This window comes from Staphylococcus sp. HL28, from assembly GCF_021117155.1.
GTDB classification, from domain to species: domain Bacteria; phylum Bacillota; class Bacilli; order Staphylococcales; family Staphylococcaceae; genus Staphylococcus; species Staphylococcus warneri.
The window spans coordinates 346,029-807,401 of sequence record NZ_CP088218.1 but is presented as its reverse complement, the minus strand read 5'-3'; the positions used below and the strand labels follow the sequence as shown (position 1 = coordinate 807,401).

Genomic DNA, 461,373 nt, shown 5'->3' with positions numbered 1-461,373 from the left:
CAACTAACTTAGAGCCTACGCCACCATTAGCGCCTATAATCAAAATACTCATATAAAAACGTCCTCCTTAAAAACTTATATCATTATTTTTACCTTTTTTATCATAATTTAAACACCCGCATCTCTGTTGACTAAAAATACGTACTAGATTATATTAATATATGAATACATATTCATATATTAAGAGGTGTTCGTATGACTGAAAAGAATATAGACATGTCTAATCAACAAACTTTAGAACGAGTGACAGATATTTTCAAAGCTTTAAGTGATATTAATCGCATTAGAATCATGGAATTATTAGCGTCAGGTGAAGCAAGTGTTGGTCACATTTCTCATTCATTATCGTTAACCCAGTCTAATGTCTCTCATCAACTAAAACTTTTAAAATCTGTAAATCTTGTGAAATCAAAACGTCAGGGTCAAAGTATGATTTATTCTTTAGATGACCAACATGTATCTACTTTGTTAAAACAAGCAATTCATCATGCGAGCCACCCCATAGAAGGTGAAAAATAATATGTCAACACATCATCATCATGATCATGCACATTCACACGCACACGGGCATGTACATACAAACAACAAAAAAATCTTATTAATCTCATTTATTATTATAGGCTTATTCATGTTAGTAGAAATTATTGGCGGTTTTTTAGCCAATAGTCTGGCCCTACTTTCTGACGGCTTCCATATGTTCAGTGATGCCCTATCACTACTAGTAGCGCTCATTGCATTTATCTATGCTGAAAAACATGCAACAGTATCAAAGACCTATGGTTATAAACGATTTGAAGTCTTAGCTGCACTTTTTAACGGTGTTACACTATTTGTTATTAGTATTTTAATCGTTATTGAAGCTGTTAAACGCTTTTTCACGCCAGCAGAAGTTCAATCAAAAGAAATGTTTGTCATCAGTACCTTAGGTTTAATTGTCAATGTTGTCATTGCACTTTTAATGTTCAAAGGTGGCGATACTTCACATAATTTAAATATGCGCGGTGCATTCTTACATGTAATTGGTGACTTATTGGGTTCTATAGGTGCAATTATCGCTGCAATTTTAATTTGGACATTGGGTTGGACGATTGCTGATCCAATAGCAAGTATTTTAGTTTCTGTTATTATCTTAAAAAGTGCTTATGGTATTGCTAAATCATCTTTAAATATATTAATGGAAGGCACACCAACAGATGTTGATATAGATGCCGTAATTCAAACTTTAACGAAAAACTTTGAAATCCAAAGCGTACATGATTATCATGTTTGGACGATATCTAATGATATGAATGCATTAAGTTGTCATGCCGTCGTACCAGAGACTTTAACTGTCAAAGAGTGTGAACAATTACTTAAACGTATCGAACATGATTTATTACACTTAAATATTCAACACATGACAATTCAATTAGAAACAGTAAATCATGATCATGACGAAACAACACTTTGTACTGGCGTTCATCATCATTAATATAAAAAGTTGCCCCATCATTATTTTGATGGGGCAACTTTTTAATTACATGAATTTTTCAAATATAAGTTCTTTTGCAGGTACCTGTTTAGCTTCAAATCCTTCTAAAAATTCTTCATTATCGTATGCTAATTTAACTCTTTCTAATGAAATGTCTGTGTCAGTAATTGTTACTATACCATATACAGCATGTGATCCGTTGTTTAATCCGACAGCACCCGGATTGAAATACATTTTATTTTTGTCATCAAACATATGCAAACGATGGTTATGACCAAATATGATTAAATCAGCATCTTTGTCAGCAAATAATTGTGTCATTTCATTTTCATCATCTTTAACAATTGGACTAAATGGTTGTTCATCTATTGAAGACAACAATTTTTCATTCTCTATTTCATAATGTATAAATAATACTTTTTTACCACAAATAGTTTTTTCAATATAACGTGGTAATTGATTGAGTTCTTCATAATATTCTTCATCTAAATGGCCAGCAATCCATTGATGGTGTTCATAAAACTTATCTTTTAAATCATCTGGATAAGGAGTGCCATTAACAACAGACATAATAGCTTCATCATGATTCCCTGCAATCATTTCCATATCGTCTCGATCAAATATATGATCTAATACTTTATTTGTCTCGTGACCAATTCCAATGTTGTCACCAAGATTATAAATTTTATCAATATCGTCTCTATTATCAATATCATCCAATACAGTTTCTAATGCATCAAAGTTACCATGCACGTCAGTAATAATTGCAAATTTCATGATGATATCTCCTTTCATTATCAATTCATTAGAATATTTTAACACTTAATACCCTATTATGTTAGATATTAATTTGAAAAAGTCCAAATTTTTGATATTGTATTTATATTAACGAAAAGGAGTGCTTAAAATTTGTTTAAATATTACAACTTAGCATTTAAGAATGCTAAACCTCAGAATCTTAAAGCAATACTATTTACATTAGTAAGCTTTATCGTCATCTTTTTAATCGGTAGAGTGGCAATGGCTATGATTGGTCAACAAATCATGCAATTGCAAATGATGATGCAATTCGGTCAACCAGTCGGACCATTACTTACACCGATTATTGGACTTGCATTAGTCGTTATTTTATTGTTTATCTTTTTAGGTTATCAATTAATTGCAGGTGCGATTAATGTTATTTCAAAAGCAATTAGAAAAGAAAAAGTTAAATTCTCAGATTTATTTATCTCATTTAAAAAAGGTAATTATGGTAAAAGTGTATTACTAGCATTAATCACTGTAGCATTATTTATCATAATGGGATTCATTTTATTTTTAGTAAATAAATTGCTTGGCCTTGTAATATCACCATTAGTAAATGCTATTCAAGGACCTATTAGTGGCATGGATAATCCAATGCCTGCTTACCTAGCATTCCAAATTGGTGTAACTTTAATTGTTGGATTCATTACTTCAATCTTTTATTGGTTTTTCTTTGTGTTAATCATTAATTACACAGCAGCATACACAGAAAACCCAACACAAGGACCAATTAAACTTTTCAAAGAAGGATTTAAAGCAATTAAAAATGGCCATAAAACATGGTTAAAATTCTTCATTGGCATTTTATTAATTAATTTATTAATTACTATCATCACACGTGTATTAGTGACTCTTGTACAAATGGCAACTGGTAGTATGTCACAAACAGTTGCACAAGTGTTATTAGTTATTTTACAAATTATTGTTATTTTAGTAACACTATTTATTTACTATGCTTTATTAATGGGAATCGTTCAATATTTCGTACTAAGAGGCGAAAAAGTAACTACTGATTCTAAAAAAGGTAAAAAAGACAAAAAAAATAAAGCTATAAATAATAAAGATGCTAAAGCAAAATCAACACAATCTAGTCAATTACAAGATAAAACTAGAGACAATGTTAATGATCATACAAGTAATTTAAAAGATTCAACACAATCTGATGCTCAAGATTCTAAAAAAGACTTAAACGATAAAGCTACTCAACATAAAGAAGATTTATCAAATACAGCAACATCAAAAAAAGATGATTTAGAAAAAACAGCAAAAGATACAATTGATAAAAACAATCCTAATAACAAATAATCTATAATAATAAAAGACGGCGTTCATTGGTTTTAAACCTTTGAACGTCGTCTTTTGTATTTATCGAATTGCTATCCTAATTTAATCTAATAAATGTTTTTTCAAATATTTAGCTGCACCGTCTTCTTCATTTGTAAATTCTGTCACATCATTCGTCAATGCTTTAATCTCAGTTCGTGCATTTTTCATTGCCACTGTATAATGTCCAAATTCAAACATAGCTCTATCATTATCACTATCACCCATAACAAGTGTTTCTTCTTGTTTAATGTTAAAGTATTCAATCATTTCCTTAATACCAGTGCCTTTATCAGTGTTATAAGCCATTGTTTCAGCATTATAACGTGAAGAGTTAGAAACACTAATATTAAGAGACACTTTATTTTGCTTTAATTCATCTCTGAAATTAGTTATTTTATCTAAGTTTGTATCAAATAAATATATTTTTGAATAGTCTTTATCTGGTAAAGTATCTACCCATTGAATTTTATCTTTGAGTGCTTCTTGTCTTGAGGCCCATTCACTTTGACCTACATTATTAGGTGGTGTATCGCCACCGCTAATCATATTTCTCATCCATTGCTCATCTTCTTTTAATACAAGTCGTTGTTCACCAAATGGAAATACTTCATAGTATATGTTTTGTTGTTGTGCTAATGACACTATACGATTAACAGATTTAAGAGACATACTATGCTTAAATATATTTTCATCATATACTTCCCCTGTTGTACCATTTGAGCTAATAATACCGTCTACTGAAAAACCTTCAGGAACGAGTTGGTGAATTTCAGAATATGAACGTCCTGTTGCTAAAAACACTTTATAATCATTCTTTCTTAAAGCATTAATGACATCTCTTGTATATTCTGATGCTCTGTTATCTTCATGTAAAATCGTACCATCCATATCTAAAAATATCGCTTTAATGTTGTCCATATTTTCCTCCATAACGTTATGATATATTACTTAAAATTTTGTCATTAATTGAATAAAAGTGCAATAAAAATAACCTCTTCTCAGTTAATATTAACTAAAAAGAGGCTATCAAGAATGCTTATAAATATTTTAATTTATTTAAATGATTATTCCACTGTTACTGATTTAGCTAAATTACGTGGTTTATCAACATCAAGGTCTCTGTGTAAAGCAGCATAATAAGAAATCAATTGTAATGCTACTACAGAAACTAATGGTGTTAATAATTCATGTACATGAGGAATCACGTAAGTGTCATCTTCTTTATCTAAACCTTCCATAGAAATAATACATGTGCTTGCACCACGTGCTGCAACTTCTTTAACATTACCACGGATTGATAAGTTCACATTATCTTGTGTTGCTAAAGCTATTACTGGTGTACGATCTTCAATCAATGCAATTGTGCCGTGTTTTAATTCCCCACCAGCAAATCCTTCTGCTTGAATATATGAAATTTCTTTAAGTTTTAATGCACCTTCTTGGCTGACATTATAATCAATTGTACGACCAATAAAGAATGCGTTTCTAGTAGTTTCAAGGAAATCAGTAGCAATTTCTTCCATTACTGGTGCATCGTCTACGATTGTTTCGATTGCAGTAGTCACTTTCGCTAATTCTCTTAATAAATCAATATCCGCTTCACGACCATGCGTTTTTGCGACGATTTGAGCTAAGTTAGATAATACTGCAATTTGTGCTGTATAAGCTTTTGTAGAAGCTACAGCAATTTCTGGACCAGCATGTAATAATAATGTATGGTCTGCTTCACGAGATAATGTAGAACCAGGTACATTCGTAATCGTTAATGCTTTATGACCTAATTTCTTAGTTTCAACTAATACTGCACGGCTGTCTGCAGTTTCACCAGATTGTGAAATATAAATGAATAATGGTTTTTCAGATAATAATGGCATGTTGTATACAAACTCAGATGCCACATGTACTTCTGTTGGAACACCAGACCATTTTTCTAAGAATTCTTTACCTACTAAACCTGCATGATAACTAGTACCTGCAGCAATAATATAGATGCGATCAGCTTGTGAAACGTCATTGATAATATCTTCATCAATTTTCAAGTTACCTTCATCATCTTGGTATTCTTGAATAATACGACGCATTACTGCTGGTTGCTCATGAATTTCTTTTAACATGTAGTGATCATAAACACCTTTTTCTGCATCAGAAGCATCAATTTCAGCAGTGTACGTTTCACGTTCTTGTACTTGACCATTAGCATCTTTAATAATCACTTCATCACGTTTCACAATAACGATTTCATGGTCGTGAATTTCTTTATATTCATTTGTTACTTGTAACATTGCTAGAGCATCAGAAGCAATAACGTTAAAGCCATCGCCAACACCAATTAATAGTGGTGATTTGTTTTTAGCAACAAACATTGTATCTTTATCTTCTTCATCTAATAAACCTAACGCATAAGAGCCATGTAATAATGATACTACTTTTGTAAATGCATCTTCTGTTTCGAAACCTTGTTTAGAGAAATATTCAACTAATTGAACAATAACTTCTGTATCTGTCTCAGAAACAAACGTAACATCGCTTAAGTATTCACTTCTTAATTCTTCATAGTTTTCAATTACACCATTATGTACTAGTGTAAAACGTCCAGTTGTAGATTGATGTGGATGTGAGTTTTCGTAATTTGGAATACCGTGAGTTGCCCAACGAGTGTGACCGATTCCAACAGTACCATCAATATCGCTACTATCAGCTACTTTTCGTAATTCTGCGATACGTCCTTTTTCTTTAAATACTTTAGTTCCTGATTCATTTGCAACAGCTACACCTGCTGAATCATAACCTCTATATTCTAATTTTTCTAATCCTTTTAATAATAATTCTTTGGCATTATCGTAGCCAATATATCCTACTATTCCGCACATATTTATATTTCCTCCAATTATTGAAATAACGTTAGTAACAATGATTTATTACCCATAATTTAGTTTAGTAATCTTCTATCATTATTATTTCGGTACTACAAGTGAACAAAAAAGAATCTGACCCCACTTGAAAATAAGCGTGATATTTTATCACACTTAAAATTCTAACGTCTTTCATTTTATATAATATTTATTGGCGATCTTATTAACTTTGTCCAATAGGTTGCCCTACTGTTTTACTTAATAAGCTAACGAATGAGCCACATCCGGGATAGCATCCGCCGATCTTTTCGATCACTATCCTCCTCGTCTACAAGATGTGTATATAAGCTATAAGAATTTCAACATTCAAATTAAATCCTTAATTATTGCATTATAACAACAACTTGCACAGGCGCTTTGTAATATTTATCTTCTATCCTCCTTCCCATTAAAACCTATTGTACAATGACAAAATAGTCAATTGCAAATATTTTCACAAGCTTTTTGTAAAAAACTCCTAGCGTAAATTGCATATGAAATTAATTGTTAACAAACTGTATATTTACATTCTCTTTACCTATATATAATAGAATTATTGTTGTCACGTTTTATATGACAAATTCGAATTTTGTTCTTATTGTAGTAATGACTTTCTTAGATATACAATATATATAGTCAAAATACTAATTTAAAAGAGGTGTAGAAATGGCACAAACACAAGAGAAAAAAGGTTTCGGCCGTAAAGTTCAAGCATTCGGTTCGTTCCTTAGTAGTATGATTATGCCAAATATTGGTGCATTCATCGCTTGGGGATTTATCGCTGCAATTTTTATCGACAATGGTTGGTTACCAAATAAAGATTTAGCTCAATTAGCTGATCCAATGATTAAATTCCTAATTCCATTATTAATTGCATTTAGTGGTGGTCGTTTAATCCATGGATTACGTGGTGGTATTATCGCTGCAACTGCAACTATGGGGGTTATCGTTGCATTACCAGATACACCAATGCTATTAGGCGCAATGATTATGGGACCATTAGTTGGTTGGTTAATGAAGAAAACAGATGAAATCGTTCAACCAAGAACACCACAAGGTTTCGAGATGTTATTCAATAATTTCTCAGCAGGTATCTTAGGTTTCATCATGACTATTCTAAGTTTTGAAATTTTAGCTCCAATTATGAAATTCATCATGCACATTTTATCTGTTGCAGTTGAAGCTTTAGTACACGCTCACTTATTACCAATCGTAAGTATTATTGTTGAGCCAGCTAAAATCGTATTCTTAAATAACGCTATTAACCATGGTGTATTTACACCACTTGGTGCAGACCAAGCTGCTACAGCAGGTCAATCTATTTTATACGCAATCGAATCAAACCCTGGACCAGGTTTTGGTGTGTTACTTGCATACATGATCTTTGGTAAAGGTACTGCAAAAGCAACATCTTATGGTGCAGGAATCATCCACTTCTTAGGTGGTATTCATGAAATTTACTTCCCATATGTATTAATGAGACCTATGTTATTCATCTCAGTTATTTTGGGTGGTATGACAGGTGTTGCAACATACCAAGCTACTGGGTTCGGATTCAAAAGTCCTGCATCTCCAGGATCATTCATAGTATATTGTATTAACGCACCTAGAGGAGAATTCCTTCACATGTTATTAGGTGTTGTATTAGCAACATTAGTATCATTCGCAGTTTCAGCAATTATTCTTAAGTTCACAAAAGAACCAAAACAAGATTTAGAAGCAGCTACTGCTCAAATGGAAGCTACTAAAGGTAAAAAATCAAGTGTATCTTCAAAATTAAGCAGTAAAGAAAATAATCAACAAGCTAGTACAACTGGTGCTACTGCAGGTGCTACATCAACAGAAGAATCTAATAATAGCGAAGACGACGCTGATCAATTATTAGATAACTATAATACTGAAGATGTAGATGCTCATGATTACAGTAACGTTAACCATGTTATCTTTGCTTGTGATGCGGGTATGGGTTCTAGTGCAATGGGTGCTAGTATGTTACGTAATAAATTTAAAAAAGCCGGTATTTCTGATGTAAATGTTACAAATACAGCTATTAACCAATTACCTAACGATGCCCAATTAGTTATCACTCAAAAAACATTAACTGATCGTGCCATCAAACAAGTACCAAATGCAATTCATATTTCAGTTGATAATTTCTTAAATTCACCTAGATATGAAGAGTTATTAAATAACCTTAAAAAAGAAGAACAATAATTTTAAATAAATATTAAATGGAGGATACCGCCATGTTATTGAGTACACGTGAAAAAGAGATTATAGAACTATTAATCAAGTATCACGGTCAATATGTCACTATTTACGACATTGCTCAACAACTGGCAGTGTCCTCTCGTACTATTCATAGAGAATTAAAACATGTGGAATCTTATATTGCTACATTCTCTATAGAATTAGAACGTGTAAACAAAAAAGGAATACGTTTAAAGGGACTTAATCAAGATATTCAAGCATTGAAACTTGAAATGACCCAACAGCAAACGCTCGATTTATCCGTTGAAGAGCAAAAAGTTATTATTCTATATGCTCTTATTCAGTCTAAACATGCTGTTAAACAATATAGCCTTGCTCAAGAAATTGGCGTATCTATTCAGTCATTAACAAAACTGTTAGATGACTTAGAACAAGACTTAGCGTTATATCAATTATCATTGACACGTAAACGTGGCGAAGGTGTTATTTTAAACGGCACTGAATCTAAAAAAAGAGAGTTCTTAAGTCAATTAATGGTGAATAACTTAAATAGTACAAGTGTGTATTCAGTTATCGAAAACCACTTTGTTTACCAATCATTACATCAATCTCAGCAATCACTTGTGGATTTAGATCGAATATTTAAAGTTGAGAGAATTTTAATGGATTATTTAGGACAACTTCCCTATTCATTGACAGAATCTAGCTATTTAACATTAACTGTTCATATCGTTTTAAGTATTACTAGAATGCAAAACAATGAATATGTATCACTTAATGATGATATTTACGAATCTGTAAAAGATACATTTGAACATGAAATTGCTAGTGAAATCGCAAAACATCTAGAACATCTATATGATGTTCAATTTAATCAAGCTGAAATCACATTTATTACCATTCATTTGCGCGGTTCAAAACGTAAAGATACTAAAGATACTTTATTTGAAGATAAGAAAAGTGAACAAAAAATTAAATCTTTTGTACAAACAGTAGAAGAGATTTCAGGACAATACTTTGATGATAAAGATACATTAATCAATGGTTTATCATTGCATATTAATCCGGCTATCAATCGCTTAGAATCAAATATTGAAACTTATAATCCGTTAACCGATATGATCAAGTACAAATATCCAAGACTATTTGATAATGTGAGTAAGGCGTTACGTCTGGTTTGGCCAGATTTGATATTTCCAGAAAGTGAAGTCGCCTTTATCGTGCTTCATTTTGGTGGATCTATCAAAAATCAAGGACATCAATTTTTAAATATTCTAGTTGTTTGTAGTAGCGGTATTGGGACAAGTCGTCTATTAGCTACACGACTCGAACAAGTGTTTAGTGAAATTGAACGAATTACCCAAGCATCTGTAAGTGATTTAAATGTATTAGATTTATCTAGTTATGATGGCATTATATCTACAGTTAATTTAGATATCGATAGACCATTTTTAACAGTGAATCCCCTACTTCCTGATTCAGATATCGGTTATGTGGCATCATTTTTAAATACCAAAGAAACACAACATTTGATAACACATAAGGAAACAGAGACTTTATCAACATCTACAGAAGATATTTTAGAAACTATGCGTGCAGGTTTAAAATTAGTTGATTCAGTGAAAATAGAATATAAATCAGTTGAAAATTGGAAACAACATTTAGCTGATTACTTAATGAGTCAACATATCATTGAAGATGGCCAGTCATTCGCTGAACAATTACAACAACGGTTAGAGGAAAATCCCAGTTGGATATTACATCCTTACCCTATTGCGATTCCACATATGAAAGATGCTATGTTTAAACAACCTTGTATTCTCATCACTATCTTGGACGAACCAATAGAGTTGAATAATGTTCAAAATGACAATCATTCAATAAAATATATGTTAAGTATGTTTATTCCAGAAAATGCAATTATGACAAAACTAGTTAGTACAATATCAGAAACACTTAGCGATCATTTGGAAAACTTAGATAATTTTATGCAAAATCCACAGGAATTTAAAACCATACTAGAAAAACAATTTTTAAAACAAATAAAACAACAATTAATTTAGGAGTGTATTAATCAATGAGTGAATTATTCAGTAACGAAAATATTTTTATCAATGTATCAGTAGGTAGTCAAAACGAAGCAATCGAAAAAGCAGGACAAGCATTAGTAGATAGTGGTGCTGTTACAGAAAACTACATCCAAGCAATGAAAGATCGTGAAGATGTTGTATCTACATTTATGGGCAATGGTTTAGCTATCCCACACGGTACTGAAGAAGCCAAAAGTAACGTTATCCAATCAGGTTTAAGCTTATTACAAATTCCTGAAGGTGTAGATTGGAACGGCGAGGAAGTTAAAGTCGTTGTTGGTATCGCTGGTAAAGACGGAGAACATTTAGACCTATTATCTAAAATCGCGATTACTTTCAGTGAAGAAGAAAATGTAGAACGTATTATCAATGCTAAATCTGCTGACGAAATTAAACAAGTCTTTGAGGAGGCTGATGCATAATGAAAGCAGTACATTTTGGTGCCGGTAATATCGGTCGTGGATTTATTGGTTATATCTTAGCAGATAATAATATTAAAGTTACATTTGCAGATGTAAATGAAGAAATTATTAATGCTTTACAAAAAGAGCATGAATACGATGTTATTTTAGCAGATGAGTCTAAAACAACGACTCGTGTTAACAACGTTGATGCAATTAACTCAGCTAAACCGTCTGATGAATTAAAACAAGCGATTTTAGAAGCTGATTTAATTACAACTGCTGTTGGTGTTAATATTTTACCAATTATTGCTAAATCATTTGCACCATACTTAAAAGAAAAAGAGAATCATGTTAATATCGTTGCTTGTGAAAATGCAATTATGGCAACAGACACACTTAAAAAAGCTATCTTAGATATAACTGGCCCTCTTGGCGATCATATTCACTTTGCAAACTCTGCAGTTGATAGAATCGTACCATTACAAAAAAATGAAAATATTTTAGATGTTATGGTAGAACCTTTCTTCGAATGGGTAGTAGAAAAAGACGCTTGGTATGGACAGGAATTAGATCATATTAAATACGTTGATGATTTAACACCTTATATTGAAAGAAAATTATTAACAGTAAATACTGGCCATGCATTTTTAGCATATGCTGGTTACAATGATAATAAAGCAACAGTATTAGATGCCGTTCAAGATAGTACGATTGAAGCAGGTTTAAGACGTGTATTAGCTGAAACAAGCGACTATATTACACGCGAATTTGATTTCACTAAAACTGAACAATCACAATACGTAGAAAAAATTATCGAACGTTTCAATAACCCTCATCTTTCTGATGAAGTTACTCGTGTAGGTCGCGGAACACTACGTAAAATTGGACCTAAAGATCGTATTATTAAACCATTAAATTATTTATATGAACATAATTTAGAAAGAGATGGCTTAGTTAAAGCAGCTGCCCTACTTCTAAAATATGATGACAAAGCTGATCAAGAAACAGTAGAGAAAAATAATTATATTCAAGAACATGGTGTTAAAGCCTTCTTACAAACATATGCTAAAGTTGAAGGTCCATTAGCTGAAGAAATTGAAAAAGAATATAATGAACTAGTAGCAAAATAAGGTATTATAAAGAACCAGAAACTAAAGTTTCTGGTTCTTTTGTAATATAAAAGCAAATACCACTTTTACATGTGACATTTGCTTTTATCATTTATTTATCTAAACCCATTTTGTCTTCGACTACATCTGCAATTTGTTGTGCAAATCTTTGTGCATCTTCATCAGTTGATGCTTCTACCATCACACGTACTAATGGTTCTGTACCTGAAGGACGTACTAAAATTCTACCTTCACCATTCATTTCAACTTCAACTTTAGTCATTACTTCTTTAACATCAATATTTTCTTCAACACGATATTTATCAGTTACTCTCACATTGATTAATGATTGAGGATAAGTCTTCATTTGTGAAGCTAATTCACTTAGTGATTTACCTGACATTTTAACGATAGCTGCTAATTGCACACCTGTTAATAATCCATCACCCGTAGTATTATAATCCATTAAAACAATGTGACCTGATTGTTCACCACCAAGATTATAATTACCACGTCTCATTTCTTCAACCACATAACGGTCACCGACTTTTGTTTTATTAGATTGGATGCCCTCATTCTCTAATGCTTTATAAAAACCTAAATTACTCATTACTGTTGAAACAATCATATTATTATTTAACTCTTGGTTTTTATGCATTTCTTGTCCAATGATAAACATAATTTGGTCGCCATCAACAATTTGTCCTTTTTCATCTACTGCAATAATTCTATCGCCGTCACCATCAAATGCTAATCCAAAATCTGCACCAGTTTCAAGCACTTTTTCAGCAAGTGCTTGAGGATGTGTAGAACCACATTTTTCATTGATATTATAGCCATCAGGACTACATCCAACTGTTTCAGTATCCGCTTCTAAATCACCGAATAGGAATGGCGCTAAAGATGATGTAGAACCATTTGCACCATCTAATACTATTTTCATACCTTCTAAATTCACGTCTACTGTTGATTTTAAATAACTTAAATATTTTTGCGCACCTTCAAAATAATCTGAGTAATGAACGATATCAGTACCAACGGGTCTTGGAAGACTTGGATCATCTTGATCTAATAATGCTTCTATTTCTTCTTCTTGATCGTCAGATAGTTTAAATCCATCTGAACCAAAGAATTTAATACCGTTATCAGCAACTGGGTTATGTGATGCTGAAATCATCACACCTAATCCTGCGTCCATTTCTCTAGTTAAGTATGCTACACCTGGAGTAGAAATAATACCTAAGCGCATAACTTCTGCACCAATAGAAATTAACCCTGCAATTAATGCTGATTCTAACATTTCCCCAGAGACTCTCGTATCTCTTCCTACAAGTACTCTAGGATTTTTTTCACCTTTATTATGCGCTAATACGTAACCACCATATCTACCTAATTTAAATGCTAGTTCTGGCGTTAACTCTTCGTTTGCGACACCTCTGACACCGTCTGTACCAAAATATTTTCCCATGCTTTACTCTCCTTTTATTTCTTTCAATTATTTAACCGTAATATAAGCCTTTGTTTCTTCAGGTTTAACCTTACTTACATTTTTAGGCAAATCAAATGTCACTGTCTTTTCAGTTGATTCTGAAATATGATCTAAATCAACTTCAGCTGTAATACTATCTATACCCTGTAAGTCTTCTCTACTACCATAAATCTCTACTTCATCATCATCTAATTTAATATTATCAACTTTTTTATTATCATCTAAATTTCCAGTAGTCTTAGTATTCACTTTTACCTTTTTACTAAAAGGCTTAACAGATACTTTCAAATCGACTTGTCCTGGGTTAATTGATACGTTTAATTTATTTAAATCTTTATCATAAGCATTAACTTCTGCAACATCTTTAGTATCTTTGCTAATCTTACTAGCATTTTTATATGTTGCTTTTAAGTAAGCAATTTGATTCAATTGCTCTTCTCCACCTGTTACTTTAACTGTTTCTGGTGAAATTTGTTGTTTATCTATTTTATATTCATTTGAAATATCGCTTTGACTTACATCCGGTTGTACATGCATCGTCTTTGTAGTTTTCTTTTCTAATGTAATATTAGCTGCTTTAGGTTTTACATTGTAATTAATACCATTACTTATTCCTTTAACTTGGAATTTTTCATGATACTTACCAGCTTTTTCTCCAGACAAATCAACAACTACTTTCAAGTCATCTGGACTTTCAATTTTTAATAATTTAGATTGTGGACCTGAAATGTTTACATCTACAGTATCTGGAACATGTGTTGCGTGTAAATCTTTATGATTATAAACCACTTCCACTGGAACGTCTTGAATTGTCTTTGTTGATTTCTGTGAAATATCATCTGAATTAAATATGTTACCAAAAACATTATTCACAGATAAGAAGAAGAAAATCGCTAAAATTAATGCAACGAATCTTAACCCCCACTTGCTCTCTAACATATTAATTCACACCTTTCTTTTGAAAGTGTGTGCCAAACCAATGCTCAGCTAGTAATTCTTCAAACACTTCATTTGAAATATCTCTTCTTAATTTACCATCAAATGTAACTGAAACATCACCTGTCTCTTCTGAAACAATGACTGTAAAGGCATCTGATACTTCAGAAATACCTACTGCTGCTCTGTGTCTAGTACCTAGACTTTTAGAAATTTTAACACTATCTGATAAAGGTAAATAACTAGCGGCTGCTGCTATCTTAGTCCCTTGAATAATCATAGCTCCATCATGTAAAGGTGTATTAGGTATAAATACATTTGTTAATAGCTCTTGAGAAATTTTAGAATCCATAGGAATACCAGTTTCTATATAATCTTGCAAGCCTGTTTCTTTCTCAAACACTATTAACGCACCTATACGACGTTTAGCCATATACTGAACCGCTTTAGATACAGATTGGATTAACTTCTCTTCATCTTTAGTATAGGCATTTGTATAACGTTTCAAGAAACTTCCTCTACCTAATTGTTCTAACGCTCTTCGAATTTCAGGTTGGAAAATAACTATTAAAGCAAGTACACCCCACTGAATTACGATATCGAACAATTTAGAAGTCGCAGTCAAATTTAGCATTTTACTGATTTGTTGACCGATTACTATAACAACAATACCTTTTAATAATTGTATTGCTTTAGTTCCTTTAAAAACTGTAATAAGTAGGTAAAGGACATACCATACAATCAATAAATCGAGGACACTAGTTATGACTTTCAATGTACTAAAATTTTGAAAAAAATTGGAAAAATCCATAACATCTCCTCCGATAACATTTTCCATATCATTCATTATATCAATCATTAGAACACGTGTCATATGAACGGTAAGAAAAATGAAAAAAACTTGCATGTCAAAACACATGCAAGTTGCAATAATTATTTTATAATAATGTTTCTCCGAAGAACGTTCCAAGTAATGAAACTGCTTGTTCAGCGGTACTATTATGTAAATCAATTAATGGATTTACTTCAACTAAATCCATAGATGTAATCATATTACTTTCATGAAGTAATTCTAAAGCAAAATGGCTTTCCCTATAGCTCAATCCACCTAATACTCTTGTACCTGTTCCCGGTGTTTCAGTTGGATCTAAGGCATCTACATCTAGGGATAAATGTAATCCATCAACATTTCTTGATTTCAAATAACTTAATGAATCATTAATAACTGTTTCAATACCAAGTTTATCTATATCTGCCATTGTATAAGTTTTAATATTTTGTGCTTTGATATACTCACGTTCACCTTTATCTAAATCTCTCATACCTATTAAAACAATATTTTCAGGTTTAAGTTTTGGTTGAATGTCATTTAAATTAACAAGATCACTTGGACCTTCACCTAACAATATTCTTAATGGCATGCCGTGAATATTACCTGAAGGTGACTCTTCTGGTATATTCAAGTCACCATGAGCATCATACCAAATCACACCAAGATTTTCATAGTGTTTACAAATACCAGATATTGACCCCACTGCTATAGAATGATCACCGCCTAAAACCAATGGGAATCTATCATTTATTATCGTCTGATCTACTTTTTGACTTAGCGTCTTTGAGACATTAATAATTTCATCATAATTTCTCAAGCCTTGTTGCTCAGAATTAAACTTTTTCAAATCTATAGCTGGTACGTCTATATTTCCTTTATCTTGAACGTTAATACCTATATTTTCGAGTCTATCTTGTAATCCTGCATATCTTATAGCATCTGGACCTAAATTCACTCCTAATTTTCTTTGTCCAAATGTCGAAGGCACCCCAATAATATCTATATTTTTCATTTATATATCCACCTCTTTTTATCGTGTTATTTATAGAATAATGTATTCGCTTACATAAAACAATACAAAAAAACATCTTCCCGAAGAAAGATGTTAAGAGTGAGCCATAGAGGATTCGAACCTCTGACCCTCTGATTAAAAGTCAGATGCTCTACCAACTGAGCTAATGGCTCTTATGGCTGGGCTAGCTGGATTCGAACCAGCGCGTGACGGAGTCAAAGTCCGTTGCCTTACCGCTTGGCTATAGCCCATTAAGATGGTGGAGGGGGGCAGATTCGAACTGCCGAACCCGAAGGAGCGGATTTACAGTCCGCCGCGTTTAGCCACTTCGCTACCCCTCCAGCATATTAAATTAAAATCAATGGTGGAGAATGACGGGTTCGAACCGCCGACCCTCTGCTTGTAAGGCAGATGCTCTCCCAGCTGAGCTAATTCTCCATTAAATGACTCCTACGGGACTCGAACCCGTGTTACCGCCGTGAAAGGGCGGTGTCTTAACCGCTTGACCAAGGAGCCATGGCTCCACAGGTAGGACTCGAACCTACGACCGATCGGTTAACAGCCGATAGCTCTACCACTGAGCTACTGTGGAATAATTATATATTTGCCTGGCAACGTCCTACTCTAGCGGAACGTTAGTCCGACTACCATCGGCGCTAAGGAGCTTAACTTCTGTGTTCGGCATGGGAACAGGTGTGACCTCCTTGCCATTGTCACCAGACAAATGGAATGTATTATACATTCAAAACTAGATAGTAAGTAAAATGATTTTGCGTCGCAAAACATAAATTTTGATTAAGTCTTCGATCGATTAGTATTCGTCAGCTCCACGTGTCACCACGCTTCCACCTCGAACCTATTAACCTCATCATCTTTGAGGGATCTTATAACCGAAGTTGGGAAATCTCATCTTGAGGGGGGCTTCATGCTTAGATGCTTTCAGCACTTATCCCGTCCATACATAGCTACCCAGCTATGCCGTTGGCACGACAACTGGTACACCAGAGGTATGTCCATCCCGGTCCTCTCGTACTAAGGACAGCTCCTCTCAAATTTCCTACGCCCACGACGGATAGGGACCGAACTGTCTCACGACGTTCTGAACCCAGCTCGCGTACCGCTTTAATGGGCGAACAGCCCAACCCTTGGGACCGACTACAGCCCCAGGATGCGATGAGCCGACATCGAGGTGCCAAACCTCCCCGTCGATGTGAACTCTTGGGGGAGATAAGCCTGTTATCCCCGGGGTAGCTTTTATCCGTTGAGCGATGGCCCTTCCATGCGGAACCACCGGATCACTAAGTCCGTCTTTCGACCCTGCTCGACTTGTAAGTCTCGCAGTCAAGCTCCCTTATGCCTTTACACTCTATGAATGATTTCCAACCATTCTGAGGGAACCTTTGAGCGCCTCCGTTACCTTTTAGGAGGCGACCGCCCCAGTCAAACTGCCCACCTGACACTGTCTCCCACCACGATAAGTGGTGCGGGTTAGAAAGCCAACACAGCTAGGGTAGTATCCCACCAATGCCTCCACGTAAGCTAGCGCTCACGTTTCAAAGGCTCCTACCTATCCTGTACAAGCTGTGCCGAATTTCAATATCAGGCTACAGTAAAGCTCCACGGGGTCTTTCCGTCCTGTCGCGGGTAACCTGCATCTTCACAGGTACTATGATTTCACCGAGTCTCTCGTTGAGACAGTGCCCAAATCGTTACGCCTTTCGTGCGGGTCGGAACTTACCCGACAAGGAATTTCGCTACCTTAGGACCGTTATAGTTACGGCCGCCGTTTACTGGGGCTTCGATTCGTAGCTTCGCAGAAGCTAACTACTCCTCTTAACCTTCCAGCACCGGGCAGGCGTCAGCCCCTATACATCACCTTACGGTTTAGCAGAGACCTGTGTTTTTGATAAACAGTCGCTTGGGCCTATTCACTGCGGCTCTTCTGGGCGTTAACCCTAAAGAGCACCCCTTCTCCCGAAGTTACGGGGTCATTTTGCCGAGTTCCTTAACGAGAGTTCGCTCGCTCACCTTAGAATTCTCATCTTGACTACCTGTGTCGGTTTGCGGTACGGGCACCTGTTATCTATCTAGAGGCTTTTCTTGGCAGTGTGAAATCAACGACTCGAGGAAACAATTTCCTCTCCCCATCACAGCTTGACCTTATGAGTGCCGGATTTGCCTAACACTCAGTCTTACTGCTTGGACGTGCAATCCAATAGCACGCTTCGCCTATCCTACTGCGTCCCCCCATCGATTAAAACGATACTAGGTGGTACAGGAATATCAACCTGTTATCCATCGCCTACGCCTGTCGGCCTCAGCTTAGGACCCGACTAACCCAGAGCGGACGAGCCTTCCTCTGGAAACCTTAGTCAATCGGTGGACGGGATTCTCACCCGTCTTTCGCTACTCACACCGGCATTCTCACTTCTAAGCGCTCCACATGTCCTTGCGATCATGCTTCGACGCCCTTAGAACGCTCTCCTACCATTGTCCTACGGACAATCCACAGCTTCGGTAATATGTTTAGCCCCGGTACATTTTCGGCGCAGTGTCACTCGACTAGTGAGCTATTACGCACTCTTTAAATGATGGCTGCTTCTAAGCCAACATCCTAGTTGTCTGGGCAACGCCACATCCTTTTCCACTTAACATATATTTTGGGACCTTAGCTGGTGGTCTGGGCTGTTTCCCTTTCGAACACGGACCTTATCACCCATGTTCTGACTCCCAAGTTAAATTGATTGGCATTCGGAGTTTGTCTGAATTCGGTAACCCGAGAAGGGCCCCTCGTCCAAACAGTGCTCTACCTCCAATAATCATCACTTGAGGCTAGCCCTAAAGCTATTTCGGAGAGAACCAGCTATCTCCAAGTTCGATTGGAATTTCTCCGCTACCCTCAGTTCATCCGCTCACTTTTCAACGTAAGTCGGTTCGGTCCTCCATTCAGTGTTACCTGAACTTCAACCTGACCAAGGGTAGATCACCTGGTTTCGGGTCTACGACCAAATACTAAACGCCCTATTCAGACTCGCTTTCGCTACGGCTCCACATTAGCTGCTTAACCTTGCATCAAATCGTAACTCGCCGGTTCATTCTACAAAAGGCACGCCATCACCCATTAACGGGCTCTGACTACTTGTAAGCACACGGTTTCAAGTTCTCTTTCACTCCCCTTCCGGGGTACTTTTCACCTTTCCCTCACGGTACTGGTTCACTATCGGTCACTAGAGAGTATTTAGCCTTAGGAGATGGTCCTCCCAGATTCCGACGGAATTTCACGTGCTCCGTCGTACTCAGGATCCACTCAAGAGAGTATATATTTTCGACTACAGGATTATTACCTTCTTTGATTCAACTTTCCAGATGATTCGTCTAATATATACTTTTGTAACTCCGTATAGAGTGTCCTACAACCCCAACAAGCAAGCTTGTTGGTTTGGGCTCTTCCCGTTTCGCTCGCCGCTACTCAGGGAATCGATTTTTCTTTCTCTTCCTCCGGGTACTAAGATGTTTCAGTTCTCCGGGTCTGCCTTCTGATATGCTATGTATTCACATATCGATAACATGACATAACTCATGCTGGGTTTCCCCATTCGGAAATCTCTGGATCAACGCTTACTTACAGCTCCCCAAAGCATATCGTCGTTAGTAACGTCCTTCATCGGCTTCTAGTGCCAAGGCATCCACCGTGCGCCCTTAATAACTTAATCTATGTTTCCATCCTACAGGAAACGCGTTATTAATCTTGTGAGTGTTCTTTCGAACACTAGCGATTATTTCTTATGAATTCAAGCTTTAAAACTCTAATTCACTCGGTTTTGCTTGGTAAAATCTATTTTACTTACTTATCTAGTTTTCAATGTACAAGTTCTATTTCCAGTCAAGCGTTTGCATACTGCTTTGTTATCATTACTTTAAATACTCATTTACTCTAGTAAACTCCGCTTTAAAGTAACTCAACGCATTGTCTGCGAATCGCTTTCTTTGAAAAAGAAGATATGTTGAATGTTATATAAACATTCAAAACTGAATACAATATGTCAATGTTATTCCTTCATCTTCTACGAAGATGTTCCGAATATATCCTTAGAAAGGAGGTGATCCAGCCGCACCTTCCGATACGGCTACCTTGTTACGACTTCACCCCAATCATTTGTCCCACCTTCGACGGCTAGCTCCATAAATGGTTACTCCACCGGCTTCGGGTGTTACAAACTCTCGTGGTGTGACGGGCGGTGTGTACAAGACCCGGGAACGTATTCACCGTAGCATGCTGATCTACGATTACTAGCGATTCCAGCTTCATGTAGTCGAGTTGCAGACTACAATCCGAACTGAGAACAACTTTATGGGATTTGCTTGACCTCGCGGTTTAGCTGCCCTTTGTATTGTCCATTGTAGCACGTGTGTAGCCCAAATCATAAGGGGCATGATGATTTGACGTCATCCCCACCTTCCTCCGGTTTGTCACCGGCAGTCAACTTAGAGTGCCCAACTTAATGATGGCAACTAAGCTTAAGGGTTGCGCTCGTTGCGGGACTTAACCCAACATCTCACGACACGAGCTGACGACAACCATGCACCACCTGTCACTTTGTCCCCCGAAGGGGAAGACTCTATCTCTAGAGCGGTCAAAGGATGTCAAGATTTGGTAAGGTTCTTCGCGTTGCTTCGAATTAAACCACATGCTCCACCGCTTGTGCGGGTCCCCGTCAATTCCTTTGAGTTTCAACCTTGCGGTCGTACTCCCCAGGCGGAGTGCTTAATGCGTTAGCTGCAGCACTAAGGGGCGGAAACCCCCTAACACTTAGCACTCATCGTTTACGGCGTGGACTACCAGGGTATCTAATCCTGTTTGATCCCCACGCTTTCGCACATCAGCGTCAGTTACAGACCAGAAAGTCGCCTTCGCCACTGGTGTTCCTCCATATCTCTGCGCATTTCACCGCTACACATGGAATTCCACTTTCCTCTTCTGCACTCAAGTTTTCCAGTTTCCAATGACCCTCCACGGTTGAGCCGTGGGCTTTCACATCAGACTTAAAAAACCGCCTACGCGCGCTTTACGCCCAATAATTCCGGATAACGCTTGCCACCTACGTATTACCGCGGCTGCTGGCACGTAGTTAGCCGTGGCTTTCTGATCAGGTACCGTCAAGATGTGCACAGTTACTTACACATTTGTTCTTCCCTGATAACAGAGTTTTACGATCCGAAGACCTTCATCACTCACGCGGCGTTGCTCCGTCAGGCTTTCGCCCATTGCGGAAGATTCCCTACTGCTGCCTCCCGTAGGAGTCTGGACCGTGTCTCAGTTCCAGTGTGGCCGATCACCCTCTCAGGTCGGCTACGTATCGTTGCCTTGGTAAGCCGTTACCTTACCAACTAGCTAATACGGCGCGGATCCATCTATAAGTGACAGCAAAGCCGCCTTTCACTATTGAACCATGCGGTTCAATATGTTATCCGGTATTAGCTCCGGTTTCCCGAAGTTATCCCAGTCTTATAGGTAGGTTATCCACGTGTTACTCACCCGTCCGCCGCTAACGTCAAAGGAGCAAGCTCCTTATCTGTTCGCTCGACTTGCATGTATTAGGCACGCCGCCAGCGTTCATCCTGAGCCAGGATCAAACTCTCCATAAAAAATTATGATGTTTGATTAGCTCATAAAACTAAATTAATTGTTGTAACTTTCGTTACATTATTGGAATTAACGTTGACATATTGTCATTCAGTTTTCAATGTTCATTTGATACAATCTTCATCATTATATAACTTCTTTAACTCGAAGTCAATATTTAATTAAGATTACTTTGATAATTTTAATAGATTTATTTCCTCTTTGCAATAGTAAGTTTTACACTTTCTTAACAAAGAATTATTAAACTTAACGTGTCGTTTTTGATGACTTTTATATAATATCAATTTTATCTTTTGAAGTCAATAATGAAATTAAACTTTTTTAAATTGATATTTTCGAGTTGAATAACTCACAAGAAATTATTCTAACAGGATTTTTCTAAAATGCAATAGAAAAAGCGTATAAAATTAAAGTTAATTTTATACGCCAAATAACTTTTTGTTACTTTTGTGTAGTTGCGATTACTTTTTGAGCAATTGTCTGATAGATTTTACCTAATCTATCTTCAAGTTGATAGATGGACGGAGAAAAGTCTGTAGGGTTCCATGTTGGTTGTTCTAATGGCAATTCGCCGAATAATTGAGTTTCTAACTCATCTGCTAATTTTGTTCCGCCACCTTTACCAAACACATACTCCTTATTACCTGTCTCTTTACTTTCGAAATAACTCATGTTTTCAATTACACCTAAAATTGAGTGATCTGTATGTTTAGCCATAGCACCTGCTCTCGCAGCGACAAATGCTGCAGTTGGATGAGGTGTAGTGACAATAATTTCTTTACTAGAAGGAAGCATTGAATGCACATCTAGTGCAACATCACCTGTACCTGGAGGTAAATCTAATAATAAGTAATCTAAATCCCCCCATTTTACTTCAGTAAAAAAGTTAGTGAGCATTTTACCTAACATTGGTCCTCTCCAAATGACTGGTGCATTTTCTTCAACAAAGAATGCCATAGAAATCACTTTAACACCATATCTTTCAACTGGAATAACTTCTTTTCCTTCTATGCCAGGTTTTTCATCTATACCCATCATATCGGGTACACTAAATCCGTAAATGTCAGCATCTACTAGTCCTACTTTTTTCCCTTCTCTAGCTAAAGCAACTGCTAGATTAACTGCAACAGTTGATTTACCAACGCCACCTTTACCTGATGCAATTGCAATAAATTCAACAGGATTATTTTTTGATAATAATCCCTCTATTGTTTTAGGCTTTTCAGTGCCTTTACCTCTATATTGTTCAACTGTACCTTCAGGTAATTCTTCAAATCTGATGCCTACTGTTTTTGCACCATTTTCTTTAAGCGTTTTAACTACAGTCATTTGTAAGTCTAGTTGAGGTTGCCCACCTAATTGTGCCATAGCAATTTTAACGCTTACATGTTCAATTTCTTCTTTAATAGAAACATCAACTATTCCATCAGTTTCTTTTAAAGGAACATCAATAATTGGATCTTTTATTTCTCCAACTAATTCTTTGACTTGATTTACCGTTAACAAAGTAAATCCCCCTTATTTATATTGTCTCAACTAAATAACCAAAGTGTGCTATTACCTAGTCTATCTTTTTTAGTATAAGACTTTTTATGTAATAAAAAAAGAAGTTAGCTTTAAATAAATAGCTAACTTCTAAGAATTAATTATATTTATACTTCTCTAATATTTTTATTCTTATTTCTAGGTTCTTTTATGAATAATGCGAAACTAAATGCAACAACTACAAATAATGTAACTAATGCAAATGACACATCTACACCTGCAGCAACGGTTTGTCGTTGTATCATTTCTTTACTTCCTGATGTAGCTATTGTAGATCCTAACCATTTTGATCCCATACTCATAAATGTAACCATTAAAGCTGTTCCTAATGATCCAGCCATAACTCGTCCAAAGTTCATAATGGCTGTACCATGGGAAATGTTTTTATTTTCTAACGCATTAATACCAGCTGTATTAATTGGCATCATTAATAAAGAAACTGCAAACATTCTTATCGCATATATAATAATTAAATACATATAAGATGTATCTGCTTTTAAGAAACATAATAAAAATGTGCATATTGTTAAGATAGTAAACCCGGAAATAATAAGTGGTCTTGGACCGTATTTATCATAAAAACTACCAGTAAACACAGACATTAATCCGTTAATTATTGCGCCAGGCATGATAACTAAACCTGATAATAATGCAGAAAGAGCTAAAGCGTTTTGTACATATAATGGAATTAATAACGCTGGTCCAACCATAGACATCATTACTATCATTGAAGTTATCGTACTAAAACAAAAAGTTCTCGTCTTAAATACTTTTAAATTAAGTAATGGATTAGATATTGTTAATTGTCTTCTGACAAATATTAATATAATTATCAGACTTACAATTAATGTACCTATGATAATTGGATTACCGAAGCCTAAACTACCCGCGCTACTGAATGCATATAACATCATGCCGAATCCAATTGTTGAATATAATATAGACCGTTTGTCAAGCTTAGTTTGCTTAGTTTCATTATAGCTTGAAATAAAAATAAAACCAAAGATGAGTGCAATTAATGCGATACCAACAATGATTATGAATGGCACCCTCCAACTAACATGGTCAATAATTAAACCTGTGAATGTAGGACCAATCGCTGGTGCAAATTGAATCACTAAACCAGCCAATCCCATTGCAAATCCACGTCTTTCCCTAGAAAATAGAGTAAACAATGTAAATTGCATAAGAGGCATTAATACACCAGCACCCATAGCTTGAATCACTCTCGCACTCATTAACACACCAAAATTAGGTGCTATGGCAGCTACAATCGACCCAATTAAAAAGGTCCCCATTGCAGATAAATATAAAGGTCTCGTTTTAACACGGTCCATTAAATAAGCAGTTAGCGGAATCATAACACCATTAACTAACATAAATCCCGTTATCAACCACTGTGATGTACTTTCATCTATTTTTAACTCTCTCATAATATGAGGTAAAGCTGTATTCAATAATGTTTGATTTAAAATAGCTACAAAAGCACTAATTAGCATTACAGAAACAATTAAATTCCTTCGTCTTTTACTAATTTCTATATTGCTCATGAACATAATCTCCTTTATTTGATAATAGTACTTTATTCAAACAAATTATGAAAAATGATTCAAATTTAGTGCTCATTACTTTCTGTTATTTAAATTTGTGCTATCTGGATAGAAAATTTCTTTACAAATATATAAGAATCCTACAATTACCATAATCACCCAAAACTTAATATCTATATATGTGTAGTGGACATGTATTATGAAATAAAACAATATTGTCGTAACAGAATAACTTATTAAATGATAAGTTATTCCTTGGAAATATGGGTTTTGTGGCAAACGTTTTCTAAAGTAATCCATAAGATGTTCAACTGCGAATAAAGTGAAATATCCTAAAACAATATAACTTCCATAATAGAAAATATTGTCGTAAAAGCTTTTATTATAGCCAAAATAACCTAATTTAAAATATATTAAAATTCTACTTAAACCATATAATCCAAACCCTAAAAACATCAAAAAAATCGTTCCTGAAATAATAAAAATAGTAAGAACAATAAGTGTAGATATTAAATTATACATCTTATTTCTAAAAAACTTCATTACACTTATCCTCCTTCTATTTTAAATACATAAAGTATTTTACCATTAATCGATGACCTTATAAAATTATAAAAACGCCCACAATAAAAGTAGGCGTTCAAAACGATTTGTAAAGTTTTATTAGTCATTCACTGGTTTGTTTTTATAAATGAAACTCCACATTACAACTAATACAATTACAATAACAATTGCTAAGCCTAATACATTATGCAAATTGCTACCGAACCAACCTGCTTTCATAGCATACATATAACCCATCACAGTTGATCCAATTGAAGACCCTAAGTTTTTAGTCAACGCATAAAATGACATCATTTTTTTCATTTGATGTGGAGATGTTTCCTCTTGAACAATAACACTATCTTTTGTATATACAAATCCAAAACTTAATCCAGCAAGAATAACGCTAAACGCTATAAGTAAAGGAGTTTTCATACCGAAAATAATAATGACACTTCCAATGATTAGGAAAGTAAACGCCCCAATATACAATGCTTTTCTAGAAAATTTTGCTTCTAATTTAGCTAGGTTAAAGTTTAAGATTATCCATGCTACAGATAATGGAAAAATAACAAAACCACTTTGAAGAGGTGATAAACCTAATTGTTCTTGTAGATATACAGGAATATATAAATTAAAGCCCATTAAACAAATGGCAATTAGTAAATCTGTAATAAATACTAATGCAATGGATTTGTTAAATTCTACTACTGGTAAAAAAGGATGATCAGTTGTTTTTTCAACTTTATATAAAATATACCCTACTAATAATGCAAGTAATAGTGATAAAACATTCAATAGAAGTTGTTCCTGATTAAGCAAACTAAACATTAATAAACCAATAAATACATAAAATAAACTTAAACCTCTTACATCAAAGTTTGTTTTAGAAACGACTTCTTCCTCTGGAAAATGGAATGTAAAAATTACTAATATGATCGCAATAATGGCAATTGGAATATTAATGAAGAATAGCCAATGCCAAGTTGCAATTTCAAGAATACCTCCACCTAAAAGTGGACCTATAATACTTGATACACCCCAAACACTTCCTACAATGCCCATAATTTTATATCTTAATGGGATTTCAAAGGCAAGTTTAGGAACAATTTGTGATAACGACATCATTACACCAGCGCCAAATCCTTGAATGACTCTAGATATAATAAGCATTGTAAATGTTTCACTTGTACCTGACATAAAACTACCAATTGCAAATAAAACCAACCCTGTGATAGCGATATATATAATTTTAAATCGCGACATCAGTTCCCCAACTATCGGGTTTGCTATAACTAAAGCAATAAAATATGCTGTAAATACTAAAGAAATAAAGCTTCCTGCATTTAAATCTTGACGAATGGTCGGCATTGCTAGTGAAATAATTGACGCTTCAATCGCAGCCATAAACATTATCAAAATTAACGCTAATACCGTTATCATCGATTTTAATCTCATTTAGTTGTCCTCCAACTTAATTTTTATTACAACTCAAACTATATTATAGATTTTTATTTAATAAAACAATCATTAATTAGTATGACTTTTTTCATTTAGACATGTTTTATCTCATCTTCCTAAATGTAAATAAATGCTTTATTTAAATGATAGCTAATTATTTTATAAAAAAGGTAACTAGAGATATGATTGTAAAATCCCTAGCTACCTTTAGTTTTTCACTTACGACATAAAAAATAGTATGCCTATTAAATGGAAAAATGAAGCTATTAAAATAAATATATGCCAAATCATATGAAAATATGGTCGGTTTTTTTGTGCATAAAACCAAGCACCAATTGTATATGATAGACCACCTAGTACAATAAATAGTATAAATAACCATGATGTTCTTAAGATTATAATAGGTGCAAATATAACACCTACCCACCCCATAACTAAATATACTATTAAACTTAGTTTATGGTTGACATGAGTGGCGATTGACTTATACAAAATTCCCCACACAGTTGTCCCCCACAAGAGAATAAACACAGTCCAACCTAACCAACCACCAACTACATTTAATAGAATTGGTGTATATGTACCTGATATTGCAACATATATCATACTATGATCTATAATTCGCAATACATATTTTTGTACTGTATGATTCGCCATTGCATGATAGACGGTTGATGATATGAACATTAAAAATATACTTATGACAAATATTGAAATACTTGTCGATAATAACGTGCCACCCTTATTAAAACTATGCACTGCAGCGTATGGTAATATAATCATTGTACACAATGATGCAAAACCATGCGTGACAGTGTTACCAATTTCTTCTCCAAATGACAAGGGCATGATATCTTTAAAAGAACTATGATTTGATTCAATATGTTGTTCTGTGTTTGACATACTCTGGACCACCTTAGTTTAAATCATTCCCATTCGTTTCAAATCCGCTGTTGCTGTTTCTACACTGTCTTTTCCTTCTTTATTTTTTAATGGTGAAAACTCTTCTTCTCTCGGCACTTGTAGCGTAATAAAGCTAGTACCATAACGGAAAATATCAAAATAGAATAACTCGAATTTAAGTGATGGTCGTTCAACTACTCCAAAATCTTCATCTAGTTGTTTTAAATTTTTAATTGCTAAGTGATAAGGTAATTCTCTATCAACCGCACTCATAATAAATCCTAATTTAAATGTATGGATACCAATGTTTGCATTATCAAATTGATTTGCAACATTAGGATCAAGTTCGGAATACTCAAGAACTGTATCTTTGCTATCTTTATTTACAAGTCTACCGACACTTTCACCTTTCTTAGGTTGTATTGTCTTAGACGTAATATCTTTATTGTTTAAAACTGTAAATCCTGCAAACATAGGATCTAAAACTTTAACTAATACATTATCAATATTATTTAAAAATATATATTTAACATTATCTTGTTTCATTTTATCAAGATAGCCAGCTTTTTTAAGTGATTTAAAGATACCACCATTACCGTTTGGTGTCTCCATAATATGACCCGCTTCATTTAATACAAGTTGCCCTTCTTCACTTAATGCAACGATATTATCTTGTTTAAAGAAATGTATTTTATCTATATCATAATTAAAATATTGTTGTTGTTCAAAATAAGCTAAAGTAGCTTCATGATTGGTATCACTAGTCATGATATACCAATCCATGGTATGTCCTGTTTCTTTCTTTAATGCCATCAATTGGCGCGCTTGTAATTCAAACAAACTCACGCCTTCTATTTCAAATGATCCTTTTGGACCTGAATATCCTAGTCTAGTCCCTTGACCACCAGCCATTAATACTACTGCAAATTGGCCATTTCTGATTGCTTCAATACCTTGATTTCTATATTCATCTTTCAATTGTTCGTCAAGTTCAGACTTTACAGTATATTTAACTTCCGAAACATCTGATGTATCATCAATTGTTTGTCTATTAACATATAAGTTTTTATACATTTCTTGAATTTCTTCTAAATCTAATGATTCAAGTTTATCTTCAAGCGCTTGCTTTTCATTACTACTCATCAATTTTTCATATTCGTATAAATGCTGTTGATTAAATTTCTCTAATTTATTTTTCTCTAACATCAATTTGTCTCCTTATGTAAATTATTATTTCACTCGATTGTAAGTTCAAATTTATGTATATTGTTTTTAATATTGCGTAAATATGTATCCCCAATGATGTATGATATCATTTACTTCACTTTGAAAAAACACATAAATAGCTCCAACTGTTAAAGCAGTTGCAAGTGATAAATCTACAAGTCCACCTGTTTTAAAATTCAATGGCGTTTTAATTGTTATTGGCAATGGATACAATAATTTAACCCCTTTAGGTGTTACCATATCTAGTATAACATGTGAAATCAATCCTATGATAATTGCTACTTCATAATATATGGGTGTATCTATGATATGAAGTAAAAATCCGATGATTCCTATAAATAGCAATGAATGGGTAAATGTCCGATGACCAAATAAAAGTCGAATTAAAAAACTAAGTATTTTAAATTTCCTACCTATTTTACTTTGGGTATGACAAATATCAGGTAATAAACTAGAAATAACCGACAATACAATAACTGTCACTGATGAAAATAAATCTGTATGAAAATATTGAGTTGTTAGAGCGCCAACTAATAAACCACATGATGCATGTGTCTTTCCAGTCATAATTACCTCTCCTTTAATAGCAATATTTTATCATATTCTTCTTGTTTATACGAACATGTTTTCGGTCTCCAAAAATTTAACATTAAATATTAATTAGTATGACTTAATTTTAATAAGTATCACATTATATCTTGAAAACGGTTACAAAATGATTTATGATATACTTACAAAATTAATTAAAGGATGTGTATTGAATCATGGCAATGACAGTAAAAAAAGATAATAATGAGGTTAGAATTCAATGGAGAGTAGCAGATATTAAAATTCCAACAAATGAAATTAAAAATATCTCTCAAGACCAAGATATTCACGCAGTACCTAACGTTGAAGGTAGAGAAGTTTCTAGAATCGGTTCTACATTCGGTAAAACAAATCGCGTTATTATCGATACAGATGACCATGAATACATTATTTATACTCAAAATGATCAAAAAGTATACAACGAATTAACGAAATAATCTTTTTTAAATAGAGTTTCCATAAACTTAGAGACAATGATATTGCTAATAAGTGCAATACTCATTGTCTCTTTTTATTTTTAATAGTACTAATGAAGGACTATAATTTAATTAGATAACAAATGACGAATAATTTAAATATATATAAGGAGTGATTTTAATGTTTGTTGTTACAAATCGCATTACTGTTAAACAAGGTTTCGCAGAAAAAATGGCACCAAGATTCACACAAGGTGGAAAGATTGAATCGTTAAAAGGATTTAATAAAATCGAAGTTTGGCAAGTCAATAACGAAGACGATGACACCGAGGATATGTACGTTAATACATGGTGGGAAACTGAAGATGATTTCAATAACTGGGTAAAAAGCGATGCATTTAAAGAGGCACATCAACGACCTAAAGATTCAAAAAGTGATGAGTCATCTCCAGTTATTAAAAACCAAATCGTAAAAGCAAATGTACTATCTGTGTTAAATCCATAACATTATTAATTTAGTTAGAATAGAAAAAAGCCAAGATGAGTATTTGTTAAAGTAACAAATATGGCATCTTGGCTTTTATATTATAAAAATAGATGTGCGATTAAAGTAATAATAGGCAATGTAATTATTGTTCTGATTAAGAAAATAACGAATAGTTTACCAATATTAACTGGTATTTTTGAACCTAAAATGACGCCGCCTACTTCTGATAAATATATTAATTGGGTAATACTCAATGCACCAATAACAAATCGAGTTAATTCACTATGTGCACTTTCAATTAATATAGATGGTAAAAACATATCTGCAAAGCCAATTAAAATAGTTTGAGATGCATGGGCAGCTTCAGGTATTTGCAATAATTGTAAAAACGGAACGAATGGTTTACCAATTAATTCAAAGATTGGCGTATAGTTTGCAATAATAGTAGCAATCGTACCAATACTCATCACTACAGGTAATATAACAAACCACATATCTACGACTGTTTTTAATCCAGCTTTAAAAAAGTCTTTTACACCTGGCGCTTTAATTCCTACTTCTGTAGCCATATCAAATCCATGACCAATTGCTGTTTTACCTTCAGGCAGTTGCTCTGTTCTTGCATCACTCGATACTTCTTTCGCATATTCATCTGGTATCTTATTCAATGGCCATATTCTTGGCATGATAATCGCCGCGATTAAACATGAAATAATAACACTTAAATAGAATAAGAAAAATTGATCTTGCATTTTAACAGTATCTGCAATAATAATTGCAAAGGTAATAGATACCACACTAAAAGTAGTTGATATCACCGTTGCTTCCCTTCTTGAATAAAAACCTTCTTCATATTGACGACTAGTTATTAATACACCAACAGTACCATCTCCTATAAAAGATGCTAGATTATCTACTGTTGAGCGGCCAGGCAATGTAAACAATGGTCGCATGACAGGTCTAAATAAAGGACCTAACAACTCTAACAAACCGTATTCCATAAGTAATGGTAAAAATAAAGCCGCAAATAAAAATACTGCTACTAAAGTTGGTAATAAACTAGAAAACACAAGACCGCCAGTATCTTCTGAATATATCATTTTAGGTCCAACTTTAAGTAATGTCATCCATGCAAAGATAACTGCTAAAACTCTTAATATTATCCAACTTACATTCACATTAAATGCATTATATAATAATCCCTTTGGATCTAATTTATCTTTTAAAATCGTAGAACAAATAAGTGTTAAAATAGCTGATAAAGTTATAATCGTCACAATAATAAAAGGCATTGCTCCACCAACAATATCTTTTAGCCAATTAGCTAAAAATGCAACTGGTAGCGTCGTTTGCTTTTTACCATCTTGTTCTACTGGTATAGGAATTAAAAATAAAATAATGCCGATAAGTGACATCGTTATAAATTTAATTCGACCTTTAATGATTTCTTGCTTAGAATATCTATTCATCTTTCGTCATCCATTTCTTTCTATTTAAAAATACAATTATATATACTCAAATTGCATTTATATTTATTACAAAATGCTATTTCATATATATACATTTTTATGAATAATTAAGTATTTAATACTATACGCGATTTACATTCAAAGTGCAATGGCTAAAAGTTAAATAACTTTATAAATATATAGCTACTCATTTAAATATTTTGTGACATGGAAAATGCACCAAGAAACACAATATCATGTATCTTGATGCATACAATGTCTATTAGTCGTATAACTAATTATTACATCTTTCTTAATAAGAATAAGAAGTAAGGTGCACCGATAATGGCAATAATAACACCTACTGGAATATCTAACGGCGGATGAATACCTCTCGCTAAACCATCACCAAATGTTAATAATATCGCTCCGATTAAACCTGACATCATTGCGACATGCATTGTTTTATGGCCAACTATTTGTCTTGCGATATGTGGTGATATCAATCCTAAGAAGCTAATTCCACCTACAACTGAAATAGAAGCACCAGCTAACATTACTGATAAAATGAGTAATACCATTTTTAATCTTTTAACTCTAGCACCTAATGCGACAGCAACGTTATCTCCCAATCCTAGAATATCTAATTGATGGCTCAACATTAAAATTATCGGAATAGTAATAATGAACCAAGGTAATATAGATAAGAAGTTTGAAATATTATGACCGTATAAACTACCAGTTAACCAAACAAGTGCATTATTAGCGTCCATTGGATTGCGAATTAATAAGAACTGCACAATCGCTGTACATATTGCCCCAATTGCTAAACCAATTAAAGCTAAATTAGAACCTTTAACATCAAATTTAGAAATTAAAAAAGATAATATTAAACTTATCATTAACGCCCCAAAAAACGAACCGATAGGTAATATCGCTAATGGTGCTGTTGGAAATAGCATGATGATAATAACAGCGGCTAAACTGGCACCTTTAGAGATACCTATCACATCTGGAGAGGCAAGTGGATTTCGAACAACACCTTGGATAATTGCCCCAGATATCGCTAAACTACTACCGATAATCAGTCCTAATAATGTTCTAGGGATTCTATATTCATTTAAAATAAAATTATCATGTGTGAAGATGCCTTTAATCGCCTCGATAGGATTTACGATTACTGAGCCAATACATAAGCTAAAAATAGCACTAATGACTAATAACAATGTAACAATACTATATCTAATCATATGCTTCTTTCTTGTCATACGCGTTTCACCCCTTTAACTGTGATAAATAAGAAGTAAAATGCACCTACGAAAGAAGTCACGATACCAACTGGAGATTCAAAAGGATGTGTGACAAGTCGTGATAAAACATCAGAAAATAATAGTAAATCGGCACCGATAATAATAGTGAGCGGAATCATTAAGATATAATTATTTTTGATATAACGTTTTACAATATGAGGTACGATTAGGCCTACAAATCCTATTGGACCTGCGATTGAAACTGATAAACCCGCTAAAATAATGACTAATAATCCTAAGAGCATTCGAACAACTTGAATTTTTTGACCTAATCCTTTAGCAATATCGTCGCCTAGTTCCATTATTGTTAATTGCCGTCCCATAAGCATTGTAACTATCATAGCCACAACTAACCATGGTGTAATAGCAATCACTTCTGGCCATTTAACGCCTGACAGTGAACCTACTAACCAAAACATTACTGATGAATTGGAATCTTCATTTAACAATATTACTCCTTGAGTCATACTACTGAAGAATAGATGAACAGCCATACCTGCTAAAGCTAATTTAACTGGTGTCATTGCCTTAGTGGAACCTGAAAGTGTATAGACTGTTAATCCACCGATAAACGCACCAATCATCGCTAAAATCATGGAATAGTTTTCGAAAGATGGTATCAGAACCGTTATTAATACAATAACAAAAGAAGCACCAGCATTCACACCAAATATTTGTGGTGAAGCTAATGGATTCCTTGTAATAGATTGCATTAATAAACCTGCAAGTGCCAGTGCACCACCGATTAATAAACCTGCTAACATACGTGGCATTCTAGAATTATGTATCAAGAATGTCTGCTTCGTATCAGTGTGACCTGTAATATAATGAATGATATCTTTAAATTCAATATGAGAAGAACCAATCGCTAAATTTAAATAAATACAAATAAAAAGAAAGCACACACTCACAATATATGTGAGTGTAGTGCGTTTTCTTTTTGCTTGTAATATAGCGGATTGACTACTTTGTTCCTTCATAGTCATAGTTTTCCACCTTACTTATCGTCTTTATTGTGATCCTTTTTAGAAATCTCAACTAATTCTTTCGCCATTTCTTCAGAAGAAATTAATCCACGAGCTCTAGCCCATAAATCACGATCTACAACGTCTACACGATCATTTTTAACAGCGTCAAGTTTTTTCCAGACTGGATCTTTTTGCATTTTTTTGAATGTTGGTTCATCCGGACTCGCTTTATCAGTCATAATAAACATACGACCCGGATTAACATCAGACAATGTTTCAGAGTTCATTTCTAAATAAGGACCTTTTAAGTATTTACTTAAACCTTTTGTAACATCTGGTGATAATGCTTCTTTAAATCCTAATTGTGTTAAGAATTGTCCAACATATGATTCACTAGGATGTCCTAAGAAGCTTGATTTTGCTGCTACAGCTGGTAATACTTTTTCATCTTTATCAAACTTAATCTCTTTTTTGTATTCAGCAATTTTCTTATCATGTTCTTTTAGACGCTTTTTACCTTCGTCTTCTTTACCTAATGCCTTAGAAATTGTTTTGAAGGCATCAATATTATCATCATAGTTACCATCGAAACTTTTTAGTTCGATCGTTGGTGCAATTTTGTTTAAATCTTTATAAATACCTTTATGTCTGTTGCTATCAGCAATAATTAAATCTGGTTTTAACTTACTAATCTCTTCTAAATTTGGTTGCTTACGAGCACCTACTGAAGTATAATTTCCGATTTTATCTCTTAATGGTTTAATAATACGTTCTTTTTTATTATCATCTGCAACCCCTACAGGTTTAACATCTAGCGCTGCTAATGCATCTACAAATGAATATTCAAGAACGACCACACGTTTAGGGTGTTTAGGAACTTTTGTTGTTCCTTCAGCATGTTTAATTTCAACCCCATCTTTAGACGCTGATTTATTTTTAGAGTCGTCTGACCCATTATTACTTACGCTTCCACATGCAGTGACTAAAACTAAAGCTAACATTAAGCCGAGTATGCTCAAAAATTTGATACCTTTCATTTTTCCACTCCTTAACTATGTATATGCTTACATATATAGTTTATTGATAACTATTCTCATTGTCAATATGATTTTTATAAATTTTATAATTAATTTGAGTCCTTCGAATACATTTATCATATATAATACGGAATGACTTTATGATAATATTGAATTTTAATTTTCTAAGTAATTAAAAAGGAGCACCTTACATTACTCTCAATATTACATGAGATCACTGTTGTAGGTGCTCCGTTGTTTATATATTAGATTTCATATGATGAATTGAACAAAATGGTTGATTAAAAGAATGAATCATCGTTTCAACTTTTGTGTCAGTTACATATACTTTTTCTAGATTTTTATTATACATCGAACGAGATAAAGCTTCATAACTCAATTGAAATTGTATTTTATTACCGATTTGATAATGATCTTGATTGTTTAAATCGATCATTAAATGATCACTTGACGCACCAATAATTTGGATATCATTGGCTATCGGGCTTATATTAGTTGTATCTGTATCAATGTATCCTATATCAACAATCGCTTGCAAATATGACTGTTTCGTATGACTATTCATACGCGGTTTAATTTCTAATATTTCCGCTTCCAATACTATCGCATCTTGATACAAATGTGAAACTGGCTTATCTGTAGTTGTATCGACGCCTCTAAATAATGTTTCACCAATTCGTAATTCATTTATTTTGCCTAAGTCATTATACATCGTTAACGGTAGCATACTTGAGTTTCCGCCAGATACAATTTTCATTCGATAACCCATTTCTCGCTCGATGGCACTAACAAATTTATTAATCATAAAGACATCATCTTCGATTGGCGAACCTGATTTAAAGCACATAAAATTAAATGACACACCAACAAGTTGAATATGGGATAAATTCAATATGGTTTCAATATATTTAACAACATCGTATGTTAGAACACCTTCTCTACCGTCTTTCCAATCAACCATTAATATCACTTGATGTTTTATATTTAAATATTGCGCTATACGATTCAGTTCAATAATTGTATTTAATTCGGTTTGAATACTGATTTGTGTATCTTTAATCATATTATCTAACTGTGATAATTGTGTTGATCGTAATATCGTGAATGAACAATCAAAATCAGTTAATTGTCTTATATTCTCTAATCGTGAATCTGCAAAATGTGTGATACCTAATTCAATTAATTTTTGAACAATTTGTCGGTCTCCTGCGATAGATTTAATAACAGGTGTAAATTGTATGTGTTTAGCATCTAAAATAGTTTGAAGTACTTTGGCATTGTATTGTATTTTGGATAAATTTATATTTATATTTGCCATGTACTTACACCTCTTTTTTTATTGGATTTTCCAATTCTGTATTTAAATATTTCTTCACTTTATTTTCCATTCGCATACTTAATAATGCTTTAACTGAAATAGTTGGTCCAAATAAGACACGATGTAAAGCTTGCGCATGATTTTTATTGGCATCAATCGCCGCTTCAATTTCTTGTTGCACTATTTTAAATAATGTCTCTTCATTCACCATGTCATATTGATTAAAATGATGAATCAACTCTGCCAGTTGATTTTGGACAACGGCATGTTGGAACTTTCCTATTACTGCTTCAATTGAATCTGCAATTAAACTTTCATTCGTAATTTCAACATCTGGTAGCTTCTGTTTTAATGTTTGTAAATCAATACGGGAACCACCTAAATCTCGGACTAAAAAGTTTATTTGATAATTGGGACCAAGATTTACGATGGTATTTTGCATATGTGCTTCTAAAGCAATACCGTAATCTTGAATATACGCTATTAATGGTCTTACTAATGTGCTTGTATATTGTCGAATAAATTGTTCTATCGATTCTGTAGTGAGCTCGTTATTTATCCATTTAATATAACTATCAACTATGACATCATCATCAACCGGATTGCGATTCACTAGACTCGCGCTAACTATAGTTGATCCTTCTTGAGTTAACACTGGCTTTTCTCTAACAATACACGCTAATTGACGTGCTAAATCCGCGTCTACATCGACATACTCACCAAATGGCTCAGCAGCCACTTTTAATTCAGGATAAATATTCAACATTTCTTGCAGTGCATAACTTAATTTAGGACCATCAACCGTTGTCACAGTAGATACTGTTCGCACAGCACTTGTCGCTTGCACATTTACTGGTAATTTAATATGAAATGGATGATGCAATAACTCCATTGTCCTAAATGACAATGTGGCTTTAGATTCAACTGTAAACGGTGTTGGAATTAATATTTTGTCACTAATCCATGTTTTAAAACGTTCACCAATCACATGGTCATATTGCCATGGATGGACAAAAATTGCTCGATAATTATTAATTTCTAAATCGAGCGGTTTTAGAAATGATTGTAATTTATCCTTTAGTTCTGGAATAATTTGATTAACGATATACTGTTCATCATTTTCCATTGATGTCGTCATCATATGTGAAGCTGAAACTAGCATAATATGTAATGGGATAATCTTTTCAAATTCTGGTGCATAGCAACGTATTTCCTCTAATGTTAATGGCAATTTGGTCTTAGTTAAAGGATGTGTTGGATGTCCTTCTAAAACTAAACTTTCAGAGTAACTTAAATCATTTGTAATACCATTATCTTTGATATGTTGCAACCATGTAAAAAAATTAATCGTGTCTGGTAGCATTGAAAATGTCATACTTTGATGAATTAATGATGCTCTATTATTAAATTGTTTATATGATTCTACAAAGCTATCCCTACTATGGATAAGCTCATGATATAAACGCTCAGATATTTCAATATCAAAAGCATCATTCAATATGTTAAGTAAACTTTCTAAACTTGTAATTTGAACGCGTTCATCACCACATTGATAGGTGAATGGTCCATCAAAAACATATCTTTCTAACATACTTTTTCTTAAAACATATGCAGTTAGAACTCGTCCATGATATTGTATTTCTATTTTATCTGTTAATTGATTTATTTTTGCGTCCTCAGGACATATTCGTTCTTTTACAATTGCATTTAACATTCTATGTTGAATGTTTTTATCCGCAAGTAACCACTCATTGCGTGTCATTGTGAAATTCCTCCAATTTTATGAACTCGTTGCATTAAGTAAAATATGATCGAAATGGCTACTGTACTTATTCCCATAATTAAAAATGTATTTAATACGCCAAATTTGTCGGCAAAGAAACTCATAATTAAACTTCCTAAAGGTATCATGCCTCGGTCCATCATTACAATACTTAATACCTTACCCCTTTCATAATCTTTAACACTATTTTGGAAATAAACGCGATTTGTTGTTCTCGCCCATTGGCTAAATAATCCAATTAAAGTAATACAGATAAACATGATTACTAAATTATGAACAATGATACCTAATAAGGCGATGCCAAAAAGTAATGAACTAAGATAATACATTTTAACAGCATCGATATGATCTAGAATTTTAGGTAATATCACTGTAGCGATAATGCCACCAATAGCACAACAAGTCATTGCAATACCAAATATTTCAGATTGTCCGGGAAAAACATGATTAGTCAAAACCGGTAATATTGTTGTATATGAAAAACCAGTTGCCATAATTAAAAGTGAAGTAAAGAAAATTTTACTACCTTCTAAATTACGTTTGAAATAATCCAGCACTACTTTTAATGACATTTCTTTTTGATGATCACCCATATCAGTTGCTTGAATGTGTATTGGTAAACATAAAGCTACCGCTATAAGATAACAAATAGCCTGAGCTAAAAATGTCGTTGGTGCATGATAAACTGCTAAAATAACACCTGCAATGGCTGGACCAATAGAACGACAAATATTAATAATAAATGAGTGAAATGACACTGCTTGTGTTGTTGTGATTTTATCAGATAAATCTGGTAAGACTGCTTGCCTAACTGGTGTTTCAACAGCACTTAGCATTCCTCGTAATGTCGCATATATTAATACAATATATACCGGAATTTGATTAAATGAGTACGTCATCACACACAGTATTGCCGTAACTAAAAATGATGAAGATATTGTAATACGCAGTAAATTTCCTTTATCATATTTATCAGCTATAGAACCTGCCCATACACTTAGTATCAAAATGGGTACGAGCCGGCAAAAATTAACTAAACCTAAATAAACTGCGTTATGATATGTAGTAAGTACAAACCAGTTTAACCCGATTTGCCCAATCCAATTCCCTAAAAACAGTAGAAATGAACTGGAAAAGAAAAATTTAGCCATAAATTTCACCTGTCTTTTTAATTGATAATAATAATCATTATCATTAATATGGATTATACAAATCTTATTAATTTTTGTAAAATATTTTTTTAGAGGTGAATTATGAATTCAATTAAAAACACAAAAGAACATAATTTTAAATTGACCAAAGATGAGCAAAATGCTTATCAATTTTTAAGTCAATCTCATCCAGAATGGTCGCAATACTTTATTCAAAATATAGATATTGGTCGCGATAAGGTGACACAAAGATTAGTCACATCAATACATAGAGAAAATCTGGTACACGGCAAAGATCATAGTAGAATATTAAAAAGTAAAGATATCGAAGCTTTGTCCATTCATCGACCTGAAGTTTTAGAAATAGAATTTAAAGCATCACATAAAAAGTTATATGCACCCATAAGTGGTCAACACGCATTTAATCGTGTAGATGTTGAAGGTCCTTTTTATTATCAATCTATAAATGATTCATCATTTTATCGAGTAGAACATCCGAATGACATATTAGATTGGGTATTAAATGAAGCACCGGAGTTAGATAACGAAGCTAGCGATCAATTTAAAGATGATTTAACAAATAGCGCAGCAAATATGATATTTGCTATTAGTTATCAAGCCTATAGCATGAAAGATGAGTCGCAACCTTTGTTTGATATTATTAAAAATCATAATGATAGCTATTTACGTTCAGAACAAGCTGTTATCGAAGGTCATCCTCTACATCCAGGTGCAAAATTAAGAAAAGGTATGGATTCAAGTGAAACATTTAAATATTCTCCTGAATTTGCACAACCCATTGATTTGAAAATTATTTTGATACACCATCAATTTAGTAAAGTACAATCATTAGATAAATCTTATAATGATACGATTAATCAACTTTTCCCTAATATGCATCAACAACTTCTGGATGAAATAAAACAATATGATGATATCAATATAGACGATTATCATGTCATGATAGTACATCCTTGGCAGTATGATGAAGTGCTCGATCGAGATTATAGTAAAGAACTAGATCAACATATGATCATTAAGACTCAATGTACATTACCATATTATGCTGGATTATCATTTAGAACATTAATGCCAAAAGCACCTAATGAAGACCCTCATATTAAGTTATCAACTAATGTGCATATTACTGGAGAGATTAGAACATTATCAGAGCAAACCACACATAATGGCCCATTAGTGACCCACATTTTAAATCAAATATTAGTTAATGATGCGACATTCAAACCATATGCATCATCGGTCATTGATGAAATTGCTGGTATCCATTTTTATAATGAAAACGACCTAGACCCTATACAAACTGAGCGTAGTGAACAATTAGGTACCTTATTTAGAACCAATATTAACACTCACCTCAAGGAAAATGGTTTAACATCAATGATTCCATCAAGTCTAGTTGCTCAATATCCATATCACTCTGAGCCACCAGTCGTTTCATTAATTAAGTTATACCAACGTCACAATGAATTCATTTCATACGATGAGGCTGCTTTAGCGTGGATGAAAGATTATAGTCATGCCCTATTAGGTTTAGTTGTACCGTTATTAACGAAGTACGGAATTGCACTTGAAGCGCATTTGCAAAATGCAATAGTACATTTTAATGAAGATGGTTCATTAAATCATTTATATGTGAGAGATTTTGAAGGATTGAGAATCGATCAAGCAAGATTAAATGACATGGGTTATGCTACAGACCAATTTCACGAGAAATCACGCATTTTGACAGAATCTAAAGTCTCTGTTTTCAATAAAGCTTTTTATTCAACAGTTCAAAATCATTTAGGCGAATTAATCTTAAACATTGTACAATCAGCTGATCAAGATAATTTAGAAGATTTAATTTGGGACGATATAGCGAACATCATACACCAAATTATAGATACAATGACCGACGTTTCTGATGAGAGAATCTCTGAAATTCAAAATGTAATGTTTGCTAAAACAATTGATTATAAATGCGTGACTACCATGCGCTTAGAAGATGAAGCACATGAATACACATATATTAAAGTAAATAATCCCTTACATTCTTAATACAAAATAGTATGATAAAAAAATCCGTGAGATACATATTTAAGTATCTCACGGATTCTTTATTATAAAACTAATTAACTAGATGGACAGATTATTGTAAACCTTGTCTTTCGTTATTGTTGTTGTTTTGGTTGTTATCTTTTTCATGTTTTTGTTGCCATTCTTTTTTAGTCATAACATCGTCAACTTGCATGTTAACTTCTACAACTTCTAAACCAGTGATATATTTCACTTGTTCTTTAACTAAGTCAGTTACTTTACGGAAGATTTTTGGTGCAGATTCACCATATTCTAAAATAACTTTTAAGTCGATAGCAGCTTGTTTTTCACCAACTTCAACAGAAACACCTGTTGTTACATTGTTACCACTTGAGAAAGCGTTAGTAAAGCTATCAGTGAAGCCGCCTTTCATATCTAAGATACCTTTAACTTCGCGAGCTGCAATACCAGCAATTTTTTCAACTACTTCATCAGAGAAAGTTAATTTGTTTTCAAATTGAGGTTGTTGGTTTTCTTGCTGTTGTTTTTCTTGTTCTTGTCTTTCTTTTTCGTTAACACCTGTTTGGTTATCATACGCTTGTTTTGCTTTATTGTTATCTACTGCCATTTTGCATTCTCCTTTTTAAATAAAATTATTATTATTTAATCTTTTTAAAACTTTAAATGAACATCTTAGAAATTAAAGTTAAATTAACTCCATCTATTTAGAAAATTCAAAAAGTCTTGTGTACGGTCTTTAATATACCCAATTCCTATTCCTATTAAACATAAAACAATAATTAAAATTGTTTTCCAGAAACCTAAAGTTAGGAATAATATAGCTATAAGTAAAAATGCTAAAAATCCGATAATTCTCCATTTGAAAGTTTTCAATATGTTAATAAGTTGTTGCGTAGAGTCTTGTCCATTTTGGTTATTATTATTAGCCATGATATCCCTCCCTTACAACACTCTTGGACCAGAGGTTTTCTGATCTTTGACGTTTACTTCTAATTTTCTTACTGGCATTTCAGTGAAGTGCTCAACATTTTGTTTGATATCTGCACGAATACTTTCTGTTAAAGATGTTGCTTGAACATTGTTTGGAACAAAGTAATCTGCCTTAATATCAATAAATGATTTTTTCTTCTTGTTGTACATTTTTGTAACAACATTAGGTTGTCTAACTTGATCATATTTAGCGATCGTATCATAAACTGTTTTCTCAACAGCTTTTCTTGATACATAGACATGACCATCGTCAAATTCTTTGTACAATCCAGGTTTTCTATACGTAGGTTTAAATATGCTTAGTACTAATATTAAACCAATTAATATTAGCAATCCTGCTAGACCAATCAATAGTGGCTGGAACCAATTGAATTGTAAGAAGTAGTCTTGGTATTGAGAAATACGGCTATCTTTAATATACATAAACAATAGGAAACCAACGATGACTACGATAAGTAGGCCAAGGATAAAGTTTTTAAGTCTTTTCACCTCGTATGACACCTCCTCAATTAGTATTATATTTTCTAGTATCACACAAAATGAGTACCCTATTATAAATAAATCAAAACCAATAATTTAAAATTTAATTATCAGTTTTTATATTTAATTAAGTACTACTTATATGGTTTATTCCCATTTAATTGTAATCGGAAACATTTATTTCAAAAAATCTAAAAACTTTTTTTATCTTTCGAACTTTTATATTCTAATATATCTAAAGCTCTTCCTTTCACTTATATATTTTTACTTGTTCTAGATTTTTATCCATCTAGTGATTTAAAAAACGGCCATATCATGTAGAAAAATTAAAAACCTGAGACGTGATGTCCCAGGTTTTGATAATATATTGTTATTTTGTAAATTAATCATTCTAGATCATACAACGTTTACTAAATAGTAGCATTGGTCTAATTAAATTAATGATTGCTCTATCTATAACTTATTTTTCCAAAGTTATTTTCTCACTAATAATTAAATGTTAATTACTAATTTACCTATCATGGTATGACTTTCCAATGTTTGGTGTGCCTTGTATAGATTGTCTACTGTCAATCCTTCAATCACTTTCGTAGTAGTTGGTTGATAGACACCTTGTTCTATTTTCATTGCAATATCTTTTAAGTAATCATGATGCTTATTCATATCGTTAGTTCGGTGAACAGGTCTTGCAAACATAAACTCATGAGAAAATGAAATACTTTTAGACTTAAGTAGATTTAAATCTTGTTTTTCATTAAAGGCTACTATTGTCGCAATATGTCCTCTTGGTTTAATTAAATCAATCATCGCTTCGTAATACATATCAGAATTGAAAGTACAAAATATATAATCCACTTCTTCAATACCTTGTTGCGTTAATTGTTGTTTTAAATCTTTTTTATGATTGATTACGATGTCTGCCCCCATGTCGTAACACCATTTCTCTGTTTCATCTCTGGATGCAGTAGTAATCACTTGTAAACCATAGTGACGTGCAATTTGTGTTGCAATACTACCTACACCACCAGCACCATTAATAATTAATATCGTTTTACCATTATTATCCATTGGATCATTTGAAATATTGAAACAATCAAACAGTGTTTCAGATGCTGTAAGTCCAGTTAACGGTAAACTCGCAGCTTGTTCATCTGTAATATTTTCAGGTGCATGTGCGACTAACTGTTCATCAATCAATTGATATTCAGCATTAGAACCGTGTTGACTGGGAGAACCTGAATAAAACACTCTATCTCCTACTTCAAACATAGACACGTTATTTCCAACTGCTTCAACTGTACCAACTGCATCAAATCCTAAAATTCTTGGCGCATGTGATACAGTCAATTGCCTTTGTTTAGTATCTACGGGATTTACACTAATACTCTTTACTTTCACTAAAATCTCTGTTCTATTTGGCTGCGGCAGGTCTATGTCATATGTTTTAAATTGATTTCCTTCATCTAAATTAAATGGTTGATCAAAACCTATTGCTTTCATGCTGCAATCACCTCAATTGATTTTAATTAAAACTGTCTGCCTCATCATCTAACATATACATTTTATTCAGGATCTGCTACTTTAATCACTTGCTTACCAAAATTGTCACCTGTAAAAAGATTTCTAAATGCTTCAGGTACTTTATCAAACCCATTCGCCACAGTTGTTTGCGTTTTTATTTTGTCTTCATGAACCCATTGCGCTAATACTTCACTCGCATTTTTAAAATCATTTGCAAATTCGGCTACCAAGAAACCTCTCATCATGGCTTGCTTTTTAACTAATGTGCCTTGTATTCTTGGACCAATGTCATCTTCCGGGTGGTTATATGAAGAAATAGCACCACACACTGGCACACGTGCAAAGCGATTAAGATGTTTAAATACTTCATCTGCAATAGTTCCACCAACATTTTCATAATATACATCCACACCATCTGGTAATGCTTGTGCTAAGTTCTCAGCAAAATACTTATCTTTGTAATCAATACCCGCATCAAATCCTAATGTATCCGTTAAATAATTTACTTTATCAGGACCACCAGCGATGCCTACCACACGACAACCTTTGATCTTAGCGATTTGACCTACCACTGAACCTACTGCGCCTGAAGCTGCTGAAACCACAACCGTTTCACCTTCTTGTGGGCGTCCAATATCTAATAAACCATGATAAGCTGTTTGACCTGGCATACCTAGTACGCTTAAATACAATTCAAGTGGTACTTCTGTAGAGGGTACTATATTAACTTTGTCACTAGTTACTGTATTATATTTTTTCCAAGGCAACATACCTGTAACGATATCGCCTTCTTGGAACCCATCCGCTTCTGAAGCAGTTACTTGAGCAACGATATGACTTACAATTGGTTTCCCTACTTCAAATGGTTGAACATAGGAATCTCCTTGTGACATTCTGCCTCTCATATAAGGATCAACTGAAATATATAATGTTTTTAATTGTATTTCACCATTTTGTGGATTTGTGATGTCTATTTCCTCGTATTTAAATGTATCATCCTGTGGCATGCCATCAGGATATTTATTAAAAATTATTTGTTCATTATTCATCGAATCATCCTTTTTTCAAAATATAGTTATTACCATAATACCTCAGTTCAAGATGTCGCAATCATTTTGTTCTAACTGTATAATATGAGTCAATAAATGAGATTAAGTTGGAGATGTATTAATCATGAAACTAAGTATTTTAGATTATGTCCCTATTTTCGAAAATAGAAATGCTACTGATGCACTGAATCATAGTGTCGAATTAGCACAACTGGCAGAAAAGCTAGGATATGAAAGATATTGGGTAGCAGAACATCACCAAGTTTTATCAGTAGCATCAAGTGCTCCAGAGATGATTATGATGACTCTGTTAGAACAAACGACTCATATACGTATTGGCAGTGGAGGTATCATGATTCCACACTATAGTCCTTATAAAGTAGCAGAACAGTTTAAAATTATGGAAGCACGACATCCTCAACGTGTTGATTTAGCTTTAGGTCGTTCTAAAAGCTATCCAAATGTTTTTGCAGCATTGAACGAAAATAAAACTCAACCACTACAATTCGAAACTCAATTAAACGATTTACAAAAATATTTTACTGAAGATGTTACTCAAGCACATCGATTTCAAACTTTAATTGCAACGCCACAAATCAATAATTATCCTGATATGTTTATCCTTGGAATGAGTGAACGAAGTGCGAAACTAGCAGGTAGAAAAGGCTTGCCATTTGTAATAGCACAGATGAGTCAAGCTTCACATCACCTTCAAGCGGCTATTAAAACATATAAATCTACTATATATCAGCACTATGGAGACCGAGTAAAACCATATGTCATATTAGCAACGTTTGTTGTTACTGCAGAACACCTAAACCAAACCAATCAATTACTAAATGCGTTTCATTTGTGGTTAATTAGGATTTTTTATGCTAATCAGCCTAAATCTTACCCTTCAATTGATACAGCTCTAAATCGTCAATGGACTGATAGAGAACTTAAGAAGAAGTCATCCAACGCAAACCGTGTGATTAGCGGTTCACCATATCAAGTAGCTACCCAGCTAAAGCAACTGAAGAAAGATTATCATGTTGACGAAATAATGATCTTGCCGCATGTATATGGAGAAGCTAATCGAAAAAGGCTATTAGAACTAGTAATGGAATATAGTAAATCATGAGAAATTATAAAAATAAAGGTACAATATCCAATTGAATACATTATCGAACCTTTCTACCTATAAATAGAAAGGTTCGATTTGTACGTATGGAAATTGTACCTTTTTCTTATTTAGACCAGAGGAATTCTATTATTTCGTTGGCTACTTTTCTATTTTCATGTAATTGACTATGCTGTGCTGACTTTCCACTATATTTAGATTCTTTATAACTACTCACCGAATCTCCTATTAAATATTTTAAAGATTGAGATGAAGCATTTGATACTCGTCCATCAGAATGTGTTCCATCTTTTAAGTCACCAAAAATATTTAATACTTTAATATCTTTGTTTTTATAATTTTCCTTAAGGGATAATAATGCTTTGTAATTATCAGTCATTTTACTTGGCTTACCATTTTGGTCAACCGTAATTTCATTTACTTTTTCGTTTAAATTTAAAACACCGTTGAAGGTCCCAGCAATGTTAACCTCTTTATTTAATTGAGGTAAATCTTTATCTGTACCATACATTTTCATAAAGTATGCAAATGATAAGTTACCCATTGAGTGACCTACAAAATTATATTTATCAATCTTATATTTGGATTTAAGATTTGCTAACACATTTTTGATATTTTTAGCGTTTTGTTCAGTGTCACCATTTTTATTATCTTCCATCTCTACTTTGATTATAGGATTTGAAGCATTGTCTTTAAGATTCCCCTTAAAATTGACATTTCCATCCTTTGATACCCTTGCTGTGATGACATTATTGGTTACACCTTGTTTGACAGCTTGATTTACCATATATTTTTCTGAGTTTTCACTACCACCATAACCATGTACGAATATTGTACCAATATGTGATTGTTTAAAACGTTCTTTATCTACTTTAGTTGCATGATGTTGACGTACGAATATCACTGATGCGACTATAATCAGTGCAATGATTAAAACACTAATCATTAGTAGCCATTTTGACTTCATAAAGTTACCTCTTTTTTCATATATTTCATTCAGTATATAGTATTTTTTCAAATTACGCACATAAAAAACAAGGTGCATCGTAATGATACACCTTGTAAAAATACTCTATTTAATTTCTCTTGTTTCAGCTAATTGTTTGTACCAATAAGCACTTTTCTTTGGATAACGTTCTTGTGTATCAAAATCTACATAGAATAATCCATATCGTTTTTCATAACCATTTGACCATGAGAACACATCCATTAATGACCATAAGAAATAACCTTTAACATTAGCACCATCAGCTATTGCATCAGAGATAACATTTAAATGTTGTTTAATATAATCAATACGTGCATCATCATGAACTGTTTTTTCAGATTCTATAAATTCATCTTTATAACCTAAACCATTTTCAGTGATATAGATTTTATGATAATTAGGATAGTCTTTGACAACACGCATAATTTGGTCATATAAACCTTGTGGGTAAATCATCCAATCCCAATCTGTTCTTGGTACATCGACATCAAACTCTCTTTGTCCGACACCTTTTAATTGATATTTTGATCCACCTTTATCACCAGTTGAGTTATGCGTAATTAGACATTCTCCATCGTAAGCTTTCATCCAATCACTCATATAGTAGTTAATACCTAGGAAGTCATTTAAATCTTTAGCTGCATCTAAAATTTGGTAATCTTCATCTGTGATATCTAACTTGCCACCATTCACAGAAAGTATATGTTGAACACCTTCCATTGTTTCTCGTGAATATTTACCTAAATATGTTGCATCTAAAATAAATTTATTATGAATGATATCTTCTAATTCTGCTGCTTTAACATCTTCTGGATTATTAGGATCTAAAGGATATTTAGTTGGTAATGCATGTACAACGCCAATTTCGCCGTTATATCCTCCATCTTTAAATAACTTCACTGCTTTGGCATGTGCCACCATCATGTTGTGATGAGATTGAAATACTTTTCCGAAGTCATATGTTATACCTGGAGGGAACTTACCAACTAAGTATTGACCATCTCCAATAGGACCAATTTCATTAAATGTTGTCCAGTATTTTACTTCAGGGAACTCTTTAAAGCAGAATTCTGCATAATCTACAAAATAGTCAATCGTTTTACGATTTAAAAAGTCACCATCTTTGTGAAGTACTTCAGGTGTATCGAAATGATGTAATGTAACAAATGGTTCTACATGACGCTTATGGCATTCGGCAAATAGTTTATGGTAATATTCAACACCTTTTGGATTTACTTCTCCATATCCATTAGGGAAAATTCTAGACCATGCGATAGATATACGAATACCATTTACACCAAATTTTTCACTTAATTCTAAATCCACTGGATAGCGATGATAAAAATCGCTTGCAGGTTCTGCAGTATACCAGTAATTTTCTTCTAGATAAGTATCCCATGCGACACGTCCTTTACCATCCGTTTGAGTTGCTCCTTCAGCTTGATATGCGGCAGTCGCTCCACCAAAAATAAAATCTTCAGGTAATTTTTTAGTCATTATGAAAAACGCTCCTATCTAATCTTCAAATTGTTTTTGTACAAATGCTAGTGCTGCTTGTCCATCACGCGTTAAATTAATATACTCAACACCTTGAGTTTTAACTAACTTGATACCTAATTTGTCAGTGTCTTGTTTGATATCTTCATAGTTTGAAGCCACTTGAGGGGCTAAAATAATTAACTGATAATCTTTCATAATATCCATATGTGCACCGTAGCCACCAGCTGCAGCTTTGACAGGAACATTAAATTCTTCAGCTGCTTTATTTAAAGCATTAGCTAATAATCCACTTGTTCCTCCACCTGCACATAGGACTAATACATTTGTTTGTTCTTTTATATTGTTTGTTAAGTCTGCTTTAGTTTCAGTACCTTTATTTGAATGTGATGCTAAAATAGCGTCTGCCTTTTTAGTATCGAAATTAGCTGCGACTTTATCTTGTAACTCGCTATTACTTTCCTTAATGCCGGCTTCTTCTTCTAGAATTTCATTATCATAAACTTTTAAGAATGGATAATAGATAATGATATCAACAACGATTAATACTACTGCAAGAACAAATGATAACAATGCAAATTGCGTACCCATGACGATACCTAATGGTGCTGGCGTAGTCCATGGTAAGTTAACTGAGAAGCTATTCATTCCTAATACATCAACGAAGAATTTAAAGATCCATACGTTAACAATTGGTGTTAATACAAAAGGTATAAAGAATACTGGGTTTAAAACTAATGGGGCACCAAATAAGATAGGTTCATTTACACCAAAGAATGTTGGTACAACGGATGCTCTACCAATGGCTCTGTTACGTTTGGATTTAGCTACCCACATAAACATAAATGGAACAACTAAAGTAGCACCAGTACCACCCATTGTTACGATGAACATTTGTGTACCAGAAGTAATAACATTATTTGCATGTTCACCAGCTTGAATTAATTTAAAGTTAGCTTCAATATTCGCATATGTAATGGCCGCAATTGCAGGTTCTACGATAGAAGGACCATGGATACCTACAAACCAGAATAATGCAAAGGCACCAAAAATAATTGTGATTCCAATCCAACCATTAGCTGCTGTAAATAATGGTTCAAATACTTTAAGTACTGCTTCAGCAACATTCGTTTTAATAGTCGCTCTAATTGTTAAATCGATACCATATAAAATTAAAATAACTGCTGAAAATGGAAAAATATCTTTGAATACTTGTGAAATATTCGGTGGTACTTCTTTAGGCATTTTGATAGTAATATCACGTTTAATAAAGAAGTTATAAACAATGACAGTGATAAATGCTGAAATAAAGGCAGTTAATAACCCTTTAGTTCCTAAAAACGCATTTAAAAATCCGCCTTCTTTAGCAGGATCAGCTGCTAAGAATAAGAAACCACAGATTGACGCAAGCATTGTTGAAATAAAGTTGATTTGGTTAGTACTTTCAAGCTTACGGTTATATGAATCTGTAAGTGATTTAGCTGTTGTACCAGCTACGAGTAATGCTACAAGTCCCATTGTATAGTTATATGGTTTCATCAAGATGCCTTCCATCTCTTTATCCCATTTGAAACCAAATACGTTCGGTACAAAAGCGATTAGTAAAAATAAACTTGAGAATAATATGACAGGCATTGCTGAAATAAATCCATCACGAATAGCTCTTAAATAAATGTTTCTTGATAACTTTTCAAAAAATGGTTTTCCCTTCTCAATTTGAGCAATTAACTTTTTCATCAAGGTCTTCACCCTCTTTTATATAATTCTATTAAATGTGACATGACATCTTTTAATAAAATAGTAGTCATTAAATGGTCTTGACCATGCATCATTGTCACACTATATGCGATATCTTCTCCTTGAGCTTCTTTAGCTAAAAGACTAGTTTGAGCTTTGTGCGCATCTGCTATAAGACCTTTACCTTCTTCAATTAAAGCTTCAGCTTTGTCAAAATCTTTATTTTGTGCAGCTGTTAATGCTTCTAAAAATTTAGAACGTGCATCCCCTGCAAATGCTACAATTTCAAATCCAATTAATTGTACTTCTTCTCTATTCATGAGCGTTATACTCCCCTCAAATCAATATCATTTATTTCCAAGATGTTGCTGTTTTAGTAAGTACTTTGTTAAGATCGTCGATATTCTTAAATCCAGTCGTTCTTAACCACTCACGTGCTGCCGCTTCACCTTGCTCAATATATACTTGAACAGCCCCTGCCCAAGTAGCACGTCCACAAAGTACTCCATTAAATTTAGCACCTGCTTCATGCGCAAATTTTAATGTTTCTTGGAATAACTCTGCAGATACACCAGCACTTAAATAAATATATGGTAAATTTGTTGCAGCCTCTTGATCTCTGAAATGTTGTGCCGCTTCTTCTTTGGTATAAACAACCTCTCCATCTGCAAATCCTTCAACATACTTCATATTTACAGGTACTTCTACTTTTAATACATCAACGTTGAATCGAGGTTCTGAGAATAATTTCATAGCTTCGTTCACTTTTCTAGGTTTCACTTTTGCAAATTCAACACTGCCGTTATCCGCAATATTGTCATCATATGATAAAACTTCTAGGAAGAATGGAATATCTTCTGCTACACATTCTGAACCGATTCTTTCAATATAAGCTTGTTTTTGAATATTGATTTGTTCTTCATCATCAACGTCATAATATAATAAGAATTTAACTGCATCTGCACCTTGTTCTTTTAAGCGTTTTGCTGACCATTCAACTAAACAATCTGGTAAACGGCCTTTAGCATTTACGTCGTAACCAGTTTTTTCGTAAGCTAATAATAGACCACAGTTTTTATTTCTTGCTTCTGTTGCTGGTAAGCCATACTCTGGGTCAAGTAAGATAGATGAAGCGTATTGAGTTAATTCTTCTGCTACTAAAACTTTTAATTGTTCAATTTGTTCAACTGTTGGCTCACCAGTTTGATATTTAGCCATCATACGTTTTAAAGCACCACGTTGATCAAAAGCAAGTGCTGAAATAACACCTTGCTCATTACTTAATTGTGAAATTGCTGCCGTTTTATTTTGAGTTTTTACCATTATTTACACCTCTAATAATTCAATTTGATGATACAAATCATCATAATTATTTAAATTGACATATCCAGTACGTGATTCTTGAGCATTTAGCATACCTAATGTATTCGCCTTTTTAAGTAGTTGTTCATCACTCTCATGATTTAATAATGCAGCAGCGATGCCAGCCACTGTAGAGTCACCCGAACCAACTGGATTTAATACTTCAATAGATGGAATATTAACTTTGTAATATTGATTATGATGCTTAGCAAACATACCTTTAGCACCTAAAGACACGATAACCCATTCGATACCATTGAAAATTGGATTATTTAGTGCTTTCTTAAGTCCTTCAATACTCTCATCAACTGGTTGGTTTAAAAGTTGATATAGTTCATCTATGTTAGGTTTAATAACTGTTGGTTTAAAAGGCGAGTGTATAGATGTCATCAATGTGTCTCCAGAACTATCAAGTACGACTGGTAATTGATGTTCATGACATTTCTCAATAATCTTTGAATAAAAATCCTGATTTAATCCCTTTGGTAAGCTACCTGATATCGCTACGACGTCCATTTTTTTAATTAATGTATCAACATGATTTAAAAAATTAGAACCTTCTTCTTCACTTATTGTTGGACCTTGTTCTAAAATTTCTGTTTGCATTCCTTGATGTAGTACAGCAATACAATTTCTCGTTGTGTCATTAATTTTGAAAAATGAATGTTTTATTTGTGAATCGTCTAATTGATTTTCAATAAAATCACCTAATGGTCCACCTATTAAACCACTAGCAGTAACAGGTTCGCTTAATTGATTTAATACACGTGTCACATTAAGACCTTTACCGCCTGCTGTCTTATCGATATTTGAAACTCGATTAACTGTATCTAGATGAAACGCTTCAATTGCATATGAAATATCTACAGATGGATTTAATGTTAGTGTTAATATCATATGCGTCGTCCTTTAATCGTGATACTCGCCTTTGTCCCATTTTTCTAAAAATTCATCGAAGAAATGGGGATCTGCTTGATCTGCATTATGCGTTTCTAAATGTTTAATTTTTGCAATTAACTTTTCACTTTTTTCAGTTGGTTTATATTTAGCATCGATAAATGCTTCGATAATATCGCACATTAATAGTTCACCAATGATTTTCCCACCGAAACCAATAACATTTGCATTGAGTTCTTCTTTAGCGTATAGTGCTGATGTCATATCACGTACGAGTGCTGCTCTTACTCCAGGAACTTTGTTTACTGCATTATTTATTCCTACACCTGTTCCGCAAATACAAATACCTAAATCTGCATTCCCACTAGTGACTTGTTCTCCTACTTTTTTACCGAAGATTGGATAATGTGTTCGTGTAAAATCATAAGTACCAACGTCAATGACTTCATGACCTTTTGATTTTAAGAATTGTGAAACTTCCATTTTTGTATCAGTTACTATATGATCGCAACCTAAAGCTATCTTCATTTTTTATCCTCCTTTAATTAGCACATTTTATTAAGCATATCTACACGTATTTGATGACGTCCGCCATCATAGTGACCATTTACGAATCCCTTAACTACATTTTTAGCTAAAGTATCCCCAACAATTTCTGAACCCATAGTGATCATTTTTGAATTATTATGACCTCTTGTCATATAAGCAGATCTTTCATCTGATACTTCTGCTGCAATCATGCCTTTAATCTTTGTAGCAGTCATAAAGCTTCCTACACCAAAAGCATCGATAGCAATTCCTAAATTGTCATCGTTCTTTTGTACTTCCTTCGCTATGGCAAGTGTAGAATCAACAAAATCTAATTCTTTACCTTCTGTTACGTCTAAAATATCGAAATTGTTTTCGACTAGGTATGTTTTAATTAAATCTTTTAAACGTTTACCATCAACATCTGATCCAATAATGATTGTCATAAAAAATCTCCTTTTTGATTTATTAATTAAAAGCGGCTTTCAAAAATTAGAGAAAAGGCTTTCAAATCTTCATGTTTAAATTATAAACGTAATCAAACATTAATTCAACATAATGTGCCGTTATTTTGTTTGAATTCATAGTTTATTCAAACATTTATAATTAAATTGTGTGAATATCACACATTTCTGTTTGAAAATTCACTTGAAACTGTTGGATTGATGAACAAAATAAAAAACCTTGAATCGATTGATTCAAGGTTTTGTTAATTTTAATTTTATTCAACAACTTCAATATATGATTTAATTTGGTCTAACTTTTCAGAATCAGTTACGTCCATCACTACTGCTGTCAAATCATCTAAATGACAAAAAGATGTAAAGTCTTCTTTTCCAACTTTGGAATGGTCGATTAGCAAATACTTCTCTATCGAATGTTCTAAGGCTAGTTGTTGCGTATATGCCTCATCCATTGAAGATGTCATGACAGCTCCATTATTAACACCATTACTACTAAAAAACATTTTACTAAAATGTAGCTTTTCAAGTATGGTGTTAGCCATTTCACCTATAAACGCTTCGGTCAAATGTCGCATTTCTCCTCCTAATAAGTATACACGAAAATTAGTTGTTTGCTTCTCTAATAATATTTTGTATACAGGCAAGCAATTCGTAATGATGGTTAGGGAATGATGATTAATTTCTTCTGCTAAAATTTCTACAGTTGTTCCAGGACCTAAAAATAAAGTATCTCCATCTTCTATTAATGAAATAGCTTTTTTAGCAATATATCTTTTTTCTTCCATCTGACGTGTGTGCTTTTCTTTATGTGACATCTCTTTATATTGAAAAGTAGAATTACTACGTGCACCACCATGTATTTTCGTCAAAATGCCTTGATTTTCAAGTTCTACTAAATCTCTTCTTACAGTCATATCTGAAACATTTAATCCGTCTACTATTTCATTGGTTCTTACAGTTCCTTTTTTATTTACTAATTTTGCAATTGCATCTAATCGGTCGTGCTTATTCACTTTATTTTGCCTCCTTAATTAGGCTCTATAATGTATCATTGGTTGTAATATAATGATAATTAAACATACATATTACTCACAGTGTCTCTACTAATGTTTACTATGCTAGTTTTATGTAAATTCCATCTTATATTGACCCTTTATTAAATTACAGGCGTCTTCAATATCGATTGGTTTATTATTATAATATCATTGTAAAGTGTTTTTGTGATTGAGATAAAGTTAAAGTATATATAAATTTTTATAAAAATGAGGTGTCTTTTTGAATAATAAAATTGAATCTTTAAAAAATATACTAGATCATTCTAGTAACATTGTATTTTTTACAGGTGCTGGCGTTTCGGTAGCAAGTGGTGTACCTGACTTTCGTTCTATGGGAGGGTTATTCGATGAAATATCTAAAGAAGGTTATTCACCAGAATACTTACTAAGTCGTGATTATTTGCAAGATGATCCAAAAGGCTTTATCAATTTTTGTCATAAAAGACTAATGTATATAGATAAATCTCCAAATATAGTTCATCGATGGATTGCTCAATTAGAAAATGACGAAAAGTCTTTAGGTGTCATCACACAAAATATCGATGGCTTCCATTCGGACGCAGGTAGTAAACATGTAGATGAGTTACATGGGTCACTAAACACTTTTTATTGTAATCAATGTCATCATCTATATTCTAAAAAGGACGTTATTGAAAGACAATTAAAGCAATGTGATATTTGTGGCGCTACAATTCGTCCTGACATCGTATTATACGGGGAAATGTTGGATCAAAATGTTATAATGCGTGCATTACAGAAAATTCAAAATGCAGACACATTAGTCGTACTAGGATCTTCTTTAGTCGTACAACCTGCTGCTGGTCTCATATCCAATTTCAAAGGTGACAATTTAATTATTATCAATAAAGATGATACACCTTATGATTCTCATGCTTCTTTGGTCATTAATGATGACATGGTAAATGTCGTTTCAGAATTAAATAAATAACACAAAAAAGCACTTCTCGAACTTTCGAGAAGTGCTTGTTCACTATGACAATTATGATAAATGATAGTTGATTGATTGAGAAATATACTCTGTAATATATGGATTCTCGTATTTTTTAAAATAATTGTTAAATCTTTCATCGCTTTGATATGTATCTGCTATTAAACAAAGCAATTGATTATCCATAAGTCCAATTTGATTCATAAAATCTTTCCACTCATACACAACATCATATGCATCCTCAATATCTAATTTATTTAAAGATAGCTTATTAAATTTTTGGAAAATCTCTTCAAACTTTTTCATTTTTTCTTCTTTAAATAGATTTTCATCGTTTGATTTGATGAATTCTTTATAAATATTTGTATGTCCATATTTTATTTTTGCTTCTTCCTGATATTGCTTAAAAGCTATATTATTCAATTCATCAATTTCTGTAATTGGAATATCTTTAATATACTGTTCAACTGCACTCTTTGTATTTTCTAAACTTTCTATTTTTCTATTTAAAATTTCTTTCTGCTTTTTCAATACCATTTTCAATTCGCTATCACTTTTATTGATAACTTTACTTATATCTTTAATACTCATATCCATGCTTTTTAATAATATTATTTTTTGTAACTTTACTAAATCTTTTTGAGAATATATTCTATGATTACTTTCATTCTTTTTAACTTTCAATAATGCAATTTCATCATAATAATGTAGTGTTCTTTTGGTTACCCTTGTTATTTTCATGATTTCTTTTAAACTATATTGGTATTCCAAAACGCTTCCACCTCTTTTAAAATTTCATCAGCTGGTTTGATTGTTGCTTTTTCAATACTACATTTTGTTTTTTCTAAATAATATTTTACTAAGTAATACCCACATGTATAACCAGCAGCGTATGGTATCCCCATTGGCTCGCCACCATATGATTTTGAAATTTCATCACCGTATAAATAAGGAGTTGATTCAAAAATATTATTAATAGACAAATTATTCTTTAAAAGATTTTTAATTAATTTCTGATTCTTATCCCACTCTATTGATGACACCCATGGACCTATATAGTCTTTACCATACATTGCTTCTACAAAATTTTCAGCTAAACCTTCCGCTACAATTAATTCTGCTAATGATCCACCATCCCAATCAACATATTGATATCTAATATTATGATTTATTTCATGAGCAATTGCACTTTTAACTCTACTTAAAGTATAACTATTAGGTACTAGTGATAGAATAATATATCCTGGTATTCCCCCATCCCCAACATAATTTTGATTTAGAAACATAGTAGGCTTTTTTTCATCGCCTAATAAAGCTGTAAATTTATATTCTTTTAATTCGGATTGAACATCAGACATTTCAAATTGATTAATTGCACTCTTAATTGAATGTTCACAATCATTCCAAAATTGGTTATCCATTTCTTTTATCTTATCTATATCATTTAATTTAATCTCACTAGGAATAATATGTGATTGGCCTAAATATGAAATTATATCAAAATTATTATGATCTTTCTTATCAATAGGTATTTGTTGTATTTGAAACTTCAATTCAAACTCTCTAAGTAAATTTTCTTTAAAGTATTTGTTTCTTTTTTCTTTTTCCATGTTAATAAGTTGTCTATATACTTCATCTGATCTAATTATTTTTATATTGTACATACAATTATTACCTCCCTATAAGTACAATAAGGGATAACGTTACGTTACTTTCAAGACATATTTATAATTAAAATCATCTCTATAAATAACACAAAAAAGCACTCCTCGAACTTTCGAGAAGTGCTTTTTGCTCTATTAATCGTAAACCAATTTGTTTGCGAACAAGTTCGCAACAACCTTGGCAATATTAACGTTTTGAGAATTGAGGTGAACGACGAGCTTTTTTAAGACCTGGTTTTTTACGTTCTTTCATACGTGGGTCACGTGTTAATAATCCAGCGCGTTTTAAAGAACCTCTGTATTCAGGATCTGCTTCTAATAATGCACGAGCGATTCCGTGACGGATAGCTTGTGCTTGTCCTGTGAATCCACCACCGTGAACGTTAACTAAAACGTCATAGTTACCTTTAGTTTCAGTAACATCGAATGGTTGGTTTAAGTCTAAGATTAATGATTCAAATGGTAAGTAGTCACGTACGTCACGGTTATTAACTTTGATGTTACCTTCACCTGGTACTAAACGTACACGTGCTACTGAGTTTTTACGACGGCCTGTGCCTTTATATTCAACTTGTGCCAATGTAATTTCCTCCTTCTAATTAACCACGTAACTCGTAGTTTTCTGGTTGTTGTGCAGCGTGTGGATGTTCAGCGCCACCATATACAAATAATTTTTTACCTTGTTTTTCGCCTAAACGACTACTTGGTAGCATACCTTTAATTGAAGTTTCAAGTAAACGTTCTGGGTTAGTTCTTCTTAATTCACCAGCAGAGATTGATTTTAAACCACCTGGGTGATTTGAGTGACGGTAATACATTTTGTCTTGTTCTTTATTACCAGTGAATTGGATTTTTGAAGCGTTGATAATGATTACATAATCACCTGTATCAACGTGTGGTGTATAAGTTACTTTATTTTTACCGCGTAAGATAGATACTACTTCTGATGATAAACGACCTAATGTTTGGCCTTCAGCATCGATAACATACCATTTGCGCTCAATGTTTGATTCATTTGCCATAAATGTTTGACGCATAATAATTGTCCTCCTAAAAATAAATGCTTCGTTTTAGACTCTAGACAAACTTGATTAACCATAGTTACTTCCGTAATGTCTATATTCTATTTGGTTTGATTTAAAAATTGTTACGATTTAAAGCGTAGATTTCATTTATTTTGTTAACTGTTGTTCTATTTTGCTTATATATCTTGTAACACAATAAGATTCCGGGGCTTATCGTGGGGTGGATATAAAACAATACCGTTAATAATCTTATAATTTCATAGGCCTTTTGTCAATGCAATTCAATCATTTTGTAATGATTTTTTATAATGTATTTTAATTTTGTCTCCAAAGTCTTTAATTAATGCTTTATCTGATAAATAAACTTTTTCTAAATATAGCCCTTCAGATGGCGCAGTAAAAGGTATTTTATTTCTATTTTTCTCCTTTAGTAATTGTGGGATTTCTTCTGGAGATCTTTTACCTTTTCCTACTTCTATTAAAAATGCGACTAGTACACGAACCATATTATATAAAAAACCTGATCCAGTAACTATATAATCGAAGCCTTCGTCTGTTTTTACGATTTCACTTTGGTATAAGGTTCTCACCTTACTCTCTACTTCTGTTTTTTGTGAACAGAATCCAGTAAAGTCGTGAGTACCTATAAATAGTTTTGCAGCTTCATTCATCTGATTTAAGTCTAATGAATCTGCTATATAGGTTTTCATTCCACTTTGAAATGGATCTCGGTGCTTAGCTTGATAAACTTTATATCGATATCTTTTGCCGACACAATCATATCTACAATGAAAATCTTCATTGACGTGTTGAACAGATTTCACATATATATCATCTGGTAAAGCACTATTCATTGCATATTGCCATTTACTATTTTCAATTTGCAATTCTGTATCAAAATGAAAATATTGTTGGTACGCATGTACACCTCTATCAGTACGACTAGAAGGGTGTATACGTATATGGCGTTTGTGCATTCTTTTTAGTATTTTTTCAAATTGCTGTTGCACGGTTCTACCTTGTTGTTGAATTTGAAATCCTAAAAATTGGTTACCTTGATATTCTATTTCTACTAAAATACGCAATCATTTACACTCCCATAAATTTAATTAACAATAATACACCTAATATAGGAATTAATAGTAACAATATCAATGTATCTCTCAGACGCCACTGAAGTAGTCTGTAGCTCGTTCTTTCTGCATGTGCATCATATCCCCTTACTTCCATAGCAATCGCTAATTCCTCTGCTCTTTGAAAGGCTGAAATAAACAATGGAATCATCAATGGAATAAATGCTTTAATTCTTGTCACAACACTTCCAGAACTTATTTCAGAGCCTCTAGATTTTTGCGCTAAAATAATTTTATCCAGTTCATCCATCAGCGTTGGAATAAATCTTAATGCAATAGACATCATCATACTTAATTGATGAACTGGTAGTTTCAACCATTTCAATGGTGTTAATAATTTTTCAAACGCATCTGTCAAATCAATAGGACTCGTTGAAAGCGTCATTACAGTCGCTATCATAACAATGAATATTAAACGTAAGGAAATATAAACGCCTTCTAAAATACCATTACTTTCAATAGTGATAAAGTGCCAATGTAAAAGAACTGTACCACCTTTTGTAAAAAATAAGTGCATTAAAAATGTAAATATTAAAAAGACAAATATTGGTGTTAGTCCTTTAATTAAAAACATAAAATTAATTTTAGCCATTCTCACAATTAATAAAATCAATATAAACAACCATGCATATGTACCAAAGGAATGGCATAAAAATATAAAAATAATAAAAATAAATACAAATATCAGTTTTGATCTTGGATCTAAATGATGAATAAATGAATTGCTAGGAAGGTAGCGTCCAATTATTAATTTATTTTTCATTTTGCCACTCCTTGTACAACTCTACAAACTCTTCTTCTGTTAAAGCAGTGGTTGGTAATTTTGTATTATATTTCGTTTCAAAGTCATGTTGTAAACAAACAACATCAGGCATAGTGATATGCCATTGTTTAAGTGTTTCAGGGCGACTGAAAAGCGTTCTAGGATTTTCAATAGCCTTTACCTCACCTTTTTGCATAACAATGATTTCTTCAGCATATTTAGCAACATCATTCATATCATGAGTCACTAGTATAATTGTCTTCTGCTGCTCAGTTTGTAATTTTTTAAGTAAAGTCATAACTTGAAGTCTACTTTTAGGGTCTAGACCTGCAGTTGGTTCATCGACAACAATAATATCAGGATCCATGGCTAAAATAGAAACTAATGCTAATTTTCTCATTTGACCACCCGACATTTGAAACGGTGATAAAGACATGACATTTCTTGAAAAACCAAGCTCTAATAACATATCAAAAGCTGTGTCTTTCACCTTTTGTACATTCATATTGAAATTTTTCGGTCCAAATTCAATTTCTTTTTCTACAGTATCTTCAAAAAGTTGTGATTCTGGAAATTGGAAAACCATACCTACTTGTTTACGTATAGGTCTTAAAAATTTATCTTTCGTTTTTCTGTCTATACGCTTTTCATTAAATTCTATTGACCCATTTGTTGGCTTTAAAAGTGCATTGATATGTTGAATCAATGTTGATTTACCACTACCAGTTTGTCCAACAATCGCGTAATAATGTCCTTGTTCAAAAGTAAGTGAAATGTTGTTTATGGCTTTAAACTCATATGGTGTTTTAGGTTGATATATATAGCTCACATTATTCATATTTAGACTCATAATTGATCAACCAACCCTTCATATGTAACAAATGATGTACTTTCAAACAATAGTTGATTCATTTTCATAGCAAAAGGTAATTCGAGCCCTATTTTCATTAATTGATCAACATCATTATAGATTTCATTGGGTCTACCTTGTTTATAAATTCTTCCATGATTCATAACAATAATATTATCTGCACTCATTGTTTCAGATAAATCATGTGTAATAGAAATAATTGTAATTTGTTGTTCTTTTTGAACTTCTTTTACTAATTGTAATAAAGATGTTTTAGCTACAGGATCTAGCATTGATGTAGCTTCATCTAAGATAATGACAGATGGATTTAATGCTAAAACACTAGCAATAGCTACTCTTTGTTTTTGACCACCCGATAAAGAATGTGGTTCATATTCTGCTAAATCTAACATATCTACTTGTTTTAATGCTCTTGTTACTTTTTCCTGCATTTCGTGATAAGGTACTGAATGATTTTCCAGACCAAAGGCAACATCATACTTTACAATTGCACCTACAAATTGGTTATCTGGATTCTGAAAAACAATACCAATTTGCTTTCTTATTTGGGCTATATTGTCTTTATCAATTTTATGATTATTAAATAAAATTTGTCCTTCATCTGATTCTTCAATGCCTACCATTAGTTTAGTAACAGTAGACTTACCTGAACCGTTGTGACCAACTATACTCGTCCATTGGCCTCGAGGAATACGAAATGACACGTCATTTAAAGTGAAGGCAGAATCACTCTGGTATTTAAAAGATACATTTTTAAATTCTATAATATTTTCTTCTTCCTTCACTTTTATTCCCCCTTATTTTTAGTTACCTTAAACATTTTACATTATTTAATAACATATGTATACGTGTTCATTATGATTAAAAGCATTTTGTATTTCAATCTATGAAGTATAAAAAAAGCTGAAGATATAATTATCTCAGCTTAAAATAAAAAAGCGCGCACCCCATCAGTTTTGTTGAGTTCACGCTTTAATTTAATATTTAGTTTGATGGGGTACTCTGAGCTAGACAATGTCTGTATGTGGCAGACATTATCGTTGCACTCATTTGCTTTATATATAAGTAGTTAGTGTATTTATAATTAAATTATACTAATTCGATAATTACTGATTCAGCACCGTCACCACGACGAGGGCCTTCTTTAAGAATACGAGTATAACCACCTTGGCGGTCTGTATAACGTTCAGCGATTTCACCGAATAATTTTTGAAGAGCAGTTTGAGTTGTTTCATCTTCGTTTAAGATTTCAACATTTTGTAATGTTTTAGCTGCATTACGACGAGAAGCTAAATCTCCTTTTTTACCTAAAGTGATTAATTTCTCAACAACACTGCGAACTTCTTTTGCACGAGCTTCTGTAGTTTCAATACGCTCACTTACGATAAGTGAAGTAGCTAAGTTACGTAACATAGCTTTACGTTGATCAGAAGTACGACCTAATTTTCTGTAACCCATGAGTTAACCTCCTTTATCAATCTTCTTTTCTTAATCCTAATCCTAAATCTTCTAATTTATATTTTACTTCTTCAAGAGATTTACGACCTAAATTACGCACTTTCATCATGTCAGCTTCAGATTTATCAGCTAACTCTTGTACAGAATTGATTCCTGCGCGTTTCAAGCAGTTATAAGAACGTACAGATAAGTCTAATTCTTCAATAGACATTTCTAATACTTTTTCTTTTTGATCTTCCTCTTTTTCGATCATAATTTCAGCATTTTGCGCTTCATCAGTTAGACCTACAAAGATATTCAAGTGTTCAGTCATTATTTTTGCTGCTAATGATACTGATTCTTGAGGAGTGATTGAACCATTAGTCCAAACATCTAAAGTTAATTTATCAAAATCACTACTTTGACCTACACGCGTGTTTTCTACTGTATAGTTAACACGTTCTACAGGTGAATATAGTGAATCTACTGGAATTACACCAATTGGTAAATCACTAGTATTATTTGTTTCAGCTAATGCGTAACCTCTACCCTTATTAGCAACAAGACGAACTTTTAAATGTCCACCTTTAGAAACAGTAGCAATTTTAAGTTCAGGATTTAAAATCTCTACATCACTGTCGTGAGTAATATCACTTGCAGTAACTTCACCTTCATCCTTAACATCGATTTCTAAAGTTTTATCTTCTTCAGAATAGATTTTTAATGCTAGCTTTTTGATGTTCATAATAATAGTAGATACATCTTCAACAACATTATCTACTGCTGAGAATTCGTGTAACACGCCTTCAATTTCGATGTACTTAACTGCTGATCCTGGTAATGAAGATAGTAGGATACGACGTAAGGAGTTTCCTAGTGTAGTACCGTAGCCACGTTCAAGTGGTTCAACAACGAACTTACCGAATTTAGCATCTTCACTAATTTCAATTGTCTCAATTCTAGGTTTTTCGATTTCTATCATTTACAAATATCCTCCTTAAATACGTCGACTTGATTTATACTGTTTGCTCAGTGACCTGTAACAACACAACCATAAATTAGACGCGACGACGTTTTGGTGGACGACAACCATTATGTGGTACTGGAGTAACGTCTCTGATTGCTGTTACTTCAAGTCCTGCTGATTGTAATGCACGGATAGCTGATTCACGGCCTGGTCCAGGTCCTTTAACTGTTACTTCTACAGTTTTTAAACCATGTTCCATAGCTGTTTTAGAAGCTGTTTCAGACGCCATTTGCGCTGCGAATGGTGTTGATTTTTTAGATCCTTTGAATCCTAATGCACCAGCTGATGACCAAGATAATGCATTACCGAATTCGTCAGTAATCGTTACAATTGTATTATTGAATGTTGAACGGATGTGTGCAACACCACTTTCAATATTCTTTTTCACTTTACGTTTACGAGATACTTGTTTACGTGCCATTTATTATTTGCCTCCTTTACCGATTATTTTTTCTTGTTCGCTACAGTTTTAACTGGGCCTTTACGCGTACGAGCGTTGTTTTTAGTTTTTTGACCGCGAACTGGTAAGCCACGACGGTGACGAATACCACGGTATGATGAAATTTCCATTAAACGTTTAATGTTTAAGTTTTGCTCACGACGTAAGTCACCTTCTACTTTGTAGCTATCAACTACTTCACGGATGCGACCTAATTCATCGTCAGTTAAATCTTTTACGCGAGTGTCTGCTGATACGTTAGCTTCTTCAACGATTTTTTTCGCAGTAGAAGTACCGATACCATATACATAAGTTAAAGAAATAACAACGCGTTTTTCACGTGGAATATCCACTCCTGCAATACGTGCCATATACATTTACACCTCTCTTTTATTAACCTTGTCTTTGTTTGTGTTTTGGATTTTCACAAATTACCATTACTTTACCTTTACGTTTAATGACTTTACATTTTTCGCAAATTGGTTTTACTGATGGTCTTACTTTCATTTTAATACCTCCCTATATTATGGAGTGACGATTATTTATAACGATAAGTAATTCTACCGCGTGATAAATCATACGGAGACATCTCAACAGTTACTTTGTCGCCAGGTAGAATTCGAATGTAGTTCATTCTAATTTTTCCACTTACATGTGCTAAAATTTCATGACCATTTTCTAATTCTACTTTAAACATTGCGTTTGGTAAAGTATCTAATACAGTACCTTCTAATTCAATAACATCTTGTTTAGCCATTGATTAACTTCCCCCTTTTTGCAATAGTAAGGTTATCGTCAATAGACAACTTCAACGATACGAATCTATTAGTGACTAGCTTTAATAAGTTTAACAAAAATTATGGGAATTAATTATCGTTATTTGTCACTCATATTAAATTGTATATTACAGTGTTAGTAAACATTCACATCAACATAGATCGTAAAAGTTGATCTATTGTAATTGGTCTAAGATATCAATGACATCAGTAGTAACCTCTTCAATATCTTTTGAACCATCAATATTTTTTAATACACCTTTATTATCATAGTATTCTAATATAGGTTTTGATTGTTTAACATTGACTTTCAAACGATTTGAAACAGTTTCCGGATTATCATCTTCACGTTGATATAATTTACCGCCATCAAGATCACAAATACCTTCAACTTTTGGAGGATTAAATACAAGATGATAAGTTGTACCACAATTCTCACAGATACGACGACCTGTAAGACGATTCATTAGTTCTTCCTCTGGAACTTCGATATTGATGACAGCATCAATATTTCTATCAAGTTCAGCCATAATTGAATTTAAAGCTTCTGCTTGATCGATTGTTCTAGGGAATCCATCTAATAAAAAACCTTTTTTTGCATCGTCTTCAGAAATTCTTTCTTTAACGATACCCACAGTAACTTCATCAGGGACTAATTCTCCACGATCCATGTACGATTTAGCTTCTTTACCTAAATCAGTTTCATCTTTAATCGCTTTTCTGAACATGTCACCAGTAGATATGTGTGGTATTGGGAATTTCTTAACAATTTCACTCGCTTGAGTTCCTTTACCTGCACCAGGTAAGCCCATTAAAATGATATTCATAAGTGCCCTCCTACAAATTATCTACCACCAAAGCCTTTATACTCTTTTTGATTTACTTGTGCTTCTAATGATTTCATAGTCTCAATAGCAACACCAATTACGATTAGTAAGCTTGTACCACCAATTTGAATTGATCTTGGTAATCCCATAAACTTAGTCGCTAAAATCGGTAAAATTGCAATGACAGCTAAGAAAATAGAGCCAACAAATGTTAAACGATAAAGCACTTTAGTAATATATTTTTTTGTTTGTTCACCAGGTCGAATTCCTGGGACATAACTACCTTGTTTTTTAAGGTTGTCAGCCATTTTTTCTGGATTAACTTGGACAAATGCATAAAAGTATGCAAATGCAATGATTAATACAATATAGATAACCATTCCTATGTTGCTTGATGGATTTGCTGTATCAGCTATTTGTTGTGCCCATTCAGCTTTAGGGAAAAATAGCGTCAACGTTCTTGGTAATAAGAAAAATGCCATCGCAAAGATAACAGGAATAACACCAGCTGAGTTAACTTTTAAAGGTAGATAAGTTGCTTGTGAACCTAATCGTTGAGCTGTTTGTTTCTTTGCATATTGGATAGGAATTTTACGTTTCGCTTCAAGTACAAATATTGCACCTACTGTTAACAGTACTAATGCAACAATGAGTGCTACTATTTTCAACCAAGCTAAAGACGTATCTTCTTGACCTACAAATGCTTGTTGGCCTGCTTGAATGATACTTGATGGTAACGTTGATAAAATACCTGCAAAGATGATAAGTGAAATACCATTACCAACACCAAACTGAGTGATTTGGTCACCAAGCCATATCAAGAATGCAGTTCCTGCTGTTAAAGTTAGTGCAATCAATAAATAACTATATACAGAATGACTCACAATTAAGCGACCACCATATAAGTTATTAAATTGGAACGACATACCTATTGACTGAATGAATGCTAATATAATAGCGAAATAACGTGTTACATTGTTGATTTTCCTTCTACCCACATCACCTTGTTTAGCCCATTCAGAGAACTTAGGAACAATATCCATCTGTAATAATTGCATTACGATAGATGCGGTAATGTATGGCATGATTCCCATAGCAAATATTGAAAAGTTCTTCAAGGCTCCACCACCGAAAGTATTAAGTAAATCAGTGACACCTTGAGAACCTTTTGCTGCTTGATCAAAAGCATTAGGATTTACTCCAGGAGCTGGAATATAAGTCCCAATTTTAAAGATCACTAACATTGCTAGAGTGAAGAAAATCTTGTTTCGAACCTCTTTAGTTTTAAAGAAGCTCACAAGCGTTTGAAACATTAGATCACCTCGTGTGCTCCACCTTTAGCATCAATAGCTTCTGCTGCTGAAGTTGAGAACTTATGAGCTTTCACTGTTAATTTTTTATCTAGTGAGCCGTTACCTAGTACTTTGATACCAGATTTTTCGTTCTTAACAACACCAGATTCTACTAATAAAGCTGGAGTTACTTCAGTACCATCTTCGAATTGATTAAGTTGGTCTAAGTTAACAATAGCATATTCTTTACGATTTATGTTAGTGAAACCACGTTTTGGTAAACGACGGAATAATGGTAATTGTCCACCTTCAAATCCAGGTCTTACTTTACCACCTGAACGTGCTTTTTGACCTTTATGTCCACGGCCACTTGTTTTACCATTACCAGTTGCTGCACCACGACCTACACGGTTACGTTCTTTACGTGAACCTTCTGCTGGTTTTAACTCATGTAATTTCATGTCGGCACCTCCTTAATTATTTTTCTTCTACTGTTAATAAATGTTTAACTTTGTTGATTTGCCCACGAATAGCAGGGTTATCTTCAACAACTACTGAGCTATTAGTCTTTTTAAGACCTAAAGCTTCAACAGTTTTACGTTGTGTTTCAGGACGACCAATAACACTACGAGTGAGGGTAATTTGTAATTTAGCCATAACTTATTTTCCCTCCTTAATTATATAATTCTTCAACTGTTTTGCCGCGTAATTTCGCAACATCTTCAGCGTTTTTAAGGTTTTGTAAACCATTTAAAGTTGCACGAACCATGTTAATTGGTGTGTTTGAACCTAATGATTTACTTAAGATATCAGTGATACCTGCTAATTCTAATACCGCACGAACTGGTCCACCAGCGATAACACCAGTACCAGGAGCTGCAGGTTTCATGAATACACTACCTGAACCATAACGGCCAGTAATTGTATGAGGTGTAGTACCTTCAACACGTGGAACTACAACTAAATCTTTTTTAGCTGCTTCTACAGCTTTTTTGATTGCTTCAGGTACCTCTTGTGCTTTACCAGTACCGAAACCTACACGACCATTTTTGTCTCCAACTACTACTAATGCAGTGAAACGGAAACGACGTCCACCTTTAACAACTTTAGCAACACGATTGATTGTAACAACGCGTTCTTCAAATTCTTTCGTTTCTTCTTCTCTACGAGCCATGTATTTGTCCCTCCTTTAAATTAAAATTCTAAACCGTTTTCTCTAGCAGCTTCAGCTAATGCTTTAACGCGTCCGTGGTATAAGTAACCTCCACGATCGAATACGATTTCTTTAATTCCTTTATCACTTGCTTTTTTAGCAATTGTTTCGCCAACTTTTGTTGATAAATCAACTTTTGTAGCTGATTCGTTAGCAATATCTTTATCTTTAGATGAAGCTTGAGCTAATGTTTCGCCTTTAACATCATCAATAATTTGTGCGTAAATGTGTTTGTTTGAACGATATACATTTAAACGTGGCTTTTCAGCTGTACCTGATAATTTAGTACGAACACGTGAATGTCTTTTCAAACGCACTTTATTTTTATCAATTTTACTGATCATTTCAATACTCCTTTCTGTAGAGTGTTATCTATTATTTGCCAGTTTTACCTTCTTTACGGCGAACGTATTCACCTTGGTAACGAATACCTTTACCTTTATAAGGTTCTGGAGGTCTTACTGAACGGATGTTAGAAGCGATTGCCCCAACTTGCTCTTTAGATACACCAGAAACTTTAACAGTTGTGTTTTTCTCTACAGCGAAAGTAATTCCATCTTCGGCTTTAATTTCAACTGGATGAGAGTAACCAACGTTAAGTACTAAATCATTACCTTGCATTTGAGCACGGTAACCTACACCAACAAGTTCAAGTGTTATTTCGAAACCTTGAGAAACACCTTGTACCATATTATTTAATAAAGCACGAGTTGTACCATGATCTGTTCTGTCATCTTTAGAATCAGAAGGTCTTACAACTTCAATTGTGTTTTCTTCTTGTTTGAATGTCATTCTTTCGTTTAATGTTTTTGATAATTCACCTTTTGGACCTTTAACAGTTACATTGTTTTTGTCAAAAGTTACTGTTACGTCACTAGGGATGTCAATAATTTTCTTACCAACACGACTCATGTTATGGCACCTCCTTATTATTTATTACCAAACGTATGCGATAATTTCTCCACCAACATTACGTTTTCTTGCTTCTTTATCAGTGATAACACCTTCAGAAGTTGATACTAATGCAATACCTAAACCATTAAGTACTTTTGGTACTTCGTTAGCTTTAGCATAAACACGTAAACCTGGTTTTGAAATACGTTTTAATCCTGTGATAACACGTTCATTATTTTGACCATATTTTAAGAATAAACGAATAACACCTTGTTTATCGTCTTCTACGTATTCAACGTTTTTAATGAAACCTTCATTTTTTAAGATTTCAGCAATTTCTTTTTTGATATTAGACGCAGGTAATTCTAATTTATCGTGACGAACCATGTTTGCGTTTCTTACACGAGTTAGCATATCTGCGATTGGATCTGTCATTGTCATTGATTGTTGCCTCCTTTCAGACTCTTGTTTATTACCAGCTAGCTTTGCGTACGCCAGGAATTTGGCCTTTGTAAGCTAATTCACGGAAACAAATACGGCATAATTTAAATTTACGATATACAGAATGTGGACGACCACAGCGTTCACAACGAGTGTATTCACGAACTGCGAATTTTTGTTTTTTTTGTTGCTTAGCAACCATTGAAGTTTTAGCCACTTAATTAGCCTCCTTTTAGAGATTATTTACGAAATGGCATACCGAAGTTTGATAACAATTCACGAGCTTCCTCGTCAGTGTTAGCAGTAGTTACGATAACAATATCCATTCCTCTTACTTTGCTTACTTTATCATAATCGATTTCAGGGAAAATTAATTGTTCTTTAACACCTAATGTGTAGTTACCGCGACCATCGAATGCTTTTTTAGAAACACCTTGGAAGTCACGTACACGTGGTAGTGATACTGAAATTAGTTTGTCTAAGAATTCATACATTCTTTCTCCGCGAAGAGTAACTTTCGCACCGATTGGCATACCTTCACGTAAACGGAATGTTGCAACTGATTTTTTAGCTTTAGTTACTAATGGTTTTTGACCAGTGATTAATTCTAACTCTTCAACAGCGTTATCTAACACTTTAGAGTTTTGAACAGCGTCACCTACACCCATGTTCACTACGATTTTGTCAATTTTAGGTACTTCCATTACTGAACTATAGTTAAATTTCTTTACTAAGTTCTCAGTAACTTCAGAATTGAATTTTTCTTTTAAACGGTTCAAAGTGGATCCTCCTTTCAACTAGTAATTAATTATTAGATTTAATTTCTTCGCCAGATTTTTTTGCAATACGAACTTTTTTACCATCAACAAATTTGTAACCTACACGAGTTGGTTCGTTTGTTTTAGGGTCTAATAATTGTACGTTAGAAACATGGATAGCTGCCTCTGTTTCTAAAATTCCACCTTCAGGGTTTAATTGAGTTGGTTTTTGGTGTTTTTTAATAACGTTAACACCTTCCACAACGACACGGTCATGTTTAGGTTCAGTAGCAACTACTTTACCTTCTTTACCTTTGTCTTTACCTGCGATAACTTTTACGTTGTCACCTTTTTTGATATGCATGTGGGCACCTCCTTATATATTTTGGTTAATTGATTTTATAGTACTTCTGGTGCTAATGATACGATTTTCATGAAGTTACCTTCACGTAATTCACGAGCAACAGGACCAAAGATACGAGTACCACGTGGGCCTTTGTCATCACGAATGATAACACATGCATTTTCGTCAAATTTGATATATGAACCATCGTTACGGCGTACACCTGATTTTGTACGTACTACAACAGCTTTGACAACATCGCCTTTTTTAACAACGCCACCTGGTGTTGCATTTTTAACAGTACATACGATAACATCGCCGATGTTCGCTGTTTTGCGACCAGATCCACCTAATACTTTGATTGTAAGAACTTCACGAGCACCAGAGTTGTCTGCTACTTTTAAACGTGTCTCTTGTTGGATCATTAGTTAAACCTCCCTTATCTCTAATCTTGAATTAAATAATTACTGACTCTTCAACAATTTCTACTAAACGAAAACGTTTTGTTGCTGATAAAGGACGAGTTTCTTGAATTTTAACAATGTCTCCTAATTTAGCTGAATTGTTTTCATCATGAGTTTTGTATTTTTTTGAGTATTTTACTCGTTTGCCGTATAATTTGTGTGTTTTGTAAGTTTCAACAAGTACTGTAATTGTCTTGTCCATTTTGTCAGAAACAACTCTACCTACATAAACTTTACGATCATTTCTTTCGCTCACTTTTGTAACCTCCTCTTTCACTTAATTATTGATTAGCCTTACTTTGTTCAATTTCTCTTTCACGAGCAACAGTTTTTAGACGTGCAATCGTTTTTCTTACTGTGCGAATACGTGCAGTTTCTTCTAATTGACCTGTAGCTAACTGAAAGCGTAGGTTAAAAAGCTCTTCTTTTGAAGATTTGATTTGTTCTTCGATTTCTGAAGTGGTTAAGTCTCTAATTTCCTTAGCTTTCATTTGTTTCACCACCCAATTCTTCACGTTTTACAAACTTAGTTTTTACTGGAAGTTTGTGACTTGCTAAACGTAGTGCTTCGCGTGCAACTTCTTCTTGTACACCAGCGACTTCGAATAAAATTCTACCAGGTTTAACGACTGCGATCCAGCCTTCAACCGCACCTTTACCGGCACCCATACGTACTTCTAAAGGTTTTTTAGTATATGGTGTATGAGGGAAGATTTTGATCCAAACTTTCCCACCACGTTTCATATAACGAGTCATTGCAATACGAGCTGATTCGATTTGACGAGAAGTGATCCAAGACGTTGTAGTTGCTTGTAAACCATACTCACCAAATGTTACATAGTTACCGCCTTTTGAACGACCAGTTGTTTTAGGACGATGTTGACGACGATATTTAACACGTTTTGGTAGTAACATGATTATTTTCCTCCTTCACTAGTGTTCTTAGTAGTAGGAAGAACTTCTCCACGATAGATCCATACTTTAACGCCTAATTTACCATAAGTAGTATCTGCTTCAGCGTGTGCATAATCGATGTCAGCACGTAATGTATGAAGTGGAACAGTTCCTTCAGAATATTGTTCAGCACGAGCAATATCAGCTCCGCCTAAACGACCTGATACTTGAGTTTTAATACCTTTAGCACCAAGTTTCATAGCTCTTGTAATAGCTTGTTTTTGTACACGACGGAATGAAGCACGGTTTTCTAATTGACGTGCGATATTTTCAGCAACTAATCTTGCATCGATATCAATTTTCTTAATTTCAATTACGTTGATGTGTACTTTTTTATCAGTTAAAGCGTTTAATTTGTTACGAAGTTTATCAATTTCAGAACCGCCTTTACCAATTACCATACCAGGTTTACCAGTATGAATTGCGATATTAATACGGTTTGCTGCACGTTCGATATCTACGTGAGAAACTGATGCTTCTTTTAATTCATTATCAATAAATTTACGGATTTTTAAATCTTCGTGTAATAGTGAAGCGAAATCTTTTTCAGCATACCATTTTGCTTCCCAATCACGGATGATTCCAACACGAAGTCCGATTGGATTAATTTTTTGACCCACAGTATTCCCTCCTTAGAAAGTTATTAAGCTTCTTTAGCTTCTTCTTTACCGTCACTTACGACGATTGTAATGTGGCTTGTACGTTTGTTAATCGCACTTGCACGTCCTTGCGCACGTGGGCGGAAACGTTTTAAAGTTGGTCCTTCGTTAGCGTAAGCTTCTTTAACTACTAATTCATCTGTGTTCATGTCGTAGTTATGTTCAGCGTTAGCTAAAGCGGACATTAATACTTTTTCGATAACTGGAGATGAAGCTTTGTTAGTTAATTTTAAAATTGCAATAGCTTCTCCAGCATTTTTACCTCTAATTAAGTCAAGAACTAATCTTACTTTACGAGGTGCGATTCTTATTGTTCTAGCAACCGCTTTTGCTTCCATTAGGATTTCCTCCTCTACTTATTAAAAATTATCTTCTTGTTTTTTTATCGTCAACAGCATGACCTTTAAATGTACGAGTTGGTGCGAATTCACCTAATTTGTGACCTACCATATCTTCTGTTACATATACAGGTACATGTTTACGTCCATCGTATACTGCGAAAGTATGACCAATGAAATTTGGGAAAACTGTAGAACGACGAGACCATGTTTTAATTACTTGTTTCTTTTCACTTCCGTCTTGTGCTTCAACTTTTTTCATTAAGTGATCATCGACGAAAGGTCCTTTTTTAATACTACGAGCCATTTGGGCGCCTCCCTTCTTATTCTGTGCGTGCAGCTGTTACGCCGCACACCCAAATAAGTTAATTTTATTATTTTTTCTTACGTCCACGAACGATAAGTTTGTCTGATGATTTTTTACCACGACGAGTTTTCTTACCAAGCGTAGGTTTACCCCAAGGTGACATTGGAGATGGTCTACCGATAGGTGCACGACCTTCACCACCACCGTGTGGGTGATCGTTAGGGTTCATTACAGAACCACGAACTGTAGGGCGGATACCTTTCCATCTTGAACGTCCAGCTTTACCAACGTTTACTAGTTCGTGTTGGATATTACCAACTTGACCAATAGTAGCACGGCAAGTTGAAAGAATCATACGAACTTCACCAGAGCGTAATCTGATTAATACATATTTACCTTCTTTACCTAATACTTGTGAGCTAGCACCAGCTGAACGAGCGATTTGTCCACCTTTTCCAGGTTTTAACTCGATATTATGAATTACTGTACCAACAGGAATGTTTTGTAATGGTAAAGCATTACCTACTTTGATATCTGCTTCAGCACCACTTTCAACTGTTTGACCTACTTGTAATCCTTTAGGTGCGATAATATAACGTTTTTCACCATCAGCATATACTAACAATGCAATGTTAGCTGAACGGTTTGGATCATATTGGATAGAATCAACTTTAGCGTTGATGCCGTCTTTGTTACGTTTGAAATCGATAACACGGTATTGACGTTTATGTCCTCCACCATGATGGCGAACAGTCAATTTACCTTGGTTGTTACGTCCCGCTCTTTTCGGTAGCGGTTGTAATAATGACTTTTCTGGTGTAGTTTTCGTAATTTCAGCGAAATCTAATGAAGTCATATTACGACGACCATTAGTTATTGGCTTATACTTTTTAAGAGCCATTGTCGTTTACCTCCTTATTGGTAATGTTTTTTAGTTGAATAAGTCGATTGAACCTTCTTTAAGTTTTACAATCGCTTTTCTTCTTTTATTTGTGTAGCCTTGGTAACGGCCCATACGTTTTTTCTTAGGTTTATAGTTGATGATGTTTACATTATCAACTTTTACGTCGAAGATTTCTTCAACAGCAATTTTAACTTGTGTTTTGTTAGCACGAGTATCAACATCGAATGTATATTTATCTTCTGCCATTGCTTCTGAAGATTTCTCAGTGATTACGGGGCGCTTAAGAATATCTCTAGCTTCCATTATCCGAGCACCTCCTCAACTTTTTTAGCAGCAGCTTCAGTGATTACTACACTGTCAGCGCTTGTGATATCTAATACATTTAAACCTTGAGCAGTTGTTACTTGAACACCTGGGATGTTACGTGCTGATAATTCAACATTTACATCTTCGTTTTCAACAACTACTAAGACTTTTTTAGGTTGTTCTAATGTAGTTAAAACATTTTTGAATTCTTTTGTTTTTGGTGCATCGAAACCGAATGCATCTACAACAGTGAATCCATTTCCTTTAACTTTGAATGATAATGCAGAACGTAATGCTAAACGACGCATTTTCTTAGGCATTTTGTAACCATAACTTCTTGGAGTTGGTCCGAATACAACGCCACCGCCACGCCATTGTGGTGCACGGATTGTACCTTGACGAGCACGACCTGTTCCTTTTTGTCTCCATGGTTTACGTCCACCGCCACGTACTGCTGAACGGTTTTTAACAGAATGCGTACCTTGACGTAATGAAGCACGTTGTAAATTAATAGCTTCAAATAGAACGCTATTATTCGGTTCGATTGCAAATACTGCATCGCTTAATTCAACTGAACCACTTTTTGATCCGTCTACTTTTAAAACATCATAATTAGCCATTATGCATTTTCCTCCTTTCGCTTATTAATTATTTATTACCTTTTTTAATTGATTTAATTGAAGTTGAAATTTCTACTAAACCTTTTTTAGGTCCAGGTACATTACCTTTTACTAAGATCACACTGTTTTCAGTGTCAACTTGTACTACTTCTAGGTTTTGTACAGTAACTGTGTTTCCACCCATACGGCCTGGCATTTTTTGACCTTTAAATACTCTTGAAGCATCTGAAGCCATACCTACAGAACCTGGTGCTCTGTGGAAATGAGAACCGTGTGCCATTGGTCCACGAGCTTGTCCGTGACGTTTAATAGCACCTTGGAAACCTTTACCTTTTGAAACGCCTGTAACATCAATGATGTCACCAGTTTCGAATGTATCAACTGAGACTTCTTGACCTACTTCGTATTCATCAACGTTAACGTTTCTGAATTCACGAATGAAGCGCTTAGGTGCTGTGTCCGCTTTTTTAGCATGACCTTCAGCTGGTTTATTAGCATATTTATTAGTTTTAGAACCTTTTTTGTATGCTTTTTTGTCTTCAAATCCTACTTGGATTGCGTTGTAACCGTCAACTTCTTCAGTTTTCTTTTGTAATACAACGTTTTGTCCTGCTTCTACTACTGTAACTGGGATTAATTCACCGTTTTCTCCAAACACTTGTGTCATCCCGATTTTTCTTCCTAAGATTCCTTTGGTCATCGAAAGTCCACCTCCTAAATTTTTCTATTATAATTTAATTTCGATGTCTACACCAGATGGTAAGTTTAAGCCCATAAGAGCATCAACTGTTTTTGGTGTTGGGTTAACAATATCGATTAAACGTTTATGAGTACGTTGTTCGAATTGCTCACGTGAATCTTTGTACTTATGCACGGCACGGATGATTGTATAAACTGACTTTTCAGTTGGTAACGGAATTGGTCCAGAAACATCTGCACCAGAACGTTTAGCAGTTTCAACAATTTTCTCTGCTGATTGATCAATCACGCGGTGATCATAAGCTTTTAATCTGATTCTGATTTTTTGTTTTGCCATAATTTTCCCTCCTTATTCGTCTACATTTAAGTGATAGACTTCTCCACGAAAACTATCTCACACAGCGCCATGGCAAAGCGGCCGGGTGTGTCAGTAACCTTTCGCTTCATCGCGTTTCTTAAAGTCCAACATTAGATATGTTACATGAAAAACACTGATTAATCAATGGTTTTCACTAACTTTTTTCTGTTTTGTCTAACACATACTTTGTTATTGTACTTTAAATGTATTGCTTATTCAACCGTTTTAGGGAATTTTTTTACTTTATTTCTATTTTCATTTTGTCTGATATAATCTTTTTAATACTAACTTTAGTTTCTTTTTATTATAATAGAAGAGAACGGGGGTGAATTGAATGAAAAACGGTATTAAACTAACCCTAGCAATTATTGGTGTATTCTTAATCATTTGTGAATTCTTTTATGGCATTCCATTTTTAGGTGGTAGCGTTATCGTAAGCTTTGGATGGCAGCCATTATTATTTAATGCATTTTTATATCTAATTCTTACTATAATACTATTAGTAGATAACCAAAATACCATTAAACCTATGGTGATTATTCCAATTCTTGGTATTATTGGTTCGTTTGTCGCATTTATTCCTTTTGTAGGTATGATTATTCATTGGGCATTGTTTGTATTGATGATTTTCTTTGTCTTTATTGTACTAGCTGCACCAACTTACATTCCGAATAAAAACGCAAGAGTCATCTATACACAATATAAAGATGGTCATAAATCTAAATAGCCATCATATTACTTCATTCTAAAAAAGGACGTTCACACAAATATGAGTGTGAACGTCCTTTTTTATTTAGCCATGTACGAATACGAAGTATAAAATGAATAATACCATTAATACATACATAATCGGATGTACTTCTTTATGTCTTTTACTAATTAACATGGTAATTGGATAGAAAATAAATCCACATGCAATACCAGTAGCTATTGAATATGATAAAGGCATCATGATAATTGTAATAAATGCAGGAACTGCAACTTCGAATCGTTTCCAATTTATTTCAGCAAAATTCGCTGCCATTAACACACCCACTACTACAAGTGCTGGTGTTGTAACAGCGCTTGTAACTACAGCGATTAATGGACTAAAGAATAATGCTAATAAGAAACAGAATCCAGTTACAATACTAGCAAAACCTGTTCTTGCACCTACTGCTACACCTGAAGTTGATTCAATGTAAGATGTAGTTGTTGTAGTACCGAAAATAGCACCTACAATTGTTGCTAGTGAGTCTGAGAATAAAGCTCTACCTGCTCTCGGTAATTTATTATCTTTCATGATACCGGCTTGAGTTGCTACTGCAACCAAAGTACCTGCTGTATCAAAGAAATCTATAAATAAGAAAGTTAAAATGACAATTAAGAATTGTATCGTAAATAATTGTCCTGGATCTTTAAATGCTTCAAATGCAGCACCAAATGTTGGTTTAATACTAGGAATTTGACCAACAACGCCAGTAGGTGTATGAATTTGACCCGTTATCATACCTACTATAGCAGTAATGATCATACCAATAAATATTGAACCTGGTACTTTCTTCGCGTATAACACAACTGTAATTACAATACCGAATATTGCTAATAATACTGGGGCTTTTGTTAAATGACCAAGTGTAACTAATGTTGAGTCATTTTTAACAATGATACCTGAGCTTTGTAATCCAACAAATGTGATAAACAATCCTATCCCAGCTGAGACGGCCATTTTCATCTGATACGGTATCGCATTAATGATAATCTCTCGAAGTCCAGTGACGGTCAAAATCGCGAAGAATATACCAGAGAATAAAACGCCTGTTAAACCGACTTTCCAAGGAATGCCCATTGTTAAAACAACTGTAAATGCGAAGAATGCATTTAATCCCATTCCTGGTGCTAATGCTATAGGATACTTTGCAATAAGGCCCATAAATAATGAACCTACAAATGCTGCTAAAGCAGTAGCTACAAAAATGGCTCCTTGATCCATCTTCATATCTTCAGATACACCTTTAACTCCTGCTAAACTTAATACTTGTGGATTTACTGCTAAAATATACGCCATTGATAAGAAAGTAGTGATACCACCTAAGATTTCTCTTTTAAAGTTTGTACCATATTCATCGAACTTGAAGTATTTTTTCACGGCTAATGCTCCTCTTTTTTGAAATACTTTAATATTTTAATACCAATTTTCTAAAAAGACAATACTAAATACGAACTTTCATAATTTTTGACACGTTTTTGTTCGAATTTTTTACAATTTTAGATTTTTCAAAGCATCTTTAAACGGATTGTTATCAAGTTCTTCTTGTTGATTCATGTATTTCTTCATTTCTTTTTTGGATACTTTACCACTCGATTTTTCTTTCATACGTTTATCCATTTGTGCTTGGCTTTCTGAGTGTCCACATACACATCTATATGTTGCATCTTTTCCCCTACCAAATAAAGTCATTTTCTTTTTACAGTTTGGACAACGCGCGTTTGTCTTTCTTTGAATATTTTTCTTCGTTTTACATGTTGGGTCTTGGCATACTAACATTTGACCATTTTTGGTTTTGACTTTAATCATAAATTTACCACATGTAGGACATTCAGTAGTGGTTAAATTATCGTGTTTGTATTTCTGTTCACTATTCTTAATAATGTTTACAATTTCAGTCGTAAATGCCTTCATCTCTTTTATAAATTGCTGCTTATTATATTTTCCTTTTTCAATGCGTAGTAATTTTTCTTCCCATTCTGCCGTTAATAATGGTGATGTTAATTTTGATGGTGCAAGCTCTAAAATTTGTTTACCTTTTGATGTTACTTTAATTTTGCCATCTCTTGATTCAATTGCATTCATATTGAACAGTTTTTCAATAATATCAGCTCGTGTGGCAACAGTCCCAATCCCCCCCGCTTCTTTAAGTGTATGTACGTGTTTTTTATCATCCAAATGTATATAATTCTGAGGACTTTCCATAGCTTTTAATAATGTTCCTTCATTAAAGTAATCTGGCGGTGTTGTTTGATGTGACTTTATATCGGTGTGTTGTATATTAACTGTTTGATTATTTTTAAAAAGATTCTGAGTAACAATTTCTGTTTTTTGTTGTTTCAATGCTTTAAACCCTAATTGAGTTGTGACATTTTCGTTTAATACAAATTTGAACTGACCTACTACTAAATGCACTTTAATATGTTGATATTCATATGGTGGCATTAAACTTTCAAGAAATCTTTCTACTATTAACATATAGATTTTCATTTCTCTATTACTTAATTGAGATAAGTCAGGTCTTATTTCGGTTGGAATGATTGCATGGTGATCAGAAACTTTTTGGTTATTAAATATATTCATTTTAGTAGAATACGATTGAGACATTAATGCTCTTATATTTTCTTTATATTCTGTGGCCAGTAATGCTTGTAATCTTTCTTTTATAGTTGACACCATATCGGTTGTTAAATAATTAGAATCCGTACGCGGATATGTAACTAATTTATGTCTTTCATATAAATTCTGTAAGGTATTTAACGTTTCTTTGGGTCCCATCTTATAGCGATGATAAGCATCTTGTTGTAAATCCGTTAAGTTATATAAAGATCTAGGGTAAGTCTTTTTATGTTTTGATACTACATTTTCTATTTGACCCTTTTTATTTTTTATATCATCTACTATTGATTTAAGTTCTTGTTGGTCAGTGACTCGACGTTGCCCAGAATCAAAATTAAACTCAAACCCATCTACTTTAATTGATAATGTATAGTATGTTTGCGGTTTAAATTCATTAATTTCATTTTGACGAGATTGAACTAATTGAATGGTGGGCGTTTGAACTCGACCTAAAGATAATTGTGCATCATATTTTGTTGTCAAAGCTCTTGTTGCATTGATACCAACCACCCAATCTGCCTCACTTCTTGCTAGGGCTGCTTCGTACAAGTGTTGATATTGACGGCCATCTTTTAAATGATTAAAGCCATCTTTAATCGCTTTCTTAGTTACTGAACTTATCCATAATCGCTTAATAGGTTTTTTGTTTCCAACTTTATCTAAAATAAGTCTTGCAACGAGCTCCCCTTCTCTACCAGCATCTGTGGCAATAATTATTTCATTAACATTGTCTTTTTGCATTAATGACTTTACTGTTTTAAATTGTTTGCTTGTTTTACCAATCACTACTGTTTTCATTTGTTTCGGAATAATTGGTAAGTCTTCAAGTTTCCATTCCTGAAAAGACTTGTCATATTGTTCAGGTGTAGCATTCGTAACCAAATGACCTAGTGCCCAAGTTACAATATATTGATTATTTTCAAAATAACCATTTCTTTTCTGATTTATATTAAGTGCACTTGCAATATCTCGTGCAACTGAAGGTTTTTCTGCTAAAATTAATGATTGCATTTGTGATAATTCCCTTTCTTATTTAACTATAATATATAGATTTAAGCTTATTTAATGTCTATAATGATTATGTTTAATGGATTACATTAATTGTAACATGTACATGTATCAATTAACTTTCATTTATTAGTATTTACCCATATAATTATATTAATTACTATGTTACGGAGGTAGGATTATGGACATTATTCAGTTGAATGACCCTAAAGAAATAAAATCTTTCATTGAAAATTCTGATTACCAAGTAACTTCCTATTTATATAAAATACCTCAACAATTTTCTGAATTTGATCAGTTATTAGAAGAAGCAATTAATCATCCTGGCGCTTTTGCCATCATTGAAGATAACCAAATCAAGTCACTGATTTTTGCAATTCCATATGAAACTCATAAATTCAAAGTTATTGGCCCATTTATAGAAGCAAATTTTAACTTGTCCCCGCTATTATTCCAACAATTATTTGATACTATGATAGCTGGACAACCTGATCATGCGGTATATAATTTTTCATTCGAAGAAGGCGTACAAACATATAAACCTTTCGTTAAACAAATTCAAGCGAGTTATAATTTCACGGACTACTATTTAGAAGCTCATCAGGATATAGGCGATCTTGGAAGTGAACAAAATATTATTGAATACCAAAAAGGATTTTACCGTGCATTTTCACGTATGCATCAAAAAACATTTAAACACGATGCTATGGATGCAAATGACATTATTAATAGTATTGATGAAACACATCGATTATTCCTATTCGTTAGTGAAGGTTTATTAAAAGGTTATTTATATCTAGACGTTAATAAGCAACAAGCTAGTGCTGAAATAAAGTATTTCAGTTCACATATTGACTATCGCATGAAAGGTATTGCCTTTGATTTATTAGAATATGCGTTAAATTACGCATTTACTCATTTTGATTTACGTAAAGTTTATTTCAAAATACGTAATAAAAACAGTAAACTTGTTGAACGATTTAACGAATTAGGTTTTAAAACGAACTATGAATACAAAAAATATAAATTAGAACCACAACATATACATGAAACAGTTAATAATACCGACAATTAAAAATATCTGTTATACATCACCCTATTCTTGGGTGATGTATTTTTTAGCGTATCAAACCAAAATTCGAGCGATGTTTTTTACTATTCTATCAATTTGTTTTAGAATTAACTCCAAGTGTTATTAAGGGGAGCACTTAATTCGTATTTTAGGAGAGTGAGAAACATATGCAGTTTCTTGATATTTTAATCGCATTGTTACCAGCACTATTTTGGGGTAGTGTTGTTATTATCAATGTTTTCGTTGGTGGTGGCCCCTATAACCAAATTAGAGGTACCACTTTAGGTGCACTCATTGTAGGTATTTGTTTACTTTTAACTGGTAATGCTGCTTTTGACGATTTAACAGTCATTATAGTTGGATTATTCTCTGGGGCTCTTTGGGCATTTGGTCAAGGGAACCAATTAAAATCTGTTAATTTAATTGGTGTATCTAAAACAATGCCTATCTCAACTGGAATGCAGTTGGTCGGCACCACTCTATTTAGTGTTATTTTCCTTGGTGAATGGAGTACTATGGTACAAGTTATATTCGGTTTATTATCCATGGTGCTATTAGTCGCAGGTATTGCACTAACATCATTAAAAGCTAAAAACGAAGGGAAATCTGATGATCCAGAGTTCAAAAAAGCAATGGGTATTCTTTTAATTTCAACAGTTGGTTACGTTGGTTATGTTGTATTAGGAGATATCTTTAATGTTAGTGGTACTAAGGCGCTATTCTTCCAATCAGTCGGAATGGCAATTGGTGGATTCATTTTATCAATGAATCATAAAACATCAATCAAGTCTACTGCCTTAAACCTTATTCCTGGTGTAGTATGGGCAATCGGTAACTTATTTATGTTCTATTCACAACCTAAAGTAGGCGTTGCAACTAGTTTTTCATTATCTCAATTATTAGTTATCGTATCTACACTTGGCGGTATCTTTATCTTAGGAGAGAAAAAAGACAGTCGTCAGATGACAGGGATATGGTCGGGTATTATCCTTATTATCATTGCTGCTATTATTTTAGGTAATCTAAAATAATTCATTTATAGGAGGCTCTTAATTGTTTAAAGACTTAGAAAATAAAGTAACCATTATTACAGGAGCCGGTAGTGGTATTGGAAAATCATTTGCAGAAAACTTTGGTAAAGCTAAATCCAAAGTTGTACTTAACTATCGCTCTGATAAACATGATGATTCTTTACAAGAATCAGTAGATATAATCAAACAAGCTGGTGGAGATGCTTTACTTGTTCAAGGTGATGTTTCAAAAGAAGAAGATGTGATCAACTTAATCAAACAAACCGTTAATCATTTTGGAACGTTAGATATTATGATTAATAATGCTGGTTTTGAAAAACCAACACCAACTCATGAAATGACGCTTGAAGAATGGCAAAAAGTTATAGATATTAACTTAACTGGCGCTTTTATCGGGTCAAGAGAAGCGATAAAACAATTCAGAGATGAAGATAAACAAGGTGTTATCATTAATACTTCAAGTGTTCACGACACAATTCCATGGCCTAATTACGTCCATTACGCTTCTAGTAAAGGTGGATTAAAATTAATGATGGAAACAATGTCGATGGAATATGCTCAGTTTGGTATCAGAATTAACAATATATCTCCTGGGGCTATTGTTACTGAACATACCAAAGAAAAATTTTCTGATCCAAAAACACGTGCAGAAACATTAGAAATGATTCCTGCAAAAGAAATTGGTGATGCTCAAGACATTGCTAATGTAGCTTTATTCTTAGCATCAGATTTAGCTCATTATGTTCACGGTACTACCATTTATGTTGATGGTGGTATGACAAATTATCCTGCTTTTATGGGTGGTAAAGGCTAAATCGAAAAATAAACCATGCAATATACATGTACAATATATGTTATTTAATAACACTATGTTCACATGTATTGCATGGTTTTTATTTTTAACTCTGTGATTAAATGGCTATCAAACAAAAAATGCTTGATACATATATAATATAATAATACTAATGACAATCGTTAAATTAGTAACCATCCCTATTAAAGGTAACGTTTTGTATTTAAATTGGATTGAATAAGGTATAATCGCTACACCTACAGGTAATAACCATGTGATTAATAATGTCGTTTTAATCATTTGATCAGATACCGGTAAGAAATAATGTACGAGTAATCCTGCACCTAAGCCAATTCCGTAATGTAGACATAGGTATTTGATTGCAATAGGTAAATACGCCCGATCAATTGTAAAGCTCAGCATAACACCTAATAAAATCATAGACATTGGCATATTGGCTTTACCTAAAATTGAAAAGAAATCTATGGCTACTTTTGGTAAATGTATGTTAGCCATATTTAAAGTAAACATAACAATATATGTAACTAGCGGCACCGATTGAATTAGTTTTAGTCCTAAAAATTTAAAGTTAAACTGGTCGCTTCCCTCACTATAGTAACTTCCAACAAAGTAAGTTAGACCGAACATAATTACTGCTCCACCAATATCAACCATTCCAAAATAAACCATACCCGTTCCCGGCCATATAGCATCTACAAGTGGATAAGCAAATAATCCAATATTCATAGAACCAATCATCATACCTACTGAACCACGCATTTGATTATTATATTTTCGAAAACACCAAATAACGGTAATTTTAGCTAATACTCCGTAAATAATCATCATAACAGGCAATATCGAAAACGATGGATTTAAATCAGCATGATTCAAATTAACAATCACTAAAGAAGGTAGGGTTACATTTAAAACTAAAGTAGAAAGTACTTGACTATCCGTTGCTTTCAAATAATTAATTCGCTTTAAAAAGTACCCTAAAGCGATTAAAAGAATAATCATTACAAATTGTTCCGTCATACCAACCCTTCTTTCACGTATCTCAACTCTTACAATTGATAACTTTAACACATTTGCTATAAATTTTAGAACCACTTTGTTTCATGATATAATTTAAATACTCTGTAAAATAATAAATAAAGGAGTTGTCTTTGAATGAATTTAGAATCTAAATTAGCGGAACTAAAATATGATTACACACGTCTACAAGGTGACTTGGAAAAACGCGAGTCATTAAATCAAAATATCGATCCACTAGTTAATCAATTAGAAGAAATCGAAAAAGAGATAGCTAAGGTGAGAAAACAAATAAATGAACATTAGTGGTTGTGGTGTCACAATATCATTACATTTTTATTATAGACATCCTAGTCATAATCAATAGAACGTGCTAATATAAATTCGAAATAGAAAGGATGTCAATTCATGAAATTATACTTAATCTTATTGCCTTTACTATACTTAATTGTAAGTTACATAAGTATATTCAAAATGAATTCTATATTTACTAGAATCTTAAGAATAATCATGGCGGTTTTATTATTATTTGTAGTTGCTATTACGACAATGCAATTCCCAAATGAAAATTGGTGGGTATTCATAGTCTTGTTACTATTAGTTGGTAACGTTGAAGTAACAGCATTTAAATCGCTTAAAAATGATGTTAAAGGTGTAAACATATTAAACATCTTATCCATTGGATTATTCGTTATTTATATTATTCTTACTTTAATTTTATATTAATAGTTAAGCCTCTTATTCATTAATTGGATAAGAGGCTTTTTAAATACTATTTTCTATTTAGTTTTCGATAAATTTTATCTTTAAGTGTAAATAATATTTCATAAATTACTGGGACAACGATAAGTGTTAAAATCGTTGAAGAAATAAGTCCTCCAATAACTGTTGCAGCCATACCTTTGGAAATTAATATAGAACTGTCTTCCCCAAAGAGTAACGGTACTAATGCACCTATTGTTGCAATTGCTGTCATTAAAATAGGTCGTATTCTTGTTCCACCTGCTTCTATTAATGCCAATTTCATATCCATTCCAGATTTTTCGTTATTTATTACTCTATCTATCAATACAATTGCGTTGGTCACTACAATACCAATTAACATCAACATACCAATCAAACTTGGTACTGAAATGGTTTCGCCTGTAATTACAAGTGAAAGCACAACGCCAATAACCGTAAATGGTAACGAGAATAGAATGGTAAATGGTGCTAAACCACCTTTAAACGTAATTACCAAGATAAGATAAACAATAATGATTGCTGCTAACATCGCTATCGCAAGTTGAGACATAGCAGAATTAATATCATCTGTTGCTCCACCAACGTTCACTTTTACGCCATGAGGTTTATCCATCTTATTGACTTTTAACATCACTTTTTGAGAAGTACCACCGACATCACTATTTGTTATCTTACCAGAAACTGTTGTTGAATAGTCACCATCTTCTTGTGTTAGTTTACTTGGTGTTGAAGATTTTTCCAGTTTAGCAATCTCACTTAATTTAATTGTTCCACCTGTTGGTTTCTTCAATTTGATATTTTCTAATTTATTTTGAGACCAATCTGTCTGTTTGTTTTGTTTTACTTTCACATCAATTTTCTTACCATTCTCTTTTACTGTCGTAACTGTTTTTTCAGGTAAGTTTTCATTTAAATTCATAGCTAACTGACTAGCAGATATACCATTATCAGCTGCTTTATTTTGGTCGACTTTGACTTCATATTGTTGATATGTTTCTGACAAGTCAGATTTGACATTATTGATGCCTTTAACATCTTTCATAGTACTTTCTATTTTATGAACTGTACCTTTAATCTCGTCTGTTGAAGGCCCTTGAACTGTCACTTCAATTGAATCATTTCCCGCTCCGGTACCTAAATCTTGGTTTTTCCATTGTCCTGGATGTTTAAATGAATCAACATGCTTAAGGACCTTATCTGGTTCTTCTTCAAAGTTAGGTGTGTCTTTATCATAATCTACCATCAAGGCCATACTATTTGTGCTTCCTGTAGGATCCGAAGGTGTTGGTCCACCTACTGAGTATTGTACTGTTTTTACTTTATTTTTTGTTTTAAGGTATTTTTGAACTTGTTCGCCATGTTCAAGTACTGATTTTTCAGTTTCTCCAGGTTTTGGTGTATAAGTTAACGCCATGAATTTATTATCACCTGATGAAATGTAACTTGTACCTAATTTAGCTGCGCCTAGTCCAATACTTCCTATTAGTAGCACAATACTAATGATAATAACTATCCATTTATGACTGAGAGACCAATTGAGCACCTTTTTATAACCACTGCTAATAGCACCTTGTGCTTGTTTCTTTGGTTTAGTTTGAATTCCTTTTCTAAACAATGTTGAACCTAATGCCGGAACAACAGTGATAGATACTAATAATGAAGCTAATAAACTGAATGTGATGGCTAATGCAAATGGTCTGAACATCTCACCGACTGATCCTGATACGAATGCTAGTGGTAAGAATACGATGATAGTCACAAGTGTAGAAGATAGAATAGGTTTAAACACTTCCGTTGTAGCACTGACAATAAGTGAATCCCCTTTGAGTTGTTCACTTTTATCGGATAAACGTCTATATATATTTTCTACAACAACAATGGAATCATCAATCACTCGTCCAATTGCTACTGTTAGCGCACCCAATGTAAGTATATTTAATGAAACATTAGATAATTTAAGTGCAACTAATGCTATTAAGATTGACATTGGTATTGAAACAATTGAAATAGCCGTAGTTCTTATATTTCTTAAGAATAAAAGTATAACAACAATGGCTACAATGGTACCTAAAGCGGCTTTTTCAATCATCGTATATAATGAATCTTCAATAGGTTTTGCTGTATCCATCGTTTTAATAGCTTTCATTTCACTATTATTTTTTTCAAATTCATCTACTTTTTTCTGTACATCTTTGGCAACTTGAACAGTGTTAGCATCTTGCGCTTTAGTAATTTGTAAGTTAACTGCATCCTTGCCGTTTGTTTTAGAGATAGATGTACGTTCATCACCAACTGATATATCCGCTACATCTTTTAATTTAAATGACGGCATAGAGCTAGATGAACCTTGTTTTGAACTACTCGCTGATGATGATGGCTCTGATGGCATTAGACTTTCACTATCTTGGCTATCAGCACTATCGCTTTCGCTACTTTGTCCTTGACCAGCAATCGTCGCTGGTATCTTTATATTCTTAAATGCATCAACAGAAGTAAATTGTCCATCTACAACAATCGATTTGTCAGTATCTCCAAATTGGAATAAACCTAATGGTGTCTCCCTAGTTGCAGTCTTCAGATAGTTTTCAACATCGTCTGCCGTAACACCTTTACTATCTAACTCTTTTTGTTTAAATTTCAATGTCACTTCACGATTGGTTTGCCCGTTTAATTGTGCATTTTGAACACCATCAATTGTTTGTAATTTAGGAATAAGCTGTTGATTTAACTTTTTCGTCACCGATTTTAAATCATTATCTTTATCAGTTAAAGAATATGCGATAATAGGAAAGGCATCCATCGAATTACGTGTTAATTCAGGATCACTGACACCATCTTTAAATTTGATTTTGTCTATTTCCTTCTTCAATTGTTCCTCTGCTTTATCCATATCAGTGTCATTATTATATTCAACAGTCACTATAGAAGCATTTTGGATAGATTCTGTTTTGACACTTTTAACATAAGCCATAGATCTCACTTGGCTATCAATTTTACTACTAATTTCATCTTGTGTCGTTTGCGGTGTTGCACCTGGCATTGTTGTTTGGACAGAAATCATAGGATTTTCAACATCTGGTAATAATTCAAGCTTTAATTTTGCACTAGAATATACGCCTCCTAAAATAACAAGTAATACCATAAGGAAGATTGCGAATTTATTACCAAGAGAAAATTGCAATAGTTTTTTTATCATTTATCAAGTGTCCCCTTTTATTAATTTCTAGTCTTAGTTCGATACTCATATATTGCAATGTTCATCCAAAAAAATCTGAACGTTCTTTTATAAACAGAATCGTTCAGATAAAATGGTAAATTTATTTACGTTTTAATTTTCGTGAAAGTTTAATTTTAGCTTTCGTTAATTTAGGTTTCACTTGTTCGATAAGTTGATACAATGGTTGATTTAAAACATAGTCAAATTCACCAATTTTTTCACTTAAATAAGTGCCCCATACTTTTTTGAACGTCCATAATCCATAATGATCAGACTCTTTGTCAGGATTATTATCAGTTCCGCCAAAGTCATAAGTTGTTGCACCATGATCACGTGCATATTTCATCATTGTATATTGCATATGATGGTTTGGTAGGAAATCACGGAAATCATTAGATGATGCACCATATAAGTAATATGATTTATTTCCTGCAAACATTAATAATGCACCTGACAGATAAATGCCGTCTGGATGTTCTTTTTCAAGTTCTAACAAATCATTTTTTAAATCCTGAGACTTTTTAATTTTGTTATTTGCATCATTAATCTTATTTAATGTTTTTTTGTCTTGCTTTTTATTTTGAAGCTTTTCAATTTCATTTTCTAAATCTGTTATTTCTGAGTTTACCGTTTCAAGGACCGGTTTAGGTTCTAACTTAACTAAGAATAGTTCTGCATCACCATCATCATGTAAGGCATCATATATGTTTTCAAAATAACTAATGTCACGCGTTAAGAAACCGTCACGCTCACCAGTAATTTGCATTAAATGCGCAAATGTTTTTAAGCCATCTCTGCCAGCTCTTTCAACCTTTGTACCACGTTTAAGGGCAAGTCTTACTTTAGAACGATTTCGTCTTTCAAAACTTTGAATAATATCTTCATCTGATTTATCTATTGGTGTTATCATAGTCATTCTAGGTTGAATATAATCTTTAGATAATCCTTCTTTGAATCCTTTGTGTCTAAAGCCTAGGCTACGTAAATTTTTCAATGCTTCTGTACCATGTTCTACTTCAACATCTGGATCTATTTTAATAGCATATGCTTTTTCGTCTTTAGCTACTTTTTTTGCTTCTTCTAATAATTGTGATAACGCATCTTTGTTATCATAATCTGTTACAAATCCTCTTGATACATAACATAATGTAAATGGTAGTTTAGGGATCTTTTTAAATAGTAATTGTCCTACACCTTTGATTTCACCATTTTCACCAACCGCAATTCTTCTTGAATACCATCCAGTCAATTTCTTAGTTTCTGCCCATTTCGTAAGTTGCAGTAAATCGCCATTTGGATGAGATTTTACAAATGCGTCATGTTCTTGATTAGTGATATTCATCTTTTCCATGGTTTATAATATCTCCTTTATATTAACAATACCTATAATTATACAACGTCTGAATATAAGTGTCGACAAAACACATTAACGATTAAACTTTAATATTTAACTTTATTTCCATCGATACTAAATGAGTATCTCTATCAAGTTTAATTTGTTTTTAAAGTTATATTAATCTTGATATAATATACTATCTAATTCTAAAGGAAAGTAGTGTGTTTAATGCGGCCAACACTCATTGTATTGTTCATTGTTTTTAATCTTATTGCTATTTTCAATTCTGTACTAAGTGGATTTACTATTGATTATTTTAGTTTAAAAGTCATCATTGCAGCATTCACTTTAGTATTATCTATATTATTTTTACTAATTAGAACTACTTATTTAAGTAGTTACCTAAGTATTTTATCGATTATCGTTGCTTGTCTTCATATCGCTATTATTATTCAAAGTGCATATAATTATCTATATTAATGAATCGGTTCGAATCGATATTTTGCACCTCTAATATAGAGTGAGTATGGTGCCGTAGCTTCAGTATCTTTAAGAACTACGGTATGATAACCAGCTTGTTTACCATCTTCAATACGAAAATATATCTGATCTTCTTTCAAAATCAAATCCGTATATTTTTCAGTTTCATCAACTATTTCCATATCAAACCAATTTTGCCAGTTTTTCACTGTCTGAGCTCTCTTACTACTTGAAACCATAATCATATCAATAGAGAATTGAGTTTGATACAACGACTTAAGTTGTTCATGTCGATTAGCATCTCCCTGATCCCATTGTATAAAGAATGGTGGTTTGACCATATAACTTGGGTCCGCAATATAGAGAAGACGCCACGTTATTTTTTCACCTTTCTTAGTTTCTCTTTCCATATTTACAGGACCAATGACATCTATGTTTCTATCTTCTAATGTCTGTTTAATCGCATCAATATTACTTGTTCTTAAACAAATTGTTTTGAATCCTTGTTTAAAGTTATCTTGAGCTATCTTCGTCGCAAATGACACTCTTCCCTCTTCAGTTTTAGCTAATTTTTGTAATTTCTCTTGGTCTTCTACATCTAAAAATTCTATGTAATTTTCATTTATGTAGGACAATTTATTAAATGTTCCAAATTTATGATGTTTACCTCCGGAATTGAGTTTAACAACCTCGCCTGGAAACTTAAATTGCTCTAATTGATCAATGTAATGAATGATATGATCAAATTTCAAATCCATGTTATGAGCTCCTTTTTTACATTTCTTAATCCTTATTTTAACAAATGTATCAATAATTTACTTCTAAAACCTAGTAAAAAAGTATTGCAAAATATAGCTTTTAGTCCTATAATAATGCTTGCGTTTAAAAAGGTTAGCTAAGCTAACTAATTTATAAATATTTTGGGGTGTACTCATGATTAGTAATGATTTTTTTAATAGTTTTATAAGTATTTATCGACCTTATATTAAATTAACACAACCAATATTGGACCGATATGATATTCATACTGGTCAATGGCTTGTATTAAAAGACATAGCTCAATTCCAACCGACGACATTAGTTAATATTTCTTATCGACGTTCTATAGAGAAACCAACAACACGAAAGTTCATCAAAGTATTGTTAGAAAAAGAATTGATCACATTTACAACGGGTAATGACAAGCGTCAAAAATGGTTGAGTTTAACAAATGAAGGCATGCAATTATTTAACGTAATTAATAAAGAGGTTAATGAGATACAAAGTGAAATTATTAAGAAATCAGGTATTAATGAGCAACAATTATCAAAAATTATCGAGTCAATGTCCATCATTTATGAAACGATACTAAAGGAGAGTCAAGAATGAATGAATCGTCAGCAACTAAAGCACCTATTTTTACCAAGCGCTTCAATCTAAATTTCATCATAAACTTTTTCGTATACTTATGTATGTATTTGTTGATTGTTGTCATTGCTGGATATAGTAAATCTGAATATCATGCATCAGATAGTCTAGCCGGCCTCGTCGTTGGCTTATTTATTGTGGGATCATTAATTGGTCGTTTTGGAACAGGTAAATACGTAAATTTATTTGGTCCTAAAAAGATATTAATATTTGGTTTAAGTTGTTTGATAGTAACTCAGGCACTTTATTTTATTCCAAGTAATATTTATTTCTTAATGTTTGTACGTTTAATTAATGGTATTGCTACAGCGATTGCCACTACAGCTACGGGAACTATAGCAGCTTATGTAACGCCACAAACTCGTAAAAGTGAAGGTATCAGTTTATTTTCATTAAGTTTAGTATTAGGTACTGCCGTAGGACCTTTCTTTGGCATTCTGCTGCTTAATGCCTTTTCAATCACTGTTCTATTCACTTTATGTATTGCATTAGGGATTATTGGTTTACTATTATCTTTATTCATTAAAATAGATTTTGAAACTGTTAAACCCAGTCATAATGCTTCAGAACCTAAAGGATTCAGTATCCATAACTTTATCGCCAAAGAGGCAGTACCAGTAGCTTTTGTGATGATGTTAGTTGGTGTAACTTATGCAGCTATTTTAACTTATTTACAAGTGTTTGCGGAACAACGTGACTTAGTTAATGCCGCAAGTTATTTCTTTATTTTCTATGCTATTGCTTCATTAGTCACTCGACCTATAGCAGGCCGTCTCATGGATAATAAAAATGAAAATGTTGTCGTTTACCCAGCATTCATTGCACAAATATTATGTTTTATTTGTTTAGTGTTCAGTTATAACAGTGGCTTATTATTACTCGCTGGTATTTTACTAGGTATAGGGTATGGAAATCTTTCTTCATCTATGCAAGCTATTTCTATAAAAGTTTCACCATCATCTAAATATGGCTTAGCCACATCAACTTATTTTATTGGTCTGGACATCGGCGTAGGCTTCGGTCCTTCATTCTTAGGATTATTTACGCATATGGTTTCATATAGTCAGATTTATGGTGGAATGGCTATATTAGGCCTATTGACTACCGCCGTATACTTCTTAGTACATGGTAAAAAAGTTAGACATACGTATTCTTATGAATAATGATAAAATCTTACAAACTTTACTAAATTAAAAAAGCTAGAGAAACCTCTTTAATAAGGTTTCTCTAGCTTTTCTTTTTCAATATATTGTTAGTTTGCAATACTAATCGCTTCTATTTCGCTAATCATTTTATCTATTAATTTCTTTTGTGACGCATTGAAGAAATAATACACTTGTCGTTCGTCTGTTTCAGAACGTAGTTTTGAAATAAGTTCTTTTTTATAGATTTTACGAATAATGACATCAATTTTACTAGTATCCCAAAGCATTTCAAAATGTAATGTATCTCTTAATTCTTTCCCACTTATTTTCTCTCCTTCAAAGACTTTGTATAATACAACAAACTCTTCAATTGAAATACGATAAGTTGATTTCAACCAATGCTTAAGTTGACTTAGCTCTCTTTCAGATGCAATAAAACCTTGTACTTTATTTGTCATAATAAAATGCCTCCTATGTTGATTCTTAGATGTGATGTTTGTATTGTACAATTAAATTGCTTAACTTTATTATATAACATTGTTAGCATTTTATCTATTACAAATATTAAATTTAAGTCTAAAATTGGTAAGGAATTACATCATTTTAAAGTACGCTTTTAATATTGAAACGTAAATAAATGTAAAAGCACAGATATCATAAAACATTTTAAATCCATTAAACGAATAATTGTTTCTAAAATATGAGTCTTCTTTTATTCATAATTAGTTTTATAGTTTAATGCTATCCGCCTATATAATTCATGTTTATTTTATTACGTTTTCTATTTTGAACGGTTTGTTCTGTTCGCTCATCAGAGTAACGATCATCTCTAATATGCCACAACGCTTTAAACTGCTCTAATAACATTGCATCTGTTGCACCTGATCGCATTAATGCTTTGACATCAAAACCCTCAACTTCTGCAAATAAACAGCCATAAAATTTTCCATCTGAAGATAAACGCGCCCTAGTGCAAGTTGAACAAAATGACTGAGAAACACTTGTAATCAATCCAAATTTCACTTGATTATCTTTATGTCTAAAGTACTTTGCAACCTCGCCAAAATATTTAGGTTCTACTGGTTCTATATCAAAATGTTCTTCTACCATACTTAGCATTTCATCTTTAGTAACTACTTTACTGAAATCCCAACCATTGTCGTTCCCCACATCCATAAATTCTATAAATCTGATCTCAATACCTTTATGTTTAAAGTACTCTATCATCGGAATGATTTGGTCGTCATTGACGCCTTTTTGAATGACTACATTTACCTTAATTTCAAAACCTATAGATATAGCATAATCAATCTGTTCTAGTATTGTAGAAGCTTTAATATTTCGATTATTAATAGCTTGAAAGACTTCATCATCTATCGCGTCTAAGCTAATATTAATTCTTCTTAAACCTGCATTATACAAATTTTGACCATGTTTTTTTAATAGCAAGCCATTTGTAGTCAATCCAATATCTTCTATACCTTCAATTTGATTCAGTTGCTCAATGAGTTGGTAAAGATTTCTACGTAGAAGTGGCTCACCACCAGTAATCCTTATTTTTTTGACACCCAATTGCGCGTAAAGCTTAGATATTCTTACCATCTCTTCGAATGTTAATAATTCTTCTTTGGGTAAAAAGACAAAATCATCACCAAATATTTCTTTTGGCATGCAATAATCACATCTAAAATTACATCTATCAGTGACAGATAACCTTAAATCTCTTATTGGTCGACCTAATTTATCTTTAATTTGCTCTACCATCATGGACCCTCCTTATTAACTTAACTGTTGTTTTAAAGTGTCCAAGTCTTGTTGTGAATTGATATTATAATACCAATATGACGGTGCTTTGATGTCTTCAACTTTAATCCAATCTATATTCATTTGGTTATATAATTGTTTAAAACTATAATCATCGGACTCTAGAATATCTTCAATAACGGGTTTCGTCTTAGGACTATAAAAACCTATGGTTGGAATATAACGCCCTGATGCTTTTACCGTTGCGATATCTATTTGATCATCTATTAAGTGTGACACCATAAACTGATAGAGTTGATTAATAGCTCTTTCACTGATCATAGGCGTATCAACTGACACTACGAAAAATAATTCTTCTTCCGGATACTGTTGCATAGCTGTTAATATACCTGCTAACGGGCCTTTCCCTTTATGCTCCTCTGTATCTACAACCACATTCTGATGGTCAAATTGATTTTTTAGTTGATTGTTTGTACTAATCACAATGTCATTAAACATATTTGTTGATTCTAATACTTTGATAATACGCTGATAAAACATTTGTCCTTCAACTTCGGCAAATGCTTTAGGACGTCCAAAACGTCTGGATTCTCCTCCAGCGAGTATAATTGCTTTCATTTATCTTATCCTCCGCTGACTGGTGGTATGAGTGCCACAGTATCACCAGATCCTATCATATCTTTATCTTTTACAAATTCTTCATTTACTGCAATTTGAAATTGCTTATGTGTTAATTCAGGATGTCGTTGTAATAATAAGTCTTTAAAAACTTCAACAGTTACACTTTCTGACAAATCAATTGATTCCGACTTTTGATTGATCATATCTTTAAGTTCTGCAAAGTAGAGTACTTTCATTTCACTTCCCCCCTTTGACTTTCCTCGTAGCTACCTTTTTGATGTCCTTGCCACTCCGATCCATCTTCCCAAATTTCTTTTTTCCAAATTGGAACAATTTCTTTTATTCGCTCTATTGCATATTCATTTGCCTGATACGCATATTTACGATGTGGAGAAGAAACAACAATTAAGACAGCTATGTCTGATATTTGTAATGGACCTATTCTGTGAACAATAGTTGTGATGGTTCCTGGCCACTTTTCTTCTATCTCTTGGCCAATTTGAGCCATTTTCTTCTCTGCCATTGGAATATATGCTTCATATTCTAAATACTCTGTTTTAACACCTTTCGTCCATTCACGTACATGACCAGTAAACATGACCATTGCACCTTGATGTTCATTTAATGTGAATTCACGATAGGGTTCAGTTTGAATCGGTGTAGTTACGATTTCAAATTGCTTCATTTTGCTCAATCCTTATGTGTTACTTTATTTATTAACCATTCATCAAATTTTTGAAATGCATTGGGTTCATTTAATTTTATCCTATAACATATATTGTTTAAATGATTTAACTCATGTAATTGTTTTTCATTATCATAAACAATGACCTTGTCATAATTTTCATGTTTGAATCCTTCAACTAGAACAACATCACAATCAATTGTAACAGATTCCTTAATAATATTAGAAAGGCTTTGTTCAGTCGTTCTAGTGACTGTTTGACGATAGGCGTGACCTTGTACAATACTTTGATCGGCACCAGATTGAAAGTGTTTCATATGGTCTACATGCTCATGTTGTAATTGTATGTCTTCACCTTGATGACCATGATGTTTGATACTTGCAACTTTAAAATTTTGCTCTTTTAAAAATGATATTGCATGTGTCATCAATGTTGTTTTCCCAACATTTTTATATCCAATAATTTGTAAGATCATATATTTAATTCCTCTTCGTAAGCCGCTGACTCAGTGAGTATAACATCAACAGTATGCCCCTGTTTAAATCCACGTGTACCTCCTGGCAACATAATCATGGCATTGGCATGTGCAATAGCTACGACCGCACCCGATTTATTAAACCCTGAAGGTACAACAGTTGCACCCGCAGGAGTTAATGTTGCAGTAGCTCGTATAAATCTTGTAAATGGATTTGCTTTAGTAAAATCTTCCATAAGCGTTGCTTTCACAATTTGAGGATATACCGCTTTGGCATTCATCATATGATTCATCGCTGGTTTCACAAATAATTCAAAGCCAGTAAAACATGCAGACGGATTACCGGATAAACCAAACAAATATTTTTGATTAGCTACGGCTACGGTTGTTACACTACCTGGACGCATAGCGACTTTATTAAATAATACATTGGCATCTAGGGCTCGATAAATTTCAGGTAAATAATCAAAATCTCCAACAGATACACCACCTGTCGTAATAACCATGTCATGTTGCTCCATTGCATGTTTAACAACTTCAATACTACTTTGTAAATCGTCTTGTTGTATCTGATAAGATCCTACGTGGATGCCAAGTTGTTCAGCAAGTGCTTTAATCATTGGTCCATTTGAATTTCTAATTTTACCTGGTTGAAGTTCATCACTTACATCTAACAATTCACTGCCGGTAGCAATAACTGCGATACTGGGTTTTTCATAAACTTCAACTTCTGTATATCCATAGGTTGCCAAGACTGCGATAGCACCTGGATTAATACGTTGACCAGCTGTTAATACAATGTCTCCAGTTTGCGTTTCCTCACCTTTTAAAGATACATTTTCATGTTGTTCGAATGTTTTTCTTATAGAAAATGTATCTTCTTCCTCAACTGTTTGCTCAAACATTACCACTGCATCTGCACCTTCTGGTAATTGGGCACCTGTCATAATACGTACCGCTTCATATTGCCCAACTTCTTTATGTGACACTGAACCAGCACCAATATGATCTATCACTTTAAATTTGATTCGATGGTCACCACTGGCACCTATAGAATCTTTACTTCTAATTGCAAAACCATCGTAAGGTGACTTATCAAACCTTGGAATATCGTAAGTAGCTACAATGTCATTCGCCAATACATAACCAATACTTTCTTCTAATGACACAGTTATTTTATTTGAACGAATATTTTGATTTACAATTCGTTGAATAGCTTCTTTAACAGGTATTGGACTTCTTTTTTCAAATGTCATATGATCATCTCCATAAATTATTTTTCATGATATACTTGTGTCGAAAAGGAGGATTAACATGTCAGAATTCACACACATTAACCAACAAGGAAACGCTAAAATGGTCGATGTTTCTAATAAGGAAGTTACTAAACGAACTGCTATCGCACACTCAAGTATTATTGTGAATGAAACCATTTATCAACAAATTGTTCAAAATACTAATGCTAAAGGTAACGTATTAAATACAGCACAAATCGCTGGAATTATGGCTGCTAAAAATACAGCAACGATTATTCCAATGTGCCATCCGCTTCCATTGACAGGTATAGATGTTTCCTTTGACTGGAATACAACATCATCAGATCATTTCGAACTGAATATTCAAGCTACAGTATCCACAACAGGTAAAACTGGTGTAGAAATGGAAGCCTTAACTGCTGCATCTGTAACAGCTTTAACCATATATGATATGACCAAAGCAGTAGACAAGGGTATGATAATAGGTCAAACCTATTTATCATCTAAATCCGGTGGAAAATCAGGCGATTATCATCGACCAAATTAGTTTAAATTCAATAGTTAAGAGGCAATGGGACATCAATAATAAATTATCATTTACAGTCTATATATGATTTATACTAAGACATCGACGTCCCTGCCTACTTATTTTCATTTCGTTAGTTCATGTATCAAATGATTAAGTTCAGGTTTAATGAGCTTGTTAATAGCTAACTTAATGGCTCCTGTAGATCCCGGCAATGCAAATATTAATGCTTTATCATGGGTTCCTGCTACTGCTCTTGATAATAATGACCTCGTACCTACATCTTCTGTATAACTTAAATATCTAAATAATTCACCAAATCCCTCAATTTCTTTATCTAATAAAGGTCGCACAACCTCAATGGTTACATCTCTTTGTGCAATCCCTGTTCCACCAGTTGTGATAATGACATCAATATTTTTTTGTTGTAACCATTTTTGTAATTGACTGTGGATAGCCTCTTGATCATCTTTTACAATTTGATAGTTTTCCTTTTTAATAATTACATTTTCATCTTTTAATAGTGTTTGTATAAGTTGACCGCCCTTATCTGTTTCGTAATTTCTAGTATCTGAAACTGTAAGTACTGCAACTTCTATATATCTATCTAATTTTACATTCGTATGCATCATTTAACTCCTCCTAACCATCATTATCCAAATAATTGATTAATTAATTTTGTTGCTTCATTAGGATTATTCATACCGTGAATAAGTAATCTTCCACCATTAAATGCAACGATACGATATCCATTGAATGAAAAAACAATCATATATGGATTCTGTTTATATTGAATATGGTGAGTCTTTAAAAATGTTTCTAACATTTCCTGGGAAATTGTCGAGTTATTGTATTGTACAGTATCTCTTCCACATAACGTTGTATATTGCCGTTGGTTGCTCTTTAAGAACGGGTAATTTGGTGTTTTTCCACAAGTAGGACATGTGTCGTTATACATATTTTTAAAACCAATGGCATGATGGTAACCTTCCCAAATGTCACCATATTTCAATTTGATGTCTGTAGACTGATTGGTTAGCACCTTTAAAGCATCCGCAAGTTGAAAACTAGTTGTCATCGTTACAGCAGGTTGTATCACTCCTACTGTATCGCAAGTCAAATTAATTGAAGGCAAGTGTGGGACAAGACAATTGAAACAAGGCGTCTTACCAGGTATGAAGGTTGTTTGAGCATATGTACTTTGAACAACACCCCCGTAAATCCACGGTATGCACTTTTGATATGCAAAATCATTTATGAGTTGTCGTGTTTCAAAGTTATCAGTAGCATCAATAATTAAATCGATGTTAGTTGTGTAGGTATCTAAAAAGTATGCATCAACATGTGATACATAAGCATTAATAGCAATATCATGACGAATCGCTTCTAAATGATTCTTAGCTGCAATGACTTTCGGTAACATATCTTTTGCGTCTTGTTCAGTGAATAAAGTTTGTCTCTGTAAATTACTAAGCTCAATATAATCACGATCAACGATTGTTAGCTGTTGAATACCTGCTCGGACCAAACCTTCAGCCACATGAGTACCCAATGCCCCCATACCAACAACCATGACATGTTTATGATCAATAAGATGTTGTCCTTCCTCTTTGATATATTTAAATAAGATTTGCCTTGAATATCTCTCTTGATCCATCTTTGAAACTCCCTTAAATAGTATTGCTTCTATTATAAAACTTGTTGGACAAAGTGACAAAAAGTCTACATAAAATAGGCGAAACTATATGATGAATATCATCTTAATATAGTTTCGCCATATTTATTTACGCTATTTTAAGAAATCATTATTATTTCATTAGCAAGTGTATGTGCCTCTTCATTAGAATGTGTAACAAAGATAATTGGTATTTTCCATAAGTCATAAATTTTATGAACTAGGTTCATACTCTCACGCTTAGTGTGGTCATCTAAACTAGAGAATGGCTCGTCTAAAAGTAATAAGTCAGGTTTAATACTTAATGCTCGAGCTAATGCTACACGTTGTGCTTCTCCACCAGATAATGTGATAGGATATTGATCAACTAAATGAGAAATATTAAGTGTATTCATGACATCATTGATATGTTCTGAATATTGCGTCATAAACGTAATATTTTGTTGCACAGTAAGATGTGGAAATAGCTGATAATCTTGAAATAAATACCCAATACGTCTTTGTTGAATTTTGATTTGTTTTCGTCTAGATGTACTAGTTAGTATCCGTTGATTTACTTCAATTTCAGCTTGATCTGCTTTCTTCAAACCCGCAATCATATTTAATATAGTAGTCTTCCCTATGCCTGATGGACCTTGTATAGCATAAATTTTAGGAGCATCATCGTTTATATGAATCTCAATATTGCGTTGATTAATTTGATGTGAGATGTCAATTTTCAACATTTAATCACGCTCCCTGAACTTATCATAATTCATTAAATTGATCGTCATAATGACCACTATTGAGAATGCTACAAGCACTAGAACCCATAGCCAAGCTTGATTTTCTTTACCTTCAACTACTAAGAAATAAATTTCTAATGGTAAAGTATTGGTTTTATTTGGAATATAACCAGCTACCATTAATGTTGCACCAAATTCTCCAATTGCTCTCGCAAAACTCATCACTATGCCAGATAATATATAACGTTTCGACAGTGGAAGTACAATACGGTAAAATATTTTACTTTCACTTGCTCCCATTGTGCGTGCTGTATCTAACATACGTTTATCAATACTATTAAAGCCTTGAATCGTATGTTGATACATAAGCGGAAAACTTACTATTACTGAAGCAATAACTGCACCTGTAAGTGTAAACACTACTGGCAAATGTAATATATTATTGAAGAATTGACCTATGATTCCTCGTGGTGAAAAAACAATGAGTAATATAAATCCCATCACTGTTGGCGGTAAGACGATAGGTAATAAGATGAAACTCTCCACTATTTTTACCCAACGCTTTTTACGATGATATAGCCATTTAGATACAAGAATACCTAAAATCATGACGATGATGGTACTCATTGTTGCCACACGGATAGATATCCAAAATGAAGTTAAGTCAGGCATGAAAGACAACTCCTATGCTGAGAACTGATAGTCTTTGATAATTTGTTTAGCTTTGTCTGTTTTTAAGAAGTCCATCCATTCTTTAGCTAATTTTTTATCAGAAGTAGCTCCAGCTTTATAAGTAATTGGTTTTGATAACTTCACTTGTTTAATTTCTTTTACATTATCGATTTTTTTCTTATTTTTATATAAATCTGTTTTATAAACAAATCCTTGTTGCGCGTTACCTTTTTGCACATAATTTAATACTTGTTTAACATCTTTTGCATAAATGACTTTATCTTTAACAGTATTCCATAAATCATTTTCTTCTAAATATTGTTTGCCATATTTACCTGCTGGTACTGTCTCAATTTGGCCTAAAGCCAATTTATCATTTCCTTTTAAATCTTTAACAGAAGTATAGTCTTTATCTTTTTCACCGATAAGTACTAAGTTATTTTTGGCATAATTATATGTATCATGCGCTTTCTTTTTATTTTTTAAGATATCAACATCTTTTGTATTAGCTGACATGATAACGTCAACGGGTGCACCTGATTCAACTTGTTGTCTTAAAGCACCTGATCCGCCGTAGTTGAAGTCAACTTTAGCCTCTTTATGTTCTTTTTCAAATTCTTTTTTCAATTCTTTACTTACATCTGTTAAACTTGCTGCAGCTGAAATTTGTAATTCTTGTTTCTTACCATTATCAGCCTTGTCACTTTTTTTACCACTATCAGTAGATGAATTTGAACATCCTCCTAACACTAGTAAACTCATTAACATAACTACAAAAATACTTTTAATTTTCATTATAAAACCTCCTTAAACTTTATTATACTTCAATTTTCATTAATTATGCTATGACATTTTCGTATATACATATGAAATCATTGTTAATTTTAACCTTTTCTTAATTCTATAGTACATAATGATTTAAAATATACCATTAACCCTTTAATATACTAAGTATAGAGAAAAAGGGAGTATAGATATGAATAGAGATATATCATCTAATCAAAATATTGTGCGATATGAAAATGGACAACTTAAGCATGCTGTTGACACATATGTGACAGAATTTCCGCTAACAATTATGGTAAATGGCGAGGAATTTGCCACTGTTATTTGTAGCCCAACTAATATGGAAGAATTAGTATTAGGTTTTTTAGCTTCTGAAGGTGCCTTATTAAAAAAAGATGAATTAAAATCCATTCAAATTGATGATAGCAAAGGCTTTGCTCATGTCGAATTAACAAAATCATTAAATGATCGCTTCGAATATTCGACTAAGCGCATGATTGCCTCATGTTGTGGTAAAAGTCGTGAATTTTATTTCCAAAATGATGCCGCTACTGCTAAAACATCACTTTCTAAAATTACAATCACCCCCCAACAAGTATTGAATATGATGACTCGTTTACAAAGTGCGAGTACGATATTTAAGCAAACGGGTGGTTTGCATAATGCAGCAATTAGTGATGGTGATACTTTTTTTGAACATCGACAAGATATTGGGCGTCATAATGCACTAGATAAGCTATATGGATTTTGTATTCAAAATCATATACCTGTTAGAAATAAAGTTTTAATATTCAGTGGTCGCATTTCTTCAGAAATTTTAATCAAGGCAGCTAAAATTGGCGTAGGTGTTATATTATCTAAGTCTGCTCCTACTACACTTGCGATTCAACTTGCACACGATTTAAACATCACAGCTGTAGGTTTTATTAGAGATGGTAATTTCAATGTATATAGTCACCCTGAACGTATTAAAGCTGCTAAAGATTCTAATGAATAAGTCGAATCTTTAGCAGCTATTGTTATATTTTTTCTTTTAAGACTTGATATCTAAAACTGCGATATACATACCCTTGTTTTAAATACATATCTTTAACTGTATCTTCGCCATCAGCAACTAACATCACTGGTCGGTCACCAGCTAATTCACCCACAAATGATTGCATCGTTTGCCCAATACCATTTCTTTGGTAGTCCTCTAAGACACCAAATCCATCTATTTCAACCGAATTTTTATTTTCAATGATATCTACAATACCAACAGGTTGATCGTTTAAATAACTAATCATTGGTGTTGCTTTATTGGTATTAAAATTTTGTTTAACATTCTTAATGCTTTGTTTCGCATATTTTTTACCAAATGGTAAAGAAAATTGATAATAAATATCAAGATAATCTTGTAAATTTTCCTTATTTACTTTGATTAATGTGACATCATCTCTTTTGTTCAATTGTGCTAAATCTTGTCCTTCTATTAAATAAAGTTCTAAGACTCCCAGTTTAAATCCTAATTCTTTAAATAAGTCAAACCACACTTCATTAAGATATTCATTTTCTGGAAAATAGAAGGATAGGTGGTCAGATCCTTGTGTAACATGCATTTCTTTTTGTGTTTCAATATCCTTTAGCCATTGAACTTGTGTCGGACACTGATGATATAACCATGTATTATTGGAATATTGCAGTGCATCAGTCGGTGTTAAATAAATGGTTTTGCGAGCATCTTCAGATAGTATATTTCCTTCTAAATAAATGTCTGATATCGTCAAATGTTTCATCCTTATCCCATCCCTGTCGGTAATTAGAATCGTATATCATTCTTATATGAAACATTGTCTTATAGTCATTTTATTTAATCAACTGTTTAAATCGAGAATGATTCAAAATCGTTGCCCCCACTAAGCTTGCTATGATTGCTTTAATAATGTCACCTGGCATAAATGCTAACGATAATTTAATAGATTCTTTTACTGGAATATTTGTAATGAATCCCATAATAATTGTTCCTAAAATATCTAAACCAAGGACACCCACCACTAAAGTTGCAATTAATAAAATAATAAAATTGATTTTATGTAAGTATTTATCTCTAACCCATCCGATAAAGAAAGCTACAAATGGATATAAGAATAAAAATCCTGCAGATGGTCCTGCAAATGCGCCTATACCGCCACGTCCACCAGATAAAACTGGTAATCCTACTGCAGCTAGTAATAAAAAGATAACTACGCTTAATGTGCCTAATTTTCTACCTAAAATGATCCCCGCTAAGAATATGCCAATATTTTGTAATACAATCGGAACTGGCATGATGGGTAACGGGACGCCAGGTACTAACCCTAATATACATATAATTGCTGCCATCAAGGCTGTGTAAACTAAATCTTTTGTACTCAATATGTTCATCCTCCTTACATGAAGATGATTATACCACTAATGTAAACCTAAGTGAATATATAGTTTACATTAGTTGGCTCGTTTTGCTAAATCTCCTATATAATTAAAGAACTTATTACGTTCTACATAATTGATCATATTGATCTCTCTACCATTATCACTTTGAACAGTTCTGCCTTGACTCGGACCATGAGCAATAACATCCACATTTAGTTTCACTGATTTAGTTAATTTTGGATTTCCAACATAAGCTGTTGTAAGCACATCCCACAAGAAATAAGTTGAATTAGTCACAAAATGAGTTAATGGTGGGACAGCTGCATAACTCACTCCTAAGAAATCGATACCCGTAAAATGACGTTCATCAGCCCAACGTTGTCTTACATCTATAGTTAATGGGACTTGATTTGTACTTTCTAGTGCAACCATATCTATTTTAATTTGACTATCAAATACTGTTTTAACTGCTTCTGGATCCCAAAAAGCATTCCATTCTGCAGTACCATCATGTTCTGGTTCTTCAACATTTCCTTTTTCTAAAAATGTGCCGCCCATCCAAACAAGTTTTTCAATTTTATTTTCGATTGTGGGATCAGTTTTTAAAGCTTTAGCTAAATCTGTTAATGGCCCTGTAAATAATAGAATTAGCTTATCGTCTGCTTTTTTAAGTTTATCTATAATATCTTCGTATGCTTCAAGTGTATTTTCTTTTGACTCTGCACTGCCCACTTTTTCATTTAAAATCGGTAATGCATCCATGAAAAAAGCATGCATTCTCCAATCTTTTGGAAATGGATTTTTCCCTCTTTCATAAGATGGTGCAACATCAAGGTGTTGCTTCGAAAAACGGTTAATTATTTTGATAGATGCACTTAAAGATGGTTCTAAGTAACAATCTGCTCCTATTGTACTAACCCCGACTAGTTCCACATTGTCCATATGTAAAAGTAAAAATAATGATACTAAATCATCAACGCCACCATCATGATTAAAATAAACTTTTTTCATAAATAATACTCCTTTAATTGTAATTAAAATATTTTAATAATTATTAGCTATTTCATTATATCGAATAATTACAAAGATGACATAAAAGAACAAAAAGAAGTTGAACCATTGACTGACCATGGCTCAACTTCTTCATTATTGATATCGTTTATTTAGTATCCATTAATTTTTTCTTTAAATCTTTACGCATAAAGTCTAAACTATACGGATCATTATACCAGTATGTTTCTGCTTTCACTTTAATAACTTTACCGTCTTTAACTGCTGGCAAGTTTTTCCACATATTAGTTTTTTCATAAGCTGGTGTTGCTTTACCTTCACTTGTTGAAACAATGTAATCGCCAGCATATTTATCAACTTTTTCTTGTTTCACTTCAGCAAATCCTGCTTTTTTAGTTAAATCATCAACTGCTTTAGGCATTTTCAATCCAAATGCTTGATATAGAATTTCTCCACCACGGCCCCAATGATCGCCGTAAGTGTATAATTTCTTATCAAATTCATCAAAGATAGTTACAGTTTTGTCTTCACCAATTTTATCTTTGATTTCTTTACCATCTTTAGCAGTTTGATCTTTCCATTCTTTTTCCCATTTTTTAACTGCATCTTCTTTACCTAATAATTTACCCAGTTCCTCTTGTTGTTCTAAATAATTATGCTTTGCATAGTTAAATGGTACAGTTGCTGCAATTTTCTTGTATTTTTTGATACTCTTATTTTGATCTAATACAATAATTAAATCTGGTTTTTCTTTAGCAACTTTCTCAACATCGTCGTCACCAACTTTAGTAACACCTTTAAATTTATCTTTTAAAACATCACTTTGATCAACTTGGTTACTCACTGCTACAACGTTACCACCTAATTTTTTTACGCCACCAGCATATGATGGTGCAACAACAGCAATACGTTTTGGATTTTTAGGAATATCAATTTTTTTCCCATCATCCGTTTTGTAAGATTTTGTTTCTGCCTTTTTATCAGACTCTTTAGAGCCATTCCCTGAATTGTTACCACATGCAGCTAATAGCAACACTAACGCTATTAAAGGTAATAATAATTTTTTCATTTTTTCCTCCTGTTGAAAACGATTATCAATTTCATTAAAATTATACAAGATTACATGTAGTTTTACAATAGGTTTTTATAATAATAAATTTGATATTTTGCTACGAATTTCAATCTAACTTACATTAAACCAGTAATACTTTTAGCAATATTAGTATATGCCATATCTTCCATTGGAGGATTATGAAGTCCTGCTCGCATGTCACGATAATATCTTTGTAGTGGTCTCTCCATCTCTAGACTCTTAGCACCAACAATTCTCATCGCTAAATCTACCACTTCCAAGCCTTGATTTAGTACTAGGACTTTACTTGCAGAAGTTTCATTCCAAATATCCGTATCTTTCTCATATAATTGATATCCATGAGCAGTACTCCATAGAAAATGTCTAGCAGATAATAAAAGTGATTCCATTTTGCCTAGATTTTGTTGTACTGTCGGTATTTCAGCAATTGTGCCATCTATACTATTAGGACTATATGTTTTTGCAAAATCTACTGCATAGTCCCTTGCTGCTTGAGCTATACCTAAATAAACACTTGGAATATGCAATATCCATCCATTCAATGAGGGTTTACGTTTTTGTTCTACAAAATATTTATTAGGTATCTTCACATCATTTAAAACTAAATCATGACTTTCAGTTGCGCGCATACCTATCATGTTCCAATTATCAGCAATATCTACACCTTTAAAGTTTCTAGGAACTAAAAAGAAACCTACTTGTCCTAGTTCTTCTACATAAGCACCTACCACAAAGTGCGTTAATGCCTTACTCATTGATGTAAATGTTTTAACACCATTTAAGACATATCCGTCATCTACTTTGACTGCATTTGTGGCAGGACGACCACCTCGTGTTGGACTCCCCGTTTCCGCTTCACTCACAGCACGATTAACGAGCGCGCCCTTCTTCACTTCATCAGCAAATTCATCTAACAAATCTTGTTCCCACAATTGTTGTTCGTAAAGTTGTCCCACTACACTTAAATGCCAACCAATAGAAAGTGCTGTTGCACCATCTATACTAGCTAAATGAGTTTGTAAAATAACCATATCTTCAATTGTTCCACCCTCACCACCATATGCTTTAGGTAAGGTTAATAATGTATATCCTTCATCAATGAGCCATTGTACATTTTCATATGGAAAACGTGATTCAATATCATTGTTTTCTGCATATGATTTAAATTGCTCTTCTATAGCCTTAAATTTCTCTATCCATTTTCGTTGCAACTCAGTTTGGACTAATAATGATTGTCCCATTTCTTCACCTCATTAACGTATTACTTTTAGCTTAATTATCCTTAGTTTAACACTCGACATTATTAATTAAAAGTACCGAAATCACAGAATCCCTACTTTACCGATAAGAATTAATGTGATAAGTTATTTTTAATGATAAAGGGAGGTTAGCAACTTGATCAAAGTAGAACATTTATCTCATTTTTACCATTCAAATCAAGTGCTTAAAGATATTAATTTTTCACAACAAAGGGGATCAGTGACAGCCATTATAGGTCCGAGTGGTTCTGGGAAGACCACTTTACTTCGCACATTGAATGCACTTGCTATTCCATCGAAAGGTCTCATCACTATTGATGACTGCCAGTTCAATTCAGAGCAACACAATAAAAAAGATATTGCACACCTGAGACAACAATCAGCAATGGTCTTTCAAAATTATCAACTATTTAAAAATAAAACAGTACTTGAAAACATAACTGAAGGTCTCATATATGGCCAAGGTAAAAATAAAAAAGAAGCTATACATATCGCTGAAGAACATTTGCGTATGGTTAATTTGATTACACATAAGGATAAATATCCAATTCAACTTTCTGGAGGTCAAAGTCAACGTGTAGGCATCGTACGCGCACTGGCACTTAAACCCAAAGTTTTACTATTAGACGAGCCTACGTCTGCTTTAGATCCTGAGTCGATTCAAAGTATTTTAACCTTAATCAAAAGTATCGCACAACAAGGTATGACAATGGTTATAGTGACGCATGAAATTAGCTTTGCACAAGCAATTGCCGATCAAATTTTATTTATTGATAATGGCGAATTGATTAAACAAGGCACACCTAACGATGTATTAAGTCAGCCTAATAATGAACGCATCCAACGTTTTATCCAACGTATTAAAACAGAGGAGGATGCAACGTGAAACGTATAAAAATGTATCTCATGTTAACCGTTCTCGTATTAAGTGTCTCTCTTCTTTATTCATGCTCTAATGATAATGAACAACATGCAACGAAATCACATCCTAAAGAAATTAAAGTCGCACTTTCAGCCGAAGTTAACCCACCCTATCTGTATACCGATAAAAACAATCATTTTATCGGGTTAGATATGGAGTATATGAAGTTATTAGAAAAGAAATTACCACAATATCATTTCAAATACGAGGTTGGCGAAGAGGAATCTAATTTAGTAGGTATTGGTTCTAAAAAGTTTGATATGGGTATTAATTGGTTCTTTAAAACACCTGAAAGAGAAAAACAGTTTTTATATCAAGATGTACCGTATAGTTATGCGTTACCAATGCTAGCGGTTAATAAGAAGAATAATGATATTCATCAACTCAATGATTTAACTCAAAAAAGGTTAACACCTATGGCTCCAAGTGGCGGTTTATTTTCAATTTTAAAGCAATATAATCAGACACATGATAAAAAGATAGATATAGATACAATTCAATCACCTTCTAACGGCGACAACTTGAAAATGGTTGGTAATGGACGTCGTGACGCTATGTTTTTAAATTGGAATACTTATAAAGCTGTTCAAGATAAAGTTCACGAAGACGTTAAAATTGGGGGTATTGTAAAAAAGGAGCCACTTCATATCGTTTACAATAAAGATAACCAACAATTACATGATGATATCGATCAAGCGACTCGTGAATTAAAAAAAGAAGGCAAGCTTCAACAATTATCTCAAAAATATTTTGATATCAATGTATTCGATGATTTAAGTAAAATCAATCGTCAAAAAGATCAATTGGAGGTGCATTAGTTAAATGTCTGCTACACAATGGCTAGATTTATTTAATCAAGTCGTCCAACAATTGCCAATTACGTTAGTCATGATTATATGTGCACTCATTTTAGCCACTATATTAGGTTTAGTCCTTACTATAATTCGTATAAAACAAGTGCCCTATCTATCAACTTGTGTGAGAATCTACCAATCATTTATGAGAAGCACACCACTTCTTCTTCAGTTATTTTTAGTTTATTTTGCTTTGCCTCAATTTCTATTAATATTTCATATCAATATCAATCATTTTGATCGGTTATTTTTCATTATTTTAGCATTCAGTCTGCATAGTGCAGCCTATTTATCTGAAGTATTTCGTGCAGGTTACTTATCAGTAGATTATCATCAAATTGAAGCAGGACTTTCAGTAGGATTAAGTTATCCAAGAATCTTAAAGGATATCATTATACCGCAAGCATTAAGAAATAGTATTCCCAACTTAACAACCCAAATCATTGAACTAATTAAAGATACATCGTTAGCTTTCACTATTGGCATTATAGATATGATGGGACAAGTTCAATTGATTATTGGAAATAATTATGGCTTAGGTATGTTAGAGGTGTATGTTGTGATTTCTATTATCTATTGGTTGCTTGCATTAATCATTCAGGGGATGTTTACGATTATAAGTAAAATTTCAGAAAAACCATATCAAGTTTAGGGGGACATACAAGTGACTTTCATTTTCCATACTATTATTGAAGTATTAAAAGGTGTACCTAACACTTTAGCAGTAACTTTAATAGCCATGTGTGTAGGTATACTAATTGGATCTATATTCGCTCTGATTCATTTACATCGAATACCGGTACTATCTCAATTTGTAGTCATCTATAATTCATTTTTTAGAAGTACACCCTTAATAGTACAATTATTTGTGTTTTATTATGGCGTGCCAGCATTCATTCTTTGGTTTAATACCCTATTCAATACAAAAATGAATCCAGATATGATTCCTCCTTTAATGATTGCAGCTATCACTTTTTCATTACATGCAACTGCATACTTATCCGAATCAATTAAAGGTGGTTTACTTTCAGTAGATACAAAACAAATCGAAGCTGCACAAACTGTAGGGTTATCTCAATGGAATGTTTATCGACGTATAGTTTTTCCACAAGCATTTGGATATGCACTACCTAACATTGAAAATCAATTTATTATGCTATTAAAAGGGACATCGCTTGCCTTTGCTGTTCAAGTAACTGAAATAATGGCAATTAGTACTGAAATTGCTAATGAAGGCTATCAATTTTTACCTGTTTATACGGTCGCAGCACTATTTTATTGGTCATTAGCGATTATTATTGAGCTCATCTTTCACAAGTTAGAACACCGTACAACCCATTATTTAGTGTCATAAAATAAAACTCTGGAACGCACTGTTAAATAAGTGTGTTCCAGAGTTTTTATTTAATTCTTGTTCTCGACATTTCTATGAGGACGACCAGCAAATAACATAATCCATGTCGCTAAAATAAATGGCATTGTTAATGATGGTAAGCCAATGGGTTCAAGCATCGTATTCAAACCTAAATGTAATAATACAGTTAATAATAAACCTAGGAATGTTGAAAAATATGTATTGATACTCGTCTTGAATGTGGTACCTAATGCAATCGCTGTTAATATTAAATTGTAACCAAATATCCCTTGATTAATGTCATTCACATTACCACCTAACATCGCTACAATAACAAAACCAAGTACATTACCCAATATGGCATATACTGTTGCTTTTCTAGAGCCAATTAAAATACCGATTAATATAAGTAGCCCTGCCCATACGCTAGGTATAATAAAGACTTCACTAAAGCCTTCTAAAGTAGTTTTTATGATATTTACATGTTCTGAACTATGGTTTTTTACAATAGATTCTACTGTACCTGGAATGATATTCAATGGTGTTTTAACAGCTTTAACTTGTTCTGAAATTGAAATTGCAAACCAAGTTACAATAACAAATGGTGCAGTTAACATTGCTATACCATACGGTTTTAACCATTCTCTAATAGCTGAACCAACTGGTAAAGTTAGCACTGTAGCCACAATCGTTATCAAAATACCTGCCCAATTTTCATTTAAAAACAAACTTAATGCGATTGCAGTCAACACTGGACTAAAACCTGCTAAACCATCATTGATTTCTTCTTTCGAATAATTAACATGTGGCGCTAATACATATGCGATTACACTACCAATAAGTGCACTTAATCCCACTTTCCAATTACCAATAAATAAAGCAATTAACACTAATAAACCTGTGTAATGATTATTAATTAATAACACTTGGGATATATTCTTTAAAATAATACTTACTATTTTCATGATGTGTGCCCCCTAATTTCATAATTAACATGATACATCACTTTTTTAAAAATGTGTATAAATATGTTATTAACTCTTTTTATATAATATACGTATTGAGGAAATTAAATAAATTTTATAATTGCATTATTGAAATCAAATGTTTTACACCTTTTAATTAAAAATTTAAACTTATCGACTCTTTATACTTGTTAATTATTAAAAATCGTCCTAATATAAAATTTGCAAGTTTATTTGCAATTACAAATATTTGAAAGAAGGGATTATTTTGCATTTTACACAACGAGAGCAAGATAAATTAATGATTGTTGTGGCTGCAGAAGTCGCTCGTCGCAGAAAAGCACGAGGTCTTAAACTAAATCATCCAGAAGCACTTGCTTTAATTAGTGACGAATTATTAGAAGGCGCAAGAGATGGAAAAACAGTAGCTGAATTAATGAGCTTTGGTAAAACAATTTTAAATGAAGAAGATGTAATGGATGGTGTTGCAAGTATGATTACTGAAATCGAAATCGAAGCAACATTCCCAGATGGAACTAAATTAATAACTGTCCATCATCCAATAGTTTAAGGAGGACGTAAATATGATTCCTGGAGAAATTAGAATTAAAAATACAGATATTGAAATTAACCCAAATTCACCGGAAACGGTACTTGAAGTAAAAAACACTGGAGATCGCCCTATTCAAATAGGCTCACATTTCCACTTTTTTGAGGCTAACTTAGCTTTGGATTTTGAACGTGACAAAGCTTATGGTAAACATTTAGATATCCCTGCTGGTGCAGCTGTCAGATTTGAACCTGGAGATGTCAAACAAGTCCAACTTGTAGAATATTCCGGTAATCGAAGAATTTATGGCTTCCGCGGATTTGTAAATGGCCCAATCGATGGCTCGCGTGTATATCGTCCAACTGGCGAAGATGATAAATATGCTGGCGTATTCAATGACGAAGGCCATGATAATGTCAATAAAAAAGGTGGTACTAAATAATGAGCTTTAAAATGACGCAATCACAATATACAAGATTATACGGTCCAACCCTTGGTGACGCTGTAAGATTAGGTGATACTAACCTATTTGCAGAAGTTGAGAAAGATTATGCTAATTATGGTGACGAAGCTACGTTTGGTGGCGGGAAATCTATTCGTGATGGTATGGCACAGAATCCTAACGTAACTCGTGATGATAAAAATGTAGCCGATTTAGTTTTAACGAACGCTATGATTATCGATTATGACAAAATTGTTAAAGCAGATATCGGCATTAAAAACGGCTATATTTTTGCAATCGGTAAAGCGGGTAATCCTGACATTATGGATAATGTGAATATCATTATCGGTAGTACAACTGATATCATTTCTGCTGAAGGGAAAATCGTAACAGCAGGTGGTATTGATACTCATGTTCACTTTATCAATCCTGAGCAAGCAGAAGTTGCTTTAGAAAGCGGTATTACAACACATATCGGTGGTGGTACTGGTGCTTCAGAAGGTGCAAAAGCAACAACTGTAACACCTGGTCCTTGGCATATTCATCGTATGTTAGAAGCTGCAGAATCATTACCTATCAATGTTGGTTTCACAGGTAAAGGACAAGCAGTCAATCACACAGCACTTATCGAACAAATCCATGCTGGTGTCATTGGTTTAAAAGTACATGAAGACTGGGGTGCTACACCATCAGCATTAAGTCATGCGTTAGATGTAGCAGATGAATTCGATGTTCAAATTGCACTTCATGCAGACACATTAAACGAAGCTGGATTTATGGAAGATACTATGAAAGCTGTCAATAATCGTGTTTTACACATGTATCATACTGAAGGTGCCGGTGGCGGACATGCTCCTGACTTAATTAAATCAGCTTCTTATTCAAATATCTTACCTTCATCTACTAACCCTACATTACCTTATACGCATAATACTGTAGATGAACATTTAGATATGGTGATGATTACACACCATTTAAATGCATCTATTCCTGAAGATATTGCATTTGCAGACTCTCGTATTCGTAAAGAAACCATTGCTGCTGAAGACGTATTACAAGATATGGGTGTATTCAGTATGATTAGTTCTGACTCACAAGCGATGGGACGTGTCGGTGAAGTCATTACTCGTACATGGCAAACTGCTCACCGTATGAAAGAACAACGCGGTGCATTAGATGGAGATTCAGAATATAACGATAATAATCGAATTAAACGTTATATTGCGAAATATACAATTAACCCTGCTATTACACATGGTATTTCTGACTATGTTGGTTCAATTGAATCTGGTAAATTAGCTGACTTAGTATTATGGGACCCTGCTTTCTTTGGTGTTAAACCTGAGCTTGTAGTAAAAGGTGGTTTAATTAATGTAGCAGTTAATGGTGATGCAAATGGTTCTATCCCAACATCAGAACCTATGAAATATCGTAAAATGTACGGCCAATATGGCGGCAACATTACACACACTGCTATGACATTTGTGTCTAATACAGCTTATGAAAATGGTATATACAGACAACTTAACTTACAACGTATGGTAAGACCTGTTAAAAATATCCGTAACTTAACGAAAGCAGATATGAAAAATAACAGTGCGACACCTAAATTAGATGTTGATCCACAAACATATGAAGTTTATGTTGATGGTGAGAAAATTACGAGTGAAGCAGCAACTGAGTTACCATTAACTCAAAGATACTTCTTATTCTAGGAGGAAGCATATTAATGATTATCGAAGAAATTCAAGGTAATATAGCCAATTTATCAGCTGAAGAAAAAAATAAACATGTTGAAAAAGTATATCTAGAAAATTCTGATTTAGTTAAACGTATTCAACGTGTCAAAACAGATCATGGTAACGAATTAGGTATTCGATTAAAACAACCTATCGACTTACAATATGGTGATATTTTATATCAAGATGAAACCAATATGATTATCGTAGATGTTAATTCTGAAGATTTATTAGTGATTAAACCACGTAATTTAAAAGAAATGGGCGATATTGCTCATCAACTGGGTAACCGTCATTTACCAGCACAGTTCACAGAAACTGAAATGTTAGTTCAATATGACTATCTCGTTGAAGATTTACTCAAATCTTTAGGCATTCCATATAGTCACGAAGATAGAAAAGTAAATCAAGCATTTAGACATATAGGACATTCCCATGATTGATCATCAAAATTTACGATTATTTCAGTTCTGTGATTCACAATTTCCAACAGGTGCTTTCAGTCACTCATTTGGATTAGAAACCTATATACAACGTGAGTCAGTCAATAATGATGTCACTTTTGTACAATGGTTAAAATTATTTTTAAATGAACAGCTAACGTATTCAGATGGTCTTGCGATGAGAATCGTCTATGAGGCTCTAGAAGCAAACGACACAGATAAGATTTTACGTATGGACCAACTTATATTCGTACAAAGTATTCCTAAAGAAACACGTGTTGGTGCAAAGCAGATGGGAACACGTATGGTGAAATTAGCAATGGAATTATACGATAGCGAATGGATAAATTGGTACCATGAACAAATGAAAAATAAAAAAGCCAAATTGCATCCAGCTATTTGTTTCACTATGCTTGGTTATCATTTAGGTGTTGATATAGGAACAATCATTGATTATTACCTTTATCAAAATGTATCAAGTTTAACACAAAATGCAGTGAGAGCTATTCCTTTAGGACAAACTGCTGGGCAAAAAGTAGTTACACAAATGGTGCCTTATATCGAAGAAACTAGAAATCATATATTATCACTTGATGAAAGCGACTTTGGTATGACAGCGCCTGGTTTAGAATTAAACCAAATGGAACATGAAAATGTTAATGTAAGAATCTTTATTTCATAGGAGGTATCAGTATGACTGAACCAATTAAAATTGGAATTGGTGGTCCTGTTGGTGCAGGTAAAACCCAATTAATAGAAAAAGTAGTTAGACGTCTAGCCAAAGATATGAGCATCGGCGTTATAACGAATGACATTTATACAAAAGAAGATGAAAAGATCTTAGTTAATACAGGTGTCTTACCTGAAGATAGAATTATTGGTGTAGAAACAGGTGGTTGCCCTCATACAGCAATTCGTGAAGATGCTTCTATGAACTTTGCTGCTATTGATGAGTTATTAGAACGTAATGATGATATTGAACTTATCTTTATTGAATCTGGTGGCGATAACTTAGCTGCGACATTCAGTCCTGAACTTGTAGATTTTTCAATCTATATTATCGACGTTGCTCAAGGTGAAAAAATCCCTCGTAAAGGTGGACAAGGTATGATTAAATCAGACTTTTTCATCATTAATAAAACGGATTTAGCACCACATGTTGGCGCATCATTAGAACAAATGGCTGAAGATACAAAAGTATTTAGAGGCGACAGACCATTTGCGTTTACTAATTTGAAAACAGATGAAGGTCTTGATGAAGTGATTAAGTGGATTGAACGTGATACTTTACTTAAAGGATTATCATAATGTCTCAACAAGCTTGGACAGGTCAACTTGATTTAACCGTATTTAATAATGGAAGTCGTTCTGTTGCACGTGATATCTTTTTTGAAAAAGCATTAAAGGTTATTCGTCCAGTATATTTAAATGGATCAACCATCCCTACTTTCTATATTGTTAATGTAGGTGGTGGTTATCTTGATGGTGATCGTTATTCAATGAATTTTAATATTGAAGACAATGCCAGTGTCACACTGACTTCTCAAGGTGCGACCAAAATATATAAAACATTAAACGACAGAGTGGAACAGTATCAAACATTCCAATTAAAGCCAAACGCATACATGGAATATGTGGCTGATCCAATTATTGCATACGAAAATGCTAAATTTTATCAACACAATCGCTTTGACTTAGATCAAACCAGTGCCATGTTTTATACCGATATTCTTACACCTGGTTATTCATCAGAAGATAAAAACTTTTCATATAAGTATATGCATTTGGTAAATGAAATATACATCGATAATGAATTAGTAACTTACGATAACCTTATGTTAAATCCTGAAAAAAATTCAATAGATTCTATTGGTTATATGGAAAATTATACTCATTTAGGATCAGCTTATTTTATACACCCTAGTGTAAATCAAAGATTTATCGATGAGGTTTATGATCAAATTAAACATTTTGAGAAAGACTTAAATTGTCGATTGGGCATTTCACAATTACCAACACACGGGCTATCGATTAGAATATTATCCAACCGTACACAGTATATTGAAAAGATACTTGAAACAGTTCAAGCTTATATTGCTAATATGCTATATGATAGAAATCTAAATTTCTTAAGAAAATATTAATGTGACTCAAGTGTCAAAATGATAAAAGTTTAAAAATTAAAAAGGCTTGGTTGCCATTTGGTAACCAAGCCTTTCTTTATTTGAAAAATAAGGGGCGAAGCTAAATTATGTAATTAAGATGCTATTCAGTTTGTGGTTAATGGATCATTTTTATCGTAACTACAATAAGAAAACATTCATTAACCTTGAAACACACCCATTTTCCAATAAGTCTATAATGATAAACACCTATAATTCCCTAGCTACACGATAAAAGCGTAACAACTAATGCTCCACTTTCTTACTCAATTCCAAAACTTACTTTCCATCACAATTAATTATCTGAATTTGAACCATTAAATATAAAATATAATAAAACAAGTCACTTAGATATATTGTTCTAATTCATCAATGAGTTGCTTAATTTTATCCTTTTGTTCTTTTGTCACAAAAACTATTACTGTACGTTCGTCATGCACGCTTCTCTTTTTAGATAATAAATTTAACTCTTTTAATTTTTGTAATGCTTTAGTTAAGTAATATGGTTTAAATTCAGAACATGTTGCAATTTCTTTAGAAGATATTTCATTAGACTCACTTTTTAATATGTAATTCAGAATATAAATTTCTTCATAGTTAAGATTATATTGCTTTTTTGTATCTCTAAAGAATTTTTTCACTTGAAATGTAGCGTCAACTAAATCATTAATATTTTTTATTTTTGCAATTCTAAAACCACTCCTCTGATGCACATCTTGTTGTAGCAAGGTTTACATAATTTCATCTTACTGAATTGATCTCCACCCATGTTACAAAGTTCATTTTAAACAAACAAGTTTAAAAATTCAATAATTTTATTACTCGAATTTGCATTTATATATTTATTTCTTTTCTCAAACATTTATTTAACTTTTTTCATGGTTATTAAAATATATATATCACAAATTTACCACTTATTCCAGAAGTGTATATTTTAAAAATTTTATAATTCCCATTTGATTAGTTGGATTTTTACAAATAATAAATTGCTAAGCAATATTAAAATAAAAATAACGATATGCCATAATAATACGTATTATCATGGCATATCGTTATATAGCATTAGCAGTATTGATAGTGTCTTTTCAATCACTTCTTTTAAACGTTTGTTTAAGGCTGTATTTTTGCTTTTACAAAATCAACAAAAGCCTGTACCTCATTAGATTTAAAATCGTGCATCGGTATTTCACCGATATTAAAATTAAATATAATTGTTTCACCATCGTATTCAATATCATTAACTTCATCGTAGCCAATATTTCTATAATAGAATTGACCATTCATATCTACATTCATGATTAAACGTTCAGACGTAGCTATAAATGCGCCCTCAAATTGAGATTGTCCTTGAACTTGGTAATCCATAATTCCTAACACTGAAGGACCTTTCTTTTCAGTTGGGAATAAATCGTTGGGATTGACATTATCTAAAATCATACACAAACTCCTTCTATCTTTAACTCATCTATTTATAAGTCTTTAATTCCCTCTTTTAAAATTTCATAACATGATTCAATGATAGAAACCACTAAGTTCATATTACAATGTTTGATTTTAAGTTTAATAGTACGTTCATCTTCGACACATCTTTCTTTTATAATATAACCTTTTTGTTTCAATTTTTTAATATTTGGGCTTAAAGCTACAACACCTCTTTGTGTTTGATATCTCATATATTTAATTGTCATTTCATTTTCATTAATAAGTAATGTAGCTAGTACATAAAGTTCTTCTATTGAAAGATTATACTTATTTAAACATTGACTAATGTAACCAATGATTTCATTACAGGCTATAAAGTATTTAATAGAATATTCTGTTGTAGTATTTATAATTAATTGATTAGAATTAATTATTTCAAGAAGTTCACCAAATAAAAATTGTATTTTTTGTTTCTGTAGTTCTGTTAAAGATATACTTAATTGTCGTTGGTCTTCATCCTTACGATCTTTTAAAATCCATTGATGTTGATATAAATATTGTAGCATTTGTAGTATCTTTGTTTTTTGTTCGATCATTTCAAGTTGATTAAGATCCATATATTTTTCGTTACTTTTCTCATTTACTAAAAAGTAAAGTAATTTAATATGATCAAATGTTAAATGGTATGAATATTTTAAATAATCGTTAGCGACTTTAATAATCATGTAGTGTGCTATAAACGCCTTTATTTTTACATTTGGCATGATGAATCTTCCCTTCTACATACCAGTCATACATCATTAACTAAAATATTAATATGAACAATTGCTATACTTGGTAGTTTTATAGTGCTTTTACCTATTTCTTTTTTACAAATTTCACCAATCCAATATAAATTTTCTGTTTTAATCTCTTTATTGATTGATTTCCTATCTCCTCTAGATGACTTCATAAAAGGCTGATAGTCTATCATGTTAATTTCAGCATGATTGATATTAGTTATATTTGCGAAATTGAATTGAACAAAATCAATATTAGGATTTTTAGTCATTGGTATATCTAGGAGGGCAATACACTGATATTCATTTTTATAATGAGACACTATCAAATCAGCATTTTCAAATATAACATTACCACGCAATTGATTATAAATATCTAATAAAAATAAAATAGAATGCGTAGATGTGATTTGAGAGTGTTGTATATCTTTCATATCTATATGATCCCAATGCAAACACACGGAATTGACATTTTTTAGTTGTTTAAAAATGTCTTTAAAATGATTAAATTCCGACTGATTGATAAAACTAGAATGATTATCCATTATTAAATTATTAATCATTAATTTTTTATTATTAATAAACTTGAATTGGCTTATTTTATTTAAGGGAATCATAATCTTGTCTACTAGCTTTTCGGCCCTATCAACCATATTTAATTGTTGTTGATAAGGGGACCAAATTAATTGATAATCATCAAAATAAACATTCAATAGCTGTTTAATATCTTTAATTCTATTAATATTAATCCCTTGAATTAAAAATTCTAACTTTTCATTTTTAAAACGCCTTTTTATTTGGAATAGTATTTTGATTAATTTTTGAATGCCTATTTTTTCCAATGAAGTCAGTTCTTCTGAATGTTCTGCTTTAATATTATAAACTGGTATCATATTCACATCATTTAAAATTTTTAATTGCTGATTTAATTGTTCTTCGAATATTTTGATTTGCTTTATGAGTGAATTTAATTCGAATTCTATAATAATATGGATGGGCTTACTTCTATAATTCAATCTTTCTTTCAAATTCAACAAATCAAAATGACTAAACATCTTTAATTGATTCACTTCTATATACAATTGATATGGGACAATCGTTTTGCGTTGTGTATTTAATGGGAAATGAACATCAATCGACATAGATGATTGTTGATTTTCCTTGTTCATATGTTTCAAAAGTCTCAATATATTTTCGTCCAATTTAATTTCTTTTGTTTTATTATTAGCGATAGACGTCTCTATATATTGTTTTCTAATTAATTTTGGAGTTTGACCATAAGCATCTTTAAATAGTTTGATAAACCTAGAATAATGATTAAAACCATGATTTATCGCAATATACTCGATTGATTGATTTGTTGATAAAATATCAATCAAACAAAATTTTAGCCTAATATGATTCAAATATTGGTTAAAACTATAATATGGTGTATGTTGAAACATTTGTGTTAATTGATGACTTGGCACATTTGTTGCATTCACTAATTCGTTCTTATTTATTTTCCTTGAGTGGTTGTCTACTAAATAATTATGAATAGGTTCTGAAATAAGTGAAATGCCTTGATCCCCTTTCTTATCTGAAGAGATTGAGCATAATTCAATACATAAATATTTGATAACTTTATCAATCATCATTTCTTCTGTTTGATTCATACATTTTAATTCAATTAACTTGGTTAGTAGATCAGTGATTTTTGAATGGTTCACCGTTTGTATTTCTCCACCTACTAATCTTGTGCGAGGTGTTACGAATCTCAAGAAATCCTTAGTTGAAACTTCTATTAAACATGTTATAGCTTGGTTTTCACTTTTAATTTGATATACATCATTCATCATTACAAGTAAAACACGACCAGGATGCATCACATACTTTTTTAAGTTAATGACCAATTTACCTGTCCCTTTTAACCAATAAATAAGTTTGATATTTGACTCTTTACTATTATTAATAATTAAATTCTGAAATATTCGTACTGAATAGTTTTCTATCATGTTGTTTCCTCACGCTGCTTACAATAACATCATCCATGTAACTTTATGTTGTGATTTAATAAGTATCTTTTAATTAGATAACCTCTATCTTCACATTCAATTTTATAACGATTTAATATTCTATAATATCAATTCTTTTAAAGATTATATCAATTTTCATTTATATTTAAACAGCATGTTTTAGACTAATAGTTACTTTATCCATTTTTCAATGTATTTTATCACTCGTTGATAACTATCATTGATCAAGAACAGTTCATATTTACATATATAGTTAAGTGATGTTGTCCTACACTTTAATTTATTATTCATCCTTTAAAATATAATACAATTTAAATTTTCTGTAAGTTTACAGATATGTAACACATTTTTTCGTAATATTTTAAATTCAATTAATAAATAGCATAACCATCATATTTCAACAAAATCATTGCCGTATTATTTTTAATTTAAGTTGTGTAACAATATTAGCAAAAAATTACAAATCCATAACAACGCCCACAAATCAACTTTTTTTTGGTAAAGTATTGCTTGTCGTTAAGAACGAATTCAATTACATAAAAACATAGCTTTTATGCTATTAAAATTATAAAAATAAATTGGAGGATATTTATCAAATGAAAAAAATCGCTACAGCTACAATCGCAACTGCAGGAATCGCTACTTTCGCTTTTGCAAATCATGATGCTCAAGCAGCAGAAAATAACAATGGTGGATATAACCCAAATGATCCAACTTCATACAGCTATTCATACACAATCGATCAACAAGGTAACTACCACTACACTTGGCAAGGTAACTGGAGCCCAGACAATGTAAATCATAATAACAGCTACGATTATGGTTACAATACTCAAGCTTACAACAATTACAATAACTATAATTATAATAATTATGATTATGGCTATAACACTCAAGCTTATAACACACCACAACGTACAGGCGGTTTAGGTGCTAGTTATTCAGCAACAAGCCATAACGTACATGTAACTACGACATCTGCACCATCTTCAAATGGTATTTCATTATCAAGAGCAACTTCAAATGGTGGTAACTTATACACTGCTGGACAATGTACATACTATGTATATGACCGTGTAGGTGGAAAAGTTGGTTCAACTTGGGGTAACGCTAATAATTGGGCAAACGCTGCAGCAGCTGCAGGTTACACAGTAAATAATCGCCCAGCAGCAGGTGCTATTTTACAAACCACTCAAGGTGGATATGGTCATGTTGCTTACGTTGAAAGTGTTAACAGTGACGGTTCAATTCGCGTTTCTGAAATGAACTATGGACATGGTCCTGGTGTAGTAACATCACGTACTATCTCAGCTAGTCAAGCTGGTTCATATAACTACATTCACTAATCATTTTTAGTCATATTCAAAAAACCGAGTATTACATTCACAAATTTGTGAATGTAATACTCGGTTTCTTTATATGATTGCAACTATTATATTAACGATTTAATTGAGACCAGTAACAAAAAAACTGTCTCGTTAATAACCAAGTAAACCAGGTAATATCGCTACAAGCTTACCCGGTTCTTGGTTACAAACAAATTCAAATAATCTTTCTTGATTCGCTTTTTCTACATAATAATTGGCAATTTATTAAATGTTGTTTAAAAGAATTCGTTTAGTCTAAATATTTCACGATTAAATTCCGCTACAAAACTCAATCACTACTCTAATTAGAAGGATATTTATCAGTTAAAACACCATTCAGATATAATCGCTACAATTTATATCTATGTAATTGTTTTAACTTATTTAATACTTTCCACGTTTTCATTAATTTAAACTTCACTTTTATTAATTTTTTTAATTCCTATTCCTGTAAAGCCATAAATAACTGCAATGATTGCACATATATAACAAGGAACTGTCCATATAAAGAAGTCATTAACACTTACATTTAATTGATGTGCATAGTATATACCTGATGTTCCCCAAGGTATTAAAGGCAATACCATAGTACTTGAATCTTCTAATGTCCGAGATAATACAGTTTGGGATAAATGTCTCTCTTCGAACATTTCTTTCATAAGTACCCCTACCATTATAATAACGATAGATGCGACACCAGCTGCAAAAACTAACATGAGACAACATACTACTGTTACTAATATAAGTGTGCCAACAGAATTCACACCTTTTGATACTGTTTTTAATAAAACATCTAGACAACCGGCTTTTTCAACAATACCAGCAAATGCGTACCCACAGAATATGGTCACGATAATTTCTGTCATACTCATCATGCCACCTTGTTCTATTAGTGCTTTGACACTATTTGAAACATGACTTTGATTTACCATAGTATGACTAAAACCATTAAAAGTCGCTTTGAAACCATCAACCATATTGAAATGATTGTTAAATGTTCCAACTAAAAGCGCACTTAAACTTGATATTAACATTGCAGGAACTGTAGAAATTTTTAATAGTAAGCATATTATAATCACAATTAATGGAATCCATACAAACATATTAATATTGTATACTTGAGTTAATTCATGAAGTAATTGCTTAATTTGCTTAGGATTTGTATGACTTTGATATTTTAATCCTGCAAAAAACCAGACAATTAATCCAATGATGGATGCAGGTATCGTAGTCCACATCATCGATCTAATATGTGAAAAGATATTGACTTTTGTAACTAATGCAGCTAAGTTTGTCGTATCTGATAGTGGTGACATTTTATCACCAAACACTGCACCAGCAATAATAGCGCCTGCAGCCATGCCACCTTCAATACCTAATTGGTTCCCGATTGATATCAACGCAATACCCGCAGTAGATGCTGAACCCCAAGCTGTACCAGTAGCTACTGATGTAATTGCACTAATGATAAAAGCAGAAACTAAAAAATAACTTGGATTTAAAAAATTAAGACCGTAATAAATAAGTGCAGGTACAGTACCGGAGAACATCCAACTACCTACAATAATACCCACTGCTAAAATAATAAAGATAGCCGGCATAGCTGTATTTAATCGTTTGGATATCCCTTCTTCCAAATCTTCCCAACGTAATCCTACCCGATAAGCAATACATGCTGTATAAGCTGAAGATATAAGTAATAAAACTTGAATAGGTATATTAAAGATGACAAATCCTGTTGTTACTACGATTACCATGACAATAATTGTAGATATAGACTCTAAAAAAGTTGGTTGTCTTTTCATATATCTAAACCCCTTTACTTTTCTTTTTGAAACAAGACCTCTTTCCTTTCCATATTTTTTAAATCACTATTCTAAATCTAATTTATCTAATCCTAATTCCTCTACTGTTAGCCCATCTTCGAAGAAATCACGTTCTAGAATGGTAGAAGCAATGACAATAACTGCATCAATATTAGGCGTAGGTACATCAATCACACGTCCCAAGCTAGACCATAGTACTAACCCATACGCAATATCTTCTGTTAAATATCTATTTTCTACATGATTGGGACCAGGAATTTGAGAAAATACTGGACTCGTGTTAAATAAACGATTTAACGGTTCATCCTCATCTTTGCGTTCTAAATAACCTCGTTGAATTCTAGATTCTTTAGCAGTTTCTAATTCAAATCCTAATTTACGTCCTAGATTCAAACGTTCTAATTCAATACCATGAAGTAAACGAACTGTATGCTTTGTAATTCCCTCTTTATATAGCGAGAATTCATCTGCATAATCAATGCGTCCAACATTTAATAAAGTAGGCCCTGGATGAACCTCTGGATTACCATTTTCTAAATTTGTTTTAAGTAAACTTTCCTCTTTAACCAAATTGGGATAAATTTGTGAAACTTTATCATAACTGTCATTTAATTCTTCTCGATTAAATGTAGAGAAATATACTCTGCGCACATTCAACGATAAATCTACACGTGCTTCATTAAAATCAACGCGTGTACCATAAGTTAATGTATTAGCTTCAGCAAAATGTGGCATGACATCAATATGTCTATCTTCAAGTACATTCATAAAGCGTATAGACGCCATTGATGCAGCAATATTAAAGAATATCAGTTGATCATTTGTGACATGATAAGACATCACTTTTGCATAATATTCAATAAATGAAGATGGAATAATGACTTGTATAATATCTGCATCCTTCATTACATATTCAATATCATCACTTATATCCGTGAACTGAATGAATTTTTCTTCCCCTTCATTATTAAAATCAAATCCACCTTTTTCTATTGCTTTATTGAATTTTTCTAGAGACTGGTTACGACAATACAATTTAACCTCATGACCTTTATCCACCATATCTAGTGCAGCTGTAACAGCACCATTACCTGAACCAATAATTGCTATTTTCATTAAAATCCTCTCTCTTTCTTAATCTTTTTCTTTCATTAAAAAAGCGGGACTGAAATGACTTTTATAAAAAGATTTCTTAGTCCCACTCTATTTTTCAATCTTGCTACAACGCCTAAATACTAAAATCATTCATTATAGATGTAACAATCATTTTTAATTGGTCAATTATGTTTGAGTATTAGAATTGGGTATAATTAACGTCTCACTTACTTTCAACCCATGACCTTGGAATAATTTTATATATCCTCATTTTAAATGAATTAAACCTTTAAATGAACAATAACGTATATCATGTTATTAGTAAATCTAAAAACTTATTTATCAATTTATAATTATTTGATATAGTAAAGATGTAATAAATTTAATTTACATATAAAATGGAGGTAATACCATGACAGAGCACAATCAGAATGATGTTTTACATCATCAAACATCTGAAGTAATAGATTCAGATAACCAAGAATCACGATTAATGGCTATGTTAATCTATTTATTAAGTTTATTCAGTGGCTTTATTGGGCCGCTTATCATTTGGATTATCAAACATAAAGAATCTCGTTTCGTCAATAAAGCCGGTAAAAATTACTTAAACTATGTTATTTCATATACAATTTGGACAATTATTATATTAGTTGTTATGTTAGTGCCATTTTTCATAGGTTTAAGCATGGGTACTGATACCTCTATGACTGTAGGTTTTATTATCTATATCATTGGTTTCATTATTATGATGGTTTTAGCCTTGGTTTCATTTATTTTCACTATTATTGCGTGTGTTAAATACTATAATGGCAATGAATATTTAATTCCACTTAGCATTAGATTTTTCAAATAGTCTCTAATGCATTTATTACAACTCTTTGTAATATTTATGATTGATGTTCATATATTAAATTAATTATAAATCAGTGTGTATGCACTTTGTAAGCGTTACAAACTTTTATTACCATGATTCTCGTTTATTACAGCGGGCGTCATGGTTTTTTTAATTTAATTACGATGATGTAACATTCCGCACAAGGTGATGATTTTCTGTTAAAGTTACTCTTGTCGTAAAAACGATAAAACTTAAATTGGTAAATGAAGATGATGTCCGGTTCGCTACGCCGTATCTTCTTACATATTAAAACCATACAAAATTCGGGAGGATATTTATCATGAAAAAAATCGCAACTATTACTACATTAACAGCAGGCATTGGCGCTGCATATTTCGGTACAACAGCTCATCACGCAGATGCTGCAGAATTTAATCAATCAAATAATCAATCATATAATTATAATACAGCTCAAACATCTACTAGCAATACTACATCAGAAAGATCTACTTCAGGTAACTTATATACAGCTGGTCAATGTACTTGGTACGTTTATGACAAAGTTGGCGGAAAAGTAGGATCAACTTGGGGAGACGCTAGAAACTGGGCATCAGCTGCACAACAAGCTGGTTATACGGTTAATCATACACCAAAAGCTGGGTCAATTTTACAATCATCAGCAGGTGGTTACGGTCACGTTGCCTATGTTGAAAATGTTGGTTCTGACGGTTCAGTTACAGTTTCTGAAATGAACTATAACGGTGGACCTTTCTCAGTAAGCACACGTACTATTTCTGCAAGTGAAGCAAGCTCATATAATTATATTCATATCTAATTCATTTATGAAATATACATTTAAAGTCTGTAAGTGCTTTTAATTAAGCATTTACAGGCTTTTTTCTTTTTACAAATTATCCTCCTTTTCATTCCCTCTATTAAACATACGCTCTCCTTATATTAGTAGACATTTATAATTCAACGCTCTATATGCACTATGACGTTATACACTTCAAACTTTGCCCTCTTTCTCTAAATTTGAGAAAATAGTTTTATTATTATTTTATAAGGAGGACTGTGACTTTGAAATGGTTAAAAGTCATTCTAGCAGGACTAGTTGAAATCATATGGGTTACTGGACTGAATAATGCTGATTCAATATTAAGTTGGTTATTTACACTTATCTTTATCATTTTAAGCTTTTATCTCGTCATCGATGCTACGAAATCTTTACCAGTTGGTACAGTCTATGCGATATTCGTAGGCATAGGAGCAGCTGGTACTGTGATCGTCGATATGCTATTTTTCGACCAACCTTTTACATTTATGAAAATATTATTAGTTACTTTATTAATCTTAGGTATTATAGGTTTAAAACTTTCCACAACGGATGATGTTGAAGGAGGTAGCAAATAATGGCTTGGGTGTATCTTTTAATCGCAGGTTGTTTAGAGGTGATTGGTGTTATATTAATGAATGAATGGTCTAGAACTAAATATAAAATTTTCATTTTTCTCATTGGCATTGCCTTTGTCTGTAGTTTTAGTACATTAAAACTATCAATGATAGATATTCCAATGGGGACGGCTTATGCTATCTGGACAGGTATTGGTACAGCTGGGGGTACGATTATAGGTATGATCTTTTATCATGAATCAAAAAATATCATACGTATCCTATGTATCATACTTATACTTGGATCGGTCATAGGATTACGTTTAATCAATTAACATAATTTACTACTCATATGTTTATTCATTGTTTAGCGTATTATCTTTTTATATACTGTTGATAAAAGGAGTGATTAGGATGGAAAAAGTATTTATCGCAGGTGCAATTCCAGAGGTTGGTTTAAACCTTCTCAAAGAACATTTCGAAGTAGAAATGTACGATGATGAAGGATTAATTAGTAAAGAAGCATTAATGAATGGTGTCAAAGATGCCACTGCATTAGTAAGTTTATTATCAACTAATGTAGATAAAGATGTGATTGATAGTGGTAAAAATTTAAAAATCATTGCTAACTATGGTGCAGGTTTTAATAATGTAGATATTGACTATGCACGTGAGAAAGATATTGATGTGACAAACACGCCGAAAGCTTCAACCAATGCTACAGCTGATTTAACCATTGGTCTTATCTTAAGTGTCGCGAGACGTATTGTTGAAGGTGACGAGTTATCACGTACTAAAGGCTTCGATGGTTGGGCACCCCTATTCTTTAGAGGTAGAGAAGTTTCTGAGAAAACCATTGGCATTATTGGATTAGGAGAAATTGGTGGTGCAGTTGCAAAACGTGCACGTGCATTCGATATGGATGTTTTATATACTGGACCTCATCGTAAAGAAGAAAAAGAAAGAGATATCGGCGCTAAATATGTTGATTTAGATACATTACTTGAAAACGCAGACTTCATCACAATTAATGCTGCCTATAATCCTGATTTACATCACTTAATTGATACTGAACAATTTAAAAAGATGAAATCTACAGCGTATATTGTTAATGCTGGCCGCGGTCCAATCATTAATGAACAAGCGCTTGTAAAAGCCTTACAAGATCAAGAAATTGAAGGTGCAGCATTAGATGTATATGAATTTGAACCTAAAATTACAGATGAATTAAAATCACTTAAAAATGTTGTACTTACACCACATATTGGTAATGCAACATTTGAAGCAAGAGATATGATGGCTAAAATTGTAGCAAATGATACAATTAAAAAATTAAATGGCAAAACGCCGCAATTCATTGTTAATCCTCAACAGTAAAACAAAAGGCAATCCAAATCACTGATATGATTTGGATTGCCTTTTTACTTATATACTATTTTTCTTTAGATTTATAAAGAAATTTAGTTTGATTTGAAGCAATTTTATTCGGTAATATTTTCATCATTGTATTTCTGCATTTGATCATCAAACTGTTACGATATTGCGCAATCTTACCAATTTTACGTGATTTTTTAATCACTTTTGCTGTATGATTTACTCTTAATTTATCATATCTTTCTAATGCTTCATTGAAGTCATATGATTTTAAACAGTTGGCTAATACAATTGCATCTTCCATGGCTTGTCCTGCACCTTGACCCATATTAGGTGTTGTTGCATGTGCTGCGTCACCTAGTAAAATAGTACGTTCTTTAACGAAAGATTTTAGTGGTTTCATATCATAAATATCGTTTAAAATAATGCCTGTTTCACTTTGTTTATCTAATATTTGTCTTACAATATTTGGATAATGATTAAATCGTGCTTGTAAATGTGGCTTACCAAATGATTGGTATTTGACATCTTTTTCTTTAGCGTTGATTGTGATAAACCAATATGCTTGGTTATCAATTAATGGCACAATACCCACGCGTCCTTGTTTACCCCAAAATTCTTTAGCTACATCCGCTTCATCTAAATGAATATCATCGACTAGCCCACGGAAGCATGTATAACCTTGATATTGAATCTTACTTTGGCTATCAATAGCTTCTCTAACTGTTGAATGTATACCATCTGCACCAATACATAAATCAAAGGCTTCACTTTCTTGTTCTATAAAATGAAGAATGACTTTTGAATTACTGTTATCTATTTTGGTTACGTCATGTTTTAAATAAATACTGTCTTGTTGTACATAAGATTGAATAATACTGATTAGTGTTTGACGAGATAATGTAACATTAAGTGTATCTCGCTTTAAATGTGCAGTCATCAATGGTTTATTATGCTCATCAAGCGTTTGCATTGATGTTAAATTCTGACCCGCATTTTTTATACCTTTCGCTAAATCGTGGTTGTGTAGTTTTTGAATGACATTGTCACCAATACCTATTCCCGCACCCAATTCTCTAATTGCATCATTTTTTTCGAAAATTTTAACTTGATGACCTTGTTCTTGTAATAGTGCAGCCGCTGTTAATCCACCGATCCCTGCACCGACAATTGCGATTTTCATATGATTCCACCTCAACATTGTAATTCTTATATATTTTATCACATCTCATACATTTACAAAATTGAGTAAACAAAAGATATGTTTGCCACAATAAAAAGAGTATACCGCTTGCTTTCAAGCAGATACTCTTATCAATTTATAATTTAAATGTAATAATCTTTTCGAACTTTGTCTTTTTTGATTCCAAATTGTTCGTAATATTTCTTCATTATTTTTGCTATATTGTCAGCCCAGTGTATGTCACTTGCATATTGATTCTGTCCTGGTGTTTTCGGGTTCCATCTCATTTGATAAAGTGAAATTTGTTGATTTTCAAAATATTGGTTTCTTACAAATTTTGCCCCACCTAAAATCGCCTTTCGTGGCGATGTCCAAGCTTTCTTTTTGGCATAACTTTTACCAGTATGTACCGCATTCTCATCAAATGCACCGATACCATAAAAATTATAGTAATTGTGTTTACCATCTTTGATTCCATGTGCCAATTCAGAGTCACCATTTCCAGTTTCCACAATTGCATGGCTGATTAAATATATAATATTAACTTCATATTTATCTTGAGCATCTATAAAACTTTGCCCTTGATCCTCTAAAATCCCTTTTCCTTTGAGCATTTTATTAACTTCTTCTTTTGACATAGGTACCTTTTCGGAAATATCCATATATTTGAGTTTATTATCACCATGATGAATTGACATTGCCTTTTTAATGTCATCTTCATTTGCTTTTTTAAACTCACCATGATCTTCTTTCATATTAAGTACGCCTTTATTTTGTTGACGTGAGACCGCTTCGTTAAAAGACACACGTTTATCATTATTAAATAAATTAGTATCAAAAATAATATATAGTATTCCGAAAACGATCAATAGTAAGATGATAATAATAGTACTAACACGGGACTTACTCATTTTCTTCATTCAATAAAAGCTCCTATTTTAACTATTTAGACAAAACGACATATGCGATTACAATTGCTATGACAACGATAAAAAATGATACATTAATTGCAATCTTCATACCTGTTCTATCACGAAATAGTACATTAAATATTACTAAACTAATAGCCAACGATACCGCAAAAAATGTGATGGCTAATATCAACTTCAACATTATTAAAAAGATGATACCAATCACTAATAAAACATTAGATACGATAGCCATAGCCTTTAATATATTGGGATTAATCATATGACACCTCTATTCACTTAAAATAATACTTATCCTACATGATACATGATTTAAATTGTAAATGTCGACATAAAGAAATAAGGTCAGAACATGTGATGGAAAATGAATCATCCATCATGCTTTTGACAAACCTGTTCATCAAAAGTTGTTTGTTCTGACCTCTTCTTATATCTAATCTTCTCGAGACATACCTTTTAATAAATTAAGCATGTAAGTGATACTTCTATTCATATCATCATCTTTAAGAACTCCTAGCAAGCTTCGAACATTCGTTTTGGAATGGCTACTTGCTTGATTGGCTACATGCATACCTTTATTAAGTCTATTGAGCATCTCACTTAAGTCTTTAACATTTAAGTCGCCAAGTAAAAATACTAAAGATGCCATATTAGATAATAATCCAGTATAAATATCTTTATTTAATTCGACTGCAAATTTATTAATAATGACTTGTCTACCTTTAATACCACCAGATAGTGCGTCTAATAATTTCGCTTCGTCTAAAACTTTAACTAATCGAATTGCTTTCATGATACTATCTTTATTCTCAGATATTGCATCTAACACTTCATTGAGATTATCTGCTTTGACTTGTGCATCTGACTTTTCCATGCGTTTAATTTGAGTTATTCTTTCTGCCATCAGTCATTCACCTGATTTCCTGGGAAAATATAGTCTGGACGCGCCCATTTTTTATCAACTCTGACACTATATTGTGGATTACGTTGTTTGTCTACACGGAAGTTAGTTGGATTTAACGGTGATTTACCACGTTTAGTAATCACTTCCATTCTTGCACTTGTACGTTTATACGATGGTGTATCTGTGTCTGGATCTACATCACTATTAGTAAGTAAGTTGATTGCACCCATATCGCCATTTTCTAAAGCATCATTATTTAATGGAATGTAAATTTGTTTACCACTAACGCGATCTGTAACATGTACCGTTAACGTAGCTTCGCCAGTTTCAGAAATTAATTTAACTTGTGCACCTTCATGAATGCCTCTATCTTCAGCAAGTTCTGGTGAGATTTCTACAAAGGCATTAGGCACTTTATATTTAATCATTTCAGTTTGATATGTCATGTTGCCTTCATGGAAATGTTCTAATAATCTACCATTATTAACATGCAGGTCATACACTTCATCTTCTTTAAAGAAATTATCGAATGTTAATGGATAAAGTTTTGCTTTACCGTTATCAAAGTTAAATCCATTTAAATATAGTAATGGCTCATCTGTACCATCTTTATGCACTGGCCACTGTAAACTATTAAAGCCTTCTAATAAGTCGTAACTTACACCTTCATATAATGGTGTCACACGTGCAATTTCATCCATAATTTCGCTTGGATGTTTGTAATTCCAGTTAAATCCTAAACGATTTGCGATTAATTGGAAAATTTTCCAATCTGGTTTAGAGTCACCTTTAGGATCAAGTGCTTGGTATAATCTTTGGATTCGACGTTCAGTATTGGTAAACGTGCCATCTTTTTCTAATGACGGACTGGCTGGTAATACCACATCTGCATAAGTTGCTGTAAAAGTTAAGAATTCGTCTTGAACAACCATAAAGTCTAATTTTTCAAAGGCTGCTTGAACAAAATTGATATTAGAATCAACTATTCCAGTATCTTCACCATATAAATATAGTGAATTAATTTCACCATTATGAATACCTTCAATCATTTGATGATTATCTCGACCTGGTTTCTTATTTAATTCGACACCGTATTCTCTTTCGAATTTCGCACGAACATCATCATCAACCACTTTTTGATAACCTGTAAATTGGTCAGGCATACTACCCATATCGCTACAACCTTGAACGTTATTATGTCCACGTAATGGATATGCACCTGTACCTGGTTTTCTATAGTTACCTGTTACCAGTAATAAATTTGAAATGGCAGTACTTGAATCACTTCCGATATCTTGTTGTGTGATACCCATTGCCCAACAAATAGATACTGATTCTGCTTTAGCTACTTCTTTAGCAAAGTTAATCAAACGTGATTGAGGGATACCTGTAGCTTCTTCTGCAAATGCCATCGTAAATGGTGCTAATGATTCATAATATTTCTCAAAATCATCTACCCATTCGTCTAGGAATGCTTTGTCATGCAGGTCATGATCAATAATATATTTCGTTACAGCACCTAACCATACTAAGTCTGTACCTGGTTTTGGTTGATAAAATTCATCTGCACGTTCAGCCATTTCATGTTTTCTAATATCAAATACATGAGATTTTTGACCAAATAATTTTTGAGCTCTTTTCATTCGTGATGCAATAACAGGGTGTGCCTCAGCAGTATTTGTACCAATTAATACAGTCATCGCTGCTTTTTCAAGATCTTCAATACTACCTGAATCGCCCCCGTGTCCAACAGTTCTAAATAAACCTTTAGTAGCCGGTGCTTGGCAATATCTTGAACAGTTGTCAACATTATTCGTTCCAATAACTTGTCGTGCAAGTTTTTGCATTAAATATGACTCTTCATTTGTTGCTTTTGAAGAGGAAATAAATGCCAAATGATCAGCGTCATATTTGTCTTTAATTTGTTTGAAATTATCTGTAATAACATCTAATGCTTCTTCCCATTCAACTTCATGGAATTGACCATCTTTACGCACAAGTGGTTTCGTTAAACGTTGATCAGAATTAATATGTCCCCAAGAGAATTTCCCTTTCACACACGAAGCAATTTTATTAGCCGGAGAATCATGTGAAGGTTGTACTTTCAATACTTCTCTATCTTTAGTCCATACTTCAAATGAGCAACCTACACCGCAGTATGTACAAACTGTTTTGGTTTTGTTAATTCTCTCTTTACGCATTTCCGCTTCAGAATCAGAAATAGCAAATAATGGACCATAACCTGGTTCAGCCTTTTTAGTTAAATCGATCATTGCAGCTAATGAACCTGGTTCAGTATCTGTCATATAGCCAGCGTTACCTTCCATATTGACTTCCATCATAGCATTACATGGGCAAACTGTTGCACATTGGCCGCATGATACACATGATGATTCGTTAATAGGTACATCATTATCCCAAATAACTCTAGGATGTTCACGATCCCAATCAATACTGATTGTTTCATTTACTTCAATATCTTGGCATGCCTCTACACAACGTCCACATAAAATACATTGATTCGGATCATAGCGGTAGAATGGACCATAATCTTTTTCATATGGCTTTTCTTTATATTCATAAGTTTGATGTTGAAGCCCCCACTCGTCCATCGTATTATGAATTTCACAATCTCCATTGTTATAATCACACACTGTACAATACAACATATGTTTTTCTAAAATACGATCTAACGCTTCTTTTTGAGATGCTTGCACTTGATCCGTAGTTGTATTGACTGTCATTGGTCTATCAATTGTTGTGCCACAAGCTCTTTCTATTTTGCCGTCAATTTCTACAGTACAGGTATCACAAGTTTGAATCGGACCCATTGACTCGTTATAGCAAATGGCTGGTACGAACGTATCTCTCGAACGTATAAATTCAAGTAAGTTGGTACCCGGTTCAACCAAATAATCTGTACCATCTAGAGTGACGATTAAATGTTCTTTCATATTTTCACCCCATTATATATAATTCCGTATATGCTAACGTTATAATATCTAACTTCCATCTATTAAAAATGCCCCACACATATATGTATAGATAGAATCAACTTAATTGTATAACTTTAAGAATGCAATGTTAAGTATTTTTTTAATTTAATTGATTGTAAAATATGGATATTTTAAACAAATACAAATAATAGAATAAAAAAGACAATAGCGAGATTTTAAAATCGTCGCTATTGTCCTGTTTATAGCTAATACCTATTTATAATTAAGTAGTTATAAATTCAAATTATCTTTTAGTAAACTCGCATTCTCTTGAAGTGAGTTATCGCTAGGTACAAAGTAATATAATCCGTCATCTTGGATGCCACCTTGACCATCTAATTGATGTCTACTCACTGTATCATTAGCATCTTTATATTTACTTCTAATTGTATTGAGTTCCCCTAATGACAAATCTGTTTTAACGTTCTTTTGTATTTCATTCATTAAAGGTGCAAAATGTGTAATAGATGACGCGCTACTCATTTTATTGGCCATAGCCTCTAAAATGAGTTGTTGGCGTTCCTGACGACCGAAATCTCCGCCAGCGCCTTCTTCTTTACGACTTCTAATAAAGCTCATTGCTTCTTCACCATTAACATGCGTTTTCTTGCCTTTTTCAAAATGTACCCCGTTTGTTGTAAACGTATCGTTACTTACAACATCAATGCCGCCCATTGTATCTATCATGTCATGTAATCCATCCATATCAATCGTTGCGTAATGGTCAATGGGAACATTCATTAATTTTTCTAATGAATTGACTGCCATATTAGGGCCACCATACGCATAAGCATGTGCTATTTTTTCTGTTGTACCTTTGCCAACCATTTTAGCTTGAGTATCTCTAGGTACACTTACAATCTCTGTTTTCTTCTCTTTTGGATTGATAGACAGAATCATAATTGTATCACTACGAGATCCGCCACCTTGTGCTTTACGTTCAGCATCTGAATCTACACCAAATAATGCTATCGTGAATGGATCACCATTTTTCAAATTAACTTTGCCGTTTCTTAAATGTGAATAATCTCTATTTAAAGGATTATGTATTTTATCCCCAGTAATAAATATCTTGGCAATAACATATATCATTGCTAATAGCGCTAATATAAATAATATACCAACAAACCATACTAAAATTTTAGCTGGTAGACTCATTCTATTTTTTTCTGTTCTGCGCACACCCATCATTCCTTTTCCATAATTACTTTACATGCTATATACCTTTATTATTATATAATAGAAAAATTTTTTTACTATACTTCTAAAGTCTTATTATGCGAAATTTATTGTAAAATATTAATCTTAATGGAAAATGGAATAATGATTTTAATGTCGTACATTATTTTATCTTTCATAACCCATATCACTATGTAAAATTTCAAGTACTGCTGAATAACATCCTTCATTACTAATAATAAATGGCGCAGCCGTTGATAAATCTATAGTTCCACCATTTAACGCTGTCATTTTCAAACCAAGTTCTTTCGCAAATAAAAATTGTGCGGCAATATCCCAAGGTTTAGGATTAGTATTGATGTGTGCACCAAATTGCCCTTTAATCACCCTAATTGAATCTAATCCACAAGAACCAATAATTCTATGACTAAATGACGCATTATATAATTGATGAATCGTATCATCATTCATGACTTGTGTATTAAACGATAATATGGCTTCTTCGATATCCAGATTAGGCGGTTGTTTCATTACTTGCTCATTATCAAATGCGCCTTCATTCTCAATAGCCTTATATAAATGCTGATGTGGATAATCATATATATATGAAAGTTTAGGTTCGCCATCTACAAAATAACCTAAAATGATACAATAATCTTCTTGTTGTTTTACCAAATTAGCCGTACCATCTATAGGATCCATAATCCAAACTTGTCCTTGTCTAGGATCTATCTCATCATTATTTTTTTCTTCTGCAAATAACCGATGACCTTCAAGATGTGTTTGTAGAAATACCTGGAATTCATTTTGAATTTGTTTATCCACATTTGTTACTAAGTCAAAACGATTTAACTTTGTATCTGTCTTCATTTCCGCGATTAAATTTGGGATAATTTGGTCTACGTTTTTCAACCATTTTGTTATCATTTCATCTATCATGTGCAAATCATTGCTATGCATTAATAACACCTTCCTATATATCTAAAAAATATTAATTATTTATCATGATTCTTTAAAATAAATGTGTTAATAGCTATATTAACATGCCAATGTCCATTTGCAGCTTTTAACCATAAAAAAATCGGCTAGTCTTATGCTAGCCGACAAATAGAAAGGAAAGTAAGTAATAAATATTGAAGATGTTTTAGTGTAACTCGAACGATTACCAGCTATCTGTTATATAGCTCTACCCCTTTGTTAATCGCTCCCCCTGTTACAAATAATATATTAACATAAAGCGTTTTCTTTTGTAAGCGTTTTCTAATAATTTTTTTGACCATTTTTTCACTTTTTAATCCAAAAATGCGCTAGAAATGTCATCATTGTCGCTTATATGATATAATTATTGTAATATGTAATGTTAATTTGGAGGTGACTTTCATTGAATAAGTTAGAACGACAAAATCGCTTAATAACAGTAATACAACAAAGTAATAAAATAACTGCTTCTGAATTAGCCAAACGTTTAAATGTATCTAAACGTACCATTCTTAGAGATATTGATGATTTAGAAAATCAAGGTGTTCAAATTCATGCTTCTCACGGTAGCCAGGGTGGTTATAAAATTCAAGATGCACAAGCTAAAATTTCACTTACTTTGACTGATAGTCAATTGTCTGCACTATTTCTTACCTTAAATGAAAGTCAATCTTATTCTACGCTACCCTATACTAAAGAAATTCAAGATATTCTTAAACAATGTTTAACTTTACCGCAAACGCGTGTACGAAAATTATTAAAAAAAATGGATTACTATATAAAATTCGAAGATACTGCACAAATAACACTTCCAAATATCTTTTCCGATATTTTAATTTACTGTACTGAACGTAATGTCATGCTTGTTGATTTTGATGAAGAAGATCAAACTTTAGCAGAGAATGTTATCTTTATTGGTCTATTATGTAAAGATGGTCAGTGGCATGCTGTGGTATTTGAAATCGGATTAGGTTCTACAAGAGAATTACCTATTAAAGATATACGGGATATCTCCTACTCATTTGAAAAAACAATTAAAACTCATGATATTACGATTGATAATTATCAACAATTTTTAAACCCAACTGATCTACACGTGTAAACAGTTGGGTTTATTGTATATTACATAGAAATTGTATATATCGTGATCATAAATGATAAAAGATTATTGAGCATATGAATTGTAATAGAAGACGCTAAATTTCTGTTTGATTTTAAATAAACGAATACTAATATAACTGCAAGTATAAAGTATGCACCAAATTCTAATGGTGATTTAGCATCACTTACATGGATTAGTGAAAATGTTACAGCAGAGATAATTCCCATAAAAATAAAATTAAACTTTTTGCCCAATTCACCTATAATGATGTGTCTAAATACAATTTCTTCAACGATAGGTCCAACAATTACTATCAATATAAAAGTGATTGGTAAGAATAGAGGCGTCTTAAATAATTGATTTAAGGCTAATTCATTTTGTGTTTCATTAAATTGCCATGATTGAGGTAATAATTCCATAATCCATTCATAGGCTTTCGACGCACAAATTGAGATAATGAACATCACAATTAAAAACTTCCAATGCTTCTTTAAATAATTCATCCCATTCTTCAAGCGTTCTGAAAAGGAACTGACATGCATAAGGTAAAAACATAAAATGGCAATAACATAACTCATGGTTTGAGCAACGGTAGCAACCATCTCACCCATTAATCTATCTGTATGTATATAATGCGTATTTAATATATTTACACCTATCCTTGAAAATATCATCATTGTTATAAAGATAATTGGTATTAAAAGTAAATCTCTCCAAGCAATATCTTTAAAACTGTACCCTTTGTTTGAAAGTTTCATCTCTATATTTCCTTTCTTTTTACATTTAACTATTAAGGAGGCTTTATGAATTCTCAAGAAACATTAAACCACATAGAATTAAAATTAACACAATTAATCACACATACTGAAATGCTAAAATATTACTTAATATCACATTATAGCAAATTCGAACCATCATTAAATGAATTTAACACATTCATCATTAAAGAAAGTAATTGGATTAAGAGGAATTCAACATTTCATAGTTATACCTCTTTAAGTCATTTCGCTCATTATCAAAGTTTAATTTTTCACCTCGTTGAACACCCGCTTCATACTATTAATTATGGTGATATTTTTCATCATATTATTGAGTACCAAAATATGATTTACAGTACACTTGTCCAATTCAAAGATCGGACTTTTTAATTCTACTTATTCCCACTTCATTTTTCACATTTTATTCTTCAAAAGCACTATCTATTTTAATTATTAATATTTTTGTAAAAAAATAAACCTAAATCTAAAATGTAAATTGTAAATGACTAATATTAGCGTTATAATCGGATATGATTAAGCTAATAAATGAGGAGGATGATCATGCTCGGTTTCTCGGTCTCGTTAGGAAGTAAATTGAATACAACATATATTCAATCAATGGTATCTCAGGGATACGATACTATTTTTACTTCTCTGCAAATACCCGAAGAGGATGATCAACATACACTGACGCATTTTGGGGAACTGTGTCAGTTATTATCTCAATATTCAATCACCTTTATTATTGATGTGAATCCTTCTTTACTTAATCACCACTTTTACAGTTTATTAGATCAATACGCTCATGGGGATTTTGTTTTCAGAATTGATCATGATCTTAATATCAATCTTATTCATGATATACATCAGCACGGTTATCGATGTTGCATTAACGCAAGTACGATAACTCAACGTGAATTATCCACGCTATATCATTATTCAAATAGTCAATCATTAGTATATTGTCATAACTATTATCCAAGGCCAGATACAGGATTAAGTGCGACATTTGTCAAACAACAAAATGACCTCATTCATTCTTTTGATTCAACAGCAGACATATATGCCTTCATTCCAGGAACTGAATTAAGAGGACCCATTTTTAAAGGGTTACCAACCATAGAGGTACATCGTAATCAGCATCCTTGTATCGCGATTAATGAATTAGAACGTGTTGGTATCTCAAATATGATTATTGGAGATACTGGGTTTGATTTAACTTTAGCGCGTCAACTTTATCAAATATGTGTCCAACGACACTTTGAACTGCGTGTTAATGTCACTGAATGTATCAATGATGACCTGTCAAATATACTATTTACTAAACATCATTCAAGAATTGATTCGCCCGAACATATCATACGTTCACATGAATCTAGACAATTAATTAACCAAACTATTGAAGCCATTGGTATCGACCAAAGATTACCCGGAGATGTTACCATCGATAATCATCTGAATGGTCGCTATGAAGGTGAACTACAAATAATTAAATCACCACTTCAAGGACATCCAAATATCAATCGTATTGCACGAATTTATAAACAGGATCAACCATTTATCCATTTGATAGCGCCAGGTGATACTTTTGAATTTAAATGTTTAAAGGAGTAATGACAATTGAATCATTTAACGACTGAATCACGTAATACAGAGACCATGCATTTAGATGAAATGTCAATTCAAGAAGCACTTAAAACGATGAATGACGAAGATCAAATGGTTCCTAAAGCAATCGAACCGATCATTCCTGAATTAACAAAAGTCATCAAAGAAGCGATATCTAAATTCAAGCAACACGGTCGATTGATATACATTGGTGCAGGCACAAGTGGTCGATTAGGTGTTTTAGATGCAGCAGAGTGTGTACCTACATTTAATAACTCACCTGATGAAGTCATAGGTATTATTGCAGGTGGAAGTAAGGCTATGACAGAAGCTGTTGAAGGTGCGGAGGATAATGAAGAACAAGGTAAAGTTGATTTAAAAGCAATTCAACTATCTAAAGATGACATAGTGATTGGTATCTCTGCTAGTGGACGCACACCATACGTTAAAGCCGCGTTAGCATATGCAAATGAGGTCGATGCCGTAAGCGTGTCTCTTTCATGTAATACTAGTAGTGAGATAAGTAAGATATCACAATATGCCTTAGAAGTACCTGTTGGCCCTGAAGTATTAACTGGTTCAACTCGCTTAAAATCAGGCACTGCTCAAAAACTTATTCTTAATATGATATCTACCATGACGATGATTGGTGTAGGGAAAGTTTACGATAATTTAATGGTAGATTTGAAACCAACAAATCAAAAATTAATTCAACGTTCAATTAGAATTATTAAAGATATATGTGATTTAAATGACGAAGAAGCCAAGTTACTCTATGAAAAAGCCGATCAAAACATTAAAACTGCCGTTGTAATGTATTTATGTGACACAACTAAAGATGATGCACAAAACAAATTATTACAACATAATGGAGTGATTAAGCAAGCCATCAAAGGTTAAGGGGGAGGCTAATTCTATGAGTAAAGAAGACAGACTTGCACAAGAAATCATCAATGCGGTAGGTGGAATGCGTAATATACAGCGAATCATGCATTGTATGACTAGAGTGCGGTTATCCATTAAGAATCCAGACATAGTCAATTATGATGAATTACATCAAATAGAAGGTGTTATAGGCATCGTTGAAGATGAAACACTTCAAATCATTGTGGGTCCCGGAGTTGTAGAGAAAGTGGCAGGATATATGGCAGATTATAGCCATGTACCGTTAGGTGAAGACATCTCCTATTCGGACAATCAAAGTTATCAATCTCAAGCTAAAGAACTTGCGAAAGAAAATAAAAAACACTATCAACAATCAAGGAAACAAAGTAAATGGCAACGTTTCTTAAAATCAATTTCAAATATCTTTATACCTTTAATTCCCGCCTTTATCGGTGCAGGTTTAATCGGTGGTATAGCAGCTGTGCTCAACAATATGCTTACTGCCCACATGATATCTGGGGATTTTATGAAACAACTCGTAACCGTATTAAATGTGATTAAAGATGGTATGTTAGCATATTTAGCCATATTCACTGGTATCAATAGTGCTAAAGTATTTGGTGCGACTCCTGGTTTAGGTGGTGTCATTGGTGGCACAACACTATTAACTGGTCTTACTGATGAAAATCCAATTAAAAATATTTTCACTGGTGAACCACTAGTTGCTGGTCAAGGTGGAATTATAGGTGTTATATTTGCTGTTTGGATATTAAGTATGATTGAGAAAAGACTACATAAAGTAACACCAAATGCTATAGATATTATTGTCACACCAACACTTTCACTACTCGGAGTTGGATTATTAACTATTTTTATCATCATGCCAATGGCTGGGTTTGTATCAGATGGTTTAGTTCACGTCGTTAATTGGGTAATAGACGTTGGTGGTGTCTTTAGCGGCTTTATCATTGGTGCCTTTTTCCTTCCACTAGTGATGTTAGGACTTCACCATATTTTCACGCCAATTCACATTGAATTGATAAACAGTACTGGTGCAACCTACCTACTACCTATAGCTGCCATGGCTGGTGCAGGTCAAGTTGGTGCTGCATTAGCATTATGGGTTCGATGCCGACATAATCAACCACTAAGAAACACATTAAAAGGTGCCTTACCTGTTGGATTCTTAGGTATCGGTGAACCACTGATTTATGGTGTTACCTTGCCGCTTGGAAGACCATTCTTCACTGCTTGTATAGGTGGAGGCATTGGAGGTGCCGTCATAGGCGGTATTGGTCATATTGGAGCTAAAGCTGTAGGACCTAGTGGCTTATCACTATTGCCACTGATATCAGATAATATGTATTTAGGTTATATTGCTGGATTGCTATCAGCTTATATCGGTGGATTTATCATGACTTATTTATTTGGAACGACAAAAGAAATGAGAAACTCTAATAAACTGGGTGATTAAAATGACAAACATTTTATATGAAATAGATAACCAGTATCCCTATTTAACAAAAAACGAGAAAAAAATAGCAAATTATATTTTGAATGCACCGCATCATGTTGTGCAGATGAATTCTCAAGATCTTGCACAAAAACTTGATACAAGTCCATCTTCTATTATAAGATTTAGCAAAAAAGTCACTGAAGGTGGTTTTCAAGAATTAAAAATTGGTTTATCTAAATATTTACCAAAAGAGACAACGGTCTACAATGTGGAATTAGTTGATAATGAGAGTACAGCGTCACTAAAAAAGAAGATGCATTCTCGTGCTAAAGGTGCTTTGAATAATGCAAATGAAACACTAAACGATAAAACGATCGATCGTATTTGTGATCAATTTAAACAATCAAATCGCATTTTCATATATGGTTATGGCGCTTCATTTGTCGTTGCAACTGATTTATATCAAAAGCTATCTCGCATTGGAATGAATGTACAACTTGTACAAGAGACACATATTTTCACTACTATGTTAGCGTCCTGTGATAATCGAGATTGTGTTGTTTTTATTACTAATAATGGTATGCAAAGTGAAATGCAAGCCATTGCTAAAGTTGTAGTAGACTATCATATTCCAATTATTACAATTACAAGTTCTACAAAAAATATTATTTCTCAGATGTCAGATATAGTACTAGATTATGGACAATCTGATGAAAATGAAATGCGAATGGGTGCGACTACATCATTATTTGCACAAATGTTTACGATCGATATACTATATTATCGTTATATAGCTCTTAATTATCAATCATCGTTAGACTTCATTACACAATCAAAAATGGCATTAGATAATTATAGAAAACATCTTTCCAATATTGATTTCAAACATTAAAAAAGATACAGTTTAGACATTAATGAGCGTCTAGACTGTATCTTTTTCAATTCTATAGGTCGAAAGAAAAAGAGGTCAGGACAAAAGCAAGATTTCCTATAGAAAATCCTGCTTTAGGGACGCCGTTAATCGGTGTCCCTAAGCACAAAAACTTTATGTCTCAACCTCTTTAAAATTCAAACTATTTTAATGTATTATTTTTTCTTGCTTGTTGTTCAGCTTTATTATATCTAATGAAGTAATAAATAGTAACGAAAGCTAAGAAAATAATGCCAATCACTACAGAAACCACTGTTTCTTTATTAAATAACATTCCAATTAAAACAATAACTAAGAATGCAATTGTTAAGTAACTTGCTACCATACCACCAGGCATTTTGAATGGATGATTTTTCGTTTCTTCTGGATGTAATTTTCTAAAGCGAATATGACTAAATAAAATCATAAACCAAGGAATCATACCAGGTAAAATAGATGCACTGTAAACATATACGAAAATGCTATCAGCACCTTTAATGAACATTGGTAATATAACATTTAATAAAGCTCCAATTAAAATACCCGTAGAAATTGCTAATACTGTATATAATGGCACACCATTTTTCATTACTTTAGTGAATATCTTAGGTAATTGACCTTTACGTGCTAATGTATAAATCATACGGCTCGCACTGAAGATACCTGAATTACAACCAGACATTGCTGCTGTTAATACAACAAAGTTAATTAATCCTGCTGCAAATGTAATACCTACTTTAGCAAATGTTGCTACAAATGGGCTACCGATGTTTCCTAATTCATCCCAAGGATAAACTGATACGATAACAAAGATAGCACCTAGATAGAAAATTAATATACGCCAAATGACACCATTAACTGCTTTGACAATATTTTTTTGTGGATCCTTTGTTTCTCCTGCTGAAATACCAATTAATTCTACCCCTTGATATGAACCAATGACAATAGATAATGCAAAGAAGAACCCTACAATACCATTTGGCATAAATCCACCGTGTGACCATAAATTAGAAATACCAACTGGATGTCCGCCATTTCCAATTCCAAATAAAATTAATCCAAATCCTGCAATAATCATTAAAATAATTGTTACAACTTTAATCAATGCAAACCAGAATTCAAATTCACCGAATGCTTTAACTGACACTAAGTTAGCTGCTGTTAATAATAGAACTGCTATAATTCCCGGTATCCAAGCTGGTAAGTTCGGGAACCAATAATTCATATATTCTCCTACTGCTATTACTTCACTCATACCAACAACAACCCACTGGAATATATTACTCCAAGCGGTCATATAACCTGCTGCTGGATGTATGTAATCACTTGCAAATGTAGCAAATGAACCCGTTGTCGGATTAATATATATCATTTCTCCCATAGCTCGCATAATTAAAAATAAAAATATACCCGCAATTAAATATGCAAATATTACAGATGGCCCAGTCCATTTAATGGTGCTTGTTGCTCCCATAAACAAACCTACACCAATCGTACCGCCAAGTGCGATCATTTGCATTTGACGTGCACTCAATCCCCTTTTTAATTCATTATTCTCCATAACAATAACCCACCTCTTTTTACTAAGATAAAATAATAATAATCTTATTTACGCAATTATACTATAAAATGACGAAATTGAAACAATATTTTAACAATTTATTGAAATCGCTTACAAAACTGACGTGACAGTCTTTTGCAAAACCGCAATTTTACTACATTTGCAATAAACAACTGCTTTAAAAAATATTTTAAAAAAGAAAATGATTCATGTTTTTTAACTTCGAAATAGTGTAATGGTTATTGTTTTATGTTTTTCAATATAGTTTTATTTAATCTCTAACTCATTTATGTTATCCAGTTTCTTTAACGTTTGTTCAATTATGTTTTATGATATACTTTTCATATCATCATTAAGGAGATCGTTATGAGTCAAACATTAATTAAAAAAGCATTAAAAATTTCAGCTATCTTTTTAATTATCTTTTTCTTACTCAATTATTTTTCAGTTAAAAACCCAAATTTACTACCACTCATTGGTAAATCTGTATTAGCTGCAGTTGCTTTCTTTATTATTTATGTAGTTGCTTTTACAGTTTTAGATTCTCCAGAGCGAAAAATGAAATTTGGTACTACATTACCTATAGCAATCATCATTGGTTTAATTATTGGTGCATTGATATCACAGATTCAATTAGGTGTTTTATTTGGTGTTGTTATTGGTATCATTGCAGGTTTTATTTGGGAATATATTGAAAGACGAAATGGAGGTCAACGTTAATGTCAGTTTTGATTGGCGTCATCATTTTAATACTATTAATTATAAGTTTTATACCGAATTATAAAGCCATGAAATTAGCAAAATCACAAGGTCAAAAGACAACACGTTTTGCCATCATGGTCGGTATTGATGCGATTTTAATCGTGTTAATTTTAGTTACATTATTATTAAAAATCATGTAATAACTTAATTCATATATGAAAAACCCGTTTCTGACTGAGTGAATGATCTCAATCTGAAACGGGCATTTTTTATAGTTTACCTTGTAATAATAGGAAATATCCAATTGTAGCTAAAATCAAATAAATCACTGTCCCTACCACAAATGATCTTACATGCACATGAAATGGAACACGTTTATTAAATATGGGTCCTAAGATTAAATTACCTATACCAATAATAAGTGGACCAGCTATAAAAAATAGTATCGTGTAAAACATGCCACACCTCCTATTTCACTTCAAAAAAACGTTGCACAATGTCATCAAAATCAATATCTTTGGCAATATAATTTACTGAAGTAAAATCTTGTTCTTCTGTCATGACATTCGTGTTGACGATAACATCCAAGCCAGCTAAATTGGCAGCAGTTGCACCATTAACTGAATCTTCTATTGCTAAACAATGGGTTGGATTATAATTCAACTGTTGCACCGCTGTTAAATAAGGTTCAGGATCAGGTTTGACATTAGAAACATCTTCTCTGCCTACAATGACATCAATATATTCGTCTAAACCTAATTTATGGAAAGTAGGCAGTATATCTTCTCTAGGAATACTTGTTGCAATAGCCATTGGAATGTGACGTTGCTTTAAATATGCCATTAATTTTTCAATCGTTTCAACTATCGGAAGTTGGCTACTTGTATCATTATGTTCTTTATATATTGCTGCTTTCTTTTCTGAACCAAGTAATGATTCTAAGTACTGATGAAGCTCAGTTGCTGCACCACCTATTGATCTACGATAAAAAGCTAACGATATAGGTGCTTCGTTGTGTTTTACTAAATGTTTATTGATGACATCGAAAAGATGTTTTTCTGTATCGATAATTGTACCATCAAAATCAAATACAACTGCTCTGTACATAATATATGTGCTCCTTTGTCTCTCTTAAGTTAAATATGTTCATTGATTCATATTTTAACATATTCAGACTTTCCATTTCCCTTAAAAGTGCATCAGAGACGTTTACTTTTAGAAGACCAGTATTTAGCAAGAATAGGACCTGAAATATTGTGTACTAAGCTGAACACTGCCCCCGGTACTGCAGCTAAAGGACTGAAATGAACAGTAGCCAGTGAAACTGCTAAACCAGAATTTTGCATACCCACTTCAATAGCAACTGCTTTTTTATCTGGATAATCCATTTTAAACACTTTAGCTAATAGATAACCAATTGTATATCCTAATACATTGTGTAATATCACGACGACAAAAATAAGTAATCCTGTTTTTAAAATTTGTGCTTTACTACCTGCAACTACAGCTGCCAATATAAGTGAAATCGCAATAACTGATACGAGCGGTAATGCCGTCGCTGCTTTATGAGCAAATTGGCGCGCTACCTTTTGGAAAACAAATCCAATGATAATTGGAATCAGTACCACTTGAACAACAGACCACAACATACTTGTGAATGATACATTTAACCATTCATGCGCAAAAAGATAAATCAATGCTGGTGTGACAAAAGGTGCAATCAATGTTGAAACACTTGTGATTGCCACAGATAACGCTACATTCGCTTTAGCTAAGTAACTCATGACATTACTAGATGTTCCTCCCGGACAGCACCCTACTAGAATGACACCAATAGCAATTTCTGGTGGTAAATGAAAGCCTTTGGCAATCAGAAAGGCTAATGTTGGCATAATCGTAAACTGTAAAATCACTCCAATAATAACAGGCTTAGGTGATTGTAAAACAATCTTGAAATCTTTTGGGTCAATCGTCATTCCCATTCCTAGCATGACAATGCCTAATAAGTAAGGAACAAATCCACCTAATATAGCCATGTGTGATGGAAATACAAAACCGATTATAGCTGCCACTAACATCCAAAATATAAATGTCTTAGTCGCAAATTGACTCATACGATTCAACATATAAACACATCCTTAATTGTTAATAATGACAAATATTATCACAACTCAGAAGTATGAACAATATTATTTTCAGAATTTTTAGATATTTTAAGATGCATCAATCCTTTGTAACGAGATTTTAATAAAATGCTATACACCATGGTACAGTTGATTTCCCTTGCTTTATATCCATATTCTTCTTAACCTTCATTCAAAAGTCCTAGTGAATATCAAAAAGAAGCGTGGTACAATCAATTTAACAAAATAAAAAAACAAATAACCTACATAACTATATATTATTTGAGCCACGTACGAATGTTAGCAATTGGGAGGCATAACATGTTGATAGACAAATTTGAAACCTATATCATCAATATCGCAGATTTAAAATCGCGATCATCACGCAAATCTTTAACAAAGCTTTGTAAACAACTTAAGTTTTGTGAATCATTTCAATACCAAATCTTTAAACAACAAGGTATGTACGCTTTAGAAGTCAGCTTACCTAAACAACAATTACCTTACTTTATTAGCTTTTTAAGTTTCCATAACTTTACCATCTACCAAATTTTATCACCAAAGCAACTAGACGAATTACTTGATTCAGAACGTTTATACCAATCTGCTAAACGATTTGAATTATCTATCGATGGCTTACAAGACGCATTTATCAAAGACAAAGTGATTGATATTATGAATATGTATATGAATCACTATAATATCAGCTATACATTAAATAAAAATTGTGCAAGTATCATTTGTCCTCCTGATATTTTTTCTAAATTACTACATACTATAGCAACACGTAACATAGATATTCTTTCAGCAGGATATAAATCTAAAATGATAAATAAAGCAAGAATTTCATAATTCAACTATTTGAATACTAATTATAAAAGGGATTCCGAAACGATATTGTTTCGTAATCCCTTGTTTTAATTATTTTTCATCATTATCGTAAACTAAGTGTTCAAATGCTTCTCTTACTTGTGGTACAGACATACCTACAACGACTTGTACACTTTTGCCACTTTTAACTAGGCCATGTGCCATTTGATTATGTGTAAAATAACTACTGTCTTCTACTTTATTTTCATCGTTAACTGTTAATCTTAATCGAGTTGTACAATTAGTAACATCTTTAATATTTTCTTTACCGCCAAGTCCTTCTAGATAATAAGCTGCCTTATCATCATATTCATTTCCGGTTGACTGAGGTTGTGCCATCTTGCCTTCGCCTTTTTTCTCTTTGTAATCTTGTTTAGAGAATAATTTAACTTCTTCTTCATTTTTACGACGACCTGGTAGTGGAATATCAAATTTCAATATTAAAAATCTAAATAATACATAGTAAATACCTACAAATATTAAACCAATAACTACTTGAATCACATACGTCATCCAATGTTCTTTGCCGAGTGGTATCCAGTTTGTTGCTAAGAAGTCTAAAACACCACCGCCCATGTTACCTACTAATCCAAAGCCGTACATGATTGTATCCATTGTAGCTGCAAGTAAAGCATGTAATACGAATAAATATGGTGCAATAAATAAGAATGTAAATTCTAATGGTTCAGTAATTCCCGCAACAACCGCTGTAAGTGTTGCTGGTATTAACAATGCAGCCACTTTTTTGCGATTCTCTTTTGGTGTTGTTGAATACATGGCTAATGCAATACCTAAACAGCCGAATACTTTTCCGTTACCTTGTAACATAAAGCCGTATGGGAATTGTTCTTTTAACGGTTTACTACTTTCTGCAAATTGATTTAAATGTTGTAACCATTCCGCTTTGAGGCCATGATTGACAACGACTGGACCAACTTCAATAGGTGCATAAATGAAGTGATGTAAACCTGTTGGGATCAACACTCTTTCTAAGAAATGATATAAACACACGCCTACATATCCTGATCCGATAATAAAGTGTTGTACTGACGCTATACCATGTTGAACTGTAGGCCATACGACACATGTAATTGCTGCGACAGGTAACATGACAAAGAATGAAATCGTCACTACAAATGTTAATCCTTGGAATACGCCTAACATTTCTGGAAGACGTTTACTATAATAACGATTATGAATCCATGTAATAATACCTGAGATAATAATACCGCCTAAAATATTAGTATCTAATGTTTCTATCCCGGCAATTGCTTTAAGACCAGTAACATTTTCAACGCCTTTTTCTAAATTGGCACCAAATGTATGTGGCCATTGCGTTAATATTGCATTAATAAATGTATTAAACATCAAATAGCCCATTAATGCAGCTAGCGCTGCATGTCCTGGTGCTTTTTTAGCCAAAGATAATGGTAAACCTACTACAAATACAATTTCCATATGGTTGAATATAACCCAACCACCTGACTCTATCACTGACCAAAATTTAAACCAAAATGTATGTTGGTCTGCTAAACCACCCATAATGGTTGGATTTTTAAATAATGTTGCAAACCCAAGTACAATCCCAAAGAAAGCAAACATCAAGACAGGTACAATCATTGCACTTCCAAACCGTTTGATTGCATTCATCATAATAACCTCCACATCCCAATTTCGTTCTATTCAACATTGAAAATGAGTTTTAAATTATTCCTTTCAATGTCTTATCTTATTTCTAATATATAGTAAACGCTTACATTACTACAACGTGATTGACGCATTTTGAAAGTATTTTGTATAATCAGATTATGTTTTCTTATGATGAAAATTTTTTCAACACTAACAAATGAGGTGTCGTTATGTTTCTAGATGAACGTGTGAATGCGAACTTTAATCAACTCAATGACAATGATTTACAAATTGCGAATTTCGTTAATACTCATGTTGATTTATGTAAAAATTTAAAAATACAAGACTTAGCACAGCATACACATGCATCAAATGCTACAATACATCGCTTTACACGAAAATTAGGATTTGATGGTTATAGTGACTTCAAATCATTTTTAAAATTTGAAAGTGAAAAGAAAAATCAATTGCCTTCTGACTCTATCGAATCATTTAGACAAGAAATTGAAAATACGTTTAATTATTTAGATCGTATAGATTATGAGCTATTAACTAATAAAATGAATGATGCCGGAACAATATATTTATATGGAACGGGTCGAGCTCAAATCAATGTGGCTGAAGAAGCACAAAGAATATTATTAACCATGCATAAAAATATCATTATTCTTTATGATGTCCACGAATTAAAAATGGTCTTAAACAAAACCGTACCGCAAGACCTTTTCTTTATTATTTCACTATCTGGAGAAACATATCAATTAAAAGAAGTGACACAACTATTACAATTGAGACAAAAATATTTTATCTCAGTCACAACGATGAAAGACAATACGTTAGCCCAACAAGCTAGTTATAATGTTTATGTATCTAGTAATACATTTTATTTAAATGATGGTACTGACTATTCAAGTTTCATTAGTTATCATATCTTCTTTGAAACGCTGCTCAGAAAATATAATGAACGCAAAGAGATAGGAGATCTCAAATAATACATTGTCTATAAAAATAAAAAGCCAGTAAATGAGCTTTCTTAGTTCATTTACTGGCTTATATATTACTTATGTTTAATACAAATTAGTTATTTTTTTGTTCTTCAATTTCTTCTAACACTGCATTCATTTTATCAAACATAAGTTCAAATCCATGTGCAGTAGAATCATGATATTCTTTCTTTTTTTGTTTGTATTCAAGGTTGGTTAATCTTCGTTCACGTTCCATATATGATTGATAATAGAAGAACATTTGTGTGCCACCTGATTCACGTTCGAAGAATTCTACTTCTATAATATCTTCTTCGTTACTTAAGCCTGGCATACCTATTGTCATTTTAATAAATTCATCCATAACTAATTCTTCGTATGTACCTTCGATAATATTTTGTTTGCCATTTCTACTATCAACGATACGATACTTACCACCTTCTTGGACATCTGCTTCAAATGATTTATTCGTACGTTTCGACGTCATAAACCATTGTTTAAGAATATCTTCTTTCGTCCAAGCTTCATAAATTGTTTCTGGTGAATATTTTAATAAACGTTCAATATCAATTTCTACATATTCATTTTCCACATTATACTTTGCCACTTTCAGTCACCTACTTTCACTCTTAATACTATTTTAACGTATTTGTTCAAACTTCCAAACATTTATACATTAAAAAAGATTGCGCTTCTACACATTTAGTCTAGTTTACCATTAAAACGCTGACTTAAAACATTTTCAATATTTATAATTCTATTTATCAACTAAAAAACCGAGACTAAAAAGTCTCAGTTTTTAATCATATTTATGCTTTACTTTTTTTTAATTTCGGATATCCAATCAAAATAGCAATCAACCCACATACACCCAGCATGATTGGATAAATACTATAAGGTACAAGTAAGAATGGTGAGATACCAGCCACTCCTGCAGCTGAAATAACTTGAGGACTATATGGTAATAAGCCTTGGAAACATCCACCAAATATATCTAAAATACTAGCTGATTTACGTGGATCAACATCATATTCATCTGCTATATTTTTAGCTAATGGTCCTGACATAATGATTGAAATAGTATTATTAGCTGTTGCAATATCTGCTACACTAACTAAGCTGGCAATACCTATTTCAGCCCCACGTTTAGATTTCACGCGCCCTCTAACTACATTTAACAACCAATCTATACCGCCATTATGTTGAATAAGTCCAACTAAACCACCAATTAATAAGGCAATCATTGCAATATCTTCCATACCTATAATCCCTTTAGATACAGCACTTAGTAATCCTCTCCAACCAAATGAGCCATCAATAAGACCAATGATTCCAGATAAAACTGTTCCACCAATAAGAACGATAATCACATTGACACCAACTAGCGCTAGAATCAACACTAATAGATATGGAATGACTTTAACTAATTGGAAATCATAACTTTTAGAATGATCCATGGAAATACCATTTGTTAGGAAAAATAGTACGACTATGGTTAATATCGCACCTGGCAAAACAATTCTAAAGTTTACTTTAAATTTATCTTTCATCTTCGTATGTTGTGTACGTACAGCCGCTATCGTAGTATCAGAAATCATAGAAAGATTATCTCCAAACATAGCGCCACCAACAACTGTAGCCATAGCTAAAGCTGCAGAAACATCTGTTGCTTGCGCAAAGCCAAATCCTACCGGTGCAATAGCTGCTACTGTGCCTACTGATGTTCCCATTGAAATAGAAACAAACATACAAATGATAAATAAACCTACTATAATTAAGTTTTCAGGGATGAGAGACAAGCCCAAATTTACAGTAGAAGTCACGCCACCCATTTTCTCTGTAGTCGTAGAAAATGCGCCTGCTAAAATAAAGATAAGCATCATTAAAATAATATTTGAATGACCTGCACCTTTAGTAAACACTTCAACTTTTGTCGCAAACTTTTCTTTGCGATTCATCAACAAAGCAACGATTACTGTAATCGTTATTGCAACATTTAACGGCATCGTCGTGAAATCACCCGAGATGATACCTACACCTAAAAATAACAACATAAATAATAATAACGGAAATAACGCCCAAGCATTACCCTTTTTAGTTTCTTTCATTATTAGACCTACTTCCTTACAAAAAATACCTCTCTTCTTTATGATAAAGAAAAGAGGTCCATCTACAACGATTATCCCCTTATCTTCAAACCTAGACAGGTTACTGGAATTGGCACATGATTCAATGTTGCCGAAGCTTCATAGGGCCAGTCCCTCCACTTCTCTTGATAAGTGATTCATATTTAACGTTTACGTTACAAGATAATTCCTATGACGTCAATCATAAATTATAACTTCGTCGTAAAATATTTTTCATAAATAATTAATGCAATAGCAACTACGAATAACATTGTAATAGCTATACCAAAGACGATCCACCATTTTAAATAAAGTGATACAATCATTAAAATAATAGAAATGTTTGTCATACTAATCATCAGTATTTTAAATTGTTGTTCACGTTGTTTAGAGATGACTTTATAATCTCGATGGTTTTTCCTTTGCGTATCATCATCAATTTGTAATTTAGTTTCTATATAAAAAACAAACGTCATAGTTACCAATACAATTAAGAAACCAATCCATACATGGTGTTGTGATATTAGTACTATTCCGCCATAACCTAAATACAAACACCCCGCAATAATACCTAGTAATCGGTCAACTGATTCACTAATCCATATGATATGATTTTTAATATTTTTATTAACAAAATACAGATTCTTTAATGCATTGGTTAAAGCAAATAAAAGTATTAGCGTTAAGAAATATAGATTTTCAGAAGAAATAAAAGGTATAAAAGTAAGACCTATCATCAACATCATGAACGGAGCAATCCTTATAAACCTATCTTTCACCATGTCATAACCTCCTTTAGATATAAGATTTCATTTGCAATTTGTCGTATAAATTACCTATCCCTTAGATATATCTTTATTCTTTAATTAAATTTCATTCTTCAAAAAGGTTAATAATTTTATATTTTCATTTTACAATAAACACATTTTTATTCCAAATTCAAAATGAAAATTGATTTAGTTTTCATATAATTTACCACAAAAAATGGTCGATAAAGTATTAACACTTTATCGACCAACTTTTATTATTTAGTTAATTTGAATGCCGCCTGTCACACCAAAGACTTGTCCAGTTGTATAACTTGATTCTTCAGATGCTAATAGGACATAAGTTCCTGATAATTCAACAGGTTGACCTGCACGGCCAAGTGGTGTTTCCTTACCAAATTCAGGAATATTTCGTTGTGGTTGTCCACCAGTAATTTGTAATGGTGACCAAAATGGTCCTGGGGCTACACAATTGACACGAATACCTTTCGCGCCAAGTTCTTCTGATAAACTTTTTGTCAATGAGATAATTGCAGCTTTTGAAGCGGCATAATCATGTAAAATAGGACTTGGATTATATCCTTGAACAGATGATGTTGTTGTAATTGATGCACCTGGTTGTAAATATTCTAACGCTTTTTGTACTGTCCAAAATATAGGATATACATTGGTTTCAAATGTCTCTTTAAATGATTGAGTATCAAACCCTTGTATATCGTCATGGTATTGTTGATGTCCAGCTACTAAGGTCACATTATCAAGCCCACCAAGTTGTTGATGTGCTTCTTCGACCATGTCATAGTTAAATTGTTCATCACGTATATCACCAGGTAATAGCACTGCTTTTTGTCCTGCTTCTTCAATCACTTGTTTAACTTCTTGTGCATCTTTGTCTTCGCTTGGAAGATAATTAATAGCAACATCTGCGCCTTCTTTAGCATAGGCAATAGCTGCTGCGCGTCCAATGGCAGAATCGCCACCTGTCACTAACATTTTATATCCTTTTAATCGACCGTGTCCGACGTATGATGTCTCACCACAATCTGGTTCAGGTGTTAATTGACTTTGTAATCCTGGAAGTGGTTGCTCTTGTTGTTCATACTCTGTTGATTTGAATTTATTTCTTGGATCTTGTGCTGACATTTCAAATTCATCTCCTCAATTGGTATATGTTGTCATATACCCAAGGGTATGCAGATGTTAATCATACTATTTCTATACAATGTAAGAGATTATTGATTCAGAAGACGTTTAGTCAGTGTCACAAAATATGTCGGCACTTTTTCTAAAATACGTTCATCAGGATCAAATAAAGGATGATGGAGATCATACTCACTATTAGATCCTATGAATGCAAATACGCCAGGATACGTTTCTGTATAACCTGAAAAGTCTTCACCGATCGTCAATGGTAAGTCCATAATTGACACACGATAACCTACATCTTCCGCTACTTCTATCGCTATATCAGTTAATTCATCATCATTAATTACTGTTCCAGGAAGTCGTGTATATCGGCATTCAACTTGTAAATTAAATGTTTGTGCTAGACCATCAGCAATATCATTCATTCGTTGTTCGATATACGCTCTATGTTCAGGTTTGAATGAACGGACAGTTCCTTGTACATAGGCTTGGTTTGCAATGACATTCCATGTATTTCCACATGAAATTTCACCAATAGTAACAACGGCATTATCAAATGCAGATAAATTTCTACTTACAATCGTTTGTAAACTATTAATCAGTTGGCCTAAAGCCACCGTTGGGTCATTACCTTGTTCTGGTTTAGCAGCATGCGCGCCTTTTCCTTTAATTTCAAATTCAAAACGGTCTACTGCAGATGTAATAGGACCTTTTTTAATAGCAAAGTCACCAATGTCCATTGTTGGATAATTATGGAATCCTAAAACTGCCTTCACTCCGTCTAATGCACCTGTAGCTACTACTTTTTTAGCACCATGACCTAGCTCTTCTGCTGCTTGGAAAATGATTCTCACTCGACCATTTATTTCATTCTCTTGAGCTTTCAATTGTGTTGCAACGCCTAATATACTTGCCATATGAATATCATGACCACATGCATGCATGACACCTTGATTAGTTGACGTAAATTCATGTTCGACTTGCTCATTGATAGGTAGCGCGTCTATATCAGTTCTAATCGCAATCATTTGGTCGCCTTGTCCAATTTCCGCAACTAATCCTGTATCTAAAGGTAAATCTAAAATTTTTATATCATGTGCTTCTAAAATACGTTTAAGTCGTTGTGTAGTTTCATATTCTTTCTCTGATATTTCAGGGAATTGGTGAAATGTTCGTCGCCAATTCACATAGTCTGTATAATTTGACATTTAATCATCCCACTTTCTTTATAAAATAGTTCATTAGGTAATAAAAAATTGTGCCAATGATAACACCCACAGCTAGATTATGCGTCCATAGTATTAGTACCATCGTTAGCAATATGACACTCGCATTCTGAATTGGAGATGATTGAATATACTTAAATGTTCGTCGATCAAATGTACTTAATGAAACGGTTACTAGTACTGAAGCTAAAACAACCATGGGTATTAGACCAACTATTGGACCTAACACTACCATGCATAATAGTAAAAACAAACCTGTAATCAATGTAGATAATCGACTTGTCGCTCCCATATTATAATTAAATTTCGATTGTCCAACTAAGCCGCTTGAGCCATAACCTCCAATACTTCCTACTATAAAGTTTGATATACCTTGTCCAATGATTTCTTTATCCTTATGAGACTCAGTATTACTAATCATATCAACCATATGTGTAGTTAAATTTGTTTGAATAACAGAAATAATTGTCATAGTTAATGCATATTTAAAGATGATAATCCATGCTTCAATAGACATAGACAAATTAAATATTGCAAAACTAGGCATTTTAAAATGTATACTCGCTAAATCATAAACATATTGTAAATGTGGATGTATGAAGGTTGTTAATAAAGTAATAACAAATATGGCTATTAACGGCGCTGGAATCGATTTTATCCACTTTCCTGCTAAATAGATAATGATAAATGTTAAACACGCGACGATATATGTAGACATTGATTTGCCGAATATATACTTTATTTGTGTTGATAGAAGTAAAATACCTAAGGCATTCATAAATCCTATCACTACTGTATTAGGAATGTATTTAAGCAACTGATCAATGTGTAACAGTCCTAAAATAATCAACATCATTCCCATCATCATAGTTGCTAAAAATAAAAAATGAGTGCCATATTGGTTAACGAGAGGTCCTCCAATGATTGAAATCCCACTACTCGGTCCCGATACCATCGAAACTCTTTTACCAAATATACTAATCAAACACATCATCAACCCACAACTCATTAATCCAATGGAAGGTTTAACATGAACAATAAAAGAAAAAGCTATCGATACTGCCAATAAAGCTAAGCCCATCAAAATACCGCTAAGAATATTTTGTTGATATTTACCTTGCCACTGTTTTAAGTATTGACGGTATGTAAACATTAGGTTTATCCATCTCCTTGTCTAATTATGTTAACATAATTGTCAAACTTTTCTAAAAATACGCCATTCCCTTTTTATTATAAACAAAAAACCGTACCGACAATGTCGGCACGGTCATATCAATGAATTCTTTGTCCTAGTCTAATGAAAATTCATTATCTACAATTACTCTACCATCTTTAATTACTTTTTGAGCATGGTTGATACCAAAGTGATAAGGAATATATTCATGGTTTGGCGCATTCCAAATAACGATATTAGCTTTGTCGCCTTCATTAATTGTACCTGCGTCTAAATCAATAGCTTTTGCTGCATTAACTGTTACCGCATTCCAAACTTCATTTGGTGATAATTTTAATTTTAATGCAGCAATGGCCATAGCTAATTGTAAGTTATTAGTAACACTACTACCAGGGTTATAGTCAGTTGCAATAGCGATAGCACCATCATTATCTAGCATACCTCTCGCATCTGCATAATCATTTTTATCTAGATAGAATGTCGTAGCAGGTAATAATACCGCTACTGTGTCACTATTTTTTAATTTTGCTTTACCTTCTGCACTTGAAGCAACAAGGTGATCAGCAGAAATTGCATTTTCATCAATAGCTAACTCTAGACCACCAAGTGGATCAATTTCATCAGCATGAATTTTAACTTTAAAGCCTGCCTCTTTCGCTTTTTGCATATAATGTTTAGATTCTTCAACTGAGAATACACCCGTTTCACAGAAGATATCTGCAAAGTCAGCATATTCTTTTACTTCTGGTAAAAGCTCAATCATCTCATTTAAGAACGCTTCATTTGACTCCGCTTCTTCTGGAACCGCATGTGGTCCTAGGAATGTATGTCTCATATCTAAACCGTATTTCTCTGCTAAACGATTAGACACTCTTAATTGTTTAAGTTCATTTTCTTTATCTAAACCATAACCACTTTTACTTTCAACGCCTAAAACACCATGTTGAATCATTGTTAGTAAATCGTGTTCAGCTTTTTTAAATAAATCTTCTTCACTAATCTCGCGTGTGGCTTTAACTGTTGATAAAATACCGCCACCTGATTCTAATATTTCTAAATAAGATTTACCTTGGCGTTTCAATGACATTTCATGTTCTCTTGAGCCACCGAAAACTAAGTGCGTGTGTGCATCAATCAATGATGGTGACACTACTTTACCTGTAGCATCAATCACTTGTTCAGCATCATATTTATCAGTATGTGGTCCTGAATATACAATTTTACCGTCGTTCACAACTACCGTACCATTTTCAATCACATCTAATTGATCAAGTTCCGCACCTTTTAAAGGGCGATCAGTCGACTTAGGTAAAATAAGCTCTTTAATGTTTTGAATAATTAAATCGTTCATTATTTATCACCTGCTTCATCAATCATTGGAATTTTGATGCCTTTATCTTTAGCCGTTTGAATGGCGATGTCATAACCAGCATCAACATGTCTTACTACTCCCATACCCGGATCTGTAGTTAATACACGTCCTAATCGACGATCTGCACGTTCTGAGCCGTCTGCAACAACAACCATACCAGCATGTAATGAATAACCCATACCTACGCCACCGCCATGGTGGAATGAAATCCAAGAACCGCCTGCTGCAGTATTAATTAATGCATTAAGTACAGCCCAGTCACCTACAGCATCACTTCCGTCACGCATACCTTCTGTTTCACGGTTTGGACTTGCTACTGAACCAGAATCTAAATGATCTCGTCCGATAACAATTGGTGCAGAAATTTCACCATCACGCACTAACTTATTAAGTGCTAGTCCCATTTTGGCACGTTCTTCATAGCCTAACCATGCAATTCTTGATGGTAAACCTTGATAAGAAATTTTCTCTTCTGCTAGATCTAACCAACGAATTAATTTTTCATTATCTGGGAATAATTTTCTCATTTCTTCATCTGCACGTTCAATATCTTTTGGATCACCACTTAATGCTGCAAAACGGAATGGTCCTTTACCTTCACAGAATAATGGTCTAATATATGCAGGCACAAATCCTGGGAAATCAAATGCATTTTTTACTCCATTGTTATATGCAACTTGACGGATATTGTTACCATAGTCAAAAGCAACAGCACCTTGTTTTTGGAATTCAAGCATTAACTCTACATGTTTAGCCATTGAAGCTTGAGATAATTCTACGTATTTTTTTGGATCTTCTTTACGTAGTTTTTTGGCTTCTTCAACTGAGTAACCTTGTGGTACATAACCATTTAATGGGTCATGTGCACTTGTTTGGTCAGTAATAATATCAATTTTAAATCCTTTGTCTAAAATAGCTTTGTGAATGTCTACTGCATTACCTACTAATCCGATAGATAAAGCTTCCCCTTTTTGTCTAGCGTCTTCAGCTAATTTTAATGCTTCATCTAAATCGTTAGTCTTGATATCGCAATATTTTGTTTCGACACGTTTATCAACACGACTTTCGTCGACATCTACACAAATAGCTACACCATTATTCATAGTCACAGCAAGTGGTTGTGCACCGCCCATACCACCTAATCCAGCAGTAAGTGTCACTGTACCTGTTAAATCACTTTGATATTCTTGATTACCAAGTTCAGCAAATGTTTCATAAGTACCTTGAACAATACCTTGTGAACCAATATAAATCCAACTACCTGCTGTCATTTGACCATACATCATTAAGCCCTTTTTATCTAATTCATTAAAATGGTCCCAGTTCGCCCATTCAGGTACTAGAACTGAATTTGAAATTAATACTCGTGGCGCTTCTTCATGTGTTTTAAATACTGCTACTGGTTTACCAGATTGTACAAGCATTGTTTCATCTGCTTCTAAATCTCTTAATGTATTTTCAATTGCTTCAAAGGCTTTCCAGTTACGAGCAGCTTTACCAATACCACCATATACCACAAGTTCTTCTGGGTGTTCCGCTACTTCTGGATCTAAGTTATTATATAGCATTCGTAGTACTGCTTCTTGTTCCCAACCTTTACATTCGATATCTAACCCTTTTTTTGCATGAATTTCTCTCATTACTATCTCTCCCATCCGAAATAATATCAAAATCCAAAATATATTAAGTTTCTCTTTAATCATTATCTTCTAAATATTCGTACTATTTAAAAGATAACAATCACTATTAATCAGGTTGTTACAACTATATTATATTATGCTAAGATATAGATAACAAATATAAATAAACTAATCATTTATAGATAAAAACTATGACATATAGGAGATGACCTATGAAAATCATTCAATTAGAATATTTTTTAGCCGTTGTAAAACACAATAGTTTTACAAAAGCCGCTAATTTTTTACATATTAGTCAACCTTCCTTAACTGCAGCTATTAAAAAGATGGAAGCCGATTTAGGATACGACTTATTTATGCGTACTACCAAAGATATTAAAATCACTGAAAAAGGCATTCAGTTTTATAAATATGCTGAAAATCTAGTAGAATCCTATCGTTCAACAGTTGAAAAAATGTATGATTTAAATGTGTCTTCGGAACCTCGTATTAAAATGGGCATTTTAGAATCCACGAGTCAATGGATGGCCAATGTCATCCGTGCGCATCATCAACATTACCCTAATCAGCAATACCGAATTTATGAGGTGCATGATCAACATCAATCCATTGAGCAACTTACCAACTTTAATGTTCATTTTGCCTTAACAAACGAAGAAATACGCCATCAAGATATTACATCCATCGCACTTTATAAAGAATCTTATATATTACTAACACCAAAGGATGCATTTCCAAAACAAAAAACGATTCAATTGGATGACTTACCTTTAATTTTGCCGAATAAAAACTCTCAAGTTCGTAAACACTTAGATGATTATTTTAATAGAATGGGTATCCATCCTAATATCATTATGGAATCTGATCGTTTTGAATCAGCTACTAATCTAGTCCATTTAGGTATTGGTTATGCGGTTATTCCTCGATTTTATTACCAATCATTTAATACACGGAATTTAGACTACATTAAAATACGCCCTAATTTAGGACGCAAAATTTATATTAATTATTTAAAAAAGAGAAAGCACTCTGAACAAGTACTTTCTCTTATTGAACAATGTATTGATTATTGGAACTTATAATAAGAAGTGATGCACTAAATTCGCAATGAGTTTCGCTGTGCGATTATCTTGATCATATTTAGGGTTCATTTCAGCAATACTTACTGATTTAACCTTTTCACTTGGGACAATGCGTTTCGCTAATTCAAACACTGTATGTGGATAGATGCCTAAGACTGCTGGGGCACTAACACCTGGTGCAAAGGCACTATCTACAACATCCATACAAATCGTAAACATGATGACATCATGATCATGAATAAATCGTTCAATCATATCTTTAATCGGTGGTGATACTTGATGTAATAATTCATCTGCATACACAAACGATACACCTTTTTCTTTAGCGTAGTCGAATAAACCTTGTGTGTTACCCCCTTGAGAAATGCCTAATACCATGTAATCTGCATTATCATCTTGTTCTAGTATTTGTCTAAAACTTGTACCTGAAGTGGATTCACCTTCATCACGTGTATCAAAGTGGGCATCAATATTAATAACACCAATTGACTCATTAGGATACACTTGTCTAGTTGCTAAATATTGTGCATAGGCGATATCATGCCCACCACCTAATAAGAATGTTTGTTTATGATTATGAATAGACTTGGCTGCTAATTCTGCAAATTCCTTTTGCGTATCAATTAATGCGTCATGATCATGTTCGACATTACCATAATCAACGATTTGTTCACATTGATTCAAATCTGGTAAGCCCGCAAACGCCTTTTTGATCGCATTAGGCCCCTCTTTTGCACCTACACGTCCTTTATTTAGTTCTACACCTTTATCAATCGCATAACCTAAGATACCAACACCTTTCTGTTTAGGTGTTAATTCTACTTGTCTTAAGTCATTAAATTGTATAGTTTGAAAATGTCTAAATTGTTTGGCATCTGTTTCACTATCTAATCTTCCAGTCCATAAGCTTGGTTCAGCTAGTTGATACATTGTTCTTCCCCCTTGATTTCTTTGCTTTATCCTTATAATTAAAGTATAACTTTGGCTCATACTTAATTCAATGTTGTTCTTATATTCCCGTTTAACCTAAATTTAATTACGTTTATAATTCATTACTATTACATTTTGATGATAATTAAAATAGACAATTTATCTATCATCTTTTAAGATGTATAATTGTAAATAAAACAATAATTGCTTGTTTCCGTAATGGAGGTTACATAAAATGAAAAACAATCGAATTTCTGGGTTTCAATGGGCAATGACAATATTTGTATTTTTTGTCGTGACAATGGCCTTATTCGTAATACTTAGAGATTTCCAAGCAGCAATAGGCGTGAAACGTTTTGTATTCGACATTACAGACCTTTCTCCATTTATTGCAGCTATCATATGTCTACTTGTCTTTAAACATAAAAAAGAACAAATGGCGAGTTTAAAATTCACATTTAGTCTCAAAGTTATTGAGCGTTTATTACTCGCATTAATCATACCTTTATTTATTTTTATTATCGGTATGTTCTGCTTCAATACATTTGCAGATAGTTTCATCCTACTACAAGCATCTGATTTGTCTGTGTCAATATTCGCAATTTTAATTGGTCATTTAATTATGGCGTTCGTAGTAGAATTTGGTTTCCGTTCATATTTGCAACACATCGTTGAAACAAAGATGAATACATTATTTGCTAGTATTGTTGTAGGTATCATTTACTCTATCTTCAATGCTAATACAACATACGGCCTTGAGTTCGCCGGCTATCATTTCTTATATACTTTTGCTTTCTCAATGATTGTGGGTGAGTTAATTAGAGCCACTAATGGACGTACTATTTATATTGCTACGCTTTTCCACGCAGCAATGTCATTTGGTTTAGTATTCTTGTTTAGTGAAGAAATTGGTGATTTATTCTCAATGAAAGTCATCGCGCTAGCTACTACTGCTGTTGGTTTAATCTATATCATTTTAAGCTTAATGATTCGTGCTATCTTTTATAAAAAAACGAATCAAAGTTTAGATGAAGTAGAACCTAATAATTATTTAGATCATGTTAGCGATGAACAAGACGATGATTATTCTGAAACTAAGCATGATAATAGTAAAAGCTCAGATCATCATGATCGTCAGAAAGATACATTAGATGCTCAACATCAAGACAATAAACATGACGTTCAAGATCATAGCCAAGACGCTGATGCTACTGATCATTTAAAAGAGCATACATCATATAAACAAGACCGTCGCTCATCAGTTGTTTCTGATTTACAAGATGAAATCAAACAAACTGAAGAACATAGCCCTAACAATAAAAATTAATATATTAAACCCGTCACCTTCATATTAATGAGTGGACGGGTTTTTTAACGTTTAAGTATCGAACCAAAATGGGTAAATCTAGCCAGGCAGTATTTTATTGATAATGCATGTTAAGATACTATAATATATTTTCGCATTCTTAAAGGAGTGGTTTGATGAATTTAGAAGAAAACAATAACCCTATTACTATAATTGGTGGTGGCATCGGTGGTTTAACATTAGCACGTGTGCTTTATGTGAATGGTATACCTGCTAAAGTGTATGAATCTGATGCATCACGTGACGCACGTACACAAGGCGGTCAATTAGATATACATGAATATAATGGTCAAGTTGCACTTGAAAAGGCAAACTTAATGGATGAATTTCGTTCTATTATTCAAAAAGGCGCTGACGCAACACGTATCGTAAATCAAAATGGTGAATTACTGTTAGATTTACCTGACGATGAATCCAATGGCCGACCAGAAGTTTTACGTGGTGATTTAAGAAATATTTTAATCGACTCATTACCAGAAGACATGATTGAATGGAATAAAAAAGAAGACCACGTAGAAAAATTGGATAAAAAACAATATAAAGTTGTATTTAGAGATAACACATCTGTAACAACTGATCAACTTATTGGTGCAGATGGTGCTTGGTCTAAAGTACGCAATATATTAACTGATATTAAACCACATTATTCTGGTTATACCTTTATTGAAACCTATTTATATGATGTTGATCGTCAATATCCTAAAACAGCTGACAAAGTAGGCAAAGGCGCAATGTATGCTCTATCACCAAATAAAGGTATTGTTGCTCATAGAGAAGCAGGCGATATTTTACACACGTATATTCAAATGAATTGTGATAGCGAATGGATAGATAGCATTGATTTTTCAAATGGTCAAGAAGCAACAAATACTATAGCTGCTGAATTTAAAGGTTGGTCACCAGAAGTCACTGCCTTAATCACTGAAGCGGATAGTTCTATTACACCTCGTAAAATTAATGCTCTACCTGATACACATCGTTGGGAACATCAATCTGGTATTACATTAATTGGTGATGCTGCACATTTAATGGCACCATCTGGTGAAGGTGCTAATTTAGCTATGTTAGACGGTGCAGAATTAGCGGAATTAATCGCTGAACATCCAAATGATATTGATAAAGCTATTGCTTTATATGAAGAAAAAATGTTCCCTAGAAGTGAGGAAGAAGCTAAAGAATCTCATGAATTATTAGATATTTGTCTCGGAACAAATAGTCCTCAAAGTTTAGTCGATTTATTCAACAGTGCACAATAAAAGTTGAATCATATTAAAATAAGCGTCTATAGTCGTTTTCATTAACGGCCATAGACGCTTTTAATATTGTGTATTCGTTTAATTTACAAAACATTATGCTTGTCGATTCATCTTTTTAACACCTTGTTGTGTGCCGATAATTGCTTGGTCAGCCACATCAAGGAAATAACCTGTTTCTAAAACACCTGTGATATGAATTAAAAATTCATGCATGTCATAAGGATCAATACCTTTTGGTAATGCACAATCTAAAATATAATTACCATTATCAGTCGTAAATGGGACATCATCCGTAACACGACGTTGTGTTGTCACGCCGTCAACCGTTTCTATTTTCTTAGCAACTTGATACCAGTTAAATTTATCTACTTCAACCGGTAATTTAAATGTTTCACCTAGGTAGTTAACAACTTTGTTTTCATCAGCAATCACGACAAAGCGGTCTGCCATTTCATCAATCACTTTTTCCCTAAATAGCGCACCACCGCCACCTTTAATGAGATTAAGTTGAGGATCTACTTCGTCTGCACCATCAATAGCTAAATCAATTTTATCGACATCATTGACATCAACAATATTAATATTTAATTCTTTAGCTAAAAACGCCGTCTTATTAGAAGTACATACTCCGATAATATTATAATGTTTTTCCTCAATAAGTTGAGCAATTTTAGGCACTAATAATTCAATTGTACTTCCTGTGCCAATACCGAGCGTCATACCATCCTCGATTTGACTTAAAACATCATCTAGTGTCATCATTTTGAGTTGTTTTACATCATTCATCACGTCATGAGCCCCTTTTCTAAATCGTTTACATTTCTTATTTTACATGACTTTTTCAATTTAACATACCATAATCAACGTTTAATTTTTAATATATTTTAAAATCTTTCATAAAAATGAAATTCTATAGTAAAATACACTTCATACAATGATTTAGGGGGACCATGATGATACCAGTGTACGCCATTTCAACAGGAAAAATAGAGTCACTTCAATACAAAGATGCCAAGCCCATGCAATCAGCAATTAATAAACAACCTTTTAAAGGTCAAATGTGGTTATCAAAATTAGGATTTGTTGATGATGAACAAGCCTATAAAGATCATGGTGGTCCAGATAAAGCAGTGTGTTGTTTTAGCAAAAAGAACTATGACATGTATCGTGATGATTTATTCGATATGCCAGAGTACGCCATGTTCGGTGAGAATCTGACAATTGAAGATTTAGATGAAAGCAGCGTTTATTTCGGTAACCAATATCAATTAGGCGATGCAATTATCGAAGTTTCTGAAATTAGAGAACCTTGCTGGAAAATCCAAGCAAAGTACGGGCTTTCTGACTTGGTTAAACGTATGTCTCAATCAGGAAAAACGGGCTTTTACTGTCGCGTCATTAAAGAAGGATTTGTGAGTCAACATCATCACTTAGAATTAATAAAAGAAGCTGAATTGGATACACAACTTTCCGTTCAAACATTAAACGACATTTATTATAACGACAGAAAAAATGCAAGTCGAATTGCAACTGCACTGAAAAATCCATATTTATCAACTAAAAGGTACGAAAAACTAGAAAAAATGTATCAACGTGCAACAAAATAAACATTGATAAATTAGAATAAAAAGAGTAGAACAATTACATCGTAAATAACGATGCTTGTTCTACTCTTTTACTTATTTTTCATGAATTTGATAGCTTGTTTGTGAATAAAATATTTCATTCGCTTTTAATATTGATAAAGCTTGATCACCATATAAGTTAATATCATTCGGTAAATATTGTGCCTCGATTGTTAATCCTGAATGTGCTTTATAAATATTAGAATCGCTTTTCCAATTTTTCGGTTGATTAAATGTATATAATACGACATAAGGCATGTCAGTTTTAACGTCTAATTGAAACTCATCATTATCTATTGATAATTGTTGTTCCCCTACTTTGAATGGATGATCTAAACCATTAAATTGAGCCACTTGTTGTGATATCTGATCATGGTTGCTGTCAAATATGTCTTTAAAATATATGCCGTCCTTATTAAATATTTGTTGTAAATCTAACGTATTGTCTGAATTAATCATATGATCATCATTTAACGGATACATATTCAATTTAGAGCTAGACACTCGATGATTATCAATAACGTTATTATCACGATTAAGATTAAAATAAACATGGTTCATAGGGTTAAACAGAGTCGTTTTCGTTGATGTAGCTTCGTATTGAATTGTCCAACAATGATTCGCATCATATGTGTGAGTGACTTTAATTTCCATATCTCCTGGATAATGATCATCTATTTCTTGTAACGTTGTTTTGAAAATGATTTTGACATGTCCTAAATCGTCTACAACTTCATAGTCAAATAATTTAGAATCTAAACCATGACTACCACCGTGAATATGATGTTGGCCATCATTGGTTTCTAATTGATATGTTTCACCTTCTAAATTAAAAGTCGCATTTGAAATACGACCACCATATCGTCCAACAGTCGCCCCAAATCTAAATGGATTATCAAAATAAAATTCATCCGCTTCAACAACATTCCCTAATACAATATTGTTGTCATGATATTTCCATGACACAATTCTCGCACCATAATTTGTAAACACAATTTTGGTCTCTTCATTATCAATTTTAATTAAGTCTACACCATATCTTTGATGCTCAATTTCAACATTCATTACATACTTCTCCCTTTCAAACACGTTTATTATGCCCTATGTGGTAGCAGCATAATTAAGACGCCTATTAAACAGACGAATGCACCCAATACATCGTATTTATCTGGCATATTCTTATCTATAAGCATAGACCAAACTAAACTCATAACGATGAATACGCCTCCGTATGCAGCATATACTCTTCCAAATGTCGGAAATGTTTGTAGTGTTGCTATTACACCATACAAGATGAGTATCAAGCCGCCAATAACGCCTAGCCACGATGGTTGACCTTCGCGAAGCCATAACCATATTAAGTAGCCGCCTCCAATTTCACATAAACCCGCTAATATAAATATTAAAAAAGAATAAACCATCACAAACATTACGCCTTTCTGTTCATTATCTATGAAGCTTCACTTTATACAACATACATGAGTTCATATGAATTATCTACCTCTAAAATCTAAGGCATGAATTTGATTATCATTTCCTTATATATATTGATAAGTAACTTGGGATAGAGCGTCACTTATCAATATATATAATGTCGCTTGTGATGCCTATTTGTCTTCTATTGTATTATATTAACGTGCTTGCTAATACATACATATTGTTACACTTTTTCTACTAATATGCCATAGTAAAATGCAAATTAAAGAGGAAGAACGTTTTGTAAACTCTTACAAGTTTAATTTAACGAGCTTCCTCTTTTTTAATTATTTTTTCATAACCTTTTTAATAGTATTAAATAGTCCTTTTTCAAAAGTTAATACAGAATCTTTATATGTTTTAACGGCGATCCATAATAAAATAAACATCACTACAACTGATATTAATATACTAACGATGATTTCCCAAACTTGTAACTCAGTCGATTGGGCACGTACTAACAATTCAAAAGGCGCTAAAAAAGGTATAAAGCTAGTAATTTTTATTAATAAAATATCAGGTTTAAACATACTGAATATCGCAATATAAAAAGCAATCATTGCAAATAAAGTTAGTGGCATTAATGTTTGGTTAATATCTTCAATTCTTGTTGCTAAAGAACCTAATATTGCCGCTAGCAATACATATGTTAATATTCCGATGATCATACATAACAATCCTACGATTAAAACTTGCCAAGTGATATGACTCATGGATACATTAAAGCCTTTTAACATTCGTTTTAAATCAAAGGCAAATATGCAAATGATAGCAACTACAACAATCATTACAATTTGTGTTAAAGCGACAGCGATAACCCCTGCAATTTTAGCCATAATATGAGTGATTGGAGAAACACTCGTAATAATCATTTCAATGACTCTTGATGTTTTTTCTGTGGCAATTTCCATTGCAACTTGTGTTGCGTAATTGAAAACAATAAAGAACATCAACATTAGAATCGCATATACTAGAACTAAATTAAGTAGTTTTTGACCTTCATCAAGTTGCTGATCTTTCTTATCTGAGAGGACTTGACTGTCAACCTTACTTTGGGACTGTAATTTTTTCAAATCATTGTTACTTAAATGTAGTTGCGATGCGACTAGTTTGGATTGAAGCGATGTCAGTACCCCATTTATTTTTTGCTCTTTTTCTTGTGAGACACTTTCTTTACTCAAGATCGTTGCTGATAACTGTTGTTTATCTTTCACCTTAATGATATAGGCTTCTTTTAACTTTTCATTTTTCACTTGTTTCTTCGCTTCTTGTTTACTTACCTTTTTAAATGAAGCATCTTCATCAATCACATTTCCTTGTTGTTTAATGGCTTTGTATATTGGCTCACTATTCGTTACGATACCGATTTGATCACCATCACCTTTAAACATATCCATGATTTTATCGGCATTGGATAATGCAATCATTAAAATAATGACAATGGCCATGAAGATGATAAAGGATTTAGATTTCACTTTACTTTTATATGTAAGTCCGAATGTAGCCCAAAATTTATTCATGCAAATCACCCACCTTATCAATAAAGATGTCTTTAAGGGAAGGTTCTAACACTTGGAAACGACGTACATATCCATATGAGATGACATGATGATATATTTTTTCTGCAACGGATTCATCTTGTATCGTCACTTTGATATGACGTTTATTTGTTTCAACACTCATCACACCTTCAATACCTGTTATGTCAGGCATTGATTTATCAGTTTCGATGATAACTTGCTTATAACCATGTGAGGCCTTCACGTCATGTATGTCACCAGATACCACAAGTTCACCATGGTTCAAGATACATACATCGTCACATAATTCTTCAACATGTTCCATACGATGAGAACTATAAATAATTGTTGAACCTTGATCATTTAAATCTTTTACAGCTGATTTGAGTAATTCAACATTAACAGGGTCTAATCCACTAAAAGGTTCATCTAATATCAGCAATTCCGGTTGATGCAACATACTTGCTAATAATTGAATTTTTTGTTGATTACCTTTGGATAACGCATCAATACGTTTATGACGATTTTCTGTTATGGCAAATCGTTTGAGCCAATAATCAATATTTTTCTTAATATCTGATTTGGACATCCCTTTAAGTGTTGCAAGATAAGTTAGTTCATCTTCCACAGTCATTTTAGGATGTAAACCACGTTCTTCAGGTAAGTAGCCAATTCGATTATACATTGACTGATCAATCGCATGACCATCATATGTAATGTGTCCTTCAGTAGGTTCGCTTAATCCTAATATCATTCTAAAGGTGGTTGTCTTACCTGCACCATTACGTCCTAAAAAGCCAAGCATTTTCCCTTTTTCAAGATGGATGGAAATATCATTGACTGCCGTAAATTGATTGAACTTCTTCGTCACATGATCAATATGTAATGACATGTTTACCCTCCCCAAATAATATTTTTCTTATTATTTAATATAACATTATTAGTTCTATTAATGAATTTAGATTTTGCAATATGTCAAACTTTACAATTATTTATGTAAGCACTATCATTAATTTTATCATAGAAGATTAAATTAAAATTAACTTCTTAGAGATGATTAAACACGACATCAAATTTAAAGGGGATATATAGAATGAGTTATAGTATTGGTATCGATTACGGCACAGCATCAGGACGTGTCATTTTGGTAAATACATCTGATGGAAAAATTGTTTCAAGTTATGAAGAAACTTATCAACATGGTACCATCGCTGAAGAATTAGGAGGAGAAACTTTACCCCATAATTACTTCTTACAACATGCTGGTGATTATCACCACGTATTAGAAAACGGTGTTAAACACGTTTTAGAAGAAAGCCAAATTAATAAGGATGAGGTCGTAGGTATTGGTGTTGACTTTACCAGTTGCACAGTGGTCTTTTTAGATGAGAATTTCAGACCATTACATATGAATGAAGACCTATCTCATCATCCTCATGCCTATGTTAAATTATGGAAACATCATGGTGCTCAAGACGAAGCAACTCAAATGGTTGAAGCCAATGAGAAAGCTCATCAAAATTGGTTAGATTATTATGGCCATAGTGTAAACAGTGAGTGGATGATTCCTAAAATCCTCGAAGTAAAACATAAAGCACCCGAATTATTAGAACGTGCCCATTATATAATGGAAGCTGGAGATTATATGACAAGCTTACTCGTCAACCAAAATATTCGCTCCAACTGTGGTATAGGATTCAAAGGATTCTATGATGAAGTGAATGGCTTTAATTACGATTTCTTTGAAACTGTAGATCCAGAATTACCACAAATCGTCAAAGATAAATGCGAAGCACCTGTCATTCAAATTGGTGATAGCGCTGGTTCATTATCAGAATACTATCAAAACTTATGGGGACTATCTTCAAATGTACAGATTTCCCCTTACATGATTGATGCCCACTCTGGCGTTTTAGGTGCAGGTGCAATTGAAAAAGGCGAATTCACACCGGTTATAGGAACAAGCACATGTCACTTAATGTTAGACCCGAAACAAGAACCTATCCCTTCTATTACAGGTTCAGTTAAAGACGCTATTATTCCAGGGTTATATGCTTATGAAGCGGGTCAAGCAGCTGTTGGTGATTTGTTTAGTTACTCTGAACGTATGGCACCACAACATATCGTTGAAGAAGCAGCAAAACAAGATAAGAGCGTCTTAGAATATTTAGAAACGCTTGCATCACAAATTCCTGTTGAAGACCAACACGTGGTTGTCTTAGACTGGCACAATGGTAATAGAAGTATTTTAAGTGATAGCCATTTAACAGGTAGTGTCTTTGGCTTAACATTGCAAACACCTTTTGAAATGGTTCATCGCGCTTATTTAGAATCTACTGCTTTCGGTACTAAAATGATTATGAAACAATTCGAAGACAATGATATTCCAGTTCATACTGTTTATGCTTCTGGCGGTATCCCTAAAAAAAGTCAATTACTCGTCGACATCTATGCTAACGTATTAAATAAAAAAGTTGTCGTCTTAGAATCTTCAAATGCAACAGCATTAGGCGCTGCTATGTTGGGCGCAAATGTGGGTGGTGCATATGGTACATTAAAAGAAACCGTGCAACACATGAAACAACCTGTTTATTATGAAAAACAACCAGATCCAGAAAAAGTAAAACATTATGAAAAATTATTTGATAAATATAAAAAACTCCATGATTTACTTGGTCGTGAACATCCAGAACTATCATATATCCACGAAACAGAATAATTGTTATTAAATATAAATAGCTATACTTGTCGTTGATCATATTGATTCAACGCAAGTATAGCTATTTTTTTATGAATTAAGTTTTTTTATTTGATAAGTGATACATAGTGCTGCAATGACCACTACTGCGATTGCCACATAACTCGAAATAGGCACATGCCCCATGATATGTTCAACAACGAGATCAATGACACTTACAAACAATAACGCGATTAATTGCCATATTGCATTACTTGAATATGCCTTAATTATTCGAGTTCTTTCATATTCATCACTGAAATTATAATTTGGAATCATATTAAGCATACGATCTTGTGTATTAATCTTCTCCATTGCTGGAACCGTTGGTGTGTCAGATATTTTGATACGTTTATCGCTCACAAACATCATAACTATAATCGCAATCATAAAACCTATACTCGAAATTAAATGATCGAACATTTTAATATGAGTTATTAACGGTACCACTATATTATCAACACAAGCTAGATACATCATGATAAAAATTAAAAAAGGGATATGTTTCATTCTTGTTCTACGATTTAAAAATCGTTTTTCTTTCTCATCATTTACATAAATCATCGGTGTACCTACAAACTCTTCATACATGACTAATCTACAAAGGGTCACTATTAGAATCAGTAACCCACCTATTAAAAACGGCGATAGATAACTTCGATTGATATCAAAAACGATTTCAAAATACCATATTAAAAATATCATCATACATACAATCACACTTACTTTTGCTAAATAAGCACTTATAAATTCATTTTTCAATTCATCTTTAAATGCCAATTTGTTAAAAATAATTAATCACCTTCCCAAAATAAATCATTAAGTGTAACGGATAATACTTTAGCTATGTTTATACATAATTTAAGTGATGGATTATATTTATCATTTTCTATCATATTGATTGTCTGTCTAGATACACCAATGCGCCTAGCTAGCTCTTGTTGAGACATCTTTTGATATGCTCGATATTGCTTCACTCTATTCAACGCAATCAATCACTTCTTTCAGTTAATATCACTTTAATTATAGGCAGTCATTTTCGTAAGTGTCAAATATATATGACACTCACATTGAAATAAAAGCTAGCGTCATTATCGACACTAGCCTTTAAATTTTAAATTTCATTTGTTGTATTGCGATATAAATTCGCTTTGTCTACTGGATTGTAATTCGGTTCGTTAACCGGTTCATTCACTTCATATTTAGGACTTGGTCCATATTTGTTGCTCTCCTTCTTACTATCTAAGCAACTCACCACAATATTATAAACACCTAATACTAGACAGATTAAAGCGATAATATAATATGTGATCAATACGCCTACATTATCTATTAGGCCACTAGCGTTAATAACAATATTAAATACATTCAATAATACCCCAATGACGAACGCAATGATTGGAATCAACATTGAACGAGAAGTGTCATGAAAGCGACGTGCTAAAATAGCCAAATTAGGAATAATAGTAGCCAATGAATAAATAAGGATATAAATAGTCCCTATGATTATACAAATAATCCCAACACCTAAAGCGCCACTACTTTCATTAAATGCACCTAAGAATAAACTTGGGTAACCAATAATCATAAGTATAATGGCAGGGCACAAAAAGATTAAATGCCATAATTGCATAAACCAATACTCACTACGTCTAGATCTCCCTTTAAAATTAAAATAATTTGACCAAAATAATTTAAATGATGCTTTAAAACCAACTTTTTCTCTCATATTAGTGGCTCCTTTCAGATCATCAATTCAATTTATTTTATTACTCTTAATAACTCTGATACATTAATTAAGTAATAATATTGTTTCTATTGTCATTGTATCAAATAACAAGACATTTAAAAATATAAATCAAAAATATTTTAAGAAATTTTAGAATAAATTCTTATAAAAAATATTTTTATAGAGGTGCCAAATTTATGGATTTTAGACAACGTAGCACAACGGACATAGCTAAAGCATTACTCGGCGTTCGCGTTATTTATCGAGATGAACACCAAACATATAGTGGCTATATTGTGGAAACAGAAGCATACCTGGGTATTAAAGATCGTGCTGCTCACGGATATGGTGGAAAACGCACGCCTAAAGTGACTTCTTTATATCAAACAGGTGGTACGATTTATGCACACGTCATGCATACGCATCTATTAATTAACTTTGTTACAAGAGATGTTGGTGTACCTGAAGGTGTGCTTATACGCGCAATCGAACCTGAAGATGGTATCGAAGCTATGAAAATCAATCGTGGCAAAAGTGGCTTTGAAGTGACTAATGGCCCTGGGAAATGGACAAAAGCCTTTAATATTCCACGTTCAATTGATGGTGCTACTTTAAATCAATGCCGCCTTTCCATCGATATCAAACATCGTAAATACCCTAAGTCAATTATTGAAAGCGGACGTATAGGCATACCGAATAAAGGCGAATGGACTAACAAACCTCTTCGTTACACAGTTAAAGGGAACCCTTATGTCTCTCGAATGAAGAAAACAGATATGCAAAATCCTGACGATACTTGGAAATAAAACGATAGAGAGGTCGAAACATAAATTTTTGTGCTCTTGGTAACCGATTAAAGGCATCCGAAAAGCAGCTTTTTGTCTCGACCTCTCTTAAAATATGTCTTTATTGCACGTTGATATCCCCAGAGTCATTAAACATCTCGACGTTATTGTCACCTTTTCCAATTCGATGACGTTTTAATTCTTTGTTATCTAAGTTAGAATCTCCTGAATCATTATGTGCAATAAATGTAGTATTTTTAGGATGATGTTGGTAATTCAAAGTAATATCTCCACTATCATTTGATACATATAATGGTTGATCTGGAACACTCTTACTCAATTCTATATCTCCTGAATCATTTTCTATTTTGCCGTTGGTGAATTCGATATGAGTTGTTGAAATATCTCCTGAATCATTGTTTACTTTTAGTTTTCCTAGCTTACTATCTTTCAAGAAAATATCTGATGAATCTACAGTAATATCTGATTTCTTACTTATTATATTGTCGATAGTGACATCACCAGAGTCACCTTTTACAGTTAATTGATCAATCGCTTTGGGAACTGTGATTATTATTTTATGATTTGTCATGTAACCAATTCTAAAATTAATATTTGATTGATGATTTTGATCACTAATATGCCATTTACCGTTTTTTACCTCACTATTTATTTTCTTATCTGAGTTGCCTTTTTCTTTAATTGAGAACGTACTACCACGTTTGATTTCAACATCACTATCATCGACATCTAGATCAATACTATTAATTTGTGCTTTATAAACTTTATTTAACTTAGTGCCATTGTCTTGCTTTGAAGCTAATGTTTTCCATTCTGAAAAAACGCCTATACCAAATCCAATACTTAAAATTAGCCCAAATATAAATAACATTAAGACTAGCTTTTTCATGAATGAACACTTCCTTTCACAATTGAGATATTCCATTTTAAATACATAATCGTTAATTTAAGAATCCAATGACATAAGAAAATGCTAATGGCTAATAGCATTAAACCAATACCAAACATGAGACCACTCATATAAACATCAAATAAAATAATAGCATTTACACCTTCAGTAATATATTTAATAATTAAAAATACTGGTGCACTTAAGAGTGTTATTGTAAATAAAACTAAAGTAAGCAAGAACATAAATATAAAGAATGCAGGTACTAATACAAAAAAGAAATTAAGTAATCCTAAACCCATGACCGCTAAAATAGCACTCAAAATATTTTTTGCATTCTTTTTCTCATCAACTTTATCAATAGCCAATGAAGCATTTAATTCTTTAGCAATCATCTTTGGGTTTCCTAAATGTTTGGAAATCTCTTCTTCTGATTTACCTTCATTTTTACCACTTATAAAATGTGTTTCGTATTCATTATAGATATCCTTTTTCTCATCCTTATCCATGTGTTTTAAATGACTTATGAGTTGCTTTAGATAAGTTTCTTTATTCATTACGTTCACTCTCCTCTACAAAGGTATTAACTGCATTTGAAAACATCTGCCATTCTTCTTTCAATAATGCTAATCTTTCTTGACCTTGATCAGTAAGCCGATAATATTTTCTCGATGGTCCCTCGGTTGATGGTTGATAATACGTCGATAGTTCTCCGTTTTTTACCAATCTTCGTAACAAAGGATAAACAGTGCCTTCTGCAATCGTCATATAACGAGAAATATTTTGTACTAAAGAATAACCATACTGATCTTCTCGTTTGATGATGAGTAAGACGATCAGTTCTAATGCACCCTTTTTAAACTGTGTGTTCATAGCTAGACCTCCATAGTGTAATAATCAGTACTGAACATTACACAGTAGTAATTATCTATAATATAGCATTTACTACTGTATATTGCAAGGTACTAAATAATAGCTAGTTTCAAATTATCATATTCTTTTCTTTCACATTTTTAAATAAATATAGATAAAAACTATTTTAGATTAATGGTTAATAGGTATAAATATAATTGATATTAATTTCAAAACTAGATTTATTGTACACACATATGTATAATGGATATTGTGGCTTTTTATAACGCTTACATATTTTAATTGAATAGCACATAAACATAGGTTTTGGGATAACTTCTAAGGGGGAGTTAAAATGATTGAATTAGATGCTATTACCACACTGTGTTTAGCATGTATTTTATATCTTATTGGTCAAACGATCATAAATCATGTCTCAATTTTAAGAAGAATTTGTATTCCAGCACCAGTAATTGGTGGTTTAATTTTTGCTATTTTAGTAGCTGTCTTAGATTCATTTAATATTGTCAAAATTAAATTAGATGCCTCATTTATACAAGATTTCTTTATGTTGGCATTCTTCACAACGATTGGACTCGGTGCATCTCTTAAACTATTTAAAGTTGGCGGAAAGGTCATGCTATTGTACTTTATGTTCTGTGGCATTATGGCATTCTGTCAAAATGTGATTGGTATTTCATTAGCGAAGTTATTAAATATCAAACCTTTACTAGGTTTAACTGCAGGGTCAATGTCAATGGAAGGTGGCCATGGTAATGCGGCCGCTTATGGTAAAACCATTCAAGATATGGGGATTGATTCCGCTGTCACAGCCGCTCTTGCAGCCGCAACATTAGGCTTAGTATTTGGTGGTTTAATTGGTGGACCAGTTGTTAAGTTCTTAATTAAACGTTATAACCTAAAACCTGAACATAGTGACGATTCATTTAAAAATTATGGTGAAGTTGAATATAATCAATCACTTCATGAAAAATATAAACCTACTCAAATTTTCTTTATACAGTTCACAATTTTAGTTTTCTGTATGGCACTGGGTACATATATTGGTAATACATTTACTAATTTAACAAACGTGAATATTCCGATGTATGTTGGTTCAATGTTCGTCGCAGTATTCGTCCGTAATATTTCTGAAGCTGCTGGTTTCAACATAGTTGACCTAAAAATTAACGAACAAATCGGAGATATTTCGTTAGGTATCTTCCTATCATTAGCTTTAATGAGTATTCAGCTGACTGAAATATACTCATTAGCTTTACCATTAATCATTATCGTTCTAGTACAAGTTGTATTCATGATCTTGTTCTCTATTTTCGTTTTATTTAGAGGTTTAGGAAAAGATTATGATGCGGCAGTAATGGTTGGTGGATTTATAGGACATGGTTTAGGTGCTACACCTAATGCAATGGCAAATTTAGATGTTATTACTAAAAAATATGGCAATTCGCCAAAAGCCTATTTAGTAGTCCCTATAGTCGGAGCTTTCTTAATCGACTTAATAGGTGTCATCATTGTTATGGGCTTCATACAATTTTTCCAATAATAAAATACCCGTACGTACGACATGCTCATGTCTTACGTACGGGCTTATTTAATTTGATTCAGTTAACCTCTATGGATATCTAAACCACGTTGCTCAATCCAAGATAACAAGTCAGTATTAAATATCATATCTTTATGTGTTAATTCATTGATATCTTTAGCATCTAACATTGTCATTATTTTCTTCATATGATCTAAAAATGATTCAACATATTCAATCGTTTGTGTTATACCGGCTTGCTCAACTTGATTTAGGAATGGACGTGACATACCAACTGCTTTCGCACCTAGCGCTAAACATTTTACAGCGTCTAAAGGTGTACGTAAACCTCCACTTGCAAAGACATTCAGTTTATCTTGAAAATCAGAACTTTCTAATAGTGATTCAACCGTTGATTGTCCCCAATTAGATAGATAGTCCATATCTTTATTTGAACGTCTCTCATTTTCAATATCTACGAAATTCGTACCACCGCGTCCGCTAACATCGACATAAGTAACGCCTACATTAAGTAGTGATTGATATGTCTCTTTGCTCATACCAAATCCTACTTCTTTCACAATCACAGGTACATTTACTGCATTAACAATGGCTTCGATATTTTCCATCCAATTAGCAAACTCTCGATTACCTTCAGGCATAACTAATTCTTGAGGTGAATTGACATGAATCTGTAGTGCCTGTGCATTTAATAGTTCTACAGCTTTAACTGCTTTGTCTACTGGTACATCAGCACCAACATTACTAAAAATTACACCGTCTGGATTCGTTTCTCGAACAATCGTAAATGATTCTGCCATTTTAGGATTTCGTAATGCGGCATGCGTTGATCCCACAGCCATTGCAAGACCCGTTTCACGTGCAACAATCGCTAATTTTTCATTAATTTGTTTTGTCCAGTCACTACCACCAGTCATGGCGTTGATATAAACTGGATATTTCAAATTAAAATCGGATGTCTTTGTCGTTAAATCTACATCATCCACATCAATATTTGGAATCGAATGATGTACAAACCTCACTTTATCAAAATCAGATAATGTAGCATCATGTTGAGCCATCGCTATTTCAACATGTTCATTTTTTCTTTGCTCTCTCTGAAAGTCACTCATTACTATACCGCCTTTTCCAAATGATTCATTTTATAATTACAAGGTTTAAAACCATTTTTTTCTTTTGAAGAAGATAATTAAAATAATTGATATGATTAGCATGACAAGCAGACAAATAAAGTAACCATAATGCCAATTTAATTCTGGCATGTACGCAAAGTTCATGCCGTAGATACCTGCAATAAAAGTTAATGGTGAAAATATAACAGATACTAATGTTAAAATTTGCATAATATTATTCATTCTAAATGAAGTATAGGATTCGTAATTTTCACGTATTTCATTTGTCATTTCTTGGGATGTACGAATCACATTACGTTGTTTAATTAAATGATCATCAATATGTTGTATGTACATAGAATGCTTTGTATCGATAATTAACTTACCTTCACTTTTAATAGTATCAACCAATTCTTGCATTGGGAATAGTACCCGCTTTATCTTAATTAGATCCGAACGGAGTTGGAATACATTATCCATTACGCTTTTACTATAGCGATCATCTACATGTCTATCCTCAAATGTATATACCTTATCTTCAATGTCATAAACAAAATTAAAATATTTATCTACCATGCTATCTAATATATGTATCACTATATCCGCACAGTCCAAATCAGAAACATGATGTTTTTGATTATCTATAACTACTTTTTTAAGTGATTCAAAACGTTTATGATGATATGTTACCAATGTATTACCTTGCAAGAAAACATTTAAAGCAATAGCAGCATAATCATGTGTTAATATACTGTGAAACACAATATATTGATAGTCATCATAAGCTTTATATTTCGCTCGAGGAATGCCATTAATCGCATCATCGATTTCTAAATAGTTAAAGTCAAAATGACTTCTTAAAAATTCATTTTCTTTCTCTGTTGCATCTTCAAAGTCATACCAAACAATGGTCGCTTCACTCGGAACGTCTTCTATGCGACTCACCTCTGTTAATGGTTGGGAAGTGGTTTGGTATCGAATGGTCATCGTCATCTCTTTACCCCCTGATAAGCAATTCTTTTTTATTTTATCATGAATTGAATTACGTGTATGTCTTAATTTAATTTAGTAAAATAAGTATCAAGCAAACAATAAAGGAGTAATAATCATGTCTCAAACATTTACTGTAAGTATAACAGTGACAGAAGATTTTATTGATCATAATAATCATATGCATGATGCATATTATAATATCATTTTTAGTGATGTCATTGATGATTTTAATTATAGTCACGGGCTTTCTTTAGATGAACGTGCACAATATGAATACACAACATTCACCATTGAAGAACATACAAGTTTTTTATCAGAACTAACATTAAACGAACAATATCATGTTGAGTTATATATTTATGATTACGATTATAAACGCGTTCATTTCTTTTTAAGAATGGTCCGCCAAGATGGTGAAGTTGCTGCAACTAATGAAGTCATGATGATGGGAATCGATCAAAACAAACGTCGCTCTGCTGCATTTCCTGAAGATTATTATCAACAAATCGAGCGCTATGCTCAACAAGAACAACAAACAATTGAATGGCCTAAGCAATTAGGTCATCGTATTGGCATTCCTCATAAGGGGGATCAATCATGAGTGAATCTATTCGCTATACCATTCAAAACGAATTACTAGATTTATATGATGATGTCAAAGTAGGATTAAGTGATTTAAATGAACAAAAATCTCTAACTATCAATGGTCCTGCTTCCAAGTTATTCAAACGTGCGACACGCATGAGTTATATCCAAGGGCAAAAACAAGCCATAGATGAAATGAATCAACTACTTGAAACATATGACGAAGATGAACCATTCCTTGAACACTATAATCAATTATCTAGTCGTATAAGAAATGATAATATTGAAAAAGTCTTTTCATTTAGTAATTTGACTGATATTCCGAGTCACTTTGAGGAAACAATAGCTGATCTTTACTTTTCAAAAGGACAAAATTTCATTATTAAACATATCAATTCTATTATGGAATAAACAAAAACGATGAACAACGCCATTTGTTGCTCATCGTTTTTGTCATTTTAATTATTATTTAGTGCTTTGGTAATTTGTTTAATCACTTTATGTGATTCTCGTATTGGATACAGTGGGAAATCATGAACCATTCTTGGATATTCATAGAATGTAATTTCTTGTCCCATCATTTCTAGTTTTTCTTTAAATAAGTGCATATCTGGATTGATAATTTCTCTTCCTCCACCAATCATATAAACTGGTGGTAAGCCCTCTATAGGACCATATATTGGAGACACACGTTTATCGGTGAGTGATACATTGTCTGCCCAACGTTTCATAATCTCATTGACCCCGAATCGACTAATTAAGATATCTTTCCCTAACAGTTCATCTGTGATGTCTTTATTAGATAATGTGGCATCTAATAATGGTGAGATTAAATATAATTGGCGTGGTACTTGTTCATTATTTTCAATGAGGTTTTGAACTAAATTCAATGCCAATGCACCACCAGATCCATCACCCATCACAATTATATGTTCAGCACCTACTTCATCTACTAGTTGATGATATACATCTCTTACTGCTTTTTCTGTATCTTCAATATGATAATCTGGTGCTTTAGGATAAATAGGTAATACAACTTCATGTATTGTTGCAAGTGTTAATTTATCAATAAATCTCCAATGAAATGGTGAGGGTTGCAATGTATTATAACCACCATGTAAATACAATATTTTTCTTTTTGACTCATGTCTAAAGTTAAATCTAAATACTTGCATGTCCCCTAACATAAGTTTATCTAAATTCGCTTTAACATTTAATGTAGAGGGTTGCTTATGTTTTTTCTTATTTTCAACTTGTCTTTTTTCAAAAAACTTATCCACTGCTTCATCATTGTCGAAAAATATTGAACGATTGTGTAGAATATACTTGTTTACCACTCGGTTCATAAATCGATTCTTCATAAATAACTAAACCTACCTCTTTGCAATTTTTAAAATTAAAAAACAATTTTATTAAAAACCTACATTCGTAACTTAAAAAGGGATATAATTTAAAGTATATTTTAATTTAGTCATGAATTTCATTTTATAAATTGTCTCATTTTTATTGTCTTTGATTATTCATTATTATAACAAAATAAGACTGGAAATGATAAATAAAGATATGACTATTTTCAAGGAGGCAACGTTATGACTAATCAACAAAGAAGATTAGAAAACTTTGATGATGCATTTCAAAATGAACAAATGCATCGTGGTAAGCAATATGGCAAGAAAAAACGTTCTTGGGTTAGTATGATCATTCAAATCATCGTACTAGTTTTAACTGCAATTACTGGTTATAGCATGTACAATCAGCCTATCTTTAATATTGTATTTGCTAAACAAACCATCGATTTCCACCAACTTAAAAATTTCCAAGATACTGTAACGCAAGTTGGTAATATTAATATCAATCTAGGTAATATAGATCAACTACAACAATCAATTGATCGCTTATTACTAGTGTTTTACGCCTTTTTCGCTTTATGTATTATTAGCATGGTTATATCTATATTAACGATTATCTTTAATCGAAGTGCTTTAAAAGTTATTAACATGTTATTCTTGGCTATTATGTTAGTCATTACAATGTATTTTAGTTACATTATTCATACTTTAGCTGAAAAAATAGCAGACTCATTCAAACAATACTATTTATCAGTGTCACCAGATCAAGTTGTGACTGAAGCTGATGCCATCCATAATGCATTAATTTTATTAGCTTGTAGTATTGGTTTATTAATCATTAGCCTATTCTTTAGAAACCGAAGAATTCGTATTAAATAATTAAAAAGTGCCAATGAGATCATCCTATAATGGATGACCTCATTGGCACTTTTTTAGGTTGTTTGAGACTTTACTATAACTAACTTCGTTTCCCTTTTCGGTTTGCCTTAGTTTTCCTAAGGCGTAAATGGGAATGGGACAGAAATAATAAAGAACCTCTAATCATTTATGATGTAGTGGTTCTTACGCATTAGCCATAGCTAATGTGTACTTTAAAATAGGAATACATGAGTGAAACTCATGCATAAGAAATATTAATTTCTAAAGAAAAAGAATGACTTTACAGTCTACTACTGCCTAAATATGAATGTAACTTGAAATAAATATTTATGTCCCAGACTGACTAAAAAAATAGGATTGATATCGAACTCGATACCGATCCCATAAAAATCATGCCCCCACAACACAATTTTTATCATCTTCTATTTATTACTTTTATTCATTAAGTCATGTCTTATTTAATTTGTCTTAGTCTTCTGCTCTTGATTTAGCTGCTGATGCATCTGCTTTTTTCTTACTTTGTAAGAATAAACTTAAAATAAGCGCTACTAAACTTATAATAGTTGCAATGATAAATGCATCGTTAATACCTTCTACAGAAGCTAATTTGTTTACATATTGTAATAACACTTTCATGGCACCTTGTTCGCCACCAAATTGTTGTGCTAATTCACGCATATGGTCTTGAACCATTGGATTTGTTTTATCCAACTCTTCGCCAAATGCTGCAACATGATTTGTTGTTTGTGTAGTCATTACAGTAACAAGAATGGCCGTACCAATTGAACCTGCTAATTGTCTCATCGTATTCACAAATGCGTTACCATGAGAAATTAAACGCGCTGGTAATGCGTTCATACCTGCAGTCATGATAGGCATCATGATAAATGCCATACCAAATGAACGTAAGACATAAATACCCATGATTGATAAGTATGGTGTATCCATATTTAACTTAGTCAATTCCCAAGTTGCATATGTCATAATACCAATACCAAAAATCGCTAATGGTTTAATACCAATTGTATCAAGTAACTTACCTGCAACTGGACCAAGCACGCCCATTACTAATGCACCCGGAAGCATTAATAGACCTGAATCTAACGCTGAGAAGCCACGTAGATTTTGTAAATAAATCGGTAATAAAATCATACCACCATATAAACTCATCATAACAATCATGTTAATAACTGTTGTTAGTGTATATGTTGGGTATTTTAAAACTTCTAAATTTAACATTGGTGCTTTCATTCTTAATTCTCTAATGACAAATAAGATAATAAACACAATACCAATAATAAACATTGTAACAATTTCAGTTGAACCCCAACCTTTATTACCTGCTTCAGAGAAGCCATATAATAAAGCGCCGAACCCAATTGTACTGTAAATAATACCAGGTACATCGGCTTTAGGATTCGTAGTTCTTTGATAAAGTCTAAACCAGAAGAAACCAACTGCAATTGCAATAAGTCCAATAAAGAACATACCATAGAACATGACGTTCCAATGATAGTTTTGAACAATATAACCTGATAATGTTGGTCCTATTGCTGGTGCTAATACCATGGCAACACCCATAGTTCCCATTGCTACACCACGTTTTTCTGGAGGGAAAATCGTAACAATAACATTAGAACCTAATGGCATTAAGATACCAGCACCAATAGCTTGTAAAACACGTCCTGTCATCATTATTGGGAAGTTCATTGAAATTGCACAAATCAATGAACCAAGTGTAAAGAGTGCTAATCCTATAATAAATAGTTTTCTATAAGAATATTTATTAAATAGGAAAGCACTTATTGGTATTAAAATACCGTTAACTAACATAAATCCTGTCATTAACCATTGACCAGTTGATGCAGAAATATTAAATTCAGTATTAATTTTAGGTAAGGCAACATTTAATAACGTTTGGTTTAAAATAGCGATAAACATACCAAATAACATTGCCGCTAAAATCTTACCTCGTGTGATACCTTTTCCGAAGATAAAATCAGATTGTTGATTTTTAATCTTCTCATTAACTCTAGCCTCTTCTGAGTTAGGGTTAATCGGTTTATGGACATCGTCAACTTCATTCTCCTCATCTGATTTATGAGAAGTGTCTTCAGAACGACGTAATGACTCTTGTTCATTCTTTGTTGAATCATCCGATTCATTCATAGATTCGAAATGATGTTTTCTTTTATCATCTTCAATGTGATTAGAAGTAGAACTAAAATCGTTTGGAGATGACGTTTGTGACTCAGATTTTTCTAAATCACTTGCTTTAAATTTAGATTGATATGATTGACTCTCAGAACCTTTTGTTGAGCGTTGTTCCACTTTTTGGTTTTTAGATTTTTTCTTACCTTTAGAAACGAAGAAATTAATCAAACCAAGAAGTATGAGCGCGATTAAAATATAAACAATAATGAAGGTCGTTGTCATTTAATGACCCCCTTAATTTTTATGAATTTTGACTTCAGCGTTCATACCTGGAACAACATTTTTAGATGGTTCAGAATCTAGAGAAATTCTAACTGGTACAACTTGTGATACTTTAGTGTAGTTACCATCACTATTAGATGAAGGCATTAATGAGAAGCTAGCTGCTGTAGCATCACCGATTTGATCGACTTTACCACTTACAGTTGCTTTTTGTCCGTCGATATCAACATCAACGTCATTACCTTTTTCAATATCAGCAACGTCTTTTTCATCAACGTTAGCAGTAATATATAGATCATCTAAATTGTACGCATAAGCGATTGGGTTCCCAGCTTGAGCCATTGAACCTTCCATACCATCTGTTTTAACGATTGTGCCGTCTTTAGGCATTTTGATGCTCATATCTTTAGATTGACCACCTTCGCCTTGAGCTGCTACTTCAGCTACTTTATCGCCTTTTTTAAGTTTGTCACCTTGCTTAACGTCAAGTGATTTAATTTCACCTGAAGCTGGACTTGCTATTTTCATTTGATCGCCATCTACTTTGGCGTTATCAGTACTAACATAGCTCGTTGCATTGTTCCAGAAGTAAAAACCTACTACTCCGATAACAATTAACACTATGATAGTAATGATATTAATTAATACCATTTTCTTCATGAATATATCCTCCTATTTGCTTTTAAAATTCACTTTATCTATTATAGATACATGTAGATAAAAAAAACACCGACACTTTAAAAAAATGTGTCGGATTGATGACTAAGGTGACTGCTAATGAAACGAAGAGCTAAATTTAAAATTATTCAAAGTATGATAGATTTATTAGATGAATATCCATTCGATGAAATTACGATTAAAATGATTTGTGCATATAGTGGTGTTAATCGCTCTACTTTTTATGATAATTATAAAGATAAATATGATTTATTAGAACAAATTCAAAATTATCATCTATCGAAATATTTAAAGTTACTCAAATCTTTATATAATAATTTTGAAAGTGTGCGCGTCGATAAAACTAAGTTATATAAATTCTTTTTAATTGTTACAAAATATATTAAGCGCAAAGAATCATTCTATCGAGCTATATTTATCACATATCCTAATAAAGGATTAGCTATGGAATATTTTAACGCTACTAAAGTTGCTTATGAAAATGTAATCGAAGATTATCCAAATTCGATTCAGAATAAATCATTATTCATCACCTATTCCATTGGTGGCGAAGTTGGTGTCATATTTTATTGGTTACGCAATGGGTGTAAAGAATCTCCAGAAGTAATTGCTGAAAACTTATTAGCAAATACAATTAAATTACAAAGATAATTAAATTAAGCCAGAAAATGAGCATTAGCAACTCATTTTCTGGCTATTTTAATATCGTTAATCAAACCCTTTTTTTATGATCGACGTTGTAGTCTCGTATAAATGGTTTGTAAAATAATCATAATTACTGCTGTCATACTAATAATCACCACATAAGGTATCACATTATGTTCACCCATCACATTAACTAATGAAGACATAAGTCCTCCTAATAGAAATTGTACCAATCCTAATAAACTAGAAGCACTACCTCGCCCTCTTGTACTTTCATCCATAGCAATTGAAAAGCCTAAACTTGCAACGGCTGTAACAGGTGCAACTAAAATAATAAAACCAATGACTAATATCCAAAAACTCATATGATTGAGTAGTGTAATAGCAACTATCACAACACCAAGCACTTGAATATACGTCACAATTTTTAACAATTGTCGTCTCTCTATTCGATCGACAAGCACACCTACTAATTGACTTGAAATAATTAATGTAATACCAATTGCTGCAAACATAATACTAAATTGTAAAGCTGACATACCATATATTTTTTGAATAATAAAAGGTGATGCTGAGATATAAGTAAATAGCATAATAAATGAAAATCCTTGAATTAACATTGGCAACACAAATTTAGGTGTCGCTAATAGAAGTTTAAAGTTTTTAAACATTTCTTTTATACCATTACTATCTTTTTCATCGTCCTGTAAAGACTCAGGCACTTTGGTAAGTGAACCAATAACCATGAGTATGCCAAAGACAGTTAATATAATAAATACCATTCTCCAAACAGCAAAGCTTAAGATGACTCCACCGATAGCTGGTGCGATAACAGGTGCAACACCATTTACTAACATGAGTAATGATAAAAATTTAGTTAACTCTTTGCCTTTATACATATCACTGGCAATAGCTCTTGAAATAACGGAAGCCGCCCCACCTGTTACGCCTTGAATAAAGCGTAATGCAATCATTACTTCGATATTAGTGACAAAGACAATACCTAAACTTGCTAAGGTATAAATGAACATTGATATCCATAATGGTTTCTTTCTGCCAGTAGCATCTGATATCGGACCGGCAAATAAGTTGCCTAAAGCTAACCCAATCATAAACAACGATAATGTGAGTTGTGCATTAGACGTTGTCGTATGAAAGTCATTTTTGATTTCTGGTAATCCCGGTAAAAACATATCTATAGATAATGCACCAATAGCTGTTAGTGCACCTAAGATGATTACAAATATAGGGGATTGTTTTTTCGATTGTAATTTTTGATTCATTTTTGAAACCACCTTAATATTTTTTAGCAAATGGCTTTATTTTTTTACATATATCAATATATTACGCTATACATTCTATTTTATGCAATTGGATTTTTATCCCTATAAAAACAGACGCAGAACAGTGCCCGCTTCTATAATAAGATCACTTGTCCTACGTCCATCATTACTATTATTCATTTGATGCTTTAATTAAATTAAAATCATTACCTTTAGATGTTTCTTCTAATTCGTAGTCTTTATTAATCAATTGTCCATCTTCATTTATTTGTTGGATTGTCGCTTTAACTTTATCTCCACTTTGACTTGCACTTATGACTTGAGATGTTTGAAATAATACTAATTGATTATTCTCTAATTGATGTTTCATTGTGTCATATAATGATGAATTTTTCTTAAAGTAACTTGATATTAAATCAAAGTTATTTTCATTCATTGCTGAATTTAATGCTAATGAGTATCCGCTAAAAAATTGAGTGAGTTTATTTTTCAAACTATTTTCTTCTTTTTCTTTTTTAGCCACGTATTTATCAATTTCATCACTATCGAAGTCTAAGGTGATTGTTGTATTATCCTTGAGGTTTGAAGCTTTGATCGTCTTAGTTTCTGATTCAAAAGTTTTATCTTTAGCTGAACCTTCAGCGGAGACAGTAATATCTTTATTCTTAGGATATGGACCATATTCTTTAGAATTTGAATATGATAACGTACGATCATTAATGATTACTTTTTTCGATTTATCGGTAAGTTTAGAAGCACCTTTTAATTTAATATTGAGATGTGCTTCATCAAAATCTTCAGTCACATTGACAGTCTCGCTATTGGTTGCTTTAAAATCAAAGTCAAGTTTCCCACTAAACACACCATTTTTAGTTTCTTTAGTAGCATCAATACTATAATCACCTGGAATAAAATGACCTAATGGCGTTGTTTTATCCGCTTCTGCAATTACTTTTTTACGTTTACCACCAGATTTAAATTCATATTTTGTATCTACTTTCGGTTTGACAACTGGTTGTTTCGTCGGCGCATTAAAACTCATATTATCAAATATAAGATATCTTGTCCCATTTTTACTCACGCGTAACACATCTTGGCCATCTCTTGTTTGAATATAAGATGCCACGCTAGCATGACTCTTATTTAATTTATCAACTGTATTTCTGACATCTCTAATAAAGTTTTTAATTCCCACTTCTTTTTTTATATATTTAATATATGCCGAAGCTTCATCAGGATCTACCTTATTATCTTTAGTACTGAGTAATGTAGCCACTTTTTGATTATCGTCATTATCTATCGCATTGACTAAAATTTTTGTTTGAGCATTAGGTGAATTAAAATTTCTTAAAAGGAAAAATAAAATGACCAATAAGATGATAATAAAAAAGACGATGGCAACTGGTACAATCTTTCTAATTTTTATATTTGTTGTTTTATCTGAAGATTGATTTGTGTTATTTTCATGCTGTTTACTATTATTTTGCTTACTTTTATGCTTATTTTCTGATTTTATTGACTGGCCACAATTTTGACAAGTGTGTGCATCCTTCTCCACAGAAGCACCACACTGAGGGCACTGTTTCATCTTATCACCTCTACTCAATTTCCAAACACTCGTCACTTCAAAAATATTTCCCATCTACAATTTATATCTATTGTTAAAAAAGATTAATTTATTATTAATTTCAATAATTCAATCAATATACATTCTATTATTACAGATGATTTCATTATATAACTAAATGATTTCCAACAACATACATATTTAGTCTTATGACTAATCTATTATCAAATTATATTCCTAAAACTTCTATTATGTATAGTATTTATTTAATGATATTTACGATAATTTAGAACTGTAATTTGTCATTCTATAATTAATAACTTCTAAAACATGTCTTACTTGGTCCAAATCTTCGGAAGAGAAATCTTTTGTAAAATCCATTGCGATATCATTAATCAATGTTTTACGCTTCTCCATGTAAGACTTCTCTTTTTTAGATAAAGTTATAAACTTAAGCCTTTGATCGATATTAGCATTGGGCTTTTCTAGAACAACTAATCCAGCATCTAATAATTTACTAATTCTTCTACTTACCGCCGCTTTATTAACACCTTGTTTTTCTGTAATTTGGCTTATTGTCATAGATTCATTATTAAGCATCGCTAGTACATTGGATTGTTCCACAGAAATGCCATATTCATTTTGTAAATCTTTCAACAATTTAGCAGTTAGTGTATTTACATTATTGATAAACATTTCTAAAAATGTGATATGATCTTCTAAATGTCTAGTCATATTTATCTCCTCAAGACAGTGTTGATTTATATAAATTATTTATTTTTCATCCTTTAAATGATATCAAGAAAAATTATAAAATGAAACCTTTAAAACAGTTTTATCACAATATCTTTTGAGTTGCTTATTTATATACTATCAACTACATTTATATATACATACAAAATAGAGGTGCACGCGCATGATCCCTTTGATTTTAACAATATTTATCATCTTGATTATCTTGTCATTATTGATTAACCAATATATCACATTAAGTGTGACAGGATTTATTTCTACTATTATATTAGGTTTCTTTAATTTAATATTTCATCTCATTATGTACAGCATTCCATATGAATTAATTGTACTTATACTCATTTTAATATTATTTTGTTTGTTAAAACATCATGCTATTCTGTTTAATCAGCGTGGTCGTCATTTTATTAAGCAAATGGGTTTGAGCATCATGCGTTTAATATTATTTATGAGTGCATGCTTCTATATTAGCCTGTCACCTTTACTTATTATTAATGGCGTTGCATTATGGCTAAGTTTGATCGCTTTTACAACATTATTTGCGTTTCTTTGTTATCTCACGTGGTCATCCGTCTTTGGTTCACGTCATTTCAATCAATCAGTTGATTTAGTTATTGTATTAGGGGCAGGTATATTTACTGAAGAAGTGACACCAATGTTAAAAGAACGATTGGACCGCGCACTTGAAATTTATCATTATTCTGAAGATAAGCCTAAATTACTAGTATCAGGTGGACAAGGTCCAGATGAACCTATACCAGAGTCAATCGCAATGCAACGATATTTAATTAAACAAGGTGTACCAAATGACAATATTTTATTAGAACAACAATCTACCAATACGCACACAAACTTTGTATATTCAAAAGAAATAATTAACAACTATTTCAGCATTATGCCGAAGATAGTATGTGTAACAAGCCAATTTCATATATTGCGCGCGCTCAAATTAGCAAAAAATTTAGGTATTCCAACCTATGGTATTGGCAGTCATACGCCCTATCATTTCTTCCATATTGCTTTAATTAGAGACTTTTTAGGTGTGATGTATCAATATCGATTACTTTTAACAATATATTTTGCACTCACATTTTGGATAAGTATCATTATTTTATGGATTAAATAAAAAGTGTCTTGTGTACGTTACTTTTAAGACGTACATAAGACACTTTTTTATAATTATTCTATAATGTTATATGTTTTACAATCTTGCCATCATCAAGATAAATCACTTTATCAGCATATTCAAATAACCGTTGGTCATATGTGACCATTATTCCGCACATATCATTATCTATAATTTCCTTTTTAATCATATTTACAACAGATATTGCTCGTTTAGCATCTAAACTTGCTGTTGGTTCATCTGCTAATAACAATTTAGGATAATTCATCAATGCTCTCATTATCGCAACTCTTTGCTTTTGTCCCCCCGATAACATATGAGGATAGGCATTTAATTTGTCTGATAATCCAATATCACTTAATAACTTCGACGCTCGTTGATTCGCTTCATTTTTAGACATTCCTGCTTCTCGTCCTACAATTGTTAGTTGGTCCATCACTGATAAATAAGGTACTAAATGAGAGGATTGGAATATAAATCCAATATCCGTTAAACGGCGTTCAGTATTATGTTGAGTATTTGAAAATAATGGCTTACCTTGGTAATTAATCTCTCCTTTTGTTTGAGAAAGCAAACCACCTAGAATGGATAATAACGTAGATTTTCCTGAACCTGAAGCACCGGAAAGTATAACAAACTCTCCTGGTTCCACCGTGATATCAATATCTTTCAATACCTTTGTTTCAGTATCTCCCTTACCAAATGTTTTCACAATATGATTAACTTGTAATGACATTATTCTCCACCTCCAATTGCTTCTATAGGATCAACTTTAATAACTTTAATGAATGATAATAACGCACCGATAATAGCGACGATGATAAAAATACTAATTACTAAAAGATAGTTAATAGTAGTTAAGTGAAATGGCATTGTCACAGGTAAAATCATAGCAATACCAGCAATTATATCGACTGAAATGACTACGGATAATAATGTCACAATTAAAATTTGAAGTAATAAAGACGTCAGTAAATGTCTAGTTTTGATTCCAATTGCTTTTAAAATGCCAATTTCTGATATTTTTTGAATGGTCATGACATAGAAGAAAGCACTCAGAACGATTGCTGTAATAACAAATAGACTAATCACCATCATATTTAACGGTGCTTGTTCGGCTTGATAACTTGCAATGTTTGTTTTCAATTCATCGGTATTTGTCACTTTGATGCCTGGAATATGATTTAATTGCTTTTCTTCCTCTTGAGACAGCGTTTTAACCGGATAAAATGATGCATATTGTCTATTAATATCCTGGAATCCCTTTTGATTCATCAATACGATAGAACTATGTGCATACATTGCATCATCAAGAATACCTGTGACTTTATATGTTTGATGATGGTGTTTGAACTGAATATGATCTCCTATTTTGATACCTTCACCAGTTAGTTTTTGATTCACTGCAATTTGATTTTTCTTTGTAGGTAGTTGCCCTTCTTTCAAATCAAATTGTTGTTCTTGTGGAGAATACATTGTGAGTACATCTTCATCATTATTGCCCGCCACTTCTAAACTTTGTAAATTCATTTGAGTAGGCTTTATGTTTGTCTCCTTATTAATTTTCATTTGCTGTTTTGAAGATAGATGAGATTTTTCAATCTGAGGTTCTTTCATATCTTGAGTAATATAATGTGTTGATTTAAATTGATCGAACATAGAAACATTTTCTCTAGCTAGTCCTTGTGCTAAACCACTAATAAATAACACCATTAAGCTTAATAAGATAATGATTAACATGATTAATACATATCTAAACTTATAAAATTTAATCTCATTCCATGCTAATTTCATTCATACTCGCTCCTATACTGTGTTTGTTGATAGTTGTATCATAAGGAACATTTGTGAACTGAATATGAACTCAAGCATACATTGTTTTATAAAATTTATTCATTGTATAATAAAGAAAAAAAGGAGTGTGGATATGAATCGTTGCCTAATTGTAGATGATGACCCTAAAATATTAAATTACGTCGCAACACATTTGGAAAGAGAACATTTTCATACATATACTCATACCAATGGTGAAGAAGCACTTCATTTTCTTAATAATCATCAAGTTGATATTGCAATCGTGGATATTATGATGCACGGTATGGATGGATTTGAATTATGTCATCTGATTAAAGAAGATTATGATTTACCAGTTATTATGTTAACGGCGAGAGATGCACTAAGTGATAAAGAACGTGCATTTATAAGTGGGACGGATGATTATTTAACTAAGCCTTTTGAAGTAAAAGAGCTGATCTTTCGTATTAAGGCTGTCTTACGTCGATACCATATCCATGCGGATGAAACATTAACGATTGGGAATTTAACCTTACAGCAAACTTATATGGAAGTTGTTGTAAATGGTAAAACGATGACATTACCTAACAAAGAATTTCAACTTTTATTTCTTTTAGCTTCAAATGAAAAGCAAATATTTTCTAGGACACATCTTATCGAAAAAATATGGGGTTATGATTACGAAGGTGATGAAAGAACTATTGACGTACATATAAAACGATTGCGACAACGATTACAGCAATTAGATTCAAACGTGACAATTAAGACAGTACGCGGTCAAGGTTATAAGGTGGAACATCATGTTTAAAACGTTATATATCAGAATCGCTGTCTATACTATTACCGTCATATTATTCAGTGCCTTCATTAGTTTTATTTTCACAAATATCTATTACCATTTTAATTTAAAGGCGTCTAATGATACGAAAATCATGACAACGTTAAAAGAAGCAAGAGATTTTGAGAGTGACAATCATAATAATCAACTTAATCATTACTTTAAACATCTTGGTCAAATGAATTATCAAATTATGACAGTTGATCAGGATGGTAAGAAAACATTCTATGGTGCAAAATTTAGAAAAGATAACTTATCACATCATCATATTAAAAGTGTCTTAAATGGCAATGAATATCATGGTATTAAAAATAAGCCTTTCGAACTTTTTGTAACTGGCTTTTTCGATAATGAAACAGATAATACTGTAGGATTACAATTTAAAAATCATCACCAAAATGTCGCTGTCTTTATGCGTCCTGATATTGGAGAAACATTTAGTGAGTTTAGACTATTTTTAGCAGTACTCTTAACTTTATTATTATTAATCTCTATTTCACTTGTCATTGCTTCAACCTATGCCATTGTTAGGCCTGTTAAACAATTAAAACAAGGTACAGAAAGATTAATGAATGGGGACTTTAACACCCCTATTAAGCAGACCCGTCAAGATGAAATAGGTACACTACAATATCGCTTTGATACGATGCGTCAATCTTTAAAGCAAGTTGATGAAATGCGACAACATTTTGTTCAGAATGTATCACATGAAATTAAAACACCGCTCACACACATTAGACAATCATTAGTAGATTTAGAGCAGGCTAGGAATCAAAACGAACGTCAACAAAGCATTAATGATATCTATCAAATTACAAACCAGTTGAGTGAACTTACAAAAGAATTATTATTACTATCAGAACTCGATAATGCTCAACATTTAACATTCTCGGATCATATTCAACTCGAGCAATTAATCAATAATATTGTGAGACATGAACATTACGCTATCGATCAAAAATCACTGATGTTGATGTCAGATTTAGAATCCACTTATTTCCTAGGAAATGAAAGATTGTTACATCAGGCCATTAGTAATTTAATTATCAATGCAATCAAATATTCACATGAAGCATCACTGATTAATATCGAATTGAAACAAATAGCTCAAAACATTCAAATACAAGTTACAAATCAAGGTGATGTCATCGACACGTTAGAGCAATCTCATTTGTTTGAGCGCTTTTACAAACGTAGTACTGATGACAATAGTAACGGATTGGGTCTGGCTATTACACAATCTATTATTCAACTCCATCACGGAAATATACATGTTACAAGTAACCAACAAGACGGTACAACCTTTACAATTATTTTGCCCCAAAATATATAATAATTTCAAAATTAAGAATTAAAGCTATGTGGTCAATCATCAAAGATAATAACCGCATAGCTTTATATATTAACCGCTTATCTTTATTTATCCATTTCCAAATAATTATTATGTTTTAATGATTGATATAGAGGAGGTTCCAACTGTGCACTTAAAATTATTTATTAGCCCCACTGAACAGAAGCAATTTGTAGAAATCCATTCACCACAAATGGATAAAAATGTACAAAAAATAATTCAAACTATTGAAGACATTGATTCTTTAACTGAAATAAACGGCAAATTAAATGAAGATATATTCCAACTAAAAATCGAACACATCACTAGCTTCCGTACTCAACAAAAACATGTTGTAGCAGTATCCAATGGCAAAGTTTTCAATACCAAATACCGACTATATGAGTTAGAAGAACAACTCCCAAACACTTTTATTCGTATATCTAAATCTGAAATTGTCAATCGCCATGCCATTATTAAACTACAGTTAGAAGCAAATGGATTAATACGTATGTATTTAAAGAACTTAGACGATGATTTCACTTATTCCTCTAGAAGATATTTAAAATCAATTAAGGAGAGATTATCATTATGAAAAATATTTATAAGTCACTTTTCATTAGTTTAATAATTGGGTTATTGATATCTAATTTTTTCAGTTATCTCCATGCTAATGGGCACTATCATCCATTGTCACCGTCTTCAACTATGGGAACTATTTATTACCATCATTTTTCAGAACCTATCATTATGATGATATCAATGTCTATTTGGATGCTTATAGGTCTTTTATTTTCATTTAATAGTCTAATATTTAATGCTACTGATTGGAGTATCACAAAATCTACATTTGTTCATTTTATTTGTAGTTTTTTTCCATTTACCATCCTTGCAATCATAGCAGGTTGGTTCCCTTTAAAAATAATGAGTTTAGTTACATACACAATTATTTTCATCGGCATCTACATTTTGATATGGTTTTTTAGTTACTTTAAAACTAAAAAAGAAATCAAAAATATTAATGAAAAACTTAACAAATTTAATTCTAATCATTAAAAATAGCGCCTCTCTTACTAGTAGTGAATTACTTATAAGTGAGGCGCTTTCGCTCTATTATTTAACTTTTAAATGTTTAACTATTTCTTTATTTACTGCATGATATACATCTTCATGTTCTGATAAGTTTAAACCGAATGAAGGTACCATTTCTTTAATTGCTGGTTCCCATGATTTAAAGTCATCTTTATAGCATCTTTGGAGTACGTCAAACATGATATCTACAGCTGTTGATGCTCCTGGTGATGCTCCTAGTAATGCTGCTAATGTACCATCTTCTGATGTAATCACTTCTGTACCAAATTGTAGGTTTCCTTTGGCATCCTTAGTATCTTTAATCACTTGTACTCGTTGACCTGCCGTAATGACTTCCCAATCTTCATCTTTAGCATTTGGTAAGAAGACACGTAAATCGTCAACTCTTTCTTCATTTGAAAGCATTAATTGTGATACTAAGTATTTAGTTAAATCAAACTCTTTAACACCTGCTGATAACATCGTTATGATATTATTTGGTTTCACCGATTTAATTAAGTCTAAGTATGAACCTGTTTTTAAGAATTTAGGTGAGAATCCAGCAAATGGTCCAAATAGTAATGAACGTTCACCATTCACAAATCTTGTATCTAAGTGAGGTACAGACATAGGTGGTGCGCCCACTTCAGCTTTACCATACACTTTCGCATGATGACGATTTATCACATCAGGATTTTTACATCTTAAGAATAAGCCACTAACTGGAAATCCTCCGATATGTTTAGATTCTTTAATACCTGTTTTTTGTAATAATGGCAAGCTTGCACCGCCTGCACCGATAAATACAAAATCAGTTTCATAAGTTGTTACTTGATTATTCGTTAAATTTTTCACTTCAACTAACCAAGTCCCATTACTTTGTTTTTTAATATCTAATACTTCATGCTTATATTGAATTTCAACATTCTTTTGTTGTAAATTACTAAATAATTTTTTAGTTAAGGCACCGAAGTTAACATCTGTACCAGTTTCATCATAAGTTATTGCAACTGGTTCATCATCTGTTCTACCTTCCATCATCAATGGTACCCATTCAGCAATTTTATTTCTATCTTCAGAAATTTCCATTTTACCGAATAATACATTTTTTTGAAGACTTTCTACGCGTCTTTTTAAAAATTCAACATTGTTCGTACCTTTTACGAAGCTCATATGTGGTACTGATTGGATAAAGTTTTCAGGATTTTCTAACTGACCTGTTCTAACTAAATATGCCCAAAATTGTTTAGAAATCTGGAATTGTTCATTGATTTTAATCGCTTTACTAATATCTACAGATCCATCTTTACCTTCTTTAGTATAGTTCAACTCACATAATGCTGAATGCCCTGTACCAGCATTATTCCATATGTTTGAACTTTCTTCGCCAGGTTGATTTAACTTTTCGAATACTTTAATTTCTTTGTCAGGCATTAATTCTTTTAATAATGTTCCTAGTGTTGCACTCATAATACCGCCACCTATTAAGATGACGTCTGTTTTGCTATGTTGTGTACTCATAACAAATACAGTCCCCCTTTTTAGTTGATTAATGAAACATCAAATGATCTAGACTTATATTAAAGCGCTTTCTAATTAGATAAAAAAAATAAAATCAATAATGTTATTCTTTTCTAAACATCATTTTGTCTTAGTTTTATTATTCATGAAATCTAGTCATAATCACTCAATCCATTACCTAAAATATGACACTTAAAACATTTTATATTGTACCATAATATGACTATTTTAATGAAAACAATCACCTATTGTGCAATATAATTACAATTAATCATCTTAGGATAATTCAATTGAAATTAATATATATCTATATTTCAACCAAATAGATGTTTTCTAAATATTGGTAATATATCTATTTTAACATATTCGTTTATCTATTTTATAATCTATGTCATGATATAATAATTAAAAATTCACAAAACATAAGAGGTGTTCAAATGAAGTCGTTCACATTTTTCATGCATAATATCTATGCCATGGGCGGTACAGTTAAATCGATTTCGCAATTAGCCAACACATTAGCTGAAAAGGGGCATCCTGTTACGATTGTTTCAGTCTTTAGAGGCAAGAATCATCCCTATTTCAAATTACACAAAGATATCAAAGTACAAGTTTTAGTTGATTATCGTTTAAAACCGACTAATTTTAATGCTATTTTAGCAAATCGTATTAAAAAATATACGCCCTTGTTAAAACCTAAACGCTTATCTCAATATGAACCTGGATTAAATCAATTTTCGAGTTACGTTGAGAAAAAGATGATTAAAGCGATCAAACGTGTTTCAACCGATGTCCTAGTTGGTACAAGAGCAAGTTTTAATATCTTAATTGCTAAATATCAGAATAAAAATGTCACTACCATTGCCATGGAACATATGAATTTCAATGCACATAAACCAAAATTCCAAAATCAAATCATTAATGCTTACCGAGAAGTTAATAAAGTCACAACGCTAACTACAGCTGATCAAGCCATATATCAATCTAAACTAAAAACGCCTGTTTATGTCGTACCAAATATTGCTAATAATAAACGCATCGCTGCTCATAAGAAAAATATTATTCTTGCAGCAGGCAGATTAGAATACGAAAAAGGATTTGACCTCTTATTAGAAAGCATCAGATTGATTCAAGATGACTTAAGACATTTAAATTATGAATTACATTTATATGGTGATGGACAAGAGAAAGACCATTTAAATCAATTTATCGACCAATATCAATTACAAGATATCGTACAACTTTATCCTGCGACACCATCACTTAATCAAAAGTTAGCTCAAAGTAAAATCACTGTCATACCATCTAGAAATGAAGGATTTGGAATGGTGATATTAGAAGCAATGGCACAAGATAGCGTTGTCATTAGTTTCGATGGGAATACTGGCCCTGATTCAATCATTAAAAATGGTAAAAATGGTTACTTAGTTGCTCATGATGATACATCACAACTTGCGAAGCGTATCGATTTAACGATGCATAATGATGATGAACTACAACACATACTTCAAGAAGGACATGAGACACTTCAATCATATTCTGCAGAAGCCGTATACCACGACTTCATGAATATGTTCAATTAGCTTTCAAACCTTAAATATCTAGTACCAAAAAAACTGATTTCTCGATTATCGAGAAATCAGTTTTTAAATGCTTATTTAATTTGTTCTTACAATATCACTGATAATATAAATGTCCAAATACAAATGAAGATAAGTAATCCAACACTGTATCTTAAAGTCATTTTTAATAGTTCTGATTCTTTACCTACTTCCTTAACAGCTGCAGTTGCAATCGCAATAGATTGAGGAGAAATCAATTTCGCTGCTACGCCGCCTACTGTATTTGAAGCGACTAATAATGAACCACTTGTACCAATTTGTTGTGCTACAGATGCTTGAATAGGTGCAAATAGTGAGTTGTTATTTACAACTGAACCCGTCATGAATACCCCAATCCAACCTAGTATTGGAGATAGTAATGGGAATACATCACCTGTTTTGGCGATTCCTTGCCCCATAGCACTACTCAAACCACCATATGTTGTAATTTTAGAGATAGCTAAAATAAAGCAAATTGTTAGGATTGGTAACCATAACTCTTTAAATGTTACGCCGAATAAACGTCCTGCGTCACCAAAGCCAACTTTTTTAGACATTAATACAGTAATAATAATAGTAATTAAAATTGCTGTACCCGTTTGTCCAATAAGGTTCAATGATAAAGTAATTGGCTTATGTGCGACTTCACTAAATGTACCTGGTAAATTAAAGTTTAATACTAAGCTTGATAATTTACCTTTAGGTAAGAATAAATTTTTGAATGATGGAGAGCTCCAAATCATCACAATAATTGTTAAGATGACAAATGGACTCCACGCATATAATATTGATTTAGCACTGTGATGTTTAACTGGTTCAGGTTCTACATCTTTTTGAACCCTAAACGTATGTTTAGGTTGGAATTTTCTAGAAAATAATGCTAATGCTAACATTGATGCTAATGGTGGAATGATATCTGCTAATTCTGGTCCATTAAATACAGTTAATAAAGCTTGTAATACAGTATAAGTAATTGATACAACTAAGATTGAAGGTAACGTTTCTTTAATTCCTTTGAATCCATCAATAATAAAGATTAATAAAAACGGAATGAAGAAGTTGATAATTACTAATGTAAATACAGATGTTTGAGAAACGCCCATAGCTGATACATCACCAGGTAAATGTAAGGTATCAATGACACCAACTGGTATACCAATAGCTCCAAATGCACCTGAAGCCGCGTTTGCAACTAAGCATAACATCGCAGCTTGTAATGGTCTGAAGCCTAATTGCGCTAATAATAATGCACAAATCGCAATAGGCACCCCAAATCCTGCAGCCCCTTCTAAAAAGGCATTAAATGAGAATCCAATTAGTAACAATTGAATACGTTGGTCTTGTGAAATACTCGTAATACTGTCTTGAATCGTTGAAAACTGTCCAGATTCTAATGTAATTTTATACAGTAATACTGCCATCATAACAATATAACCAATAGGAATTATACCTTGGAAGAAACCTTCCACAACTGCGCCTGAAGCAATACCAACTGGAAGTTTAAAGAACGGAATCGCGATTAACAGTGTTACAACTAATGTTGTCACTGCCGCATAAATCCCTTTCATTTTAAAAACAGTTAAGCATAATAAAAACAGGATAATAGGGATTGCAGCAATAATGCTAGATAACACTAAGTTATCAAATGGATTGAATGAATTTACTAACATAGTTTGACTCTTCCTTTACTATAAATTTTGTTGTCTCTAGCTTGATTTATATCAAAATTAAATTATTAAATATCTATGATTGTGGCACTTCAATAAATATATCCATTTGTTACTTGTGAACTTTTTCACAATTAAAATATATCATCTTCTAGTTAAAATTACAACATTGTTTTTATAGTTTTTCTCAATTATTTTATAATATTATCAATCACTAACTCTTTTAAAATGTATACGAATATGAAAGCGATTACTTCATTAAATATAAGTGCCACATGATGTATTCATTCGACTCACGTGATAAAATAGGAAGAATAAATTTAGTCTAAAGAGGTCAACGATATGATAAAGCAAATAAATATTACTAATATGGAAAATATAGATATTCAACTCATAAAAGCTTTAGATGAAGGCTATACTCATTTTGCCCCTTATTCGAATGATATGATGATTCATCAAAAAATGCTCGAATCTGTAGAGTTAAAAAGTACTTCAATCATTGTTGATTATACAATCGATAAATCATATCTAAATGATTGTCGTTATTTTGGGCTTGAAACCATCGATTTTATAGACTGGATGAAAAATATTAATCATTATCCAAACGTGATTTTTGAAATTAAATCGGCATTGGTGCACCTAGAAAAATTCAACATTGAAACTATATTCGATTTAGCTTTAGTTACAATTTTAAAAGGCCAACTTGCTGTCGATGGACATGTCGTCTATGATTTCAAAGCACCCATGCAAACAAGCACAGAACTTTGGTTATCTATTGATAAAGATAATATAAGTAAAATCAATCAATTCTATTTAAATACGATAGCTTATGAACATCGTCAAAAAGTACCTTTTCCTAAATTCACTTTTGATGACCATAGTGACCTAAGATATTCAGATTCAGTGTTATTAAGTACTAAATTCAAATTGCCAAAATGGATGTTCAAACCATTTAAAAACCATTCATTAAAAAAGCACAGAGAAATAAGTTATATATATGATAAAGACTCATCGGTGTTGAAAGACCATGTTGTCTTTATTGGATTTGATTATGGGTATCGTGGTAATTCTAAGTATTTATTTAGCTACTTTGTTAAACGTAATCCAACTATCGAAACTTATTTTGTGACAAATGATAGACAAGGTCCACATTTTATATCACCTGATGATTCAGAGACACAAGCAATGATTGAAACAGCTAGAGTTGTGGTTACTGAAAGCTATGTACCAGATGCCATCAAACCTAATGGTACTATTATTCAACTTTGGCATGGTACACCAATTAAAAAGTTATTTTTAGATAGTCCAGAACCCAATCAAAACTTAAACATTTATAATTACAGAGCTCGTAAATATAATAAATTAGCTAAACAAGATTATTTAGTTTGTGATTCTATACTAGCTATGGATATGTTCCATTCAGCTTTTCCAACCCACTATACTGACGTATTGCCAATTGGTTATCCAAGGGTAAAATATTTAATGAATAAACTGAATGAGTCTTCATTCCATGAACAACTTAAACGTGAATTGAAATGTGATTTAAATAAACCTGTGCTATTATATGCACCGACATGGGTTTCAGATCATCATGATGATGAATTGTTACCGATCTCTGAACAATTATTAGCTAAATATAATGTCATTTTCAAAGGACACGTTGAAAGTGATGATATAGCTCGTTTACCCGAAGGCGTGATTCTACCTCAAAAAGGCATTGAAACACAGGACTTATTACTTATTTCTGATGTGGTTTTAACAGATTATTCTTCAATCATCTTTGATGCTTTAACGATAGATAAACATGTTTGTCTATACACACCGCATCATACAGAATATGTCAAAGAACGTGGTGTTTATAAAGACGTTATTAAAAGCTTATCTAATGTTTGGTATACAGATGCTGATTTGTTAACACATGATTTATTAAATAATATGATTCCTAAAAATCACAATCCATACATCAATAAGGATAATCAATCATTACAATACTTAACTCAATTAATTCAAGATGAACTAAAATAAAATTGGTTTTTATAAAAAGGCGTACCACAAATGATGAGAGTTTGTGGTACGCCTTTTTCTTACTATATCAATTCAGATGTTAATCTATTTTCCATAAGCTGGATCAACAACAACAGGTTGACCTTGACTATTTACTGTAACAATAGAATAAACACCATTTTGTTGTGGATCTTTAAAACTAAATACATAACTGTAATTACCATTGTTACCTTCTATGCCGTAGTCATTATATGTTTTATTATGATTACCATATAAATTAGCTTCTTGTTTAGCAATATTTAAGGCTGTTTGGAAGTTTGGTAGTTGTTTTAAAGCTTCTGATTGATTCACATTATCTCTTGTTAAGCTTCTAGCTACATTTGCTGCATTGGTACCATGATAAGGTGCTACATAGCCATTATTACCTTGTGTTGATTGTGTACCTTGGTTTGATGAGCCTTGGTTATTATTTGTATTATTTGGCTGCTGATCATTGTTTGTAGCACCATTATTATTTCCATTCGTATTTTGTGTTTGTTGATCTGAACTGCTTCCATTATTATTGGATGATGCTTGTTGGTTATGATCACTATCTTGGTTACTACTTGTTGAATTGTTATCGTTTGAAGCTACGTCATCATTTTTATCTTTGTTTTTATCGTCTTTATCACTCTCTTTGTCAGACGATTTATCCTTTGAATGATCATTAGATGCTTTATCCTTCTGTTCTGTTTTTGACTGATCATCTTTAGAACTATCTTTGTCCTTACTACTATCATCATTCGAACAAGCCGCTGCGCCTAATACTAAGGATAAAGCTAACAAACTCGTATACAATTTCTTCATTAATAAAACCTCCTATAGTATATTGATAAACCATTCAAACATCTTCAGCCCATTATCAATGCATTTACATCGATAATTAAAAACATAAAAAAGGGCATAATATTTAATTACTTATAAATATTATACCCTAATTTTATTAATTTTTCGTATTATTTTAATAAAGATTAACCTTCAATATCTTTATGAATTAAATCTCCAATATATTGAGATGCTGTGCCTTTATCAATTGAACAGAATCGATTATAAAATGCATCAATTTTATCTTGATAGTCATGTTGTACCTTATCTAAATCTTTAAGTTGTTTTGCTAATTCATAAGGTTCTGTGAAAATAGGACCTGGTAAATCTTTTTTATAATCCATATAGAAGCCTCGTAAACCTTTGTCATATTTATCGATATCATATGCAAAGAAGAATTGAGGACGTTTTAAAATACCGTAATCAAACATAACCGAAGAGTAATCTGTAATGAGACAATCACTCACTAAGAATAACTCTGATACATCGTTATAATTAGAAACATCCACCGCAAAGTTTTCAAATCCTGTTAAATCAATCGCATTTGAAATTAAATAATGCATACGTAAAAGAATGACATAGTCATCGCCTAATTCATGATATAAATTATCTAAGTCGATTTTCAATTCAAATAAATACTTACCTTTACTTACGAACTCGTCATCTCTCCATGTTGGCGCATACATAATAACTTTTTTATCTTCAGGAATATTTAAGTTCTTTTTAATTTCATTTTTAAAGTCTTCATCATCTGCTCTATTTACTAAAATATCATTTCTAGGATAACCAATTTCTAACATTCTAGGTTCATCCATCCAAAATGCACTTTTGAAAATTTCAGTAGAATATCTATTTGGAGAAATTAAATAATCCCATCTTGATGTTTCACGATTAAAGTTACGTTTATATTTAGGTGTCGTCGTACCTGGCATACGAACCACTTTCATATCATTCGCTAAACGTTTTAATGGTGTGCCGTGCCAAGTTTGAATATACGTTTGATTCTCTTTCTTATTTAAATATAATGGTAATCTCGCATTTGAAACCCAATGACTTGCTTCAGAATACGCTTTATAATATGCCTCTGAATTTCGTTTAACTGTTTCTGCATTACCTGGAACAACATGGTTTTTCGGATTTTTAAATGACCATACATAACGATAATTTGGATAATACTTTTGCATATATTCATAAATATATTTAGGACTATCGCTATAGTTTTTACCACCGAAAGATTCAAATACAATCGTTTCTGGCTTAACATTTTCTTCTTTATCTGTTAATTCATAAATAGATCTGTCTTTGTTCTTATTACGTAAAACAACATTTTTAACGTGTCTTAACGTTTTTCTGAATTGATTCACTTGGAATGCTTTTTCAGTATCTTCATTCATTAATAGAATCGTTTCAATTTTATTGATAAGATGTTGATGTTTAATCAAGTTCACATTTAAATAACGTGCAAGTTCAACAAGTGTTTCTTTGTGTGCAGCATATCGTTTTTTAATGTCATGATGTGTAGGATCAAAATCTCTCGCAATTTGTTGTTCTAATTTATTAATAATAAATGTTTTAGTCTCTTTATGAGTAACACGCGCCATTGCATCATAGAACATTTTGACATAATCTTCGAATAAGATGTCAAAGTCTTGTTCACTCAATGTCTTACCATCAAATGGGTCATACACTTCTCCGCGATAATAGAATGAGAAATTCGTAATTCTCATAAACTTATTAACATATTTTGAATACTCAATGACAAATGACCAGTCTGTATAAATATTTAAATCTTCATTAAATTTTAAATCATGTGCTTTGACGATAGCCGTTCTGAAAATAATGTTACATGCTGTTTGCTTTCTTAAAAATGAATTAATATTACGTTTACCATCAAAATAGTTAACTTTCACTTTGTCTAAGTCAACATATTGTGGCTTTTTAAGCATAAATGAATGTACAGGCGCAATTAACCCATCTGTATAATTAAATTTATCTAAGTAAAAAGTAATTGCATAAGAAGCTAATTCATCATCTGCGTCTAAGAACATGAAATAAGGCGTGTCTACTTCCTTCATTGCAACATTACGTGCGTGTGCATGTCCTTGGTTTTCTTCTAATTTAATGTAATTAACTTTTTTATCATAATCTTTAAGCGATTCTTTCATCAATGCTTCTGTTTGGTCTGTAGAACCATCGTTAACTATGATAACTTCAAAATCTTGAGTACGTTGTTGCTTAATACTTTCTATACAACTTTGAATATACTCCTCTGAATTATAGTAAGTGACAATAATCGTCAATGAATGCATCTTATACGTCCTTTCCAACGTTAAATCTTTTTATATTTATCTAATTATTTTAATCATAATTAAAAAATTAACGTCATCATTATATCTGACTTTGAACTGATATGCGAATAATTCAATATGTGATTTGAAATCAAATCATAGATATATACAAAATTATAATTCCTTTTCCATGATAATATCTCTATCTACAACATCACCTGTAATAAATTCATGGTGTCCTGTTTCAACAAATCCTCTTGATTCATAAAACTTAATGGCTTGGGGATTATTTTCCCATACGCCTAACCAAATTTTTGATTTCCCAAACGCTTTTGCCTTCTCAACAGCTAGTTCTATTAATTTCTTGCCTCTGCCTCCACCTTGGTGTGATTGATAAAAGTAAATACGTTGAACTTCTAAATAATCGGACCATGTGGTTCAGTTTGTGCATCATCAACATTAAATTTTGTATACCCAACAATGTCGTCATCTTCAGTAAAAAAATAATAAAATGAGAGTGGTTCTTGCAATTCTTTTTTTAAAGTCTCCATATTAAATGCACTATCAAAGTACCTTTGTAAATTATCCTCTGTATAATATGGTCCAAATGTTTCATAAAATGTATCTATCGATATTTTTTGTAATGCTTCAACTTCTTCAATACTTACTTCCCTTATTTGTTTCATGATTATATAAATCCCCCTTTAATCGTGTAGATTAACAATACTTTATCTTATTTTTTAAAAAAATTCATCTATTATTATTTATTTTCATAACCGTAGCAATAACTTTGGACTTTAAGTATCTCATATCGATTCTGAGGGTATATGGTTAAAAAATCTTTCCGAAAATCAAATTATTTATTGATAATCTTTATCAATAAGTATAAAGTTATAATTAATCAATCACACTCATAAAGGATGGAATTAAATGGAAAATTTGTTTGTATTAGGAATTACTGGACCAACTAGTCTTGTCATCATTAGTATTATCGCATTAATCATTTTTGGACCGACGAAATTACCACAATTCGGGCGTGCTATTGGATCAACGCTAAAAGAATTTAAATCCGCTGCTGAACACATGGACGACGATTCTACAGACACACCCAGTAAAGCATCAAAATCACAACGTGAACAATCAAAATAATTCAACATTATTAGACCATTTTACTGAACTACGACAACGATTAGTACGTATACTGATTGCCTTTATTGTCGCAACAGTGATAACTTATCTGACGTCACATTGGTGGGTTAAACCTTTTTTACATTATATAAAACGTTCTGATGTGACGTTGCACACATTCTCATTTACCGAAACCATACAAATTTATATTATGATTATATTTACGGTCGCACTTTGTATTATTGCACCAATGATTTTCTATCAACTATGGGCATTTATCGCACCAGGATTACATCAACATGAACGCAAATTTATCTATAAATATAGTATCTTCTGTGCAGTTCTATTTATTCTTGGCGTTATATTTGCCTTTTTTATAGGTTTTCCGTTGATTATTAATTTTTCAATTAATTTATCAGATGCACTTAGTATCGAACCAATCATAGGTTTAAAAGCTTATTTAGGAGAACTCATAAGATGGCTACTTGTCTTTGGTTTCTTATTTCAAATTCCAGTACTATTTTTGGGATTAGCACATTTTGGTTTGATCGATCCACGACAATTAGGTACATACCGAAAATATATTTATTTTGCCTGTTTTGTAGTTGCTAGTATCATTGCACCACCTGATTTAGTACTTAATTTATTATTAACATTACCTTTAATTATTTTATTTGAATTTAGTATGCTCATCGCCAAAATCACATATAAAAAGCAAAACATCTCGAACGAAGTTTAATATCTTCATTCGAGATGTTTATTTATTTCTTACGATTGTATAAAACAAACACAAGAATAAGTATGATTAATATGACTTGAGCAATAATTGTTTCAACACTTGGGTAGAAACCAATCCAACTCAATGTTGGTAATCCTTCAATACTATGCTGAGGCATATAGCCTAACAATTGTAATTTTTGAATACTTACACCTAACATTTTAAATGTCATAACAAATATTAAGATAGATAGTACTCTAAATATGAATCGTACAGGTATAAGTTTCACGATAAATCTAAATGCAAATGCGAAGATAATTAATATTATGATTGCTAATCCTATACCAAGAATAAAATCTTTTGTAGTAATACTACCAATCATTCCCATATAGAAGATAATAACTTCGACACCTTCTCGTAATACTGAAATTAATCCAATTGTACCTAGTAATATTAAATTACCGTTACTCATCGCATTGTTATACATGTTCTGAATCATTTCATTCCAACGTTGAGCATTTGATCTTCGATGCATCCAAATACCAACAACATACATTAACACCACTGCTACGATACCTAAAATAGCTTCCATACCTTCTCTTACGACGCCATTATTACCAATCGTATAGATAAAGGTAATACCTAGTCCAATACTTAAAATAAGACCTAATAAGGCACCGCCCACTACACTAGACGTTCCTTTAACATCCTTAACTTTACGTGTCATCGTTGTTAAGGTCATGATAATTAATAATACCTCGATACCTTCACGTAGGAAAATAATCATGACATCTACAAATGAATACTCACCTTGTCCGACCGTATCTTTGATTTCTGAATTTAATTCTTGTAACCCTTTTTTCACACGGTCTTTATTAGAATAATCTAAAATACTTTGATAGTAAGGAATTTTATCTTCTATTTTAGTATATAAACTACTGTTTTTAGTTTGAATTTTACCTTCGACATATGGCCAGATTTTAACAAATTGCGATAATGATGCATCTGCTTTGTCTAAATCATTGTCATTGATACCAGCAATTGCTTTATCTAATTCTTCATTAAGTTGAGTAACTTTATACTTATCTGAGTCTGAATCTGACTGCTTCTGATCAACTGTATCAATACTGTCCTTAAACGTTGACCATGCTGATTTAACTTTGTCGGTATCTAGTGGTTCTTTTTGAATGGCAACTCTTAATTGCATTAAATTAACTTCAATTTGGCCATATTTACCATCATCATAATTTCTAATGACTGTTTCATTACTCGTCCATATCGAATTTAAATCATTATTTAATGATTGTAGTTCTGTATGATTTTTATCTTTGATGGCTTTTTTCATTGGTGCGTCTTTAGCATCAACTGCTTGTTGTAATCCCTTAATCTTTCCTGAAGCATCTTTAGAAGATTGTTGGTTTTCATAAGCAATAAGTGCTTTAGTCAGTTCACCAAGTTTGTCCGCTTTAGCATCGTCTGATGAAGCATTCTCCACTTCTTTCAACTTGCTATTAACTTGTTTGCCTTCTTTGCTATCATTAATCTTTAAAGCTTTAATTTCTTTTTTAACGTCTTTTAATGCTTTGGCTTTATCAGATTGGCTTTTATCTTTGTCTGCAATTGTCGATTTGGCATCAGTAATCGCAACATATGTTTCGCTCATTGAAGCAGATTCGGCATGTGCAGGTGTAAATTTAAAAATAGTTAGGCCAATCATGAATATCACTACTATTTTAATTAAATAGTGTTTCACCTAGGTAGCCTCCCTTTTGTACGCCTGGCAATACGATAAATGTAGCAGTACCTCTATGCGTAATATATTCATTCAACTTGTCTTTATGACCTAGATGATTCTGTATATCAATAAATTGTTGTGGAGATTTTTGGAAACAGATAAATAATAATCCTGTTTCTAAATTACCTGTTTTCTCGTTAGTACCCGCAGTATAATTATACGCACGTCTTTTAATTGAAGTTTTCGCTTCTCTTGCCAATCGTGCATGGGCGTCTTCTGGAATGACATATTCTCCTGTACTATCCTTAGCTTTTAGATCCAACTCATCAAATTCTTTTTTACCTGTTAGCGGTGCACCTGAGCTTCTTTTTCTACCGAAAGTAGCTTCTTGTTCTTCTAATGCAGTACGATCCCATGTTTCGATGTGAATTTGAATGCGTCGAATAATACAATATGTGCCATTTTTAGCCCAACCGTCATTAATAAACACATAATCTTTGTATTCATTCGTCTTACGCGGATTAACTGTACCATCCTTAAATGCCATTAGATTTCTTGGTGTTTCTTTACCTTTGACTGATACAAATCCGTTTTGTGACCATTTTACTTTGACTAAATCTCTAAACGGACGAATTAAGTTATGTACAGCATGAAATGTCACTTGCTCATCATTAGAACAAGCTTGAATCATGATGTCACCATCGCTATAGTCTTCGTCGATTTGATCATTTGGAAAATGTGGTAAATCTTTATAATCTTTTCGTATTTTGTCAGAAAGACCTAGCTTTTTCATAAATGATTTACTCACACCAAATGTTAAAGTCAATTTACTAGCGCCTAAACCAATTGCTTCGCCAGTATCAACGGGTGGTAATAAAGGATTCTTACTATCCTTTTCTACTGCATCGCCGTCAGTCATATTTGCCGCCATTTTAGTCCATTGTTTAAACATATCCTTAATGGCGCTTTTATCTTTAGATTTAAGTTCTAACGATACAAAATTACATGTTTTTTGCGTTGGTGTTGTTATGCCTGCTTGTACTTTGCCATAAAATTCATATGCATCTTTTTCTTCATCTTCTGGCGTATCAAACATTGACTTAAATGAAAATACACTTCCCGCTCCACTTGCGCCAATGACAACGCCAGCTCCACCAATACCCATCATTTTTAAAAATGAACGTCTTGAAACAGATGACGATGATTGATTATCTATTTTACTCATTCTGTAACCACAGCCATCTTACTTAGTGGTTCTCCTAAAGAATTGACTGCATCTGAAAGTGCTTTTCTATCTTTCTTAGTTACCTCGCTATAAGATTTGTACCCATCACCATCTTTATATTTATCAAGTAATTCATTAACTTTGTCAAAGTTCTTTTGAATATCGGCACTCAATTTTTTATCTTTTTTCTCTAATGTTGGTTTGAATAGTTCATAAATCTTTTGTGCGCCTTCGATATTAGCTTTGAAGTCATATAAATCTGTGTGAGAATAGATTTCTTCTTCACCAGTAATTTTAGACGTTGATACTTCATTTAATAAGTCTACTGATCCCTGTAACATTAACTTAGGTGTAATATCTAAAGTATCTGCCTTAGCGTGTAGCTCTTTAGCATCTTTTAATAATTGTTGTGCATCTTTCTTAGTTGTATCGTCTATTGTGTTATCTTGATATAATTGTTTCTCTATTTTATGTTAACCAGACCATTCTTTTTCTTTCTTTTCTTCTTTCATATCTGCTAAACGTGCATCAATTTTTGGATCTAAATCGCCAAATGCTTCTGCAACAGGCTCTGAACGTTCATAATACATACGTACTTTAGGATATAATTCTTTCGCTTTATCCATATCATTATTGTCAATCGCATCTACAAACTGTTGAGTACCTTTTAAGAATTCATCTAATTGTTTATCAGTATATTTTTCATATTTTTTAGTAGCTTCTTTTAATTCAGCTTTGTTTTCACTATTATTACTACTCTTACTAGAATTATCTTTACCACTATCACTGTTATTGCCACATGCTGCTAAAAGTAAAGACGACGTTAATAAAATTACTGGTAATTTCTTCATTCCTACACCTCTTCTAAATTTTTCACGTTGATTTGTCGCACTAAATATACAGAATATTTTTATCTATGTAATATCAATTGATAATCATTATCAAAATAATTATATGGGTCTATTTTAAATGTGTCAACAACAATTCTTTTCAATTTTTATGAGACAGTTTTTTTAACATTTTAATTTCTAAAACTTTATGCAATTTCACTTCATTTTATATTAAAATAACTATGGCATTATTTTGCTAAACATAAATAAGGAAAGTAGTAATCATTTTAATAAGTAGGTTTACAATTTATAATGAAGGTCAATAATATTGAAGGAGTGACATGTTTTGACAGATAAATTTAAAGCTTATGTCGTAGATAGAGATGATGAAGGAAAGGTCTCTGCAGATTTTAAGCAAATAACTATAGATGATTTACCTGAAGGGGATGTGCTTATCAAGGTACATTACTCTAGTATTAACTATAAAGATGCATTAGCTACCCAAGATCGAAATGCAATTGTTAAACAATATCCAATGGTACCAGGTATTGATTTATCGGGTGAAATTGTAGAATCTAATGCCCCAGGTCATTATGTTGGGGATAAAGTTATTGTGACAAGTTATGATTTAGGTGTGAGTCAATTCGGTGGATTCAGTGAATATGCTCGTGTAAAGAGTGAATGGATTATCGATTTACCTGAAGAATTAACTTTAGAAGAAGCTATGATTTATGGTACTGCTGGTTACACAGCTGGTTTAGCTATTGAGCGATTAGAAACAGAAGGATTAACAATAGAAAAGGATAATGTATTAGTTAGAGGTGCCTCTGGTGGTGTTGGTATGTTATCAGTCCTAATGTTAGATAAATTAGGTTATGGTGTTGTTGCTAGTACTGGACGTAAAGATGCAACTGACAAATTGAAAACATTAGGTGCTAAGGAAGTTATTGATCGTTTACCTGAATATGATGGTAAAGCATTAGGTTCAAGAACTTGGCAGGCTGCTATAGATCCAGTTGGTGGCGAAAACTTAGCTAATATCGTCAATAAGCTTGATAATAATGGTAGTATAGCCGTTATTGGAATGACTGGCGGCACTCAATTCGAAAGTTCTGTCTTTCCACTTATTCTAAGAGGTATCAGTATATTAGGTGTTGATTCTGTCTTCACGCCAATTAAACTACGCAAACTCGTATGGCGTCGTCTTGCTAAAGATTTAAAACCAAAACAATTACATGATATTAAAGATGTCATTGCATTTGATGACTTACCAAATGGTATTGAACGCGTAATGAATCACCAACACATGGGTCGAATCGTTATCGATTTTGGCATTAATTAAACTAATAATTGTATTACAACTAAAAGGAGTCCTCGTTACATTGGCGAGGACCTCTTTTTACTATATTTAAAATAAAATATACATTCCAGTTGAATGTGGTTCTGTAGATTGAAAACCAAATTTTTCATACAATTTATCAGCGGGATAATCCGCCATTAAACTTACATAAGTACCTTTCACTGCATTATCATAAACGTATTGCATAATGTGTTCCATAATTGTACGACCATACCCTTGTCCTTGATAATCTGGATGGACAGCAATATCCACAATTTGAAGTGCTGTTCCTCCATCTCCAACGATTCTACCCATACCTATTAATGACGAATCATGATATAAAGTGACATTAAAACAAGCATTAGGTAGTCCTCTTTGAGCCGCTTCGATGGACTTCGCACTTAATCCAGCATCTATTCTTAATTTTAAATAATCTTCTACAGATGGTGCTAAATGTTTAATATCTACCATTATGACTCCCCCAGATTTTTCTTCTATAATAAATATTGATTGATAATGTCTTTATTAGACTCTTTGAAAATATCATTATGACTGGAAACATAGCCTTCCGTTGGAGCATCTGGTTGAATATACGTTTTAGCAAGATTGGCCGCGTTACCTGCATCACTAAAAGCACTCGCAATCAGGTGAACCTTTGCCTCGTGATGTACAATGTCACCACACGCAAAGATACCTGGAATATTAGTAGTTGTATTTCCAAAACCTTTAACACGATATTCATCGTATAGTTCAAATTGCGATGTACAATCCTTTAATAACGGATTTTCATGATCAAAGCCATGGCTAATAATGACGTCATCAAATGAAGCTATTGAAATATCACCATTCTCTACATTTTCTAATTTAACTTGGTGAATATACTTATCTTCTTCGTTACCTATTAATTCACTAATTTGTGTATGTGGTATCAATGTTACATTTAAATCCTCTAGGACTTTAGTCATTGCTTCATATCCAGACACTTCTGGTTTTCTAAAAATAACTGTCACACTGTTCGCAATTTGAGCAATATCACGTGCCCAATCCAATGCAGTGTTGCCACCACCAGAAATAAGAACATCTTTCCCTTTGAATCTAGCAAATGATTGCACGACATAATGTAAGTTCGTCAGTTGATATCTTTCTGCCCCTTTGATATTTAATGGTTTGGGATTTATAATACCCCCACCGATTGCAAAAATGACTGATTTAGAATGAAAGATGTGACCTTTTTCAGTTTCAACTTCAAAATGTCTTTCAGCCTTTTTTCTTATATCTATGACACGTTCATTTAAATTCACTTTAGGATTAAAATGTAACCCTTGTTGAATCATATCTTCTATAACTTGATAACATGGTTTCGGTGCTACACCACCTATATCCCATATGATTTTTTCTGGGTAAACTTGCATCTTTCCACCTAATTTATCTTGAACGTCTATGATTCTCACAGACATCCCTCTTAAACCTGAGTAAAAGCTTGCAAATAAACCTGCTGGACCGCCACCTATAATTGTAACGTCTTCCATTTTGCTTCCCCCTAAAATAACACTGTAAATAACATATATTTATACTTTAACTGAAAATTATTATCATTTAATACTTTTTCATTATACTACACGACCTATGACATATGAAGCAAATCACTTCATAAAAAAACTCGTGAGTATGTGCACTCACGAGTTCATTTTAATCTCTGGGTTCTTTAATGATAGCTTGTCTTAATAAGAAAAACAGTATTAATAATGCGGCTAACATAGCCGTATGTCCCATACCTGCAAAACCAGGGAAAGATGCTGGAACAGTTTTACCAATGACTTGATATGTACCTTTGATCGTCATCATACCAATTGTAACTAATACACCAATATGGTAAATCACGAAAAACCAATTAAATAAATAATAACTACTTAATTTAAAGACCTTTTCTAAAGGTAGCAATAATAAAAACATGAACATACCTAAAATTAATGTATGTGTATGGACTAATGATAATTGTGTATCACCCGTAAAATGATGAGCTTTAGTCAATTCTCTATAATAAAAACCACTAAATAACCCAATAATCATATAAATTAAAAATGAGTATAATAATCTGCGCATGATGTTTCCTCCCTCACATCTATATTATAGAACATATTTATCATTATGAAAGTGACAATACAACAACATCATTATTATTTTAAAATTTTAGTTATATTAAAAGAGGTAGAGAATTAACGTTGAAATATGTCGCTATGTCATTTAGCGATACTTCAATGGTTAAATAACTCTACCTCTAATTGAAATGATTATTTACGTGATTTCTTAAAAATCGCAATTAATGAAAGTAAAATTGCGACAATAGATACTATCCATAATGCAATCGTACTACCGCTTGTAGTTGATGATTGATCACTATGTGAACCACTTGGATTAGCACCTTTTTTCACAGTAGTAATTGGTGCAGGATGTTCACTATCTTCTTTTCCATCCCATTTAACGACGTCACCGTTATCATACGTTTGAACAGCTTTCCATTTAAAACTGCCTTCTTTGTCAGGATTAGCGGCTACAATTGGAAATTCTATAAATTCATTTGGACCTATACCTTTTCCAGTTGCTTTCCATGTTACTTTTGTGATGTTTCCTTTTTTATCTTTTTCAAAAGAATGCTTGAACCCATCAACCGGTGCTACATTTTCAAGATTCACACCTTTGGGTACTGTTAACTCTACTTTAACTGTGTTGTCATTCTGTTCTACAGGAACACGTACGTCATATTTATCATATGATTTAGGTTCACTCTCATTAGGATTTAAAGTGACATGTGCATCTGCCACTTTAAACAATCCTAATGCAAAAAATAAAATAAAACTCATTGATATTAATTTTTTAAACATAATATTGCTCCTTAACCTGGAATATTAATTTGACTCATCATAACACCTATAAAAATAAGTATGATTCCTATTACCAATTCTGTAATCAATGTCATGCGGTTGACTTGTTGACGTTTACCAAGTGCTTTTGAAGTTTGATAAAATCCTAATGCCATCATAAGTATTGTACCTATGATTTTAACTAACATTAATGTTGTCCATGTTTGCATATTTGACCAAATCGCCAAAATATTGGTTTCATCAATTGCCATTAGCACGCCTGAAATGATAATCATCGTTACCGCAATCACATTTACTTTAAATAGCATTGAGCGGACTGTCTTCATTTGATCTAATGACTTCTTAATCATTGCATACCATACGAGATATACAAGTGCGCCTAACCAAAGCGTCATACCTGCTATATGTATCGTCCTAATCAAAATGGACCAAATCGGAAATGTTTGTGACCACGCATGACCAGACATCGCTATTGTTAAAATCATTACAAATGATACGAGTACATACCATATGCGATCCATATTTCTAATTATGATTAACGCATATAATAATATCATTGCAATTGAGCTTAAAATAAATGGAAATTGCATTAAAACATCAATATTAAGCGACAAAATATCATCTACTACGTCAGAAGTTAATGTCATCATGTAAAGCAATAATGCCATTACATATGACATCATCAACATAAATGCAATACCAAACTGTTTTGGAAATGGTTCAAACGATTTCAGTTGCTTTCGTATAGCGATACGATTCAACCAAAAGAAACCAACTAATACAATCGTAGCGCCTTCTGCAATATATCGCATAACACCAAACCAGAAACTTGGTTCTTCATAAAAAGCATTAGATGTATCTATATCTTTCGCAGTGACTTTACCAACTGAAAATTCAAATTGGTCTCCAACTTCATGTCCATCGGCCGAGATGGCTTGCCATTTAATTGTATGTGTACCTTTGCCGACTTTGTCAGTTGAAAATGCTAACGTTTTAGACCATCCAGATGTCAATGGTTTCACTTTGCCTAATTCTTTTCCTTTATCATTGTATAAGGTGATATTGGAGTACTTAGAGTTAACAGGTTCATTGAACTCTAATTCAATTTCATCAGGCATGTGTTTCACAACACCATCTTGTTTAGGATTCGTCTTTTCCAAAGTTGCATGAGCTGAAGCCTCATTCATCAGAGATGGCATCAACGAAAGAAAACAAATCATTATTAAAGCAATAACGATTTTTGGGTACCTTTTAATATGTACCATCGAATCCCCCTATCTTTATTACTTCAACTTTCTGTCCACGTTACATCATAACGATTACCAGTACCATTCACAATAATATTAAAAATTGTTCACGAATTAGACAAAAAGGAGATCGGGACAAAAGCGTTTAGAATTTGAGCAGAACCGAACGATGATAAAGAACTACTTCCTTATTCATAGGTTAGTAGTTCTTACAAACTCAATAGTTGAGTTTGTTCATTTGGATTGTTTTCCAAATTTTGTCGAATCGTGAGCGTATGCCCAACTTGCATTGTTTGCAGAAATTGGAATACCAATTTCTCTATGTTGGGTCCCTTCTGCCGATAATCCTGCTTTTGGGACGCCGTTAATCGGTTTCCCAGAAGCACAAAAACGTTATGTCTCATCCTCCAATTGAACACTAATGATTATTCTTCTAATAAGGCTTCTTTATCAACAGTTAGTTTATTTCTTAATAAATAAACGATTAACATTGCTGCTAAAGCACATAATGTCTCAGCAATTAATAATGACCATACTACACCAGTTAGACCGAACAAACTATTCATAACGAATAAGACTGGAATAATGACTGTTCCTTGTAAAATAGCCATTATCGTTGCACCACGTCCTTGTCCAGTTGCTTGTAACATACCAGTAAATAAAAATCCAATACCATTTAATAGTAATGATGTCATTGTAACTTGTAGCATAAATGTTGCTAGACTAACAATGTGTGGATCAGTACTAAATAATTGAATAATTTGGTGTCCAAAGATGAACACAACTACCATACTTACTGCAAAGATTGCAAAAATAGATACTATAACTGCTTTAACTGTATCTTTCATTCTTGATTTATTAGCAACAAAGTTATAAGCAATTAATGGTACAACCCCTTCACTTAACCCCATAATAATTAATTCTGGGAATTGTACTAATCTAAATTGAATACCATAACTAGCAATCGCATAGTTACCATAAGTAGCTAAGAATAAGTTCAATACTAATCCAGTTACACCCATAAGTACTACCATTAAGAAAGCAGGAATACCAATTTTGAAAATTTCTGCCATCATTTCTTTTGTAGGTTTGGCAAATTTAATATTTACAGATAAAGAATCAATTTTTTTCATAAAATAAATGATAAAGAAGACCGCAGCTACTAAGTTTGAAATTGCTGTTCCTAAAGCTGCTCCAACTACATTTAAATCAAATCCAAAAATTAATATTGGATCTAAAATCATATTTAATACAACACTTGCTAACATACCAGCCATTGATACAAATGGTGCACCAACAGCACGTGCAAATTGTTCTAAAATAAAGAATACAATAACAAATGGTGCACTTAAGAACATAATTCTTAAATATTCACTTGTGAAATGAATGGTTTCACCATGTGCTCCTAATATTTGAGCAATTTGATCTGTAAATGGTATTGTAATTAATGCAATAATAATACCAAATAGTAATCCACCATATATTGAGAAACTACTTACATATTTGCTTTTACTATAATCTTTGGCACCCAATAGTCGTGAAATATACGTTCCACCACCAACTCCAAATAAATTACCAAATCCCATCAAAGCTGCAAAGATTGGCAATGTTAATGAGATAGCTGAAATCATATGACTATCATCTAAAAATCCTATGAAATATACATTTAAAATCCCATAAATTACACTTAATAAACTTCCTATCATCATTGGCAATGAGAAATGCATCATTGCTTTAAAGATTGGTGCTTTTTCAAAAAAATACAATTGTTCGTCTTTCATTATTCTTACTCCCTTTTTCGTTAGATGACTAACAGTTAGATTTCTAACTATATATTGAAAAATAATGTGGTTATTATCAATAGCAATAACCACGCATTATTCTAAGTTTTTCATCATCTGTTCTAAATATTCTTTTAATTTTATTTTATCTTCTTCGGCAAAATTTAAAATCATTCGCTCTTCAATTTCATCAAAGACCTTTGTAAATGACTCGACTAACGTTATACCTTCATCAGTTAGTTTTAAAATTTTACTTCGTGTATCTTTTGGATTTACCTTTCGATATACTAAATCTCTCTTTTCGAGATTTTTTAATATACTACTAACTGTTGAGCCTTTTCTATCGAACGTCTTCATGATGTCCTTTTGTGAAATGCCCTTTTCTTGATGTCGATAAATGTAACCTAATGTATGACTCTGTTCTTGAGTAATTCCAAAATCATCTAACCTTCGATCCGCATAGTTTTTCATTTGGTGCGCTAAGCTTCTTAATAAAAATTGATACGTTAATTCCATTGCTTCACCTCATTTAGTTAGATATCTAAGTAATATAATAACACGCTTTTTCAAATTTACAACCGATATATTAAAGTTCTAATTTTCTGATTATTAAAGAGGTAAATAGATCTATGCATAATAAAAAAGCTAACTCAAAAATGAGTTAGCTTTATAAATCTACATTACTATTATAATGCAGTGTAACCACCATCAACAGTGATAACTGATCCTGTAACGAATGATGATGCATCTGAAGCTAAGTATAGCGCAGCACCTTGTAATTCTTCAGGAACACCTGGACGTTTCATTGGTGTCATGTTCATCCAAGTATCAATCATGTCGCCACCTTTAGCGAAATAATCTTTAGTTAATTCTGTTTTCATGTATCCTGGTGCAATAGTGTTTACACGGATATTATGTTTAGCCCATTCGTTAGCTAAACTTTTAGTTAACATGATGACAGCTGCTTTAGAGGTATTATATGCTGCTTGTGGTTGTGGTGTGTTAACAATAACACCTGACATTGAAGATGTATTGACGATAACACCACTTTGTTGTTTACGGAATACTTCTCCTACTGCGTTAGTTACTAATACCATACTATTTAAGTTAACGTCCATCGTTTTTTTCCAACGTTCGTATGGCATATCTTCAAAATCAACATGTTCATTAATTCCTGCATTGTTAAATAAAATATCAATATGGCCAAAAGTATCCATTGTTTCTTTTACCATAGCGTTAACTTGATCAATATTTGTAACATCTACTTCACAAGCAATAGCTTTGTTACCTGTTTCTTCTTCGAATTCTTTAGCTGTTTGTTGACCAACTTCTAAATTCATATCAGCAATCACAAGATTGGCACCCGCTTCAGCTAATGCTTTCCCCATGGCTTTACCTAAACCAGACGCACCTCCTGTAACAATCGCAACTTTATTCTCTAATTTAAATTTATCTAATACTGACATTCAATCCATCTCCTTATGTTTGTATATATGCTCATTTTAGAATAAATCGAGTTAAAATCAAAGTGCAAACGCTTACTTTTGTAGATAAATATTTTCCATATTACACTAATAAGATAAAATTAAAAACTTGTCTACATAAATGAACACTCATATTTACTCAAAAGTATTTCTATAGATTCATCATCTTGTTCAAAATATTGCATTTACATAATCTTAATATTCACAACATAATGACTTAAAAAATGATTACTACCCTTTAACAAGACATGACTATACTATTTGAAAACTTAGTATAGATACGTCTCTTGGAATCTTGATTTACAAATACATAACATCTAGGGGGATCATATGGTTATTTCAAAAAAACTCGCTTCAGTTACTTTAGGTATTCTTATTGTTGTTTTATGTGCTGCAACGTTTTTAGATCAATTTATTTCCAAACATTTAATGGATCAAAACTCTTTATTTGGCACTATTTTCCAAAATTATGGACTCTTCCCACCCACAATTGTACTTATTATATCTATGATTATTTTTAACTATTATGTGTTTAAAACATTTAAAAATAGATTAGCACAAGCTATCATTTTGATTGTATCTTTTGTTTATACTTTAATTAAGACTAATGCATGGGTATCTGAAACTGTCCAATACATGATGTCTACATCAGAAAATATTAAAAAACATAAACCTATGGGTATGGCAAATAACGAAGGAAACACTGGTGAAGCTTTATCAATTGGCTTAAGTTTCTTAATTTCATTCATTATCTTAATCGTTATTGCATTAATTTGTTATCAATTTTGGTTAAAACGTGTTGATATGTCAGAATTAGAAAGACTATTCAAAGTCTCTATTATTAGCTTTATGGTATTACTCATCGGCCTAGAACTCGTAGATAATATGAAAGAACTATGGGGACGTGTCAGACCATATGAAATTGAGGATAAAGCTGGTCACTTTACCAATTGGCTTACTATTAATGGTAATACGGGACATAGTTCATTCCCTTCAGGTCACACTGGAAACGGTGCTTTCTTCATGTTCTTTGCATTTTACTTTAAAAAACTATCAACCAGACAATGGATGTTTATCATAGGATTAATCTATAGTGTGTTGATGGCTCTAAGTAGAATAAGAATAGGCGCGCACTTTACAAGTGATGTCACTATGAGCCTAATCATCATGTTTAGTTTAATGTTAATCGCTGATTTCCTCATCAAAAAGTTGACAGCCAATCATACAGCGGAACACCACGATTAAAAAATGTACATTTATGATTGTAGGGCGTGGGACAGAAATAATAAAGAACCACTAATCATTTATGATGTAGTGGTTCTTACGCATTAGCCACAGCTAATGTGAGCTATAAAATAGGAATACATGAGTGAAACTCATGCATAAGAAATACTAATTTCTAAAGAAAAAGTATTTCTTTATCGTTGTCCATCCCCAACTTGCATTGTTTGTAGATTTTCTTTTCGAAATTCGCTATGTTTGGGGCCCATCCCCCTGGCAAGGTTGACTAGAAATGAATAAGCTTGGTACATTAGACCGTCTTTGTCATTGATTACTTAGACGGTCTAATGTATGAACTTTAGTTCATGCATACCTCTAAAGCTTATTTTAAACACATGAGTCAATACGCATGTGTAAGTCGTTCTCATTTCTAAAGAAAAAGAATGACTTTACAGTCAACGACTGCCTAAATATGAATGTAACTTGAAATATATATTTATGTCCCTGCCTGTACTATTTTTATTTCCTATAAATTGCCTTAGCCATTTCTAAAAATGCATTGGCACCTTTGGACAAATGATTAAGTTTGTCATATTTATAAGCTAAAACAACATGATTTACATATTTAGATGTATCGAGTTTGATAAAATGTCCTTTAAACTGAGGCATACTATTTTTAACACTTTCTGGGACATAAGTAATACCTAATCCTTCATTAACTAATCTTAATGCATTATCCACACTCATGGTCTCCATCGCTATTTGTGGTGTTATACCATAATTTCCTAGAATTTGATCTGTAAGATGTCTTAACGCCATGTTAGGTTTCAATAATATAAATCGGTCATTTTTGATAGCATCATGTATGTCTTCCGCATTTTTATAGTCACCTTGTTGTCCTAAATGTAATGCGTAATCAGGTGTTAATGCTAGGTAAATCGCTTCTGAATATAAAATATCATATTTAAAAGTCCCTTGATAAAACGGTAATATCGTTAATGCGATATCTATTTTATTATCTATAAGGAGCTGTTCAATTCGATGTGACGGCTCTTCTATTAACTTTAATTCTATACCTGGATAAGCTTTTATAAATTCAGGCAATATATCGTAAAGTGTATGTGCTGCTAATATAGGATTCACACCTATTACTAATCTTCCCTTTTTCAATGCTGAGATATTCTGTAATTCTTGCTTCATTTCTTTATATGTATATTTGATTTGGTTCATATAATCCAAATATCGCTCTCCTGCATACGTTAATGTAATTGGATTACTCTCTCTATTTATCAGTGTTACCCCTAATTCTGACTCTATTTCTTTAATAAACTTACTCAAATAAGGTTGAGAAATATATAAATGTTTGGCTGCTTGAGAGATGCTCCCAAAGCGTCCAACTGCTTCTAAATATTGAATGGAATTTGTATTAATCATTTAACCACCACTTTCTCTGTATAACCATTTGGTTATGGTTTTTATATCTCAATACGTCTTTTACAAATCTCAATTTCAGGCAGATAATAGTAATTGTCATCAAATCGACACATATTTTAAAACTTAATACTACTGGGAGGATTCATATGGAAATTCTTGGAACGTTAGGTATTATCCTAGGTATTTTATTTATTATCTATTTATCGATGAAAGGATATTCCATATTAATAGTTGGTCCAATAGCCTCTATTATAATCATTTTAACTAATGGGTTACCATTTTTTAATTCATTAATTGGTACGAAAGAATCTTACATTACGGGGTTAGCTCAATTTATTATTAGTTTCTTCGGCGTTTTCTTATTAGGTTCACTATTAGCCAAATATATGGATCAAAGTGGTGCTGCACAATCCATTGCCGAAAAAATTATTAGTATGGTCGGAACAAATAATCCCTATTCTATATTAGTTTCAATTTTTATAATCACGGCAATATTAACTTACGGGGGCATTAGTTTATTTGTTGTTGTGTTTGTGATTGTACCTTTAGCAAAACCTTTATTCCAAAAACTCGACATTGCTTGGAATCTGATTTGTATACCAATTATGTTAGGTTTAGGTACATTTACAATGACTATGTTACCAGGTACGCCATCAGTTCAAAACGTGATACCTACAAAATACTTAGGTACCACATTAACCGCGGCGCCATTATTAGGGATCATTGGTGCGATTGTTGCGACTATCTTCGGACTTTGGTATATGAAATATGCATTAAATAAAAGTCTTGCTAAGAATGAATCATTTGATGACTTTAATACGAGACATTTAGATACTGAACAAGCAAGAAAGCAAACCCCTCATTTTTATTTAAGTATACTACCTATTGTTGTTTTAATCGTAATTAATATTATCGGTAGTATTTTTAAAATTGATAACGTTATTCTGATAGGTCTTGCAGTTTCAATTTTATTATCTGCTCTACTATTCAATCAACATATCAAAATTCATCGTGAAGTTATCAATGAGGGTTCTAATAGTGCCTTAGCCCCAATGTTTTTAACTGGCTCAGCTATTGCTTTCGGCACAGTTGTTACACTGGCACCCGGATTTGATAGCATTAAATCTTTAATCCTTAATATGCCAGGTAGTCCATTAATAAGTTTATCCATTGCATCTGCTATTTTCGGAGTGATCACCGGCTCAGCTTCAGGATCATTAGGTATCGTAATGCATGCTTTTGGTAAACAATATGTTGATATGGGAATAGATCCAGATGTAATTCACCGTGTAGCAACAATGTCATCATCTATATTTACAGTGATGCCACATACTGGCGTAGTCTTAACACTATTTGCACTCACTGGTTTAAACCATAAAAACGGTTTTAAATATTTATTTATTACTAATACAGGTGCTAACTTATCTGCACTCATCGTAGTGATATTAGTATCATTGATTTTATAAATTACAATTTTTAGGAGGAATAATTATGAATAGAAATATCATCGTTACAGGATCTGGCCAAGGTATTGGTTATGCTATCGCACAAGCGTTTGATCAACAAGGTGATCGTGTATTCATTTTTGATATGAGCAAAGACGCAGCTGAATCAGCAGCACAATCATTAGAAAAAGGTGTTGCCTATCAAGTAGATGTTACGGATGAAACGACTGTTAAAAATGCTATCAATGACGTAACTAATCAATATGGTGCTATCGATGTTTTAGTTAACAATGCAGGTATTCAATATATCTCTAAAATTGAAGACTTCCCATTAGACAAATGGAACCAAGTTATTGGCGTTATTCAAACAGGTACATTCTTAATGACTAAACACGTATTACCAAGCATGAAAAAACAACAAAAAGGCCGTATTGTAACTATTTCATCAGCTCACGGTGAAATGGCTGATCCATTCAAATCAGCATATGTAGCATCTAAATTCGCACAAATTGGTTTCACAAAAACGATTGCGCTTGAAACAGTAAATGATGGTATCACTGCAAATGCTGTATTACCTGGTCCAGTTCGTACAAAATTAATCGAAAATCAACTTGCAAAATTAGCAGAACAAGATGGTACTTCTGAACAAGAAGCAATGGAAAAACACATTACAAGTAAATCGCCAATGAATCGCTTATTAGAACCTTCTGAAATTGCGGATACTGTTGTTTTCTTAGCATCGGATGGCGCATCTGCTATCACAGGTGAAACAATCAGTGTATCTGGCGGTTCAAACGCATAAATCATTATTAACATTTAAGAAAGAAGGAATTTTAATATGAGTCAATTACAAGAACAATTAATCGGTACATGGGCATTAGTAAGTTATCAAGATGAAGATGAAAATGGTAAAATTTTCTATCCCCTAGGTAAAGATGCAACTGGTTTTATTATGTATAATCCAGATGGTTATATGTCAGCTCAATTGATGCAACAAGGTCGTCCTGCCTATGCATCTGGTGACCTTCACACAGGTACTAAAGATGAAATGGCAGAAGCTGCACACGGCTATTTAGCTTATGCTGGTAAATATGAATTAGATGAAGAAAACCAAACAGTTTATCATACGATGAATGTAAGTATGAATCCAACTTGGTTAGGTGATACACAACCACGTGTATTCAAACTTGAAGGCAATACACTTAGCATTGAAAATGGAAACAACCCTAATCAAAAACTCGTTTGGCAACGTGTTAATCATTAATATTCACAACATAAAGAGCAATCCCAGTAATAAGGGATTGCTCTTTTATATATACATAAAAACACTGTCGATTAGCTTTGATAGCTTATCGACAGTATTTATTTAAAAGTTTAACTTTATGATGGTACTTCAGTACGTTTTGTACTATGTTTTCTAATTGCTGCTGCTAATAAACTAGACACAGCACCGAAAATCATAAATCCAATAAGCATCCACATTGTTGAGTTTAATTCAATATGGTGATTCATATAAATGATTTCTTTTAAGCTTGTAGCATAATGTACGAATGGATTCCAATCTACAATGTAATGTTGATAGAACTTAGGTAACATTTGTTTTGGTAACATTACCATTTGCATACTAAAGAACATTGCAAGGAAGAAGATTGGTACTGATTTCATACCTAACCAAGTCATTGTTCCTAGTATTAAACCAACAAATCCCATAATGGCTAAGGCTACAAAGATCGCAACACGATTTGGATGATCAAAGTCAAATCCAAGTGCGCCTCCCATAAAGTACACATATGCAAAGCTACCAGCGAATGCTGCAATAGCTGTAAATACAATTTGTCCTACAGAAGCAATTAAACGATGTGCAATTTTAATATTGCCACTTGTTCTAAATGCGAAGAATAATAGTACTGAGATAACAATTGATCCCATCCAAATTGGCATAAACATTAAGAATGGTGCGTTACCGCCACCTTGATGGTCTTTCACTTTATTGATTTTTTCATTATCCACTTTAACTGGATTAGTTACAGAATTAATATCTTTCGCATCAACTTTAACATTTTGTTTTTCTAATGTTTGAAGACTTTGTTTTGTAATTTGTTTATTAATATTGTCACCCATACCTGACAATACATTTGTAGCCATTTGAGAACCTTGTAAACTTGATCCTTGGCTCACAATAGTTTTCAATTGTGCTTGTTTTACATCAACACTTTGATTGCCCATTTTTTTAGCCATCATTTGTGCTTGTTGAGCTGGAATTTCACCAGATTCCACTTTTTCTTTCATTTCAGCTTTTTTGCTATCCATGACTACTTTTTGAGTTTTACTCATTGCATGTTTAGAAAAATCTTTTTCAAAAATAGCAGCGCCATAATATTTTTCATTTTCCATGCCTTTTTTAGCATCTTTTTCACTATCTACTTTGACCCATTTGATTGCTTTAGAATCACTATCTAATAATTTATCTTCTAGTTTGTCACCAATATTCATTTTTTTACCTTGAATAGAAGTGCCTTTATCGTGATTCACAATTGCGATTGGCATATCTTTAGGTTTAGGATTAAACGCTGGATAGAATGCAATTGCAAAAAGCATTAATAGTAATATAATTGCGATTGGTGTCAACCATAATAATTTGCTTTTAAATATATTCATAACTTTTCCTCCCTTGAAGCGATTCAACATTGTGTTGAATATTTATCACTTTTCCAATTATAATGAGTTTAAATAAATAAACAACAATCAATTAATAGAAAAACGTCCGTTATTGAACATAATGATGAATATTGTCTATTAACTAAGGGAGGTTTTACATTTTTGAAAGAAGATAGACGTGTTCGCAAAACCAAATCTGCAATTAAGCACGCTTTTATACAATTATTGAAAGAACGAGGCCTTGAAAATATTACAGTTCAAGATATTGCAGATAAAGCTGACATCAACCGAGGTACTTTTTATTTACATTATGAAGATAAATACTTACTTCTCACCGATATGGAAGATGAATGTATTGATCAAATTTCTAAATTCACTCAATTCTCAGAGATTCAAGGCGACAATGTTGAAATGATAGCGACATTATTTATCGATAAAGTGTTGCGTAACATTATTCAACATGTGTATGATAATTTAGACTTTTACAATACTATTTTGAGTTTAGAAAGAAAAAGTCGCTTAGAAGAAAAGATCATTGATTTGATTCAAGAAAATATGAAAAATCAAATTAGTGTTGATAATGAAATTGAAGGTATTCCTGAAATGTATTTTCATAGTTACGTTTCTGGTGCTACAATATCAATCATTAGGTATTGGGTATTAGACACAAACCGTATCTCTGTTGACGAATTAGTTACACACATCTTTAAGATTATTTATTATGGCCCACTAAGGATTATGGCCGAACAGAGATATAACCATTTGAATTAAACACATTGCTCGTTAAACATAGTGATGCGTTTGAAAAAAAGCTTTGAAAGGACTTTAACAAATGATCACTGCATATAAACATTCAAACCAAATGAATAATGAAATTATTGAAACACCTATAGATCAACAACCATTATGGATTAATGTCGTTGAACCTGATAGAGAAGAAATCGAATATTTAATGGATCACTACAATTTACCTGAAGATTTTATACGAGATCCATTAGATTCAGAAGAAAGTGCACGTATCGAATATGATGAAGATACTGGTTACTCTCTCATTATTATCGATTTACCATTAATCAATTCTACTAATCGTAGTGTTTTATCATTTATTACCATTCCGCTTGGTATCGTCATTGGAAATGGCATCGTTATGACAATTTGTGATGCTGAAAATGAATTCTTAGAGAACTTTTCAAGACAAGATAATATTAATCTAAAATTTCATAGTCGCTTCGCTCTAGAAATATTAACTACTATTGCGAACCATTATAATAGAAACTTAAGATTGCTTAATAAATCAAGAATCCGTATTGAAAGAGAATTAAAAAATAATATTACAAATAAACAACTTTTCAAATTAATGGAAGTCGAAAAAAGTTTAGTTTACTTTTTAGCCGCATTAAAAGGTAACGATACCATTATTAAAAAATTATTCCGTTTGCCTGCTATTAAACGATTTGAAGATGACGAAGAGTTACTTGAAGATTTAATCATTGAAAATAACCAAGCTATAGAAACTACTGAGTTACATCAACGCATTTTAGAAAGTATTACAACATCCTATGCGTCACTATTATCTAATGATATGAACACCATTATGAAAACTTTAACAATGTTTACGGTATTGCTAACGCTACCTACACTTGTATTTAGTTTCTTTGGTATGAATGTGATATTACCATTAGATGATCATAGTTATATTTCTTGGATTATCGTTGTTGTTATCTCACTGATACTAGTTGCGATTGTCAGTATATACCTATGGCGAAAACAGAAGTTATAACCTATTTGAAACATAAAAAAAGATGGACAGTATTAGAGGTCAATGTACTCTAACTGTCCATCTTTTTTGTTTATTGAACTTCTTTATATTTTTTCCTTTTAGATAAGATAAACGTTACAACTATAGAAACTACAAATGCAATGACCATGCCAATTAGATAATGTAACCAACCACCATGATTAGGATTGATTGAAATAAATCCTGGTATACCTGCAGTACCCAATGCAATTGCTTTAACTTTAAAGAATGAAATATAGGCCGCTCCTAATCCAGAACCAATGATTGCACCAATAAATGGATATCGTAGTTTCAAGTTAACACCAAACATTGCTGGCTCTGTGATACCTAAAACTGCTGAAATACCTGCTGCTGAAGCTACACCTTTTAATTTTTTATTATTTTTTATAATAAAGAATGATGCTAAGGCTGCCCCACCTTGTGCCATATTAGACATAGTGGCAATTGGGAAGATAAATGAACCGCCTGTTTTAGCTTGATCTGCAATAAGCGTTGTTTCCACTGCAATAAAACTGTGATGCATACCTGTAATGACAATAGGTGCATATAATAAACCGAAGATTAATCCTCCAATAGCACCACCGAATTCATATAACCAAGTTAATCCATCTGACAACCAATAACCTAGTTGTCTTGTAATGGGACCAACAAATAAAAATGTTAAAAATGCAGTGATAAAGATAGATAATAACGGTGTTAATAAGTTGTCCAATACAGTTGGTACTACTTTACGCAACCATTTTTCAATTGTTGCTAATATATAAGCTGCCACAAGCATAGGTAATACTTGTCCTTGGTACCCCACTTGGTTAATATGTAATCCAAATACGTCCCAATGTGGAATCGCTTTTCCTGCTTCTACTGCCTTGGGAAAATCATAAGCACTCATTAAACTTGGGTGTACTAAAATCATACCAAGTGCAGCCCCTAAAAATGGGTTGCCTCCAAATCGTTTAGCAGCACTAAAACCAATTAATATTGGTAACAATGTAAATGGCGCATTCGCAAATATATTAATCATATCTGCTAAACCTGCGAATTGGCTATGCACCTCAATTAAAGATTTACCTGCATAAAATAAATCTTTTGCTGTTAATAGATTGTTTAAACCCATTAATAAACCACCAGCTACGATTGCTGGAATAATCGGTACAAAAATATCAGATAACATTTTTACAAATCTTTGTAATGGATTCATATTTTTAGTTGATTTGTCTTTTACTTCAGATGTCGTTGACGCTTCTTTACCTGTGATTTTTTCCATTTCGTTAAATACTTTATTAACAGTTCCAGACCCTATAATAATTTGATATTGTCCACCAGTTGAAAATGTTCCTTTAACAACATCCATTTTAGATAAAGCTTCTTCATCAACTTTACTCTCATCATTCAAAATTAATCTAAGTCTGGTTGCACAGTGGGCCATTGAATCTAAGTTCTCTTCACCACCAATGGCATTAAGTATCTCTTCTGCAGATTGTTTATAGTTCATTTGCCTAATCCCTCCCATTTTTAGAACCGGTTCCAAAATAACTACTTTTATTGTAACCGGTTCCAATAATTAAATCAACATCGCCTTTTCACTTTTTGATAAAAGGGAGAAGGAAAGAAATAATAAAGAACCACTAATCATTTATGATGTAGTGGTTTTTACGCATTAGCCACAGCTAATGTGTACTTTAAAATAGGAATACATGAGTGAAACTCATGCATAAGAAATACTAATTTCTAAAGAAAAAGAATGACTTTACAGTCAACTACTGCCTATATACGAATGTAACTTGAAATATATTTATGTCTTAGCCTGTAATGTCATTGAGCAGTTATGAATATGGGTATATATAAAATACTATATAAATAGGAGGCTAAAAATTGAAAGAACGCGGACACATTGAACAATTATGGCGCGAAGAAAAATATCGTGTTTTACTACATAGCCAAAAACAATATGATGCTATTCGTGAAAAGCTAAAGACTCAAACCTCTTACGAGGAAATTCGTATGATGATTGAACACGCTATCACTATAGAGCCCAGTCAAGGAAGTGTCATAAATGCTTATGATCATATGTGGGGATACTTTAAAAAGCTAGCTACTGACTAAGAAAAACAAAGCGCTCAAACATTAAAACAACAATTCGTTAACCATGACGTGTCCATTCATGATTTAATGTCATTTTTAAATATATTAGCTATTAAATATGAGGTGCACTACCTACAACAAAGTACTGTATTAAAAGAATAAAAAAACAAACGTTCCATTTTTTAAGGAACGTTTGTTTAATTTTGTGTCGAAAAGGCACGTCACCTTTAAGTCACATTAAATGTACATTATGTTTAAATTCTAAAGAAAGATTAATTCTAAGTTGTATCACCAAGTAATAATAAACAATAAATAGGACTTAAAGCTAAAACATCCAGTGAAATTAATTGTCATGCTTCATATAATTTGTTTTCACTTCGGGGGGAGTATTTCAAATTAATGATTATAAAATTATCGCTACTTAAAAATTGATGCTTCATCATACTTTAATTTTCAGAAGATGTGATTTCTCAGGATGTTACCCTATTTCTATATTGGTTAAAATCAGTTGCACATTCTAGTTGGTAAATCTTATCGATTTCAAACCAATGTCATAATGCCTTAACACATAAGGTTCATGTGTTATGAAGAAATAAGGATTGTATGCGTTAAATCTTGATGTTTATTCTTATTTTAAGTTGATTATTTTCTTCACTAAATATGGCGTATGTGATTCTGTGTTGTCTCTCTCTTTTGTTGTTATATCTAAGATGTGTATAACGTACATTTAAAATCACAGATTAACAATCCAGTATTTAAATTTTTAAAAATTCTGTTGGATTGAAATCTATTATTATTATCTACTAAATATTTTAATCTCACTCTATTTAAAATTTCCAAATACTCTTTGCTACATTTCTAATTTCCTATTTATGTTGTGAACAATGCAAAATTGACTACGTTTTCACAAAAATTGCTATAATAACTTTTATTTTTAACTATTACTATTTGAATGAAAATCTATTATAATAACTATTATTATTCAATCGCATATTAAATGACTTAGACTATGAATATACTCATATATATTCAATTCGAACAATTTATAAGTGATTATTATATTGTGATACTAAAAAATAAGAGGAGTCCCTTCACATAACATGTCATGCCATTTAACCCTTTTCACTCAACATCAAACGCAGCCATGTCGTAATATTAATCAAATCATCATACTGTTTTCATTAAGTCATGAATTGAGTATCAAAATAAACGGTGAAATTAAAGATTTAGATGCCCACATTGCAATTATTAACCATGGTGATATATACGAAATAGAAAATGCGACGCATTTAGTTCAATTAAGCATACCTATTTTTTATTTCTATATAGAGGATACGTCATTTTTTCAATGTTACTTTGATAGACATTTATTGCAATCAAGTGACTACATCAAAACGTTATTACTTCAACTTTTACAACAAGATTCGAAAAATAAAATTGACCAAACTGTGTGCTCTAAAATCATCCAAACGTTATATAAAGAAGCAGTAGTAAAATTAGAAGACGATTATATACCTAACATGGCAGTCAACTATGCTTTGTTTGCAAATTGTCTTCAATTTCTAGAAGAACAATTAACTCAGCCTATTTCTTTAAAAGATGTCGCTTCTAATAGTAATATTTCTGAATCTTATTGTTCGAATTTATTTAATCGATATTTGAATATGAATTTTAAAGACTACTTTACTAGTCTAAAATTATGTAATTCTATTCAACTACTTATGACCACTCATTTATCAATTAACGCTATATCCGAAACGTCTGGTTTTACCAGTCATACCAATTTTACTAATCAATTTAAAAATTATTTACAATTTAGTCCTAAACAATATCGTGCTTATATCAATCAAATTAATGCTATGCCACAATTAAACATTGCTAATTACGATAATGCAGTTTTTTTACCACTCATAGAAAACTTTAATTTCAATGATCAAATAACTACAGAAATTACTAAAATTGATATAGACCATTTTGATCCTAAAGATTATTCAAAAGCTTCCAAAGCATTTATTCGACTCGATAATTTCAATGAATTGTTTCACTTCACCTTTAATGACTATTTCGATATAGACTTTTCATTTTTACCCGAACTGGTCATACTTATCAACGACATTAAGGACTTAACAACGAATCAAATCAATTATCATTTATTATATAGATGCTTTGATAAATTATTCGAACGACATATTGGCTTAGCCATGACCATTAAATCCAAAGAGGATTTTAAAGCAGTTAATCAATTCATCCTAATGTTTTTACAAGGTCATACAGACTATCAACTCAATAAAAAGACTGTCAAACTGATGCTTATTTTTGATTCAGCAACAATGACCATACATGATATTCATTTATGTCATTTGAAGATCAAAAATAAAAATAGAGACATAAAATATGGTGTAACTATAGATGGATTATTGCATCAACACCAAACTTTAGATAAAACATATGATATTTTAAGACGATTACATTTTGATTATTATTTACTGGATATTGAAAATATAGAAACGACCTCATTATTGATTAACAAAAGGAAAACATATAATCATACTACTTCTCATTTTGATAATTATAAGCAATTTATAATGGATTCAGGTATAGACTCTACACGCTTTGTGTATGATTATTTATCGTTTAAATGTTTCAAATATACTAATAATGGTGCAAATCCATTACAACTCGCTGACTTAGTTTGTCATATTATTGCATTATTACGCTATGGTGGTGGCATTAGTTACCAATTGATAGCAAATGGTTCAATTTATATTTCGCTTTTTAATGAATTCGGTAATGCACTACCACTCATTCACATTTATAAAATGGCAGATGCATTTGTGGATGAATCTATTCAGATTTCAAATAATTACATCATGAGTCGAAAAGATGGTAATTATCACTTTATTTTATTTAATAAAATCAACGATCGCTATTTGTCCGATACACATCTAGAATTCATATTTAGTAATAACTTAAAAGCAAATTCATTAATTACTGTCCAAACGCTAAATAACGAACATGGTACGATTGATAATTTATTACCTCAAAACAGACAACAACTGTTTCTTGATAAGGAAATGATTGAACAGTTAGATCGTTCTAATCATCCTAAAACTGAATTGTCACTACTTGAACATGATAATCAAGATATTAAAATAATTTTAAAACACGATGAAGTGAAGTACGTATGTATTAAACCTAATTAATAATTTAAATATAAATATGGCGAAAGTTTAACAATGATGATTTAAGGTTATAGTTATCATTAAGGAGATGATTATATTGGATAATCAAAAAGCAACTGAAGCGATTGAAAATGTTTTAAATCATTCTAAAGTAGGTGTACTATCTACAGCTTATAACAATAAACCTAATAGTAGATATATGGTGTTTTATAATGATGAACTAACGCTTTATACTAAGACAAATGTCAACTCAATTAAAGTTGAAGAAATTGAAGATAATCCTTATGCGTACATTTTATTAGGCTATAATGAAACAACTAATCACAGTTTTGTTGAAATTGATGCAACGATTGAAGTTGTCAAAGATCAAAAAGTGATTGATTGGTTATGGGAAACGCAAGACAAATCATTCTTTGATTCTAATAAAGACCCTGAATTGTGTGTATTAAAAGTAACGCCTAAGTCTATCAAATTAATGAATGACAAAGATTTAGATACACCTTTCACAATTGAATTATAGTTATGTAGAAAGATTGGGACAAAAATCTTAAAATAATAGCACAAAGATGATTTAAAATTTTTAAATTATTTTTGTGCTTCTTTTATATTTATTATGATGTTTACACTGTAATTTAAACCGTGCCTCTAAACTAATTTAATGAGGTGCTTTTGTAAAATTAACCACATGACTTAATACACTCACCAATAAAAAACTCAAATACTTATTTTCAGATATATTTATGTTAATGAATGACAAATACGTATATTTTATGAATTTTTCAATTAATAATAAACACTTATATTTTGAATTTAATTGCAAATCACTCTAATTTTCTGTATAAATGAAATAGAAAACAACAATACTAAAGGAGAATATATAATATGAAGAGTAAAAAAGGACTTGGTTTTGGTCTTATCGCAATTATGTTAATTGTATGTATTGTTTTAGTTGTCGCAATGATGGCTGGTGGCAAGAAAGAAACATACTATGGTGTTATGAAAAATGATACTACAATTGATAAAATGATTAGTGAAAAAGACGAGAAAATTGAAAAGAATGTTAAACTTCCTTCAGATGCAAAAGTATCTGTTAAAAAAGAAGATTTCGTTATGATTACTAAAAATGAAAAAACTGGCAAAATTGCAAAAGTGAAAAAAGTAGATCATGACGATGTACCTCACGGATTAATGACTCAAATCCATGATATGGGACATATGCATATGTAGTTAAAAAGGAAGCAAGTCCTGATGACTTGCTTCCTTTTATTTGTATATATTTGTCGTATTCTCATAAGGAAGTACCTTTAAGGATCACAGTAGCTTACGCTACTGCGTAAGAGGGTGAAGAACAGAAATTTTATATTTCGTCGTGCTTCCCCGGCACACGATGACTAGGTGAGTTACAAGTATCACGTAGTAACTTACCAGTCATCCACTGCCTCTAACCATTAAAATGGAAGTACTTTTAAGGATCACAGTAGCTTACGCTACTGCGTAAGAAGTACTAACCATTAAAATGGAAGTACTTCTTTAAATGCATAAGAGCCCCTAATCGCTAAAGCGATATGCTTCTCTTTGGTTCGCCTTAGCTTGCGCTAATGCATAAGAGCCCCTAATCGCTAAAGCGATAAGGGGCTCTAAAAATGTCAGATTTGTTATTTTATAGTGATTTTAAATACTCTTGGCCTTGTTTCTTATCATATAAGTTTTCCCATTTTGCGATAACTACAGTTGATAAAGCGTTACCCATAACGTTAACGACTGTACGTACCATGTCTAATAAACGGTCAACTCCTATGATTAATGCAAGTCCTTGAGCTGGTAATCCCATTGCACCTAATGTTGTTAATAATACAACGATTGAAGTACCTGGAACTGCCGCCATACCTTTTGATGTAAGCATTAATGTTAACATTAACACAAGTTGTTCTGTTAACGTTAAATGCATACCATACATTTGTGCGACGAATAATGCTGCGATTGACTGATACAATGCTGAACCGTCTAAGTTAAATGTATATCCAATCGGTATAACAAATGATGTAATTTCTTTTGGTGAACCAAATTTTTCCATCTTTTTCATCATTACTGGTAATACAGCTTCTGAGCTTGATGTTGAGAAGGCTAAAAGGATTTCACTTTTTAGTATTTTCATAATTGAGAAAATACTTATGCCACACATTCTTGCTACAATTCCTAACACTACTACTATGAAAAAGACCATCGCAAAAACGACGACTAATACAAGCTTAAGTAACGGAAGTAAAGCTGATGCACCAAATGTAATAATTGTTGTACAAATAAATGCAAAGACACCTAATGGTGCTAATTTTAAAATTTTGTTAATCATCCAGAAAACTGCTTCTAATGTACCACTTAAGAAAGATTTAACTGGTTCTGCTTTTTCACCGATGGCAGCTAAGGCTAAACCGAAGAATACAGCAAAGAAGATAATTGGTAATAATTCTCCTTTAGTTAAAGCTTCAAAAAAGTTTGTAGGTACAATGTTTACAATGGTATCAATAAAATGATTACCATATGTAGATTGTTCTGCAGCGTGTGCAGATGATTGATATTTAGAAATATCGCCCTTTGGTAGTTTTGATGGATCAAGTCCAGAACCTGGTTTGAACAAGTTACCGAAGATAATCCCAAGACCAATAGCGATTGTTGTTATAATCTCAAAGTAAAGTATTGTTTTCCATCCATAGCGCCCTACGGTTTTCGACTCCCCTACGTTCGAAATAGATAACGCTAAAGAACAGAACACAACTGGAATAACGATCATTTTAATTAAGTTTAAAAAGACGTCTCCAAATGGCTTTATGTAGTTAGCCGCTTCTTCATTTCCATATAATATAAGTCCAACGACAACACCTAGAACCAACGCAATTAATACTTGCACTGGAAGGCTAATTTTTCTCTTGAATAGAGCCATATTGCAAACTCCCCTTCATCTGACATCACTTAATTATATCAGATAACTTAAAAATAGCTATAATTTTTTAAATAACAAATACAAATAATTGTGTTGAAATTTCTAAATATTTGTGAAACCTGAGGGTTTTACTACGGTTACTTTCATCATTTTCGTTGTTATAATCATAATTCAATCCTTATATCAAACTTACACAATTAGAAAAAAAGGTTACCGATTTTTTAAAAATCGATAACCTTAACACATTTTGATTAATTTGATGGTTTATAATTTTTATTAAAGTAATTATGTTTGGCACTCTTCAAGCTTTTCTTAGTTTCAGTATCAAAACCTTCTGCAAAGATACCTTTTCTTGTACTTATAGGTTGTATGACATAAGTTACTTTAGGCTCATCTTTATAAATAACTTCCTTATAATAGACACCTTTTTTAGCACTATATAATGTTTCTTCTTTTTTGATCTTATCTTTTAAATGATGTTCTTTAAGATAACTATCGACCATTTCAATATTTTTATGGCCTTGATATGTTTTAAGTGCGAAGAAAAATGCGAATGCTAAAACTAACGAAATGATTAATATAATAGTAATTCTAATTAACTTCTGTTTCCTACTCATTTTATAGACTCCTTTTGCCTTATCTTAATTAGTATGAACGAAAAGCATACATTTTTAAAGTCTTATAAAACTTTTGTAACAAAATATTCTTATCTGAATTTTGCACTTAAAAGTTTGTCTCAACGTTATTATAGATATTGTCTAACATCATCAAGTGGTAAACGTACTGACTCATGTGCTTCTTGCGCACCTTTACCTACTGCAATAGCTACAACAGGTACAAAACGATCACTATCTAAACCTAACACGTCTGCAATATTGGCTTTATCAAATCCACCTATTGGATTCGTATCATAGCCATGAGATTTTGCTACAAGCATGAATTGCATAGCCATTAAACTACTATCAATATTTACAATATCTTTCATACCTTCTCTAGACAACCCTTTATAATGAGGAAGGACCCAACTTAACATTTTATCTTTAATTTCTTCGGTCATGTGTTTCTTACTTACTGCGTCACTATAAATTTGTTCAGCTTTTTCATAATTTTTTAAGTCACCGAATACAATAATCATCGCGGACGATGTATTCACTTGTCTTGAGTTCATCCCAAATGATGGCAAGATTTTCTCTTTGCCTTCATCAGTATCTACTACCATTAATCTCCATGGTTGCATATTTACGGATGATGGTGCCTTAGTTGCTTTTTGAATCATTTCATCCATTTCTTCGTGACTAATTTTATATTCAGTATCAAATACTTTTACAGATTTTCTTCCTTTTAATACATCATCAAATTTTGAGATTCTTTCCATTAAGTTCTCCTCTTTCTATATAAGTCGTTTGATATTTCAAAACAATTAAGTTTTATTATAATTTTGTATTTTTTAAATGAAAAGCAATTTGCTTATATCACTTCAAACGGCACTTGACAAGTCATACACTTCATAATATTGTTAGCTTAACAAGGAGTGATTTAATGTATGTAGAAAATAGTTATTTAAGCAAACAATTATGCTTTTTATTCTATGTTTCATCAAAAGAAATTATCAAAAAGTATTCTAGTTATTTAAAGGAATACGAACTCACGTACACTGGTTATATAGTGCTAATGGCGATTGAAGAAGATGAGAAACTTAACATCAAAACTTTAGGTGATAGAGTTTTCTTAGATTCAGGCACTTTAACACCATTACTAAAAAAATTAGAAAAGAAAAATTACGTTGTTCGAACTCGTGAAGAAAAAGATGAAAGAAATCTTCAAATTTCACTGACAGATCATGGTAAAAGTATTAAAAAGCCATTATCTGAAGTGTCAGTAAAAGTATTTGGCGAATTTGACATCGACGTTAACGAAGCAAAAGAATTAATCAACCACCTTCAAATGTTTGTTTCTAAAAACTTTGATAAATCCACGGAAAAGTAATACTTCTATAGAGAAAAAGACAAAAGTAAACTTTCCCTCAACATTCATATCTTTCTTTTATACATGTAAATCCAAGTTATGTGAACCAATGTTTCATATTGTAAGCTTTTGTCTGTATTCTCTAGAACGAGTAATCACTCCATGAATCCTTTTTACTTTACCTCATCCTAAACAGTACATATAATGAATTTACAATTTAATATGATTCAAATTTAGTTAATCCAAAGGAGCGGATAGTATGCCTAGTAACGACTTCTTTAACAATTCATTTTTGAAAAATGATCCTACTGATATGTTTAGAGACTTAGGTAAACAAGTTTTTAACCAGTTTTCAACACAAGCATTTCCAGCCAATTTATATAATGAAAGTGATCACTATTTAATAGAAGCTGAACTTGCAGGCGTTAAAAAGGAAAACATATCATTAACTTTTGATCATCATACACTAACGATTAAAGCTAATAAATATATTGAACCACATAATGGACAAGCACAATTGAATGAACGTTCTAACGGAGAACTTGTACGTCGATTTGAATTTGAAGATGTAGATAAAGATTTAATCAAAGCAACATTTGAGGATGGCGTCTTAAATATTCGCTTACCTAAACAACAACAAGAATCTGAAGACGCAACAACTATTTCTATATTATAAATCGAAAAATAACACCCTCGTCACGGTATAACCATGATGAGGGTGTTATTTATTTATGCTTCCTTTTTATTTAAATGAACCATTGTGATTAATGCGATAAGTCCGAAAACTGCTAAAAAGATAAATGCTAAATGACTTGAACCAGTCATACCTGTAACATATGTGATTACTAATGGTGGGAAAAAGCCGCCTAGTCCCCCCATCATTGATACAATACCATTTGCTGATCCAGCTTCTTTCGCAAAATATGAAGGTACCAATTTAAAAATAAGTCCATTACCAATACCTGCACATACACTTATCATTAAACATCCAATGGTAAATAATGCGATGTGATTGGAAAACCCTAAAATTAATGCACCTATAATCATTATGACAAAATCTACCATCAGAACTTTAACTGCATTTAATTTATCACCTAGTATACCTCCGACTGGTCTCAAGAAAGTCGCTAAAGCAATAAATATACCTGAACGAATACCTGCATCTACTTTATCTATACCAAAATGTTGTACAAGATAGTTTGGCAAAAATAGTCCAAAGGCTACAAACGCACCAAATGTAATAAAGTACCAAAGACTTGTATAGTATAGTTTATAATTTTTAAATAAGATTTTCATTTGAGCTATGAGTGGTACTTTTACTTTAGGCTCACGATGATCTCCAAATATAAACATTAATACTGCAAATATAGCAATAATAATCAAATAACTTCTAACCGTTGTTTGCCAACCAATAATCCCTGCAATTGGCGGTGCTAAAAAGGATGAAATGGCTGTCCCTATATTTCCCATACCATAGATACCATTTGCTAATCCTACTTTATCTTTTGGAAAATATTTTGGAATTGATGTAACACCTACTGAGAATATGGCACCACCAACACCAAGAAAGAATCCAGATAACATCATCATTTTTGGTGATTGTGCTTGTCCTAAAAAGTAAATTGGAAATAAAAGCACTATAAAGCTACAGAAAAACACCCATTTGGCTCCAACAATGTTAGTTAAATAACCAAAAGGGACACGTAATATTGATCCTAAAATTACTGGTATCGCTAAAATAATGGATAGTTGCTCCGCCGAAATTTTAATGTCTTGGGAAATAAATGGCATTAATGGAGAAATAATACTCCAAGCCATAAAACCAACAACTAAGCTAAGTGTTTGTAATGTAAGTTGAAATCCACCTTTTGTCTTGTCCATATTTTCACCCTCGTCGAATTCATTTATTTATTAGTACTATGTGGGCTTGCCTTTTAATAACCGTATTAATGAACATAGAACTAATCTTAATTTGATTTTATCTACTTTGTGAAAAACTGAACATTAGGATAATCCCTTATTTGCATAAGTAATTCCCCTATTAAAAGGATCACAGTAGCTTTCGCTACTGCGTAAGAGGGCGAAGAACAGAAATTTTATATTTCGTTGTTCTTCCCCGGCACACGATGACTAGGTGAGTTACAAGTATCACTTAGTAACTTACCAGTCATCCACTGCCTCTAACCATTAAAATGGAAGTACTTCTTTAAATGCATAAGAGCCCATATTCGCTAAAGCGATCATTCTCTTCGGTTCGCCTTAGCTTCGCTAATGCATAAGAGCCCCTAAACGCTAATGCGATAAGGGGCTCTAAAATTCTAATAGTTTCTTTTTCATGGCGTATTCTACGAGTTCTGGTTTTGATTTTAATTCTAATTTGTTCATAATGTGTGTTTTATGTGCTTCTACTGTTTTCACTGATACGAATAGTTTTTCTGCTATTTCTTTATTACCGTAGCCTTTTGCTATTAATGGCAATATCTCTAATTCTCTTTTGGATAACACCTTAAATGGATCTGATGTATCTGTATATTCCTGATTACTACTGTTTACAAATTCATTGACTAATGAGGTTGTTAATTTCATATCCACATATGTCTCACCATTATAAACCGTTCTAATAGCAAGCAATAGTTGCTCATCGGGTGCGTTTTTCAAAATATAACCTTTCGCACCGTTCCTCAATACATGGAATAAATATTCTTCATCATCATACATCGTTAAAATTAAAATCTTAGTTTCAGGAAAACTTTCATGAATTTTACTCGTTGCGATAAGTCCAGATTCACCTGGTGGCATACTTAAGTCCATTAATAGCACATCAGGTTTAAACTCCAAGACTTTTTGATAGGCTTCAACACCATCAGCAGCGGTAGCAACTACTTCCATATCCTCTTGATAATTCAATATCATAGAGAAACCAGTTCTAACAACTGCATGGTCATCGGCAATAACTATTTTCAACATTATTCCCCCAAAAATTAATTTACAGTGGTACTTCTAAAGTAATAATCGTTCCTTTACCTATATGCGTTTCTATGTTTAAATTCCCTTCAACAAGTTCTGATCGCTCTTTCATTCCATATAACCCTAGTCCCGATCCTCTTGGCTTGGAAGACGGATCAAACCCTTGTCCTCGATCAATAATTTCAGCGATTAATGTCAATTCGTTTTGCTGAATAGTGACTTCTACTTCACTAACACCAGCATATTTTAAAGCATTATATACAGCCTCTTGAACAACTCGATAAACGACTGTTTCCACTTCGCTATCAAAACGATGATTGACGATATTAGAAACATAATTAATTCGCATACCATAATTTTCTTCGAATTGTTTAAAATACGATTTAAAAGCTGCCTCTAGTCCTAAATCATCAAGTGATGCAGGCCGCAATTCAACTGATAAATGTCGGACATCATCAACGAGTTGTGACATTAATCCTTCAATATTTTTAACATCATCCAATATCTTCTCTTTATCTTCTTGATATTTTAACAAGCGTAATTGAACATCAATATTCAACATTTCTTGAATAACGCTATCATGTAATTCTCTAGATATACGTTTACGTTCATTTTCTTGTGCAGAAATTGTTTTTCTCATCATTCGACGTTGATTCATTTTTTCTTGTCGTTCAATTTGAGGTGCAACATCTTGCAAAGTAAATGCGTTGATGCCTTTAACCGAATCAATTGTATGATAAGAAGCTGTAAATGGTGCGATTTTTCTGTTTTTTGTTTTCATAAATACTTGGAATTGAGAGTGATGCGGTTGTTCTACATCTAAAAAGCAATCTTTACATGACTGTAAGTCATACTCATTCGTGTAACCCTCGCATCTTCTGCAAATCGCATTTGTCATTGCACTATAATTTTCTTCTTCCGAAATGACTTCTTTAGCCGCTTCATTCATTGCTATGACTTTTCCGTTATTATTTACAAAAACAATCTTTTCATTTGTACTTTCAAAATAACGTTTTAACAATACTTCAAGTTGTTTATTATTAACCGTCAAGTTAATCACCTAAATTTCTTCATTAAATATCCCTAGTTGTTCATAAATATCTATATCATATACATTAATTGGTAATGGCTTATGATTTCTTTGACCAAACAACATGACACCATACACTTGTTGTTGATACCAAAGTGGAATAGCTATGACCGCCGTTAAATTTTCACTGAGTAATATAGGAAACTTAACCTTTTCATCAGGTGTTAAAGCCATATCTACATTAGCAATTACCATTCTCTTTCCCGTTTTCATCACATTGCCAGCTAAGCCTCGACCTTTACGTAAAATAATCAATTTATATCTATCATTTTTGTTGCCTGACACATATTGCCATTTTATAGGTGAAAAGGTGCTCGCTGATTCGTAAAAAGCTAACGCTGCAAAATCAAAACCTTGTTCTAATCTAATTCTATCAATATTTTCTTGAAAATTTTGGCTTTCAAACATTGAATCTGGCATCATACTATTTCCACCCTTGAATTACTATAGTTTATTTTTTCGGTAAATAATGTACCTTCTATTTGTATACGATAAAGGTACACTCCATACATGAACTAAACGTGTAAATGGCCAACACGCAAAAATGGTAAACCCTAATAACATATGCAATTTAAATTGCAATGGTACATTGGTCATCAAATCTGCATGTGGTTTAAACATAAAGAGTTGTCTAAACCAAACTGAAATGGTTTCACGATAGTTAAATTCGATATGCATCATATTCGTAACTATTGTAGAGTAACATCCCATGAAGATAATGATTAATAAAAGAATATTAACAAAAATATCTGAAAATGAACTTAAACGTCTTACATTTTTGATTGTAATTCTTCTAGCGGTAAGTAACAACATACCTATTAACGTCATTATACCAAAAATACTACCAATATATACTGCTCCAAAATGATACATATGTTCACTTACGCCTAATGAATCCATCCAATATTTAGGTATAACAAGACCAACGACATGTCCAAAGAAAACCGGAATCACACCTAAATGAAATAGTAAGCTTCCCCATTTCAATCTCTTTTTTTCAATCAACTCGCTAGACTTTGCAGTCCAAGAAAACTGATCATACTTAAATCTAGCAATGTGTCCGATAATAAATATAGCAATGCATAAGTATGGATATATGACCCATAAAAATTGATTAATCATGTTGAGCCACCCCTTCTGGCACTTCCAAACATAATTTCAACGTCTTTCTTAAGGCTTGAATGACATAACCATATGGATGGTTGAGTTTTCCTAGTTCATTTGCCATGACATATGTTCCATCTTCAATAATCATAATGACTAATTGGATATTTTCTTCAGCCCTTTCATCGCCACGCCACTCTATCATTTGTAAAAATTGTAGCATCAACGGTAGATAATCTGACAGTTCATTATCTACCATTTTCAAACCAAACATTTCGTACAATACTTTAAGTTTTGCTAACATTTGTCCTCGCTCTTTTTGCGTATCAAATTGATTATATGTCATATATAATGGTGCTTTTTTGCTAAAATCAAAGGTATCTGTATATATTTGCTGAATTTCAGATAACGTATATTGCATCATCTGTTCTCTAAACGCCATTAAATCTTGATATCCTGGATGACTGTCGTCGATGACATCGTTAAATATATTTTCATTAAATGTCTTTTTCTCCGGGAAACATAATTGCAATGCGATATATCCTAAACTGTCTTGATATCGATATAAATTGTCAAAGTTAATCACGGAAAATCCCTCCATAGAAACGCTCATTATAAATGTCTTGACCTGACTTATCCGTAGCAACTGCGACGCCGCATCCTTCACAATTCACGCCGAAGTTTTCGCCACCATAACCTTGCGAACCTTGAGCGTGATACGTATCTAAATATGTTTCTTTATGTGTTGTCGGTATCACAAATCGTTCTTCATATTTGGCTAAACCTAATAATCGATACATATCTTTTGTTTGTCGTTCAGTAAGTCCTAGTTGCGTTAGACGTTCAACATCAAAATCTTTTTGAGTCACCTGTGCTCTCATATAACTTCTCATCATAGCCATTTTTTGTAGTGCTTGTTTGACCGGTTTTGTGGCACCAGCTGTAAACATATTCGCTAAGTATTCTATAGGTAAGCGCATTTCTTCTATAGCAGGGAAAATCATATCCGGATTTTGCTCTGAATTTTTACCTTCAAAGTAACTCATAATTGGACTTAATGGTGGGCAATACCACACCATTGGCATTGTTCTATACTCTGGATGTAATGGGAATGCTAATTTATATTCAATGGCTAATTTATAAATTGGTGACTGTTGTGCCGCTTCAATCCATTCATGATTAATACCATCTTTTTCAGCTTGTGCAATGATTGCTTCATCAAATGGGTCCAAGAATAATTCCAATTGTTTTTCATATAAATCTTGTTCATTTTCAGTTGATGCCATTTCTTCTACTCTGTCAGCGTCATATAATAATACACCTAAATATCTCATTCGACCTGTACAAGTTTCTGAGCAAACTGTAGGCATGCCTGCTTCAATTCTAGGAAAACAAAATGTACATTTTTCAGCTTTATTCGTTTTCCAGTTAAAATAGACTTTTTTATAAGGACATCCAGTCATACAATAACGCCATCCACGACATTCATCTTGATCAACCAAAACGATGCCATCTTCATCTCTTTTATACATAGCTCCTGATGGACAAGACGCAACACAACTTGGATTAAGACAATGTTCACATAATCTTGGTAGATACATCATAAATGTTTCATCAAATTGGAACTTGATATCTTCTTCTATCTTTTGAATATTAGGATCTTTAGGTCCAGTCACATGACCACCAGCTAAATCGTCTTCCCAGTTTGGTCCCCATTCAATATCCATATTTTCACCAGAAATAACAGAATAGGCTCTTGCTACCGGAGAGTGTTGACCTGCCTTAGCTGTTGTTAAATGCTCATAGTTATAATTCCAGGGTTCATAATAATCTTGGATCAATGGCATATCAGGGTTATAGAAAATTTTTCCAAGTGCTATTTTAGACCACTTACTACCAGATTTAAGTTGTAGTTTTCCTTTCTGATTTAATACCCAACCGCCTTTATAGTGATCTTGATCCTCCCAACGTTTGGGGTAACCTGTACCAGGCTTTGTTTCAACATTATTAAACCACATATATTCTGCACCAGGTCGATTTGTCCATGTGTTTTTGCAGGTAACGCTACAAGTGTGACAACCTATACATTTATCTAAATTCAACACCATTGCTATTTGCGCTTTAATCTTCAAGCCAATTGACCTCCTTCATCTTTCTTACTGCAACATATACATCTCTTTGATTCCCAATTGGTCCATAATAATTGAAATGATAACTTATTTGAGCATAGCCACCTATGAGCTGTGTTGGTTTCAAGTGAATTCGTGTTGGTGCATTATGTGACCCACCTCTAGTATCAGTTATTTCAGAGCCAGGTGTTTGAATATGTTTATCTTGTGCATGATACATAAACATGGTACCTTTAGGCATTCTGTGTGAAATAACTGCTCTCGCTGTAACGACACCATTTCGGTTATATACTTCTAACCAATCGTTATCCTGAATGTCATGTTCAACTGCATCCTCATCAGAAATCCATACTGTTGGTCCACCTCTAAATAACGTCAACATATGCTTATTATCTTGGTACATAGAGTGAATATTCCATTTGCCATGTGGTGTCAAGTAACGCAATATTAAAGCGTCAGTGCCACCTTTAATTTGCTTATCCTTAGTACCAAATACCATTGGCGGTAATGTAGGTTTATAAATAGGTAAACTTTCTCCAAATTGTTGGAAAATCTCATGATCAATATAGTAACTTTGACGACCAGTTAACGTTCTAAATGGTACGAGTCTTTCTATATTTGTTGTAAATGGTGAATAACGTCGTCCATTTTTATTTGATCCAGGGAACACTGCTGTCGGAATAACTTCTCTAGGTTGAGAACCAATATTTAAAAATGTTATTTTTTCAGACGCACGCTCACTTGAAATGTCAGTTAGCGTCATACCTGTTTGTTTTTCTAAATCTTGATAAGATTTTTGTGATAATTTACCATTTGTAGCTGATGAAAGATTTAACATTGCATCTGCTACATTTCGAGCAGAGTGAATTCTAGGTTTATCATTTTTGATAGATTTAGGATCTTTATCATTCCAAGTCCCTAGCATACTTTTTAATTCTTCGTATTGTTCTTTCACGCTAAAACTAACACCATGTGCCCCTACTTTATCTGTCTCTAATTTCGGTCCAACAGAAACATATTTATCGTAAATTAATGTGTAATCACGTTCTACGATTGAAAAGTTAGGCATTGTTTTACCTGGTATGGCGTCTATCTCACCTTTAGACCAATCTTTTACTATACCTAATGGTGTGGCTATTTCTTGTTTAGAATCATGACCTAATGGTGTTGTTACAACATCTTTATATGTACCTGGTAGATAATCCTTCGCCATTTCTGACACTGCTTTAGCGAGTGTTTTATAAATATCCCAATCTGATCGAGACTCCCACAATGGATCTATGGCTGGATTAAATGGATGAACATAAGGATGCATATCAGTAGAAGAAAGGTCATGCTTTTCATACCAAGTTGCTGCTGGTAAAACAATATCTGAATATAATGGCGTCGCTGTCATTCTAAAATCGAGCGATACGAGTAAATCTAATTTACCTGTTGTTTCTTCTCTCCACTGAATTTCATCAGGTTTATCATCTTCGTTTGGTGATGCTAATAATCCTGATTTTGTACCTAATAAATGTTTCATAAAATATTCTTGTCCTTTAGCAGAACTTGAAATTAAGTTAGAACGCCATACGAATAACGTTTTAGGATGATTTTTTCTTAAATCAGGATCTTCTACTGCAAATTTTGTTTGTTTCGTTTTCACTTCATTAATCGCACGTTGTAATATGGCTTCATTTGAATCATCACCATTTTCTTTGGCTTCTTCAGCGAATAACAGACTATTTTTATTAAACTGAGGATACGATGGTAACCAACCTAATTTAGCAGCAGTCACATTGTAATCAGCTGGATGTTGATGCTTAATATGCTTCGCTAAAGGTGATTTCAATTTATCGACATTTGATTCCTCATATTTCCATTGATCTGTTGCGAAATAGAACCAACTTGTCCCATTTTGTAAGCGTGGAGGCCCTTGCCAATCTTTAGCAAATGTAATCGTATTCCATCCTTCAATAGGTCGACATTTTTCTTGTCCAACATAGTGTGCCCAACCGCCACCATTGACACCTTGACAGCCACATAACATAACTAAATTTAAAATCGAACGATAAATTGTATCAGAATTAAACCAGTGGTTGATACCAGCACCCATAATAATCATTGAGCGTCCTTCTGTATCTATAGCATTTTGAGCAAATTCTTTTGCAACTTGAATGACTAAGCTAGATTTTATACCTGTTATTGCTTCTTGCCATGCAGGTGTATATTTAGAATGTAAATCATCATATCCCGTCGCTTCTAATTCATGATTAAAACGTTTGATGCCATATTGACTTACCATCAAATCATATACAGTAGTGATATATCTTTCATCACCATTGGCTAATTTAACCTTCTTAGTAGGTATAGGTCGTTCAAAGACACCGTCGCCATTACTATCAAAATATGGAAATTGAATTTGTTGTAATACAAAATCGCTCTCATCCATGGATAGACTAGGTTGAATATCATTGCCTGCTTCATCTTCTAATTTAAGATTCCATTGTTTACCATCTTCCCAACGTTGTCCCATCGTGCCATTGGGTACAACAAGTTGATTCGATAAGCTATCAAATAACACTGGCTTCCATTCTCCATTTGTTGTATCTTGTCCAAGATCACTTGCTCTTAAAAATCGGCCTGCTTTCAAACCATTTTCATCTTGATCTAACATTAATATAAAAGGCATATCTGTATATTGTTTAGCATAATTAATGAATCGTGCATTAGGATTGTTGATATAATATTCTTGTAAAATAACATGTGTCATTGCTTGAGCAACTGCAGCATCAGTACCTGGATTAGGCGCCAACCAATTATCTGCAAACTTTACATTTTCAGCATAATCTGGTGCTATAGAAATGACTTTAGTACCTTTATATCGTACTTCTGTCATGAAATGTGCATCTGGAGTTCTTGTTAATGGTACGTTTGAACCCCACATAATCATGTAAGCCGCGTTATACCAATCACTTGATTCAGGGACATCTGTCTGTTCTCCCCATATTTGAGGTGATGCTGGTGGTAAATCGGCATACCAATCATAAAAACTCAACATTTCTCCACCCATCAAATTAATGAATCGTGCACCAGCCGCATAACTCACCATAGACATCGCTGGAATAGGTGTAAACCCTGCTATTCTATCTGGACCGTCTTTTTTAATGGTATATAGTAATTGAGCAGTGATAATATCAGTTACATCTTTCCAATTAGACCGTACATGACCGCCCATACCACGCGCTTGTTTATAACGTTTTGCTTTTTCTTCATCTTCTACAATAGATGCCCATGCAGCTATTTTATTTCCATGATTTTCTTCAAGTGCTTCTTGCCATAATTCTAAAAGTTGCCCTCTGATATAGGGATATTTAACTCTTAGTGGACTATATTCATACCATGAAAATGAAGCACCTCTAGGACATCCTCTTGGTTCATATTCTGGCATATCTGGACCACAACTCGGATAATCTGTTTGTTGATTTTCCCAAGTAATGACGCCATTTTTAACAAAAACTTTCCATGAACAAGATCCAGTACAATTTACACCGTGGGTTGTTCTCACTTCTTTGTCATGGCTCCATCGTTCACGGTACATTTTTTCCCATTCTCTGCTTTTACTTTCAAGTACTGACCAATTACCATTAAACTTTTCAGTCGGCTTAAAAAAATTTAATCCAAATTTCCCCATAAATATCCTCCTAGACCTTTACTTCAACTATGCGTTCAATCTTTTCAATTAGATTGTACATTTTTTCACAATGTTTATATATTAGGGAATGTCCTAATTGCACTTCTAAATTCCCTACTATAAAAAAACAGTGCCTATTCTAGATAGACACTGTTTTAACATTAATATTCATTTTGACCTTATAATTCAATAAACTGATGTGCATACTGTTTTAGCACAGATTTGTATAATGCTTGTTGAGAATAATGATACGTATCATCTACTTCAATCATGCATCCATAACCTTGCTCATATAATAATTCACATTTTTCCAAGGCTTGATTTCTATTACCTTTTACAACGTATATAGCTTCTCTATGCTTAGTCTTATTTTGAGGTTGTGAATAGTTGATGATATCTCCAATGATACAAATGCCTGGTAATCCTTCTACATTATACTGTTTTAACTTTTGTTCGATATTACTTATATTTCCAGTCAATATTTGTTCATCAAAAAGTGAGGCACGGAATACAATTGCAATCGGGTAATCATACGATGTATACTGTCTGATTTGCGAAATAATTCTAGGTAGTCGTTTAACCCCCATATAAACTGCTAGCGTTCCTTTATTGAGTAATGTACTGATATCAATGTCATTGTCTTTTGAATCTTTAAAATGACCTGTTGAAAAAGTAACGTTTTTAGCTATACTTCTCATCGTTAAACCTAAATTCATGGATTGCGCAGCTGCACTTGCCGATGTTACACCCGGTACTATTTCAAAGTTGATATTTAATTCAACTAAAGCTTCTACCTCTTCTTGGACACGCCCAAAAATAGCAGGGTCGCCCCCTTTAAGTCTAACCACATGATAATGTTTACTTGCCGCTTCAATCGTTTTTTGATTAATAATCTCTTGTTGAATATGTTTAGTATATGGTTTCTTACCAACATCAATGATTTCTATTTCTGGTTTAGCATATTGCAATATAAAGGGATTAACCAATCTGTCGTATAATATAATATCTGCATTTTCAATAAGTCTTTGCGCTCTTTTAGTTACTAAATTAGGATCACCAGGACCTGCACCTACTAAGTAGACAGTTCCGTATCGATTTACAGACATATAAAAATGTCTCCATCTACGACTTCTACTGGATACGTTTCTACACAACCAGTATCTGGTTCTTGAACATCACCTGTCTTAAGATCTATTTTTTGGTCATGTAAAGGACAATAAACATAGTTTCCACTAACAGTACCTTCTGACAAAGGACCCTCTTTATGAGGACAAATATTATTGACTGCAAATATCTCTCCTTCATTTGTTAAAAACAAACCAATCTCTTTATCGTTTATGAATACTTTTTTACCAATTAATGGTGTTAACTCATCTATACAAGACACTTTAATTTTCTGCATATTTTTCATGATTAAACCCTCTCAACTTCAAAGATTTTTTGTGATGCTTTATCATTTACGATTGCTTGCCAAGGTTCATCTTGAATCGCTTGTTTCGCTTCCATCACTCTATCGAAAAGTGCTTGTTGACGATCGGGATCTAGCAATACTTCTTTCACATTTTCGAAGCCAAGACGTTCTAACCATGGCGCAGTTCTTTCAGCATATATTCCAGTTTCACGATAATATTGCATCAATGCACCACAAATACGAATCACTTCATCTTCTGTTTCTACAGTAGTTAGTAATTGTCCTTTTGTTACTTCAGTACCGCCATTGCCACCGATATAAAGTTGGAAACCATTTTCTACTGATATCACACCAAAATCTTTCACACCAGATTCCACGCAACTTCTAGGGCATCCTGATACACCCATTTTGAATTTATGTGGGGTATCAATATATTCAAATGTTTGCTCTAATCTAATACCAAGTTGAGTCGTATATTGTGTTCCAAATCTACAGAATTCTTTACCAACACAACTTTTAACTGAACGTGTTTTTTTACCATATGCTGAAGCAGAACGCATGCCTAAGTCTTCCCATACGCTTGGTAGTTCTTCTTTTTTCAATCCATATAATCCCACACGTTGAGATCCTGTAACTTTAACAAGTGGTACATTATATTTTTTAGCGACTTCTCCTAGTCTAATAAGTTGATCTGCATCTGTAACACCACCGCGCATTTGAGGGATAACGGAGAATGTACCGTCATTTTGAATATTTGCATGATAACGTTCATTGGCGAATCGTGATTCTTTTTCATCTTTATGCTCATTTGGATATATCATGTTCAAATAGTAGTTGATTGCTGGACGACATTTTGGACACCCATTTTTATCTTTGAAGTTGAGTACATGTCTCACTTCTTTAGATGTTTTAAGTCCTTTTGCTCTAATTTGAGTAACAATTTGATCACGTGATAAATCCGTACACGCACATATACCAGTTGGTTTAGAGGCTATAAAATCATCACCTAATGCATATTGTAGAATGTCTGCGATTTGGCCTTTACATTTCCCACATGAATTTCCTGCTTTAGTCATTTTTGTAACTTCAGCTACAGACGTTAATCCGTTTTTAGTAATCGCTTCTACAATTGTGCCTTTATTGACACCATTACAACCACAAATGGTTTCGTCATCTGCCATATCCTCAATAGATACATTGCCATCTTCTCCACCTTTTGTTAATAAAGAGACCAACGTATAGTCTTCGATAGATTCATGCTTTTTCATCATGTTATAGAAGCGAGAGCCATCATCTGTATTCCCATATAGCACTGCACCGACAACTTCTCCATCTTTTAAAAATACTTTTTTATAATTATTATCGATACTATTAAATATCTCTATACCATGAATATCGTCAGTTTCTTGAATAATACCTGCACTATATAAATCACACCCTGATACCTTTAAAGAGGTAAATGTAGTAGAGCCATGGTAGCCATTAGTTTCCTTATTTGTTAAATAGTCTGCTAAAACGATACCTTGTTCATATAATGGTGCAACTAAACCATATACTTTACCTTCACATTCTGCACATTCACCCACAGCAAAGATATTTGGATCATTTGTTTGCATATATTCATTAACGATAATACCTCTATTAACTTCTAAGTCAGCTGCTTTAGCTACCTCAGTATAAGGTCTAATACCTACCGCCATAACTACTAAGTCAGCTTCTAGCACACGACCGTCTGCTAATCTAACAGTCTCAACATCTTCATGACCGAGAATTTCTTGGGTATTCGCTTGTAATTCAAATCGCATGCCTTGTTGTTCTAAATCATTTTTTAGCATTTGACCTGCTTTTCGATCCAATTGCATTTCCATAAGCCATTCTGCTAAATGTACTACGGTTACCTCCATGCCTTGGTCTAATAACCCTCTAGCACATTCTAATCCTAATAGGCCCCCACCTATAACAATTGCTTTATGTTTAGTTTGAGCTATCTCCATCATGCGTTTAGTATCATCAATTGTTCGCCACCCAATAACACTTGGTAAATCAGATCCTGGAATAGGTAAAACGAATGCCTTTGAACCTGTAGCAATTATGCATTGATCATATTTAAAGGATTGCCCACTCTCAGTTATAACAGTCTTATTTGCTCTATCTAATATCGTCACTGGATCGTTATTAACCAATTTAATGTCATGTTCTGCATACCAGTCATATGAATTCATGATTGTTTCTTCCACAGTCATTTTATTTTGTAAAATATTAGATAACATGATTCTATTATAATTTGGATAGGCTTCTTTACCGATAATGGTAATCTCAAATCGTTGCGGATCTCTATCCAAAATTTCTTCGATAGTTCTCAAACCAGCCATGCCATTTCCTATCATCACTAATTTGTTTTTAGTCATATATATGCCCCTTTATCACTATAGATAAGTTATTTAAAGGATTGGATATAAAGGCACATGTTGTAATTTTTAAAATTGGAGTGCTTCAAGACGTTCTCGAATAATAAGTCTCAATGTGTCATCAAAATTGATTGACGGTGTAATGTGTAGTTTACAATGAATATCCATGTCATCAATGAATCGTTTTACTTTATTGACCAATCTTCCATCAAATAAAAAGAGTGGCACGATAATTAATTCATCATATTGTTTTGATATCTCGTCTAAATCATTTCTGAATGTTAAAACGCCATATAAAGCTCTTGCATAAACAGGTCGCTTCGAGTCGATGGTTTCCACAAATGCTTTAAGTTCATCATGTGCTTTTGTAAAACGGCCACTACCATTACCGTGTGCAATAATAACCGTTGCTGACTTGGATGCTTGATCAACAAGATGCACATCCTCAATTCTTCTTTCTACTAATGATTTCATATAAGGATGTGTACCTAATGGTTCACTCATTTGGCTCGAAATATGAGGATATTTATCTTTCATCTCTGAAAGTATATTAGGAATATCGCCAATATAATGCATTGCTCTAAAAATAAGTAACGGTACGATTCTAAATTGTGTAATTCCTTTTTCGATCATCTTTTCCATTGTTATTTCTAAACTCTGTGTATCACTCTCTAAAAATGCTAATTCGTAATGGTACTCTTCATCTTTTAGCAAAGTTGTAATGAATTCTTCTAAGGCTTTATTTTGATTTCCTTTTCTCATTCCATGTGCCACTAAAATGTTGCCTACCATAATACCAATCCTTTCAACTTGAATTGTAAACTAATTCGTAGTGTTTTTGTGATTAAATTCACATTTTCAGTGAAAATTAGGGAATCCCCTTATACAAGTTATAAGCACAAAATAAATAAATATTTAACTTCGTAAAAAGAGATGTATAAAGATTTAAATTACATGTAATAAGATATATAATTAAAATATTAGTGGTTAATATATGTACTATTTCATTCAGCACCTATTCCAAATACATAACGCTGCTTATATGTACATGCCATATTAACGACTTAGTAAATTTTCATGATTAGATAATGGAGAGGAGTAGACTACATGAAAAGATTTACTATTCTGATAATTATAGTATCCTTTATTTTAGCAAGTTGTAGTAATAATGCAACAAATAAAAAAAATACGCTTAATGTTGAAATTCCATTAAAAACAACATCAATTGCGCCATATGAAACGGATGTACCTGTGAAAATCGGTGCATTAGAATCATTATTCAAAATGTCTAAAGATGGCAAAGTTAAACCACTATTGGTTAAATCATTCAAGCAAAAATCTGATGATACCCTTACCCTAAAAATTAAAGATGACATTCATTTCCAAAATGGTCATAAATTAACTGGAGATGCAGTCAAACGTAGTCTAGAACAGGGCGTTAAAAAGAGTGACTTATTAAGTGGATCTCTACCTATTGATAAAATCACTGCAAAAGGCCAAGAAGTGACAATCAAAACCAAGGAACCTTATCCTGAATTAAAATCCGAATTAGCAAGTCCATTCGCAGCTATTTATGACACACAAGCGAAAGGCAAAGTTTCGGATCAACCAGTTGGCACAGGTCCCTACCAAATTGACAAATATCAACGGTCACAAAAGATAGAGCTATCAAAATACAAAGATTATTGGCAAGGTACACCTAAATTAAGTAAAATCAATGTCACATATCATGAAGATGGCAATACTCGTGTCAATCATTTATTATCTGGTAAATCAGATATAACAACAGATGTACCTATCGATCAAATTAATGATGTTAAAAAATCTAACAAAGCGAACATTCAAAGTACATCTGGTTTCAGAACACATTTATTACTTTATAATCACGACAGCAAAAAGATGAATAAAAATGTGCGAGAAGCATTTGATGCAGTTATTAATCGTAAAGAGATTGCTAAAAATGTATCCAAAAATTATGCCAAACCAGCATCTGGCCCATTTAATGATCGATTGAAGCATATTAAAGGTAGCGAGGTACAGCCACAAGATATTAATAAAGCGAAAAAGCTATTAGCCAAAGAAGGCTACACAAAAGATCATCCTTTAAAAATCAATATGGTTACTTATGATGGTAGACCTGAATTACCTAAAATTGGACAAGTCATCCAATCTGATGCTAAAAAAGCAAACATTGATGTAAAATTAAGAAATGTAGATGATATTGAAGGTTACTTGAAAGATAAAGATGCATGGGATGCTTCTATGTATAGTTACTTAACAGTTCCTAGAGGAGATACAGGTTATTTCTTTAATACTGCTTACTTACCAAAAGGTGCAAATAATAAAGGGAACTATGATAATAAAGAGGTTACGCAACAAATCAAACAACTAAACCAAACATTCGGTCAGTCAGAACGTGAAACATTAACTAATCAAATATTGAAAACATCTGATAAAGATATTCCAAATAGTTACATTACGTATAATGATCAAATTGATGGTGTGAGTAAAAATGTCAAAAACTTCAATGTAACACCAGAGTCTATTTATTTAATTGATTACAAAGTAGATAAAAAATAATAAATCCTCGAAGTTACACTTAAATTAAAATAGCCAGTAAATGAATGTTTCAATTCATAGACTGGCTATTTTTAAACTCTTTGTGATGACTTTTTTAAAATGGTGGTTGTCCTAGAATCTTTTCTTCAAAGCGTTCAGGAATTAATATTTTCCTCATAATCACACCTAAATCACCGTCATCATTTTCATGTTCAGCATATATTTCATATCCTCTTTTTTCATAAATACTTAATAACCAAGGATGTAATCGCGCGGATGTTCCTAATGTGACTGCTGAAGCCTTTAATGTATCTCTTAAAAAATCTTCTTCTACGTATTTTAACAATTGACTACCATAGCCCTGTCCGTCATATTCTGGTTGTGTGGCGAACCACCAAACGAACGGATAACCAGAAATACTTCTGACACTCCCCCATGGATATCGTACGGTAATCGTTGAGATGATTGTGTCGTTCAATTCTAATACAAATGTTGTATTATGTTTGATGTTGTCTGCTACCATTTCCTCTGTGGCATTCACTGATGGCCAGTCAATACCTAATTCCCTTAATGGCGTAAAGGCTTCATACATAAGTTGATGAATCGGTTCAACATCATTTTGATCTGCAATTCTTATATTCACGTTACTCATTCTCTTCACGTCCTTCATTTTCTCTATTCATGACATTAAGCGTAAAAAGAAAAACGACAAGAGTCAATCAACTTGTTTGATCATTCGTCATAAAAATTAACAGACTAGGATATAAATATATACTTCAAGTTACATTGATATTTAGACAGTAGTTGACTGTAAAGTCATTCTTTTTCTTATAGAAATTAGAATGACTTACACATGCGTATTGACTCATGTGTTCAAATTAAGCTTTAGAGGTATACATGAACTAAAGTTCATGCATAAAACCGTCTAAGTAATCAATTACAAAGACGGTCTAATGTACCAAGCTTATTCATTTCTAGTCAACCTTGCCGGGGGACGGGCCCCAAACATAGAGAATTTCGAAAAAAATCTACAGACAATGCAAGTTGGGGATGGACAATGATAAAGAAATACTTTTTCTTTAGAAATTAATATTTCTTATGCATGAGTTTCATTCATGTATTCCTATTTTAAAGTACACATTAGCTGTGGCTAATGCGTAAGAACCACTACATCATAAATGATTAGTGGTTCTTTATTATTTCTGTCTCATTCCCTTACACAAAGATCATTATTTTAATTGTGAACGTTGACCATTTAAATAGGCATAAACTAATCCAACAAAGACACCGCCACCAATGTAATTACCGATTAAAGCAAATACAATATTTTTCAATACGCCTAAACCTGACATTCCATCAATATTGAAAAATAACATACCTGAGAATAAACCGGCATTAAAGACAACGTGTTCATAACCCATGAAGACAAACACAACTACTCCACAAGCGATAAAGAATGCTTTTGTTAATCCTTCTTTAAATTGCATAGATACAAAGATACCTATATTAATAAAGAAATTACAGAAAATACCTTTTACTAAAATATTTAACCATGTTGATGCTTCTGTTTTCTTTTGTACAGTTTCAGTTAGTGCGTCTGTCATTTCTGGAGTCATTACGTGTGCATATTTCATTAAGAAAAATAAGATGATTCCACCAAGTACATTACCGATAAAGCAAAATGTAAATATCCATATGACTTTATTCAAACGTATTGCTTTATAATACCAACCTACTGTTAGATACATAAAATTACTTGTTAATAATTCTGAATTCGTTAATACAATTAATACTAAGGCTAAACTAAATGCAATGGCACCAAGCAAATTAATTAAGCCATCAATTTGTGTAGCAGCAAATTGTGTTTTAATAGCTAACATAAATACCGTGACAATTGATAACAAAAATCCTGCCATCATTGCTTTTAATGCATATCTCATAGGTGTTTGATCAGCCATCACTTCTTTCATTTGAACTTGGCTGATTACCGCTTCCATAATAGACTTAGTTGTGTATGTATCTTCGGTAGTTTTTCGATTTTCCATCATATTCTCAATTACTCCCATCTATTTAAAATCATTTATTTCATATTTATTATATGAAGAAATAAAGATGATGGATAGTGGTAATTTTTTAACAAATGATAAAATACTTTTTAAGTTATTTATAAATATTTGATAGAAACAGTTTTACAATTCAATTTAATCATTATCTCATCTACCATTTGAGATAACTGAATAATCAAATTAATATAAAATAGAAAAACTGAGGTAGAGACATAATAATCGCTCCCCACCTCAGTCCATATTTAAATATTGTCGATATCATTATTTTCGTTTTAATTTTGAAAAATAATGTAATCCTGATGCAAAAATACTATACCCTAGTAGCGTTCTTAATATAAAACGTACATATTGGTTAGCAAAACATTTGGAATTAATGACAACCGCTGAAATAAAATGCGTTATTGAGTATAATCCCAATACGATTAGATATCGTTTTTTCATCAAATCAACCTCTTTTTAATAAGATTTCACTTCAATGATACACCCATTTACAGATCCACGATTGGTACAATTTATTTACAATTATGATTTCAGTAGTTTTTCTAATTGGTCCAATGTTGAATTCATGCCTTCTTCGACACCCATATCAAGCGCTTGTTGTGCAGCTTCTTCCGAAGGTAATACAGATGTTGACGTCACTGTAGTTTGATTAGGTTGCTTTTCCTCAAATTCAATTACAATATGCATACCTGGCATATTAGGATCTTTATCACCTTCTGGTGTAGCGAAAAAGTCTAAGTATTCAATGTAATTAGGTTTTTCAATTTTTTTGTATTCTGAACGCGTGTAGCTTGTCATATCAGGCGTGTGTATAGCAAAAAATGCATGTCCGCCTTCGTCTACATTAAATTCAAATACTTCCGTAGAAGCACCTTCTGGATGAAACCATTGTTTAAACAAATCTTCTTGTGTGTATGCGTTAAATAGTTCATGAATCGTTCCTGTAAATGTTCTTGAAAAGATAATTTTATTTTTTTCTACTTTAATAGTCATAGATATTCTCCTAAATTTTGATAATGTTTATCAAATCAATCATAGCAAAATAGATTAGAAGTTACTAAAGATTGAACCATAAAAAAGCACCTCATCATGCTAGAATCAAGTTCTAACATCTGAGGTGCCTCTTTCTATCTCAACTTGTATTATTTAGTGTTCGTGTTCATGCTCATGGTCTTCATCTTTTACTTTAATTTTACTATCTAAAGCCTTTTTAATATTTTTAATGTTTTCTTTCATTAATGATTGGTATGAAAGACCTTTTTCATTTTGTTGTTCTTTAGTTACAGATTCCATATTGTTGAATTTTAATGGTTTCGCATCTGTTTCTTTTCTAATTGTATCAGTAATCTTATTTGATACATTTTCTTCATATAAAATGTATTCTACTTTATTCTTTTTAATTTCTTTCACAATGTTTGTAAGATCCTTTTGTGATGGATCTTCTGCACTCATATTTTGAACGCCTACTTGTTCGAATCCATAACGATTAGAAAGATAACCTAAAGATTCATGAGAGATAAATACTGCATTACCTTTTTTACCTTTAGTCGCGTCTTTCATGTCTTTATCAATATTCTCTAAATCTTTGTTTAATTTTTTATAGTTCTTTTCATAATATTTCTTATGATCAGGGTCTTTTTTCACAAGTTGATCTTTAATCTCTTTAGCGAATGTTTGGTCCATTTTAGGATCTAACCAAATGTGTGGATCATATTTACCATGATGGTGATGTTCTTCTTCGCCATGATGTTCTTCTTCACCTTCATGATGATGGTGATCCGCTAATAAATCATTTTTGCTAATTTTATCTTGTAGAGATAATTTTTTATCATCTTTTTTAATTGTTGAAGCTACTTTTTTAGCTACTGGGTCTAAATCGTCACCAGTATAAATGAATAAATCAGATTTTGCCGCACTCATCATATCTTTTTGAGTAGGTTCATAACTATGTAAATCTGCGCCCGCTGGATAAATTGATTTTACATCTACATATTTACCACCAATTTGTTCTGTAAATGATTTTAACGGATATACTGTTGTATTAACTTTTAACTTATCTCCTTTTTTATGATCATCACCGTTGCCACATGCAGCAAGTGCTAATATCATAAGAGGAATAAGTAGCAATAAACTTAATTTTCTTTTCATGTCGTTCCTCCTAAATAGTAATTATTACGATTAAAAATTATATACCTTACTTTCACAAAAAACAAGTCTATTCAGAGAACTTTTTATATCAATCACATCTTTTAAATATTCAAAATCATTTCCTCTTCTATGACCATACCCAGTGTCACCAGCATCTATCTAGTAATCCATCATCTTCATCAAATTTTTACAATATAAATAAAAGGTCGAGATATCATGCTATTGCATATTGGAAAAACGATTCATCGTCGTCCAAAATACAGGCATAAATCCCGACCTCAATATATAAATGATTTATTTTGATTGAAGTAATTTATCATATTCTTTAAAGTGATATGGATCTTCCACTTTTTTGCCATTGATAAATACAGTTGGCGCTGTCTTAATATGATGTGCTTTTGTATCTTTCTTATCTTTATTTGCGGCTTTCCATGCGGCACTATTTTTAGTTTTATATTCTGATTTTATTTTTTCTTTTTGCTCCTCAGAAATATTCAAATGGTCAATCTGTTGGTCAACTACTTTTTCAGTAATCCACGTTTTCTTTTCATCTTGTTGATGCTCGAACATTAATTTTTGAAATTGTAAATAAGAACGAGGTGCAACAGTTTGAACTGCATGACCTGCTCTTGATCCTATAATTGAATCTTTACCTAAAAAAGCCATATTAACGTATTTAATTTCCGCTTTATGATTATTTAAATATTTCTCTTTAAGTTTAGGCATCACATTCTTTTCAACCTTTTTACAATATGGACATTTAAAATCACCATAAATAACAATGAGTGGTTTACCGTCCTTAGTGGCTTGAGGTGATTTCACATCTTCTTTACCACAACCGCTCACTAACACGATAATGAAACAAAAACATATTATACCGATTAATTTTTTCATTGTTGCTCCTTATCACTTATAGCCGGCTAGCGCATATTTTCTTCTTTGTAATCTGGATCATGTTCTTGATAATAACCTTTTGAGTTAAAGTTTTCTTTATATTTAGCCTTTTTACCATTAAACTCATAAGTGTAATAATGGACTTCTTCATCATCACTTAAAGGTTTATACGCTAAGATAACGTACTTTCCTTTATCATAAACATAGATATTAGCATCCTTTTTATCAAAGTGCTTCACTTCGTCGCCAGCATCTCTTTTGGCTATTTTAGTTTGTTTCTTTTCTTGTAACTTAACTGCTTTATCAATTTTATCTGTATATTTCCCACTACTACATCCGACTAGTACTAGCGTTAATACACCGATCATCACTACGAATTTCTTCAATATGTTCACTCCCGATAATATGACTCATTTGAGATGAAATCTTATTTTAAATCATGTCATCTTTCACTCTAGATTTTATCATAGAATCCAGAGTATCACAGTATCAATTCATACAAAAAACACAATTTTAAACTAATTTTAAAAATAAATAGAATGTATGATTTTATCACATCGTACAAAAGTATGACGCTATTTTTTATGTTATGATGTGTAATCATAGTAGTATTTTGATAATATAATTATTGACGATTCATTAATTAGTTTTTATTTCTAGAGGGGAAGATATATTTTGAAATTTGTAAACTTAACATCCGAAGAATTCGGTAAATTTACTACAGAACATTTTTCACATTACACACAATCAAGCATTCATTATAATAATCGAAGTCAAATGCGTGGAGACGTCCATCTTGTCGGCGTTAAAAACGACAAAGATGAGGTTATTGCTGCTTGTCTGTTAACTGAAGCACGTACATTAAAATTCTTTAAATATTTTTATACACACCGTGGTCCAGTCATGGACTACAATAACTTAGCACTAGTACATTTCTTCTTTAAATCATTAACTTCATACTTGAAGAAACATAATTGTTTATATGTACTTGTTGATCCTTACATTCTTGAAAATTTAAGAAATGCTGATGGTGAAATTTTAAAATCATATGATAACCGAGCTGTTATCAAAACAATGGAAGATTTAGGCTATAAACACCAAGGTTATACAGTCGGATATGATATGATGAGCCAAATTCGTTGGCTTTCAGTTTTAGATTTAAAAGGTAAATCAGAAGATCAATTAATGAAAGAAATGGACTATCAAACGCGTCGTAATATTAAAAAAACTTATGAAATGGGTGTAAAAGTACGCACATTATCTATAGATGAAACGGGTACATTCTTTGATTTATTTAGAATGGCGGAAGAAAAACACGGTTTCAAATTCCGTGATGAACCATACTTCGAAGAATTACAAAAGACATATGGCGACAACGCTATGCTTAAATTAGCCTATATCGATTTACAAGAATATCTCACTACTCTAGAAGACAAACACAAGGATTTATCAAAGCAACTTCATGACGTAGAAACAGCTTTAGAAGAGAATCCAAATTCTAAGAAAAATAAAACGAAGCATACACAAATTAAACAACAATACGATAGCAATGAACGTAAGATAAACCAAACTAAAGATGAAATTGCTAAAGAAGGTCAAGTATTGAACTTAGCCGCTGCAATATATATTTATAACGACCATGAAGTATATTACTTATCTAGTGGTTCTAACCCAAGATATAATCCTTATATGGGGGCATACCGTTTGCAATGGGAAATGATTAAATTTGCCAAAGCACATCATATTGATCGTTATAATTTCTATGGTATTACTGGCGACTTTAGTGAAAGCGCTGAAGATTATGGTGTTCAACGCTTTAAAGAAGGCTTTAATGCTAATGTATACGAATATATCGGCGACTTTGTTAAACCGATTAAACCATTGTTCTACCATGTAAAAGAATTACTTGAAAACAGAAAAAAATAAGTATACTAAAAAAATCCCAGTGAAACTGAATTCACTGGGATTTTTTTATCTTATAAATACTATTGAATGACATTTAAGAAACGTTTAAGTTCATCTGTTTGCGGACGATTAAATATATCATCGGGTGTGCCCTGTTCGCCTATTTTACCTTCATGAATAAATACAATTTGGTTGGATACTTCTTTAGCAAATCGCATTTCATGCGTAACGATGACCATCGTCATACCTTCTTGTGCTAAATCTTTAATCACTTTCAATACATCATTAACAAGTTCAGGATCAAGCGCAGAGGTTGGTTCATCAAATAACATGACTTTAGGGTTCATAGCTAAAGCTCTAGCAATTGCTACACGTTGTTGTTGACCACCAGACAATGCATGTGGACGTTGATCTTTCACATGTGTTAAGCCAACCTTTTCTAGTAGCTCTAGTGCTTTTGTTTTAGCTTCAGACTTACTTTGCTTCTTAACAGTAACTAAACCTTCCATGACATTCTCTAGTGCAGTCTTGTGTGGGAATAAATTATAACTTTGGAACACCATCCCAGACTGTTTACGTACTTCAATCTGTGATTTTTTGTCCTTAGCAGTATACGTTTTACCATTAACATAAACTGTACCTTCTGTCGGAATCTCTAAAGCGTTCATCATACGTAAGAGTGTTGTTTTACCTGAGCCAGAACGTCCAACTAATGTTACAACTTCGCCCTTATCGACTTTTAAATCGATACCTTTAATCACTTCTGTTTGATTAAATGATTTATGAATATTCGATAATTCGATCATGAGCGATACCCTCTTTCAATGTATGATTCATAAAAGCTTTGAATAACTGAAATAATGAAACAAACTACCCAATACATTAATGCAACTAAAAGATAAATTGTTAAATATTCATAAGAAGTTGAAGCAACTTCCTGTGCTTTACGGAACATTTCAGCCACTAAGATAAATCCTAATAAAGATGTATCTTTAATAAGTCCTAAGAATGTATTACCTAATGCTGGAATTGATACGCGAATGGCCTGTGGCAGAATAATACGTTGAACAGTTTGGCGATAATTCATTCCGATTGAATAAGCCGCTTCTGTCTGTCCTTTTGGTATTGAAATAATACCACCACGAATAATTTCAGATGCGTACGCTCCCACATTAAGTGATAACCCTATAATAGCTGCGATAACGGGTGCCAATGTCCATTGGTTATCAGCATCGTTTGTTAAGAGTCTTCCTAATTCTGGAATACCGTAAAATATAATAAATAATTGAACAATCATAGGCGTTCCACGAATGATTGATACGTATACTCGCGCAATACCTTTTAATATTTTACTTGTAGAAATACGCATTAGTGCTGTAAATAAGGCAATAATTAAGCCTAATACAAATGTTACAAGTGTGATTGGGATAGAATATTTCACTAATCCTTCTAACATAGGTCCAAATGCTTGCTTGGCAGCGTCTAAAGCATGAAGTTGTTCACTATTCAGGTTTAGAAACATCTTGACCAAACCATTTCTTACCTATTTTTTTAAGTTCGCCACTCTCGTCAATTTTCTTCAATCCATCATTGAATTTTTGAATTGTTTTATCATCAACTTTTTTAGAGAAAGCGAATGCTGATTTATTTTTCTCAGCGTCACCTTTAATTGCTTTGATTTTAGCGTTAGGCTTTTGCTTTTTATAATCTAAATATGAGAGGCTATCGTTAAATGTAGCATCTACACGATTAGATAATAATAAGTCCATTGATTGGTTAAATCCATCAACTTTTGTGATTTTAGCGCCTTTATCTTTAGCTAATTGACCATAGTTAGAAGTAAATGTTTGTGCTAACTTTTTACCTTTTACATCGTTGAATGATTTAATATTTTTTTCATTTTCACGAACGACTAATACAGCACTTGAATAAGTATAAGGATTAGAGAATTTATATTTTTTCTCTCTATCTTTATTAATACCTACTTGGTTGGCAATGACATCAAAACGACCTGCATCTAGACCTGCAAACATTGAGTCCCAAGATGTTTCGTTAAATTTCAATTTAAGTCCTTCTTCTTTCGCTACTGCTTTAATAACATCAATATCGTAACCAGTTAACTTATCTTGCTTATTGTGGAAAGTGAAAGGTGCGTATGTACCTTCAGTACCCACTCTAATTGTATTGTCATCTTTACTACTTGATTTACTATCTTTGCTTGAATTATTACCACATGCTGCTAATACAAATACTAATGCAATGACACAAAATAAAAGTCTTTTCATTAAACTATTCTCCCCTAATCTTATTATTCTAATCGGAATAAAAACATTTTAATCCTTAATGGGTAGTAAGTCAATAACTAGTTACTGGCTTTGGACTGTCATCACAACTCTGATTAGCTATTGTTCATTTGTCGAATTTGTATTTTTCTTTAACATAAATGAGCATAAAAAGCTTACTACTGTAATTAAAACAGCAAATAAGAAACCAGCGTGATAACCATGTAATAATGTATCTATTTTAATCTGTCCTAACATCTCGCTACGTTTCATACCATCGTAATCACTCATATTAGGAGAATAGTGCTTACTTGCTTGCGTTAAAATAGTAATTAAAATAGCTGTACCAATTGATCCGGCAATTTGTTGTACTGTGTTAGTCATGGATGAACCATGCGCGTTCATTTCATATGTTAATTGGTTCATTGTATGCGTCATCACAGGCATTAAACCTAATGCGATTCCAATCATACGTATACCATATACGGTTGCTAACATCGCTGAACTTGTATTTTCATCCATAATGACAAAATAACCTGTTGTAATAATTACAATCATCATACCAATGAGTGCTAACGGTTTTGCACCGAATTTTTCATAAAGTCCACCTGATGTGAATGACATAATCGCCATAACAATGGCACCTGGTAGCAGAATTAATCCGGAGTCTAAAGGCGTACGATTTAATAGATTTTGTACGAACATAGGTAACACCGTTTCAGAACCAATCATGGAAACCATGGTAACTGCCATAATTAAAATACCGATGGCAAATTGAGAGTTTTTAAACACACCAAAGTTTAATAATGGCGTTTCAAGTTTTGATTGTCTCCAGATAAATAAGGCAACAAGTATCACACCACCAATTATAGTAGTTAGAACGATAGGATCATTCCAACCATCGTGAGAAATTGAACTTGTGCCATATAACAAACCACCAAATCCTAAAACAGATAAAATGATAGATATGATATCAATCGGCACTTTGATTGTTTCGCCCACATTTTTCACTGTAAATAGGGCAATAATAAATGTGATGGCAGCAATAGGAGCAACTACATGGAATAGTGATCGCCAATTTAAATACTCAACTAAATAGCCTGATAATGTTGGTCCAATAGCTGGCGCAAGTCCAATAACTAAACCAAACATTCCCATATATTTACCACGTTCATGTGGTTCAAATATATTCAAGATGGTTGTCATCATGAGGGGCATCATGATACCTGAACCTAATGCTTGAATAATTCTAGCTATTAATAAAATAGTAAAATTAGGGCTAAATCCACCTAATATTGTTCCTAAGAAGAATATAAAAATACCAACTAAGAAAACCTGTCTTGTCGTATAACGTTGAATAAATAATGCGGATAATGGGATTACTACCCCATTAGTTAATAAAAAGGCTGTTGTTAACCATTGTACTTGTGAATATTCAATGTTGAAATCTTTCATAATACTAGGTAGTGCTGTCGCTAATAATGTTTCATTAAGTAAACCAAAGAACCCGCCTAGTAACATCGTAATAATCATTACTAATTTTGCTTTTAGAGACACTTATACTCCTCCTTAATTTCCTTTTCTTTTATCACAACATTATACAGTTGTTGAATGTAATATGCATTTTTTTAGTTCAAAAAGTCACATTCTCTCAAATCGTAATAATTACTATTTACATTTTTGAAACTTTCCTCCATAATATAAACAGATAAAGGAGGTCATATTATGAAAACAGATGTACAAACCGCACGACGTAATTTGAACAGTCCCAATATTAAAACAAGAAAACGTGCTTTAAAAATTATCAAACAACATAAAAAAGCAAAGTAATCCTTTCCTATTTCTATATATACATTTACAAGAGAGATGATACTTTCATTTGATGCAACATATCATATTGCTAGACATCATTAATCCACATTCATATTACTCCACAAAAAAAGGTCACCTATTGATGCAAGCATCAACACGTGACCTTTTATTTTTAATTATAAATAGTATTTGTCTTTAACTTCTAAATTATCTGTTAATTCGTATACTAATGGTGCGCCTGTTTTAATTTCATAACCGATAATGTCTTCATCTGATACATTTTCTAAGTATTTGATTAATGCTCGGATTGAATTACCATGTGCTGAAACTAATACAGTTTTATCATCTAATAAATGTTGAGAAATTTGGTCTGTCCAAATAGGTACCACACGTTCTAACGTATCTTTCAAACTTTCAGAATACGGCATCATTCGATGATCTAAATGACGGTATCTTCTATTTTTCAAATATTCATTACGTTGTTCTTCACTTTCTGCAGGTGGTTGAATATCGTAAGAACGTCGCCATTGATGAACTTGTTCTTCACCAAATTGTTGTCTTGCATCATCTTTATTTAATCCTTGCAACGCACCATAGTGACGTTCGTTTAAACGCCAACTTTTATATACTGGAATCCATTGTTGTTTTGATTGCGCTAAGATATACTGCGTTGTTTCCAATGCGCGTGTTAATAATGAAGTAAAAGCAACATCAATCTCTAACTGATTCTCTAATACTTTCTTACCTGCTGCAGTTGCTTCTTCAATACCTTGCTCAGATAAGTTAACATCTGCCCATCCTGTAAATAAATTTTTCGCATTCCATTCACTTTGACCGTGACGACATAAAATTAATTTTGGCATAATTTAACACCTTCCTATTTATATAACAAACTATCTTGAAAGATAGTTGATATGTAAATTCAATTAAAAACCTCGTTTAATAAATCTATTTATTAAATTTTATATCTTCATTATAGAACTACCATATAGAATTTCAATCATTTACATTTGGTCTTATGTTGTAATTTTTTGACATATTTTTATTTTTATTGCAATGAATGTATTCTCACTAACATGTGTGTCATCATTTTTTTATTTTCATGTAACCTACGCAATCAATTGAGGTGTTATAGTATGCATTACATCTTTAGAACATCATAAATTCAAATGATATATTCAGACACATATCCTTGGGGATATCAGTTTTAGTCGAATTATATTCACTAACTAAAGGAGTTAACTATAATGAAAAAATCTATTTTAGCAATTATCGCTACAATTTCTATAGGTGCTACAGGTATGGAAGCACATCAAGCTCATGCAGCTGAAAACAACCAATCGTCACAACAAAGTTATTCAGAAAGTAATGAATCAACTAGTAGTGTTTATCAAGAATTCATAGATGCAGGTGGTACTAAAGCATTGTGGGACAGTGTTGTCATGCCAGAATCAGGTGGTAATCCTAATGCATCAAACGGACAATATCATGGTTTAGGTCAAACGAACCAATCTTGGGGTTATGGTTCTGTTGAAAACCAAACTAAAGGTATGATTAATTATGCTAAAGAACGTTACGGCTCAATCGATAAAGCTATTTCATTCAGAGAAGCTAACGGTTATTGGTAAGATGTAAATATTAAAAAAGCGTCGAATAGAATCTTAATTGACTCTATTCGACGCTTTTATTGTATTATTCTATTGATTTGATTGATGTATTTCATTTTCAGTAGCTTCATCTATTTTCGGTTCGGGATGAACATATACAGATGATATACCTTTTTCATGAAGATGTGATTCAACTTTATCACAAATTAAATGTGCTTCATTAATAGATAAATTAGGTTCAACTACAATAGTCACATCTAAAAAGATACTACTACCGTGATAACGTCCTTTAATACTTCGAACGTCAAGCACGTCATTTACTTCTAAAATATCATTTCGATATTCTTCTAAATCCTTCTCATTAAAACCATCACTTAATGTAAAGATAGATTCTTTAAATATTCCAAAACCTGTGTAAATGATTAGTAAGCCTAATATGGTCGCTAAAACAATATCTATAATAGGAAAACCTATTTGTGTAAATACCAAACCTACTGCAGTACCAATACTGACTAAGCTATCTGATAGGTTATCGTTAGCCGCAGATTTTAATGAACTACTATTTGTTTTCTTTGCTAATTTATGATTAATGACATAAACACCAAGCATGATGAGACCACTAATGATACTAATTAGAATAGTAACCGGACTTGGTACATGTTTATCATGGGTTAATAATCGAGGTGCATTTTCAATGACAACTTGTATACCCACAAACAAAATAATAAATGATACTAATAGTGTAGAGATATTTTCAGACTTTAAATGACCATATGGATGGTTTTTATCTGCTGGTTTAATTGAAATTTTCAGCCCAACAATAACAGCGATAGAGACCACAATATCTGTCATATTATTCAATGCGTCCGCTCTTACTGCTGCAGAATTATATATAAATCCTGTCACGTATTTAGCTATTGAAAGAATAATATAAACAACTAAACTTAAATATGCCCCACGTTGTGCAATTTTCAAATTTTCATTTTGAGACATGACAATAGACCACCTTGATTTCCTTTAGTAATCATAGTATGAATCATAAAAAATGTTTTTACAACGTTTTTTAATTTCTATATTTTTTATATAATTAAGCTAATTATTTTTTTAGATTTGCCTAAAAATTAACCTGCTAATTGCTAAGAAAAAAGTACTTTTTTAACTCAATTTTAAATTAAAAACCCATCAATTTATATTTGATCACATGAAAATTCTCGCAAATGATATTCACTACTCATCTGCGAGATTATAATGTTATGCATGATTAATATAATGATTATGACTCAAACGTCAATCTTTTAAAATCCATTTTGATAATATGAATGTAATTGGTATCGTAATGATCAAACCAGCGAAAGGTGCAATTTCTGAAGGTATATTTAACCACTGTACAAATACATATAACAATACGGTCTGCATTCCCATATTAACTACTTGTGTCAAAGGGAAGCTAATAAATTTACGTAGTGTAGGTTTAACTTTATATACAAAGTAACAATTTAAATAGTAAGAAATGATAAAGCTTACTAAAAAGCCAGTAACATGACTAACTAAATAATTTACATTTAAAAGTTTTAGTAAGAGTAAATACACTACATAATAATTAAATGTATTCACCCCACCTACAATAATAAATTTTATTATCTCAAAGTGCGTTTGAGTCAATTTCATACTTAATCTCCTTCAAGTTTTGCCATGTTCGATCCATACGGTACAATTTTCAAATTAACATTCTGTGGTATATCATAATATATTTTAAATAAGTTGTGTTGTATATCATTGCTAGGCGTTGCTTTATTTAGCATATTTTCAAACGGCAACTTCTCAAGTACAACTACATGTTTAATACGTTGTGTATGTAATTGATGTTCAATAGAATTTAACCGTTGTATATGTGTAAAATATATCATACTGAAGGTCACAATGAATATCATAGATAATCCTAATGCTAGCGCTCTTATCCCAATATGTAACGATTTCGCATTAACTCTGCACTGTGTCATTAATAGTAGTAAATACAAAGACCATAATACATAAATAGTATAGAAGTTACCTGGCGTTATCGGAGAGACTAAAAGTAATGGCACAGTAACTAATAATATAGATCCAAGTGTATAATAACCTAGCATTCTCACAAACTGTGCTTTAAAAATGACATAGGTTGCAATAAATAACGCAATGTAGAACCATCCACAAATCATTAAATTAAATAAAGCGACACTGAGTGACCCTTTTAATTTATAAAATTGAAGGAAATCATATATAAAGAATTTATAGAAAGGCAACATAGCGAGACTGACTACCAAAACTACTTTCCAACGTAATATCCAATGATTAAAAAAGGTATTTTTAAATAATAAATATATCGTTATAAACGCAATCACGGTTAATATTAAATATTGATTAATGAAAATATATTCCGGTAATTCCTTAAATATCGTATGTAATATCTTATGTTTCAAACCTTGATTATCTGAGAAGCGTAAATATTCGTTACCACCTCTGTAAATACTAATATATATCGGGTTAATAAACATGAGCATACCGCCTATTAAACTTAACATAAAGCCCATGATTAAATAATAATTAATATGTCGATTTCGAATGACAAAGATGACATTCCCAATAATCAAAATCAACATATTATAAAGTGTTAAATTTTCAACAAACAATTGCCCTAATAAAGTAGATATTAAAAACAAACTTATCCACGTAGTATTGAGTTCTTCGCATTTATATATTGATACTACAAATAATATCAATATCGATAACACTGTACTAGGTACATAACTAAAGAAACCTGCGAAGTTACCATAAGTATCTCTATAAATGATTCTTGGCATCATTAAAATAACTATAAACGCAATGATAATATACGTTCTACGTTGATATTTGCCAGTCATCATAACTAATAAATAGACCATACTCATTGATATACCGGCATAGAGTAAATATCGTAAAACACTGATTTTCATAGCTATTAATTCTAATAAGTTATCTAAGTATCTCCCATTCGTGTATTCAATCAGTCCTTTATACACCGTTAAATTATGTGCAATTGCCCATTTGAAATCATCTGCTGCTAAAGGTGTTAGAATACTAATTAATAAATAAAAAAGAAAAATGAAGGTACACCATACGTATAATTCATTCAATTTGAAGTTGATCTTGTTGTTCATGTCTATGTTGTTCACCTTACCTATATAAATATTACGTTATATTATTATACTATTATAAATTATATTTTCCATATTTAATGTTATATCTTTCATTCATAATTAATTGATCACTGATAATGTTTTATCTTTTGTTTTCAAGTTGACTCTTTTACAATAAAGATAATCAAATCGATGAGGAAGTGTCGTCCAATGAAAATAGTCATCGCACCAGATTCATTTAAAGAGAGTATGTCCGCAAAAGAAGCAGCGGAAGCGATACAAGAAGGATTTTCCACAATATTACCATCAACCATTGAATATGATTTAATTCCCATGGCTGATGGGGGTGAAGGTACAACTGAAGCCTTAATGGATGCGTTAAACGCTAAAACGATAACAACAACTGTGAAAGATCCACTTTACCGAGACATTAGTGCAACGTATGCATACGCACCATATCAGAAGGTAGCAATAATAGAAATGGCTGCTGCATCCGGCCTAGATTTGTTAACAAATGAAGAACGAAATCCATTGAAAACCACTTCTTTCGGAACTGGGCAACTTATTAATCATGCTTTGGACCAAGGTGCTCAAAAAATTATACTTGGTATTGGTGGCAGCGCTACGAATGATGGCGGCGCAGGCATGTTACAAGCATTAGGCGTAAAATTTACAGACAGCAATGGTCACTCTATTGAACCAGGCGGAATACATCTTCTTGATATCCAAACCATTGATACAACACAGTTAAATTCAAAATTAAAAAACATAGATATGAAAGTAGCTTGTGATGTGACTAATCCATTATTAGGTGATAATGGTGCTACCATGGTATACGGTCCACAAAAAGGCGCCACAACGAAGATGATACCAAAGTTGGATACCGCTCTAAGCCATTATCATGATAAGATAAAATTACAACTAGATAAAGATGTTAAAGACATACCTGGTGCAGGTGCAGCTGGTGGCATGGGCACAGCCTTATTAGCATTCTTGGACGCTCAATTATCTAAAGGTATTGATGTGGTTTTAGACGAAACACATTTCAAATCTAGAATTAAAGATGCAGATTTAGTCATTACAGGTGAAGGCAAATTAGATTACCAAACGATATTCGGTAAAACGCCAATCGGTGTTGCTCAAGTTGCTAAACAATTCAACCTACCTGTTATAGCCATTGGTGGTAGTTTAGGCGAGAGATACGAAGTAATCTATGATCACGGTATAGATAGTGTCTTTAGTATCATGACTCAACCTATGGATCTACAATACGCGTTGGATAATGGTCTTACCCTTTTAAGTCAAACTGCACACAATATCGCCCGTTTATTAAGATTAAACATGTCTTTTGATTTATAAATAGGATAACCCAATAATGATGAGGTGAATGAAATGAAGAGAACTGATAAGTATAAAGAATCGTATCGTTATGATGACCAATACCAAAATCATCGTAACCAAAGTGAAGAACGTGAATACCAAAATCAAAGTCAATATCGTGATCAAAATGAATTTAACGATCCAGAACAACATCCTGAACGCTATTACAATGGTAGAGACTATAGAAGAGAACAAGAGTTACAAGAAGAAAACCAAAAAACACGTAAATCTAAAAAATGGTTAATCGCTATTATCGTTATATTATTAATTATCGTGGCTATTTTCGTAACGAGAGCAGTGTTAAATCACAATAATAACAAAGTAAATAACGACCCTAACGTCTCTCAAAACTATAAAAAAGAAGTCGAAAATCAAAATGACGATATTAATAAACAAGTGGATACGGCTAAAAACGAAATTAAACAAAATAAAAATAGTCAAACTCAAATTAATCAATTACAACAACAAATCAATAACTTAAAACAAAAAGAAGAAACTAATGCAGATTCAAAACTTACACAATTTTATCAAGACCAAATCGATAAATTAAAAAATGCAAATAACGCACAACAAAACAACGAGAATCAAAACAAAGTAGATAGCATGCTACAAGACATCAATACAAAATTTGATAGCATTAAATCTAAAATTGACGAACTCCTTAATGGTTCTGGTAATTCAAATAATCAACAACAATAGTCATCAACCATTTTTCATAACTTTTATTATCAAAAGCATTCCCTAAGATGAGCTCAATGCCTCCACTTATGGGGATGCTTTTTATATCTTAAAATCATTTATTTGGCGAAGTGGTTATAATAGTAATAATGTCATTTTTCTTCTAAAATAGTAACTTATAAAAATACATAAAAATTTAAATTACTACATACAAATATGGGCAAAACATATATAATTTGTTCTATAACTTCTTTAAAAGGAGAATGATTATGCAAAATACAAGTGCCAAGCACTTCCCTTTCATATTAATTATCATTTTCGGTGTAATGACCACTTTTGGTCCTTTATCGATTGATATGTATTCACCATCGTTACCGAATGTGCAACATGCATTTAATTCAACTGCATCTGAAATTCAATTAACTAATTCTTTTGCAATGATTGGCTTAGCACTTGGACAATTTTTCTTTGGTCCGTTATCAGATGTATTTGGTCGAAAAAAAATTGCTTTAACGATTTTAGTTATATATATGCTTGCATCATTAATTGCAGTATTTACGACAGACTTATATTTCTTTCTATTTTTAAGATTGCTTCAAGGTCTAACAGCAGGCGGCTCTATAGTTATTGCGAAATCATCTGTCGGAGATAAATTTAGTGGTGACGAAATGGCTAAGTTTTTAACGTCACTTATGGTCGTTAATGGAATTATTACTATCATTGCACCATTACTCGGTGGATTCGCTCTAACCATATCTACTTGGAGAAGTATCTTTGTCATTCTGACAATGATCACTACCATCGTCATTATCGGCGTATTGTTGAAAATGCCATCAACGCATCAATCCGAACATAAAACATTAAACTATGGACGTATATTTAAAGATTTTGGTCAATTGTTAAAGAAACCATCATTTGTGATTCCAATGTTGTTACAAGGATTAACTTATGTCATGTTATTTAGTTATTCAGCTGCGTCACCTTTTATTGCACAAAAAATTTATAGCTTATCACCACAACAATTTAGTGTGATTTTAGCAATCAATGGAATTGGCTTAATTCTAGTAAGTCAAATTGTGGCACTATTAGTTGAACGGTTGAGTCGATACACGTTATTAATCTATTTAACACTAATCCAAATAATTGGGGTCGTATTGATTATTTTAACGTTAACAATGCATTGGCCTATTTGGATGCTAATCATCGCTTTCTTTTTAAATATAAGCCCGGTAACGTCTATCGGACCATTAGGCTTTGCACTCGCTATGGAAGAACGAACTGGTGGTAGTGGCAACGCTTCAAGTTTATTAGGCTTATTCCAATTTATTTTAGGCGGTGTGATTTCACCATTAGTTGGTCTTAAAGGCCAATTTGACGCTTCACCATACCTAGTAATCATTTCAGTAACCGCAATATTATTAGTCATATTACAAATCATTTATTTCAAACTTAATCCAACTAAATATCGTTCATAAAATAAAAAACGCAAGTGTGATGATGACAGACCGAAAAGTCTAAAATCATCTAACACTTGCGCTTTTTTATGATTTATTTTGTTCTATGGGTAACCAAATTTCGGTAATATAATTGTCGTCTTGCGTATCGCCTTCTGCATACAATTCAAAAAACGGTGCACGTTTTAACTGAATATTCTCAGTTGGAATCAATTCCTGATGAATTTGACGCATCGCTTGTCTAATTGATTGAGGTACTTTCCCTTTCGCATTGACCACAAGATAATCATTATCCTCTAGTTGATACGATTCTAAACCGTCGTTTGGATTTGTCTCACAAGACACCCCAATCATATAATTCATTTTACCATCTTGTTGTGGTAAACAAAGACCCAGCAACCCACTAAGTGCTAGGTCACTTTTTTCTGCAAGTCTATGGTCTAATCCCATAGACGTCACATCTTCCCAAAAATCAGGAATATTACTTTGAGCATGACCGCCACTTTTAAACTGACGTGTCACGCCAATAATATGTGTCGCTTTCATACTTTTAATTTGATAATCCATCTTTGACTCCCCTTAAAAATTTCTACTCCCATTTATTTATAACCTATCTCGGTATTGAATAACACTAAAATGATTATTTCTAAACATATCATTATCCAAAATATGGTGCACGGTATATAATATTGAATATTATTTAAAGTGTATTTAAGTCGAAGGAGATTAACGATGAACCAAACTATTTTACCTGTCAAACCGATGAGTCAGTTATTTCCAATACCAATGATTATGGGCTGTGAAGGCGTATCAGCGTCTATGATGCTTCACTATAATCAACAACCTGTTAAAGCTACAGACATTATGAAAAATTGGCCCACTCACCCAAACAATCCATATAAAGGTTATGTTGGTCATCATTTACTTGTTAAATTTGGCTATCACCAAACTATTTTCCCAGAAGCCTATGTTCCGTTTTTACAAAAATACAACTCACATATCATTGACGGCACAGGTACTAGCTTAGCTGATTTAGAAAAGATCATTGATAAACAACAACCTATTGTGATTTATCATACGAGTTTAGGTGCTCGACCAATGCGTCGTAGCTTCAAATTTGATGGTCGTAAAATTCGTCTTGTTTCGAATATCCATGTCACATTACTTATTGGCTATGATGATAAGCACTATTATTATATAGATCCACTATGGAGTCATATAAAGAAAGGTATTATTTTCCCAGCTATCTTCCCTAATCAAAAACAAGTCATTAAAATTAAGAAATCTAAAATGGAACGAAGTTTTAATGCCCCAGGGCGCATGTGTCTATACGTTAATCCTAAATAATCAATGAAAAAACACTTCGCTAACACCCACTATGATTTTGAGTGTTAGCGATTTTTAAATGATAAAGTCCATTAGTGCATGATTCATTTCCTGAGAAATATCATCTGTACGCCATTGACGTTGATATCCTAAACATGGACATAAATAGCTTATCCCCTTTTCCACCAAAGTTTTCCTAAAATGAACGTGCCCCATAATGCTATATTGAATATTGTTGGTTTCGTATATATAATTGAAGTCTTTGGTTCCGATATAAGCATTAAAGAAATCAAAAATGCGATGTGGGGTTGGCACTACGAAAGCTGGATGTGTAACAATATGTGTTACTAAAATAATTTTGCGTGTGCCAACTTGTTTTAAATCCGCTTCCACTTGTTGCGCCGCTTGTAATGACAAATCTTTATCCGTCATGTCACAATCCATTCTCACTTTATCTTGCCAAGTTGCACCATAATGTTTACCTCGTTCTAATTTCTCTAAAGAAAATTTATCATTAGCAAACGAGTAATCATACCATCCTGTATGCCCAACAATAGCCCAATCATCATTAATAATATAAGGATGCTTAATTAAACATGCGTCTTGTTGTGTATAAATGTCTAAAATGTCCTGTGAACTTTTATCTGTACCATCTGACCATAAATCATGATTCCCAGGTACAAATAATACTGGGATATTTAGCACTTCTTTTAAGTCATTGATAAATTGAATCACTTGTCGATAGTCATTTGAAATGTCACCTGCAATGACAAGTAATTCTATGTTTCTTTTGCTTACCACATCAACTAAACTATCCAAATAATATTGTGCGGTTAATTTGGGGTGTCGATCGATATGTAAATCTGAAATCGCACCTATTCTCATTTTACATTCCTTCTTCGCATATAATTTATTATTGTTTATCATTATTACACATCTCTTTTTCGATTCAAAAAGCTATGATTGATAATCATTATCATCATATCATTTCAAAAATTATTATTTTATATTTATAATAGTTATGTTTTCGAAAATTAATCACTATTGAAAGTACCCCTATTTAACAGAATTATGTGATTATTCAAAAAAGTCATAAGTAATTTTTATCATACAAAGCCTAATAAATGTATTTACTTATATTTTGAAAATTAATTGCTTTATTACAACTATTTCTATAGTATTAATAAAAAGAAAACGCTTTCACAAAAATGTTTATTTTGCTTTCCTGAGGAGGAACATTATGGCAAGACAACTACATAGAGAGTTGAATAACAGACATATCCAATTAATTGCAATTGGGGGTGCAATTGGTACAGGGCTATTCTTAGGTTCTGGACAGACGATTTCACTTACAGGACCTTCACTGTTATTCACATATATGATTATCGGAATGATACTTTTTGCTTTTATGCGTGCTTTAGGGGAATTATTATTAAGTAATACGAAATTCAATTCATTTGTTGATATAGCCAATGAATACATCGGACCTTTCGGTGGTTTCGTGATTGGTTGGACATATTGGATTTGTTGGATAGTTTCAAGTATGTCTGATTTAACAGCTATGGGACAATACTTTGCCTTTTGGTATCCACAAGTACCTCACTGGCTCACAGTATTATTCATAGTATTAATTTTAATTTCGTTTAACTTACTCGGTGCAAGACTATTTGGAGAATTAGAGTTTTGGTTCTCAATTATTAAAGTAGTCACAATTGTCGCTATGGTTATTGTAGGTTTAGTATTGATATTCTTTTCTTTCAAAACACATTACGGGCATGCATCATTTACTAACCTCGTTAAACATGGCGGTATGTTTCCACATGGTGCATTTGGGTTCTTAATGTCATTCCAAATTGCTGTGTACTCATTCATAGGTATAGAATTAATTGGGGTTACGGCTGGGGAAACAAAAGATCCTCAGAAAACGATTCCTAAAGCAATCAACAACGTACCTATTCGTATTTTATTATTCTATATTGGTGGACTACTCGTTATCATGTCTGTCATTCCATGGAATGGTATTGATCCAGATAGCAGTCCATTCGTGAAGTTATTTACATTGATTGGTATCCCATTTGCCGCTGGTATTGTTAACTTCGTAGTATTAACAGCTGCTGCTTCTGCGACAAATAGTGGCATTTATTCAAACAGTCGTATTCTATTCGGCTTATCTAAACAGGGTCTAGGACCAAAAGTGTTAAGTAAAACCAATTCAAATGGTGTCCCTTACTTATCAATGTTCGTGTCATCATTTACCTTATTAGTTGCAGCATTACTTAACTTTATCTTTCCAGATGCCATTCAATTATTTATATATGTCACTACACTATCTACAGTATTGTTCTTAGTTGTGTGGGCAATGATTATTGTTTCTTATATCATTTATGTTAAAAAGAATCCGCAAGAACATAAAGATAATAAGTTTAAACTATTTGGAGGACAAGCTACAGCGTATGTTGTATTAGCATTCTTTGCATTTGTCTTCGTATTATTATTCTTTAGCGATGATACTAGAGCTGCTATCTTTATTTCACCATTCTGGTTCATCTTCTTATACTTCTACTATAAAAAGTATAAAAATAACGCTAAAGACTTAGCTGAAAAACAGCGTTTATCTGATCAAAAACACGTAGAAAACACATAATAATTATATTATTATAAGGTATAATCGATTTTGTCGATTATACCTTTTTTTGTCTAATTTGTTTAAATTGTAAATGTGAAAATATAAGGTAGAATAATATATATCATTATCACAAGGAGATTTCTATGGAATTATTAGAAGCTTTTATTATCTTTATAATTGCAGTAGTGATTAGTTCGATTTTACATAATCGATTTCCTAAAATCCCTACTGCTTTTATACAAATCGCTCTAGGTGTGGCTATCTTCATCTTACCAATACCCATACATTTTGATTTCGATTCTGAAGTCTTTATGATGGCTGTCATTGCACCTTTGTTATTCGTTGAAGGTACGCATGTTTCAAGAACGAAATTACTTGAATATAAAAAACCAATTATTCTAATGGCTATGGCTTTAGTATTTACTACTGTTATTGGTGTAGGTTTCTTTATTCATTGGATCTGGCCTAATTTACCAATGCCAGCTGCTTTTGCTATTGCAGCAATTCTATGCCCAACAGATGCAGTTGCTGTATCAGCTATCACAAAAGGGAAAGTCTTACCTAAAGGATCAATGTCCATACTTGAAGGTGAATCACTTTTAAATGATGCTGCCGGTATTATTTCATTTAAAATTGCCGTTACAGCTTTAGTCACAGGTGTCTTTTCAGCTGTAAATGCGATAGAGCAATTTATCGTGTCTACAATTATTGGTATTTTAATTGGAATTATTGTAGGTTCAGTGGTTGTCAGATTACGTATTTACTTAACTGCTAACAAAGGTATGAAAGACAATAATACTTTAACATTCATTCAATTACTTACACCATTTGCCGTTTACTTTATTGCAGAGTTGTTCCATGCATCAGGCATTATCGCAGTTGTTGTTGCAGGTCTTATACATGGTTGGGAACGCGATCGACTCATTCGTGCACAAACTGAACTACAAATGAGCTACTCGCAAATTTGGAATACGTTGAGTTATGCCCTAAACGGATTCGTATTCGTGGTATTGGGATTCATCGTTCCTGAAGTTGTCATCCAAATCATCAAAGTAGAACCAGATAATATAAAATTCTTAATATTGATTAGTTTGCTTATTGCACTAGCTATTTATGTTGTTCGTTTTATCTGGGTGTTCTTACTATACAAAGATTTCTATTATCCAAATCACTTACAACGTTACTTGGAAGACACGGATATCGCTGAAGAACAACCACCAAGCCGTATACGTTATTCATTTATTATGACAATGTGTGGTATACACGGAACAATTTCATTATCAATGGCCTTAACATTGCCAACGATTATCAATAATCACCAAACCTTCGAGTATCGAAATGATTTATTATTCATAGCTTCATTAATGGTACTTATCAGCTTAATAATGGCGCAAGTCGTATTACCTTTCATCACAGAATCAGAGAAATCAACAGGAAATGAAGGTATGACCTATCAATCAGCAAAAATTTTCATTATGCAAGCGGTTATAAGTCGCCTTAAAGAACTATCTGAAAAGAATAAAGACATTGATTATAGACCTGTATTAACACAATATTATGGAGAAATGTCATTCCTAATTAATGCAGAGCCGGATAATCAAAATACTAAAGAATTACACCGTTTAGCAGAAATTGCTGAGGAAGAAGAAACTGCCACATTAGAAAGACTTATCAATAAAGGTAAAATAAATTCACAAGAGTTGAATAACTATAGAAATGTTAAAGAACTTACAAATTCGTATAAAGAAGCTTCCTTTGTGAAAAAATTTACACGCTTCTTTAGAATGTTCTATCTTCGTTTTAAAGCCAGAAAGAATCTACGTAAACAAGAGTATGATCGATTTAAAAAGGATCAAGCTCATAAAGATCATGTCTCACCAACCAAATCAAATCAAACTGAAAATAATTCGCAACATCACAATGAAGAAGCACAGCTTGACCGTACAGAAATGTTAAAAGTTTATCAAAATGATTTGAAAAAGGTGCAACAAATTTTACGTATCGTTAATCATCATATTATTTTACGTATGCAAAAAGAGCAAAATGCTTCAAACGTATTAGAAGTAAGTTTAGTTGTTGATCAATATCACAACTTATCTCGTGCCTTACGAAATCGACGTAAAGGTAATAAAAATAAAGATAAATCAAACCAAACTTCTAAAGAATTAACAACTGAAGCGCAACAAAATATTCACCTCCAAGCTATTTATGCTGAACGTGAATATTTAGATGCTTTAATTAAACGTAATCAACTATCACCTAAAGTGGCAAGTCAATTACGAGAAAATATCAACTACAATGAAATAGTATTTGCAGAGAAATATTAACTATATGTCTCAAACTAAAAGCCGTCGCACTCATTAAATAATTGATGAGTGTGACGGCTTTTTAATTTATTTTTTAAGTTTAAATGGAATAGTACATAGTATCACGTTCTTTTGATATATTAAATGCATTTTTAATCGTAAGCTGGTTTGGTTGTGTAATAAATGATGCCAAGGTTTCTTAGGAATAAATTCCGGAACAACCACCGTGATTAAATAATTTTGATCTTCGGCTTTACGATGTATTTTATCAATAAATCGTGATATCGGTCTGATGATACTTCTATATTCTGAATGTAAAATAATAAGTCTTACGTCAGGAAAGTGTTGCTTCCATTTTTCTTGGAATGCTTTTTCATCTTCATCACCAAATGAAACGTGCACTGCAATCACATCATTATTCGCTAACATTTGTGCATAATAAATTGATTTATCAACGACAGTCGTAATACTCATAATCGGTACAATTGCTAAACTACGATCTACTACTGGTACGTCATGGACATCTAAATCAGAACGTAATTGCTCTGCGACATTACGATAATGAATTTTAATTCTTACAAATACAGATACGAAGAATGGTAAGAATAATAAAATTGGCCAAACATGACTGAATTTAGTAATCAAGAATATCATAAATACTACAAATGTAATCGTACCACCTAATGTATTAACTGCTAATTTAGCCTGCCAACCTTTTGGACGTTCTCTAAACCATTTTAACACCATACCAAATTGCGCTAATGTAAATGGAATGAACACACCTACTGCATATAATGGAATTAAATTTTCAGTTTTACCTTTAAATAAGATAATTAATATAATCGCAAAAATACCTAACACTAGAATTGAGTTAGAATAACCTAATCTGTCCCCTCTAACTGTAAACATTCTAGGCATGTATTTATCTTTAGACATAGATGCCGCTAGCATTGGAAATGCTGTAAAACCAGTATTTGCTGCTAATACTAAAATCAATACTGTTGTAGCTTGTACAAAATAGAATGCCACATTGTCACCAAAGATTTGTGTTGCTAATTGTGATAGAACTGTAGTCTCAGTCTGTGGCATAATGCCATATACATAAGCTAATCCTACGATACCTACTAATAGGAATGCTAAAATACTACCCATTGTGACTAACGTTTTTACTGCATTTTTAGGTGCTGGGTCTTTAAAGTTTGTCACCGCATTTGAAATAGCCTCTACCCCTGTTAAAGAAGAAGCCCCTGAAGAAAATGCTTTTAATAGTAAAAAGAGTGTCACGCCGTGTACTGCTGTTCCTACTGAAGATTGCATATGGGGTTGAATGTCACCTGTTGCAACACGCCACGTTCCCACAACAATTAATGCAACCAATCCAATTATGAATAAGTACACTGGATAAGATAATACAGTAGCCGATTCAGTTAGACCTCTTAAATTTAATATCAAAATAACTAATACTAATAAACATGCTATGAGTACTTTGTAATCATATAAATTTGGAAATGCAGCTACAAACGCATCTGCACCGGAGGATATACTAACTGCTACGGTTAATATATAATCGACCAATAACGAACCACCAGCAAGAAGTCCCCACTTCTCTCCTAAGTTCGTTTTCGATACCATATATGCTCCGCCACCTTTAGGGTAAGCATATATCACTTGGCGATATGATAATATCAATGCAGCTAATAAAATCAGAACGCCTGCAGCAATAGGTAATGTATACCAAGACGCTACTGCGCCTACAACAGATAATGTAATTAATATCTGTTCTGGACCATAAGCTACTGATGATAATGCATCTGATGATAAAATGGCTAATGCTTTAAATTTAGTGATTTTTTCGTTTTTCAAGTCCCTATTCTTTTTGGGACGCCCAATTAAAAGTCTTTTAATTTGATTAAACATAACACTACTACCTCTTTGTATGTTGATGGATAAACTATACTCCCAACATTGAAAATTGTATAGGTTAACACTATATCTTTTTACTAACTATATACTACTTTAGAGTATTATAACACTTTTAATTCATTCATTTTTCTAATCATCTGTTATTCATAAAATAAATCCTTTAACTCGCTAAAACATTTAAAAACCTGCTATAATAAATTACACAAAATTAACAACGACACAACATTAAATAATAAAGGATTAGAATCATGAAAAAGAAACCATTCATCATCACTGTTTTAATGATGATTGCCATAATCATTGCTGTGATCATTACGAAACATTTTTGGGCATATAATAAAAATGAAACTTTACTCACTCAATCTTCTCAAAATTATATTGATACCATTGTAAAGTCAGATATGAAATCTGGCGATATACCTGGTGCTTCGGTATTAATCGTAAAGGATAATAAAGTCTTTTTAAATAAAGGATACGGTTATGCAAATGTCGAGAAGAAAATTAAAGCAAAGCCTTCAACACGATATGAAATTGCATCAAATACCAAAGCATTTACCGGATATGCCATTTTAGAATTAGCTAAAAATGGCAAACTTAGTCTTAATGATCATGTATCTAAATATATTCCAGGCTTTTATATGAAATACGATGGTAAAAAACAAGACATCACGATTAAACAATTGCTTGGTCAAAAAAGTGGTATCCCTTCAGATATTACAAGTGAGGATCAAACCGAGGTATATGGCGACTCTATTAAAAATTTAGTTCAAAGTATCAGAGGGAAGGAACTCAATCATAAGCCTGGAGACACATTTGAATATTCCAATATGAATTACGATATATTAGGCCTCATTATTCAGAATGTATCTAAAGAATCTTATAACACGTATATAAAAGATCATATTTTAGAGCCGCTACATATGGAACACACAACATTTAAAAAGACAAACTCTAAAAATAAACACGAAGCCGTTGGTTATGAACAATCAAGTGGAACGATTAAAAAAAGTGCACCTTCATTCAATATTGGCGATACACCTTCAGCCTTTTTAATGTCTAACACAAAGGATTTAGAACATTGGGTTAAAATGCAATTAGAACCATCATCTAAAACAAAAGATATTGTTAAAGACTCTCAAAAAACAATAAATGAATCACAAGGTGAAGATGATGCCAATGGATATGCTGCTGGATGGTTTACTAATTCGCACGCAGATTATGTATACCATACCGGTACACTTGATAACTATTCATCAGTTATATTGCTCAATCCTAAAAAATCATATGGTATCGTCGTATTAGCAAATATGAATTCTAATAAAGTAACACAACTTGCTGACCATTTGAATGCACAAGTCATGAACCACAAACACTATACAACCATTGAGACAAAAATAGATCAAGCTCACAATATGAACGTCATCATCTCTATCATATCCATGATTGGCGTTATTATAAGTCTCTACTTTATCTTACGTCGCTTATTTGCCATCAAACACGGCAAATACATGGTACAAAGAAGCAAAGCTTCACTATATGCCTTTATTTTAGTCATGGTAGTATTCGTTTTAATAAGTGTTGCGATTTATTTATTACCGTACTTTGTCTTAGGCAATAATAGTTGGTCGTTTGTAATGACATGGTTACCTGCACACGCTAAGTGGGCTCTATTTAGCTTTTATAGTTGTATCATCTTAATTACTATATTACTTGTAATCATCATTTTAAGTCAGAAACGCACACATCATTCTAACTAACGTTTACGTTTAAAAAATGAACAGTTAAGAATAAGTAACCAAAACGATGTTCTAAGTTTGTTATATTAGACTAAAATTGTATGTAATGATTGATTTCATACCTTTAAAACAAAGATATTTCATATGAAAAGGAAGTCAATGATGGCCAAACGAATTTCTCTATTATTAATCACTGTTTTATGTTTATCAGGATGTGATTATTCAAAATCTGATAATCGTACAGGATTGTTTTATAATACATTTGTACAACCTATGGATCGGTTATTACATTTATTTGGCCGATTGTTTAATGATAACTACGGTTTAGCTATTATAGCTATTGTCTTAATAGTGCGTTTTATTTTATTACCATTTATGCTTATTCAAGTAAAAAATATGCATATCATGCGTGAGAAAACGAAGGTCGTTCAACCACAAATTGATAAAATTAGAGAGAAGATAAAAGAAGCAGATTCTCAGGAGGAACGAAACGCAGCAAATCAACTATTGATGAAGAAATATAAGCAATATGGCATCAATCCATTTAAAAATATCATCGGTTGTTTACCTGTCATTATACAAATCCCTATTCTTATGGGATTATATATGAGCTTAAAATATCCAAGTAGTGATGGTATTACTAAATATCCACACTTTTTATGGTTTAATTTAACTGAACCGAATATTATGATGACGCTAATAGCAGCAATCATGTATTTGATTCAACCTTTAGTGAATTCAATTCATTATCCTAAAAATGAACGTAAAACATATTATGTCATGATGATTTTATCACCGATCTTCATTACTTATGCATCTTTACATTCTGCTTCAGCTTTAGGTCTTTATTGGTCGGTAAGTGCCGCATTTCTAATCATCCAAATGCATTTTGCACATCGTCACTATGCTAAGATTGGCCGTTCAGAAGCCAAACAACTAAGACAATCACTAGAGCAACATAAAGCACAACGTTAAAACTCATTCATAGTAAAAAGCACGACTTAAACCATTAGGCTAAGTCGTGCTTTTTCATATACGCTATTTAATTGGGTTCATACCATCTTTCCAAGTTGAGTAAATTAATTTACCACCTTGTGCTTTGAATTTATCGTTAGTAATACCACGTTCAAATGGTTGTGCAGGTTGAATGTTAATCTCTGGATCAACATTTAATTGCTGTTTATACCATTCTGCAAAATCAGATCCTTTAACAGGCTCGTCATCTGCCACGTTATAAATACCATTATCAAAGTTTAAAGCTTGAATTGACGTTTCAACTGCATCATCTAGATGTACAAATGAAGTAACACCATCAGATAATGTAACATTACCATCTACGAATTGATTGTATATCATACCATCTTTACCATACCAAGTACCAGGTCCGTATAACCAACCAAATCTTAATACAACATATTCATCCATACGAGATGTTTCTTCCTCAAGTCCAATAACACCATCAACTGTTACTTTACGGTCACCACTTGATTCTATATCTAATGGTGTTTCTTCTGTAGCAAGACCTTCCCCTGCTTCGTACATAAAGCCAATACTTTGTGCGATGACTTTTTTAACATTGTATTTTTGAGCTGCATCGATTAAGTTTTTAGAACCTTCGACACGAACTTTAGTATTTGCTGCCATATCTACATTTTTTAAATCTGTAATTTGATTAATAATAATCTCTGGTTGGAAATCCGCAATTGCTGATTCAATCGTATCGTATTTCAAAATATCTCCGACATAGGCTTTTACATTTGCTGATTCTAATTTATTTTTGCCATTTTCAGATGTTGTAAAGCCAGCTACATCGTGACCTTCTTCTAATAATCTTTTTGTTAATTTCGTACCGATTAAACCAGTCGCACCAGTTACAAATATTTTACTCATAGTCTCACCTTTTCTCTATTTATATAGGGGGATTTAATTACTTGCTAGACGAGTGTACAAAATCTATCGTATTCATCCAAATAATATGCCCAAGTAATTCTGAAAATCTTTCTTCTTTAGGTAAATCTTCTACTTTAGGTGTTAATGATAATTTAGGCAGTAAGTATTCATGAAAGGCTATATTTACTAACACACCAAAAACACTTCCTCTAAATACTTTTACTTGAGGACATTTCTCTGCGATAAGTGCATACCCTAATGCATTCGCTACTGAAAATCCATAATGAACACCCATTATTGTAAGCGGAATCTCGTTACCGTTATAATGATAACTTGCATGTTTAACATTATCTGGTAAACCTAACTGATTAAGCATCGTCATTGGTGGTGGCTCTTCATCACGTTCTGGGGTTCTAGGTGGTAATAATGCTTCCCAGCCCATTTTAACAGCGCCTCCTAAGAAGCCACCAACCAGACCAGTCATAATCACTTTCTTGTATGATATAGACATACGAACATCTCCTTAAACTTATCTTTCCTTTTATCATTACCCTTTCATATTTACTTAAGACATATTTTTCAAATCCTTTTTGAGCATTTTCATGTCTTTGAGCAATTTACCATTGTCATAAATAGGATGTGCATATTGGCTAATAAAGAAATTTTTTCTAATATCATAGTCTTCAAAGCCTAATCGATAATAAAAGTTGAGCGTACTTTCAGTGTCACTAGTACCAACATACATTGTCATGTTGTGATATTTATTAAATAACCATGTCATTAGGTAAGTACCCTGTCCTTTTCTGCGATATAAAGGATGAACAGCAATGTTTTTCAGCTCTAACTCTGTATCAGATAATTTTTCTACTGCTGCAATAGCTAGCGTTTGGGATTGGTGCTGATCACTAAGTAAATAGACCTGACATTGATTAATGTATTGTTCTATTGCCTGTTTTTCAGGATCTGCTAATAATAGTAAATTCATATATTTGTTAACAGCCTTATTTTCTATTTCATAAACAATCATATTACTCACCTCAATTTTAAGATTGTTAAGCTCTTTTTTTCAGTAAAAAAGCTTATAAGCAAATCATAAATTGATTACAAGCTTAAGAATAGGTATCTAATTTTATTGTGCACCTAATTGTTGTTCTTTAGCATGAATCATATTGGCTACAAAATGATTCACTGGTGCATCGATATGGTGTTCCATTCCCAAACGAGCAACAGCACCATTAATATAGTCAATTTCAGTTTTACGATGATTGTTAATTAAATCTTGGTACATAGAAGGATAATGTGGGCCTACTTTATCATTTAAGTCGATAAGATATTCAAACACTTCATCTAGGTTTAAATGCACATCATCAATCGTTGCTACATGCACAATTTCCTGGGTAATTTTATAAATAAGATTTTTAGCATCATCGCTTTGATTTAACGTTGCTAAATTACATTCTAAAATCGTACATAGTGCATTGGCTGTCCCATTCACACAAATTTTCTTCCATATAGATTGATGTAAATCATCACTTAATACACCATTTAGCTCTGCCTGATTCAAAATGTCTACGATTGTTTTAACATTATCAGTACCCTCTGTAACCAATGCACCTACTTCAACTGGCCCACTACCCATTAGATGCGTATAACCTGGACTTTCGATGCCTGCTGTCCAAGTTGTTACACCTCTCACAATTTGTGGTAATTGGACATATTGCTCAATCAAACGCTCATGTTTGAGCCCATTCATCGTACATACAACGATGGTTGAGTGGTTAATATGTGGTTGTATATAATCCAATACCTCTTTAAGTTGCATTGATTTTGGAAATAAAAATACAACATCATATAGTACATCTTCAGGTATGTCTCTTGAATCATACATTGGTATTTCTAAGTGACATTGTTCACCATTAATATCTATATGTAAACCATTCGTTTGAATAGCCTTAACATGTGATTCCCAACTGTCTATTAGCGTTACATCATATCCATTTTGGAATAATTTAGCACCAAATCCACTTCCTAATGCACCTGAACCTGCAATAGCTATCTTCATTCCAATCCCTCATTCCTCGGTAAAGTTACCTTTAAAATACTATTTAAGACTAATATCGTCAATGAACATAACTTAATTTTCATAATTTTCTAACATTAAAAGTAAAGTTATTTATAAAAAAAGTTGGGACATAAATATATATTTCAAGTTACATTGATATTTAGGCAGTCGTTGACTGTAAAGTCATTCTTTTTCTTATAGAAATGAGAATGACTTACACATGCGTATTGACTCATGTGTTCAAATTAAGCTTTAGAGGTATGCATGAAGTAAAGTTCATGCATAAAACCGTCTAAGTAATCAATTACAAAGACGGTCTAATGTATCAAGCTTTTTCTCTTTCTAGTCAACCTTGCCGGGGGGACGGGCCCCCAAACATAGAGCATTTCGAAAAGAAAATCTACAGACAATGCAAATTGGGGATGGACAACGATAAAGAAATACTAATTTCTAAATAATAAATGATTAGTGGTTCTTTATTATTTCTGTCCCACTCCCTCTTACTTATAATTATAAATTTCTTGCTTTCTTTGGAACTAATAATAAAATGGCGAAGAATGCAATGATGGCAATGACTGCGTTTAAGATTACACCCATAAAACCACCCAACTCCATATTCATTTGGGATGCAAATACGCCATATATCGTTCCAGAAATAGCAACACCAAATGCATTTCCTAAAGATGATGCCATTTTATAAACACCTGAAGCAACGCCTACTTTTTCGTCAGGTGCCTGTGCTACAGCTGTATCCGTAGATGGTGTAGCATAGATACCTAGGCCAGTACCAAATAATAAATAACCGATGACACTTGACGTAATATACCAAGGTTCTGGCAAAAACGTTAATGACAGTAATACTAGACCAAGTGCAGTAATTCCGCTACCCATTAATAACGGACGTTTAGGACCAAGTACTTGTAGTATTTTTTCACCTACACGAATCATAATTAATACTGCTATCAAATAAGTTAATGAAATCATACCTGTTTGTGATTCATTAAAATCTAATTGCTGTTGGTAGTATGTATTAACAACAATGAGTGTCCCACCTGCAACACCATTCAACATAAAGTTAGAAACTGTTGCACCACTATATCCTTTATTTGAAAATAAACTAAAATCTACTAAAGGATATTTAATCTTATTTTCATACATAATAAAGCCGATAAGTGAAACAATGAATACCACAATTAAACTTAAAATAATGGGTGAGAATAATCCTAGTTTAGATGTTTGCGTAATAATCACGTTGATACTTAACATACAAATAATCAAGATCATTAAGCCAACAATATCGAATTTCTTTTTCTCACCATTTTCAGTAATAACTGGTTCAGCTTTTGTTTCAGGTGTATGTTTAATTAAATACATTGATAATAATGTTAATACAATAGATACGATGAAGATGGTTCTCCAACCAAAGTGCGTTGACATTAATCCACCAAAGAGTGTACAAATACCACTACCGCCCCATGATCCAATTGACCAGTAGCTTAACGCTCTTTGTCTTGCTGTACCAATATAATATTGGTTAATAATAGCTAGTGTTGCTGGCATAATACATGCAGCAGACAACCCTTGAAATATTCTTCCTGCAATTAGAAATGGTGTTAATGGCGTGATAATAATTAACAAAGAACCAATAATATTTAAAATTAATCCAATATACGTGACTTTCACACGACCAAATTTGTCCGCAAAGTCACCGGCACCCACAATAAATAAGCCTGACATTAAAGCTGTAAGACTTACTGCTATGTTAATCGTACCGATATCACTTTTATATGTAGATTGCAAAGGGACAACTAGATTCACAAGTGATTGTGCGAATAGCCAAAAGGTAATCACACCTAAAATGATTCCAAGAAGAAGCCTATTATCTCCTTCAAATTCTCTTGAAGCTTTGTTCATAAAATATCAATTCCTCCTACAAAAAACACTTTCCTACTCTTACTTACTTGGTTTTAAATCGACTTAATGCTATGACCTTTGATTTAATAACAATCTCTTTCCTTCTATTTGTCTAAATTAGTAATCATTATTTTTAAATCGATTTAATATGTCTTTACCTTTACCCTTTAATTTCTTTCAATATTTAGAATATTTGTATATATAAATCTATATTTTACACCAATTACTTTTATTTTTCCATAACGTCTTGAAGTATACAATTGATAGTATTATCGTTAATGTAGGTAAGCGTTTTCGTTTTGATGATACGAGGATTTGTTAAATTGATAACGATGATTCCTATTAATTATTTTGAAAATTGTCACTGAAATGACGAATTCAATATACAAATTAATATGAAATGTATTGTATAATCACTTGTGAATTACTTCACAAAAGATTCGTTTGAAATTTGCAATTTAAACTTTATTTATTTTTTTGAAACCAAATAACAAGTCAGTCGCTTTTTTTGTTTTAAATGAGTAAGTGAGTCGTATTTTTGACAAATCCAAACGTTCTTACCAAATCATTTTATACAAATAGAACAGGAGGAATGTATGTTATGGCTAACTCACCTTCTCAAAGTGAACGAGTTCAACATACATCTGGAAGAGTGTATCATTTCTTCCAACAGGCTTTAACACTTGCAGTTATTTTATTTATTTCCAAGATCATTGAAGCAATCATGCCTATCCCAATGCCCGCTTCAGTAATCGGTTTAGTTTTATTATTTATAGCTTTATGTACTGGCATTGTTAAATTGGAACAGGTAGAATCCGTAGGAACTGCTTTAACGAATAACATCAGTTTCTTATTCGTTCCAGCTGGGATTTCAGTTATCAATTCATTACCAATTTTAAGTAAAAGTCCGATATTGATTATCTTACTTATTATTATTTCAACTATTTTCTTATTAGTATGTACTGGTTATGCATCTCAATTACTTGTGACTAAATCTCTATTCCCAAGTAAAGAGAAAAATGAAGAAACTAGTCGTATAGGAGGTTAATCATGGCGGACTATTTAGGTATTAATACACCCTATTTCGGTATCTTATTATCATTAATCCCATTTGTTATAGCTACATATTTCTATAAAAAGACAAATGGCTTTTTCTTACTTGCACCTTTATTTGTAAGTATGGTTGTAGGTATTGCTTTCTTAAAATTAACAGGTATAACCTATCAAAGTTATAAAATCGGTGGCGACATCATATACTTCTTCTTAGAGCCAGCGACAATCAGTTTTGCTATACCTTTATATAAAAAACGTGATGTATTAAAAAAATATTGGCTACAAATATTTGGTGGTATCGCATTAGGTACAGTTGTAGCTTTAATATTAATTTACTTAGTTGCTTCATTATTCCAATTTGGCAATCAAATTGTTGCATCAATGTTACCTCAAGCTGCTACAACAGCGATTGCCTTACCAGTATCTGAAGGTATCGGTGGTGTAAAAGAGTTAACATCATTAGCTGTTATTCTTAATGCTGTTGTTATCTCTGCGCTTGGTACTAAGATTGTACAATGGTTTAAGATTACCAATCCAATTGCACGTGGTTTAGCGTTGGGCTCTAGTGGTCATACACTAGGTGTTGCAGCCGCAAAAGATTTAGGTGAAACTGAAGAATCAATGGGTAGTATTGCCGTTGTTATCGTTGGTGTCATCGTCGTCGCAATTGTCCCAATATTAGCACCTATTTTATTAGGTTAAATCATTCAGAATAAGATAAGAGGTCTGAACAAAAATTATAGTTCAGACCTCTTTTTTATATTTTATTTAATTTGTTGTGGTTGATGTTCAAATTTCTTTTTACTTTTACGTGTAGGATCTAATCGTTTTTCTAAAAATCTTAATCCTAAATCAATTAAAATGGCTATTAATGCAATAGGTATTGCCCCTGCAAGTATGAAAGTCGTACCGTCTGTTGAGTTGGTACCTCGGATGATAATATCACCCAATGTTGGCGCTCCGATAAATGAACCAATTGCCACAATTCCAATTGCCACAACGAGTGCAATACGAATACCACCAATGATGACTGAAAGAGATAGTGGTAATTCAATCATACGTAAAACTTGGTTTCTCGTCATACCCATGCCTTTACCAGCATCTTTAATATTCTCATCTACATCTACAATGCCCGTGTACGTATTCTTAATAATTGGTAATAATGAATATAAGAATACGGTAACAACTACAGTAGTTGGACCAAGGCCCATCGCTAACATTAAAATGGCCAACATAGCAATGGCTGGAACAGTTTGAATGATATTAGCGATCGTGATGATTGGCCATGCTAATTTTTTATATCGTGCAATGACAATGCCAATCGGTATCCCAATGATACATGCAAAGAGCACACCATATACTGACATAAGTAAATGTTTAAAGAATAATTCCATTAGGTAGCCAAAGTTTAATGAGTAATATTCAATGATAGATTGGAATAAATTACCTTTCATGATTATTGACCACCTTTCTTACTATTTTTGTCGTTTTCGAAATAATTATGTTTTTTCAAGTATTCTTCAGCGATGATAGCTGGTTCTTTACCTTTACCATCTGCTTCGTAATTTAATTTCTGCATTTCTTTTGTTGACACTTTACCTTCTAATTTTTTCAAGGCTGTATCAATTTTCGGATTATCTTTAATCACTTTTTCAGTCGCTAATGGACTACCATCATACGGTGGGAAGAATTTACGATCGTCTTTTAAGATTTTTAAATCATAAGCTGCAATACGACCATCGGTAGAATATCCTACAGCAACATCTAATTTTTTGTTTTTCAGTGCATCATAAACTAATCCGATTTGCATTGGTCGTGCACTGGCAAATTTGAATCCATAATCTTTAACAAATGCTGGATAGCCATCGCCTGCTCTATTCATCCATTGCGTATCCATACCTAAACGTAATTCGTCTTTATGTTTTTCTAAGTCTGATACTTTTTCTAAGTGATATTTCTTAGCCGTTTCTTTTGTCACCATAAACGCATACGTATTCGCAAAGCCTAGTGAATTATAAAATTTTTGATCATATTTTTTCTTAAATCGTTTTTGTGATTCTGCCATGGCTTTTTTAGGATCTTTCGTCGGTTTGGCATCCAATACACTTGTTAATTCGGTACCTGTGTATCTTACCGCAGACATATTGACGTCACCGCGTTGCAATGCGTTATGTTGAATAATACTAGAACCTAAGTTACCTATAATTGTAGGTTTAATTTTGCCTTTAGTTTCATGTTCAATCATTAATTTTTCCATATTAGCTATGATTTTAGTTTCACTCGTCTCAGTTGTAGTAATTTTCACATCATTCTTTGAATTGCCGTCCCCTAAACCTGGCAAACTACACCCAGATAATACTAAGAGGGACAACGCAATAAGAATCACTGTATATTTGATATGTTTCTTCATATTGATAAAATCCTCCCTTTTCTTATCTAGATACTTTTAAACCTTTAGGTACTGCCCATTTTTCAACTAATGATAGTAAAAAGTCGACAATGAGCGCTAGTAACGTAACTAATATTGCCGCACTAATAATCATTGGTGGTTGATATAAATTCAATCCGTTAAATACTAAATCACCAAGACCACCTGCACCGACATAACTCGCTAATGTAGCCCAACTAATGACATATACACTAGAGAGACGTATACCACTAATAATCATTGGTAATGCTAATGGCATTTGAACATCTTTCATTAATTGAAATTGTGTCATCCCCATACTTTGTCCAGCTTGTATTACATTTTTATCAATGTTTTTCACGCCGAGTACTGTATTATTTAATATTGGTAATAAAACATAGATAAATAACGCCACAATCGCTGGTGTCTTCCCTACGCCAAAGATAGGTATCATAATGGCTAATACTGCTAATGTTGGAATAGTTTGTAAAACACCCGCAATGGTTAAAACCACATTGGCTGTTTTCGTTGTTCTAGACAATAAAATACCTACCGGAACAGCTACGACGATTGCAATCAGTAAAGCAATGATAGAAATATAGAAATGTTCAATCGTCTTAGATACGAGCTGACTTCCATATTCATTCAAGAATGCTTTCATTATCGCTCATCTCCCGTTTCATGCTTATTCGCCTCTTCTGTAACACTAGCATCATCTTGTTGATGAGCTTGATGTTCTGAGTTTGCCATATCATCTTTAACATATTCGTCAGAAGGTTGGGTTAGTTGTGTGTCGCTTGCTTCACCCCAAATGGAGTCATAAACGATATCAACTAAGTTAGCACGTGTAATCAAGCCAATGAGGATATTGTCGTCATCAACAACTGGAATATTTCTAACATTACGTTTTAAAATCGTACGTACTGAGTCTTGTAATTTCGAATCGATATGTACTTTATAAATATCACGTTGCATCGTATCAATCAGTTCTTTTCTTGCACGGAGTCCTTGATTGATATCTTCTATGTCTAAAAATCCTAGTAATTTGTGATGGTTGTTCACAACAAATATAGTATCTACACGTTTCTCTCTCATGATATTGACCGCATCGTTAAGTGAATCATCTGCGTTTACTGTGATTGGTTTAATCATTGCGTCTTCAACCGTTTTCATATTTGGTCTATCTTGAATCAATCGATTTTGACCAATAAAGTCTATTACAAAATCATTGGCAGGATTTCTTAAAATATTGTCAGGTGTATCGAATTGTACGACTTTACCTTTCGACATTATACAAATTTTATCTGCCAATTTAATGGCTTCATCCATATCATGTGTAACAAAAATAAATGTTTTACCTAATTTTTGTTGAAGCTCTTTCACTAAATCTTGCAATGTATCTCGTGTAATTGGATCAAGCGCACCAAATGGTTCATCCATTAAGATGATGTCTTGTTCAGCAGCAAGGGCTCTTACTACCCCTATACGTTGTTGTTGACCACCAGATAGTTCAGCAGGATAACGGTCTAAATATTCTACGGGTAGGTCTACAAGTTTAATGAGTTCTTCCGCCTTTTGGTCTTTCTTTTCTTTAGACCATTTTAGTAATTTCGGTACAAGTACAATGTTTTCTCTAATAGTCATGTGAGGCATCAAACCAATTTGCTGAATGACATAACCAATACTTCTTCTTAATTCAACAGGGTTCATATTACGTACATCTTTGCCGTTCATTTGAATTTGGCCATCAGTTGCTTCAATCATTCGGTTAATCATTCTTAACGCAGTGGTTTTACCGCTACCACTTGTCCCAATAAAGGCGATAAATTCACCTGATTCAATATCAAGCGTTAAATTATCTACTGCCTTTTTATTCCCAGAGTAAATCTTGGTTAAATTTTTAATGCTTAACATGATTGTTTTCCCCTTCCATATTGTAAAAATGACGAATTAATGCGATGACAATTAAAAAGACCAACAGAGCAGTTGTTAACAAAATAAAATATTAGTTGAACAAGAGCACGAAGGCCTTTACGTTAAAAATTTGTATCTTCGATAAAATGCGAATCACATTTCATTAATGTTGTGCTCCCAACAATTAATGCTAATTTAATTGCACGCATATTCGACAACGATATAAATATATACCCTATATAATTTTAGTAAACCTATTGCATTTTTACAAAATTTAACTATTCACCCTTAATATTTTTATAAAGTACTATTTACATTTGATTAATTATATAAAAGGATAAATATGCTTAGTATTTTGCAAGTTTATGAATTATGAAAATTATTTTAAGAAATATTGACAATACATTGAATTATACTTTTATGTTACACATTTATAATTTTTTATTTCCTATTTGTGCTATGTTGAGCTTGTAATCAAAATATATACAAAGAAGGGTTTTATATGAGTCAAGAAAGCAAAGTAGCAGTTGTAACAGGTGGTGCACAAGGCATTGGGTATCAAATCGTTAAACGTTTATTTGATGATGGATTCAAAGTTGCCATTGTGGATTTCAACGGAGAAGGCGCAATTCAAGCGGCACAATCTTTAACACAAGATGACTCAAAGGTTTTAGCCATTAAAGCTAATGTGGCCAATCGTGATGATGTATTTAGTGCTTTAAATCAAACAGTTGAACATTTTGGTGATTTCCATGTTTTAGTGAGCAATGCTGGTTTAGGACCAATGACACCGATTGATTCTATTACTCCTGAAGACTTTGACAAAGTATATGGCGTCAATGTCAAAGGTGTTTTATGGGGTATTCAAGCTGCACATGCACAATTCAAACAATTAGGTCATGGCGGAAAAATTATTAATGCTACGTCTCAAGCTGGTGTAGAAGGTAATGCAGGCTTATCACTTTATAGTAGTAGTAAATTTGCTGTGCGAGGTTTAACTCAAGTTGCTGCACGTGATTTAGCACATGAATCTATTACGGTAAATGCATTTGCGCCTGGTATTGTTCAAACACCAATGATGGAAGGTATCGCTAAGAAAACTGCTGAAGAAGCTGGACAACCTGAATCTTGGGGTTGGAAACAATTTACAGATCAAATCGCATTGGGTAAACTTTCACAACCTGAAGATGTATCAAATGTCGTTAGTTTCTTAGCTGGCAAAGATTCAAATTATATTACTGGCCAAACGATTATTGTTGATGGTGGTATGAGATTCCATTAATCCTCTTTATTAAATGCTTAAACACTCATAAAAATAAGGAGAGGGACAGAAATAATATTTTCTTAAAATTTATTTCTGTCCCTCTCCCTCTTGCTATTTATCATGCATACCTTTTCCTTCTAAAATGTGATTAATATATTTGTCGACTCTTTTTTGTCTAGTATCTGCACGTTTGGCCTCACCAATATGATGCAAGTATTGACGTTGTCTTCCAGGTGTTAATTGATCGAACGCTTCTTTTAATTCTGGCATCGCATCGAATTGTTGTTGTAATTCCTCTGGCACTTCAAAATCTTCTGTTTTCTTTAATTCAACTTGTTTACCGGACTTTTCAATGCCAATAGCTTGTGTCACATAATCAATAATTTCTTCTTTACGTGATTGAATTTCCTCTAAAGTGGTAAATCGTAGCTGTCTTGCGGCTTGTACATTTTTAGTTTGTCTAATTAAAGTATTTTTAGAATCTTCTATAAGTGCACCTTTAAAGAATAAAAGTGCTACATACGTTTTAAAACCATGAATAAGAACCACATTTTTATTATTAATCGTATAACAAGGGTGCATCCATTTATAATCCTCGTCCAACTCGTCAAAATCCACTATGAGTTCTCTTAAATAATTATATTCTTCTTTCCATTGGCTATCTTTTTTTAAAAATTTTTCTACTTCCAAATTGTTATTTTTCTCTACCATGTAATTGCCCTACTTTCTACTGATTCTGCCGTTTCTCCACTATTATAAACTATAATATTAAAAAAACTAATTTTATACATTTAAATAAAAATTACAATATACACATTTGACTAATATTTTAACTAGCGTATAATAATGGCGTAGTATTTTCAGAATATAAAAGAATGAGGAGTCAATATGGCAAATAAAAATGAAACAGAATCGAATAACAGTAAGATTAATCTGCCCCAGTTAGTGTTACTCGGATTAGGGTCATTAATTGGTTCAGGCTGGTTATTTGGTGCTTGGGAAGCATCGTCAATTGCAGGACCAGCAGCTATCATTTCTTGGATTATTGGATTCGTCGTTATAGGAACCATCGCCTATAACTACATTGAAATTGGAACTATGTTCCCACAATCTGGTGGTATGAGTAACTATGCTCAATATACACATGGTTCATTACTCGGTTTCATAGCCGCTTGGGCAAACTGGGTATCACTCGTAACAATTATACCTATTGAAGCAGTTTCAGCTGTTCAATATATGAGTTCTTGGCCTTGGGATTGGGCTAAACCGATGGGTAGTTTAATGAAAGATGGTTCAATCAGTACAACAGGTTTAATCGCCGTTTATGCTATTATTATTATCTTCTCTTTATTAAATTACTGGTCAGTTAAATTATTAACTTCATTTACAAGTTTAATTTCATTCTTCAAACTTGGTGTTCCATTATTAACAATTATTATGTTAATGATCTCTGGCTTTGATACAGGAAATTATGGTCACTCAGTAGGTACATTCATGCCTTACGGTAGTGCACCAATATTCGCAGCAACAACAATGTCAGGTATTATTTTCTCATTTAATGCATTCCAAACAATCATTAATATGGGATCAGAAATTAAAAGCCCTGAAAAGAACATTGCGCGTGGTATTGCTATTTCACTTACAATTAGTGCTGTGCTTTATATCGTGTTACAAAGTACATTCATCACTTCTATGCCACAGTCAATGATTCATGAACATGGTTGGAGCGGTATTAACTTCAACTCACCATTTGCTGACATGGCCATTTTATTAGGTTTAAATTGGCTAGCTATTTTACTTTATATTGAAGCCGTAGTGTCACCATTTGGTACAGGTGTATCATTTGTTGCTGTAACTGGTCGTGTATTACGCGCCATGGAAAAAAATGGGCACATCCCTAAATTCTTAGGTAAAATGAATGAAAAATATAAAATCCCACGTGTTGCAATTGTGTTTAACGCAATCATCAGCATGGTGATGGTTACACTATTCCGTGACTGGGGTACGTTAGCGGCAGTTATCTCAACTGCAACATTAGTTGCTTATTTAACTGGTCCAACGACAGTTATTGCATTACGTAAAATGGGACCTAAGATGACACGTCCATTTAGAGCTAGAATTTTAAAATTCATGGCACCATTATCATTCGTTCTTGCGTCACTAGCTATTTATTGGGCAATGTGGCCAACAACAGCAGAAGTTATATTAATCATCATTTTAGGTTTACCAATTTACTTCTTCTATGAATATAAAATGAATTGGAAAAACACTAAAAAACAAATCGGCGGAAGCTTATGGATTATTGTTTATCTCGTCGTACTTTCATTCCTATCATTTATTGGTAGTAAAGAATTCAAAGGTTTAAACTGGATATATTATCCATGGGATTTCTTAGTTATCATCATCGTTGCCCTTATTTTCTATCAATTAGGTGCAATTAGTTCATTCGAAAGCGTCTACTTCAGACGTGCTAAGAAAATGAATAGTAACATGGGTGATAAACTTAAGAAACGTAAACGTCGTGAGAAACGCGAAAAAATCGCTGAAAAACGTCAAGAACAACAAGATAAAGAAGAAAAACGCCAAAACAAAGAAGATTAAACTCATAAATCAAATTAAAACTGCTAACGATTGTAAACATCGTTAGCAGTTTTTTATACATATAGCTGACTTGAATCATTTATTATATAGTGTTATTGAAGATGACTTTGAAAGGACGATTGACTATGATGGTTAACGTAACTATAAATAACCGTATCGTTAAAGGTATTTATGATAATGAAAATGATATTGACGCATTCCTTGGAATTCGCTATGCCGATCTCAAACATGGTCGCTTTAAACATTCTGAATTAATTACATCATTGCCTGAATCTATAGACGCAACCTTTTTCAATAACATTCCGCCACAACCGTATAACCAACTTGAAGATTTTTTCTCAAGTGATGTTTCCTTCCATTTCAATCATTTTACACAAGACGAAGACTGTTTATATTTAAATATATGGCGACGTCATCACTCTCAAAATAAAACTCGACCTGTCATCATCTATTTTTACGGTGGCGGATTTGTCAATGGTCACGGTAGCGCTGAACTATATCAACCTCAATCTGTCGTCGAACAAGAAGATGTGATTGTCGTCACATTTAACTATCGATTAGGTGCTTGGGGATTTTTAGATTGGTCCTTTTTTAAACCAAATTATGATTGTAACAATGGTCTTTCTGATCAAATCAATGCGATCAAGTGGGTACACCAACATATTAAAGATTTCGGTGGAGATCCTAATAACATTACATTAATGGGGCAATCTGCAGGGAGTATGAGTATCATGGCTGTGATGCAATTACCAGAGACAGAATCCTATTTCCATAAAGTCATGTTATTAAGCGGTACATTGCGCTTAGACAGTCGAAAGATAGGCTATGAAAAAGCACAAAATTTTAGTGAAATCATAGCGGAAAACTATCCTAACTCAACCATAGATTCATTAACTACAGAAAATATCATGAATATCATGAATTTAGACCAAACAACTCGTGGCCAGTCCAAAGGTTTAGAATTAATTTACGCACCTATTCAAACATCATCAATGACAATGAATAATCCTAATTTCTCAAAGCCGATATTTGTTTCTTATACGCAAAATGAAGGTGACATTTATATAAAAAATGAATCTCGAAAGTTATCAACTAATCGCTTTGTTAAGGCTATGACTTTTAATGGTGTAGAAATAGAAGTCAGTAATGCCATTAGTGCGCAACAACAATCTACATGTATTACTGACTATATTTTTCAACAACCCGCACATGACTTTTTGAAAAGTATCAGTCATAATCCCAACAGATGGCTAGCTTCCTTTCAATGGCACGAACCAAATAGTACTTATTATCACTCTGCTTATCATATATTAGATATAGTCTTTTGGTTCGGTCATTTGGACGTTTTAAAAGCTAATGGCTTAGATGTCACGACTCACGAACGTGAATTAAGTATGAAAATGATTCACAACCTTGCATACTTTGCAAGATTTAGTAAAATGCCGTGGCTGCCATATCAAGTGGGTCATACAACGCCACATATTTATGACTAAAATGGGAGTGGGACATAAATATATTTCAAGTTACATTCATAATTAGGCATTAGTTGACTGTAAAGTCATTCTTTTTCTTATAGAAATTAGTATTTCTTATGCATGCGTTTCACTCATGTATTCCTATTTTAAAGTACACATTAGCTGTGGCTAATGCGTAAGAACTACTACATAATAAATGATTAGTGGTTCTTTATTATTTCCGTCCCACTCCCTTTTCATTATGCTTCTTTTTTAGCAAAGTGAATATTCTTTAATGTAAGGGTAACGACTAATCCTAGAAATCCAATCAAGGCACTTGTGTAAGTCACGGCGTGTACGGATAGATGTGATACGACTAAACCACCGATTATGCCACCCATTCCGATACCTGCGTTTAAGCTAGACATATTCCAACTCATCACCTGGCTTGTATCTCCTTCAACATGTTCTATGAGACCACTCTGCACTGCAGGATTCGTACTCCATTGCATAATATTCCAAACAAATAATCCGATTAATAGCATGACAGTACCTGATAATATGAAATTTAAGACAAGCATCATAACGATAAATATCGTAATAGAGATGATTAACCAACGCTTACTTGTCCATTTATCTGCAAAGATACCTCCCAATGATGTACCTATCACACCGGCAACACCATTAATTAGTAATGCCAGTGATACAAATGACATTTCATGACCATTTGATAAAATCAGTGGGTTAATATATACAAATGTGACTGAGTTCGCTACTAAAATTAAAAATGTAATTATAATAAATTTTGCTACTTCAGCTGGACGTAACACTTTAGATATAACCTGATTAGAATGGTCAGCGTCTGTATGATTCGCATGACTCAATTCATGTTCTTTAGGTAAATACAACATCATAAGTATACCTACAATGACACTAACAGCAACAATAAATATAAAAGTAAAACGCCAACCTACCCAATCACCTATTAATGTTCCAATAGGTACACCAAATACATTGGCACCACTAAATCCTGAATAGACAACACCAATCATCTTACCTCGATTTTTAGGTGAAGTTAACATTGCAGTCAACGCAAGTACTTTAACAATAATGAGTGATGCTGCTGCAGATGACAAAATACGTCCTATCACTAAAATAGTGAAATTAGGCGCTATTGCTATAATTAAATTCCCTATAATAAAAGTCACTAATGTCCAAAGTAACACCGATTTAGCTTTAAAACGCTGCGTCACTTTAACCAGAATCGGTCCACAAATGGCAAATGTTAAAGCGTATAACGTAACAAGTTGGCCAATGATGGCTTCAGATACATGTAAATCTTGGCTCATTAAATTCATAATACCTGCTACCATCATCTCGACCATACCAACGATAAACACACTAAATATGAAAGTAACAATACGCATCATCGACATTTTTCATATCCCCCTTTCATAAATTTTTCAATGTTTATAGCATAAAAAAACAGCTACAAACCCATTTAACTAAGATAAGTAACTGTTTCATTATATAATATTTTTTCATTATTTTGTTTGTCAGGAAATCAAAAGTTTAAAACTTTTCTTCATTTATCACGTGATTAATAAACTCAAGTGCAATCATAATAACAATTGCTCCAAAGACACCACCATTTACAAAATATGAATTATGTAAGAGGGTCTCCATCCCAAAATCAACATTTAAAATATTTTCGATTAATACCATAATAAATCTAAATATGTTGTATATAAATAATATTAACAATATAAATGATAGTATATATCCTATGACTTTCATTTCTGACCCCCTTTACTATAATTGATTTTGGTATCCTTCTTTTCCTTTCTTTCTACAACAAAATATAATAATGTGGCACACGTCGAACCACCTAAGATTGTGCTTGGATATTCTAAAATCATATTTAAGAAAGCTATATGATAGTAAATTGCTAAACTACGCAAAGTAAATAGAAATAATACAGCAATGATAAAAAAGCAGGACATTTTAAAGACTAATTTCATCAAATCATCTCCTTAATTCATATCTAACTTTATTTTATTTAGTCATCATAAATCAGTATTTATTTATAGTTTAAATTTTCCTTAAATCTTAAAAAGATAATAGTTTAACTATTTAAAAAAGATTAAAATGAATTCAAGAGGTGTAAAAAATGAGTGGTCAAATTTTGATTATTGAAGATGATAAAGATATACAAGAATTAATTAAATTATCTTTAACAACTAAAGGACTAACATCCATAGACACGGCAGATGATATAAATGAGGGTAAGCGTCTTATTAACCAAAATCATTATAGTGTCATACTATTAGATTTAAACTTAAAATCGGAAGATGGTTACGAATTAATGAAATTTGTTGACCTATCACAAACATCAGTTATAGTTGTGACAGCTAAAGAAGAAAATTTGGAATTATACAGAGGATTTGAAAAAGGCGTTGTAGATTATATTAAAAAACCTTTCGATCCCATGGAACTGTACTATAGAGTATCTCTTCATTTAAAAGACGACTCAAATGATTTATATCAACTTGGAAATCTAAAGGTCAATTTTAAAAGTGGTGACGTTATTGTTAATAATAAACCTGTTTCACTTACGGCTAGAGAACTAGATTTACTAATCTTTTTTATTAATAACAAAAATCAAATTCTATCCAAAGAACAAATTTATTCAAAAGTGTGGGGCTATGAAACATTCGTTGATGATAATACATTAATGGTTCACATTAGAACATTGCGACGTAAAATTGAAGAAAATCCTAATCAACCAGAATTTATCAAAACAATGCGTGGCAAAGGTTACATATTCAAGGGTGAGAATCATGAATAGACGTTTTTTACTAAAATTCTTCAAATATTTAGCTATATACTTATCTTTAACAATCATCATTGCAATGATTTCAATTGCAATATTCATCTCTATTTCTCTTAAACACTTTTATACTAGCTTAAACACAATTGAACCTGATTTTTTTAATTTAGATGAGCCAATAGATAAACCGTCACACTATATCAAGGACTTAGCTAAAAAAGACAATGCCACTATATATTACACGGATAAAAATGGTCATATTTTATATCCAAATAAGTTAAAGCATAAAAATATTAAACCCATTATCTTAAAAAATATTAACTATGCTAATGCTGTTCCAACTTATAAAGATGAAAGAACCTATTTCGTTTTTATTTATAAGAATCATAGTAATGCAAATATAGCAAATAAGAATCAAATCCAATCACGCAAACTACTTCAAAGTGTAACAACCCATGATTATAATAAATATGATTATAACTATCATAATAATAAAATAAGTTTTCGATTAAACCATAATAAACGCCCTATTCTAAATAAGGATCAAATCAATGATGATCCAACAGATCATTTTAATGAGATACCAGTGCTACTATGTACTACTTTATTAATAGATGTCTTTTTAGCACTCATTACATCTTATTTAGTTTCGAAGCGTTTAACTAAACCATTAAGTTATTATATTGACTGGATTAGTAATTTGTCTCACGAAAAATTGCACCAACCAACAACTAAAGAGAATATCAAAAAATATAGTAAAACTTTCCCAGAATTACACACATCTCTTACTACGTTAAACCAACAATTATTGCAAAATAAAATCTATCAAAACCAGATTCATTATTATAAATCAAAATGGATTTCTCAAATATCTCATGATTTAAAATCTCCATTGACATCAATTTATGGTTATTCCAAAATTATTGAGGTCAATCAATCAAACCAGAAATATTTAGCGCTTATATCTGAAAAAGCTAAGTATATGGAAGAATTAATACAAACATTAAACAAAGACTTTGATAATGAAACAAATCAAATGAAGAATGATAAAGAGAGTTTTCCAATTCAAAGTACTGTAGAAAAATTTGTACAAACGATTGGTTATGAAAACATTGAATTAGCATTCCTATTTGATTATGACGAATCATTTTATGGTAATAAATTATACTTTGAAAGAACTTTGATTAATCTTATCGAAAATAGCATTGAACATAATAATCGCAATCCAAAAATAGATATCTTATTTGATAAGATTGAAAATACGCTTTTAATCGACTATAAAGATGATGGTAAAGGCATTTCAAATATTAATGATGATATATTCAAACCAGGTTATAGTACAAAAGAAACTCAAACGGGAAATCATGGTTTGGGATTAACTATAGTTAGAGAAGCTGTTGAATATCATAATGGAACACTTCATGTTATTCCTTCTCAAAATGGTGTACATTTTAAAATCAAATTTATTTCAACAATATAAAAAATAGCCAATCAATGAAAAGTCCTCTAATCATTGATTGGCTATTCATTTTGTAAATTTCATTAACTTGTCTTAATATCTGTATTTCTTGCTATTAATTGGTGTCTAGCATTGAAGAATTGGCCGTAGCTCATGTATGTAGCAAGGAGTGCTGACATAATCGTAGCTGTTGTATGGATAAAGACCACTAGCAATTGGAATTTAATAGCTTGTAATGGCGGCACCCCACCGATAATCAATCCTGTCATCATACCAGGTATAGAAACAAGCCCATATGTTTTAACGGAATCAATCGTTGGCACGATAGCTAATCTAATACTTTCTCTAATTGATGATTTAGAAGCAAGTTTCGGTGTCGCTGCTAATGTCAATTTCGATTCTATTTCGGAAACATCTTGTACAAATGCACGATCTAAATTTTGATAGGCTAAATTAATCGCAATTAAACCATTATTGGCTAACATCCCACCTATTGGAATCACTTCATTAGCAGTAAAATCGATTGCCCCTGTTGCAATCGTACCAGCTAGGGGTAATGCAGTACCTACAAATATTGCAACAAATGAAATCCAAAACACATGATGCATCACTGATGATGCACGTTGAATGGTATTCCAAGATGCATTAATGATTATTACTAACACACATAAGATGAGTAACCATTTATCATTTATTTTAAAAATATAATGTAGTAAGAAGCCAAGAATGAGCAATTGAATGGTCGCTCTTATCGTTGCTACCACTAAATCTCTAATAATATGTAAGCCTTCCTTATAAGAAATAAGGATAGGAATAAACAGTAACAACGCTGTTAAACATAATGCAGTATTACTCATGCTGATTCAACTCCTCTATCTTATCAATTTCACCATCAATGATCGTCATTCGCTTTTGAAAATGTCTCATACTTTGGTCATCGCTATGTGTAATCCATAAAATCGCTATACCTTCTTCAGCCATTTTAAAAATAATTTCTTCTACACGTTCTTTATTATGTGTATCTAAAGCACTTGTAGATTCATCTAATAATAAGACTTCAGGTTCAAACATTAATTGTCGTGCAATTGTGATACGTTGTTTTCTCCTCCTGACATATGTTCAATTTCTGCCGATAAATCATAATTACCTAGCCCTACTTTTTCTAAAAGGTTAAGTGCTTTATCTTTATCAAATGCTTGGTTTCTCGCTTCTGAAGGAAACTTCAAATTATCTTCAATCGTTGTACCAATCATCTCACTTTGTTGCATTAAGTAACTCACCTTCATACGAATATTTTCAGGTGTGTAGTCATAATAAGGTTTGCCGTTTAAATACAATGTGCCCGATGTAGGTTCAATCAAATGATTAAGTTGCTTTAAAAGTGTACTCTTGCCACTACCTGAAGGACCAATAATCGCTATAGTATCACCTTTATCCACCTTAAAATTAATATCCTTTAAAATTGTTCGATGATCCGCTTCATAAGTTAAATGTTCAATTTCTAATAACATGTTACACGCTCCTTTAAATCCCATTACACTACTCATTCCCATTTTCCCACGTTAAATAACAATATCATTAATTTTTATGATAATTTAAATTATAAAAAAAGAGAATGTGCTTTTATACACATCCTCTCACTATTTATTTCTAAATTTTATAAAGCAAATAGAATCGCAACAAATGATATCGCGTTGACAATCATATGCAGGGCAATCGAAGCTGCTAAATTACGTTTCGTAAGATGATAGGCCGCCACGAAACTACTTGCCATAATTACATAAGGACCTAATTCAAATGGAGATTGCGCTTCTGTCACATGTACCCCTGCAAACATCAGAATCGAAACCACATACATCAAACCATATGTTAATTTCTTCCCTAACTCGTGAATCAATAAGTGTCTGAATAATAGTTCCTCTACTATAGGTGTCACAATGACAATATCTAAAAACAGTACCGGCCACATCCATACAGAAGTAAACATTTTTTCTAACATTTTATTATTTTCTGTGTCACTAAACTGATATTTCTCTGGTAAAAATTCAACCATTATACCATACAAGATATTCAATACGTACATAATAACGATAATGATGATTAAAGTTACTATATATTTTTTAAGATCTTTCACCCTTTGAATAGCTAGTGGAATGAGTGTCTTTCGATGCATTAAATAAAATAATAATAGTACTAAACACATTCCTATGAAACCAAAAAACGTAGCAAAATTGATGCCAATCTCATTAACCCTACTATCAGATTTGATTTTCAATGACATCGCAACGATGGCACCAATCATCATACCAATCATTGGAAATACGAATTGTCCCACAATGAGATACGCAACTATAAGCCAGAAATCTCTTTTAACTATCTTCTTGGACGCAAAATCATTTTGTTGTTGCTGTGAATCTATAGGTTGTTGTGTGGATTGGTTTTCCATAAATGACTCCTTTTCACTCTAAAATTAGTTTTACATGATTAACATTTTGAATACCATGATGATAAATAACACGCCTTGTATACCCGACTGATAAAGATATGCCGCAGCTAAATTCATACCTGATTTAATATAAATCATTGTTGAACCTAATGCTATTATTAAAAATGGCAACATTTCCCACATACTCATCATATCGTACACATGAACCAAAGTCTCAACCAAAATAGAAAGTATAATAGTTACAGTGGTAGGCCATTTCTTACTTAATTCATGTATGATGAGATGCTTATAAATGATAACCTCCACCATTGGACGTAAAATAACCATTGAAATCATGGTAAAACATAGGGCTGATGGATAATGAAATAAACCCTCAACTCTTCTTTCGTATTGAGTTGGCCCTATCCCCAATGTGTTGAAAAGCCATCGCAACATGCACATTACTATCATTACGCCGATAATCATTAACAATATATGTAAGATCTTGTTTCGTGCAAAATGAAATTGTCTTTTCATGACTTGAGCAATATCAAATTTATGCATCGCAAAAAAGATAAATAATACTAAAAATTGGGCTAAGACAAATCCAATGCTCAAAGATAAGTTATATAAAAACTGGGCTGGAGGTTTTTGAGTGATCATAGCGGTTAATCCTAGTGTGCCAAACACTACGATAATAGGTACCAACATTTGAAATAATATGTATAACGGTATCATTAAAAAATCTTTTTTCATGATTTTGGGTTGGTTCCAAATATCACGTTGTCTTTGTTGTTGGCGCATGTGTCACCTCCTCCATCGCATTCTATCATAATTACTTTATCATTTTATTATTCATATTAATACATTATTTAAGTTAAATTTCCTAATATAAATATTTCATAAACTTATACAATTAAAATTCTACAATATAAATTTAACCGGTTTCATTGTAAAACATAAAGAAAAGTGTATCATAGTGTTGGAGTAATGATTAAGGGGGGCATTTTAATGAGTGTACTGACTACAATGCAGTTTATCGTCAACATCATTATTATGATTTTTTTATTGGGTGCTTTATTGCTAGGTATTATCTGGCTAATCAAAGATAAAAGACAAACACAACACAGTGTGTTAAGAAATTATCCGCTATTAGCACGTATTAGATACCTTTCAGAAAAAATGGGACCTGAACTTAGACAATATTTATTTTCTGGTGACAATGAAGGTAAACCATTCTCTCGTACAGATTATAAAAATATTGTATTGGCGGGTAAATATAACTCAAGAATGACTAGTTTTGGGACAATGTCAGATTATAAAGATGGTTTTTACATACAAAATACTATGTTTCCACTACAAGCGAGTGAATTAAAAGTTGATAATACGACACTACTTTCAACTTTTATTTATCAAATCGAGAATGAACGCTTATTTAGTCGTGATGAGCATCGTAAAGGCAAACAGATTGATCCGTTCTACCTAACTGATGACAATGCGGTGGTTCTTGGTGAACATCTAGAACATCCTTTTAAAATTAAACGTTTAGTCGGCCAATCAGGTATGAGTTACGGTGCCTTAGGTAAAAATGCTATCTCAGCATTATCTAAAGGCTTATCTAAAGCCGGCACATGGATGAATACAGGTGAAGGCGGCCTATCAGATTATCATCTTAAAGGTGATGGCGATATCATCTTCCAAATTGGACCTGGTTTATTCGGTGTTAGAGATAAAGAAGGTAATTTCAGTAAAGAACAATTTAAAACAGTTGCCGAACGTAAGAATGTACGTGCTTTCGAATTAAAATTAGCGCAAGGTGCGAAAACACGTGGTGGACATATGGAAGGTAATAAAGTGAATGAAGAAATTGCTAAAATCCGTAATGTAGAACCATTTAAAACCATTAATTCACCAAACCGCTTCGAATTTATTCATAATGCTACAGACTTGCTCAATTGGGTAGATGACATACAACAATTAGGTCAAAAGCCAGTTGGATTTAAAATTGTTGTCAGTCGTGTTGAAGACATCGAGACACTAGTCAAAACCATGGTAGAACTCGATAAATATCCAAGCTTCATCACTGTCGACGGCGGTGAAGGTGGTACTGGTGCAACATTCCAAGAACTTCAAGATGGCGTTGGATTACCTTTACTAACTGCTCTACCTATTGTTTCTGGCATGTTAGAGAAATATGGCGTACGAGATCGTGTGAAAATTTTCGCATCAGGTAAACTGATCACACCAGACAAAATTGCTATTGCTTTAGGATTAGGAGCCGATCTAGTTAATATCGCACGTGGTATGATGATTAGTGTAGGTTGTATCATGAGTCAACAATGTCATATGAATACATGTCCTGTAGGTGTTGCTACAACTGATCCAAAGAAAGAAAAAGGATTAATTGTTGACGAAAAGCAATACCGTGTAACTAACTATGTCACTAGTTTACATGAAGGTTTATTTAATATTGCTGCAGCTGTAGGCGTATCAAGTCCAACAGAAATCACTGCAGACCATATCATTTATCGAAAATTAGATGGTGGCACACAAACCATCCACGATTACAAATTAAAATTAATTTCATAATAAAGTGTATTGATAAGGCGATCACTTAACAAGTGGTCGTCTTTTTCTGTGCTTTTATCATAGACACTTATCTATATAGATGATAATCTATATATGTTTTGGAGGTCATTATGTCATATCAACAATTAGCATCTATATTAAAAGTATTATCTGATGAAAACCGATTGGAAATTCTAGATATTTTATCATGTGGTGAACTATGTGCGTATGATTTACTACAACATTTTCAAATTTCCCAACCTACCTTAAGTCATCACATGAAAGTTTTAGTTACATATCAATTTGTCACAACGAGAAAGCAAGGTAATAAACGATTTTATCAATTAAATCATGAATTTTACACACAAATCATTGATAATTTAAATCTTATTAATACAACGCATGATCAATGTGTATGTCAGTCAGTGAAACGAGGTGATCAATCATGATGACCATTCTTGCTATCGTCATATTCCTGATTACGCTCATCTTTGTAATTTGGCAACCTAAAGGATTAGATATTGGTATTACCGCTGTCATTGGTGCCATCGTCGCAATCATTACAGGTGTTGTTAGCCTTTCAGATGTGGTTGAAGTAACTCAAATCGTTTGGAATGCCACATTAACCTTTGTTGCAATTATATTAATATCGCTAATTTTAGACCAAATCGGCTTTTTCGAGTGGGCAGCATTGCATATGGTCCGAGCATCTAAAGGTAATGGTCTCATGATGTTTGTTTTAATCATGGTTCTCGGTGCGATTGTCGCTGCTTTCTTTGCCAACGACGGAGCCGCATTAATCTTAACCCCTATCGTTTTAGCTATGGTTCGTCATTTAGGATTCAATGAGAAAATGGTCTTTCCATTTATTATTGCCAGTGGATTTATTGCGGATACCACGTCCCTACCAATGATTATTAGTAATTTAGTGAATATTGTCTCAGCCGATTACTTTGGCATTGGTTTTGGTAAATATATGAGTCGTATGATGATACCTAACCTATTCTCATTAATTGCCAGTATCGTCGTTTTATGGATTTATTTCAGAAAATCAATTCCGAGACGAGTCGATATCGCTCATATCAATCATCCGTCATCTGCCTTAAAAGATATACGTCTTTTCAAAGTGTCATGGATCGTCCTTATTGTATTAATGATTGGTTATTTTGTAAGTGAATGGCTACAAATACCCGTATCATTGATTGCTGGTGCAATTGCTATCATATTTGTATTACTCGCAAGACAATCCAAAGCTGTTCATACGAAACAAGTCATTAAAGGCGCACCATGGAATATTGTCATCTTTTCAATTGGCATGTATTTAGTCGTTTTCGGCTTGAAAAATGCTGGTATCACAACTATATTAGCTCATACACTTTCAAACATTTCAGTTCGTGGTTTATTTGCTAGTATTATGAGTATGGGCTTTATTTCAGCTATTCTTTCTTCAATTATGAACAATTTACCAACTGTCTTAATTGATGCGATTGCGATTGGTCAGTCAGGCGTATCTCATTCACTCAAAGAAGGTATGATCTATAGTAATGTGATTGGTTCAGATTTAGGTCCTAAAATCACACCAATAGGTTCACTTGCGACATTATTATGGTTACATGTATTAGCACAAAAAGGTGTCAAAATATCTTGGGGAACATACTTTAAAACAGGTATCGTAATTACCATTCCAGTCTTATTCTTCACGTTATTAGGACTATATTTAACACTAATCATTTTTTAATAAGGAATTCTAAGCATGGCAAAGAATATCATTTATTTCATTTGTACTGGTAATTCGTGTCGTAGTCAAATGGCTCATGGCTTTGCTGACAATATATTAGATTCAAATTGGGATGTATATTCAGGCGGTATTGAAACACACGGTGTGAATCCAAAGGCTATCAAAGCTATGAAAGAAGTCAATATCGATATTTCACATCATACATCCGATTTAGTAAAACAAGATATTCTAGATCGTGCTGATCTAGTCGTTACATTGCGCAGTCATGCAGATCAACATTGTCCAACTATGCACCCTTCAGTTAAGAAAGAACATTGGGGTTTCGACGATCCAGCTGGTAAAGATTGGTCAGAATTCCAAAGTGATAGAGATGAAATTAAAGCCGCTGTTGAAGACTTTAGTCACAAACAATAGAACAAATAAAATTAAGAGCCAGTACATGCAAATGGCAATGCATGTACTGGCTCTTGTATTTTAATCATCATGATCGGTCATATTACTTTTTTCTTTCAAACCGTTACGTTTCATTTGGCTAACTGTTTTATCTAAACTTATTTTGTTATCTTTACCTTTAACTGATACAAAGCCTAATTTTTTCTTCAATTGATCGATATCCGCTTTTTCATAATCGATGTCTATATGTTCAACTGCTTTATCATCTTTGTAATCAATTTTGAATGATACACCTTTGTCACCTTTAAAGGCCTTCTCATCTTTCTTTAACATGTCTTTAGCTTGATCTTTATCAATACCTAAATCATCATATTTCAAAGTACCTATTGTAGATTGTTTCAGTACTTCGTCTCCTTTATATGTGAGCGACGTAATAATCTGTTTACCATTAACGTCACCTTCGAACGTTTTCGTTTGCTCTTTACTACAAGCAGCCAGTGTGATTGCGCTTAATGCGATAACCACTATAAGTGAAACTATTTTTTTCATATGATCGCCTTCTCTCACCTGTTTGTTGGGGCAATGGTACCATTACCTGATTTATTATTGATATTAATATACCCTTATTCCTTAAACATTTCCATCAATACATATCAATGAATGTGCTATGTTAAACTATAAGTAAATAATGATTGGGAGGATAAAGGTATGACTGATTCAATACAATTACTTAAAGAACTGACTGCTGCCAATGGTATTGCAGGTCGAGAAATGCAAGTTAAATCTATAATGAAAGATTATTTATCACCAGTTAGTGATGCGATTGTAGAAGATAACTTGGGTGGCATATTCGGTAAAAAGGCTGCCACAAATGGTTCTAAATCTATTTTAGTGTCAGGACATATGGATGAAGTGGGTTTCTTAGTAACCAAAATTGATAAAGATGGCTATTTATCTTTTAATCCAATTGGTAGTTGGTGGAACCAAGTGATGCTGTCTCAAAAAGTCACTGTCACAACAGATGATGGTAAAGCATTAAGAGGTATTATTGGTTCTAAGCCACCACATATTCTTTCACCTGAAGAACGCAAGAAAACCGTAGATATTAAAAATATGTATATCGATATTGGTGTGAATAGTAAGGAAGAAGCTGAACAAGCCGGTGTGTCTGTTGGCAATATGGTCACACCATACAGTGAATTTGAAACACTCGCAAATGATAAATATATGACTGCGAAAGCATTTGATAATCGTTATGGTTGTGCATTAGCTATCGATGTTCTCAATGAATTAAAAGATGAAGCTATAGATATTAACTTATATTCAGGTGCCACAGTACAAGAGGAAGTTGGATTACGTGGTGCTAAAGTAGCTGCGCAAACTATTCAACCTGACTTAGCCATTGCAGTAGACGTGGCAGTCGCATTTGATACTCCAGGAATGTCTGGTCAAACCAGTGATAGTTATTTAGGTGGTGGCCCTGTTGTCATTATGATGGATGCTTCAAGCATTGCTCACGAAGGATTGCGTCAACATGTCAAAGACGTCGCCAAACAACATCACATTGATGTTCAATGGGATACCACGCCAGGTGGCGGTACAGATGCAGGTAGTATCCATGTTGCGAATGAAGGTATTCCTACTATAACACTGGGTATCGCTCTGCGTTATATGCACTCTAATGTATCTGTGATTCATAAAGATGATTATGATCGTTCGGTACGTCTAGTTGCTGAAATTGTACGCTCATTAAATGATCATACGTATAACAATATCAAATGGTAATGAAACCATTTTGGAGGTGACTTTATGAGACTATTTGGCGCTTTAAAATGTTCTCATTGTCAACGTGAACTTAAAGAAGATGAGCCTATCTATATTAAAGTCAATGGTAAAGATCTACATGGATATACCCACTTAAGCGGCTGGGCCGACCAACAATATAAGTGATGTGAAACATGTGCGAAACAACTTAAATAGTATTTAAGCCAAGATGTCTGTTATTTCCTGGGACATCTTGGCTTATTATGTTTAATGATCATACTTATTATTTGATTGATTTTTTCCAATTATCATCACTTAACATTTCACCTGGCCATGTGTACGCCATCACGCCTCCGTCTATACGAATTGTTTCACCTGTAATAAATGAACTATCGTCAGACGCTAAGAATGTAACTAATTTGCCTACTTCATCTGGTGTACCTAAGCGTCCTAATGGTGTAACCCATTTTTGATTTTCACGGAATGTTTGACCTTCTTTATCTTGTGCAGTACCAGCTAAATTATCTACTAATGGTGTTTCTATTGTGCCCGGTGCAATGGCATTAGCACGGATATTGTCACGACCATATTCAATAGCAATGGATTTCGTAAAGTTAATCACTGCACCTTTAGCAGCATTATAACCAGAACGATAAAGGTCTGCTGCTTGCCCAGAGAATGAAGCTGTATTAATGATTGAACCCCCATTATCCATCATTAACGGTAAAAGGAATTTCGTTACTAAGAATGTACCTCTCATATCTACACCCATAATTTTATCAAATACTTCAACTGGGTATTCATGAATGCGTCCTGCACCATTATCAACACCCGCATTATTAAATAGTACATCCACATGCCCAAATTCTGATTTAATTTGATCTGCAAATTCTTGAACTTGTTGCTCATCAGAAATATCTACTTGAAATGCAGTCGCTTGTCCACCTTGTTGTTTAATATCTTCAACCGTTTGATTTAATTGGTCAGAAATGTCTAAAGCCAAGACATGTGCACCTTCTTGAGCTAAAACATTGGCAGAAGCTTGACCAATACCTGTACTTGCACCTGTCACAACTGCGACTTTATTCACTAAACGTTTCATATAACGTCACTCTCCTCAATATTGTCCTAAAATGAAATCTTAGTATTGTTCTTCCACTTTCATATTGGGACTAAACGCCGTTATGACAATGATAACGCTTTAATTAAAAATTAATATTTTATATCTCGCTCATGCACATCGAATTTACATTTACTAACGAATCATATATACTTCTTTTTAAATTTCAGAAAATTCTTATCATTATATGTAATATTTGCTATACTTTTAGATAATTTAACTAAGGAGTGGTTCATGAATGGCAACAAACTCAAAGCAAAAACCATCAATCGTTAGTAAATTTTTAAATGGGGTCGAATGGGTTGGTAATAAATTACCTGATCCTACGGTACTCTTCTTCTTAATGTGTGTCGGACTTGCCATTATCACATGGTTTGTCTCTCTATTTAATGTTTCCGTTAAACATCCAGGTAACGGGGAAACTATTCATATCAAAAGTATTATCAGTCATGATGGCTTTGCCATGATTATGAATGATGCTATTAAAAACTTTTCTGAATTCCCTGCCCTTGGTCTTGTGCTAGGTGTCATGATTGGTATTGGTGCCGCTGAAAAATCTGGTTATTTCGATAAACTCATGATTTCAGTAGTAAATAGAGCACCAAAGAAGTTAATCGTCCCTACCATTATTTTAATTGGTATTGTCGGAAGTACAGCTGGTGATGCAGCAACGATTATCCTACCACCTTTAGCGGCTATGCTATTTATCAAGATTGGTTATCACCCTATCGCAGGTCTAGCAATGGCATATGCATCTGCTGTTGGCGGATTTGCAGCCAATTTAGTCGTAGGTATGCAAGATGCGTTAGTCTATTCATTTACTGAACCTGCCACAAGAATCGTATCAGATCATATTAATACCAATGTGGCTATGAACTGGTATTTCATTGCGGCCAGTGTAGTTGTGTTATTACCTACCATCCACTTAGTTACAACAAAGTTAATTATTCCTAGGCTTGGTAAATATGATGATTCAGATGCACACGATGACATGGAAGAGACGTCTTCTCATATCACACCTATAGAGAAAAAGGCATTATTTTGGGCAAATATGAGTTTCATCATCTTACTTGTATTACTCATCATTTGTGCTATCCCAGAACATAGCTTTTTAAGAAATGCTAAAACAGGCAGTCTACTTGATGATGCCCCTTTAATTAATGGTGTCGGCCTCATTATCTTAGTTATCTTCTTAGTACCGGGCGTTATATACGGGGTCTTAAGTCATGAAATTAAAAATACTAAGGATTTAGGACAAATGATTACTGATTCAATGTCATCTATGGGTTCATTCATTGTCATTGTATTCTTTGCAGCACAACTACTCGCATTCCTAGAATGGAGTAACCTTGGTGTTATTACAGCAGTTAAAGGTGCCAAATTACTACAACATCAAAATGGTATTGTACTGATTATTGGTGTCATCTTCCTAAGTGCACTCGTCAATATGCTAGTGGGTAGCGCCTCTGCTAAATGGGGTATCTTAGCACCTATCTTTGTGCCAATGCTCATTTTAGTCGGCTTCCACCCTGCCTTTACACAAGCTATATACCGAGTAGGTGATTCCATTACCAATCCAATTACACCAATGATGCCTTACCTACCGTTGTTGTTATCTTATGCTCAAAAGTATGATAAAAACATGAAACTCGGCACCCTACTTTCAAGTCTGATGCCATATTCAATCGCCTTAACAATTGTATGGACGCTATTTACACTGATTTGGTTCTTACTAGGTATTCCAGTCGGACCTGGTGGACCACTACATGTAAAATAAGCAGATCACATCATCTTAAACAGGCCGGGACATAAATATATATTTCAAGTTACATTCATATTCAGTCAACCTTGCCGGGGTGGGACAGAAATAATTTTAAAGAAAATATTATTTCTGTCCCACTCCTTTATTTTTAAGTCTAATAATGGTAAAAAACAGGTTGTACATAGACAATCTTTTTTGATTTACAAAAAGATGAAATTTTCTTAGAAAAATACCTTAAAATTCTTTTCATTTTATATAACTCATGTAAAATAAAATTAAATAGGGGTATGACAATTGTTCCCATAAAACATAGGAGGCAGTGATGGAAGAACGTATTGGTTTAATAGATATTGGTTCAAATACCATTCGTCTCGTTATTTTTGGTTTTGATAAAGACACGGGCTTAAATGAAATCCTTAATATTAAGACCCCCGCACGTCTAAGTCAGTATTTAACTAAAAATAACGACATGAACGACGAAGGGATTCAAGTACTTACAGACGCGTTTAGTAGCTTTAAAAAAGTAGCAACAAAATTCAAAGTAGACGAATTACATCCGATTGCAACAGCGGCGATACGTCAATCAAACAATCAACAAGATATTATCAAAAAAGTTAAAAAAGACACAGGGGTAGAGATTAAAATCGTCCCTGAAGAAGATGAAGCGTTTTACGGTTATTATGCCATTTCACATACAACTGATATTGAAGACGGTGTCTCCGTCGATATCGGTGGCGGATCTACAGAGGTCACTTTATTTAAAGATAAAAAATTAAAGGCTGCACACAGTTTTCCATTTGGTGTTGTCTCACTCAAACGCCAATTCTTTGGTGATAAAGATCATAACGATAAATCAGCGATTAAAAGTATGGAGAAATTCTTATCAGAGCAATTCGGTCAACTTGACTGGTTAAATGATCAAGATGTGGCACTCGTTGGTGTAGGTGGCTCAGCACGAAATGTAGCTCGAATTCATCAATCAGAACATTCTTACCCTATCGGTGGTGTTCATAATTATACGATGTCCGATAGAGATATCGAAGAAGTCTATGACTTAATTCGTAAAAGTTCAAGAGACGACTTAACTAACCTAGACGGATTAAGTCGTGACCGTGTAGATATTATCTTACCTGCCGTTTCAGTCTTTAAAACACTATACAAGAAAGTGGATGCGACACAATTTACTTTCTCAAGAAAAGGTATTCGTGAAGGTTATGTCATGAATCTCATTCGTCAACGTTATCCAGAAGAGTTTTCGAAAGATAATGTAAGACAAGATGCTTTACGCCATTTAGCAAACGAATATCATATCGAAGAAAGCAGTGCTAATCGTCGTCTTAAACTAGCAGAATCACTATTATCACAGCTATTAAAACGTTCAGATTTGAAATTAAGCGACAAAGATAAAGAGCTCTTCGTTGAAGGTGCGTATCTTTATTATCTAGGTAGCTTTATCGATTCCGATTCAAGTTCACCACATACCTACTATCTAATCGCTAATTCAATGATTAATGGCTTTTCACATAAAGATCGTGTGAAGTTAGCATTACTTGCCAGTTTTAAAAATAAATCACTACTTAAGTTCTACTGTAAAGAAACACATTGGTTCGGTAGTAAAGAGACCGATACGATTCAAGCCTTAGGTGGTATTATTAAATTTGCGAATGCACTCAATATTTCTCATACAAGCTTTGTTGAAGAAGTTGAACTCAAAGCGAAGAAAGACGATAAATATGAGCTTCACGTGTTCTACAAAGGGGAACCCATCGCCGAAGAATATCAAGCAAATCGTCAGAAAAAACATATTGAAAAGATATTAAAAGGTAAAGTCACGATCGTCTTTACAAAGTCTTAATAATTGTATGATATTTTTAAACTATATGAGTATATAAAAAACGATGAGGTGTTTTAAGCGTATGCAAACTCAATTGGGAGAAAAGGATATTAATTTACCACAATACTATAACAACCGGGAGTTAAGTTGGTTAGACTTTAACTATAGAGTTTTAGAAGAAGCCTATGATTTTAGTAATCCACTACTCGAGAAATTAAATTTCGTATCAATTTTCAGTTCAAATTTAGATGAATTTTTCATGGTGCGTGTTGCAGGACTAAAAGATCAGGTCAAAATGGGCTATGATAAACCTGAAAACAAAGCACAAATGACACCTCAAGAGCAATTAGAAGCTATTAAAAAGAAAAATACAGAGTACGTTAACATTCAATACAAGCGCTACAATGAATTAATTGAAGAGTTACGGAACTATGAAATTGAAATGGCTCAACCTGAGGACTTATCAGAATCACTTTTAACTAGACTAGAGCACGAATTTAAAACAAAAATTCTACCTACATTAACACCATTAGGTATAGATGCCTATCATCCATTTCCAAAATTGAATAATAAAAGTTTAAATATCTTTGTAGATATTGATACGGAAGATGCAATTAATTCAGCAATTGTTCAGATTCCATCATTAATACCTAGATTTTTAACTTTAAACGAGGGGTATAAGCAATATGTGTTAATGGTAGAAGATGTGGTTACATTCTTTATTAATCACCTATTTGTTGGTTTTGAAATATTAAATACATTTGCTTTCCGTATCACAAGAAATGCAGATTTAACAATTCACGAAGACGGTGCAGAAGATTTATTAATTGAAATAGAACGCTTCTTAAAAGAACGTAAAAGTGGCTCAGCCGTGCGTTTAGAAGTAGATGGTCGTACTGCTGTACGTGAAGATATTGGTTGGATTATGGATCAACTCGAAGTGAAAGATGACGATGTCTATTTTGTAGACGGTCCTTTAGACTTAACTTTCTTATTTGGTTTAGTTGATCACTTATCTCACAAGTTAAGTTATTTAACTTACGATAAATACACACCACAAGTGCCTCGTTCACTTGGCTATAACAACATTTATCAATTAGCTTTGGAACGTGACATTTTCTTCCATCATCCTTATGAATCATTTGAACCTATTGTCGATTTTATTAGAGAAGCTGCCGAAGATCCTAATACCATTGCGATTAAACAAACGTTATATCGTGTAAGTAAAGATTCCCCTATTATCAAGAGCTTGAAAGAAGCTGCCGAAAAAGGTAAACAAGTAACGGTACTTGTAGAATTAAAAGCACGTTTCGACGAAGAAAATAATGTTCATTGGGCACGTATGTTAGAAGATGCGGGTTGCCATGTGATTTATGGTATGACTCATCTGAAAACACATAGTAAAATCGCATTAGTCGTGAAGAAAATTGCTGGTGAATTAACATCATTTGTACATCTTGGTACAGGAAACTATAATGACAAAACTGCTAAATTATATACTGATATGGGTATTATTACAACGAACAACGAAATTGCAGAAGATGCGATTAACTTCTTTAATTACTTAAGCGGCTATTCAGTTAAACCACAATATAACAAGTTAATTGTGGCACCGTTTGATATACGAGATGTCTTTATTGATCGCATTGATAAAGAAATTAGTAGTCACTTAGAACATGGTAATGGGAAAATCATGATGAAGATGAACTCATTAACAGATAAAGCAATTATTGAAAAATTATTTGAAGCATCACAAGCAGGTGTGAAAATCCAATTAATTATTCGTGGTATTTGTTGTTTAAAACCAGGCATCCCTGGCATCAGTGAAAATATCGAAGTTGTAAGTATTGTTGGTAGATTACTTGAACATTCTCGAATTTATTACTTCCATAATAACGGAGACGAACGTATCTACCTATCATCAGCCGATGTAATGACACGTAATATGATTAAACGTGTTGAAATCTTATTCCCTGTTGAGGATAAAAACATTGCCGCACGTTTATTAGACTTTATGAACCTACAACTATCTGATAACCAAAAAGGTCGTTATCAAGATCAATATGGTAATTATCATTACATCGAAAATAATTCGTCACCATTAAATTCTCAAGCCTATTTGATGCAAGTTGCACTTAAATATGGACAAGAATTAAAACGACAAAGCGCGCAACCATCTGGTCGTGCCGTGCGTTCTAAACGTGGTGGCAGTTGGGTCAGTCGCTTACGCGATACGCTCAAACGTTAATATGATATATCAATCAAGGGCTGGAACGTCGTCGTTCCAGCCCTTTTGCTTATTTTTCAGGATATTCATACCAATGTTTTAAAAATTGATATAGTACATCGCTATAATTATTAAGTTCTTCTTTTCTTATTTTTTCATTAACGCTATGCGCCTCTTCTAGACTCCCAGGTCCATACAAGATTGTTGGAATATCAAAATGTGCAATCCAACCACCATCAGTGACTGTCGTACTCATACCATGTTTTAATGGTGCTTGATGTACTGTTTGGTGTGCTTGTTGTAATTGATAAAAACCTGGGTGGTCTACTGGAACTGTAAAGCTAGGGAATATTTCTCCCTTGTCTTCAATCATAGATGTACCGCCCCACTCAAACTCAAGTGGATTGTCCTTTAGCCACACATCAGCTTGTGCCACACGATTTAAATAATCTTCGATCTCAGTTACTACATCTTCGTATGACTCATTTGGTAAATAATGTACTGTAATCCATAATCGACATTCATCAGCAATAAATGCTGGATGTCTGCCTCCTTCAATCACTGCAGGATTAATGGTATTGGCCCCTGCTGGCATATCTGGATAATGTTTCATTATAGCCCAATGTCGTTCGAGTTCATTCAATGCTTGGATGATTTTAGTCATTTTTTCAATGGCACTCGCACCAAATAATCCACCACCTGCGTGAATCGTTTGATGACGAGCACCATCATGTATTGTATTCTTACTTTTAACTGTAATCCAGCCTGTAATGACACCGCCCTGTCCTAGCGCTTGATTCTCACTTGTATCTATTACAAGCGCTAAATCACCTTTTGGTCCTACTTCACACGCACGTTTAGTACCTGCTTCACCTACTTCTTCACCAACCACTGACTGAACAATAATGTCACCTTTTGGTCGATGTCCTTCTTGATGTAATCGTTCTAAAACATAAAATAAAGATGACATGCCACCTTTCATATCACTGACACCTCTACCGTATAACCAATCTTGGTGCTCCGTAAGTTGGAATGGAGGATACGTCCAGTATTGATCATCTTCTACAGAGGCGACATCGATATGACCGTTTAAGATTAATTTAGGTGCTTGTGCATCTGTACCTTTAAGTGTGCCAATGACTACACTATCATTCTTATACATTGTTTCACGCTGTATGGTAAAGCCAAGTTGTTTTAACAACTGTACGATATCGTCTTGTAATGGATCTGTATTACGACCTGGTGGACTTTCCGTTTGATAACTGACTAACCATTCTAATAACTCAAATTGACGTTGATTCAATTTACATCCCGTCCTTTATGTAAAATGATTTTATAAAAACGTTTACAATTTAAGTCTATCATGGTTAGGATCCAAATTAAATATTATACGGGTCTTACAGTTACTTCGTTAACATTCACATGACTAGGTTGCGTTAATGCATAAATGGCAGCATCAGCAATATTTTGCGCTTCTAACTTTTTACGACCATTAAAATCGTAATGCTCTGTTAATGGTGTTTCAACCATACCTGGTGAAATGCTAGTGACTTTAACACCTGTTTTAGCTAATTCTTTTTCTAATCCTTGAGTGATTGTATGCACTGCCGCTTTCGTAGCACTGTATATCGCACTACCTTTCGTTACTTCAAATCCTGAAATAGATGCGATATTGATAATGTGACCACTTGATTGTTCTAATAACGTTGGTAAAGCAGCTTGTACTGTATATAATGTTCCTTTAACATTCACATCAATCATTGAATCCCAATCTTCTACTTTATAGTATGTGATTTTAGAAGATTTCATTTGACCTGCACTATTTACAACGATGTCTAATCCACCAAAGCTTGTTTTAGCAGTATCAATTAATGATTCTACCTCACGTTGATTAGTTACATCTGTAGCTACCACTTTAACTTGATCACTATCAAATTTAGTAGCAACTGCATTGAGTTTATCTGTATTTCTTCCAGCTAAAACAACTTTAACACCTTGATCTCCTAGCGCAGTTGCGATTGCTTCACCAATACCGCTTCCAGCACCTGTAACGACTGCAACTTTATCTTTTAATTGATTCATCTTCAAAACTCCTTTTTATTTATCATTATTTTATAATTACCAATGACACTACTAAGTTAAACGTTTGTGAATTCTTTTTATTTCTTAGCAAGTTTCAAACATTTGAAAATCATGATTGTAAAAATCATTTATAAGTTATAAAGTTAATATGTAACTATCATACAAGTTTCAAATTATGGGGGGGAAATGATGACTTTTCACGATCGTATATTAAAATTAAGAGAACACAATCATCGTACTGCATTCGAATTTCGCTTTGAAGAATTATTTAGTGAAGAAGAATGGTTAGAAATGTCAGTTGCCGAAAGAAAATCAACTGAAAAACAATTCCAACATGAAATTTCTAAAATGAGTGACGTTAGAATACCTTACTCAAGTGTAGACAAAGCTAAAAATAAATTATTTAATCAAGTATACGCTTATAATGGCATTAAAAAGAACTTTAAACAAGTTGAAGAAAAAAGTAATGCTAGATAATGAAATAAAAACAACCTGAGACAAATTAAAGTCTCAGGTTATTTTGTAGCATTTTCCAGAATTATACGGGGGTATAATAATGATGCCTTCAATTGCTCACCAATGAAGGCAAGTTGTTGATTTACGATTAGGAGTCAAAATGAATTAGTTTGTCACTAATGTTTTTCGTTCTAAGCCATAGTAGTATAATCTTTCAGCATCGATATAGGGGATTGAATCGATAGTTAAATAGCCATCTTTAATGTCTCCGATAATACCTTGGTTCACACCAGTATTGACATAGATTTCATAGCTACTTACATCAGAGAAAACAAGCTCTTCAATTACTTTTCTCACTTTTATCACTCCAACATGTCTTATTCCTTACATTTCATATACTACACCATTTTCCAGAAAATAAAAGGTATTTGTGATTATTTTCACAAAAATATCACTTTTTAAAGATTGTAAAAATAATGTTAACTTTCATATAACATCTATCTTTGAAAGCCTAATCGTGGTTTGGATTATTCATTTCTATTTTTTTAACTACTATCTCTGTTATCGTATTCAATCCTCATTATTAAAAGTCTATTCTATAACTGAATTGAAAAAAGCTGTCATTTGTTCTGCAGCATCATCACTAAACATCACTTCTAAGTTATCTTGTGATTCTTGAGCACTCTCTTTAGAAACTGTATACATTTCTTGTTCATATTGTGCTACTGCAGTATCTAAATCTTGAGATTCTTTGATTGCATTGGCTAATAAATAGGCATCATATAAAGCCATATTGACACCTTCACCTGCAAATGGACTCATTAAATGGGCTGCATCTCCAATCAGTGTGACATTAACAATACTTTCCCAAGTAAATCCGATTGGCAATTTATAAATGCGTCGTAACAACATATCATCACTAGCATATTCGATATAATGTTTTAATTCTGGTGACCAATCTGCAAAGTCTTGTTGTAATAATTGCTGTTTAATTTCCTCAGTAGACATCGCTTTATATTGATCCAATTGATTCACATCCATTAAATATGACACATAAGCTTTAATACGTCCGTCGCCATTCAATTGTCCTAATATTGCTTTATGATCACCCAATGCCATCATTTTTCCATTTTTATTGAATTGCGCTAAGTCTGGATAATCTTCTTTAACATTATTTATATTTAATTCAACCATTGATATATCATTATATTCTACATCAACATCCGTAATATGGTTTCGAACTTTAGAAAAGGCACCATCTGCACCTATAACTAAGTCAAATGTTTGTGATTGTCCTTCTTTAAACGCTACTTCTACTTGGCTATTATCAAGTTGGTTTAAATGACTAAATGTATAGCCATATTGCACTGTAGAAGGTGCTAATTGATTCATGATAATATCACAAAGTTCGCCACGGTCAATTTCAGGACGTGAGCCTTCACCTTCAGCATCTTCTTCAAATAAAATAGTACCATCTTTAGATACGACACGTGTGTCTTCACCTTCATAACGTGCTAAATCTTTAAATGCTTGATAAATATTAGCTTCTTTCAAAGCAAGTTGACCACTATTATCATGAATATCAAGTGAACCGCCACGATCTTTGTTAACATTAGGATCTGCTTTTTCATAAATAGCAACTTCATGTCCTTGTTGCTGTAATAATAGACCAAGCATTAATCCACCAGGTCCGCCACCCATAATACCAATACGTTTTACATCTTTCATATTCAACACTCCTTACCATTTCTTACTATATTTAATATTGCTCATTGATTGTTAATCTTTGTTTGTTTATTTAGTTAGATATCTAACTATTTATTTGATGTTGTCATTCTATTCCTTTTATTTGTAAAGTGCAAGAATTAAATACAAATTTTTATATTTAATATTAAAAAGGAGGACTAAGCTCAATAGATAGCTTAATCCTCCTCACTATGAAAGCATCTTTACTCTTCTTTTGAAAAAACATCGGCTATATTTGTATCATTTTTAATTATATTTTGAGCTGTTTCCCAACTATCATGTTCGATATCAAGGATATGTCTCAAATATGCCCATGTCGTATGTTGTAGTAAATCAATTCTTTGTGGGTTTTCGTCAGTAGTTTCCTTTGCCTCATATCCAGCAATACCACCAAGCGAATGTTCTGCATCATATAATTTTAATAAACTTTTCTTCCCTGGACTAAGGTAATAAGGATCTTCCATCCATTCAGGTCCTAAATGAGTTAATGGCGATTGATCTTTATCACCAACCACAACAAGTGCTGGTTTCGTCATATGTTGAAATGTTGGATTTAAAAACGGCATATGGTCTTTGGCAAATTGCGTTAAATTGTCGCCACCTTCTCCAGCTGTCGCTAATAAAATCCCTCCTTTTACTCTATCATCTGATAAGTCCGTCGTCTCTTTAATATCAGGGTTGATGACTTGTAAACCTAGTAAGTTCCCAGCCGTTTGTCCACCGAATGAATGACCAATTGTAGCTATTCTATTCTTATCTAACCTTCCACTTAAACCTGGAACTTGCGTTTCAATATATGATAGATGGTCTAAAATTGATTTTAAATCTTCGACTCTATAACGCCAAATATCTGGTTGTCTAGGGTCATCTTGAGCTAAACCTATTGTTCTAGAATCTAAATGTGTCCCTTGAATTACGACAAATCCATGTGATGCCCAAAAATCAGTAAGTGGTTCATATGCTTGCATTGATGAACCAAATCCATGCGCAAATAAAATAATAGGTAAATGCTTACCTTCAGATGGCATACTCACCTTAACCTGTAATTCCTCTCCACGATTAGTTGGGGTAGGAATAGAAATTGGCTTAATCGTCATCATTGGCACTTCATTATTTATGTCAAATTTAAATTCATTCATTTTAAATATCTCTCGATTTATCTTGATTTTCATTAATTTTTTATAAGTATAAAAAATACACCTATAATTGGAGTTTAAATTCATATTTACCTAAATGCAAAAATTTTACTTTCTTATATGTTTTAAAGTACAAAAAGAAATGCCTTGAGGTTTCTATAATAGATAACATCAAGACATTTCCTTATTTTAATATCAAGTTTTCTAATTTTATAAAATGAGTAGATATGGATTTTCGATATATTTAGCTAATACTTTTAGGAATTCTGCTGCACCTGCACCGTCTAATATTTGATGGTCGAATGTTAAACTTAATGGAATTCGAGACACTTGTTTAATATTGCCGTTATCCATAGCAACCTCTTGTGATAATGCGCCTATACCTAAAATACCTGTTTCACCAACATTTAATATTGGTGTGAAGTATTCAATTTCACTTGCCCCCATATTCGTAATCGTAAACGTAGCCCCTTGTAATTGTACATCATTTGTTCTACCTTCACGCACCGCTTCAGAAGACTGTTTAATTTCATTGGCAAGTGCACCAACACTTTTAGTATCTGCTTGTGTGATAACCGGTACCATTAAGCCATCTTCAAGTGATGTTGCTACACCTAAATGCACGTCATCGTATTCCGTTAATGTGCCATTTTCATAACGTGCATTAATAGCGCCATAATCTTTAAGGGCTAAGACCACTGCTTTAGCAAGTAATGTTGTGACAGTTAATTTAACATCTTGCCCTGCGTTTTGTAGCTCACCTTTTAATTTATCTTTAAATTCTAATAGGTGATCAGCATCTACTTTACGATGTAATGTCAACTGAGCAGTATTTTGAAGACTTTGTCTCATATTTTGAGCAATGTTTTTACGCATTGGACTTAAGCCTTCACCAACATTTCCTACTGTAAAGTTTGCAGTTTCAGATGTATCTGGTTGCGGTTCGCTAGATGTATGATCTGCTTGATCATAACCATGTTCAAGTACGCGCTGGATATCTAATTTAGTAATCCGTTGATTACCGCCTGTACCATTAATACGTGTAATATCAAGATCTTGTTTGGCAGCCATTTTACGTGCTAATGGAGAGATAAATAGACGCTGTTCTTGAGATGCTTCTTCTTGACTAGGTTGCTGAACTTTATTTTCTTGATTACTATTTCCGTCATCTGTATCACTTTCTTTTGCGTCATCATTAGTATCATCTTCGGAATTATTTTCTTCAGATTGTTGTTGCGTTGATTCGCCTTCTTCTCCAATAACTCCGAGCACTGCTTTAACTTTTGCTTCTTCTCCTGCTTGTACATTAATTTTTAATAATGTACCTGATGCTGGTGCTTCTACGTCTTGTGTTAACTTTTCAGAACTAATTGTGACAATACTGTCTCCTTCATTGACTGTGTCACCTTCTGATTTAAACCATTCTTCAACAGTTCCTTCTTTCATTGTCATTCCTAATTTCGGCATTATAATATTTTCACTCATGCTTCACACCCCCCATACTTATGATTTAGCTTGTTTCAAATCATCGATTAATTCTGATGCGACATCTAAAACTTTATCTGTATTTGGAATATAAGCTTCCTCTAAGTTAGCTGCAAATGGTACTGGTGTGTCTGGTGCAGTTATCTTTTTAATTGGACCATCTAAATAATCAAATCCAATATCACCAATCACTGATGCCACATCACCAGCTACATTACATTGTGGGTTAGATTCATCGATGACGATGAGTCGCCCTGTTTTCTTAACTGAATTTAATACTGTATCTTTATCCCAAGGTGATACTGAGCGTAAATCAATCACTTCAACAGATACATTGCTTTCAGCTAATTGGTCTGCCGTTTCTAAAGCGACAGCTACCATTTTACCTATAGCTACAATTGATAAATCGCTACCTTCTCGAACAACATTGGCTTTCCCAATTTCTACCGTATAATGTTCTTCCGGTACCTCGCCTTTTTGACCTAATAGTGTTTTATCTTCAGAGAATACGACTAAATTGTCATCCTCAATGGCAGCATTTAATAATCCTTTAGCGTCATATGGATTAGATGGCACAACGACCTTAACACCTGGAATCGCAGCAAACATATTATATAGTGATTGTGAATGTTGTGCTGCTGCACCTGCGCCTGCACCGTGTACAGTTCTAACCACTAAAGGAATCTTAGCTTTCCCACCAAACATATAGCGCATTTTTGCCCCTTGGTTCAAAATAGGATCCAGACCAAATCCAATAAAGTCATTGAACATTAACTCTGCGATTGGACGTAAACCAGTAGCTGCCGCACCAACTGCTGTACTTAAGGTAATATGTTCTGCTATTGGTGTGTCAATAACACGATCACGACTATACTTTTTAGCCAAACCTTTGGTTACACCAAATACACCACCAAAGGTATCATCATCTTTGATATGTTCCACATTGGCACCACCAGAGACATCTGTACCAATTAAAATGACATTGTCATCCTTTTCCATTGATTGATCGATTGCTTCGTTGATTGCACCCATAAATGTTAACTTACGATTTTCACTCATAATGATATCCCCCTTTGCTTATGCAAATACATCTTTATATAGTGATTCGACATCTGGTAACTCACTTTGTTCTGCGTATGCGACTGAATCTTCAACTGCTTGTTCTGCAGCTTGTTCAATTTCCGTTGCTTCTTCTTCTGTTAACCAACCTTCGTTGATTGCTACTTTTCTAAATTCTTCTGTAGCATTTTTATCTGCATTTCGATCATTAGGTGATTTAACCTTTTGTTCATCACCTTCAAAGTGACCATATTTTCGATACGTATCACATTCGATCAGTGTTGGTCCTTCTCCATTTTTAGCTCGTTCCACCGCTTCTTTAGCAGCATTTCTTACTTCTATCACATCCATGCCGTCCACTCTAACACCAGGCATGTTATACGCTTTAGCACGTTCCGCAATTGTTTCAGATGCACTAGCGTAATCATGTGTTGTACCTTCAGCGAATTGGTTATTTTCACAAACAAATATCACTGGTAAATTTAAAATAGATGCAAAGTTTAACCCCTCATGGAAATTACCTTCATTGGCTGCACCATCACCAAAGAAACATACTGCAACATTTTCTTTTTTCTGGTTTCTAATGGATATACCCGCACCCGTCGCAAGGCCAAAGCCACCACTTACAATTCCATTGGCACCTAACATACCTTTGTCGATTTCGGCTACGTGCATAGAGCCACCTTTACCATGGCCAAGTCCATCTTTCTTACCCATAATTTCAGCCATCATGCCGTTTAAATCACAACCTTTAGCAATCGCATGACCATGTCCACGGTGTGTACTTGTAATATAATCATCATCTTCTAACAATGACATGATACCTGTAGCAACTGCTTCTTCACCCACATACAAGTGGACGAATCCAGGAATTTGACCATCACTAAAAATTTTATGCACTTTTTCTTCAAAGTATCGAATTTCATTCATTGTTTTATAAATCCAACGTGCTTGTTCCTTTTCCATAGTCATTTCCTCCCCTTTAACCGATACACAAGATCACATTTTTGTCACAAAATTCAGATATTTAAATGTAAATTACATGTGTATAGCTTTTTTAAATAATGCATCTGCACCTTCACCTAACGCTTCTAATAGAGATGGATGAGGTTGAATAATTTGAGATAGTTCATTCATTGTACCTTCTGAAGCTTTGACACCTAAAACTTCACCAATGAGATCTGTTGCATGCGGTCCCACTATAAATGCTCCCAAGATTTCATTGTATTGCTTGTCAGACACTATTTTAATAAATCCTTGAGATTCGCCTTTAATCATTGCTTTCGCATTACCTTGAAAACTTGATTCAGTAACTGCTACATCATAACCTGCATCTTTCGCCTGTTGTTCTGAAAGTCCAACGGATGCCGCTTCAATTCTTGTATAAATACATCTTGTAATTTCATTTGGATTAACAGGTCTAGGATTTAAACCAGCTAACCTTTCGGCTACTACGATACCTTGTGCACTTGCAGTATGCGCCAATTGGTAACCTTTGACTAAGTCTCCAATAGCATAGATATGGTCGTTACTTGTCTGATTAAACGCATTCACTTGAATGAATGAACCATCCATATCGATATTGAGCGCGTTTACTACTTGTGTATTTGGCTTTCTACCTGTCGCAATTAATAATTGATCGAATTTAACTGTGTCACCAGTTGCTAGTTGAATAGCAGAAGATGTTACTTGCTTAATTTGCGCTTGTGTAATGATATGAACACTTTGTTCTTCCAGATGTACTTTCAAATATTCACGTACTTCTTCAATTTCAGTCAACAAGATATCATCAGCTACTTCAATGATCGTCACGTCTACGCCTAAATCAGCCATAGATGATGCTAATTCAGTAGCAATCACACCACCACCAATGACGGCTAAACGTTTCGGTAATGACTGTAGGTTAAAGAAGGTGTCAGTTGTTAGATAATCTACATCTTCGATACCTTCAATAGGCGGAACAAATGGTTGACTGCCTGTTGCTAATATGACATCTTTCGCCTTCAGTGATTGTTGATTCACTTCGATCGTTAGTCCATCTTTAAGCACAGCTTCTCCTTGAATCAGTTCAACGTTATTCTTCTTAAGCAATTGTGTTACACCATTTGTTAATGTGTGAACAATGTTGTTCTTATGTTCAAATAAACGTGGATAATCAATATTCAAATGATCCGTTGTGATACCTAAATCATTAGCAGCATGGATTTGATGTACTTGAGACCCAAACTCAAGTAACGTTTTAGAAGGAATACAACCAACATTCAAACACGTTCCCCCAACATGTTGCTTTTCAACGATTGCGACTGATTTACCAAGTTGTGCCGCTCTAATTGCCGCCACATAGCCACCAGGTCCAGCACCAATCACTACAAGATCATAGTTACTTGCCATATCACATCCCCCTTTCCTTAACATGTTCATAAAAACCATTTAAATTGAAAAGAAAACCCAAAGAAACAAGAAAATAAAAAGCGAAGAAAGTATTATATTGTGTGTAAGCGTTTTCTTATTCCTTTAATTACATATTACAACTAAAAGGATATTTGAGCAAATGAGAATAATAAAATAAATATTATTTAGGAAAATAAAAAAAGTAAGATGAACAATGCGTTCATCTTACTTGAAATGATAAAACTATTAATTTTCAGTTATATATCTATAAATATCGTCTCTAACTGCTTGATGCATAGAAATTTTCATTGTTACCACGGAATTACCATTTGGCATGATATCTTCTTCTTCTGTATCTTTAATATAATTTGCTGTACCTAAATAATAGAAATACTTGCCATCATCATCTTTTTTCTTAACAAAAATATACATCGTTACATTATCTTCCGCATGTTTCAGTATATTTTGTACTTCAGGAGAGGTTATCTTTCTTGGAGAGCGCGTATACCATTTCAATTCATCCTGACTTAAAAATTCATCTTCATATTTTGTATTATCACTTATATCTTCGTGTTTGTCATAAGTTATAAATATAGGTAATGTTTGATGTTTCATTTTATATCCATTAATTGTTCCTGACTCATCACTATCCCAATTTAATAATTTCACGAAATCTTCTCTAGAATATTTGTTGTAAATTATCATTTCATTTCCACTATTTTGATATCGCATATTATTATATTTAGATAGTTCGATTAAATCTAAAAAGTATTTCTTAAAAAATGGTTTCTTTAAGGCACTAGAAAAATCATTTGAAAGCTCCACGTTTCTATCATTAATAACTATAAGTGGGTTTCCATAAGTATCTCCAATTGTTGCTTTAAATAATGTATAATCTAAAACTTTTAATGATGTCATCACATCTTTTTCAGTTATATCATCATTTTGATGTCTCATACTTTCAATTAAATTATCAATTGAAGTTTCGCCTTCGACTAAAGTTTCTAATACATCAATATCCACCTTTTTTAATCCTGGTGTTAACTGTCTAGATAAAAATGTTAAATTCTTAAATTCATTTATACTTAATGTATCTTCAATATATTTATTTTTAGTTAAAAATTCATGATAATTTTTGTATTTAGAAAAAATAACACTTGGGTCCACTGAATTTTGTCTTATGAAATCCATTAACATAGGTTGCTTACCTATTCTTTTCTTAACCGTTTCATATGCTTCTCTTAATAATTTTGGTTGATTAAGTTTAACAGCATCTAAAGAATCATAAATTCTTTTTTTAGCTATTTCTTCAAAGTTAATAGTAGAAACACCATTCAGTTCGCTATTAGTTGTTAAGAATCTTTTATAATTATCCTTATTTTGAGATTGATCACCTGATAAAGCAACCGGTATTAAGTAATTAGTTTTATAGTTTCCTATAAAATCAATTACTGTAACATAGTCCTTATTAGAACTTTTTCTTAATCCTCTACCTAATTGTTGAATAAAAATGATGCTTGATTCTGTAGGTCGTAACATTACAACTTGATTCACTTCCGGTATATCGATACCTTCATTAAATAAGTCGACAGTAATAATATAGTTGATTTCCCCATTTTTCAAGCGATCAATTGTAGTACTTCGTACATTGATATTATCTTTACCAGTCAAACCAACAGAAGGGATTCCGTAATTAGTTAGTTTTTCTGCTAACTCATATGCTTCCTCTCTCCGACTAACAAAAATCAGGCCCTTTAATTCTTCTCCAGAATAACCATAGTAATGTGTTTTTTCTAAAATGTTCTTTAATCTTTCATCAGATGTTAAGTTCTTTAAATCAGTAACATCCTCATTTATTTCTCCGTTAAGTGAATAATCCGTGACCCCAAAATAATGGAATGGACATAAAATTTCACTTTCTAAAACCTCTTGTAATCTAATTTCAAAAGCCACATTATAATCAAATAATTCATATATATTTAAATCATCGGTTCTTTCTGGAGTTGCTGTCATACCTAACATAAACTTGGGTGTGAAGTAATTGAATACTTTCTGATAACTGGTTGCAGCTGATCTATGTGCTTCATCAAAAACAATATAATCAAAATGGTCCTTTGTAAATTCTTTAAAATTCTCATTATTAGATAATGTTTGAATAGTAGCAAATAAATATCTCGCTTTGATATCTTTATGTTTCCCAGTTAATAGTCCAAATTCTTTTTCATCAATATGAGGCATTACTTTTCTAAACTCTTCTTTAGCTCTGTTTAAAATACCTTCATTATGTACTATGAACAAGAACCTATTTGGATTGAATGCCCTAACATCTAAGGCACATAATATTGTTTTACCTGTCCCTGTAGCCGAAATAATTAAGCTTTTTTCTTTCCCTTCGTTTCTAAGAGACTCTAAACATTTTAATGCTTCTTTCTGCATTTTATTAGGTTGAATATCTATAGCATTTTTAAATTTTTCTGTAGATATCAATTGTTCCTTTTGTATTTCAAATACTTTCTTTATTGACTTATACTCAAACGTTTCTTGATATTCTTCAACCCAACTTGGTGTCAGTGGTATACTTTTGTCCCACAGATCATTAAATTGTGATTTCACATTATGAACTAACTCACCATTTCTATGCGTTGATAAAAGAATATTGTGCTCATAGTTAATTTTCAATGCATTGGAAGTTAAATTTGAACTACCAATGATCATCGAAGAATAATTGTCATGATCAAAAATATAACCTTTGGCGTGAAATCCTTCTACATCTGTTAATCTTACCTCAACATTTTCTAATTTAAGTAGTTCATAATACATTTTAGGACTATTAAATCCCAAATAATTTGAAGTAAGTATTTTCCCTTTTATTCCTTTTTGGTTTAAATCATATAAATAAGATTTTAAACTAGCTAATCCACTTTCAGTAATAAAAGCCACTGATATACTAAAAGATGAGCACTTTTGTAATTCTTGTACTATTGTTGATAAAACATTTTCTTTTTTATTATTAATTAATAGCTTAGGCGTAAAGTTACCCTGATGTGATACATCTTTATCGATAAAACCTTTATATAGCGATTGTGTAAAATCTTCGATTAGCCTATTCATAGCTATTCCCCTTCTATTAATAATTTAACTGCTGGGACATCTGCTGGAGCCCATTCTATTGAATCAAGTTGATTAATTGGTAACCACTTTATCTCTTTATGTTCTGTTAAAGTAGGTAATTGTTGATTTAAATGACATTTAAAAGTTGTTAAATTAACAATACCAAAATCATATTCATGTTCTGTAGTTGTCAATTTTTCTTTGACTGAGATATCACACTTCATTTCTTCTTTAATTTCTCTAATTAACGCTTCTTCTTCTGATTCCCCTTTTTCAATCTTCCCACCAGGAAATTCCCATAATAACGGGAGACTCATATGTTCACTTCTTTGTGCACATAAAATTTTGTTATCTGAATATATAACTGCGCCAACTACATTTATTACTTTTTTCATAACTATCACCTTTTAAATTTGTTTATATATATTCATTCTATCAAATAAATTGAATATAGTAATTTATCTAATGAAAATTTAAGACCAATACTATATTTAATCATAAAAAAACTGGACAGATTGTCTTATCTAGGTTTCTGTTTAATATTTACCAATTATTGCCCATCTATCATTTTTTCTTAACTTTTTAATGTAACTTGCAATAAATGTACTATATAATAAAGTTAACTTACATGCGTACATTACAATGTTTATAAACGTTACATGGTATATTTAATTTTAAATTAAGCATTAAATTTTATATGTCGCATCATTATTTTTTAAAGGGGAATTTATATTTATGAAAGATAATTGGATTAACGTCATAGACGACAGTTTAGTTAAAGACTTTTATAATCAACAATCTTCAGAGGAACAACAAGAAGGCTTTGAAACAACGCTTGCTTTCGGTACAGCAGGTATCAGAGGTAAATTAGGTCTTGGTGAAGGCCGTTTAAATCGATTCACAGTTTCTAAAGTTGCTCTTGGTTTAGCGCAATTTTTAAAATCAAAACATAACTCACCTGTAGCAGTGATTCACTATGATACAAGACATTTATCACCTGAGTTTGCTCAAATCATTGCGTCAATTTTAGCAAGTCATGATATCAAAGTTTATTTATCAGATACATATCGTACAACACCTGACCTATCATATGCTGTGAGATTTTTAGAAGCACATGCTGGTGTTATGATCACTGCAAGTCACAATCCTAAAGACTATAATGGTATCAAAGTTTATGGTGAAGATGGCGCCCAACTATCTACAGAGCCTTCTAATGTATTAAGTGATTTCATCAATGCTTTATGTGATCCACTTACTATTGAATTACCTCTATTATCAAATGAACAACAATCATTGATTTTATCAGTGCCAGATGAAGTAAGAGCATCTTATTTTAAGGAAATTCAATCATTAGTTGGTGATATACCACAATCAGATTTACAAGTGGTCTTCACAAGTTTACATGGTACAAGTGTACCTGTAGTTCCTGAAATATTATCTAAATTAAACTTTAATCAATTTAATTTAGTCGAAGCACAATGTAAACCAGATCCTAATTTCAGTTCTGTCGCTAGTGCTAACCCAGAAGATCACAAAGCATTTGATCAATCTATCGAGCTTGCAAATCAAGTCAATGCAGATTTATTAATCAGTACGGACCCTGATGCAGACCGATTAGGTATAGCAGAACGCGATAAAGAAGGCAATATCTATTATTATAATGGTAACCAAATCGGCGCCCTTTTATTAAACTATCAAATCAAAGCAACTTCACATTTAAATAATAGATTGATGATTCAATCCATTGTTAGTAGTGAATTAGCTAAATCTGTGGCACGCCACCACGATGTCGCATACAAAGAAGTTTTAACTGGGTTTAAATATATTGCTGAAGCAATCAGAAATATGTCTGAAGATCAAAATTATTTATTAGGCTATGAAGAAAGTTATGGCTTCTTAGCAGGACCTTTTGTTAGAGATAAAGATGCCATTCAAATCGTTCCACTTATCATCAAATATGCATCTGAACTTAAAAATGAAGGCAGAATGTTAAAAGATGATTTAGAGGACATTTATCAACAAGTTGGACGTCATAATGACCAATTATTCTCACATACATTTGAAGGTGCTAAAGGTAAAGCCATTATAGATGATATTATGAAATCTTATAGAAATAACCCACCCCGTACAATTAATGGATTAGATGTTCTTGCTATTGAAGATTATGAAACTGGAGAAAAAGTTGATTTCCAAACAAATGAAACAACACCAATCACACTTCCAAAAGCAAACGTTCTTAAAATCTATTTCAAAGAAGGTTTTATTGCCTTAAGACCATCTGGTACTGAACCTAAAATTAAACTATATGTGTCATTAACGATTGATCATTTCGATGATGTAGCACAACAAATTAATGAAGAAATATTTAATTTAAAATAATGCTTTAAATATCAAAAGTATATTATTATTTATTAAACCCAAATTAATGTACACAATATTTATAATGCTTTATAATTGGGTAATATTTTAATCAATGCATTAATTTGGGAGGTCTTATCATTAATAAATTAATTTCAATTGTGGTATCAGTTTATAATAAAGAAAAATTTTTAGATAAGTGTATTCAATCTATTATTGATTTAAATATGGATAAATCTCAGTTAGAAGTCATATTTGTAGACGATGTGTCGACTGATAATTCTTATAATATTTTAAAAAAATATGCAGATGAATATGACTTTATTCGTTGCATTCAGCTAGAAGAAAATTCTGGTGGTCCTGCCGATCCCAGAAATTTAGGTATACAAGAAGCTAAGGGTAAATATATTACAATTGTTGATGCAGATGATTGGTTAGAACCTAATGGCTATCCAAATCTAATTAATCAAATGGAAGAACATGGCTCTGATATTGGATTTGGTCAAGCTTTTAAAAACCGAAACAAGGATATTGTCAAAGTAGCCAACTTTGCTTCATTTAAAAAAGCAAATGATCTAGTTCCTTATGAAATCTACAAAATTTTTAGAGGCATGGGACCATGGGGAAAAATATTTAAACGTTCCACAGCTATCGACCATAATATTAAATTTAGAAATTTAAAATTTGCTGAAGATAAATTATTCTATGCAGAATTAATAAGTAAATCAAAAAGTGCTTCTATGACAGATGATCACGTATATCATGTAAATAGATATTCAGATAATATTTCTTTAGTAAAAGAAACCGATGATATTGAAAAAGCCAATTTTAATATTGAAGTCCTTAAAGATTTAATTAATATGGATTTACCTGAATATGCTAAGAAGCAAATCATTAGTCGAATTGTTGAAATGGATTTTATTTCTAGAGTGTTTATTAAAAAATCATTTCTCAAATCAAACAACAAAGATGTTTACTACAATATGTTCGAAGAAGTTCAGAAAATCATTAAAGAACATGGATATGACATAGAAGACTTTTTAGAAAATGAAAGATATACAAATGCTTTCCATGCGTACCAGCATAGTAAAGAACATTTTGAAGAATATATCAAATTTATGCTTTATAATGCACATGCTCATAAATACATTAAAGACAATGTTGTGCATTTCAACTACCCGGATAAATTTAATGACTTACCAACATTAACTTCGAAATGTGTAGCAGTTCATGATGGTACACATTATATGAATGAAACATTTTATGAAGTACTTCATGTATATAAGAAGCCAGACACAACAATCGAAGCAGTAGAATTAGTAAAAATCAATGATGAAAGTACTCGTAAGACATTAGAATATAAAATTCATGATAACCAAATTTATTTAAAAACAGATGATTTACATTTAGATAATTATGATTTTAATATTGTGATTAAATTTAATGACTTTGAACACTCAACTGTTTATGCTTCACATCCTATTGATAATAAAAATAGTAAATTCAAAAATAAAAGTGCTAAATTAGACCTTGAATCAATCAATAAAGCTAAAAAGGCGTCTAAAAAACCAAGTTATTTAACTACACCACCGTCTTATATCGTTACAATTAAAAAAGCTAATTTATACCATGACGTTAACTTTACTGATCAAGTGAAATCTGTGGCTAAAGGAAATATAGTAGAAATAGTTTCAATCGAAGAAACAGTAAATAAGACACCTAGATTAATCACTAGAGATGGCTATTATATCTCAGCAAATACTGATATCGTTACACCTGTTAACCTTGAATCATTTATTAATGAACAGTCTAAACAAACCACTGCTGACAATGTAAATGAGAATACTAAAAGTAACAATAAACTTTCCAACATCAAAAACAGATTATTAAAACGTTAAACAAAAATGAACGTACAGAAATGAAGTGCATCCCAGAAGATAATCTTTCTTTAAAGGATGCACTTTTTTTATGAAATATATTTGAAATTTTTGAGTTTAAACAATATTAATTCAGGAAAATTAAAAATGTATTAACACATAGATATTTAACGTTCACAAATCATCTATAGTTCAAGTATATTTTGTTATACAAAAAACTGATATAGTGATTTTTCTATTTATTATATATACTACTATACCCAAATGAAATGTGTTACTATTTGATTGTGTAATATAAATAAATGATTTTAAAAATGAAAATGGTAAATAATATCGGTAATTAAAATACTCATAATTATAGATATCTATTGTTTAATTTTAGATTGCTATCATTATACAAATTAAGGGGATAATAATGAAAATAATTACAGAAAACAAAAAGTCTAACAATGTCAAAGTTAGTATTTTAATAAGCACGTATAATAAAGGGAAATTTATTAAAAAAACATTAGATAGCATTTTAAATCAAACGTTCGATTTAAAAAAGCTAGAAGTCATTGTTGTAGATGATTGTTCTACTGATGATACTTTAGAAGTCGTTGCTTCAAATTTAACTAATTTCTACAACTATAAGTTAGTCCAATTAGATCAAAATTCAGGGACACCTGCTCAGCCTCGTAACCTATCTATTGATTTAAGCAAAGGGAAATATCTGATGTTTATTGATGGTGATGATTGGTTACCTGAAGATGCTGTTGAAACCTTATATAATCTTTTGAAAAAAAACAAAACAGATTACGCTACTGGTCTAACAAATTATGTCTTTAATGATAAAATAGCTCGTGCTGGTGTCGCTTTATCTAAAATCGCACATTCAAAATTAGATTTGAATCATAATAGTAAGTCATTTTATCATTTAGCACCTCATGGCAGAATGGTTAAAGCAAGTATCATTAAAAATAATAATATTCGCTTCCCTGAAATGATTTTCGCTGAAGATTTACAATTCTTTGCTGAAGTCTTTTTCCATGTAGACAAAATTAGCACTACAGAAGATGTTGTTTATTACACAAATAGATATCAAGATAATGTATCTTTAGTTAAATCTAAAGAATCTACGATGCCAAATAGAATGAAACTTCAGATGGATGCATATAATTATCTATCTAAGAAATATAAAAACTTAAAAGTATTTAGAAATTTACTTATCCGTCTTATCAATAAAGATATATTAAATGGTAAATTTTATAAGAAAGCATTCATTAGAGAAATAGACATTATGTTACCAATATTACAAGACGCTATTAATACAATCGAAAAAGATTTTGACGTGACTAAGTATGTAGATGACGAACTAAACAAAAAAGCAATAACATTAATTAAAAAAGGTGACAAAGCAGAAATCATCGACTTTATTAAATGGTACTCAGACAAAGACGATAAACAATTACAATTCAAAAGAAATAAAGCGTATTATTCATATAACAATGAACTTTACCTAAAGCATATGCACGTGACTTTACAAAATATTATTCGAAAAAATAAAAGTATTACATTAAAACTATACTCTAAAAATTCTCATATAGAATTTATGGAACTTAAAAGCAGAAAAAATCCTGAGCAGTATCAAATTTTAAAGATTAAAAAGAACAGTTTAAAACCTGGAGAATACTCTGTTAAGTTTGATACAAGTCACCTTCCAAAAGGAAAATTAGCAATTACTGTATTAGATGCAGATTTAAATTCTACTGTAGTTAAAACTAATGACCAATTTAATCTTTATGAAACGGTTAATGGTAACCTTGGATACAAAAGTTAAACAAATCTCATAACTTTATCAATATATATTTAAAACACTTTCTTATGGCTCAATTAAGATGAACCTTGGGAAAGTGTTTTTCTATGCTTAAATCTCTAAATTCAATAAATATGTAGGCAAGCAATCGAGTCAGTTACAGTTAGCTCAAAACAACATTCACTTTAAAGATAATGACTTTATATCTTTCTTCACGTATAATGATGTTAAGTTATTTTGAAAGCGTTTTACCTATATTGAATAACTTACTACCACACTTATATTTTCATGAGATTTTTATTCTTATTAAAAACGGAGATGACTTGATAAACATGAAACAATATCTTACAGAAACACCTCAACATATTGTCGTATTAAAAAAGATTAAAAAGTATGAAGATGCCAATTTCACTAAAGACATAGCTGTTATTAGTAAGGGACAATGCATAGAAGTAAGTAGTATGGAAAATAGTGATAAAGGAACGCCTAGATTGGTAGCTAAAGATGGGTACTATATTACCGCTAATGAAGATTTCGTTGCACCTATTAACCTTGATAGTATCAAAGGTTATATTACTCATGCACCTAAAGCGATTGAAATTGTTAAAAAGTGTAAGTTATATGAGGATATTGGATTTAAGAAAGATCCTATTAAATCATTAGAATTAGGTACAAAATTAGATATTATAGATATTGAATTTACGAGTAAGTTAACACCTAGATTAAAAACCTCTGATGGACTTTACGTCACTGCTAATCAGAGTTTCGTCAAAGTTTTAAAATAACGCAAAAGCACCAACCATAAGACTGCTATGGTTGGTGCTTTTTAATTTTATAAGTCTAATTGTTTAATAAATGCCTTTAAGTCGTCTTTCATATCTTCGTCTTTTAATGCATATTCAATCGTAGTTTTAACGAAGCCTAGTTTTTCGCCGACATCGTAACGGTTACCTTCGAAATCGTATGCGTATACTTGGCTTTCGGCGTTCATACGTTCAATCGCATCTGTTAATTGGATTTCGTTACCTGCACCTTCTTCTTGTGTTTCAAGATAATCAAAGATTTCAGGTGTTAATACATAACGTCCCATAATCGCTAAATTAGATGGTGCTGTACCTTGTTTTGGCTTTTCTACGAATTTCTTAACTTCATAACGTAAACCAGATTTTTCTAACGGATCGATAATACCGTAACGGTGAGTATCTTCTTCAGCTACTTCTTGAACACCAATTACGGATTTACCTGTTTCATCGTAAACATCCATCAATTGTTTAATTGCTGGTGTGTCTGATTCAACAATGTCATCACCTAACAATACAGCGAATGGTTCATTTCCAATGAATTGACGTGCTGTATGAATAGCATGGCCTAAACCTTTTTGTTCTTTTTGACGAACATAGAAGATATTAGCTAAATCTGTTGAGTATTGAACCTTTTCTAATAGGTCATTTTTCCCTTTTTCTTGTAATACCATTTCTAATTCTTTTTGGTTATCGAAATGATCTTCAATCGCACGTTTATGTTTACCTGTAACGATAATAATATCTTCGATACCCGCTCTTGATGCTTCTTCAACAATATATTGAATTGTTGGTTTATCTAAGATGGGTAACATTTCTTTTGGCATTGCTTTCGTTGCTGGTAAAAATCTTGTCCCCAAACCAGCTGCTGGAATAATTGCTTTTTTTATTTGTTTCAAAGTCTCTACTACTCCTTTAAATTAAAGTATGAAGCTTAATATTATTTACCTTATCTTATCATTAAATAAACATTGTGCCTAGTTTTAGCCATATTATGAATAATCATCTATTTTAATATTTGATTTTAATTGTCTAAAACTTATCATTGGTTTTATTTCATTATCGGTTTATTGCAATCAAATCGATGGCATAGTATAAATGAAGCATAAAAATACACCTAGCAACCATTCGACTAGTCACTAGGTGGAAAAACTAAGCAACATATTTTGAGCGTTAACTCAATTCATATGTTTTACACAAACAGCTTTTAAACTCGTCTTATTCACAGTAAGACGGGTTTATTTTTTCGCTCGAATGTGCTTGATAAACAACATAACAATACATATAATAGTTACTGCTAGTGGTATGTACTCAATAATGTGTATTGTAATATCTATTGTCATCATTATCACCCCTCTACACAAACATCGTAAGCTGTGTGTGATAACATATGACTTTTAACTATAACTTACTGTATTGTCTTTTTAATTTTAAGAAAAAAACTACCGACTGTTTCCAGCCGGTAGTTATATCCCCTATGTTAGACAAATAAACTAATAAATAAGATAAAGATGATGCCTGAAACTGAAATGATTGTTTCTAGTAATGACCATGTTAAAAATGTTTCTTTAACTGTTAGTCCGAAATATTCTTTGAACATCCAGAATCCTGCATCGTTCACATGAGATAAAATCACACTTCCTGCACCGATTGCTAGCACCACAAGTGCGACATTGGCATCTGAAGCTTGTAATAATGGCATCACAATACCTGTCGTAGATATGGCAGCTACTGTTGCAGATCCTAGTGCAATTCTTAGTACTGCAGCAACAATCCATGCAAGTAGAATTGGTGACATATGTGTGCCTTCGAACATTTTGGCGATCGTATCACCTACGCCACCATCAATAAGTACTTGCTTGAATGTACCACCGCCACCAATGATTAATAACATCATGCCTATTGGATAAATCGCTTGAGTAACTGATTCCATGATATGATCCATTTTTCTATGTCTTAATATACCCATTGTAAATATAGCGAAGATAACTGCAATTAACATGGCTGTACCAGCATTCCCAATTAAATAAATGATTGATTCGAATGCATTTTTAGGAGAATCATGTCCTGTAATAAGTTGTACTAATGTTGAAATAAGCATTAAGATGACTGGTAATATTGCTGTTAAAATACTAATTCCAAATCCTGGCATTTCTTCCTCAGTAAATTCCTTTTGAGCACCTAATGCTGAAATATCTCCCTCTCTACCATATGCAGATGGAATGATTTTTTGTGCGATTTTATTAAATAATGGACCTGCGATTAAAGTAACAGGAATTGAAATAATAATACCGTAAAGGAGTACATGACCAATATTCGCTTTTAATTCTTTAGCTATAACTACTGGTCCAGGATGTGGCGGTAAGAAACCATGTGTCACTGATAATGCTGTAACCATTGGTAATCCAAGTTTAAGTGTAGATACATTCGCACGTTTGGCTACTGTGAATACTAATGGAATTAATAACACTAATCCCACTTCAAAGAATAAAGCGATACCGACGATAAATGCAGCAACGAGCATCGCCCACTGTACATGTTTTTGGCCAAATTTGGCGATTAATGTATCGGCAATTCGTGTTGCGCCACCTCCATCAGAAAGTAACTTCCCTAATATGGCTCCTAAACCAAAGATAAGTGCAATATGGCCTAGTGTACCACCCATACCTTTTTCTACAGTTTCCATAATTTTATCCAGTGGCATACCTAATAATAAAGCAGTAATAATTGATGTGATGATTAGAGCGATAAAGGTATTCAGTTTTAAAAAGATAATTAAACTTAATAAGATCACAATTCCTAAAACAACGCTAATTAATGGCCAAATTTCTGCAAACATGGCATTCCCCTTCTTCCTATAATATGTCTGTTCTCATTTACAAAGTTGCTCGAATTCGAAAGTGGCAAAGTGACGTTGTGACTTAACGATGCAATACTATATTTGTCTGGCACTGCTAAAAATCAATCCATATGCTGTCGTTGAAATGCGGCAATCTCACTATACGTGTCAGTTAAAGAACGACTAATATTGATAAAGATACTTACAAGTTTTTGATAAATTTCGACTGTTTCTGAATCAGGGTGATGTTCATTTGTCGTACCTACCATTTGTTCAATTATTGAGAAGTCATCAATTTCACCTAGTGCTTTCATACCTAACACGCATGCACCTAAGCATGAACTTTCGTAACTTTCTGGCACACTTAAATGCGTGTCAAAGATATCTGCCATCATTTGGCGCCAAATTTCACTTTTAGCAAATCCACCTGTCGCTTTGATTGTACTTGGTGTTTCATTCATCACTTCTATCAAAGCTAGATAAACTGTGTATAGATTGTATAAAACACCTTCTAAGGCAGCACGTATCATATGTTCTTTCTTATGAGATAGTGTTAAGCCGAAGAATGACCCACGTGCATCTGCATTCCATAATGGTGCACGCTCTCCAGCAAGATATGGATGGAAGATTAAACCATCCGCGCCTGGTTTAACACGACTGGCGATTTGAGTTAATACGTCATAAGGATCAACACCTAAGCGTTTGGCTGTTTCGACTTCACTTGCTAATAACTCATCTCGAAGCCATCTTAAGATGACGCCACCATTATTAACTGGTCCACCAATCACGTAATGTTCATCTGTTAAGACATAACAGAAAATTCGACCTTTATCATCCGTTCTTGGTTTATCTATGACGGTTCTAATAGCACCAGATGTCCCAATAGTAACGGCAACTTCACCTTTTCGGTAACTGTTCACGCCTAGATTAGATAACACACCATCACTCGCACCAATTACTACTGGCGTATTCTCATCGACACCCATTAATGTGGCGTAGCGCTTTTTCATTCCTTTTAAAATATGTGTTGTGGGCACTAATTCTGGTAGCTGCTGACGTGTGATACCTAATAAATTTAATACGTCGTCATCCCAATCGAGTTGTTCCAGATTGAACATACCTGTAGCTGAAGCCATGGAGTGGTCGATAACATATGTCTCATATAATTGATATAAAATATATGTCTTAATATCAGCAAACATGGCAGTATGATTGAAAATATCCGGTTGTTCATGCTTCATCCAAAATATCTTTGATAATGGTGACATTGGATGAATGGGTGTTCCTGTTCTTCTATAAATATTAAAACCATCATGTTGTTGATTAATTTGGTCGGCAAATTTACTTGCCCGATTATCTGCCCAAGTAATATTCTCTGTTAAGCGATGATGTTGTTCATCCATCGCAACTAAACTATGCATTTGGGCACTAAATGAGATTAATTTAATATCTTCTTTAGCGATATTAGCTTCTCTGATGACATATTTGACAGTCATCAATACTGCATCAAATAATTCATCTGGATTCTCTTCGGACACATCGACATTAGGTGTATGCAATTCGTACCCGATGTTATGTTTCATAATGAATTGTCCATTTTCATCATAAAGTACTGATTTAGTGCTTGTGGTACCAATATCGACACCAATCATATATTTCATATCTTAACTCTTCCTTTCTAAAAATTTAGCGTAACCAAAATCCTTCTATATCTTTACCTACATCATCAAAGTTTAAATGAAAGGCTTGTCTTAACGTTTCTGCATTTTTATTTTCAACTGCATCTACAAAGACATTGTGATTTCGATGTATACGTTCAAAATCATTAGGATCTTCTGACATTCTGCGTCTCATCGATAGGAGAATTAGTGACTCCATCACAGGTTTCAAATGATTCCAAAATGTTCTGAGGTATTGATGGTTTGAAGCTAAAATCATGGCTTCATGAAATTCAAAGTCATGTTTCGTAAACGATTCAGCGTCTTCAAATTGTACTGCTACTTTCATCATTTCGAGTTGCTTTTTCATTTCTTTAGCAATCGGTTGTGTATCTTGAGATCTCAATCTAGAAAATGCAAACGATTCTAACATTAAGCGTAAGTCATAAAGTTCTCTTTTTTCTTGTTCACCAAACGGTAAGACTTGCGCCCCCATTCGTTCTAAATGAATAAGTTGATCTGTTTGTAATAGTTTGAATGCATCTCTAACAGGTGAGCGACTCACATTGAATTGTTTAGCGATTTGATTTTCAGTCAGTAGCGTTTCTGCTTGAATATCACCTTTAATAATGCCTAATCTTATTTCTGAAGCTATCGCCTCACCTGTAGTTAAATGTCGTTTCCATTGTTCTGGATAGCCATATGTCATAGCTCACACCGCACTTTCATTTGTCGTTCTATACTTGTATACAAGTATATTAATACATGCCATATATTTTTGCAAACGCTTACTTCAACTTGAATAATAAAAAGCCTCGATTATTTTTGTAATCGAAGCTTTAAAATCCTTAAGAAATTATGAAGATTGGGCAGGTGTTTCAATACAATAATTGGTTTTGTGACAATTTGGACATTCGAGGCGTCGTGTATTCAATGTATGTTTAGCAGTGATTAATTGATTTAATGCCGGATGAAATTGTGTATGACAATTCGGACATATAAAAGCTACCTTTTTAGCATAATAGTATGTTAGTGCTATAGCATAACTTATTACAAATGGTGACACTGTAAGTAATGGACGTTTACTTTTTAAAATAATGGAACTTATGATACCAGTATACTGAGCAATACTTATCAACCCAGCTGTTATAAAAATGTTCTTATGGATATAACGAATATGTGTTGATGCTTGTACCATGCGCTTAATGTCAGTTAATTTTTGAATGGGCGATACAGATTGCGCATTTATATATTGTTTCATGATTTTAATACTTTTTATGATGTTTTGTTTATGGTTTACTTCTTGTGATAGAGATTCTTCTTTCATACTTAGTATATAGTTCAACGTGTTCATAGTGCTTTCTTCTTTGAGCAACGTTTTAATATCGTTCAAAGAACACCCTAAATGCTTTAATAAGAGAATCAATTCCAGACGTTTCACGTCATCCTCTGAATACATACGTCGATTTGTCTCTGTCATGTGACTTGGTTTTAAAATATCTTTTTGATCATAATATTGAACAGTTCTCACTGAGACCTGACATCTTTCCGCTATTTCTCCCGTCGTATAATATGACATAGATCATTCACCTCCTACTCACAATGTAAATGATGACGTTACGTCGTAATCAATACAAAAACATCGTTTTAAGACTACCGGTCGTCTACATATTTAAATTATTCTTGAATCCATTGTTTGATATGATCTACAACACCTAATTCTTGGTCTGGTTTTGTTTCTAGCACACTTGGAAAATCAAGATGTCCTATTCCTTCATATACGATTTCTTTTGTTGTGCCACCATAAGCTTTAAATTGTTCTAATGTCGCTTGTGAATCTGTATATGGAATAATCTGATCCTCTTTCCCAGACATGAATAATATCTTCGGAAATGTTTCTATTTCCTCAATATCTGGTAGGTAATCAGCATTTATCGTATACAAAATATCTGTGATAATTGTCTTAATCGGTGCGACGAATTGAAATAGTTCAATCGCATTTTCCTTTTGTGCAAAAATCGTTTTATCGAGTATGTATTGTGGTAAATTTTTCACTGCATTAATTTCATCTTTTAAAATATCTCGCTTGCTATCTGACGTAAATAAGCGTGCTAACATACTACCGTCTGGTGTGATTTTTGCAGCACTGTTTAGGTAAATCAAATGAGAAATAGGGAGTGTATTAAATTTCAATAAACGTGTAGCAATCATACCTCCCATAGAATAACCAACTACTGTTATTTCTGACAATTGTTGCTCAGTCACAATCTGACTTAACACATCATAAACGCGCTCTGAATAGTCATCTAATGTGTGATTATCTCTTTCAATTTCAGAACTTTTACCTCTACTAGGGCAGTTGATAAATATCAGTTTGTATTCTCTCATGTATGGTTCAAACATAGTCATTATTTTATATGTAAGCAATGCACCATGAATAAAGACAATGACTTCTTTAGAATTGGGATTACCTCCATATATCACTTCACTTTGTTCATTTTCATAATTATTTAATTGGTATAGTTGTGTTTTAAAATTTTGCTTATTCATCTTGACCCTCTAATTCTCAAATATCATATTATATATATTAAATATTTTATCATATTACTTTAATTAACATCCTTTTTACATAAAAATAAGTAGTAAGTCGTCATCCTTTAGTAAATTGGCGACCTACTACTTTATTCAACTTTCTTTAATGGTGACATTAATCATCCTTAGATATTTCAGTATGAATCTGTTGCATCTTACTTTCTACATCGGTAATCTCTGTTGCACATTGTTCTAATAAACCTTTATATTTTTCAGTATCTGCATTATTTTTATAACGGATTTTATGTTCTAGACTCGCCCACATATCCATACCAATGGTTCTAATTTGAATTTCTACTGGGATAATTTCTACAGAGTCTGCTAAGAATACTGGAATCGATACCACAATATGTAGGCTGCGATAACCATTTTCTTTAGGATGTTCAATATAGTCTTTGCGTTTAATTAATTTAACGTCTTCCTGTTTTAATAACATCTCTTCAATGACATATATGTCATCCATATAATTACATATCACTCTAATACCAGCAATATCCATAATGTGGTCTCTAGCACTTTGTGCACTAATGTCTAAACCTTTCCGTTTAAGCTTCTTAACTAAACTCCCCATCTCTTTAACACGTCGTTCCATATGGTGTATGGGATTATGTTTATATCTATGATTGAAATTATCGTCTAAAATGCTTAACTTGGTACTTATTTCTTTAAGTGCAGATGAATAAATGTGATCGAGTTCAACAAATCCTACTAAAATATCAAATGCCTCATCACCATTTTGAATCGCACTCAAACTATTTTTAAATTCGTATCTCAAGTCTTCTAGGTATAATGATGGTTTTCTCTCTACATACATATGATTTCCTCCATCTCTTTTATCCCTTTCATTATATCGAAGTTCAATGAGAATAAGAAACAATTGCATTCCCTACTTTAGTCGTAAACAATAAATCAGGCTATCCCTGATATGGAGATAGCCTGATTAGTCATTTATTCATCTTTTTGATGTTCAACTACTTTAGTGTCCTTATTGTCTGCAATGTGTTGTGCACGCTTCACAGCCTCTTTTTTATATGTGAATGTATCAGATGCTTGTTTTGCATCTTCTGTTTTTACTTTCCATTCATCATTTTCGAAATATACATGAACTGGCTTTTCATTTAATTCCGGTTGGGCTGACTTGTCTTGTTGATGTTGTGTAATGTGTTTATTTTTAAGTTCTTCTAGTTCGTCTTCAGAAGCTTGTTTATACCATTTTTCAGCTTGTTGCGTTGCTATAGGAATCACATCTGACTCCTTATAACCATCTTTTAGCATGGCATTAGCAATATCAATTGCTTTTTTACGTTCTAATTTGTCTAAATTCTTTAAGCTTTGAGGATAATCTTCCATAGTCCATGGCATGGCATTTCATCTCCTAGTTAATGTGTGTGATAGTTATCTTTACCACTCTTCGCAACTATTCAATCACCATACCCGGACTCTGAGGTTAGACAACCCTCTGACTGCCTAATCATTCGCACGCTTAAGCAAATGATATTGTTTCATTCGCATCTTTACGTTCTTTTTGACTATTATTTTGAATCTTCATTAAACCTGACTTAATATAATTATATTGTGGTAAATCTGTTAAGTCTTTGACTTCTAAATGAGATTGTAATTCAAAGTGTTTAGCAATATTTTCAAATATAGCTAAGTATTCACCCATTTGTTGATCGTCAATTCTTGTTCGATTTTTATCATTTAAGGCTCTACTCAGCATAAAGCTAATTTCTTCTAAAGCGAATATACTTGGATAGTAATATTGAATGACTGATTTATTACTAAATAATTCCCCATTAGCTGCATTGTACATTTGAGTCATATTGTTTAATCTTACTGACAAACTTAGGCTTAAATGTTTTTCTTGTTCTTCATTCTTGTATTCATTGTTGGAAAATAAATAATGGAAAAATTTCGCTTCTTGTCTTACAACATCTGCAATAGTGTTAGGCAATAACGCAGACGCTGTACGTTGTCCTAGTATAAATAAACCGAGTAATGCAATGGCAACCCCCATGGCTACATCGACAATACGTGGGAACGCAATTGAGATGGATAGATTCTGTGATGCCAATCCATTTAATAAGATAACTTGTATCGTAATAAAGATAACTGCAAAGGTGTAGTTAACACCCACAAACGCTTCTGTCATCATTGCACCTAAGCCCATTAATACAACTGCTACTGGTGCTGGTACAGTGAATGCTAAAATACCTGAAAGCACCACTACACCTAATAACGTACCTAAACTTCTAGCCATGCCTCGTTCTAATGTGTGAATCGTTGATGTACCTAATAATAATGTGTGTGCAGAAAGTGGAATCCAATAGGCTTTATCAAATCCAAAGAATAAAGCAACAAAGATCGCTATCGCAATAATGACCGTATATCGCAATGTATTTCTAAACACAATTGAATCTAAAGTTAAGTTTTGTAAAATACGTTTACTGTACAATGGTTTTCGAATGTTTGCCTCATGTTCAAGCTGTTCAGCGTTTGCATGAGCAATTTCGTCAATTTTCAATATATGGCTGAGTAAGTTTTCGAATTCTGGGCTCACATCTACTTCTTTTCTCCATGTTTGACCATTTGAAGATGGATGGTTTATCTTATCAATGATAAAATCTAACATTTCAATTAGTTCATTGGGTAATGGACGTACACCTTTTTCATTTAATTCAAGTAATTCTGAGTAAATACCTTGTGCGGATGTATGTAGTAATAGTAATTTTTGAAATCTCGTACTTAATTTACCATTACTAGATGATGATGTGATTAATAATTTATCTGATGCTTTAAAAGAAGACACTGCAGATGTTGCTACTTTCTTAAATGATTCTGAGTCATTATAATTTTTCATTAAATCTTGAATCACTTTGAAGTCAGAATTAATGGCACTATCCTCTGTTTTTTCTTTCTTCATATAAATAGTTATAAGCACAACAAGTGTCGCAAATGCACCACCAATGAGAATACCAAGTCCTCTCACTAATGCTTGATCAGGTGCAATTGGAAAGTTCATTGGTAAACAAAATGTCACTATAAAGAAAGTTGATGATGGACCAGCAATTTTTAATGCTGTGAATATATAGAAAGGTACCACTGTAACAACTAATAGTAAGATACCGAAGATGAGTGGTTGTGCAGCTGTCAATGTCCCTAACATCATACAAACCGCGAAAGCTAACGAGCAAAGTATCACCGTTCTAATCATAGATTGCGGTGAACCTTTAAAAACATAAATATGGGCTAACGTACCAGTGGCAATAAGTAAACCAAATGAGAAAGAACCCAAGTAATAACCTAATAACGCAGGTATTATCATGAGCAAGCCTTGTCTGATACCTTTGTATATATCAATCTTAGACCGATTGAAATAAAACACTGTCTTTAAAAAACTCTTCAAAATTTGCTCTCCTTTCTTTTTTATTATTTGAACATAAATAAGAGAACGGAATGGTTCTCATTTCACTTTTGAAATCAGCTTTATTCCGCTCTCTATAGCGTCAATTTATCGGATGTATTGCTTACAATTCATCAAAACACAAAAACTATTATAACATTTTTCTTTTTGTTTGATGACTAATCCCCTTTATAACGATATAAATATTTATTTAACTTGTTGAGCCACTTCAATTACTGGTGCTTCTACAACAAAGTTACCAATTTCATTTTTGAACATTTGTAAGTGTTCAGACTCGTTATGTGATTTAATAGCCGCTTCATCTACATAGTTCTCAACTACGATAAACGTATTTCTATCTTGCACATCTTCATAATGACTGTAGAATAATACGCCCTCTTCTTGTCTTGATTCGGAAACTAAATGTTCCATAAGTTTTAAATAGTCTTCACGTTTTTCTTCTGATATTTTAAGTTTCGCATTGATTATCATCATTCGAACCACACCTTTCTATAAGATAATTATGCACCTAGTAAAATTAAAAAAGCAATAAATGAGTTTGATGCAAGATCTTAACGACCTGTCTATACTCATTTATTGCTCGTATTTATTGTTTATAAATTATTTAACTGATTGATGTTCATCTATCACTAATGGTTGATCTGGTTTAACAAAGAACCACATGATGATTGCTAATACAGCTGGGATAATTAATAATTGGAACGTCATACTCCAACCAAGTTGTTCAACAAAGGCACCAGCTAAGAATGGACTCGTTAAGGCACCAATGTTACCCCATAAGTTCATCCAACCAGATACTGTTCCAGCGAAGTTACGACCTAAGTCTGTCGCAGCGGCCCAACTCATACCCATAGACATACCGACACCACCTAAACCAAGAGATAACCAAAATATAGTGACATATAAGTTTTCAGTATGTACTGCAAAAAAGATTGATATTGAGAAGACTACAAATCCTAGTATCGCAATGACGCCACGTGCGACGAAACGAGATTTACCAGTATTTAAAATCTTATCTGAAATAGCACCACCAGATAAAATCAAGAAGAACATTAATAACCATGGTAATGAACTAATTGACATATCTTTAAAATCAACATGATATTGTTCTGTTAAATATGTTGGTAACCAAATTAAGAATAATGTAATGACAAATTGTACTACAAAGTACTGAATTGCAATCGCATAAAAACTAAAGTGTGTTAAGAAACGTTTCCAAGGTGGTAGTGATTTATCTGTTTCAACAATGTCTCTATGCTCAGTAATAAATTGCTTTTCAGCTTCATTGACCATTTTGTGTTGTTCCGGCAAGTCTTTAGCGATAATTGCCCATAAAACTGCCATTACAATACCAACCGCACCAAAAATATAAAAGACTGCTTGCCAATTAAATGCGTTAACAATCGCAATGGTTACAATCGGTGCTAACACAGGTCCAAAATATGAACCTGCTAATAACGCACTTGATGCTCTTCCTTTTTCATTTTTAGCAAACCAAAATGAATTGAACACTGCATTAGATGGATACATAGGTGCTTCCCCCACACCAAATAAAAATCTAACAAAATATAATAAACCATGATGCTTAATCATACCTGTGAGAATTGTGAAAGCACTCCACCATACTAAAGCAATTGTAATCATTTTACGTGGTCCAAATTTCTCTGCTAACATCCCTGACGGTACTTGCATTAAAGCGTATCCTAATGAGAAAAATGACGCTAATAAACCAAATTGTGTTTTTGTTAAATGTAAGTCTTCCATCATCGGTACAGCAATATATGAAATATTAGATCTATCCATATAAGCTATAACACCAATAAGAAAGAATGCAATCGCAAAAAACCAACGAACGTTACTTCTTTTTTTATTCATTTCTTTTCCTACTTCCCATAATGATATGTTGTTTCTATGTGTTGTCGTTAAGTTTCAGAAATTCCTAATGATGACTGTTTAACTTTTAATCACACATCTTTTAATTTCTTGTAGCGCTACAATTTTTATTATAATAGCACGAAATGGAAACGGTTACAATATAAAATTTAGAAAATATTCACAATTTATTCAATAAAAATTAACAATACTTACATTTAATTTTCAATATTTAAATAAGCCATTCATTTTCATTTAAATCCTCGTCTAAATTGATTGTCTCTTTCTTGTCTTTATTCCAAAAAAGCTAAATAAAGATAGTTGTCATGTTTGATACCGTCACTAAAAAATAGTAAACTGTATGTAAATTGAAAGCGCTATTCCATCTATACAATTTAATAATAAAACCACTGGAAGTGCCTTTGTTTAAGGCTGAGAGTAAAGATGTGACTTTATAATTCCTAGAACCTGATTCAGTTTGTACTGGCGTAGGGAAGTGGCATAGCTATGAATTTAAAGTACTCATTAGCAATTTAACGCTATTTCCCTACTATGTGGAAATAGCGTTTTTTTGTTGAGGTGATGTATATATTTATTGCAATAACTTTTTATAAAGAACTATCGCAACAAGATTTAAAGCATTTTATAACTATAGAACCGGCCATTGATGGCTTACTCTTTAGAACACCTATGTCTACTTTTGAGTTACGCCGATTTATTACACAGCTCATTGAAGCTGGATTTCCCAAAGATAAAATAATCATTCACAGTAATGTTAAATTACTTAAAGCTTTAAATTTACAATGTATTCATTTTAAAGAAAATGACGAACTAGCAATTTTAATAAAACAACAATATCCAGAGTTAATTGTCGGTATGTCAACGCATAATATTGAAATGGTTAAACATTGCCATGAATGTCAATTAGATTATGTTTTTTTCGGTCACATATTCCCTACATCGTCGCACCCAGATGAACATCCACGAACAATTCAAGAGATTCATGACGTACTGGAGATTGATATTCCGATTTATGCTATAGGCGGTATTTCCCTCTCTACCATTTCACAATTACCTACTGAATTTGATGGTCTATGTTCAATTTCATTTTTCATGACCTCTACCGTTAGCGAAATTAACTCTTTAAAAAGGAAGTGGTATTCTCATGCATGATGTTCTTATTATCGGTTCTGGTGTGATAGGTATGTCGATAGCTCGACAACTTAGCCAATCACATTTAGATATTGCTATTATAGACCGAGATATACCAGGTATGCATGCCTCTTATAAAGCCGGTGGCATGTTAGGCGCTCAAAATGAGTTCACAACTGATAGTGAATTATTTCAATTAGCTCTAGCGTCTAGGTCTTTGTTCCCAAAATTAAGTGATGCCCTCTATCATGAAACAGGCATTGATATTGAATTTCAACAATCTGGATTAATTAAAATGGCATCATCAACCAAAGACGTAAAGCGGTTAACTCAACAATATGACTTCCTTAAATCAAAAGACCCTAGTGTTGAGTTACTCTCAGATGATGAATTATTTAAATTGTCAAATGGTCATGTCGAACCAACTGACTTAGCCATATATATTCCAAAAGACGGCCAAATCAATGCCAATCGCTATACCAAAGCTTTATTACAATCAGTCATTCAACGAGATGTGCATCGCTATTATCAAACAGAAGTACAACATATTCATCACAATAATGGTTATTACACAGTTACAACAAATAATGGCGATATCCACGCTAAAAAAGTAATCGTTGCGGGTGGTGCTTGGTCAACTCAACTATTAAAAGATAATGCATTACCAAGACAAGTCATTGGTGTTAAAGGAGAAGTAATCTTAGTTGAACAACCTTCACTTAAATTAAACCATACTGTGTTCATGACGAATGGTTGCTATATAGTTCCAAAGGAAAAACATCGTTTCCTAATTGGAGCGACGAGCGAATTCAATAATTATAGTGTCGGTAATAGTGATGTGGGCGTTTCATGGTTACTCAATCATGCTCAACAGCGTATACCTGAACTATCGCATGGTCATATTCTTAAACAATGGTCAGGCATAAGACCTTACACAGAACATGAATTACCTATCATGGATCAAATCGATGACGGCTTGTTTATAATCACTGGTCATTATCGTAACGGGATACTTTTATCGCCTATAATAGGTCAAGATATTGCCAATTGGCTATTATCCGGAACTAAACCAGTCAGCTATTCAGCATTTAGTTTATCAAGGAGTGAGCAAAATGAAGTGCATCATTAACGGAGATTTATTTACCTTTGAACACGAAGATTCGATTACAAACATATTAAAATCATTAGAATTAGACCCTCAACGTGTGGTAGTTGAACATAATCAATCTTTAATTAAGCAAGACGATTTTGACAATCAGATTGTCAGAGAAGATGATCGTTTAGAATTATTAGAATTTGTAGGAGGCGGATAATATGTTGAAAATAGGTCATTTAGAATTGAAATCTCGTTTATTATTAGGTACGGGTAAATTCAATGATGAACAAACTCAATCCGAAGCAATTAAAGCAGCTGAAACAAACGTACTAACATTTGCAGTAAGACGTATGAATTTATATGATAAAAACCTTCCAAACCCACTAGCTAATGTGAACTTAAAAGATTTCATTACTTTTCCAAATACTGCAGGTGCTAAAACTGCTGATGAAGCCATTCGTATTGCGGAAATTGCAAATCACGCTGGTGTATGCGACATGATTAAAGTTGAGGTCATTGGTGATGATGAAACACTATTACCTGATCCTTTTGAAACGTATGAAGCTTGTAAAGTACTATTAGAAAAAGGATATGTTGTCTGTCCTTATATCTCTAATGATCTCGTATTAGCTAAAAAGTTAGAAGCACTAGGTGTCCATGCAGTGATGCCATTAGCATCCCCTATTGGTACAGGTAGAGGTATTAATAATCCACTTAATCTAAGTTATATTATTCAAAATGCTAACGTCCCAGTGATAGTTGATGCCGGTATCGGTTCTCCTAAAGATGCCTGTCAAGCAATGGAATTAGGTGCTGATGCGATTTTATTAAATACGGCTATCTCTGCAGCTAAAGATCCCGTTAAAATGGCCGAAGCAATGAAATTAGGTATTCAAGCCGGTAGATTGTCATATGAAGCTGGTCGTATTCCTGTTAAATATACAGCACAAGCATCAAGTCCAACAGAAGGCTTAGGCTTCTTATAATGTCACGCTATGAAAGACAAACACGCTTTCAACCTTTTGGAGAAATAGGACAGGCTCAATTAGAACAAACGAAAATCATGATACTTGGTGCAGGTGCATTAGGCAGTCATATGGTAGACCAATTAGCGCGCATGGGTGCCCACCATTTAGCCATCGTTGATATGGATATTGTGGAATTATCCAATTTACATCGCCAAACTTTGTATGATGAGCAAGATGCACAATATATGACATCTAAAGTTGAGGCACTTAAACAGAAAGTCCATACCATTAATCATCATGTACATTTAAAAACCTATCATCAAGAATTGCTATCTACAAATATCGAAGACATCATTAAAGACTTTCAACCAGACATTATTTTAGACGGCATGGACCATTTTAAAATTCGTTATCTTATTAATGAAGTATGTCATAAATTAAAAATCCCTTGGATTTATGGTGCTGCAGTCGGTAGCAAAGGCACCGTTTATGGTATTAATTTTACTGGACCATGCCTTAAATGTTTATTACAACAAATACCTCAAACGGGCGAAAGTTGTGCTATCAACGGCGTCTTGCCACCTATCATTTCGATTGTAGCGAGTTACGAAGTGGCTGAAGCTATACGTTATATTAGTGGATATGGGTTTTCCCAACAATTAATCACATTAGATGCGTTTAACATTCAACATCAATCAATAAATATAAGCCAATTAAAGGATGATCAATGTCCTGTATGTCATTTCCAACAATATGATGTATTAAATGAAAAACAAAATCATGCGATCGAACCATTGTGTGGAGATTCAGTAAGATTTAGATTGCCTAATCATAGTTTTAATTATGCTTCAGATTTCCCGGGACATATGATTAAATCCACGCCATTTGTTAAATTAATTCAACACAATGAATTGACGTTCACACTATTCAAAGATGGCCGTATGAATGTACACGGTATTACAGAAGAGACAGATGTTCATGCACTTTATCATCAACTCTTAAAATCAATAAAATGACTAACTGACTCCCCTTTTACAAGCATTTACGTATTATTTTTATTATAATGGTTTTACCAAACTATATTACTTAAGTAATATGCTTCAATGCATAAAGGAGTCTATTCATATAAATGGAACAAATTATTACGAATTTTATTAGTCAGTGGGGATACACGGCTATCTTCATTCTCATCTTGTTAGAGAATGTGTTACCTGTAGTCCCTTCGGAAATTATTTTAACCTTTGCAGGTTTATTGTCAGTTAAATCTCATTTATCCATTTGGACATTATTAATCATTGCGACAATTGCATCATTTATCGGATTATTAATTCTATATTATATTTGCCGTCTTATTTCTGAAGAAAAGCTATACCGTTTTGTCGATCGTCATGGTAAATGGATGAAATTAAAAAGTAGTGATTTAAAACGTGCTAATGATTGGTTTAAACGATACGGTGCATGGGCAGTCTTACTTTGCCGCTTCATACCGGTATTACGTGTATTAATTACTATCCCCGCAGGTATTAACCGTATGAATATTGTGAAGTTCACATCACTTTCACTTCTTGGTACAACGATTTGGAACTTCGCATTAATTTTACTAGGTCGTCTTTTAAGTGATAGCTTTGGCGCCCTAATGAATGGTATCCATACGTATTCTAGAATTATGTATGTCATTATCATCATCGCCGTTATTTATTTCGTCATCAGATACTTTGTCAAACGTAAACGCGTAAAATAATTAATTAAAGCTATCCCAAGCCAACATTGTGTGCTCACTTTGTTGGCTTTTTTGTATTTTCCTGTCTTTTAAATTAACAAGGCTCATTTCTTATCACTTTAATCACATCTTTTAGAAAATCTTGTGATTGCTATTTCTAATGTTTGAAATCATTACGTTTTTTCTAAATTTAAAAATATCTTTTCAATTAATGCTTTGCTATTGAAAATTGTTAAATTTTTATTGATAATCAAATGTAAGCGCATTAATTATTGTAATAACTGGTTTTGAGCGGAATTTATAAATAGGAGTGACAGACATGACACATATTACTGAAAATGAACTAAAGAAAAAATACTTAGACTTACTATCTCAACAATTTGATAGTGCTGAAAAGCTAGCAACTGAAATCATTAATTTAGAGTCAATCCTAGAACTTCCAAAAGGTACTGAGCACTTTGTAAGTGACTTACACGGAGAATATGAATCATTCCAACACGTTTTAAGAAATGGCTCTGGTAATGTAAGAGCTAAAATTAATGATATATTTGGCGAGACGCTTAGCGAAAAAGAAATTAATGATTTAGCCGCCCTTGTCTACTACCCAGAAGACAAACTAAAACTCGTTAAAAATCAATTCAATGCCAAAGGACAACTTAACGTTTGGTATATTACAACCATCGAACGTTTAATTGAGCTAATCAAATATTGCTCTTCAAAATATACACGTTCTAAACTTCGCAAAGCTTTACCAGAACAATTTGTCTATATTATTGAGGAATTACTTTATAAAAATAATGAATATCAAAACAAAAAGACGTATTATGAAACATTAGTCAATCAAGTCATCGAGTTAGAACAATCTGATGATTTAATTATTGGTCTCTCTTATACAGTACAACGCCTCGTTGTCGACCATTTACATGTTGTTGGTGATATTTACGATCGTGGTCCAAAACCCGATAAAATTATGGACACATTAATCAATTATCACTCTGTAGATATTCAATGGGGAAATCATGATGTGCTGTGGATTGGGGCATATGCCGGCTCAAAGGTATGCCTTGCTAATTTACTTAGAATCTGTGCGCGTTACGACAACTTAGATATTATTGAAGATGCGTATGGTATCAACTTAAGACCGTTACTTACTTTGGCTGAGAAATATTATAGTGGCGATAATCCTGCTTTCAAACCTAAAAAACGTCCAGATAAAGAAGTTAGCTTGACTCAACGCGAAGAACATCAAATTACTAAGATCCATCAAGCCATTGCGATGATTCAATTCAAACTTGAAATGCCAATCATTAAACGTCGACCGTCATTTGAAATGGAAGAACGTTTAGTACTTGAAAAAATCGATTTTGACAACAATGAAATCACTGTTTACGGTAAAACGTACCCATTGAAGGATACATGTTTCCAAACAGTTGATCGCCAACACCCTGAAGCCTTACTGGAAGAAGAACAAGAAGTCATCGACAAACTACTATTATCATTCCAACAATCTGAGAAATTACGTCGTCACATGTCATTCTTAATGCGAGAAGGTAAATTATATTTACCATACAATGGCAATTTACTAATACATGGTTGTATCCCTGTTGATGAAAATGGTGAAATGGAATCATTTGAAATTGACGGTGAAATGCATAGTGGACGTGAGCTATTAGATGTCTTTGAATATCATGTGAGAAAAGCATTCGATGACAAAGAAATCACAGATGATTTATCTACGGATTTAGTGTGGTATTTATGGACGGGTAAATATTCTTCATTATTTGGTAAACGTGCTATGACAACATTTGAACGTTACTTTATTGAAGATAAAGCATCTCACAAAGAAGTGAAGAATCCATACTACTATCTTCGTGAAGATGTAGATATGATTCGTAAAATGTTAAGTGACTTTGGTTTGAATCCAGATGAAGGCCGTATCATTAATGGACATACCCCAGTAAAAGAAATTGATGGCGAAGACCCAATCAAGGCGAATGGCAAAATGTTAGTTATTGATGGTGGTTTTTCAAAAGCATATCAATCAACCACTGGCATAGCAGGGTATACATTATTATATAACTCCTTTGGTATGCAATTGGTAGCGCACCAAGAATTCAATACAAAAGAAAAGGTACTGTCAGATGGTACTGATGAATTATCAGTCAAACGTGTTGTAGATGAAGAACTCACACGTAAAAAAATCAAAGATACGAATGTTGGTCAGGAGTTACAATCACAAATAGATATTCTCAAAATATTAATGCATGACCGCTATTTAAAATAAATAAAAAACGACATACATGATTACACATAAACAACCCCCTCACTACGAGTTCTAGTGAGGGGGTTGTTGTTGATATTCAAAATCATTCTAATCATAAATTAGCATTGTTTATTCATCATATACATTTTTCAAGATACCATAAACACCGTGATCTTCTTTTGGTAATGTGCGTTGACTGCGTTTAAATGTCACTTTTTTACTGTCACTAATATAATAAATCAACATATCTTTGTGCGTAATATCATCATATCTTTCAGCTGGCACTTCAATAATATTATGTTGTGTTATATATTGGTCAAACCATCTTGGTGTATGGTTCTCATCAAATAATATATGATTTCGAATTGGACCATTCATGTTATTGCGGGCTTGTTCATCATTGAATGATACGGGCATCATATCAACGTTATTCAAACCAAACTCTGGTACAAGCTCATTAAATGCTAAACTATTAAATATAAAAGATTTAGTCATTAAGATGCATTTGTTATATCTCAATAAATCTGAATATATTCGATCATTACTGGATAATAAGTTGCCTTTAAAGACTTCAAATCCTTCTTGATGCGCTTTGTCAGATGTATTCTCAAATAAGTTGAACATCATCACTGGAATACCATGTTCTTTAAGCATGCTACCTATGTGAAATGAAAATTCACTTTCTCCAACGATAATTACACCAGGTGGTTCATTACTGGCCACACCTAATAATTTACTTAATGGTGTAAAGCTAAATCCATAAATCACAACGGTAATAAATACGAGTCCAAATGTTACTGGTGTGATATATTGCGCCATTTTAACACCATCATCCATAAATAAACTTGAGAAGAATTGCGCTACTGTTAATACAACAATCCCTCTTGGTGCCATTAACGCTACACTTGCACGCTCCCGTATTGATATTTCAGTTCTAAATGTAGAGACAATGACGGATATCGGTCTTACAAGTAAAATCATCACAATGCTAAACACCACTAATTGCCATGAAAGTACATTTAATAAAACATCTTTCGTTAATGATGATGTAATGAGAATAAATACGGTTGATACAAGTATAGATGATGCATTCTCAATGAAATGATCTGATTCTTTAAACATTAAGTCATGACGTTTATTTCGTGCCATCATCAGTCCAAAAATAGTGACTGAAAGTAATCCAGATTCTGCTAAGATTTCATCACAAATACTAAAAATCAATAAAATAAATACGAGTTGAATCGGTGGCATTAAACTTTGTGGAATTAAATCATGTTTTATTAACCAATTGAATAGGAAAGATGCGCCAAATCCAATAACAATGACACATACAATTTTCAAGAAGAATTGTACAATCACTAAAAAACTAATACCATCATCGATAATTTGGAACGCATAAAAAGCTGTTAGTGCTAACATTGGCCCTATCGGATCTAAAATAATACTTTCCCACCGTAATATCGAATCAACATTTTTCTTCACTTTAGCTTGTTTTAATAGTGGTTGAATGACAGTTGGACCTGTAATTAAAAATAAACCGCCCATTACTAATGATACTGCTAACGGGAAGTCTAAGATGTAATGTAAGGCAACTGCACCTAGAATCCATGCAATTGCTGCCCCTACTGTAATCATTCTAATAACCGCTTTAGAGATACCTCTAAGTTCCCTAAAGTCTAAGTTACTACTTCCTTCAAATAAAATAATCGCTACTGCGAGTGATACGATAGGACTAAAGACATCTGACCCCATCGCTTCTTTCGGATTAGCAAACCCTAGTACCGGACCTACTAATAGCCCTACTATGGCCATCACAACTATCGATGGCCATTTAATTTTATTTGCTAACCACTGACTAAAAATACCTAACGCTAAAAACACAACAATCATTAACATTAAAGGTAAATCAAAAATCATAACTACACCTTCTTCAATTATTACACTTACTTCACTCTAAAAAATTCAATATTTGATAATACTATCAAAGTATTTGTACGAATGCATTACCCTTACTTAAAATTCTATAGTTTATCATTTGTCTTTGCTACCGCTTCGCTTTAATTTTATGATCTTTGTCACAACATTAGTACACCATATTCATACAATCGTCCATATTAGATGTACTGATGTGTTTATTTTTTATGTTAATTCGTCTAAAATAAAAAGATACGCATTTTCATGATAAAAAAATTTAAAATTATAATAAAATCAATTTAGACATGAAGGGATAAGAACGACAATGAATATTTTTAAAGAATCCATCATCGTGGCGTTTGCATTTGTAGGCGTCGTCGTAGGTGCAGGATTTGCGACTGGTCAGGAAATCTTTCAATTCTTTACGAGTCATGGCATATATAGTCTTGGCGGTATTGCCATCACAGGTGCTATCATCACAGTTGGCGGTATTTTAGTCTTAAAAACAGGATATCGATTACAATCAGGTAATCATTCTGAATCTGTCCATTACTACCTACATCCAACAATTGCTAAAGTATTTGACTTAATATTAACCGTCTTTTTATTTTCTTTAGCGATTATTATGACAGCAGGTGGTGCATCCACGATACATGAAAGCTTTGGACTACCCTACTGGCTAAGTTCACTGTTGCTTGTCATATTAATACTATTAACATTATTTTTAAAATTTGATCGACTAATTGCAGTCCTAGGTGGTGTCACACCGTTTCTCGTTGCCGTCGTGACAATGATTGCAATTTATTACTTTGCATCAGGACACCTTAACTTTGAAGCAGCTAATCATTATGCACATCATCATCCATCCATGTCACCAGGTTGGTGGTTTGATGGTATCAATTATGCTAGCTTACAAATAGCTGCTGCATTTAGTTTCTTCTCAGTGATGGGTGGCAAATTAAAATATCGCCAATCTGCTACTTATGGTGGTTTAATCGGCGGTTTAATTATTACATTTTTACTATTAATGATTAATTTAGGCTTAGTTACAGAATTTGACCAAATTAAGGATGTCGCACTCCCTTCTTTATTATTAGCTAAAAATATTTCGCCTTCGATTGGTCTTATCATGTCAGTTATCATGATTTTAGTGATCTACAATACCGTTGTTGGTCTTATGTATGCTTTTGCTGCTCGATTTAGTACGCCTTTTTCAAAGAGATACTTTATATTAATTATTTCGATGGCTATCGTGACTTTCATATGTACCTTTGTAGGTTTCATTTCACTTATTGGTAAAGTCTTCCCTATCATGGGATTATTTGGTTTTATTCTCTTGATTCCTATATTTTATAAAGGATTTAAAAAACATTAAATTTAGAAATGACAGGTTGGCATATTTTCATGCCGACCTTTTTTATATTTAATCATCGTTAGTTTAGGGAATATAAATTATGGAGGTGTTTGAGATGACGAATCAATTATTTATTAATAACGAATTTATTGAAAGTAACTCGAATGAAACTATGGATGTGATTAATCCAGCTACAGGAGAAAAGATAGATACCATCACATTCGCGACAAAGGATGAAGTCAATCAAGCTATCGAAAAATCGAAACAAGCACAATTAGAATGGGAAAAAATCCCACAACCTACCCGTGCTGAACATGTTAAATTGCTTATTCCTCTATTTGAACAAAATAAAGATGAGCTTGCTCAATTATACGTTAAAGAACAGGGTAAAACATTAGCTGAAGCTCAAGGTGAAATCGATAAATCCATACAATTTATTGATTATATGACTAGTTTAAGTATGAGTAATAAGGGAGAAGTATTACAAAATAGTGTAGAAAATGAAACAATTCAACTTACTAAAAAGCCTATTGGTGTCACAGCTGGCATTGTGCCTTGGAATGCACCTATTTTAGTATTACTACGTAAAGTGATTCCTGCTATCGTAACAGGTTGTTCTGTAGTTATTAAACCAAGCGAAGAAACAACGTTACTCACATTACGTCTTGCTCAACTATTCAAGGCATCTACCATTCCTGCAGGACTCGTTCAAATTGTACCAGGCACAGGAGAAACAGTAGGTACACAATTAGCACAACATAAAGACATCCAACTTATTTCATTAACTGGTAGTATGCGTGCTGGTAAAGCAGTATTCGAAAATGCGGCAAGTACAGTTAAAAAAGTCAATTTAGAACTTGGTGGCAATGCACCAGTGATTGTCACACCTAACGCTAATATAGACAAAGCTGTAGATTATATTGTCACTGCACGTATTAAAAATGCAGGTCAAGTATGTACATGCCCGGAACGAATTTTTGTGCATGAAGATATCCACGATACATTTGTAGATAAAGTCACAGAAAAAATGAAATCTCTCACAGTCGGAGATCCATTAGATGATAAAACTGACTTCGGTGCGATAATCAATAAAACCCAATTAAATAGTATTGATGATAAAGTACAAGAAGCAGTGCAAAATGGCGCTAAACTTGTAATAGGTGGTCACAAACTAGATCGTCCTGGTTACTTCTATGCACCAACAGTACTTGATCATGTTAAACAAACAGATGCTGTATTTAAAGAAGAAATCTTCGGCCCTGTTTTAGCTATCACAACTTACCACAACTTTGAGCAAGTCATCGATGATGCTAATGACACTAATGCCGGACTATCTTCATATATCTTTTCTAATGATTTATCAGAAGTCATGACAGCTACGGAACGACTTAAATTTGGTGAAGTATATGCCAATTGTGAAGCAGAAGAAGTTGTGAATGGTTATCATGCCGGTTGGAGAGAATCTGGTCTAGGTGGTGCCGATGGTATTCATGGATTCGAGGAATATTACAACACTACAGTGTCTTATATTAGATATCAATAATATTTCATGAGCACATCAATATGTGCTCTTTTTTATTGCTTAATATACATTTACATAACTTTATCCTTTGCAATTTGCATAGGTTTAATACCTGTAATAAGATTTATAATAAAGGTATAATGTAATTATATTAATTATCACAACATCCTAATCAAACTAACAAATGATCTATAAATCAAATGCCTCAGGCTGGGATATAAGTATATATTTCTGTCCCACTCCCTTAATTAAAACGAATTATATCATTTTCAATTCATCTCAAAGGAGGTCCTACATGGAGTTATTACATTTAAAATATTTTACTTATGTTGCCGAATATTTAAACTATACTGTAGCAGCGCAAAAGTTATATATTAGCCAACCAGCACTTAGTATGACCATTAAAAAGTTAGAAAATGAATTAAATACGCAATTATTTATTAAAAAAGGACGTAGCATTCAATTAACAGAAAGTGGTCAACTTCTACTTGAGTCTGCACACACTATTTTCAATGAATTAAGCCAAGTCACTGATATCATTAATGAGAATGAATCAATGCGTCTACATACTGTTCGTTTCGCTACATCTAGCAGTCGATTTATGATGACAATATTTGACCAATTTATTGATCAATATCCAGATAATAACTTTAATATTGATATTATTAGTAACAGTGAAATGATTCAGAAATTATTATTTCAACACATTCACTTTACATTGAATACCATGGCGTTGACGCATCCTCATATTCATTGTAAGGAAATTATTACTGAAGATATTGTACTCACATACCCTAAATATTTAGATGGCCAACACTTTGATTTACGTGATCCTGATTTGTATAAATCATTTTTATTTTCTTCTCAAAATACAGAATTTAATCGTATGTTTAAAGAAGTCTTATCTTATAAACATATATCTGTTGATAACGAAAACTATGTAGATGATCACTTCATATCCTCCGTATTATCAAAACGCAATAACTTTTCCTTTCTTCCTATTTCATCATGTAGGGACCTAAATTTGCCATATATCGAAGATGAAGAGTTTATTTTCAATCAACCTATTTATCTTTCAACTTTAAAAGATACGACCCTCAATCCAGCAAACGAAGCCTTTTTCAAGTTTATTGAAAACTATTTAATCAAACATGAAAGCTACTTTAAAATATAATAAAAAGGGTGAATACAAACAAACTGATTCATGTCTGTTTCAATTCACCCTTTTTATTATTTATCTTCTTTTACAGTGATATAACCTTCTATAATTGTATTCGAGTGTCCCCCAATTTTTAAAGGTTGTTCTTGTTTTACATTAATTTTTCCATTTCTATCGATGCAACAACCTTGAGTATTGATATATTCATTATCTTTTACTAAACCATATCGTTCAACCATCACTGCGACACAACCATTCCCACTGCCACATACTGGATCTTCATTCACCCCTTCATTAAGTGCAAAAGAACGAACTTCAAATTGAGCCTCATTTTCAGAGTCATACGAACCAAACACTGTAACACCTGTCGTACCTGGATAAATACACTCACTCATTAATTCAAAATTAGGCTGTAAATCCTTTACACTTTGTGCATCTTTCAACTGTACTGTTAACCATTCAGCACCGATATTTACTTTTTCAGCTCTTTCAATATCTTGATTTGTAAGGTCTAAACTTTTAATAATACCTTCTAATTGTTTTACTTCTATTTGGGAAACTTTTGGTTCAGGAAGACTAAAGAATGTTTTATCTTGATCTATATCTATTTTCACTAAACCAACGCCACTCTCTTGGATTAAATAATGCTCATTTTTAGGTGTCGTACCATTTTGCAATACCGCAAATGACGCCCCTACTGTGGGATGTCCTGCAAATGGTAGTTCGTTATTAGGCGTGAAAATACGCAAACGATAATCTGCCAATTCATTTTCTGGCTGACACACAAATGTCGTTTCAGATAAATTCGTCCATCGCGCAATATCTTTCATTTGTTGATCCGTTAAATGATCCGCTCCAAATACAACCGCTACAGGATTCCCTTTATAATATTCATTCGCAAATACATCCACTTGCATATATTTTAATTGTGTCATAACATCTCCCCTTAGTCTTTGAATTAAATTCAGATTAGCAATTTTATTTAATGATGTAAACGATCAACAATCGTGCTTTATGTTCCTTAACGTATTGTAATATGTTTATCTTTTACCATTTAGTGATAAATATATACTATATAATCAAAAAGGAGCGATGCCTCATGGCTGAAGAAATTAAACAAGGCAATCAACGATTTTATGTAGGTGAAGATGAAAACAATGCACAAGCAGTTATTACTTTCAAATCTGTAGATAATAACGAAATTGATATTGATCATACTGGTGTTGCCGATGAACTTGGTGGTCAAGGCTTAGGTAAAAAATTAGTATATAAAGTTGTAGATTATGCACGAGAAAACAATTTAAAAATCATTGCATCTTGCCCATTTGCTAAAGCAGTTCTTGAAAAAGATGAGCAAGTACAAGATGTATATTTAGGCTAATTCTGGAGAACACTCAATTAGATGTGGGATAATGACATCATTAACATTATTCCACATCATTTTTTAAAAGTTTTACTTGAATATACTTTTTATACTTGTTATAATAAATATATTACAAAAGAGAAAAGCGAGGATTTAAAATGGCATTTCATGACAATACTGCAACACAAATTACAAATATCAATTTAAACGTTAAAGACTTAGATACAATGATCACTTACTATACAAATATTCTTGGATTTACAGTTTTATCACAAACAGAAGATAAAGCTGTTCTAGGTATTGGCAACAGTGGCCATACACTTACGATGAATGTACTTAAAGATGGCAGACAACCTGCTGCTTCAGAAGCTGGTTTATTCCATATTGCTTATTTGTTACCAACAGATACAGATTTAGCAAATTTCTTATATTTCGTAGCAAATAAAGGTATGCGTATCGGTGCAGGTGATCATCTTGTAAGCCAAGCCTTTTATTTCAATGACCCTGAAGGTAATGGTATTGAAGTATATAGCGACCGCCCAAGTGACGGTTGGACTTGGAATGATGGCTTCGTTAAAATGGATACACTAGAAGTTGACGGTCCTAAATTATTATTAGAAAGAACCGAAGAGGGTTGGGACGGTGCACCTGATAATGCTAAAATAGGACATCTTCATTTGAAAACACATAATATTGAAGAAGCTAAAGATTTCTATATTAACCAAATTGGTTTCCAACATGTATCTAAATTACCTCAAGCCTTGTTTATGTCTACAAATCAATATCATCATCACTTAGCAACTAACACTTGGCAATCAAGTAAAAAACGCGAAGATAATGAAAATAGTTACGGCTTAACTGGCTTTGATATTTATAAACCAAATCAAACTGAAGAGACATTAACTTCACCAGAGGGCTTAACTGTACACTTGCACTCAGATCAAACTAAAGTACCTCAATCATAATAAAAAGGTAGGACAAAGTGTCCTACCTTTTTTGTTACGCTTTATTGATTTTGATTAAATTGTTGTTCTGTTACTTCTTCATTTGCCCCTTGATTAAAGTGCTGTTGTCCGTTTTGCTGTTGCGCTTGATTAAATTGACCTTGTTGAGCATATTGGTCTTGGTATGGATTATAGTTGTGATTTGAATTGTGATTCATCATTGATACTTCTTCTGTCGCATGTCGTCTAACCTTTTCCTTATTTTCCTCAATCATCCCCGGAATAAGACAAGCATCGATAATGAGCCAGATAATTGTAGGAATACCGAATGTAAACACTGCTGTTATTAATGTTAAAATTAATAACCCTACTGCTGATCCGGTCTTACCTAGATAAAAACGATGTCCCCCTAATCCACCTAAGAAAAACCATAAAATATACGCTACACTCATTTGCTTAGACCGATTGGTCACTTGATTCTCGATATAATTTTTTTTCTTCTAAATTCATAAATGTAATCTCCCATTAATTAGTATATTGCTTTTTAATTACTTCTAAACGATTCACAAATTGATCGATTAATTGTTGTGGTCCTAACATTCTTGCTAGCGGAGCTAATTGATAGGATATGTAAAATGCATCTAAATCGGTACAATTCACTTCTACGATTAATGTATCTTCACGTTCTTCAATCATGTTTTGAATTGAAAATTGTTGCTTAAATTGTTCCCAAATTTGTTTATTAATTTCAAATGTGATAGGTGTCTTCGTATGGACATGATTAAAATGTGATTCTAATACATTGATATCGCTTATCGAACGTACAGAAATTGTTGATACTTCCTTCTTATATTCGTACGTTAACCAATAGTCATAATGCATGTACATTAGAGATAATGGTTTGATTACAATTTTGTCGTTTTGACCCTCGATTTGAAATCTAACATTGCGTTGTTGTGTAATCGCCCTTTGTAAAGTCATTAATTGATATCCTGGCAATGATTCTTCCCTTAAATTAAAATGATTTAACACTGACTTCAACACTTTCTGATTTTCTACATTTTGGCTATTAATTTCCCTCTCGAATAAGTTAAAAATTTCCTTGTGTAGTGTTGGTGTTAAACTTTTAATCTTAATCAATAAACTTATGAGTCGTAAGCTTTTTTGATTATATGCGTCATTAATTAACTGATATCCATTAAGACGTCGATTATAAATCACTTTTGTTTGTTGAAATCTCCAAAAATCACTTTCATAAAAAAATAAATTGATCGTATTTATATCTCTTTGAATGGATTTTGAACTCACATCTGTTAAGTCTGTTAAATCTGAGGTAAGCACAACATTTTCATTTATTAATCGAGTAAATAAATTGAGTACTCGGGTCGCTTTATCCAAAACAATCAACTCCTAGTAAAATTATAAGAAATGCCATGGACACATATTGTCTGTTTGTTCTTTATTTCAAAAAAAATGATATAAAAATGAGAGGAAAGTCGTGATACTTGATTCTTTAAGAACAAAGTATTGCGACCATTCCTCTATATCATTTCAAAAATTACAATGATTGAAGCAATAATACTTATGCTTGTTGCTTAAATTTGCGGCTAATCAATAACACGGCACTACCGATGATGCCCAAAATGCTACTTAAAATAACACCGCTATTTGAAGTTTGTTGTCCAGTTTCTGGTAATGCTGTTGCTTGGCTTGATTGCTCCGGCTGTTGCTGAGCATTAGCCACAGTTTGTGGTGTCGATAATTGATGATTCATGTTTGTATTATTTTGATCAGGTTGTTGTATGTTGTTTTGTTCAGCGTCTTTAGGATACACATATTTAATGGGTAATCCAGAATGTTCGGCATTATATTGACCTGCTTTAACACGTTGTAAATACTGTTGATACGTTTCATTACCCATTACTACGCCTACATCCGAACCTGGTCCCCCACCAAATCCTTCAGTTTCACCTGTTCTATGTTCATTAAATTGCTTTTCCGTAAATACATAAATCGGTTGTTTTTGTTCTGCAGCATGTGCTTGTCCAGTTAACACACCTGTCGCTAAAACTGTTCCTGCTAGTGTTGTTGCAATTAATCCTTTTTTCATCATCCATGACCTCCATTTGTTTAATACGCTTACAGTTTAATCAATGCAGTGGTCATGTAATGTCCTTTTGCTAAAATTTAATTACTATCTATTTTCTGTCTATATTCTCTCACTTTATCAAAGTCTTTATCATGTGCTTTTTCATAGCCTTTATGTCCATAAATTTCACTTATTACTTTTTTACCTTTATTGGTTTCACTCATATGCATAAATGCATTACTAATTTTGTCTTTCCAAGATGGGCTCATGTCACTTCTAGTAGAAATAGTATCATTAGGAATTTTATCACTATGATAAATGACTTTAGTATCTTGATATATATGAGGATAATCTTTTTTCAAGTCTGCACGCGCATCTTGGTATGTAGCAACCGCATCCACATCATTATTTAATAAAGCAATTAAAGCTTGATCGTAACCTTTAATTTGTTTCGTATGAATGTCATTAATTGAGATGCCTTTATCTTTTAAGCTTGCCAAAGGATAAATATAGCCCGATGTTGATTCAACATCCTGTAGACCTACCTTTTTATGTTTTAAATCTTTTAAATCTTTAATATCACTATCTTTCTTCACTACAATTTGTGAGCGATAGTAATCAACAAGCTTTTTCGTTTTATTACCTTTTTTGTCTACCAAATATCCCTTTGATTTTAATAGTACATTCGCAGCGCCTTGATCATGTGCAATAGTATAAGACACAGGTGATATAAAGGCGACATCAACTTTTTTCGATTTTAATGCTTCAACCATGGTATTATAGTTCGTTGAAATATGTACTTTTACTGGAATGCCTAATTCTTTAGAGAGTAATTTTTGTAATGGTTTCACTTTTGCATTGAGTGTCTCGCTATGTTGAGATGGAACAAATTCTACGTTTAACACTTTGGGTTTATAATCTTTCTTTTGCGTTTGTTGTTTAGAATGACTACAACCAATCAGTATTAGCATTAACGACATAGACATTAATACTAATATAATCATTTTTTTCATTTTCACTTTACTCCATAATCCATATTAATATATAAATATATTAATTGTATTATACATTATTATTAATTAAATATGTGCCTTTCTCAAAAAATTAATATTAATTATTATTATCATTTATAAAATATAAATAACCCTTTCATCTACTTTGATGAAAGGGTTATCGCATGATTGATACTGCGTCCTATTAATAAAGACCTTTTGTTTCATTTGAAGTATCGATATAGATATTTTTAACTTGTTGATAGTTTTTAATGGCATCTTTGTATACTTCACGACCAATACCAGATTTTTTATATCCACCAAATGGCGCGCCTGCTGGAATTTGGTTGTACGTATTAATCCAGATACGTCCTGTTCGAATCGCTTTAGCAACATTTAATGCACGGTTTAGATTCGTTGTAAAGATACCGCCTGCTAATCCATATTCAGAATCATTGGCAATTTGAATAGCCTCTTGTTCGTCTTCAAATTTCTCAACAACAACGACTGGTCCAAAAATTTCTTCTTGTGCTAGCTGATGGCTATTGTCATTTAATTCAATAATCGTTGGCTCGAAGAAGAAACCTTTATCTCGACCATTATCAGTAAGTCTGTGGCCACCTGTAAGAATCGTTGCATTTGGGTCATCTTCAGCTAATTTCACATAGCTTTGAATTTTTTCCATTTGTTCTCCACCAGTTTGACTTCCCATCTTAATATCATCAGCAAACGGATCGCCAACTTTGATGTTTTCAAATGCTTCTTTTAATTTTGGTAGTAATTTGTCATACACTGATGATTGAACGAGCAATCTAGAACCGGCACTACATACCTCACCTTGGTTGAATAAAATACCTAATTGCACACCTTCAATCACTTGTTCAATATTTGCATCGTCAAAGATAATATTGGCACTCTTACCACCAAGTTCTAATGTTGTAGGAACAATACGTTCTGCACCTGCTTTAGCTACGCCATAACCTACATCTGTAGAACCAGTGAATGACAATTTATCAACACCTTCATGATTGAAAATCGCGTCTCCTGATTCAGAACCTTTACCAGTTAAAACATTGACAACACCTTTTGGCAATACTTCTTGGAAGATTTTAGCTAATTCAATTAGTGTTAATGGTGTTGATGATGATGGTTGAATCACAACAGTATTACCTGCTGCAAGTGCGGGACCTAACTTCCATGAAGCTAATAAAATTGGGAAGTTCCATGCCACAACAGCACCAACAACACCTACAGGTTCATGTACAACTAAACTCATCGTATTGTGATCAATCTCATTTACTGAACCTTCATCAGTTGTTAACACACTTGCAAAATATTTAAATTGATTTGCTGCCATTGGTACATCAATTGTAGATGTTTCTCTATATGGTTTACCATTTTGTAATGATTCAATTGTCGCGAATCGTTCTGCGTTCTCATGAATTTTACGGCTAATTTCTAGTAAATAGTCTGCGCGTTCTTCTTTGGAAATTTTACTCCAACTATCAAATGCGTTTGTAGCCGCTTCAACTGCTTTATCCACGTCTTTTTGACTTGCTTTTGCAACTTCCGCTAATTCGTCACCATTCGCTGGGTTAGTCACTGTCAGCGTTTCTCCAGTTTCACTTTGTTGGAATTCATTATTAATAAATAATCCGTAACGCTCATCGATATAATCTCTTACGTTAATATTTGCCATAGTATCCCTTCCTTTTTTAAATTTTATTTTGAAATACTTTCGGAAATGTAAACGTTTACTTTTTCTTAGTAACATTGTAACGACTTCAATTATGAAAATAAAACAAGATGCTCATTGTTTCAAAAATTTGAATCAAAAAAGACTTCTTACACTATAAAAATCATAGTTTAAGAAGCCATGTCTATTTTTTAATTAATCCATTTAACTACATCATCTTGTGTTTGACGAACTTTACCGTGAGGTGGTTCTCCTGCACGATAACCAAATGCTGCCATAACTGAAACGCCGAAGTTTTCAGTATCTAAAATACCTTCATCTGATAAGATTTGAGTCACTGTATCTAAATCAAACCCTTCAATTGGACATGAATCTATACCTAATAAAGCTGCACTTGTCATCATATTACCCAAGGCAATATATGTTTGTTTACAAGCCCAGTCATATAAGGTACGTTCGTTATCATTGATATGGAATTCTGTTTGGAAGTCATCATACTTTTTATAAACTGCAGGGATTGTACTCTCTTCATATCCTTTAACATTTTTCACTAAATTTTGTACATATGGTGATTGAGAAGTCACATTTTTACGTGCAAAAATAAGTACAAAATGGCTTGCGGAATCTAATTGTTTTTGAGCACCCCAACTATAAGGTTTTAATTTATCTCGGAGTGTTTTACTTTGAACTACTACAAATTTCCAAGGTTCTAAACCTAATGAACTTGGAGATAATCTACCTGCTTCTAATATTGTTTCAAAATCTTCGCTGGAAATCGTTTTAGAAGCATCAAATTGTTTTGTTGCATGTCTAAAATGAAACGCATCAATGATTGTTTGATTCATATCGCTCATTTGTATTGCCTCCTATTCATTTCTTCATACTATAAATTATAGCTTACTTAATCTTTCCGAAAAAATATTTGAACTGGATCCATGTGTCTTAATAATTGGTTAATTAAGAAAATGTAACATCTTAATCCATAATTTATCTTATTTAAAAGAAAAATTAATATTTCTCTTGAATTGTGAAAAGTTTCACAATATAATGTGATTGTAAGTTTCAGTCTTACTTATATATTTTATATTATTAATTTGTTTTAGTTTTCTTATATTTTAGAAATGGGGTAAAAATGATGACAAGAATTATGTTTTTCGGTACGAGAGAATATGAAAAGGATATGGCGTTAAACTGGGCTAAAAAGAATAATATTGAAGTTACTACGTCACCTGAGTTATTAAGTAAAGAAACCGTTGATCAACTTAAAGATTATGACGGTGTTACTACAATGCAATTCGGTAAACTTGAAGAGGAAGTTTATCCTAAACTAGAAGAATATGGTATTAAACAAATTGCACAACGAACTGCTGGCTTTGATATGTATGATTTAGAATTGGCTAAAAAACACGATATCATTATTTCAAACGTGCCTAGCTATTCACCAGAAACTATTGCGGAATATGCTGTATCTATCGCATTACAATTAGTACGTAAATTCCCTGCAATTGAAAAACGCGTACAAGATCATAATTTCACTTGGGCTGCGCCTATTATGTCACGTCCAGTTAAAAATATGACTGTAGCCATTATTGGTACTGGTAGAATCGGTGCGGCAACAGCTAAAATTTATGCTGGCTTTGGAGCTAAAGTTGTGGGTTATGATGCATATCCAAATGAATCATTAGATTTCATTGAATATCAATCATCTGTAGAAGAAGCCATTAATGGTGCTGATATTATTTCATTACATGTACCAGCTAATAAAGAGAGTTATCACTTGTTCGATAAAGCAATGTTTTCTAAAGTTAAAGAAGGTGCAGTACTAGTAAATGCCGCTCGTGGTGCCGTTATCAACACACCTGATTTGATTGATGCTGTTAATAACGGTCCATTATATGGTGCGGCTATTGATACTTATGAATTCGAGGCACCTTATTTCACATTTGATTGGACAAATAAAAAGATTGAAGATGATACATTATTAGAACTCATCGACAATGAAAATATTTTAGTTACGCCTCATATTGCTTTCTTCTCTGATGAAGCTGTACAAAATCTTGTTGAAGGCGGTTTAAACGCATCATTATCTGTGATTAACACAGGCACTTGTGACACACGTTTAAACTAATATCACATATCAAAACGCGTTGTAGTGATTCAATATGATGTTCACCACAACGCGTCTTTTATCATTTAATATTAAGTACTACATTTTCAATTGTAGTTAATACCCCTTGTTCATCATTACTTGGCGCGACGTCATAAGCTATATCAAATAACGTTTTATCCTGACTATTTTTCATCACATAACTATATTGAGCTAACTCTAACATATCCTTGTCATTATTCGCATCGCCAAATGCCATCAATTCTGAAGGTTGCATTTCCCATACATCTAATAATCTGGCCAATGCTTGTCCCTTTGTCATGTTGGGCATAATGATATCGATACTATCATGTCCACTCGATACTAACTTAATTGTATTTGGAAAACGTGCTTTTAGTTCTTCGTCTAAATGTGGATGTGTCTCCCTATTAATATTTAACGCGATTTTTACAAATTCATCTTCAGGTAAATCTTCTAATTGCGTAATTTCATTTAATTGATGATAGTAGAATCGTGTATCTTCTTTAAATACTTCTGGTGTATCTTCCAAAATATAAGCACTTTCTAATCCACAGATCACCATTTGATCAATCTGTCTATCTTTATGTAGATAATCAATCACGTCTTGATAATCTTGATGATTAAAACTGCGATATTGATATAATGTATCACCTTTATAAATAACAGCACCATTTTCTGAGATAAAGAACATATCCCTTTCACCAAATATCGACTTCAATTTAGCATATTGGTTTCCACTTGCAGCTATAAATTCAATGTCTTGTTCCTTCAACGCTTTAAATACACGTTCGAATCTTTCATGATCATATTGTTTATTTGAGTCTAAAAATGTCCCATCCATGTCAACTGCAATTGCCTTAATCACGTGTAATCCCCCTCATCCAATCTTTACGTTCATTATAGACAACAATTCAATAGTGATGAAGATTCACGCCACATCCTGAAACTATATTCAGACTTTGAAATTTATTTCAAGACAAAAAAATAAAAAACTGAGACACCATTATTGATGTCCCAGTCTATACTATTAAATTAATTAATTTGTTTAGCTACAAATATTTTACGTTTTTCCCAAACGCCTGTATCTTTATTATAATTATCACAAGTAATTAAAGTTAATTGATTTTTCTCACCTTTATGTTCGTCTAGAACTTTAACATCTGATGGATCCACATCACGGATACTTGTCATTTTATATTTTCGAGTCTCATTTCCTACTTTAAAATACACTTTGCTACCTTTTTTAGCTGCTTTTAAATTTGTAAACTGATAATGTGGGCGATCGGTAAATGTATGTCCTGCTATAGAAATATTTTGATCTGTTAATGATTCGTTACCTTCAGCAAAGCTCACACCACGATTTAATTGTTCTGGTGTTGCAGGCCCAGGGTAAACAGGTTCCTCAATTTCTGCATCTGGTACTTTAATATAACCTGCCATCTTTGATTTATCTTTAGGGATTTCGGGTGCTTTATCCTTAGATTGACTGCTATCCTTACTTTCTTTTTTATCATAATTTTCGATTTTATCGTTATTATCTTTCTCATGTAAATAATTATCGATATGGGGTTTAGCAAATAAGTAAATTGCTACTAATATTAATACAACACCAACTATAGTCAGTAATCGATTGGTCCATTTCTTCATATATGTTACTCCTTTAGTTAAATACAATGAAATTAATTCCAGATTTAGCTATTTCTATATTTTGATATCAGTATATCATTAAATATTCATATTACATAATCTTTGAATAAAGTATTGAATTCATTGAATGATGTAAAATCCGTTAAATATTCTTATGAAAATGTCATTACGTATGTCTTGTTTTTAGTTTTAAATTAGTATCTAATAGTTATTGAGGTGAAGAACATGATTAGACAAGCACAACAATCAGATTTAGCTTCAATACTAGATATCTATAATGACGCTATTATCAATACAACTGCAGTATACACGTATCAGCCAACAACAATAGAAGAAAGACAGACATGGTTTAAACATAAACAACAAAACGGTGATCCTATTTTTGTATTTGAAAAAGAGGGTATCGTGCAAGGATTCGCAACATATGGCCCTTTTAGAAATTGGCCAGCTTATTTATATACCATCGAACACTCAATATATGTTCATCCAGGATATAGAAACCATGGTATTGCATCACAATTATTATCAAAACTGATTGATGAAGCTAAAGACAATGATTACCGCACACTAGTAGCAGGTATCGATGCCTCTAATAAAGGTAGTATTAAATTGCACGAAAAGTTTGGCTTCATTCACTCGGGTACAATACAACATGTAGGTTATAAATTTGATCAATGGCTCGATCTTGCTTTTTATCAACTTGATTTGTACAACGTAAAAAGAGATTAAGTAGGAATAGACTTCCATGACTTAATCTCATTGATTACCTCTGTTTTCAATAACAAAACGAATATAGTAAAACATGAACACAATAATCATACTCAGCGATAATGATTTGAATAATAAATTCACCCAAGTTCCCTCTGTCGTCCACAAATACGTTATCGTTGTGTTAATGATGAATGCTATAAAAATTAATGTTAATCGTAGCATTGCATCAGCCCCTTTTAAATTATTTTAGTGATAGGGCTAAACTTTTGCAATGAATTTTTTTAATTTTTAGAAAAATAAATTTATAACTTTTCCGCTCATTAACACTTTTATATGAAAAAGCACTCAAGAGCTTTTATACTCTTAAGTGCTTTTAATAATACAAAATATTATTTATTATTCACCATATCTTCAGCTTCACCAAAGATTTTACGTTTAATTTCTTCACCAGTTGGCGTACCTGCTAGACCACCTAAACCAGTTTCACGTAATGATGCTGGTAAGTTTCTACCAATTTTATCCATAGCACTGATGACTTCATCAACTGGAATTCTACTTTCTACACCTGCTAATGCAAGGTCCGCTGAAATCAATGCATTGCCTGAACCAATTGCATTACGCATTACACATGGAATTTCAACTAAACCTGCAACTGGGTCACATACTAGACCTAGTAAGTTACTAATTGCTAATGCCATAGCATGGCCTGAAGCTTCCGGTGAACCACCGAAAATTGATACTGCTGCAGCTGCTGCCATTGCTGATGCTGAACCAACTTCTGCTTGGCAACCACCTGTTGCACCTGCCACACTTGCATTATTAGCTACAACTCTTCCGAATAATGCGGCTGTGAATAAGAAATCAATCATTTGATCTTCTGTAATATCGTGTGTTTTTTCTAATTTAAATAATACACCTGGGATAGTACCCGAGGAACCGGCTGTAGGTGTGGCACAAATAATACCCATTGCTGCGTTAACTTCATTTGTAGCAACTGCACCTTTAACCGCTTCTATCATTTCATGTCCCGATAGTGCATGATTATTTTCATTATAGTCACGAAGTTTTGCTGCGTCATGTCCTGTGTAGCCAGTTACACTTTCTACACCTTCGCCCGTAGTACCTTTAACAACAGCGTCTCTCATAACATCTAAGTTTTGTTTCATGTTGGCACGCACTTCATCACGCGTAAGACCTTTAAGTTCCATTTCTTCTTGGATCATGATATCTGCAAATGCCATATCTTTTTCTACTGCATAATCTATTGTTTCTCTAATTGAATCAAACATCTTGAATCCCCCTTAATTAATATAGGAAACGTTAAAATCACTGTATTTTTCTCTAATTGTGTCTAATGTTGATTCTTTGATTGATTTATTCAATGGCAGAACCACTAAACTTTTATCATCATTAACTTGTGTTAATTCATCTTTGTATTCAATTTCCATATCGTTTAAGTCATTAATTAAATGGTTGATTTGTGCTTTATCAGCAGGACCATCAACTTCTAAAATAGGTAAACCATGATTCATTTCTACTTCAAGTCCATTTACATGGATACCTTTAAGTTTGATTGTTCCGCCACCAATTGAAATACCAATGACTTCAATATGTCTTCCATTTGCATCATCAGCTTTAATGTAAGCACAGTTTGGATGTTGTCCAATACTTTCGCCTTCATCTTCAATAATTTCAACAGAGATGCCTTCGTCTTTAGCGATGTCTAATGCTGATTTAATTCTGTTATCAAATGTACTGTAGCCCATTGCACCGCCAACTACAGCTACGTCTGTTCCGTGTCCTTGATGTGTTTTAGCGAAAGATTCATAATAACGAATTTCTAAATTTTTAGGCACATCACCTAAAACAGCTCTTGCTGAGTTACCGATTTTTACTGCTCCGGCTGTATGAGAACTTGACGGTCCCATCATAACTGGACCAATAATATCGAATGCACTTTGATAATCATAGCTTTTAGCCATCATTAAACACTCTCCTTAACTTGGTTCTTTCTGCTCGGTACATTTAAGCTTAAATTCATTAAGTTAAATTTCTTGATAATTGTACTCATGATTAATGCCAATATGATACTTACGATTGCAACAATGACAATTGTAATAATTGCTTTCATTGGTTCATTAAATCCGAATAAGACAATCGCGCCGGCAATTGGTGTAGCCATACCTTTTACGCCGATCACTACGCCCATAAATGTTACGATACAAGCGTTTACCATTCCAATTAATGCATTCGTTCCATATAGTTGTACTGGATATTGCGCAATTAAATCAATTTGTGTTAATGGTTCGATACCTACTGCAAATGCTTTAGATTTACCACCAATGTGTAATCTGCTAAATAAGACATAATTGACGAATGAACTTCCCATACATGTCATCGCACCGATTGCCATTGGTACTCCTGTTAAACCTAATAAGCTTGTTAATACCATTGAACTTAATGGTGTCATACCAGTTACCGGAATTACTAGTCCTAAGATAATTGCTAGTGCATAAGGGTTATTGTCGCCAACTGAAGTAACCGCACTACCAATTTGTTTAAGTGTAGCCATAACTCCTGGTGTAATCACGCTTGCTAAACCAAATGTAATTGCTGGAGCCAATAAAATAACAACAATTAAATCTAGTCCTTCTGGAACTTTTTTCTCTATTAATTTAATTCCAAAAGCTACAATATACGCTGCAATAAATGCTGGTAATAGTTTGAAATCATGTAGAACTAAACCAACGATAACTGCAAAAACTGGAGATACGCCTAAGTTTAAACAAGTAAGTATCCCTACTGCTATACCACTTAAACTACCTGCTAAATCACCGATTTCTTGTAAAAATTTGATGTGGAATACGCCACCAATTGCATAACTTAAAAATGCTTGAGGTAAAAACGTTGCACAAGCAGCACCCGATAGTGCTTGCAATCCTTGTTTACCGTAAGGTGCAAATTTTAAGAATAGCGTCATGATAACAAGTACTAGTACAAGTGTACCCACTCCTAAGATAATATTCATTTCCCCAAAACCTCACTTTTTTATTTTTAGGCCATAGTTATCGTACACCCTTAAGAAAGCGATTTCAATAATTAAAAAGATATAAATAAGACTAATTTGTGAAATGTTTCACGAATTAAGTGTATTATTCATGTTTTAAAAGCAAATATACATTTTATAAGTAATTTCCCTTGTGTGTTGCATTCTACATGAAAAAAACTAACGATGTAAACTTACTCTTTTAAACTATATTCTCTCAATTATTATGACGACTTATCTATTTTAACGCTTATACACTTATTTTGTAACAAATCGCTCACAATTTTTTAGGGTTTCTTACTATAAATTTGTGTAAGAAACCCATAAATATGAATGTTATAAATTTGAGTGTGTTTTTACATCAAGTGTGTTTGATGTTTTTGAGTTTATTCAATTACTACAATCCCTTAACTATTTCAAGATTGTCATTAACTGGAGGCCCTCTACCCCTTTTTATATCAAATATCATATTAGGATGCTCCCCTCTAACATAATAATCCTTTTTTTGGAATTTTAATAAAAGTGGTTATTATAATAGTAATAAATATGATGAGGTTAAAATTTAAGAAAAATGAATGTTTATTTAGTAGATTAATTGAAAAAGTAAGTATTTAAATGAAAAAACGACATTAATAAAAATGTACTAAGTTAAAATGGTGGAGTTAATTGAATTGGATTACAGAAGTTATTATTAACAAGGTAATAGTAGTCTATTTTAGTTGATTCATGCGAGCTTTGTGGAAAAATGTAGTTTGAAAATAAAACGCAGTGTTTTTATATGTATATTAAACGATTTTAAATTAATTTTGTCAATATAAATTTTCAGATTTTTCTAATAATTATACGATTCTTTTCTTAAGAATTAAAAAAATAGTAGAGGCTAGGACATAAATATATATTTCAAGTTACATTCATATTTAGGCAGTCGTTGACTGTAAAGTCATTCTTTTTCTTATAGAAATTAGAATGACTTACACGTGCGTATTGACTCATGTGTTCAAATTAAGCTTTAGAAGCACACATTAGCTGTGGCTAATGCGTAAGAACCACTACATCATAAATGATTAGTGGTTCTTTATTATTTATGTCCCACTCCCTACCTCATATTACTTGATCAGTTTAGCCGTTATATCTTTAGTGTGCTTGTACATGTCTTTATAAATATTATGGTAATACTCGTATTGTTGATGATTATCCGTATTAGGTTTAAATACATTTTCTACCTGAATGAAATCGTTAACACACTCTTCAAATGTTTGATACCAACCTAGACCATATGCCGCAATGATGGCTGCACCCATGCTAGGCCCTTCTTCATGTTTTAGCTTCTTAACTGAAGTATTAAACACATCCGCTTGTAATTGTAACCAAAAATCACTTTTCGCGCCGCCTCCTATTGAGATGACGGTATTGATTTCATTGCCAGCTTGTCGAATAAATTGTATAGAATCATATAATGAATATGTGATACCTTCAATTACTGCTCTAACGAAATCTGCCCTAGTATGTTGACCACTTATCCCTATGAAGCTACCTCTAATCGTTGCATCACCATGAGGTGTACGCTCTCCAGCTAAATATGGCGCAAATAATAAACCGTTTGCACCTATCGTGGATTGTCCTGCCAACTGTATTAATTGATCAAAACTTTCTTCTTCGAAAAAGGTGTGTTTTAACCAATTCAAGCTATATCCAGCAGCTAAAGTTACTCCCATCGCATAGTAAGTTTGTGGTATCGCATGATTAAAGAAATGTAGATTATCATCATATTCTGTTACGCTTTGATGTTCGACATTTAATATCACACCGGATGTCCCAATACTACATAAGGTCTCTTTATCATGTATCACACCAGCGCCAATGGCTCCACATGCATTATCACCGCCACCTGCAAATGTGGCTACATCTTCATTTAAACCAAGCTCCTTAGCAATTGTAGGTAAAACGTTACCTGTAAATGCATGTGAATCGACAAGTGTCGGATATATATCACCAATTTCAAACGTATCTCCTATATCTTTAGTCCATTGATTCGTCTTTGGACTCAATAATAAAGTACTTGCTGCATCACTATATTCCATGTGTATGTTACCTGTGAGACGATAACGTAAATAATCTTTCGGTAACATAAAGTAATCTACATTTTTCCAGATGTCAGGCTCATGTTGTTGTACCCAAAGCATTTTAGGTAAAGTAAATCCTTCTAAAACAGGATTTTCATTAACTCTATGACCAAATTTATCTATGATTTGTCGACATTGTTCAGAATTTCTAGTGTCATTCCACAGAATTGCATTACGCAAGACATGTCCATCTTTATCGACTATCACTAAACCATGCATTTGTCCTGAAAATGACATTCCTTTGACAACATAACCTTTCATTTTAGATGATGACATTAATGCTAAAATTGCTTTTTTAGTTGCTTGGAACCAAGCTTCGGGATCTTGCTCACTATATCCACTTTGCTCTTGGATTAATGATAATGGCGCATTCTCAGACTCAATGACGTCCCCCTGATGATTCACAGCTATCACTTTAATTGAACTTGTTCCTAAATCGATACCTAATACGACTTCTTTCAAATGGCACACTTCCTTTATCTATAATCATTTGTCCATTATTATATTCATCAACATGTGTCTGTCTCATTACCACTTTATATCATTACTCTTCATTATCTTAATATACACATTTCGTACTGTCTATTTTAGCCTTTTTATGATTAATTCTTTATATAAAGGGGAATTTTGTAATTATTAAATAATTAAAGGGATGAATGATTATGACCAATCAATATAAAGATAATCAATCACAACCATATTCTCAATTACATCAAATTGCTCAAGGACTTTATGCAACGCCAACAACTCAATTACCTTTTGACCCTCGTTTTGAAATTAAATCATTTATTTTAGAACGTGAAGGTGAAAATATAATCATTTATCACTCTGGTCATTTAAAAGACGTTCAACCAGACATTCAAACATTGGGAGGTGCTGCTAAAGTTTTAATGAATCATGATCACGAATCTTTAGGCGGTCCTAACCAACTTGATATGCCGTATATCATACACCAAGGTGATGCTAAGGCGCTCACGCGTTCAATAACGATCCAAGATTACTTCAATGATCGTCAAATGTTATATGATGATTTAGAAGTGATTCCTACACCAGGACATACACCTGGTACGACGATGTTTCTATGGGATAACGGTGAGCATCGTTACTTATTTACTGGCGACTTCTTATGTTTTGAAGGCGACTCATGGCGTACTGTTATATTAGGTTCAAGTGATAGAGAACGCTCGATTCAAAGCCTTGAATTGATTAAAACGTTAGACTTTGATGTAATCGTACCTTGGGTTTCTATTAAAGAAGGCCCGTTCGCTTATTTTGTTGAAAATGAAGAGGAAAAGCAACAACAAATTCAAAATATTATTGACCGTGTCCGTAATGGAGAAAATAGGGTTGTATATTTTTAACGGTTGGTGAATAAAATTCACTAGCCGTTTTATCTTTTAGACACAAAAAAGCACAAATATCTCTATAATTATAAGTGGCTAAACAAATAAGTAAGGAGAGATATTGTGCCTATGTGTAATGATATATCAGAAATCATTGGAATTGAAGTAGAAAACTTAAAAATCACTCAAAAACTTGGCTTGTATGTTCATAAAAACGTTCGATGTTTACTATACAAAGGGATTTTGACGTACATCCCTATGGGATGTGAATGTTGTGGTATTAAAAACGATAATCACTTAATCATTAAACACGGATTTCGAGAAACTAAAGTATATATGGGTTTAATTCTTGAACGACCTGCGTACCTACAGTTAAAAAAGCAACGTTTTTATTGTAAGGAATGTGGTCAAACATTTACGGCTCAAACACCTTATATTGAGCCACGTTGTAGAATTTCCAAAGATGTTAAACTAATGATGATGAAGAAATTAGCCAAAGTAAGTTCTGAAAAAGACGTAGCTAATAGCTTGTTTATTTCACCTTCCACTGTACATCGATATTTAAAGGAAGTCAGTTCTTCTGTTAAAACAACTCCTAATAGCGAGTTGCCGAAACATTTATCTTTTGATGAATTCAAATCTACAAAAGATGTGGATGGCGCAATGAGTTTTATTTATTGTGATAGTATCACGCACGATATCATCGATATCTTACCAGATCGTCGCCAATTTAAACTCAAAGAATATTTTTTAAGGTTCTCTAGAAAACAACGTAAAAATGTTAAGAGTATATCTATTGATATGTATGTTCCATATATTTCGCTTATTGAATCACTGTTTCCAGAAGCAAAAATTATCATTGATCGTTTCCACATTGTTCAAGCAATAACTCGCGAAATCAATCGAACTCGGATTAAAGTTATGAATGAATTTCGAAGAAAGGATAGGCCGAATTATAATAAATTAAAGCGGTATTGGAAGCTGTTACTTAAGACACCACACGATTTGAACCGAATGCATTATCATCAATTTAGGCTTTTTACTACATGGCAGAGTCAGTATAGCCTTGTCCAATATTTATTAAGTTTAGATGGTCAACTTAAAGCAACGTATGAAATGGGTCATTTAATTTCAGACGCCTTAAAATCTAATAACATTAAACAATTAACCTATAGTTTATATACTTCGAAAAAACATGATCTATCCAAAGGTTTAAAACGAGTAATTAATACGTTGATAAAATATTTACCCTATATTACAAATACAATTCGATATCCACATCTAACAAATGGCCCTATTGAGGGAATAAATAATAAAATTAAGCTTATTAAGCGAGTCTCTTATGGTTATAGAAATTTTTATAATTTTAGAAATCGAATATTGATTATTTCTAGGATATTTGTAAGTGAATATAAAAAAAGTACTAAGCAACTGAATAGAGTTGCTTAGTACTTAATTCCATTACCAACCGACGTTGACATAGAACCGAAAATAGTTAATATTGAAAAAAGACGTGGGGCCTTTGCCTCACGTCTTTTTTAATAGTATTGCCTTATCTGTTACCAACGTCAGATCCGACATCTACTTTTTTGTTTTTCTTATCATACACAGCGCCTTGAACACTACCAAAGTTTGGATCGTTACGCTTTTCTTTCACAGCATATCCCATACTCTTGAAGATGTCTAAATCTTTATCATCAATCGCATTTTCATAGTAAATCGTGCCACCATCATTATAGAAACGTGGTTTATCTACTGCTTCTTGTAACGTACCGTCACCTCTTAAATAATCGACTATGACTTCATTTAACATCGTTGGAATCTTGTTACCACCTGGTGTACCGATACCCATATAGAAATCTGTACCAACGATGATAGATGGTGAAATAAATGAACGTGGTGCTTTATGCTTTTCACCATAGTTTGGACTTGATGGTGATTTAGAGAAGTCGCCTAATGAGTTATTCATATAGAAGCCTTCTTTCATAAAGTCACCTGAACCAAAGTAACTTGATAACGTGTTTGTTGTACTTGCAACTTTACCTTGTTTATCAATCACAACAAAGTGTGTTGTACTAGTGTTATCTGTTTGGATAGGATTGAAATCACTACCACCTTCGCCTGCTGTACCAACATTGACTTTATTAAGTTCACCTAATAAGTAGTCATCCGATAAATGTTCTTCACTACTTGGCTCTGCGCCATTAACAACATCACGGTTACTATACATGATATCTCGGGATTCCAAGATACCTTTAATATAGCTATTTCGATCAGCGGTATCTTGATTTTCCTTTTCGTCAATTTTGAGACCTTGTAGTGTTAATGTCCCACCTAGTGGATTAGAAGCTGAATAAACTTTGTTACCTAAATAATCTGTACTTACCGGTTCTTTCTTTTCAGTCTTAAATGTCGTAAAATCTTTTTCGGTTAGTTTATTATCTAGTTGTTTAGAAACGCTTTTACCTACATCTTTGTAGAAGTAATCGGGACCTTTGTCACGTATTTTAGTTAACGTATCTGCTAGTTTTTCCTGTTTTACTACATCGCCTTCACGCACTGTTTGTTTACCTTTAAAGAATGGTGAATTTCGATCAATTTTAGAACCATATATTTTCAAGCTACGCTCTAACTCTGAATCAACTTCAAATCCATCTTTAGCAAGTGGAATAACGTAATCAAAGAGTTTCTTCTCATCCATCTTACCTTCTTTTTCATGCATATCATGCATCCCTCTTACAAACCCAGGGGTACCGATTTTGTCACCTTGTTTAAAGTTATAAGAAGAATATGTTTTATATTCGTATAAGTTTGGTACTTGGCCATCTTTACCATCGTACGTTAGCGTTGCGCCACCGCCACCTAATCCAGATGAATGTGGCTCAGTCACTGCTAATGCATATGACACTGCAAATGCAGCATCTGTTGCATTACCGCCATCTTCTATTACCTTTTCACCTATTTTGGTAGCAATTGCATTATTGGATGCAATCCCATAATTTTTAGTTCCCGGCTTTTTATGATTAGCTATTTTATTTTCATATAGCTTATCTTTATCTACCTTTTCATCTGAGGTGAAGAAGTAAAAGACAAACGAAATAATAATGGTAATAATTAAAATGACAGTCAAGGTTGCTTTATTGTATATGTTCATTCCTAACTGGCCCCTTTTGAAAGATATTGCTGTTCTCCATTTTTCAGTTCTTGTTGTTCATAACTATCTAAACCTTCATTCGCTCTTGCAAATATGACGAGTAGGAAAATGATAATGACTATAATAATGACAGTAATCGGTAGCCAATGCTTTTTAATATTCAAATGTATAACCTCCATCGTCAGCTTTTTTAAGATTGATTGACTGATCTTTAATATTATTTTGGAAACGTTTATGGTCCATCTTATTCATATCATCTTCGGAAATTTTACCGTCTTTAGATTGAATTGGTGTAAGATGGAACTTATGTTTTTTACCTTTCCAATTATCTTGAACAACCATACCTTTTTGATTTTTAGATAGGAAATCATCTGATGTCGTATTTCCTAGGCTATAAAAAATAGGTGTATTCTTATATTTTTCAACTTTTTGAATGACTGAATTATGACCGATAATGACATCAGCACCTGCTTTTGATAGCGCATGTGCATATTCTCTTTGACGATCTGTAACATTTCTTTCATTAGGAATACCCCAGTCGACATTTACAACGACATAGTCATTGTTCTCTTTTAACTTTTTGATTAATGGATAAAAAATATCTGGATCTAAACTAATAGACGTCGTATTTTTAAGTGGCTCTGCATAATTCGATTCAACATCTGTAAAGGATACATTCGCAATTTTTTTACCTTTAATATTTTGTTGAATTGTTTTACTGTTGATAGGGTTTGAACCATTACCCGTTAAGAAGTTGTATCCTGCTTGCGATTCTACTTTCTCCATTAAGTCTCTAGCTGTAACATTGTCGGCTGTTTGGTTAATTAAATTGACACTTTTAATATTTTGTTTCTTTAAGAACATGATATTTTCTAAATTCTTTTCAATTTCTTTCTTAGGATCATTTGAAAAGTCATTAACTAATAGCGATGCTGTTGAGAAATCACTATTTTTCAACGGATCTTGTAAACCAGAAAAGACACTATTGAGATTATTTTGACGAATATGTTTATTTAACGTAATATTGCCTAAATATGTCATTCGGATACTGCTAGGATCTTTCGCATCACTCTTAACTGGTACTACTTTGACCGCGCGAATAGCGAAGACTATTAATACTAAAGCGATAAGAAGGACGATGGCTGTATACAACGTATTTCTACGCTTATGTCGTTTAGATTGTTTGAGCAACCATTCGCTTGGCGTTAATCGTTTTTTCTTTTTCATTGTTATTACGCGCTCCTTGTTCTTGATTAATTAATAAAACTGTATAAGAACAAGATGACATATGTAATACATGTTAATAACATAGTAGATGATAATGTTATTACAACACCTTGTTTTTGAATTGTGTTAGCGATGATACCAGGAATTACTACCCCAATACCGGACACTTCGACCATTTCAAATGGGGTCAATGGATAAATCAAATCAAATATAAACTTCAATACCATACCTGTTAGAATCATGGCTGCGAACTTTCTTCTACCATATAAAATAACCCATTTACTAATACCATTATTTACAATGAAGAATGTTAAACAACTAATAATAAGTACTGATAATAGCATGATGGGTTGATCAAAAATTAAAGCTAAATAACCTGGTACAACCAATCCTGCAGGGTTAATACCAAATTTCTCAGCAAAAATAAGACTGAGAACTACACCTACAAATAAGGAGAAATATAATTCTGAACCTATCATTTTATTCTATCCCTTCTATGAATTCCGCTATTCTTCCACCTGGGCCGTGGATATTACCTACACAAAAGACAAGTGCATTGTCCGATTCTTTCATAATAGCTTTTTCAATTTCTGTAAAATCTTGTCCTTCAAAGTTCAAATATCTCTTTTCAGGTAAACGATGCATTAAATCTGACACCATCTGAGTACTTTTTCCGGTACAAATCAACGTATCGTAATCAATATCTTCTAAGAAATTATCAACAAATAGTTGCGTTCTATCAATTCTGTCAGATCGACAATTTAAAATGACCACTTTTTTCGTATAAGGATAATTGTATGATTCCACCTTATTTAAAATAGCTTTTGTGGATTGTGGTTCATTAGCAGCAAACGCGTTAACAAATACATTTTTGGTGTTATTGGCATGGAAGTATTTAATTCTTACTGCTCCTGGATCTGCTGGTGCATTTAACATACCTTCTAAGGCTGTCTCACTATCAATGCCAACTGCTTGAGCAATACCTAACACGATAGCTACGTTATCTGGAAAGACTAAATAATCAAACTTTCTTAAGTAAGACTCTGGTATTTGATCTTTGTCCACAACGATTAATTCTGTTTTACGCTTTTTGGCTTCTTTAGCAAAAAATTCTGTAAATTCATCTTTCATTACAACTAATTTACCTTTGTATGGAATAGTTGCCGTAAATGATTGAGCAACATCTTGCAATGTTGGACCTAGCACATCCATATGGTCTTCCATAACATTGACAATAACGCCAATATTCGCTTTTACTAAATCCTTTTGGAAAGTAATTTGATAATCTGGGTTAACAGCCATACATTCGTTAACAAGTGCATTCGCCTTTTGTTTAACAACCTTACGAATGATATCACGTTGCTCACCAATATTAGCACCTTGAGGTTTTCTAATCACTGGGTACTCTTTTTGGGTAAACCAGTACATCATTCTTGCGTCAGTTCCTGTTGTCTTCCCTATGACTCTATAGTGGTCTTCTCTAAGCACACTATACGCCATTCGAGTTATTGTTGATTTACCTCGAATACCATTAATATTGATACGTATAGGGATTTTCTTAAGTCGATTCGCATGGCGATTTTTCTCCTTAATGCCTAGCCATAGAATCAACACGACACATACTATTATGAGAATCACGCTGTAATCCCTCTCTTTTCTATGTATATTAAATTATGAATGGAACAATACATGTAGATTTATATTTAAATAAAATTAGATAAATACAAATTATTCAAACGTTTCCATCACTATAAAGTCTATAAAAGTTATTAATTAAAAGTCAATATATTTTAAATATTAGCTTAAAATTCTTACTCGAAAATGCTTAATCTACTACTTACAAGTAGTAGCCTATCATTTGGTTATTGACTCAGTTTTAATTCTATTAATCAAAGATTAAAAATATGTAAAGGAATGTAAAGATACGATTCCCGATTTAACAGATAAGCTTACATTATTAGCGATATTAATAGTTAAATGAGTTTGTACCAACGTTTGATTAAGTTATATATTTTTTACTAGGAATTTACACTATCTTAAAAATTAAATGTTACATTAAGAGTGTAGTTACTCAGACCTTAGGAGGAGAAGAATGCAAAAGTCAGTTAAATTCGCTATCGGTATTTATTTGGCGATTATCTTAATTGTGACAACTTTATACTTATCATTCATTCTAATTGGGAGTTTACAAGGGAAAGACATGACTAATTCTGTACTAGATACAGATCATACGAAGATAAACAATAAAACTCGTAATAGCGATGAAGCTGTCAACACTTCTCTTAAAAATGAAGAAGCTTCATCAAAATCTCATTCATATACAGCAACAAATTATAAAAATGTAGATACAAATGACAATAGTAAGCATCAAAATGAACATATAGATAACAAAACAGCGAATTCAAATTATCAAACATACTGATAAATGAATTCGCTGTTATATTCCAAACAAACCCTAGCAAAAATTATTTGGCATAGGGTTATTTTTTTATGATTTCTTGAAGTTGTTTTAAGAAACGCTCGCGTTCTGGTAACGGAAAAATAGGATAAATATGAAACAGATTATAGCCTTGTATAAAGTCATGCGCAATGCCTTTGTCGTTGAGCATATGAGAGAGTTTGAGTGCATCAGGATACAACGTTTCTTTTGTACCTATCACAATCGTAATATGACCAAGTCCTTCCATCTCCCCATTAATAGGTGAGATTCTATAATCCTCTAAAGGCGTATCGCCTGCCCATAATGTAGCTAAATATTTACTACCTTCTATACCTAACATAGGGTCTTCCTGTTCATACTTCTTGGCTTCTGGATTACTAAATGTAGCATCTAGTACTGGTGATAAAAGAACAATGTGTCCTGGTTGAGGTAATTGTTTTTCTTTTAAAGACTGTGCAAATGATAAGGCAATTTGACCGCCTGCAGAATCACCCATTATCACTATTTGTTCAGCATCATCAACTTTTTGAAGTAAGTTTTGGTATAGATGATGCAACAATACATCTGTTGTCACATAATCTCTATGCGGCACTTTCGGATAGACTGGCATTACAACTTTGGCATTTAACGTTTCTGCAAGCAAATCGATAAATTCGAAGTGATACGGTAATGGATCTTGGAACCAAGCACCACCGTGTATATATAATACCGTTTTTTGTTTACGGTCGCTTTGATCATTAACAATATAAACAAGTGAACCATAATAATCTCTTATCTTCACATGATGTTTAAATTCATACGGTGTGCCACCGTATTTACCAGCCGTCTCTTCTTTAGTTCGTTCAAGTGCTTTTTTAGCTCCTTCAACATTATCAAATGACTTTTTCATACCATTTAATCGCATCATTTTCTCCTGCACAAAACTACGGTAACTTCTTTTTTCTTTAACTTTAGCAAATAATATACTTCCTAAAACAGTTGAGCTAATTACAGCAAGTACTCTTTTAAACAATGACACGCACCTCCTATATTCTTTACTACTATCATATAACAATTTCTTGTGATTGGTCTTACAAACGCTCATCACATTTTATTATTTGATATTCATAAAGCCGTTACCTAAAACGTCTCTTACGTCATGGATAACTAAAAAGGCTTGGTCGTCATATCGATTGACAATCTTTTTAACTGTAGCGATTTGTGTTTGAGATACTACTGCGTATAATATATCTGTATTATCAAGTTGATATGCGCCTTTACCATCTAATAATGTTGAACCTCTGCCAGTTGCTTGATATATTTCCGAACTAATCTCTTTATTATGATCAGAAATAACGGTTACCGCTTTTTTAGGATTGAAACCTTCAACGACAAATGCCATTGCTTTCTCGACAATAAACAACATAACAATTGTATATAGCACATTAGTCACTGGCAATACGATTAAGAATGATAATACGACAAGTGCATCTAGAATAAATAACGCTTGCGATGTTTTTACTTCGGAATATTTACTAATAATTCGTGCAATAACTGATGTCCCACCTAGCGTACTTCTAGAAGCAATGACTAGACCAGAACCTACACCAATAAATACACCTGCAAATACAGCATTAATAAAGTTTTCATCAATACCCAAACTTAAAGACTTTGTTAAATCCAAGAAAACGGAACTTGCAGTAATAGTAATGACTGTATAAATGGCCGTTGTTTTACTTAAATACTTCCAACCGATAACTATTAAAAAGGCATTGATGACGAAAGATGTTAGTGCCGGTGATAAACCAAGTGTATACTTTAGCACTAAAGACATACCGATAGCGCCACCTTCACCTAAATTCCCAGGAATAACAAAACAGTTAACTCCAAGCGCAATTAACAATGTACCTAACAAACAAAAAATAGTATTTTTAATATGATAACTACGAGAATGTTTTTCCATTTGAGCCTCCTTATTTCACAACAATAATTAAAAGCATATTGATAAGCGCTAAAAAGCATACAAGGATATCACTAACATTATTAAATCATCACTGTTCTTCTTTTATTAAACGTCAGCTCTTAACATCTTAAATAATGTTTAATAACGCTATATCATACTACAATCTGAAATTTTCACACGTTTTTTATCATAACATCTATCATATCTTTGCCCCAACAACTCGGGTTAAATTAATATTGATTTTTCCATAAAAAAGAACCCCAAATTGAATTATCAATTTGAGGCGTCTTTATGATTTAATCATCTATTTGTTCATACATAATAGCTAATTGTCTTTCGAATGACTGCATATCAATAAATCTACCTTGTCTATGCATTTCTTTACCATTCATAAATATCAAATCAACAGGTACTGTAAAAATAGTTAGCTCTCCTGCAATCTCGGGTACTTCATTTTGGTTTATAATCGCCAATGTCACTTTTGGATACGACGTGTCTAAGATATCTTTCAATTGTGGTAAAACAGCATGACAAACATTACAATGTTCCCTCATTACATGTATCACTACTAAAGATTTCGTATTAATTAATGTTTTAAATTGGGCTACATCACGAATTGATTCAACCATATCATACACCCTCTTGCTATGAAATTGGTATATATCATAAGGTATGCAGTTCACTCTCGTCAATCAACTTCCACTCTATTTTAAGATATCTTGGAAAACTTGTGGCAATTTTGTTATCTTTTGTTTTTCTAAGTCATAAAAGCCGCCCGTTTGATAGCCAATACAGTGAACTTTATCGTTAGTCGTAATTTCAAATTTAAAAACCCATTTCATCTTACTCGCTTTGATCATCCAACAACGCGCTCTTGGACGATCATGTATCGTCACAGGTACTTTATACTCTACTTCTGTTTTCATTAATATCGGTGAGATGCCTTGTGTCATCATTTCAGAATAATTCATATACTGATTGATAAAAATCGTACGCAAGTCTTCAAACCATTTAATAAAGACAATATTGCTCACAATCCCCATCGCATCAATATCATAGCCATTGACTTCTATTTCAGTATCTACTACTAATTTCCCTTCATTTGTATCCATTACTAATAACTCCTTTATATCTAAATTCAATTCTATTTTACGCCATGCAATCAATATTTTCATCTTTTAAAAACTTTGATATTTATAATTAATTGTGCATTTATAGGTAAAAGCTTTTATAGTTTTTTCACTATATTTTTTTAGTATTAAATTATTATTCTCTATTTTGTGGTATAATTATTGTGAAATAATTCACAATATCATTGGAGGGATTTATATGAAAGCCTATAACTATGCAAAGCCTGGTGTGGCACAATTAATCGATAAGGAAAAACCTGTTATTACAGAAAGTACTGACGCCATTATTCGTATGGTCAAAACGACAATTTGTGGTACTGACTTACACATTATCAAAGGAGATACACCTGAAGTACCTGAAAATACGACACTAGGTCATGAAGGTATTGGTATTGTAGAATCAGTAGGGTCTAATGTAAACAATTTTAAAGTTGGCGACAAAGTTATTGTTTCAGCCGTTTCTTCTTGCGGTAAATGCTACTATTGTAAAAAAGGCATTTATGCACATTGTGAGAATGATGGTGGATGGATTTTAGGCCACTTAATTGATGGTACTCAAGCTGAATATGTTAAAGTACCATTTGCGGATAATTCTTTATATCATGCACCTCAATCATTACCTGATGAAGCACTTGTAATGCTTTCAGATATTTTACCTACTGGATACGAAATTGGTGTGTTAAAAGGAAAAGTAAAACCTGGCAGTACAGTAGCCATTGTCGGTGCAGGACCAGTCGGATTAGCGACATTATTAACGGCTCAATTCTATTCACCATCTAAGATTATTATGATTGATTTAGATGACAACCGTTTAGAAACTGCTAAATCATTAGGTGCTACACATACGATTAATTCAAGTAACGTTGAACAAGCTATTCAAGAAGTGTACAAACTTAATCATCGTGGTGTAGATGTAGCAATCGAAGCTGTTGGTATTCCACAAACATTTGATTTATGTCAAAAACTTATTGGCGTTGACGGCACAATCGCTAATGTGGGTGTTCATGGTTTACCTGTTCAATTTGATATCGATAAATTATGGATTAAAAACATTAACGTTTCAACTGGATTGGTTTCTGGTAATACTACAGAAGAACTTTTAGAAGCACTTAAAAGTAAAATCATTCAACCAGAACAATTAGTGACACATTATAGTAAATTAAGCGATATTGAAAATGCATATGATTTATTTAGAAATGCTACAGATCATAAAGCGATTAAATTATTAATCGAAAATGATATCACAGAAGCATAAATATATTCTTATTATCTTAAATATTGAAAAATAAAGGGTCATATTATTGATTACACATTTAATCAATAATATGACCCTATTAAATGATATTTTAAGTTAAAGTAAAATACTTTTTTATTTATTAAAAGAGATGATTTGCTATTATTTAAAGTAAATATATAAGTAGGCAAAAAACAAAGGAATCGTCGTTATAGAGTTGTTTAACATATGTACCATCATACTATCTTTAATATTTCGTCTTCTATTATAAGCAACATATAGAACACATCCCATTAAAAAATTATAATCCAAATGAGAATATATTTGTTGATATATGTAGCGAGCTAAACGCTACAGACGAGATGATTAAAGGTAACCAAAATCGGCTTTTCATAAATAATGTTTCTTTAAAAATCCCTCTGAAAATGAGTTCTTCAAGATAAGGACCTATGAAACATAGACATAATATTGTTACTAGTACAATAGAAAAGTGAGGCAAATGACTTTTATCCATTAATGAATCGAGACTTTCATCAATCACTTTTTCATTTTTGGTGCCTGAATCACCAATAAAAATAAACATTAAAGCATTACTAGTGATGCTACAGATAATAGCTAGAAAAAAGAAACCAATATTTTTAAAAACATCTTTCATACTCATTTTATGACATTGGTTTTCGTATGTACGATATAAGTAATACGACCTTATAGCCCAAACAATAAATAATGCTAAACCAAGAATAAGCATACTTAATGCGATAGTATACCAATCGTTAAGTTTTAATGAAAGTGGCAGTGCAATAATGGACATAGCTGCAGGAATTTGTATCATGATTGTCAAAACAATAATAATGAAAATATTAATAATTTTATTCCCATTATGTCTTACATCATCTTTCTTATTTATTTTGGAATCAATCATATTTTGTACCTCCAACAGTTTTAAACGTATTAATGCAATATACAATTTTATACTGCTAGTTATTAATATACATGTCAACCCTATTAAAAAAGTGCACATTTTAGAAATTTAAAATGTGCACTTATATTTATTTAACTTTCATAATGCGTTGGCTTGGTTCAACACTGCTTGTATTTTCAACTGTTAATGTTTGATCACCTAAATTAGTAATTACTAAAGGTGTTACAACACTTGGTGCATGTTCTTTAAGATATGCTAAGTTCACTTTCATTAACGGTTGACCTTGTGTTACTTTATCATCTGCTTTAACTAAACTTTCGAAACCTTCTCCGTCTAGTTTAACTGTATCAATACCGATATGAATCAATAATTCAATACCTGTATCTGATTCTAAACCAATTGCATGTTTTGTAGGGAAGATGGTTTTAACTGTACCATCGAATGGTGCTACAATTTCTCCTTTTTCAGGAATAAATCCAACACCGTCGCCCATCATTTTTTCTGAAAATACTTTATCAGGTACGTCAGATAATGGAACAATTTGACCAACACCTGGTGCGTAAATTTCAGTTTCTTTAATATCTTCTACATGAACTGGCTCTTCAGAGTCTTCCTCAGTCACAGTCGTTTCACTTGGTTTAGTGATTTCACCATTCATAATTTTCGCCATATCATGTTTAATTTGGTCTGATTTTGGACCAAAAATTGCTTGCATGTTATTACCTACTTCAAGCACACCAGAAGCACCTAATGCTTTTAATCCTGGTACATCTACTTTAGCTTTATCATTAACTTCAACTCTTAAACGTGTAATACATGCGTCTAAATGTTTGATATTATCTTTACCACCCATTGCATCTAACACATCAAATGGTAATTTAGCGACACTTGAATCTCTGACCTCTTGTTCTTTATCTTCTCTACCCGGTGTTTTTAAGTTAAATTTACGGATAGCAAAGTCGAATAAGAAGTAATACACGACCGCGTACACGATACCAACTGGAATCACAAGTAATGCATGTGTTCTGTCCCAGTTTAATAAACCGAATAATACATAGTCGATAAATCCACCTGAGAATGTCATACCGATTTTTACACCTAATAAATGCATGATTAAGAATGAAGATCCTGCTAATACGACGTGAATCGCATATAATAATGGTGCTACAAATAAGAATGAGAACTCAAGCGGTTCTGTTATACCTGTTAAAAATGCTGTTAAACCTGCTGATAGCATTAAACCACCAACGATTTTTTTACGTTCTGGACGTGCATTTTTATAAATTGCAAATGCAGCAGCCGGTAAACCAAACATCATGAATGGATATTTACCAGTTGTAAATGTTCCTGCAGTAAATGGTACGCCATCTTTTAATTGCGCCATCCAAATACGTTGGTCACCACGGACAAGTTCTCCAGCGTGGTTTGTATAATGTCCAAACTCGAACCAGAATGGTGCATAGAAAATATGATGTAATCCAAATGGAATTAATGAACGTTCTATAACCCCGAAAATAAATGTTGTTAATACTAAGTTCTTCGTTAATAAGAAGTTAGATAAGTCATTTAATCCTGTTTGAATAGGTGGCCATACCCAACTTAATAAAATACCTACAATAATTGCTGCTACTGATGTAGCGATTGGTACGAAACGTTTACCTGCAAAGAATCCTAAAAATGCTGGCAATGTAATATTATAATACTTGTTGTAACACCATGCTGCTACAGCCCCCATGATAATACCGCCAAACACACCCGTTTGTAACGTTGGAATACCTAATACAAGCGCATATTCAGGTTGCTTTGCTGCTTGGCTTAATTCTTTTGCGCCTTTTGCATAAGAGAAGATATCATCAATTGTAATATTTAAATATTTACCCATTGTCGCGTTCATAATTAAATATCCAACTAGCGCTGCTAATGCTGCTACGCCATCTCCACCTGCTAATCCAAGTGCTGTTCCGACTGCAAATAATAATGGTAAATTATCAAAAATAACTTGTCCTGCTGCTTCCATGATAGAAGAAATCATGACAAATACATGGTTTGTTAACCATGGTGCAATTTTGACTAACTGTTCATTATGCATTGCATTCCCAAATGCAAGTAAAATCCCAGCTGCCGGTAAAATTGCGACAGGTAGCATTAATGCTTTACCTATACGTTGTAATTGCCCAAAGAGCTTTTTAAACATGTAAAAACATTCCTCTCATATTGTAATCACTCGCATGCACATAAAAAATGGCATGAACAAACAAGACCATATTAAATGATCTCCTGTTTGCTCATGCCTGCTTAACCAGTAACACGCAAATGTTATATTAAATTTAAATATAGTATACACATTTGTTTAAGCGTTTACAATAGGAATTTCAAAAAAACTCAGCCAAGCTATTTTGTCTGAGTCTTTGTACTTTGCTTCTATTTATATTATAAGAAACGTTTAGTTGCTACTGAGATTGGTGGGATTTGATCTAAGTCTAAGTGTTTATCTTCAGTGATAGATCTGTATGCCCATTTACCATAACCAAGTGCTTCTGCGTTAACAATTTTACCTGGTAATGGTGCAGCGTTAGGGTCTACATGTACGTCAACGATAGTTGGTACGTCTTGTGACATTGCTTCTTCAACAATATCATCTAAACGACTAGCATCTCTTACTGTATAACCTTTACCGCCAGCAGCTTCAGCGAATTTAGCATGATCCATATCAGAGAAATCAATGGCATATTCTAATTCGCCAGCAGCTTGTTGTTCATATTTAATGAACGCTAATTGTTTATTGTTTAATACGAAAATTGTTAATGGTAAATCGTATTGAACTGCAGTTGCAAAGTCTTGCATAACCATTTGGAATGCACCGTCACCAGCAATAGCTACAGCTTGACGATTTGGGTAAGCAATTTTAGATGCCATAGCACCTGGAAGTGCACAACCCATTGTACCTAACCAACTTGAGATGATGAATTTATTATTAACACCTAAGTTTAGATAACGTGTTGACCATACAGTTGATGTACCAACATCTGCAGATACAATTGCATCTTCTTTTAAGTTATCATTGATTGCTTTCATTAAACGTTCTGGACGTAATGGTGAGTTGTTATTATTTAAGTCTTGTTCCATCCATTTATCCCAAACAGCTTTACGGTCTAATGCTTTATCTAAGAATGGACGTTTAGCAACATGTTTAATATTTTCAGTTAATTGTTGTAACGCAATTTTACTGTCGCCTAAGATACCAACATTGATGTCGAAACGGTGACTGATGTTTTCTTCTTTAGTATCGATTTGGATTGCTTTAATATTTTTCTTAGGTAAATATTTAACGAATGGGAAGTTAGTACCAATCATGATTAGTAAATCTGCATCTTGAATTGTTTGATAAGATGCTTTAGTACCAATTTGACCTAAGTTACCTAAGTTATATGGGTGATCATCAGCAATAATTGCTTTTGCTGGTAATGTGTGAATAACTGGGATTTTAGCCATTTCTACAAATTCACGTAATTCATCTTTCGCATGTTGTGCACCAACACCGAAAAGTACAACTGGTTTTTTACTTTTATTGATTAATTTAGCAGCTTTTTTGATGTTTTTGAATTTAGGTGCAATTGCTTTTGGTTTAGTTGTGTTAACTGGTTTATCAGTTGTATCTTTAATGTTTTGAGTTAAAAGGTCGTTAGGGCAGATAACAACAGCTACACCTTTTTTCTCATAAGCAGTACGGATTGCTTCGTTAACAACCTCAAATACATTGTCGCCTTTTTGAATTTGATGATTGAAAACCGCTACATCTTCACATAACTTAGATAAGTTAGTTTCTTGGAACGCACCTGTACCTAAAAGACTATCGTTTGTTTGACCAGAAATAATCAATTGAGGAACGCTATCCATTTTAGCGTCATACATACCGTTTAATAAGTGAACTAAACCAGGACCACCAATACTTAATGCAACCCCAATTTTACCTGTGATTTTTGTATAACTACCAGCAGCTAAACTTGCTACTTCTTCGTGACGTACGTGATAGAATTTGAATTGATCTCTAACTGTACGTAAAGAGTCTACTACTGCGTCGATTGAATCTCCTGGGATTCCGTATAAGTGATCGATGTCCCATGCTTGTAATGCTTTAACTAATGCTTCATTTGCTTTGATTTTTGCCATTTTTTCAAATAGCCTCCCTTTCTATTTATATGAGTTTCTTCCCTTTAATAGAACAATAAAATAAGAATTGGTATTAAAATCGAACTGATTACTGCAGTTAAAATCATACCAATCGAACTAAATGCGCCTGATTCTATATCTAATTCTAGTGCTTTTGCCGTACCGAAAGCATGAGAAGCGTTACCATATGTTAAGCCTCTCGCGATAGATGACTGAAAGCCTCCCATACGCAATAGCATTGAACCTAGAATGCTGCCTATTAACCCTGTAGCTATTATAAAGAGCACTGTAATCGTGTCTGTACCACCAAGTTCATTGGATACTTCTATCCCTACGGCTGCCGTAATAGACCTTGGTAGCATCGTTACAATGGTTTCTTTTGAATAGCCAAAGATTTTCAACGTTACGTATACTAACATAAAATTAAGTACTACACCAGTTAACACGCTCGTGAAAATCACAAATAGATATTTCTTTATCTTATGTCTATTTTGATAGAGAGGATAAGCCAAACAAACGACTGTCGCGTTTAATATATGATTTATCCATTCCCCACCTTTCATGTAACCCTTATAACTCACGCCAAACATAAGCAGAATAGCTATAATGAGGATTGATGAAATTAATGCAGGGTTCAGAAAAGGATTGTTGTATCGATCTTGTAGTTTTCTAGCTATGATATATACCACAATCGTCAGCAGAATCATGATAGTAGCTTGCAATATATTCGTCATAACTCATCCGTTCCTTTTCCAACATCATCTCTTTTCACTAGCGTTTCAGCAATATAGCCTGAAGATAATGCCACTAAACATGTTCCTAAAATAATAATTAAGAAGAACAATATGTAGTTTAGTGTAATATCTGATGCTACATTCATCACGCCAACTACAGACGGGATAAAGAAAAATACCATCGTTTTTAATAGGAAGTTTGCGCCTTCGTCTACCCATGATACAGGAATAATTTTAAACTGTAACAATAGATAAAACATGAGTAGGCCAACAATACTACCTGCTAAAGGAATGTGTAATAAGCGCTGCACTTCGGTACCGATGTATGAAATAAGTAATATAAGAATGATTTGTACAAAAAGTTGTAGTAAATCTCTCACCTTATGCATGCGATCTATCCCTTCTAAAAAATTTGTCCAAATTGTTACAACAATTTTTTAGTGATACTTGTAATTATAGTCTCCATCTTCCTATTATTAAAATACATTTTTCGAATAATAAACATTCCTTAAATCTATGGAAGCGTTTTCTTAAATGCAATAAAAAAAGTTCTCCCGAGCCGACAGGAGAACACTACTATATATTTGTATTACAGCATGCATTCATTTTATATTATTGAGATTTCATTATTCTATTACACTAAGCGTTCTCTTAAATAATCAATCCATTTATTCGCTGCATAACTTAATCGTTTCCCTTTCTTCCAAACAATACCTAACTCCCAATCTACATGCGCATCTTCAATATTAAGCACACGTACATTTTCATTCATGAGTTGCGTAATAGAATAAGGTAATATAGCGATGCCAAGTTGATTACTGATTAAGTTTTCGATGACGTTCCATTGTGAAATTTGAGATACCATGTTGGGTATAAAACCAGCGTTTTTAGCTATTTCCATAATTTTATCATTTAAATAGAAATCATCGTTAAATAATATGAAGTCCTCTTGAATTAATTCCTTCATTTTCACAGATTTGTACTGTGATAAAGGATGTTCATGATGGGTAACTACACATAATGATTCTTTATTGAAAGAAATGGCTTCAAATCGTTGTTGATCAACCGGTAATGTTGTAATCCCAAAATCCAATTCATCATTTAATAGTTGCTGTTCAATGTATTTTCCACCGTTCTCCACAAAGTTAAAGGTGACATTGGGAAAATGTTGATGAAAATCACCAATCATATCAATTAAAGTCTGCATGTTCATCACTGCTGAAAGTCCTATGTCCATATGACCTGTTTCCAATCCATATAAACTATTGATTTCAGATGGCAAGTTTTCATAAAGTGCAATGATTTCTTTACATTTATTAAAGAAGATTTGGCCTGCATCTGTTAATACAAGTTGCCTCTTCTCTCTATCAAACAATGGTACTGCCATCTCACCTTCAATATCTTTGATTGCTTTACTAATAGTAGGTTGAGCTATGAATAAAGACTTCGATGCATTAGTCATACCGCCTTGCCTCACAACTTCAACAAAATATTTCATATGTTTAATATCCACGCAACTCACCCATTCAAAAAACTGTTTCTTTTATTATACAATATCACTTAGCTTTATATGTATGAAACATTAGTATACACATTACTGTATTTTTATTTAGCTATTTATCGCATGTCACTCTGTTAACTATGTTATAATTTAATCTGGCTCAAATTGATTATTCGAGGTGAGGTATTGAGCTTTTACGAATTTATGCAAAATTTTCTTGGTGATGACACACCATTAGGCGAATTGGTTGATTGGATTAATCAAGATAACAATTTTCCTAGACAAGTGAAGAGCCAAAGTGAAATATTGTCATATTTTCGAACTAATCCGTGTCCTGAAGACTTATCAATGACGATTGTTAAAAGAGCATTGTCAGTCTTCAACCAATTCACTAATGTATGATCTATGTTAATTGTTATTTAGCATTCATCTAACATAATGAATACATGGAGTCTATCATCTCGAAAACGTCTTAAATGACGTCGAACGCTGCTAATAAAGTTTCGTACTTTATTGGCAGTTTTTTTATGCTTTTAAATCTAATGTAAATTATGAGAATTGCATACAAATATAAATATTATTACAAATACCCTATTTTTATTTCAATAGCGTTACAGTTACTTGTATAATTCGTTTCTAATGTTGTATTCTATCTTTTTTACATCTATTATGAATACGGTTACTAAATAAAAAACGATTTTTGGGAGAAAACAATGAAACTAAAACAATTATTATCTCGTGTCATAATCGCTACTGGAATCTTGTTAACTGGAACTATTGCTTATCAAACAGCTGAACAGACACACGTGTCAGAAGCAGCTTCATATAAAAATTATTACAACAAAGGTCAATGTACATGGTGGGCTTATCAAAGACGTGCACAATTAGGTAAACCTGTTTCTAATCGATGGGGAAATGCGAAAAATTGGTATTACAACGCAAGACGTTCTGGATACGCTACTGGTCATACGCCTAGACAATATGCTGTTATGCAATCAACAGCAGGTTATTACGGACATGTTGCCGTAGTAGAAAGAATATATAATAACGGCAATATCAAAATATCAGAATACAATTATAATCGTCCATATGGTTATGGTACACGTATTATAAGTAAAGCATCTGCTCGTAATTATAACTATATTTATTAAAGACATTTAAAAGGACATTGTTACTGCAATTGGGATTGCAAACAATGTCCTTTTTTTATATTTATTGATCTTGTCGAATTTGTTCTAAAATTGCTTTTGCTTTTGCTGAATTGGCTTTATCTTCTTGTTTAAGTGCATCTGCCACTTGTGCAATTTCATCACCTTTTGCACCTACGATAATAGCTAATGATTTATACTGCAAACTCATATGACCTTGTTGTATCCCTTCCGATACAAGTGCTCTACAAGCTGAGAAGTTTTGTGCTAATCCAACTGCTGCCACAACATGGCCTAATTCTTGTGCAGATTTAACATTCAATAAATCAAGTGATGCTTTAGCAATTGGTAATACTTTCGTACCGCCGCCCACTATTGCAAGTGTCATTGGTACTTCAATTGTACCGATAAGACGTTGACGTTCTTGATCATATTTCCAAGTCGCAATGCCTCTATATTGACCATCTCGACTTGCATATGCATGTGCACTGGCTTCTGCACCGCGTGTATCATTACCTGTTGCTAAAACGACAGCATGTATACCGTTCATTACACCTTTATTATGTGTTGCCGCTCTGTGGATATCTACTTGTGCTAATACTGAAGCGCGTTCCATTCTACGAGCGACCGCTTCACCATCACGTCCGCCTTTATTAAGATCTTTAATGTCTATTTCACCTTGCACCTTAACTACTGATGCAGTAGCATGATTTGATAATATACTCATTAATACATCTTTATCTGGGAATTCATTTTTTAGGTGTGCTGTAATCGCTTCTAAAATTGTATTTAACATATTAGCACCCATCGCATCTTTAGTATCAACATATACTTTAAGTGATAACAATTGCTGTTCTGGGAATGAATCTATTTCAATCTTTTGATATCCGCCACCTCTTGCTTTAATAGATGGATATGCTTCATCAGCTATTTGATGAATTTGTACTTCTTTATCTTGAATGGCTTGTGATAGACTTTCCGTATCAGTCACGCCATCAAATACAATTTGGCCAATCATTAATCGTTGACTTGAAACTGTTTTAAATCCACCGGTATTGTTTACTAATTTAGCTCCATAACTTGCAGCAGCTACCACAGATGGTTCTTCTACCATCATTGGTACAACATATGGTTGATCATCAACTATGATTTCAGGTAATAATCCCACCGGTAAAGTCCCTTGTCCAATTACATTTTCTATTAAACTATTCGCAATATCTTCATCTATCATTGGATGATTTAAAAGAATGTCATGATTGTCACTAGATAACCAACCATATGATTCTAATTGCTCTAATTTATCTTCTCGTGAAAGATGACGGAACCCTTTGTCTAACTTTTTCATTTATGTTTCTCCTTTATTTAACATTTTTAGTTATCATCGTTACTCGCAATCAAGCGTGTATTCATTAATCTTAAATTTGAAATATATGATCCATAAAGGCGTCATCGTTTTTAGATGATACTGCCTATATGTTTTCTCAATCTTATAAAACATTCTAATATTTTCAAATTATAACAACATTGATCACTATGTTTTTTAATTTCAACTTGATTCAATAAGCTATTTAAAGCATTTATTAAAACGCTTACACAACTGTTATACATTGAGATGAAAATCTGTTATATTCATTGTATATCACTAAATTATTTTGGTATGATACTAATGCTACTTTTAAAACTGAAAGGATGTACGCCTTATGAACATAGGTATAGATAAAATTAACTTTTATGTACCCAAATTTTATGTAGACATGTCAAAGCTTGCAGAAGCACGCCAAGTTGACCCAAATAAATTTTTAATTGGCATTGGCCAAACTGAAATGGCTGTAAGTCCAGTCAATCAAGACATCGTATCAATGGGAGCAAATGCTGCTAAAGATATTATAACAGACGAAGATAAAAAGAAAATCGGTATGGTTATTGTTGCAACTGAATCTGCAATTGATTCAGCTAAAGCCGCAGCCGTTCAAGTGCATCGTTTACTAGGTATTCAACCTTTTGCACGTTGCTTTGAGATGAAAGAAGCTTGTTATGCTGCTACACCTGCCATTCAATTAGCAAAAGGTTATCTTGCAAATCGTCCAGAAGAAAAGGTATTAGTTATTGCAAGTGATACTGCACGTTACGGCTTACAATCTGGTGGGGAACCTACACAAGGCGCTGGTGCCGTAGCCATGATGATTTCACACAATCCTAGCATCTTACAACTTAATGACGATGCTGTCGCTTATACAGAAGACGTCTATGACTTCTGGAGACCAACGGGCCATGCTTATCCATTAGTTGATGGCGCATTATCTAAAGATGCTTATATACGCTCATTCCAACATAGTTGGAACGAATATGCTAAGCGTGAAAATAAATCATTAGCCGATTTCGAATCATTATGTTTCCATGTACCATTTACAAAAATGGGTAAAAAAGCATTAGAATCAATTATTGATGACGCTGATGAAACAACTCAAGAACGTTTAAGAGCAGGTTATGAAGATGCGGTTTATTACAATCGTTATGTAGGTAATATTTACACTGGTTCATTATATTTAAGTCTTATTTCATTATTAGAAAATCATGAACTTTCAAGTGGACAAACGATTGGACTATTTAGTTACGGTTCTGGTTCAGTAGGCGAATTCTTTAGCGCTAATGTAGTAGATGGTTATCAAAATCACTTAGATATAGAAGGTCATCAATCTGCGTTAAAACAACGCCATGAAGTGTCAGTTGAAGACTACGAAACATTCTTTAAACGTTTTGATGAATTAGAATTTGATGAACAACAAGATGAAGTTGACAATGATCAATCGATCTTCTATTTAAAATCAATCAATGACAATATTCGTGAATACCACGTTCCATATTAAACTTTAGTAGAAATATCACATCTTTATTAAAATATAAATAAGCCTAGATGTAACGGACCATCATCATTGATGTCCACATCTAGGCTTTTTATTATGGCTTAGTTGTGTGTTTCGGCGTAAATAAATGAGTCATGTCTATATTTTCTATTTCTAATAGTTTGATTTTATTTGGCAACGTCCCACCATATCCTGTCAGGCTACCATTTTTGCCAACTACGCGATGACATGGGATTATAATAGATATCGGATTGCTACCTACCGCACCGCCTACTGCCTGTGCCGACATTTTATCTTTACGCATTTTCCTAGCAACTCGTTCAGCTACATCACCATATGTCGTTAATTTACCATATTCTATTTGATTCAGTTCTTCCCACACATATTGTTGAAATACTGTTCCTGATGGTTTAACAGGAATAGTATCTTGTGGACGTTCTCCTTTAAAATACGTATCTAGCCAGGCTCTTGCCTGTTTAAATATTGGTAACGATGCTTTGTTTACTCTTTCAGTCTGTTGTTGTTGATTACTAAATAATAATTGAGTTAAATATTGACCATCACTGACCAATTCCAATTGGCCAACTGGGGATTGATAAAAGCAATGATATTCCATTATGATCACTCCTTTTTATTATTGGTTAGAATAAACATCGTTTTATTTTTACCATTAAGGGTACTTTACATCTATGAAAATATATGAGGTGATGACAAAGTGAAACACAAACGCAGAGACGTTGATTTACACTTCGACACAAACAATCAAAACGATAGTGACGCTACACATGCACATGCCAATCAAATTACTAGTTTTTATAAAGCTATTTATCAGATTAATGATATTGTATTAGGACTTGTTTTTCTCATTGGTAGTTTCTTATTCTTCAGTAATACAACAATGACTTGGGGAACAATTTTATTTGTGATTGGTAGTCTTCAAATGACAGCCCGACCTGTCATCTCATTTATACATGATTTAAAACTATCCCGTTATTATCACAAACAATATTTAAAACACAAAAATAAAACGTCAAATGATACTATAGACTAGGCTAATTTATTTTAAGCCTAGTCTATTTTGTTACTTATACATTTATTTTAAAACCAATCTTTTTTCTTAAAAATGTAAATTAAACTTATTGAAACTACAACTGATAACGCAATAAATACAAAATAACTATACTTCCAGTTTAGTTCAGGCATTACACTAAAGTTCATACCATACCAACCAGTTAAAAACGAAAGTGGAAAAAATATAGAAGATAGTACTGTTAAAACATTAATAACTCTATTGATACGTGCTGAACGATAAGATTGATTATTATCTTTAATATCATCAGTAAACTGTTCACAAGCGATTAACGTATCTTTTTGATGTTTTAAACGTTGATGAATGTGTTCAATTTGTTGTTGGTTTTGTTGACTATTAGCAAAAAGATTGTCATCTATCATTTCCGAAATCAATTCTTCCATAGGCATGAGCACACGCTTCAATTTAATTATTTCCGACCTAATGTCATATACCTCGTCCATTAATTTTTTATTGTTCGTATGATCCACATTTTTCCTTTCAAAGGAAAACACCGTATCTTCCACGTTTCCAACATAATCAAAGTAACGTTTTGTGATAATATCAGTAATTTTTAATAATAAATAATTCGCACTCATTGTCTGTTGTTGTGGCGTCAAAAGTTGTTTCTTTAATTGATCAATTGCATTAATGGATGATTGGTGAACTGTTATTACAAAATGATGATCAATCGTTATACTCATAGGTTCTGCTGAAAAGTTTTGATTATTGATAGCGTGTAACACGATATACTTTGTATCATTGCTTTTATTCTTATACAAAGTAGGCTTACTCATAACATAAACTGATTCTTTTAGCTGGTGAGGCATCATATTCAAATGTTTAGTTAAATATTGTTGTTCTTCATCATTAGGATCTTGAAAATCTGCCCAAATTAATGATGGTTTTGATGGTACTTCAGTGAAATGATGAACTTTAAAAAATTGCAATCCATCATCTGAATAATAAATGGAAAGTGACATAATGATTACCCCATTAATATAATTATTTCTTTTTTAACTATTTACCACAATTCTCTTATACAAAACGCTATACATAAGATTACATATATAGAAATAGGGTAAATGTAAAATGTAATCATTAATCAATATTTTACATTTCAGAGGTGGTAAAATGAACAATCAATTTTTCGGTAATGATTTTGACTCAATTTTAAGAAAAATGATGGAAAATATGCAGGATAACTCTAATACTGGCAACAAAAAGTTTTATATTAATGGAAAAGAAATTTCTCCAGAAGAACTTAATCAATTACGACAACAAGGTGGTCATTCTGCTGAACAAAGTGCCAATGTATTTCAACAGGCTCAAAATACTAGACAAACTAAAAACAATGAGACTTATTTAGATCAAATTGGTAGAAATTTAACACAAGAAGCACGAGATGGATTATTGGATCCAGTCATTGGTAGAGATAATGAAATTCAAAAAACTGCTGAAGTATTAAGTAGAAGAACAAAAAATAACCCTATCCTTGTAGGGGAGGCTGGTGTTGGTAAAACTGCTATAGTCGAAGGTTTAGCCCAAGAAATTGTAAAAGGTAATGTGCCAACGTCAATCAAAGATAAAGACATTATATCCGTAGATATTTCCTCGCTCGAAGCAGGAACCCAATATCGCGGTGCTTACGAAGAAAATATTCAAAAACTTGTAGATACTTTAAAAGAGAATAAAAATGCTATATTATTCTTTGATGAAATCCATCAAATGATTGGTTCTGGCTCAACTGGAGGAGAATCAGGAGGTAAAGGACTATCGGATATTTTAAAACCAGCTTTAAGCCGTGGCGAGATTTCAATTATTGGTGCTACAACCCAAGACGAGTATCGTAATAATATTCTTAAAGATGCTGCACTTGCACGTCGTTTTAATGAAGTATTAGTCAAAGAACCTACACCTCAAGATACAGTTGAAATTTTGAAAGGAATTAGAGAGAAGTTTGAAACGCATCACCAAGTTAAATTGAATGATGATGTACTTAAAGCATGTGTTGATTTATCTAATCAATATATACCACAACGTTTATTACCTGATAAAGCAATCGATGTGTTAGATATTACAGCTGCACACCTATCAGCACAGAGTCCTGCAATTGATAAAGTTGCCATTGAAAAACAAATCACTGAATTAGAAAATGATAAACATAAAGCAGTTAGTGAAGAAGAATATAAAGATGCAGATCAAATTCAAAGTAAAATCAAAGAACTTAAAGATAAATTAGATCAAAACGCCAATGAACATGATTCTGAAGCTACTGTCAAAGATGTTTCTGATACAATAGAACGACTTACTGGTATTCCTGTATCTCAAATGGATCAAAATGATATTGAGCGACTAAAAAATATAAATACACGACTTAAAAATAAAATCATTGGTCAAGATCAAGCTGTAGATATGGTATCAAGAGCAATCCGTCGTAATCGTGCTGGTTTTGATGAAGGAAATAGACCGATTGGTAGTTTCCTTTTTGTAGGTCCTACTGGTGTTGGTAAAACAGAATTAGCCAAACAATTAGCTATAGATCTATTCGGCAATAAAAATGCTTTGATTCGATTAGACATGAGTGAATATAGTGACCAAACCGCTGTATCCAAAATGATTGGTACTACAGCAGGTTATGTCGGATATGATGATAATTCTAATACCCTTACCGAAAAAGTAAGACGTAATCCATATTCCGTTATTTTATTTGATGAAATTGAAAAGGCTAATCCACAAATTTTAACCTTATTACTTCAAGTTATGGATGATGGTAATTTGACAGATGGACAAGGTAATGTCATTAATTTTAAAAATACAATTATTATTTGTACATCAAATGCTGGATTTGGAGCCAACGAAGACTTTGGTAATATTATGGACGAATTAAAACGTTTCTTCAGACCTGAATTCCTTAACCGCTTCAATGGTATTGTCGAATTTACTCATTTAGACAAACAGGCATTAAAAGATATCATAAATTTACTATTAGATGATGTTCAAGTAACTTTAGATAAAAAAGATATCACTATGCATGTTTCCGAAGAAGCAAAATCTTGGCTAATAGAAGAAGGTTATGATGAACAAATGGGTGCGCGTCCATTACGTAGAGTAGTAGAACAGCAAGTGCGAGATAAAATTACAGACTACTATTTGGATCACACAGATGTCCAAAATATTGATATTGAAGTAAAAGATAATGAAATTGTTGTCAAAGGAAAATAATTTCTAATTTAAACTGATAACACGATGGAAATGTTATTATTTCCATCGTGTTATCTTTGTTTCATTTTCAATTTGATTAGGCAAAATTAAATAATTGTATGTCATTCTTTTTCGCGTATTCTAAAGCTAAAATTTCTAAAATATTAATAAATGCTGGTTCATCTTTGACTTTAATATATTGGAATGTTAATCCGTATTCTTCTGCAGTTACACCTTTTAAATCTGATATATCTTTTTTCTTACTTTTCGCAAGTTCTCGTCTAAATTTGGTTGTGCCACTATCAGATTTAGAATTATATTGCGCTAGTTTGCTATTTAAATCCTTTTGAATCGGTTTATATCCAGTTGAATAACCACCAGTTTGGCCGACAAAGACAGGTTTTTTGCCATCGAATATCACATATACCCCAAACTGATCCTCGACTTTTTCTCTGTCTTCTTTCGTGAAAGATAATGCCTCTTTCTTATCATATTTAAATAATTTCTTTAACTTCTTCTCATTGTCTTCTAATAACTGATTTAATTTCTTACTACCTTTCATGATTAATATCCCCCAATAGTTTTTTAATTTTCTGCTTATTGACTATATATCACTATTTAAAAGTTTTAATCATTTTTCTAGTAAATTAATATTTAATCAATCATTTCTTAATATATTAAAAATCAGATATTGAACTTTTTTCATTTTAAAATTTTACTTTGGGTGCTTTTAATTTGATCATCACAATGACATTTAGAACTACATGAGCCGCATTGTCCAGACTTGGATTGTTTGAAGTGTTTAATTAATACATATGCTGCATAGCCGAATATTGCTAAAAATATCAAAATATTAATGATAATTGTCATTATGTCACTTCCTTAAACGATTAATCTAGCAATTTGATAAAATGCTAGTGCTAAAATATAAGCTGTTGCTAATGGATAAATCATTGAAAATAGTGTCCATTTAATTGAATATGTTTCTTTACGAATCGTCGCTACTGTTGATAGGCATGGAATATATAATAATATAAAAATCATAAAGGCATACGCTGATAAAGGTGTGAATTGTTGTTGTAAAACATGTACGAGACCACCTTCACTTGATGAATAAATGATTGCCATTGAACTAACAATGACTTCTTTAGCTAAAAACCCTGGAACGAGTGTTGCACCTGCTTGCCAAGTGCCAAATCCTAATGGATGTAGTACAGTAGCTACAATTGAACCTACAATGTGTAAGAAGCTTTGATCGATACTGACATTAAATCCACCCGGTCCTGCATAACTTAGAAGCCAAATCACGACTGACCCACCAAAAATAAATGTACCTGCTTTTTTAACAAAGCCTTTTGCCTTTTCCCATGTGCTTCTCCATAATGTTTTGATTGATGGAATTCGATACGTAGGTAACTCTATGATAAATAATGAATGTTTATTTTTAAGCACAGTCTTAGTTAAAATAGTACTTGCAATAAGAGCAATGACAATACCTAACACATATAGACTGAGTACCACTAAAGATTGATGTTCTTTAAAGAAGACACCTACAAATAAAGCATAGACGGGTAGTCTTGCTGAACATGACATAAATGGCGCAATTAAAATTGTCGATAATCTTTCTTTCTCATTTTCAATGCTACGTGCAGCCATAATACTTGGCACATTACATCCAAAACCAATGATCATCGGTATAAATGCTTTTCCACTTAAGCCAAAATGTTCCATTAATTTATCCATTAATACGGCGATTCTAGCCATATACCCTGAATCTTCAAGCAATGAAATAAAGAAGAACAATACGATAATTTGTGGTACAAATACAAGTACTGAGCCTACACCTGCAATGATTCCATCTGTAATTAAATCTTGTAAAAATGGTACGACGCCTATTTGATGCATGCCCGCTTTAACCCAATCGGTTAAGGTGCCTCCAATAAAATCATCTAATTGATCAGATAATGGTGTACCAATCCAGGTAAAAGTAATTTGGAATATTAACCACATAATACCCAGGAAAATAGGCATGCCTATATATTTATTAATTAGTATTTTGTCTAATTTTGATGAAAAGAATTGCTTTTCTTCATCTGGATATGTCACGACGTCTGTTAGTATTTGTTCTATATATTGATTACGTTTTTGTTCTATATCATCACGGATAGATAATGTGATTTGTTGTGAAAGTGCTGATTTAATTGGTTCTAATTGTTGAATCAATGTCTGATTTAACGTTTGACAAATTTGCGCATTATCTAACAAATATTGAATTGCGATAAAACGCATTTGCTGCGACGTATAATGAGTACCGTCTTTTAAACATACACAAATATCTTTGATAGCTTTTTCTATTTCTGTTCCATAGTTTAATTTGAAGTGTGGCACTTGAGCTTGATCTAAATATTGTAACTCTTCAAGCATATGCGCTGTACCCTTACCATTACGTGCAATAACTGGCAATACTGGTACTCTTAAACGATGCATCAGTTTATCATGATCAATCATAATACCTCGTTTTGCAGATACATCAATCATATTTAAACCAATCATCATTGGCACATTCAGTTCTAATAATTGAATTGTTAGCTGCAAATTTCGCTTAAGTTGACTCGCATCAACAATATTAATCATGCCTGTATAATCATTTTGCAATAAATACTTTGTCACAACTGTTTCGTCTTTAGATATTGGAGATAAATCATACGTCCCTGGTAAATCTACGAGGTTTCCTAATTCTTGCTTTAATTTTCCAACTTTCTTTTCAACAGTGACACCGCTCCAGTTACCGACATATTCATAAGATCCTGTTAAATTATTAAAGAGGGATGTCTTACCGACATTGGGATTACCTAAAATACAATAACTTTGACTCATGATCTATTCCTCCAAAGCTATCTGACAAGCATCGCAATGTCTAATGCTCACTTGTTGTCCACTAATCTCAATCACACATGGCCCATTGAACATACAACGCTGTTTCACTTTAATATCTGAACCTACTCGTATTCCAAATGCATTCAATCTATAGATCATGTCCTTATTATTGATATCAATTTGTTTAATCTTATATTTTTTATTTTTTAGTGCTGATTTAATATTTAACATTTACCTCACGCTTCCCAAATAACATTGATAATCATTATTAATTAAGGTAAGCGTATACTTTTATCCTTCGATATTCAATAACATTTAATCCTATATTATTAACAATTTATGACAACTTAATTTCTCACCAGATTCTTATGAAACACAAAAACGTTGTTTAAGTCATAATGCGACTTAAACAACGTTTCTTGTCTTTTAATTACTATATGAATTAGAACATTTCAGAAACAACTTTTTGTTCTAAGAAGTTTAATAAGTAATCTGGGCTACCTGTTTTGGCATCCGTACCTGACATTTTGAATCCACCAAATGGGTGATAACCAACGACTGCAGCTGTACAACCACGATTTAAATATAAGTTACCAACATCGTATTCATTAACAGCTTTAATCCAATGTTCACGGTTATTTGTAATCACTGCACCTGTTAAACCATATTCAGTATCATTTGCAACATCAATAGCTTCATCAAAGTCTTTCACTTTAACAAATCCAACTACTGGTCCGAAGATTTCTTCTTGCATGATACGATCTGAAGATTTTAATCCAGAGAAAATGGTAGGTTCAATGAAGTATCCAGTAGAATCATCAGTACCGCCACCTTGTTCTAATTTACCTTCTTCTTTACCAATTTCAATGTAATTTTTAATTTTATCAAATTGTTTTTGGTTAATCACTGGCCCCATGAACGTGTTGCCAGTTGTATCACCTAATGATAATGCTTTCGTTAATTTAACTGCTTTTTCTAAAACTTCATCGTACACATCTTTATGAACAATGGCTCTAGAACAAGCTGAACATTTTTGTCCTGAGAAACCAAATGCTGAGGTAACAATGGCTTCAGCTGCTAAATCCGTATCGATATTTTCATCGACAACAATCGCATCTTTACCACCCATTTCAGCAATAACACGTTTTAAGAATGTTTGTCCTTCTTGCACTACTGCACTTCTTTCATAGATACGTGTACCTGTGGCTCTTGATCCAGTGAATGTAACAAAATGCGTATCTTTATGATCAACTAAGTAGTCACCAATTTCTTTTGGATCGCCCGGTACAAAGTTAACTACACCTTTAGGTAATCCCGCTTCTTCTAAAATTTCCATTAATTTATATGCTGTTAATGGTGTATCTTCTGCTGGTTTTAATAATACTGTATTCCCTGCCACTACTGGCGCTAGTGTTGTACCAGCCATAATAGCGAATGGGAAGTTCCAAGGTGGAATCGTAACACCTGTACCAATTGATTTATAGAAGTATTTGTTATGCTCTCCTTCTCTATCTAATACTGGTTTACCATCAGCTAAATCCATCATTGAACGTGCATAGTATTCAATAAAGTCAATACCTTCAGCTGCATCGCCTACTGCTTCATCCCAAGGTTTACCCGCTTCGTAAACCATTACTGCAGAAATTTCTTCTTTACGACGACGAATAATTGCAGCAACACGTAACATTAATTCAGCACGATCTTTATGAGACCATTTTTTCCATGTTTGGTATGCTTCGTTAGCAGATTGAAATGCTTTTTCTACATCTTCTTTTGTTGCTTTTGAGACTTTAGCAATAGTTTGAGATGTTTTGGCTGGGTTGATTGATTCAAATTGATCTTTTTTACTAATTTTTTTACCATCAATCACTAATGGAATATCTTGACCAAGTTGTCCTTCAACCTTTTTTAAAGTCTCTTTAAATTTATCTACATTCTCTTGAACCGTAAAATCAATACCTGGTTCATTTTTAAAATCTACTACCATTATTGCGTACCCCCTATGAAATATTAAAGTGAGTTCTTCAAACCCTTTGTTTAATTAAATTGAGGTCTAGATAAATGCCTTTTGATGTTACTGTCTTACAGTGTCATTTTATCTCAACCTTTCTTACATTCTACTATGTACTGTTACACTTTTGCAATCGCTTTCATTTAAAAATCTTAATATTTCAAAAATTTGATATACAGATTAATCAATCTTTAAATTTTTTTGATTCTGACAGTTAAGTCGGCAACCTAATTTCGGTAAAAAAAGGCCATAAGAAGCAAACGTATTGAATCACATTTACTTCTTATGGACAACTATATGATTAATTATCAATTTGACGTATGACTTTACATGGATTTCCTACTGCTAAACTATTGGGAGGAATATCTTTTGTTACAACACTACCTGCACCTATCACACTGCCTTCGCCGATAGTAACACCAGGTAATACTACTACATTACCACCAAACCACGTATTACTTCCGACGCAAATAGGTTCAGCTAATTCTAATCCTTTATTTCTATCTTCATATTTCAATGGATGTGTCGCTGTATAAAAACCACAATTGGGGCCCACAAATACATTATCTCCAAATGTAATACCGCCACCATCCATTAAATAACAATTTGTATTAAGAAATACGTTTTCACCAAAAGTCACATTCCATCCGTAATCAGTATCGAATGGAATCGCAATATCTATATTTTCAGTATTCGTTTGGAACAATGACTTTAATATTTCATTTCTTTTGTCTTCATGACTCGATTTTGTATGATTATAATCAAAGCATAAATCTTTAGCTTTTTTCCTATCATTGATTAATTCCGAATCGAAATTCGCATCATACCATTGATGTGCTAGCATTTTTTCTTTTTCTGTCATTTATTACGTCATCCTATCTTTTATTTCATTTAACTATTTTTTAAGTGGTCATGAAGTCTCCACCATTAACATGAATTACTTGTCCAGTGATATATGAGCTATCTGCAGGTGTTGCTAAAAATACATATGATGGTGCTAGTTCAGCTGGTTGACCACGACGGCCCATTGGTGTGCCACCACCTTGATTTTCAACTTTCTCTTCATCAAATGTTGCGGGAATCAACGGTGTATAAATGGGGCCTGGTGCTACTGCATTCACACGAATATTTTTCTCCATTAATGTCGTAGCTAATGAACGTGTAAATGATACGATAGCACCTTTTGTCGCTGAATAATCAATCAAGTGACCTGACCCTCTATATGCGGTCACACTTGTCGTATTGATAATTGAATCTCCATTATTTAAATACGGTACTGCTGCTTGAGATAAGAATATCATTCCGAATATATTTGTCTGGAATGTCTCTTTAACTTGTTCTGGTGTAATATCTTCAAAATGATCACGAGGAAATTGCACGCCACCATTATTAACTAGAATATTAAGACCACCAAAATCATCAACAACATCTTTCACAAGTTGTTGCGATTGTGTCTCGTCTTTTAAATCATGTGTATACGCTTTAGCCTTAACACCTAACTCTTCTAAACGACGAACTGTATCTTCAGCGTCTTGATGCTCATTATAGTAACCAATGGCTACATTAGCACCTTCTTTAGCAAATAATATCGCAACTGCACGTCCAATGCCTGAATCACCACCAGTTATGAGTGCTACTTTGCCTTTTAATTTTCCTGCAGCTTGATATGCGTTCAACTCAGCTACTGGTTTAGGTGTCATATCCGCTTCAATACCTGGTTGCTTACTTTGCGTATAACCTTTAATTTGTTGATGAAATTCTAATAAATTCATAAAATGTCCCCTTTCCTTACCAATATTCAACTTCCCTATAAAGCTTCTTTCAAAACGATTTAAATACTTTCACTATGCATATTTTTAATCATCATACCAAGGTACGAGATGATATCAATACCATAGCCCCATGTATTTACACACTTTATTTTCTATAATTAATAGTATCAATACAAAAAGGAGCCGATAATAATGAAACGGATATTAAAAGCTGTTATTGCAGTCCTAATCCTCTTAGGTGTGGTTAAAACAGTTCAAACACATGATGTCATTAATGAAGCCGACCAATACTATCAACAAATGAAAAACGGACAACTTTTAGAGAACATTTCCAATTATGATATTAACCAAGTTAAAGATATTAATCTTAAACAATTTTCTCCATCAGATTTCTTCTAGCTACTTAAAAAGCCAATGACTCATATAAATGACAACACCAGCGAAACAGCTGTTAATATAGATGATTAAAGTACAATTCTCATGTCTTACGCATGGTCGAATTGTACTTTTTTGTTTTTCTTACCTATTTACTGACAATACCTCAGTTCATACGATTGACTTAAATACCTATAGGGGGTATATTAAAAGTGAATAGAAACGGAGGCTTTCGCATGGACAAAAACAAAAGAACAACTTTAGACATCACAGGCATGACATGCGCTGCGTGTTCCAATAGAATTGAAAAGAAATTAAACAAACTGGATGATGTTAAAGCTCAAGTTAACGTTACAACTGAGCAAGCCACTATTGAGGATTTTAAAGGACAATATCGTACTAGTGACTATGTCAATGAAATCCAGCATTTGGGATACGATGTAGTAAAAGGCAGTGTTGAATTAACTATTTCTGGTATGACATGTGCAGCATGTTCAAATCGTATAGAGAAAGTCCTTAATAAAATGGACGGTGTCGTTCAAGCGACGGTTAACTTGACTACAGAACAAGCAACTGTGACATATTATCGTGGTGTTGTTAATAGTGATGATTTTATTTCTAAAATCCAGAATTTGGGTTATGACGCTGAAGTCAAAGAAGGACAACAACAATATTCAAATAAAGATAAACAATTGAAGAAACGGTTCCATAAATTAATCTTTTCTATCGTATTATCAGTACCACTACTGATGACGATGTTGGTTCATTTATTCCATTTATCTTTACCGTCTATATTGATGAATCCCTGGTTCCAATTCATATTGGCTACACCAGTACAATTTATAATTGGTTGGCAATTTTATAAAGGCGCTTATAAAAATCTAAAAAATGGTTCTGCAAACATGGATGTATTAGTCGCTTTAGGTACAAGCGCAGCTTATTTTTATAGCATCTATGAAATGTTTAAGTGGCTCAATCATTCAACGCATATGCCACATCTTTATTTTGAAACGAGTGCTGTTTTAATTACGCTTATTTTATTTGGTAAATATTTAGAAGCAAAAGCTAAGACACAAACGACCAATGCCCTAGGTGAATTATTAAGTTTACAAGCTAAGGAAGCGCGTATTGTTAAAGATGGTATAGAAAAGATGGTTCCCATTAAAGATGTTCAAGTAGGCGATCATATTATTATTAAACCTGGTGAAAAAATCCCAGTTGATGGTGTCATTATTAAAGGTATAACGTCTATAGACGAATCTATGTTAACCGGGGAATCTATCCCAGTAGATAAAAATGTGGATGACAAAGTTATTGGTGCAACGATTAATCAAAATGGCTCAATCATTATGGAAGCGACACAAGTTGGTAATGATACAGCACTTGCTAATATCATTAAGGTCGTCGAACAAGCACAAGGTTCCAAAGCGCCTATTCAACGATTAGCTGACCGAATATCTGGTTATTTTGTACCAACCGTTGTTGGTATTGCATTACTTACGTTTATTGTATGGATTACTGTCGTCCATGTTGGAGAATTCGAACCTGCACTTATGGCTGCTATTTCAGTACTTGTTATCGCTTGTCCATGTTCATTAGGCTTAGCTACACCAACATCTATCATGGTGGGAACAGGACGTGCTGCTGAAAAAGGTATTTTATTTAAGGGCGGTCAATACGTTGAACAAACACAACACATTGATACTATTGTTTTGGATAAAACGGGTACTATTACTAATGGAAAGCCTGTAGTTACTGATTTTGATGGTGAAACACGTACACTACAATTACTCGCTAGTGCAGAGTATGCTTCCGAACATCCATTGGCTAAAGCCATTGTAGACTATGCTAAAGAAAAAAATCTTGAATTAGTGGATACGAATGAATTTAACGCTATGCCAGGCCATGGTATATCCGCAACGATTGACCATTCAATGATTTTAGTTGGTAATCGTCAATTAATGACAAAACATCAAATCAATTTGAATTCCCATATAGATGAAAAAATGACACAGTGGGAACTCGATGGTAAAACAGTCATGTTGATTGCCATCGATGGTATATATCAAGGTATGATTGCTGTGGCAGACACTATTAAAGATAATGCTATTGAATCAATACAAAAACTACACAATATGAATATTGATGTCGTTATGTTGACCGGTGATAATAACAATACCGCCCGAGCGATAGCACAACAGGTCGGTATTGATCATGTCATTGCCAATGTACTGCCAGACGAAAAGTCCGACAATATCACTCGTCTACAAAAAGAAGGTCGACAAGTAGCTATGGTGGGTGATGGTGTTAACGATGCCCCTGCACTTGTTACTGCAGATATTGGTATTGCCATGGGTACTGGTACCGAAGTGGCGATTGAAGCAGCCGATATTACAATATTAGGTGGCGATTTATCATTGCTATCTCAAACAATCAATATCAGCCAACTAACAATGCGCAATATCCGTCAAAATCTCATTTGGGCATTCGGCTATAACATCGCAGGTATCCCTATCGCTGCTTTAGGTCTACTTGCACCATGGATTGCAGGTGCTGCGATGGCATTAAGTTCTGTTAGTGTTGTAACCAATGCATTAAGATTGAAACGAATCATTAAATAAAACAATCCAAATTAAGTTGTGCCAATTACTTTTAAGTTATACAACTTAGTTATAAAATGAAGATAATACATTTAATAAAATGAGGTGAATTAAAATGGGACAAGAAATAATTAATGTAGAAGGCATGAGCTGTGATCATTGTAAAAATGCTGTTGAATCTGCTTTAGCTAAAATTAACGGTGTTTCAGCTGCAGAAGTTGATTTAGACAAAGGACAAGTACGTGTGGATTATAACGAAGATAAAGTTCAACTTTCTGACATGAAAGATGCTATTGAAGATCAAGGCTATGATGTTAAATAAAGATTAAAACGGGAGCGACCTTAATGGGTATCGCTCCCGCTTTTTTAATTTACTCGCAAATGCGTAGTTCCTGTTTGAATAACCTCCATTGTTGCATCTAACGCATCAACGATTAAATTTTTCACTGCTGCTTCTGTATAAAATGCAATATGTGGTGTTATGATGATATCTTCTCTATCAATCAATTGTTGAAGTAACGTATCATTCATCTTTTTATCTCGTTGATCACTAGGGAATAAACCACGTTCAAATTCATAAGTGTCCAGAGCTGCACCTTTAATTTGCCCGCTATCTATACATGATAGTAACGCATGTGTATCGACTAAAGCGCCTCGCGCACAATTGACAAATACTGAACCTTTTTTAAAATGATTAAATGTATATTGATCAAATAAATGATGATTATATTTAGTTGCTGGGACATGCAAAGTGACAATATCCGCACCTTCAATTGCGTCTTGTAAAGTGGTTTGATATGACACTATATCTTTAATATGCGCATCAGGAAATGGATCGTATGCGACTATCTCGCATCCATAACCATTAGCAAAAATTTTAGCTACAATACTTCCTATTCTTCCAGTACCTATGACTGCTACTTTCAAATCGCTGATTGATTGTGACAGTATCGATGGTTCCCATCTAAAATCGTGTAATTTCATTTTAGTTTGAATAGCGTTGAAATGTCTGACAACATTAATCGCTTGTGTTACTGCGAATTCTGCAATTGAACTTGGTGAGTACGAAGGCACATTAGAGACGATAATGTCATATTTTGAAGCTAACTCTAAATCGTATGTATCAAATCCCGCACTTCTTTGTGCGATTTGTTTAATACCGAATGATTTTAATTGAGCAAACACCGCTTCTGAAATGGGTAGTTGTTGTGATAATGATAAACCATCAAATCCTTTAACCTCATCGACATTATCTTCTGTTAACGGTGACTTAGTTAACTCATATTCCACATTATTTTCCTTAGCCCATGATTCAATATATACAATATCCTCGTCACGCACACTCATTATTTTAATTTTAGTCATAATAACGTCATCCCCTATGCACTATTTTTCATATAAATTTGCTAAAGTTGCTAATCGTTCTGCTGCTGTTTCAAGTTGTTCGTCTGATAGTGCCAAAGATAGCCTTACATAATTTCTACCATTTTCACCAAACGGGATACCAGGTGCCACTAAAATGGAATATTCTTTTAATAAGAACTGTTCAAATGATTCACTCTCATATCCAGGTGGTGTCTCTAACCAACAATAAATACCACCTTTAGAATGTACAAATGGCACCCGTGCTTCACTTAATTTACGCTCAAACATATCTCGTCTTCGCTTGAATGTATCATTTTGTTGTTCTAAAAATTCGTCATAATGATTTAACGCATAGGATGCTGCGTCTTGTAAGGCACCAAACATACCTGCATTCGTATGTGTTTGATACTTTTTCAAGGCCTGAATCATGTCACGATTTCCTACTGCAAAGCCCACCCTAAATCCTGACATATTGTATCCCTTTGATAATGAGAATATCTCAACAGCTACATCTTTACCATTGTCAGATGATAAAATACTTTAATTTTTAGCATCAAAACCGAATGCACTATAAGCGAAATCATGAATAATTTTAGTATTGGTATCTTTAAATCTTTGAATCGCTTCATCAAACACTGCTTTCGTAGCAGTAGAGCCTGTTGGATTATTTGGATATGTTAAATAAATTAGCTTTGTATTATTTAATGTATTTTTATCTACTTTATCCCAATCTGGGAGATAATGCGGTGGTTCTAAATTTAATGGGACAGGGTGCGCATCCGCAAGCATGACCCCCGCTAAATAATCTGTATAACCTGGATCCGGTAATAGCACGGTTTCCCCAGGATTAACGAGACACGTTGGCAGTGCAACAAGTCCATTTTTCGTACCGTATAATATACAAACTTCCTCTTCTGCATCTAATTCAACATCATAATGTCTCTGATAAAAATCGACGATGGCTTGTTTAAATGATGACTTACCATGAAAAGCACCATATTTTTGATTCTCAGGTACGTTCAATCTTTTCGCAAAATGATTAATAATACCTTGTGGTGTTTCACCATCCGGAATACCAACAGCCATATTAATTAAAGGAAGAGGCCCATATTCTATTTTTCTTCCCATAGTTTTGCCAAAATAACTTTCAGGAATTGCCGCCAATCTCTCTGACATTTTCACGTCTCATGCCTCCTTAATCTCCAATTTTCTACGCCATGTTTAGATACTATCATTCTATCAAGCAGATTAATGTTGTCAATATTAACAATATTCTGATTTTTATTCTTAGTGTTTAGTATCCAATATAAATAGAGCGTGAGAAATCGTATTGATATGAAGGTCATAGCAATTCTATCTCACGCTCTAAACTAATGAATTATATATGATTGTTAATATCTTTGATGATTTCATCAACTGTGATTTTAGCACTTGTTAAAACAATAGGTACACCGGCACCTGGATGTGTACTCGCACCAGCAAAGTATAAATCTTTATAATCTCTAGATACGTTCGGAGGTCTATAATAATTACTTTGTGCTAGCGTGGGCATTAACCCAAATGCTGTACCAAATTTAGCATTAAACGTTTGTTCAAAATCTTTAGGTGTAAAAATCGTTTCGGAAATAACATGATCTCGAACATGTTCAAGTGCAGGTATAGTAGCTAATTTACGATAAATATGTTGCTTAACACTATCAATAAACTCTGGATTTTCCCATTCTAGAGGTCCTGTTTTAAGCTCTGGTGTTGGCATTAAAACATATAATCCTGTCTGTCCCTCAGGTGCTAATGTGGCATCTCCTACTTTAGGTACATATAAATACAACGATGGATCTTCGGAAATATCCCCATTAAATATTTCATCTATATTTTGTCTGAAATGATTTGAAAATAAGACATTATGCAACAATACATCTTCCGTAATATCTTTATCAATACCTATATACATTAAAAAAGCTGAACATGAATAATCTAATTGATCTATTTTTTGAGGAGGATATTTTTTAACGGGCGCATGTTGTGGCATTAATTGTTGCGCAGCATATGGAAAGTCTGCCGTACAAAGTACCTTATCAAATCGTTTAACGAGGCCATTCACTCTTACGCCATCTGCTTTCTTATACTTAGGATCAATAATAATTTCATCTATATTAGCATTACATTGTATATCCACACCTAGCTTAAGGTTAAGTTGTTCTAAACCTTTCGCCATGCCATACATACCACCTTTAATAAAATGAACACCAAACATCATTTCAATCATTGGAATAATCGAGTATAATGAAGGGCCTTGTTTAGGATCGATACCTATATATAACATTTGAAATGCTAACATTTTTTGAACTTTTTCATTTTGGACATATTGACCAATTAAGTTATCCGCATGATTTAGCGTTTTTAATTTATAACCTTGAATCAGTGATGTTAAATTATAAAAGTCTGATGGTTTCCTATATGTTCGTTCTAAAAAATATTTTCTAGCAATCTCATATCTTCCATATACATCTGCTAAAAATTTCATAAATCCATGTGTCGTTCCAGGTTCCATTTGTTCTAAAGTGTCGTGTAACTCAGCTAAATCGGTAGGCACTCTCACTTTATCATCTTTATCAAAATAGATATCATAGATATATGGTAATTGTTCCATATCTACATAATCTTCAAAACGTTCTCCACACTCTTCAAACACAGCTTTATAAACTTCAGGCACCATGACTATTGTAGGTCCCATATCAAATGTAAAGCCATCTTTCGTAAATTGGTTCATACGTCCACCAATCTGTTCGTTCTTTTCATATAATGTTACTTGGTGACCATGGGCAGCAAGTCTAGCTGCAGAAGCTAAACCTGTCACACCCGCACCTATTACAGCAATATTCAATTGACATTCCACCTATTTATTATATTTAGCTTTAACTTGTCTGTATATGTTTAACTTATCTAACCTTGAGACATATGCTCTTCGATGTAAAGGATAACCATGTTCACGAACTTCATCTATAATACCCTTATATATACGTGCCGCTAATTCGATAATTAATCTTGCTTCTGTCTTAAAAACATGTAAATGATCTAATGCAAATTGATAATCCTTTTCTGCAATTTGAGCATAATGTTCCCATAAATTAATATAATTATCAGTTGGTTGATGTTGATAAACATCTTCAATATTTACATCATATTGTTTTAACATCTCTCGACTAAAATAAATACGACCTTTTTCAAAGTCTTCGCCTACATCACGTAAGATATTAGTTAATTGCAATGCTTCTCCTAATTCTCGTGCCACTTCATATGTTTCATCACTTGGCTGTTCAGTCAAAATAGGTGATAGTACTTCTCCAACTGTCCCAGCTACACCATAACAATATCTCATTAAATCCTCGTCTTGGACGAACATTTCAAAATGTTCATCTTCAAATACAGATTCTATTAAATTATAGAAAGATTGATACTCCATTTTGTAATTTTGAGATGTATCGTAAAAAGCTAACATAATACGTTGATTACTCTTGAATTGATCCGTTGAATCAACTTGTTGCGACTGAATCAGTTGAATATCTTCTTTGATAGCTTGTAATTTTTGAGGATTTTGTTCTTCATCAATACTATCATCTATAATTCTACAAACCGCGTAAACTGCCCAAACAGCACGCCTCTCACTTTCTGGTAATAAGTCAAACGCATAAGAAAAACTTTTAGAATACTTTTTCATTATTTGATGACAATATTTATAACTCTCATTGACCGTTGTCATTCATTGACCTCCTGTTACACTTCACCTATTATACGTTAATATCCATTCTATACGAATAGAATGATATTTATGTAATGAATATATAGAACTTTCTACCGTACTTAGCTTATATCTATATCATTTGAATTCAATGTTTCGTCACCCAATTCAATTGATTAAAAACTGAATGATATGCTATATATAGTTTTTCTTAAATTCCCGTATTTAATGGTAATCAAACACCTTATACGAAATATAAAAATATTCTAATCGCTCATTTTTATGCATAAAAAAAAGAGGATGACATTGTCATCCTCTCAATCATTTATAACTCGAAGGGCTTTCCAGTTATAAATTAAATCCTACCACCAACCGTGGCTATTACGGAAAGCAATTGCATTGCTTAATGAACCGTAACGGCTGTTAGCATAGTTAAGCATACCTTTAGTTTGGCTAGCTACTGAACCAGTTCCCCATGATTCCATAGTTTGTCCTAAACCTCTGTAACCTGCTGGGTTTACTGCGTTAGGGTTACCACCTGATTCAGGCATAACGATAGCGTTCCATGCTTCTTCAGTACCACCATTAGCTAAGAATTGAGCTTTAGTTGATCCACCAGTTGAAGCGCTTGAAGTTGAAGCACTTGAAGTTGATGGTGCTGAGTATGAAGTTGTTTTAGTGCTGTAGTTATGGCTTGAACCATTGTTTGATGTAGTTGGAGCTGAAACAGCTTCTACATTAGTATTGCTTGATTGTTGGTTAGAGCTTACTGATTGAGTACCAGCTTCTTGATTGTAAGAAGTTGTGTAGTCAGCTGATTGAACAGCAGTGTTTGATGTTTGAGCTGAAGTTGAACCAACTTCTTGATAGTTCCAAGAGAAGTTTGAACCATCTGATGTGAAGTTGTATTCGTATCCACCACTTACAAAGTGAATGTCATAAGCGCCTTCTTGAATTGGAGCAGCGTTTAATTGTTCTGGGTGGTTATGAGCTAAGTCTACTAAGTGTGCTTGATCTACGTTAGTAGTTTCTGAAGCGTGTGCTTCGTGTCCTGATACTGCGTAACCTGCTGCGCCTAATGTTAATGCTAAAGTTGATGCGATAAATGTCTTCTTCATAATTGAAAAATCCTCCAAAAAGTTTTTTGTTTTTTATATGTTTTAAAGTATTAAATTTCGTTGTGCAATATTGAAAATGTTTTTGTTTAACTTTCGACGGTATTCACTATACCACAAAAATCCGCTTTGTATATTACACGTTCCTTACAAAACATTACAAACAAAATCAAGTTTTGTAACTTTGAAATATTACTGACGTCCTTGTAACATTAATTTTTGTATGATTTGGTTTAATTTTTCATTATAAACCCTTATATTACATTGAATTTCTTTAAGTTTTGCTCAACTTTTACATCCATCGTAACATTACAGATTGCAATGTAGTTACATAATTGTAATAGTTCTAAAAATTTTAAAAAGATCTAAGTTCACGTAAAAAGGTGGATATATTCAAATTTTTGACATTAATTTGATATATAACCACCTTTAATTTTTACTATTTAAGATATATTCAAGATACTAATAATCTTTAACACCCCATAATACCTTCTCACACTGTCTAATGATATATTTTAAAACTTCAATCCTTGCTGTCTTTTTATGATCGGCTGGAACTATAAGCCAAGGCGCATGTATTGTATCTGTTTTATCTATCATATCGTGACTTGCTTCTAAGTATAAGTCCCACTTTTCACGATTGCGCCAGTCTTCATCTGTGATTTTCCATTGCTTATTTACATCTTGTTCTCTATCTTTAAATCGTTTAAGTTGTTCTTCTTTGTCTAAACATAAGAAGAATTTTAATAAAATTGCTCCTTCATCTGTCCACATTTTTTCAAAATGATTGATTTCCTCATAAGCACGTTGCCACTCATCTTTATTTGCAAATCCTTCTACTCTTTCTACTAACACTCTGCCATACCAACTACGATCAAATATTTCAATGTGACCGCTCTTAGGCATTTCTTTCGCAAAGCGCCAAAGGTAGTGATGCGCCAATTCAACGTCTGTCGGCGCACTTATACCATTCACTTCATAGCCGGTTGGATCTAATTTCTCACGAATACGTTTGATATTACCACCTTTACCAGCTGCATCCATGCCTTCAAATGTTAAGATAAGCGGAATTTTTCGTTCATATAATGCAAATTGAATTTCTCGCATACGTTTTTGTAAAGGTTCTATCAATTCTTTATATTCTTTTTTAGATACTTCATCTAATGTTACATCAAATTTAGTAGTTGAAAAATCTTTAGTAAATGCCCCGTCTTTATTACCTTTTGATTGATTTGCTTTTTGGATAGCTTGTTCTAATCTTTCTATAATATGTTTATACATCTTTTCAAATGCAACTTCTCGTTGTGTATAGTCTATAACTTCCCATTGCTTATCAGAATGCGTGAACTTTCTCATTTCTTTCAAATAGATATCTTTAGGTATGATTTGTTCATACTCTTGTACTTTCCAACTCATTAATGGATTATCTTTGGTTTGTTGAATATGCTCTTGTCGTTTTTCTTCACTAACTTCAATATAGAATTTAATTAGCTCATAACTATCATTTTGAAGCATCTCTTCAAAATGTTTGATTTGATTCACGAGTTTATCATCATTTTTGTAATAATCTTGCTTAATATTATTTTGTTTATAATCCAAAAAATGAGAATACCAGCTTCTAAAATAAATATTGATATTTCCCTTTTGAGGCAGTGTATTCCAATATTTTTGTAAAAATTGATATCTTAAGTCTTCATCATCCGGTGTTTTTGTTGATATAAATTGTGTGTATTTCGCATCAAACGTAAGTAATAATTCATTGGACAAGCGCGTCTTCCCTGAGGCAGGTACACCTTCAAATACGATCATGACCGGTATACCTAAATCATGTGTTTGTCGTGTTAAACTTGCCGCTTTTAATTTTAATTGTTCTATCTTTTTATTCATCTTACCCACCCTTTATAGATAGCGATTTTAATAAAGTATAGCATAATAAAATATAGACACCTCACTTATATGTAAGATGTCTATATTCTATTTAGCTTTACGCTAAAAATTTAAAAATGTCATTTGTATATATTTTGAAGACCTTTCTTAAAAGTATATCTAAAATCCATGCAACGAAGAAAGGTACAATAAAGAAAGCAACGATAATCAATAATAAGCTCAACCAAGCTGAGTCAATACCCATAAATTTAAATGCATTAATTGGTCCTACCATTCCTATAAAACCAAATCCTGCAGATTCTTTTGTACCTGCGATACCGACAATGCCGGATGCAATCCCTGAAACTGCAGCTGTAATCAATATAGGCAACATAATAATAGGATAGCGAACCATATTAGGCATCATCATTTTGACTCCACCAAAGAAGATTGATATTGGTACACCTGCTCTATTAACTTGGCTCGTACCAATTAACAGTACTGCTTCTGTAGCAGCAATACCGATTGAAGCTGAACCTGCTGCAATACCTGAAATGCCAATTGCAATCGCAATGGCAACAGTCGATAACGGCGATATGATAATAAAACTAAATACCATTGAAATAAGCATACTCATTAAAACAGGTTGTAACTCTGTAAAACTATTGATCATATTACCTATACCAGTAGTAATCATATGTACGTAAGGCAGTATCAACACACCTATAGTCGCCGAGATACCACCTACAATAGTTGGATATACGATTAAAGCCATACTCCCTACACGATGTTCTATTAATAAAATCAATAATACTGCAATCGATGCAGTGATCATTGTATTAATTAAATCCCCAATTCCAGCTATAATCCATGTGCCATTCTTAAATTGTGCAGCACCACTACCAACATACGATGCACTTGCAACAACTGCCATCGCTAAAGGTGTCAGATTAAATTTCAATGCTATTAATGCACCAACTAGTGCTGGCACCGTAAATTGAATTGCTTGAACAACACCTAGTAATGTTTTAAAAATAGGGTGAAACTGCATTAAATACTTAAATATCTCTCCTAATATCGCATTGGGTACTAATCCTGCGACAATACCAACCGCTACACCAGATAGCACTCTAAAAATAAATTCTTTCGGTCCAATTTTACTCAATGTTGTCATTTCTAGCGCCTCCAATATCTAAAATACGATAAATCAAACATAAATAAATAGCCTTAATTGAACTAACTATACACATGATGAAATCTAAGGTGTGTTGGTAATTCGTTGATGCAATCATTTGTTGTGTAAAGTCGGGCCAATTAAGACTATGAAGAATAGTATATCACATTATTAGAATTTTCAGATAAATATATTTGTAAAGTCATTAATTTTACAAATTTTCTTTTAATACGACTGCTTTTTAACCTATTTAACTAAAACATACTAAAATTAGCTATGAAGAAATCTATGACGTTAGATTTTTCATAGCTATTTTTTATAGTTATAAAGAGGCGTAGATTGTGCGTGCTCTTGGGTTTTAAACCCGTATCAAAAACAACTCAGATTTACTCTCGCCTTTTGAAATTCTCTATGTTGGGGCCCTAGCCCAACTTGCATTGCTTGTAGAGTTTCTGTTTGAAATTCTCTATGTTGGGTCCCAGCAGATAATCTTGTTTTGGGAGCCCGTTATTCGGTTTCCCAGAGCTTAAAAACTTTATGTCTCAACCGCGTATTGATTTATTTGTCTGGAATCTCTGCTTTTCTAGATTCTTTTTTATATTTTAAATACATCAATCCTAAGATTCCCATCCAGAATGGTGCAATGATTACAGCAAGTCTCGTACTTTGATTAATCAGTAATACCACAAAGATAAATATAAAGAATAGTACAATAGCATATGCCATCCATTTACCACCTGGCATTTTATATTGACTTGCTTTATGAAGTTCGGGATTATGTTTTAAATATCCTAAATACGCAATCATGATGATGGACCAAATCACTATATTTAAAACCGTTGATACTGTCGTAATATATACAAACACTTGAGTTGCATCTTTAAAAATAGCATTCAGTATGACAGAAATACTTAATAGTGCGCATGTCACTAATATCGCGTAATATGGAACGCCGTTGCGATTTGTTTTACCAAGAATAGGCGGTGCTTGTTTACGTTGAGATAATCCAAACATTGTTCTACTATTGGCAAACACACCGCTATTACAAGCTGACGCTGCTGCAGTTAATACTACAAAGTTGATAAGTCCAGCTGCAAATGGAATACCAATTAATCCAAATAATTTAACATACGGACTATCTGAAGGATTTAATTGATTCCATGGCACCGCCGCCATAATGACTGCTAATGATCCAATTTAAAATATCAAAATTCGATATGGTACATTATTAATCGCTTGTGGAATTGTTTTATGAGGATTCTTAGTTTCACCTGCTGTGATGCCTATTAATTCAATACCAATAAATGAAAAGATTGCCATTTGGAAGGACATAAAAAATCCTGAAGCACCATGTGGGAATATACCACCATGACTCCAAATGTTAGATACACTAGCTATTCCGTATGGTGTTTTCATCGCAAAAATGACCATAACAATACCTACTATGATTAATGCTAAAATCGTTAAAACTTTAATAATTGCAAACCAAAATTCTAATTCCCCAAATAATTTAGCGCTGAATAAATTTAAAGACATGAGAACTAGTAATGTAAATAATGCCGTTAACCAGTTCGGCATAGCTGGGTACCAATAATCTACGTATTTCGCTACAGCTGTAATTTCAGCCATACCAGAAATAATCCATGTTAACCAATATGTCCAACCTACGATAAAACCTGCCAGTGGACCTATATGTTTATGAGCTATATCTGCGAATGATTTAAAACCAAGATTAGATAATAACATTTCCCCCATTGCTCGCATAAACATAAATAATACAAAACCTACTATAATATATGTAAGTAAAATCGAAGGGCCAGCCAAATGAATCGATTCACCTGCTCCTAAAAATAAACCTGTTCCAATTGCACCACCAATAGCTATCAATTGAATATGTCTATTACTTAACTCACGTTGCAATTTATCCGCCATTATTGTCTCCCCATTCAGGTCATTGCTTAACTTTATACCTTTTGGTTTAATATAATCTTTCATTTCTACTATAAAGTTACACATACCCTCATTTTCAAATTACAATCAAATATTTAAAATAATTTAGCTTAATACTTTGACATCACGATCGTTTAGCAAGATAATTTAATAAAGATATACAACACATGTTAGGTAGGTAAAAAGATGAATACGACTAAAATAGATCCCCGAATCTTGCGTACTAAAAAGCTATTAGTTGAAGCATTTCAAATCGTATCTAGAAAAAAACAATTTTCTCAGATAACCGTGAAAAATATTACCGACGAAGCAACAGTGAATAGAGCTACATTCTATGCTCATTTCACTGATAAATATGATATTTTGGAATATTCATTATCAGTAACCATTCTTAAAGATTTAAACGATACATTGAATATTTCAGATTTTATAAATGAGCAAGTACTCTCAAAACTATTTATAACGATTTGCGACTATATGGTAGATGTTCAAAACTTTTGCGAATTAAATCAAGCTATATTTTGTAATCAAGCACATCAACGCATTAATGAAGAATTAGAAGATATATTTACAATTATGTTGGAAAATAGTTATCCTAACCACGATCGAGACACTCTCGTCAATAGCGCTAGTTTCTTATCAGCTGGTCTATGTGGCTTATGCAAACACTGGCTTAATACAAGCCAACAAACTGCTAAAGTATTTATAAAAAAAAATCTTCCATTCCTTATACATCACATTGCTCATTTATAATTTTCTTATCCAAATAAAAATTCACCTATATCAATTCATTTTCTATTCATGAAAGGCGTTGTAAAATGCTATTTTTATGAATAGTTTTTTACTATTGAGCAACATATTTTAAAATGTGTTAGTTAAACGACAAACTTATAAACATGTTGTTTGCACTTTTTGGGATTAAGGTATATATTATATCTAAACAACAAGTGTTGCTTAGATAATACATGTTGTTAAATCAAAAGATTTGAGGGAATGATATGACGACAATTGAGGATCACGAGGGATTCAAGCGAACTTTTAAAGATAAACATTTAACTTTAGGTTTATCGATTCCGTTCGATCAGTCACAACAGGAACACATCAATATCGAAGAACAAGTTGAATTAGCCCAATTAGCTGAAAATTTGGGTTACTCAAGTCTATTTGTTAGGGATAATCCGTTATATAGCAAATATTTGGGTCATGTAACCGAAAATTACGATCCATTTGTATTTTTAACTTACTTAGCTGCGCATACTTCCACAATATCTCTCGGCACAGCAAGTATGGTTGCTACATTACGTCATCCCCTCCATTTAGCTAAGGCAGCTACATCTCTCGATATTTTATCTCACGAAAGACTATTATTAGGTATGGCTACAGGTGACCGATCATTTGAATTTCCAGCTTTTAAAGTGAATAAAGATGAATTAGCAGAACGCTATCGTACTTCTATTAAGTCGTTGCGACAATTATGGCAGTCAAATTCACCTGACATTTCAAATTCTATATTTGAATTAAGTGAAGAGTCAGGTCTACAGATTTTACCTAAAAATAAAGCCATTCCGATGTTTGGTACTGGATACTCTAAACAATCTATAGAATGGCTCAAACAAAATATGGATGGTTGGATATTCTATGCACAACGTTTTCAAAATCAAAAACAATTGGTAGAACAATGGCATAAAGATAATGACAGTTTTAAACCTTTCATTAATATATTATTTATTGATTTATCTAGTAATCCTAATGAGACAGTCAAACCTATCAAAGGTGGCTATCGTACAGGTAGAAAAATGTTATTAGAAATATTAAAAGCATATGAAACTATAGGTACAAACCATATAATATTACGATTTATAAATAAAGATAGACAATTAAAAGATCTCATCGATGAAGTTGGAATGTATATTGTACCTCACTTTCCAACTCACCAAATTTAGGAGGAATTAATAATGGAAATTTTAAATAGAATAAATGAATTAGCAAATAAAGAAAAAGTTCAAACATTGAGTGTAGAAGGAAAAACAAGAACAACAAGCACTCAGACAAGATTATTTAAAAATGATTAGAGGACAAGTGTTAAATACATTTTCAACTATGAAAGTAGTTGATCCACTTGGCCAAGATGTTACACCTGACAAAGTTTATGATTTGAGAAAAGAATACGGCAATATACAAGAAAATGAATAACTCATTTAAAAAAGGCACTCAGTTTCCAGTTGGAAACTGAGTGCCTTTAACTATTTAACAAACTAAAAAATTAAATTTATGACCATCAGGGTCAGCAAACATCGCCCCATAATAGCCTTGTTTAACTGTCGGTTGTTCTAAAATACGACCACCTGCCGTTTCAACTTGTTTAATCAGTTGATCAACTTCTTCATTCGTCTTTACACCTAGAGAAATAATCGTTTCATTAGCATTATCATGAATCTTGTCCTGAGTGACCGCTTCAAAATGTTGATTTTCAATTAAGATGACAATGGTCGATCCAATTTTAATTCCTACCATTTTATCAAGCATGTCAGGATTATGATTAATTTCAAATCCTAAAGATTGATAAAACTGCTCACTTCTTTTTAAATCTTTAACATGTAAATTAAACCACATCGACTGAATCATAACTATCTCTCCTTATTAACATAGACAATTACTAAAATTGTACTTTTTCAATCCATTGGGCTAATGATAGTTTATCTGGATTAATTTGATTCATTAAATCAAAATCGACAACATAACCTTTTTCTTCTAGCCAACTTCTTTCGGCTGTACCACTAACAAATTCACCTTTAATTTCTGTTGGCATACCAGTGACAGTAGCAAACGTTTTAACGACTTCATTAAGTGTTAACTCATCTGACGCAATTTCAATCGCTTGATGATTATATTGTGCAGGCTCTTTAAATAAATTTGCAGCAATTCTAGCAATATCAATTGAAGAGATCATCGCAAATTTAACATCCGGACTAATAAATTCAGGTATTACAATTTGTTGATTTTCTTTTTTAGCTATTCTAAGGAAGTTATCCATAAAGAATGAAGGTTTGATAATTGAAAAATTCAATGAGGACACTTTAAGTGTATTTTCAATATCTGCTAAGGCTTCAAAGTGAGGTCCCTTTCTATCTCTATTTACACCACCCGCTGTACTATAAACCACGAATTCAATATTTTGTTTTTCGGCAAGTTGAATAATCATTTTTCCTTGTCTTAATTCTTCAGCAATATCATCTTTAACAATAGGTTGAACACTATATAATCCGTATTGCCCTTCCATTGCTTGTTCTAAGCTTTGTTGATCACTTAAATCTCCTTCAAAGATTTCAAGTTGATCACTTTCAATAGAAGTTAATTTTTCATTATTTTTATTACGTGTCAATGCACGTACATGCCATCCATCTGATAACAGTTGCTTAACTACTGCATTACCTTGTTTACCTGTAGAACCGATTACTAAAATACTTTTCATTGATATTCTCTCCTTCATTACTGTTGTAAAAACCAATAATCTTCCTTTTCACCTTTTAAATATGTATATTCTTTTGGTGATTTACCAGTATGCCAGATATTTTCATTCATTAGGTCTCGAACGTCCCAAACTAAATGTATAAATTGTTGCAAATGATTTCCAAATAATTTATTTGGCGCTTTCATTTGTAATACATGTGATACATCATTGATTGAAATATTCAATTCATCTGCTATATTTTTTAAACTTAACGTTGTTTCGTCAAAATGCTCTTGTAATTCTTTAGCTGTGATTTGTCTTTGTTCTTTATTTAATGACACTTATATCACTCATCCTTCTTAATTAAACATCTATATCTCTTTATTTGTCTTTTTATATGATAGGCTTTATAATAAACGGATAGTTGTCCGTTTGTCAACAAACTTATTTTAAGAAGGTGATGTATTTGCGACGAGACGCCCTCGAGAACCGGCAACGCATAGAGAATAAAGCGATTGAACTCTTTAACCAATATGGTGTTCAACAAGTGAGTATGAATCGCATCGCAAAAGAATTAAATATTGGAATGGGAACTTTGTATCGTCATTTTAAAGATAAAAGCGCATTGTGTGCGACGATTATCGAACATGACTTTACTGAGATTATCAACCAAATGTACGAAGTGAAAGAAAAACATCACGATACTAAAGTAGTCATGACAAAGTCGCTTGATATCTTTTTAGATTTCAAAACTATCAACAGTGACTTACTTCACTGCATTGAAGAAACAACGGATAAAAATGACTTTTACCATAGTGATATTTATCTACAGTTATTTAAGTTTTATAGTGAAATTCTTGGCAATAATATAAGTACAACATGGACAACTTTCAAAGTAGATATGTTATTAAAATCATTATCTACTAAATCTTTCGAATTACAAAAAGACGAACGCGGACTATCAAATGAAACAATCAGAGATTATATAATCAAACTATATTTTGATAAAGAGGAGTAATATCATGACTAAAATCACATTAATTACAGGTGGCAATAAAGGCTTAGGTTTCGAAACTGCCAAAGCACTAATCAATGAAGGACATAAAGTATACATTGGGTCTAGAAATGAATCACGTGGACAAGAAGCAGCAAAAGAAATTGGTGCACAATGTGTACAATTAGACGTTACTGATGAGACATCTGTACAACATGCTTTCGACTATATTAAAGATCAAGAAGGTCGCTTAGATGTACTTGTGAACAATGCTGGAATCTCAGGACAATTTGCAAAACCTGCAAATATTACTGTTGAAGACATGGATAAAGTCTATCAAACAAACGTATACGGCATTGTTAGAATGATGAACACATTCATTCCATTACTAGAACAATCAGAACAACCTGTAGTTGTTAATGTAACTAGTGGTTTAGGTTCATTTGGTATGGTAACAAATCCTGAGACAGAAGAATTTCATGTTAATTCATTAGCTTATTGTTCTTCTAAATCAGCTGTCACAATGCTAACAGTTCAATACGCTAAAGGTTTACCTCAAATGCAAATCAATGCTGCCGATCCAGGTTCTACAAATACAGACTTAGTTGGTGACTTTAGCAATAATTCTAAACCAGCTACTGAAGGCATCAAACCTATTGTAGAATTAGCAACAATTGATGCTAATGGACCAACAGGTACGTTCATTAATGGTGATGGCAAAATGCCTTGGTAATTTCAAATTATCAATCAGAAGTATTCCCACTATATAAATAAAAACGCACTATGATGGAGGATTTAAAATGAAAAGTATTACTTTCGAAGAACATTATGTGATAGATGACATTCAAAAAGAAACAATGAGTCAAGCTTCTGCTGACCCTAATGGCGTACCCATGAAAGTCATGTTAGAAGGATTAGAGAAAAAATCAGGTTTTACTGACGCTGATGAAATCTCTCATCATGATAAACGAATTAAATTCATGGATGAACAAAATGTACAAATGCAAGTATTATCATACGGTAATGGTGCACCTTCAAATCTTGAAGGTCAAAAAGCCATCGATTTATGTAAAAAAGCTAATGATCAATTAGCTGACTATATCAAACAATATCCAGATCGTTTTGTAGGATTTGCTACATTACCGATTAACGAACCTGAAGCAGCTGTTGAAGAATTCAAACGTTGTGTCAACGAGTTAGGCTTTAAAGGTGCACTCATCATGGGACGTACAAAAGATGGTTTCTTAGATCAAGATCAATTTGACGGTATTTTTGCAACTGCTGAAGAATTAAATGTACCTATTTATTTACATCCCGCACCCGTAAATAGTGATGTATACCAAGCTTACTATAAAGGTAACTATCCAGAAATCACCGCTGCTACATTCGCTTGTTTCGGTTATGGTTGGCACATCGATGTTGGTATTCATGCAATCCATTTGGTGCTATCAGGTATCTTTGATCGTTACCCTAACTTAAATATGATTATCGGACATTGGGGTGAATTCATTCCATTCTTCTTAGAACGTATGGACGAAACATTATTTGCAGATCATTTAAAACACCCTGTTAGTTATTACTTTAAAAATAATTTCTATATGACACCAAGCGGTATGTTGACTAAGCCACAATTTGATTTAGTTAAAAAAGAAATGGGTATTGACCGAATTTTATATGCGGCAGACTACCCTTATATCGAACCAGAACGTTTAGGCGTATTTTTAGATGAACTTGGTTTAACTGATGAAGAAAAAGAGAAAGTAAGTTATAGAAATGGCGCTAAATTACTTGGCTTAGAATAATATTATTTATAAATCATGCTTTAACTAAATGGAGGTATTTCATATGAATACAATAGAATTAAAAGGTGCTAAATTACGTTATCATCAAATTGGACAAGGTCCGGTATTAATATTCATCCCAGGTGCCAATGGTACTGGTGACATCTTTTTGCCATTAGCACAACAATTAAAAGATCACTTCACTGTAGTTGCAGTGGATCGTCGTGATTATGGTGAAAGTGAGTTAACAGAACCACTACCAGAATCTGCAGCAAATCCAGACGATGATTACCGTGTAAAACGTGACGCACAAGATATTGCAGAATTAGCACAATCACTTAGTGATGAACCTGTCTATATTTTAGGTTCAAGTTCTGGTTCAATCGTTGCTATGCATGTACTTAAAGAACACCCAGAAGTGGTTAAACAAATTGCTTTCCATGAACCACCAATCAATACATTCTTACCAGATAGTAAATACTGGAAAGATAAAAATGATGAAATTGTAAACCAAATCCTTACAGAAGGTTTAGAAAAAGGTATGAAAACATTTGCTCAAACACTTAATATTGCACCCATCGATGCTAAAATGATGTCTCAGCCTGCAGAAACAGAAGAAGCTCAAAAGGAACAATATCAACGTGTGATGTTCTGGTCTGAATACGAAATTCGCCAATATACACACTCAGATATTACTTTAGATGACTTTAAAAAACATGAAGATCAAATCACATTACTAAATGGTACTGACTCTAAAGGATCATTCCCACAAGATGTTAACTTCTATATTAATGAACAAATTGGTTTACCTATCTTTGATATTCCTGGCGGTCATTTAGGTTATGTACAAAAACCTGAAGGCTTTGCCGAAGTATTATTAAAAATGTGGCATAAATAAGTTGATGAAAAAGAGGTCGAGACAAAAGTGTTTAGGATTTGAGCAGAACTGAACAATGATAAAGAACTACTTCCTTATTCATAGGTTAGTAGTTCTTACAAACTCAATAGTTGAGTTTGTTCATTTGAATTGTTTTCCAGATTTTGGCGAATCGTGAGCGTATGCTCAACTTGCATTGTTTGCAGAAATTGGAATACCAATTTCTCTATGTTGGGTCCCTTCTGCCGATAATCCTGCTTTTGAGACGCCGTTAATCGGTTTCCCAAAGCACAAAAACGTTATGTCTCAACCTCTTTCCTACGATTAGTCAAGTACTTATAATTAAAATAAGCATTACTTAACTAAACCGTTCAATTTAATTTTTTTGAATAAGGTGTTAAACTGTATTTGATTGTACGTTTGGCTAATGTGGGGACATTTGATAATCGTACAATTTCTGATTCATTATCAAGTAATGAATCGTTTTTAATAGTCGATTTATACAAGCGATGACGGCAGTCTTATGAGATTTCTCATTAGGCTGCTTTCTTAGTTTGTAATAATAATCGACGACATGATTATCATAATGATGTTGACCCCTTATAATATTCATAACCACCCAAAATAAAAGTCTTCTCGCTTTTTTATTTCTACGCTTGTTGATTGTATCTCTACTAGAAGTACCACCTGATTGATATCGTTTGATATCAATACCTACAAAAGCATTGAGCTGTTTATGTGATCTAAATCTTGTAATATCTCCAATTTCCCCAATAATCATCGCTGCGCTTAGTTCACCAATACCTGGTATCGAATAAATCTTTTCAAAACAATCGAGTTGTTTTGCTAATTGAATCATGGCATCATCTAATTGTTTAAGACGTTGGATAGATTGTTTTAATTGTTGAATAAGTAAACGTACTTTTTCAACTAGAAAAGAATGTCTATCGACATTAGGATAGCTTTCCGAAGCGATATTTATTAGTTGTTGCGCATATTTTTCAGCTTTATATATTGATAAACCTTTATCTGTAGAATTGAATATATGTGTAATCAGTATGTCTCTATCTAAATCAATAACCAAGTCTGGATGAGTGAATATTTCAGCGATGTTAAGCGCAATGATTGAATATCGACTACTAAATAATTTTTCTAAACCAGGAAATGTTTGATGGAGTAGTTCAACAATCTCAAATTTAAAATGATTTTGTTCACTTTCAATCTCTAGATGAAAACGGGCACGTTCTCTTAATTCAAAGAATATTGATTCATGAGTAGGTAAGCTGTCCGTTTGTTTGAGAGTAGGCGCTAAATGAGCGAGTTTGTGAGCATCAGCCTGATCAGTTTTCCATGATCTTAAAGAACTCGTTCTAAATTTAGCTTCTAACGGATTCATTTCTATATAGTTAATTTGATTTACACGACAAAATCGTACCATAGCTCTTGAATAGATACCTGTAGATTCAAAAATGATTTTTGGATGGTTTAAGTCGTTCAAATACTTTAATAAATAATTGTAACCATTTTTATTATTCTGAATGGTAAATTCCTTTTGGAATTTCTCATCTTTATAATGGGCGACGACACTATTTCTTTTACTAATATCAATCCCTAAATAATCGATAACTAAAACCTCCTTGCTTAATTTGAGAAGTTTAAACTTTACTTAACCTTTCTCATTTCATTTTCCTATACACGGTTTCAAGAACCCAACATACTACAATCGAATTTCAAAAGGCGAGAGTAAAGCTGACTTGTTTTATAAACGGATTTAAAACCCAAGAGCCTGCACAGTCTACTTCTCTCTTTACAACTATAAAAAATAGCTGTGAAAAAATCTATCGTCATAGATTTCTTCACAGCTAATCTTAGTATGTTTCTTTACCCCAATATTGTTTCCATTGAACGATTAACACTACTCGCATACATTCCACCGAATTTTAATAAATGTATCATCAATAAATATAATCTATAAAATTCTAATCGTTCATATGCACCCTTTGCTAATGGGTAATGCTTTTCATATTCATCATAAAATTCTTGAGTAAAACCACCAAATACGGTTGTAATACCTAAATCAAATTCACGATCACCGTACAACGGTGCTGGATCAAATAAAGCTGGACGACCATCTGTTAAAAACATATAATTACCGCCCCATAAGTCACCATGCAATAACGATGGCTTACTTTGGTGTTGATCTAATGCATCTAGCATAACCGCTCTCACCTGTTCATATACTTTATTATCTTCTTCATTCCATAGTTGTTTACGTAATAATTCATCCCGAATATGATCCATACGGCGATAAATAAAAATGTCTTTCCAATTGTCCGTCCATGAATTATCAAATGAAATATCGCCACCTTCATGTGGCAATCTGAATCCAAATTGACCATCTTCTTGTTGTTGACTATGCATTTTAGCAACTAATTGTCCCAAGTCTTTTTGACTTCCAGTTGGTCCTTCCTCAAGATAACTTAAAATTAAATAAGCATCCCCATTTATCTCACCACTTGCAATGACTTTAGGAGCAGTAATTCCTGCATTTTCGAATTCATTTAATCCTGCTATTTCTGCAGCATAAAATGATTCATCTCGATTACGTTGTACTAATAAGAAGAACGTATCATCTTGTTGCGTTGTTACTTTAAATGCTTCATTCACATCTCCACCACTGACTGGCGTAATATCTTTAATATAATCTAGCGGTAAATGTGCTTTCCAATCTATAGCCATGATGTCACCTTCCCTATATTACTGAATACTAATTATATTACCTCTTTTCCAATCTCTTAATCGTTAAGGACGATATCAATATGTAGTCCTACGTTATAAAAGTTCGTCTATTTTTTTAATTTTTATAATTTAACTAGGAAATTGCAAATGAAAATGCTAGTCTATTAAAAGGAAAAGTTTCACATATATTAAGTTGAGGATAGTAAGCCTCAAATATAATGAACTAGGAGCGTTAACATGTATAAATTAATTAAACCCCTTTTATTTAAAATTGAACCTGAAAAAGCACACGGATTAACTATCGATGCCTTAAAAATTGCACAAAAGCAATCCTATGTATTACCGATTATGAAAAAATTATTCGATTATCAAAATCCAATGTTATCTCAAGATATTCACGGTATTACATTTGAAAACCCAATCGGTCTTGCAGCTGGTTATGATAAATCTTGCGAAGTACCTAAAGCTTTAGAAAACCTTGGTTTCGGCGCATTAGAACTTGGTGGTATCACACCAAAGCCACAACCAGGTAATCCACAGCCTCGTATGTATCGTTTATTAGAAGATGATGCCTTAATTAATCGTATGGGCTTTAATAATATCGGTATGAACAAAGCACTTAGTCATTTACGTCGCTACGCTTATCATACACCTATAGGTCTAAACGTAGGCGTCAACAAAATGACCTCTTACGACGAACGTTATCAAGACTACATTAAAGTTATCGATACATTCAAAAATGATGTTAATTTCTTCACTGTCAATATTAGCTCACCTAATACTGAAAACTTACAAAATTTTCACGATAAAGATGAATTTTCAATGTTATGCAATGCCTTAGAAAACTTTAAAGCGAACAATGAAATCAATGTACCTATTTTCTTAAAATTGACCTCTGATATGGATGAAGAAGGTTTGAAATCTCTATTACCAACTATTCAAACACATTTCGATGGTGTCATTCTTGCAAATACGACACGCAAACGTGATGGCTTGAAATCAGCAAATCGTGTTGAAGATGGTGGTTTAAGCGGACGTCCGTTATTTGAACGTAATTTAAAACTTGTTAAATTAGCATATCAAGAAACTAAGGGAGAACTCTTAATTATTGGTACAGGTGGCATCTTTAATACTGAGGATGCCATTCAAATGCTACGTAATGGCGCCTCTTTATTACAAATATACTCTTCATTAGTTATGGAAGGTCCAGGATTAACTAAAAAAATAAATAAAGATATTGTTCAATATTTAAACCAAAACGGTTATCATCATATTAGCGATATTATCGGATTAGATGTAAAATAATTAAAAAGCAAGTTAACGATGAATCAATGACTTTACATCAAGTATAATCATTAAAAGTATGTGTCATGAATATAGGAGGCATTATACAATGCGAGAAGATATCAAAGATAAAGAAATGAATCAGTCCACACAACAAGACACAACAGAAAACAGTAAATCACATCCTTCAAATGATGAAGATGAAAGAAAAGGCTTAAATGGCTATCGAAAAACAGATCTCGATTTAGAAATCGAACGTGAATTACAAGAAATGATGCAAAATGAAGACAAAGAAATTAAAAAAGAAAATAAACGATTTAAATTCTTTTCTTTTGCAGCAATGCTCGTCATAGCTATTATGGCTATCGTCCGTTTCATTCATAGAATGATCTAATTAATATGATGACCCAGAGTAAAAGATATAATATCTTCGCTCTGGGTCATTTTTAAAATTGCTTTAAAAATTCATTGGCTTCTTTATTAATTTCTTTAAAATCAATCCCTTGTTTCATTGCGGCAAACACACACCCACAGTAACACTGTCTAAAAATATGATAATCTTTACACATTTCAATGGAACGCTCATATCCCCTGTTTTTCTTGAAATCACTTGGTAAATATTTAATATCATAAATTTGTTGAACATCCATACCAAGTTGATTAATTAATTGCGCATTCTTCTTGGGCGATAACGTGATTGCACTACCAAAGTAATCATAACCATATTTAACAGCTGCTTCGGCAACCATCTCGAGCCTCATTTCAAAACAAGCTGTACATCGAAGACCACCTTCTTTTTCTTCAGTAAGTCCTCTTGATTTAGCCATTTTCATAAATTCATGTGGTTGATAAGCTGCTTCAATATATTTTACATTAGCTCCTGTCTGTTCATTAAAATCATTTACAAACATTTCTTGAACTTTAGCGCGTCTTAAATATTCACTCTTAGGGTGAATATTGGGATTGGCAAAATATATCGCGATATCAGCATATTGTGTTAAAAATTCTAAAGTATAGGTACTACAAGGTGCACAACAACTATGTAATAAAATTTTAGGTCGCTCCCCGTTTTGTTCCCATTGTTGAATCATTTTCCTTAAAACTTTGTCATAATTGACCTTTTGGTTCTTCATTTTCTTTAAAATTTCGCCCGCTTCAATCAAAAGAAACCCCTCCTTTTTATGTCATAATATAATTTATGAATATTATACAATAAATTATACATAAAAAGTGCCTTTCTAGTTCCCTACGATATCCATATAAACGATACATTTGAAAACTGTGTCTTTCTTCATTTATTAATAAACCAATCATACATAATTCTATTCTTTTTACATAAAACATTGTATGATGTGGTTAGCAATAAAATTAAAAAATAACAAGGGGTATTTTATGACTCAATTATCACCATATTTAGCTTTTCCAAATACAAAAGAAGCACTTAAATATTATGAAGAGGTTTTTGGCGCAACAAATATTAAACGTTTAGAGGTTGGCGAAGATCAAGCTGAACATTTTGGTATGACTAAAGCGCAAGCCAAAGAGGCAACAATGCATTCTGAATTTGAAATTGTTGGGGTAAAAATCCTAGGCGCGGATTCATTCAGCCGAATCCAACCTATCAATAACGGCATTTCATTATTAATTGATTTTGATATTAATGATCAAGCTGATGTAGAAAGAGTCGAAGCTTTCTATGATAAAATTAAAGACCATGATTCTATCGACATTGAATTACCATTATCAGAGCAATTCTGGGGCGGTAAAATGGGCGTATTTACAGATAAATACGGTGTAAGATGGATGTTACACGGTCAAGATTACACTGCAATGCCACAATCATAATTAATATAAGAAGGTCGAGACATAACATTTTTGTCCCGACCTTTTTTTATTCTGCTCTTCTAATTATCGTAGCTGGTCCATTGTTAACAATATCGTAAAAATACTGTATCAAGTCATCTTTAGCAATACGATTAGGATCCTCGACCCAGTGGCGGATAAATGATAATCCAGCACCTGATACATAACTCATAAAATAAGAAAACGGAATATCTCCTATTTTATTGTTTTCATTTTTAAAATGATTTAAATGACCTGTGATTAATTCATATAACTTTTCATGTAAATTCGAATCTTTACCCATCGTAAACATTAACTGATAAAATTCCATATTCTTTTCTATATTGCCTATTAAAAATTCCATAATCGTGCGGATACTTTCAGTAGAAAATGTTTGATTTCTATATACATCTCCCTCTTCAATAAACGTTCTAATAATTTCTACTTGTTCATCTTCCATTTTTTCTAATAAATCATATTTATCTATGTAATGAGTATAAAAAGTACTGCGATTCACATCTGCCAAATCTGATATTTGTTGAACTGTGATTTGTTCTAATTCATATTTATAAAGTAAATTGATAAAAGCTTGTCTAATGGCTGTTTGTGATTTTCTAACACGTCGGTCTTGTGGCATTATGTCACTTCCTTATAGCTTTCTTTCCAACAATTATAAGGTGTTTGTTGGTTAACATACAAATCATCTACATTGATGATTGGAATTAACCACATAACCCTTTACGATAAAAGTGTAAAGAAAACAAACCAAAAAAGGGTGATTCATATGACAAGAAATTTATTAGGTAATCCTCAATTAACTGTCACAGATGTTAACGATGTTAAAGAAGGTCTTAATCATATCGTTGTTGATAGTGTACAATTTGGTAATCAAGAAATGATTATGGAAAAAGATGTAGCTGTAGAAATGAAAGATGGTGAAAAATTATACGTCAATATTTTCCGTCCAAATAAAGAAGGACAATTTCCAGTTGTCATGTCAGCCGACACATACGGCAAAGATAATAAACCTAAAATTACTAACATGGGGGCACAATGGCCTACATTAGGTCCTATTCCAACTTCTAGTTTTACACCAGAAGAATCACCTGATCCAGGTTTCTGGGTACCTCAAGATTATGTAGTAGTTAAACTTGCTTTAAGAGGTAGTTCTAAATCAAACGGTGTTCTATCACCTTGGTCAAAACGTGAAGCTGAAGACTACTATGAAGTCATCGAATGGGCTGCACAACAAGAATGGAGTAATGGTAATGTGGGTACCAATGGTGTATCTTACCTAGCTGTTACACAATGGTGGGTTGCTTCATTAAATCCTCCTCATTTAAAAGCTATGATTCCTTGGGAAGGGCTCAATGATATGTATCGCGAAGTAGCCTTCCATGGCGGTATTCCTGATACAGGTTTCTTCCGTTTCTGGGTTCAAGGTATTTTTGCAAGATGGACTGACAATCCAAATATTGAAGATTTAGTTCAAGCTCAAAAAGAGCATCCATTATTCGATGACTATTGGAAACAACGTCAAGCACCATTACACCAAATTAAAACACCATTATTAGCTTGTGCAAGTTGGTCAACACAAGGTTTACACAATCGTGGTTCATTTGAAGGGTTTAAACAAGCAAGTTCAGAAGATAAATGGTTATATATCCATGGTCGTAAAGAATGGGAAAGCTATTATGCTCGAGAAAATCTTGAACGCCAAAAAGCATTTTTCGATTATTACCTAAAAGAAGAAGATAATGATTGGAAAGAAACACCAACTGTCACTTATGAAGTAAGAGATCAATTCTATAAAGGTGAATTCAAAACAGCATCAGCATTCCCACTACCAAATACGAACTACACACCTTTATATCTAAATGCTGACGACTTAACTTTAAATCAAAATGCTGTCAACGAAGAAAGTTCAACTCAATACGATTCTGAAAATGAACAAGATGATGTGCGCTTTAGCTATACATTCGATCACGACACAGAATTAGTAGGTAATATGAACTTGAAACTTTGGGTAAGTACAGATGATGCAGACGATATGGACTTATTCGCAGGTATTAAAAAACTAGACCGTCGCGGTAACGAAGTACACTTCCCAGACTTCAACCATATTGAACAAGGTCAAGTAGCTACTGGTTGGTTACGTGCATCTCATCGGGAGTTAGACCAAGACAAATCAACTATCGCTCAACCTTGGCATAAACATGAACAAGAGCTCAAACTTAATAAAGGAGACATTGTTCCTGTTGAAGTTGAATTATTACCATCTGGCACACGTTTCAAACAAGGCGAAACATTAGTAGTTGTTGTCAAAGGCAGTGAAATTGTTAAAGGTAATAGTACGCCTGGTATGAAAACACGCTATGAACATGAAGAACGCGTTAACAAAGGTCTTCATCATATTCTTACAGGTGGACAATATGATTCTCAACTTATCGTTCCAGTAACAAAATAATACCATATATTTAAGAAAGGACCACTCCTCAGAGTGGCCCTTTCTTTTGTTTAATTAAAGTATGAAACTGATATCTTTAAAGTATGAAAATCTTAATAGCCAGAACCGACTTTATCGCCGTCTTTATCATATTCTGTTACATAACCATCATCTGTGTCTACTGTATATGACCCAGCTAAGTCTCCATCTTTATCTTCAAATGAGAAGCCCCATTTGCCGTCATCCGTTTTTTCAGGTTCTTTATACGTATACGTATCTGTATCTAATTTATGACCTTCATATGATTCCACTTTGTCGATAACATTACTTCTTGTCACTTCACCTGAGTCGCTACTGTCACTGTCATCGTCTTTATCCATTTTCTTATCATATGCGTCATCAATCGCGTCTTCATCAAATTTCAATGTGACTTCAGATACGCCATCATCTTCGTTACTAGCACTGGAAACGTTCACTGAACTTGATTTAAATGACTGACCATCTAATGTACCTTGAGCATAAACAATTACCTCTTCATCAGGATCATATGGACCATACGTTTTTGATTCATCACCTGAATTTTTATCGTTCACATAGATTTTAATATCATCTAACATCGAACCACCTTCAGTTGTCACAGTGAAACGCTTTTGTTTAAATGATTCCTTGGCAGTAGCTTTATCTTCACTCATATTAATGTCAAGCGCACCATTAAACGTTTTGCCATCTATCTTCTTAGACGCTTTTAGATTATAGTCGCCTATTGGAAATGCGCCTAACGTTTTTTCTTCTTCTTTCTCAACAGAAATATGGTGTTTCTCTCCATTAAAAGTATAAGTAATGTCACCACTATCATTAGGATAAATGGATACCGTTTGTTGAGGAATATTAAAGTTGTACTTATCGAAGAATAGATATTTTTTACCATTCTTCTCAATATTCAAGACATTATTATCATTCGCATTGACTGATAAACTTTTATACTTACCTTGCTTGATTTCTTTAGTATTATTTTTAATTTGATTGGCAACGTTAGTTAAATCGTCTTCAGCTTTAATGTAATTTAAATATGCCCTTGCTTCTTCTTCACTCAATTTATGATTATCTGACGTCACTTGTTTAGCTAAACCTTTAGCATCATCTTTTTTCACTGCATGTGCGATATTGTCCGCTTGACTTTCAGGTGAAAATTGATGTTTCAAGATTGCAAAAATGGCAATTAACATAGCCAATACAACCGCAATAATCAAAATAATTAAGATGATCTTTTTCTTACTTTTCTTAGGTTGTGGTTCATACTGTTGATGTGTATTCGCATTATTATAACCTTGTTGTCGTTGTGCATTTCCTTGATTTTGAGTTGATTGTGATGTGTTTGATGATCCATTAACTGGCGCACCACAATTTGTACATATCTTTACGTCTGGGCGTAAAGGATTACCGCAATTACTACAATATTTCATTAAAACGTACTACCCCCACCAAATAAGCTATCAAATAATGAATCTTTCGTTTCATTGAATGATTCTAAGATACTTGAGAATGTTACTTCACCAAATATTCTCATTAAAATGAAAATAACAATTAAATAAATAATAATACCGTAAAAACTAGAAAATCTAGTGTGGTTAATACCACTATATTTAGCAATAAGATAGACACCTGACGTAACAAGTATAACGAAAGATAAGATGAGAACGACTGTACCAAACGTATATGCTTCCATTACTAATAAAATAATTGATAGTAATAATGTTGCTACTGTGACACTATTTATAAATACAAAATCTGAAAGTACTTTTTTAAATGGTATCGCTTGGACTACTACTAATCTAGTAATAGCAAACGTTGCGCCTACAATTGCAGCTAATAAAATAATTAAGCTAAAAATAATAGAAAAAACAATTTTAGATTCTGAAGTGAATAATGATACTTCTTCTGGAATAGCTAAGAATAAAATAATCGCTATTAAAATTAATCCAATTGCTAAAAGTGACCCTAATAATTTGAAACTAAATGTATGTATACTTTTAATTTCTCTGTCTGGATCTACAAAGGCACTTTTGAAAAAACCTTTACTTTCAGCTGTAACCTCTTTAGCTTGTTCACTAAATTGGTTAGGTTGCTTTTGATAACCATGTGGTTGTTGTTGATATTGTTGATTTTGGAATTGTTGATGTTGTTGCTGATATTGCTGGTTTTGGAATTGCTGTTGATGAGTATTGTTTGACGCTTGTTGCTGTTGACTATGATTGAAGTTTGAGTTTGAACTACTTTCTGTAGATCCAGTATGTTGATTCATAGAATTAAATGAAGCACCTTGGTTCATAGATTGTGATTGTTCATGTGAGGCATTGCTAGTTGAATTGATCGTGTGGTGACTGGATGGTTGTGTTGAATGATGAGACTGTGTATTAGAGTCTGCTTTTTGAATATCATTTTCAGCGGCTGTGACTGCTTTAGATTGACGGTCTAATTTAGTACCACATTCTCCACAAAAAACGTCATCTTGTTCGACTTGATGACCACAATTTGGACATTTCATAATGTTACCCCCAATTTCTATTTTTAATCTTTGCAAAGTATAACATTATATTTATGTTGTTTTCTATGGATTTTTGAAATATTTATAAAATTCTTTATTAAAGTTAGTTATATTTTTAGATAGACCAAATACCTTTATAGATATTTGTACTAAAATTATTTTATTTTAATATCTATCAAAAACCTCCTATCGTTATCAAACCAATAAAAAAAGAGAAGTGCTTCTCGCCTTCTCTTTTATATCAATATGATTTAATTTTTTGTCATATCATGGTTATCTTTATTTCGAGTCTGATTAAAGACTTCCGACTCATTAAATTTAAGTACAACATTAACTGGACTTTCATCGCTATTAATTGATGGTACATTCACTTCATTGGATTTGAATGATTGATTCCCTATATAACCTAATCCATATACAAGTAAGTCTTCTTCCCCGCTATACGGCCCATATGTGATGTAATCTTTAACTCTACCGATATGTTTATCATTTAATACTAACTCTACTTTTTTAAACATATAACTGTTTTTAGTTGTCACTTTAAAACGCTTTTCACTAAAATCTTCTTTAGCCATTGTGCCATATTGCTTTAAACTTAATATGATATCGCCATCATAGGTACGATTACCCACTTTTTTAGTTGCTTTTAATTTATATTCACCTAATGGTACTGCTTCAAGACTCACTATATGCCCTTTCACCAAACGTATTTCATGCTTTTTGTCATTTAATTGATATGTCAATTTACCATTATCTTTAGCATCTAATATAAAACGAAATTGTGGTATTTCAAATTGAAATTCTTTGATATAACCATATAATTGCGTTTTCTTATTTATTGTTAAAATTGTCACACCATCAATGTTGATATCTTGTGATGTAGCTTCACTCTGATCTAGATGGCGGATGGCAGATTTGATTTGTTTCATATATCTATCCGAGCCACCCATTTTTTGAATTAAAGAAAAATATGCTGTCGCTTCTTCATCTGTCAGTGATTGATGATTTGAGGTAACCAATGTTGATAATTGATCTTTATCTTTATATCTCATCGTATCTGAAAATGCTTGAATTCTTTTATCAGCTGAATTTTCATATCTAAAATAGTATACCCAACTTACTAATGTAATGACCATGAGCATCACTAAAAGGACAATCAAGAACAATGGTTTTCGTGGCTTGCGAAAACGGTACCTATGCGATTTACGTGTGGCATGTATTCGATGCAAATGAGTATTGTTGTATTTTTTGTTCGACGCTTTTGAACGATGCGATGAACAATTTTGAATTAGATTATAATTGATAGGCATATCACATCTATTACAATAAACCACTAAAACCACTACCAAACAGTTTCATCAGGTAATCATTAATGATTTGTTGTATAATCATATGCCCTAATAAATAAACCATTACCATCATGACAAATTGGTAAATGATAATACCATATATACTCGCAATTTTTGTAGGATAGACACCGCTATATTTTACTAATATATACGTTGGTGAAACCATATATAATAGAACAAATGCTAATAGCATGATAATCAATGCTAATTTAAAGATAGATAAAATCCCTAAGACTAGACCAATCATTAATGCTAATACTGAGAATGTATTAATTGCGATATAATCTGAAAATACTTTATGAAATTCTATCGCTGTGGTAAAAGTATATTTCACAATGCCATATAAAATACTCACTGATAAAGCCAAACTACCTAGAATGATAACTATCATGTAAAAAATAGCTTTAAATGGTGAACTTTCTGGAAATAATAAAAATATATCAGATGATAAAATAATGACTAATAACGTACTTAAAAATAATCCAGCACACATTAACGTCACTAATAATCGATAACTATATATCACATCGCTTTGATCCGACGATTTAAATACATGATTAAAAAACTGTTTACTTTCGTCTTTTAAATCCTTCATTTTATGTTCAAAAGATGCCGTTTTATCTTTCATAATTTCTTCAAAATGCGCATCGTTTTCACCAAGTGTAGATAGTTTTCTCTTTGTTTGATGTGATGTTGTACCTCGTTTAAAGTTTTCTTTATCCCTTCTACTTTCCACATTGTCATCATTAGTTTGAGTAGAATATTGTTGTGTCTCTTTCATTGTAGATGCTGTTGTACTAGTTGTTGCATGGTCATTTTGACGCGTTAACTGGTAACCGCAATGACCACAACATTGATCTTCTTGTTGATAATTCTGACCACAATTTGGACATTTCATGTCTATTCAATTCCTCCGCTATACTTACTTAGCTAAATTATATCCCATTTGAACGCCCTATTCTATATTATTTTTATTTTATTTATTAAAAATTAAAAATCCTAATAAACCGCTCCTCACGATTTACTAGGACTTTATTTTCATATTGAATTATAGGACTTATAAAACAACCGTATTTTCTTTTTCATGTATCATCTCAATGATTTCATTATGTTCATTCATCACTGCAACTTTAGGTGCATGATACTTTAATTCTTCTTCATTTAATTGTGCATAGGTCATAATTATAACTATATCGTCTACTTCTACTAATCTTGCAGCGGCACCATTTAAACAAATTTTGCCACTACCTCTTTCTCCAGCGATGACGTATGTTTCAAAACGTGCACCATTATTATTGTTAACGATTGCGACTTTCTCATTAGGAAGTATATCAACGGCATCTAAAATGTCAGAATCAATCGTGATACTTCCAACATAATTCAAGTTGGATTCCGTCACTCTTGCTCTATGAATTTTAGAATTCATCATTGTTCTAATCAATTTATTCAGCTCCAATTATTATATTATCTATCAAACGTGCTTTAGAAAATTTAACGGCTAATGAAATAAAGATTTGACCTTGAATTTTAGATTGCTCTTCTAATTCTGGATAACTATAAATGGCTACTTCATCAACTTGACCACTTGTATAATCTAATAAATACTGTGTAATTTCATCTATTATAACAGAATTATTGCGTTCACCATTATTATATAAATCGCGTGCTAATTTCAAACTTTTACTTAAATGAACGGCTTCCTGACGTTCCTCTTCAGTTAAATATACATTGCGTGAACTTTTAGCTAGTCCATCTTTTTCACGAACGATGTCAACACCAATGATTTCTATTGGATGATTGAAGTCTTTAACCATTTTTTCAACAATAGCCAATTGTTGTGCATCTTTTTTACCGAAGTAAGCATAGTCTGGGCTAATAATATTAAATAATTTATTTACCACTGTTACGACACCTTCAAAATGTCCTGGTCGCTGAGCTCCTTCTAATACATGAGCTAATTTGCCCACTTTCAACGTTACACCTAATTCATCAGGGTACATTTCTTCTACACTTGGGTAAAAGACATAATCTACATCAATTTCTTCCATCATTTCAACGTCTTTATTAATTTGACGTGGATATGCATCGAAGTCTTCATTTGGACCGAATTGTAAAGGATTAACAAATATACTCGCTACAGTTATATCGTTAAATTCTGATGATAACTCCATCATTTTTAAATGACCTTCATGTAATGCACCCATAGTTGGTACAAAACCAATCGTTTGACCATGTCTTTTGTATTCTTTAGCAATACTTTGCATTTCACTTACCGTTGTAATCACTTTAGTCATTTTTATTTACCTCGCTCATAATTTTTTTCTTATACGTGTGTGCTTCGGATGGAAATGCGCCTGATTTTACTTCTTCATTATATTGTTTTAAACCATTAATACCTATTGAAAAATCACTATATTGCTTAACAAATTTGGCATGTCGATCGACACCATAATTTAACATGTCATGATAAACCAATACTTGTCCGTCAGTATCTTTACCTGCGCCAATACCTATAACTGGAATTGATAGCTGTTGACTAATCTCTTGCGCCAGATCACTAGGAATCGCTTCGAGCACAAGTGCAATTGCACCAGCTTCTTCTACATGATGTGCGTCTTCAATTAACTGTAATGCAGCTTCTTTGGTACTACCCTGCAATTTATATCCCATAACGCCAACACTTTGTGGTGTTAACCCTAAGTGCGCTACAACAGGAATGCCTATTTGAGTGGCTTTACGAATAAATGATGTTAAATGTGCACCTTCTGCTTTAATAGCGTTTGCTTCTGTTTGTTGATATAACGTTAATGCATTTTTCAAATCTAATTCATCACTGATACCCACCGCGCCAATAGGCATATCTACGACAACAAATGTATCGGGCGCACCACGTCGAACTGCTTTACCATGATGAGTCATATCGTCTATTGTAACTTGAACTGTACTTTCATAACCTAACACAGTCATTCCTAAGGAATCTCCTACTAAAATCATATCTATATCTGCTTGTTGTGCTTGCTTTGCACTAGGAAAATCATAAGCAGTAACCATTGAAATTTTATTGCTTTGTGCTTTCATTTCTACTAACTGAGCTATAGTTTTCAATTCAATTCATCCTCAATTTCCTATATTATTAAGCAATAGTATAATGAATCTATCCCAGAAAGGAAAGAATAATATTATGACAATTGGTGTTATTGGCCCAGGTGCCGTTGGAACAACGATTGCTATTGAACTACAGCAAGCATATCCTGACACTTTACTTATTGGAAAACAAAAAAACACATTAAATTATTTCCCAGAAAATGGGCATCTATCTAAAACCATTTCTGTAACGCCTTATCAAGATATAACACAACCCCTTGATATTGTATTTATTGCAGTTAAAACATATCAATTAGAAACAGTTATTACTCAATTATCGCCTATTATCCATGAAGAGACTATAATCATTCTCGCTCAAAATGGCTATGGACAATTAGAGCTCATACCTTATCCAAATTCATATCAAGCCGTTGTCTATATTAGTGGTCAGAAAAACAACAATGATGTCACTCATTTTAGAGACTATCGCCTTCACTTGAAAGATACACCAAGGACTCGAAAATTACAAAAGTTAACTGACCAAACGAATATTGAAATCATACTCGAAGAAAATATAGAAAAAATAATATGGTATAAACTATTAGTTAATCTAGGAATCAATTCAATTACTGCGTTGGGACGAGATACTGCCAAATTATTACATTCATCACATATTCGGGACATTTGTCGTGGAATCATTTCAGAGGGGATTGCCGTGGCGCGTGCTGAAGGGCTCAATTTCGATGTGAATACGCTCAACTCTATTATGACTATATATGAGGGATACCCTGATCAAATGGGAACAAGTATGTACTATGATATCACATCTGGAAGACCTTTAGAAATGGAGTCTATCCAAGGATACATATATAGGAAGGCTCAAGAATATAATATAACGACACCTTACCTCAATATGGTATATGCTTTTTTATCAGCTTATCAATCTCAATTTTAATGACCTTTCCAATAATGTAACAAAGCCTGGGGCAAGACACGACTTACCTCAGGCTTCATTTCTAATTATTCGGCTTCTCTTATTTCTTCTGCAATATCTTTGTAATCGATATTAGCATTATTAAATGTTTCATCATGAGCTGGAAAATGTTGTTCGAATGTTTCAAAGTTCTGAATCTCAACTTTAACATCTTCAACTTCAAAATCTAATACATGTCCACCAAAGTTGCGATCATCATTAGCAAAGTGTACATGGAATCCTGCTGAACCCACACCATGAAAGAGTTCTGGTGTGAAGAATCCAACTACAGATCCTTTGATATATGTTTCGGTTTGTTCAGGTTGTCTACGTGCTGAATCGATTAAACGAGTATATGGTGGTTCTTGACCAGGCATCATACGCACATGCATCTTTCTAAACAATCCTGAAATTTTCACTGCTGAAAATAAATTTTCACTGAGCATTTTTTCTTTCACTTCATCAAAAACAGCTTCAGAAGATTTATCTTTAGTTTGATATGTTGTATCTGCTGTGAATTTTGTCACCGTTGCATAAGGTGTTAATTCATCACCTTTAAGTTCGACGAATTCTTTGTGTTCATTGGCATGATAGGCTTTACCATCCACAAATATCACTTCTCCATTAGAACCGGTTAGTGTCGCAATACCTAAGTCACCATGTTCTAATAGTTCATTAATTGAAGCAGTACCTTTTAATAATCCTGCCATCAATGTTCCTAATGTTCCGTGTTGATATAAGACATTAGTCATAAACGATTTCACTCCTAATTTGTGTTCATCTTTATTAGTTAAATGCATCAGGTAACATGTTTGTTGAAAGTTTCATGTTATCTTTATAGTTAACTGGGATATCTATCAATACAGGGCCTTCTGTTTCATAGCCTTCTTTGATAGCCGCTTCTAATTCTTCTTGATTTGTGACACGCATACCTTTTGCTCCAAAAGCTTCTGCATATTTCACATAATCAACTGAACCGAAATCTACACCTGATGAACGTTCGTATTTCATTTCTTCTTGGAACTCAACCATATTATACTTACCATCATTCCAAATTAATTGTATGATATTTAGATTTTTTCGAACAGCTGTTTCTAAATCCTGTGCTGAGAATAGGAAACCACCATCACCAGCCACTGAGACAACTTGTGTATTGGGACGTACAAGTGCTGCTGAAATCGCCCATGGCAATGCAACCCCTAACGTTTGCATACCATTACTAAATAATAAATGTCTTGGATTATAACTTCTGAATTTACGCGCCATCCAAATATAATGACTTCCGACATCAACAGTTACTGTAGTGTCATCAGTTAACATCTTTTGCATAGATTCGATAATCTCGATTGGATGTAATACACCATCTTCATGAGTAGCTTTTATACCTGTTTCTTCAACGA

General features: G+C 32.8%; 446 protein-coding genes, 6 tRNA genes, 3 rRNA genes, 10 pseudogenes and 2 riboswitches (2 of these 467 running past the window's edge). Of the genes and pseudogenes, 153 read left to right on the top strand and 312 right to left on the bottom strand.

Annotated features, from left to right (window positions below; all coding sequences use genetic code 11):
• On the bottom strand, positions 1 to 52 hold the 5' portion of the coding sequence (locus LPC11_RS03845; protein ID WP_023373388.1) for an SDR family oxidoreductase. The gene continues 602 nt to the left of window position 1, outside the view; only the first 52 of its 654 coding nucleotides appear in the window; it begins with the start codon at positions 50 to 52; its stop codon lies beyond the left edge, outside the window.
• 143 nt (positions 53 to 195) lie between these two features.
• Here LPC11_RS03845 and LPC11_RS03840 point away from each other — a divergent pair, with 143 nt between their 5' ends.
• Together LPC11_RS03840 and czrB are read left to right on the top strand one after the other, a co-directional pair.
• Entirely contained in the window at positions 196 to 519 is a 324-nt protein-coding gene (locus LPC11_RS03840; protein ID WP_002467218.1) for an ArsR/SmtB family transcription factor, read from the top strand.
• A gap of 1 nt (position 520) precedes the next feature.
• Positions 521 to 1,471: a CDF family zinc efflux transporter CzrB gene (czrB, locus tag LPC11_RS03835; protein ID WP_023373390.1), complete on the top strand. Its 951-nt coding sequence runs from the start codon at positions 521 to 523 to the stop codon at positions 1,469 to 1,471.
• 45 nt (positions 1,472 to 1,516) lie between these two features.
• Here the strand turns inward: czrB and LPC11_RS03830 are convergent, their stop codons facing one another.
• Positions 1,517 to 2,248 carry a metallophosphoesterase family protein gene (locus LPC11_RS03830; RefSeq protein WP_231307358.1) on the bottom strand — a complete coding sequence of 244 codons (732 nt, stop codon included), beginning with the start codon at positions 2,246 to 2,248 and terminating at the stop codon, positions 1,517 to 1,519.
• A gap of 132 nt (positions 2,249 to 2,380) precedes the next feature.
• Between LPC11_RS03830 and LPC11_RS03825 the strand changes: the two genes are divergently transcribed.
• Entirely contained in the window at positions 2,381 to 3,580 is a 1,200-nt protein-coding gene (locus LPC11_RS03825) for a lytic transglycosylase (protein WP_041613633.1), read from the top strand.
• Between the two features lie 81 nt (positions 3,581 to 3,661).
• On the opposite strand, the gene LPC11_RS03820 is transcribed toward LPC11_RS03825, so the two are convergent.
• Both LPC11_RS03820 and glmS read right to left on the bottom strand, forming a co-directional pair.
• Entirely contained in the window at positions 3,662 to 4,519 is an 858-nt protein-coding gene (locus LPC11_RS03820; RefSeq protein ID WP_023373396.1) for an HAD family hydrolase, read from the bottom strand.
• Between the two features lie 146 nt (positions 4,520 to 4,665).
• Complete coding sequence (glmS, locus tag LPC11_RS03815; protein ID WP_231307357.1) at positions 4,666 to 6,471, bottom strand: glutamine--fructose-6-phosphate transaminase (isomerizing); 1,806 nt, start codon at positions 6,469 to 6,471, stop codon at positions 4,666 to 4,668.
• Positions 6,472 to 7,158: 687 nt separating this feature from the next.
• Here glmS and LPC11_RS03810 point away from each other — a divergent pair.
• Genes LPC11_RS03810 through LPC11_RS03795 form a run of 4 tightly spaced genes read left to right on the top strand, consistent with a single transcriptional unit; the run spans position 7,159 to position 12,327 of the window.
• Positions 7,159 to 8,706, top strand: a complete 1,548-nt coding sequence (locus LPC11_RS03810) for a PTS mannitol transporter subunit IIBC (protein WP_023373400.1) — start codon at positions 7,159 to 7,161, stop codon at positions 8,704 to 8,706.
• A gap of 32 nt (positions 8,707 to 8,738) precedes the next feature.
• Positions 8,739 to 10,766 (top strand): BglG family transcription antiterminator, encoded by a 2,028-nt coding sequence (locus LPC11_RS03805; RefSeq protein WP_023373402.1) that lies wholly within the window; start codon positions 8,739 to 8,741, stop codon positions 10,764 to 10,766.
• Positions 10,767 to 10,780: 14 nt separating this feature from the next.
• Entirely contained in the window at positions 10,781 to 11,215 is a 435-nt protein-coding gene (locus LPC11_RS03800) for a PTS mannitol transporter subunit IIA (protein ID WP_231307356.1), read from the top strand.
• Positions 11,215 to 12,327, top strand: coding sequence for a mannitol-1-phosphate 5-dehydrogenase (locus tag LPC11_RS03795; protein WP_023373404.1), 1,113 nt, complete (start codon positions 11,215 to 11,217; stop codon positions 12,325 to 12,327). The genes LPC11_RS03800 and LPC11_RS03795 overlap by 1 nt, the downstream gene beginning before the upstream one ends.
• Before the next feature lie 91 nt (positions 12,328 to 12,418).
• Here the strand turns inward: LPC11_RS03795 and glmM are convergent, their stop codons facing one another.
• The 20 genes from glmM to LPC11_RS03695 all read right to left on the bottom strand — a co-directional run bounded on the left by glmM (position 12,419) and on the right by LPC11_RS03695 (position 30,015).
• Positions 12,419 to 13,774 carry a phosphoglucosamine mutase gene (glmM, locus tag LPC11_RS03790; RefSeq protein ID WP_023373406.1) on the bottom strand — a complete coding sequence of 452 codons (1,356 nt, stop codon included), beginning with the start codon at positions 13,772 to 13,774 and terminating at the stop codon, positions 12,419 to 12,421.
• Between the two features lie 27 nt (positions 13,775 to 13,801).
• Complete coding sequence (locus LPC11_RS03785; RefSeq protein ID WP_023373408.1) at positions 13,802 to 14,734, bottom strand: CdaR family protein; 933 nt, start codon at positions 14,732 to 14,734, stop codon at positions 13,802 to 13,804.
• A gap of 1 nt (position 14,735) precedes the next feature.
• Entirely contained in the window at positions 14,736 to 15,542 is an 807-nt protein-coding gene (cdaA, locus tag LPC11_RS03780; RefSeq protein WP_002451707.1) for a diadenylate cyclase CdaA, read from the bottom strand.
• Between the two features lie 127 nt (positions 15,543 to 15,669).
• Positions 15,670 to 16,575, bottom strand: a complete 906-nt coding sequence (gene rocF, locus LPC11_RS03775) for an arginase (protein ID WP_023373410.1) — start codon at positions 16,573 to 16,575, stop codon at positions 15,670 to 15,672.
• 100 nt (positions 16,576 to 16,675) lie between these two features.
• A tRNA-Lys gene (locus LPC11_RS03770) sits at positions 16,676 to 16,748 on the bottom strand.
• A 3-nt stretch (positions 16,749 to 16,751) separates the two neighbouring features.
• Positions 16,752 to 16,826: transfer RNA gene (locus LPC11_RS03765), tRNA-Gln, on the bottom strand.
• A 6-nt stretch (positions 16,827 to 16,832) separates the two neighbouring features.
• A tRNA-Tyr gene (locus tag LPC11_RS03760) sits at positions 16,833 to 16,916 on the bottom strand.
• A gap of 21 nt (positions 16,917 to 16,937) precedes the next feature.
• Positions 16,938 to 17,013, bottom strand: a tRNA-Val gene (locus LPC11_RS03755).
• A gap of 6 nt (positions 17,014 to 17,019) precedes the next feature.
• A tRNA-Glu gene (locus LPC11_RS03750) sits at positions 17,020 to 17,091 on the bottom strand.
• Position 17,092: 1 nt separating this feature from the next.
• Positions 17,093 to 17,167: transfer RNA gene (locus tag LPC11_RS03745), tRNA-Asn, on the bottom strand.
• Between the two features lie 14 nt (positions 17,168 to 17,181).
• Positions 17,182 to 17,296 (bottom strand): 5S ribosomal RNA (gene rrf, locus LPC11_RS03740).
• 70 nt (positions 17,297 to 17,366) lie between these two features.
• A 23S ribosomal RNA gene (locus LPC11_RS03735) occupies positions 17,367 to 20,288 on the bottom strand.
• A 380-nt stretch (positions 20,289 to 20,668) separates the two neighbouring features.
• Positions 20,669 to 22,221 (bottom strand): 16S ribosomal RNA (locus LPC11_RS03730).
• The 16S, 23S and 5S rRNA genes sit together here with 6 tRNA genes alongside, the layout of an rRNA operon.
• Positions 22,222 to 22,660: 439 nt before the next feature.
• A complete protein-coding gene (locus tag LPC11_RS03725) occupies positions 22,661 to 23,725 on the bottom strand; it encodes an Mrp/NBP35 family ATP-binding protein (protein ID WP_023373412.1) in 1,065 nt (354 codons plus the stop codon).
• Positions 23,726 to 23,871: 146 nt separating this feature from the next.
• Positions 23,872 to 25,314 carry an MDR family MFS transporter gene (locus LPC11_RS03720; RefSeq protein WP_023373414.1) on the bottom strand — a complete coding sequence of 481 codons (1,443 nt, stop codon included), beginning with the start codon at positions 25,312 to 25,314 and terminating at the stop codon, positions 23,872 to 23,874.
• A gap of 75 nt (positions 25,315 to 25,389) precedes the next feature.
• On the bottom strand, positions 25,390 to 25,857 hold the full coding sequence (locus tag LPC11_RS03715; RefSeq protein WP_023373416.1) for a SepA family multidrug efflux transporter: 468 nt from the start codon (positions 25,855 to 25,857) through the stop codon (positions 25,390 to 25,392).
• 120 nt (positions 25,858 to 25,977) lie between these two features.
• The gene (gene sdrM, locus LPC11_RS03710) at positions 25,978 to 27,315 is read right to left on the bottom strand and encodes a multidrug efflux MFS transporter SdrM (RefSeq protein WP_023373418.1); all 1,338 of its coding nucleotides are present in this window, start codon (positions 27,313 to 27,315) and stop codon (positions 25,978 to 25,980) included.
• 222 nt (positions 27,316 to 27,537) lie between these two features.
• Positions 27,538 to 28,221 carry a PAQR family membrane homeostasis protein TrhA gene (gene trhA / locus LPC11_RS03705; protein WP_023373420.1) on the bottom strand — a complete coding sequence of 228 codons (684 nt, stop codon included), beginning with the start codon at positions 28,219 to 28,221 and terminating at the stop codon, positions 27,538 to 27,540.
• A gap of 18 nt (positions 28,222 to 28,239) precedes the next feature.
• Positions 28,240 to 29,427, bottom strand: coding sequence for a UTP--glucose-1-phosphate uridylyltransferase (locus LPC11_RS03700; RefSeq protein ID WP_023373422.1), 1,188 nt, complete (start codon positions 29,425 to 29,427; stop codon positions 28,240 to 28,242).
• Positions 29,428 to 29,493: 66 nt separating this feature from the next.
• Positions 29,494 to 30,015, bottom strand: coding sequence for a metal-dependent hydrolase (locus LPC11_RS03695; protein WP_023373423.1), 522 nt, complete (start codon positions 30,013 to 30,015; stop codon positions 29,494 to 29,496).
• Positions 30,016 to 30,212: 197 nt separating this feature from the next.
• On the opposite strand from LPC11_RS03695, the gene LPC11_RS03690 reads away from it, so the two are divergent.
• Together LPC11_RS03690 and LPC11_RS03685 are read left to right on the top strand one after the other, a co-directional pair.
• Entirely contained in the window at positions 30,213 to 30,473 is a 261-nt protein-coding gene (locus LPC11_RS03690; protein ID WP_002450471.1) for a SunI/YnzG family protein, read from the top strand.
• 160 nt (positions 30,474 to 30,633) lie between these two features.
• On the top strand, positions 30,634 to 30,957 hold the full coding sequence (locus LPC11_RS03685) for a heme oxygenase (RefSeq protein ID WP_023373425.1): 324 nt from the start codon (positions 30,634 to 30,636) through the stop codon (positions 30,955 to 30,957).
• A gap of 80 nt (positions 30,958 to 31,037) precedes the next feature.
• Here the strand turns inward: LPC11_RS03685 and LPC11_RS03680 are convergent, their stop codons facing one another.
• The 7 genes from LPC11_RS03680 to LPC11_RS03650 form a co-directional block, all read right to left on the bottom strand.
• Positions 31,038 to 32,408: a YjiH family protein gene (locus LPC11_RS03680; RefSeq protein WP_023373427.1), complete on the bottom strand. Its 1,371-nt coding sequence runs from the start codon at positions 32,406 to 32,408 to the stop codon at positions 31,038 to 31,040.
• Between the two features lie 281 nt (positions 32,409 to 32,689).
• Positions 32,690 to 33,655: a FecCD family ABC transporter permease gene (locus LPC11_RS03675; protein WP_023373429.1), complete on the bottom strand. Its 966-nt coding sequence runs from the start codon at positions 33,653 to 33,655 to the stop codon at positions 32,690 to 32,692.
• Positions 33,652 to 34,683: a FecCD family ABC transporter permease gene (locus tag LPC11_RS03670; RefSeq protein WP_023373431.1), complete on the bottom strand. Its 1,032-nt coding sequence runs from the start codon at positions 34,681 to 34,683 to the stop codon at positions 33,652 to 33,654. Before LPC11_RS03670 ends, LPC11_RS03675 begins: the two co-directional genes overlap by 4 nt.
• A gap of 11 nt (positions 34,684 to 34,694) precedes the next feature.
• A complete protein-coding gene (locus LPC11_RS03665; protein WP_023373433.1) occupies positions 34,695 to 35,702 on the bottom strand; it encodes an ABC transporter substrate-binding protein in 1,008 nt (335 codons plus the stop codon).
• 238 nt (positions 35,703 to 35,940) lie between these two features.
• Positions 35,941 to 37,020: an alanine racemase gene (locus LPC11_RS03660; protein ID WP_107566275.1), complete on the bottom strand. Its 1,080-nt coding sequence runs from the start codon at positions 37,018 to 37,020 to the stop codon at positions 35,941 to 35,943.
• A 4-nt stretch (positions 37,021 to 37,024) separates the two neighbouring features.
• Positions 37,025 to 38,782, bottom strand: a complete 1,758-nt coding sequence (locus tag LPC11_RS03655) for an IucA/IucC family protein (RefSeq protein ID WP_114599606.1) — start codon at positions 38,780 to 38,782, stop codon at positions 37,025 to 37,027.
• Complete coding sequence (locus tag LPC11_RS03650) at positions 38,779 to 39,954, bottom strand: MFS transporter (RefSeq protein WP_023373438.1); 1,176 nt, start codon at positions 39,952 to 39,954, stop codon at positions 38,779 to 38,781. The genes LPC11_RS03655 and LPC11_RS03650 overlap by 4 nt, the downstream gene beginning before the upstream one ends.
• 102 nt (positions 39,955 to 40,056) lie before the next feature.
• Between LPC11_RS03650 and LPC11_RS03645 the strand changes: the two genes are divergently transcribed.
• Positions 40,057 to 42,012, top strand: coding sequence for an IucA/IucC family protein (locus tag LPC11_RS03645; protein WP_023373440.1), 1,956 nt, complete (start codon positions 40,057 to 40,059; stop codon positions 42,010 to 42,012).
• Positions 42,013 to 42,103: 91 nt separating this feature from the next.
• Here LPC11_RS03645 and LPC11_RS03640 read toward each other — a convergent pair whose 3' ends face one another.
• The 5 genes from LPC11_RS03640 to LPC11_RS03620 form a co-directional block, all read right to left on the bottom strand.
• The gene (locus LPC11_RS03640) at positions 42,104 to 42,619 is read right to left on the bottom strand and encodes an Asp23/Gls24 family envelope stress response protein (protein WP_023373442.1); all 516 of its coding nucleotides are present in this window, start codon (positions 42,617 to 42,619) and stop codon (positions 42,104 to 42,106) included.
• A gap of 83 nt (positions 42,620 to 42,702) precedes the next feature.
• On the bottom strand, positions 42,703 to 42,942 hold the full coding sequence (locus tag LPC11_RS03635) for a DUF2273 domain-containing protein (protein WP_002450482.1): 240 nt from the start codon (positions 42,940 to 42,942) through the stop codon (positions 42,703 to 42,705).
• A gap of 12 nt (positions 42,943 to 42,954) precedes the next feature.
• Entirely contained in the window at positions 42,955 to 43,491 is a 537-nt protein-coding gene (gene amaP, locus LPC11_RS03630) for an alkaline shock response membrane anchor protein AmaP (protein WP_002450483.1), read from the bottom strand.
• A 483-nt stretch (positions 43,492 to 43,974) separates the two neighbouring features.
• Positions 43,975 to 44,982 (bottom strand): zinc-binding alcohol dehydrogenase family protein, encoded by a 1,008-nt coding sequence (locus LPC11_RS03625; RefSeq protein ID WP_023373444.1) that lies wholly within the window; start codon positions 44,980 to 44,982, stop codon positions 43,975 to 43,977.
• Between the two features lie 62 nt (positions 44,983 to 45,044).
• On the bottom strand, positions 45,045 to 46,052 hold the full coding sequence (locus LPC11_RS03620; protein WP_041613637.1) for an NADP-dependent oxidoreductase: 1,008 nt from the start codon (positions 46,050 to 46,052) through the stop codon (positions 45,045 to 45,047).
• Positions 46,053 to 46,176: 124 nt separating this feature from the next.
• Between LPC11_RS03620 and LPC11_RS03615 the strand changes: the two genes are divergently transcribed.
• Positions 46,177 to 47,175, top strand: coding sequence for an LLM class flavin-dependent oxidoreductase (locus LPC11_RS03615; RefSeq protein WP_023373447.1), 999 nt, complete (start codon positions 46,177 to 46,179; stop codon positions 47,173 to 47,175).
• 106 nt (positions 47,176 to 47,281) lie between these two features.
• On the opposite strand, the gene LPC11_RS03610 is transcribed toward LPC11_RS03615, so the two are convergent.
• The 9 genes from LPC11_RS03610 to LPC11_RS03570 all read right to left on the bottom strand — a co-directional run bounded on the left by LPC11_RS03610 (position 47,282) and on the right by LPC11_RS03570 (position 55,661).
• A complete protein-coding gene (locus tag LPC11_RS03610; RefSeq protein ID WP_041613638.1) occupies positions 47,282 to 48,142 on the bottom strand; it encodes an alpha/beta hydrolase in 861 nt (286 codons plus the stop codon).
• Positions 48,143 to 48,247: 105 nt separating this feature from the next.
• On the bottom strand, positions 48,248 to 49,660 hold the full coding sequence (gene lacG, locus LPC11_RS03605) for a 6-phospho-beta-galactosidase (protein ID WP_023373451.1): 1,413 nt from the start codon (positions 49,658 to 49,660) through the stop codon (positions 48,248 to 48,250).
• A gap of 18 nt (positions 49,661 to 49,678) precedes the next feature.
• A complete protein-coding gene (locus tag LPC11_RS03600) occupies positions 49,679 to 51,400 on the bottom strand; it encodes a lactose-specific PTS transporter subunit EIIC (protein WP_002466517.1) in 1,722 nt (573 codons plus the stop codon).
• Positions 51,401 to 51,405: 5 nt separating this feature from the next.
• A complete protein-coding gene (locus tag LPC11_RS03595; RefSeq protein WP_023373578.1) occupies positions 51,406 to 51,717 on the bottom strand; it encodes a PTS lactose/cellobiose transporter subunit IIA in 312 nt (103 codons plus the stop codon).
• A gap of 31 nt (positions 51,718 to 51,748) precedes the next feature.
• Positions 51,749 to 52,720 (bottom strand): tagatose-bisphosphate aldolase, encoded by a 972-nt coding sequence (gene lacD / locus LPC11_RS03590; protein WP_002466502.1) that lies wholly within the window; start codon positions 52,718 to 52,720, stop codon positions 51,749 to 51,751.
• Positions 52,721 to 52,723: 3 nt separating this feature from the next.
• Positions 52,724 to 53,656, bottom strand: a complete 933-nt coding sequence (lacC, locus tag LPC11_RS03585) for a tagatose-6-phosphate kinase (protein ID WP_114599603.1) — start codon at positions 53,654 to 53,656, stop codon at positions 52,724 to 52,726.
• Positions 53,657 to 53,668: 12 nt separating this feature from the next.
• Positions 53,669 to 54,184, bottom strand: a complete 516-nt coding sequence (lacB, locus tag LPC11_RS03580; protein WP_002466506.1) for a galactose-6-phosphate isomerase subunit LacB — start codon at positions 54,182 to 54,184, stop codon at positions 53,669 to 53,671.
• A 17-nt stretch (positions 54,185 to 54,201) separates the two neighbouring features.
• Entirely contained in the window at positions 54,202 to 54,630 is a 429-nt protein-coding gene (lacA, locus tag LPC11_RS03575) for a galactose-6-phosphate isomerase subunit LacA (RefSeq protein WP_023373582.1), read from the bottom strand.
• A gap of 275 nt (positions 54,631 to 54,905) precedes the next feature.
• The gene (locus LPC11_RS03570) at positions 54,906 to 55,661 is read right to left on the bottom strand and encodes a DeoR/GlpR family DNA-binding transcription regulator (protein WP_023373584.1); all 756 of its coding nucleotides are present in this window, start codon (positions 55,659 to 55,661) and stop codon (positions 54,906 to 54,908) included.
• Between the two features lie 262 nt (positions 55,662 to 55,923).
• Here LPC11_RS03570 and LPC11_RS03565 point away from each other — a divergent pair, with 262 nt between their 5' ends.
• Positions 55,924 to 56,652, top strand: a complete 729-nt coding sequence (locus tag LPC11_RS03565; protein ID WP_041613653.1) for an NAD-dependent protein deacylase — start codon at positions 55,924 to 55,926, stop codon at positions 56,650 to 56,652.
• A gap of 51 nt (positions 56,653 to 56,703) precedes the next feature.
• On the opposite strand, the gene LPC11_RS03560 is transcribed toward LPC11_RS03565, so the two are convergent.
• From LPC11_RS03560 to rpsJ, 37 genes are all read right to left on the bottom strand, one after another.
• On the bottom strand, positions 56,704 to 57,423 hold the full coding sequence (locus tag LPC11_RS03560; RefSeq protein WP_041613655.1) for a MerR family transcriptional regulator: 720 nt from the start codon (positions 57,421 to 57,423) through the stop codon (positions 56,704 to 56,706).
• Positions 57,402 to 58,316 (bottom strand): DUF2268 domain-containing putative Zn-dependent protease, encoded by a 915-nt coding sequence (locus tag LPC11_RS03555; RefSeq protein WP_023373590.1) that lies wholly within the window; start codon positions 58,314 to 58,316, stop codon positions 57,402 to 57,404. Before LPC11_RS03555 ends, LPC11_RS03560 begins: the two co-directional genes overlap by 22 nt.
• Positions 58,317 to 58,503: 187 nt before the next feature.
• The gene (rpsI, locus tag LPC11_RS03550; protein WP_002450501.1) at positions 58,504 to 58,896 is read right to left on the bottom strand and encodes a 30S ribosomal protein S9; all 393 of its coding nucleotides are present in this window, start codon (positions 58,894 to 58,896) and stop codon (positions 58,504 to 58,506) included.
• 19 nt (positions 58,897 to 58,915) lie between these two features.
• On the bottom strand, positions 58,916 to 59,353 hold the full coding sequence (gene rplM / locus LPC11_RS03545) for a 50S ribosomal protein L13 (protein WP_231307355.1): 438 nt from the start codon (positions 59,351 to 59,353) through the stop codon (positions 58,916 to 58,918).
• A gap of 269 nt (positions 59,354 to 59,622) precedes the next feature.
• A complete protein-coding gene (truA, locus tag LPC11_RS03540; RefSeq protein WP_041613657.1) occupies positions 59,623 to 60,426 on the bottom strand; it encodes a tRNA pseudouridine(38-40) synthase TruA in 804 nt (267 codons plus the stop codon).
• Positions 60,427 to 60,430: 4 nt separating this feature from the next.
• Positions 60,431 to 61,237, bottom strand: a complete 807-nt coding sequence (locus tag LPC11_RS03535; protein WP_023373594.1) for an energy-coupling factor transporter transmembrane component T family protein — start codon at positions 61,235 to 61,237, stop codon at positions 60,431 to 60,433.
• Positions 61,227 to 62,087: an energy-coupling factor transporter ATPase gene (locus LPC11_RS03530; RefSeq protein ID WP_041613659.1), complete on the bottom strand. Its 861-nt coding sequence runs from the start codon at positions 62,085 to 62,087 to the stop codon at positions 61,227 to 61,229. Before LPC11_RS03530 ends, LPC11_RS03535 begins: the two co-directional genes overlap by 11 nt.
• A complete protein-coding gene (locus LPC11_RS03525) occupies positions 62,084 to 62,893 on the bottom strand; it encodes an energy-coupling factor transporter ATPase (RefSeq protein ID WP_023373598.1) in 810 nt (269 codons plus the stop codon). The genes LPC11_RS03530 and LPC11_RS03525 overlap by 4 nt, the downstream gene beginning before the upstream one ends.
• A 304-nt stretch (positions 62,894 to 63,197) precedes the next feature.
• A complete protein-coding gene (gene rplQ / locus LPC11_RS03520; protein WP_002466473.1) occupies positions 63,198 to 63,566 on the bottom strand; it encodes a 50S ribosomal protein L17 in 369 nt (122 codons plus the stop codon).
• A gap of 16 nt (positions 63,567 to 63,582) precedes the next feature.
• Positions 63,583 to 64,527: a DNA-directed RNA polymerase subunit alpha gene (locus tag LPC11_RS03515; RefSeq protein WP_002450508.1), complete on the bottom strand. Its 945-nt coding sequence runs from the start codon at positions 64,525 to 64,527 to the stop codon at positions 63,583 to 63,585.
• Between the two features lie 76 nt (positions 64,528 to 64,603).
• On the bottom strand, positions 64,604 to 64,993 hold the full coding sequence (gene rpsK / locus LPC11_RS03510; protein WP_002450509.1) for a 30S ribosomal protein S11: 390 nt from the start codon (positions 64,991 to 64,993) through the stop codon (positions 64,604 to 64,606).
• Between the two features lie 23 nt (positions 64,994 to 65,016).
• Positions 65,017 to 65,382: a 30S ribosomal protein S13 gene (rpsM, locus tag LPC11_RS03505; protein ID WP_002450510.1), complete on the bottom strand. Its 366-nt coding sequence runs from the start codon at positions 65,380 to 65,382 to the stop codon at positions 65,017 to 65,019.
• 22 nt (positions 65,383 to 65,404) lie between these two features.
• Positions 65,405 to 65,518 (bottom strand): 50S ribosomal protein L36, encoded by a 114-nt coding sequence (gene rpmJ, locus LPC11_RS03500; RefSeq protein ID WP_000868342.1) that lies wholly within the window; start codon positions 65,516 to 65,518, stop codon positions 65,405 to 65,407.
• 31 nt (positions 65,519 to 65,549) lie between these two features.
• The gene (gene infA, locus LPC11_RS03495; RefSeq protein ID WP_001829792.1) at positions 65,550 to 65,768 is read right to left on the bottom strand and encodes a translation initiation factor IF-1; all 219 of its coding nucleotides are present in this window, start codon (positions 65,766 to 65,768) and stop codon (positions 65,550 to 65,552) included.
• Positions 65,769 to 65,963: 195 nt separating this feature from the next.
• Entirely contained in the window at positions 65,964 to 66,614 is a 651-nt protein-coding gene (locus LPC11_RS03490) for an adenylate kinase (RefSeq protein ID WP_002450511.1), read from the bottom strand.
• A 17-nt stretch (positions 66,615 to 66,631) separates the two neighbouring features.
• Positions 66,632 to 67,927: a preprotein translocase subunit SecY gene (secY, locus tag LPC11_RS03485; RefSeq protein ID WP_002466482.1), complete on the bottom strand. Its 1,296-nt coding sequence runs from the start codon at positions 67,925 to 67,927 to the stop codon at positions 66,632 to 66,634.
• Positions 67,927 to 68,367, bottom strand: a complete 441-nt coding sequence (gene rplO / locus LPC11_RS03480; RefSeq protein WP_002450513.1) for a 50S ribosomal protein L15 — start codon at positions 68,365 to 68,367, stop codon at positions 67,927 to 67,929. Before rplO ends, secY begins: the two co-directional genes overlap by 1 nt.
• A 16-nt stretch (positions 68,368 to 68,383) precedes the next feature.
• A complete protein-coding gene (gene rpmD / locus LPC11_RS03475) occupies positions 68,384 to 68,563 on the bottom strand; it encodes a 50S ribosomal protein L30 (protein WP_001096576.1) in 180 nt (59 codons plus the stop codon).
• A gap of 16 nt (positions 68,564 to 68,579) precedes the next feature.
• A complete protein-coding gene (gene rpsE, locus LPC11_RS03470; RefSeq protein WP_002450514.1) occupies positions 68,580 to 69,080 on the bottom strand; it encodes a 30S ribosomal protein S5 in 501 nt (166 codons plus the stop codon).
• 20 nt (positions 69,081 to 69,100) lie between these two features.
• Positions 69,101 to 69,463: a 50S ribosomal protein L18 gene (gene rplR / locus LPC11_RS03465; RefSeq protein ID WP_002450515.1), complete on the bottom strand. Its 363-nt coding sequence runs from the start codon at positions 69,461 to 69,463 to the stop codon at positions 69,101 to 69,103.
• A gap of 31 nt (positions 69,464 to 69,494) precedes the next feature.
• On the bottom strand, positions 69,495 to 70,031 hold the full coding sequence (gene rplF / locus LPC11_RS03460; RefSeq protein WP_231307354.1) for a 50S ribosomal protein L6: 537 nt from the start codon (positions 70,029 to 70,031) through the stop codon (positions 69,495 to 69,497).
• A gap of 24 nt (positions 70,032 to 70,055) precedes the next feature.
• Entirely contained in the window at positions 70,056 to 70,454 is a 399-nt protein-coding gene (gene rpsH / locus LPC11_RS03455; protein WP_002450517.1) for a 30S ribosomal protein S8, read from the bottom strand.
• Between the two features lie 31 nt (positions 70,455 to 70,485).
• Positions 70,486 to 70,671 (bottom strand): type Z 30S ribosomal protein S14, encoded by a 186-nt coding sequence (locus LPC11_RS03450; RefSeq protein WP_001829713.1) that lies wholly within the window; start codon positions 70,669 to 70,671, stop codon positions 70,486 to 70,488.
• A 22-nt stretch (positions 70,672 to 70,693) separates the two neighbouring features.
• Positions 70,694 to 71,233: a 50S ribosomal protein L5 gene (rplE, locus tag LPC11_RS03445; protein WP_002466470.1), complete on the bottom strand. Its 540-nt coding sequence runs from the start codon at positions 71,231 to 71,233 to the stop codon at positions 70,694 to 70,696.
• A 25-nt stretch (positions 71,234 to 71,258) separates the two neighbouring features.
• A complete protein-coding gene (rplX, locus tag LPC11_RS03440; protein ID WP_023373602.1) occupies positions 71,259 to 71,576 on the bottom strand; it encodes a 50S ribosomal protein L24 in 318 nt (105 codons plus the stop codon).
• 35 nt (positions 71,577 to 71,611) lie between these two features.
• Positions 71,612 to 71,980 carry a 50S ribosomal protein L14 gene (gene rplN / locus LPC11_RS03435; RefSeq protein WP_002466492.1) on the bottom strand — a complete coding sequence of 123 codons (369 nt, stop codon included), beginning with the start codon at positions 71,978 to 71,980 and terminating at the stop codon, positions 71,612 to 71,614.
• A gap of 31 nt (positions 71,981 to 72,011) precedes the next feature.
• Positions 72,012 to 72,275, bottom strand: a complete 264-nt coding sequence (rpsQ, locus tag LPC11_RS03430) for a 30S ribosomal protein S17 (protein ID WP_002432741.1) — start codon at positions 72,273 to 72,275, stop codon at positions 72,012 to 72,014.
• Positions 72,276 to 72,300: 25 nt separating this feature from the next.
• A complete protein-coding gene (gene rpmC / locus LPC11_RS03425; protein WP_000644737.1) occupies positions 72,301 to 72,510 on the bottom strand; it encodes a 50S ribosomal protein L29 in 210 nt (69 codons plus the stop codon).
• Positions 72,500 to 72,934 (bottom strand): 50S ribosomal protein L16, encoded by a 435-nt coding sequence (gene rplP / locus LPC11_RS03420; RefSeq protein ID WP_002450520.1) that lies wholly within the window; start codon positions 72,932 to 72,934, stop codon positions 72,500 to 72,502. Before rplP ends, rpmC begins: the two co-directional genes overlap by 11 nt.
• 2 nt (positions 72,935 to 72,936) lie before the next feature.
• A complete protein-coding gene (rpsC, locus tag LPC11_RS03415; RefSeq protein ID WP_002450521.1) occupies positions 72,937 to 73,593 on the bottom strand; it encodes a 30S ribosomal protein S3 in 657 nt (218 codons plus the stop codon).
• Between the two features lie 23 nt (positions 73,594 to 73,616).
• On the bottom strand, positions 73,617 to 73,970 hold the full coding sequence (gene rplV / locus LPC11_RS03410) for a 50S ribosomal protein L22 (protein WP_001829734.1): 354 nt from the start codon (positions 73,968 to 73,970) through the stop codon (positions 73,617 to 73,619).
• A 28-nt stretch (positions 73,971 to 73,998) separates the two neighbouring features.
• Positions 73,999 to 74,277 carry a 30S ribosomal protein S19 gene (rpsS, locus tag LPC11_RS03405; RefSeq protein WP_002450522.1) on the bottom strand — a complete coding sequence of 93 codons (279 nt, stop codon included), beginning with the start codon at positions 74,275 to 74,277 and terminating at the stop codon, positions 73,999 to 74,001.
• A 67-nt stretch (positions 74,278 to 74,344) separates the two neighbouring features.
• On the bottom strand, positions 74,345 to 75,178 hold the full coding sequence (gene rplB, locus LPC11_RS03400) for a 50S ribosomal protein L2 (RefSeq protein ID WP_002450523.1): 834 nt from the start codon (positions 75,176 to 75,178) through the stop codon (positions 74,345 to 74,347).
• Between the two features lie 30 nt (positions 75,179 to 75,208).
• Positions 75,209 to 75,484 carry a 50S ribosomal protein L23 gene (gene rplW / locus LPC11_RS03395; protein WP_002450524.1) on the bottom strand — a complete coding sequence of 92 codons (276 nt, stop codon included), beginning with the start codon at positions 75,482 to 75,484 and terminating at the stop codon, positions 75,209 to 75,211.
• Complete coding sequence (gene rplD, locus LPC11_RS03390) at positions 75,484 to 76,107, bottom strand: 50S ribosomal protein L4 (protein ID WP_023373604.1); 624 nt, start codon at positions 76,105 to 76,107, stop codon at positions 75,484 to 75,486. The genes rplW and rplD overlap by 1 nt, the downstream gene beginning before the upstream one ends.
• Positions 76,108 to 76,135: 28 nt before the next feature.
• The gene (rplC, locus tag LPC11_RS03385) at positions 76,136 to 76,807 is read right to left on the bottom strand and encodes a 50S ribosomal protein L3 (protein WP_002450526.1); all 672 of its coding nucleotides are present in this window, start codon (positions 76,805 to 76,807) and stop codon (positions 76,136 to 76,138) included.
• A 27-nt stretch (positions 76,808 to 76,834) separates the two neighbouring features.
• Positions 76,835 to 77,143, bottom strand: a complete 309-nt coding sequence (gene rpsJ, locus LPC11_RS03380; RefSeq protein ID WP_001118667.1) for a 30S ribosomal protein S10 — start codon at positions 77,141 to 77,143, stop codon at positions 76,835 to 76,837.
• A 355-nt stretch (positions 77,144 to 77,498) separates the two neighbouring features.
• Between rpsJ and LPC11_RS03375 the strand changes: the two genes are divergently transcribed.
• Entirely contained in the window at positions 77,499 to 77,891 is a 393-nt protein-coding gene (locus LPC11_RS03375) for a hypothetical protein (RefSeq protein WP_023373606.1), read from the top strand.
• A gap of 66 nt (positions 77,892 to 77,957) precedes the next feature.
• Here the strand turns inward: LPC11_RS03375 and LPC11_RS03370 are convergent, their stop codons facing one another.
• Both LPC11_RS03370 and LPC11_RS03365 read right to left on the bottom strand, forming a co-directional pair.
• The gene (locus tag LPC11_RS03370; protein WP_104681527.1) at positions 77,958 to 79,292 is read right to left on the bottom strand and encodes an NCS2 family permease; all 1,335 of its coding nucleotides are present in this window, start codon (positions 79,290 to 79,292) and stop codon (positions 77,958 to 77,960) included.
• A 111-nt stretch (positions 79,293 to 79,403) separates the two neighbouring features.
• Entirely contained in the window at positions 79,404 to 81,542 is a 2,139-nt protein-coding gene (locus LPC11_RS03365; protein ID WP_107566280.1) for a DNA topoisomerase III, read from the bottom strand.
• A 178-nt stretch (positions 81,543 to 81,720) separates the two neighbouring features.
• On the opposite strand from LPC11_RS03365, the gene LPC11_RS03360 reads away from it, so the two are divergent.
• From LPC11_RS03360 to LPC11_RS03350, 3 genes are all read left to right on the top strand, one after another.
• Positions 81,721 to 82,614, top strand: coding sequence for a GNAT family N-acetyltransferase (locus LPC11_RS03360; protein ID WP_023373610.1), 894 nt, complete (start codon positions 81,721 to 81,723; stop codon positions 82,612 to 82,614).
• Positions 82,615 to 82,778: 164 nt separating this feature from the next.
• On the top strand, positions 82,779 to 83,642 hold the full coding sequence (locus LPC11_RS03355) for a GRP family sugar transporter (protein WP_023373612.1): 864 nt from the start codon (positions 82,779 to 82,781) through the stop codon (positions 83,640 to 83,642).
• A gap of 22 nt (positions 83,643 to 83,664) precedes the next feature.
• On the top strand, positions 83,665 to 84,456 hold the full coding sequence (locus LPC11_RS03350; protein ID WP_107566281.1) for a glucose 1-dehydrogenase: 792 nt from the start codon (positions 83,665 to 83,667) through the stop codon (positions 84,454 to 84,456).
• Positions 84,457 to 84,564: 108 nt separating this feature from the next.
• Here LPC11_RS03350 and LPC11_RS03345 read toward each other — a convergent pair whose 3' ends face one another.
• Positions 84,565 to 85,473, bottom strand: coding sequence for an AEC family transporter (locus tag LPC11_RS03345; protein ID WP_231307353.1), 909 nt, complete (start codon positions 85,471 to 85,473; stop codon positions 84,565 to 84,567).
• A gap of 135 nt (positions 85,474 to 85,608) precedes the next feature.
• On the opposite strand from LPC11_RS03345, the gene LPC11_RS03340 reads away from it, so the two are divergent.
• Both LPC11_RS03340 and mspA read left to right on the top strand, forming a co-directional pair.
• Complete coding sequence (locus LPC11_RS03340) at positions 85,609 to 85,776, top strand: SE1832 family protein (protein WP_023373618.1); 168 nt, start codon at positions 85,609 to 85,611, stop codon at positions 85,774 to 85,776.
• Positions 85,777 to 85,878: 102 nt separating this feature from the next.
• On the top strand, positions 85,879 to 86,196 hold the full coding sequence (gene mspA / locus LPC11_RS03335; RefSeq protein WP_015364788.1) for a membrane stabilizing protein MspA: 318 nt from the start codon (positions 85,879 to 85,881) through the stop codon (positions 86,194 to 86,196).
• Between the two features lie 46 nt (positions 86,197 to 86,242).
• Here the strand turns inward: mspA and LPC11_RS03330 are convergent, their stop codons facing one another.
• The gene (locus tag LPC11_RS03330) at positions 86,243 to 89,410 is read right to left on the bottom strand and encodes an efflux RND transporter permease subunit (protein WP_231307352.1); all 3,168 of its coding nucleotides are present in this window, start codon (positions 89,408 to 89,410) and stop codon (positions 86,243 to 86,245) included.
• A gap of 121 nt (positions 89,411 to 89,531) precedes the next feature.
• Entirely contained in the window at positions 89,532 to 90,782 is a 1,251-nt protein-coding gene (locus tag LPC11_RS03325; protein WP_023373622.1) for a lipid II:glycine glycyltransferase FemX, read from the bottom strand.
• A gap of 213 nt (positions 90,783 to 90,995) precedes the next feature.
• Between LPC11_RS03325 and LPC11_RS03320 the strand changes: the two genes are divergently transcribed.
• Entirely contained in the window at positions 90,996 to 91,247 is a 252-nt protein-coding gene (locus LPC11_RS03320) for a hypothetical protein (RefSeq protein ID WP_023373624.1), read from the top strand.
• Here the strand turns inward: LPC11_RS03320 and LPC11_RS03315 are convergent.
• Entirely contained in the window at positions 91,244 to 92,005 is a 762-nt protein-coding gene (locus LPC11_RS03315) for a VOC family protein (protein WP_023373626.1), read from the bottom strand. The genes LPC11_RS03320 and LPC11_RS03315 overlap by 4 nt on opposite strands.
• Positions 92,006 to 92,180: 175 nt before the next feature.
• Between LPC11_RS03315 and LPC11_RS03310 the strand changes: the two genes are divergently transcribed.
• Positions 92,181 to 92,615, top strand: coding sequence for a MarR family transcriptional regulator (locus LPC11_RS03310; RefSeq protein WP_023373628.1), 435 nt, complete (start codon positions 92,181 to 92,183; stop codon positions 92,613 to 92,615).
• Positions 92,612 to 93,817, top strand: a complete 1,206-nt coding sequence (locus tag LPC11_RS03305; RefSeq protein ID WP_023373630.1) for an MFS transporter — start codon at positions 92,612 to 92,614, stop codon at positions 93,815 to 93,817. Before LPC11_RS03310 ends, LPC11_RS03305 begins: the two co-directional genes overlap by 4 nt.
• 89 nt (positions 93,818 to 93,906) lie before the next feature.
• Here the strand turns inward: LPC11_RS03305 and LPC11_RS03300 are convergent, their stop codons facing one another.
• The 7 genes from LPC11_RS03300 to LPC11_RS03270 all read right to left on the bottom strand — a co-directional run bounded on the left by LPC11_RS03300 (position 93,907) and on the right by LPC11_RS03270 (position 98,601).
• Positions 93,907 to 94,257 carry a SarA family transcriptional regulator gene (locus LPC11_RS03300; protein WP_023373632.1) on the bottom strand — a complete coding sequence of 117 codons (351 nt, stop codon included), beginning with the start codon at positions 94,255 to 94,257 and terminating at the stop codon, positions 93,907 to 93,909.
• Positions 94,258 to 94,540: 283 nt separating this feature from the next.
• A complete protein-coding gene (gene moaA, locus LPC11_RS03295) occupies positions 94,541 to 95,563 on the bottom strand; it encodes a GTP 3',8-cyclase MoaA (protein ID WP_023373634.1) in 1,023 nt (340 codons plus the stop codon).
• 15 nt (positions 95,564 to 95,578) lie between these two features.
• Positions 95,579 to 96,181 carry a molybdenum cofactor guanylyltransferase MobA gene (gene mobA, locus LPC11_RS03290; RefSeq protein ID WP_023373636.1) on the bottom strand — a complete coding sequence of 201 codons (603 nt, stop codon included), beginning with the start codon at positions 96,179 to 96,181 and terminating at the stop codon, positions 95,579 to 95,581.
• Positions 96,182 to 96,186: 5 nt separating this feature from the next.
• Entirely contained in the window at positions 96,187 to 96,420 is a 234-nt protein-coding gene (gene moaD, locus LPC11_RS03285; protein WP_231307351.1) for a molybdopterin converting factor subunit 1, read from the bottom strand.
• Positions 96,417 to 96,869, bottom strand: a complete 453-nt coding sequence (locus LPC11_RS03280; RefSeq protein ID WP_041613667.1) for a molybdenum cofactor biosynthesis protein MoaE — start codon at positions 96,867 to 96,869, stop codon at positions 96,417 to 96,419. The genes moaD and LPC11_RS03280 overlap by 4 nt, the downstream gene beginning before the upstream one ends.
• A 5-nt stretch (positions 96,870 to 96,874) precedes the next feature.
• Positions 96,875 to 97,345: a molybdopterin-guanine dinucleotide biosynthesis protein B gene (mobB, locus tag LPC11_RS03275; protein ID WP_023373641.1), complete on the bottom strand. Its 471-nt coding sequence runs from the start codon at positions 97,343 to 97,345 to the stop codon at positions 96,875 to 96,877.
• On the bottom strand, positions 97,342 to 98,601 hold the full coding sequence (locus LPC11_RS03270; protein WP_023373643.1) for a molybdopterin molybdotransferase MoeA: 1,260 nt from the start codon (positions 98,599 to 98,601) through the stop codon (positions 97,342 to 97,344). The genes mobB and LPC11_RS03270 overlap by 4 nt, the downstream gene beginning before the upstream one ends.
• 58 nt (positions 98,602 to 98,659) lie before the next feature.
• Between LPC11_RS03270 and moaC the strand changes: the two genes are divergently transcribed.
• Entirely contained in the window at positions 98,660 to 99,148 is a 489-nt protein-coding gene (gene moaC / locus LPC11_RS03265) for a cyclic pyranopterin monophosphate synthase MoaC (protein ID WP_023373645.1), read from the top strand.
• A gap of 104 nt (positions 99,149 to 99,252) precedes the next feature.
• Here moaC and LPC11_RS03260 read toward each other — a convergent pair whose 3' ends face one another.
• The 5 genes from LPC11_RS03260 to modA all read right to left on the bottom strand — a co-directional run bounded on the left by LPC11_RS03260 (position 99,253) and on the right by modA (position 102,994).
• A complete protein-coding gene (locus LPC11_RS03260) occupies positions 99,253 to 99,756 on the bottom strand; it encodes a MogA/MoaB family molybdenum cofactor biosynthesis protein (RefSeq protein WP_023373647.1) in 504 nt (167 codons plus the stop codon).
• A 23-nt stretch (positions 99,757 to 99,779) separates the two neighbouring features.
• Positions 99,780 to 100,784: a ThiF family adenylyltransferase gene (locus tag LPC11_RS03255; protein WP_023373649.1), complete on the bottom strand. Its 1,005-nt coding sequence runs from the start codon at positions 100,782 to 100,784 to the stop codon at positions 99,780 to 99,782.
• A gap of 137 nt (positions 100,785 to 100,921) precedes the next feature.
• The gene (locus LPC11_RS03250) at positions 100,922 to 101,527 is read right to left on the bottom strand and encodes an ATP-binding cassette domain-containing protein (protein ID WP_023373651.1); all 606 of its coding nucleotides are present in this window, start codon (positions 101,525 to 101,527) and stop codon (positions 100,922 to 100,924) included.
• Positions 101,528 to 102,199 carry a molybdate ABC transporter permease subunit gene (gene modB / locus LPC11_RS03245; RefSeq protein ID WP_023373653.1) on the bottom strand — a complete coding sequence of 224 codons (672 nt, stop codon included), beginning with the start codon at positions 102,197 to 102,199 and terminating at the stop codon, positions 101,528 to 101,530.
• A gap of 12 nt (positions 102,200 to 102,211) precedes the next feature.
• A complete protein-coding gene (gene modA, locus LPC11_RS03240) occupies positions 102,212 to 102,994 on the bottom strand; it encodes a molybdate ABC transporter substrate-binding protein (RefSeq protein WP_023373655.1) in 783 nt (260 codons plus the stop codon).
• Positions 102,995 to 103,175: 181 nt separating this feature from the next.
• Here modA and fdhD point away from each other — a divergent pair, with 181 nt between their 5' ends.
• Positions 103,176 to 103,982, top strand: coding sequence for a formate dehydrogenase accessory sulfurtransferase FdhD (fdhD, locus tag LPC11_RS03235; RefSeq protein ID WP_023373657.1), 807 nt, complete (start codon positions 103,176 to 103,178; stop codon positions 103,980 to 103,982).
• Positions 103,983 to 104,004: 22 nt separating this feature from the next.
• Here the strand turns inward: fdhD and LPC11_RS03230 are convergent, their stop codons facing one another.
• From LPC11_RS03230 to LPC11_RS03210, 5 genes are all read right to left on the bottom strand, one after another.
• Complete coding sequence (locus LPC11_RS03230) at positions 104,005 to 104,760, bottom strand: GNAT family N-acetyltransferase (protein ID WP_023373659.1); 756 nt, start codon at positions 104,758 to 104,760, stop codon at positions 104,005 to 104,007.
• A gap of 70 nt (positions 104,761 to 104,830) precedes the next feature.
• The gene (locus LPC11_RS03225; protein ID WP_041613668.1) at positions 104,831 to 105,379 is read right to left on the bottom strand and encodes a biotin transporter BioY; all 549 of its coding nucleotides are present in this window, start codon (positions 105,377 to 105,379) and stop codon (positions 104,831 to 104,833) included.
• 69 nt (positions 105,380 to 105,448) lie between these two features.
• Entirely contained in the window at positions 105,449 to 106,387 is a 939-nt protein-coding gene (locus LPC11_RS03220) for a nucleoside hydrolase (protein WP_023373663.1), read from the bottom strand.
• 148 nt (positions 106,388 to 106,535) lie between these two features.
• The gene (locus tag LPC11_RS03215) at positions 106,536 to 107,456 is read right to left on the bottom strand and encodes an ABC transporter substrate-binding protein (RefSeq protein WP_015364782.1); all 921 of its coding nucleotides are present in this window, start codon (positions 107,454 to 107,456) and stop codon (positions 106,536 to 106,538) included.
• Positions 107,457 to 107,575: 119 nt separating this feature from the next.
• On the bottom strand, positions 107,576 to 108,721 hold the full coding sequence (locus LPC11_RS03210) for an acyl-CoA dehydrogenase family protein (protein ID WP_023373665.1): 1,146 nt from the start codon (positions 108,719 to 108,721) through the stop codon (positions 107,576 to 107,578).
• Between the two features lie 154 nt (positions 108,722 to 108,875).
• On the opposite strand from LPC11_RS03210, the gene LPC11_RS03205 reads away from it, so the two are divergent.
• From LPC11_RS03205 to LPC11_RS03190, 4 genes are read left to right on the top strand one after another with little or no spacing between them, the layout of a single operon-like run.
• Positions 108,876 to 109,625 carry an amino acid ABC transporter ATP-binding protein gene (locus LPC11_RS03205; protein WP_041613670.1) on the top strand — a complete coding sequence of 250 codons (750 nt, stop codon included), beginning with the start codon at positions 108,876 to 108,878 and terminating at the stop codon, positions 109,623 to 109,625.
• The gene (locus LPC11_RS03200; RefSeq protein ID WP_041613671.1) at positions 109,622 to 110,479 is read left to right on the top strand and encodes an amino acid ABC transporter substrate-binding protein; all 858 of its coding nucleotides are present in this window, start codon (positions 109,622 to 109,624) and stop codon (positions 110,477 to 110,479) included. Before LPC11_RS03205 ends, LPC11_RS03200 begins: the two co-directional genes overlap by 4 nt.
• 4 nt (positions 110,480 to 110,483) lie before the next feature.
• Positions 110,484 to 111,167, top strand: a complete 684-nt coding sequence (locus tag LPC11_RS03195) for an amino acid ABC transporter permease (RefSeq protein WP_023373671.1) — start codon at positions 110,484 to 110,486, stop codon at positions 111,165 to 111,167.
• 12 nt (positions 111,168 to 111,179) lie between these two features.
• On the top strand, positions 111,180 to 111,869 hold the full coding sequence (locus tag LPC11_RS03190; protein WP_231307350.1) for an amino acid ABC transporter permease: 690 nt from the start codon (positions 111,180 to 111,182) through the stop codon (positions 111,867 to 111,869).
• Between the two features lie 50 nt (positions 111,870 to 111,919).
• Here the strand turns inward: LPC11_RS03190 and yut are convergent, their stop codons facing one another.
• Positions 111,920 to 112,834: an urea transporter gene (yut, locus tag LPC11_RS03185; protein WP_023373675.1), complete on the bottom strand. Its 915-nt coding sequence runs from the start codon at positions 112,832 to 112,834 to the stop codon at positions 111,920 to 111,922.
• 268 nt (positions 112,835 to 113,102) lie between these two features.
• Here yut and LPC11_RS03180 point away from each other — a divergent pair, with 268 nt between their 5' ends.
• Genes LPC11_RS03180 through LPC11_RS03150 form a run of 7 tightly spaced genes read left to right on the top strand, consistent with a single transcriptional unit; the run spans position 113,103 to position 118,152 of the window.
• Positions 113,103 to 113,405 (top strand): urease subunit gamma, encoded by a 303-nt coding sequence (locus LPC11_RS03180; RefSeq protein ID WP_002465430.1) that lies wholly within the window; start codon positions 113,103 to 113,105, stop codon positions 113,403 to 113,405.
• Between the two features lie 13 nt (positions 113,406 to 113,418).
• Entirely contained in the window at positions 113,419 to 113,826 is a 408-nt protein-coding gene (locus tag LPC11_RS03175) for an urease subunit beta (protein WP_023373677.1), read from the top strand.
• Positions 113,826 to 115,541 (top strand): urease subunit alpha, encoded by a 1,716-nt coding sequence (gene ureC / locus LPC11_RS03170; protein WP_231307349.1) that lies wholly within the window; start codon positions 113,826 to 113,828, stop codon positions 115,539 to 115,541. The genes LPC11_RS03175 and ureC overlap by 1 nt, the downstream gene beginning before the upstream one ends.
• Positions 115,542 to 115,555: 14 nt before the next feature.
• On the top strand, positions 115,556 to 116,008 hold the full coding sequence (ureE, locus tag LPC11_RS03165; RefSeq protein WP_002450281.1) for an urease accessory protein UreE: 453 nt from the start codon (positions 115,556 to 115,558) through the stop codon (positions 116,006 to 116,008).
• Positions 116,001 to 116,690, top strand: coding sequence for an urease accessory protein UreF (locus LPC11_RS03160; RefSeq protein ID WP_023373683.1), 690 nt, complete (start codon positions 116,001 to 116,003; stop codon positions 116,688 to 116,690). The genes ureE and LPC11_RS03160 overlap by 8 nt, the downstream gene beginning before the upstream one ends.
• Before the next feature lie 11 nt (positions 116,691 to 116,701).
• On the top strand, positions 116,702 to 117,316 hold the full coding sequence (gene ureG / locus LPC11_RS03155) for an urease accessory protein UreG (RefSeq protein WP_002465435.1): 615 nt from the start codon (positions 116,702 to 116,704) through the stop codon (positions 117,314 to 117,316).
• Positions 117,316 to 118,152 (top strand): urease accessory protein UreD, encoded by an 837-nt coding sequence (locus tag LPC11_RS03150; RefSeq protein WP_104681533.1) that lies wholly within the window; start codon positions 117,316 to 117,318, stop codon positions 118,150 to 118,152. The genes ureG and LPC11_RS03150 overlap by 1 nt, the downstream gene beginning before the upstream one ends.
• Before the next feature lie 365 nt (positions 118,153 to 118,517).
• Here LPC11_RS03150 and LPC11_RS03145 read toward each other — a convergent pair whose 3' ends face one another.
• From LPC11_RS03145 to LPC11_RS03130, 4 genes are all read right to left on the bottom strand, one after another.
• Entirely contained in the window at positions 118,518 to 118,859 is a 342-nt protein-coding gene (locus LPC11_RS03145; protein WP_002465419.1) for a transcriptional regulator, SarA/Rot family, read from the bottom strand.
• A gap of 421 nt (positions 118,860 to 119,280) precedes the next feature.
• Entirely contained in the window at positions 119,281 to 119,607 is a 327-nt protein-coding gene (locus tag LPC11_RS03140) for a PH domain-containing protein (protein WP_023373687.1), read from the bottom strand.
• A gap of 32 nt (positions 119,608 to 119,639) precedes the next feature.
• Positions 119,640 to 120,356, bottom strand: coding sequence for a transcriptional regulator, SarA/Rot family (locus LPC11_RS03135; protein ID WP_023373689.1), 717 nt, complete (start codon positions 120,354 to 120,356; stop codon positions 119,640 to 119,642).
• A gap of 26 nt (positions 120,357 to 120,382) precedes the next feature.
• Positions 120,383 to 122,365, bottom strand: a complete 1,983-nt coding sequence (locus LPC11_RS03130) for a helix-turn-helix transcriptional regulator (RefSeq protein ID WP_231307348.1) — start codon at positions 122,363 to 122,365, stop codon at positions 120,383 to 120,385.
• A gap of 617 nt (positions 122,366 to 122,982) precedes the next feature.
• Between LPC11_RS03130 and LPC11_RS03125 the strand changes: the two genes are divergently transcribed.
• Positions 122,983 to 123,732, top strand: a complete 750-nt coding sequence (locus tag LPC11_RS03125) for a CHAP domain-containing protein (protein WP_023373692.1) — start codon at positions 122,983 to 122,985, stop codon at positions 123,730 to 123,732.
• A gap of 431 nt (positions 123,733 to 124,163) precedes the next feature.
• Here LPC11_RS03125 and nhaC read toward each other — a convergent pair whose 3' ends face one another.
• Both nhaC and LPC11_RS03115 read right to left on the bottom strand, forming a co-directional pair.
• Positions 124,164 to 125,558 carry a Na+/H+ antiporter NhaC gene (gene nhaC, locus LPC11_RS03120; protein ID WP_023373694.1) on the bottom strand — a complete coding sequence of 465 codons (1,395 nt, stop codon included), beginning with the start codon at positions 125,556 to 125,558 and terminating at the stop codon, positions 124,164 to 124,166.
• Between the two features lie 66 nt (positions 125,559 to 125,624).
• Complete coding sequence (locus LPC11_RS03115) at positions 125,625 to 126,695, bottom strand: NAD/NADP-dependent octopine/nopaline dehydrogenase family protein (RefSeq protein WP_002465508.1); 1,071 nt, start codon at positions 126,693 to 126,695, stop codon at positions 125,625 to 125,627.
• Positions 126,696 to 127,086: 391 nt separating this feature from the next.
• Here LPC11_RS03115 and LPC11_RS03110 point away from each other — a divergent pair, with 391 nt between their 5' ends.
• From LPC11_RS03110 to LPC11_RS03090, 5 genes are all read left to right on the top strand, one after another.
• A complete protein-coding gene (locus LPC11_RS03110; protein ID WP_023373696.1) occupies positions 127,087 to 127,530 on the top strand; it encodes a DUF4870 domain-containing protein in 444 nt (147 codons plus the stop codon).
• 322 nt (positions 127,531 to 127,852) lie between these two features.
• Complete coding sequence (locus tag LPC11_RS03105) at positions 127,853 to 128,347, top strand: CHAP domain-containing protein (protein WP_023373698.1); 495 nt, start codon at positions 127,853 to 127,855, stop codon at positions 128,345 to 128,347.
• A gap of 245 nt (positions 128,348 to 128,592) precedes the next feature.
• The gene (locus LPC11_RS03100) at positions 128,593 to 128,925 is read left to right on the top strand and encodes a DMT family transporter (RefSeq protein WP_041613676.1); all 333 of its coding nucleotides are present in this window, start codon (positions 128,593 to 128,595) and stop codon (positions 128,923 to 128,925) included.
• Positions 128,925 to 129,239: a DMT family transporter gene (locus LPC11_RS03095; protein WP_023373702.1), complete on the top strand. Its 315-nt coding sequence runs from the start codon at positions 128,925 to 128,927 to the stop codon at positions 129,237 to 129,239. The genes LPC11_RS03100 and LPC11_RS03095 overlap by 1 nt, the downstream gene beginning before the upstream one ends.
• A 79-nt stretch (positions 129,240 to 129,318) precedes the next feature.
• Complete coding sequence (locus LPC11_RS03090) at positions 129,319 to 130,281, top strand: 2-hydroxyacid dehydrogenase family protein (protein ID WP_023373704.1); 963 nt, start codon at positions 129,319 to 129,321, stop codon at positions 130,279 to 130,281.
• Between the two features lie 55 nt (positions 130,282 to 130,336).
• On the opposite strand, the gene LPC11_RS03085 is transcribed toward LPC11_RS03090, so the two are convergent.
• The 7 genes from LPC11_RS03085 to LPC11_RS03055 all read right to left on the bottom strand — a co-directional run bounded on the left by LPC11_RS03085 (position 130,337) and on the right by LPC11_RS03055 (position 138,429).
• Positions 130,337 to 131,461: an FAD-dependent monooxygenase gene (locus LPC11_RS03085; protein WP_104681535.1), complete on the bottom strand. Its 1,125-nt coding sequence runs from the start codon at positions 131,459 to 131,461 to the stop codon at positions 130,337 to 130,339.
• A 143-nt stretch (positions 131,462 to 131,604) separates the two neighbouring features.
• A complete protein-coding gene (locus tag LPC11_RS03080; protein ID WP_107566375.1) occupies positions 131,605 to 132,381 on the bottom strand; it encodes an N-acetylglucosaminidase in 777 nt (258 codons plus the stop codon).
• Positions 132,382 to 132,403: 22 nt separating this feature from the next.
• Positions 132,404 to 132,652 (bottom strand): hypothetical protein, encoded by a 249-nt coding sequence (locus tag LPC11_RS03075; RefSeq protein WP_023373709.1) that lies wholly within the window; start codon positions 132,650 to 132,652, stop codon positions 132,404 to 132,406.
• A gap of 171 nt (positions 132,653 to 132,823) precedes the next feature.
• Positions 132,824 to 133,294: a helical membrane plugin domain-containing protein gene (locus tag LPC11_RS03070; protein ID WP_023373711.1), complete on the bottom strand. Its 471-nt coding sequence runs from the start codon at positions 133,292 to 133,294 to the stop codon at positions 132,824 to 132,826.
• Positions 133,294 to 136,248 carry a formate dehydrogenase subunit alpha gene (fdhF, locus tag LPC11_RS03065; RefSeq protein ID WP_023373713.1) on the bottom strand — a complete coding sequence of 985 codons (2,955 nt, stop codon included), beginning with the start codon at positions 136,246 to 136,248 and terminating at the stop codon, positions 133,294 to 133,296. The genes LPC11_RS03070 and fdhF overlap by 1 nt, the downstream gene beginning before the upstream one ends.
• A 273-nt stretch (positions 136,249 to 136,521) precedes the next feature.
• Positions 136,522 to 137,481: an LCP family glycopolymer transferase gene (locus tag LPC11_RS03060; RefSeq protein ID WP_443028897.1), complete on the bottom strand. Its 960-nt coding sequence runs from the start codon at positions 137,479 to 137,481 to the stop codon at positions 136,522 to 136,524.
• 156 nt (positions 137,482 to 137,637) lie between these two features.
• Positions 137,638 to 138,429: an inositol monophosphatase family protein gene (locus LPC11_RS03055; RefSeq protein WP_023373717.1), complete on the bottom strand. Its 792-nt coding sequence runs from the start codon at positions 138,427 to 138,429 to the stop codon at positions 137,638 to 137,640.
• A 421-nt stretch (positions 138,430 to 138,850) separates the two neighbouring features.
• On the opposite strand from LPC11_RS03055, the gene LPC11_RS03050 reads away from it, so the two are divergent.
• On the top strand, positions 138,851 to 139,549 hold the full coding sequence (locus LPC11_RS03050; protein ID WP_023373719.1) for a helix-turn-helix transcriptional regulator: 699 nt from the start codon (positions 138,851 to 138,853) through the stop codon (positions 139,547 to 139,549).
• A 20-nt stretch (positions 139,550 to 139,569) separates the two neighbouring features.
• On the opposite strand, the gene LPC11_RS03045 is transcribed toward LPC11_RS03050, so the two are convergent.
• Positions 139,570 to 140,307 (bottom strand): CPBP family intramembrane glutamic endopeptidase, encoded by a 738-nt coding sequence (locus LPC11_RS03045; protein WP_107566376.1) that lies wholly within the window; start codon positions 140,305 to 140,307, stop codon positions 139,570 to 139,572.
• Between the two features lie 45 nt (positions 140,308 to 140,352).
• On the opposite strand from LPC11_RS03045, the gene LPC11_RS03040 reads away from it, so the two are divergent.
• The 5 genes from LPC11_RS03040 to LPC11_RS03020 all read left to right on the top strand — a co-directional run bounded on the left by LPC11_RS03040 (position 140,353) and on the right by LPC11_RS03020 (position 145,148).
• On the top strand, positions 140,353 to 140,697 hold the full coding sequence (locus tag LPC11_RS03040) for a hypothetical protein (RefSeq protein ID WP_023373722.1): 345 nt from the start codon (positions 140,353 to 140,355) through the stop codon (positions 140,695 to 140,697).
• Between the two features lie 171 nt (positions 140,698 to 140,868).
• A complete protein-coding gene (locus tag LPC11_RS03035; protein ID WP_023373724.1) occupies positions 140,869 to 141,921 on the top strand; it encodes a MupG family TIM beta-alpha barrel fold protein in 1,053 nt (350 codons plus the stop codon).
• Positions 141,922 to 141,927: 6 nt separating this feature from the next.
• The gene (gene murQ / locus LPC11_RS03030) at positions 141,928 to 142,815 is read left to right on the top strand and encodes an N-acetylmuramic acid 6-phosphate etherase (RefSeq protein WP_041613677.1); all 888 of its coding nucleotides are present in this window, start codon (positions 141,928 to 141,930) and stop codon (positions 142,813 to 142,815) included.
• A 16-nt stretch (positions 142,816 to 142,831) separates the two neighbouring features.
• Complete coding sequence (locus tag LPC11_RS03025) at positions 142,832 to 144,274, top strand: PTS transporter subunit EIIC (protein WP_023373728.1); 1,443 nt, start codon at positions 142,832 to 142,834, stop codon at positions 144,272 to 144,274.
• 1 nt (position 144,275) lies between these two features.
• Positions 144,276 to 145,148 carry a MurR/RpiR family transcriptional regulator gene (locus tag LPC11_RS03020; protein ID WP_023373730.1) on the top strand — a complete coding sequence of 291 codons (873 nt, stop codon included), beginning with the start codon at positions 144,276 to 144,278 and terminating at the stop codon, positions 145,146 to 145,148.
• 181 nt (positions 145,149 to 145,329) lie between these two features.
• Here LPC11_RS03020 and LPC11_RS03015 read toward each other — a convergent pair whose 3' ends face one another.
• Positions 145,330 to 146,727 (bottom strand): amino acid permease, encoded by a 1,398-nt coding sequence (locus tag LPC11_RS03015; RefSeq protein WP_023373732.1) that lies wholly within the window; start codon positions 146,725 to 146,727, stop codon positions 145,330 to 145,332.
• A gap of 366 nt (positions 146,728 to 147,093) precedes the next feature.
• Between LPC11_RS03015 and LPC11_RS03010 the strand changes: the two genes are divergently transcribed.
• Together LPC11_RS03010 and LPC11_RS03005 are read left to right on the top strand one after the other, a co-directional pair.
• The gene (locus tag LPC11_RS03010) at positions 147,094 to 147,447 is read left to right on the top strand and encodes a hypothetical protein (protein ID WP_107566378.1); all 354 of its coding nucleotides are present in this window, start codon (positions 147,094 to 147,096) and stop codon (positions 147,445 to 147,447) included.
• Positions 147,447 to 147,629: a hypothetical protein gene (locus LPC11_RS03005; RefSeq protein WP_002465541.1), complete on the top strand. Its 183-nt coding sequence runs from the start codon at positions 147,447 to 147,449 to the stop codon at positions 147,627 to 147,629. The genes LPC11_RS03010 and LPC11_RS03005 overlap by 1 nt, the downstream gene beginning before the upstream one ends.
• A gap of 69 nt (positions 147,630 to 147,698) precedes the next feature.
• Here LPC11_RS03005 and LPC11_RS03000 read toward each other — a convergent pair whose 3' ends face one another.
• The 3 genes from LPC11_RS03000 to LPC11_RS02990 form a co-directional block, all read right to left on the bottom strand.
• Entirely contained in the window at positions 147,699 to 147,887 is a 189-nt protein-coding gene (locus LPC11_RS03000; protein ID WP_002465537.1) for a hypothetical protein, read from the bottom strand.
• A 10-nt stretch (positions 147,888 to 147,897) separates the two neighbouring features.
• Complete coding sequence (locus tag LPC11_RS02995; protein WP_231307346.1) at positions 147,898 to 148,536, bottom strand: HAD family hydrolase; 639 nt, start codon at positions 148,534 to 148,536, stop codon at positions 147,898 to 147,900.
• A gap of 92 nt (positions 148,537 to 148,628) precedes the next feature.
• Entirely contained in the window at positions 148,629 to 149,555 is a 927-nt protein-coding gene (locus LPC11_RS02990) for a bile acid:sodium symporter family protein (RefSeq protein WP_002465539.1), read from the bottom strand.
• 318 nt (positions 149,556 to 149,873) lie between these two features.
• Between LPC11_RS02990 and LPC11_RS02985 the strand changes: the two genes are divergently transcribed.
• Complete coding sequence (locus LPC11_RS02985; RefSeq protein ID WP_002465536.1) at positions 149,874 to 150,404, top strand: hypothetical protein; 531 nt, start codon at positions 149,874 to 149,876, stop codon at positions 150,402 to 150,404.
• Between the two features lie 69 nt (positions 150,405 to 150,473).
• On the opposite strand, the gene LPC11_RS02980 is transcribed toward LPC11_RS02985, so the two are convergent.
• A complete protein-coding gene (locus LPC11_RS02980) occupies positions 150,474 to 152,072 on the bottom strand; it encodes an alpha-glucoside-specific PTS transporter subunit IIBC (protein WP_231307393.1) in 1,599 nt (532 codons plus the stop codon).
• A gap of 209 nt (positions 152,073 to 152,281) precedes the next feature.
• On the opposite strand from LPC11_RS02980, the gene LPC11_RS02975 reads away from it, so the two are divergent.
• Positions 152,282 to 153,043 (top strand): MurR/RpiR family transcriptional regulator, encoded by a 762-nt coding sequence (locus LPC11_RS02975; RefSeq protein ID WP_023373740.1) that lies wholly within the window; start codon positions 152,282 to 152,284, stop codon positions 153,041 to 153,043.
• An 85-nt stretch (positions 153,044 to 153,128) separates the two neighbouring features.
• Here the strand turns inward: LPC11_RS02975 and LPC11_RS02970 are convergent, their stop codons facing one another.
• The 8 genes from LPC11_RS02970 to hutU all read right to left on the bottom strand — a co-directional run bounded on the left by LPC11_RS02970 (position 153,129) and on the right by hutU (position 162,485).
• Entirely contained in the window at positions 153,129 to 153,641 is a 513-nt protein-coding gene (locus tag LPC11_RS02970) for an SRPBCC family protein (protein ID WP_002451973.1), read from the bottom strand.
• Positions 153,642 to 153,843: 202 nt separating this feature from the next.
• A complete protein-coding gene (locus LPC11_RS02965) occupies positions 153,844 to 155,142 on the bottom strand; it encodes a Na+/H+ antiporter NhaC family protein (RefSeq protein ID WP_023373742.1) in 1,299 nt (432 codons plus the stop codon).
• A gap of 76 nt (positions 155,143 to 155,218) precedes the next feature.
• Positions 155,219 to 155,316: riboswitch (SAM riboswitch) on the bottom strand.
• 53 nt (positions 155,317 to 155,369) lie between these two features.
• Positions 155,370 to 155,942, bottom strand: a complete 573-nt coding sequence (locus tag LPC11_RS02960; RefSeq protein ID WP_023373744.1) for a hypothetical protein — start codon at positions 155,940 to 155,942, stop codon at positions 155,370 to 155,372.
• A 246-nt stretch (positions 155,943 to 156,188) separates the two neighbouring features.
• Positions 156,189 to 157,070 (bottom strand): SDR family oxidoreductase, encoded by an 882-nt coding sequence (locus tag LPC11_RS02955; RefSeq protein WP_023373746.1) that lies wholly within the window; start codon positions 157,068 to 157,070, stop codon positions 156,189 to 156,191.
• Between the two features lie 89 nt (positions 157,071 to 157,159).
• Positions 157,160 to 158,281 (bottom strand): amidohydrolase, encoded by a 1,122-nt coding sequence (locus LPC11_RS02950; RefSeq protein ID WP_023373748.1) that lies wholly within the window; start codon positions 158,279 to 158,281, stop codon positions 157,160 to 157,162.
• Positions 158,282 to 158,285: 4 nt separating this feature from the next.
• Complete coding sequence (locus tag LPC11_RS02945; protein WP_231307345.1) at positions 158,286 to 159,452, bottom strand: SulP family inorganic anion transporter; 1,167 nt, start codon at positions 159,450 to 159,452, stop codon at positions 158,286 to 158,288.
• Positions 159,453 to 159,588: 136 nt separating this feature from the next.
• A complete protein-coding gene (hutI, locus tag LPC11_RS02940) occupies positions 159,589 to 160,824 on the bottom strand; it encodes an imidazolonepropionase (RefSeq protein ID WP_104681536.1) in 1,236 nt (411 codons plus the stop codon).
• A complete protein-coding gene (hutU, locus tag LPC11_RS02935; RefSeq protein ID WP_015364762.1) occupies positions 160,824 to 162,485 on the bottom strand; it encodes a urocanate hydratase in 1,662 nt (553 codons plus the stop codon). Before hutU ends, hutI begins: the two co-directional genes overlap by 1 nt.
• A 212-nt stretch (positions 162,486 to 162,697) precedes the next feature.
• Here hutU and LPC11_RS02930 point away from each other — a divergent pair, with 212 nt between their 5' ends.
• The gene (locus LPC11_RS02930) at positions 162,698 to 163,567 is read left to right on the top strand and encodes a LysR family transcriptional regulator (RefSeq protein ID WP_231307344.1); all 870 of its coding nucleotides are present in this window, start codon (positions 162,698 to 162,700) and stop codon (positions 163,565 to 163,567) included.
• Here the strand turns inward: LPC11_RS02930 and hutG are convergent.
• Complete coding sequence (gene hutG / locus LPC11_RS02925; protein ID WP_023373756.1) at positions 163,562 to 164,497, bottom strand: formimidoylglutamase; 936 nt, start codon at positions 164,495 to 164,497, stop codon at positions 163,562 to 163,564. The two genes, LPC11_RS02930 and hutG, sit on opposite strands and share 6 nt — an antisense overlap.
• A gap of 235 nt (positions 164,498 to 164,732) precedes the next feature.
• On the opposite strand from hutG, the gene LPC11_RS02920 reads away from it, so the two are divergent.
• A complete protein-coding gene (locus tag LPC11_RS02920; protein ID WP_107566424.1) occupies positions 164,733 to 165,824 on the top strand; it encodes a peptidoglycan release complex CPBP-like subunit SdpC in 1,092 nt (363 codons plus the stop codon).
• A gap of 155 nt (positions 165,825 to 165,979) precedes the next feature.
• Complete coding sequence (locus tag LPC11_RS02915; protein ID WP_231307343.1) at positions 165,980 to 167,119, top strand: FAD-dependent oxidoreductase; 1,140 nt, start codon at positions 165,980 to 165,982, stop codon at positions 167,117 to 167,119.
• Positions 167,120 to 167,212: 93 nt separating this feature from the next.
• Here LPC11_RS02915 and LPC11_RS02910 read toward each other — a convergent pair whose 3' ends face one another.
• Positions 167,213 to 167,905: a ribose 5-phosphate isomerase A gene (locus LPC11_RS02910; RefSeq protein ID WP_023373762.1), complete on the bottom strand. Its 693-nt coding sequence runs from the start codon at positions 167,903 to 167,905 to the stop codon at positions 167,213 to 167,215.
• Positions 167,906 to 168,072: 167 nt separating this feature from the next.
• Between LPC11_RS02910 and LPC11_RS02905 the strand changes: the two genes are divergently transcribed.
• Positions 168,073 to 168,726: an MOSC domain-containing protein gene (locus LPC11_RS02905; protein WP_023373764.1), complete on the top strand. Its 654-nt coding sequence runs from the start codon at positions 168,073 to 168,075 to the stop codon at positions 168,724 to 168,726.
• Positions 168,727 to 168,798: 72 nt separating this feature from the next.
• Here LPC11_RS02905 and LPC11_RS02900 read toward each other — a convergent pair whose 3' ends face one another.
• From LPC11_RS02900 to LPC11_RS02885, 4 genes are all read right to left on the bottom strand, one after another.
• Positions 168,799 to 169,809, bottom strand: coding sequence for an aldose epimerase family protein (locus LPC11_RS02900; RefSeq protein WP_023373766.1), 1,011 nt, complete (start codon positions 169,807 to 169,809; stop codon positions 168,799 to 168,801).
• A 29-nt stretch (positions 169,810 to 169,838) separates the two neighbouring features.
• Complete coding sequence (locus tag LPC11_RS02895; RefSeq protein WP_023373768.1) at positions 169,839 to 170,165, bottom strand: YnfA family protein; 327 nt, start codon at positions 170,163 to 170,165, stop codon at positions 169,839 to 169,841.
• A 342-nt stretch (positions 170,166 to 170,507) separates the two neighbouring features.
• Positions 170,508 to 171,740, bottom strand: a complete 1,233-nt coding sequence (locus LPC11_RS02890; protein ID WP_023373770.1) for an ABC transporter permease — start codon at positions 171,738 to 171,740, stop codon at positions 170,508 to 170,510.
• Positions 171,733 to 172,632 carry an ABC transporter ATP-binding protein gene (locus tag LPC11_RS02885; RefSeq protein ID WP_023373772.1) on the bottom strand — a complete coding sequence of 300 codons (900 nt, stop codon included), beginning with the start codon at positions 172,630 to 172,632 and terminating at the stop codon, positions 171,733 to 171,735. The genes LPC11_RS02890 and LPC11_RS02885 overlap by 8 nt, the downstream gene beginning before the upstream one ends.
• Before the next feature lie 201 nt (positions 172,633 to 172,833).
• Here LPC11_RS02885 and LPC11_RS02880 point away from each other — a divergent pair, with 201 nt between their 5' ends.
• Positions 172,834 to 174,459, top strand: coding sequence for a ribulokinase (locus LPC11_RS02880; protein WP_023373774.1), 1,626 nt, complete (start codon positions 172,834 to 172,836; stop codon positions 174,457 to 174,459).
• 69 nt (positions 174,460 to 174,528) lie between these two features.
• On the opposite strand, the gene LPC11_RS02875 is transcribed toward LPC11_RS02880, so the two are convergent.
• From LPC11_RS02875 to LPC11_RS02865, 3 genes are all read right to left on the bottom strand, one after another.
• Positions 174,529 to 175,068 carry a hypothetical protein gene (locus LPC11_RS02875; RefSeq protein ID WP_231307342.1) on the bottom strand — a complete coding sequence of 180 codons (540 nt, stop codon included), beginning with the start codon at positions 175,066 to 175,068 and terminating at the stop codon, positions 174,529 to 174,531.
• Between the two features lie 203 nt (positions 175,069 to 175,271).
• Positions 175,272 to 175,463: a helix-turn-helix transcriptional regulator gene (locus LPC11_RS02870; RefSeq protein WP_023373778.1), complete on the bottom strand. Its 192-nt coding sequence runs from the start codon at positions 175,461 to 175,463 to the stop codon at positions 175,272 to 175,274.
• Between the two features lie 128 nt (positions 175,464 to 175,591).
• Positions 175,592 to 176,206, bottom strand: a complete 615-nt coding sequence (locus LPC11_RS02865; RefSeq protein ID WP_023373780.1) for a DUF805 domain-containing protein — start codon at positions 176,204 to 176,206, stop codon at positions 175,592 to 175,594.
• Positions 176,207 to 176,403: 197 nt separating this feature from the next.
• Here LPC11_RS02865 and LPC11_RS02860 point away from each other — a divergent pair, with 197 nt between their 5' ends.
• Entirely contained in the window at positions 176,404 to 177,012 is a 609-nt protein-coding gene (locus LPC11_RS02860; RefSeq protein ID WP_023373781.1) for a DNA-3-methyladenine glycosylase, read from the top strand.
• A 100-nt stretch (positions 177,013 to 177,112) separates the two neighbouring features.
• Here LPC11_RS02860 and LPC11_RS02855 read toward each other — a convergent pair whose 3' ends face one another.
• From LPC11_RS02855 to LPC11_RS02845, 3 genes are read right to left on the bottom strand one after another with little or no spacing between them, the layout of a single operon-like run.
• The gene (locus tag LPC11_RS02855; protein WP_023373783.1) at positions 177,113 to 177,901 is read right to left on the bottom strand and encodes a DUF4097 family beta strand repeat-containing protein; all 789 of its coding nucleotides are present in this window, start codon (positions 177,899 to 177,901) and stop codon (positions 177,113 to 177,115) included.
• Entirely contained in the window at positions 177,898 to 178,458 is a 561-nt protein-coding gene (locus LPC11_RS02850) for an HAAS signaling domain-containing protein (RefSeq protein ID WP_023373785.1), read from the bottom strand. Before LPC11_RS02850 ends, LPC11_RS02855 begins: the two co-directional genes overlap by 4 nt.
• Positions 178,451 to 178,774 (bottom strand): PadR family transcriptional regulator, encoded by a 324-nt coding sequence (locus LPC11_RS02845; RefSeq protein WP_023373787.1) that lies wholly within the window; start codon positions 178,772 to 178,774, stop codon positions 178,451 to 178,453. The genes LPC11_RS02850 and LPC11_RS02845 overlap by 8 nt, the downstream gene beginning before the upstream one ends.
• 334 nt (positions 178,775 to 179,108) lie before the next feature.
• Between LPC11_RS02845 and gltS the strand changes: the two genes are divergently transcribed.
• On the top strand, positions 179,109 to 180,317 hold the full coding sequence (gene gltS, locus LPC11_RS02840) for a sodium/glutamate symporter (RefSeq protein WP_002466302.1): 1,209 nt from the start codon (positions 179,109 to 179,111) through the stop codon (positions 180,315 to 180,317).
• 62 nt (positions 180,318 to 180,379) lie between these two features.
• Here the strand turns inward: gltS and fni are convergent, their stop codons facing one another.
• Together fni and corA are read right to left on the bottom strand one after the other, a co-directional pair.
• Positions 180,380 to 181,429, bottom strand: coding sequence for a type 2 isopentenyl-diphosphate Delta-isomerase (gene fni / locus LPC11_RS02835; protein WP_023373789.1), 1,050 nt, complete (start codon positions 181,427 to 181,429; stop codon positions 180,380 to 180,382).
• Between the two features lie 45 nt (positions 181,430 to 181,474).
• Positions 181,475 to 182,422, bottom strand: coding sequence for a magnesium/cobalt transporter CorA (corA, locus tag LPC11_RS02830; protein ID WP_023373791.1), 948 nt, complete (start codon positions 182,420 to 182,422; stop codon positions 181,475 to 181,477).
• Positions 182,423 to 182,537: 115 nt separating this feature from the next.
• Between corA and LPC11_RS02825 the strand changes: the two genes are divergently transcribed.
• The gene (locus LPC11_RS02825) at positions 182,538 to 183,023 is read left to right on the top strand and encodes a thioesterase family protein (protein WP_023373793.1); all 486 of its coding nucleotides are present in this window, start codon (positions 182,538 to 182,540) and stop codon (positions 183,021 to 183,023) included.
• On the top strand, positions 183,020 to 183,418 hold the full coding sequence (locus LPC11_RS02820; RefSeq protein WP_231307341.1) for a hypothetical protein: 399 nt from the start codon (positions 183,020 to 183,022) through the stop codon (positions 183,416 to 183,418). The genes LPC11_RS02825 and LPC11_RS02820 overlap by 4 nt, the downstream gene beginning before the upstream one ends.
• 47 nt (positions 183,419 to 183,465) lie before the next feature.
• Here the strand turns inward: LPC11_RS02820 and LPC11_RS02815 are convergent, their stop codons facing one another.
• A complete protein-coding gene (locus tag LPC11_RS02815) occupies positions 183,466 to 184,368 on the bottom strand; it encodes an alpha/beta hydrolase fold domain-containing protein (RefSeq protein WP_023373797.1) in 903 nt (300 codons plus the stop codon).
• A 228-nt stretch (positions 184,369 to 184,596) separates the two neighbouring features.
• Between LPC11_RS02815 and LPC11_RS02810 the strand changes: the two genes are divergently transcribed.
• Positions 184,597 to 185,235, top strand: coding sequence for a hypothetical protein (locus LPC11_RS02810; RefSeq protein ID WP_023373799.1), 639 nt, complete (start codon positions 184,597 to 184,599; stop codon positions 185,233 to 185,235).
• A 468-nt stretch (positions 185,236 to 185,703) separates the two neighbouring features.
• Here LPC11_RS02810 and LPC11_RS02805 read toward each other — a convergent pair whose 3' ends face one another.
• Together LPC11_RS02805 and LPC11_RS02800 are read right to left on the bottom strand one after the other, a co-directional pair.
• On the bottom strand, positions 185,704 to 187,671 hold the full coding sequence (locus LPC11_RS02805; RefSeq protein WP_023373801.1) for a DHA2 family efflux MFS transporter permease subunit: 1,968 nt from the start codon (positions 187,669 to 187,671) through the stop codon (positions 185,704 to 185,706).
• A 12-nt stretch (positions 187,672 to 187,683) separates the two neighbouring features.
• The gene (locus LPC11_RS02800; protein WP_023373803.1) at positions 187,684 to 188,331 is read right to left on the bottom strand and encodes an HlyD family secretion protein; all 648 of its coding nucleotides are present in this window, start codon (positions 188,329 to 188,331) and stop codon (positions 187,684 to 187,686) included.
• Positions 188,332 to 188,448: 117 nt separating this feature from the next.
• Here LPC11_RS02800 and LPC11_RS02795 point away from each other — a divergent pair, with 117 nt between their 5' ends.
• Positions 188,449 to 189,000 carry a TetR/AcrR family transcriptional regulator gene (locus tag LPC11_RS02795; protein ID WP_023373805.1) on the top strand — a complete coding sequence of 184 codons (552 nt, stop codon included), beginning with the start codon at positions 188,449 to 188,451 and terminating at the stop codon, positions 188,998 to 189,000.
• Positions 189,001 to 189,074: 74 nt separating this feature from the next.
• Here the strand turns inward: LPC11_RS02795 and LPC11_RS02790 are convergent, their stop codons facing one another.
• The 3 genes from LPC11_RS02790 to LPC11_RS02780 form a co-directional block, all read right to left on the bottom strand.
• A complete protein-coding gene (locus tag LPC11_RS02790) occupies positions 189,075 to 190,277 on the bottom strand; it encodes a putative multidrug effflux MFS transporter TcaB (protein WP_023373807.1) in 1,203 nt (400 codons plus the stop codon).
• A gap of 172 nt (positions 190,278 to 190,449) precedes the next feature.
• Positions 190,450 to 191,865: a membrane-associated protein TcaA gene (locus LPC11_RS02785; RefSeq protein WP_023373809.1), complete on the bottom strand. Its 1,416-nt coding sequence runs from the start codon at positions 191,863 to 191,865 to the stop codon at positions 190,450 to 190,452.
• 255 nt (positions 191,866 to 192,120) lie between these two features.
• Entirely contained in the window at positions 192,121 to 192,579 is a 459-nt protein-coding gene (locus LPC11_RS02780) for a MarR family transcriptional regulator TcaR (RefSeq protein ID WP_231307340.1), read from the bottom strand.
• Positions 192,580 to 192,760: 181 nt separating this feature from the next.
• Here LPC11_RS02780 and LPC11_RS02775 point away from each other — a divergent pair, with 181 nt between their 5' ends.
• On the top strand, positions 192,761 to 193,723 hold the full coding sequence (locus LPC11_RS02775; RefSeq protein ID WP_023373812.1) for a YdcF family protein: 963 nt from the start codon (positions 192,761 to 192,763) through the stop codon (positions 193,721 to 193,723).
• A gap of 58 nt (positions 193,724 to 193,781) precedes the next feature.
• On the opposite strand, the gene LPC11_RS02770 is transcribed toward LPC11_RS02775, so the two are convergent.
• Positions 193,782 to 194,459, bottom strand: a complete 678-nt coding sequence (locus tag LPC11_RS02770; RefSeq protein WP_231307339.1) for an ABC transporter ATP-binding protein — start codon at positions 194,457 to 194,459, stop codon at positions 193,782 to 193,784.
• Complete coding sequence (locus LPC11_RS02765) at positions 194,459 to 195,517, bottom strand: ABC transporter permease (RefSeq protein ID WP_023373816.1); 1,059 nt, start codon at positions 195,515 to 195,517, stop codon at positions 194,459 to 194,461. Before LPC11_RS02765 ends, LPC11_RS02770 begins: the two co-directional genes overlap by 1 nt.
• A gap of 133 nt (positions 195,518 to 195,650) precedes the next feature.
• Between LPC11_RS02765 and LPC11_RS02760 the strand changes: the two genes are divergently transcribed.
• The 4 genes from LPC11_RS02760 (at position 195,651) to LPC11_RS02745 (ending at position 198,741) form a co-directional block, all read left to right on the top strand.
• The gene (locus LPC11_RS02760) at positions 195,651 to 196,325 is read left to right on the top strand and encodes a response regulator transcription factor (RefSeq protein ID WP_023373818.1); all 675 of its coding nucleotides are present in this window, start codon (positions 195,651 to 195,653) and stop codon (positions 196,323 to 196,325) included.
• A complete protein-coding gene (locus LPC11_RS02755) occupies positions 196,318 to 197,688 on the top strand; it encodes a HAMP domain-containing sensor histidine kinase (RefSeq protein WP_023373820.1) in 1,371 nt (456 codons plus the stop codon). Before LPC11_RS02760 ends, LPC11_RS02755 begins: the two co-directional genes overlap by 8 nt.
• Positions 197,689 to 197,833: 145 nt before the next feature.
• Positions 197,834 to 198,280, top strand: a complete 447-nt coding sequence (locus LPC11_RS02750) for a LytTR family DNA-binding domain-containing protein (RefSeq protein WP_023373822.1) — start codon at positions 197,834 to 197,836, stop codon at positions 198,278 to 198,280.
• Positions 198,277 to 198,741, top strand: coding sequence for a DUF3021 domain-containing protein (locus LPC11_RS02745; protein ID WP_023373824.1), 465 nt, complete (start codon positions 198,277 to 198,279; stop codon positions 198,739 to 198,741). The genes LPC11_RS02750 and LPC11_RS02745 overlap by 4 nt, the downstream gene beginning before the upstream one ends.
• A 57-nt stretch (positions 198,742 to 198,798) precedes the next feature.
• Here the strand turns inward: LPC11_RS02745 and mqo are convergent, their stop codons facing one another.
• A complete protein-coding gene (mqo, locus tag LPC11_RS02740) occupies positions 198,799 to 200,277 on the bottom strand; it encodes a malate dehydrogenase (quinone) (protein WP_041613681.1) in 1,479 nt (492 codons plus the stop codon).
• 437 nt (positions 200,278 to 200,714) lie between these two features.
• Here mqo and LPC11_RS02735 point away from each other — a divergent pair, with 437 nt between their 5' ends.
• Positions 200,715 to 201,860: a glycosyltransferase family 4 protein gene (locus tag LPC11_RS02735; protein ID WP_023373826.1), complete on the top strand. Its 1,146-nt coding sequence runs from the start codon at positions 200,715 to 200,717 to the stop codon at positions 201,858 to 201,860.
• Between the two features lie 86 nt (positions 201,861 to 201,946).
• On the opposite strand, the gene LPC11_RS02730 is transcribed toward LPC11_RS02735, so the two are convergent.
• Positions 201,947 to 203,548, bottom strand: coding sequence for an L-lactate permease (locus LPC11_RS02730; RefSeq protein WP_002467374.1), 1,602 nt, complete (start codon positions 203,546 to 203,548; stop codon positions 201,947 to 201,949).
• Positions 203,549 to 203,887: 339 nt separating this feature from the next.
• On the opposite strand from LPC11_RS02730, the gene LPC11_RS02725 reads away from it, so the two are divergent.
• Entirely contained in the window at positions 203,888 to 205,570 is a 1,683-nt protein-coding gene (locus LPC11_RS02725) for a CDP-glycerol--poly(glycerophosphate) glycerophosphotransferase (protein WP_023373830.1), read from the top strand.
• 84 nt (positions 205,571 to 205,654) lie between these two features.
• Here the strand turns inward: LPC11_RS02725 and LPC11_RS02720 are convergent, their stop codons facing one another.
• The 3 genes and pseudogenes from LPC11_RS02720 to LPC11_RS02710 form a co-directional block, all read right to left on the bottom strand.
• Positions 205,655 to 206,395, bottom strand: coding sequence for a TpgX protein (locus LPC11_RS02720; RefSeq protein WP_231307338.1), 741 nt, complete (start codon positions 206,393 to 206,395; stop codon positions 205,655 to 205,657).
• 164 nt (positions 206,396 to 206,559) lie between these two features.
• The gene (locus LPC11_RS02715) at positions 206,560 to 208,722 is read right to left on the bottom strand and encodes a bifunctional glycosyltransferase/CDP-glycerol:glycerophosphate glycerophosphotransferase (RefSeq protein ID WP_023373834.1); all 2,163 of its coding nucleotides are present in this window, start codon (positions 208,720 to 208,722) and stop codon (positions 206,560 to 206,562) included.
• 153 nt (positions 208,723 to 208,875) lie between these two features.
• Positions 208,876 to 209,387 (bottom strand): annotated as a pseudogene (locus LPC11_RS02710) (GNAT family N-acetyltransferase).
• 244 nt (positions 209,388 to 209,631) lie between these two features.
• Between LPC11_RS02710 and tatA the strand changes: the two are divergent.
• Entirely contained in the window at positions 209,632 to 209,850 is a 219-nt protein-coding gene (tatA, locus tag LPC11_RS02705; RefSeq protein ID WP_002452415.1) for a twin-arginine translocase TatA/TatE family subunit, read from the top strand.
• Positions 209,834 to 210,568, top strand: coding sequence for a twin-arginine translocase subunit TatC (tatC, locus tag LPC11_RS02700; RefSeq protein WP_023373838.1), 735 nt, complete (start codon positions 209,834 to 209,836; stop codon positions 210,566 to 210,568). The genes tatA and tatC overlap by 17 nt, the downstream gene beginning before the upstream one ends.
• A gap of 22 nt (positions 210,569 to 210,590) precedes the next feature.
• Here tatC and LPC11_RS02695 read toward each other — a convergent pair whose 3' ends face one another.
• The 3 genes and pseudogenes from LPC11_RS02695 to efeO all read right to left on the bottom strand — a co-directional run bounded on the left by LPC11_RS02695 (position 210,591) and on the right by efeO (position 214,358).
• A complete protein-coding gene (locus LPC11_RS02695) occupies positions 210,591 to 212,300 on the bottom strand; it encodes an FTR1 family protein (RefSeq protein WP_041613682.1) in 1,710 nt (569 codons plus the stop codon).
• Entirely contained in the window at positions 212,281 to 213,507 is a 1,227-nt protein-coding gene (efeB, locus tag LPC11_RS02690; RefSeq protein ID WP_023373842.1) for an iron uptake transporter deferrochelatase/peroxidase subunit, read from the bottom strand. Before efeB ends, LPC11_RS02695 begins: the two co-directional genes overlap by 20 nt.
• Positions 213,504 to 214,358: pseudogene (gene efeO / locus LPC11_RS02685) on the bottom strand (iron uptake system protein EfeO). The gene efeB and the pseudogene efeO overlap by 4 nt, the downstream one beginning before the upstream one ends.
• A gap of 325 nt (positions 214,359 to 214,683) precedes the next feature.
• Here efeO and LPC11_RS02680 point away from each other — a divergent pair.
• On the top strand, positions 214,684 to 215,679 hold the full coding sequence (locus LPC11_RS02680; protein WP_231307337.1) for an acrylyl-CoA reductase family protein: 996 nt from the start codon (positions 214,684 to 214,686) through the stop codon (positions 215,677 to 215,679).
• A 66-nt stretch (positions 215,680 to 215,745) separates the two neighbouring features.
• Here LPC11_RS02680 and LPC11_RS02675 read toward each other — a convergent pair whose 3' ends face one another.
• The 8 genes from LPC11_RS02675 to LPC11_RS02640 form a co-directional block, all read right to left on the bottom strand.
• Positions 215,746 to 216,147 (bottom strand): GNAT family N-acetyltransferase, encoded by a 402-nt coding sequence (locus LPC11_RS02675; RefSeq protein ID WP_023373846.1) that lies wholly within the window; start codon positions 216,145 to 216,147, stop codon positions 215,746 to 215,748.
• Positions 216,148 to 216,170: 23 nt separating this feature from the next.
• Positions 216,171 to 217,205: an NAD(P)/FAD-dependent oxidoreductase gene (locus tag LPC11_RS02670; RefSeq protein WP_023373848.1), complete on the bottom strand. Its 1,035-nt coding sequence runs from the start codon at positions 217,203 to 217,205 to the stop codon at positions 216,171 to 216,173.
• 160 nt (positions 217,206 to 217,365) lie between these two features.
• The gene (locus LPC11_RS02665; RefSeq protein ID WP_023373849.1) at positions 217,366 to 217,779 is read right to left on the bottom strand and encodes a DUF2871 domain-containing protein; all 414 of its coding nucleotides are present in this window, start codon (positions 217,777 to 217,779) and stop codon (positions 217,366 to 217,368) included.
• Between the two features lie 188 nt (positions 217,780 to 217,967).
• Positions 217,968 to 218,558 (bottom strand): YcnI family protein, encoded by a 591-nt coding sequence (locus tag LPC11_RS02660; protein WP_002467380.1) that lies wholly within the window; start codon positions 218,556 to 218,558, stop codon positions 217,968 to 217,970.
• Between the two features lie 11 nt (positions 218,559 to 218,569).
• Positions 218,570 to 219,823, bottom strand: a complete 1,254-nt coding sequence (locus LPC11_RS02655; protein ID WP_023373851.1) for a copper resistance CopC/CopD family protein — start codon at positions 219,821 to 219,823, stop codon at positions 218,570 to 218,572.
• A 407-nt stretch (positions 219,824 to 220,230) separates the two neighbouring features.
• On the bottom strand, positions 220,231 to 221,586 hold the full coding sequence (locus LPC11_RS02650) for an MATE family efflux transporter (protein WP_002467488.1): 1,356 nt from the start codon (positions 221,584 to 221,586) through the stop codon (positions 220,231 to 220,233).
• Positions 221,587 to 221,682: 96 nt separating this feature from the next.
• Complete coding sequence (locus LPC11_RS02645; RefSeq protein WP_231307336.1) at positions 221,683 to 222,102, bottom strand: MarR family winged helix-turn-helix transcriptional regulator; 420 nt, start codon at positions 222,100 to 222,102, stop codon at positions 221,683 to 221,685.
• 170 nt (positions 222,103 to 222,272) lie between these two features.
• Positions 222,273 to 223,052, bottom strand: coding sequence for an SDR family NAD(P)-dependent oxidoreductase (locus LPC11_RS02640; RefSeq protein ID WP_023373853.1), 780 nt, complete (start codon positions 223,050 to 223,052; stop codon positions 222,273 to 222,275).
• A 348-nt stretch (positions 223,053 to 223,400) separates the two neighbouring features.
• Between LPC11_RS02640 and LPC11_RS02635 the strand changes: the two genes are divergently transcribed.
• On the top strand, positions 223,401 to 224,315 hold the full coding sequence (locus tag LPC11_RS02635; RefSeq protein ID WP_023373855.1) for a phosphatase PAP2 family protein: 915 nt from the start codon (positions 223,401 to 223,403) through the stop codon (positions 224,313 to 224,315).
• A 495-nt stretch (positions 224,316 to 224,810) separates the two neighbouring features.
• Here the strand turns inward: LPC11_RS02635 and LPC11_RS02630 are convergent, their stop codons facing one another.
• A complete protein-coding gene (locus LPC11_RS02630; RefSeq protein WP_023373857.1) occupies positions 224,811 to 225,725 on the bottom strand; it encodes a LysR family transcriptional regulator in 915 nt (304 codons plus the stop codon).
• Positions 225,726 to 225,871: 146 nt separating this feature from the next.
• Here LPC11_RS02630 and LPC11_RS02625 point away from each other — a divergent pair, with 146 nt between their 5' ends.
• Genes LPC11_RS02625 through LPC11_RS02615 form a run of 3 tightly spaced genes read left to right on the top strand, consistent with a single transcriptional unit; the run spans position 225,872 to position 228,434 of the window.
• Entirely contained in the window at positions 225,872 to 227,191 is a 1,320-nt protein-coding gene (locus LPC11_RS02625) for a GntP family permease (RefSeq protein WP_023373859.1), read from the top strand.
• 25 nt (positions 227,192 to 227,216) lie between these two features.
• Positions 227,217 to 227,972 carry an SDR family NAD(P)-dependent oxidoreductase gene (locus LPC11_RS02620; protein ID WP_023373861.1) on the top strand — a complete coding sequence of 252 codons (756 nt, stop codon included), beginning with the start codon at positions 227,217 to 227,219 and terminating at the stop codon, positions 227,970 to 227,972.
• Between the two features lie 36 nt (positions 227,973 to 228,008).
• Positions 228,009 to 228,434, top strand: coding sequence for a lipocalin-like domain-containing protein (locus LPC11_RS02615; protein ID WP_023373863.1), 426 nt, complete (start codon positions 228,009 to 228,011; stop codon positions 228,432 to 228,434).
• A gap of 116 nt (positions 228,435 to 228,550) precedes the next feature.
• Here the strand turns inward: LPC11_RS02615 and LPC11_RS02610 are convergent, their stop codons facing one another.
• Complete coding sequence (locus LPC11_RS02610) at positions 228,551 to 229,828, bottom strand: YhgE/Pip domain-containing protein (RefSeq protein WP_023373864.1); 1,278 nt, start codon at positions 229,826 to 229,828, stop codon at positions 228,551 to 228,553.
• A gap of 162 nt (positions 229,829 to 229,990) precedes the next feature.
• On the opposite strand from LPC11_RS02610, the gene LPC11_RS02605 reads away from it, so the two are divergent.
• Positions 229,991 to 230,599: a TetR/AcrR family transcriptional regulator gene (locus tag LPC11_RS02605; protein WP_023373866.1), complete on the top strand. Its 609-nt coding sequence runs from the start codon at positions 229,991 to 229,993 to the stop codon at positions 230,597 to 230,599.
• A gap of 61 nt (positions 230,600 to 230,660) precedes the next feature.
• Positions 230,661 to 231,608 (top strand): magnesium transporter CorA family protein, encoded by a 948-nt coding sequence (locus tag LPC11_RS02600; protein WP_023373868.1) that lies wholly within the window; start codon positions 230,661 to 230,663, stop codon positions 231,606 to 231,608.
• Positions 231,609 to 231,678: 70 nt separating this feature from the next.
• On the opposite strand, the gene LPC11_RS02595 is transcribed toward LPC11_RS02600, so the two are convergent.
• Entirely contained in the window at positions 231,679 to 233,118 is a 1,440-nt protein-coding gene (locus LPC11_RS02595) for a sucrose-specific PTS transporter subunit IIBC (protein ID WP_023373870.1), read from the bottom strand.
• A 380-nt stretch (positions 233,119 to 233,498) separates the two neighbouring features.
• Here LPC11_RS02595 and LPC11_RS02590 point away from each other — a divergent pair.
• The 4 genes and pseudogenes from LPC11_RS02590 (at position 233,499) to LPC11_RS02575 (ending at position 238,117) form a co-directional block, all read left to right on the top strand.
• Positions 233,499 to 233,870, top strand: a pseudogene (locus tag LPC11_RS02590) (YbgA family protein).
• 938 nt (positions 233,871 to 234,808) lie between these two features.
• The gene (gene rsp, locus LPC11_RS02585; protein WP_231307335.1) at positions 234,809 to 236,911 is read left to right on the top strand and encodes an AraC family transcriptional regulator Rsp; all 2,103 of its coding nucleotides are present in this window, start codon (positions 234,809 to 234,811) and stop codon (positions 236,909 to 236,911) included.
• 76 nt (positions 236,912 to 236,987) lie between these two features.
• On the top strand, positions 236,988 to 237,410 hold the full coding sequence (locus tag LPC11_RS02580) for a pyridoxamine 5'-phosphate oxidase family protein (RefSeq protein ID WP_041613694.1): 423 nt from the start codon (positions 236,988 to 236,990) through the stop codon (positions 237,408 to 237,410).
• A gap of 362 nt (positions 237,411 to 237,772) precedes the next feature.
• Positions 237,773 to 238,117 carry a DUF4889 domain-containing protein gene (locus LPC11_RS02575; RefSeq protein WP_023373878.1) on the top strand — a complete coding sequence of 115 codons (345 nt, stop codon included), beginning with the start codon at positions 237,773 to 237,775 and terminating at the stop codon, positions 238,115 to 238,117.
• 433 nt (positions 238,118 to 238,550) lie between these two features.
• Here LPC11_RS02575 and LPC11_RS02570 read toward each other — a convergent pair whose 3' ends face one another.
• From LPC11_RS02570 to LPC11_RS02560, 3 genes are all read right to left on the bottom strand, one after another.
• Positions 238,551 to 239,828, bottom strand: coding sequence for a dicarboxylate/amino acid:cation symporter (locus LPC11_RS02570; RefSeq protein ID WP_023373880.1), 1,278 nt, complete (start codon positions 239,826 to 239,828; stop codon positions 238,551 to 238,553).
• 251 nt (positions 239,829 to 240,079) lie between these two features.
• Positions 240,080 to 240,445 carry a DUF3139 domain-containing protein gene (locus LPC11_RS02565; protein ID WP_023373882.1) on the bottom strand — a complete coding sequence of 122 codons (366 nt, stop codon included), beginning with the start codon at positions 240,443 to 240,445 and terminating at the stop codon, positions 240,080 to 240,082.
• Positions 240,446 to 240,573: 128 nt separating this feature from the next.
• Positions 240,574 to 241,203 (bottom strand): nitroreductase family protein, encoded by a 630-nt coding sequence (locus LPC11_RS02560; protein ID WP_023373884.1) that lies wholly within the window; start codon positions 241,201 to 241,203, stop codon positions 240,574 to 240,576.
• A gap of 164 nt (positions 241,204 to 241,367) precedes the next feature.
• On the opposite strand from LPC11_RS02560, the gene LPC11_RS02555 reads away from it, so the two are divergent.
• A complete protein-coding gene (locus LPC11_RS02555; RefSeq protein ID WP_023373886.1) occupies positions 241,368 to 241,814 on the top strand; it encodes a MarR family winged helix-turn-helix transcriptional regulator in 447 nt (148 codons plus the stop codon).
• Positions 241,815 to 242,052: 238 nt separating this feature from the next.
• On the top strand, positions 242,053 to 242,469 hold the full coding sequence (locus LPC11_RS02550) for an Hsp20/alpha crystallin family protein (protein WP_231307334.1): 417 nt from the start codon (positions 242,053 to 242,055) through the stop codon (positions 242,467 to 242,469).
• 53 nt (positions 242,470 to 242,522) lie between these two features.
• On the opposite strand, the gene LPC11_RS02545 is transcribed toward LPC11_RS02550, so the two are convergent.
• From LPC11_RS02545 to LPC11_RS02490, 12 genes are all read right to left on the bottom strand, one after another.
• Positions 242,523 to 243,674, bottom strand: a complete 1,152-nt coding sequence (locus tag LPC11_RS02545; protein WP_023373890.1) for a nitrate/nitrite transporter — start codon at positions 243,672 to 243,674, stop codon at positions 242,523 to 242,525.
• A 429-nt stretch (positions 243,675 to 244,103) separates the two neighbouring features.
• Positions 244,104 to 244,757, bottom strand: coding sequence for a nitrate respiration regulation response regulator NreC (nreC, locus tag LPC11_RS02540; protein ID WP_041613696.1), 654 nt, complete (start codon positions 244,755 to 244,757; stop codon positions 244,104 to 244,106).
• A gap of 22 nt (positions 244,758 to 244,779) precedes the next feature.
• Positions 244,780 to 245,811: a nitrate respiration regulation sensor histidine kinase NreB gene (gene nreB / locus LPC11_RS02535; protein ID WP_041613697.1), complete on the bottom strand. Its 1,032-nt coding sequence runs from the start codon at positions 245,809 to 245,811 to the stop codon at positions 244,780 to 244,782.
• A 9-nt stretch (positions 245,812 to 245,820) separates the two neighbouring features.
• Positions 245,821 to 246,273, bottom strand: coding sequence for a nitrate respiration regulation accessory nitrate sensor NreA (nreA, locus tag LPC11_RS02530; protein WP_002465468.1), 453 nt, complete (start codon positions 246,271 to 246,273; stop codon positions 245,821 to 245,823).
• Between the two features lie 21 nt (positions 246,274 to 246,294).
• Entirely contained in the window at positions 246,295 to 246,972 is a 678-nt protein-coding gene (gene narI / locus LPC11_RS02525) for a respiratory nitrate reductase subunit gamma (protein WP_002465461.1), read from the bottom strand.
• The gene (gene narJ / locus LPC11_RS02520; protein ID WP_023373898.1) at positions 246,965 to 247,540 is read right to left on the bottom strand and encodes a nitrate reductase molybdenum cofactor assembly chaperone; all 576 of its coding nucleotides are present in this window, start codon (positions 247,538 to 247,540) and stop codon (positions 246,965 to 246,967) included. Before narJ ends, narI begins: the two co-directional genes overlap by 8 nt.
• Complete coding sequence (gene narH, locus LPC11_RS02515; RefSeq protein WP_041613699.1) at positions 247,533 to 249,086, bottom strand: nitrate reductase subunit beta; 1,554 nt, start codon at positions 249,084 to 249,086, stop codon at positions 247,533 to 247,535. The genes narJ and narH overlap by 8 nt, the downstream gene beginning before the upstream one ends.
• Entirely contained in the window at positions 249,076 to 252,759 is a 3,684-nt protein-coding gene (locus LPC11_RS02510) for a nitrate reductase subunit alpha (RefSeq protein ID WP_231307333.1), read from the bottom strand. Before LPC11_RS02510 ends, narH begins: the two co-directional genes overlap by 11 nt.
• Positions 252,760 to 252,938: 179 nt before the next feature.
• Complete coding sequence (gene cobA, locus LPC11_RS02505; RefSeq protein ID WP_107566435.1) at positions 252,939 to 253,865, bottom strand: uroporphyrinogen-III C-methyltransferase; 927 nt, start codon at positions 253,863 to 253,865, stop codon at positions 252,939 to 252,941.
• Positions 253,856 to 254,170, bottom strand: coding sequence for a nitrite reductase small subunit NirD (nirD, locus tag LPC11_RS02500; protein WP_023373906.1), 315 nt, complete (start codon positions 254,168 to 254,170; stop codon positions 253,856 to 253,858). The genes cobA and nirD overlap by 10 nt, the downstream gene beginning before the upstream one ends.
• A gap of 2 nt (positions 254,171 to 254,172) precedes the next feature.
• Positions 254,173 to 256,578, bottom strand: a complete 2,406-nt coding sequence (gene nirB, locus LPC11_RS02495; protein ID WP_023373908.1) for a nitrite reductase large subunit NirB — start codon at positions 256,576 to 256,578, stop codon at positions 254,173 to 254,175.
• 69 nt (positions 256,579 to 256,647) lie between these two features.
• Entirely contained in the window at positions 256,648 to 257,370 is a 723-nt protein-coding gene (locus LPC11_RS02490; RefSeq protein ID WP_023373910.1) for a sirohydrochlorin chelatase, read from the bottom strand.
• 315 nt (positions 257,371 to 257,685) lie between these two features.
• Here LPC11_RS02490 and nikA point away from each other — a divergent pair, with 315 nt between their 5' ends.
• A complete protein-coding gene (nikA, locus tag LPC11_RS02485; RefSeq protein ID WP_023373912.1) occupies positions 257,686 to 259,158 on the top strand; it encodes a nickel ABC transporter substrate-binding protein in 1,473 nt (490 codons plus the stop codon).
• A 94-nt stretch (positions 259,159 to 259,252) separates the two neighbouring features.
• Here the strand turns inward: nikA and LPC11_RS02480 are convergent, their stop codons facing one another.
• From LPC11_RS02480 to LPC11_RS02450, 7 genes are all read right to left on the bottom strand, one after another.
• Positions 259,253 to 259,789, bottom strand: coding sequence for a GNAT family N-acetyltransferase (locus LPC11_RS02480; RefSeq protein WP_023373914.1), 537 nt, complete (start codon positions 259,787 to 259,789; stop codon positions 259,253 to 259,255).
• Positions 259,790 to 260,366: 577 nt separating this feature from the next.
• On the bottom strand, positions 260,367 to 261,185 hold the full coding sequence (locus LPC11_RS02475) for a formate/nitrite transporter family protein (RefSeq protein WP_023373916.1): 819 nt from the start codon (positions 261,183 to 261,185) through the stop codon (positions 260,367 to 260,369).
• Between the two features lie 279 nt (positions 261,186 to 261,464).
• The gene (locus LPC11_RS02470) at positions 261,465 to 261,644 is read right to left on the bottom strand and encodes a hypothetical protein (protein ID WP_023373918.1); all 180 of its coding nucleotides are present in this window, start codon (positions 261,642 to 261,644) and stop codon (positions 261,465 to 261,467) included.
• Between the two features lie 81 nt (positions 261,645 to 261,725).
• Complete coding sequence (locus LPC11_RS02465) at positions 261,726 to 262,196, bottom strand: SRPBCC family protein (RefSeq protein WP_023373920.1); 471 nt, start codon at positions 262,194 to 262,196, stop codon at positions 261,726 to 261,728.
• 153 nt (positions 262,197 to 262,349) lie between these two features.
• Positions 262,350 to 263,351 (bottom strand): metal ABC transporter solute-binding protein, Zn/Mn family, encoded by a 1,002-nt coding sequence (locus tag LPC11_RS02460; protein WP_023373922.1) that lies wholly within the window; start codon positions 263,349 to 263,351, stop codon positions 262,350 to 262,352.
• Positions 263,352 to 263,645: 294 nt separating this feature from the next.
• Positions 263,646 to 264,245, bottom strand: coding sequence for a DsbA family protein (locus LPC11_RS02455; protein ID WP_023373924.1), 600 nt, complete (start codon positions 264,243 to 264,245; stop codon positions 263,646 to 263,648).
• A 26-nt stretch (positions 264,246 to 264,271) separates the two neighbouring features.
• A complete protein-coding gene (locus LPC11_RS02450) occupies positions 264,272 to 264,613 on the bottom strand; it encodes a DUF4467 domain-containing protein (protein WP_443028898.1) in 342 nt (113 codons plus the stop codon).
• Between the two features lie 307 nt (positions 264,614 to 264,920).
• Between LPC11_RS02450 and LPC11_RS02445 the strand changes: the two genes are divergently transcribed.
• Entirely contained in the window at positions 264,921 to 266,171 is a 1,251-nt protein-coding gene (locus LPC11_RS02445; RefSeq protein ID WP_023373928.1) for an aminoacyltransferase, read from the top strand.
• Positions 266,172 to 266,230: 59 nt separating this feature from the next.
• Here LPC11_RS02445 and LPC11_RS02440 read toward each other — a convergent pair whose 3' ends face one another.
• The 4 genes from LPC11_RS02440 to LPC11_RS02425 all read right to left on the bottom strand — a co-directional run bounded on the left by LPC11_RS02440 (position 266,231) and on the right by LPC11_RS02425 (position 269,989).
• Complete coding sequence (locus LPC11_RS02440) at positions 266,231 to 266,956, bottom strand: amino acid ABC transporter ATP-binding protein (protein ID WP_002466659.1); 726 nt, start codon at positions 266,954 to 266,956, stop codon at positions 266,231 to 266,233.
• Positions 266,953 to 267,672: an amino acid ABC transporter permease gene (locus tag LPC11_RS02435; protein ID WP_002466658.1), complete on the bottom strand. Its 720-nt coding sequence runs from the start codon at positions 267,670 to 267,672 to the stop codon at positions 266,953 to 266,955. Before LPC11_RS02435 ends, LPC11_RS02440 begins: the two co-directional genes overlap by 4 nt.
• A complete protein-coding gene (locus LPC11_RS02430) occupies positions 267,653 to 268,435 on the bottom strand; it encodes a transporter substrate-binding domain-containing protein (protein ID WP_023373932.1) in 783 nt (260 codons plus the stop codon). The genes LPC11_RS02435 and LPC11_RS02430 overlap by 20 nt, the downstream gene beginning before the upstream one ends.
• 117 nt (positions 268,436 to 268,552) lie before the next feature.
• Entirely contained in the window at positions 268,553 to 269,989 is a 1,437-nt protein-coding gene (locus LPC11_RS02425; RefSeq protein ID WP_041613703.1) for an MDR family MFS transporter, read from the bottom strand.
• A 168-nt stretch (positions 269,990 to 270,157) separates the two neighbouring features.
• Between LPC11_RS02425 and LPC11_RS02420 the strand changes: the two genes are divergently transcribed.
• Positions 270,158 to 270,262, top strand: a complete 105-nt coding sequence (locus LPC11_RS02420) for a putative metal homeostasis protein (RefSeq protein WP_104681542.1) — start codon at positions 270,158 to 270,160, stop codon at positions 270,260 to 270,262.
• 158 nt (positions 270,263 to 270,420) lie between these two features.
• Here the strand turns inward: LPC11_RS02420 and LPC11_RS02415 are convergent, their stop codons facing one another.
• Positions 270,421 to 271,107 (bottom strand): 2,3-diphosphoglycerate-dependent phosphoglycerate mutase, encoded by a 687-nt coding sequence (locus LPC11_RS02415; protein WP_023373934.1) that lies wholly within the window; start codon positions 271,105 to 271,107, stop codon positions 270,421 to 270,423.
• A 384-nt stretch (positions 271,108 to 271,491) separates the two neighbouring features.
• Here LPC11_RS02415 and LPC11_RS02410 point away from each other — a divergent pair, with 384 nt between their 5' ends.
• Complete coding sequence (locus LPC11_RS02410) at positions 271,492 to 271,872, top strand: aggregation-promoting factor C-terminal-like domain-containing protein (protein ID WP_023373936.1); 381 nt, start codon at positions 271,492 to 271,494, stop codon at positions 271,870 to 271,872.
• 69 nt (positions 271,873 to 271,941) lie between these two features.
• Here LPC11_RS02410 and LPC11_RS02405 read toward each other — a convergent pair whose 3' ends face one another.
• From LPC11_RS02405 to LPC11_RS02395, 3 genes are all read right to left on the bottom strand, one after another.
• A complete protein-coding gene (locus LPC11_RS02405) occupies positions 271,942 to 272,844 on the bottom strand; it encodes a cation diffusion facilitator family transporter (protein WP_023373938.1) in 903 nt (300 codons plus the stop codon).
• 294 nt (positions 272,845 to 273,138) lie between these two features.
• On the bottom strand, positions 273,139 to 273,519 hold the full coding sequence (locus LPC11_RS02400; protein ID WP_023373940.1) for a GtrA family protein: 381 nt from the start codon (positions 273,517 to 273,519) through the stop codon (positions 273,139 to 273,141).
• A gap of 2 nt (positions 273,520 to 273,521) precedes the next feature.
• Entirely contained in the window at positions 273,522 to 275,027 is a 1,506-nt protein-coding gene (locus tag LPC11_RS02395) for a hypothetical protein (protein WP_231307332.1), read from the bottom strand.
• A 189-nt stretch (positions 275,028 to 275,216) separates the two neighbouring features.
• Here LPC11_RS02395 and LPC11_RS02390 point away from each other — a divergent pair, with 189 nt between their 5' ends.
• The 3 genes from LPC11_RS02390 (at position 275,217) to LPC11_RS02380 (ending at position 278,539) form a co-directional block, all read left to right on the top strand.
• Positions 275,217 to 276,365, top strand: coding sequence for a glycerate kinase (locus tag LPC11_RS02390; RefSeq protein ID WP_023373944.1), 1,149 nt, complete (start codon positions 275,217 to 275,219; stop codon positions 276,363 to 276,365).
• 33 nt (positions 276,366 to 276,398) lie between these two features.
• Positions 276,399 to 277,085, top strand: a complete 687-nt coding sequence (locus tag LPC11_RS02385; protein WP_023373946.1) for a hypothetical protein — start codon at positions 276,399 to 276,401, stop codon at positions 277,083 to 277,085.
• 248 nt (positions 277,086 to 277,333) lie between these two features.
• Positions 277,334 to 278,539, top strand: coding sequence for a putative multidrug effflux MFS transporter TcaB (locus LPC11_RS02380; protein WP_023373948.1), 1,206 nt, complete (start codon positions 277,334 to 277,336; stop codon positions 278,537 to 278,539).
• Positions 278,540 to 278,605: 66 nt separating this feature from the next.
• On the opposite strand, the gene LPC11_RS02375 is transcribed toward LPC11_RS02380, so the two are convergent.
• Complete coding sequence (locus LPC11_RS02375; RefSeq protein WP_023373950.1) at positions 278,606 to 279,085, bottom strand: GyrI-like domain-containing protein; 480 nt, start codon at positions 279,083 to 279,085, stop codon at positions 278,606 to 278,608.
• Between the two features lie 165 nt (positions 279,086 to 279,250).
• On the opposite strand from LPC11_RS02375, the gene LPC11_RS02370 reads away from it, so the two are divergent.
• Positions 279,251 to 279,865 (top strand): C39 family peptidase, encoded by a 615-nt coding sequence (locus LPC11_RS02370; protein WP_023373952.1) that lies wholly within the window; start codon positions 279,251 to 279,253, stop codon positions 279,863 to 279,865.
• A gap of 54 nt (positions 279,866 to 279,919) precedes the next feature.
• Here the strand turns inward: LPC11_RS02370 and LPC11_RS02365 are convergent, their stop codons facing one another.
• A complete protein-coding gene (locus tag LPC11_RS02365) occupies positions 279,920 to 280,729 on the bottom strand; it encodes a metallophosphoesterase (RefSeq protein ID WP_023373954.1) in 810 nt (269 codons plus the stop codon).
• A 355-nt stretch (positions 280,730 to 281,084) separates the two neighbouring features.
• On the opposite strand from LPC11_RS02365, the gene LPC11_RS02360 reads away from it, so the two are divergent.
• Together LPC11_RS02360 and LPC11_RS02355 are read left to right on the top strand one after the other, a co-directional pair.
• Entirely contained in the window at positions 281,085 to 282,488 is a 1,404-nt protein-coding gene (locus LPC11_RS02360) for an amino acid permease (RefSeq protein ID WP_023373956.1), read from the top strand.
• Between the two features lie 125 nt (positions 282,489 to 282,613).
• Positions 282,614 to 284,797: a cation:proton antiporter gene (locus LPC11_RS02355; RefSeq protein ID WP_023373958.1), complete on the top strand. Its 2,184-nt coding sequence runs from the start codon at positions 282,614 to 282,616 to the stop codon at positions 284,795 to 284,797.
• A gap of 66 nt (positions 284,798 to 284,863) precedes the next feature.
• Here the strand turns inward: LPC11_RS02355 and LPC11_RS02350 are convergent, their stop codons facing one another.
• Complete coding sequence (locus LPC11_RS02350) at positions 284,864 to 286,693, bottom strand: APC family permease (protein ID WP_002466462.1); 1,830 nt, start codon at positions 286,691 to 286,693, stop codon at positions 284,864 to 284,866.
• A gap of 254 nt (positions 286,694 to 286,947) precedes the next feature.
• Here LPC11_RS02350 and LPC11_RS02345 point away from each other — a divergent pair, with 254 nt between their 5' ends.
• Together LPC11_RS02345 and yidC are read left to right on the top strand one after the other, a co-directional pair.
• On the top strand, positions 286,948 to 288,456 hold the full coding sequence (locus LPC11_RS02345; RefSeq protein ID WP_023373960.1) for a serine hydrolase FLP: 1,509 nt from the start codon (positions 286,948 to 286,950) through the stop codon (positions 288,454 to 288,456).
• A gap of 141 nt (positions 288,457 to 288,597) precedes the next feature.
• Positions 288,598 to 289,410, top strand: a complete 813-nt coding sequence (gene yidC, locus LPC11_RS02340; RefSeq protein ID WP_023373962.1) for a membrane protein insertase YidC — start codon at positions 288,598 to 288,600, stop codon at positions 289,408 to 289,410.
• Between the two features lie 63 nt (positions 289,411 to 289,473).
• Here yidC and LPC11_RS02335 read toward each other — a convergent pair whose 3' ends face one another.
• From LPC11_RS02335 to LPC11_RS02315, 5 genes are all read right to left on the bottom strand, one after another.
• Entirely contained in the window at positions 289,474 to 290,325 is an 852-nt protein-coding gene (locus tag LPC11_RS02335) for an NAD-dependent epimerase/dehydratase family protein (protein WP_023373964.1), read from the bottom strand.
• A gap of 37 nt (positions 290,326 to 290,362) precedes the next feature.
• Entirely contained in the window at positions 290,363 to 290,836 is a 474-nt protein-coding gene (locus LPC11_RS02330) for a DUF1440 domain-containing protein (protein WP_231307331.1), read from the bottom strand.
• Positions 290,837 to 290,890: 54 nt separating this feature from the next.
• Positions 290,891 to 291,352 carry a GNAT family N-acetyltransferase gene (locus LPC11_RS02325; protein ID WP_023373968.1) on the bottom strand — a complete coding sequence of 154 codons (462 nt, stop codon included), beginning with the start codon at positions 291,350 to 291,352 and terminating at the stop codon, positions 290,891 to 290,893.
• A 102-nt stretch (positions 291,353 to 291,454) separates the two neighbouring features.
• Entirely contained in the window at positions 291,455 to 292,387 is a 933-nt protein-coding gene (locus LPC11_RS02320; RefSeq protein ID WP_023373970.1) for a 2-dehydropantoate 2-reductase, read from the bottom strand.
• A gap of 510 nt (positions 292,388 to 292,897) precedes the next feature.
• Complete coding sequence (locus LPC11_RS02315; RefSeq protein WP_023373972.1) at positions 292,898 to 294,301, bottom strand: MFS transporter; 1,404 nt, start codon at positions 294,299 to 294,301, stop codon at positions 292,898 to 292,900.
• A gap of 601 nt (positions 294,302 to 294,902) precedes the next feature.
• On the opposite strand from LPC11_RS02315, the gene lrgA reads away from it, so the two are divergent.
• Both lrgA and lrgB read left to right on the top strand, forming a co-directional pair.
• The gene (gene lrgA, locus LPC11_RS02310) at positions 294,903 to 295,349 is read left to right on the top strand and encodes an antiholin-like murein hydrolase modulator LrgA (protein ID WP_002450376.1); all 447 of its coding nucleotides are present in this window, start codon (positions 294,903 to 294,905) and stop codon (positions 295,347 to 295,349) included.
• Positions 295,350 to 295,351: 2 nt separating this feature from the next.
• Positions 295,352 to 296,056: an antiholin-like protein LrgB gene (lrgB, locus tag LPC11_RS02305; protein ID WP_023373974.1), complete on the top strand. Its 705-nt coding sequence runs from the start codon at positions 295,352 to 295,354 to the stop codon at positions 296,054 to 296,056.
• 62 nt (positions 296,057 to 296,118) lie between these two features.
• On the opposite strand, the gene LPC11_RS02300 is transcribed toward lrgB, so the two are convergent.
• Genes LPC11_RS02300 through LPC11_RS02285 form a run of 4 tightly spaced genes read right to left on the bottom strand, consistent with a single transcriptional unit; the run spans position 296,119 to position 299,675 of the window.
• Positions 296,119 to 296,808: an ABC transporter permease gene (locus LPC11_RS02300; protein WP_023373976.1), complete on the bottom strand. Its 690-nt coding sequence runs from the start codon at positions 296,806 to 296,808 to the stop codon at positions 296,119 to 296,121.
• A gap of 2 nt (positions 296,809 to 296,810) precedes the next feature.
• A complete protein-coding gene (locus LPC11_RS02295; RefSeq protein ID WP_023373978.1) occupies positions 296,811 to 297,764 on the bottom strand; it encodes an osmoprotectant ABC transporter substrate-binding protein in 954 nt (317 codons plus the stop codon).
• Positions 297,765 to 297,786: 22 nt separating this feature from the next.
• Positions 297,787 to 298,422 carry an ABC transporter permease gene (locus LPC11_RS02290; protein WP_015364713.1) on the bottom strand — a complete coding sequence of 212 codons (636 nt, stop codon included), beginning with the start codon at positions 298,420 to 298,422 and terminating at the stop codon, positions 297,787 to 297,789.
• Positions 298,422 to 299,675: a betaine/proline/choline family ABC transporter ATP-binding protein gene (locus LPC11_RS02285; RefSeq protein WP_023373980.1), complete on the bottom strand. Its 1,254-nt coding sequence runs from the start codon at positions 299,673 to 299,675 to the stop codon at positions 298,422 to 298,424. Before LPC11_RS02285 ends, LPC11_RS02290 begins: the two co-directional genes overlap by 1 nt.
• 502 nt (positions 299,676 to 300,177) lie before the next feature.
• Here LPC11_RS02285 and LPC11_RS02280 point away from each other — a divergent pair.
• Entirely contained in the window at positions 300,178 to 300,957 is a 780-nt protein-coding gene (locus LPC11_RS02280; RefSeq protein WP_023373982.1) for a (S)-acetoin forming diacetyl reductase, read from the top strand.
• A 93-nt stretch (positions 300,958 to 301,050) separates the two neighbouring features.
• On the opposite strand, the gene LPC11_RS02275 is transcribed toward LPC11_RS02280, so the two are convergent.
• The gene (locus tag LPC11_RS02275) at positions 301,051 to 301,650 is read right to left on the bottom strand and encodes a YdeI/OmpD-associated family protein (RefSeq protein WP_023373984.1); all 600 of its coding nucleotides are present in this window, start codon (positions 301,648 to 301,650) and stop codon (positions 301,051 to 301,053) included.
• A 177-nt stretch (positions 301,651 to 301,827) separates the two neighbouring features.
• On the opposite strand from LPC11_RS02275, the gene LPC11_RS02270 reads away from it, so the two are divergent.
• Positions 301,828 to 303,540, top strand: a complete 1,713-nt coding sequence (locus LPC11_RS02270) for an APC family permease (RefSeq protein ID WP_023373986.1) — start codon at positions 301,828 to 301,830, stop codon at positions 303,538 to 303,540.
• Positions 303,541 to 303,668: 128 nt separating this feature from the next.
• Positions 303,669 to 305,033, top strand: a complete 1,365-nt coding sequence (locus tag LPC11_RS02265; RefSeq protein ID WP_041614051.1) for a carboxylesterase family protein — start codon at positions 303,669 to 303,671, stop codon at positions 305,031 to 305,033.
• 221 nt (positions 305,034 to 305,254) lie between these two features.
• On the opposite strand, the gene LPC11_RS02260 is transcribed toward LPC11_RS02265, so the two are convergent.
• Positions 305,255 to 306,430 (bottom strand): MFS transporter, encoded by a 1,176-nt coding sequence (locus tag LPC11_RS02260; RefSeq protein ID WP_023373990.1) that lies wholly within the window; start codon positions 306,428 to 306,430, stop codon positions 305,255 to 305,257.
• A 136-nt stretch (positions 306,431 to 306,566) separates the two neighbouring features.
• Positions 306,567 to 306,791, bottom strand: coding sequence for a hypothetical protein (locus tag LPC11_RS02255; protein WP_107566318.1), 225 nt, complete (start codon positions 306,789 to 306,791; stop codon positions 306,567 to 306,569).
• A 373-nt stretch (positions 306,792 to 307,164) separates the two neighbouring features.
• Here LPC11_RS02255 and LPC11_RS02250 point away from each other — a divergent pair, with 373 nt between their 5' ends.
• A complete protein-coding gene (locus tag LPC11_RS02250) occupies positions 307,165 to 307,842 on the top strand; it encodes a response regulator transcription factor (protein WP_023373996.1) in 678 nt (225 codons plus the stop codon).
• Positions 307,835 to 309,304 (top strand): HAMP domain-containing sensor histidine kinase, encoded by a 1,470-nt coding sequence (locus LPC11_RS02245; protein ID WP_023373998.1) that lies wholly within the window; start codon positions 307,835 to 307,837, stop codon positions 309,302 to 309,304. Before LPC11_RS02250 ends, LPC11_RS02245 begins: the two co-directional genes overlap by 8 nt.
• A 62-nt stretch (positions 309,305 to 309,366) precedes the next feature.
• Here LPC11_RS02245 and LPC11_RS02240 read toward each other — a convergent pair whose 3' ends face one another.
• The 4 genes and pseudogenes from LPC11_RS02240 to lnsB form a co-directional block, all read right to left on the bottom strand.
• Positions 309,367 to 310,140 carry an ABC transporter permease gene (locus LPC11_RS02240; protein WP_023374000.1) on the bottom strand — a complete coding sequence of 258 codons (774 nt, stop codon included), beginning with the start codon at positions 310,138 to 310,140 and terminating at the stop codon, positions 309,367 to 309,369.
• Positions 310,133 to 310,794, bottom strand: a pseudogene (locus LPC11_RS02235) (ABC transporter ATP-binding protein). The gene LPC11_RS02240 and the pseudogene LPC11_RS02235 overlap by 8 nt, the downstream one beginning before the upstream one ends.
• A gap of 146 nt (positions 310,795 to 310,940) precedes the next feature.
• On the bottom strand, positions 310,941 to 311,729 hold the full coding sequence (locus LPC11_RS02230; RefSeq protein ID WP_023374004.1) for a CPBP family intramembrane glutamic endopeptidase: 789 nt from the start codon (positions 311,727 to 311,729) through the stop codon (positions 310,941 to 310,943).
• Between the two features lie 30 nt (positions 311,730 to 311,759).
• The gene (gene lnsB / locus LPC11_RS02225) at positions 311,760 to 312,512 is read right to left on the bottom strand and encodes a CPBP family lipoprotein N-acylation protein LnsB (RefSeq protein WP_023374006.1); all 753 of its coding nucleotides are present in this window, start codon (positions 312,510 to 312,512) and stop codon (positions 311,760 to 311,762) included.
• Between the two features lie 207 nt (positions 312,513 to 312,719).
• Here lnsB and LPC11_RS02220 point away from each other — a divergent pair, with 207 nt between their 5' ends.
• From LPC11_RS02220 to arsC, 4 genes are all read left to right on the top strand, one after another.
• The gene (locus tag LPC11_RS02220; RefSeq protein ID WP_023374008.1) at positions 312,720 to 314,297 is read left to right on the top strand and encodes an FMN-binding glutamate synthase family protein; all 1,578 of its coding nucleotides are present in this window, start codon (positions 312,720 to 312,722) and stop codon (positions 314,295 to 314,297) included.
• A 110-nt stretch (positions 314,298 to 314,407) separates the two neighbouring features.
• Entirely contained in the window at positions 314,408 to 314,725 is a 318-nt protein-coding gene (locus tag LPC11_RS02215; protein ID WP_023374010.1) for an ArsR/SmtB family transcription factor, read from the top strand.
• Complete coding sequence (gene arsB, locus LPC11_RS02210) at positions 314,725 to 316,014, top strand: arsenite efflux transporter membrane subunit ArsB (RefSeq protein ID WP_041614053.1); 1,290 nt, start codon at positions 314,725 to 314,727, stop codon at positions 316,012 to 316,014. The genes LPC11_RS02215 and arsB overlap by 1 nt, the downstream gene beginning before the upstream one ends.
• A gap of 15 nt (positions 316,015 to 316,029) precedes the next feature.
• A complete protein-coding gene (arsC, locus tag LPC11_RS02205) occupies positions 316,030 to 316,428 on the top strand; it encodes an arsenate reductase (thioredoxin) (RefSeq protein WP_023374014.1) in 399 nt (132 codons plus the stop codon).
• A 60-nt stretch (positions 316,429 to 316,488) separates the two neighbouring features.
• Here arsC and LPC11_RS02200 read toward each other — a convergent pair whose 3' ends face one another.
• On the bottom strand, positions 316,489 to 316,956 hold the full coding sequence (locus tag LPC11_RS02200) for a YehR family lipoprotein (RefSeq protein WP_023374016.1): 468 nt from the start codon (positions 316,954 to 316,956) through the stop codon (positions 316,489 to 316,491).
• A 159-nt stretch (positions 316,957 to 317,115) separates the two neighbouring features.
• Here LPC11_RS02200 and LPC11_RS02195 point away from each other — a divergent pair, with 159 nt between their 5' ends.
• Positions 317,116 to 318,192 carry a M42 family metallopeptidase gene (locus LPC11_RS02195; RefSeq protein WP_023374018.1) on the top strand — a complete coding sequence of 359 codons (1,077 nt, stop codon included), beginning with the start codon at positions 317,116 to 317,118 and terminating at the stop codon, positions 318,190 to 318,192.
• A gap of 262 nt (positions 318,193 to 318,454) precedes the next feature.
• Here the strand turns inward: LPC11_RS02195 and LPC11_RS02190 are convergent, their stop codons facing one another.
• The gene (locus tag LPC11_RS02190) at positions 318,455 to 319,273 is read right to left on the bottom strand and encodes an SDR family oxidoreductase (RefSeq protein WP_023374020.1); all 819 of its coding nucleotides are present in this window, start codon (positions 319,271 to 319,273) and stop codon (positions 318,455 to 318,457) included.
• A gap of 256 nt (positions 319,274 to 319,529) precedes the next feature.
• On the opposite strand from LPC11_RS02190, the gene LPC11_RS02185 reads away from it, so the two are divergent.
• The 3 genes from LPC11_RS02185 (at position 319,530) to LPC11_RS02175 (ending at position 325,135) form a co-directional block, all read left to right on the top strand.
• Positions 319,530 to 321,068: an AbgT family transporter gene (locus LPC11_RS02185; RefSeq protein ID WP_104681547.1), complete on the top strand. Its 1,539-nt coding sequence runs from the start codon at positions 319,530 to 319,532 to the stop codon at positions 321,066 to 321,068.
• Positions 321,069 to 321,375: 307 nt separating this feature from the next.
• The gene (gene ppx / locus LPC11_RS02180) at positions 321,376 to 322,908 is read left to right on the top strand and encodes an exopolyphosphatase (protein ID WP_231307330.1); all 1,533 of its coding nucleotides are present in this window, start codon (positions 321,376 to 321,378) and stop codon (positions 322,906 to 322,908) included.
• 61 nt (positions 322,909 to 322,969) lie between these two features.
• Positions 322,970 to 325,135, top strand: a complete 2,166-nt coding sequence (locus LPC11_RS02175) for an RNA degradosome polyphosphate kinase (RefSeq protein WP_023374025.1) — start codon at positions 322,970 to 322,972, stop codon at positions 325,133 to 325,135.
• 49 nt (positions 325,136 to 325,184) lie between these two features.
• Here LPC11_RS02175 and LPC11_RS02170 read toward each other — a convergent pair whose 3' ends face one another.
• Both LPC11_RS02170 and LPC11_RS02165 read right to left on the bottom strand, forming a co-directional pair.
• Complete coding sequence (locus LPC11_RS02170) at positions 325,185 to 326,417, bottom strand: acetylornithine deacetylase (protein ID WP_023374027.1); 1,233 nt, start codon at positions 326,415 to 326,417, stop codon at positions 325,185 to 325,187.
• Positions 326,418 to 326,500: 83 nt separating this feature from the next.
• Complete coding sequence (locus tag LPC11_RS02165) at positions 326,501 to 327,196, bottom strand: SDR family oxidoreductase (RefSeq protein WP_023374029.1); 696 nt, start codon at positions 327,194 to 327,196, stop codon at positions 326,501 to 326,503.
• A 189-nt stretch (positions 327,197 to 327,385) separates the two neighbouring features.
• On the opposite strand from LPC11_RS02165, the gene LPC11_RS02160 reads away from it, so the two are divergent.
• Positions 327,386 to 327,673: a DUF1413 domain-containing protein gene (locus LPC11_RS02160; protein WP_023374031.1), complete on the top strand. Its 288-nt coding sequence runs from the start codon at positions 327,386 to 327,388 to the stop codon at positions 327,671 to 327,673.
• A gap of 144 nt (positions 327,674 to 327,817) precedes the next feature.
• Here LPC11_RS02160 and LPC11_RS02155 read toward each other — a convergent pair whose 3' ends face one another.
• The 10 genes and pseudogenes from LPC11_RS02155 to LPC11_RS02115 all read right to left on the bottom strand — a co-directional run bounded on the left by LPC11_RS02155 (position 327,818) and on the right by LPC11_RS02115 (position 338,975).
• Positions 327,818 to 328,009, bottom strand: coding sequence for a hypothetical protein (locus LPC11_RS02155; protein ID WP_002450408.1), 192 nt, complete (start codon positions 328,007 to 328,009; stop codon positions 327,818 to 327,820).
• 234 nt (positions 328,010 to 328,243) lie between these two features.
• Positions 328,244 to 329,380, bottom strand: a complete 1,137-nt coding sequence (locus LPC11_RS02150) for an FAD-dependent oxidoreductase (RefSeq protein ID WP_231307329.1) — start codon at positions 329,378 to 329,380, stop codon at positions 328,244 to 328,246.
• Between the two features lie 221 nt (positions 329,381 to 329,601).
• Positions 329,602 to 330,537: an alpha/beta hydrolase family protein gene (locus LPC11_RS02145; RefSeq protein ID WP_231307328.1), complete on the bottom strand. Its 936-nt coding sequence runs from the start codon at positions 330,535 to 330,537 to the stop codon at positions 329,602 to 329,604.
• A gap of 207 nt (positions 330,538 to 330,744) precedes the next feature.
• Positions 330,745 to 331,635 (bottom strand): annotated as a pseudogene (locus tag LPC11_RS02140) (dihydrolipoamide acetyltransferase family protein); the annotation flags it as partial.
• A gap of 216 nt (positions 331,636 to 331,851) precedes the next feature.
• A pseudogene (locus LPC11_RS12580) lies at positions 331,852 to 331,980 on the bottom strand (biotin/lipoyl-containing protein); the annotation flags it as partial.
• A 57-nt stretch (positions 331,981 to 332,037) separates the two neighbouring features.
• Complete coding sequence (locus tag LPC11_RS02135; RefSeq protein ID WP_107566316.1) at positions 332,038 to 333,078, bottom strand: alpha-ketoacid dehydrogenase subunit beta; 1,041 nt, start codon at positions 333,076 to 333,078, stop codon at positions 332,038 to 332,040.
• An 18-nt stretch (positions 333,079 to 333,096) separates the two neighbouring features.
• A complete protein-coding gene (locus tag LPC11_RS02130) occupies positions 333,097 to 334,050 on the bottom strand; it encodes a thiamine pyrophosphate-dependent dehydrogenase E1 component subunit alpha (RefSeq protein WP_041613707.1) in 954 nt (317 codons plus the stop codon).
• Positions 334,051 to 334,116: 66 nt separating this feature from the next.
• Positions 334,117 to 335,469 (bottom strand): dihydrolipoyl dehydrogenase, encoded by a 1,353-nt coding sequence (gene lpdA / locus LPC11_RS02125; protein WP_023374043.1) that lies wholly within the window; start codon positions 335,467 to 335,469, stop codon positions 334,117 to 334,119.
• Positions 335,470 to 335,715: 246 nt separating this feature from the next.
• Positions 335,716 to 338,580 carry a DEAD/DEAH box helicase gene (locus LPC11_RS02120; RefSeq protein WP_023374045.1) on the bottom strand — a complete coding sequence of 955 codons (2,865 nt, stop codon included), beginning with the start codon at positions 338,578 to 338,580 and terminating at the stop codon, positions 335,716 to 335,718.
• Positions 338,581 to 338,582: 2 nt separating this feature from the next.
• A complete protein-coding gene (locus tag LPC11_RS02115) occupies positions 338,583 to 338,975 on the bottom strand; it encodes a (deoxy)nucleoside triphosphate pyrophosphohydrolase (RefSeq protein ID WP_023374047.1) in 393 nt (130 codons plus the stop codon).
• 340 nt (positions 338,976 to 339,315) lie between these two features.
• Here LPC11_RS02115 and LPC11_RS02110 point away from each other — a divergent pair, with 340 nt between their 5' ends.
• The 4 genes from LPC11_RS02110 (at position 339,316) to LPC11_RS02095 (ending at position 345,395) form a co-directional block, all read left to right on the top strand.
• Positions 339,316 to 340,959 (top strand): phospho-sugar mutase, encoded by a 1,644-nt coding sequence (locus LPC11_RS02110; protein WP_023374049.1) that lies wholly within the window; start codon positions 339,316 to 339,318, stop codon positions 340,957 to 340,959.
• A gap of 104 nt (positions 340,960 to 341,063) precedes the next feature.
• Entirely contained in the window at positions 341,064 to 342,836 is a 1,773-nt protein-coding gene (locus LPC11_RS02105; RefSeq protein ID WP_104681549.1) for a glycosyltransferase, read from the top strand.
• Positions 342,837 to 343,230: 394 nt separating this feature from the next.
• Positions 343,231 to 344,634 (top strand): glycosyltransferase family 2 protein, encoded by a 1,404-nt coding sequence (locus LPC11_RS02100; protein ID WP_114599568.1) that lies wholly within the window; start codon positions 343,231 to 343,233, stop codon positions 344,632 to 344,634.
• Between the two features lie 308 nt (positions 344,635 to 344,942).
• Positions 344,943 to 345,395, top strand: a complete 453-nt coding sequence (locus tag LPC11_RS02095) for a DUF5776 domain-containing protein (protein WP_023374055.1) — start codon at positions 344,943 to 344,945, stop codon at positions 345,393 to 345,395.
• A 47-nt stretch (positions 345,396 to 345,442) separates the two neighbouring features.
• On the opposite strand, the gene galU is transcribed toward LPC11_RS02095, so the two are convergent.
• From galU to LPC11_RS02040, 11 genes are all read right to left on the bottom strand, one after another.
• On the bottom strand, positions 345,443 to 346,309 hold the full coding sequence (gene galU, locus LPC11_RS02090; RefSeq protein WP_023374057.1) for a UTP--glucose-1-phosphate uridylyltransferase GalU: 867 nt from the start codon (positions 346,307 to 346,309) through the stop codon (positions 345,443 to 345,445).
• Positions 346,310 to 346,890: 581 nt separating this feature from the next.
• On the bottom strand, positions 346,891 to 348,249 hold the full coding sequence (locus tag LPC11_RS02085) for a gluconate:H+ symporter (protein WP_023374059.1): 1,359 nt from the start codon (positions 348,247 to 348,249) through the stop codon (positions 346,891 to 346,893).
• Between the two features lie 122 nt (positions 348,250 to 348,371).
• A complete protein-coding gene (gene gntK / locus LPC11_RS02080; protein WP_023374061.1) occupies positions 348,372 to 349,910 on the bottom strand; it encodes a gluconokinase in 1,539 nt (512 codons plus the stop codon).
• Between the two features lie 25 nt (positions 349,911 to 349,935).
• Positions 349,936 to 350,616, bottom strand: a complete 681-nt coding sequence (locus LPC11_RS02075; protein ID WP_023374063.1) for a GntR family transcriptional regulator — start codon at positions 350,614 to 350,616, stop codon at positions 349,936 to 349,938.
• A gap of 147 nt (positions 350,617 to 350,763) precedes the next feature.
• Positions 350,764 to 351,486 carry a MerR family transcriptional regulator gene (locus LPC11_RS02070; protein WP_023374065.1) on the bottom strand — a complete coding sequence of 241 codons (723 nt, stop codon included), beginning with the start codon at positions 351,484 to 351,486 and terminating at the stop codon, positions 350,764 to 350,766.
• A gap of 98 nt (positions 351,487 to 351,584) precedes the next feature.
• Positions 351,585 to 352,457, bottom strand: coding sequence for an alpha/beta fold hydrolase (locus tag LPC11_RS02065; protein ID WP_023374067.1), 873 nt, complete (start codon positions 352,455 to 352,457; stop codon positions 351,585 to 351,587).
• A 157-nt stretch (positions 352,458 to 352,614) separates the two neighbouring features.
• Entirely contained in the window at positions 352,615 to 353,313 is a 699-nt protein-coding gene (locus LPC11_RS02060) for a GTP pyrophosphokinase (RefSeq protein ID WP_002466937.1), read from the bottom strand.
• Between the two features lie 134 nt (positions 353,314 to 353,447).
• Positions 353,448 to 353,861 carry a DUF2188 domain-containing protein gene (locus LPC11_RS02055; protein ID WP_023374068.1) on the bottom strand — a complete coding sequence of 138 codons (414 nt, stop codon included), beginning with the start codon at positions 353,859 to 353,861 and terminating at the stop codon, positions 353,448 to 353,450.
• A gap of 121 nt (positions 353,862 to 353,982) precedes the next feature.
• Positions 353,983 to 355,905, bottom strand: a complete 1,923-nt coding sequence (locus LPC11_RS02050; RefSeq protein ID WP_114599566.1) for an FUSC family protein — start codon at positions 355,903 to 355,905, stop codon at positions 353,983 to 353,985.
• A gap of 204 nt (positions 355,906 to 356,109) precedes the next feature.
• Positions 356,110 to 356,397: a putative quinol monooxygenase gene (locus LPC11_RS02045; protein WP_023374072.1), complete on the bottom strand. Its 288-nt coding sequence runs from the start codon at positions 356,395 to 356,397 to the stop codon at positions 356,110 to 356,112.
• A gap of 126 nt (positions 356,398 to 356,523) precedes the next feature.
• Positions 356,524 to 357,798, bottom strand: a complete 1,275-nt coding sequence (locus tag LPC11_RS02040; protein WP_107566476.1) for a pyruvate MFS transporter — start codon at positions 357,796 to 357,798, stop codon at positions 356,524 to 356,526.
• 399 nt (positions 357,799 to 358,197) lie between these two features.
• A riboswitch (TPP riboswitch) is annotated at positions 358,198 to 358,307 on the top strand.
• A gap of 70 nt (positions 358,308 to 358,377) precedes the next feature.
• On the opposite strand from LPC11_RS02040, the gene LPC11_RS02035 reads away from it, so the two are divergent.
• The 7 genes from LPC11_RS02035 (at position 358,378) to LPC11_RS02005 (ending at position 365,015) form a co-directional block, all read left to right on the top strand.
• Entirely contained in the window at positions 358,378 to 358,968 is a 591-nt protein-coding gene (locus tag LPC11_RS02035; protein ID WP_023374078.1) for a thiamine phosphate synthase, read from the top strand.
• Complete coding sequence (gene thiO, locus LPC11_RS02030; protein WP_041613713.1) at positions 358,961 to 360,076, top strand: glycine oxidase ThiO; 1,116 nt, start codon at positions 358,961 to 358,963, stop codon at positions 360,074 to 360,076. The genes LPC11_RS02035 and thiO overlap by 8 nt, the downstream gene beginning before the upstream one ends.
• Positions 360,060 to 360,260 (top strand): sulfur carrier protein ThiS, encoded by a 201-nt coding sequence (thiS, locus tag LPC11_RS02025; RefSeq protein WP_023374082.1) that lies wholly within the window; start codon positions 360,060 to 360,062, stop codon positions 360,258 to 360,260. The genes thiO and thiS overlap by 17 nt, the downstream gene beginning before the upstream one ends.
• 1 nt (position 360,261) lies before the next feature.
• On the top strand, positions 360,262 to 361,029 hold the full coding sequence (locus tag LPC11_RS02020; protein WP_023374084.1) for a thiazole synthase: 768 nt from the start codon (positions 360,262 to 360,264) through the stop codon (positions 361,027 to 361,029).
• Complete coding sequence (locus LPC11_RS02015; RefSeq protein ID WP_104681550.1) at positions 361,029 to 362,027, top strand: HesA/MoeB/ThiF family protein; 999 nt, start codon at positions 361,029 to 361,031, stop codon at positions 362,025 to 362,027. The genes LPC11_RS02020 and LPC11_RS02015 overlap by 1 nt, the downstream gene beginning before the upstream one ends.
• A 113-nt stretch (positions 362,028 to 362,140) precedes the next feature.
• On the top strand, positions 362,141 to 362,752 hold the full coding sequence (locus LPC11_RS02010) for an undecaprenyl phosphate transporter UptA (protein ID WP_002466988.1): 612 nt from the start codon (positions 362,141 to 362,143) through the stop codon (positions 362,750 to 362,752).
• Between the two features lie 298 nt (positions 362,753 to 363,050).
• Entirely contained in the window at positions 363,051 to 365,015 is a 1,965-nt protein-coding gene (locus LPC11_RS02005) for a fructose-bisphosphatase class III (RefSeq protein WP_023374087.1), read from the top strand.
• Between the two features lie 108 nt (positions 365,016 to 365,123).
• Here LPC11_RS02005 and LPC11_RS02000 read toward each other — a convergent pair whose 3' ends face one another.
• Entirely contained in the window at positions 365,124 to 366,911 is a 1,788-nt protein-coding gene (locus tag LPC11_RS02000) for a cation:proton antiporter (protein WP_023374089.1), read from the bottom strand.
• Positions 366,912 to 367,233: 322 nt separating this feature from the next.
• Between LPC11_RS02000 and LPC11_RS01995 the strand changes: the two genes are divergently transcribed.
• From LPC11_RS01995 to LPC11_RS01985, 3 genes are all read left to right on the top strand, one after another.
• Positions 367,234 to 368,283, top strand: coding sequence for a YkvI family membrane protein (locus LPC11_RS01995; RefSeq protein WP_023374091.1), 1,050 nt, complete (start codon positions 367,234 to 367,236; stop codon positions 368,281 to 368,283).
• 94 nt (positions 368,284 to 368,377) lie between these two features.
• Positions 368,378 to 369,805, top strand: coding sequence for an aldehyde dehydrogenase (aldA, locus tag LPC11_RS01990; protein ID WP_023374093.1), 1,428 nt, complete (start codon positions 368,378 to 368,380; stop codon positions 369,803 to 369,805).
• A gap of 274 nt (positions 369,806 to 370,079) precedes the next feature.
• Complete coding sequence (locus LPC11_RS01985; RefSeq protein ID WP_023374095.1) at positions 370,080 to 370,958, top strand: LysR family transcriptional regulator; 879 nt, start codon at positions 370,080 to 370,082, stop codon at positions 370,956 to 370,958.
• Positions 370,959 to 371,014: 56 nt separating this feature from the next.
• Here the strand turns inward: LPC11_RS01985 and LPC11_RS01980 are convergent, their stop codons facing one another.
• Positions 371,015 to 371,878 carry a PhzF family phenazine biosynthesis protein gene (locus tag LPC11_RS01980; RefSeq protein ID WP_231307327.1) on the bottom strand — a complete coding sequence of 288 codons (864 nt, stop codon included), beginning with the start codon at positions 371,876 to 371,878 and terminating at the stop codon, positions 371,015 to 371,017.
• Positions 371,879 to 371,979: 101 nt separating this feature from the next.
• On the opposite strand from LPC11_RS01980, the gene LPC11_RS01975 reads away from it, so the two are divergent.
• Together LPC11_RS01975 and LPC11_RS01970 are read left to right on the top strand one after the other, a co-directional pair.
• Positions 371,980 to 372,324 (top strand): GNAT family N-acetyltransferase, encoded by a 345-nt coding sequence (locus LPC11_RS01975; protein WP_325049354.1) that lies wholly within the window; start codon positions 371,980 to 371,982, stop codon positions 372,322 to 372,324.
• 140 nt (positions 372,325 to 372,464) lie between these two features.
• Positions 372,465 to 373,271 carry a VOC family protein gene (locus LPC11_RS01970; RefSeq protein WP_023374099.1) on the top strand — a complete coding sequence of 269 codons (807 nt, stop codon included), beginning with the start codon at positions 372,465 to 372,467 and terminating at the stop codon, positions 373,269 to 373,271.
• 41 nt (positions 373,272 to 373,312) lie between these two features.
• Here LPC11_RS01970 and LPC11_RS01965 read toward each other — a convergent pair whose 3' ends face one another.
• The 6 genes from LPC11_RS01965 to LPC11_RS01940 all read right to left on the bottom strand — a co-directional run bounded on the left by LPC11_RS01965 (position 373,313) and on the right by LPC11_RS01940 (position 378,881).
• Positions 373,313 to 373,702, bottom strand: a complete 390-nt coding sequence (locus LPC11_RS01965; RefSeq protein ID WP_023374101.1) for a TM2 domain-containing protein — start codon at positions 373,700 to 373,702, stop codon at positions 373,313 to 373,315.
• A 73-nt stretch (positions 373,703 to 373,775) separates the two neighbouring features.
• Positions 373,776 to 374,648 carry a helix-turn-helix transcriptional regulator gene (locus LPC11_RS01960; RefSeq protein ID WP_023374103.1) on the bottom strand — a complete coding sequence of 291 codons (873 nt, stop codon included), beginning with the start codon at positions 374,646 to 374,648 and terminating at the stop codon, positions 373,776 to 373,778.
• Positions 374,649 to 374,832: 184 nt separating this feature from the next.
• On the bottom strand, positions 374,833 to 375,360 hold the full coding sequence (locus tag LPC11_RS01955; RefSeq protein ID WP_231307326.1) for an LPXTG cell wall anchor domain-containing protein: 528 nt from the start codon (positions 375,358 to 375,360) through the stop codon (positions 374,833 to 374,835).
• Between the two features lie 77 nt (positions 375,361 to 375,437).
• A complete protein-coding gene (locus tag LPC11_RS01950; protein ID WP_023374107.1) occupies positions 375,438 to 376,352 on the bottom strand; it encodes a phosphate/phosphite/phosphonate ABC transporter substrate-binding protein in 915 nt (304 codons plus the stop codon).
• Positions 376,353 to 376,536: 184 nt separating this feature from the next.
• A complete protein-coding gene (locus LPC11_RS01945; protein ID WP_023374109.1) occupies positions 376,537 to 378,030 on the bottom strand; it encodes an aldehyde dehydrogenase family protein in 1,494 nt (497 codons plus the stop codon).
• 188 nt (positions 378,031 to 378,218) lie between these two features.
• Positions 378,219 to 378,881, bottom strand: coding sequence for an NAD(P)H-dependent oxidoreductase (locus LPC11_RS01940; RefSeq protein ID WP_231307325.1), 663 nt, complete (start codon positions 378,879 to 378,881; stop codon positions 378,219 to 378,221).
• A gap of 281 nt (positions 378,882 to 379,162) precedes the next feature.
• Here LPC11_RS01940 and LPC11_RS01935 point away from each other — a divergent pair, with 281 nt between their 5' ends.
• Positions 379,163 to 380,155 (top strand): D-lactate dehydrogenase, encoded by a 993-nt coding sequence (locus tag LPC11_RS01935; protein WP_104681553.1) that lies wholly within the window; start codon positions 379,163 to 379,165, stop codon positions 380,153 to 380,155.
• Positions 380,156 to 380,216: 61 nt separating this feature from the next.
• Here the strand turns inward: LPC11_RS01935 and LPC11_RS01930 are convergent, their stop codons facing one another.
• Positions 380,217 to 381,020 carry a Cof-type HAD-IIB family hydrolase gene (locus LPC11_RS01930; protein ID WP_041613717.1) on the bottom strand — a complete coding sequence of 268 codons (804 nt, stop codon included), beginning with the start codon at positions 381,018 to 381,020 and terminating at the stop codon, positions 380,217 to 380,219.
• Positions 381,021 to 381,187: 167 nt separating this feature from the next.
• Complete coding sequence (gene srtA, locus LPC11_RS01925; protein WP_023374113.1) at positions 381,188 to 381,802, bottom strand: class A sortase SrtA; 615 nt, start codon at positions 381,800 to 381,802, stop codon at positions 381,188 to 381,190.
• A gap of 225 nt (positions 381,803 to 382,027) precedes the next feature.
• Here srtA and LPC11_RS01920 point away from each other — a divergent pair, with 225 nt between their 5' ends.
• Entirely contained in the window at positions 382,028 to 382,531 is a 504-nt protein-coding gene (locus LPC11_RS01920; RefSeq protein WP_023374114.1) for a GNAT family N-acetyltransferase, read from the top strand.
• Positions 382,532 to 382,558: 27 nt separating this feature from the next.
• On the opposite strand, the gene LPC11_RS01915 is transcribed toward LPC11_RS01920, so the two are convergent.
• The 5 genes from LPC11_RS01915 to xylB form a co-directional block, all read right to left on the bottom strand.
• Positions 382,559 to 382,735, bottom strand: coding sequence for a hypothetical protein (locus tag LPC11_RS01915; protein WP_002466971.1), 177 nt, complete (start codon positions 382,733 to 382,735; stop codon positions 382,559 to 382,561).
• A gap of 167 nt (positions 382,736 to 382,902) precedes the next feature.
• Positions 382,903 to 383,802 (bottom strand): L-serine ammonia-lyase, iron-sulfur-dependent, subunit alpha, encoded by a 900-nt coding sequence (sdaAA, locus tag LPC11_RS01910; RefSeq protein WP_023374115.1) that lies wholly within the window; start codon positions 383,800 to 383,802, stop codon positions 382,903 to 382,905.
• A gap of 12 nt (positions 383,803 to 383,814) precedes the next feature.
• On the bottom strand, positions 383,815 to 384,495 hold the full coding sequence (gene sdaAB / locus LPC11_RS01905) for an L-serine ammonia-lyase, iron-sulfur-dependent subunit beta (protein ID WP_041614057.1): 681 nt from the start codon (positions 384,493 to 384,495) through the stop codon (positions 383,815 to 383,817).
• A gap of 2 nt (positions 384,496 to 384,497) precedes the next feature.
• Entirely contained in the window at positions 384,498 to 385,541 is a 1,044-nt protein-coding gene (locus LPC11_RS01900; protein WP_041613721.1) for a PTS sugar transporter subunit IIC, read from the bottom strand.
• A gap of 1,124 nt (positions 385,542 to 386,665) precedes the next feature.
• Positions 386,666 to 388,144 carry a xylulokinase gene (xylB, locus tag LPC11_RS01895; RefSeq protein ID WP_041613722.1) on the bottom strand — a complete coding sequence of 493 codons (1,479 nt, stop codon included), beginning with the start codon at positions 388,142 to 388,144 and terminating at the stop codon, positions 386,666 to 386,668.
• Between the two features lie 200 nt (positions 388,145 to 388,344).
• Between xylB and LPC11_RS01890 the strand changes: the two genes are divergently transcribed.
• Both LPC11_RS01890 and LPC11_RS01885 read left to right on the top strand, forming a co-directional pair.
• Entirely contained in the window at positions 388,345 to 389,043 is a 699-nt protein-coding gene (locus tag LPC11_RS01890) for an MBL fold metallo-hydrolase (protein ID WP_231307324.1), read from the top strand.
• Positions 389,044 to 389,154: 111 nt separating this feature from the next.
• On the top strand, positions 389,155 to 390,474 hold the full coding sequence (locus tag LPC11_RS01885; RefSeq protein ID WP_148519196.1) for an ISL3 family transposase: 1,320 nt from the start codon (positions 389,155 to 389,157) through the stop codon (positions 390,472 to 390,474).
• Positions 390,475 to 390,577: 103 nt separating this feature from the next.
• Here LPC11_RS01885 and LPC11_RS01880 read toward each other — a convergent pair whose 3' ends face one another.
• From LPC11_RS01880 to pgsB, 5 genes are read right to left on the bottom strand one after another with little or no spacing between them, the layout of a single operon-like run.
• Entirely contained in the window at positions 390,578 to 392,179 is a 1,602-nt protein-coding gene (locus LPC11_RS01880; protein ID WP_023374118.1) for a gamma-glutamyltransferase, read from the bottom strand.
• Positions 392,180 to 392,181: 2 nt separating this feature from the next.
• Entirely contained in the window at positions 392,182 to 392,343 is a 162-nt protein-coding gene (locus tag LPC11_RS01875; RefSeq protein WP_164967140.1) for a hypothetical protein, read from the bottom strand.
• The gene (locus LPC11_RS01870) at positions 392,333 to 393,406 is read right to left on the bottom strand and encodes a CapA family protein (protein WP_023374119.1); all 1,074 of its coding nucleotides are present in this window, start codon (positions 393,404 to 393,406) and stop codon (positions 392,333 to 392,335) included. Before LPC11_RS01870 ends, LPC11_RS01875 begins: the two co-directional genes overlap by 11 nt.
• A gap of 26 nt (positions 393,407 to 393,432) precedes the next feature.
• Complete coding sequence (pgsC, locus tag LPC11_RS01865; RefSeq protein WP_002450119.1) at positions 393,433 to 393,885, bottom strand: poly-gamma-glutamate biosynthesis protein PgsC; 453 nt, start codon at positions 393,883 to 393,885, stop codon at positions 393,433 to 393,435.
• Between the two features lies 1 nt (position 393,886).
• A complete protein-coding gene (gene pgsB, locus LPC11_RS01860) occupies positions 393,887 to 395,044 on the bottom strand; it encodes a poly-gamma-glutamate synthase PgsB (RefSeq protein WP_023374120.1) in 1,158 nt (385 codons plus the stop codon).
• A 454-nt stretch (positions 395,045 to 395,498) separates the two neighbouring features.
• On the opposite strand from pgsB, the gene LPC11_RS01855 reads away from it, so the two are divergent.
• The gene (locus LPC11_RS01855) at positions 395,499 to 395,828 is read left to right on the top strand and encodes a hypothetical protein (protein WP_002466964.1); all 330 of its coding nucleotides are present in this window, start codon (positions 395,499 to 395,501) and stop codon (positions 395,826 to 395,828) included.
• A gap of 58 nt (positions 395,829 to 395,886) precedes the next feature.
• On the opposite strand, the gene LPC11_RS01850 is transcribed toward LPC11_RS01855, so the two are convergent.
• From LPC11_RS01850 to LPC11_RS01835, 4 genes are all read right to left on the bottom strand, one after another.
• On the bottom strand, positions 395,887 to 396,858 hold the full coding sequence (locus LPC11_RS01850; protein ID WP_041613726.1) for an alpha/beta hydrolase fold domain-containing protein: 972 nt from the start codon (positions 396,856 to 396,858) through the stop codon (positions 395,887 to 395,889).
• Positions 396,859 to 396,939: 81 nt separating this feature from the next.
• Entirely contained in the window at positions 396,940 to 397,788 is an 849-nt protein-coding gene (locus LPC11_RS01845) for a YitT family protein (protein ID WP_023374121.1), read from the bottom strand.
• 296 nt (positions 397,789 to 398,084) lie between these two features.
• On the bottom strand, positions 398,085 to 398,417 hold the full coding sequence (locus tag LPC11_RS01840) for a thioredoxin family protein (RefSeq protein ID WP_023374122.1): 333 nt from the start codon (positions 398,415 to 398,417) through the stop codon (positions 398,085 to 398,087).
• A 75-nt stretch (positions 398,418 to 398,492) separates the two neighbouring features.
• Positions 398,493 to 398,900: an acyl-CoA thioesterase gene (locus LPC11_RS01835; protein WP_023374123.1), complete on the bottom strand. Its 408-nt coding sequence runs from the start codon at positions 398,898 to 398,900 to the stop codon at positions 398,493 to 398,495.
• A gap of 217 nt (positions 398,901 to 399,117) precedes the next feature.
• On the opposite strand from LPC11_RS01835, the gene LPC11_RS01830 reads away from it, so the two are divergent.
• Positions 399,118 to 400,173, top strand: a complete 1,056-nt coding sequence (locus LPC11_RS01830) for a zinc-dependent alcohol dehydrogenase family protein (RefSeq protein WP_002466924.1) — start codon at positions 399,118 to 399,120, stop codon at positions 400,171 to 400,173.
• 141 nt (positions 400,174 to 400,314) lie between these two features.
• Here LPC11_RS01830 and LPC11_RS01825 read toward each other — a convergent pair.
• From LPC11_RS01825 to cidR, 6 genes and pseudogenes are all read right to left on the bottom strand, one after another.
• Positions 400,315 to 401,074: pseudogene (locus LPC11_RS01825) on the bottom strand (CPBP family intramembrane glutamic endopeptidase).
• A 127-nt stretch (positions 401,075 to 401,201) separates the two neighbouring features.
• A complete protein-coding gene (gene ptsG, locus LPC11_RS01820; RefSeq protein ID WP_023374125.1) occupies positions 401,202 to 403,268 on the bottom strand; it encodes a glucose-specific PTS transporter subunit IIBC in 2,067 nt (688 codons plus the stop codon).
• Between the two features lie 236 nt (positions 403,269 to 403,504).
• Positions 403,505 to 405,244, bottom strand: a complete 1,740-nt coding sequence (locus LPC11_RS01815; RefSeq protein ID WP_023374126.1) for a pyruvate oxidase — start codon at positions 405,242 to 405,244, stop codon at positions 403,505 to 403,507.
• Positions 405,245 to 405,288: 44 nt separating this feature from the next.
• On the bottom strand, positions 405,289 to 405,978 hold the full coding sequence (locus LPC11_RS01810) for an LrgB family protein (RefSeq protein WP_023374127.1): 690 nt from the start codon (positions 405,976 to 405,978) through the stop codon (positions 405,289 to 405,291).
• Positions 405,975 to 406,367, bottom strand: a complete 393-nt coding sequence (locus LPC11_RS01805; protein WP_002466955.1) for a CidA/LrgA family protein — start codon at positions 406,365 to 406,367, stop codon at positions 405,975 to 405,977. Before LPC11_RS01805 ends, LPC11_RS01810 begins: the two co-directional genes overlap by 4 nt.
• A gap of 245 nt (positions 406,368 to 406,612) precedes the next feature.
• A complete protein-coding gene (gene cidR, locus LPC11_RS01800; RefSeq protein ID WP_041613728.1) occupies positions 406,613 to 407,491 on the bottom strand; it encodes a cidABC operon transcriptional activator CidR in 879 nt (292 codons plus the stop codon).
• Between the two features lie 174 nt (positions 407,492 to 407,665).
• Between cidR and LPC11_RS01795 the strand changes: the two genes are divergently transcribed.
• Both LPC11_RS01795 and LPC11_RS01790 read left to right on the top strand, forming a co-directional pair.
• Entirely contained in the window at positions 407,666 to 407,881 is a 216-nt protein-coding gene (locus tag LPC11_RS01795) for a sterile alpha motif-like domain-containing protein (protein WP_002450133.1), read from the top strand.
• A 311-nt stretch (positions 407,882 to 408,192) separates the two neighbouring features.
• The gene (locus LPC11_RS01790; protein ID WP_023374130.1) at positions 408,193 to 408,630 is read left to right on the top strand and encodes a CHAP domain-containing protein; all 438 of its coding nucleotides are present in this window, start codon (positions 408,193 to 408,195) and stop codon (positions 408,628 to 408,630) included.
• A gap of 61 nt (positions 408,631 to 408,691) precedes the next feature.
• Here the strand turns inward: LPC11_RS01790 and LPC11_RS01785 are convergent, their stop codons facing one another.
• On the bottom strand, positions 408,692 to 409,972 hold the full coding sequence (locus tag LPC11_RS01785; protein WP_104681556.1) for a hydroxymethylglutaryl-CoA reductase, degradative: 1,281 nt from the start codon (positions 409,970 to 409,972) through the stop codon (positions 408,692 to 408,694).
• 355 nt (positions 409,973 to 410,327) lie between these two features.
• Between LPC11_RS01785 and LPC11_RS01780 the strand changes: the two genes are divergently transcribed.
• The gene (locus LPC11_RS01780; RefSeq protein ID WP_231307323.1) at positions 410,328 to 411,494 is read left to right on the top strand and encodes a hydroxymethylglutaryl-CoA synthase; all 1,167 of its coding nucleotides are present in this window, start codon (positions 410,328 to 410,330) and stop codon (positions 411,492 to 411,494) included.
• 91 nt (positions 411,495 to 411,585) lie between these two features.
• Here the strand turns inward: LPC11_RS01780 and LPC11_RS01775 are convergent, their stop codons facing one another.
• Positions 411,586 to 412,107, bottom strand: a complete 522-nt coding sequence (locus LPC11_RS01775) for a methylated-DNA--[protein]-cysteine S-methyltransferase (protein WP_023374133.1) — start codon at positions 412,105 to 412,107, stop codon at positions 411,586 to 411,588.
• 99 nt (positions 412,108 to 412,206) lie between these two features.
• Between LPC11_RS01775 and LPC11_RS01770 the strand changes: the two genes are divergently transcribed.
• Positions 412,207 to 412,542 (top strand): YrhK family protein, encoded by a 336-nt coding sequence (locus LPC11_RS01770; protein ID WP_023374134.1) that lies wholly within the window; start codon positions 412,207 to 412,209, stop codon positions 412,540 to 412,542.
• A gap of 47 nt (positions 412,543 to 412,589) precedes the next feature.
• On the opposite strand, the gene LPC11_RS01765 is transcribed toward LPC11_RS01770, so the two are convergent.
• Positions 412,590 to 413,543 carry a CorA family divalent cation transporter gene (locus tag LPC11_RS01765; protein WP_023374135.1) on the bottom strand — a complete coding sequence of 318 codons (954 nt, stop codon included), beginning with the start codon at positions 413,541 to 413,543 and terminating at the stop codon, positions 412,590 to 412,592.
• 151 nt (positions 413,544 to 413,694) lie between these two features.
• Here LPC11_RS01765 and LPC11_RS01760 point away from each other — a divergent pair, with 151 nt between their 5' ends.
• The gene (locus LPC11_RS01760) at positions 413,695 to 415,785 is read left to right on the top strand and encodes an AAA family ATPase (protein WP_104681557.1); all 2,091 of its coding nucleotides are present in this window, start codon (positions 413,695 to 413,697) and stop codon (positions 415,783 to 415,785) included.
• 76 nt (positions 415,786 to 415,861) lie between these two features.
• Here LPC11_RS01760 and LPC11_RS01755 read toward each other — a convergent pair whose 3' ends face one another.
• The 7 genes from LPC11_RS01755 to LPC11_RS01725 all read right to left on the bottom strand — a co-directional run bounded on the left by LPC11_RS01755 (position 415,862) and on the right by LPC11_RS01725 (position 422,424).
• A complete protein-coding gene (locus LPC11_RS01755) occupies positions 415,862 to 416,326 on the bottom strand; it encodes a hypothetical protein (RefSeq protein ID WP_023374137.1) in 465 nt (154 codons plus the stop codon).
• 140 nt (positions 416,327 to 416,466) lie between these two features.
• Entirely contained in the window at positions 416,467 to 416,634 is a 168-nt protein-coding gene (locus tag LPC11_RS01750) for a FeoB-associated Cys-rich membrane protein (RefSeq protein ID WP_023374138.1), read from the bottom strand.
• Between the two features lie 12 nt (positions 416,635 to 416,646).
• Positions 416,647 to 418,641 (bottom strand): ferrous iron transport protein B, encoded by a 1,995-nt coding sequence (feoB, locus tag LPC11_RS01745; RefSeq protein WP_023374139.1) that lies wholly within the window; start codon positions 418,639 to 418,641, stop codon positions 416,647 to 416,649.
• Positions 418,642 to 418,644: 3 nt separating this feature from the next.
• Entirely contained in the window at positions 418,645 to 418,872 is a 228-nt protein-coding gene (locus LPC11_RS01740; RefSeq protein ID WP_002466951.1) for a FeoA family protein, read from the bottom strand.
• 211 nt (positions 418,873 to 419,083) lie between these two features.
• Positions 419,084 to 420,628 (bottom strand): L-glutamate gamma-semialdehyde dehydrogenase, encoded by a 1,545-nt coding sequence (gene pruA, locus LPC11_RS01735; protein WP_002466954.1) that lies wholly within the window; start codon positions 420,626 to 420,628, stop codon positions 419,084 to 419,086.
• A 325-nt stretch (positions 420,629 to 420,953) separates the two neighbouring features.
• Positions 420,954 to 421,514, bottom strand: a complete 561-nt coding sequence (locus LPC11_RS01730; protein ID WP_231307322.1) for a sugar O-acetyltransferase — start codon at positions 421,512 to 421,514, stop codon at positions 420,954 to 420,956.
• A gap of 40 nt (positions 421,515 to 421,554) precedes the next feature.
• Positions 421,555 to 422,424 carry an SDR family oxidoreductase gene (locus tag LPC11_RS01725; RefSeq protein WP_231307321.1) on the bottom strand — a complete coding sequence of 290 codons (870 nt, stop codon included), beginning with the start codon at positions 422,422 to 422,424 and terminating at the stop codon, positions 421,555 to 421,557.
• A gap of 192 nt (positions 422,425 to 422,616) precedes the next feature.
• Here LPC11_RS01725 and LPC11_RS01720 point away from each other — a divergent pair, with 192 nt between their 5' ends.
• From LPC11_RS01720 to copZ, 3 genes are all read left to right on the top strand, one after another.
• Positions 422,617 to 422,823, top strand: a complete 207-nt coding sequence (locus LPC11_RS01720) for a hypothetical protein (protein ID WP_023374142.1) — start codon at positions 422,617 to 422,619, stop codon at positions 422,821 to 422,823.
• A gap of 212 nt (positions 422,824 to 423,035) precedes the next feature.
• Positions 423,036 to 425,420 (top strand): heavy metal translocating P-type ATPase, encoded by a 2,385-nt coding sequence (locus LPC11_RS01715; RefSeq protein ID WP_231307320.1) that lies wholly within the window; start codon positions 423,036 to 423,038, stop codon positions 425,418 to 425,420.
• A gap of 94 nt (positions 425,421 to 425,514) precedes the next feature.
• A complete protein-coding gene (gene copZ, locus LPC11_RS01710; protein WP_023374144.1) occupies positions 425,515 to 425,721 on the top strand; it encodes a copper chaperone CopZ in 207 nt (68 codons plus the stop codon).
• Between the two features lie 44 nt (positions 425,722 to 425,765).
• Here the strand turns inward: copZ and LPC11_RS01705 are convergent, their stop codons facing one another.
• From LPC11_RS01705 to LPC11_RS01670, 8 genes and pseudogenes are all read right to left on the bottom strand, one after another.
• Positions 425,766 to 426,764 (bottom strand): D-lactate dehydrogenase, encoded by a 999-nt coding sequence (locus LPC11_RS01705; RefSeq protein WP_231307319.1) that lies wholly within the window; start codon positions 426,762 to 426,764, stop codon positions 425,766 to 425,768.
• A 21-nt stretch (positions 426,765 to 426,785) separates the two neighbouring features.
• A pseudogene (locus tag LPC11_RS01700) lies at positions 426,786 to 427,940 on the bottom strand (aminotransferase class I/II-fold pyridoxal phosphate-dependent enzyme).
• 202 nt (positions 427,941 to 428,142) lie between these two features.
• Positions 428,143 to 429,648, bottom strand: coding sequence for a phytoene desaturase family protein (locus tag LPC11_RS01695; RefSeq protein WP_231307318.1), 1,506 nt, complete (start codon positions 429,646 to 429,648; stop codon positions 428,143 to 428,145).
• 12 nt (positions 429,649 to 429,660) lie between these two features.
• Positions 429,661 to 430,524, bottom strand: a complete 864-nt coding sequence (locus tag LPC11_RS01690) for a phytoene/squalene synthase family protein (RefSeq protein WP_023374148.1) — start codon at positions 430,522 to 430,524, stop codon at positions 429,661 to 429,663.
• 341 nt (positions 430,525 to 430,865) lie between these two features.
• Positions 430,866 to 431,621, bottom strand: coding sequence for an aggregation-promoting factor C-terminal-like domain-containing protein (locus LPC11_RS01685; RefSeq protein ID WP_023374149.1), 756 nt, complete (start codon positions 431,619 to 431,621; stop codon positions 430,866 to 430,868).
• A 459-nt stretch (positions 431,622 to 432,080) separates the two neighbouring features.
• Entirely contained in the window at positions 432,081 to 433,505 is a 1,425-nt protein-coding gene (locus tag LPC11_RS01680; RefSeq protein WP_023374150.1) for a polyphosphate kinase 2, read from the bottom strand.
• Between the two features lie 97 nt (positions 433,506 to 433,602).
• Positions 433,603 to 434,658 carry a PTS sugar transporter subunit IIC gene (locus LPC11_RS01675; protein WP_023374151.1) on the bottom strand — a complete coding sequence of 352 codons (1,056 nt, stop codon included), beginning with the start codon at positions 434,656 to 434,658 and terminating at the stop codon, positions 433,603 to 433,605.
• A 558-nt stretch (positions 434,659 to 435,216) separates the two neighbouring features.
• A pseudogene (locus LPC11_RS01670) lies at positions 435,217 to 436,590 on the bottom strand (amino acid permease).
• Between the two features lie 204 nt (positions 436,591 to 436,794).
• Between LPC11_RS01670 and LPC11_RS01665 the strand changes: the two are divergent.
• The 3 genes and pseudogenes from LPC11_RS01665 (at position 436,795) to LPC11_RS01655 (ending at position 438,801) form a co-directional block, all read left to right on the top strand.
• Entirely contained in the window at positions 436,795 to 437,361 is a 567-nt protein-coding gene (locus tag LPC11_RS01665; RefSeq protein WP_023374154.1) for a TetR/AcrR family transcriptional regulator, read from the top strand.
• 245 nt (positions 437,362 to 437,606) lie between these two features.
• Positions 437,607 to 438,551, top strand: a complete 945-nt coding sequence (locus LPC11_RS01660) for an LLM class oxidoreductase (protein WP_023374155.1) — start codon at positions 437,607 to 437,609, stop codon at positions 438,549 to 438,551.
• Positions 438,552 to 438,563: 12 nt separating this feature from the next.
• Positions 438,564 to 438,801 (top strand): annotated as a pseudogene (locus LPC11_RS01655) (DUF896 domain-containing protein).
• A 54-nt stretch (positions 438,802 to 438,855) separates the two neighbouring features.
• On the opposite strand, the gene LPC11_RS01650 reads toward LPC11_RS01655, so the two are convergent.
• From LPC11_RS01650 to LPC11_RS01640, 3 genes are read right to left on the bottom strand one after another with little or no spacing between them, the layout of a single operon-like run.
• A complete protein-coding gene (locus LPC11_RS01650; RefSeq protein ID WP_023374156.1) occupies positions 438,856 to 439,233 on the bottom strand; it encodes a VOC family protein in 378 nt (125 codons plus the stop codon).
• A 31-nt stretch (positions 439,234 to 439,264) separates the two neighbouring features.
• Entirely contained in the window at positions 439,265 to 440,080 is an 816-nt protein-coding gene (locus LPC11_RS01645) for an NmrA/HSCARG family protein (protein ID WP_023374157.1), read from the bottom strand.
• Positions 440,081 to 440,097: 17 nt separating this feature from the next.
• Complete coding sequence (locus LPC11_RS01640) at positions 440,098 to 440,400, bottom strand: DUF2316 family protein (protein ID WP_023374158.1); 303 nt, start codon at positions 440,398 to 440,400, stop codon at positions 440,098 to 440,100.
• A gap of 125 nt (positions 440,401 to 440,525) precedes the next feature.
• Between LPC11_RS01640 and LPC11_RS01635 the strand changes: the two genes are divergently transcribed.
• The 4 genes from LPC11_RS01635 to LPC11_RS01620 all read left to right on the top strand — a co-directional run bounded on the left by LPC11_RS01635 (position 440,526) and on the right by LPC11_RS01620 (position 443,732).
• Positions 440,526 to 441,077 carry a TetR/AcrR family transcriptional regulator gene (locus LPC11_RS01635; RefSeq protein ID WP_041613733.1) on the top strand — a complete coding sequence of 184 codons (552 nt, stop codon included), beginning with the start codon at positions 440,526 to 440,528 and terminating at the stop codon, positions 441,075 to 441,077.
• Between the two features lie 4 nt (positions 441,078 to 441,081).
• Positions 441,082 to 441,786, top strand: a complete 705-nt coding sequence (locus LPC11_RS01630) for an SDR family NAD(P)-dependent oxidoreductase (protein WP_023374160.1) — start codon at positions 441,082 to 441,084, stop codon at positions 441,784 to 441,786.
• 67 nt (positions 441,787 to 441,853) lie between these two features.
• Positions 441,854 to 442,855, top strand: coding sequence for an amidohydrolase family protein (locus tag LPC11_RS01625; protein WP_023374161.1), 1,002 nt, complete (start codon positions 441,854 to 441,856; stop codon positions 442,853 to 442,855).
• Between the two features lie 43 nt (positions 442,856 to 442,898).
• On the top strand, positions 442,899 to 443,732 hold the full coding sequence (locus LPC11_RS01620) for an alpha/beta hydrolase (RefSeq protein ID WP_023374162.1): 834 nt from the start codon (positions 442,899 to 442,901) through the stop codon (positions 443,730 to 443,732).
• A gap of 403 nt (positions 443,733 to 444,135) precedes the next feature.
• On the opposite strand, the gene LPC11_RS01615 is transcribed toward LPC11_RS01620, so the two are convergent.
• Together LPC11_RS01615 and LPC11_RS01610 are read right to left on the bottom strand one after the other, a co-directional pair.
• A complete protein-coding gene (locus LPC11_RS01615) occupies positions 444,136 to 445,335 on the bottom strand; it encodes an IS110 family RNA-guided transposase (RefSeq protein ID WP_081698184.1) in 1,200 nt (399 codons plus the stop codon).
• Positions 445,336 to 445,592: 257 nt separating this feature from the next.
• Positions 445,593 to 446,450, bottom strand: a complete 858-nt coding sequence (locus LPC11_RS01610; RefSeq protein WP_023374164.1) for a fructosamine kinase family protein — start codon at positions 446,448 to 446,450, stop codon at positions 445,593 to 445,595.
• Between the two features lie 237 nt (positions 446,451 to 446,687).
• Between LPC11_RS01610 and LPC11_RS01605 the strand changes: the two genes are divergently transcribed.
• Both LPC11_RS01605 and LPC11_RS01600 read left to right on the top strand, forming a co-directional pair.
• A complete protein-coding gene (locus LPC11_RS01605) occupies positions 446,688 to 447,755 on the top strand; it encodes a quinone-dependent dihydroorotate dehydrogenase (RefSeq protein WP_023374165.1) in 1,068 nt (355 codons plus the stop codon).
• A gap of 88 nt (positions 447,756 to 447,843) precedes the next feature.
• A complete protein-coding gene (locus tag LPC11_RS01600) occupies positions 447,844 to 448,128 on the top strand; it encodes a hypothetical protein (RefSeq protein WP_002467247.1) in 285 nt (94 codons plus the stop codon).
• Between the two features lie 52 nt (positions 448,129 to 448,180).
• Here the strand turns inward: LPC11_RS01600 and LPC11_RS01595 are convergent, their stop codons facing one another.
• A complete protein-coding gene (locus LPC11_RS01595) occupies positions 448,181 to 448,867 on the bottom strand; it encodes an epoxyqueuosine reductase QueH (RefSeq protein ID WP_023374166.1) in 687 nt (228 codons plus the stop codon).
• A 259-nt stretch (positions 448,868 to 449,126) separates the two neighbouring features.
• Between LPC11_RS01595 and LPC11_RS01590 the strand changes: the two genes are divergently transcribed.
• Positions 449,127 to 449,579: a VOC family protein gene (locus LPC11_RS01590; RefSeq protein ID WP_023374167.1), complete on the top strand. Its 453-nt coding sequence runs from the start codon at positions 449,127 to 449,129 to the stop codon at positions 449,577 to 449,579.
• Positions 449,580 to 449,625: 46 nt separating this feature from the next.
• Here LPC11_RS01590 and LPC11_RS01585 read toward each other — a convergent pair whose 3' ends face one another.
• Positions 449,626 to 450,213 carry a TetR/AcrR family transcriptional regulator gene (locus LPC11_RS01585; protein ID WP_023374168.1) on the bottom strand — a complete coding sequence of 196 codons (588 nt, stop codon included), beginning with the start codon at positions 450,211 to 450,213 and terminating at the stop codon, positions 449,626 to 449,628.
• Positions 450,214 to 450,360: 147 nt separating this feature from the next.
• On the opposite strand from LPC11_RS01585, the gene LPC11_RS01580 reads away from it, so the two are divergent.
• Positions 450,361 to 452,043, top strand: a complete 1,683-nt coding sequence (locus tag LPC11_RS01580; RefSeq protein ID WP_023374169.1) for a CocE/NonD family hydrolase — start codon at positions 450,361 to 450,363, stop codon at positions 452,041 to 452,043.
• A 92-nt stretch (positions 452,044 to 452,135) separates the two neighbouring features.
• Here the strand turns inward: LPC11_RS01580 and LPC11_RS01575 are convergent, their stop codons facing one another.
• From LPC11_RS01575 to panB, 7 genes are all read right to left on the bottom strand, one after another.
• Entirely contained in the window at positions 452,136 to 453,485 is a 1,350-nt protein-coding gene (locus LPC11_RS01575) for a zinc ribbon domain-containing protein (RefSeq protein ID WP_023374170.1), read from the bottom strand.
• The gene (locus LPC11_RS01570; RefSeq protein ID WP_023374171.1) at positions 453,485 to 454,567 is read right to left on the bottom strand and encodes a zinc ribbon domain-containing protein; all 1,083 of its coding nucleotides are present in this window, start codon (positions 454,565 to 454,567) and stop codon (positions 453,485 to 453,487) included. The genes LPC11_RS01575 and LPC11_RS01570 overlap by 1 nt, the downstream gene beginning before the upstream one ends.
• Positions 454,568 to 454,818: 251 nt before the next feature.
• Complete coding sequence (locus LPC11_RS01565; RefSeq protein WP_041613743.1) at positions 454,819 to 455,703, bottom strand: TcaA second domain-containing protein; 885 nt, start codon at positions 455,701 to 455,703, stop codon at positions 454,819 to 454,821.
• Positions 455,704 to 455,887: 184 nt separating this feature from the next.
• The gene (locus tag LPC11_RS01560) at positions 455,888 to 456,814 is read right to left on the bottom strand and encodes a zinc ribbon domain-containing protein (RefSeq protein WP_023374173.1); all 927 of its coding nucleotides are present in this window, start codon (positions 456,812 to 456,814) and stop codon (positions 455,888 to 455,890) included.
• A 159-nt stretch (positions 456,815 to 456,973) separates the two neighbouring features.
• Positions 456,974 to 457,357, bottom strand: a complete 384-nt coding sequence (panD, locus tag LPC11_RS01555; protein ID WP_041613745.1) for an aspartate 1-decarboxylase — start codon at positions 457,355 to 457,357, stop codon at positions 456,974 to 456,976.
• A 1-nt stretch (position 457,358) separates the two neighbouring features.
• Complete coding sequence (gene panC, locus LPC11_RS01550; protein ID WP_231307317.1) at positions 457,359 to 458,210, bottom strand: pantoate--beta-alanine ligase; 852 nt, start codon at positions 458,208 to 458,210, stop codon at positions 457,359 to 457,361.
• Positions 458,203 to 459,021, bottom strand: coding sequence for a 3-methyl-2-oxobutanoate hydroxymethyltransferase (gene panB / locus LPC11_RS01545; protein ID WP_041613748.1), 819 nt, complete (start codon positions 459,019 to 459,021; stop codon positions 458,203 to 458,205). The genes panC and panB overlap by 8 nt, the downstream gene beginning before the upstream one ends.
• 76 nt (positions 459,022 to 459,097) lie before the next feature.
• Between panB and LPC11_RS01540 the strand changes: the two genes are divergently transcribed.
• Positions 459,098 to 459,955, top strand: a complete 858-nt coding sequence (locus LPC11_RS01540) for an oxidoreductase (protein WP_023374177.1) — start codon at positions 459,098 to 459,100, stop codon at positions 459,953 to 459,955.
• 65 nt (positions 459,956 to 460,020) lie between these two features.
• Here the strand turns inward: LPC11_RS01540 and budA are convergent, their stop codons facing one another.
• Positions 460,021 to 460,725: an acetolactate decarboxylase gene (budA, locus tag LPC11_RS01535; protein WP_107566258.1), complete on the bottom strand. Its 705-nt coding sequence runs from the start codon at positions 460,723 to 460,725 to the stop codon at positions 460,021 to 460,023.
• A gap of 34 nt (positions 460,726 to 460,759) precedes the next feature.
• Positions 460,760 to 461,373 carry the 3' portion of an acetolactate synthase AlsS gene (gene alsS, locus LPC11_RS01530; protein ID WP_104681519.1) on the bottom strand. It continues 1,051 nt past the right edge of the window, so the window shows 614 of its 1,665 coding nt (coding positions 1,052-1,665); its start codon lies off the right edge, out of view; its stop codon occupies positions 460,760 to 460,762.

Coding starts and splice junctions, on each gene's coding strand:
- LPC11_RS01815 (WP_023374126.1), bottom strand. CDS start 405,244: ATGGCAAAAATCAAAGCAAATGAAGCATTAGTTAAAGCATTACAAGCA.
- LPC11_RS03085 (WP_104681535.1), bottom strand. CDS start 131,461: ATGAAAATCGCAATTGTCGGTGCAGGGATCGGTGGATTAACAGCGGCT.
- glmS (WP_231307357.1), bottom strand. CDS start 6,471: ATGTGCGGAATAGTAGGATATATTGGCTACGATAATGCCAAAGAATTA.
- LPC11_RS02815 (WP_023373797.1), bottom strand. CDS start 184,368: ATGAAGAATCGATTTATGAACCGAGTGGTAAACAAGTATATTCTACAC.
- LPC11_RS01610 (WP_023374164.1), bottom strand. CDS start 446,450: ATGGCTATAGATTGGAAAGCACATTTACCGCTAGATTATATTAAAGAT.
- LPC11_RS02865 (WP_023373780.1), bottom strand. CDS start 176,206: ATGAGAGAAAAAGTTGGTTTTAAAGCATCATTTAAATTATTTTGGTCA.
- LPC11_RS01840 (WP_023374122.1), bottom strand. CDS start 398,417: ATGGTTGAATCAATTCGTGATGTAGCCCAATTTAAAACATTAATTAAT.
- lrgB (WP_023373974.1), top strand. CDS start 295,352: ATGGCGGACTATTTAGGTATTAATACACCCTATTTCGGTATCTTATTA.
- LPC11_RS02355 (WP_023373958.1), top strand. CDS start 282,614: ATGGAATTATTAGAAGCTTTTATTATCTTTATAATTGCAGTAGTGATT.
- LPC11_RS03300 (WP_023373632.1), bottom strand. CDS start 94,257: ATGACAAATAAAGTACAAGGTTTTATTGCATCTGAAAGAGAGCTAAGT.
- LPC11_RS03045 (WP_107566376.1), bottom strand. CDS start 140,307: ATGAAACTTTCAAACAAAGGGTACAGTTTTAAAGATATTGCTTGGAGA.
- LPC11_RS02570 (WP_023373880.1), bottom strand. CDS start 239,828: ATGGCTCTATTCAAGAGAAAAATTAGCCTTCCAGTGCAAGTATTAATT.
- LPC11_RS03515 (WP_002450508.1), bottom strand. CDS start 64,527: ATGATAGAAATCGAAAAACCTAGAATTGAGACAATTGAAATTAGTGAA.
- LPC11_RS03140 (WP_023373687.1), bottom strand. CDS start 119,607: ATGATTTTAGATAATGTCAATCCCAACGATTTATTCCCAACTGAAAAG.
- arsB (WP_041614053.1), top strand. CDS start 314,725: ATGACCATTCTTGCTATCGTCATATTCCTGATTACGCTCATCTTTGTA.
- mobA (WP_023373636.1), bottom strand. CDS start 96,181: ATGAAAGCAATTATACTCGCTGGAGGAGAATCCAGACGTTTTGGACGT.
- LPC11_RS03615 (WP_023373447.1), top strand. CDS start 46,177: ATGAAACTAAGTATTTTAGATTATGTCCCTATTTTCGAAAATAGAAAT.
- LPC11_RS03010 (WP_107566378.1), top strand. CDS start 147,094: ATGAGTCAAACATTAATTAAAAAAGCATTAAAAATTTCAGCTATCTTT.
- LPC11_RS01915 (WP_002466971.1), bottom strand. CDS start 382,735: ATGCTACGATTAACATTAATTTTTATAGCATTCATCATTAACACAACG.
- LPC11_RS01945 (WP_023374109.1), bottom strand. CDS start 378,030: ATGGCAAATATTAACGTAAGAGATTATATCGATGAGCGTTACGGATTA.
- LPC11_RS03070 (WP_023373711.1), bottom strand. CDS start 133,294: ATGGCAGAAAGAATAACTCAAATTAAACGCATGGAAAAGTCAGATGCA.
- LPC11_RS02365 (WP_023373954.1), bottom strand. CDS start 280,729: ATGAGAATAGGTGCGATTTCAGATTTACATATCGATCGACACCCCAAA.
- LPC11_RS03690 (WP_002450471.1), top strand. CDS start 30,213: ATGGCAATGACAGTAAAAAAAGATAATAATGAGGTTAGAATTCAATGG.
- czrB (WP_023373390.1), top strand. CDS start 521: ATGTCAACACATCATCATCATGATCATGCACATTCACACGCACACGGG.
- LPC11_RS03055 (WP_023373717.1), bottom strand. CDS start 138,429: ATGCATAGCAATGATTTGCACATGATAGATGAAATGATAACAAAATGG.
- LPC11_RS03095 (WP_023373702.1), top strand. CDS start 128,925: ATGGCTTGGGTGTATCTTTTAATCGCAGGTTGTTTAGAGGTGATTGGT.
- LPC11_RS02400 (WP_023373940.1), bottom strand. CDS start 273,519: ATGAAATTGACTCAAACGCACTTTGAGATAATAAAATTTATTATTGTA.
- LPC11_RS02845 (WP_023373787.1), bottom strand. CDS start 178,774: ATGAACACACAGTTTAAAAAGGGTGCATTAGAACTGATCGTCTTACTC.
- LPC11_RS03255 (WP_023373649.1), bottom strand. CDS start 100,784: ATGGATCAAGAGAGATATTCAAGGCAAATCTTATTTAAATATATCAAA.
- LPC11_RS01645 (WP_023374157.1), bottom strand. CDS start 440,080: ATGAAAAGTATTTTAGTAATCGGTTCTACAGGTAAACAAGGTAATGCA.
- LPC11_RS02020 (WP_023374084.1), top strand. CDS start 360,262: ATGTTGAAAATAGGTCATTTAGAATTGAAATCTCGTTTATTATTAGGT.
- lacC (WP_114599603.1), bottom strand. CDS start 53,656: ATGATATTAACACTAACATTAAATCCATCTGTAGATATTTCATATGCA.
- LPC11_RS02395 (WP_231307332.1), bottom strand. CDS start 275,027: ATGAACAACAAGATCAACTTCAAATTGAATGAATTATACGTATGGTGT.
- LPC11_RS02915 (WP_231307343.1), top strand. CDS start 165,980: ATGAATTTAGAAGAAAACAATAACCCTATTACTATAATTGGTGGTGGC.
- rpmD (WP_001096576.1), bottom strand. CDS start 68,563: ATGGCTAAATTACAAATTACCCTCACTCGTAGTGTTATTGGTCGTCCT.
- glmM (WP_023373406.1), bottom strand. CDS start 13,774: ATGGGAAAATATTTTGGTACAGACGGTGTCAGAGGTGTCGCAAACGAA.
- pgsC (WP_002450119.1), bottom strand. CDS start 393,885: ATGATAGGTTCAGAATTATATTTCTCCTTATTTGTAGGTGTAGTTCTC.
- LPC11_RS02420 (WP_104681542.1), top strand. CDS start 270,158: ATGAAAACAGATGTACAAACCGCACGACGTAATTTGAACAGTCCCAAT.
- LPC11_RS02040 (WP_107566476.1), bottom strand. CDS start 357,798: ATGAATAAAAAAAGAAGTAACGTTCGTTGGTTTTTTGCGATTGCATTC.
- LPC11_RS02985 (WP_002465536.1), top strand. CDS start 149,874: ATGTTGATAGACAAATTTGAAACCTATATCATCAATATCGCAGATTTA.
- LPC11_RS02120 (WP_023374045.1), bottom strand. CDS start 338,580: ATGAATAGGCTAATCGAAGATTTTACACAATCGCTATATAAAGGTTTT.
- LPC11_RS01870 (WP_023374119.1), bottom strand. CDS start 393,406: ATGAAAAAGAAAAAACGATTAACGCCAAGCGAATGGTTGCTCAAACAA.
- LPC11_RS03650 (WP_023373438.1), bottom strand. CDS start 39,954: ATGGCTAAATTTTTCTTTTCCAGTTCATTTCTACTGTTTTTAGGGAAT.
- LPC11_RS03220 (WP_023373663.1), bottom strand. CDS start 106,387: ATGAAAAAAGTTTATTTTAATCATGATGGTGGCGTTGATGATTTAGTA.
- LPC11_RS03530 (WP_041613659.1), bottom strand. CDS start 62,087: ATGAGTCTAAATATGAATAATGTGAGCTATATATATCAACCTAAAACA.
- ptsG (WP_023374125.1), bottom strand. CDS start 403,268: ATGTTTAAAAAGCTCTTTGGGCAATTACAACGTATAGGTAAAGCATTA.
- LPC11_RS01725 (WP_231307321.1), bottom strand. CDS start 422,424: ATGAATTTATTAGAATTTCATCAACAAATTAAAGGTTATACGCAAAGT.
- srtA (WP_023374113.1), bottom strand. CDS start 381,802: ATGAAGAAATGGACCAATCGATTACTGACTATAGTTGGTGTTGTATTA.
- LPC11_RS03810 (WP_023373400.1), top strand. CDS start 7,159: ATGGCACAAACACAAGAGAAAAAAGGTTTCGGCCGTAAAGTTCAAGCA.
- rplV (WP_001829734.1), bottom strand. CDS start 73,970: ATGGAAGCAAAAGCGGTTGCTAGAACAATAAGAATCGCACCTCGTAAA.
- LPC11_RS02335 (WP_023373964.1), bottom strand. CDS start 290,325: ATGAGTAAAATATTTGTAACTGGTGCGACTGGTTTAATCGGTACGAAA.
- LPC11_RS02645 (WP_231307336.1), bottom strand. CDS start 222,102: ATGGAATTAACGTATCAATTTTTATTAAGAAGCTTAGCGCACCAAATG.
- ureE (WP_002450281.1), top strand. CDS start 115,556: ATGATTATCGAAGAAATTCAAGGTAATATAGCCAATTTATCAGCTGAA.
- LPC11_RS01955 (WP_231307326.1), bottom strand. CDS start 375,360: ATGAAAAAAGGATTAATTGCAACAACACTAGCAGGAACAGTTTTAGCG.
- LPC11_RS01835 (WP_023374123.1), bottom strand. CDS start 398,900: ATGGATACAAATGAAGGGAAATTAGTAGTAGATACTGAAATAGAAGTC.
- LPC11_RS02110 (WP_023374049.1), top strand. CDS start 339,316: ATGAAAGATAATTGGATTAACGTCATAGACGACAGTTTAGTTAAAGAC.
- LPC11_RS01575 (WP_023374170.1), bottom strand. CDS start 453,485: ATGAAATATTGTAGTAATTGCGGTAATCCTTTACGCCCAGACGTAAAG.
- mobB (WP_023373641.1), bottom strand. CDS start 97,345: ATGATCTTACAAATTATTGGATATAAAAATGTTGGGAAAACAACATTG.
- LPC11_RS01765 (WP_023374135.1), bottom strand. CDS start 413,543: ATGTCACTTTCCATTTATTATTCAGATGATGGATTGCAATTTTTTAAA.
- LPC11_RS02490 (WP_023373910.1), bottom strand. CDS start 257,370: ATGGTAGGCAACATTTTAGTGGCACATGGAATGAGAAAAGGAAATCAA.
- LPC11_RS01595 (WP_023374166.1), bottom strand. CDS start 448,867: ATGAAGAACCAAAAGGTCAATTATGACAAAGTTTTAAGGAAAATGATT.
- LPC11_RS01785 (WP_104681556.1), bottom strand. CDS start 409,972: ATGAAAAAGTTAGACAAAGGGTTCCGTCATCTTTCACGAGAAGATAAA.
- LPC11_RS01605 (WP_023374165.1), top strand. CDS start 446,688: ATGTATAAATTAATTAAACCCCTTTTATTTAAAATTGAACCTGAAAAA.
- LPC11_RS02200 (WP_023374016.1), bottom strand. CDS start 316,956: ATGAAAAAAATAGTTTCACTTATAGTGGTTATCGCATTAAGCGCAATC.
- LPC11_RS02820 (WP_231307341.1), top strand. CDS start 183,020: ATGAGTGAATCTATTCGCTATACCATTCAAAACGAATTACTAGATTTA.
- LPC11_RS03715 (WP_023373416.1), bottom strand. CDS start 25,857: ATGAAGTTTTTTAGAAATAAGATGTATAATTTAATATCTACACTTATT.
- LPC11_RS02270 (WP_023373986.1), top strand. CDS start 301,828: ATGGCAAATAAAAATGAAACAGAATCGAATAACAGTAAGATTAATCTG.
- rplC (WP_002450526.1), bottom strand. CDS start 76,807: ATGACCAAAGGAATCTTAGGAAGAAAAATCGGGATGACACAAGTGTTT.
- mqo (WP_041613681.1), bottom strand. CDS start 200,277: ATGAGTACACAACATAGCAAAACAGACGTCATCTTAATAGGTGGCGGT.
- LPC11_RS02910 (WP_023373762.1), bottom strand. CDS start 167,905: ATGAATGATGTAAAACAACTCAAAATGATGACACTAGATGATGTTTTA.
- LPC11_RS03645 (WP_023373440.1), top strand. CDS start 40,057: ATGAATTCAATTAAAAACACAAAAGAACATAATTTTAAATTGACCAAA.
- LPC11_RS01920 (WP_023374114.1), top strand. CDS start 382,028: ATGATTAGACAAGCACAACAATCAGATTTAGCTTCAATACTAGATATC.
- LPC11_RS03795 (WP_023373404.1), top strand. CDS start 11,215: ATGAAAGCAGTACATTTTGGTGCCGGTAATATCGGTCGTGGATTTATT.
- sdaAA (WP_023374115.1), bottom strand. CDS start 383,802: ATGTTTGATTCAATTAGAGAAACAATAGATTATGCAGTAGAAAAAGAT.
- LPC11_RS01855 (WP_002466964.1), top strand. CDS start 395,499: ATGCAAAAGTCAGTTAAATTCGCTATCGGTATTTATTTGGCGATTATC.
- LPC11_RS02430 (WP_023373932.1), bottom strand. CDS start 268,435: ATGAAAAGACTTTTATTTTGTGTCATTGCATTAGTATTTGTATTAGCA.
- LPC11_RS03340 (WP_023373618.1), top strand. CDS start 85,609: ATGAATTTAGAATCTAAATTAGCGGAACTAAAATATGATTACACACGT.
- LPC11_RS03110 (WP_023373696.1), top strand. CDS start 127,087: ATGACAGAGCACAATCAGAATGATGTTTTACATCATCAAACATCTGAA.
- LPC11_RS03280 (WP_041613667.1), bottom strand. CDS start 96,869: ATGAAGCAATTTGAAATCGTAACTACACCGATTCAAACTGAACCCTAT.
- lacB (WP_002466506.1), bottom strand. CDS start 54,184: ATGAAGATAGCTTTAGGTTGCGATCATATAGTAACTGATACAAAAATG.
- LPC11_RS03665 (WP_023373433.1), bottom strand. CDS start 35,702: ATGAAAGGTATCAAATTTTTGAGCATACTCGGCTTAATGTTAGCTTTA.
- LPC11_RS02330 (WP_231307331.1), bottom strand. CDS start 290,836: ATGTCTATATCATACAAGAAAGTGATTATGACTGGTCTGGTTGGTGGC.
- LPC11_RS03320 (WP_023373624.1), top strand. CDS start 90,996: ATGCGGCCAACACTCATTGTATTGTTCATTGTTTTTAATCTTATTGCT.
- LPC11_RS02455 (WP_023373924.1), bottom strand. CDS start 264,245: ATGAAAAAATTAATCGGTATAATATGTTTTTGTTTCATTATCGTGTTA.
- LPC11_RS03230 (WP_023373659.1), bottom strand. CDS start 104,760: ATGAAACATTTGACGATATCAGACATTTATTTAGAAGGAAATATACTA.
- LPC11_RS02405 (WP_023373938.1), bottom strand. CDS start 272,844: ATGTCTCAAAATGAAAATTTGAAAATTGCACAACGTGGGGCATATTTA.
- LPC11_RS02905 (WP_023373764.1), top strand. CDS start 168,073: ATGATACCAGTGTACGCCATTTCAACAGGAAAAATAGAGTCACTTCAA.
- LPC11_RS02600 (WP_023373868.1), top strand. CDS start 230,661: ATGATCACTGCATATAAACATTCAAACCAAATGAATAATGAAATTATT.
- LPC11_RS03490 (WP_002450511.1), bottom strand. CDS start 66,614: ATGAATATCATTTTAATGGGCTTACCTGGTGCAGGTAAAGGAACTCAA.
- LPC11_RS02240 (WP_023374000.1), bottom strand. CDS start 310,140: ATGAGTAATACTGCATTATGTTTAACAGCGTTGTTACTGTTTATTCCT.
- LPC11_RS03125 (WP_023373692.1), top strand. CDS start 122,983: ATGAAAAAAATCGCTACAGCTACAATCGCAACTGCAGGAATCGCTACT.
- rpsM (WP_002450510.1), bottom strand. CDS start 65,382: ATGGCACGTATTGCAGGAGTGGATATTCCACGTGAAAAACGCGTTGTT.
- LPC11_RS01620 (WP_023374162.1), top strand. CDS start 442,899: ATGAATACAATAGAATTAAAAGGTGCTAAATTACGTTATCATCAAATT.
- LPC11_RS03655 (WP_114599606.1), bottom strand. CDS start 38,782: ATGACACGCAATGAGTGGTTACTTGCGGATAAAAACATTCAACATAGA.
- rplR (WP_002450515.1), bottom strand. CDS start 69,463: ATGATCAGTAAAATTGATAAAAATAAAGTGCGTTTGAAAAGACATTCA.
- LPC11_RS02755 (WP_023373820.1), top strand. CDS start 196,318: ATGTTTAAAACGTTATATATCAGAATCGCTGTCTATACTATTACCGTC.
- LPC11_RS01540 (WP_023374177.1), top strand. CDS start 459,098: ATGACAATTGGTGTTATTGGCCCAGGTGCCGTTGGAACAACGATTGCT.
- LPC11_RS02345 (WP_023373960.1), top strand. CDS start 286,948: ATGAAAAAGAAACCATTCATCATCACTGTTTTAATGATGATTGCCATA.
- LPC11_RS02810 (WP_023373799.1), top strand. CDS start 184,597: ATGACTAATCAACAAAGAAGATTAGAAAACTTTGATGATGCATTTCAA.
- LPC11_RS03115 (WP_002465508.1), bottom strand. CDS start 126,695: ATGAAAATAGCAATTATTGGTTCAGGTAATGGTGCTGTTACAGCTGCA.
- LPC11_RS01720 (WP_023374142.1), top strand. CDS start 422,617: ATGAAACGGATATTAAAAGCTGTTATTGCAGTCCTAATCCTCTTAGGT.
- LPC11_RS02960 (WP_023373744.1), bottom strand. CDS start 155,942: ATGGTGAAAGATAGGTTTATAAGGATTGCTCCGTTCATGATGTTGATG.
- thiO (WP_041613713.1), top strand. CDS start 358,961: ATGCATGATGTTCTTATTATCGGTTCTGGTGTGATAGGTATGTCGATA.
- LPC11_RS02855 (WP_023373783.1), bottom strand. CDS start 177,901: ATGAAAAAGCTAGTCTTAATGTTATTTATATTTGGGCTAATTTTAAGT.
- LPC11_RS01885 (WP_148519196.1), top strand. CDS start 389,155: ATGTGTAATGATATATCAGAAATCATTGGAATTGAAGTAGAAAACTTA.
- LPC11_RS01630 (WP_023374160.1), top strand. CDS start 441,082: ATGACTAAAATCACATTAATTACAGGTGGCAATAAAGGCTTAGGTTTC.
- LPC11_RS01740 (WP_002466951.1), bottom strand. CDS start 418,872: ATGTTAAATATTAAATCAGCACTAAAAAATAAAAAATATAAGATTAAA.
- LPC11_RS02745 (WP_023373824.1), top strand. CDS start 198,277: ATGAAAAATATTTATAAGTCACTTTTCATTAGTTTAATAATTGGGTTA.
- LPC11_RS03015 (WP_023373732.1), bottom strand. CDS start 146,727: ATGGAGAATAATGAATTAAAAAGGGGATTGAGTGCACGTCAAATGCAA.
- LPC11_RS02780 (WP_231307340.1), bottom strand. CDS start 192,579: ATGACTAGACATTTAGAAGATCATATCACATTTTTAGAAATGTTTATC.
- LPC11_RS02675 (WP_023373846.1), bottom strand. CDS start 216,147: ATGGTAGATATTAAACATTTAGCACCATCTGTAGAAGATTATTTAAAA.
- LPC11_RS03130 (WP_231307348.1), bottom strand. CDS start 122,365: ATGATAGAAAACTATTCAGTACGAATATTTCAGAATTTAATTATTAAT.
- LPC11_RS01890 (WP_231307324.1), top strand. CDS start 388,345: ATGACCAATCAATATAAAGATAATCAATCACAACCATATTCTCAATTA.
- LPC11_RS02465 (WP_023373920.1), bottom strand. CDS start 262,196: ATGACTATTAAAGTAGAAAAAAATAAAATTATCTTTTCAAGAACATTT.
- LPC11_RS02275 (WP_023373984.1), bottom strand. CDS start 301,650: ATGGTAGAGAAAAATAACAATTTGGAAGTAGAAAAATTTTTAAAAAAA.
- LPC11_RS02635 (WP_023373855.1), top strand. CDS start 223,401: ATGGTTATTTCAAAAAAACTCGCTTCAGTTACTTTAGGTATTCTTATT.
- LPC11_RS02070 (WP_023374065.1), bottom strand. CDS start 351,486: ATGTCATATTATACGACGGGAGAAATAGCGGAAAGATGTCAGGTCTCA.
- LPC11_RS03640 (WP_023373442.1), bottom strand. CDS start 42,619: ATGGCAGTAGATAACAATAAAGCAAAACAAGCGTATGATAACCAAACA.
- LPC11_RS01705 (WP_231307319.1), bottom strand. CDS start 426,764: ATGACTAAAATTAAAATAATGAGTGTGCGTGACGAGGATATTGTATAT.
- LPC11_RS02245 (WP_023373998.1), top strand. CDS start 307,835: ATGAATAGACGTTTTTTACTAAAATTCTTCAAATATTTAGCTATATAC.
- LPC11_RS01965 (WP_023374101.1), bottom strand. CDS start 373,702: ATGAGTGTAGCGTATATTTTATGGTTTTTCTTAGGTGGATTAGGGGGA.
- thiS (WP_023374082.1), top strand. CDS start 360,060: ATGAAGTGCATCATTAACGGAGATTTATTTACCTTTGAACACGAAGAT.
- LPC11_RS01985 (WP_023374095.1), top strand. CDS start 370,080: ATGGAGTTATTACATTTAAAATATTTTACTTATGTTGCCGAATATTTA.
- LPC11_RS02955 (WP_023373746.1), bottom strand. CDS start 157,070: ATGTCAGCACAAGATCCAAGAAATAAATTCAAATCAACAGAGTATGAA.
- LPC11_RS03620 (WP_041613637.1), bottom strand. CDS start 46,052: ATGAATAATGAACAAATAATTTTTAATAAATATCCTGATGGCATGCCA.
- trhA (WP_023373420.1), bottom strand. CDS start 28,221: ATGTCAAACACAGAACAACATATTGAATCAAATCATAGTTCTTTTAAA.
- LPC11_RS02995 (WP_231307346.1), bottom strand. CDS start 148,536: ATGTACAGAGCAGTTGTATTTGATTTTGATGGTACAATTATCGATACA.
- hutU (WP_015364762.1), bottom strand. CDS start 162,485: ATGAGAGAAATTCATGCAAAAAAAGGGTTAGATATCGAATGTAAAGGT.
- LPC11_RS02565 (WP_023373882.1), bottom strand. CDS start 240,445: ATGAGTAGGAAACAGAAGTTAATTAGAATTACTATTATATTAATCATT.
- LPC11_RS02185 (WP_104681547.1), top strand. CDS start 319,530: ATGGCAACAAACTCAAAGCAAAAACCATCAATCGTTAGTAAATTTTTA.
- LPC11_RS01750 (WP_023374138.1), bottom strand. CDS start 416,634: ATGACAATTATCATTAATATTTTGATATTTTTAGCAATATTCGGCTAT.
- LPC11_RS03625 (WP_023373444.1), bottom strand. CDS start 44,982: ATGAAAGCAATAGGTTTTGATCAACCATTTAATTTAGATGAAGGAAAT.
- LPC11_RS01560 (WP_023374173.1), bottom strand. CDS start 456,814: ATGAAATGTCCAAATTGTGGTCAGAATTATCAACAAGAAGATCAATGT.
- LPC11_RS02295 (WP_023373978.1), bottom strand. CDS start 297,764: ATGAAGAAACATATCAAATATACAGTGATTCTTATTGCGTTGTCCCTC.
- secY (WP_002466482.1), bottom strand. CDS start 67,927: ATGTTTCAAACGCTTGTGAGCTTCTTTAAAACTAAAGAGGTTCGAAAC.
- LPC11_RS02285 (WP_023373980.1), bottom strand. CDS start 299,675: ATGTTAAGCATTAAAAATTTAACCAAGATTTACTCTGGGAATAAAAAG.
- LPC11_RS02610 (WP_023373864.1), bottom strand. CDS start 229,828: ATGAATATATTTAAAAGCAAATTATTATGGTTGACACCAATCGCAATT.
- LPC11_RS02760 (WP_023373818.1), top strand. CDS start 195,651: ATGAATCGTTGCCTAATTGTAGATGATGACCCTAAAATATTAAATTAC.
- yidC (WP_023373962.1), top strand. CDS start 288,598: ATGGCCAAACGAATTTCTCTATTATTAATCACTGTTTTATGTTTATCA.
- LPC11_RS03800 (WP_231307356.1), top strand. CDS start 10,781: ATGAGTGAATTATTCAGTAACGAAAATATTTTTATCAATGTATCAGTA.
- LPC11_RS03195 (WP_023373671.1), top strand. CDS start 110,484: ATGTCTGCTACACAATGGCTAGATTTATTTAATCAAGTCGTCCAACAA.
- moaA (WP_023373634.1), bottom strand. CDS start 95,563: ATGGTAGAGCAAATTAAAGATAAATTAGGTCGACCAATAAGAGATTTA.
- LPC11_RS01975 (WP_325049354.1), top strand. CDS start 371,980: ATGTTTATCTTTTACCATTTAGTGATAAATATATACTATATAATCAAA.
- LPC11_RS02100 (WP_114599568.1), top strand. CDS start 343,231: ATGAAAATAATTACAGAAAACAAAAAGTCTAACAATGTCAAAGTTAGT.
- LPC11_RS03035 (WP_023373724.1), top strand. CDS start 140,869: ATGCTCGGTTTCTCGGTCTCGTTAGGAAGTAAATTGAATACAACATAT.
- LPC11_RS03175 (WP_023373677.1), top strand. CDS start 113,419: ATGATTCCTGGAGAAATTAGAATTAAAAATACAGATATTGAAATTAAC.
- LPC11_RS01970 (WP_023374099.1), top strand. CDS start 372,465: ATGGCATTTCATGACAATACTGCAACACAAATTACAAATATCAATTTA.
- LPC11_RS03270 (WP_023373643.1), bottom strand. CDS start 98,601: ATGACATTTGAAAAAAGAAGTCCAATACCTGTTAAAGAAGCTATTCAA.
- LPC11_RS02545 (WP_023373890.1), bottom strand. CDS start 243,674: ATGGACAAGACAAAAGGTGGATTTCAACTTACATTACAAACACTTAGC.
- LPC11_RS02165 (WP_023374029.1), bottom strand. CDS start 327,196: ATGAATCAATTAAAAGATAAAGTTGCAGTCGTTACAGGTGCTGGAAGC.
- LPC11_RS02075 (WP_023374063.1), bottom strand. CDS start 350,616: ATGACATATGGCTATCCAGAACAATGGAAACGACATTTAACTACAGGT.
- LPC11_RS01715 (WP_231307320.1), top strand. CDS start 423,036: ATGGACAAAAACAAAAGAACAACTTTAGACATCACAGGCATGACATGC.
- LPC11_RS02575 (WP_023373878.1), top strand. CDS start 237,773: ATGAAGAGTAAAAAAGGACTTGGTTTTGGTCTTATCGCAATTATGTTA.
- LPC11_RS01570 (WP_023374171.1), bottom strand. CDS start 454,567: ATGAAATGTCCAAATTGTGGTCATCAAGTCGAACAAGATGACGTTTTT.
- nirB (WP_023373908.1), bottom strand. CDS start 256,578: ATGACTAAAAACAAATTAGTGATGATAGGAAATGGCATGGCTGGTTTG.
- LPC11_RS01995 (WP_023374091.1), top strand. CDS start 367,234: ATGAATATTTTTAAAGAATCCATCATCGTGGCGTTTGCATTTGTAGGC.
- LPC11_RS01730 (WP_231307322.1), bottom strand. CDS start 421,514: ATGACAGAAAAAGAAAAAATGCTAGCACATCAATGGTATGATGCGAAT.
- LPC11_RS02920 (WP_107566424.1), top strand. CDS start 164,733: ATGAAAAACAATCGAATTTCTGGGTTTCAATGGGCAATGACAATATTT.
- gltS (WP_002466302.1), top strand. CDS start 179,109: ATGATTGAATTAGATGCTATTACCACACTGTGTTTAGCATGTATTTTA.
- LPC11_RS03305 (WP_023373630.1), top strand. CDS start 92,612: ATGAATGAATCGTCAGCAACTAAAGCACCTATTTTTACCAAGCGCTTC.
- LPC11_RS02150 (WP_231307329.1), bottom strand. CDS start 329,380: ATGAAAGATGTAAAACGTATTGGTATTATGGGTGGCGGACCTGGTGGA.
- LPC11_RS01780 (WP_231307323.1), top strand. CDS start 410,328: ATGAACATAGGTATAGATAAAATTAACTTTTATGTACCCAAATTTTAT.
- rpsH (WP_002450517.1), bottom strand. CDS start 70,454: ATGACAATGACAGATCCAATCGCAGATATGCTAACTCGTGTAAGAAAC.
- LPC11_RS02615 (WP_023373863.1), top strand. CDS start 228,009: ATGAGTCAATTACAAGAACAATTAATCGGTACATGGGCATTAGTAAGT.
- LPC11_RS02260 (WP_023373990.1), bottom strand. CDS start 306,430: ATGTCGATGATGCGTATTGTTACTTTCATATTTAGTGTGTTTATCGTT.
- LPC11_RS03360 (WP_023373610.1), top strand. CDS start 81,721: ATGGACATTATTCAGTTGAATGACCCTAAAGAAATAAAATCTTTCATT.
- LPC11_RS02730 (WP_002467374.1), bottom strand. CDS start 203,548: ATGTTAGTAAATTCATTCAATCCATTTGATAACTTAGTGTTATCTAGC.
- LPC11_RS02045 (WP_023374072.1), bottom strand. CDS start 356,397: ATGATGATAATCAATGCGAAACTTAAAATATCAGAAGAAAAACGTGAA.
- LPC11_RS03150 (WP_104681533.1), top strand. CDS start 117,316: ATGTCTCAACAAGCTTGGACAGGTCAACTTGATTTAACCGTATTTAAT.
- moaC (WP_023373645.1), top strand. CDS start 98,660: ATGTCAGAATTCACACACATTAACCAACAAGGAAACGCTAAAATGGTC.
- LPC11_RS02135 (WP_107566316.1), bottom strand. CDS start 333,078: ATGAGTGAAAATCGTAAGTTAACATTTATGGGTGCAATCAACGAAGCA.
- LPC11_RS02895 (WP_023373768.1), bottom strand. CDS start 170,165: ATGGTTTATTCTTTTTTAATATTTATATTAGCGGGTTTATGTGAAATT.
- nreA (WP_002465468.1), bottom strand. CDS start 246,273: ATGATGCCAGATTCAATGTTTGAAAGCCAAAATTTTCAAGAAAATATT.
- LPC11_RS03555 (WP_023373590.1), bottom strand. CDS start 58,316: ATGTACAATATAAAAATAATTAGATCAGATGAAGTATATAGACAACTT.
- LPC11_RS02280 (WP_023373982.1), top strand. CDS start 300,178: ATGAGTCAAGAAAGCAAAGTAGCAGTTGTAACAGGTGGTGCACAAGGC.
- LPC11_RS02655 (WP_023373851.1), bottom strand. CDS start 219,823: ATGGTACATATTAAAAGGTACCCAAAAATCGTTATTGCTTTAATAATG.
- LPC11_RS02435 (WP_002466658.1), bottom strand. CDS start 267,672: ATGTTTCTAAACCTGAATAGTGAACAACTTCATGCTTTAGACGCTGCC.
- LPC11_RS02265 (WP_041614051.1), top strand. CDS start 303,669: ATGGTTAACGTAACTATAAATAACCGTATCGTTAAAGGTATTTATGAT.
- LPC11_RS03160 (WP_023373683.1), top strand. CDS start 116,001: ATGATTGATCATCAAAATTTACGATTATTTCAGTTCTGTGATTCACAA.
- LPC11_RS02625 (WP_023373859.1), top strand. CDS start 225,872: ATGGAAATTCTTGGAACGTTAGGTATTATCCTAGGTATTTTATTTATT.
- LPC11_RS02880 (WP_023373774.1), top strand. CDS start 172,834: ATGAGTTATAGTATTGGTATCGATTACGGCACAGCATCAGGACGTGTC.
- LPC11_RS02890 (WP_023373770.1), bottom strand. CDS start 171,740: ATGAATAAATTTTGGGCTACATTCGGACTTACATATAAAAGTAAAGTG.
- LPC11_RS02560 (WP_023373884.1), bottom strand. CDS start 241,203: ATGGAAAGAATCTCAAAATTTGATGATGTATTAAAAGGAAGAAAATCT.
- LPC11_RS02000 (WP_023374089.1), bottom strand. CDS start 366,911: ATGATTTTTGATTTACCTTTAATGTTAATGATTGTTGTGTTTTTAGCG.
- LPC11_RS03215 (WP_015364782.1), bottom strand. CDS start 107,456: ATGAAAAAATTATTATTACCTTTAATAGCGTTAGTGTTGCTATTAGCT.
- LPC11_RS02065 (WP_023374067.1), bottom strand. CDS start 352,457: ATGAATAAGCAAAATTTTAAAACACAACTATACCAATTAAATAATTAT.
- rplO (WP_002450513.1), bottom strand. CDS start 68,367: ATGAAATTACATGAGTTAAAACCAGCAGAAGGTTCACGTAAAGAACGT.
- LPC11_RS02665 (WP_023373849.1), bottom strand. CDS start 217,779: ATGCGCAGATTATTATACTCATTTTTAATTTATATGATTATTGGGTTA.
- gntK (WP_023374061.1), bottom strand. CDS start 349,910: ATGAAATATATGATTGGTGTCGATATTGGTACCACAAGCACTAAATCA.
- LPC11_RS01940 (WP_231307325.1), bottom strand. CDS start 378,881: ATGAGCGATATGAATCAAACAATCATTGATGCGTTTCATTTTAGACAT.
- efeB (WP_023373842.1), bottom strand. CDS start 213,507: ATGAGTAAAATAGATAATCAATCATCGTCATCTGTTTCAAGACGTTCA.
- LPC11_RS01680 (WP_023374150.1), bottom strand. CDS start 433,505: ATGAATAAAAAGATAGAACAATTAAAATTAAAAGCGGCAAGTTTAACA.
- LPC11_RS03660 (WP_107566275.1), bottom strand. CDS start 37,020: ATGGCAAATATAAATATAAATTTATCCAAAATACAATACAATGCCAAA.
- LPC11_RS02765 (WP_023373816.1), bottom strand. CDS start 195,517: ATGAAATTAGCATGGAATGAGATTAAATTTTATAAGTTTAGATATGTA.
- LPC11_RS03785 (WP_023373408.1), bottom strand. CDS start 14,734: ATGTTAGAGAGCAAGTGGGGGTTAAGATTCGTTGCATTAATTTTAGCG.
- LPC11_RS01755 (WP_023374137.1), bottom strand. CDS start 416,326: ATGAAAGGTAGTAAGAAATTAAATCAGTTATTAGAAGACAATGAGAAG.
- LPC11_RS03135 (WP_023373689.1), bottom strand. CDS start 120,356: ATGCCAAATGTAAAAATAAAGGCGTTTATAGCACACTACATGATTATT.
- pruA (WP_002466954.1), bottom strand. CDS start 420,628: ATGGTAGTAGATTTTAAAAATGAACCAGGTATTGATTTTACGGTTCAA.
- LPC11_RS03840 (WP_002467218.1), top strand. CDS start 196: ATGACTGAAAAGAATATAGACATGTCTAATCAACAAACTTTAGAACGA.
- LPC11_RS02980 (WP_231307393.1), bottom strand. CDS start 152,072: ATGAATGCAATCAAACGGTTTGGAAGTGCAATGATTGTACCTGTCTTG.
- LPC11_RS03060 (WP_443028897.1), bottom strand. CDS start 137,481: ATGATGGGTGTGCGCAGAACAGAAAAAAATAGAATGAGTCTACCAGCT.
- LPC11_RS02650 (WP_002467488.1), bottom strand. CDS start 221,586: ATGAAAGACGAACAATTGTATTTTTTTGAAAAAGCACCAATCTTTAAA.
- LPC11_RS03090 (WP_023373704.1), top strand. CDS start 129,319: ATGGAAAAAGTATTTATCGCAGGTGCAATTCCAGAGGTTGGTTTAAAC.
- LPC11_RS02370 (WP_023373952.1), top strand. CDS start 279,251: ATGAACCAAACTATTTTACCTGTCAAACCGATGAGTCAGTTATTTCCA.
- moaD (WP_231307351.1), bottom strand. CDS start 96,420: ATGAAAGTACTCTACTTTGCAGAACTTAAAGATATGATCAATCAAAAG.
- LPC11_RS02415 (WP_023373934.1), bottom strand. CDS start 271,107: ATGCCAAAATTAATTTTATGTCGTCACGGTCAAAGTGAATGGAATGCG.
- LPC11_RS02950 (WP_023373748.1), bottom strand. CDS start 158,281: ATGTCAAATTATACAGACTATGTGAATTGGCGACGAACATTTCACCAA.
- LPC11_RS02825 (WP_023373793.1), top strand. CDS start 182,538: ATGTCTCAAACATTTACTGTAAGTATAACAGTGACAGAAGATTTTATT.
- LPC11_RS02360 (WP_023373956.1), top strand. CDS start 281,085: ATGGCAAGACAACTACATAGAGAGTTGAATAACAGACATATCCAATTA.
- LPC11_RS03105 (WP_023373698.1), top strand. CDS start 127,853: ATGAAAAAAATCGCAACTATTACTACATTAACAGCAGGCATTGGCGCT.
- ureC (WP_231307349.1), top strand. CDS start 113,826: ATGAGCTTTAAAATGACGCAATCACAATATACAAGATTATACGGTCCA.
- LPC11_RS01690 (WP_023374148.1), bottom strand. CDS start 430,524: ATGACAACGGTCAATGAGAGTTATAAATATTGTCATCAAATAATGAAA.
- LPC11_RS01980 (WP_231307327.1), bottom strand. CDS start 371,878: ATGACACAATTAAAATATATGCAAGTGGATGTATTTGCGAATGAATAT.
- LPC11_RS01805 (WP_002466955.1), bottom strand. CDS start 406,367: ATGCATAAGGTGAGAGATTTACTACAACTTTTTGTACAAATCATTCTT.
- aldA (WP_023374093.1), top strand. CDS start 368,378: ATGACGAATCAATTATTTATTAATAACGAATTTATTGAAAGTAACTCG.
- LPC11_RS03685 (WP_023373425.1), top strand. CDS start 30,634: ATGTTTGTTGTTACAAATCGCATTACTGTTAAACAAGGTTTCGCAGAA.
- LPC11_RS01585 (WP_023374168.1), bottom strand. CDS start 450,213: ATGCCACAAGACCGACGTGTTAGAAAATCACAAACAGCCATTAGACAA.
- lacD (WP_002466502.1), bottom strand. CDS start 52,720: ATGGTAAAAACTCAAAATAAAACGGCAGCAATTTCACAATTAAGTAAT.
- LPC11_RS01565 (WP_041613743.1), bottom strand. CDS start 455,703: ATGGTCATTACATTAGTAAGTTGGGTATACTATTTTAGATATGAAAAT.
- modB (WP_023373653.1), bottom strand. CDS start 102,199: ATGCCTGACTTAACTTCATTTTGGATATCTATCCGTGTGGCAACAATG.
- LPC11_RS03720 (WP_023373414.1), bottom strand. CDS start 25,314: ATGAGCAATATAGAAATTAGTAAAAGACGAAGGAATTTAATTGTTTCT.
- LPC11_RS03260 (WP_023373647.1), bottom strand. CDS start 99,756: ATGCATACGAATGTAAAATTAGATAGATATATAGAAGTTGCAGTACTT.
- LPC11_RS02190 (WP_023374020.1), bottom strand. CDS start 319,273: ATGAAACGTTTAGTGAATAAAGTCGCAGTTGTGACAGGTGCAAGTACA.
- LPC11_RS03535 (WP_023373594.1), bottom strand. CDS start 61,237: ATGAAAAATAAATTAATAATTGGACGCTACCTTCCTAGCAATTCATTT.
- LPC11_RS03700 (WP_023373422.1), bottom strand. CDS start 29,427: ATGTTAGAGAAAAATAAATTAGAGAAATTTAATCAACAGCATTTATAC.
- LPC11_RS03595 (WP_023373578.1), bottom strand. CDS start 51,717: ATGAATAGAGAAGAAGTACAATTAATTGGATTTGAAATTGTAGCATTT.
- rplD (WP_023373604.1), bottom strand. CDS start 76,107: ATGGCTAATTATGATGTTTTAAAAGTAGACGGATCAAAAAGTGGTTCA.
- LPC11_RS01950 (WP_023374107.1), bottom strand. CDS start 376,352: ATGAAAAAAATGATTATATTAGTATTAATGTCTATGTCGTTAATGCTA.
- nikA (WP_023373912.1), top strand. CDS start 257,686: ATGAAAAGATTTACTATTCTGATAATTATAGTATCCTTTATTTTAGCA.
- LPC11_RS02945 (WP_231307345.1), bottom strand. CDS start 159,452: ATGTTTACATACCGTCAATACTTAAAACAGTGGCAAGGTAAATATCAA.
- LPC11_RS02555 (WP_023373886.1), top strand. CDS start 241,368: ATGTATGTAGAAAATAGTTATTTAAGCAAACAATTATGCTTTTTATTC.
- LPC11_RS01675 (WP_023374151.1), bottom strand. CDS start 434,658: ATGACAACATTGAGTAAAATTGGACCGAAAGAATTTATTTTTAGAGTG.
- mspA (WP_015364788.1), top strand. CDS start 85,879: ATGAAATTATACTTAATCTTATTGCCTTTACTATACTTAATTGTAAGT.
- LPC11_RS02850 (WP_023373785.1), bottom strand. CDS start 178,458: ATGAATAAAGAAACTTATCTAAAGCAACTCATAAGTCATTTAAAACAC.
- LPC11_RS02130 (WP_041613707.1), bottom strand. CDS start 334,050: ATGACTATGGAAAAGGAACAAGCACGTTGGATTTATAAAACAATGAAT.
- narI (WP_002465461.1), bottom strand. CDS start 246,972: ATGATTAATCAATTTTTATGGGTCATATATCCATACTTATGCATTGCT.
- LPC11_RS03345 (WP_231307353.1), bottom strand. CDS start 85,473: ATGACGGAACAATTTGTAATGATTATTCTTTTAATCGCTTTAGGGTAC.
- LPC11_RS02315 (WP_023373972.1), bottom strand. CDS start 294,301: ATGAACAAAGCTTCAAGAGAATTTGAAGGAGATAATAGGCTTCTTCTT.
- LPC11_RS02300 (WP_023373976.1), bottom strand. CDS start 296,808: ATGAAAGGTAATTTATTCCAATCTATCATTGAATATTACTCATTAAAC.
- LPC11_RS02860 (WP_023373781.1), top strand. CDS start 176,404: ATGGATTTTAGACAACGTAGCACAACGGACATAGCTAAAGCATTACTC.
- LPC11_RS02630 (WP_023373857.1), bottom strand. CDS start 225,725: ATGATTAATACAAATTCCATTCAATATTTAGAAGCAGTTGGACGCTTT.
- LPC11_RS02115 (WP_023374047.1), bottom strand. CDS start 338,975: ATGAAAAAAGTAATAAATGTAGTTGGCGCAGTTATATATTCAGATAAC.
- LPC11_RS02725 (WP_023373830.1), top strand. CDS start 203,888: ATGATAAAGCAAATAAATATTACTAATATGGAAAATATAGATATTCAA.
- LPC11_RS02735 (WP_023373826.1), top strand. CDS start 200,715: ATGAAGTCGTTCACATTTTTCATGCATAATATCTATGCCATGGGCGGT.
- LPC11_RS03315 (WP_023373626.1), bottom strand. CDS start 92,005: ATGGATTTGAAATTTGATCATATCATTCATTACATTGATCAATTAGAG.
- LPC11_RS02805 (WP_023373801.1), bottom strand. CDS start 187,671: ATGACAACGACCTTCATTATTGTTTATATTTTAATCGCGCTCATACTT.
- LPC11_RS02990 (WP_002465539.1), bottom strand. CDS start 149,555: ATGTTGAATCGTATGAGTCAATTTGCGACTAAGACATTTATATTTTGG.
- tatA (WP_002452415.1), top strand. CDS start 209,632: ATGGAAAATTTGTTTGTATTAGGAATTACTGGACCAACTAGTCTTGTC.
- LPC11_RS01600 (WP_002467247.1), top strand. CDS start 447,844: ATGCGAGAAGATATCAAAGATAAAGAAATGAATCAGTCCACACAACAA.
- ppx (WP_231307330.1), top strand. CDS start 321,376: ATGGAAGAACGTATTGGTTTAATAGATATTGGTTCAAATACCATTCGT.
- LPC11_RS02195 (WP_023374018.1), top strand. CDS start 317,116: ATGACTGATTCAATACAATTACTTAAAGAACTGACTGCTGCCAATGGT.
- rplF (WP_231307354.1), bottom strand. CDS start 70,031: ATGAGTCGTGTTGGTAAGAAAATTATTGACATCCCTAGTGACGTAACA.
- rplW (WP_002450524.1), bottom strand. CDS start 75,484: ATGGAAGCTAGAGATATTCTTAAGCGCCCCGTAATCACTGAGAAATCT.
- fni (WP_023373789.1), bottom strand. CDS start 181,429: ATGAGTGACTTTCAGAGAGAGCAAAGAAAAAATGAACATGTTGAAATA.
- LPC11_RS03020 (WP_023373730.1), top strand. CDS start 144,276: ATGACAAACATTTTATATGAAATAGATAACCAGTATCCCTATTTAACA.
- LPC11_RS02410 (WP_023373936.1), top strand. CDS start 271,492: ATGAAAAAATCTATTTTAGCAATTATCGCTACAATTTCTATAGGTGCT.
- rplQ (WP_002466473.1), bottom strand. CDS start 63,566: ATGGGTTACAGAAAATTAGGTCGTACTTCTGATCAACGTAAAGCTATG.
- nirD (WP_023373906.1), bottom strand. CDS start 254,170: ATGAAAAATATGCAGAAAATTAAAGTGTCTTGTATAGATGAGTTAACA.
- LPC11_RS01830 (WP_002466924.1), top strand. CDS start 399,118: ATGAAAGCCTATAACTATGCAAAGCCTGGTGTGGCACAATTAATCGAT.
- LPC11_RS03695 (WP_023373423.1), bottom strand. CDS start 30,015: ATGACTGGAAAGACACATGCATCATGTGGTTTATTAGTTGGCGCTCTA.
- LPC11_RS03675 (WP_023373429.1), bottom strand. CDS start 33,655: ATGACAAGAAAGAAGCATATGATTAGATATAGTATTGTTACATTGTTA.
- yut (WP_023373675.1), bottom strand. CDS start 112,834: ATGAAAATAGTAAGTATTATTTTAAAGAATATATCCCAAGTGTTATTA.
- LPC11_RS02885 (WP_023373772.1), bottom strand. CDS start 172,632: ATGTCATTACATATTGATCATGTGACGAAGAAGTTCAATCAATTTACG.
- LPC11_RS01845 (WP_023374121.1), bottom strand. CDS start 397,788: ATGGAAAAACATTCTCGTAGTTATCATATTAAAAATACTATTTTTTGT.
- LPC11_RS01665 (WP_023374154.1), top strand. CDS start 436,795: ATGAATACGACTAAAATAGATCCCCGAATCTTGCGTACTAAAAAGCTA.
- lnsB (WP_023374006.1), bottom strand. CDS start 312,512: ATGCGCCAACAACAAAGACAACGTGATATTTGGAACCAACCCAAAATC.
- feoB (WP_023374139.1), bottom strand. CDS start 418,641: ATGAGTCAAAGTTATTGTATTTTAGGTAATCCCAATGTCGGTAAGACA.
- LPC11_RS02480 (WP_023373914.1), bottom strand. CDS start 259,789: ATGAGTAACGTGAATATAAGAATTGCAGATCAAAATGATGTTGAACCG.
- cobA (WP_107566435.1), bottom strand. CDS start 253,865: ATGTCTGTAAATCGATACGGAACTGTCTACTTAGTAGGTGCAGGTCCT.
- LPC11_RS02670 (WP_023373848.1), bottom strand. CDS start 217,205: ATGGAAGACGTTACAATTATAGGTGGCGGTCCAGCAGGTTTATTTGCA.
- rplM (WP_231307355.1), bottom strand. CDS start 59,353: ATGCGTCAAACATTTATGGCAAATGAATCAAACATTGAGCGCAAATGG.
- hutI (WP_104681536.1), bottom strand. CDS start 160,824: ATGAACGATTTAATTATTCAAAACATTAAAGAGCTTATTTTACCTAAG.
- rpsE (WP_002450514.1), bottom strand. CDS start 69,080: ATGGCTCGTAGAGAAGAAGAAACGAAAGAATTTGAAGAACGCGTTGTT.
- LPC11_RS01900 (WP_041613721.1), bottom strand. CDS start 385,541: ATGAATATTATCTTAGGAGTGGGTACACTTGTACTAGTACTTGTTATC.
- LPC11_RS02055 (WP_023374068.1), bottom strand. CDS start 353,861: ATGCCATGGACTATGGAAGATTATCCTCAAAGCTTAAAGAATTTAGAC.
- LPC11_RS02255 (WP_107566318.1), bottom strand. CDS start 306,791: ATGAAAGTCATAGGATATATACTATCATTTATATTGTTAATATTATTT.
- LPC11_RS01580 (WP_023374169.1), top strand. CDS start 450,361: ATGACAAGAAATTTATTAGGTAATCCTCAATTAACTGTCACAGATGTT.
- LPC11_RS02595 (WP_023373870.1), bottom strand. CDS start 233,118: ATGAACTATAAACAATCTGCAGAAGAGATACTTAATGCCATTGGTGGT.
- LPC11_RS02975 (WP_023373740.1), top strand. CDS start 152,282: ATGTTTCTAGATGAACGTGTGAATGCGAACTTTAATCAACTCAATGAC.
- LPC11_RS02390 (WP_023373944.1), top strand. CDS start 275,217: ATGAAAATAGTCATCGCACCAGATTCATTTAAAGAGAGTATGTCCGCA.
- rocF (WP_023373410.1), bottom strand. CDS start 16,575: ATGAAAAATATAGATATTATTGGGGTGCCTTCGACATTTGGACAAAGA.
- fdhD (WP_023373657.1), top strand. CDS start 103,176: ATGAATAGAGATATATCATCTAATCAAAATATTGTGCGATATGAAAAT.
- lacA (WP_023373582.1), bottom strand. CDS start 54,630: ATGACAATCATTATTGGATCAGATGTTGATGGTAAACGTTTAAAAGAT.
- LPC11_RS02720 (WP_231307338.1), bottom strand. CDS start 206,395: ATGAAGAAATTGTATACGAGTTTGTTAGCTTTATCCTTAGTATTAGGC.
- LPC11_RS03670 (WP_023373431.1), bottom strand. CDS start 34,683: ATGACTATGAAGGAACAAAGTAGTCAATCCGCTATATTACAAGCAAAA.
- LPC11_RS02380 (WP_023373948.1), top strand. CDS start 277,334: ATGCAAAATACAAGTGCCAAGCACTTCCCTTTCATATTAATTATCATT.
- LPC11_RS02160 (WP_023374031.1), top strand. CDS start 327,386: ATGACTTTTCACGATCGTATATTAAAATTAAGAGAACACAATCATCGT.
- LPC11_RS03365 (WP_107566280.1), bottom strand. CDS start 81,542: ATGCAATCATTAATTTTAGCAGAAAAACCTTCAGTTGCACGAGATATT.
- LPC11_RS02085 (WP_023374059.1), bottom strand. CDS start 348,249: ATGTTTGCAGAAATTTGGCCATTAATTAGCGTTGTTTTAGGAATTGTG.
- LPC11_RS03005 (WP_002465541.1), top strand. CDS start 147,447: ATGTCAGTTTTGATTGGCGTCATCATTTTAATACTATTAATTATAAGT.
- LPC11_RS02005 (WP_023374087.1), top strand. CDS start 363,051: ATGACACATATTACTGAAAATGAACTAAAGAAAAAATACTTAGACTTA.
- LPC11_RS02770 (WP_231307339.1), bottom strand. CDS start 194,459: ATGTCATTACAAGTTAATCATATTGTGAAAACATTTGGTAAGGGAGAT.
- lacG (WP_023373451.1), bottom strand. CDS start 49,660: ATGACTAAAAAATTACCTGAAGATTTTATTTTTGGTGGAGCGACTGCC.
- LPC11_RS02510 (WP_231307333.1), bottom strand. CDS start 252,759: ATGGGGAAATTTGGATTAAATTTTTTTAAGCCGACTGAAAAGTTTAAT.
- LPC11_RS02795 (WP_023373805.1), top strand. CDS start 188,449: ATGAAACGAAGAGCTAAATTTAAAATTATTCAAAGTATGATAGATTTA.
- LPC11_RS02875 (WP_231307342.1), bottom strand. CDS start 175,068: ATGTATGAAGAGTTTGTAGGTACACCGATGATTTATGTAAATGATGAG.
- LPC11_RS02965 (WP_023373742.1), bottom strand. CDS start 155,142: ATGAAAGAAACTAAAAAGGGTAATGCTTGGGCGTTATTTCCGTTATTA.
- LPC11_RS03080 (WP_107566375.1), bottom strand. CDS start 132,381: ATGAAGAAAATGAGTAAGTCCCGTGTTAGTACTATTATTATCATCTTA.
- LPC11_RS01810 (WP_023374127.1), bottom strand. CDS start 405,978: ATGACGAATATATTGCAAGCTACTATCATGATTCTGCTGACGATTGTG.
- LPC11_RS02250 (WP_023373996.1), top strand. CDS start 307,165: ATGAGTGGTCAAATTTTGATTATTGAAGATGATAAAGATATACAAGAA.
- LPC11_RS02640 (WP_023373853.1), bottom strand. CDS start 223,052: ATGTCAGTATTAGATAAATTTAAATTAGAGAATAAAGTTGCGATTGTT.
- LPC11_RS02800 (WP_023373803.1), bottom strand. CDS start 188,331: ATGAAGAAAATGGTATTAATTAATATCATTACTATCATAGTGTTAATT.
- LPC11_RS02930 (WP_231307344.1), top strand. CDS start 162,698: ATGAAAATCATTCAATTAGAATATTTTTTAGCCGTTGTAAAACACAAT.
- LPC11_RS01790 (WP_023374130.1), top strand. CDS start 408,193: ATGAAACTAAAACAATTATTATCTCGTGTCATAATCGCTACTGGAATC.
- LPC11_RS02440 (WP_002466659.1), bottom strand. CDS start 266,956: ATGATCGAATTATCGAATATTCATAAATCATTTAATCAAACAGAAGTG.
- LPC11_RS02325 (WP_023373968.1), bottom strand. CDS start 291,352: ATGATTGTTTATGAAATAGAAAATAAGGCTGTTAACAAATATATGAAT.
- sdaAB (WP_041614057.1), bottom strand. CDS start 384,495: ATGGCTAAAAGCTATGATTATCAAAGTGCATTCGATATTATTGGTCCA.
- LPC11_RS02775 (WP_023373812.1), top strand. CDS start 192,761: ATGATCCCTTTGATTTTAACAATATTTATCATCTTGATTATCTTGTCA.
- LPC11_RS02900 (WP_023373766.1), bottom strand. CDS start 169,809: ATGAATGTTGAAATTGAGCATCAAAGATATGGTGTAGACTTAATTAAA.
- lpdA (WP_023374043.1), bottom strand. CDS start 335,469: ATGGCAAGTAACTATGATCTTGTAGTGATTGGTGCTGGACCTGGTGGC.
- rplB (WP_002450523.1), bottom strand. CDS start 75,178: ATGGCTCTTAAAAAGTATAAGCCAATAACTAATGGTCGTCGTAATATG.
- LPC11_RS03610 (WP_041613638.1), bottom strand. CDS start 48,142: ATGAAGTCAAAATGGCTACTAATGATTAGTGTTTTAATCATTGCACTG.
- cdaA (WP_002451707.1), bottom strand. CDS start 15,542: ATGGATTTTTCCAATTTTTTTCAAAATTTTAGTACATTGAAAGTCATA.
- fdhF (WP_023373713.1), bottom strand. CDS start 136,248: ATGAAAGAACATTTAATCGTCACTCTAGATGGTACAGATTATTTGGTT.
- rpmC (WP_000644737.1), bottom strand. CDS start 72,510: ATGAAAGCTAAGGAAATTAGAGACTTAACCACTTCAGAAATCGAAGAA.
- rpmJ (WP_000868342.1), bottom strand. CDS start 65,518: ATGAAAGTAAGACCATCAGTAAAACCAATTTGCGAAAAATGTAAAGTC.
- LPC11_RS02095 (WP_023374055.1), top strand. CDS start 344,943: ATGAAACAATATCTTACAGAAACACCTCAACATATTGTCGTATTAAAA.
- LPC11_RS02015 (WP_104681550.1), top strand. CDS start 361,029: ATGTCACGCTATGAAAGACAAACACGCTTTCAACCTTTTGGAGAAATA.
- LPC11_RS03830 (WP_231307358.1), bottom strand. CDS start 2,248: ATGAAATTTGCAATTATTACTGACGTGCATGGTAACTTTGATGCATTA.
- LPC11_RS02175 (WP_023374025.1), top strand. CDS start 322,970: ATGCAAACTCAATTGGGAGAAAAGGATATTAATTTACCACAATACTAT.
- LPC11_RS01760 (WP_104681557.1), top strand. CDS start 413,695: ATGAACAATCAATTTTTCGGTAATGATTTTGACTCAATTTTAAGAAAA.
- LPC11_RS02450 (WP_443028898.1), bottom strand. CDS start 264,613: ATGATCGGTGTATTAACGCTAGTACTAGTCGGATGTAGTAGTGGGAAA.
- LPC11_RS02550 (WP_231307334.1), top strand. CDS start 242,053: ATGCCTAGTAACGACTTCTTTAACAATTCATTTTTGAAAAATGATCCT.
- budA (WP_107566258.1), bottom strand. CDS start 460,725: ATGACTAATGTCTTATATCAACACGGAACATTAGGAACATTGATGGCA.
- LPC11_RS02215 (WP_023374010.1), top strand. CDS start 314,408: ATGTCATATCAACAATTAGCATCTATATTAAAAGTATTATCTGATGAA.
- sdrM (WP_023373418.1), bottom strand. CDS start 27,315: ATGAGATTAAAATCGATGATAACGGTATTAGCGTTAATTTTGATAATG.
- LPC11_RS02470 (WP_023373918.1), bottom strand. CDS start 261,644: ATGAAAAAACGATATCTAATCGTATTGGGATTATACTCAATAACGCAT.
- rplN (WP_002466492.1), bottom strand. CDS start 71,980: ATGATCCAACAAGAGACACGTTTAAAAGTAGCAGACAACTCTGGTGCT.
- LPC11_RS01650 (WP_023374156.1), bottom strand. CDS start 439,233: ATGATTCAGTCGATGTGGTTTAATTTACATGTTAAAGATTTAAAAAGA.
- LPC11_RS02060 (WP_002466937.1), bottom strand. CDS start 353,313: ATGTATGTAGAGAGAAAACCATCATTATACCTAGAAGACTTGAGATAC.
- rpsS (WP_002450522.1), bottom strand. CDS start 74,277: ATGGCTCGTAGTATTAAAAAAGGACCTTTCGTCGATGATCACTTAATG.
- LPC11_RS02715 (WP_023373834.1), bottom strand. CDS start 208,722: ATGCATTCATTGACGATTATTGTCACTTACTATAATTCAGAGGAGTAT.
- LPC11_RS02385 (WP_023373946.1), top strand. CDS start 276,399: ATGAAGAGAACTGATAAGTATAAAGAATCGTATCGTTATGATGACCAA.
- LPC11_RS03330 (WP_231307352.1), bottom strand. CDS start 89,410: ATGATAAAAAAACTATTGCAATTTTCTCTTGGTAATAAATTCGCAATC.
- LPC11_RS03680 (WP_023373427.1), bottom strand. CDS start 32,408: ATGAATAGATATTCTAAGCAAGAAATCATTAAAGGTCGAATTAAATTT.
- rpsK (WP_002450509.1), bottom strand. CDS start 64,993: ATGGCACGTAAACAAGTATCTCGTAAACGTAAAGTGAAAAAGAATATT.
- LPC11_RS03805 (WP_023373402.1), top strand. CDS start 8,739: ATGTTATTGAGTACACGTGAAAAAGAGATTATAGAACTATTAATCAAG.
- LPC11_RS01880 (WP_023374118.1), bottom strand. CDS start 392,179: ATGAACATATACAATAAAGCAACCTTGACTGTCATTTTAATTATTACC.
- LPC11_RS01685 (WP_023374149.1), bottom strand. CDS start 431,621: ATGAAGAAGACATTTATCGCATCAACTTTAGCATTAACATTAGGCGCA.
- LPC11_RS03355 (WP_023373612.1), top strand. CDS start 82,779: ATGCAGTTTCTTGATATTTTAATCGCATTGTTACCAGCACTATTTTGG.
- LPC11_RS03820 (WP_023373396.1), bottom strand. CDS start 4,519: ATGGACAACATTAAAGCGATATTTTTAGATATGGATGGTACGATTTTA.
- LPC11_RS03635 (WP_002450482.1), bottom strand. CDS start 42,942: ATGGCTAATAATAATAACCAAAATGGACAAGACTCTACGCAACAACTT.
- rplP (WP_002450520.1), bottom strand. CDS start 72,934: ATGTTACTACCAAAACGTGTTAAATATCGTCGTCAACATCGTCCTAAA.
- LPC11_RS02010 (WP_002466988.1), top strand. CDS start 362,141: ATGGAACAAATTATTACGAATTTTATTAGTCAGTGGGGATACACGGCT.
- LPC11_RS02620 (WP_023373861.1), top strand. CDS start 227,217: ATGAATAGAAATATCATCGTTACAGGATCTGGCCAAGGTATTGGTTAT.
- LPC11_RS02375 (WP_023373950.1), bottom strand. CDS start 279,085: ATGGATTATCAAATTAAAAGTATGAAAGCGACACATATTATTGGCGTG.
- arsC (WP_023374014.1), top strand. CDS start 316,030: ATGGCAAAGAATATCATTTATTTCATTTGTACTGGTAATTCGTGTCGT.
- rpsJ (WP_001118667.1), bottom strand. CDS start 77,143: ATGGCAAAACAAAAAATCAGAATCAGATTAAAAGCTTATGATCACCGC.
- LPC11_RS03310 (WP_023373628.1), top strand. CDS start 92,181: ATGATTAGTAATGATTTTTTTAATAGTTTTATAAGTATTTATCGACCT.
- copZ (WP_023374144.1), top strand. CDS start 425,515: ATGGGACAAGAAATAATTAATGTAGAAGGCATGAGCTGTGATCATTGT.
- LPC11_RS03040 (WP_023373722.1), top strand. CDS start 140,353: ATGAATTCTCAAGAAACATTAAACCACATAGAATTAAAATTAACACAA.
- LPC11_RS03375 (WP_023373606.1), top strand. CDS start 77,499: ATGAAAAACGGTATTAAACTAACCCTAGCAATTATTGGTGTATTCTTA.
- hutG (WP_023373756.1), bottom strand. CDS start 164,497: ATGTATCAACTAGCTGAACCAAGCTTATGGACTGGAAGATTAGATAGT.
- modA (WP_023373655.1), bottom strand. CDS start 102,994: ATGAAAATTAAAAGTATTTTTGTAGTTATGTTAATGAGTTTACTAGTG.
- LPC11_RS03000 (WP_002465537.1), bottom strand. CDS start 147,887: ATGTTTTACACGATACTATTTTTTATAGCTGGTCCACTTATTATTGGT.
- LPC11_RS02320 (WP_023373970.1), bottom strand. CDS start 292,387: ATGAAGATAGCTATTGCAGGTTCAGGTGCATTAGGAAGTGGATTTGGT.
- LPC11_RS03025 (WP_023373728.1), top strand. CDS start 142,832: ATGAGTAAAGAAGACAGACTTGCACAAGAAATCATCAATGCGGTAGGT.
- LPC11_RS02145 (WP_231307328.1), bottom strand. CDS start 330,537: ATGAATGAATTTAAATTTGACATAAATAATGAAGTGCCAATGATGACG.
- LPC11_RS01935 (WP_104681553.1), top strand. CDS start 379,163: ATGACAAGAATTATGTTTTTCGGTACGAGAGAATATGAAAAGGATATG.
- corA (WP_023373791.1), bottom strand. CDS start 182,422: ATGACGATGACCATTCGATACCAAACCACTTCCCAACCATTAACAGAG.
- ureG (WP_002465435.1), top strand. CDS start 116,702: ATGACTGAACCAATTAAAATTGGAATTGGTGGTCCTGTTGGTGCAGGT.
- LPC11_RS03250 (WP_023373651.1), bottom strand. CDS start 101,527: ATGTTGAAAATTGACATCTCACATCAAATTAATCAACGCAATATTGAG.
- LPC11_RS01775 (WP_023374133.1), bottom strand. CDS start 412,107: ATGGAATATCATTGCTTTTATCAATCCCCAGTTGGCCAATTGGAATTG.
- LPC11_RS02230 (WP_023374004.1), bottom strand. CDS start 311,729: ATGGAAAACCAATCCACACAACAACCTATAGATTCACAGCAACAACAA.
- rplX (WP_023373602.1), bottom strand. CDS start 71,576: ATGCATATCAAAAAAGGTGACAACGTAAAAGTTATCGCAGGTAAAGAC.
- LPC11_RS02350 (WP_002466462.1), bottom strand. CDS start 286,693: ATGTTTAATCAAATTAAAAGACTTTTAATTGGGCGTCCCAAAAAGAAT.
- LPC11_RS02660 (WP_002467380.1), bottom strand. CDS start 218,558: ATGTTTAAAAAATTAATATCAATGAGTTTTATTTTATTTTTTGCATTA.
- LPC11_RS02220 (WP_023374008.1), top strand. CDS start 312,720: ATGAGTGTACTGACTACAATGCAGTTTATCGTCAACATCATTATTATG.
- LPC11_RS02460 (WP_023373922.1), bottom strand. CDS start 263,351: ATGAAAAGAAAATTAAGTTTATTGCTACTTATTCCTCTTATGATATTA.
- LPC11_RS02475 (WP_023373916.1), bottom strand. CDS start 261,185: ATGATGGAAAATCGAAAAACTACCGAAGATACATACACAACTAAGTCT.
- infA (WP_001829792.1), bottom strand. CDS start 65,768: ATGGCTAAACAAGATGTTATTGAATTAGAAGGTACTGTATTAGATACT.
- LPC11_RS03075 (WP_023373709.1), bottom strand. CDS start 132,652: ATGATTAATCCCAATATATTAAAGGCTATGGCTATCGTATCTAATGTT.
- LPC11_RS02785 (WP_023373809.1), bottom strand. CDS start 191,865: ATGAAACAGTGCCCTCAGTGTGGTGCTTCTGTGGAGAAGGATGCACAC.
- rsp (WP_231307335.1), top strand. CDS start 234,809: ATGTCATGCCATTTAACCCTTTTCACTCAACATCAAACGCAGCCATGT.
- LPC11_RS03325 (WP_023373622.1), bottom strand. CDS start 90,782: ATGGAAAAGATGAATATCACTAATCAAGAACATGACGCATTTGTAAAA.
- LPC11_RS03210 (WP_023373665.1), bottom strand. CDS start 108,721: ATGGGACAATCATTATTAGTCCAAACTGAGTTGCAACGAAAATGGATA.
- panC (WP_231307317.1), bottom strand. CDS start 458,210: ATGACTAAAGTGATTACAACGGTAAGTGAAATGCAAAGTATTGCTAAA.
- nhaC (WP_023373694.1), bottom strand. CDS start 125,558: ATGAAAAGACAACCAACTTTTTTAGAGTCTATATCTACAATTATTGTC.
- LPC11_RS01590 (WP_023374167.1), top strand. CDS start 449,127: ATGACTCAATTATCACCATATTTAGCTTTTCCAAATACAAAAGAAGCA.
- LPC11_RS02790 (WP_023373807.1), bottom strand. CDS start 190,277: ATGAATCAAAAATTACAATCGAAAAAACAATCCCCTATATTTGTAATC.
- LPC11_RS02290 (WP_015364713.1), bottom strand. CDS start 298,422: ATGAAAGCATTCTTGAATGAATATGGAAGTCAGCTCGTATCTAAGACG.
- LPC11_RS02035 (WP_023374078.1), top strand. CDS start 358,378: ATGTATATATTTATTGCAATAACTTTTTATAAAGAACTATCGCAACAA.
- lrgA (WP_002450376.1), top strand. CDS start 294,903: ATGGCTAACTCACCTTCTCAAAGTGAACGAGTTCAACATACATCTGGA.
- LPC11_RS01625 (WP_023374161.1), top strand. CDS start 441,854: ATGAAAAGTATTACTTTCGAAGAACATTATGTGATAGATGACATTCAA.
- LPC11_RS01660 (WP_023374155.1), top strand. CDS start 437,607: ATGACGACAATTGAGGATCACGAGGGATTCAAGCGAACTTTTAAAGAT.